Raw genomic sequence first — 461,373 nt, 5'->3', positions numbered from 1 at the left:
GTTTTACTATTAAATGTAAGCGGTATTTAGGCGTGCTCAAACATCAGGAAAAGGTACACAATAAACAGCACTATATGGGTCGCACCATGGAGAGCATTGGTTCTACCGCTGCTAAAACTGACTTTGCAGACCATTAAACTGGTGGCTAAAAGCACCATATCCGCCGCAGAAAGGCCTAAGTGTACCTCTTGATTTATCACACTTCCGACAATCAATACTGCGGGCACGGTGAGAGCTATGGTGGCGAGCACTGAACCAAAATAGAGGTTCATCGCCCGTTGCAGTTGATTATTGAGTGCAGCCTTAAAGCCACCTACCGCCTCTGGAGATAAGATCAAACAGGCGACAATAAAGCCGCCCAGTGCTGGCGGCGCCCCGAGAGAGGCCACGCTGTAATTAATGGGCATAGCAAGGGTTTTGGCGAGCAGAATCACCACCAGCAAATAACCAATCAACAGCATAGTGTGGTAGATATTACTGCGCAGTATGCCGTGATGCTCTTCGTGGTCCTCGTGGTCGGCATCGACAAAGAAGTGGCTATGGCTCTTAGTTTGGATCACCAAAAAGATGCCATAGAGCAAAATCGAGATGATGATGAGCATCCAAGACATGGGCTTGGACATGCTGCCAATGGTGCCGCCCTCGGTAAAGTTAGGTAGCACTAAACAGAGCAGGGCGAGGGGAATAATCGCCACTAAATAGGATTTCACCCCATCTAAATTAAAGTGCTGAGTGTGATAGCGCCAGCCACCAAGTAGCAGAGTGAAACCAACTAAGCCATTGGTAATAATCATGACTACGGCAAACATGGTATCCCTTGCCATCACTGGATTTGGCTCGCCCGTTAACATCACCGAAGAAATCATCACCACTTCGAGCGAAATTACCGACAGGGTTAAAATCAAGGTACCGTAAGGGTCGCCGAGCTTGATGGCAAGCGCATCCGAGTGACGCACCACGGAGAAAATCGCCCAAGTTACCACTCCGAGTAGGGCAAGTGAAACGGGAATATAGGTTGAGAGAGCCGTGCCATCGGCGAGCAAACTATCACCGCCAGTCTTGAAGAATACTAATGTGAGTATTCCGAGTAGCAGGGCAAATTCGTCTTTGATAAATGTCTTCATAGGCAGTTGATCCAAAGCGGAAAAAGGCCGTTAGTATAGACATTGGTTATGGCACACTTTGCATGAATATTCTTTTAGATTTGGGGTTAGGCATAAAATTTTGAGCGAGATCGCTTTTTTATTCAAAACCCCAGTTATCGATTAATACCTTTTGCTTAGCCGATTTTGCGAGTCACAAACTAGGCAAACTGCAGGCAAGCTAACGCAATTTATTAGCCATGGTGCTCGGTATTAATCAACTTGCCGAGCTGATCGTAATGATGCCAATCTCCCGCTTGGCGATCGGCGATATAGCTGCCTTCACTGCGTTTTTCGCCATTGGGCCAAAACTGTTGCCATAAACCTTCCCTGCGATCCTTAAGATAAGTGCCTTGTTCGGCGAGTTTACCGTTGGCGTGATAATAGCTGGCATTGCCTTCCTTCTGGCCTTTTAACCAAGTTTCGCTGAGTTTGGGCTTGCCATTTTGGTGGTATTCCCTGCGCTCGCCGTCTAGCTCGCCTTTTGTGTATTGGGCTTCGAGTTTGAGCTGGCCATTGCTGTAATATTCTTTGCTAGTGCCATGTTGTTGGTTATCTAAAAACTCGCTGCTGGCGGCTAAAATGCCATCCTCATACCAGCTTTCCCACAGTCCTGTTTGCTGACCTTTATCCATAGTGCCGCTCAGTTTGAGCTGGCCATTGTTAGGATAATACTCGGCATAGGTGCCCGTTTTATCATTGTTATCATAGGTTTCTAAACGATAAACCACTTGCTTAAAGCTGTAGTACTCGCTTGTGCCGTTACGTTTATTGTCCTTCCAATGGGTTTTCTGGCTGATATTGCCCTCGGGGATTGCGCCATAGGTTGGATCTTTGGCTTCATAGCGGTAATCAATCCAGAGACCCGTTTTTTGATTATCCTCGTATTGGCCGGTGACGCGGCGTCGACCTTGGTAATATTCGGCGTAATTGCCATTGAGTTTACCGTTAACAAAGGTCTGCTCTTTTTGTTTTTGCCCCTGCTGATATTGGATCCACAGCCCCTCTTTAACGCCGTTTTGGTAATCACCTTCCTCATTGAGATCGCCATTGTAATACCAGCGACTAAAGTGGCCATCGAGGGGATAGCTATTGCTGTTATTGGGTTTTATGCGGGCGTAGTGGGCGAGTTCTCTGGGTTTGCCATTGTCGTAAAAGGATTCGTATTTACCAACCCAAGCGCCTTCGATACGCTCGCCTCGCTCATTGAGTGTGCCATCTTCATAGTAGGATTCGGAGCGGCCGGTGAGTTTACCATCCAAATAAACATCTAAGCTGCGGAGCTGCCCATTGGTGTGGTAACGGCGAAATTCTCCGTCCCGTTGACCTAGCTTCCATACCTCTGCGGTTTGCAGTTTACCGCCGTTATAGCGCTCAAATAATCCATCCTTTAAGCCCATGTTGTAGCTGCTTTTTTCGATAAGATTACCGTCCGTATCATAGCGCTCAGAAGGTCCATGCAACGGATATTGGCCATTATCGGCTAATTGCGAGTCCTGATAGGTACGCAGTTCTTTAAGTTGGCCATTGGCGTGGAAATACTTTTGCGTGCCTGCGAGCATATCCTGCTTATAGTTCAAGTCGCTGGTCAGTACGCCCTCAAGGTTAAAATACTGCTGACGCCCCTCTAACACATCGTTGAGGTATTGCTCCTCCACTTGGAGTTTACCCAATTCATTGAATTGTTGACATTTACCATGGCGAAGCCCCGCTTGATAGTGGCACAGGCTTGCCAGTTCGCCACTGGGATAAAAGGTGCGCTCTTCCCCCTCGAGTTTGTCGAGATTAAATTGGCTGGCACTGGCTTTGGTACCGTCGTCGAAAAAGGTTTCCCATAACCCTTGGCGGCGACCGTCGGCATCAAAACGCCCATTAACCACAATCTGGCCTTCGGAGTTTTGTTCAAGATAGGGGCCAGTGAGTTGGTTGTTGGCGTAGGTTTGGCTCTGGGATAGGGTGCCGTTTTCATAAAAGCTTTCCCATTTGCCATGGCGTAGGTTATCAAGATAGCTTTCTTGCGCCTGCAATTTACCGCTGGGGAAGAAGCGCTTAACTTGGGACTTTTGACCATTTTTATAGAGGGTGCTTTGGGTAACGTTGCCTGCGGCACTAAATTCCTTCCATTCGCCAACGGGGACACCTTTGGCAAATTGTTGCTCCTCGGTTAGGGTGCCATCTAAATCGAACAGTCGCCAGGTGCCATCTTGGTAACCCAGTTGATAGTTACCTTCGACGATTCTACTGTTATTACTATGAAATACCTGCCATTTCCCATTCGGTATTCCCTGCGAAAATTGCCCTAAGGTATAACCTTGGTTATCGCGGACAATGGCGATATCACCATTTAAGGGCATGCCTGTGGCGAGATTGTAATAGCTGGGTATGCCGTCCTGCTGACGGATTTCGACCATCATGGAGGAGAGGTTTTGCGCCGCCTGTGCATAGGCACAAACTAGACTGGTTCCGGCAATGCCGAGGCTAATAAAGCGAAATGGCGTGTTGTACATGCTGATCCTTTGCTCTGGGTCTTAGGGCCGCTTAATAGCAGCCAGTATAAGAATCCTAACGTTTACATAATGTTGATGCTGTGCACTTTGGTCGAGTGTACAGCACGTCAGTGTACGCGAATGGCGTTAAGCTAAACAGCTTACCGCCACAGGCTATTAATAAAAGGGAAAGACGTTATCTTCAACCGATAAGGCTGGCGGCGGTGTTTCCTGATTTAAAAACTGGCCATGATTGTAATGATTCATCACCCGTATCCAGCCATGTTCATCGAATTCGTATTGCTTACCGTGTAACTTACCTTGGTCGTCATAGTTGGCAATTTCGAGCACATAGTCTTCGGTTGAGCGCAGTTCCCAATGGCCGACTTGTTTACCCTGCTCAAAACGGCCATGCCAAGAGCGTCTTTCAGGATTCGGCCTTGGGCGATATTGGAATTCGTTATCGGTGAATATCCAATCACCTTGGCGCAGGTCATTACGGTATTCGCCTTTTTCATACACTTGGCCGTTACTGGCGTAACGCTGGACTAATCCATCGGGTTTGCCATGTTTAAAGTGCATGGACTCAAGCAATTGGCCAGAGTTGGTCTTGTTGAGGTATTCACCGTGGAGCTCACCATTATCATCGTGGCTATAGGTGAGGGTGGCGTCGTCCTGAAATTTCTTCCAAGTGCCTGCTTGTTTATCCTTGGCATATTGACCTTGCTCTACTAGCTGACTTTTGCCTGTGGCTGGCTCAATTTTCACCGTCTCATAGGCGCCTTCACGCTTACCCGCCTGATAATATTCGCGGGAGAGGGTGATGACATCGTTGTAGTCGAAGGATTTGATCTGTAAGCCATTCAATTGCTTATTGAGTCGTTCCTGGCGCTCGATTAACAAACCTTTTTTAAAGGTTTCGGAAAGCGACCAGTTTTTGAGTTTGTCCTCTTCTTGAGTCTCAATCAATTGGCCGTCGCGATAGCGCTGCTGTTTGCGATAAACCCAGCGATTACCTTGGTATTTGCTGTCGGCGGTACGTTTAATCACACCCTTGTCATCGTATTCGATGGACTGGATGACATCGCCCTTATCGTTGGTCACTTCCTTTAATTTAAGTTGACCATTTTCAAAGTAAGTGAGCTGCTCACCAACCTTATAATTCTGTTGATATTGAAAGTGTTGCTTTACCTTACCATTGTCAAAATAGGCAAAATAGTCGCCGTGTTTTTTATCCTTAAACCACTCTTGGGTGGAGATGACTTGTCCATTCAGCCCCCAAGTGGTCTCAGTGCCTTGCAGTAGCCCATCAACCTTATGTTCCTCTCGGTTGAGTTTGCCTAGATTAAAATATTGGCTCACACAGGTAGGGTCATGGCAGATTTTGGCGGTGACTTCACCTTCTGGGCCAAAATGTTCGCTGATGCCGACTTCTTGGCCATCTTTAAAGGTGGTTTTGTAGCGGATATTGCCGCCATTCCAATAACCCGTTTCTAGGCCTTGTTTCACACCATTTTCATAGTGTGACTCAGTATATAATTGGCCAGTGGCAATGTACTTTTTGATGACGCCATCGAGCTGACCTTGCGCGTTACGAAAGCCCTGTTCGTAGGGAGTTCCATCGTCAAAGTGACATTGATAAGGTCCGCGAAATTGCTCGCTAGTGAGTGCCTTACCAATATTTTTATCGGCGATGGCCGTTGAGCAGAAAAGCCTATTTTTTTCTTTGTAGTAAACCTCGACCTTATAGTAGCCATCAGTCAGATCAACGGGTTGCTCAAAATAGTACAGAGCCTGTTTTTCATCCTTGATGACATTCCAGTGGGCATCGAGTAACACTTTTTCCGCATTGGCATGGGTACTGATAAGTACGAGTGCTCCTAGGAGCAGTTTTACAGTAAATGGACGCATAACCGCTCCTTAAGGCAAAGGTTTAAAGGTGAATTCATAGGGAATATCGACGGCATCTTGGGAGATAGTCATATAACTCACCTTAGCCGCGGCGCCTATAACACTTAAATAGCGACCGTCGACCAGCACTTCGTTAATTCGCTGCTCAGTATTTTCGGGGAGTCGAATGGTTAATGGCTTACCTTGGGCATCTTCGACCTTAAAGTAATTGTTAAGATCGCTACTCGGCTCATTGCCATATCCGGTTTGCGTAAGCCAAGACTGTAAATCGATTAACCAAGGGCGGTTAGTGGCGGGTAGTTCTAAAGGCTGCCAATGGATATCACCTTGGCAGCGGATCTTGCCCTTGATCTGTTTATCGTAGAAAAACTGCCGTACACGATCCGGAGTCATCAAAATATAGGCGGCACCGTTTGGGCCATTGGGAGCAAACTGCCAAGTGACTGGGTTTTTACCCTCATTAAATCCTTGTTCTATTTCAGGTTTACAGGCGGTTGCCAAAGCAGCGGACATGGGAATATACAGATTATGCCCATTATCAGTCACAGGTTTTATGCCTTGGATCGTATTGACCTCATTTTTCGCGCTATCGAGAGCCGGATTACTGAAGCTGCCTAGGCTAGCATTACCAAATTCGGTGGGAGGATTCGCCAGATTTTTGTTGTACTCGGTAAATTGTACAAAGCGAATCGTCTTGGTTTGAGCCAACTCCGGTTGGGGTTGTTGCTCGATTAACACCACGGTTTTGGGGATCTCATCGAGTTTGAGTAATAGCGAATTGCTGGTGAGGTGATGGCTGTCATCGACCCCAATCAATTGTTCTAGCAGCTCCTTTTCCGTCGCCGTTAGCCAAGAGGGATAATTACCTTCACGACGGCCCTCAGCTATCATGCCTTTAAACTGTTGAAAAGGCATATTAATACTTTGAACCTCACTCTGCCTTGAGATGACTTTAAACAGCTTTTCCTCGGCATCGAGCACTTGGATTGTTAGGCTGGCATCGCCAAAGGTGTAGGGTTTTGCTACCAGTTCATCCCACGACTTTTCGACGATATTATTCGTTTGTGGGATAAGTGTCAGCTTGGCATTAATATGGTCTATCTGCTTGAGTTTATTCGCGGTGTTATCCCAACCTGTAGCAATAATATCGGTTGAAGACTCAATCGAGGGATTGTAATTCCTCGCCCAACCTTTGCCATGTTGCCAGAAGTGAATGTCAATCGCTTTGCCGTTAGCATCATAGGCGGTTAAGTCTTCATAACGTACATCGGCGGCCACATATTGTGGACTCAAATTGTGCACAAAGTGCAATTGCAAATCTTCAGGGGTATCAGTGCCCCAAGGGCCAACATTATCTAAAATACCTTGTTGCTCAGGTAATAAGGATTTAATAAATGCCTCGTCATTAGGGCGATATTGCTGCGGTACCTCGCTAATGCGGTACAACTCCTTTTGCCTATCATCACTATCGCGCTCAGCATCAAATCTATCATCGGCATGCCAAAGCGTGCTCATGATATAGGGTCTATCCTTAGGCGCCATCACGGTACGGTGGGTGAAGGTACTCCCTTGACGCTCTTCCCGTTGAAAAAACGCCATGCTCTCTAACCAACCGGTTTTGCGGTTCACTTCGAACTTGCCAAAGGCCTTATACTTGCCTTGTTCACCTTGTAATACGGCGACTAACTTATCTTCGCTGACCTGCTCAACCGTCCAAGTTAAGCGCGCATCCATGGGCGCGCTAGTGCTAAATCCCACGCGAGGCTCAAGCGCCACAGGCAAGGTTGGGGCTTGTTTAAACAAGTTATTAAGATTCTGCCAGCGCTCAAATAACTCCTTGATATCCTTTTGATCAATCTTGGCAATGGGGGTTAATTGGCGGACTTCACCATTGTTAAATTCCACCTTAAAGCCATCTTTAACCAATTGAACGATTTCATTGGATGAGGCTCTAGGGTCGATATTACTCACCGGAATTGGCATACCATAATCGCTAATTTGTAGCAGATTAGGTTGGATAAAAAAGCGGGCGTTATGGGTTAATGGCGTGGTTACCCTGGCCGCTTTACCCTCTGCATCCTGTAATTGGTAATCCAGCAGCATTCTTGCCTGTAACACTTTACGGGTTTCGAAACCATCGTTAAGGCTTATGGTGGAAATAATCTGATACTCGCGCTCAGAGGGGATGCCCGCCGACGAGGAAGAAACGCTATTATCGCAAGCCGTTAACCCAAGCGTGAGCGTGACAGTGGTACAAAGTACCCTGCATATCCCTATAGCCATTTGAACTCCATTGGTAACTTATGTTATTGAAATGTAATGAAATTAATATGTTGTTTGGCGACATTATACACAAAAATGCCCCTAGGGAATAAAAAGCTCACGCCAATTTGGGCGCATGATCAACCATAAATTGGCTATTGATGAGTGGAGAATTATTAAAGGTGCGGCATAAAGCTAATTGCCCTGACAAGCTCTCATCCTTTACTCTTGGTAAGGCCGCTAGATAACTCACAAGCTAGGGAATATAAACCAGTGGTTAGCTTGTTTAATGGAGAAAGAACGATGAGCCCAGATCATAAGCCAGAACTAACCACACCACCTTTCCCTGTCATTCCTCAGGAAGCCTTTGACTGGTATGACGAATATGCCCACGGCATTATCGACCGCCGTGAGTTTATGGCTCGCCTTGCGGGCCTTGTGGCACTGGGTTTTACCATGACCACGCTGACGGGCGCACTAATGCCTAATTACGCCTTAGCCGAGCAAGTCTCCTTTAACGATCCCAGCATTCAAGCCAGTTATGTGAAGTTTCCATCCCCCGATGGTTATGGTGAAGGTCGCGGTTATTTAGTCTTGCCAAACGCGTTGCTGATCCCAGGCCAAAAGGCGGGCGATCCTAAGATCTTAGACCCCACTAAAAAAGCCGCCGTGGTGTTAGTGGTACATGAGAACCGAGGCTTAAATCCCTATATCGAAGATGTTGCTCGCCGCTTAGCGGCCAAGGGTTATATCGCCTTTGCCCCCGATGCGCTTTACAGCCTTGGTGGATATCCTGGTAATGATGATGCGGGCCGTGCTATGCAAGCGAGCCTCGATAGATCCAAAATCGAGCAGGATTTTATCGCCGCCGCGCGCTTTTTAAGGTCGCACCCGCAGAGTAGTGGCAAACTCGGCGCCGTCGGTTTCTGCTTTGGTGGCTATATCGTCAATATGCTCGCCGCCACCATTCCCGATGAGCTAGCGGTAGGCGTGCCTTTTTATGGCACGCCCGCAGCAACTGAGCTGCGCAGCCGCGTGAAAGGTCCGTTGATGTTGCAATTTGCCGCTTTAGATCAACGGATTAACGATACATGGGCCGAGTATGAAGCCCAGCTAAAGGCTAATAAAGCCGATTACGTCGCTTATCTTTACCCGAATGTGAATCATGGTTTCCATAACGATTCCACCGCCCGTTATGATGAGCAAACGGCTGAGCTCGCATGGACAAGAACTTTGGATTTTTTTGGTAAACATTTACTCGTATAAGTCCATTTGGCGCTATTGCAACGCTTGATGGGCTGATGTTTCTTGCGTTGCCAACTTGTAGGTGATTCGTTGTTTTATACGCGAGTGGGATCAAAATACTTGCTATCGGTTCCCATCTCGCTAGAATGCCCGCTCGAATACCTTTAAGTAGAGGCGCGCTGCCTATGACTACTTGTGCGGAGGGTGATGCCGCAGATGTACAAGGAAAGGAGTCAGCGCCGAAGTAGCCAGGTCATCAAACCGAGCTGCTGGTTTTGCATCAAATAGGTGCAAGACTGCCATAGTCATCCACTATGGAGCGCTACCTGAAGGGGCTGAGGAGTAATACCTCCCTATAGGTTTTGTTTCTTTATCCTCTCGGTAGATCTCCACCCGTTTTTTGGTGAAAAGAGATCATGGACATTAGTCATTTTGCTGACTCAGGTTGGTCAGTACTTCCCCCTTTGTTAGCCGTCGCCTTGGCGATCATCACACGTCGCGTACTGTTATCCCTTGGCGTAGGGATTGTGGCCGGCAGTTTGTTACTCAATCAGTTTTCTCCCCTTGATTCACTGCACTATATGTTCAATACCGTGCTGAAGATTTTTTGGGTCGATGGCGCACTTAATCGCGATAATATCAATATGTTGCTGTTTATGTTGTTGCTTGGTGGACTCATTAGTCTGATGACGGTTTCTGGCGCAACCCGCGCCTTTGCCGAGTGGGCGGCTAAGCGCGCTAAGACCCGTCGCGGCGCAAAAGGCTTAACTGGCGTGATGGTGTTTGCGTTTTTTATTGACGACTTTTTTCATAGTTTGTCGGTTGGCGCTATTTGCCGTCCGGTGACCGATCGCTTTCAAATCTCCCGCGCCAAACTGGCTTATCTTTTAGATTCTACCGCTGCGCCCGTGTGCGTATTGATGCCCATCTCCTCTTGGGGCGCATATATTATCGCGCTTATCGGTGGCATTATGGCCGCCCACGGCATTAGTGAGCAAAGCCCAATCTCAGCCTTTGTTGAGATGATCCCGATGAATCTGTATGCCGTGTTTACCCTGTTGATGGTGCTGGTGGTGATTATCTTTCAAATGGATATCGGCCCGATGCGTAAACATGAAGCATGGGCGCTGGAGGGGAAGCTTTGGGATCCGTCTAAGCCTCGTCCAATCGGCTTAGATATGGAAAGCCCTGAAGAAAGTAACGGTGGCATGATCGATATGGTATTGCCGATCCTAACCCTCACCGGCGCGACCGTGTATTTTATGATTTCCTCTGGTGCGGCAGTATTGGATGAAAAAGGGCTGCCATTTAGCGTACTTGGCTCCTTTGAAAACACCAATGTGGGCTCCTCGCTAGTGTATGGCGCACTGTGCAGCTTGGCGGTGTCAATTCTGCTTGCGCTGCGGTTAAAATTGGGTGCTAAAAACTGGCTTAAAGCCGCCCCGCAAGGCGTGATGGCCATGCTACCTGCGATCAATATCTTGCTATTTGCCTGGGCGATTGGTGCGGTTGTTCGCGATGTTGAGACAGGCAAATATCTGGCCTCCCTCGCCAACGGTAATTTGCCAATGGAAGTGTTGCCTGCGGTGGTGTTTGTGTTGTCCTGCGCCATGGCATTTGCCACCGGAACCAGTTGGGGCACCTTTGGTATTATGTTGCCACTGGCCGGCGACATGGCCGCTGCCAGCGATATCGGGTTAATGCTGCCAATGCTTGCCGCAGTGCTTGCGGGTTCAGTGTTTGGCGATCATAGCTCGCCGATTTCCAGCACCAGTATTTTGTCGGCCACGGGGGCAGGTTGCCACCATATTGACCATGTGATGACCCAGCTACCCTATGCCTTAGCCATCGCCTTTGGCGCCACTTTAGGCTATTTGGCCATGGGGATTATGCATTCAACCTTAGCTGGATTCGCCGTAAGCGCCCTGTGGTTTGTGCTCTTCACTGCTTATCATCTGCGTAAAACGAAAAATCAGCCTTTGTTAGCTACGGCATAAGGCACTTTTATACGCTATCAACCAGGGGCCCACGGGCCCCTTGGTTTTTTGTGGGCTTGAGTAAACCTGCATCCATTCAAATAAACTTAAGTCATCACTTAACTATCTAATTTGTAATGTGAAAGTGGTAGACAGATGTTAAACACAACGTTATCTTAGGTTTTTAACAAGGATGAAACTTAATCGTGACCTCGATTCAGTTCACTTGCATCAGGAAGATGTATCTTTATTTCGCAAGAACACCTCCTGAACAATATGCGATAAGACTCTAGGTGCTAGAACCTAGGCCCTATAAAAGCATTACAGCAGTGCAATCCCTTGGCTAATGGGTGTTGGCTAAGTGCGGTAGCCATGGAAAGATTTTTGTCGGTTCACAAAGTAGTGAACTGGTTATTTAGCGGCCTTTCGGCCGAGGTGAATCAAGGTCGTGGGTCTTCAACCCACACCCGACCAAGAGGGGATCAACAGCAATTCCCTCTTGGATCTCCCTTGCCGCCCCCTAACGGAGTTGAAAGCCCCTTGGGCATTAAGCGTTCTTATGCTATCGCGTCAGACGCTCGTCCCTGATTCGACTGACGCTATCTCGGCATCCATGCCTCGCTCACGCAACGAACGCAAATGCCCTGCGGCAACTCCGAGGGGATGGTGTATTCCTTCGGCTCAGGTGTTATTGGTCGATTGTTAAAGCATAAAAAGTGCCTGTCCGATCTTTTTGATTTTATCCGTTGGAATTGATGATTTTTACGTGAGTATGTTGATTAACTAATAATTATACTGATGTTGGGTGAGGTGTCTGTATGTATAGAAGTATATTAGTGATTTTATCTTTTTTTTCAGTATCAGCTATAGCGGTTGAAAGCCCTTATTCAATTGATAAGACGTATGAAAATAACCTGCCTAAATCATCCTTAAAGGTGGCTTTCTCTGAGGCTAAAAAAGAAATATTAATATCTGGTACTGCTGGTGATGAATTTTCTGCTGATAAAAGAATTTATTTATGGAAGTATAATGTTGATAATAATGGAGTGGATTATATTAGCTCCGCCAGTTTTGGTATAGCATCAGATCTCGTTGGTTATATTAATGTGGAACCTATAGGTGAATATAATAAAAACTATTACGCCTTATATGATTCAAATTATGATGGAGTTAGAAAATTAGTTAGATTTACTCTTGATGGCAGTGAGTTGTCATTGTCTCAAGAGGTAGAGTTTTCATCCGGTTCAGGGCGATCTAGTTCATATGTAGAACAGGTTAAATTTGTAAATAAAGATACCATTATTGCTTTACACCCTAATTATGATGATACTCATACAGGAAAAACCAGTTACGATTATAGTGTTTGTAAGTTAAGTATAAATGGTGTGATAGATTCTTGTGAACGTAAAAAAATCTTAGCTGATAAATCGCTCATATCAAATAGTACCTACAAGCTATATCGATTAGAGGGGCGTGATGAAGTCATCTTCTCTCCAGAAAGGGTGGGGATTAATGAAACGAAGGTAGAGCCTAAGTTATATGCTTTGAAATGGCAGTCTGATATTAATGACTTTGTGGTTTTTCAAGAAATAGTTATCCCAGAAAGAGTTGATTCATCTAGATTTAGTGGTGTTGAAGCTATATATACAATTAATGATGGGAAAGAACTTATTGTGGGTAGTGATATGTTGTTGAATTATAAATACTCATCAGAAGATAATAAGTTTTTTCTATCTAAAATGAAGAATAGTGTTAGTTATCCCAAAGAAGCTATTTATTTAAAGAGTGAAAATTATTTTATTGAACGCTCTGGAAGACATTCTTATGTGTTTGATGATGAAGAAAAGTATTTTTATAAGTCTTCCCAGGTGTATGCTATTGCAGATGGTTGGTTTCAACTCACTGATGACAAGAAAGGTTTTTTCGTTAACTTAATGTCACCTAATATTACAACGTTTACCCTCTCTAACCCTAATCCTCTTATATATAAAGGTGGTTTACCTAAAGGCTCTGTTCCAGCTGTTCAAGATGTTCCTTTGGCGATAAATATTAAGAAGCATTTTCTAAATGGAAACAACCTTGTGGTTACCGGTTTTCAAACTGAATATATACATGAAAGATTGATTTGGGATGGTGAATATATTCGTGGGACTTTTTCTAATGAAGATATGTTTGCCTCAAAAAATTTAATTGATCCAACACCAGCCAGTCCCATTCAAGTGAGAGTGAATATTCCTCCATTATCTACAGAGATCTTTTATATTACACCGACTAATGTTAACGATGCTCCTATTTTAACTGCGGAGATTGGTATTCAGTATCTTCAGAAAGATCAAGAATATTACGGTGGACTTCCTGGAATTGTCATTGATCCTGATAGAGAGCCAGTGACTTATACATATAAGAATGTACCGAGTGGATTAATGGCAAGAGAGGATGGAATATTCCACGGTGCAGTTAAGACTAAAGGTCAATACTTGATGACGGTCACCGCAACTGATCCGTTGGGCGCACAATTGACGTTTGATGTGACATTTATCGTTAATGATACTGGTGAACCAGAGAAGTCATCCGGCGGCGGAGCTGTTAATTATTCATTATTTATCTTATTAATTACATTGTTTTTTAGGCGTTTAAAGCATATTTAAACGCTTGGTTAAGTGTGTTGCGAACTGTCATCTTAGCAGGGGAAAAGGGAGCTTCTCCATTTATTTTTGATAAAGAGTCGAACATGGAGGATTGTTCGTCCTATCCTCCTTGCCTATTGTTTTCACATCAGCCAAGACTCCCCTAACGGAGTTGAAAGCTCCTTGGGCATTAAGCGTTCTAATGCTATCGCGTCAGACGCTCGTCCCTGATTCGACTGACGCTATCTCGGCATGTGATAGGCAGGATGCCTGAATGTCGTGAAGTGCATGGTCAATGATGTTCCATACATAATACTGACATTTTCCATTTCCCTATGGATCAGATGCACGAGAACGACCATGCCTTGCTCATGCAACGAACGCAAATACCCTGAGGCAACTCCGAGGGGATGGTGTATTCCTTCGGCTCAGGTGTTATTGGTCGATTGCTAAAGCATAAAAATGTATCAGTACTATCTTTTGATGAATGTTAATTGAACCTGGTTGATATTCTTGTTTTATCTTGGGTGGCCTGATTTTTGTCTTCGATTTGATTTTTCTATTATCTAACAAGATTCATTTGGGGAATTTCATGACTACTGTGATGTATCAAATTCAGAATGTTGATAATTTAATTTGTAGGAATATATCATCTTATACAAATAATCGAGATTTGTTATCTCAAAATTTATTGTCACAGCTCAGAAATCTTATCGAAGGAGTTAGTGTTCTATTTCATCAAGGTTCACTTTCTGCAGAATTTCAATATCCCGCAATAGATCCAGCAATCAAGTTTGTAAAGAGTAAGTCAGAGCTAAATTTTATAGGTAGATTTCATAAGTTATTGCAAATTAGTGCATCACACTACACATTGGATGGTGATAATTCAGAAAGGCTCATGCTCAAGTATTATGAATATCTTTACAGAATAAAATCATTGATATACAAAAAATATAATTTTATTATACTTGATAATCTTGAGTTGTTTCCTGTAGATTTAGACCCGTCGTTAACCGCTTATCATGAAATGATAGCAGGAAAAGTTAAAAGTGCTTATCAAAGGGATTCAAATAATGTTTCAATTGGTAGATATTATATACATAAAATAAAACCTTTTTTCTTAGGTGGCGAAGTTTATTATGAAGTTATTTTCTTAAGGGCTGTTAATAAGGTAAATAAGTTTGATAGGTTAATTGCATTTACTAATATTGATATGACTGAGAAATATGCAGCCATGTTAACTCTGCAGCGTGAGACTATTAACGTGCTTGGTAATAATATGCCAATCACAATAATTAGAGGGTGGGAGGTTTCAATTAGACCTTGTGAGTTCAATAATTATGGTTATCTAATTGGTCGTGAACTGAAAGTTAGGTCAAATTCTCCTGAGTATTATAATTTAATGCGTTGGTTGACACAAAATTCAACTAATCTTTTAGATTTGATAAAAATGGATGAATATGATTATCAAGAAATAAAAAGTTATTGTATTTCCTCACTGTCAACAACTTCTCAGATATTCAGTATGTTAGACTATGTACGATTTTTTTCTGGTAAAAATAATCCCGGTACAAGAGTTTTGCTTTATCTGATGCTGAGAATGAATAATCAGATATTAAAGTCTCAGTATGGTTTTAATAAGTGCCATTTATTAACTGGTTTGAATGTTAGCTTTTCATGTATTCCTTTTGACACAATGCCATACTGTACATCATTGGCAGGGCATAATCCCAAATATTGGGATCTTGTCGAAAGCATCGAGCAAGTAGGAAGAGAGCATGAGTTATTGATCAGGAAAATAAAGAATAATGTCGAAAGACATTCTATCTTATACACTCCATTGTCCGATTTAAATGAGTTTAAAAATATTGAGTTTTTAAAAAATAACTATAATAAAAAGATTTATAGCAAACATTATGAAAATAGAGAGATGCTCATTGAAAATGAGCATGCATTTATAAATGGTTATGAAAAAGATACATTGTCAATTATAAATAACCTGATGGAATATTCAAGCTCTGGAATTCTAGGTTATTCAAATGCTGTGGAACGCTGGGTAAAAGATAGTTCAAGAATAATAGATGATGAGGTAAAACTTGCTGCGCTTAAAGGATTGTTTGAGTGCTCAAAAGTTGCTGTTATATATGGTGCTGCTGGTACAGGAAAATCTACAATGGTTGATCATGTTGCAAACTATTTTGGGAGTAACAGCAAGCTATTTTTAGCTCATACAAATCCAGCTATAGATAATCTTAAACGTAAAGTTTCAGCTCATCAAAATTCGATATTTAGAACGATTAGAAGTCATAGTTATAAGGGTAGAGAAAATATAGAGTATGATTTGTTGATAATTGACGAATGTAGTACTGTTAGTAATTCTGATTTCTTAAATGTCATTGAAAATACAAAATACAAGTTGCTATTGCTAGTCGGTGATGTTTTTCAGATCGAGTCAATAGAATTTGGTAATTGGTTTAGTGTTATACCGTCATTTATTCCACAGACTTCAGTTTTTGAACTAACGACACCATTTAGAACAAAAAATAAATCGCTTTTAGGTTTTTGGAATAAAGTTAGGAATATTGATGATGATATTGCAGAAGTTATTGCTAGAAATCAGTATTCATCTGTTTTGAATAGTTCTTTATTCGAACCATTAGGGAAGGATGAAATAATTTTATGTTTAAACTATGATGGGCTATATGGTATAAATAATATAAATCTTTTTCTTCAGGCTAGTAATGTCGGTAAATCAGTTGTTTGGAAAGATACTACATATAAAGTAGGAGATCCTATTTTATTTTCAGACTCAGAACGTTTTAAAAAAGTTGTATATAATAACTTGAAAGGTTGGATAGATGACATTTTTTATAGTAAAGGTGAGATACAGTTTCAAGTTATTTTGGATAGGCCATTAACTTCTTTTGATGTTATTGGTACAGAGTTGACTTGGATTAGGGACTCTGTCGTTCGTTTTTCTGTATATGACTATGGATATGAAGCTAGTGACAACGACGATGATGACTTGAATATGATAGTACCATTTCAAGTTGCTTATGCAGTATCGATACATAAGGCTCAAGGTTTAGAATATGACTCTGTAAAAATAGTTATTACAGATGCTAATGAAGATGACATTACTCACAGTATTTTTTATACAGCTATTACACGAGCAAGAGAAAGTTTAAAGATTTTTTGGACGCCAGAGACTCAGCAATCAGTCTTAAGTAAACTTAATCGTCAAATTAATAAAAAAGATGTTGTACTGTTGACCATAAGAGGTAATTTACGGTGAAGATTTAATGGAAGTTTTAATGAGCCACCCATTGTTAAATTCTAAAATTGGTAGTAAAGATTACTCGGCTTGCTTTGCATGGCTAGAGGCAACACAAAAGTAGCAGAAGTACACCCATCCCCTGCGAAGTTGCTGAAGGGCGTTGAAGACTTTTTATTATAAAGGATAGAGCGTGACGCAGACAGGACTTCTGCGTAGCTTTCGGGGAAGGGGCGAATGAAAATCGGTGATTTTCGAATTAGTACGAAGCCACTCTTTTTGTGGCTAATTTTTTATTAATTAGCCCACAAAATATATGCTGAAACTGATGGGTACACCAGATAGGGCACTGTTGCACCAGTGACCTTCTAAAACATGGATGTTTTAGTAGAGCCTACAGGGATGTATTTATGGCGTGTCACTGGGGTAACAGTGCTAAAGCCTGCGGCAGGCAATGAGTTACATCATCACCTTACAGCGATATTGTTGCTAGTTCGCAATGCAAAACGAACCAGCAACATCGGGTGTGGGGTGAAGCCCCACGACCTTTTCGGTCGCAAGACCGATCTTAGATCTCAAACCGCGTTAGCGTAATCTAAATCCCGATTACTCGGGATCATAATCCAACACTGGCGCTAGCCACTTCTCCGTCTCTGCAACAGTCATCCCCTTACGCTTAGCGTAATCCTCCACCTGATCGCGGCCAATATTGGTCACGCCGAAGTAGCGGGATTTCGGGTGGGCAAAATACCAGCCCGATACTGCGGCGGTGGGGAACATGGCGTAGCTTTCGGTAATATTTAAGTCGATGGTTTCATTCGGCTTTAATAGTTCCCACAGCAGGCCTTTTTCGGTGTGATCCGGGCAAGCGGGGTAACCCGGTGCAGGGCGAATGCCCTTGTATTTCTCACGAATTAACGCCTCGTTATCGAGCTGCTCATCGGCGGCATAACCCCAAAACTCTTTACGTACGCGCTCGTGCATCCGCTCGGCAAAGGCTTCGGCTAAACGGTCGGCTAAACACTTGAGCATAATGGCATTGTAGTCATCGTGGTTCGCCTCAAAGCGGGCGATATGCTCATCGATACCATGGCCAGCGGTCACGGCAAAGCCACCCATATAGTCGGCAACGCCGCTGTCTTTGGGCGCCACAAAGTCGGCCAGACAGAAGTTATCGTTACCCACACGCTCAAGCTGCATCCGCAGGTGATGGGTGGTCATTTCGACTTCGGTGCGAGTCTCGTCGGTATAGAGCTCAATATCATCGAAGCCGACGGTATTGGCGGGGAATAGCCCAATCACGCCCTTGGCGGTGAGCCATTTTTCATCGATGATTTTTTTAAGCATCGCCTGACCATCGGCGAACAGTTTCTGCGCCTCAACGCCCACTACTTTGTCGGTTAAGATCTCGGGGTAATGGCCGTGCAGCTCCCAGGCGCGGAAGAACGGCGTCCAGTCGATACGGTCAACTAAATCGGTTAATGGATAGTCTTCAAATACTTGGCGACCCAGCACATTGGGCTTGAATGGGGTGTAGTTTGCCCAGTCGTGCTGGCAGCGGTTTTCGCGGGCAGCCTCCAGCGAGACGATTTCTTTACGCTTGGTTTGCGATAAACGCTTAACGCGCATCTCTTCGTATTCGGCGTAGGTCTCATCGATAGTCGCTTGGCGAGTTTCATTGCTGACTAGCTTGCTGACCATAGGCACGGCGCGCGAGGCGTCGGCAATGTAAATCGCGCCATGGGGATAATGGGGCGCAATCTTCACTGCGGTATGGATTTTCGAGCAGGTTGCGCCGCCGATAATCGCTGGAATGGTGAGGCCTTCACGGTGGAAGGTTTTCACATTGTGCACCATCTCATCGAGGCTTGGGGTGATAAGCCCAGACATGCCGATAATATCGATATTGTGCTCTTTAACCGCCTCAAGAATGCGCTCTACCGACACCATCACGCCTAAATCGAACACTTCAAAACCGTTACAGGCGAGCACCACGCCGACAATATTCTTGCCGATATCGTGCACATCGCCTTTTACGGTCACCATCAAAATCTTACCGTTAGATTGGCCTGCAACTTTTTCCTTTTCAATAAAGGGATTGAGGTAGGCCACGGCCTTTTTCATCACCCGCGCGGATTTGACCACCTGTGGCAGGAACATTTTACCCGAGCCAAACAGGTCGCCGACGATATTCATACCGTCCATTAGCGGGCCTTCAATCACATCCAGCGGACGGGAGGCAGCTTGGCGAGCCGCTTCAGTATCTTCGTCGATAAATTCGGTGATGCCTTTCACCAGCGCATGGGCGAGACGTTGATTAACTGGCCATGAGCGCCATTCTAAATCTTCTTTTTTGGCGGCACTTGAGCCATCGCCACGGAATTTTTCAGCAATCTCAAGCAATTGCTCGGTATTGCTCGAACCCTCAACCGGGCAAGGCAGGTTGAGCACCACGTTCTCGACCCGTACTTTAAGCTCTGGGTCGATATCGTCAAAAATCGCTAACTGGCCCGCGTTGACAATCCCCATATCCATGCCGACTTTAATCGCGTGGTACAGAAATACCGCGTGAATCGCCTCACGCACTGGGTTGTTACCGCGGAACGAGAACGACACGTTCGACACCCCGCCTGAAATCATCGCGTGGGGCAGGGTGGCCTTAATTTCTTTAATGGCATCAATAAAATCGACAGCATAGTTATCGTGCTCATCGATACCCGTGGCAATGGCGAAGATATTCGGGTCGAAGATAATATCTTCGGGCGGGAAACCCACCTTATCGACCAGCACGCGGTAGGCGCGGGTACAGATCTCGACTTTGCGTGCCTTCGTATCGGCTTGGCCTTGCTCGTCGAACGCCATAATAATGGCAGCCGCGCCGTAGCGTTTAACGAGGGTTGCCTGCTCGATAAACTTCTCTTCGCCTTCTTTTAAGGAGATAGAGTTAACAATGCCCTTGCCTTGAATACATTTGAGGCCCGCTTCAATCACCTCCCACTTCGAGGAGTCGATCATAATCGGCACGCGGCTGATATCCGGCTCAGAGGCGATAAGATTTAAGAACTTATGCATCACCTCTACGCCATCGAGCATGCCTTCGTCCATGTTGATGTCGATGATTTGCGCGCCGCTTTCCACCTGTTCACGGGCGACATCGAGCGCCTGCTCGAACTTGCCTTCTTTGATCAGCTTTAAAAACTTGGCCGAACCTGTAACGTTGGTGCGTTCACCTACGTTTACAAATAGGGTTTGGGCATCGATAGTGAGCGGTTCCAAACCCGATAAACGGCAGGCGACGGGGATCTCGGGTAGTACCCGTGGTGCAAACGGTTCCACGGCTTCGCGAATGACCTTAATATGCTCGGGCGTGCTACCACAGCAGCCGCCGATAATGTTGAGCATGCCTTCACGGGCCCATTCTTGGATAACGCTGGCCATGTCTTTTGGGGTTTCGTCGTAACCGCCAAACTCGTTTGGTAGACCCGCGTTAGGGTGCGCCGAGACATAACATTCGGCGATGCGTGACAGTTCTTCAACGTAGGGACGCAGCTCTTTTGGCCCAAGGGCGCAGTTAAGACCGATAGATAAGGGCTTGATATGGCGAAGGGAGTTATAAAAGGCTTCGGTGGTTTGTCCGGTCAGGGTTCGGCCCGAGGCATCGGTAATAGTGCCTGAGATCATCACTGGCAAACGCGCTGGCGAATTTTGCCCAAAGAGTTCATCGAACACGGTTTCGATGGCAAATAGCGCGGCTTTGGCGTTCAAAGTATCGAAAATGGTCTCGACCATAATGATATCGGCGCCGCCTTCAATCAGCGCGCGGGTCGATTCGCAATAAGCGGTCACTAACTCATCAAAGTGGATATTACGATAGCCAGGGTCGTTCACATCAGGGCTGATAGAGCAAGTGCGGTTAGTGGGTCCTAACACACCGGCGACATAACGTGGTTTACCCGTGGCTTGCTCGATTTCATCACAGGCCTCACGGGCGAGGCGCGCACCTTCGCGGTTAATGTCGGCGGACAGCGACTGCATATCGTAGTCGGCCATGGCGATAGTGGTGGCGTTGAAAGTGTTGGTTTCAATAATATCGGCACCGGCTAATAGGTAGTCGGTGTGAATTTGTTTGATGATGTGTGGCTGTGTGAGCACTAAAAGATCGTTATTGCCCTTAACGTCGGTATGCCAATCCTTGAAACGCTCGCCACGGTAATCGGCTTCTTCTAGCTTGTAGCCTTGGATCATAGTGCCCATGGCGCCGTCTAAAATCAGAATGCGCTTTGACAACTGGTTGCGAATGTCAGCCAGTGTTTGGCTGGCTCGATGGAGAGATATCGCCATAAATGATTACCTTTACTACAGCTAAGTTGAGTCCAAAAATATGCAATTCTGCGGTAAATTGCATTTTATTATTGAATGTCGTTCGTTATGGTTTGGACATTTATACGTATAGACGTCCATAATACGCGACATCGGATTGTCAGGGCAAGGTGAAAGTCATTAGGAGCGAGAATCTAGAATCTAGGTCCTAAGATTTTTAAAAGGCATATATGAAACAAGTTCGCTTATTACTGTTACGCCATGGGGAATGCGAGGGCGGGGCGATTTTACGTGGCAGAGTCGATGTTCCACTGAGCGAGAAGGGCTGGCGGCAGATGTTGGCTACTGTGGCGGCGCAGGCGACTGTGTGCCACGGTATTTACAGCTCTACCTCAAGGCGCTGCGCTGAATTTGCCAAGGTGTTGGCGCTGGAGCCGCATTCCAGCTTGTCTGAGAGTTCACATTTAGCTGCGCCAACGCCTTCGTCGCTTGAGGTCAACCTGCTGGAGGATCTACAGGAAATGGATTTTGGCGATTGGGATGGTCGCTTGCTCGATGAGTTATATCAACAGGATGGCGAGCGCATGGCGGCCTATTGGCAAGATCCTTGGGCCGTATCGCCGCCCAATGGTGAAACGATGGCAAGTTTCGAGGCTCGTATCGATAGCGCAATAGAGCAGATCCTCAATAAAGAGTTTGCCCTGCTGGCGTTGGATGATGGACAGGCCCACGGCGAGTGTAATGCCAATGTACCCACAGCCAATATTTGGGTTCTGACCCACGGCGGGGTGATCCGTCATTTAATGGCAAGAGCGTTGGGGGCGGTGAGAACGGTAGGATTTTACAGTCAACTTACTTTACCGGTTGCCGCGGTGGTGAGGATTAATGTACTCGAAGATAAACATGGGACTCGATACTGGCGCTTAGACTGGCCATCGGGCCATGGTGATTGAGTTTGAAATCTCATGCTAAATGGGATGATGAACATTTTCTGATTTAAACTGCATTGCCTAATGAGCAAGATATAGGATAATGCTTTTCCCTGACGTTTGAGCCAGATAGCGCATTGTGTTCGCTAAGTTTAAATGTCGCAGAAATAGGTGTTGGGAATTTCGCTTTATCCTGTGCTATTCGCTTAAGGCAATAGTCGTTATAAACGCCGGATCAACCCAAACATAATAGGGAATCGGGGTGCTGCCCGTCAGCCGGCCCGAACTGTACCCGCAACTGTGAGTAGTTAAAAGAAGTGCCTAGAATCTAGAATTTAGAATCTAGAACCTAGAACCTTCTTTGCTACAAGTCAGGAGACCTGCCTATTTCTGTTTTCGCTGCGTGCAGCCTTAGTTCTCGAGCGGGTGACTCGAGGGAGCAGAAAATGATATTGATACGTTTCGCCCTGTGGCCCATGGTGCTACTGGGTTTGGGTACAAAATATGCCTGTGGGAGCTGCTTTTAATGAAGCCTTCCACGTCAACAGATGTGCAATCTTCGGCGGTGCTAGCTAATGTGGCACTCAATGTCAGCCAATTAAGTTGGACCATCGAAGGCAAAACCATTCTTTCAGGGATTAACTTTGCCCTACAACGCGGTGAAATGCTGGGATTAATCGGCCCTAACGGTGCGGGTAAATCCAGTTTACTGCGTTGTATATATCGTTTTATTCGCCCAACTCTGGGGCAAATCAGTTTGTTTTCGCAGGACATTAACGAGCTTTCGCCCAAGGCATTTGCCTGCAAAGTAGCTGTGGTGCAGCAGGATACGCCGCACTATTTTGATATGACCACAGAGCAACTCGTTGCTATGGGGCTCACGCCCCACAAAGGGATGTTCGATACTAATTCCAGCGGTGATAGTGAAAAAATTATCAAGGCGGTTGAAAAGGTAGGTCTTAGCCATAAGCGCTATCAGCAATATGAGCGGCTCTCCGGCGGCGAGAAACAACGGGCACTGATTGCCCGCGCTATCGTGCAACAACCTCAGTTACTGATTTTAGATGAACCCACAAACCACCTCGATGTGCGCTATCAAATACAAATTTTGGAGTTGGTTCGAAGCCTTGGCATTAGTGTCATTGCCTCTATTCATGATCTGAATTTAGCAAGTGCCCTGTGTGATAGTTTGCTGCTACTGGATAAGGGGCAAGTGAGCGCCATGGGCACGCCGAGTGAGGTATTAACAGAGGAGCGCATTGCCCAAGTTTTTGGTGTTTGCGCCCAAGTGATGCCCCATCCACAACATGCCAATCCTTTAATTAATTACTTTTATGGTTATCAAAAATCACCGACGGATGATGTGGTTGTATCCGCTCCCCATAACATCAACGGGGAGATAAACACGCCATGATTGACACGTTTAAGCTGATAATGATGAATCTTTTAACCCATATTTTAACGCCATTAACCCGCCAGCAATGGCTGATTCTTGGCTTGGTGGGTTTTGCCCTGCTGACCCCGATTGCGGCCGCCAGTTTTGGCGCGGCAAATATCAGCTTTTTAGATGTGCTGCATGTGTTTATTAAATTATTCAATCAATTTTTCGCCAACGACGATGCGTCAACTGCCGCCTCGATGACGGAGCGGATTGTGATGGAATTAAGGTTGCCACGGATATTGCTCGCGTTTGTGGCGGGGGCGGGGCTGTCTTTAGCGGGCAGTGTGCTGCAAACCGTAACGCGCAATCCGCTTGCTGACCCTTATTTATTTGGCATCAGTTCAGGTGCCTCCTTTGGCGCTGTGGTGATGCTGACCTTGTTTACTGGCTCTGGTCTATTCGGTAATGCTGGCGTTATTGCCAATTCGGGGATTTTTAGTGGCTCGGGAATGTTTGCTGGGCTCCTGTGGTTTAGTTTGCCTTTCGGCGCTTTTATTGGTGCCAGTTTATCCGTTCTTATTGTTCTCGCCTTGTCAGGGCTAGGGCTCAACAGCCAAGTTGAGCGCATGCTGCTCTCTGGGGTGGCAACATCGTTTATGTTTGGCGCATTAACCAGCCTGCTGTTGTATTTTGCCAGCCCGCAGGCCACGGCATCAGTGCTTTTTTGGAGTTTGGGCAGTTTTGCTAAGGCCAGTTGGCCGCTCTTAATTTTGCCATCCATCGTTGTATTGGTGAGTTTTTTTATCATCCTCGGTTGGAAGCGGCAGATTATGGCCCTGCAGGCGGGGGATGAAACGGCCCACACCTTAGGGGTGAATGTACCTAAATTACGCCTCAATATGTTATTGCTCTGCTCACTAATTACCGCTGTTTTAGTGGCGACTTGTGGTGGCATAGGTTTTGTTGGATTAATGATCCCCCATACGGTGCGCTTGTTATTTCCCGGGCGTCAGCCCATTTTGCTCACCGCGTTAGTGGGCGGCTTGTTTATGGTGTGGATTGATGTGCTCGCCCGATGTTTGCTTGGCAATCAGGAATTACCCGTAGGGATTATCACCGCCGCGATTGGTAGCTTCTTCTTTTTGCTGATTTTGCGTCGGCGAAAGTTGTCGAACTAGCTGAATGTACTATTCTTGCCCAAATTAGTACTTAGTGCGTATGGCAAATCGCGGCCGGATGCGTCGTAGTTATTATCTTTGAATCTGTTTTCGAATGAGTTATGAGCAGCGAATCCATGAGTGGATTCGAAATTGCCACTGGAGTGTGAATGTCTCAATCAAGCCTGTCATTTCAAATCGAGCCTGTGAGTAAAGCGCAGGATCAGGTTATTCAACAAAAAATCGATCTTAAAACCAAGCCGCCAGGTGCCTTGGGACAACTCGAATCCTTAGCATTACAAATTGCTCGCATTCAAGGGCCACAACAATTGCAGATAGTCAAACCGACCATGTTGGTGTTTGCAGGGGATCACGGCATTGCCGCTGAAGGGGTTTCGATTGCCCCAAGTGAAGTTACCCACCAAATGGTGCAAAACTTTGCCCACGGCGGCGCGGCCATTAATGTGTTTTGTCGCCAATTAGGTTTTACGCTTGAAGTGATCGATTGCGGTATTTTGACACCCGTTGAGGGGCTAGAAGGGATTATCGATCAACGTCTTGGCGCGGGTACTGCTGCTATTCATTTGGAACCCGCCATGCCTTTAACGAGTGTGGATAAGGGCTTTGATATGGCGCAGGAGCTTATTGAGCGTCACCATCAAGCAGGCTGTAATCTGGTTGCGTTTGGTGAAATGGGTATTGGCAACACGTCCTCTGCCGCGGCAATTATGGCGGCGATTATGCAATTAGATGTAGCTGACTGTGTGGGGCGCGGTACAGGTATTAATAGCGACACTTTAGCGCGTAAGTTAACCTTGGTAGAACTGGCGTTGCTATCGCATCAAAGTGCGCTTAGTGGGCCAAAACAAGTGCTTGCTTGTCTTGGCGGGTTTGAAATTGTGCAAATGACTGGTGCCATGCTGGCTGCTGCTGAGCGCAAGATGTTGGTGGTTGTGGATGGTTTTATTGCGACAGCCGCCGCATTAGTGGCGGTGACGATCAATGCTAATGTACGGGATTATCTGATTTTCGCCCATTGCTCCGAGGAGCAAGGCCATCAACGTATGTTGGAATATTTGCAAGCTAAACCCTTGTTATCTTTGGGGCTTAGATTAGGTGAAGGTACGGGTGCGGCCTTAGCATTGCCGTTAATTCAAGCCGCAGTAAATTTTTACAATCAAATGGCGAGTTTTAGTGATGCAGGGATTGAGGCTGTTGTATGATGTGCCTGCTAACTTATTTAAAATAATAACGTTTAGCCAATCGTTTTAACTTTAAACCCTGCAGCAAGTGTGTATTCACTAAGGATGCTTTATGTCAGAACGCGAAAGCTGGCACAAAGAGATAGATTTATTTTTTGTGGCCATGGGCTATTTTACCCGTATTCCTATGCCCAAATGGGTCGAAGTCGATGCAGATAAACTCAATAAAGCCAGCCGTTACTTTGGCTTAGTGGGTTTACTGGTGGGACTATTAAGCGCCATCGTTTTTTGGCTGACCCAAAATTGGTTACCCGCTGGGGTGTCGGTATTGCTGTCGATGTTAACGGGCGTACTGTTAACGGGCGGTTTCCACGAAGATGGGTTAGCCGATACCTTCGATGGGTTTGGTGGCGGTTGGACGGCTGAAGACAAGCTGCGCATTATGAAGGATTCGCGCCTTGGTAGTTATGGTGCCTTGGCCTTGATTATTGTCTTGATGCTTAAATGGCAATTATTGGTGGAATTAGCGCTTTATGACCCTGTGGTTGCAGGTTCGGCGATGATTGTCGCCCACACTGTGAGTCGAGTCGTGGCCGCGAGCCTTATTTTCACCGAAAAATATGTGCGCGACGATGAGTCCAGTAAATCTAAGCCGTTAGCGCAGCACCAAGGCATTAATGAACTGTTTATTTTGATCGCCAGTGGTGTGTTAGTGCTGTTGGTGTTAAAGGGGATTGCTGCACTGTCGCTGTTGTTGATTATGATCGGATTGCGCCGTTTGATCGTGGTGATCTTTAGACGTCAAATTGGTGGTTACACCGGCGATACCTTAGGCGCTGCGCAGCAAATTTGTGAAATTGTGTGTTACTTCGTGCTGCTCGTTGTAGGTAGCATTCTGTGATCCATTTAGTGCTGGGCGGCGCTCGTAGCGGTAAGAGCCGTTACGGTGAAACCTTAGTACGCCAGTATACGGCTTTAGGATTCGATGCCTGCTACGTCGCAACTGCGCAGGCACTCGATGCTGAAATGGCCAGTCGGATCCGTTTACATCAAGATGGCCGAGCCAAGGACGATATCGACTGGCAGTTGATTGAAGAACCCTTGACATTAACCGCCAAGCTTAAGCATTTAGCTAAGCCGGGGCGGGTGATTATGGTGGATTGCTTAACGCTTTGGTTAACTAATCAATTACTTGCAGTCCAGCCACAGGCTGAGCCAGCCTCGACCGAATCAGATTTTGCCCTAGCGGTTGCGACATCATCTCAACACGATGTGTTAGCCCACTGGCGGCAGGCAAAAACGGATTTTGTCAGTGCGTTAAATACACTTGAAGGTGTGGTGATTTTAATCAGTAATGAAGTAGGCTCAGGCATTGTGCCCTTGGGGGAACTGAGTCGCCAATTTGTGGATGAAGCTGGCTGGTTAAACCAAGATGTTGCTGCGGTTGCGGATAATGTGACCTTAGTGGTGGCGGGTTTACCGCTGACGCTTAAATCGAGTTAGCGCACTTAAATGAGCTGGTGCATTTAAATCAAGTTGTGAATGTTATTTTGAGCCGCTTTCGCGTTTAGTTCGTATAAAAAGAAGCGCCTTTTATCTTATTTCATCTATTGAGTGATGTCCTTGCCCATGCATTCACATAACGTTGCTGATCCCACTGCAACCAATCAAACGTCAACCGCTAGTTTGCCTCAAACACCGTCCCAAGGCGCCAAAGTATTAATGGTGCAGGGCACCACCTCTGATGCGGGCAAAAGTACGCTGGTGGCGGGAATATGTCGATTGCTCGCCAGGCAGGGCGTGAAGGTCGCGCCTTTTAAACCACAGAATATGGCGCTAAATAGCGCCGTCACTATTGATGGCGGCGAGATTGGCCGCGCGCAGGCGCTGCAAGCCGCAGCTTGTTTTCTCGCGCCGCACACGGATTTTAACCCCATCCTGCTTAAGCCAAGTTCAGACACGGGGGCGCAAATTATTGTGCACGGCAAAGCCTTAACCACCTTAGAGGCCTCGGCCTTTTTCGGTGAAAAATCTAAGGATTATAAAGCTATGGCGCTAAATGCCGTGCTGGAATCCTTTGCCCGTTTAGGGCTGCAATACCAAACGATTGTGGTAGAAGGGGCGGGAAGCCCGGCGGAAATCAATCTGCGCGAAGGTGATATCGCCAATATGGGCTTTGCCGAGGCGGTCGACTGCCCAGTGATCATCATTGCCGATATCGATAAAGGCGGGGTGTTTGCCCATTTGGTGGGCACTTTAGCGCTGCTGTCGCCCTCCGAGCAAGCTAGGGTAAAAGGCTTTGTGATCAATCGTTTCCGCGGCGATATCAGCCTGCTACAGTCTGGTCTCGATTGGCTCGAGGCACATACGCAAAAGCCCGTGTTGGGGGTGTTGCCCTATTTGCATGATTTGCATTTAGACGCCGAGGATTCGCTTATCGAATCGCCCACTAAGCAGGCAAAAAGCCATTTTAAGGTGCGGGTATTAGTGTATCCCCGCACCAGTAATCATACGGATGTTGATCCGCTTAGACTGCATCCCGATATCGATTTTGATTATGTGTCGCTCCAAACTCAGGCCTCAGCTCAGACGCAGGATATTGTGGCCGATCTGCTGATTTTACCCGGCAGCAAGAATGTCCGATCGGACTTGGCTTTTTTGCGCGAGCAAGGTTGGGACAAACAAATTGCCAAGCATCTACGCTACGGCGGTAAGCTGCTGGGGATTTGCGGCGGCTATCAAATGCTGGGTGAAAGCATTGCCGATCCCATGGGGATTGAAGACACGTACGGTGTGAGCCAAGGGCTGGGATATTTACCCATTACCACCGAATTTAAAGCTGAAAAACAGCTACGTAGGGTCACAGGCCATTTAGCGCTGCAAGGGCAACAAGTGGAAGTGAAGGGCTATGAGATCCACTGCGGTGAGTCCCAATTCCTTGACCTAAGTACCGCGGTAAACTCTGCCCCACTATGGCTGAAAACTGAGAATAGCCAGCAGGCTAACCCCTTTGCCGATGGCTGTTTAAGTGACGACGGGCAAGTGCTCGGTAGCTATTTACATGGGCTATTCGACAGCCCTGAGGCCTGCCAGTTCGTCCTTAACTGGGCGGGGTTAGAAAATGCTCAAGCGATTGATATCAATGAAATTCGCGAACAACAGCTGGATCGTTTGGCCGATGTATTAGCCGAGCACCTCGATATACAAAAACTTGCGTCCATTATAAATGCATAAGAATTAGCAGTAGGAAGAACAGAAGATCATGACAACAGAGAACGAAAAACAGCTTGACAATGAGCAAGCGCAAATCAAGGCTGAACGCCATAAGGCGCGTCAGCAAAAACTAAAGGCGGGAGTTGATGCAAAAATTGCTGCCGCTCAGGATGAAAAGGGCATTTTGTTAGTCCTAACGGGCAATGGCAAAGGCAAGTCGACCTCAGGTTTTGGCACGGTTGCCCGCGCGGTGGGCCATGGCAAAAAAGCGGCGGTAGTGCAATTTATCAAGGGCACATGGGAATGTGGCGAGCGTAATCTGCTTGAAGGTGCAGGCGTGACTTTTCATGTAATGGGCACCGGCTTTACCTGGGAAACCCAAGACAGAGAAAAGGACACTGCAGCCGCTCTTGTTGCTTGGGAAGCCGCCGAAGCTTTACTACAAGACGAGAGCATTGATTGCGTGATGCTCGATGAGCTGACCTATATGGTGAGTTATCACTATCTTGATGTGGAGCGAGTGCTGACTGCACTTAAAAATCGTCCACCCATGCAGCATGTGATTATCACTGGCCGTGCTTGCCACCGCGCGATTATCGAACTGGCGGATACGGTTAGCGAAGTGCAGCCCATTAAACATGCCTTCGAAGCGGGCATTAAAGCGCAGCCGGGGTTTGATTATTAAGCAGAGCGTGTGTCGCTATAACCATAAAGCGAAAATTCCTAAACCTGTAGCCATACAAATTCTCATCTAGTTATCTATGTTTAGCCTTACCAGAAATTGGCTAACAATGTATGGGTATACAGTCGTATTTAAATTTAGGTTTTTGGTATGATTTTTAGACAAAATCAGTGCGCACTAATTCCATTCGAAATAAATAAAACTCTATAAAATCAGGTGAATATAGTAACTGAATTTTAGTTAATAGGTTTGGAAAACGCGCATGGGCGTTTTTCCAGATGGTGTATTTGGCAGAAAGCTGATAAGTTCTTTGCATACAGATAGTTAACTGTGCGCGTTTTCACTGGTCAAACGAGGTAAACGCGCATGCGCACTAATAAAATGTTATGTGAAAACGATGAAGAATTTTGCATTTATTCTATTTTTGACTGCATTCAATGTGGCTGCGGATGTTCCACTCCCTATTACTGAAGTCAATTCTTCAAACTTCAACGACCTGGGGTGGTTTATACATTTAGAAGACGTCGACAATGAAGGCTTTAGGTACGGTCTAGCGAAATTTCCCTTAAAGCTTAAGAATGGTTTGACAGCAATGCGGGTGCAGTTTGGAACGACCGATTTCTCGGGAAATGAATTAACAGCATCGTCCAGTGACGCTCTGATTGAAGATCAAGAACCAGAGGTATTTTTCGCCTATAAACCAAACTCAATGGACGCGTATACATGCGTTCACTACGGTTTCCTCAAAGAAAATAAGAAAACCTATGTAGAGGCATTCTGTATAAACTCTTTTGAGCAATTTTCACATAACAAACCACTGTAGTCACTCGCTGGCGCTCGTTGGGACACAAACACGCAGGCTCCCTTCGCTTCGCTCCGTATTTTAGCCTGCGTATTTGTGCCCCTAAGTGAGGCGTTATCTCCATAGATATTTTATCTAAAACAGACTCGTTAGAGTTAAGGCTTTAACTCGAAAATGTCCCTTTGCTTTTAACGTACATATCGCAAATGGGTAGTTAAAATTGGCATTGGGGCACCAGTGACCGTTGGCGACATGGATGTCGCCGTCGAGCCTATAGGGATATATTCACGGCGAGTCACTGGGGAAACAATGACAATAAACCCCATAAATAGATAAAAAGATTAATCGCTTTTGTCCAATACCTTGTTAAAGGCTGCATTAATCTTGCTTTCGTATGAAGGTTGCACATGCAAACTGTCGCTGCATTTTATTGTTCCAATTTGTTAGCTGAGGGTTTTATGTCAGTATAGGTTTTTTGCTGCTACGTGAGCATGTAAAGCAAGGTCAGTTTTTCCGTCTTACATCGCCCGTAAACAAGGCTATCTAGGCGGTGATCCCTTGGTAAAACCCGTTAGCGTCTGTATCGACAGCTTTTTACCATCGAGATTGGGCATCAGTGCCTCAAGGATGATGCGATGAATAAACGTATTGTGATTTGTGCCGACGGTACTTGGAATCGGCCAGAGAAAGACCTTAAGGTGGATTTTCCCACCAATGTGCTACGTCTGGCGCGGGCTATCAGCCCGATGGCGGCCGATGGAAAACCCCAGCAGGTGTTTTACGACTGGGGCGTTGGTTCCTATTACGATGAAGTGATCGGCGGTGCGACGGGGCGTGGACTACATAAAAACATCATGGATGGTTACCGCTACTTAGTGCAAAACTACTCCCCCGGCGATGAGATTTACCTCTTTGGCTTTAGCCGTGGCGCCTACACAGTGCGCTGTTTGTGTGGCCTTATTAATAATTGCGGCATTCTTAAGCGCCCCGATGCTCGGCTTATCCAGCAAGCCTTTGACCACTATAAAAAAAGCAGTGCACCCTTTGCCCCAAGCGGCGATAAATCCGTTGAATTTAGACAAAAGCACTGCCACGAATCGCGGGAGATTAAGTTTGTCGGCGTGTGGGATACGGTGGGCGCCATGGGGATCCCGATTTCGTTCCTCGGCTTATTCGAAGATAAAGACGAGTTTTACGACACTAAGATTGGCCGTAATGTGCGGGTTGCCCGTCATGCCTTGGCAATAGACGAACACCGCAGCGACTTTGAACCCACGATTTGGCAACTGCGCGACAATATGGATATGCAACAGGTCTGGTTTGCCGGCGCCCATAGCAATATTGGCGGCAGTTATCAGCCGGATAAGGATGGCTCGCTATTGTCGGATAATGCGCTCGCGTGGATGATGGCAGAGGCTGAGCGATTTAATTTGAGCTTAGAGCCACACCTAGCGGCGAGTTTACACCCCAATCCCTTAGCAACCTTACACGACTCGCGCCGCAGCTTTTACCGAATTAAGCAATCCTATTTGCGCCCAATTGACCCTAAGGTCGCGCCCGTGTTGCTGCATCGCTCGGTGAAAACGCGCTGGGATCAAGACCCTAAATATCGGCCTAAAAACCTGCTGACCTACCTGGAACAGTACGGCTGGCCAGAAGAATTCATCGATTAAATCATAAGGAATATCATGTTAATCCGACGCTTTATTGCCCTCGGCCTGAGCTTTGCGCTGTTACCCGCAGTGGCGATGGCCGAGCCTGCACAACGTATTATTGCGCTTTCGCCCCATGCGGTTGAAATGCTCTACGCCATCGGCGCGGGGGAGTCGATTGTGGCCGCGACCGATTATGCTGATTATCCCGAAGCGGCGAAAAAAATCCCCAGTATCGGTGGTTACTATGGGATCCAGATTGAGCGGGTATTAGAGCTTAATCCCGATCTGATTGTGGTGTGGGATACGGGCAATAAAGCCGAGGATATCAATCAACTCAAAAACTTAGGCTTTAAACTCTATAGCAGCTCCCCAAAGATGCTTGAGGATGTCGCCAAAGAAATTGAGGAATTAGGTAAGCTGACGGGACGCACTGAGCAGGCGAGTCGAGTGGCGGCGGATTATCGCAGTGAGCTGCTGCGATTACGCAGCGAGAACGCCGCTAAATCCGAGCCAAAAGTGTTTTATCAGCTATGGTCCACGCCCTTAATGACAGTCGCCAAAAACAGTTGGATCCAGCAGATTATCGGTGTGTGTCATGGCAAAAACGTTTTTTATGATGCGGCGAGTGATTACCCGCAGGTGAGTTTAGAGAATGTGTTACTGACCTTGCCCGAGGTGATTTTACAGAGCGAAGAGGAAGGCAATGTCAAAGGGATAGATTGGAGCAAGTGGACCGAAATCCCCGCGGTTAAAAACCAGCATATTTATCAATTAAATGCTGATCTATTGCACCGCGCAACACCTAGGGCATTACTCGGTGTGAAGGCGGTCTGTGATGCCTTGGATAAAGCACGTTAATCGCTTATCACGTATTATTCAATTTAATGCAATGTACTGTTTTATTGATATTTATCATCAAAATAATAAGGAAGTTCCATGCATACATTACTGACTTGTTTGTTTATCGCTATGCTATTGCCGTATTTGGCCAAGGGCCCCGTTGCATGGGCAATGGCCAAAGCCGGCGGTTATGATAATCATCATCCGCGCACGCAACAGGCACAATTAACTGGATTTGGTGCGCGGGCTCTCGCTGGGCATCAAAATGCCTTCGAGTCCCTGCTCATTTTTGGTTTGGCAGTGCTGACGGTTATTGCTACAGGCAAAGTGACGCCGACGGCTGAGTGGTTGGCGGTTGTGCATATTGTCGCGCGGGTGGCGTATCAGATCTTGTATCTACTGAATAAAGGCACATTACGGTCTCTATCTTGGTTTGTGGCGATTTTTAGTGCTTTTGGGATCTTCTTCCAAGCGTTTTAAGAGGCGCAGACGTTTCAGCTGTCATTTTGTTATTAAGGCGTTTGCAAGCTCAGCTGAACGGAAAAATCTCATCTGAGAATATTATGTGTTGTTATAACTGATAGGTATTTCAGTAGATTGTGCTAGCTAGGAGCAACCATTAAGTTTGTGGTTTGCTAAGTAATCTGACTCTGGATAAGTAGAGACGCTGACAGGGCATCTTTTCGGGCCTCTGTGCGTTGCTCTGTCTCACCATAGCTAGCAGCAGTGCGTCGAGCAAAGCTAAATAGTGAGTTTAAGGTATTAGATAATAGGATAACGTAATGAAGTTAGACGCTATTTTGTGGGATTATGACGGCACTCTCGTCAATTCTGTACCCAAAAATATGGCAATCACTAAGTCGATATTAGAGATTGTAGCGCCCCATTTAACTGGGGATAATCTTCCCCTATATTTGCAGACTGAGGCGCTTTATCATCAGGCAAACCATAGTGCTAAAAATTGGCAGGAATTATATCTCGAGTACTATGGGTTAACCCATGATGAAATGTTGCTTGCTGGTTCAATGTGGGCAGAACATCAACTGAATAACCAAACCCCCGTTATGTTATTTGATGGAATTAAACAGGTTGTCACTCAGTTTTCTCAACTTCCCCATGGTATTTGTTCTCAAAACGCTCAACATAATATTCGTTCAATCTTGAGTAAGAATGGGATTCACAACCAGTTTAAAGCCGTTGTCGGTTATGATGATGTTCCTAGCCAATATCAAAAGCCCCACCCTATGGGAGGCATGAAATGTTTAGAGGCGATTTATGGGCATAAACAACGTCAGCAACTGATTTATATCGGTGATCATGAAGCTGACACACAATTTGCGCGAAGTTTGCAACTGGCATTAGGTGATCAAGCTCAAGTCATTTCGATTGCAGCGGCTTACAGCGGTTCCCAGCCACAAGATTGGACTCACCAACCAGATCACATTGCCTATGGGGTTGAGGATTTAGTCCCAATTATTAATCAATACCTTTAACTTATTGGCGCTTCAATCAATAAGGGTGAAATACGTATCGTCATACCGATCTAGTGCTTGATAATAGATTTCGACATAAATGTACGAAAACGCATCAAAAACAATAGTTAAACGCTACTCTATGGGATGTTGAGCAAGCTCTTGCTCTTACTTTCAGCCATTCAACCCCGCCCTTCGGGAGCCTCACAGGCATCTCACTAGCGTGTTACATTGACTTAAAAGGGAATAACCATTTCTGCGTCAATGCGCCTTGGATTGAGATGCCCGTGAGGCTCTGAACTGATTAGATATTTAATGTGATTGGTATAATAGGTCCTAGAGCACAGAATTAACTTTTTGCGTCAAAAATTAATATTGATGAATTTATCGTCGATTTTTTGGCGTTAATTAAGCAGAACATGATTTATTGTCACTCGAATATTTGATGTCAACTATTCGAATGTTTTAAAGACTTTGATGTCTATTTTGACTTATAAGGCTTTATTTTGTCTCGAAATAGCTAAATCAATGTAATTAAAGGTTTTTGTTGTTCCCTATCTTGTTGATTAATGGCGGTTATTTGGCAAGTTTAAGCCATTATATTGACAGTTTTCTTTATGAAAAACCTCAGCTATATTGCAATTGTTGATACTATTTTTGAGGTTTAAATACAATGTTACGTCTACTAACCTATGGCCTAGTTGCCGCTGGTGCTTGGTTTATTTATCAGGATGTTTCCGAGTATTTTGGTATGGAGACTTTTGATAAGGCGTTAGCTGAGGATGTGCAACATAAAGTGGAAGCGCGCAAGGCTAAAGCGGCGGCGGAGCAATACGCTCAGCAGCTGAAACAGCAGGCTGCTATAGAGTGCCAAACAACTAACACATGCGCTCATTAATGGCGAGACCTACTCAATAACCTATATGTATCACCTTGGTTCTTGCTGCGCATCAGTATGAGCTATCTCAGTCATGGTGATAATTAGGGCGTGTTGACATTTCGAGATTAGATTTTGTTCGTTCTGGCAAGTACGTGCTCACGCAACGACATTTGGCTGCAAAAATAACCCTGAAACGTCAACACGCCCTAGAGGGGCAAATATAAATACTTGCCCCTCTTTACTTCCAAATCTTCTTTATCGATGGCAATGCCGCTGATCCTTGATGTTTACTTCTTATATTTACTCTGCTTGAGTCATAGCAGTTAGTTTATTTAACGTACTAAGTTTCATAAAAGTGCATTAAATGGAAAGGTAACTATACTTTTATACTGACCCAACCATGAATCAGGGAAGTTAATATGGCGCACAAGGATGTTATAACTAAAGATAATGAAGTTACCTTTTCTGAAGACCTGCAGTTAGTTTCGACCACCGATCTAAATGGCGTTATAACCTACGCCAACCCTGGGTTTTGCCAAGTTGCAGGATATCAACTGGATGAAATGGTGGGTCAGCACCACAATATTGTCCGGCATCCTGATATGCCAAAAGCAGCTTTTGCGGATTTATGGAAGCATTTAAAGCAGGGCAAACCATGGCGCGGTATGGTCAAAAACCGTTGTAAAGATGGCAGTTATTATTGGGTAGATGCCTATGTTACTCCTATCTATGACAATGGGCGGGTCTCCGGCTATCAATCTGTCCGCTGTTGCCCCACACCTGAACATAAGGCTCGAGCTAATGCGATGTACAAAGAGCTTAGAGCACATGAAAACAAGAAACATGTATTTTGGGGCAGTAAGTTAATGTCAACTCATCTGCTGAGTTTGCTTTTATTAGCAGTCCCCATTCTTTGTAGTGTTTGGTTGCTAACTTTGCCCCAATCACTATTAGTTATTTTGCCCCTATTCATGCTTATTATGCTGAATCGGCAGCAATTATTTTTGACACCGAGATACTTACAGCGTTTAGAAAACGACTACGATAGCATTAGCCGACTCATTTTTTCTGGCGATGCGCCCCATAGTATTGCAGATTTTCATATAAAGCTTGGGCAGGCACGGATTCGTACTGTATTAGGCAGAGTCGATGATGCAACGCTGTCGCTAAAATCGATTGCTGATCAGATTAGCACCTCAATGTCGACTACAAGTGATGATATCTCCTCCCAGGACTCCCAGATCCAGCAGGTGGCTACGGCTGTGACTCAAATGGCATCCGCCGCAGAAGAGATTAACCGTAATATTCAAGCGAGTAATCAGCAGATTGAAGAAGCTCGGCATCACTGTGTTGTGACCAGTCAACAACTTAAAACGGTGGAAACCGAAGTGGCTTCACTTGCAAGTCAAGCAGAACAAGCTTTTGAGTCTGCGGTAGCCCTATCGAGTGAATCAGAACGAATTGACACTATCATGTCGGAAATTCAGGGCATTGCTAATCAAACGAATTTGTTAGCGCTTAACGCTGCCATTGAAGCGGCTCGCGCAGGGGAGCAAGGACGGGGTTTTGCCGTGGTTGCGGATGAAGTGCGTAATCTATCTACTCGTACTCATAAAGCGACTGAACAGATCCAAACGAGTATTGGGCATATTCAGCACACATTAGCGGAATGGAAAGAGTTAATGCATCAGAATGTTGGTCGAACCAATACCTGTCTCTCGAGTACTCGGATTGGAGCGGAATATTTAAATCATATTACGGTTGAAATAGATAAAGTATCTGCTTTTTCCAGCCAAATATCTTCAGCTGCAACTGAACAACAAGCCGTGATTGAAGATATTAATAAAAATATTAATCTTATTTCATCAATATCCCATGACAATAGTATGAAAGTTGAAGGCGTTAGTGCGACGAGTAAAAATTTATTGAATAGAGCAAATCAACTTAAAAATTTAAGTCAAACATTTGGTTAGCGATAAAAAACAGTTGTTTTTATCGCTAACGAATATGTTTGTATTGTAATTGTTGAGATTTAATTGCGGAGTGAATCATGGACAGGACAATAAATGAACGTGTGCATTATGTTCATGCACGACTCCGTAAAAATTTTGACAAATTAACTAGAATCGCAATTGCTATATATGATCAACATACAGATAAAATTAAAACCTTTGTGCATAGTACAGATGGTAAGCCACCGTTGAGTTTATATGAGGCAAAATTGAGCGAAACACCTTCTCTCCAACATATAGTGGAAAGCCGCCAAGCTAGGGTATTAGATAATTTATGTACTCAACTTATATATAGTTCTGAACATAGTCGAAAAGTGCTTGAGGCGGGCTACGAATCTAGTTATACCGAACCATTGTATTTTAATGATCGTTTTGTTGGTTTTTTATTTTGTAACTCTAAAGAGAGTAGTTATTTTGATGATGCAATACGTGCTGAACTTTCCGCATATGCACAAATCCTAGCAGGTATCATTGCAGTAGAATTTCTTTCTATTCAGACATTTAATGGGGCGCTTATTACTGCCAGAGCCTTTGGTCGTTATCGTGATGAAGAAACGGCAAATCATTTACACCGAATGTCTTCATATTCGCGCATCATCGCTAAAACAGTCGCAAAAGAGTTAGAATTAAGTGATGAGGAAGTTGAGTTTATTTATCTATTTTCTGAGTTACATGATATAGGTAAAATCGCCGTGCCAGATGCAATACTATTGAAGCCAGGGAAATTAACCACTGAAGAATTTGAGGTGATGAAAACTCATACCATTAAAGGTCGAGAGATGATTAATTTGATGATTAATGAGTTTAGTCTCAATGGGATACACCATACGGAGATGTTAAAGAATATTATCAACTACCATCATGAACGTTTCGATGGTAAGGGATACCCTGAGGGATTAAAAGGAGAGGATATTCCGTTAGAAGCAAGAATAGTCACTGTTGCTGATGTTCTTGATGCTTTAACAAGCAAACGACCATACAAAGAGGCATGGTCATTTGAGGATGCATTTGCTTATCTTGAGGATAATGCGGGTCAACAGTTTGATCCTAAGTGTGTCATGGCTGTGCTCAATAATAAGTCTGAATTTCTTACAATTCATAATCAATATGTCGATCTATAAAATGGTCATTATTTATTGGTGCCTTTCAATGTAACCATACTATTTTCGATTTATTAAAAATAATAAGTTGTGCGAAGTATTTTTATATGTGCAAGCCGAAATACTTAGTTTTATTCAGTCTTGATTCTTAAACATTTCAACCAGTCTTCTGATCGCTAAGATGACTTATGTAGTGAAGCCGATAGTCTATCGCGTTTGCATCTCTACATGTTCCCATTTTTACGATGGAGTTCACTGAGCGAACATGGCATGCTCGCGGGTCATTTTATCAAAAGCCGCCTCAACTGCTCGACACATGCGATATTTCCGTAGTCAAGTCAGTATTACAAACCTAGTTGCCTAGCTATTAAGCAAATTGTCAGGATTTTATTGTTATCTTTCGCGCCCTGTGTTTTGGCTAGTTGGACTGCGATTGTTTTTCTCCAGAGAGATTCCATGTTGATAAACTGTAAACTGCCCTTAGCAATGCTTATGCTATTCCTAATTTCTATGCCTTCACCTCTATTCGCCGCAGCAGAAATGACCGACAACAAATTGGTGTTTAATCAGCTCTTGTCTACGGCGTTTACAACTGAAAAGACTTGCTATCCGCTTGCAAATTGTCAGTCAACAAAACCACCTATTATGGGATTGTCAGCCTTAATTCAGCCTTCCTATACCCAAGTGAATAATCAAGATACTCAAGGTGAACATCGTATTGGCGGCATTATATTTCAACCAGAGCGTGAACAACGGTCCGTGCAGCAGGCAGAACTTCAACCTGTCACTGTAAGTATTCACTCCATTGATGATTTGATGCTCTTTTTTGAATCCCTTAATTACACTGCTGAAAATTTCCATGGGGGGAATAAATCGGTTCCGAGATTAACCTTTGATGCCGTAGGTAAAGGATGGCGGTCGGTATCAGAGCAATTGCCTGTGAAGCAAAAGAAGATGGTGTTTTTTAGATTGATGACCCCCTTAGTATTATTAGCGAATGAAAAAGTGTTACAAGAACGGCAACAGGTAATCTCTGCGCCCCTCAACGACACTGGTTTGGTCGCTTTAGCGATTAAGTACAAAGTTATCAGTAATCCAATACTGTCGTTATCACCGTCCCACAGGCAAGCCCTGCTTGAACGGGTAGATATTTTGCCTCCATCTCTAGTATTGGCCCAGGCGGCAAAGGAAAGTGGTTGGGGGACATCGCGCTTTACACTTGAGGGGAATGCCTTGTTTGGTCAGTGGGATTTTAATGGTAATGGTATGGAGCCTAAGCAAAAGCGCCAGGGGATGGGGCAGTATGGGCTGGCGCGATTTGAGACTCCCTTAGCCTCCGTTGAAGGATACTTATTGAATTTAAATACCCATAGTGCTTACCACAAAATGCGTCAGCTTCGTGCCAAATCAAGGCAAGCCAATCAAACAATTACGGGTGTTGCACTTGCTGGTACCTTGGATCGATATTCAGAGCGCGGCTACGCCTATGTTGAGATGATCCAGAAGATGATCCGTACTAATAAGCTCTATCTGGCAGATGAGGCCTATTTAGATGATGATATGCCGTTGCATTTGCTCACAAGAACCCACTAATAATTCATGTTTAAAGTGAGATTGGGTTTAGTTGCTCCGCTTACACACTGTTACAAGCGCCATTTTGTAGATTTAACAATCGTAGAGACGACGATATAAATTAGGGATTGTCAAAGAGAGCGTAGATAGGATGTTGTTGGCGTTCTTTGCATACATAGTCCTAGTATGTGCGGATTTAATCTTAAGGACGATGATGAGAACACTCCAACTTTTGGGATTGATACTTACAATAGCAGGGATAGCTTTGGGCTTTATGATGCTCGCCCCCATTGGTAATGAAACATCTAACGCATCTTTAGGAGCGGCAGGTTTGGGTATCATGTTTCTGTTGTTACCTATGCTGGGATGCTCCGCACTGATGTTGATATTTTCTTCAATTGCATTGTTTAATCATGAGGTCAGAAAGCGTACTTATTTCAGAGGATCTTTTTGGTTAACTCTTTGGAAATGTAATCTAGTGATATCGGCTGGATATACTTCGGTGGTTATTTATGTTGCTTATTTATGGATTAAAACCAACATGAGTAGCTAAAAAGAGCCTATGTTAATATTTCTGTTAGTATTCAACTGACAGCAAGATGTTAGTGCTTAAGGCAGACATTCGGTCGCAAATACTGGCTTGTCGTGACGAGAATTAATCAATATTGGATAACGATTAGCTAAGTGTTGAGGAATGAGAGTCATCACCACTTAAGCTAAAAATTAGACGCCCTGATAACCTTAGGCTATCGGGCGTTGCATAAACGATTACTTTTGCGTTGCGCGGTAGTGGTCGAAGTTTTCGATATAGTCCTCGAGATTGGCGTCGAGCATTTCTTTATAACGCTCCATGTAGTAGTCCATCATTTCTTGTTTTTTGGCCTGCATTTGCTCTTTGTTTTCAAAGCTGGTGGAGCCAAACCAAGCGTTGTAGCGGGCGAGGGCCCACATAAAGGAAGCACTGACTTCACCGGTTTGGATTTCAGTGTTTTGGTTTTGCTGGTTAGCGAGCTTAATCAACTCAGTGGCGCGGGCGTAAAAGGCATTTTGGTTATCAGACATCAGCAATTCCTGTTGTTAGGCAAAATGGTTAAAGAAAAAGGGCGCTTGGCTTTACCCTTTTGGCAATTGCTACTAACCCTAAGGCATTTTGCGGCCAAGGGACAGTCATCCATCTCACAGAATCCGTTGATTTCACGTTAAAATGAGTTGTCGAAAGTAAATCTGGGATAGGTGTAACACTTTTCTGATAAACATTGGTAGGTTAACCATTCTAGTAAAGTTAATCCTAATAGGGTTAACGGGCCTGTGTAAGCATCATAGACCAATGTTAGAAGCCCGTGATTGATTCATGCTGTAAAGGGCGTTTTGAGGTTCAGGGATATGAAATGCCTTCTGTTGGCTGTAAAGGCAGTCTCGCTTGAATGAGCCCATTCGATACTTTCAAAACGACCATGGTATTAAAGGGCTCATCCCGTATGCTAGCGAACTTTATCTGCTGTAAGCGTAAGCCCCTATTTTTGCGGGATGGCAAGTGTAGGTTGTTACTAGGCGTTACTTGGCCGTAATCGGGCCTTTTGATCCTGCATCGTTATCAATCCACATACTCTCTTTATTCGAGCTGGCATCGGGATAAATGGTGAATTCCACCATACCGTCTTTGAATTTGATGGCTCCACCACTTTGACTGGATTTTACGTGTTTACCGTTAACCCAAACCTGATGTTTATCATCGATTTGAATATTTGCAACCGTTGCTCCTGAGCTGGCTGTTGCTATCCATTGTTGGGCATTGGGAATGATGGCGTCAGCAGCTGCTTTGGGGGAAGCCATTGCTTTGGCATTTTCTTCTTTGGTTTTGTGGATATCGCACCCTTGCATTTCAGACACTTGGGTACAGCCTGAACGCTCAAGTAACTTGCGATACTCATCGTTAATGGCGTGGCTATTTGCGGATAGCAATAGTGCAATACTGGCTGTGAAGATGATTTTAGCGTTCATGTGTTCCCTCGTTGCTATTGAAGTGTGCCTTGTTTATGGCGAATTTAGATGGTTAAGTGTAGTGGGTCTTTAGCCATTTTCTACTCGGGCATGTTGACGTATTGAGATACGATGCTGTTCAGGCAATGCCTTACTCGGAAGATGCGGAGTGAATATAGCGGTTCAATCTTGCATCAAGTAAAGCCCGATAACCCATCAGCTAGTCGCAAAACTCCACATATTTTGGATTAGTCCATCGATTACCTCAAATGCCACCATCACTTCAAAAGGCTCGTCGTGTATGCCGCTGATCCGTTCGTGATCCACGACCTTATTGCCAACGACCATACGATTGAGGATTTCGGCATGTAAATGCGGCAAGTTAAAGCGCTCATTTTGATAGAAATCGCGAAATGCGGCTTTACCCCGAATAACGGGCTCTGTGGCGGGTGGACGGTAAATACAAACGTTGTCGCTAAAGAGTGCCACAAAGCTTGCAAGGTCGTGTTGGTTATAGGCAACTAACTGGGCTTGCACTAAGGCTTCGGGTGTCACGCTGTTTACGGTTAAATTGCTCAAGGATGATCCCTTACTGAAACGGGTAAGTTTGAAATGCGTTGCTGTGTTGGATGGGAAAGCGCGTTTGGTGTCATCATATTTATCACCATTACAGCCTACTTTCCCAATACCGTAGTTTTGTAATACGTAATTTATTCCAATAGTTTAAGTTGTGTTTTACCCCATTGAGTGGCAAAGGGCATGGCTTCTTGAGGGGTTAAGGTAAACTCCTGCTCGCAGCCGTCACCACGGGGCATTTCCCAAAACTTCATTCCAGTTGCCTCAAGAGTCAGTTGATAATAGCCAGAGCCGTCGGAGGTGGGGCATTCTGCGCTTGGCGGAATATCGGCAAACAGCTTTTGCTTAAGTGCTTGTGGTAACGGAAAACTCATACTCTCAGGCATCGCTTGAGGCTGTTCATTTTCGATAAACCACTGCCACGGATGGAAAGGTTTGCCATCGGCGAGGGAGAAGCTAACAAACTCTTGGCTGATCCCATTGGCACCATAACCCGCTGCCCAGCGATACAAGCGCACAGTAAGCCAATGCTGATTAAGGAAAATGGGTTCTGCAAAGGTTTCGTCAGTCACAAAGCTGCCCATTTGAGCCAACATTCTGCGGCGAGTCTCAAAGGTTTGTGCCAGCTGCGCATCACCGGTGAGCTTTCTCTCAAGCCAGTGATTAATTGCCGAAATGCCTTTTTGTGGGCCGTTAAATTCGATACCAACATCAGTGCCAAAGGTCAGCGGACGGTATTCAATAGTCTGAAAGCGTTGCCATTTTCCGCGGCTCAGTGAAGGTTTGGTTTCAAGCGGCAGATTGTAGGCATCGGCGCTGCAGTCATCCTGATTATCCGGGCTGATTTGCCGCTCAAGTTGTATTGGCAGTGACTTGCTGGCGCTGTCTTTAAACCACTGGCCACTCAGTGTTTGTGGTGTTGCGGTATCAAACTGCCAGTTTCCGGTGTTGTTTTCTTCTTTCCAGATGCCGTCTTGCAGCTCGAGTCGAATTGGGGTGAGGTATTTTTGATAGTAATAACTGCCGGTGCCATATTGGTTAAAGCAGACTCTGATCTTGCTTTTACCCAGTTGTCCCTGCCAAACGCCTGTGAGTTCATTGGCGGCAAACGTGCTGAGTGGCAGTGTAGTGGTAAGTAATAGGCTTGAGGACAATAGCGTTAGTAACTTCCGTGTATACATACTTTTTCTCTTAAAAGATAATAGATTATGGTATTACGTGTTGGTTATAAAAAAGTCGCCCTAAGGCGACTCTTAACGGTTTCGAGCTCGATAAACGTTAGGCTCACCGTTTATCGCATCAAAAGGCCTGTTTATTCAACCTGCCAATCAATTTGTTCACCAGCGCGGATAGGCACGACATTGTTGTCGCCAAGTGGGTAACTGACTGGCACATCCCAAGATTTTTTCACTAGGGTGATGGTATCGCTGTTGCGCGGCAGATTGTAAAAATCTGGGCCATTGAAGCTGGCAAAGGCTTCTAATTTATCCAGTGCATTGACTGATTCAAAGGCTTCGGCGTACAGCTCAATGGCGGCATGGGCAGTATAAGAACCCGCGCAGCCACAGGCGGCTTCTTTACGATCTTTTGCGTGTGGCGCCGAGTCGGTACCGAGGAAGAACTTTTTATTGCCACTGGCTGCGGCGCCTAACAGCGCTTGCTGGTGGGTATTGCGCTTTAAAATCGGCAGGCAATAGAAGTGCGGACGAATACCGCCAGCCAACATATGGTTGCGGTTATAAAGTAAATGGTGCGCGGTGATTGTGGCGGCCACGTTGTCAGAGGCTTGAGTGACAAAATCGACCGCATCCTTAGTGGTGATATGCTCGAGAACGATTTTAAGCTTCGGGAAATCGGCCACGATCTTGCTGAGGATATTCTCAATAAACACGCGCTCGCGGTCGAAAATATCAATCGATGAATCAGTCACTTCACCATGCACGAGGAACAACATGCCCACTTCTTGCATCGCTTCGAGGGCGGGGTAGATGTTCTTCAAATCGGTGACGCCAGAATCCGAGTTGGTGGTCGCGCCCGCGGGATAGAGCTTAGCGGCAACGATTTTGCCCGAGGCTTTAGCTTTACGGATTTCCTCTGGGCTGGTTTTGTCGGTGAGATACAACACCATTAAGGGTTCGAATTGCGAGCCTGCGGGCACTTGCGCCTTGATACGATCGTAATAAGCCAAGGCGGTTTCGGTATCGATGGCGGGAGGAACCAGGTTAGGCATGACGATAGCGCGGCCCATATAGCGGCTGATATCGCGAACCGTATCTGTTAATTGGGCGCCATCTCTTAGGTGAATATGCCAGTCGTCAGGACGCGTAATAGTGAGTGTTTTCATAGGGCGATTCATCTTATTGGATATGTCTGCTGCGAGGGTGGCAGGATCTTATGTGGCAAGGTTTTAGCTGTAAAGGGAAACTCCGTCATTTGGCGAATAAAAGTGTTAGCGCATGTTGAGCGACTGCCAGCTTGTTCTTTGCTGAGTACCGTACACCTACAAGCCGCCTTTTCTCATATCGAGCGGACACTTTTGCGAAATTTAGACGGACACTTTTAGTTCTCAACTGTGGTGTCCGCGGACACTTTTATCTTGAATCTTATCTAACACAATGAAAATAAATGCTTTAATGGAATTGGCATAGGCGTTGCTATTACTGGATATCGATTTTTAATAGTGTCCGTAGCGATGGGCATATCCAGCCCTCCGACAGGGAAGCGAGAAACGCCATGATTAAAGATACCAGCGGCCAAGATACTCTCCTTGCGCCATCAAACGCTAAACGTCTCAAGGTGCCCTTGATTATTGGCGGCTGCACCTTATTAGTGAGCGCCTTAGTGTGGGCCAGTTTCAGTAGCGATAATGTGAGCAAATCCATTAGCCGTAGTGAGTTAACCACTGCGACTTTATATGTAGGTACGCTGACTCGGGATATCGCGACTACAGGTAAAATCGTCGCGGCCAATGCACCGATCCTCTACAGCACTGAAGAAGGGGCAGTGACGCTACTGAGCAATCCTGGCGATACAGTTAATAAAGGCGATGTGGTAGCCAAGCTAGATAGTCCAAGACTGACCAATCAATTAGAACAGGCGAAATCCTTATTAGCGGGTTTGGAGGGCGCCCTTGAGCGTGCCAAGCTGGACGCCAGACGCAACCAATTACAAGTCAACCAAACCTTAGATATGGCCAAGGTCGATCTCGAGGCGGCCGAGCGTGAACGTCGCCGTGGTGAGCAGCTTATTCAAAGTCAGCTGATTGGGCAGATTGACTATGAAAAGGGCAAAGATGATCTGCATAAAGCCAAACTGAAATTTGAGCATGCGTTGCAAGATGCTGCATTAACTAAGGATACCTTGACCTTTGAAGTAAAGAATAAAGCGCTTGAAGTTGAACGCCAGCAGTTAGCGGTAGGTGAATTAGAGCGCCAAGTTGAAGCCTTAAATATTAAAGCGCCGGTTGGCGGCATTATTGGCAACTGGCTGACAGAGCAAAAAACGCGTTTGAGTGCCAATCAACCGATTCTGACTGTGGTCGATTTAAGTGCCTATGAGGCCGAGCTTGCGGTGCCAGAGTCTTACGCCGATGAACTTGGACTTGGCATGGAGGTTGAGCTGAGCTTTGGCGAAGTCAAACTCATGGGCAAGTTATCCTCGATTTCTCCCGAAGTGCGTAACCGTGAAGTGACCGCAAGAGTGCAATTTGCCCAGAGCGAAAGCCTTAAGCTGCGCCAAAACCAACGCATTTCTGCCCGAGTGCTACTCGAACATCGGGAAAATGTGTTGATGGTCAAACGTGGTGCCTTTATGACCAGCGGTGGCGGGGAGGAGGCTTATCAAGTCGAAGGCGATATCGCTACCCGCCGCCAGATTAAACTGGGTAGCACCAGTATGAGCCAGGTGGAAGTGATTGAAGGCGGTAAAGCGGGTGACGAATGGGTGATCTCGAGTGTTGAGCCCTTCAATCATGCCGAACAGGTTAAGATGCATTGATGTTATTTGGTTGAAAAAACTTATTAATCAAGTTGATGGATTGGAAATTGCCATGGTTAAAAATACTGCGGCGATAAGTAAATAGGAGCCAATAATGAGTCATAAAAATGTTGATATCAGTGTGTTGATGTCCTCCAAGCTGTTTGGCGTATTCGCTTTGGCCCTGTTAGTTGTGGCGGTAGAGCTGGGGATTGGAGAGGCTAATAGTTGGTTTTTCCTTGGCTTAAATATTTTGGAATGGACCAATCCCTTAGACGAAGTGCGCCAGATTGGTGATGTCTCGATGGAAAGTGTGAGCTTGATATTCTCTTGCCTAAATGGGCTGTTCGGTAAGTTGAGTGAGTTCATTATGGGTGCTTTTGTGGGCTGATAAGTAGCTTTATCTGCTTTGTCTTCTACATGCTCAAGTTACATTGAAGTCCCGCGCGTTTTATTAGCCGTTTACGCGCAAAGATAAAAATTAATTAAGGAAATTAAAATGTTATCAATGAAGAATATCAGTAAAGTTTTTAAAACGGACTTAGTAGAAACCCACGCACTGCGGGATTTCAACCTTGAGGTAAACGAGGGCGAGTTTGTGGCGGTCACAGGCCCTTCGGGTTCAGGCAAAACCACCTTCTTAAATATTGCTGGCTTGCTCGAAGGCTTCACCCATGGGGATTATTTTTTAGATGGGATTAATGTCTCCAACCTCAGTGATAACAAGAGTGCCGCCGTACGCAATGAGAAGATTGGCTTTATCTTCCAAGGCTTTAACTTAATCCCCGATCTTAACCTCGCGGAAAACATTGAAGTACCGCTGCGCTACCGTGGTTTTAGTGCCAAGGAGCGTAAACGCCGTGTGGAGCAAGCATTAGAGCAAGTGGGCTTAGGTGCGCGGATGAAGCATTTGCCGACTCAATTATCCGGCGGTCAACAGCAAAGGGTAGCGATTGCCCGTGCTTTAGCGGGGGAACCCCGTTTTCTGCTCGCCGACGAACCCACGGGTAACCTCGACAGCTTAATGGCCCGCCAAGTGATGGAATTATTAGAGAATATTAACCAATCTGGCACCACCATCATCATGGTGACCCACGATCCTGAACTGGCTCGCCGTGCCCAGCGCAATATTCAAATTGTCGATGGACAAGTCTGCGACTTTACCATGTATCAACCCAATGTGGCCCGCAGTGCAAGCCACGGCAGTGTCGATAAACTGGTTGCTAACGCCCAAGGCTAGGAGCGGTTATGTTCTTCTATTACTTAGATTTAGCTTGGCGTAGCATTAAAAAAACGCCCATGTTGTCGGCATTGATGATCATGGCGATTTCCATCGGCATAGGCATCACGATTACCACTCTTAACATTTACAAAATGATGTCCACTAACCCTGCGGGGGAGAAGTCCAGCCAATTGTTTGCGGTACAGCTGTGGAGCCAAGGTCCAGATGCTTGGGATCGCTTCGATCAACAGATCACCTATCAAGACGGGATGAACTTACTTAAGAGTGATATTCCGAGCCTGCAAACCCCCATGTTTCGCACTGGTGGCGCGGTGCAAACCGAAGATCCGGCTTTTTTACCTGTACTGCAATCTCGGGTTAGGGTGACCAATAACGACTTTTTCCCACTGTTTGGACTTGAGTTTCAATACGGTCAGGCATGGGATGACAGCGTCGATAAAGATGCTCGCTACGAAGTGGTTCTCACCGATGAGCTGAATAAGACGCTGTTTGCGGGCCAAAATAGTGTCGGCAAGACGATTTATTTCAACGCTAAGCCCTATCAAGTGGTTGGAGTGCTCAAGCCTTGGGCGCCGAGTCCAAACTATTACGATCTTAACAATGGCGCTTTTGGCAATGTGGATACCTTGTTTGTGCCCTACAGCTTAGCGCCGATTGAGGAATATGGTAGTTGGGGGAATACCAACGGCTGGAACTATGAAAGCATCAACAACTATGCACAGCGTTTAACCTCCGAAAAGCATTGGACGCAGTTTTGGGTGCAACTGGATACGCCTGAGCAAGTGGCAGAGTACCGTCAGTGGGTACGCCAATATATTGAACAACAAAAGAAATTAGGCCGCTTTGGCTCACCTAAGGCCGATGTGCAGTTGTCCGATGTTGACCAATGGTTAGCCATTAATAAAGTGGTGCCAGAGGATAACAAGGTGCTGGTGGGCCTCAGTGTACTCTTCTTGATTGTCTGTTTAGTCAATATGTTAGGTCTGTTGCTGTCGAAGTTTTTACGTCGAGCTCCCGAAATTGGCGTGCGCCGCGCCATCGGCGCTAGCCAAGGGCAGATCTTTGCCCAGCATATGGTGGAAGTGTCTTTGATGGGATTATTCGGCGGTTTACTCGGCTTGGCTTGGGCCTGGGGCTCACTTGCGTTGCTCACAAAGAAGTTTCAACTTGAGGCTTCGATTACTCATCTCGATGCCAGCATGTGGCTCATTGCGCCTGTTATTGCCATTTTTGCAGCGATTGTGGCGGGTATTTATCCTGCGTGGCGTGTGTGTACCACTAACCCAAGTGTTTATCTCAAGAGCCAATAATCGGGGGCAATATGTTACATATCAAACCTATTTTAAGCAGTTTATTACGCAGTAAAAGCGGCCCCTTGTTACTGTTGTTACAGATCATTTTATCTGTGGCTATCGTGGCAAATGCTAGCTTTATTATCGCCGAGCGCCTGAATTTAATGGCCCGTGAGTCGGGAATTGTTGAAAGTGAAGTCTTCGATTTCAGTATTTATCATTTTGATAAATCGACAGATTTAGTTGCGCAGGATAAACGGGATTTGGAACTCCTGCGGGCTATTCCTGGGGTGATTGATGTTGCGCCCACCTCAATGGCTCCCCTTAGCGGTGGTGGTTGGTCGAGTAACTTTACGCTGGGGCCTGAGGAGCGCGCTAAATCTACGCCCAATACCGGCATGTATATGAGTGATGAGCATTTTATCGACTCCTTAGGGCTGAAGTTAGTCGAGGGACGTAACTTCTATCCCCAGGAAATCACCACAGAGTTGCTGGAAGATGGGGGCAAGATGATAGTCACTAAAGCCTTTGTCGATAAGGTGTGGCCGAATGAATCAGCGCTTGGCAAGAGCGTATATATGGGCACACAGCACTTTGTGGTGATTGGAGTGCTGGAGCGCTTACAAACGGCATGGGTTGATAATAGTAACCTTGAGTTTAGTTCCGTATTGTCGGTGAATTATCCCGCTGACTATAAACGTTATTTAGTAAGAGCTAAGCCAGCTGATATTGAGCGCTTAAAAGAGGTCATCCCCGAAGCCCTGCATAAAGAATATCCTAGCCGGGTAGTCGAAGGCTTTACAACCATGAGCGAGCGCCGTATCGAGGCATATCGTGACCATGAATTAATGGCAACCGTACTGACCATGATGGTGGTATTGCTGTTGTTGATTACCTCACTTGGGGTGACAGGGATGGTGATGTTCAATATCCAGCGTCGCACTAAGCAGATTGGCACTCGCCGTGCGTTAGGTGCTAAAAAGCGCGATATTATCAGCTACTTCCTAGTGGAAAACTATCTGCTATGTCTGTTAGGTGGCACTTTGGGTGTGCTGTTAGCGATTCAGTTAGGCCAGCAATTGATGAGCCTGTATAGCTTACCTATGCTGGCGCTTTCCTATCCATTATTCACCGTTGTTGGATTATTTGTGGTGACCACCCTTGCGGTGTACTTACCTGCACGTAAAGCTGCCAAGATATCTCCGGCGACAGCGACGCGTACTGTGTAACATAAGCTGAGCGGCATAAAGTGCGATAACAGTAGGATGTTATTGCACTTTTTGTTACTTTAAGGTTAATAGTTTTACTCGGGACATACTTTGCCACATGGACACAATTCTGATTGTCGACGATAACCACGCCATCTGCCAGGCCTTAGGCTTAATGCTGGAGATCAATGGTTATCAGGTGTTAACTTGCCATACACCAGATGATGCCCTTGGTCTGATCGCGACCCATGATATTGATCTTGTTATCCAAGATATGAACTTCACCCGCGATACCACCTCTGGGGAAGAAGGGCGGCAGTTGTTTTATGCATTGCGTGATAGGCAGCCGGATTTGCCGATCATTTTAATGACGGCTTGGACTCAGCTCGAAACCGCTGTTGAGTTGGTTAAAGCCGGCGCCGCTGATTACATGGGCAAACCGTGGGATGATGCTAAGTTACTAAACAGCATTACGAATTTAATTGCTCTCTATAAGCTTGCACGTACAAATCATCGGCTCGAGCGAGTTAATTCACAACGCCAAGTCGCGATTGCCGATGCGGATCTGTGCGGGATTGTTTTTGGTAGTGGTGCGATGCAGCGTTGTATTGACTTAGCCTTACAACTGGCACGCTCCGATGTATCTGTATTGATCACAGGGCCTAACGGTGCCGGTAAAGATAAGCTTGCCGATATTATCCATGCCAATTCTCCCTTAAAAAACAAACCCTTTATTAAGGTGAATGTGGGGGCTTTGCCAATGGAGTTGCTCGAAGCCGAACTCTTTGGTGCCGAGGCGGGGGCGTTTACGGGGGCTAACAAGGCGCGCATTGGTCGCTTTGAAGCGGCCGATGGCGGCACTTTGTTTTTAGATGAAATAGGTAATTTACCGCTCTCGGGCCAAGTGAAATTATTGCGGGTATTACAAACCGGGGAGTTTGAACGTTTAGGCAGCCATAAAACCCTAAAAGTGAAGGTGAGGGTGATCAGTGCGACCAATGCCGATCTTGCCCAAGATATTGCCGAGGGACGTTTCCGTGAGGACTTATTCTATCGCTTAAATGTGATTGAATTGGCCTTACCGCCACTGAATCAGCGTATTGACGATATTTTGCCCTTAGTGAAACATTTTGTCGGTGAGGGTTTTAATTTGAGTAAACCCGCCCAACAGGCGCTATTACAGCATCGTTGGCCGGGTAATGTGCGCGAGCTAGAAAATGCCTGTAAACGTGCGGCGCTATTGGCGCAAAGTCGAGTGTTAACCGAAGTTGATTTTGGTTTACCGCCAGTCAATGTTAACAACACTCACACGATAAATACGATGACGTTTGGGCGAACCATAACCGAAGTTACCCCGATTGAATCACAGATAAAAGTTGCTAATCAAGACGTGTCTGCTCAACTGGATTCCAGCGACACTATGGATGTTAGCCGTGAGCAGATTGAAATGGCCTTAAGACAGCACAAGGGCGTGATTGCGCGAGTAGCCAAATCCCTTGGCCTAAGTAGGCAAGCCCTGTATCGCCGCATGGATAAGTTTGGTCTAGAAAAATAGTCATAGCTCTATAAACATTGAGTCTTAGGTGGAGTTTTAGGTGCAACTGCGAACAAGATTAATCATTTATTCAACTGTTTGTTGCGCCTTAGGAGTGCTATTGACCTTAGGTGCTGTGAGCTATCGCCCGTCTATCTCGTCAGTTGAAGTGCCAGCTCCCATCAAGCTCCCCGCAATTAATATACCGCCCATCGATGTAGATAAGCTTCAAGAAAACGTCGAAGCGGCAATTAAAAATAACGAGAAATTACAACAAACGTTGCCATTACAGGAGCGTTTAAGGGCCGAGCAGATTAAGCATGAGCTGCAAAAGTTAGAGCAGCTCAAGCAAGAACAATTGCAAATTAAGCTTTTTAAACTCGAGCAGCTTAAAGAGGGGCTTTTTAGCCCTTCTGCCCATCCTGATGTGCCGCCCACGGCCCCACCAGCAGAACCTATCTCACTGCCTAAGTTGACGTTAGCGCAAGGGACAGATCAAGGGCTACCAATCACCGAATGGTTATTCATATTATTGTTTACCTGTGGTATTTGCGCCTTAGGTGTGGCTTGGTTTACCCGCCATTTAGCTCGTAGCCTCAATGCCTTAGAGGTTGGCTTACTCAACTTTAACGACAATGACTTTAGCGTCAGCATTCCGGCAAATGGTGAGGGCCAGCTTAAGGCATTGGCTGAGCTATTTAATGATTCGGCAGCTAAGCTGCGCCAGGAGCGGCAGTATATTTATCAGCGCGAATTGCTGCTGGATAAAGTGATTCAAAGCTCACCTAACGTGATGCTGCTGTTTAACGACCATCAAAAACTCATGTATGCCAACGATGCGGCGCGACATCTTTTCAATATCAAAGGCAAAATGGAAGGCTTGAGCCTCGACGAGTTGCTGCAAGACTTACCCGAAGCGCTTGCCTTGGCGCTTAAGCAGGAAAAGAGCGGCTTATTTACTATGGGTGAGGATGATACTGAGACTTGGTATCTGAGTCGCGGCCAATTTTTGCTGAATAACCAACAGCATAATTTAATCTTGCTTAAGCAGATGACCCGAGAGCTTAATCGTCAGGAAGTGGCGGTGTGGAAGAAGGTGATCCGTATTATCAGCCATGAGCTAAATAATTCTGTCGCGCCCATTGCTTCTATGGTGAATTCGGGGCGTTTACTGACGAAAGATCTCGATAATCCAAAGCTTAAACTGATATTCGACACTATCGAGAGTCGCACGAATCACCTGAGTCAGTTTATTTTCAATTATGCTCGCTTTGCTAAACTGCCTTTACCGCAGCGACGTCAAGTCGCGTGGCAGCAGCTTATCGAACATTTAACCCAGCATTATCCTTTTACTTTAGCCAATGAATTACCCGCTGAAATGGGCTATTTCGATCAAGGGCAAATGGAGCAAGTTCTGCTAAACCTGCTGAAAAATGCCCATGAATCAGGTTCCGATCCCGATGAGGTCACGCTTACCATTCGCTTTCAAACGCTGGTTGATGGCGCTGGCTTTATTATCAAGATTGAGGATCGTGGTAGTGGCATGTCCGAGGAAGTGTTAGAGCAAGCCCTATTGCCTTTTTACTCAACCAAGCAATCAGGTACTGGCTTAGGCTTACCACTTTGCCGCGAAATTATTGAGGCCCATGAAGGCAGCATTAGTATGCATAATCGCACCGATGGTGGGCTGTCAGTACAACTCTGGTTACCGCAATAATCTGCGTTTGAGAGTGTATCAAGAGTTTTCTTGCTCATTCTAATGTATTACCCAAATGGGCTATTTTGCGGTTTTTACCTTAGCTTTTTGGGCTAATTTAGGTCTCAGTCTAATGACTAGCATTCTTCAATCCTGTTAACCTTCCTTTAATAAAAATAAGCGTTAAATGTTACATGCACAACATGGCAAAGTGTGCATTTTACGCTATCGCTGTATCTGAAGGTTTGAGCATTGTAGGTAAGGAGGGACCTGTGAAATCGTTAATTCAGCGGTTGTTGTTCAGTATTTTGTGTCCATTCTTGTTTATAAGCGCTCCCGGCGCGTTAGCCGATGATGATATTGAAATCAGTGGGCTTGTGATAGATAGAACCTTAACGCGTTTTGGTAAGGATTTTGGGTTTTACTATTCAAGTTATTGGCGCGAATTGCCGTTTACTCAAGGGTTTAACGTGACCTTGTATGAGACGGTGTTTCCGCAGGCCGGAACCGTTTTAACCTTAGAAGTGAATGGAACTCGTATTTACACCACACACTTTGGTCGTCGGGCGAACCCGATTAAGGAGAGCGCAGAGCAGGCCATTTTGTTGACGATTGATTACTTAGCTCAAGTCAGGGCTAATGCGATTACGGGTGATTTTTCAGGAACATCGGACGATTTGTAGGATAACAATAATGACATTCAGGACGTTACTTTCTCTTGCTGTGCTTTGCATAGCTCACACTAGCCAAGCAACCGAATTAATCTATACCCCCGTCAACCCAAGCTTTGGGGGCAATCCAGCGAATGGCTCCTTTTTACTCAATAAAGCGCAGGCTCAAAACGATAATAAAGCCAGCTCTACTGAGAAGGACTTTGTTACTCGTTTTAAGGAATCATTGGAACGTAACATCATTAACTCCATCACCCGCGGCGTTGCCGATGGTGAGATCACCGATGGGGTGTACGATACGGGCGATTTTCGTATCGAAGTCGCTTCTACTGGTACCGGGGTGATGTTGACCATCACTAACATTGAAACCGGTGAAGTGACTGTGATTGAAATGCCAACTTTTGGAGGCGGAAACTAATGGCACGTTCCATCCTTATCGCTTCTATGCTGCTGAGTATGTCCGCCTGTAGCTTGATCCCAAAGCCTGACTTAAATATAACTCCTGCTCAAGTTAATCCGATGAGTGAGGTGATGAAGGAACTACAGAGTCAGCCTGGGCCTAAGTTTCCTATTCCGGTAGCTGTCTATTCGTTTCGCGACCAAACAGGCCAGTATAAGCCTCAGGCTAACGTGAGTTCCTTCTCCACGGCGGTCACACAAGGGGCGACATCGATGCTGATGCAAACCTTGATCGACTCTAAATGGTTTACGCCCGTTGAACGTGAAGGCCTACAAAATTTATTAACTGAGCGCAAAATCAGCAATAAACAAAATGGCTCAAAGGGCGATGATATCCCCGTGTTATCGACGGCGAGATTGCTATTAGAAGGCGGCATTATCAGTTACGAGACTAACACCAGTACAGGCGGTACAGGGGTTGAATATTATGGTATCGGCGCCTCGGAAATGTACCGTGAGGATTTAGTCACTATCTATCTGCGTGCTGTTGATGTTCACACAGGCAAAGTGATGATGTCTGTATCTACAAGTAAAAGGGTACTTTCACAGGAAATGCGTGCAGGCCTGTTCCGTTATACCAGTTTGAATCGTTTGGCCGAAGCCGAAGTCGGTTTTACGACTAACGAACCAGTGCAATTTTGCGTGTTGCAGGCTATCGAACTCGCGGTCGCCGAGTTGATCGATAAGGGCATTAAGCAAGGCTATTGGAGTCAGGCACAAGTGGCACAGCCCGCTGAAAAACAGCAGGAGTTGAGCCAAGGCTAATTCCTTTTGCGATAATAAGCACCGAGCCAGATACGTATCTGGCTCGTTTTTTTGTTTAATTAATCGGCCTGTAATGCCTTCCAAAATAGCGCAAAGCTGGCATCTCGATAATGTTTATCTTTGCCTAATTCTGGATTATCGATAAAAAAGCGCGTGGCGGCCAAGTATTGCCCGTGACAGTTTTCAAGCATTAAATCAACGGGATAGTGTGCAATCAATCCCATCAGTTGTCCTTGTTTTATCAATTGCGCGATAAACCCTAAGATACTGTTCATCGCCTGCTCGCGAATATGCAGAGCGATCTGCGGTGACATAGAATACTGCTGAAAAAACAACTGTTTGACTGGATTTTCAATCGACCAATCGATCGCACTCTGCCAGAGAGTTTCGGCATTGTGTTTTAGATCTTGCCCCTCGCCGACCTTTAATAACAAGGCATCGGCGAATTCTTGCTTGATGGTAAGAAAAAGGCTTTCCATCAGTGCTTCCTTAGTCGGAAAATGATGGAACAGGGTGCCCGTGGCGACGCCCGCCTGTTTGGCGATCGATGCGGTCGAGGTGCCATGAAACCCTTGGTCGACAAATAAGTGCAAGGCGGTGTTCAAAATGGCCTGACGTTTATCCGTTATGGGTTTAGTGTCTGTATCTGTTGGTAATAAGCTCGGCATAACCACTCCTAAGCGCTTGTATTAGCGTAAAAACAGCTTCATCAACATGCGTTGGATAAAAGTGCCATAGGGAGGATGGACAAACTTACCCGTGTTGAAGCGACCTCGACTAAGTACGGTTTTGGCGTGGCTAAAGGTCAGGAATCCTTCCTTGCCGTGGTAATGCCCCATACCCGATGGACCGATTCCGCCAAAGGGGGCATCATCGGCCGCCACATGGAACACGGTTTCGTTGATGCATACACCGCCGGAATGGGTTTGTTTGAGGATTTTTTGTTGGCTCGCTTCATCAAAGCTCATCACATACAGGGCTAAGGGGCGGGCGCGATGGTTCACGTAGCTAATGGCTTCATCTAAGCTATCGTAACCAATCACAGGCAGTAGTGGGCCGAAGATTTCTTCTCGCATCAATAGCATATCTTCAGTGGTGTCGGTAATGAGCTGAGTCGCGAGTTTTCGATGCTGGCTATCAATCACGTCATTCGAGGCGGAGATGACCTTAGCGCCTTTAGCCTTGGCATCTTCGAGTACTGTCATCAAGCGATCAAACTGACGGGCATTAATGATGCTGCCGTAATCTTTGTTGTGACTAATTGCGCCGTACATGGCCTGGAATTTCGTCTGATAGGCTTGGATAAACTCTGCCACTTTCGTCTTAGGGCAAAGCACATAGTCAGGTGCTACACAGATTTGTCCAGCATTCAAACACTTACCATAAATCATTCGTTCTACTGCTATCTCAAGTGGCATATCGGGGGCGATAATCACTGGCGACTTACCGCCCAGCTCGAGAGTCACAGGTGTGAGATTATTGGCGGCGGCGCGCATCACATGGCGACCGACGGTGGTTGAACCAGTGAACAGCAGATGATCGAAGGGCAGGGCTGAAAACTGCGCCGCGACATCGGCTTCCCCTTCGACCACGGCAACATGGGATTCTTCAAACACTTCGGCAAGCAATTGCTTGATGACGCTGTTGGTCGCGGGGGTGAATTCCGACAGTTTGAGCATGGCATGGTTGCCTGCGGCGATGGCAGTAACTAAGGGGCCGATGGAGAGCATGACGGGGAAGTTCCAAGGCACGATTATCCCAATCACCCCGAGCGGCTGATAATGCACTTTCACTTGGGCGGGGGCGAGTAAGATGCCCGCATGACGGCGGCTTGGCTTGAGCCATTTCTTTAGGTTTTTCAAGCTGTAATTGATGTTGTTGACCACGGGCATAATGTCGGAAATCAAGCTGTCGTCGACCGATCTGTGGCCATAGTCCTGTGACAGCGCCTCGACGAGCGGCTGTTGGAATTTCAGCAAGACGGCCTTAAGGCGGGTTAAGCGTTCTTTACGGATAGCGTAATCGGGATTCGGTGCTGCCAAGTAACTTGCACGTTGGCGTTGGAGTAACTCGGTAAGTGGCGAGATTTTTGCTGGGTCTGTTGCCATGTTCATCGTGATCCCTTGAGTGCAAGTCTTAATAAAATAAAGCCGTTTGTTGCTAAATACACAAACCGACTGATTAGTCGGTTTATCCTAGCGGTTAGCGTGATTTTGCGCAAGCATACTGATGCATTTATGAGCAAGATCACGGCCTGATAGAGACTTAGCTTTTACACTTAACAGGACATTTGTTAGACAAGGAGTGAGTATGACTTTGTTAAAGCATGGAATTTCTGTTGGCATTGAGCGTTATGGTGAGGATGATTTTTTTGTCGCCTTTAAAGCCATTGGTACCTTAACTCATCAAGATTATGAGGTGATGGTGCCCGTGCTCGAGGCCGCGTTAGCAGGGGTAAAAGATCCCGATATTTATGCCTTAGTCGATGTGACTGAGCTCGAAGGTTGGGAACTTCAAGCCGCTTGGGACGATCTAAAACTAGGGGTTAAGCATGTTCGTCACTTTGAGCGGATTGCCATAGTCGGTAAAACGACGTTACAGGAGGTGATGGCAAAGCTGGCAAACTGGTTCACTCCGGCCGAGGTTAAGTTTTTTGTCGATAAACTGGATGCCATTACTTGGCTCAAAGATGAACTTAGCGATGACTAGCCATTAAGGAGAATAGATTATGCGTTCAGGTCAAATACTCTGGCCCACAGATTTTTCGGAAACTGCGGCCCATGCGCTACGTTATGCCATCGAAATGGCAAATTTATACCATGTTGGGCTAAAGATTTTACATGTTGTAGAGCAACCAATCGGTGACGAGAACTACATGATCCTAGCGATCACGCCCGAGGAACTCGCTAAAAGCATGGAGGAGGCCGCAGCAACTAAAATGCAGGCGTTACTCGAGGGACTCAAGACCGAATTACCGATTACAACACTTATTCGCCGAGGCGATCCCGTCGATCAAATCCTCGAGGAGGCGAATAGTAAGGACGTTGGTATGGTGGTGATTGCTAGCCATGGACGAACCGGAATTTCGCACTTTTTACATACGAATGTTGCCGAAGCTGTTGCCAATGGCGCGGCATGCCCTGTATTGGTAGTGAAATAGTCTATATTGGGTAGATAACAGGGCGCTAAGGCGCCCTTTGTTTTTGATTGCTAAAGCATAATTAATTTTACGGCCTAGCTGTTTGTCCTGAGTTACTGCGATAAAATACAGATTATAAGCAATGCCATTTGCCCTAATATGGGGCGCAACAACCTAAGTGATGGATAAAATTATGCGTACTCAAGAAGTGTTATGCCCTACGGATTTTTCGGCAACTGCCGCCCATGCGCTTAATTATGCGGTTGAAATGGCTAATCTATATCACGTAGATATCCGTTTGCTGCATGTTGTCAGCCCTGCAAGAAGTGCCCATTGTTATGGTATTGCGGTAGATACTCCCGCGACACTTGAGCAACAGTTAGCCGAGTTTGTGGAGACAAAAATGCAGAGTCTACAGCTGCAAATGCAGCAGGGATTAGCGGTTGGACTAAAGGTTAAATGTATTGTTCGTCATGGTGATGCGAGCGAAGAGATTTTAGCTGAGTCAGCCGATGCGGGTATGATTGTGATTGCAAGCCATGGCAGCAGCGGCTTAGTGGATTTTTTAAAGCATCATGTGAGTCAAGATGTTGTTAGATTGGCGAAATGCCCAGTATTAGTAGTTAAGTAGTTAAGTAGTTAAGTAGTTAACTTATAAAGGATCTTGCTTGAGTTTTGATTGATCCACAATGGTATTTGAGGCTTCAGCTTCATTCTCTAGGGACATGAGTTGCCGATATTTTTCTTGTAAGGCGATCAGTGTCCCATCTTCGGTAATTTGTTTTAACCCAAGGTTAAAGTCGTCACGGATTTGCTCGCTTAAAAACGCAAATTTATACTCAGTCGGTGGAAAAATGCGATGACATACCGCCACCTGTTTACTCTCTACTTCGGTGAGTTTTCCCTCAATAAATGCCTGTCTAAGATAGTACGTGAAAATGTTCTTATCCATAACCACTACATCAGCCCTGTGTTTCATCAACATGTAAACCTGCTGTATTTGCCGAGCTTGTTCTTGGTAACTAGGATTAGCTTTAGTCATTTGAGCAAATTCATCACCTAAGAAGCTTGCTGCACGTTGAAAGGAAACGACTTTTTTATCCGTTAAGTCTTTAATGCTATTAATCGAAAAGTTATTTTTCTCTAGGCTGATTGCGCAATTTTGATAACGAATCGCCACATTAGAGTAGAAAACGTTTTCGATCATGCCTTCTTTTACGTTGATTATGCCGTCTAGTTTACCCTCCCTAAGTTCATGGAAAGTGCGTGCTAAAGGCAAATATTCAATATTGGCGGTATGCCCTTTGACTGCAAGTGCTTGATACAGCAAATCGAGTTCTAGGCCGCTATCAGATTCTTGGATGACATAGGGAGGAATGGAGAGACTCACGCCAATTTTCAGTTCCGCCGCTTGGATTAATTGGGGATACAATAATGCAATTACTGCTAGCAATGGGTAGCGAACACAGGTCATTCTAGAGACGCAGGAAATATGGTTAGTTTGTTTCATCACGCACTGTTACCTTTCGCACCATTGGCCATCTCATGATGCCCAGAGTTGTCCCCTGACATATCATTGTAAGTGTAGTTTGTTAATCTACAGCCACAGTTATTTTTATCTGAATAAAGCTTGTTTATATTCAAAATGACGAGTTCGGCTGGCGTAAAAAAGCGATTTCTTCTGCTGTCGACTCTCTAGCTAATATTTTGTTTCTATGAGGATAACGACCGAATCTGTCGATAATAGCCTTGTGTTTTAGTTCAAATTCGAGATTAGCGATTGCAGCCTCTCGATTGAACAATTTTACAGCAACTTGATGGATGACTGGGGATTCGCTATGCATAAAAGGCATAAACAAAAAGGGTACTTGTTTGGGAGAAAGCTCCTTATCAATTTGGAGTGCAACAGCCTCTTGGGCAAGGACCAGCGCAATAGTGTCAGCCTCAAACGCTGCTGGCGTGTCGCGATAGATATTTCGCGAGAATTGATCCAGTACGATGATTTCGGCTAAACGACCTTGAGGTGTCACGCGCCAATGCGCAAGCTCACCGCGCTTGGCTTGTTTTAATAGGTCTTCAAAGCGAGATTGGATTTGTGCATCAAATGTTGGGTCTTTTATCCACCAAGATTGAGGTGAAATTTCCTCAAACCAGAAATGTAGCACTTGCTGTGCGGTCATCATTTGGCCCATCGTTGGCTCTCCCATTGATTAATCTTTTTTACAAATAACAGTGATGGAGAGCTTATACAAGCAAATGCGAAAATGTATCTGTGGGAACAGATGTCAAACGGGTCAATTTGCTCGAATAATTTGAATGGAGGCTATTTCTTATTCACTGAATATCAAGTAGTTTTATATTCACTTGGTCAATATTTGGATTGATTTTTTATGCCCCTCGAATCTGCTACTCAGTCAATATCGAAACAACATAAGGCGTTTTTACGTAAGCTATATTTAGCGCATTTAATGGACGATGATCGGCATAACTTGTTATCACTCAATAAGTTGACTGGAATGCCGAGGCGGACATTGCAGGATGCTATCGCCGCGTTTGAAGATATCGGTATTCGCGTCGAATTTGTGCAAGATGGCAGTCGAAACAATGCAGGTTATTATCGCATTTTGACCTGGGGGCCAATTAGCAGTGCGTGGGTTGATACACATTTCGAGGAAATTGCCTCAATTATCGGTATCAGTCCATTAAGTGAATCCGTGGCGTGAAAGAGCGCGGATTTTGGTTTGATACCGAAGTTAAATTAAGTCAAAGAACTATTTTACCTGCGCTACAACATGATATTGCCGCAGACATCGCCATTATTGGCGCGGGCTATTCAGGACTATGGACGGCCTATTATCTTAAGCAATACCAGCCCAATTTATCCGTGGTGATTCTTGAGGCTGATACCATTGGCCAAGGCGCTTCGGGGCGAAATGGCGGTTGGTTGATGGGCGGTTTTAGTGGCGATGTAGCCTATCTTAATCAGCTTCAAGGTGAGTCGCGCTTAATAGCAAAAGCCTTGATCCAACAAACTATTGCTGAAGTTGCGGCAGTTTGCGCCAAGTATCATATCGACTGTGATTTACACCATGGCGGCAATTTACGGGTAGCCGCGCGTTATCCTGAGCAATTAGCCAATATTCAAACCGAATTAGCGCAGTGGCGCGCAGATGGCTTTGGTGAAGAAGATATTCGTTGGCTAGATAAAACTGAACTCGATAAACAAGTCTCCATGGCCTACGGCCAAGCGGCGCTTTTTACGCCCCATTGTGCGCGAATACATCCGGCGAAACTCGTCTGTGGTTTGGCTGATCTGGTGCAAAGTTTAGGGGTGAAGATCTACGAGCACACCCCAGTAAATCACATGGCGCATCTTGGTGATGCGCAAACCCAATTACAGACGCCACAAGGAAATGTTCGTGCGGCGATTGTGGTGCCCGCCGTTGAAGGCTATCTTCGCCAATTGGGTGAATTGGGACGATTTACCTTACCAGTTCAGAGTTTACTGATCGCCACTGAGCCGTTAACGAATGAAATGTGGCAGGACATTGGTTTAGCTAATCGCGCGACCTTTAGTGATGCTAGCCGCATCGTTACCTATGGTCAGCGAAGTCCTGATAACCGTTTGATATTTGGCGCCCGTGGCGGCTACGGATTTGGCGCTAAAGTGCGGACTGAATTTGGATTTAATCCCGAGTGCTTTAATGCCCAATCTCCCGCTAGCCATCGTCAATCGGCTTTTAAAGGGGAATTTGGCTTTCGCTATCAGCTATTGTTGGCGTTATTTCCGCAATTGGCGGATGTGCAAATTACTCATGGTTGGGGCGGTACCTTAGCCTTAGCACGGCAGTTTGCGCCCCACGCTATTTACGATAAAAATGTAGGATTGGGGCTTATTGGTGGTTACGGCGGCGAAGGTGTTGGGGCTGCCAATCTTTTTGCCCGCACGCTGGTGGACTTGATCTTAGCGCGTGATACGCCGCTTACTACTATGCCTTGGGCGTTTAATGCCCCCGTTCAGCAAGTATTAACGCCTTGGGAACCTGAACCTTTACCGTGGCTTGCTTATCATGGCATGAACAAGATTTTTGCATGGGAAGATAGGCTCTACAGCCAGCCCAAGAGTGCGGCTTGGCAAAAAGGCTTAGCCAAGCGGCTTGCGAATCGATTAGAAGGCTTAATGAGTTAATCTACTTATAAACCAGAGAGTTAATCAGTAAACCAGAGAGTTAATCAGGCCATTGCTGAGTCATTTTTATTCATACACGATTTATTCATACACGATAACTATTTTGCTGATCCGATGATGTTAACCGAACAGTTTTTCCTACAGGGCCGCGTTAAGCTTGAGATGATTCCCCACGAAATGCGCATGTCCCATTGGGTGTACGCGCCCAGATTAACCGATATGAAAAGCGGGCAAGTGCTGCTCGATCTTATCGGCCAATGCTGGGATTGTCAGTCTGCTATTGAGCGGGATAACGCGCTTTGCCTAACTCTCGATAGCTACCCCGATAGAGCCAACTGGCTTGAGTTGGCCTTTTTGCCCGATACGGGGCGAGTCCAGCTAAGGGCTGGCAATATCGACACTAAGGCGCTAATTGCACAAGAGTTTCTACCACAGGAGCTGACTGGCTACTTGGATACGATACGCGCGAATCTCATCTGTTAAAGGAAGATATATGCCCCAAAACCCAGCCAGCTAAGGACCAACAGGGCGATGGCAGCCCAAGCAATAGGAGTAAATTGAGTCTGTTGCAGCGAAAAATCTTCGCCATCATCCATCTCGCCAGCCGCGCTTACTTGTTGGTTTTTTGCCCTTAACTGTTGCTTTCTCTGTTTATCCCGCTCGCGAGCTTTAGCTTTTTGCAGTTTTTTATATTCGGCAATGCCCTTTTCAATCCCCTGGGCAATCAGTTTAGTTTGTTCTTTGGTTTGTCCTGGTTTTTGAGTGGCCTTCGCCATGGCTAAGGCATCTTGCTGGGTTTCGGTTGAGATAGTGGTTTTCATCTGTTCACACTGTGACTTTAGGTGTCTATTGCAGCGATTATACCCACAACTGTGCCGCTAAAGGCGCTAGTGAAGTCAATTTTGCATTAAAAAATCAGTGGGTAACCACGCTGTGGGGCAGAAATAAACTCAGGTTCGTAATCCCATACTTGGCGAATTATATCAATCGATAATGCATCGTTAGGTGTACCTTCACTGACGATTTCCCCCTGTTTGAGGACGATAACTCTGTCGCTGTAACGGGCTGCCTGATTGAGGTCGTGCAGTACCACAATCACAGTGTAGGCGTGCTTGTGGGCGAGATTTTTTGCTAGCGCTAATACTTTGTGTTGCTGCGCCAGATCCAGTGCCGAGGTAGGCTCATCTAACAGTAAAATCGGCGGGAAGGGGGATTGGCTTAACTGCGTTAACACCCTCGCCAGTTGCACCCTTTGTTTTTCTCCCCCTGAAAGCGTGGGGTAACTGCGTCGGGCTAAATGCAATACACCCACTTCGGCAAGCCATTTTGTGACTAACTGCTGGCCTTCTTTTTGACTCAAGGTTAAGGGATAAAGCCCCATTGCAACCACTTCATCAACGGTAAAGGGGAAGGTTAAGCTGGCATGTTGAGGCAGAACGGCGAGGGATTTTGCCAGTTCAGCCCTTGGCCAATCCACCAGTTGGCAGTGGCCAAGCTTGATGCTGCCTTGCGCAGTGTGGATCTCTTGGCACAGTGCCTTTAACAGTGTGGATTTGCCTGCCCCATTAGGCCCTAAAAGTGCGGTGACACTGCCCGGTTGAAATTGCACGCGAATGTTGTTCAACACCGCCTTATCGCCGATAGCGTAGCTGAGCCTATCCACGGTTAATTGGGTACGTTCAAAATGTTGTTTAGCGACGGGCGCAGCCGATAAGCTCATAGCCATGAAGTTCTCGTTTAGATTAATTTGCTGCGTTGTTGCAGGAGTAAAAAGATAAAGAAAGGTGCACCGATAAGTGCTGTGACTAAGCCGACGGGTAATTCGGCGGGGGGTAAAAATGCCCGCGCACCTATGTCAGCTAAGGCTAAAAGCGCAGCGCCCAAGAGGGCGCTCATGGGTAAAAGTCGTTTATGATCTGGCCCCAACAACATACGCACTAAATGGGGTACCACTAAGCCAATAAAACCGATAATCCCTGTTGCGGCCACACTCACGCCTACGCCTAATGCACAGAGTAGGATGAGTCTTAACTTAAGACGGTCGACATCAATCCCTAAATGTCTGGCTTCAGCTTCACCCAGTAGCAGGGCATTAAGTGCCATGGCATCACGCTGAAACCGCCAACTCAGCAGCAGTAATACCAGTAAACATAGGCCGACATACTGCCATTGAGCTCCCGCAATACTGCCCATTTGCCAAAGGGTTAAGTCACGTAATGCCATATCATTAGCGAGATAAGTCAGTACGCCTATGCCCGCTCCTGCTAGCGCTGCAATTGCCACGCCGGAAAGCAGCAATAACACCACAGATGTGCCTAAACCGTTACTCGCCAGACGATAAACGATCAGGGTTGTGGCTAACCCACAGAGAAAGGCGCCAAGGGAAATCATAAAAGATCCCACGTCGGGAAATAACACGATACAGATGGCCGCACCTAATGCGGCTCCCGATGACACCCCGATAATACCTGGGTCTGCCAGTGGATTACGGAATAATCCCTGCATCACAGCGCCACATTGAGCAAGGATCGCGCCTACCGTAAGGGCTAACAAGGTCCTTGGTAGGCGCACGTTACTTACCACCAGTTGCTCGTGGGGTGCAAGATTGCCAATGCTTTGCTGGGTTGCCCAATTAAATACCGCACTGAGGGAGTCCATAAGACTAATGCTTACAGGACCTACACTCACCGAGAGTATACTGCTCAGGATGAGGAGCATCATCATTGTGGGCCAAAGCCAGCGATACTGTAACATGGTTATTTCCCCGCCGTTTTACCTTGAGTGAGTAGGGTATCTGCAAGCGTTTCGGCAGCACCAATGGCGCTAATACCTAAACCTCCCAGTAAAGCTTGCGGGGCAAGGGTTTGGATATGACCATTTTGGCCTGCGGGAGTATGCGCTAGCAGCGGCATCTCCTTTAATAGAGCCTGGGTTGTTTGAGTGTTGGTTTGCGAGTCAGTTTTTTCGCTGCGGTTAGACAGTAAAATCACATCCGGTTGTAAGGCGAGAATGCCCTCTTGGGACAATGTCTTGTAGCCTTCAAAGTCTGCAATATTCTTTGCGCCCGATAGCGCAATAATGGTATCGGCAGCGGTACCTTTGCCACCGACTCGGGCTCCTCGTCCTTCCTGTAATAACATAAAGAGGATTTTTGGCTGAGCATTATGTTGGCTGAGTTGTTGTTTTTGCTTATTTAATTTATCTAGCCTTTGATGCAACTCCTGCTTTAGCGGGGCCGCTTTGTCTGTTCGATTAAGCGATTGTGCTAGCGTATCGATATTGCTCATTAATTGTTGCTCATCGGCGCTTGAGGGTAATTGCACTACCTTGATATTGGCTTGTTTTAGTACGTTTAGGGTGGTTTCTGGGCCCATTACGTCGGACCCCACAACTAGTGTAGGGCTGAGTGCCATAATGCCTTCAGCGGAAAGCATGCGGTGGTAGCCCAGTTTAGCGACTGAGCTTAATTGTTCAGGCACATAGCTGGTGGCATCGACAGCCACTAACTCATCGGCCGCCCCTAACGCCAGCACTAACTCGGTGACACCCGCCCCCGCGCTCACCAACTTTATGTCCTGAGTTGCACTCCAAGCATTAAATGAAAAGAGTGCTATGACTGCGGGGAGTAGACACAACCATTTATTGAATACATTGCTATCGGTCGGTTGACTGAGTTTATTAAATCGATAACGCACAGCTTGAAACAACATGGGTAAACTCCTGATCCATCTAAAAGCAAGGTCGAGGTGTTATCAACCTTGCAGGGTAAACGGGTTAAAACACGATTGAGTTAAGGTTTAGGGTTAATGTTTCATCAAAATTTGGGTTTGATTAATGGCGTTGCCCTGCAAAAGTGCCAGTAGCTGCATTAGCGGTTCAACTGGCGCGGCCTTATCGGCAGCAATAATGACGGTGGCCTGTGGTTGAGCCGTTAACAGCGCTTCAAAGGCTGAACTAAATGCGGTTAAATCAGCAAATTTTTCGCCATTAATCGCCCAGTAGGGGGAAGTCGCCATAATATTGATGGCTATCGATTGCTTATGCTCGAGTGCAGTAATGGCGTTGCTTGGGCTTTGAGGTACATCAACAGGTAAGCTCAGCAAACGGCTATTTGCGGTGAGTAACAGAAACACTAAAACAATAAAAATAATATCAATCAATGCCGTAAGATCGACGCTGGGCAGTGGCTCTAAGGCACTGATCGCTGCTTGGGGTAACGACGTGTGGTGAGTGCTTATCATGGCTGAGACTCAAGAGATGCGGCGTGTGGAGTATTAGGTGTTTGATTAGCCTGATTTCCTAGAGCGAATGCCTGATATAAGTCCTGCTCAAGTGGTAGCTTGTCTACACCGGATAACCATAAGTTAATTTGATTCAGCACATGGCTCGCTTTTAAGCATTGGCTATGCGCCCAGATCCCAAATAAATGGGCGGCGGTAATGGTCGGCACCGCAATGATAAGACCTGCTGCGGTAGTATTCATCGCCAGACCAAGCCCCGCACTGAGTTGCGCAGGAGTGACTGGCACTTGGGACTGGCCAAGTTGGGCAAACATGTCAATTAACCCAAGTACCGTACCGAGTAACCCCAGTAACGGACTAATAATCCCTATCACTTGCAAAATCTTAAGGCCCGCTTGCAGCTCCCTTTGTTGTTTATTCAGCCATAGACTGAGTAATTCTTCCCTGAGTGGTTTGGGTTGATGTGCTTGCGCTAACAGCACTGTTGCGCCACGCGCCAGTAAATCCTGCTGATGGCTGGTTTTAGAGAGTAAAGCTTGAATGTTTTCGCTTGTCGGTTTGGCATCAGAGTGGCGTAGCTCTTTAACCCAAGCTTGTTTTTTTGGGGAGATTGACGCTACGGATTGTTGTAAAAACAGTGCGCTACGCTCAAGGCAAATCATCAAGGCAAGGAATGCACATATCAGCAAAGGCCAGGTGAGTGAACCGAGCTGGCCATGTAGGGTAGAAAAGTCAGTCATAAGCGGTGAGTCTCTATAGTTAGATCTGTTATCAAGCATTCAGCCAAATTCGTTGCAATAGGATTAGCGTGGTTAAGCATTGCATCGCCACAGGATCAATTTAAGGCGAAGCGAATTGGTACCCTAACCTTGTAATGGCTCGCCAGTTTTGGGCTTGGCGCCTCAAACTGCCAAGTCTCTACCGCCTCTAGTGCCGCTTGGTCCAGCAGGCTGACACCAGAGCTTTTGACTAACGTGAGGGCGAGTTGTTGTCCAAATTCGTTAAACATCACTTCAATTGTTGCGGTTCCTTCCAAGCCTTTTTTGCGCGCCATGCGCGGATATGTTGGTTGGGGAGGTTGACTGGCAAAAGTGGGGGATGCGAGTTCAACCACGGTTTGATGAGGTGCCATATTGCTATCAATTGAATGCGGCTGCTCATCGATACTTGGAGTGGTTTTAGTTGGCACTAACTCGGCGTGTGGCGCCATTTTTTCTGTGGATTTTAGATTGTCAGTGTTGGCGGTGTAGTGATGCTCCTGCGACTGTTTAGACTTTGGCTGCGCGATGGTTTTTTTATCAATTGATGCAGTAATACTTTGTTTTTGCTCAGTCTTACTTTGAACGTTTTTTTTAGGTGTAGATGTTGTCAGCTTTGGTTGAGCAGCTTGTGTCGATGGTGCAGTAACAGTGTGTACCAATGATGCGTGATGGGTTTTGTTTACAGTGTTACCAGCAGTATCCGATGTTGCAGCCATTTGAGGCTTAGCAAAGTTTAAGGTAACAGGGTTTAAGGTAACGCGTTGATGTGATTCACCCTGAATGGTCGGTGAATTGATTATTTTTAGCTGAGCAGGCGTAGGTTGCGAAGCTATAACCCCCGTTTGAATCGCAACAGTTAATGCGCCAAAAGCTAAATATCGTTTCGGTGTCACGGCAAACCTTCCAATTCCAAAAGCATTCACTCATCAATCATTGCTAATTAAGATACATAAATATAAATAAGATCGCAAATGATAATGATTTCCATTTGATCAAATTTATATTCTCAGTTAGAGTGCCTGCAATTGCTAAAGTGAATGCTCAAAAAACTAGCAAAATGCCAAGGTAGGCGAATGACTGTTACGGGTCTTTTTAGATACTAATTGATTAATAAAATTAATAATTTGAGGAAGATAATATGAACAAAAAGCCGTTAGTGATCGCCGTTGCGATGGCACTAAGTAGTACGGCGCTAAGTTTTGCGTTAGCGGCTGAAGAAGGCGTCAAACCCACTGCGGTGCAGAAGAGTGCTGAACAGGGGGTTGTCGAAACTGAATTTGATGAAGTGTTAGTGAGTGCGACGCGTTTGAGTGAGAAAGTGTCTGAAACCAGTCGAAGTGTGGCTGTTGTCGCAGAAGAGCAGCTTAACGTTTCACAGGCTTCATCGGTTGCCGAAGTATTAAAAAACGAAGCGAATATTAACTTAACAAATGGCCCAAGAGCGACCTCTCAGGGCGTCGAAATTCGTGGTTTAAGCGGTGATCGTGTTTTACAAACGATCGATGGTGCAAGGCAAAATACTAGTTCGGGCCATCGCGGTTCCTATTTTATGGACCCTGAACTACTTAAATCTATCGAGGTGATCCGAGGCCCTGCCAGTAGTTTGTGGGGCAGTGGTGCCCTCGGCGGTGTTGTTGCACAAAATACTAAGTCTGCTCAGGATTTTTTAGCGCCAAATGAAACCTTTGGTGGTTATGTCAAACAAGGCTATGACACCAATGGCGACCGCACTAAAACCAGCGCCGCAGTCTATGGCCAGCAAGCAACAGTCGATTGGTTGCTCAATGGCAGTTATGTTGATTCCAACAATATTAATACCGGCAATGATGAAACCTTAGTCAACAGCGCTTCTTCAGGAAGCAGTGGACTGGCTAAATTCGGCTGGCAGGCTGATAAAGCCTCACGCTTAGCGTTATCGGCAAGAGTTAACAAGATTAATGAATTGGTGCCAAGTAATCCTTCTGCGGCAGTGAGTAGCTCAGTGCCTTTAGTGCGCCGCAAAACGGACGATCAAAATATCACCCTCAATTACAGCTTAGCGCCAGCCAATAATCCTTATTTGGATACTCATGTGCAGGTTTATTGGAATAGCACAGATTACGATGAAGACCGCGTCACTAAAGGCCAATTAGATAGCACTGAATACCGCACCGTTGGCGTTAATTTGAACAATAGTTCTCAACTCGGTAACACTAAGTTGACCTACGGTGTGGATGGCTATCGCGATACCCTTAAAACCGTTAGAGACGATAAGGGACAGGTTGGGCAGCGTCCTGAGGATATAAATGGCGAAACAACGGTATGGGGAGCTTTTACTCGGGCGGATGTGCAACTGACACAAACGGTAAACCTCGATGCAGCTTTGCGTTATGACAGTTTTAAAAACGAGAGTCATAACCTTAATGCATCTGCTGATGATACTGAGCTATCTCCTTCACTTGGATTAAGTTGGCAAATGCAGCCATGGCTGACGTTAAGTGCGCGCTATGATCAGGCCTTCCGAGCGCCGACGGTGGAGGAAATGTTCTCTAGCGGTACCCATTACTGCATTCCGCCAATACCGGGTTTTTTACCCAAAGGGTTATGTAACACCTTTGCGACAAATCCTGACCTAAAGTCTGAAGTGGCGCGTAATAAAGAGCTTAAAGCTGACCTTCGCTTCAATGACTTAGCTGGTGATGATGAATTAGCGATTACTTTAAACATCTTCCGTAACGATGTAGACGATTTTATTGTTCAGCAAGTCTCTAATCCATATCGGGGGATACCAGGACTCGAGCAAACAACCTCGTGGAACAATGTGGAAGACGCTCAATTAACGGGCTTTGAGCTCAGCGGTCGTTATCGCATCGGACAAACGCGTTTAGCGATGAATTATGGTCAAACCCGCGGAGAAGACCGTAATACTGGCGATTATATCGAAGGGATGCCAGCCAATAAGTTTAATGTCGACTTATCCCAAGGGATTATGGAAGGCGATATGAAGCTAGGCACGCGAGTGACCTATGTTGCCAGCCAAACGAATACACCCAAAGGTTACAGTGTTGCTAAGTATGATGAATACACCCTTTGGGATGTTTACCTTGCATGGGAGCCCGCGATGGGCGTGATGTCGGGCCTGAGAGTTGATTTTGCCATTGAAAACATTGGTGATGAGAAGTATCTGCAGGCATGGCAAACCTTGTATCAGCCTGGCCGTAATATGAAGCTGTCTGCACGCTACATGTTCTAAACCTTGGGATAGAGGATTTTCGGAATGACCCAAACAGTCGACATTGAAAACACGGATAACGTGCTGAGTCGCCGAGATTCAAATGCTGAAACCCAGCAAATGTTGCGGCAACGATTTGAAACTCAACCAGATTTAATGCCTGCACAATTGGCCAGTGAGTTAGGGATTGCCGAGCTTGAGGTGGTTACCGCCTTACCTAAAGCGCAGCGAGTGTTTTTACCTTTGGCCCATATGGACGAGTTACTACAAAGCTTACCCGAGTGGGGTTCGTTAACCACCATAGTGATGCTTTCGGGCAGTGTATTTGAATTTAAAGGCGATTTTCCCCAAGGAAAATTTGCCCATGGTTACTACAACCTCTACAGCAAAGGGGATGGCTTACATGGCCATCTTAAATTGGATGGCATGCGGGCGATAGCCTTGATCAGCAGACCTTTTAGGGGCAGCGAGAGCCATTCCATTAACTTTTTTGGACCTCAGGGTGAAGTGGTATTTAAAGTTTATTTAGGACGTGACAAGCAAAGAGTGCTTTTTCCCGAGCAAGTGCGCCGTTTTAAAGCGCTGGCCGCTACCTTTGCTGATTAACATTGATGAACGTAATTTATTGAGGAAACCAATATGAAGCCTGACATTTCCGAGCAAGAACAGCGTTTAAGGGACAAACTGTTACCTGAAATAGAGGTCTTTAAACAGCAACGTAAAACCTTACAACTCGCCACCGTCGATACCGATGGTCAACCTAATGCCAGTTACGCGCCATTTGCCTTAGCAGACGATGGTTTTTATATCTTGGTGAGTGACTTAGCGCGCCACGGCCATAATCTTAAACAGTCTACTAAAGTGTCTGTGATGCTGGTGGAGGATGAAGTCGAAGCCAAATCTGTATTCGCCCGCAAACGATTAACCTTTGATGCCATGGCTCAAGCGGTTGCACGTGATACGCCCTCGTTTAGCAAAGGAGTCAGCCTGTTATCTAAACGTTTTGGCGACATGTCGGATAATTTGGCAGCGCTGACGGACTTTAACCTGTACAAGTTAGCGCCCCATCAAGGATTGTATGTCAAAGGCTTTGGCCAAGCCTTTACTCTTACAGGCAGTGAATTACTCGATGTGAACTGGAAGCGTGATGGTCACCATGGCACCCCAAAAACGCCTGAAGATATGCAGGTAGCTTAGATATCTGTGTTTTACACTTCTGTACTTTGATCTTGCCCTACTCAAGGCGCAATCATAAACCCGCTATCAATGCGGGTTTATTTTTGGCTTTTATATTCTTAGCCTTGAATTTTTGCTTTGCTAGCATCACTTTGGTTATCGTGTGCGCTTTCTTGTGTGCTCAGTTCATTGTCATTTGTGCTAAGTTGAATGACAAATAAAGCCGAAGGATAACAAGAGTGAACAAACCGCTCATAGAGCCCACCGATTCGAGCATTCCACCTCTTCGACCATTATTGGAGTCCATTGTGTCTCAACAATCTTCACACACCTCGGTTCGCCAACGGGCAGTATTGCCATGGATTTGGCAATTTCTTAAGCCCTATCGTTTGCGAGTTGTCGCGGCGATTGTATTTTTATTGATCGGTTCTTTGGCCTGGTTATCCCTCGGCCAAGGCGTGCGGCTGATGGTGGACGAAGGTTTTATTAAGGATAACGCCCAGCGGCTGAATGAAATTATTCTATTGGTGTTGCTGATCACCGCAGTGAGTGGCACTGCGGTGTTTTGCCGTTTTTATCTGATGACATGGCTTGGGGAGCGTGTCAGTGCCGATATTCGGCTTGCAGTTTATAATCAATTACTTAAATTATCTCCGGCATTTTATGCCAAGGTGCGCACTGGTGAGGTGATTTCACGTTTTACCGCCGATTCAACCTTACTGCAAACCGTTGTCGGTTCGAGTCTCTCTATGGCACTACGCTCCGGCGTGACGGTTATTGGTGGGCTGGCGATGATGGGGATCACCAGCGTGAAGATGACACTGCTCGTGTTACTGGCCGTGCCTTTGGTGTTGGGGCCTGTCGGTTTCTTTGGCCGAAAAGTGCGAACCTTAGCGCGCGAAAGCCAAGATAGGGTGGCGGATCTCGGTGCCTATGTGGATGAAACCTTGCATGAAATCCACACTGTGCAGGCCTATGGCCATGAGGATAAGGACCGCAGCCTGTTCAATGGCCGTGTCGAAGATGTGATGACCGCCGCCAGCGGCCGCATTCGTTACCGCGCGCTGCTGATTTCTTCAGTGATGTTCCTCAGTATTGCTGCCATTGCGCTAGTGACTTGGGTCGGCGCCCACGATGTGATGTCAGGTAAGATGACGGGCGGCGAACTCTCAGCCTTTATGTTTTATGCGGTCATGGTGGCAGGCGCGGTTGCGACCATTAGTGAAGTGGTCGGGGAAATCCAACGCGCCTCGGGCGCCGCAGAACGCTTAATCGAATTAGCCGAAACTGAGGTCGATATTCCGGCGCCACTGGTGCCTAAAACTCTGCCAGATAAAGTACGCGGCGAGTTGCAACTGCAACAACTTAACTTCCATTATCCCGAGCAAACTCAGTTAGTGCTCAGCGACTTAGACCTTGTAATAAATGCTGGCGAGCGGGTGGCTTTGGTCGGCCCGAGTGGTGCCGGCAAGAGCACGCTATTTCAGTTATTACAGCGGTTTTATGTGCCTTCATCGGGCAGTATCTTATTGGATGGGATTGATATTGCTGCGCTTTCACCACAGGATTTGCGGGCGCAGTTTGCGCTGGTGCCGCAGGACTCAGTGATTTTTGCCACCAGTGTGCTGGAAAATGTGCGCTATGGCCGCGTTGATGCCAGCGAGCAGGAAGTGATTGATGCCTGTATTGCGGCCCGTGCCCATGAGTTTATCAGTGAATTTAATGAAGGTTATCAAACCTATTTGGGTGAGCGCGGTGTGCGCTTATCTGGCGGGCAAAAACAACGGATTGCTATTGCGAGGGCCATTTTAGCCGACAGACCCATCCTATTACTCGATGAGGCCACCAGTGCACTCGATGCCTTGAGTGAGCAAAAAGTGAAGCTGGCGCTTGATGAGTTAATGGCGGGTAAAACTACGCTGATCATCGCCCATCGGCTTGCAACCGTAATTAATGCCGATCGAATTATTGTGTTTGATAAGGGGCGAATTGTTGCCAGTGGTAAGCATCAAACTCTAATGCAAACCAATGATCTATATCGCGAGTTTGCCAGTTTGCAGCTGCTAACGGATGAGGTTAACCCATTGAGCGAGTAAGACTTGGATTGGGTAAAGAGGCTCAAATAAAACCCCAGAGTGTTGCTCTGGGGTTTTATTAGATTTAAAGCCGTTCAAATTACTTAATGGTTTTTAAGGCTGATTTTTGAGTTCTCTACGCAGAATCTTACCCACAGTACTCTTAGGTAGCTGCGGCATAAATTCAATTAACTTAGGCAGTTTGTAGGCAGTGAGTTGCTCGCGGCAGAAGTTGATGATGGTGGTTTTCATCAGTTCAGGGTCTTGGCTGTCATCCTTGAGCACGATACAGGCTTTGACTGCTTCTCCAGAGTGCTCATCCTTTACGCCAACTACGGCGCATTCGATGATATTTGGGTGGCTAGCAAGCACGTTTTCGACTTCATTAGGATAGACGTTAAAGCCAGAGACAATAATCATATCCTTTTTGCGATCAACGATTTGATGGAAGCCTTCCTCGTTCAGAATCGCAATATCCCCCGTTTTAAAGAAACCATCAGCCGTCATCACATTAGCCGTTTCTTGGGGATTATTCCAATAACCTAGCATCACCTGTGAGCCACGGGCGGCGAGCTCACCGGCTTCCCCTTGCGCGACTTCATTACCGTTTTCGTCTAACAGTTTGACCTCAGTGCCGAGAACGGGCTTACCGATAGTGCCAATCTTTTGATATCCCGGTGCATTGAGCGAGATCACTGGCGAGGTCTCGGATAAGCCATAACCTTCACTGATGGTATTGCCTGTGGTTTGCTGCCATAGATTGGCTGCGGCAGCGGTCAGCGCTGTGCCACCTGAAATAGTGATTTTTAAATGGCTAAAATCTAGCGCCTTAAATTCGGGTTGATGGCACAGGGCGACAAATAAGGTGTTAAGCCCTGCAAAACCGGTAAAGGGGTATTTCGCCAGCGTCTTGATTAAGCCATTAATATCACGGGGATTTGGGATTAATACCGAGCAACCACCACATTCAAAATACAGCACCAAGTTCACCATAAAGGCGTAGATATGGTAAATCGGTAGTGGTGCGACAAAAATATCTTCCCCTTCGGTGATAACACTGCCGATGCGGGATTTTACTTGCGCCGCATTGGCGAGCATATTGCCGTGGGTCAGCATTGCGCCCTTAGAAAGACCCGTTGTACCACCAGTATATTGCAGCGCGGCTAAATCGCCTAAGGCGGGCACAAAGCGCGTAAACGGTAGCTCTGCACCTTGCTTTAGCACTTGGCAGAATTCGACATTTTTAAGCCCCGTTTTGGGCTGAACTTGCGGATCGATAAGATCTAACGGATGAGTTGAAATCACCAGTTCTATCGGTGTGGTTGCAACCACTTTGGCCAATGTTGGCAGTAAATCGGATAGCACCACTAAAGCTTTTGCACCCGAGTCATTAAACTGATGGATAAGCTCACGTTCAGTATAAAGCGGGTTTGTGTTGACGAGAATCAGGCCTGCTCTTAGTGCGCCATAGGCAGCGATGACAAATTGGGTAATGTTGGGTAATTGAATCGCGATCCGATCGCCAGGTTTTAGGTTAGTGTTATTTTGTAAATAAGCAGCAAAATAGCGTGAATCACGTTCTATCTCATTGAAGCTACTGCTTTTACCTAAGCAAGCATATGCGGTTTTATCGCCAAAGCGTTGGCTAGTGCGTTCGATTAAGTCTATGAGTGAAGAGTATTTGCCAAGTTCGAGTTGTGACTCTTGATCGTATGCCATGCCTAACTACCTCAAATCGGTTTAGTCGTTATTATTATTTTAAAATCAAACGAGTGTTTAGATTAGAAGGATTCAACCTATAAGGTCAATGTTTATCGCCAAATAATTCTATCCAAAGATTGCTACTATCTTTATGTTAAAAATAGTGTTTTTACTCTATATGGGCGGAGTAGAGTTAAGTCTTTATTAACTTGGGTATATTAGGGTGTGTTGATGTTTTAGGGGCATTTTTATAGCAATTGGTAGGTGAATTGGGGGAAAGAAAGGGCGCTTAATATGGTGTTGGTGTGGCCATTTTAAAAACCAATAAGACGCTCAATCGATGGCGTCTTATTGGTTGTCTACGGCTAAATGGGAGCATTGAGGCTATGAATTAAGGGCTAAAGAAGCCGGTTTCTTGGCTGACGCTTTGTTTGGGTTCGCTGACATCGGTTACCGAGAATTCGATAAGTTTGCGTCCCGCAGGGATAGCATCCTTATCGGCTAACACTGTCACGGGGTAATCTGCTTGTTCACCCGCCGCGAGGGTGATTACCGGGTCGGCAATTAAGCTGAATGGCATTTCGCTGTTGACCGCGAGTTGGTATTGCTTGGTTTGTTGAGTCTTGTTACGGATCTTCAGCTGGTAGGTATTTTCAACTTTATTATCGGCGGTTTCGCGGTACAGACTCTGTCTGTCGCGAATGACGTTAAGCTGAATCTCACTGCGACTGGAGAGATCTAAACCTATCACAACCAACATAATAACAACGGCAGCGCCGTAACCTAAAAAGCGTGGCGAGCGCAAATTGGAATGGGCGACACCTTTTAATTCATTCTCGCTAACATAGCTAATAAGGTTTTGTTTGTAGTCGAATTTTTGCATGGTTTCATTACAGGCATCGACACAGGCGCCGCAGTTAATGCACTCGTATTGAAGGCCTTGGCGAATATCAATCCCCGTTGGACAGACCTCAACACATAAATTACAGTCAACACAATCACCGAGTTCGGTTTGTTGCTTGCGTTTACGGGGTCCGCGGGCTTCGCCGCGTGCGGCATCATAGGTCACGGTTTTGGTGTTGGCATCGAACATCACGGCCTGAAAACGCGCATAGGGACAGCAGTGTAAGCACATTTGCTCGCGCATCCAGCCAGCGTTTAAGTAAGTGCAAATCGCGAAAAACCATACCCAGCAGGTTGTCCAAAAGCCGGCGTTGCCGGTAAAAATATCCAAGTAGAGTTCACGGGATGGGATGAAGTAACTGATAAATCCACAGCCAGTAATCAAGGCGGCTAATCCCCACAGGCTGTGTTTGAGCGTTCTTTTACTGAGTTTACTCGCAGACCATGGCGCCTTATCGAGCAACTTGCGTTTATTGCTGTTACCCTCAATTTGGCTTTCGAGCCAGACAAACATAAAGGTCCACGCGGTTTGTGGGCAAAGATAGCCGCACCAGACCCGTCCCCAAAACACGGTTATAAAAAAGAGGCCAAAAGCCGCGGCAATAAACACCCAAGCGAGTAAGGTGAAATCCTGTGGCCAGAGCGTGAGGCCAAAAAAGAAGAATTGTTGCTGACTCACATCCAGCAGTATCGCTTGCCGACCATCAAATGAAATAAACGGCAGTGCAAAAAACAGCAGTACTAACAGGCTATTCATTGTGGTTCTGAGACGCTGAAAATAGCCTTTCTGCTCTCGGAAATGAATCTGGCCACTGCTTTTGTGTGCAGGCTTATCTTCCGCCTGGATATTTTTTACCGGGATAAATTGCTCGGCAGAGGGATGTTTGGCGTTCTCTCTGTGTTGGGTGTCACTCTTGGGCATATGCTGTCCTAACGGCTTAAATAAGATTCGGCTCCCTATAGCAAGCGTTAGGCCAAAATAATTTGCATTTAACTATTTGATATTTATTGATTTAAATTAGATTGGTTTTTATGTGTGTCGCGATATATCGTCAATTGGCGATATATCGCGTTTTTGAGACTATTCATCATTAGTGATTTGACGTGTAATCCCGAGCTTCTTCATTCGCGATCTGAGGGTACTTGGCGGGACGCCGAGTACACTGGCTGCGCCGTTTGCGCCCGAAATACGCCAGTTCAGCAGTTTTAATGTTTGCTCAATATGCTGTGCTTCTGCCTCGGCCAAGGTTTGTAATGGTGAAGCCGCGGTTTGAGTCTGTAGGTGATTCGTGGGCATGGCATGGATATGTAAAATATCCGTTTGAGATAATATAGCCTCACGCTCAAGGATATTCTGCAATTCGCGTACATTACCAGGCCAGCTGTAGGCCATTAATTTTTTTAGGCCTTTTTGACTTACCCCTCGGATTTTTTTACCCAGCTTACGGTTAAGGGAGTGCAGTATATGGCTGACAAGCTCGGGCATATCCTCCAGTCTCGCCCTGAGCGGTGGCACTTGGATTGGGAAGACATTCAAGCGGTAATAGAGATCCATTCGAAATAAGCCCTGTTCAACGCGTTTGAGTAAATCATGATGACTGGCGGCGACTAATCGAATATCGACCTTGATGGTTTCGCTGCCGCCGAGTCGCTCAAAGGATTGCTCTTGGATCACTCGCAGTAACTTAGATTGCGCCTCCAAACTTAATTCGGCCACCTCATCGAGAAACAGGGTGCCTTGATGGGCGAGTTCGAAGCGGCCCTTGCGCTGTTGAGTCGCACCCGTAAAGGCGCCTTTCTCATGGCCAAACAACTCACTCTCTAACAGTGAGGCTGAAAATGCCGCGCAGTTAACGCTGATCATGGGCTTATCTTTGCGGCGACTCAGTTGATGTAAGTTGCGGGCAACCAGCTCTTTGCCTGTGCCATTCTCGCCACAAATCAATACGGTACTGTCGGTATTGGCCACCATATGCAGTTGCTGGATCATATGGCGGATCACCGCGCTACTGCCCGAAATATCCACATCGCCGGTCTTATCGGCTAACTCGGCTTGGAGATAATGATTCTCGCTGGCCAGTTGTTCCGACAGAGCTTGAACCTGTGCTAAAGCTTGGCGTAGCGACTGCTCGGTTTGTTTTTGAATACTGATGTCGCGAAATATCGCGACTACGCCGATAAGCTTGTTGTCCCGATAGACTGGCGTAGAGCTGTAATGCACTGGAAAGCTGCTGCCATCCTTACGCCAAAACACATCGTGGGTAATTTCCCTTGCTATCCCATCCTTCAAGGTGTTGTAGATGGGGCAATCTTCTTGGGGATAATGACTGCCATCCGCATGGCTATGATGATGGCAATTATGGATATTTTTGCCGAGTAACTCTTCATTCTTCCAGCCCGTCATGCGCTCGGCGGCGGGATTGATAAAGACAGCATTACCATTTAAATCAAACCCATAAATGCCTTCACCCACGGCATTGAGCAGTAACTGATTCTCTGGCAGAAAATGTTTATCCAAGGGCATTGCGGCGGGCTGTGTTGATGTCATTCCGTTGATTCCTTAATACGAATGAGTGCCTAGAGTATAACCCCTTGAGTCGTGTCGCGATATATCGTGAGTTGCTTTGTCATGTTTGAATAGAATGGTTTAGAGGCTAGCTTAGAGGTCTGACCATTAACTTATTGATAATAAAAAGCTTATATTTTAATCAATAGAAAGTTTTATTTAGTGCTGGCTTAAATTGCCAGATTGTTATAAAAATGTTTCATAAATATTATTGGCAAGGTTGAAATAGACCAGTACGCTTACCCTTATATGGGAATATGCATTACTTCGCTAAGATATTTATTTAAGTAACTCGCTAGTTATAAAACTATTTTTATAGTGTTTTGGGGTTAGACGGCTGTTGAGAGTACGGAGTGATTTTCTGCCCACCTTTCCGGAAAATTGCTTTCTACTGATTTGAAGTGTGCAAAAAGGCTGCGATGCAGCCTTTTTTATTTTTAGCCCAAAACCACCTACTTCAGTAGGTGGTTATCATCATTTGAGGCTTTGCCTGTATACCTACCCATGTTAAATGCATCTTTGATTTTTAGCGAAGTCAAAAGAGGCAAATAACATGAGTAGATACGAGCAAGCATCGCATGTGTTCTGGCGATGTCAATATCATATAGTCTGGACACCAAAGTACCGCTTTCGGATATTGAAAGGTAATGTCGGAAAAGAGGTTTATCGATGCATTCAGGTTTATTGCCATCAAATGGGATGCATAGTCATGGAGCTAAATGTTCAAGTTGACCATGTTCATTTAGTGGTGAAGGTACCTCCGAAGATATCTATATCGAATTTAATGGGGGCGTTAAAAGGTAAGATAGCTTTGAAAATATTCAGTAAATTTCCTTACCTACGTAAGAATAAACTTTGGGGAAATCATTTTTGGCAGAGAGGATACTTCGTCGATTCGATTGGAATTAACGAGGAAATAATCCGTAGATACGTTAGGCATCAAGAGAAAGTAGAGCGGCAAGAGCAGGGTCAACTTGCTCTTGAATAAAGGCCCCCTTTTAGGGGGTTAAAACAAAGCCACCTTCTTCAGAAGGTGGATTCTTTACTGCGCTCTCAATACTCCATTTTTGAAGATTAAGCCAAATAAGCAAAATAGATTACAAGGCTTTAGCCTGGGCTAAGCCATTAAGTACGGCCTCTATGGTGAGTGTTGAAGGCAGCACTATGCCGTTAGGCGCCCTTGGGCCATAAACCTTATTGTAAGGTGTGCCTGGTACGCCTTCATGCTTCATATAACCCGCAATGGTGGAATCGGCTTCACTCCAATTTCCCTGCATCAAAATAACCTTGTCGGCCATCAGCGCATTCACCACTTGCTCCCTATGGGTGACTTCCGCCTTGTTAGTTTGGCAAATGCTGCACCAGTCTGAGGTGATATCCACAAACACTGTGTAGCCATCGGCGACCAGTGGCGCGATTTTTTCAGGGGCCAGCGTGTGCCACTGCAACTTTTGATAGGCTTGATAATCTTCGCCTTTATGTACAAAACCGATAATTCCGCCTAGGCCGACGGCGAAAAATCCCAACACAAAAATTACCGCCAGTGGAATGCGTTTACCTTTGCTGCGTTGCCAGATTAACAGGCCAATCGCGCCCACAAGTAATGCGAGAATGACCAGACTGATAAGAGTGATAGTGCCCATAGATGCCTACATGAGTTTTCGATAATCCAATCTATCTTAGCGGCTAACAGCTTAAATCTGCGTGAATTTACGCTTTAAAAGCCGATTAAACCTTTGACGCATTCGGTTGCAATTGTGCTTTTGCGCCGAGTGCACAGTCTTTGTAAGCTGGTGCACTAATAAAAAGACCACAAAATAATGACTACAGAAGAGAAGGATAATTGATGCGAGTGCTAAATAAAAAGTCAACGCCCGCAGGGCTAACATGGGCAAGTATGTTGCTGCCCTTGTTATTTACTGTGTCCATGGTCGGCCATGCCGAGCCTGCTCAAAAAGGCGAAGCCAAAGTGGATAAGTTAGTGCCAGAGGTGGTGACCACTAAGCATAAAATGACGATTCAAAATCAGAAGATCAGTTATCAAGCCATTAGTGGTGAGACCATTTTAGAGGATGATAAGGGGGAGCCTCAGGCCAGTATCTTTTCTATTACTTATTTAAGGGATGATGTGCAGGACAGCAGTAAACGCCCAGTCACGTTTATTTTTAACGGTGGCCCAAGTTCAGCCTCGCTGTGGCTGCACATGGGACTCTTTGGGCCCAAACGCGTGATTGTGCCCAGTGATGCCAAAGATGATGGTGCGGCACCTTATCGGATTGAAGCAAACGATTACTCATTACTCGATGAATCTGACTTAGTGTTTATCGATCCTGTGGGTACCGGTTTTAGCCGCGCCCTGGGTGAGAAGAAAGGCGCCGATTTTTGGGGCGTAAAAGAAGATGCCCAATCCATTGCCGAGTTTATCCGCCGTTGGTTGATTGAACATAAGCGTTGGAATTCGCCCAAATACCTTGCCGGTGAAAGCTATGGTACGACGCGAGCCGCGGCATTAGTGGATGAACTTCAAGGCGGCTGGACCGATATCTCTGTCAATGGCGTGATGCTGATTTCATCGATTCTCGACTTTAGTCACGCTCGCTATCAACCGGGTAACAACCAACCCTACATTGGTTTTTTACCGACCATGGCGGCGACTGCGTTTTATCATAACAAAGTCAGTGATGCCGATAAGGACTTGGGGCTCGAAGCGTTTGTCGAACAGGCGCGTCAATTCGCTATTAAGGATTACGCCTTAGCCCTATTACAGGGGAGCCGTTTAGCGCAAAGTGATTATCAGACCGTACGCAAACAGTTGGCGCGATTTACGGGCTTGAGTGAGTCCTACCTCGACAGAGTAAATTTACGGGTGAGTGCGAGTCGCTATACCAAGGAATTGCTCAGGGATCAGGATTTGACCATCGGGCGGTTAGACAGTCGCTATACTGGCAAAGATTACGACAGTGGCGGTGACTCGACCGATAACGACCCGTCAGGATATGGTATTGATGGTGCTTATACAGCGGCTATCCATCAATATCTGTATGAGGATTTAGGGGTTAAATTATCACGCCCCTTCAACGTACTTTCCACCGATGTTAACCGTGGCTGGAACTGGAATATTAGCGGTAAACAAATGCATTATGTGAATGTGGCACCCTATTTAGGACAGGCGCAGCGCGAGAATAAAGACTTGCGTATTTTTGTCGGTAACGGATATTTTGATTTCGCAACGCCCTTCTTTGCGACTGAAAATACCTTTGCCGATAACGGTATTGATAATAGCCGCGTCACTATGCATTACTACAAGGCGGGTCATATGATGTATGTAGAGCCTGCATCGCTTGCGCAACTGGTGCAAGATATTCGCGCTTTTTATCATCCCAACGGGGTGAAATGAGAGTGACCGTATTGCTAGGCCAGTGTTAAACTGCCACTCCTGTGAAGGCCCTTTTGAGGGCCTTTTTATGCTTTAAAGGGTTGAAAATGAGCTTTAGTACTTGGTTGGGACTATTGGCGATTTGTTGCTTGGGCGCTATGTCCCCTGGGCCGAGTTTGGCGATGGTCGTGCGTCATACCTTAGGCGGTGGTCGCGGGAAAGGGATTGTGTGTGCTTGGGCACACTCGATTGGCATAGGGGTCTATGCGCTAGTCACGCTACTTGGTCTTGCGGTAATGCTGAAAAATGCGCCTTTGGTTTTTAATGGGATAGCGATTTTAGGCGCGCTCTATCTGGCATGGATGGGGCTCCAAGCATTACGCTCAAACGGTGGCATGCAGGCAAAACTTACGGCGGGGGAGGCGACGGATACGCTCACGGCGGCGCGCGATGGTATCGCGATTTCCCTGTTCAATCCTAAGATTATGCTGTTCTTTTTAGCGCTGTTTAGCCAATTTGTGATGGTTGCAGATAGTTTTACAGGTCAAGCACTTATCGTACTAACACCACTGGTAGTTGATGGGCTCTGGTACACCTTAATTGCGTTAGTGTTGTCCCATTCGAGTGTATTGCCTAAGTTGCGGGAAAAAGCGGGCTTGATTGATAAACTTTCTGGTGTGGTATTGATTCTGCTGGCAATACGGGTGCTGTATAGCCTCTATGTGTAGTTGTTCACTATTTTTTGAGCATATAACTTGGATTGCCCGCCAAATAGCTAGTACCGCTAAAATTAGGTTTCACGCATCTGACGGCGCCATCTAACATTGCTAATTCTTGAAATTCCGAAGTAAGAAATAGCTTTATGTGGCAATGGAGATCTTGGGATTCATGTTTAAATACTGCCAGCAGATTCTCAGGGCTACCAGCTTGTTGATAAACTTTGGTTAGGTGATATTGATGTGCGCTTAATGTTGATTGTGATATAAGCGCATCACCCAAATTCACAATAAACCATTCACATGTTGAAAGCATAATAATTTACCTTACCTGAACTCGGGGTAACGAGTGTCGAGAAAAATCTAAATTTAACAAACTAAATCAATGCCATAAGTGATTTGTTTGAAAATAAAAATATTTTCTTTCTGACTGAGTACGCAGATTTTTGCGCATATCAAGGCGCTCAGTCGTACACGATAGCGAGCTATGGTTAGACAGAGCAACGCACAGAGGCCCGAAAAGATGCCTATTCAGCGGCTCTACTTATCCCGAGCTCAGGTTACCTAGTTAGCGCTGCTCAGTGTAAAATCTTTTAGCTGAATAAATGGTTTATGGGGCGTAACGTCACATTGGTCTGAGATTCGTTACCACACCTCATCTGACTATATCGCTAGTGCGGCTTTTAGCGTTGTAATTTCAGTGGGTGTTAGCGGTCGCATTTCTCCCTCTGGTAGAGTGTTTGTTGCTGCTTTGCTTTCTGTACAATTATCTTCGCTTACTGTTTCAAGGCTGAGTGTCATTAAGGCCACTCGCTGTAAATCGATAACCTTATAACCTAAGGCGCTGGACATCCGCCGAATTTGCCGATTTAAGCCTTGGATCAGCACTATTTCAAATTTATCTTCACTAAGCCTACGAACTTTACAGGGGAGAGTATCTACCTCTTTGTACTTTACGCCGCTGGCCATTAGCTTAATAAACTCATCGGTGAAGGCCCTCTCTAGCTGCACATGATAGGTTTTACTGTGGGCAAAACTGGGGTGCATCAGTTTGTGGGTGAGTTCGCCATCGTTAGTGAGCAGCAATAATCCGCGGGAATCCTTATCTAATCTGCCGACGGGGTAGAGTCTTGGTGTTGGTGGCAGTAAGTGGATCAAGCTGGATTTATCGTCTTTGAGTAAACGGCAATCTGTACCTACGGCCTTATTGAATAGCCAATAGGTAGGAGTTTCGCTGCCTAATACAGGCTTTGCATCCAAGCAAATACTATCAAGGCATTGACCATCTGCATCGAGCTGGACTGGGTCGTGATGTGTGGCAATCTTACCATTTCGCGTAATGCGTCCTGCCTCAATTAAACGGCAGGCTTCTCGGCGTGAACTGATGCCACATTGGGCAAGGTATTTAGCTAGACGCATAAATGATTAAGTTAAAACGGGTGATGGACTTGGGCGCGATAATACAGGATTTTGGATAAACGACGCATCGCAAACGCAAGGCTTAAGCACCAAATAATATTGAGGTTCGTTTGCAGCCACATATTGGTACTAACCAAACAGAAGTGATTGTCTATATCACAGGGCGGAAAATCCAGTTGGCTCCAATCCAGTTGTAAACTCAGGCTAATAGCACTGATAAAACTTAATAAACTCAAGTAAAACAAGGGTCTTGGGCAGATAAGTTTAGGAACGACTCCGGCAATAATCACTAAGGCATGCAAGGTTAGCGTGCTTAAGAGATAGCTAGTGGAAACCAGTCTATGCATGGTTAAAAAGTTAATCGGAAAAATGCCCATCAAAATCACCGAAGTGCCAACCCAAACTCCTGTGAGTGCAATATATTGGCTAAAGCTATCGAGCTTGAGTAAGTACAGCCCAGCCATAGAGATCAGCATGCAAATCCCTGCGGCCAATAATCCTAAATTAAACACATAGGCAAGGGGCGAGTGGGTATAGTCCCCTAAAAAATCGGCGCGGATAAATAGGGCGCTAACGCCCATGGTTTGGTATTGTCCATACAGAGCAACCATCACTCCTATCGCACTGAGCAGTGCGGCTCCCACAATCAACCAAGTGATTAGGCGATGTAAATCGTAAAAACTGGGTTCACGCTGTCTTGGATTCATTTGGCTTTTAATGAATAGTGGTGTGGGTTAAGGGGCAAGGTTGAATAATCGGGTGTAACTTGCCTGAATCCCTTCATGAAGGCAAGTATTCTAAATAGCGCTGCATTTAACCTTTAAAACAAAGGGAGCCAGTCAAGTGGCTCCCTTTGTTTTGTGTTGCTTTCAATAAACCTTGTGATACTTAACTACATCAGTGGCGTTTACGGAAAATGACAATTGCAATGGCTACTGCTGCGAGGATCATGCAATACCATGCATGGGACACGGCTGCTAGCGGTGTGATGCTAAATGTCGAGGCGATTAACAGCGCTTGTGCACCATAGGGTATTAACCCTTGGATAATACAGGCAAAAATATCGAGTACACTGGCAGCTCGTTTAGGTGTTACGCCGTGTTTTTCTGCGAGATCTTTCGCAATGTCACCAGTGACAACAATCGATACCGTATTGTTAGCAACGCAGCTATTGGTCACGGCTACAATTCCCGCCATCCCTAATTCGGCCGCGCGGCATGAGGCTTCGCCTTGGGCTTTTGAGAAACGGGTGATGAGCTTTTCAATCTGTTTGCTCACAAAGGCTAAACCACCTTGTTGCTGCATCAGCGCGGCTAAACCACCGACTAACATCGACAGGATAAAAATTTCCTGCATATTGCTAAAGCCCGCGTAGATATCCTTACCAAATTGGATTACGCCATAGTCCATCGTCAGCAAACCAGTGGCACCCGCAAGCAGTATGCCTAAGGTTAAGACGACAAATACGTTTAGTCCAGCAACTGCTAATACTAGAATCGTCAGGTAAGGAATCACCTTAATAAAGTCAATTTCTTGAGCGGCTAGATCGGCTTGTCCTTGTCCTGCGATGACAAAGGCAACAAAGGTCAGCAGTGAAGCTGGGATAGCAAAAATCAGGTTCTCGCGGAATTTATCTTTCATATCACAGCCTTGAGTTCGAGTGGCCGCAATCGTGGTATCCGAAATAATTGAGAGGTTATCACCAAACAGTGCGCCAGACATCACGGCGCCGGCCATCAGGGCATAATCAATTTGTGCCTGATCGGCAACGCCTAAGGCTATAGGTGCCACGGCGGCGATCGTGCCCATAGAGGTACCCATGGCCGTTGCAATAAAGGCGGCAATCACAAAAAAGCCTGGCAGTAATAGGTTTGAGGGAATAAGAGATAAACCTAAGGCTACGGTTGCATCGACACCGCCAGTGGCTTTCGCTACCGCCGCAAAGCCGCCAGCCAGCAAGTAAATTAAACACATGGCAATAATATTGCTATGGCCAATTCCACCAATAAAGGTATCAATGGCTTGATTTAATTTTTGCTTTGATAACACCAAAGCCAGAATAATGGCCGGCAGAATAGCAATCACACTCGGTAATTGATAGAAAGCAAAGTCCACACCTTGGCTTTGGAAATAGACCCCTGCGCCAATAAACAGACTTAAAAAAACGAATAAGGGTAACAGGGCAACAAATGATGCTGTGTTACTCGGTGCAGTGGTTTGGGTTGATTGACTCAATGTAATTTCTCTTTTACTCGGCGGATTGTCTGCGTGCTCCTTGGCAGTCAAACTCGCTCTAAATCTATGTCGCCTTGGCATCATATCCTAGCAACTTGGTGCCAAGCATATTGGATTGCCAATTTACTGTCAATCTAGACGTCTAGATGTTTCTACTTCCGTTGTGATCTGTTCGTTAAAAAGAGGTTTAAATCGTGGTTAGTCTTAATTTTTTATCTTAATAAACAGTATATTAAAACTATTCTGTTAATGATTTACTGGTTGTTGTTAGCCAATGCTAAATGTGAATTACTCAGTAATATAGCAATAGAGGGCTATTTCTTCCTCCACCGCTGATACAGTTTAGTGGATCTTAAGTTGGTGTACGATTCGGTGTTATTGGGTTTTCTGTTGTTTTTGACAAAGTACTACGTGCTGAGAGTGTGAGGAGTTATGTTAGTTTTTAACATTTTAATTTTGCGGGTATCTTTTCGCATAACATACTAAGGCCACTCTTGCTGTTAGTAACCAGATGCGGTAAAACGGTGATCCTTCATCCACACCTCACATAGCCAGCAGCATCGTGATACGAAGAGCTAAGCCATTACTGGGCACGTTAATTGAAATTGCAGTCGAATCGGTAGTTGAAGAACCCAGCCAACCAACACTCGATGAGCAAGCCATTCAAGCTGCGATTACTGCGGCTTTTTCTCGCATTGCACAAATTGGACGTTTATTAAGTTTTCATCAGCAAGATAGTGAGTTAAATCTTCTAAACCGTCAGCCTGGCAATTGGGTCACCCTAAGCCAAGATAGTCTAAGGGTATTTAAATTAGCCAAGTGGTTTGGTAAAGCTAGCGACAACTTATTTAATTGCACCATTGGTGGTGAAATGATGTCTCGCGGGGCGTTACCTTGCTACCTTGGTATGCCGCTACTTTTGCAGGGCGATTGGCAAGATATTGAAATTAAAGGGAACCAAGCGCGGTTAGCTCGGCCATTAATTGTTACTTTTGACGGTATCGCCAAGGGGTATGCGGTTGATATGGCAGTAAGTGAGTTACGTCGTGCAGGGGTTTCTGGTGGTTGGGTCAATGCGGGAGGGGACTTGCGAGTATTTGGTTCTGCCTCCTTGGATGTGCTTTGTCGAGGCTCAAATGGATTAAGCCAGAAGATAACAATCCGCAATATGGCTCTGGCAAGCTCACGAGTTTCGCAGCAATTGAGCCTAGGTTGTCCAGCATTATTACTGCCGACAGGTAATGTCGATATGATGAGCTTTGATGCGTCTAATGAGCGTGTTGTTAGCGTTCAAGCGCCTTTCGCATGGCGTGCAGATGCACTAACCAAGGTGGCAGGTTATCTTTCAGCTAAAGCTGCAAAAGATAAAATTAATCAGCTCGGTGGCCAGTTAGTCTGTTAACCGTTATATTTAAACATGCTCGGTACTAAGGCGGTGTGGTTGACGTGCCGCAGTTTGATGTACCTATCGGATTATTCTCTTCAAGCCATTGTTTTAAATGAAAACAGGCCAATCCTTTTGGGCTTGGCCAGTATCTCAAATGCCTCTCTTTAAGCGACTTTAAAGCGCGAGACTTCTTTTTGTAGATTGCTACAAATGGCTCGGGTATTGACCACTATTTGCTGTGTTTCTTGGATCACTATATTGCAATATCTTGTTTTATCAGACAGTTCAGTCAAGTTACGATTGATTTCCTCAGTGACGTGGGTTTGTTCTTCTGTTGCGGTCGCGGTTTGAGTCGACATCTCACTGACTTTAGAAGTGGAATTTAGGATCTGATCTAAGGCATCTTGTGTCTGACTGGCAAGGGTAACCGTCGAATGGGTGAGGCTGGCGCCTGATTCAATACTCTTCACCGCATCATTAACGCCCCGCTGCAATTCTTCGATCATGCTCTGAATATCTTGAGTCGACGTTTCGGTACGACTCGCCAGAGTACGTACTTCATCGGCGACCACCGCAAAACCACGCCCTTGTTCACCAGCACGAGCAGCCTCAATGGCAGCATTAAGAGCGAGCAGATTAGTTTGCTCCGCAATTGAGCGGATCACATCCAGTACCGAGGCAATGTTAGCGGAGTTGACGGAGAGCTTTTCGATAACAGCGACTGCATTTTTAACCGATTCAGACAATTGCTGAATATGATGCACCGATTGCGTCAGGATTTTTTTCCCCTCAATAGTCTGATCATTGACCTTAGTGATTTCGGTAGCAGTATGCAGGGCGTTGCTGGCCACTTCCCTTACCGCGGCACTCATTTCATTTACGGCTGTAACTATGGTGTCGACAAATTGTTCCTGCTCGTGGCTGATCCCTATGGTAGTAGCTGATTTAGTCGCTAGGTTTTCAACAGTATGGCTCACATCTTTGGTTTGGCTGATAATGGCGATTACCATCTGTTGCAGCTGGGCAACGAACAAGTTAAAAGCATTGGCCAGTTCGCCAATTTCATCTTGGCGAGTGATAGGAATTCGTTGGGTTAAGTTGCCATCACCATCGACTATGTCATTAATTCTATTAGTAATGTCTTGAATCGCGTTGACAATAATCTTAGGGCCAAAGTAGGCAATCACGAGGGCGACAATAGCGACAAGCGTAGCGATCGTAACTGACATTTGAGTTTGGGCTGTAGCCTGCTCGGTGGCTTGTAAATCCAGTTCTTTAACGCGATTGTCGGCGGCTTCACCTGCGGTATTGTAGATGTTTCTTAGGGCTTTAAACTCTTTTTTGGATTTGCTTTCGTGTAGTTGTCTTGCTAGGTCAAACTGACTATTTTTTACTGCATTTATCACGTCAGATGAGGCTTGATACCAGAGCGAAAACTGTGCTTCAAAGCCATTGGTGGATTGCAATACTTGGGCATGATCCTGCAAGAGTTTTTTAAACTCCCCCATTCGATCGCGGGCCTGATCGACATTCTCTTGCCAGTTATCTATTTCGCTTTTACGGCTGTCACTACCCAGATCGGATCTGAGTAACACTTCTTCACTTAGCTGTGCTTGGTAGAGATCGCGGTCAGCGTTGAGAATGGCTGAAATCGCAGGATTAAATAACTGACTAAACTCCTGCATTTGCTTAAGAGTTGAGCGGCTTTGCATAGCATCAGTAATTGCCATAACGATCAAGGCGGTCGCCATAATGGCAAACATCAGCGAAAACTTTACTCGAATACTATTAAACATAGGGTACTCCATAACGTACTGACAAAATTGCTTATTAAATAGCTTAGTCGCTATTTTGTGGTTTGCAGTAACAACAGACAATTAAGGAGAATCATCGTAGGAAAGCCCCACTGATATGGGGCTATTGAGTCGATTTAATCAGCACAGGCGCTTAGGGCTGATATTTTAGGTTTGGGCTTTATCTGCACTAACATTACCCCCAAGATAACCATTGAACCGCCAAGGTAGTGATAAACGGCTAAGGTCTCATTTAAGATTATCGCCGCAAATATAGCCGCCAGAATTGGCATTAGATTGAAGAAAATACTGGTGCGTTCGGCGCCCAATTTGCTAATGCCATTAATCCACGCCCAAGGGGCGATGAGTGATGCACCAAGGGCGGCGTACACAATAAGTGGTGTAGCTTGGCTGCTAATCGTGACGCTTGGCGCACTAAACAGCAGCGGAGTTAACATCAACACGGCGATAATGCCCTGAATATACACTGACTCCCACGTCGATATCGGTAGCTGCCAGCGTTTTAGCAGTACCCCATAAAGGGCGTACACAAACGCACTGATAAGTAATAATAAATCCCCCTCAGTAACCCCTATCGCCAGATTAGCCATATCCCCGTGGCTTAGCATAAACACTAAGCCCAGCAGTGAGATTAGGCTGCCAGCAAAAACTAATGGCGAGAGCCTTTGCTTGAGTAAAGGTACCGCTAAAAACAGGCTTATCATAGGTACTAACGAGTTGATTAATGCCATATTGGTGGCGGTTGTCGTCGCGGCGGCAAAATAGGCAAGGCTTTGGTTTAATACCATTCCTAAGGCGGCTAAGGTCGCTAATTTCGGTAGTAGAGGAATGATTGTTCTACGTTTTTTCAAGACGGGTTTGAGCATAAAAGGGGTAAGCACAAGCATGGCAAAAAACCAGCGATAAAAGGCAATGGCTTCAGGGGCGATAATTCCAAAGGAAAGTTTGTTAACAATGGCGTTACCCGCCCAAATCATTACGGCGAGTAGTGGAAATAAATACAACATAGGTCAGTCTTCATTGGGGGAAACGAGCCGATGCCAAGTGGCAAACGTGCTGTCATAGATAGTCGCTATTATTGCTGGTCTTTTATGATATAAATATTGCTTAAAAGACAATGTCAGTTCCTCGATAGACAACCACCGCATCAATCGATGTTTTGATTGGATGTAAAGTCGAGTTTTAGGAGTACGATGCACCCTGTTTACCATCCACTTAATTCTGAGCAAGCGCCAGTGGCAGATATTTTCTTCAACTATGAAGCCTTTCTGCCCAATACCATTACACCAAAACATAGCCACATTTGGGGGCAATTACAGCTGATCAGTGGTGGCATTATGGAGTTGCATGCGGCTGGACAACGATTTTTGTCGCCATCCCAATATGCGATTTGGGTGCCTGCAGGCGTAGAGCATGAGAGTTACACCCGCCGCAGTATCCATTATTGCTCATTGAATATTGTTGCCAGTCGGTCGCAGGTTTTTCCTGATGAAACTTGTTTACTTGCGGTGACGCCGATAGCGCAGGCAATAGTGAACGATCTCCGCCAGCGGCAGGTGCGTGTTGCACAAACGGATGCGGATAAACGTTTGGTTGAGGTGTTAATTGACCAGTTAATCTTAGGTCAGGCGCAGCCACAATTTTTGTCTTCGAGTACCGATAAACTGTTGCAACCTATTTTGCAGCAACTTGAACTTGAGCCAGCCAGTCAAATAAGTCTTAAAAGCTGGGCGAGTGAATTACATACCACAGAACGCACACTCGCTCGGCGTTGCCAAGACCGCCTTGGAATGAGTTTTACTGAATTGCGTCAGCGACATAAGTTTATTTATTCGTTGCAATTGCTACGTGAAGGCTTATCAATCAAAGAAGTTGCCCTGACATTGGGCTATAACCAAACTTCACCCTATATTGTGATGTTTAAAAAATATGCTCAATACTCACCCGAGCAATATCGCCGCCAGCTCGCATAAAAATAGGGCGCGGCTATTGCCGCACCCTATGTCACAAAAGAGAGGATTTAAGGGATTTTTATAACAGGCATTAATCGGAGGCTTTTTGGCGATTCCGCTTATCCTGTCGCTTCTCTTTTAAGGTTTTCATCGGCGGTTTTTTCGCTTTTTCTTTACTCATGGAAAATACTCCTAACTAAAATGAGATTAAGTAAAGTCAAACTATCGAGTGTAGCGCCGCATTCTCACCGACAGTTAGTTCAAATTAATCTATCGATAAATTTGAATAATTTAAAGCATTCTGAGCGAGATAAAACACTTTGACCTCTTTATGGTTTCTACATAAGCGCTGCCATACTTAGTAAGTTTTTAAGAGGAGTAAGTGTTAGCTCTCTGCTATTAATTTATTTCGCGGCCAGTAAATAACTTCAAAATCGTATCCTCCAATATATTTTTATGCCTGTGCTAGATGCCGCCGCAAATAGCGACCTAAAAGCATGTTGCCACTGAAATTTGAACATGCTTTATTCTAAAGTTGTTATTTTTTTCCGTTAATTTTTAGGTTGTCTCTTGCTAAGTGAAATATCCTTCACCATAAACAGCACGGGCTTACCTAAAATATTGACCTCAGCATATTCGCCTTTGGTTCGGCCCAGTAAGCTCACACCTAAATCGGAAATGACAGAGTAGCGACCCGCTCTTGGTTTGTGTCTAGGTGGGTATACCAGTTCTATACGATACTCCTGCTGATCCTGTTGATTAACGAGGAACACTTCACGCCCAACGGTCACTTTATCTAGGGTTTCTTCACTTTTAAGTTGATCGAGCTTTGCTATCACCGCCGCCAGTGCGGTGGGGCGTAATGAGGCATTAAAACTGTTTTGCAAGTAATAGGTTTCTGTTTTCAACATAAAAGACTGAAATAGATTACTAAAAAAAGAATAAAACATAGCTACCCCAAATATGAGCTAGATAACAGCTAAGCCCCAGCATAAAAATAGGAGCAATAAATTGAAATGTGGGTAATCAGATGCCGAGTGCGAGTAGCACTCGGCTTAAACTGGGAATTTAAGAGACAGGCGTGCCGCGCGGGATAAATAATCAAGTGTATTCAGCATTAACCAAGCTGACTTAAGTCTGAGTAATGAAAATGCATTTTTTAACACGGGCTACATCTCCATATAATTTTAAGATTAAATTAATCATCTAACAGAGTTAATGATTAATGACTAATAAACTGTCCATACCATAGGCCAACTAAAAAAATAAAGCAAGCATGAAAATGATTGTCATATTAATAGCAATATAATAACGGATAACTGGGTGAAACTTATTTTACTCAAAATACTTGTTCTTTAATTGCAGCTGTTAAATTTTAAAGCACTATGTATAAAAATGTTTAGACTTCTAGATGGCCATCTGGTAGCTTGGGTGCAGTGCACAAATCTTGTGCGGTTTTAGTGTCTATTTTCGCAAAGTGCCCCCAATGTTTGTGTTGGCTTAGGCGCAATGGTTGGGAATTTTTCAGGGGAAGGAAGCAAAAATGAAACTTGAATCACTGGCGTTACACCACGGATATGAGTCTGAGGCAACGACTAAAGCTGCTGCGGTACCTATTTATCAAACGACGTCCTATACCTTCGATGATACCCAGCATGGTGCTGATTTATTTGACTTAAAAGTTGCTGGGAATATTTATACTCGGATTATGAATCCAACGACCAGCGTACTTGAGCAGCGTCTTGCCGCCATTGAAGGCGGGATCGGTGCGCTTGCTGTGGCGTCTGGCATGGCGGCTATTACCTATGCGATTCAAGCTCTAACTCAGGTTGGTGATAATATCGTCAGTACCAGCCAGCTTTATGGCGGTACTTACAATCTGTTTGCCCATACGCTGCCGCGCCAAGGAGTTGAAGTGCGGATGGCGGCCTTTGATGATTTTGAAGGACTTGAAGCTTTAATCGATGCCAAAACCAAGGCGTTATTTTGTGAGTCTATCGGTAACCCCGCCGGTAATATTGTCGATCTTAAACGTTTAGCCGAGATTGCCCATAAACATGGCGTGCCTTTAATTGTCGATAACACTGTCGCCACGCCAGTCCTATGTCGCCCATTTGAGCATGGTGCCGATATCGTTATTCATTCCCTCACTAAATACATTGGCGGCCATGGTACAACCATTGGCGGTGTGATTATTGATTCGGGTAAATTCGATTGGGTGGCGAATAAAGAACGTTTTTCCTTGCTAAATCAGGCCGATCCTTCCTACCACGGCGTGGTCTACACCGAAGCCTTTGGCCCTGCGGCCTTTATCGGACGTTGCCGTGTGGTGCCGCTGCGTAATACGGGGGCGGCACTTTCACCCCACAGTGCTTTTTTACTGTTGCAGGGGCTTGAAACCTTAAGCCTTAGAATGGAGCGCCATTGCTCAAATGCGTTGGCATTGGCCGAATACTTGATACTGCATCCTTCCGTTAGCTGGGTAAATTATGGTGCTCTGCCGAGCAGTCCTTACCGTGAGAATTGTGAAAAGATCACTGGCGGTAAAGCCTCAGGGATCATTAGTTTCGGCATTAAAGCGGCAACGCCGGAGGAAGGTAAAATCGCGGGAGGTAAGTTTATTGATGCCCTGAAGATGGTTTTGCGCTTAGTGAACATTGGTGATGCGAAATCGTTAGCTTGTCATCCTGCCAGCACTACTCACAGACAACTCGATGCGAATGAACTTGCTAGAGCTGGGGTGTCTGAAGATCTCATTCGTATTTCCGTCGGCATTGAACATATCGACGATATTATCGCCGATGTTTCGCAGGCGCTGGAAAAAGCTTTGATGTAAAGTTTGTCATATCATCGTGTGTGTTTGAAAAAGGCCGCTAGCAGAAGCGGCCTTTTGCGTTTGAAGGATAAACGTCTCTTACTCATTTGCTTCTTGAAGGCGGTTACGCGCTTTTTGATAGAAGTAAGATACGCTCAGTAAAATGACTCCAATTAACATAAAGGCGATCACTTTTTGCACCAGTTCGAAGGACGCCATATCCAGTAATAACACCTTGAGCGTGGCTAAGGTAAAGAGCCCTGCGGCGAGGCGGATCATATCTGCATGTTGGGGTTTTAAGCTGATAAACATCAATACACTGCCATGCACCACTAATAAAATCGCACTGAGCGGCGCGGCAATCATGTTATCAAATACATAACTCCAGGTGAGATAGCTGAGCGCAAGTAATCCATGCCAACCCCATTTTAACCATTGCAGCGGTAAGAAGCGTCGATGTAAACGGATAGCAACGCCGTGGCGTAATATCAGCGTGGCAAGCAATGCTAAGGCGGTAAATTCGCAGAGGATCAGTAACGCATTATTCAAATCTACTCTCAACGATATCTCAAAATGCAGCAGGATAGGCAGCAGCGCTAGGCCAAGGCAAAGACCGTAGGCAAGACTGTAGCTTGAGCGCACTGCGGCTTGGATTTCACAGGCAATGTGACCGAATAAGCTGGTCTTTTGGCCCGTATGGTTAGCTCCTCTTTGGAGTAATAGTGCAAAGTAGCCACTGAGCGCTAAAGCCGTCATCGACCAAGCCACCACATCAGTGCGATTTAATCCATACACAAGTACGGCCAACGGTAGTGCAAAGTAATAGGGACTCAGTTGCCATTGAAGGGTCAATAGCAGACGCCATCTGTCGGGGAGAGTGCGATAACGAATGAGTACAAATCCCATAACAAGCATGCCAATCAGCAGCGCAATAAGCCCTTGCCAGATTTCAATCAGACATAAGCTCGCTGTGGTGAGTATGGCAAGCCAGGTCAGAATTTTAGTTTCAATCTCAAGGGCTTTGTGTCTAACCACATAGGCAAGTCCAAGGCTGAATAGGCTGCTAAGCCAGAATGCGGCTGCGGTAAACTCCCAATAACTGCGGATGACTTTAGGTAATAAAAGCAGTGGTAAAAGAAGATAACAGCCGATTTGTATCTGTTTAGCGGCCTGAGCGAATAAGGATTCTGGATAGTATCTACGATACCAATAATGACCCAATAATAGGGCGGCGAACAATTCAATCCGTGCTAGTTTGGCTATAAGTGGTTGTGCACTAAAACTCATGCTGCCGGAGAGGGTAACGCCTTCGATTACAGCAAACAACAATGGTAGCAGCAATAGCCAGGCGGCAAACTCACTGACCACCAGTTTGTCTTTGCTACTTAAATATAAGAGTAACAGGCTAAGGAGTGGCACAATGGCGAGGTAGTAATCACTGCTAACAAGATAAGCTGTAATCAATAGCGTCGCGACATAAAACCCGCTGAGGGTTTCTTTTAGCAGATAACAGAGTTGTCCTTCTAAGGTGGAGAGAGTTGATTCATTAGTTTTTAATTGATTGATTGTAAATAACAATCCGCCAGCACTTAAGGCTAATGCGATAAGGGGGAAGCCAAGGGCACCCACTGGCGATAAGCCGCCGAGTTCGAGTAAGGTCAAGCCCGAGAGTAGGCTGTAGGCATTGAGCGCCAGCCCCATCACTAGCAAGACATAGGCTTCGGCGCGCACTGAAATCAGTTTTTCGTTGAGCCCAATCCACAACAGTAATATTGCCTCGAGTAGCAATACTAATCCTAAGAAATCATGGCTTACCAGATAAAGTGCCGCAAAGGCGGCAAAGCTTCCGCCAAACACTAGCAAGAGGCTAGATTGGGATTTAGCGAGCCGATTGTTAAGTTTGAGGTATAGCCCTACGCAGACTAGTGCGTTAGCGACAAATATTTCCCCTGCAAACTCAGTAAATTGTGTCAGTTCAAAGATCACAAAAGCCAATAACGCAATCGGCAGTGCCAATACCCTATGGCTTAGTGATGTTGTCGATGAGTTAACGATAAGCCCAGCTAACCCATAGAGATAAAAGAGCGCGTTAAGACTCACAACGGCCAGCACAGCTTCGCCGTGCCATTGCTGGAGTGGTAAATCGACAAAATAGCTGAAGGCTTCAATACAAGCGATATGTAATAAGGCGGTCATTTCAAGCAGTAATGGCCACTGCAATTTGCGGTTTTGTGCTAATGCCCCAGTACCAATCAGCAGTAAGAAGGGAATATATAGCAGCGGCGCATAGCTTTGGGATAACAGCATCATTGGTGCCGTTGAGCCACCAATTAAGGCGATGACCGCAATGACTTTGGCATCGAGGCGCATTGAAAGGCCATAGCCCGCTAAGGTAATCAATAGCAATAGAATAAAGCTGGCGCCGTTGGGAATAATCTCAAAATAGGGGCCAATAAAATAAGCGCACAGGTAGTTTAAGATCAGCCCTAATCCAACGATTCCCGAGCCAAAGTCGGTCATACCTTGGCGTTTTTGACGGATAAAAATGCCGCCAGCGATAATCGCATTTGCACAGCCAAAGCCGAGTAATGCTTTACCGAGTTCAGAAAACCAGTGATTAATGGAATATTGCAGCAGATAACCAAAACCTAGGGTGAGAGTAATAATGCCGGCCACGGTCATTAAAAACACTGGCCCCAAGCCCTTCGCTTGATAATGTTGATAGAAGCCTTTTAGCTGTTCTTTTATGGCCACAAAGGGAGCCATTATTGCGGCAACGCCTTGCGATAAAAAGGCTTCTACTTGGGCTTCAACTTGGCTTGTTGCTTGAACACCTAGTTCTACCCGAGTTTGCTTTATCAGCTCGATATCAGTCGCTTGTGGCGAATCATGTTGCTCGCGAGAGCGCGGGTTAGTTTGGCGCTGCCATGGATCATCCTGCCAAGGTGACGTGGCTGGGGCTTGTGACTCAATAGGATGTGAAACCGTTTCGGACTGCAGAGTGGCATGGCTCGCTATTGCGTGGGTATCTGTTGTGATCGCAATCGGGGATGACTCGGCAGCGGCTAGCTCAGTTATGCTGCTCGTTGGAGTGGAGCCATAATTTTGCTGTTCAAGCTTTAAGCTTAAGGTATCAAGTTTGGCTGAGAACTCAGCTAGTTGGCGGTCAAGTGAAGATTGCTGCGCGAGGTGCTGCAACGTTAATTGCGTCAATTCTGCCTTGAGTTGCTCTACGTCATCCTTTAACGGCATATCAGTATCCTAAATACGCTATCCATATAAATCAGGTACATAAAAGTCTAAGTCGTTTAGTTTTATGTATTTGCTTTCGCGGATTGTACTGACAACTTAGGGCGGCGGCTAGTTAAAAGCAGCTGTTCAGAACATTCTGATGATGAGCATCTGAGCTAATTTTGCGAAAACAGCGCTAATCGCTAGCGCCAGTTTCGCGGTGTAGAAAGGACTATTTTTGGGCTTGCAGGATGACAAATTTGCCATTTGAGGCAACGGTGGTGCAGTTTTTAAATAAGCGTTGTAATTTCACATGGTAAGCCAAGTGACGATTGCCCACTATATGTAAAATCCCACCATTTTTTAACCGACGACGGGCATCTAAAAACATTTGCCAAGCAATATGATCGGTAATGGCTTCGCCCTGATGGAAGGGCGGATTACACAGCACTAAATCAGGCTCTATATCATCGGGAAAGTGGCTCATGCAATCATCCCAATGAAAATGTCCCTTACCTTGGGGGAGTTGATTGGTTGTCCAATTGGCGTTTGCCGAGGCAACAGCCATTTCGGAGTCATCGATAAAATGGATATCGGCATTGGGATATAATTGGGCGGCACGAAGCCCGAGCACGCCATTACCACAGCCAAGGTCGACAACCGTTTTAAACTCTCCTTGGGGTAGATTGTCGAGCATAATTCGTGCGCCAATATCGAGCTTGTTGGCGGCAAATACGTTGCTTAAATTGCTGATTTTCAGGTTAAACTCTGGAATATTCCAAATGATTTCATTTGGCAGTGTTCTTGGCTTACCATCACTAATACAAGTGATCACGCGGGTTTTCTTCCAAGCAAGGCTGGCGCTCGCTGGCCCCAAGTGTTTAGCAAATAATGCCAGTAAACTCGCGTTGATTGATTTGGCTTTTGCGCCAACTAAGACGCGACAGCCAGCGGGTAATACCTGTGACAGGCGCATGAGCTGGTGGGCAAAGTAGGTGAGATTCTTCGGTAATTTCATCAACACTAAGGCGACATCTTTAGGCAAGGTGTCGCGACTGGTAAACCATTGCAGGTTATCCATCGGCAACTGATTGTGATGATGATTTTGCTCTGCACCTAACAAACTGGTTCTGGCATCGGTTTCAACGCGAAGCGGCCAGTTGGGATTGATACGCGAGAGGGCGCAACTTAAGGCGCCAAAACTATCGTTAATAATGGCCGTTGGCACAGCTGGTTGTTCACCTTCAATCAAACTATTGATTAAATGCTCGTCTGCGGCATCCCACGCTTGAAGATTCGATTCCTGCGATGCGGGATAGCGAAATAGTTCGAGTTCTATTCCTGCTACTGAAAATTGTGTCGTCATGTTGTGTTGTGCCAATAAAAATAAGGCGCTGATTATCGCAGATTTCATGGCCGCTTGCGATGTTTGCCTTAGTTTGTATACCTTGAAGTATGTCTTTGATGCCGTACCATGGCAGCCAAGTTTACTGGTCAAATTTGAATCCTCAGACTGAGGCTGGATACACTGTTGACTCGCAACGCTGCGCAAACCTAAGTAAAACACTACTATCATTGGCGTTAGGCTGATTGTCGAAAGGGCGAACTGTGAATAAGGTGGGGGTATGAAACAAGCTGAATTAGGATTCGAATTTGAGGATTATCCTTTGGATACACCTGATGATGTGCTTGCCATCGAAAGCCTCGATATTGGACAACTCGAACCACCTATCACCTTAGTGCGGGATTATCTAGGTAAGGCGCAGCAAAATGCGTTGATTAATGAGGCGCAATCATATCCACTTACTCGCCCGCAAATTCAAGTGTTTGGACGATACCATTCGATCCCTCGCCAGCAGGTTTGGTATGGCGATTTGGGATGTGACTATATGTATTCGGGGCTGTTTATTCGCGCCTTGCCTTGGCCTCAGTATCTGCAAAAATTACGCGATAAATTGCAGCGAGATTTCAGCCTTGGCAGTAATGGGGTGTTAGTTAACCGTTACGCCGACGGCCAAGATTGTATGGGGGCCCATAGTGATGATGAACCTGAAATTGCCCACGGCAGCGATATTGCCTCCATCAGCTTAGGTGCGACTCGTGATTTTGTGATTAAACATAAACATAGCAAGCTTAAATACACGATTAGTTTACATAGTGGTGATTTATTAATTATGCACTGGCCTATGCAACGTGACTGGTTGCACAGTGTACCTAAGCGCCTAAAGATCACAGAGCCTCGTTGGAACTACACATTTAGGCAACTTATCGTTAATTATCATGGATAATTGAAAGGTTATTGAATTCAAAATGTTGTCGGATTTGTTAGGTTTTAAGTTGCAAAACGGGCGCTGAAATTTGATCTTTTATACTTGAAGCAGTACTCTGCGGCCACTGGATTTACCCATATTGAGAGTTGAATATGTCCAATACCCAAGTGCAGAGCACAGTGGCTGAGACCATCAATCAGAAGTTAACTGAGAGCTTCTCACCAACCTATTTAGAAGTGCTTAACGAAAGTCATCGTCATCATGTACCTCCTAATTCAGAGACTCACTTTAAAGTTGTGGTGGTCAGCGATGAATTTGAAGGGCTCCGTTTGCTTGCCCGTCATCGCTTAGTGAACAACTGTTTAGCCGATGAGTTAGCTAATGGTGTCCACGCGCTATCTATTCATACCTTTACTCAAAGTGAATGGGCGACGAACGTCGAGGTGCCTAAAACCCCCAATTGTCGCGGCTAATTAACGCTATTTAGGACGGGTCATGCTTAAAACAAAAAGCCACTTTATTAAAGTGGCTTTTTGTTTTAAGTCAAATTGGTCTCATTCTTAGGTTCCCCTGTCGAATATTCTGTGTTAACAATATGTTCTATTTATCGAGTTAAGCGCCTATTTTCTACAAAAAGAGTGCTATTTTTCATGTGGTTAACAGTTTTTGTTGCGGGGAGTGCGTGATGCGTTATTTGGGGGGGCTGTTATTAGCGGTATTGTTTTTTGGCGTGACTGGCTGTAATCCCTCATCTCAACATGCGGAGTCTATTTCCGTTGCTGAAGGGCCTCCTTTTAAAGAGGTGATTGAATGGCGTTTAGCCACTTCTTGGCCAAAAAATTTTCCTGGGTTAGGCATGGCCCCTGAGCGTTTTGCCACGCTTGTCGATGAGATGTCCCACGGCCGATTGCACATTAGCGTCTACGGCGCGGGAGAATTAATGCCTGCCTTTGCGGTATTCGATGGCGTTAGCCAAGGTAAAATCCAGATGGCGCATGCAGCCTCCTATTATTGGAAGGGCAAAGCCCCCGCCTCCCAGTTTTTTTCTTCAATTCCCTTTGGGATGACAGCACAAGAGATGAACGGCTGGTTACATTATGGTGGTGGTATGGCGCTGTGGGAGGAAGTCTATCGTCCCTTTGGCATTATCCCTCTGGCTGGTGGTAATACGGGAATGCAAATGGGTGGTTGGTTTAATAAACCCATTAATACGATAGCTGACTTTAAAGGATTGAAGATCCGCATGCCAGGCTTAGGCGGTGAGGTGCTCAAACGTGTCGGTGCTGTGCCCGTCAATATGCCAGGAAGAGAACTCTATGGTGCTCTGCAAACTGGTTCAATCGATGCGGCTGAGTGGGTTGGGCCTGTGAATGATCTCGCCTTTGGCTTACATAAAGTGGCTAAATATTATTACTATCCCGGTTGGCATGAACCAGGTTCCAATATGGAGTTTTTAATTAACAAGGACGCTTTTGAGAATCTGCCTAAAGATTTGCAAGCCATCGTTAAGACGGCTGCGCGTGCCATTAATCAAGATATGTTGGATGAATACACCACGCGTAATGTCAGTGCACTTGAAACTCTCGTAAAAGAGGAAGGGGTAGAGCTTAAGGCGTTTCCGTCTGCTGTGTTAACTGAACTTGAACGGATCTCACAACAGGTGATTGCAGAGCAGGCGCAACAAGATCCCATGATGGACAAAGTCTATAGGGCTTATCATGCTTATGAGCAAGGCGTGCGTGAATACCATAAGATTTCTGAAGATGCCTACAGCCAACAACGACAGCATTAATGATGGCTATTTACCCAAAATGTTCATATTAGCACCTTACTGATATGAGATGATTTCATCTTGCGTTAACTTGTTACTGTTTGGTGTTATGCTTGCACTCATATAAATAGATAGCGACAGTGGCGTTGTATCGCCCTGATAATTTGGAGATCCCTATGCCATTACTTGATAGCTTTACTGTTGACCATACTCGAATGAATGCACCTGCTGTGCGTGTCGCCAAACATATGACTACCCCCAAAGGTGATGCGATCACAGTATTTGATCTACGTTTTTGCGCGCCGAATAAAGATATCCTTAGCGAGCGTGGTATTCACACTTTGGAACATTTATTTGCAGGCTTTATGCGTGACCATCTAAATGGCAATGATGTGGAAATTATTGATATTTCGCCAATGGGCTGTCGCACGGGGTTTTATATGAGCCTGATTGGTGTGCCCACTGAACATCAAGTGGCGGATGCTTGGCTTGCTTCTATGGAAGATGTGCTGAAAGTCGTTGAACAATCTGAAATTCCTGAGCTGAACGAATATCAATGCGGTACCTACGAGATGCACTCTTTGGAGCAAGCACAGGAAATTGCACGCAATATTATCGCTGCTGGTGTGAGTGTTAACCGCAACGATGATTTAAAACTCAGTGATGAGATTTTAGGTAAACTCTAAGCCGCAAATATGGGCTTAATGCGAAAGCGTCAAGAAAGCGTCAAGAAAGCGACATTAGTCGCTTTTTTTTTCGAACTAATTCCGCTATTTTACAAAATAACAACAAACGCCGTACGCTAACAAAAATTTTGGGAGCTTGGTATGCCAAGTCGCTATTTTGTCATGTCGCTGACCGCGCTGGCGGTTTCCTGTATTTACGCTAACTCACTCAATGCAAATCCCCTTTATTCTCAAACGCTCGATTTAGCCAAGCTCAATGATCAGTACCATTCCAGCGATGATGCGATGCAATTAAGTAATCTTAATAGCTTAACCTTGCTTCGAGCCGACCATAGTGGCAATTCCGCCAATATCAGTATGCGTTCTGCCAGCCAAGGTGTCGCTGTAATGCAAGATCGGGTGTATTTCTCACCTGCGCCTTACTCAGCCCCTCAACTGCAACTCTTACCCCATCTTTTATTACAGCAAAGTGTGACGACTACACCACTGGCCAATATGGCTGTTGGTGGTCAGGGAGCGTTTGGGGTTGTGGATTATCAAAGCCTTAACATTATTGAGCGCCCGCAATCCGGCAGTGTTCAAATTGAGGGGACAACAGATTCCGATGTAAATGCTGGCCTGCGTTGGGGCGTTAAGCAAAAAGAATACGGAGCCTTATTTGCCGCCAATTATTTAAAACAGCAAGGCGATGCGAATTTTTTAAACGGCAGTGATGCTGACAGAAAAAAAACGGATATCTTATTTAAGGTCAACGCCACGAGCTTGCTTGGTGCTCGCAGTCCACAGCAAACTGAATTTACCTATCAATTTATCGATGACGATAGTTATCGCTCATTGCTTGGGATAACGGCTGCCGACTGGCAGCAAGATCCATTACAGCTATATTCCGCTACAGCACAAGATAACCACCAAGGGAGACAGCATAAATACCAGTTATCACATCAAGTGGATTTGGGTGACAGTCGAGTGATTAGCGACTTTTACTATCAATCCTATTCACAACAACTGGATCAGCTTGGCGCGTTTAATGGGCAAAATATTGGCTTGGGAACGCTTTACGACATTGCCGCCTTTGACCGAAATCCCAGTGTTAATGGTGCCGATATCAATATGTTGGTACAAGATAATGATTACAGTGCGTTTGGTGCTCAGACTCAGGCGATAAACCAATATGGAGAGCATCAAATTACCTACAGTGCTCGTTATCATACCGATAAAGCCGAAATGCGTTTCGGTGATCAAACGGCTTTGTGGCAAGCGGACAGAAGTATAGTGCGTGATGAGTCTAATGCGGTGTTAGCCTACACCGATGATACCACTGCGCTGACGTCGGCAATCGACTCTTTATGGCGTTGGCAAGGTATGCAAATTAAGTTAGGCCTTACTTACGAGCATGTCAGTGTCAATCGTGAGCTTAGCTTAGTCTTTGCTGGGCTTGATGAGGCTGACTTTTCCGATAGCGATTGGATGCCACAATTTGGTGTACTGTATGACGCTGGCGATTGGCGCTTTAGTACTGATATCCGCCGAGCGTGGGCCGCCGCGAGTGCAGGCAATCTTACTCAGGAAGCACAGGAGTCACTCCATTATCAAGTTAGCGCCCAATATGCGAGCGAGGGGATTAAGGCCGATTTGCGCGCCTATGTGCAAGAATTTGATAATCTGCATGTTGATTGTGATAGCTATTCCATGTGTGTTGATACTCGTCTACTCACCCAAGAGAATATTCCTGATGTGCTCAGCTATGGGATTGAACTTGGCCTAGGTTATCAGTGGATGCTGGGTGAATTTGAATTGCCCTTAGGCTTAAGTTATCAGTATCTTAGCGCTGAATATCAGACGAGCACCTGCACAGATATCCAAGGCTGCGTCCTGGAGGGCGACAAACTGGCTTGGTTACCCGAGCATCAATTGCAATTGAGCGCGGGGATTGAATACGCTCAATATCAATTAAACCTTGTCGCTGCTTATCAATCTGAGCGTGATTTCAGTCAGTATGGTAGTGAGTTGCAGCGTGTTGACGGTCAATGGCGTGCCGATATAGCGGCTAATTACGATATTGATAAGCACCATCGATTGTATGTTCGGGTCGAAAATCTACTTGATGAGTCCTTGGTAATCTCAGCATCAAATAGCGGAATTCGAGTAGAAAATGGACGGATCAGCTATTTGGGCTATCAATGGCGTTTCTAAACTGAGTTAAATCTTGTTTGACGATTGTTCAGCAAGAAAGCGAAAAGGTATTTATATTTCTGGTTATCTTGATATATCGACCTTTTGCTAAATTAATTCTTTTAAAATTAATGTTATAGTATTTAGTGACCGTAATACTCTCTCTTTCTGAGCCCTCACTCGGTCGGAAGGTGAACGCTGTAGTGCATGATTCTTTTAAATCCTTATTTTAGGTTTGAAAACACCTATAATTTTCGTGGCGATGGCACGGCAATTGGGGTAAAATGCGCGCGACCAGCGTGATTGCGATCGCATTTCTGTGATAAATCTGCGCTAGCTCAATGCAGTAGGTTTTGTTTAAAACCTACGTATTTAGCAGGAACGCGGCGCATTGTCTTTCCTTCAAAACGTAGTGCTTGTGGATATGATTACAATTAAGAAAGGATTGGAACTGCCTATAGCAGGCGGACCAGAGCAAGTTATCCATAATGGCCCAGCCATTAAACATGTAGCTACTTTGGGTGAAGAGTATATTGGCTTACGTCCAACGATGAAGATCAAAGTGGGCGATAAAGTACAAAAAGGTCAGGTGATTTTCGAAGATAAGAAAAATCCTGGCGTAAAATATACGGCTTTAGCCAGTGGTACTATATTAGACATTAACCGGGGCGCCCAGCGTGTGCTGCAGTCTGTTGTTATTCAAGTGGAAGGTAACGAAAGCGTTTCCTTTGCTAAGTATGACGCCACTGCTCTTGATACGCTTGACTCGCAACTTGTCCGTGACAACCTGATTGAGTCAGGTTTATGGACTGCATTGCGTACTCGTCCTTTCAGCAAAGTGCCAGCCGTAGATTCTTCTGCTGCGGGTATATTTGTAACCGCCATTGATACGCAACCCCATGCTGCCGATCCCGTAGTGGTGATCCGCGAGCATAAAGAAGATTTTGCTAATGGTCTTAAAGTCTTAGCAAGACTTACCGAAGGTAAAGTTTACCTTTGCAAAGCGCCTGGCGCCGATATTCCTGCTGCTAATGCCCAAGTTGAAGAATTTGCCGGTGTTCACCCTGCAGGTCTTGTTGGTACTCATATCCATTTCCTACTTCCAGCTTCTGCAAAACGTACTGTTTGGCATGTCGGTTACCAAGATGTAATAGCCATTGGTCAGCTATTTACGACGGGTCAACTGAATACCGAACGTGTGGTTGCAATTGCCGGTCCTAAAGCAGCTAAGCCACGTTTGGTTCGCACTGTTTTAGGTGCAAGCATGACTGAGTTGACTGCTGGCGAAACCTTAGATGGTAACGTGCGTTTCATTTCAGGCTCTGTGCTGAATGGCCGTACTGCAGTTGGTCCTCAAGGATATTTAGGCCGTTACCATATGCAGGTCAGTCTGCTTGAAGAAGGTACTGAAAAAGAATTTTTGGGTTGGGTATTGCCTGGCGCCAACAAGTTCTCTATCACTCGCGCATTCCTTGGTCACTTAAGCTCTTCTCGTTTGTTCAATATGACAACGAGCACTGGTGGCTCGGACCGTGCAATGGTGCCAATCGGTAACTTTGAGCGTGTAATGCCTCTGGATATTCTTCCTACAATGTTACTGCGTGACCTGATTTCGGGTGACTTTGACGGTGCGGCTACCCTAGGCGCGTTAGAGTTAGATGAAGAAGATCTCGCACTGTGTACGTTCGTATGTCCAGGCAAATATGACTACGGTTCATATCTGCGTGACTGTTTAGATACGATCGAGAGGGAAGGCTAATGAGCTTGAAAGATTTTTTCGAACGTATTGAACCCGACTTCGAGAAAGGCGGTAAATACGAAAAGTTTTATGCCCTCTTCGAAGCGGCATACACCATTTTTTATACGCCAGGTAAAGTGAATAAGGGAAAAACCCATGTTCGCGATAACCTTGACCTAAAACGTATGATGATTACGGTTTGGGCCTGTGCATTTCCCGCGATGTTCGTCGGTATGTACAACGTAGGTTTACAAGCACAACTCGCATTAATTGCGGGTTTTGCGACCCCAGATGTATGGCAAGTGAGCTTGTTTGGCATGTTCGGTACTGAACTGACAGCAAACTCTGGTTGGCCTGCATTAATGTGGTATGGCGCCTGTTTCTTCCTACCTATCTACGCGGTGACGTTTGCTGTCGGTGGTATTTGGGAAGTGTTGTTTGCCTCTATCCGCGGTCATGAAGTTAACGAGGGTTTCTTCGTTACCTCTATCCTGTTCGCCTTAACTTTGCCAGCAACTATTCCATTATGGATGGTGGCACTAGGTATCACCTTCGGTGTGGTTGTGGCTAAGGAAGTGTTCGGTGGTACAGGGCGTAACTTCTTAAACCCAGCGCTGGCCGGTCGTGCATTCCTGTTCTTCGCTTACCCATTGAACATGTCTGGTGACACTACATGGGTTGTGGCTGACGGTTACTCTGGTGCGACTGCACTGAGTCAAGCTGCTGCGGGCAATTTGGATTATGCCTTCAACCAAAACTGGTGGGATGCGTTCTTCGGTTTCATTCCAGGTTCTGTCGGTGAAGTGTCTACGCTAGCGATTCTTTTAGGTGGTTTGGTCATCATCTATACCCGTATCGCATCATGGCGCATCGTGGGCGGTGTAATGGTGGGTATGATTGCCATTTCTACACTGCTTAACGTTGTCGGTAGCGACACTAACCCAATGTTTGCAATGCCTTGGTACTGGCACTTAGTGTTGGGTGGTTTTGCCTTTGGCATGATGTTTATGGCGACTGACCCAGTGTCTGCGTCATTCACTAACCAAGCTAAATGGGCATACGGTATCTTGATTGGTGCAATGGCTGTGTTTATCCGCGTGATTAACCCTGCGTTCCCAGAAGGCATGATGTTAGCGATTCTGTTTGCTAACTTGTTCGCGCCATTGTTCGACCACTTCGTGGTTCAGGCAAATATCAAGCGGAGGATTGCTCGTGGCTAGTAATAGAGATTCGTTCGGAAGAACGCTATTTATCGTCGTTGGCTTATGTCTAATTTGTGCGATATTTGTGTCGACTGCGGCAGTATTACTGCGCCCAACTCAAGCAGAAAATAAACTGCTTGATAAGCAAAAGTACATTCTGGAAGCTGCGGGTCTGATTGACACTAAAGCCGGTAAAGTGACCAAAGCGCAAATTTTGGAAACTTACGGTAAGCATATCGAAGCTAAGTTAGTTAACTTAAAAACCGGTGATTGGGTTGAAGGTGTTGACGCCAATACATTTGATCAACGCAAAGCGTCTCGCGATGTGAAAACCTCATTTGTACCTGAAAACGATATCGCTTCAGTTAAGCGTGTTTCAGAAGATGCAGTGGTTTATCTGGTTCGCGACGATCAAGGTAAGTTAACCAGTGTGATCCTGCCTATCCATGGTTATGGCCTGTGGTCGACTATGTATGCTTTCCTCGCGTTAGATGCTGATCTGAACACGATTCAAAGCTTAGTTTACTACGAGCAAGGCGAAACCCCTGGTCTGGGTGGTGAAGTCCAAAACGCTCAGTGGAAAGCGAAATGGCATGGTAAAAAGTTATTTGATGCGCAAGGTAATATTGCGATCAGCGTAACCAAAAACCCCGCTGTTGCTAGCACTGAATACGGTGTAGATGCATTATCCGGCGCGACTCTGACCAGTAACGGTGTTCAACACTCTCTGACGTTCTGGTTAGGTAAAGAAGGTTTTGCGAGTTTCATTGAAAAAGCACGCAATGGAGGTCTCAGCTAATGTCTGACGCTAAAGAACTGAAACAGGTTCTGACTGGACCTATCGTCAACAACAACCCGATTGCATTACAAGTCCTTGGTGTATGTAGTGCGTTAGCGGTAACGAGCAAGCTCGAAACTGCACTGGTAATGGCGTTGGCATTAACTGCGGTAACAGCGTTTTCGAACCTGTTTATCTCAATGATCCGTAATCATATTCCTAGTAGCGTACGTATTATCGTGCAGATGACCATTATTGCCTCTCTGGTAATTGTGGTTGACCAATTGCTGCAGGCTTATGCTTATCAGATTTCTAAGCAGTTATCGGTATTCGTGGGTCTTATCATTACGAACTGTATCGTAATGGGACGCGCTGAAGCCTATGCGATGAAAACACCACCAATGATGAGCTTTATGGATGGTATCGGTAACGGTTTAGGTTACGGTGCGATTCTGTTAGCCGTTGGCTTCGTGCGTGAACTGTTTGGTAACGGTTCTCTGTTCGGTGTTGAAATCCTGCACAAGATCTCTGATGGTGGTTGGTATCAACCAAATGGTTTGCTATTACTGCCGCCAAGTGCGTTCTTCCTAATCGGTATGCTGATTTGGATTATTCGTACCTATAAGCCAGAGCAAGTTGAAGCAAAAGGGTAATTGAGATGGAACATTATATTAGCCTGTTAATTCGCTCTGTTTTCATTGAAAACATGGCACTGGCCTTCTTCTTAGGTATGTGTACTTTCTTAGCGGTATCAAAGAAAGTGACTACCGCGATGGGCCTAGGGATTGCGGTAGTTGTAGTGTTAACTATCTCTGTTCCTGCTAACCAAGTTATTTACCAAGGGCTGTTAGCGCCTGGCGCACTGGCTTGGGCTGGTGCACCTGAAGCTGACTTAAGCTTCTTGAAATTCATTACCTTTATCGGTGTGATTGCGGCTTTAGTTCAAATTCTGGAAATGGCACTGGATAAGTACTTTCCTCCTTTGTACAACGCGTTAGGTATCTTTTTACCTCTGATCACTGTGAACTGTGCGATTTTCGGTGCGGTATCATTCATGGTTGAGCGTGACTACAAACTGGGCGAAAGTGTGGTGTTTGGTTTCGGCTCTGGAGTAGGTTGGGCATTAGCTATCGTATTGATGGCCGGTATCCGTGAGAAGCTGAAGTATGCCGATGTGCCCAATGGCCTGCGTGGTTTAGGTATTACCTTTATCACCGCTGGTTTAATGGCCTTAGGTTTCATGTCGTTTTCTGGTGTGTCTCTGTAAGAGACACCAAACGGCTTCTTGAATTGGACCTTCTAAGGATAAGTTAATGGATATTCTTGGTATTTTTAAATCTACTCCGCTTGAGGTTTACCTCGGTGTGAGTATGTTTACTGCTATCGTCCTCGTCTTAGTGTTAGTGATTTTATTTGCTAAATCTAAGCTAGTGTCTAGCGGTGACATCACGATCGGCATCAACGACGATCCTGAAAAAGCGATTACAACCGGTGCTGGTGGCAAGCTATTAGGCGTGCTGGCGAACAACGGTATCTTCGTATCGAGCGCCTGTGGTGGCGGTGGTTCTTGTGGCCAATGTCGCGTCGTGGTTAAGTCAGGCGGCGGTGATATTCTGCCAACAGAATTGGACCACATCAGCAAGGGTGACGCCCGTAAAGGTTGTCGTCTGTCTTGCCAGGTGAACGTTAAGAACGACATGGAAATCGAGCTTGACGAAGAAATCTTCGGTATCAAGAAGTGGGAATGTACTGTTATCTCTAACGATAACAAGGCGACCTTCATTAAAGAACTGAAGCTGCAAATTCCTGATGGTGAATCTGTTCCGTTCCGTGCGGGTGGTTACATCCAGATCGAAGCGCCAGCACACCATGTTAAATATGCTGATTTCGACGTACCAGCAAAATACCGTGGTGACTGGGAGCACTTTGGTTTCTTCAATCTTGAATCTAAAGTTGACGAAGAAACGATCCGTGCTTACTCAATGGCTAACTACCCAGAAGAGTTCGGCATCATCATGTTGAACGTGCGTATCGCAACGCCACCTCCACGTAACTTGAGCTTACCATGCGGTAAGATGTCATCTTACATTTGGAGCCTAAAGGCTGGCGATAAAGTGACTATTTCTGGTCCATTCGGTGAATTCTTCGCGAAAGATACCGATGCAGAAATGGTGTTTATCGGTGGTGGTGCGGGTATGGCACCAATGCGTTCACACATTTTCGACCAACTGAAGCGTCTGAAGTCTAAGCGTAAGATGAGCTTCTGGTACGGTGCACGTTCTAAGCGTGAAATGTTCTACGTAGAAGACTTTGACGGCTTAGCGGCTGAAAACGACAACTTCGTATGGCATGTGGCCCTGTCCGATCCTCAACCTGAGGATAACTGGGATGGTTACACAGGTTTCATCCATAACGTATTGTATGAAAACTACCTGAAAGACCATGAAGCGCCTGAAGATTGTGAGTTCTACATGTGTGGACCTCCAATGATGAACGCGGCCGTGATCGGTATGTTGAAAAATCTTGGTGTCGAAGACGAAAACATCCTGTTGGATGACTTCGGCGGCTAATGTGAATTAGCCCAAGGTGAGAAGAGTTGCAGATGTGGAGTAAAGCTCTCATCTGCAACTTTTGCATTAAAGGGCATCCAAAAGAGTTGTTAGTCACTATGTTTAAAACCCTAGCGTTAAAAACCCCCGTGTTAAAAACCTCAGTGTTAAAGCATTCAGTGAACTGGCTGGTCCTTGTAGGTCTAGCCTTTTTTATTTCAGCCTGTAGCAAACAGGATGAGGTTATCTCCCTTGCGGGCAGCACAATGGGCACGACTTACCATATTAAAGTGGTTCCTAATGAGCAAATGCCCACGGCCCAGCTATTGCAGGCCGAAATTGACTTAGCCCTAGAGCAAGTCAATAACCAGATGTCGACCTATCGACCTAATTCAGAATTGTCCCGTTTCAACCAGTTACCGCTTGAGCAAAGTGTCGAAGTGTCGCCGGATACTGTCAAAGTGGTTAAAGAAGGCATGCGTTTGTATCACGTGACAGACAAAGCCTTAGACATTACCTTAGGGCCGCTGGTGAACTTATGGGGATTTGGCCCCGATAAGCGCCCAACCAAAGTGCCGACTCAAGCCGAGATTGATGCAGCTAAGGCTAAAACGGGTATCAGTGAGCTTTCTATCGAAGGCAATCGCTTAAGCAAGCATAACGCCCATTTGTACGTGGATTTGTCATCTATCGCCAAGGGCTTTGGCGTTGATAAAGTGGCTACTATTTTAGATAAATATCACGCAACGGGTTACTTAGTTGAAATTGGTGGCGAGCTGAGCATTAAAGGCACCAAAGGCGATGGCAGTTCGTGGCGTGTCGCCATAGAGAAGCCGACCGATGAGGGCATGGCGGTACAGCAGGTGATAGAACCGGGCACTATGGCCATGGCGACGTCGGGGGATTACCGCAATTATTATGAGGAAGAAGGTCAACGTTTTACCCATATAATCGATCCGCGTACCGGTTTGCCTATCAATCATAAGTTAGCATCTGTGACCGTTTTGCATAAAGAATGTATGACGGCCGATGGTTTTGCGACGGCGATGATGGTTTTAGGCACAGAAGCGTCATTGGAGCTTGCCAAGAAAGAACACTTGGCGATAATGCTAATAGAAAAGCAAGGCGAAGGATTTAAAGTCTACTACAGTGACGCCTTCAAGCCTTTCCTTAAGTAGTTGGAGTTAACATGAGCACTTTTATCGCGGCATTTGTGATTTTATTACTGTTCTTTTTGCTTATGTCGATAGGTTATCTCATCAAGCGCAAAGCCGTTGAAGGAAGCTGTGGCGGTTTAGGTGTATTAGGGATTGAAAAAGCCTGCGATTGTGATGATCCCTGCGACAAGCGTAAGCGTCGTATGGCCGCTGAAGAAGCGCGCCGAGCGAAGTTAACCAAAGACCGGATCATTTAATTATCCGCTTCAACTAAAATAGCCTCCTCTGGAGGCTATTTTTTTGCCTCAAATTTAGCATCGTTAAAATTAATCCTTGATTTATGAGGAGGATAGCAGGCTAATCTAAGCGATAATGAGAATGCTTTTTATCTTTAAGTTTGTGAAAAATAAAGAAAATTTGAGTTAGCTTGAAAACTGTACTAGGCTAGAAGCTTGATTTAGATCAATCTTTCACTCATATCAAGGATCGTAACTTATGAAAGGTCATCCAAAAGTGGTGGGACAACTCAATCGGGTGCTTACCTGTGAGTTAACGGCCATTAATCAATATTTTCTCCACGCCAGAATGTTCAAGCATTGGGGGCTGGAGAAGCTAAACCACGTCGAATACAAGAAATCCATCCAAGATATGAAACACGCCGATAAGCTTATTGAGCGGGTATTATTTTTAGAGGGATTACCGAATCTACAACAGCTCGAAAAACTGCGTATTGGCGAACACACTCAAGAGATGCTCGATTGCGATTTAGCCATGGTGCAGGAACAACTCTCGCTGTTGCGGGATGCCATTACACTCTGCGAAGTTGAGCAGGATTATGTCAGTCGCGATCTGCTCGAAGATATTCTTGAAGATGAAGAAGAGCATTTAGATTGGCTCGAGTCACAGCAGGAGCTGATTAGCTTAACTGGCATTCAAAACTATCTTCAATCGCAAATTAGTGAGTCATAGGAGCTGAATATGAAAGGTGATAAAGACGTCATCGATGCGTTAAATCGACTCCTAACCGGAGAGTTATCGGCGATGGATCAGTATTTTGTGCATGCCCATATGTACGAAGACTGGGGACTAAACGAACTCTATGAGCGTATTGCCCACGAGTCGGATGATGAAAAAGGCCATGCGGCCAAATTAGTACAGCGTATTTTATTCCTTGAAGGCGTGCCAAATGTGGCCGCGCGGGAAGCGCTCAACATCGGTTCAAATGTTGAAGAGATGCTGCGTAACGATCTCGCCTATGAATACAAGGTGGCCGATGATTTACGTAAAGTCATTGCGTTGTGTGAGCAGAAAAAAGATTATCAAACCCGTGAGATCTTAGAAGTGCTACTCGATGATACCGAATCCGACCATATGTATTGGTTAGAGAAACAGCTCGGTTTAATTGACCGCATTGGTTTAGCGAATTATCTGCAAACTAAGATGTAACAATATCCGATTGCGCGGCTCAAGCACAAAGGCCAGTCATTTTATGACTGGCCTTTGTTTTGGGATTTTGAGTATTTAGTCTAACACTCTGTAAAAATTCGCTGTAGTAATGAGATGTTCTGTTTGAGGTGGATTGTTTAGCGATTCCTGTTATTTCATTAATGTCTATTCTTTACAAATACTTGTTTACGTTTTTTCTCATCATATTGGCTGTTGTTGGCGGGTAAAAATTGTTACCGTGTGAGTCTGTTTTTGCAGGCTTTTATGTTAAGTGGTTGGTTAACCAGACGGGAAGATGAATGAGGTATATAAAACGTTCTCTAAGTTTGCAGTTAGTGGTAACTATCGTCGGTGCCCTCGCTGTACTGCTTACTTTAGTTGCCGCTTTGCTCGTGAATAAAGAAAGTAATAATACACGTAAGCAGGTGGATGCCGACATTTCGGCACTTGTGGCTCTCAAGGCGAATGAGATTGGTGGTTACTTTGTTGCCAAGGGGCAAGTAATCCACTCGGTATTTGCCGAGCCTGGGCTTATCAACTGGTTTAGTCAGTATCATGCCCGAGGCAGTAATCTGGCGCAGGATCAGCAATATCAAGATATTATTCGTTATTTTCGCTCGTTTTCCGACCGTGATAGCGATGTGAAATCAGTATTCTTTGGTTCGGCAAACACCTTTGAGTATTTTGACCTTAATGGCCGTTTCGATGGCGATCCTGATTATTACACCAATAAGCGTCCTTGGTGGCAGGAGGCGATTGATCAACGTGGCCTGTTTGTGGGCGATCCTGCGGTCGATGCCAACGATGGTTCTATTTCTGCAACGGTTAAAACCCCAGTCTATAGTGCTAATGGCGAACTTATTGGCATTGGTGGTATGGATATTCTGATCGATACCATTGGTAAAAACCTGTTAGCACCGATTAAATACCGCAACTATGGCCAAGCCTTCCTGATGACGGATGAAGGTAAGCTTGTGTATTTCCCTGGATTCTCGGATAAATTCCCGCCGGGCTCACTTGCTAATCAGGTTGATAGCCAATTTAAAGATACCTCCGGTTTTACAGCATTAATGCAACAAATGCAGCGCGAGCCTCAGGGGTTTGCCGAGGTCAGTTTTAATGGCGTATCACAGCGAGTGACCTTTGTGACTGTAGGCGGTGATTATCCTAAGCAGAAATGGCACTTAGCCTTTATGTTGCCCCATGAAGTAATTGAAGCGCCTGTTACCAAAGCCTTTTGGAATGCCTGTTTTGTTGCATTAGGGATCATGCTGTTAGTGGGGATTACTGTTTGGTTGATGTTATTACCCTTTAGACGCCAGCTCAGCAAATTACTCGATGCCATGGAAGATATTGCCGAAGGTGACAGTGATTTATCCCAACGTATTTTGATGGAGCGCGAAGATGAGTTAGGCAAGTTGGGTGATGCCTTCAATCGTTTTGCTGAAAAGGTGCAGCAAATGTTACTGCATACCCGTAGCTTAACCCAAGAGGTCGGCACTGGAGTGATGGATGCGCGCCAAGTGTGTGATTTAGCTGTCTCGTCGGTGTCATCGCAAAAACAACAAATCGATTCTGTCGCCACGGCAGCAACTCAAATGGCGCAGACTAGCCAAGAAATGGCGATAAGTGCTCAACGCGCAAATGATTTTGCCGAAAAGGCACAGACTCAGGCCCTTGACGGTACGCAAATCGTGTCCCGTGCGACCGAAGGGATGAAGGCATTATCGGTTCAAGTCATCGAAGCGGCTAATGTGATTAAGCGGCTACGAAGCAGCTCAGAACAAATTGGTGAAGTCTTGAGCGTGATCCGCAATATTGCCGACCAAACTAACTTGCTGGCATTGAACGCGGCCATCGAGGCGGCGCGGGCGGGTGATCAAGGTCGAGGCTTCGCCGTTGTTGCTGACGAAGTGCGCACGCTGGCTTTGCGTACCCAAGATTCTACCGCCAATATTCAAGGCATTATCCAAACCCTGCAACAAAGTGCGCTTCAGGCTGAACAAGTGATGGAATCAGGGGTTGAGCAGGCAAGAGTAGGGCAAGACTTAACCACGCAAGTCGAGCAAGCCCTCAGCGACATCGCCAGTGCGATTACGTCTATCCAGCAGCAAACGGTGGAAATTACTGTGGCGATAGGCCAGCAGGCAGTGGTTGCCGATGAAGTGGCGCAAAACGTGGTGAGCGTGCGTGGTTTATCCGATCAATCCCTATTGTCAAGCCAAGATCTCTCCCAAAGTCTACAAGGATTTGAGCAAGCAACTCGAGAACTGACACGTAATATTGGTCAATTTAAAATTTAAACGCTGTTGTTTTAAAACCAAAGGAGCCTTAGCGCTCCTTTGGTTTTTTTGGGAATGTTATACTTGGATAAGGATACTTGAGTCGATAGGTGAACTTCGCGACTGCGTAAATATGTCCTAGATACTTGATTACTGTTTTTATATACAGTATTTTGGGTGTTGGAGGAACCTTTAGTGCGAAAAATCATTCATGTTGATATGGATTGCTACTTTGCTGCGGTGGAAATGCGAGACTTTCCCGAATACCGTGGTAAACCGTTAGCCGTTGGTGGGAGCCGTGAGCGGCGAGGGGTTATCAGCACCTGTAATTACGAAGCGCGCCGATTTGGTGTGCGCTCCGCTATGGCAACGGCTTATGCGCTTAAACTGTGCCCAGACTTAATTCTTGTCCCCGGTCGAATGCAGGTCTATAAGGATATATCGCAACAAATTCGCGCTATCTTCTCTCGATACACTGAATTGATTGAACCCCTCTCCCTCGATGAAGCCTACTTAGATGTTAGCGATTGCAAGCTGTTTAAGGGCTCTGCAACTCTGATTGCTGAAGCGATTCGCCATGATATTTTGGCCGAAACAGGGCTTACTGCTTCGGCTGGCGTTGCTCCTGTTAAATTCCTCGCCAAGGTGGCCTCTGACTTAAATAAACCTAATGGTTTGTATGTTATTTCGCCCGACAAGGTTCCTGAGTTCATTAAAACCTTATCCCTACGTAAGATCCCCGGTGTGGGGAAAGTCACCGCAGAAAAACTTTCCTCTTTGGGGTTAAATACTTGCGGAGATATACAAACTTATCCAAAACAAGACCTTATTACTCGTTTTGGCAAATTTGGTGCCGTATTAATTGAAAGATCCCATGGGATTGATGAGCGTGGGTTATCAGTGAGTCGCGAGCGTAAATCTGTCGGCGTTGAAACTACGTTGGCGCAGGATATTTATACCCTCGAGCAGTGCCAGCAAGTGATGCCTGGATTAATACAAGAGTTATCAACTCGCCTAAGTCGTAGTGCCAAGGATCGACAAATCCATAAGCAGGTGGTGAAGCTTAAATTCAGTGACTTTAAACAAACAACCATTGAACATCGCAGTAATGATGTGTCTGTGATGATGTTTTACGAATTATTATCCCTGGCAATGACAAGGCAAGAAGGGAGGGGGATTCGGCTACTCGGCGTGGCTGTGGGACTTACTGATAAATCACCGATTGCGAAGGTTGATCCATTGCAAACCCAACTCGCGTTATCAATTTAATCAATCTCATCCCTTACACGTTATCAATCGCTATAACTTAAAGCGGCTGACTAAGGCTGTTAGTTCATTCGCCATGGTTGAAAGTTGGATACTTGCAGCATGGATTTCGTCTGTTGTATGTCGACTCTCTTCTGATTGCTCTGCAATATGCTGAATATTGTGATGGCTTTCGTTTTCCATTATTGACTGTGCTTTCGCGGCAAGCGCGATTTGATTATTCATTTCGCTGATTTCGCTCACCATTTCCGCAATATGAGCCAAAGCTTCTCCAGCATTGCTGGCGGCCTCCACACTAGCAATCGCTTTTTGATTACCGATATTGATTGCTGCAACGGCACTTTGAGTGCCATTTTGGACATTCGCTATCATCAGTTTTATTTCCTCTGTTGATTGATGGGTTTTGGAGGCGAGTGAGCGCACTTCATCGGCCACGACGGCAAAACCTCGGCCTTGTTCTCCTGCACGAGCGGCTTCAATAGCAGCATTTAGGGCAAGTAAATTGGTTTGTTCGGCGATAGCTTGAATCACTTCAAGTACTTTTCCTATGTGCTGCCCTTCGAGCTCTAGCTTGTTAATTTGGTTTTCTGCTTGGCTAACATCTTGGGCGAGTTGTCGGATAACAGCTATGGTGTTTTGTACTTTTTCTTGGCCTGTGGCGGTAAAGTTGTCAGCCTGTTTAGCCGCCTCTGCTGCATGGTTAGCGCTGCTTGAAACCTCTTGCACAGAGGCTGCAATATGGTCGCTTGCATCAGCCACTTTCCGAGTCGTTTCTTCCTGTGTCCTTAAGGTTTGCTTGGCCATTTCGCTGGCGTGGGCAAGCCCTTGTGCTGATAGCGTAAGCCTGGCGGTCGAGTCTTTAAACTGCGAAATAATACTATGCAGATTGTCTAGGAAATGATTAAAGGCACGGGCTAAGTCTCCAAGCTCATCCTTGGAGGTTAAGTTAATCCTTGCTCTTAAGTCTCCATCACCATCGGTAATATCATGAATTTTCGCCAATAAAACAGCGAGTGGCCGACTAATTAATTTAGGTAATGCTATGACATAGATGGCGCAAATAATAATGCTGATTGCAAGGGCGACAAGTTGTAGTTTTTGTCCTTCTAGGGCATCAGCTTCAACTTGTTCTACGGCACCCTTTGTATGGCTATTTAGCTCATCGGTCAGATGACTGATATGTACATGGAGCTTATCAAAGAGGGTTGCACCTTGACCAAAGCTTAAATCTATTGCTGTGGTGCGACCATTTCGGCCATTGTTAGTGCGTTGATTACTAATTTCATTGGTTATTTTTTGCCATTCATTAAAGGTTTGGGTTAACTCTGTGAGTTGATTTAGAGCCTGCTGGCTTGTTGTTACCTTGGCAAAATGTGTTAAGTGTTGGTTGACTAGCTCAATACTTTGGTTGTGTTGCTTCAAAAGTTGGTTGTAGGAGTCTGTTCCAACATTAACAAACATTAGACTTCTTTCTGCCACTTGCGCTTGGTATAACTCTTTATCCGCTTGTAGCAGCAGGGATTGGCTAGGTAAATATTCTAATGCCAGTTTATCTGCACTTTGTTTTAGTGCTTTTAGGCCCACAATCCCTGTGAAAGATGCAAAAATAACGATCCCAGCAAGTAGTAGACTCGGGTAGATAAGTTTTTGGTTTATTGATAGATCCTTATACCAACGCATATATGATTTCCTTGAGATCAGCTAGGATGAGTAGCGTATTAAAATCAATGTTGCCGTTAGTACTTACTTGCCAAATTCATCAAGGTTAATCCCTATCGTTATTGCGCCAATGGCAGTGTCACCATCCATAACAGGGATAGATATTTGCACTAAATAGGCTTGTGAGCTGGTATCAAATTTAACGGGGCCAATATGTTTGTCCCCTTTTCCATTTGCGAAGGATTTTTGCCACTTATCTTCATCACCCTGCCAATAGTCAGAGGTTTTAGCTGTCATAGCGACGTTAGCCCCTTGATTATCCATTAGGAAAATTTCTTGGTAATAAGGCTTACTTGCTTCGAAGGTTGTTAAGAATTTGGCTGCATCATTACTCATCAATGATGACATAAAGGGATCGATACCTTCAGTGGCTATCCACTTTTGGTCGAGTTCTTTGATGGAATCTAAACTTTTTCCCTGAGTATTTTGTGCTTTTACTGCTGTAACAAGTACAGGCTCTCTTCCTAATGGCATTAAGGTGTTTGTTAAATCTATGACTTCTTGCGGCACTTCTTCGGCAAAACTCATGTGACTGATGAAAACCAATAGGGCTGCAGAAACAATTTTTCCTAGTTTCATGATCTCTTTCCTTAAGCGAGCAAGTTTATAACGGTGTAGCTAAATGCTACTAGTTTTATGGAGTTGCTAAACAACTATAGTAGAGAATCGAAATTGTTGATGGGAATTAACACTTTATTTCTAACGGAAAAGAAATAAAAAAACCGCGCATACTATGCGCGGTTGAGTCTGAGGAGAGTTTACTTAGGCCTTAGCAGGAATGCGCTCTAGCACGGCTAATAGTAGATCCCAGTACTGACCTACGGTGGTGATATTGACCATTTCATCCGGGCCGTGCGGATAACGGATGGTCGGGCCAATCGACACCATGTCCATTTCTGGATAGGGCTTTTTAAACAGACCACATTCAAGGCCAGCGTGGATCACCATGATAACGGGTTCTTTGTTGTAGATTGACTCATAGGTTTCACGCACAATTGCCATCACCGGCGAAGTGTTGTCTGGCTTCCAACCCGGGTAAGCGCCGCTAAGTTCAATATCTGCACCCGCTAAGTTGGTTAACGCAGTAAGCATGCCTTCAACTTGGCTACGGCCAGAATCGATGAGCGAGCGAATTAAGCAAAGAATGCTGACTTCTTCATCGTTAGTGCTGATCACACCAACGTTGAGTGAGGTTTCGGTTACGCCAGTTACTTCATCACTCATGCGCATTACCCCGTTAGGGCAAACATGCAATAAGTCGATAAGGGTATTTTGGCTGTTTTCACTCATCACGCGTTTTGGCGTTGGGATTTCGCTCAACACTAAGCGCATGTCTGGGTCGGCAATGGCCAGTTCGGCGCGGACTAAGGCTTCAAAAGCACGTACTTTTTCATTCAGTGCATCGACATTTTCAGCAGGTAACATAAAGCTGATATTGGCTTCGCGTGGGATAGCATTACGCAGTGAACCACCGGTAAATTGGGTTAACTCTAGGGCTAATTCATCGGCATTTTCGAACAGGAAGCGCGCTAAAATCTTGTTGGCGTTACCCCGACCCAAATGGATGTTGACCCCAGAGTGACCACCTTTTAAGCCCGATAAATGCAGGCTAAATGATGCATAACTTTGCTCCGACGCTTGCCATACCATAGGCAAAGTGATCTGAGCATCGACGCCGCCAGCGCAGCCCATGTAGATCTCACCTTCTTGCTCTGAGTCTGTGTTGATCAAAATTTCAGCATCGAGCATACCTGCTTGTAGTCCAAAGGCGCCTGTCATGCCCGCTTCTTCGTCAATGGTGAGCAGTACTTCGAGTGGACCGTGTTTGATGTCATCTGAGCCTAAAATCGCTAAGGCCGATGCCATACCAATGCCATTGTCGGCGCCTAAGGTTGTGCCTTTGGCTTTTACCCAGTCACCGTCAACATAGGCTTCGATAGGATCTTTGGTAAAGTCATGCACTTTGTCGGCATTTTTTTGCGGCACCATATCGATATGGGCTTGGATCACAACGACTTTACGATCTTCCATTCCCGCAGTTGCGGGTTTGCGAATGATTAAATTGCCGACGGCATCTTCTACTACATCGAGTTGTTTGCTCTTAGCCCAGGCTTGGATGTGTTGGCTGAGTGCTTGTTCATATTTGGATGGGTGGGGAATCGCACAGATTTGTTCGAACCATTGCCATAAAGGCTGTGGGTATAACTGACTTAACGCTGTCACAGAAGGTCCCTCATCAGGTCTTGTGGGTATGGGGCAAATTTGGGCTAATCCTAACACATTCTGCTCGGGCGATTAATCATCTCGATAACTCCGTGTGCGTTTGTGGCAGCGAAAGTTGCCACCCTCTGTATTTTCGATAGTGGCAAAGCGATTTTTTGATTGGTAATTAAGCGTTATAGCGGGAATAATGCTGGCACAATAATGAAAAAGGATGGGTCATGTTTCAAGTTAACTTTATTGATGTACAAGCAGAAAATGCCATTTTTGATGGCGAAGGTTGGGATGCGGTTGTGGTGGTCACACCGGATCTCGTTTCTATCGGAATTGATGAGATCAGTTTGTTGGCCGAGCACGGTGCTAAGGTCGATAAGCGGGTTGGTAAGAGCCCGACGTTACTATTTGCACCGGGTTTAGCCGGTGGCCGTTTAATCATAGCGCCCGTCACTCAAGTGACTGATGATTATGCCGATGTGCGTATTTATGGCGATGCGGCAAGAGTTGCGATTGCTATTGCCAAAGACGCGGGTGCTAAGCGTCCGCTGCTTTATGTTGTTCCTTCAGCAACCCCTAAGTTTGGTTTTGCGACCGAAGTCGCGGCGTTGGCCTGTGGTCAAGAATTATGGCAAACCTTAGAGTTACGTGAGGCGACAGGCTTAATGCCGGCCTTTGAAGCGATAGGTTTATTGTCGTTATCATCTGAAAAGAGTCATTTGCTCAACGCATTAGAAGCGGGCCGCATATTAGCGCGGGATTTATGTGGTACTGAACCTGAGCGTATGTCGGCGAAGGCCTTTGCCGAATATTGTTTGCAAGCCTTTAAAGACAGTGTGATTAAAACCGCAGTGGTGGAAGATCGGGATATCCTTGAACGGGATTATCCACTATTAAGTGCGGTGGCGCGTTCTTCCTTTGCGGTTGGCCGTCATCAACCGCGGGTGGTGAAACTCGAATATCTGCCCGAAGGTGAGATTACTCGTACCTTCTTATTTGCTGGCAAAGGCGTGGTCTACGATACGGGCGGTGCCGATCTGAAAGTCGGCGGCGCAATGGCCGGCATGAGCCGCGATAAAGGCGGCGCCTCTGCTGTGGCTGGGTTATTTAAAACCTTGTCTATGCTTAAGCCTAAAGGGATCCGGGTGATTGCCGAACTGGGTTTAGTGCGTAATAGCATTGGCAGCGAAGCGTTTGTCACCGATGAAATTATCACCAGCCATGCGGGCGTGCGGGTACGCATTGGTAATACCGACGCTGAAGGTCGTTTAGTGCTGGCTGATTTGCTCAGTCATCTGCGTATTAAAGCGGTAACGGCTGTTAAGCCTGAGCTGTTTTCGGTTGCGACGCTCACGGGACATGTGGTGCGCTGCTATGGTAATTATCCCGCAGCGGTTGAAAACGCGGTCGCCAGTGGTGCACTGTGCGCGCAGACACTTGCGTCACAAGCGAGCCACTGGGGCGAACCCTTTGAGGTTTCCACATTACGCCGTGAGGATTTTGCCAAGATCCGCGAAGTGTCTGGGGCGGCTGATATTTTATCTTCAAACAATGCGCCGTCTTCAGTAACTGCCCGCGGGCATCAATATCCTGCAGCCTTTCTACTTAAGGCGTCAGGTCTGTTTGAACACGGTGTTAATGCCGCTATTCCTTTAGCTTACACACACTTAGATATTGCGGGCAGTGCCACAGAGGGCGATCCGCTCTACGGTAAACCCACTGCCAGCCCCTTGGTTAGTTTGTATCAATATCTGATCAATCGTTAACGAAATAACGTAACAAATAGAAATAATTCTGTAATATCTTATTTATTAGGTGGTTACAGGATTATTTCTGTTTTTATGTGATGCAGGTCGCCAATATTTTTGATAGTTTGTGTAATTTAATTACATTAAAAAGCCTTAATCAAAATAAATACAAAAAAAGCTTGTAATAAAACTACGGAAACATATAATAGTTTTCGTGGACAGGGCATTAAGCCTTTCCCCTCTAGTCTATCCAGGATGGATACCCTTCTCCAAGGACCCGAGTGACAAGTCGTCTCAACGGATTTGAGAATCTCTAGTTCCAAGGAACCGAGCCAAGCTTTACTAGAGTACTTAATCTCAACTTTACTTAGGAGTAATTGACTATGTCTTATACAGGCAACAACCATTTTTATTGGCAAAATACTTGGTTTAACACTGATGTTTTGCGTGGCGGTTTATTCGCTATGAGCTTTAAGGGCTAACTATCCCTTTAAATCTAGTTTCCATCATCCATCAACCTTTGTATCGCCTTTTTGGGCGTGTTTAGACTCAAGTAGCATATCGGTGTTTTTGCATGGGTATGCCAGGTTTTTCCCGCTAGCGCGGTAATGTACTTCCCCGAAAGGGACGCTTGAAACATGTCTTGCCTGCTCATTGAGCAGGCTTTTTTTTAAGCTTTTTCTGTCGTTATGACGCAATGCCTCTCATTCCTTCCCATAAACGTAAAATTTTTTGCGGCCATCTTGCGATGAGTACTCTTCGCAATAGTTAATTTAATTAGTTGTTTTTAAAACATAAAACCTTGTCATTAATCTATTCATCTTTTTGTACGACTTAAGAATGATGAATTTGTTACATTTGTCACATAAAATACAAATGCAAATCGTTCTCAATGGTGTTACCGTATGCGCACCTTGACGAAACTTGCTGAACGACTATGCGTTTTAATCTACTTCCTCTGGCGGCTGCGGTCACACTAGCCTTGAATCCTTTGGCATTGATGGCCGAAGAACAAACCTCTTCTAAAACAGAGGCACAAGATCAAAATATCGAAAAAATCACAGTGATGGGTAAATACACTGTGAATCGCAATATTGATACCGCGACAGGTCTCGGACTCTCGCTGCGGGAAACGCCTCAGTCGGTCAGCATCATGACGGCGGATCGAATTGAAGATCAGGCGTTAAATACTGTGGTCGATGTAGTCAATAACACTGTGGGTTTGTCTTCCTCAAAAACTGATAACGTGCGTAACGGTTTTTCGGCCCGCGGTTTTACCGTGCAAAATTATCAAATTGATGGCGTGCCTTTATCTTGGAGTTTAGGCGGCGATGCTGGTGAAACGGTATCAGATGTGTCTATCTACGAGCGCGTTGAAGTCGTTCGTGGTGCTACCGGATTATTAACCGGCGCTGGCGATCCTTCTGCCTCGATTAACTTAGTGCGTAAGCATGCTGACAGTTCTGATCTTAAAGGTTATGTGGATGTCGCCACTGGAAGTTGGGATAAAAAACAAGTCACTGCGGATGTGTCTAATGGTCTGAATGAAGACGGCAGTGTGCGTGGCCGTTTGGTCGCTAAGTATGTGAATAGCGATTCCTATCAAGATCTGTATCAAGACCGTAAAACCATTCTCTATGGTGTTGTCGATAGCGATATCACCGCCAACACTTTACTGCGTGTCGGTGGTAGCTATAACCACAACGATCCGAAGGGGGCGATGTGGGGCGCATTGCCCGCCGTCTTTAGCGATGGTTCTGCCACAGATTGGGATACATCGACCACTACAGCCGCCGATTGGAGCCGCTGGGAAACTAAAAACATTAACTACTTTGCTAACCTAAATCATTACTTTAGCAATGGCTGGCAAGTGGTGGCTAACTACAACCGCATGGAATATGAAACCACCACTAAGATGATTTACATGTCGGGTTTACTCGATAAAGACACGGGTGCGGGGCTTAGTGGCCAGCGTTATCACAGCCATGGTGAAAGTAACTCGAATAACTTTGATGTGCAGCTTAAGGGCGACTATGACCTCTTTGGTCAAACCCATGAGTTTGTGACGGGCGCTTTGTATAGTAAGCAAAAATCCTACGCTGATACCTATGAGCCTATCCGTGACAATATGACGGGTTGGGACTCACAAGTGGTCGATAACTTCTACGAATGGCAACAAAATCAGTTTGCTGAGCCTGAATGGTCGAGCAATGCGAACCGTCAACTGAATATGGATACCGAGCAAAAAGGTTTCTACGCGGCGACCCGCTTGACCATTACCGATGATTTTAAACTGATTGCCGGTGGACGTATTTCAAGCTGGAACCGTGAAGGCGTGAGCTATGGTACCGATACTAACTTTGGTGATGATGGCGTGTTTGTGCCCTATGTTGGCGCTTTATACGATATCAATAAAGAGCACCGGATTTACGCCAGTTATACCGAGATTTTTAATCCGCAGAATTATTTCGATGCCAATCAAGAATACTTAGACCCATTAGAGGGCAAAGCCTACGAATTAGGTTTGAAGAGTTCCTATCTTGACGATCGCTTACATACCACAGTGGCCTTGTTCCAAATTGACCAAGATAACTTGGCAACCTTAGCCGGAACGATTGTTATCGGTGGTCAACCCGTGAATTACTATGAGGCTGCACAAGGCACTAAGAGTAAGGGTTTTGAGTTAGAAGTCGTTGGTGAGCCTGCCGATGGCTGGAATATCTCTGCGGGTTACTCGCAATTTAATGCCGAAGATGCAGAGGGTAAGCGAGTCGCAACTACCAGTCCGCAGAAGCAATTTAAACTGTTTACCACCTATCAATTTGTGGACTTATTGCCTGAGTTAACCATAGGTGGTGGGGTGAATTGGCAAAGTGACAGTTACTCAGAGGGTGGTGGTACAACAATCAAACAGGGTGGCTATTCCTTAGTGAATCTAATGGCGCGCTACGATCTGGCTGAAGACATGGATTTGCAGTTTAACCTAGAGAATCTGTTGGATGAGAAATACTATGCCTATATGACAGCGTCTGGCTTAGCTTACAGTGCGTATCACTACGGTGCTCCACGCAACTTTACCGTCAGCTTTAACTATCGCTTTTAAGCATTTTCCCCGTTGAACTCAAAAAGCCGGTGCCCTTAAGGGCACCGGCTTTTTGCTATCGACTTAAATCCCATTGGCTGCGCAGATGCAGCCTAATATGCCTGTATGGGAAAACCATTGTACTGTTTTGTGATTATTTCACTTTAAAAACAATACGCTGTTAATCCTGAACGACGTTTGAATTTTCCTAGATTAAGACTGGTATGCTAACCCCTATTTACAGTGAACTTTAATGTAAATTAAGTGCGGTGGTTTTTTGTTCTGTTTAGCGATTTCTATCAATAAAATCTCCATCAATTTTCTGGCCTGACCAGCACAAACTCCCTATAATCCCCTGCGAAAAACACCGCTACATAGTGTTTACATTTTTAGACCCTACCTACTTAAAAATAAAAGGAACCCAGTTCCATGTTAGAAAAGCTGTTCAAACTGAAACAAAATCAAACGAGCCTCAAGCAGGAAGCGATAGCAGGTTTGACAACATTTATGACGATGGCCTACATCATTTTTGTGAATCCCATGATGTTAGCCGATGCGGGTATGGATCATGGCGCCGTGTTTGTGGCTACCTGTCTAGCTGCGGCCGTAGGTTGTATCGTGATGGGGCTGATGGCGAATTATCCTATCGCGCTCGCCCCAGGTATGGGACTCAATGCCTTTTTTACCTACACAGTGGTGGGTGAGATGGGCTACAGCTGGGAAACGGCACTCGGTGCGGTTTTCTTATCGGGGATCTGCTTTCTGATCCTATCTTTAGTGCGTATTCGCGAGTGGATTGTTAACAGTATTCCTATGTCGCTGCGTATTGGTATTGCTGCGGGTATTGGTCTGTTCTTAGCGCTGATCGGCCTTAAGAGTGCAGGTATTGTGGTGGCAAGCCCTGCAACATTAGTGACCATGGGCGATATTACTGCGTTTCCGGCGGTGATGGCGGTATTAGGCTTCTTCCTGATTATTGCTATGGTGCAGCGTGGCATGAAGTCAGCGGTGATTTTAAGTATCCTGATCATTACTGGGCTTGGATTGGTGTTTGGCGATGTACATTACAACGGCATCGTCTCTATGCCGCCTTCAATTGCGCCCACGTTTATAGCGATGGATTTATCCCAAGTGTTTGAAGTAACTATGCTCTCAGTGGTGTTTGCCTTCTTATTTGTGGATTTATTTGATACTTCAGGCACCTTAGTTGCGGTTGCTCAGCGTGGTGGTTTTCTCGATGAAAAAGGCCGTTTACCTCGATTAAATCGTGCCTTAACCGCTGACAGTTTAGCGACGATTGCGGGAGCAGCTTTGGGGACTTCTACCACCACCAGTTATATTGAAAGCACTGCTGGGGTGAGTGCGGGTGGTCGAACTGGCTTAACGGCGGTCGTGGTTGGTTTGCTGTTTATCTTGGCATTATTTTTATCGCCTTTAGCAGGGATGATCCCCGCCTATGCCACGGCAGGTACGCTGTTCTATGTGGCTATTCTGATGATGTCAGGGTTGGTTCACGTTGAATGGGAAGACTTAACTGAGGCTGCGCCTGTAGTCGTGGTGTGTATCCTGATGCCGCTGACCTTCTCGATTGCGACGGGGATTGCACTGGGAATTATTTCCTATGCGGCCATCAAGCTGTTAACGGGTCGGTTTAGCGATTTAAATATCGGTGTGCTTGTGCTCGCGGCGATGTTTATTGCGAAATTTATTTACGGCTGATACTTAGAACGAGTTGCCGTTTAAGGGATATTTTTGAGGGTCATCTAATCGATGGCCCTTTTTAATGCGCGATCCCAAGCAGAATTGAAAATTTCTACCCGCATCCTGCCCTCTGACTACCAATTATCTAGCGGATTAGGTATAAGGATTGTCCGGTTATTTTCTACAAATGAATAATGAACTTAAGTGAGATAGCGTATCGCCGCGTGGTGGTGAAGTTGGGGACGAGTGTGCTGACTTCTGGCAGTAAACAGCTAGATAAAGCGCATATGGTTGAGCTTGCTCGTCAAATGGCCGCACTGATGAGATCAGGGGTCGAAGTCGTATTATGTACTTCTGGGGCAATTGCCGCAGGACGCGAACATCTCCAATACCCGGTATTGCCCGACACTATGGCTAACAAACAGTTATTAGCTGCTGTCGGGCAGAGTCAGCTTATTCTCGCTTGGGCGCAACTCTTTAGCATCTACGGTTTGCATGTGGGGCAATTGCTGCTGACCCGTGCAGACCTACACGATAGAGAGCGCTATTTGAATGCCCGCGATACGCTTAATGCCTTGCTGGCACACAATATTATCCCCATCATCAATGAAAATGATGCGGTTGCAACTAACGAAATCAAAGTGGGTGACAACGACAACTTGTCAGCGCGCGCAGCATTGCTGTGTGATGCTGATCTGTTGATTTTGTTGACGGATCAAAAGGGCTTATTCGATGCCGATCCACGCACCAATCCCAATGCCAAACTGATTTCGCAGGTTGAGAAAATTGATGACAGTTTGCGCCTGTTAGCGGGTGGTTCGGTCTCGGGGTTAGGCACCGGGGGGATGTCGACTAAGCTTGAAGCTGCGGATATTGCTCGTCGTGCGGGGATTGAAGTGGTCATTGCCTCGGGCCATCATCCTGATGTGATTAAAAAGGTGGTCGCTAAAGAATCCATTGGCACCCATTTTAGTGCGATCGAAAATCCGTTAGAGAGCCGTAAACAGTGGATTTTAGCGGGACCCGCCGCCCAAGGTTCTCTGGTGCTCGATGCGGGCGCGGTGAAAGCCGTGACCGAAAAAGGTCGCAGTCTGCTCTCTAAGGGGATTATTGGCGTTAGAGGGGAATTTGAACGTGGTGCAACCCTGCAATTGGTTGACCAAAAAGGCAAAATCATTGCCAGAGGCATCACCCGCTATTGTGGTGAGGCCTTAGGGTTAATTGCGGGTAAACATTCCGACGAAATCGAGTCTGTGCTCGGTTACGATTATGGTGACGCAATAGTGCACCGCAACGACATGGTCGTCTTATAAGCGAGGTCTGTTTTGAGTCAAACTAATCAAGCGCAATATTTACAACAACTGGGCAGTCAGGCTAAGCAAGCCAGCTATGCCTTAGCGAATCTTAGCGCCGCACAGAAAGCGGATTTACTCGAGGCGATTGCCGAGGCCCTGACGCAGAACACTCTGGCGATTCTTGCGGCTAACGCCAAAGATGTTGCAGCCGCTAAGGCTGAAGGCTTGAATGATGCGATGATCGATAGATTGTTGCTTAACGAGTCGCGTCTGGCGGGGATTATCGGTGATATTGGTGATGTGGTGCGTCTTGCCGATCCCGTTGGCGAAGAGTTTGGCAGCCGAGTGTTGGACAATGGGTTAAGGCTCACGCGCCGCCGCGTACCGCTGGGCGTGATTGGGGTTATCTATGAGGCGCGGCCGAATGTGACGGTCGATATTGCGGTATTGGCACTTAAAACTGGTAATGCGGTGATTTTGCGCGGCGGAAAAGAGACTCTTGAATCTAACAAACTGATTAGTGAAGTGATCCGTGGCGCGATTGCAAGCCAAGGGTTGCCTGTCGATGCGGTGCAATTGATTGATTCTTCCGATAGGGCCTTAGTCACAGGGCTACTCAAGCTCGACCAATATGTCGATATGATTGTTCCCCGTGGCGGGCAAGCCTTACAGCGCCTTTGCGCCGAGCAAGCGACAATTCCGGTGATTTTAGGTGGCATTGGGATCTGCCATTTGTATGTCGATAAACATGCCGATCTTGAGCGGGCCCTCGAGGTCATTGCTAACGCAAAAGTGCAGCGTCCAACGGTATGCAACGCTCTGGATACCTTGCTGGTGGATAACGCCGTTGCCGAGCGCTTTGTGCCACAAATTGCCGAGTATTTACATCGTTTAGGTGTGCGTTTTTCGGTGTGTGAACAAAGCTATGCTCTGCTCGATGGGTTGGGTTTTGATATTTCCCCTGCAACGGAGCAAAGTTTTGCGACTGAATGGTTATCTTTGACCTTAGGCATTAAAGTAGTGAATGATATTGATGCAGCAATTGCCCATATCCGTACCTATTCTAGTGGGCACTCGGAGGCGATTCTGACCGATGATATCCATGCTGCAACGTATTTTATGAATGAGGTGAATTCGGCAGCTGTGTATGTAAATGCCAGTACCCGCTTTACCGATGGCGGCCAATTTGGCCTAGGTGCCGAGGTGGCTGTAAGTACGCAAAAGCTCCATGCCCGTGGTCCAATGGGGCTTGAGGCGCTAACCACCTATAAGTGGTTAGCGTGGGGCGATTATACGAGTCGTTCATAGCCTGATTGGTACACTAAAAAGCCGCTGAAAAGCGGCTTTTTAGTGGTAAATCTTTATCTTAGTGGATAAGTGGGGTATAGGTGGCAATCAGCCATAAACATACAAAAGCGATTGACATCACTGTGGTGAATTTTCGAAAGGGCCGGATATATTCCAAGGTATAGAGAAAATACTTCTCTTGCACTTTGCGAGTCAGTAATACCGACGGAAGTAAAAAGCTGCAATAGAGCATCACCACCATGGTGGTAAAACCATTCCCCCAAAAATGCTCGTAGATAAAAAGGGCGATACACACCAGCATGGCAACCCAACCGATAGGGGTTATGCCATCTTCTTGATTCCAATGGGTTGATTTTTCCATATGACTATCCTTAGTCACTTAACCGATTGTTTAATTTATAGACGGTTAAGGGAGGCTTTTCAATGGTTTTATGGATAGCGTGTAAAAGAATTTTCTAGGCCGAGTTTAAGTTATAGGGTTTTAATATCGGCAAATGATCCGCGGCACAACTTCGCTAAGTCATTTGCTGCGAGACATATCTCAAGCCCACGGCGACCAGCACTGACATAGATTTTGTCAAATTGCTTCGCAGTTTCATCAATCAGCGTTGGCAGTTGCTTCTTTTGCGCTAACGGGCTGATCCCTCCAACCAAATAGCCGGAAGACTTTTGCGCTAAATCCGCATCGGCCATTTGCAGTTTTTTCTGGCCTAAACATTTGGCTACGGCTTTTAAATTGAGTTGATGATCAACCGGAACGAGCGCAACCGCAAGCGGCGGATGCGCTTTATCGGTCGCGACCAGTAAGGTTTTAAATACCTGCGCGGGAGCGAGGCCTAACACATTGGCGGCTTCTTCGCCGTAGGCGGCGCAGTGTGGGTCGTGGCTGTATTCTAAGATTTCAAAGGGGATTTTGGCTTTCTTTGCCATTTGTACGGCAGGTGTCATGCTTTACTCCTTGCGTCAATTTCTGGGGCAATAAAAGTCCGCCATAGTAGCTCTTTATTGGCGTTTAAAATGTTAGCTCGGGCATAAATTATCTATACCCGAGTAAGGCACCTTATCTGTTGCTTAGTCCGCAAGTTTGGTATTGAGTTTGGTTTTGCGCTCCAGATAGCGCGGGAATAATTGCTGCAACATCATGCCGCTTAAAATAAAACCTAGGCCAATGTAGGTTGCTGTCGCGATGGTCTCTTGTAAAATCCAAGCGATAAAACCAATCGACATCACCGGCGATAAAAACACTAAGGTACTGATATTGGCCGTGCGAGTCGCGGTTTTAAGCGCCATTAACCAGAGTACAAAGGTAATCCCCATTTCAAATAAGCCGACATACATCCCCGCCATCACGGCTTTAATGCTAAAGCTAGGGATCGCATCGGTAAGTAACAGCGTGATGGTAATAAAGGGTAAACCGATTAAAAAGCTCAACAGTAGGCTGACGACGGGGTCGCCTTGATCTTTGGTGTTCACAATCCAATATAGGCACCAGAGCAGGGTGCTAGTCAGCGCCAGCCCAATGCCAAGGGGGCTATCGAAGCGAAAACCGCTGATATCGCCGCCGGTGGCAATAATAAATACCCCAGAGTAGGCAATCAGTGCCGCAATCATATCGCTCTTACGCAAATGTTGTTTCAGCAGTGGCGCAGCTAACAGCGGTAGCAATACCGCCCACGTGTAATTAAGTGAGAGCGCCTGCTGGGCGGGTAACAGTGAATAGGCTTTAAACAGCACCACATAATAAAGAAAGGGATTAATCAGCCCAGTGATCAGATAAAAAGTCGGGCGACGCAACAGCTGCGCTTTAAGTAGCGGTAGCTTTTTTTGCCAAGCGAGAATGGCGCCAAGGGCGACGATAGAGGTGAGTACCGCCACAAACACCAGTTGCAACGGGCTATAAAATCCGAGGGCAATCTTAAAGGCGGTTGCCACCGTCGACCAGAGGAATACCGCACCCATGCCGTACACATACGCCAAATTTGAAGATTTCACACTCTTACCTTATGCACTTAAACCGCCACTCAATGTGCGCAGATTGAATAACAGCTATTGTTGATATGCAAGCGGATTTTACCGTTTTGAATATTTTATACAGCTGAGTTTTTCGAAAAGATAAATCAGAAAATTTTTTGTATGGCCCTTGTAATTAAATTCCCTGTCCCAATATAGGTGTTAAGGCTGAGAAGGTGGCCAACAGTGGACTTGAAAAAAATGCGTCCGGCCCCATATCAAAACCAACTTATTAATTTAGTTTGACAGAAATTTTTCGGAGGACCTCATGGGTAAAATTATTGGTATCGACTTAGGCACAACAAACTCTTGTGTAGCTGTCCTCGATGGTGGCAAAGCACGCGTATTAGAGAATGCTGAAGGCGATCGCACAACTCCGTCTATCATCGCTTACACCGATGATGAGACCATCGTGGGTCAGCCAGCAAAACGCCAAGCTGTAACTAACCCAAATAACACATTCTTCGCGATCAAGCGTTTGATCGGTCGTCGCTTCAAAGATGACGAAGTTCAACGTGACGTGAACATCATGCCATTCAAAATTATCCAAGCCGACAATGGTGATGCTTGGGTTGAATCACGTGGCAACAAAATGGCTCCACCACAAGTTTCTGCTGAAATCTTGAAAAAGATGAAGAAAACAGCAGAAGACTTCTTAGGTGAAGAAGTGACAGAAGCGGTAATCACCGTTCCTGCATACTTTAACGATTCACAACGTCAAGCCACTAAAGATGCGGGCCGCATCGCAGGTCTTGAAGTTAAACGTATTATCAACGAACCAACGGCTGCAGCACTGGCCTACGGTATCGACAAGAAGCAAGGCGACAACATCGTTGCAGTGTACGACTTAGGTGGTGGTACATTCGATATCTCTATCATCGAAATCGACAGCAACGACGGCGACCAAACCTTCGAAGTATTAGCGACTAACGGTGACACTCACTTAGGTGGTGAAGACTTTGACAACCGTTTAATCAACTACTTAGCTGACGAATTCAAGAAAGAGCAAGGCTTAGATCTGCGTAAAGATCCATTAGCAATGCAACGTCTGAAAGAAGCGGCTGAAAAGGCGAAGATTGAGCTTTCAAGCACCAACCAAACAGAAGTGAACCTGCCATACATCACTGCAGATGCAACAGGTCCTAAGCACTTAGTGGTGAAAATCACCCGTGCTAAGTTAGAGTCACTGGTTGAAGATTTAATCATTCGTACTTTAGAGCCATTAAAAGTGGCACTGGCTGACGCTGACTTATCAGTATCAGACATTAACGAAGTGATTTTAGTGGGCGGTCAAACCCGTATGCCTAAAGTTCAAGAAGCAGTGACTAACTTCTTCGGTAAAGAACCTCGTAAAGACGTAAACCCAGACGAAGCCGTAGCCGTAGGTGCTGCGATTCAAGCGGGCGTACTGTCAGGCGACGTGAAAGACGTTCTGCTGTTAGACGTAACACCACTGTCTCTGGGTATCGAAACCATGGGCAGCGTAATGACCAAGCTGATTGAGAAAAACACTACTATTCCGACTAAGGCACAGCAAGTGTTCTCAACAGCCGATGACAACCAAAGTGCAGTAACCATTCACGTACTGCAAGGTGAGCGTAAGCAAGCGAGCGCTAACAAGTCATTAGGTCAATTTAACTTAGACGGTATTGAGCCAGCACCACGTGGCATGCCACAAATCGAAGTGATGTTCGATATCGACGCTGACGGTATTCTGCATGTTTCTGCCACCGATAAGAAAACTGGTAAGAAACAAAACATCACCATCAAAGCTTCTTCTGGCTTAAGCGAAGAAGAAGTGGCGCAAATGGTACGTGACGCTGAAGCACACGCTGAAGAAGACAAGAAGTTTGAAGAGTTAGTGCAATCTCGCAACCAAGCTGACGGCTTAGTTCACGCAACTAAGAAACAAGTTGAAGAAGCGGGCGATGCACTGCCAAGCGAAGACAAAGCTAAGATTGAAGCGGCAATGAGCGCGGTTGAAACTGCTGTAAAAGGCAACGACAAAGAAGCCATTGAAAAAGCGACTCAAGCGCTGATTGAAGCGTCTGCTAAGCTGATGGAAATCGCTCAGGCTAAAGCTCAAACTCAAGGCGGCGCACAAGAAGGTGCTGCTAAACAGTCTAACGCGACTGCCGATGACGTTGTCGATGCTGAATTTGAAGAAGTGAAAGACGACAAGAAATAACATTTGCTTTCAATCAAATTGATTGATTTCAAATAGTTAATTTCTAGGCGGGCGTTACGGGGAAACCCTAACGCCCGTTCGTTCAACTTAAGCTGAGAAGCATGAGATTATGTCAAAGCGAGATTATTACGAAGTATTAGGCGTTGGTCGTGACGCCAGCGAACGTGAAATTAAAAAAGCTTACAAGCGTTTGGCAATGAAGTTTCACCCCGACCGCAACCCTGGCGATAAAGCTGCCGAGGCGAGCTTTAAAGAAGTTAAAGAAGCCTACGAAATCCTTACCGATGCCAACAAAAAAGCGGCCTATGACCAATTTGGTCATGCGGGTGTGGATCCCAATCGCGGCGGTGGTGGTGGCTACGGCGGCGCGGGCGATTTCGGTGATATTTTCGGTGATGTCTTTGGCGATATTTTCGGCGGTGGACGTCGTGGCGGTCAACGCCAAGCAGCCCGCGGCTCAGATTTACGTTACAACCTAGAGTTATCACTGGAAGAAGCTGTAAAAGGTCTCACCAAAGAACTGCGTATTCCAACCTTAGCCAGCTGTGATGTGTGTGATGGCAGCGGTGCGAAAAAAGGCACGTCGGCGACCACCTGTACAACCTGTCATGGTCAAGGCCAAGTGCAAATGCGCCAAGGTTTCTTTACCGTGCAACAGCCATGTCCAACCTGCCATGGTCGCGGCAAGATCATTAAAGACCCTTGCACTAAGTGCCATGGCGATGGCCGTGTCGAAAAAACGAAGACACTGTCAGTTAAGATCCCAGCAGGTGTCGACACTGGCGACCGTATTCGTTTAGCGGGCGAAGGTGAAGCGGGCGAGTTTGGCGCCCCAGCGGGCGATTTATACGTTCAGGTCAGTGTGCGTGAACATGCCATCTTTGTTCGCGATGGCAACAACCTCTACTGCGAAGTGCCGATTTCATTCAGCAAAGCGGCGCTCGGCGGCGAGATTGAAGTCCCAACACTGGACGGTAAAGTCAGCCTCAAGATCCCTGCCGAAACTCAAACGGGCCGTATGTTCCGTCTGCGTGGCAAAGGGGTTAAATCGGTTCGCAGCCATGCCGTGGGCGACCTGCTCTGCAAAGTTGTGATGGAAACGCCAGTCAACCTCAACGAGCGTCAGAAAGAATTACTGCGCGAGTTTGAAGCGACCTTAACCGGCGAATCAAAGAAGCATAGCCCAAAGGCTGAGGGCTTTTTCGATGGCGTGAAGAAGTTCTTCCAAGACCTAAATAGCTAATTAGGTTTGCTGGCGCTGCTGTTATGTTAGTTAGCTGCGCACTAGATAAATAAAGCCTCGCAGTGTTTAACACTAGCGGGGCTTTTTTATATCTGTTTTTTGTTGGGAAAGGCGGCCTTGCGGCCGAGGTGAGTCAAAGTCGTGGGGCTTCACCCCACACCCGACCAAAAGGGGAAAAGCGCCTGTTCCCCTTTTGGAAATCCCTCGGCGTCCCCAACGGAGTTGAAAGCCCCTTGTGCTCATAGCCAAATTTGCTATCGCTTCCGAAGGCTCCACTTTACATCCATGTAAAGCCCTCCAGTTCGGCAGTCCCAGCCTCTCGCTCATAAGCGCGAAAATCACCGATTTTCATTCGCCCCTGCACCTGCGAAAGCTAGCTCGCCATCCATGGCGAGACTCACGCAATTTGCCTATTCGCCCCGCGGCAACTCCGAGGGGATGGTGTATTCCTTAGACTCTAATTGTAATCTGTAAATTGTTCAGGCATAAAAGTTATGCCTGTCCGATTTTTCTCAGGGTAAATACTATACAATCGAGCCTATATCATTTGAGGTAACATTATGTCTGGCTATTTAACTAAAATTAAAACCAAAATTCCATACTCTGATAAAGAAGTGGATATTAACGTCGATGGAAAAACATTGATCTTAACTGGTGGTAATGGTTGTGGAAAAACACAGTTATTACGATATGTTTTTGAAAAATTGAATGACCGAATAGTAAAAAGAGATAACTCAACTTTAGTGAGTCTAGAGGCACAGCAAATAAATTATGAGAGCCTCATAAGGAGCGTGGGACAGGCAGATCAAAGCTATGATGCTTATCTAAGACACCTCGAAACTGTTAAACAGAAAATAGATGAACTTAAGTGTCCGCCTGTTACCGTATCTGAACTCGAGGATATAATATTAAAATACAAGGATTTCCATGCAGTCCTCCTTTCGTTTGAAGCAAGTAGAAAATCTGACATTCTTAAACCATCTTCTGTTTCCTCTCTGGATAGCCTCAAACAGAAGGATAAAAGCACAGTAACAAATCTACATCAACAAAAAACGAGTTCTTCTATATTTGAGGAATTCTTAGTTACAAGTATTGCTAACCAAGCTTTTTCAGAATCCAAAAAAATCAACAATGATCCAGAAGAAGCAACACGTATTGAAAAGTGGTTTATAAAGTTAGAGGCTGACTTAAAGAACCTTTTTGAAGATGAAAATCTAAAATTAGTATTCCAATCTGACTCATTGTCTTTCGAGATTCATCAACCAAATAAAGTGCCATTCACATTCCAAAACCTATCGTCTGGGTTTTCTTCAATCATGGCAATTTATGCTGATTTGATTACCAAGGTTACTTTACGTTCTATAGACCCATATGAGCTAGTCGGAATAGTGTTAATTGACGAAATAGATGCTCATCTTCATGTTTCAATCCAAAAGAAAATATTAGCATTTCTCACAAAAGCATTTCCGAAAGTACAATTTATCGTTACTACGCATTCTCCGTTTGTAGTGTCTTCTGTTGATAATGCTGTCATTTATGATTTGTCTAAGCTTAAACAAGTTGAAGATTTATCAATGTATTCATACGAAGCTGTATTAGAAGGGTTATTTGGCGTACTACCTGTTTCTAATTTACTTCAGAAAAACATTGAAGCTTTAGCCAAATTATTGGATAGAAAACCTATTGATGTCATTTCAGTTCAGAATATTTTAGCGCAACTTCCTCAAGATAAAGAGTCATTAGATTCTGAGTCGCTTTACTTTGTAAATTCAGCAAAGCTGGCAATTAATAAAGTAAAGGGGTAGTCATATGTTCAACGTTGTAAGAAATGAACCTACTCCAGCATCACTGGCAGCTAGAACTAAGTATGATTCTAAAGATGTTTGGGATGCTCTGAACAAGGTATTCCATAAAAAATGCTATATCTGTGAAACATGTGAGCCTCAGGACATAAATGTTGAGCACTTTATTCCGCATGAAGGTGATCAAAGTTTAAAGTTTGACTGGACTAATTTGTATTTTTCGTGTGGAAGATGTAATAACATTAAACTTGCTAAGTATGATCATCTTCTTGATTGCTGTAATGAGGATATTGATGTCGTTCGGGCTATAAAGCATCTACCACCATCAACACCATTCGCGAAAAAGCTAATCATTGAGGCACAGAATAACGATGGCAAGACCCAGCTGACAGCTGAACTCTTAGCAAGGGTTTTTAATAGTGAACATACTCCAAATAAAGAAATCTCAGGAACGTTTTTGAGAAAAAAAGTTTTTACTCAGTACAACTTACTTTTAGACCAGCTAAACAAATACTATGACCCAGTTGCATTAGAAGATGAAAAAACAATGGCTCTAGAACGCATTAAGCTGCTTCTTAAAGCTTCTTCTCCTTATAGTGCATTTATAAGTTGGTGCATCATTGAAGATCAAGAGCTAGGGCCTATACTGCATGATTTTATCGGCAGAGCTGAATAGCCCTCATTAAAAGAAAGGACGGGCAGATTTCTTTTGAGACTAACTGCTAACACTGCAAATTCAGGAGTTCACCTTCCCCTGCGAAGTTGCCGCGGGGCGTTGGAATAAATTGCGTGAGTCCGGTCATGGATGACCGGCTAGCTTTCGGGGTTCAGGATGTACCATCGGAAGCGATAGCCATTTATCCATAAGACCAAGGCTAGTAACCAATGCATGTAACTTCGCTAGGGGCGGCAAGGGAGATCCAAGAGGGAATTGCTGTTGATCCCCTCTTGGTCGGGTGTGGGGTGAAGCCCCACGACTTTGATTTTGACTTTGATTTTGTTTTTGGCTCAGATATTTAAACAAATTTAAAACTTAAGGCTTCTTAGTGGCCTAACGTGAATACCTAAATATACCGTCGAAAACTATCCCAAGGCTTTAGTCAAAGCCGAAACAACATTGGTATTAACAGCCAACTCTGCGTAAACTTTCGCTCCCATGTTTTTATTGGTGTTGCGATGACCATTCCTAAGCCTTTTCCTTCCACAGAGTCTTACCCAGAGTCGTTAACCTTTGCCGAGCTTGGCGTCAATGTGGCGTTATGTTCAGTATTGCCTACCGCGCTCAAGCATCCGACACGGGTACAGCAATTAGCGATTCCGGCGATTCTTGCGGGGCGAGATGTGTTAGCGCTGTCGCAAACCGGTAGCGGTAAAACCTTGGCTTTCGGTTTACCTTTGCTGCAAATCCTCTGGCAACAAATTGCTGCGCAAATAATGGCTAAATCCGTGCCTGCGGCTAATCCACTGGCATTAGTGTTGGTGCCAACGCGTGAGTTAGCGCAGCAGGTGAGCGAGGCGCTGCACGCGCTGGCGAGTAAGTTATCGTCTTCTTTGAATATTCAGCTCCTCTGTGGCGGCATCGCGCAGGAAGAGCAATTAGCCGAACTTGCCGCTAATCCGCAGCTTGTGGTGGCAACCCCTGGGCGCTTATTGGATTTATGCACGCAGTCCTATATCAGTCTCGACTCGATAAAATATCTAGTGCTAGACGAAGCCGACCGCTTACTGGAAATGGGATTTTGGCCTGATGTGCAAAAGCTGATGGCTATGATGCCTAAGCGTAAGCAAACCTTACTGTTTTCAGCCACCTTGCCAGAGGCGTTGGATTCCTTGGCGGGTAAATTGCTGAGCAATGATCCCCTGCGGGTTGAGGCCAGTACACGCAATGCTGTCGCAGCCGAAATAGAAGAGCGACTGTATTTAGTCAATAAGGGCAGTAAGGCGCAGGCATTGATTGCGTTACTCAAACAATATCAATGGCCGCAAGTGCTAGTGTTTATCAGTGCCCGCGATGATGCGGATGCGATAGCGAAACGACTCGTTAAGGCGGGGATAAATGCTGCTGCACTGCACGGTGAAAAAGATCAAACCGTGCGCAGCCAAACCTTGGCCGACTTTAAAGCCAATCGTATTCAAGTGGTGGTGGCGACGGATTTAATGGCCCGAGGGATTCATGTTGATGCCTTACCAGTGATGATCAATTTAGATTTACCCACCAGTGCGCCTGTATATGTGCACCGTATTGGCCGCACCGCAAGGGCGGGCGCCAAAGGGCTCGCTATCTCTTTGGTGTGCCATGGTGAGATGCCAAGCTTAACCGCGATCCGCAACTTGACGGCGCGTGAGTTACCGTTAGCATCATTGGCGGACTTTCCGGTGACCGATAAACAGAGCGAAAGATCCAGAGAGGATGGTGCTGAGCATAACGTTGCGCCTAAGCGCCCACCTCGGGATAAACAGGCGAATCGTCGCAGTCTTAATAAGCACAGCGTCAAGGCATTTAAAGGTAAGCGTTGAGTGTAAGCCCGCGCTGCTATCCATAAACTGCTAGCACTTATTGGCGGCTGTTTACCTGTTTCCGCTGGGTAAACTATATAGTTAACCTCGGAACGTGGATTACTACATTTATAGGAACAGGCATGGCGTCGACATTGGCGATAGGTAACGCACTTTACCACATGGTAACTCATGGTTTAACCACCCAACGTTTTACGCTTCGAGCATTTCAGCGAGCGGATCTTGAAGCTTTTACCGCCTATCGAGCCGAGCCTAAGGTCGCCAAATATCAAAGCTGGACGGATTACTCTTATAGCGATGCTGTCTCGTTATTCGAGAACATGGATTACGCGCAATTTGGCGCGGCAGACACTTGGTTTCAATTGGCGATTGTCTCTGAGGGATCGCTTGCAACGCCTGCCACCTTAGTGGGCGATTTGGCGCTGCATTTTATCGATGAGCAGCAAATGGAAATCGGCTTTACGATTGCGCCTGAGTATCAAGGCCAGCAGGTTGCGTTTGAGGCCGTCAGCGCATTGCTGGGTTATCTCTTTGTGGAATTAAATAAGCATCGTGTTATTGCGATAACCGATGTAGACAATCTTGCCTGCTGTAGATTACTCGAAAAACTCGGCTTTCGGCGCGAAGCCCATTATGTGAAAAACATCTTCTTTAAGGGCGCATGGGGCGATGAGTATCTCTATGCCATGTTAAGGGAAGAATATATTGCACGTTAATGGCGCTAGGCTCACTCGTGCTACCAGACAAGATTCTGAATCTCGTTTGGCTTCTGCTTGCTATCTCAGTAAAATCTTAATCATGATTAGTTGAGTCTGCTAGCTTCAGCCTCGTTCGGATTAAGGAGTTCCCTATGAAATCAATAACACTCGCCTTAGTGGCGGTTGGACTCACGTTAGGATTATCGGGCTGCGCGACCACTAAATCGCCCACGGGGCGTGGCCAAACCTTACTGTATTCGGCATCGCAAATGCAGCAAATGGGGGATGCTTCTTTTGAAGAAATGAAAAAGCAGCAAAAGATTAGCAGCAATAAAAAACTCACCCAGTACGTAAATTGCGTGGCGAATCGGGTGACTGCTGTGCTGCCCGATCAAAGCCAGAAGTGGGATGTCGTGTTATTCAACTCCGAGCAAGTTAACGCTTTTGCGCTGCCTGGCGGACACATTGGCGTGTATACCGGATTATTAAAAGTCGCGAGCACGCCGGATCAACTCGCGACCGTGTTAGGCCATGAAGTGGCCCACGTATTAGCGCAGCATGGTAATGAACAGGTCTCACGGGCGCAGATGACGGGGATGGGGATGCAAATCGCCGATGCCGCCCTTGGCGCGAGCGGCGTCTCAAACCGTGACTTATATATGTCTGCTTTGGGGCTTGGTGCGCAGGTCGGGGTGATTTTACCCTTTGGCCGCGCTCAGGAGAGTGAGGCGGATGTCATGGGGCTGGAGCTGATGGCGCGGGCAGGGTTTGACCCTGCCCAGAGTGTGGTGCTGTGGCACAATATGTCGAAAGCGGGTGGTAGCCAAGGGCCAGAGCTGTTATCAACGCATCCATCCAACAGCAACCGCATCGCCCAACTCGAGCAATTACAGGGGCAAATGCAGCCTTTGTATCAGAGCGCAAAGGCGAATATCAAAAACCAATGCGTGTTGCCTAAATAGTCATTCAGAGCGTGGCGATCGTTTAGATGCAGGCCTTATCTTGCCGCAATTAGGCTCTATTGCTGGATAAATACGCATCGGTTACGTAAAATCGCCGCCAAAGTTAAATAAGCAGTCAGTTTATCAGCATAGGGCGTGGAACTATGGTAAACTGGCGCGCAAAATTCCATTGAACATTGAGAGTCGTTAATTATGTCTGATAAATTCAGTACTGTTGAACAGCAAGCAAGCTATGGTGTTGGTCGTCAAATGGGCGAGCAACTGGCTGCCAATTCTTTTGACGGTGTAGATATTGCTGCCGTTCAAGCAGGCTTAGCCGATGCGTTTGCTGGCGTTGAAAGCGCTGTATCTATGCAAGATATGCAAGTTGCATTCACTGAGATCAGCCGTCGCATTCAAGCGGCTCAAGAGCAAGCAGCTGCTGCGGCTTCTGCTGAAGGCGAAGCGTTTTTAGTGGAAAACGCTAAGCGTGCAGGCGTGATCGTGACTGACTCTGGTCTGCAATACGAAGTATTAGTTCAAGGTAGCGGTGCAAAACCAACCTACGAAGATACTGTTCGTACTCACTACCATGGTTCTTTCATCAATGGTGACGTGTTCGACAGCTCTGTTGTTCGTGGTCAACCAGCTGAATTCCCTGTATCTGGCGTTATCGCTGGCTGGACTGAAGCACTGCAACTGATGCCAGTAGGCACCAAGTTAAAATTATTCGTTCCACATCACTTAGCTTACGGTGAGCGTGGTGCGGGTGCTTCTATTCCTCCATACTCAACCTTAGTGTTTGAAGTCGAGTTATTAGACATCGTCTAATGTGATTGAAACGCCTAAGCCAGTCTTAGGCGTTTTTGTATGGAAGACAAAAAAGATTGAGGAGATTGAAATGAGTGGACAAGTGAGAGTTGCAATTGTCGGTGCGGGTGGACGCATGGGACGGACTCTTATTGAATCGGCTTATCGTCAAGAGCACATTCGCTTAGGCGCGGCGATTGAGCGTTCAGGTTCAAGCTTAATTGGCGTGGATGCGGGCGAGCTTGTCGGTGTGGGTAAGTTAAATGTCATTATCATGGATTCGCTTGACTATGCGACCGATGACTTTGATGTGCTGATTGATTTTACTGCGCCAGAGGCCAGTATTGTCCATTTAGATTGGTGCGTACGCCATAAGAAAGCCATGGTGATCGGCACTACCGGTTTCAATCATGCTCAAAAAGAACAAATCAATGCCTTTGCCGAGCAAACGCCGGTGGTGATGGCGCCGAATATGTCTGTGGGTGTCAATCTGATGTGGAAATTGCTTGAGTTGGCCGCTGAGGTCATGGGCGATTACACTGATATCGAGATTATCGAAGGTCACCACAGATATAAGAAAGATGCGCCATCTGGCACTGCACTAAAAATGGGTGAAGTGATTGCCAAGACCTTAGGTCGTGATCTTGAAAAATGCGCTGTCTATGGCCGCGAAGGGATCACTGGCGAGCGCGACCGTGAAACCATCGGTTTTGCGACTGTGCGCGCAGGCGACTTAGTGGGCGAGCATACCGCCATGTTTGCCGATATTGGTGAACGTTTAGAGATCACCCATAAAGCCTCCAGCCGTATGACCTTTGCCAACGGCGCTATGCGTGCCGCTCATTGGTTGGTGGAGCAGAAACCGGGTCTGTATGATATGCAGCAGGTATTAGGTTTACATTAAAATTAAAAAACGCCATTTGGCGTTTTTTTTTGCACTCAGATACCAATGTATAGACGAGTTTGAGTTTATCCTGTAAACTCGCTGGAATTTGTCAAAATTTCGTAAATCAGCGGAAATTGGTATCTTAACATAACATAAAAACATTATATTTCAGTGGCTTGGCTCTTTATGGAGGTCGCGTTGACAAAGTCTGCCTTACTCGTACTCGAAGATGGAACCGTATTCACTGGCACAGCAATAGGTGCCGATGGTCTCTCAGTTGGTGAAGTTGTTTTTAACACTTCGATGACGGGATACCAAGAAATTTTAACTGATCCCTCTTATTCACGCCAGATAGTAACTTTAACCTACCCCCACATTGGTAATACTGGTACCAATAATGAAGATGTCGAATCCAATGGGGTTCATGCTTGTGGTTTAATCATTCGCGATCTTCCGCTCATAGCAAGTAGTTTCCGTAATCAACAAACCCTTAGCGATTATCTCAAAGCAAACAATGTTGTTGGCATCGCAGATATCGATACTCGTAAATTAACTCGAATCCTCCGTGAAAAAGGTGCCCAAGCGGGTTGCATCATGGCGGGTGCTGACTTGGATGAAGCCAAAGCGCTTGCAGCTGCTAAAGCCTTCCCTGGTTTAAAGGGCATGGATTTAGCGAAAGAAGTCACGACTGACAAAGCCTACCCATGGCGTAAAGGTAGCTGGCGTTTAGTGGGCGGTTTGCCTGAAGATACTCCAGCAGAAGCGCTTAAATACAAAGTGGTTGCCTACGACTACGGCGTTAAGCAAAACATCCTGCGTATGTTGGTTGACCGTGGCTGTGATGTGACGGTTGTTCCTGCAAAAACACCCGCTGCTGACGTGTTAGCGATGAACCCAGACGGTGTGTTCCTCTCTAACGGCCCTGGCGACCCAGAGCCATGCGACTACGCGATTGAAGCGATTCAACAAATCCTGAAAACCGATACGCCGATTTTCGGTATCTGTTTAGGTCACCAATTACTGGCATTGGCATCAGGCGCGAAAACCTTAAAGATGAAGTTTGGTCACCATGGTGCTAACCACCCAGTGAGCAATATCGAAAAAGGTAACGTGATGATCACCAGCCAAAACCACGGTTTTGCTGCCGATGAAGCCACATTACCTGCCAATATCAAAGTGACCCACAAGTCACTGTTCGATGGTTCACTGCAAGGTATCCATCTGACGGACAAACCTGCGTTCAGCTTCCAAGGTCATCCTGAAGCGAGCCCTGGTCCGAACGATGCGGCTCCACTGTTCGATCACTTTATCGAGCTTATTGAACACTATCGTCTTGTAACGAAAAGTCAGAACGCTAAGTAATACGCAAGCTAGGAGAAGAGAGAAGCAATGCCAAAACGTACAGATATAAAGAGTATTCTTATCCTAGGTGCAGGCCCGATTGTCATTGGTCAGGCATGTGAGTTTGACTATTCAGGCGCTCAAGCCTGTAAAGCCCTGCGTGAAGAAGGTTATCGCGTCATTCTGGTGAACTCTAACCCTGCCACCATTATGACCGACCCCGAAATGGCCGATGCCACTTACATCGAGCCAATCCAATGGGAAGTAGTACGTAACATTATCGCCAAAGAACGTCCTGATGCGATTCTGCCAACCATGGGCGGTCAAACCGCTCTAAACTGTGCTCTTGAGCTTGAAGCTAAAGGCGTGCTGGCTGAATTTAACGTTGAAATGATCGGCGCTACTGCCGACGCGATTGATAAAGCTGAAGACCGTAGCCGCTTCGACAAAGCCATGAAGAGCATTGGCTTAGAATGTCCACGCGCGGGCATCGCCCACAGCATGGAAGAAGCCTATGGCGTTCTTGAACAAGTGGGTTTTCCTTGTATTATCCGTCCATCATTCACTATGGGTGGTTCGGGCGGTGGTATCGCCTATAACAAGGAAGAGTTCGAAGAAATCTGTTCCCAGGGTCTCGATTTATCGCCAACCAAAGAGCTACTCATCGACGAGAGCTTAATCGGTTGGAAAGAATACGAGATGGAAGTGGTTCGTGACCGTAACGACAACTGTATCATCGTCTGCTCTATCGAAAACTTCGACCCCATGGGAGTGCATACTGGCGACTCAATCACAGTAGCACCCGCGCAAACTCTGACTGACAAAGAATACCAAATCATGCGTAATGCCTCTATGGCCGTACTACGTGAGATTGGTGTTGAAACGGGCGGTTCGAACGTACAGTTTGGTATCAACCCGAAAGATGGCCGTATGGTGATCATCGAGATGAACCCACGGGTATCGCGTTCATCGGCATTGGCATCAAAAGCGACCGGCTTCCCGATTGCAAAAATTGCCGCCAAGTTAGCGGTGGGGTTCACCCTCGATGAGCTGATGAACGATATTACTGGCGGCCGAACGCCAGCGTCGTTCGAGCCTGCAATTGACTATGTTGTGACTAAAGTACCTCGCTTTAACTTTGAAAAGTTCGCTGGTTCTAACGACCGCTTAACTACTCAGATGAAGTCTGTAGGTGAAGTAATGGCGATTGGCCGTACTTTCCAAGAGTCACTTCAAAAAGCCCTGCGCGGTTTAGAAGTAAGCCGTCACGGTTTAGACCCGATTACTGACATGTCTAAGCCTGATGCGTTAGCCCGTATCCGCCTCGAGCTAAAAGAGCCTGGCTGTGACCGTATTTGGTACATTGCCGATGCGATGCGTGCGGGTTTAACCTTGGATGAAATCTTCCGTTTAACCAACATCGACCCATGGTTCTTAGTCCAGATTGAAGAGCTGATTAAGCTGGAAAGCCAAGTGGCCGAAGGCGGTTTAGCCGGTCTTAACGAAGAACTGCTGCGTAAGCTTAAGCGTAAAGGTTTTGCCGATGCGCGCCTGGCGGCGGTCCTTGGCGTAAATGAGACTGAAGTCCGTAAACTGCGTGACCGTTTCGACATCCACCCAGTTTACAAGCGCGTAGATACCTGTGCGGCTGAATTTGCCACTGACACCGCTTATATGTACTCAACCTATGAGGAAGAGTGTGAAGCTAACCCATCTAACCGTGACAAAATCATGGTGTTAGGTGGTGGTCCAAACCGTATCGGTCAAGGTATTGAATTCGATTACTGCTGTGTGCACGCGGCATTAGCACTGCGTGAAGACGGTTATGAAACCATCATGGTGAACTGTAACCCTGAAACCGTTTCTACCGACTACGACACTTCAGATCGTCTGTACTTCGAGCCTGTTACTCTAGAAGATGTGTTAGAAATCGTCCGTATCGAGAAGCCAAAGGGCGTTATCGTGCAGTACGGTGGTCAAACTCCGCTGAAACTGGCTCGCGCCCTTGAGGCGGCGGGTGTGCCGATTATTGGTACTAGCCCTGATGCGATTGACCGTGCAGAAGACCGTGAGCGTTTCCAGCAAGCGATTCAACGCCTGGAAATGAAGCAGCCTGAAAACGATACCGTCACCACGGTAGAAGGTGCGGTAATTGCCGCCGAGCGTATCGGTTATCCGCTGGTGGTGCGTCCATCCTACGTACTGGGCGGCCGCGCGATGGAAATTGTTTACGACCAACAGGATTTACTGCGCTACTTCAACGAAGCGGTAAGCGTATCTAACGCATCACCAGTACTGTTAGACCACTTCCTAGACGATGCTATCGAAGTGGATATCGACGCAGTCTGTGACGGTGAAACTGTGGTTATCGGCGCGATTATGGAGCATATCGAGCAAGCGGGTGTTCACTCAGGTGACTCAGGTTGTTCGCTGCCTCCTTACACCCTAAGCCAAGAAATCCAAGATCGCATGCGCGTACAAGTCGGCAAGTTGGCGATGGAGCTGGGTGTTGTCGGTCTGATGAACGTGCAGTTTGCCGTGAAGAATAACGAAATCTACATGATTGAAGTTAACCCACGTGCAGCGCGTACCGTGCCATTTGTGTCGAAAGCCACTGGTGTGCCGTTAGCTAAGATTGCCGCCCGTGTGATGGCAGGTCAAAGCTTAAAAGCACAAAACTTCACTCAAGAAGTCATCCCACCTTTCTACTCAGTGAAAGAAGTGGTACTGCCATTTAACAAGTTCCCTGGCGTTGACCCACTGTTAGGCCCAGAAATGCGCTCAACGGGTGAGGTGATGGGCGTGGGCGATACCTTCGCCGAGGCCTATGCTAAGGCGCAGTTAGGTGCGACTTCAGAAGTGCCTAAGTCTGGTCGTGCACTCTTGTCTGTGCGTAACAGCGATAAGAAACGTGTTGCCGACTTAGCCGCTAAGTTGATTGAGCTGGGTTATCAAATCGATGCCACCCACGGTACAGCGGTTATCCTAGGTGAAGCGGGTATCAACCCACGCTTAGTGAATAAGGTACACGAAGGCCGTCCACACATTCTTGACCGCATCAAGAACGGTGAGTACACCTACATTGTGAACACCACCGAAGGCCGTCAAGCGATTGAAGACTCTCGTCAATTACGTCGTGGTGCACTGCGTTACAAAGTGAACTACACCACGACCATGAACGCCGCATTCGCCACTTGTATGGCACACGCTGCGGACGATCGCACTAACGTGACGTCAGTGCAAGAGCTGCATCAGCGCGTATTGGCTAAATAAGCCATAAGCCTCTGCAATCAAAAGGCCGGATAACTGAGTTATCCGGCCTTTGTTTTTAAGGGGTAAAAGATTTATTGCCCAATGCGCTCCGTTTCCATTGGCGGCGCATCATTGGGCAGCCAGCGGTGATAAATTTGTGCAAAGGTGCCATCGGCCTTGATGCTGACTAGTGCCTCTTTCCATTTATCAACTTCCTCCGTTGGTGTGCCTTGAGAAAATGCAATGTACAGATGATTCGCGCTGATGGTGTAGAGGGATTTTACATCATCAATACTGGCTCCGGCTTCTGCAAGAATACTTGGCGCCGTGAGATTAGCGTTGCACCATAGATCGATTCGCTGCTTCATTAACTGCTTTGCGCTTAGTAGTGGTGTCGATGAGGGGGCGAGATTTGTAAACCCATGATCCATTAATAATTGTTCTTCGACAGAGGAACGATACACCCCAATTGCTTTTGCCTGCTTAGCACCTTCAATTGAGTCAATGTTAAGCTTGCTACTTTTTAGAGCATAAAAGTTTGTTGTGCCAACCGCGACAGGACCTATCAAACTAAACATACGCTCCCGCTCTGCGGTACGTGTCATTGTGAATAACACCGTGTTGGGTTGTTCGGTGATAATTTTCCAGCCGCGAGCCCAGGGCACAATTTTGATCGGATCTTGGTTATCGATACGTTTTTGGATTTCTTGCACGACTTGTACAGCTAATCCATCGGGTTGGCCATCAACCGAAAAGCTAATCGGAGCCCATTCTTCTGTATAAATATTGAGTGTGGCCTGAGCTGTGTGCGGGATAACGCAGAGAAGCATAACGCGCACTAAATGGGTAAAAAATGTCATTAATAACCCTAGGAATTAGAATGTTATATGCGAGTCTCACGGCGTGCTCATATTGAATTAAAGATGACAACTCTTAAGCTCGCAAGCCACTTTAGGGTTATTTTGTGATCTGTACTCTTGGGTTAGAAAATTATCGATAAATCATATTGGTCATTGAGGCAAGATAGAGTTGCCTCCTTGTTGTGCAAAGGAGGCTGCCGATGCGCTATATCAGTTTTAGTGAGCTTTAGATGAGTGAGGTTGCTGATTGATGACCCATGAATAGGTCACTTAAAAAGCGCGCTATTCATGGGTATATATTGCTGTTACTGGCGATAAACATCACGTAGTAGATTATCGAGACAATTGACGACCCGCATACTTGAGTCTTCCATTAAACGTAGTTGCCTAACCATTTCGGGTAAATTGCCCTGTTGCCTTGCCGTGAGAGCTGCTTTACCTGCATCGTGCACCGCTTTGTGGGGAGCATCCAAGGCCTTAAAGTTACTCAAATGTTGATAATTTTCAGCACCAAAGCCTTTAAAATACCATTGGCCTAAACGGCATTCAGTATGGGAGTTCACACCATGGCTGTGTTGATTCTTTTCAATAAGTTGATACACATTACTCTTCCAAACGGCGTGGTCGAGTTTAGTGGTATTTAAGAATGAGGCTGTCGCGGCATTATGAATTACCTGCTGCATTTTATTAGAACGTTGCAGTACATCTTCAACGACTTGCCCTATTTGTGTTGAAGATGAGGCAACATCAAGAGCGCTGTTTTGGTTATTATGGACAATCTCTTTAATATTAGAGGCTTGTGTAACAATCTGTTTTACTAGTTTTTCGATTTGGCTGCTCGCTTCGTGAGCTTTACTGGCTAATTGTCTGACTTCATCGGCAACTACCGCAAAACCTCGTCCAGCTTCGCCCGCTCGGGCGGCTTCAATTGCTGCGTTGAGGGCGAGTAGGTTGGTTTGCTCAGAGATCCCTTGAATGGCGGCAACAAACTGGTTAATAGAAGAAGTGGTACTATCGAGCTCGGTTACAGCAGTCATGCTGCTGGTGGCTTGTTCATTTATATAGGTTGCTCTATTACCTAAATTAATAATGGCTACCCGCGTTTGATCAAAAATTTTATCTAATTCGGACAGTGCTTCTTTTTCTTCAGTGAGTAGCTCTGCACTGCTGGCAAGGCCATCTCTCACTGCATTTAACATCTCGCCGCCCTGATTTTGGCAGGCAATCACTGCACTATAATGATCGGTATTTTGGCGGGACTGTTGTTGCATGGCTTCATTTTCGCGGGCCATATTTTTTAGCTCTTCGATTTCAACTTCGTATCTATCTTGTTGATCAATGAGCTTTTGCTTCAGCACTTCGTTTTCTGCTTTGAGTCTTGAATTAAACCACATAAAAACCTCTAAACTTTTATTGATATTGTTATGGCCACTGAATTAATAACGTCTAAGGTGCAATCCCTGCGGTATTAGGGTAAGTAGGAAAGTGTGGTAAGAAAATATTAACGTATATCAATGCCATAATCTTACTTTTTTATTGAATAACAATGAATTTATGAACTTGAGCAAATAAATTGCCCAAGTCCATTTTGGGTAACAAGTGAATATCTCGTACTGTATTTCTACAAATTGCGATTCAACCTTAATTGAGCTTGCTAGTTTGAGTGTTAACGCTTTGGTCTGCCTTTCATCGGCATGTCAGCAAAAGCGCTGTAACTCTTTTAAGCCGCAGGTAAATCTAAAATCATTGTAGCAATACTAAAGTAAACGAGCACACCAATGATATCGGCGATTGAGGTGATAAGTGGTGCGCTGGCTGAAGCTGGATCCATTTTTAACTTGCTGAGTAAAAAGGGCAGTGACATGCCAATCAGGCTGCCAATGATCACTACGATCTGCATGGTTAATGCAACGACCAAGGCGATTTCTGGACCACCGCGCCAAAACCCAAGTAGCGATACTGCCAAGGCCATGCTGGCACCGAGTAATCCTGCTACCCCTAATTCACGCCCCAGCAATGAGAGCCAATCCTTGAGTATCACTTCGCCAGTGGCTAAGGCTCGCACCATTAAGGTGGCTGATTGCGAACCCGCATTACCGCCGCTATCGATGAGCAGTGGAAGAAAGAACACCAAAGAAACATAACTGGCAATGGTATCTTCAAAAAAGGCGATGCCAGCGCCAGAGAAAATATTACCAAATACCAAAATGACCAACCAAACGACTCGTTTACGATAGAGCAAGCTTATGCTGGCGGTCTTTAAATTGTGATCAATATTGCCGATGGCCGCAGTTTTAGTAAATTCAACATCAACCTGTGAACTGGCAATGTCCATCGCATCGTCATAGGTGACAATACCGACTAACTGTCCCTTGCCATTGATGATGGGCAAAGCTAGCAGATCATAATGGGCGATCATCTGCACCGCTTCTTGGCATTGAGCGTTGGCATCTAAGGCGATGGGGTTGTGTTTCATAAAGTCGACCACTCGCTCTTCTGGCTGCGCTAAAAGTAATTGTCTAAGTGATACCGTTCCAATTAAACGGCCTAACATATCGACCACATAGGCTTGATAAATCGTCTCTTTATCGGCGGTTTCTGTGCGCAGCATTTCAATCGCCTGGGCGGCGGTATGACGGCTATTGAGCAGAGTGTAATCCGATGTCATCGCTGCACCGACTTTGGTTTTGTCGTAGGCGGCTAAAGTGCGCATATCCTCTCGTTTTGCCTGTGCTAACACGGGCAATAGTCGTTTCTGTTGTTCAGGTTCGAGCAAGTTATAAAGATCGGCGCGCTCGTCCGCTGCCATAGTGAGCAACAGCGATGACAGCGTGGTTTTATCTAACTGCTGCACTAATTCTGTTTGTAATTCATCACGTAAATAACGAAATAAATCCGCCGCAATTTTGGCGGGCGCAAGTTGCAAAAACCGTAATTGCTGTGGCTGAGTAAAGCTACCAACTACAGCGGCAATATCTGCGGGGTGACGCTCTTTCGCTAAAGCCGTAATGCCTGCTGTATCGCGCTGCTCTAAAATATTTTGGATAGCTACGACGATTTGCTTAGTATTTTTTTGGTTGTTGTTCATGTTCATGTTCATAGTTCATTCTCCCAACGATCTATTAATTAAAGAAAAAGGTAAAGTCAGCACCCAGCTGTTGTGTGTTTCCTTTTAGGCTGTTGCCTAGGCTTAGTTGAAGTTGTAACTGTCTTTTAAGTAAATATTGATATGCGAGTTTGTAGGCTCGTTCATGGGACTCATGGCGATAAAATTCGGCTATCCATTGCTGCTCAGTGTCGTATTCGAAGGCGATAGCAACTCCTGCAATAAGCTGGGGCGATTGAGCGCCATACTGATCGATACCTAGGTTGCTATAGAGGCGTAAATTCTGAGCTGGCAAGTCATATCCCAAAATCCCCACAATTTGCGTTGTTAGAGGGTGGCTGCCTTGATGATTTTTTTGCAAATTAACAGCCAGAACACTTTGCCAAGGGGCATAGTCTGCATTTAATGGCAATTTGAACCCCAGCTCGGTTTGCTGCTCATTGATAGCATTGTTGCTTTGTTGTTCAATGCCTAAGTGCCATTCCCATTGACCTGTGTTGCAGGTGCCACTGCCATTTATCTGTTTTGCGCTATGATCGGATCTCGGCTGTTGCCAACCTAGCTGTAACTCGCAGTGTTCGGCGATGCTGGGATCATCCACATCGAGTTGAGAGGCATTTGTTGCGACGCTAATGCATAGCCCAAAAAATGCCCAAGACTGAAAAGCAAAGGTGAATGGCTTGTTTGTGTACGCCATGGTTTAACTCCCTGAGTGTGGGGAGCCAACTGGGGCAAAATAGGCGTGAAGATGTATTCAATAGGCAGCACTTATTCTCCGGCTGAATGCCGGAAAAAACCAATAGGCGAGCGTTAACGCTAGCATGACTGGCTAATATTAAGGTCTGAAATTGAATGTACGGGAGTGGGGTGAGATGTGTCACGCTACTACCCTGCTTAGCAGGTAGCAGCAAATATTGCGGGCTAGTGCTAGGCGTTAAATCCTGTCTTTTGGACAGGGCATCTACTGTCGCTTATGTGTGTGCCCACAGTGGGTCTCCTAATGGTAAAATCGGCTAGATTCTAAACCGCTGACAATGAAAGTCAACCCAATAGGCAATTACCTATGTTTATGTTTCAATTTTGCTTTTATTCTTGCGTTAATTTTTGTTTTAGGTTTTTGCTGTGTTGCATTTAGGTGTTCAGCAGGTTGCCTTGGTGTGTCGGACTGTATTTTTATAAGATTTGATATTTATTAATTGCTGTTGTTCTGCGCCAGTTAATGGATGTATTTAATGATAAAATCGATTTATCGCAATCAGTTAAAAACCGGGTTTAATTAGCACAACGGTTTGGCTAAAGAGGAATCACCTGTGACATTTGCTTCCCAACAGCAGTCCATTTTGGCTGAAAACTGCCACTCGAATATTCGTATTGCGACTATCAATCTATTTAATTTTATTGAACCACCTTTAGCCTTTTACGATTTTGAAAATATCTATAGCCATGGCCAATGGCAAAAGAAGTGTCAGTGGTTTGGCGAGCTTTTAAACCAATATCATCCGGATATTGTCGGGTTTCAGGAAGTGTTTAGCCCTGAGCCATTAAAACAACTTGCGGCGCAGCAAGGGTTAACACATTTTGCCATAGTTGATAGCGCCACTTTGGTCAGTGATTACATTTATCAAAGCCCTGTGGTTGCGCTAGCGTCGCGCTTTCCTATCCTTGAGGTGCATGCGATTGAACCCGATGCACATTTAGTGGCAGCGATGGGGTTATCGAGCCAATTTACCTTTAGTCGTAAAGTGCTGCGGGCGACGGTGGATATACCGCAAATTGGCGCTTGTGATTGCTATGTGGTGCATTTTAAATCTAAGCGCCCGGGACTCGCGTTAGAGCCACATCCCTTAGGCTTAACCTTAAGTGCGCCACCTACGCTTGCGTTGCACTCTGAGACTAAGTTATTAACTGAGCAAGCCCTAGGTCGCTGGGCATCGACCATGCAGCGGGGCGCAGAGGCGGCATTGTTGTTCCATGCTATTCTCGCGCGGCGGCAAAGCATAAGATATCCGGTGATCCTGATGGGTGATTTTAACGATAGTTTGTCCATGGGGGCGTTGGATGCATTAACGCTCCAAGGCGAGCATCTTCACAGCAATGATATCAAGGCCGCGGGACTTGGGCATTTGTCTGATACTGCACGTTCGGCTGTGTTTGCCCAATATCGACTGCAAGATGCTTACGAGTTATTTATTGCGGCGAATATGCCCGATAACCTAGTCCATTCTCGGGAGCATCGAGCTGCAACCCATTACTACGGCCCTAAAGGTTCGGTACTCGATTATATTTTGCTTTCCAATGAGTTTGATGCCAGTGATAGTCGCAGTTTGGCTCAGGTGGTGGATTATCAAACCTGCGATAGACACTTAGTCAGGCCCGAATATGAGCGCGATGCTTACAGTACCGACCATGCACCGGTATGGGTAGAGTTGGCGCTGCGGCGTTAGCAGGTAAAAATAGCTGGCTAGGATGCCATCAAGAACAATATCTCATCTTGAAGCGTTAACACGCCCTCGGCTCAGGGTTTTACCCGCGAAACTAGAGTATGATCGCAGACCATGGGAATGGAGAGCTGATGTTTTGGATAGATGGCTCGCACTTGAACCCTATTAGGTATATTATCCGCTTCCATTTTTAGAGGGCGGCGCCTAGTGTTCGAGCGGTACTATTGATTACGGTGGTACAACACACAGGCGGTACAATTATCAAAGGCGGTACTATGGCTATCAGAATCAAACTTAAACCCGGTCGCGAAAAGTCCCTTGAGCGTCGTCATCCTTGGGTCTTTTCCAACGGGATCCACAACGTTAAAGGTAAGCCTGAACCGGGGCAGACAGTCGATGTGGTTGCCCACGATGGTCATTGGTTGGGTCGTGGTGCCTGGTCTCCTGAGTCTCAAATCCAAGTGCGGATTTGGACTTTTGATCGCGAAGAAGAAATTGACCGTGAGTTTTTTAAGCGCCGTATTCTGCGTGCCCAAGCGGGACGCGATGATCTTATTCGTGAGCAAGGCTTAACCGGTTACCGTTTAATTGCCGCCGAGTCCGATGGTTTGCCCGGTATTACCATTGATAAATACGCCAATGTATTGGTGTGCCAATTACTGAGCATGGGCGCCGATGTATGGCGTGACACTATTGTCGATGTGCTCGCCGAGCTGTACCCCGATTGCGCGATTTATGAGCGCTCAGACGTCGATTCCCGTAAGAAAGAAGGCTTAGCCTCTACCATGGGTTTACTCCATGGCACGCTGCCTGAAATGCCCGTCATTATTGAAGAAAACGGTATCAAAATCGCCGTTGATGTGACTAAGGGTCATAAAACCGGTTTCTACCTCGACCAGCGCGATAACCGCGCCATCGCCGCCCGTTTTGTGAAGGGCAAATCGGTTCTGAACTGTTTTTGCTACACCGGCACCTTTGGGCTGTACGCTGCTAAGGCGGGCGCGGCCAGCATTGAGAACGTCGATGTATCATCACTTGCCCTCGATACTGCGCGTTTGAATATGCGAGTCAATGGCTTAAGTGATGATAATGTGCATTACAACGAAGCCGATGTGTTTAAGCTGTTACGTCAGTACCGTGATGAGGGTAAAACCTTCGATGTGATCGTACTTGACCCGCCAAAGTTTGCCGACAATAAGTCGCAGCTCAACGGTGCCTGTCGTGGCTATAAAGATATCAATATGATTGCGCTGCAATTATTAAATCCGGGCGGGGTGCTGCTGACCTTCTCTTGCTCGGGATTAATGCCTGCGGATCTGTTCCAAAAAATCGTTGCCGATGCGGCACTGGATGCCAAACGTGAGATCCAATTTATTGAACGTTTAAGCCAAGCGAGTGATCATCCGATTGGTAGTGCCTTCCCCGAAGGATTTTACCTTAAGGGCTTAGTGGCTCGAGTGTGGTAATCGTTTGATTGTGTCAACGTTATAAAAAAATGCCGGTGCAGTTGCAGCGGCATTTTTGTTTCTCGCATGGGAGTCTTGGTCTTTCGACTCAATCAGCCCTTAAGCGGTAAAGGTTTTCACGCCTTCAGGGGTGCCAACCAGTAACACATCGGCGCCGCGTTTTGCGAACAGGCCATTGGTTACTACGCCGACGATGGCGTTGATCTTATCTTCTAATTCCTTAGGATTGATGATCTTAAGGTTGTAAACGTCGAGGATCACGTTGCCGTTATCCGTGACAACGCCTTCACGGTACACTGGGTCGCCGCCGAGTTTGACCAGTTCACGGGCCACGTAAGAGCGCGCCATTGGGATCACTTCAACGGGCAGCGGGAATTCACCCAAAATATCCACTTGTTTAGTGTTATCCACGATACAGATAAACTTTTCAGCCACAGCCGCAACGATTTTCTCGCGGGTTAATGCCGCGCCGCCGCCTTTGATCATGTCCATATGGCCGTTGATTTCATCGGCACCATCAACATAGACAGATAATTTATCGACGCTGTTTAAGTCATAAACTGGGATGCCAAGGGCTTTCATCTTTTGGGTAGAGGCTTCTGAGCTTGATACCGCACCTTCAATATCGGCCTTCATGGTCGCCAAAGCATCGATAAAGTGGTTAACGGTTGAGCCTGTGCCTACACCCACAATGCTGTCCTTCTCAACGTATTTGAGTGCAGCCCAGCCTGCGGCTTTTTTCATTTCATCTTGAGTCATGTTGACATCCTGTAATGGCAAATGAGTAAAAAATTCTGGGCTTAGTATACTCTTTTCCGCCAAATAGTGTGGTGCTATTGCACTATGGCTGTGATCTTGCTTACAGCCCGCACTGATTTAATCTGTGTATAAAGGGCAGTGCTTTAAGATAAAGTACATCTGGATAGAGACAATGCTCTATGCGGGCTTAATCTAACTAAGTTACTATTGCCAAAGCAGAATCGGCAAAATAAAACATTGGTTTAAGGGAGTGTGTATGGCAGGGGCAAGTTTATTAACCTTACTCGACGATATTGCATCTATTTTGGATGATGTGGCAGTGATGAGTAAGGTCGCGGCCAAGAAAACCGCTGGGGTGTTAGGGGACGATTTGGCCTTAAACGCCCAGCAAGTCACGGGCGTGAGTGCCGACCGCGAATTACCTGTGGTCTGGGCGGTCGCTTTAGGCTCGTTTCGCAATAAATTGATTTTAGTGCCCGCAGCCATGTTGATCAGCGCCTTTATTCCTTGGGCTGTGACCCCCTTATTGATGTTCGGCGGCTTGTTTTTATGTTTTGAAGGCTTTGAGAAATTACACCACAGCTATAGCCACCGCAAAGACAAACACGCGGAGCAGGCTGAATCTGACTTACCCGAGATAAGCGATCTTGCGGCCTATGAGAAGGAAAAAGTGAAGGGCGCAATTCGCACCGACTTTGTGTTGTCGGCAGAAATTATCGCCATCACTTTAGGCATAGTCGCGGATAAGTCGCTCTCAACGCAATTTTTTACCCTCGCCGTTATCGGTATCGTGATGACCATAGGCGTTTATGGTTTGGTGGCAGCGATTGTCAAAATGGACGATGCGGGTCTGTATCTGAGCCAACGTCAGGGCGAGTCGAGCTTTACTCGCTTTAATCGTAAGTTGGGTTTTGGTTTACTCAGCGCGGCCCCCGTGTTGATGAAGAGCCTAACCATTATCGGGACCGCCGCCATGTTTATGGTGGGGGGCGGCATTCTGACCCATGGTTTACATTGGGTCGGCGAGCAAATTCACCATGCCGAGCAATTTGTGGAAACCTTTGCCCTAGTCGGCCCCATGCTTGGTTTACTGACGCCGAGTGTGCTTAATGCGCTCTTTGGTATTGCGGCGGGCGCCCTAGCGGTATTGGTGATGACCGGATTCCAAAAGCTGCGTAGCTGATCCGTTTTCATCCTTTTATTGCTGGCGATTATAGCGTCAGCTAATCCGAGCTGTGCGAGTGCAAAGGTGCTCGCCGCGATTATTTCAGCGCTCAAGGACGAATTATGCAATTAATGCGTTATTGCCTTTCCCCCAATAAGTTGGCTTGGCTGCGTGAGGAATTAGGCGAACATGCCGACAAACTGCTGGCGGCGATGGATGCGGCGGGCAGCAACTATCTGGCGGAGTTAACCGAGCTCCAAGCGGGGGATTTATCGGCAGGCGATTCGCAACTCAAGTTTGCATGGTTTCAACAAAAGCTTGCCTTAACCACGCGCTTAACGGATGCCGACCTGGCTAATCTTACGCCACTGTCGCTGGTGGATATGCGGGACGACATGCGTGTTGAAATACGGGTGGAATTAGTCTCGCTCGATAAGCTTACCGCCGCCTTACAACAACTTAGCAGTGAATCTGTGCTGGGGTTTGATACCGAAACGCGGGCAAGCTTTGAGCCGGGTGTTCAACATCCCTTGAGCTTAGTGCAATTGGCGACCTCCGATACCTGTTATTTATTTCAGCGGGCGGTATTGGGTGAGAGGCTCGCCGAGCTTAAACCTTTACTCGAAAATGAGCAGATCCTCAAAGTGGGGATTGGATTAAGGGGCGATGGCCAAGCACTGAAACGGGATTGGGATATTCAGGTCTCCCCTCGACTCGATTTGAATTGGGCGATGGCGCAGCTCGGGGCTGGAAAGGAGATGGGCACGCGGCAATTGGTGGCGGCATTACTGCATAAACGCATCGATAAACCTAAAAAAATGACTCTCTCGAATTGGCAACAGGTGCCTTTATCTCAAGCGCAAGTTCAGTACGCCGCCCTCGATGCATTGGCAGCGAACCAATGTTTTTGGCAGTTAATCGACAAGCTGCAAGGTTTTTATGGCAAAACGACAGTCGCTAATAAACCCTTATTGCCGCCGAGTTTAGCTGCACGACTCGCGAGCTATTTTCATCCAGCTTAAGACTTGAGATAAGGTCGCGAAGATAAGGATTAGGGAGCAAGAGATGTTGGATGCGATTTGTGTACTCACAACCGAGGCTGCGGCAGAGCAGGCTTCGTCACCATTACGACTCAATCCTCATGCTCAGGCTGGTGTCACCTACAGTGTGTTCAAGTTTCAGCAGTTACCCGAGGCTGAGATTGAGCGTTTGCGCCAGCATTTATATTGCCCCGCCTGCTACGGCAAAGCCTATTTTCGTAAAGCATCTAAGGATGGTAAGGCCGCCTGTTTTGGCTCCCGTTACCATGAGTTAGATTGCATCGAATTTAATCCGTCGGCGCAAAAGTCCCGTGAAGAACAAGATGCCTTCGAAGTGCAGCAACAATTGCTCGACGCCGATGCTTTGGTAATCGATTTTTCGCTTAATCCCAGTAATAAGAGACCCTCTAACTCAGCGCACAAAATCAACGCTCCCCAAGAGCAAGAAGTTGTAACCAAAAGTGAAATTGAAAATGATACCGAGCAATTAGAGTCAGTACAGGAGCCAAAAGCTGACTATCAGGTAGCGGCCGATAAGCCAGAAATAGCCATCACGGCAAAGCGAACTCCGAGCCAAGGGCTAGAAAAGTTACTCCATAGCCTGCTGCGCGGTTCAGATTTGGCGGCTTCGGATCTTTGGGTTTACACCGATGATCAGCGAAAGTACCGCTGGCGGGCGAAGAATTTGTTTGTGAATTTTGCCGATGCGGATCCGACGGATAATAAACCCCATATGTACTGGGGCACTATCTCCCATAGCGACCCGACGTTATCTTGGCTCAATCCTGCCGACAGTAAAGACATAGGCATTCCAATTGAGGCCGTCAAAACCAAACTGTTTAAGCGCTTTAATATCGAAGATAAACGAGATTTAGAGGGTGCAGGGCTTATCCTGTTTGGCAAGTGTTTTTGGAATAAGGATAAGACCCGCAAAATTATCCAGCTTTGGGATAATGATTTGCGGCGGATTTTTATCTCAACCCTTGATGATTAACCATTAGCGAGGGAATTTAGTCGCTAGTGTATGGGATGTACTGCGCTTAAATTTATCCTTTAAGTCGTTTTCACGACTCTTTTGTGAGTTTCTGGGCCATAGACAGAGCATCAGGTTTCACCGTTTACGCCGTTGCCAACGGTTTTTTAACGCTCTGCACTGAGCTTACATGACGACTTTTTCAGCTTTATGCCAATTAAATCAACAGTAGATGGCAAACTTGTTTGAAAATTCCTCAGTTAATTAAGTTTGTCATAAAAAGTCCTTTACCTTTGAGAGTGCTTTTAGCATAATGCCCACGTCAACAGGGGTGTAGTTCCAATTGGTAGAACAGCGGTCTCCAAAACCGATGGTTGCGGGTTCGAGTCCTGCCACCCCTGCCAAATAAAACAACGGCTTGCATAGAAATATGCGAGCCGTTTTATTTTGCGCGCGATAAATTTTCTCACCGCATTTGCTTACATTTGTTAAGTAAAGGTATTTGCAACTTTCGTAGTGTCTAACATACAATCGCAAGCCCTTTGGTTTGAGGAGGTATGGTTTGAGTTCTGTGATGCAAACAAGGCGCAGATTAGCACTATGGCTTGCCGCCATCTTAGTGTTGCTGTCTGTTGCGTTTGCGGTGCACAGTGTTTCCCACCTTAATGATGATGCCAAGGCCCACTGCGCGCTGTGTTTGCATCAGCACCAATTGCAGCATGCCCTCTCATACTCTCCGTTAGATTTTCAAGTTGCTCAACAGGGGGTTATCTCGGTTGAGTTTGATGTTATTTCCTTTAAGACGCCATTTAGGCGCCACTTCCATAGCCGCGCACCGCCGCTAACAGCCTAACTCCTGCTTTTTATCTATTTCTCTTATTTTTCGAGCACCTTGGCTTAACTAAGGTGCCCGATGCTGTTTATTTTTGGAGTGAAAATGGCTGTTTATGTGAGCCACAAGCGCTCGGCATTAGTGCTGGGCGTGGCGTTATTGGCGTTGGATGCAAGTGTTCCCCTATTGGCCGCCGAGGTTGTGCCAACTGATTCCGCTGGACTTAATGACGATGATATCGAGCGTTTAAGTATTCATTATCGTCAGGCCTACCGCGGCAATGTGCCGGCGACTGAGTTGCCTCAAGCGATTACTGTGCTGGATGAGCAACTGATTAAAGATACTGGGCTGACGCGTTTTCAAGACTTATTGGATTATTCCGCCAGTGTCGCGCGGCAAAACAACGGTGGTGGGCTGTGGGATAGTTTTTCGTTACGGGGCTTTCCTGGGAATGAAAACATGCCATCGGGCTATTTAATCAATGGTTTTAATGGTGGCCGAGGCTTTAGCGGCCATAGAGACCTATCGAACGTGGCCTATGTGGAAATCCTCAAAGGCCCGGGCTCGGCGCTTTATGGACGCTCGGAGCCCGGCGGTACTGTGAATATTGTGACTAAAAAGCCGCAGTACGAGGCGCAGGGCTATTTAAAAGCCTCCGCGGGGAGTTTTGATCAATATCGGTTAGAAGGGGATTTTACTTCGGGGCTGACCGATACCTTGGCCTTCAGGATCAATGGCGCTTGGCAGGAGCATGATAGTTTTCGCGATCATGTGTTTAGCGATAAAAAGATCGTCACACCATCGCTGCGCTGGCAGCTATCGGATAAGTCATCGCTCCTGTATGAGGTTGAATATCTTAAGCAAGAACAGTTATTTGACCGTGGCGTTGTGGTGCTCAATAACGACTTTAATACCGTGCCCCGTTCGCGTTACTTGGGCGAGCCCAACGATGGGCCAACTAAGGTGGATGCGACTGGACATCAGCTTACCTATGAGTATGAGTTGAGCGATGATTGGTCGCTTACTGCGGGTTATAACTATCGCGATTCGAGTTTAAATGGCTACTCATCGGATGCTGAATTAGCTAAGGGGCGTCAATCCTTATATGACGATGGACGTACTCTGACGCGGCAGCATCGCTATCGAGATTACGCTTCTGAAGACCATTCTGTGCGGGCCGAACTCAGCGGTCAGTTTGATACTGGCAGTATAAGACACAATCTATTGCTCGGAACGGATGCCTATCATTATCGACTGAAAACGGGACTCTACCGTTATCGAGGCCAGAAGGGCGCCTATGCCATCGATATCTTTGCGCCTCAGTATGGCGCGGCGCAGCCCGAGGTCAGTCTGCTGTATGAAAACCGAGAGACTCAAGATGCTTGGGGTGCCTATTTACAGGATCAATTGGAGTTAACCGAGCACTGGAAACTGCATTTAGGGTTAAGGTTTGACCGTTATTCCCAAGAAATCGCAGAGCAGGTGAACGCGAGTCTGTCGGATCAAAGCGATCACAGGGTCAGCCCGAAAGTCGGATTAGTGTATCAATGGTCTGAGGCGTTAAGTGTTTACGGCTCCTATTCGGAAGGCTTTTTACCGCTTTCAGGCACTGATTATGCGGGTAATCCCTTCGAGCCAGAGGAGAGCAAATCCGTCGAGTTGGGGGTTAAGTTCAACAGCACTTGGTTTGAGCTACCCGTCAATGGCAGTGTGGCTTGGTTTGATGCGCAAAAGAGCAATATCTTGACCTCAGATCCCGTTAATGTCGGCTTTTCGGCGACCCTTGGTGAAGCCAAAAGCACTGGGATTGAATTGGATATTGCGGCCGAGTTGACCGAGAGCTTACAAGCGACTTTGTCCTATGCCTACCTGAATACCCGCACGGCGAACGACAGCCTGAATCTGGATTGGGGCGTGTTAATTCCAGCGGGGAGTCCGCTGGTCAATGTGCCAAAACACACGGGCAGTATCATTCTCAAACAGGACTTAAATGATCTTTCTATCGACGGTCATTTAGGGTTGAGTTGGCGATATGTGGACTCACGCTTGGGCGATTCGGCCGATCCAAGTTTTCAATTACCGAGTTATCAGTTACTTGGAATGTTCTTCACTACTCGACTAGGCGAAAACCTCAGTCTCGCGCTCAATGTCGATAACCTGCTGGATGAGCACTATATCGCCAGCAGTTATTCGGCGCTGTGGGCCGTGCCGGGTGAGCCTCGTAACGTTAAAGTGAGTGTCAGCTATGAGTTCTAATACCACAGTGACAGCGGGGGGTGAACAGATGGCGCCGCTACTGCAAGGGCGTCAGCGAATCAATAGCATCGACATGATGCGCGGCTTAGTGATGCTGATTATGTTGCTCGACCATGTGCGGGAGCGGTTTTTCCTGCATATGCAGGTGAGCGACCCAATGGATTTAAGCACAACAAACTGGGCGCTGTTTGTCAGCCGTTTTGCGGCGCACTTTTGTGCGCCTGTGTTCGTTTTTTTAACTGGAGTCTCGGTCTGGCTTTACGCCAATCGTGGCTATGGCGAGCCGCGCTCTGCACGCGAGTTTTTAATCAAGCGCGGGCTATTCTTAATCGCCCTCGAGGTGCTGGTGATTAATTTTTCATGGATGGGCAATTATCACACCCTGTGGTTGCAGGTGATTTGGGTAATAGGGCTGAGCATGTTGGCCTTGGCGGCACTCATCAATCTACCAAGGTTGTGGATGGCATTACTCGGGCTATTGATTATCTTTGGCCATAACCTATTGTCGCCTATTCATTTTAAGCCAGACGAGTGGGGCTATAGTCTGTGGACGATACTGCATGACCGAGGTTATTTGATTGCCGAGGGCGAGCTTAAGTTGAAGATAAGTTACCCAGCGCTACCATGGATTGGCGTGATTTTATTGGGCTATGTGGCTGGCCCCTTATTTGGCCGAGGGAGTGATGCGGGGCTGCGTCAGCAAAAATTAATACTGCTAGGGCTTGGTTGCGCTCTGCTGTTTGGCTTGCTGCGTGGATTCAATCTCTACGGCGAGACGCTGCCTTGGCAGTTTGGCGATACCCTAGGTCAAACCTTAATGTCGGTATTTAATCTAACTAAGTATCCGCCATCACTGAGTTTTTTGTTGGTGACCTTGTGCGGGATGTTCTACGGCTTAGTGGTGTTTGAGCGCTATTTTGCTACAGGCAGAGTATTAGGTTGGATGGGGCAGAGGTTAGCAGTGTTTGGCTCTGTACCTATGTTCTTCTATATCTTGCACTTATATGTGCTGCTGTTGCTGTATTCGCTGGCTAAAGGGATATTTGGCGCCAACCATGGTGAGCTGTTTGGCGTAGCGCATATGGGGTGGGTATGGCTGATAAGCTTAGTCTTAATTCCTTTGCTCTATTATCCCGTGTGCTGGTTTAGCCGTTACAAAGGACAGAGTCAGCAGGCTTGGCTTAAGTATCTCTAAATTAGCTTTACCCTAAAACAATGCCCAATAAAAATGGCCGAGCGCGTGACTGCTCGGCCATTTGGTTTGGGGATGATGAAAGGGTTATTCGCTTAACAAGCTACGTAACATCCACGCATTTTTCTCATGGAGTTGAATGCGCTGGGTGAGTAAATCCGCTGTGGCCTCGTCGTTGGCTTGGCTAACCAAGGGATAGAGCGCACGGGCATTTCTAATCACTACTTCTTGGTCGCTTAACAGTTCACGGATCATGGTTTCAGCTTTAGTGACACCTTGATCTTCACGGATTTCGGTCAACTTGGCATAGTCCGAATAGGAACCTAATGCCCTTGCGCCTAATGCTCGTACCCGCTCGGCGATTAAATCGACCGCTAAGGCAAGCTCGGTATATTGCTGTTCAAACAATAAGTGCAAGCTAGTGAACATGGGGCCTGTAACGTTCCAGTGAAAGCTGTGGGTCTTAAGGTAAAGGCTGTAGCTGTCGGCCAATAACTGATTTAACCCTGCGGCGATTTCTTCTCTATGAGCTTGGTTGATGCCGATGTTAATCATGGAAATTCCTCCTATTGTCCTACTCAATGGAGATAGCTTATCAAATAAGCTAAACATCTAAAGCGGTTAAAATAGATTCATAAAATCGATTTTACAGATTAAAGCGTAAGCAAACGTTTGGCTTGAGTCATGAACCGTATCTTGGCAATAACATTCGGCCCATTTAGCTGGTATCCTTATGCGGTGTCAGTGCCTAATGAAACCCCAATAACCCCATGAATAAATCTGCCTATTTAGCCGCAATGGAGATAACTCCTTGGCAGCTTCGCGATACTAAAGTGCTACCTTATCAAGTGGTTTGGGATGTTGATGATATGTCGTCTGCCGCTGAACCACTGATTGATACTGTCCTTGGCTTAATTGGGATCAGTAAGGATGACTGTGAGTTCAATACTGAGCCACATAAGGGCAAAACCATAGTTTGGGATTTACGCCGCCACAGGGTTAGGCCCAGAGTGGCTTGGTTAGTATCGGATCCCCTTTCGGACTTGCTGTCACGCAGTGAGGCAAAGCGTGCCTTGTGGGCGCAGATTTGCCAGTGGCGTGAGCAGCAATTAACGGCCTAGTCGTGCCCAGTACACATTATCGTGAGTTACCTTTTAATTTGGATTTTCCCGTGAGTCATCAAGTCCTTAATACCCTTAACGAATCATTGCAAATCGTGCTTCTGACGCCAACCGATGTGAGTCAAATGGCGCGCATTGAAGCGAGTGCCCATTCCCATCCTATGAGTGAGAATAACCTTGCCGATTGTTTTGGCCACTTGTACCGCGTTATTGGGTTAATGCAACGTGATGAGTTGCTCGGTTTCGCGATTGTGCAGCAGATTGTCGATGAGGCAACGCTGCTAGATATTTGTTTGCCGCCAGAACAACAAGGGCGAGGATATGGGCATCTGCTACTCACTGCGGTTGTCGACTGCGCTAAGGCTGCCAAGGCCGTGGTGCTGATGCTGGAGGTTCGCGAATCAAATCTTGCCGCGCGCGCACTCTATCAGAAGCTAGGCTTTGTCGAAACCGGTCGTCGCAAAGGCTATTATCCTTTGGCAGAGGGCAAAGAAGATGCGATTTTGATGGATTTAGCCTTAATCGAAACGGTTTAAGGTTTTAAAAGTAGATATAAAAAAACAGCGCATTAGCGCTGTTTTTTATGGGGCTAATAAAGCGAAGGTTACTTCACTTCTTTACCTTGAGCTTGCAAGTCTGCATGGTAGCTTGAACGCACTAATGGACCACAAGCAGCATGGGTAAAGCCTAGCTCATCGGCAAGGGCTTTAAGCTCATCAAACTCGGCTGGTGAGACGTAACGCTCAACCGGCAGATGGAACTTAGACGGTTGCAGATATTGGCCTAAGGTCAACATTTCAACCTTGTGCTCACGTAAGTCGCGCAGTACTTGGGCGATTTCTTCGTTGGTTTCACCTAGCCCCATCATCAGTCCCGATTTTGTCGGCACATTGGGATGACGCTCTTTAAAGCGCTTCAGTAGGTCGAGTGACCATTGATAGTTCGCACCTGGACGCGCTTTGCGATAATGCATAGGCGCAGTTTCTAGGTTGTGGTTGAACACATCAGGCGGCTCGGTCGACAGAATGTCGAGGGCGGCGTCGATACGGCCACGGAAATCGGGCACTAAGATCTCAATCTTAATCTCGGGATTGAGCTTACGGATCTCACGGATACAGTCGGCAAAGTGCTGGGCACCGCCATCACGCAAATCATCGCGGTCAACCGAGGTGATTACCACGTATTTCAGCTTCATATCACGGATGGTTTGCGCCAATTTAACAGGCTCTTCCGCATCGGGCTTAAGTGGACGACCATGGGCCACGTCGCAGAATGGGCAGCGGCGAGTACAAATTGCGCCCAAAATCATAAAGGTCGCAGTGCCGTGGTTAAAACATTCTGCCAAGTTAGGACAAGAAGCTTCTTCACAGACCGAGTGCAGGCCGTTAGCGCGTAACGCTTGCTTAATATCGAGAATGCGTTGGTTAGACGCGGGCAGTTTAACCCTTAACCAATCGGGTTTGCGTAACATGGTTTCGCGCTCAGAGGGCACGATTTTAACCGGAATGCGCGAGACTTTATCGGCATCTCTTAATTTGACTCCGGGTTGTAAACGTTCAGGCCTATTCATGACGCTGCTAATCCTTGATGATGAACTAGATGTTGGTAGCCCAGTAGTTGGCTAAAGGTAATAATGAGTTGCTCGCCTGCTTCAATCACGGTTTGTGGGCCGCCAAGTTCTTTACATTGCACCATCTCAAGCCCTGCATAACCACAGGGATTAATGCGTCGAAATGGTGCCAAATCCATATCCACATTCAGTGCTAAGCCATGGAATGAACAGCCTTTACGGATCCTTAGACCTAAAGAGGCAATTTTGCGCTCATCCACATACACCCCCGGTGCATCGGCCTTGGCGTAGGCAGTGATAGCGTACTTTGCAAGCATATCGATAATGCTTTGCTCGATATGGGTAACAAGCTGGCGGACACCCACTTTACTGCGTTTAATATCGAGGAGAGGGTAGACAACTAATTGTCCTGGTCCGTGGTAAGTGACTTGACCACCACGATCCACTTGGATCACGGGAATATCGCCCGGATTCAAAATATGTTCGCTTTTACCGGCTTGGCCTTGGGTAAATACGGGTGGATGTTCAACGATCCACAGTTCGTCTGGACTGTCGCTGTTGCGAGTGTCGGTGTAATGCTGCATTGCATGCCACACAGACTCATAATCCTGCTGTCCCAGATGCCGAATATGCAAAGTGGTGTCTTGCAAGGGCAACCTCTCCCCTATAATTGAGTGGCGCTATTATACGCCTCTTGGCCATAAATGTAAGATAGATCACATTTTATAGCCTTGAGGAATACTTATAGTACGCGGCGAACGCCTTCGATACCGGCAAGCTCAGTGTACAGTATTTCGATATGATCTTTGCTGGTCACAGTGACACGGATAGTGACTGAATAGTAGCTCCCTTTGCTCGAGGCTTTAACTGTTGGTGAATAATCACCTGGAGCGTGTTTTTGCACTACCGCAACCACTCTATCCGTTAAGGTTTCGTGGGCATCGCCAACCACTTTGAATGGGAAGGCGCAGGGAAACTCCATGAGTTCATCAAATTTTGTGTTTAACATAGTCGTGCTCAATAACCATTTTAATAGGAACTATATGGTGGCGATTATACCCGATTCAAGGGTGATACTCCCCCAAAAACAACTCAGCCACCCGAAGGTGGCTGAGTTTTGTGAGCCGGATTAGCTAAACCAACCAGAAAACAGTTGCTTAAAGTAATCAACTAATTTGCTGAACCAGCTGCCTTCGTTGACTTCTTGTAAGGTGACTAGCGGGAATTGCGCAATATCTTTGCCATCTAACTGGAAGTATAAGCGTCCCACTGTTTCGCCTTTTTTCAGTGGTGCGTCCAGTGGCTTAGTCAGTTCGAAGTTGGCTTTTAAGTCTTTTGCACGGCCACGGCTGACGGTAACTGGTGCATCTGTAGCGACACCTAAATCGACGGTACTCTTATCACCGTACCAAATTTTTTGCGTCACGAAGCTGTCGCCGGCCTTGTAAGGGGTCACTGTTTCGAAGAAGCGGAAACCATAGGTCAGCAGTTTTTTACTTTCGGCTTTACGAGCGGCTTCACTTTGAGTACCTAATACCACTGAAATCAAACGCATACCGTCCTTAGTTGCAGAAGCGACTAAGTTATAACCTGCTCCAGAAGTGTGGCCAGTTTTGATACCATCCACATTCATGCTGTTATCCCACAGCAGACCATTACGGTTATATTGTTTGATACCGTTGAAAGTATAGTATTTTTCGCTGTAGACACGGTATTCTTCAGGCACGTCACGAATGAGTGCTGCACCTAAAAGTGCCATATCATAGGCCGTCGTTTTATGGTTCTCTGAATCTAGGCCATGGGAGTTTTCAAAGTAGCTATCACGCATACCAAGCTGCTTTGCCCACGAGTTCATCATGTCAACAAAGGCGCCTTCAGTACCCGCAATATGTTCGGCCATCGCGACACAAGCATCGTTACCGGATTGAATGATGATGCCGCGGTTTAAGTCAGAAACTTTTACGGTTTTACCCACTTCGATAAACATTTTCGATGAGTCAGAGAAGTTCTTCGACCAAGCATTTTTACTGATGGTGACATCATCATCGGGAGATACGTTACCGGCTTTAATTTCCTGACCAATCACATAGCTGGTCATCATCTTCGTTAAGCTGGCGGGGTTTAAACTCTCGTATGCATTTTCTTCGGCAATGATTTGGCCTGAATTATAATCCATCAAGATGTAAGCTTTGGCGGCCACGGTTGGTGCATCAGGGGTAACAATCGGCTGCGCAGCATAAACAGGAAGAGAAACACTCGAAATTAGCAGCAATGTCTTAATGGGACTTTTTACAAAATTCATCATTAACTTAGCACGTCTTTTTGGTTGTATTGAAAGAAAAGGCAAAATAGTTTCGCGAGTATACCACCCTTCGACAAAGGTTTTCAGTGAAGGTTCCTTCATCTGCGGCATTTTTAAGCTAAATTGACTCCATAATGTGAGTGTTCACTATTCCAAAACCATATAGCCTTCGGGATAGCCATCTTGTTTCACTTTAATGAGTAATCGGTCGGCAAGCTCCGTTTGACCAATCGGACCGAGCTGTAGTCTAAACATATTGTTTGCCGGTTGTACACGAGTCTTTACCTGATATTTCTTCTCCAGATCCTTCGCGATTTTATGGAGTCGCTGTTTATCCTTCGAAGCCACTAACTGTATATAGTGGTTTCCTGAGGATTGAATATTGGCTATTGCCGATTGGGTTGCGGTTTTATTGCCAATATAGATGACATCCAGTTTTATGCGTGCCGTGCCTGTGCCTAGCATACCAAGCTTATAGGCGGCGGCATAGGATAAGTCTAAAATCCGGTCAGAGTGGAACGGACCGCGATCATTAATGCGAATAATCACCTGCTTATTGTTATCTAAGTTAGTGACGCGAGCGTAGCTTGGTAGGGGGAGGGTCTTATGGGCTCCAGACATGCCGAACATATCGTAGGGTTCACCATTGGATGTCTCATAACCGTGGAATTTTTCGCCGTACCATGAGGCGCGACCCATTTCGGAAAAGCCTTCCCCCGAGTCTAATACCGTATAGGACTCACCATAAACCGTATAGGGTTTGTTACCGCGGCGGCTATAGGGTTCATATTTGGGGGTCGCATTCGGTACATGATCTACATTGGGTGGATTAAGGGGCATCTTATCGTTTTTAAGCGCGTAGCGGCCCTTATTGGGATCCATATTCTTATTCTTCACGCTGGCTGAGCCAGAGTTAGAACTCGAGCAGGCCGCGAGCGCAAAACAGCAGCCGAGCATCAAAAGCGATAAAAGATTATTTTTTAGCGTCATGTTGTTGCTTCAGTTGTTGGCTAAATTGATAAACAGCCATGGAATACAAGGGGCTACGGTTATAACGGGTGATTACATAAAAGTTATTGAGCCCTAACCAGTAATCTTTACTTCCCACTTGTTCTAGCTCGATAAGCATGGCTTTTTGCGAGGCATCTAAATCGCGGGCGTTGGCTAGCGATAAGCTCGGGGAGAGAATATCAGAGACCTTGTATTGTAACTTCTCGCCTGCCCACACTTTGGCTTTAGGTGCATTGGCACTGCTATTCACTAAGGGTAAAGCAACGGGGGCATGCAATTGCCAGCCATGTTCATGGAAGTAATTGGCAACACTGCCAATGGCGTCCTCTGGACTCTGGAGTAAATCACGGTTGCCGCTGCCATCAAAATCCACAGCATAGTGGCGGTAACTTGAAGGAATAAACTGACCAAAGCCCATGGCGCCAGCGTATGAGCCTTTGAGGCTATTGATATCTAAGTGTTCTTCTTTTACCAGCCTCATCAACTCACCAAATTCCTTGCGGAAGAAGGTGGCTCTTGGCTCGTAATAAAATCCTAAGGTATAGAGTGCGTCGATAACCGGATAATTACCCGTGTACTGGCCATAGAAAGTTTCGATACCAATAATAGCCACAATAATTTGTGGTTCGACTTGGTACTTAGTGGCGGCTTTGGCAATCGTCGCCTCGTGTTTTTTCCAGAAGGCCAGACCCGCGTTGAGGCGTTTTTCGGTTAAGAAAATCGGATAATACTGATGCCAAGGTTTCGCTTCCCAAGGACGCGAAATCGCATCGATAACGGCTTGGTTGTAGTTGGCTTTGGCCAAGAAATTTTCGACTTCGGCTTGGGTAAAGCCTTGTGCCATTTGGGTTTTGATAAACTCAGCCTTTAAGGCCTCAGGTAATACTGGTGCCTCGGTTAATACCGGTGTGGGAGCCTGTGTGGTCACGGCGGCACTTGGCTGTGTTGTCGCGGACTCGTTAGCGGTTGAACAGCCAATAAGGTATGAACTGAGGCAAAGCATTGCCAGTGGAGCCAAACAAGCTCGAAGAATAGGCATTAAGAAGTCCCTAAAAATTATCTATCTACAAAACGTCTATGGGTATGAATGCTCATAAGAATGCCAAACCCTGTCATTAATGTCAGCATCGATGTGCCACCATAACTGACAAGGGGTAATGGTACACCCACCACAGGCAGGATACCTGAAACCATACCAATATTCACAAAAACATAAACGAAGAAAGTCAATGTGATACTGCCGGCAAGGAGTCTGGCAAAGCTGGTTTGCGCCCGAGAGGCAATGACTAAACCGCGTCCGATGATGTAGAGATACATCAGGAGCAGGATAATGCTACCTATCAGACCAAATTCTTCACCGATCACCGCAAAGATAAAGTCGGTGTGACGTTCGGGGATAAATTCTAATTGGGATTGAGTGCCATCGAGCCAACCTTTACCCCAGAGGCCACCTGAGCCAATAGCAATTTTCGATTGGATAATGTGGTAACCCGCACCGAGGGGATCTTGTTCTGGATCGAGTAGGGTCAAGACGCGGGTTCTTTGGTAATCGTGCATTAGGAAGTACCAGAGAATAGGCAAAAATGCCAACACGGCGGCAATAAAACCGCCCACAATCACCCAGCTCATACCCGATAAAAACAGTACGAAAATACCTGATGCCGCAACTAAAATAGAAGTGCCGAGATCGGGTTGTTTCGCAATTAATAATGTGGGGATCAGCAGAATGACACCTGCGCCCGCTAGATAGCGTTTTTTGGGCGGTAGTGGGAATTTACTGATATACCAAGCCATAGTAATAGGGAATGCGAGCTTAATCAGTTCAGATGGTTGAAACTCCATAAAGCCTAGGTTCAACCAGCGTTGTGCCCCTTTGTTAATCTCCCCAAAAAAATGCACCCCAAGCAGTAACACAATGCCTGCGAGGTAAATGGGTAATGCCCAGCGTTTTAGCGCTTCAGGATTAATTTGTGCCATGGTAAACATGATGCCTAGGGATAAAAACATCCTAAACAGTTGGCGTTCCATCATGCCAAGATCTTCACCACTGGCGGAATAGATAACAAATAGGCCAAAGCCCATTACAGCCAATAGGCCGAGCAACAGGGGCAGGTCGATATGTAATCGTTGCCAGATATTTTGACGTTGATGGGCACTCATGGCGTTGGTTTCCAAGTGTCTCTGAGCATATATTCATCGAGCATAGCGCGAGCGACGGGGCCTGCGTTTGCGCCACCCCAGCCGGCGTTTTCCATTACTACAGCCAGGACGATTTTAGGATCTTCAAAGGGCGCGTAGGCGACGACGAGGGCATTATCGCGGAAATGCTCGGCAATCTTGTTAGCATCGTATTTCGTGTTTTCGGCCACGCCAATCACCTGCGCCGTACCGGTTTTCATCGCGGCGGTATAGCTTGCGTCAGTGAAGCGAGACTTATGGGCGGTTTGGCGCATGGCTTCGTTAATGATATTCCAGTTGCGCGGATTTTTAAGCTCAATTGGTGGTAACTCGTTAATCGGCGAGTCAATTTTGGCCGTATTATCTTTAATCGATCTTAATAAGTGAGGCGGAAAACGGCGGCCCTTATTGGCGAGAATAGCGGTAGCATTGGCCAGTTGTAACGGGGTTGCGGTCCAGTAACCTTGACCGATACCGACTGAAATGGTGTCACCTATGTACCAAGCTTGATTGTATTTTAAGCGTTTCCATTCCTTCGACGGCATATTACCCGCCGACTCTTCAAAAATATCGACGCCAGTATTTTGGCCAAAGCCGAATTGCTCCATAAAACGGGCGATGGGATCAACACCGATTTTATAAGCTAATTCATAGAAGTAGGTATCGCAGGATTCCACGATAGCACTATAGACGTTAACCCAGCCATGCCCCCAGCGTTTCCAGTCGCGATATTTACGCTCAACCCCTGGGATTTGCCAAAACCCAGGGTCCCAAATACGGGTGTGTTCGGTCACGGCTTTTTCATCAAGTCCCAGTAGGGCAATAATGGGTTTAATCGTTGATGCTGGCGCATATTGGCCTTGGGTAGCGCGGTTAATCAGCGGACGTGATTTGTCGTTCAATAAATCACTGTAATCCTTGCTGTTAATCCCTTGCACGAACTGGTTGGGATCGTAACTTGGGCTCGACACTAAAGCTAAAATCCCGCCATCCCTTGGATCGATAGCAACGATTGAGCCTTTATGACCTTGGAGTAGTTCCACGGCTTTTTGCTGTAATTGTAAATCGAGAGTTAAGTAAATATCTTGCCCCGGCTCCGGCGGTACAATTTTAAGCGTACGGATAGTTCGGCCGCGGTTGTTTACTTCTTCTTCGAGATGACCAGGTGTACCGTGAAGGAGTGATTCATAATATTTTTCAATGCCTTGCTTACCAATATCCTTGGTGGCTGCATAGTTTTTCCACTGATCGTTACGCTCCAATTGAGCGCGATCTCGAGTGTTGATTTTACCTACATAGCCCAGCACATGGGTGAGCTGGCTCGCATAGGGGTAGTTACGTTTTAAACCCGCCTCAACGGAGATCCCAGGAAAGCGATGTTGGTTAACGCTAAAAATGGCGACCTGTTCTTCGGTCAACTGATTTTTAAGGGTTAAGGGCTTAAAGCGGCGGTGAAACTTTAGCGCTTCGGTAAAGGTTTCACGCTCATCTGGAGTGATTTCGATTAACTTGCCTAATTCGTCCAAGGTCTCGGACATATTGGCAATTTTCTCCGGCACCAAGTCGAGAGAATAAAAGGGTTGGTTCTCGGCGAGTAACACGCCGTTTCTGTCGTAAATCAAGCCACGGCTTGGGGCGATAGGCACGACACGAATGCGGTTATCATTAGAGCGCGTTTCATAATCTTTATAGGATTCAACCTGAAGATGATAAAGATTGGTCACCAACACACTAAGGAGGGCGACAACACAAACAAAAGTGAACAGCGCACGACGCTTAAACAGTGACGCCTCGGCGGCGTGGTCGTGCATGGTTATCCGCTTTTTTGGCGACACTTAGGCTATCTCCAGCTGATCCCATCCGGGTGGTTGACACTCGTTAACATCAAGATCCCGCTATTCTCTGTGATAAGGGTGATTAGTGTTCACGCTCCACGCGCGGTATAAGCTTTCGGCAACCACAATCCGTACCAGAGGATGGGGCAGGGTCAATGCCGACAGGCACCAACTCTGATGGGCGGCTTCCTTACAGGCGGGCGCTAAGCCTTCGGGGCCGCCGACCAGTAAGCTCACATCACGACCATCGAGTTGCCATTTATTCATGGCTGTCGCTAATTCTGGCGTAGTCCAGTTTTTGCCGGGAAGATCTAAGGTAACAATGTGATTGCCCTTAGGAATCGCCGCTAACATTTGCTCGCCTTCCTTTTGCAGGATACGTGCGATGTCAGCATTTTTTCCGCGTTTACCAGCAGGGATTTCGATAAGTTCCAGCGCCATATCCCGAGGAAAGCGGCGTTGATACTCTTCAAAACCGCGGGTAACCCAATCGGGCATCCGTGTCCCCACTGCGATAAGTTGCAACTTCATTAGGCTTGCTTTTCTGACCAGAGTTTTTCAAGCTGGTAGAAATCACGGGTTTGATCTTGCATAACATGCAGGATCACGTTGCCCATATCCACCAATACCCATTCGCTGCTGTCGCGGCCTTCGATACCGATAGGTGGAATGCCTGCGGCTTTCGCTTCGATGACGAGATTTTCGGCGATCGCTTTAACGTGAGTTTTAGATGTACCAGAACAAATCACCATGTAGTCGGTGATGTTAGATTGGTTGCTGACATCGATAACCACGACGTCACGGGCTTTTAAATCGTCGATTTTATCGACAACAAACTGTTTTAATTCGGCGCTCTGCACGCTGATGTACCTCATTCATTTTAAATAGCGCGCTAGTATATCAGTCTTAAGCGGGGGAATACATTCTCTTAGCGATCTTAGCGGCTGAGTTTGTACTATTAGCGCTTGATTTTCGGCCTAAGAAAAATAAAGCCGTTGTTTTTGAATGTAATTTAAAGTGACGGGCAGGAGGGCGTCCTGTGGAATTTCTCCCATGGCCAGTTGTGAGCGAATTTGGGTGGACGAAATATCCTGTGGGCTGATATCAACGGTAAAGATGCGCCCATGTTGTGGTTCACTTGAGTGACTTAACGCTTCAAGCGACGCGTGGCGTACGTTTAACTCATGCAGCATCGGGTGCCCTTCGGCTAAATGCCAGCCCGGGCGCTGACATACTACGATATTGGCTAATTCAAACAATTGCTGCCATTGATGCCAGCTTTGCAGGTGAATAAACGAATCCATTCCCATGATAAAAAACAGTTCGTCATTGGGATAAAGTCGAGTTAACTGCTGAAGGGTGACAACGGTGTAGGATGGGCTGTCGCGTTTAGCTTCGAGATCACATAGCTCGAAACCTGTTAATGCCTCACATACCTGCGCGACCATTTCGAGTCGCTGCGCTGTAGTCGAGTGGGTAGTGTTTTTGTGCGGCGGAATATGGTTGGGCATCAGCAGGATTTTATCCAGCTTGAGACTGGCTTTGACTTCCATCGCGGGGCGAATATGGCCGTAATGTATGGGGTCAAAGGTGCCGCCTAAAATACCGATACGCATTCAGTCAGTGCCTTAATCTAAGCTGATATGGGCCAAATGGCCGTGGGCCTTGGGATCGAATAATAAGCACAGGTGGCTGAGCCCTGTCCAATCTTCATGGCCTAATTGCTTTAAGTTCAATTCCAGCTTGGACGCAAAGGCTAGCATATGTTCGATTTGGGTGAGGCTTAAGCGCTGCAACGCGGTTTGGTACAGCGGTTTACGCTTATCCCAAATTCGATATTTACCAAAGAGGCTATTTAAGGGCGCGCCTTGGGCCTGTTCACTCTTGAGGCTGAGCAGCAACTGCAGCTCTTTAAACAAGGCCCAGAGTAAAATGGGCATGGCCGTACCCTCACCGTTGAGCTGGGCCAGCATATGCTGAGCACTGTCTTGGCGATTATTCAGCAGTGCATCCGTGAGCTGAAACACGGTAAAGCGGGACTGATCTTCAAAGTAATGGCTTAACTCGTCAGCACCGATAGGCTGGCTTGGACTTAACAGTTGTAGCAACTGCATGGCCTGATCGGCGGCGAGTAAATTCCCTTCGTAGAGTGTGTAAAGCATAGCGCGCGCATCGGGTTGTAAATTCAGCTTAAAGTGCGCAATGCGTGAGTCGAGCCAACGTCTAAATTGGTCGCCCTCTGGCGTAGTGCAAGGCAAATAAATCCCTAAACTATCCAAGGTTTTGAACCATTTACTGTTGGTTTGCTCGCTGGCGAGTTTTGGGCCTTCGAGGATCAGCAACACATCAGGATTTGGCGTTTGCAGTAACGCTTGTAGCGCCGCCGAACCATCTGCACCGGGTTTTGCGTTGGGGAGTGTTAGCTCAATGATGCGCCGGCTAGAAAACAGGCTCATGGACTGCCATTCCTGGATCAAGTCACCCCAGTTAAAGCCTGTTTCTTGAATTAACTGAACGCGCTCTTCAAACCCTTGGCGTTTGGCTGCTTGGCGGATCTGATCCTTGGAGGTTTCGAGCAACCAAGGATCATCACCAAAAATCAGGTAACAAGCGTGAAGCGGATTGAGATGGCGGGAGAGTTGATCAGGATAAACACGCATTTAAACCACTCTCCACATTTTATTGCAGTGCCACATTAATTTGGACCCTGCATTAATTCACCTCTGTGCTGGCCAGGGATTGCAAAATCCTATCGGCCGCTTGAATACGCATTTCTTTGACTAACAGTTCCATCTCACGGCTTTTAGCCAGTGCGGTGCGAGGATCGTCTAAGTAATCGCGGCGAATTTCAATCTTGAAAGGTTGTGCCTCTTTGCCCGGCAAGGACACAGCAAACTCGACGAAATAGATAAGCTCATACTCGGCCACATTGCCCGTAGGGTAAAGTGACAGGGTCGAACGCTCTAAGGAGTCGGTGATAAGCCTTAACACTGGCACATCATTGGCAGCATCGACAATCTTGACGTTGTTCAAACGTAACCGCTCACGCACCAAACGGGTGAGTTCGCTGTATTCATCCGAGCTGCTCAAACTGAGTTGATTGAGCTGCTCGGGGATTTGGTAGCTACGTTGAAGCTTAAAACCGCAACCTGCGCTGGTCATAATGACCAGCGCCATGATTGCGAAAGCTAAGCGTTTAATTAGCATAAGTTTTCGCGGTTTCCTGTTTGTCGTGTGGACAGCATCTGTTTATCACATCAACGATGTTAGTTGGCAACGATGCTGAGCAGTTTACCGGGTACATAGATCACTTTACGCACGGTAACGCCATCTAAGTACTTGATGACTTGCTCGTCCGCCATACCCAGTGCTTCAACAGACGCTTGGTCAGCATCGGCAGCGACAGTGATCTTAGCACGCACTTTACCGTTCACTTGTACCACGATGAGTTTACTGTCTTCAACCAGAGCAGATTCATCCACAACAGGCCATTGGCTGTCTTCGATGCTGTTGGTGTTGCCCAGCTCATTCCACAGGGTGAAGCTCACGTGTGGGATGATGGGGTACAGTAAACGCACTACCGCAGTTAAGGCTTCGCCGATAATAGCTCGGTCTTGACCTGTGGTTTGTGGCGCTTTTTGCAGATGGTTCATCAGTTCCATTACGGCGGCAACCGCAGTATTGAACATCTGACGACGGCCGATATCATCGGTCACCTTCGCGATAGTCTTGTGCACTTCACGGCGCAGTGCTTTTTGCTCGCTTGTTAATTTGCTGACGTCTAAGGCTTCGCTGTTATCCTGCGCCACATATTCGCTGGCCAGTTTCCACAGACGTTTGATAAAGCGGTGCGCGCCTTCAACGCCAGACTCTTGCCATTCCAGCGTTAATTCTGGTGGTGAGGCGAACATCATAAACAGACGCACAGTGTCGGCACCGTATTTTTCGACCATTACCTGTGGGTCGATACCGTTGTTTTTCGACTTAGACATTTTGCACATACCGGTGTAAACCAGTTCGTTGCCGTCTTTATCGATAGCTTTAGTCACTCGGCCCTTGTCGTCTTTTTCGGTAGTGACTACATCCAGCGGAGACACCCATACACGGGCACCTTTATCGTTGGTGTAGTAGTAGGCATCGGCCAGAACCATGCCTTGGGTCAGCAGTTGTTTTGCTGGCTCGTTAGTGTTTACTAGGCCCGCGTCACGCAGCAACTTGTGGAAGAAGCGGAAATATAACAAGTGCATACAGGCGTGTTCGATACCACCAATGTACTGATCCACTGGCAACCAGTAGTTAGCCTTGGTTGGATCTAACATTTGATCAGCCTTTGGGCTGCAATAACGGGCGTAATACCATGAAGATTCCATAAAGGTATCAAAGGTATCAGTCTCGCGCAGCGCGTCTTGGCCGTTAACTTGGGTTTTCGCCCATTCTTTATCGGCCTTGATTGGGCTTTGGATCCCGTCCATCACCACATCTTCTGGCAGGATCACCGGCAGTTGATCTTCAGGTGTTGGGATAACAGTGCCGTCGGCTAAGGTCACCATAGGAATTGGTGCACCCCAGTAACGTTGACGTGATACACCCCAGTCACGCAGACGGTAGTTTACTTGGCGTTTGCCTTTACCTTCTGCCACTAACTTGTCAGCGATGGCATTGAAGGCGCCGTCAAAGTCTAAACCGTCGAACTCGCCAGAGTTAAACAGCACGCCTTTTTCGGTGTAAGCCGCTTCGCTGATGTCTAACTCGCCGTCAACAGGTTTGATAACCGCTTCGATTGGCAGATTGTACTTTTTCGCAAATTCGTAATCGCGTTGGTCGTGACCAGGAACTGACATCACAGCGCCGGTGCCATAGTTCATCAGTACGAAGTTAGCCGCCCAAATGGGCACTTGCTTGCCAGTGATGGGGTGAATAGCGTATAGACCTGTCGCGACGCCACGTTTTTCCATGGTGGCTAAATCGGCTTCTGACGTGGTGCTGTTTTTGCACTCATCGATAAAGGCAGCCAGCTCAGGGTTAGTTTGTGCCGCTAATTCTGCTAATGGATGACCGGCAGCAATCGCTACATAGGTTACGCCCATCAGGGTATCGGGGCGGGTAGTGTAGATATCGAATGACTTATCGCTACCTGCCACACCAAAGGTCATCTCCACGCCTTCGCTGCGACCAATCCAGTTGCGCTGCATGGTCTTAACTTGCTCAGGCCAACCGTCTAAGGTGTCGATATCGTTTAACAGTTCTTCGGCGTAGGCGGTGATCTTAATGAACCACTGTGGAATTTCTTTTTGTTCTACAGGGGTATCACAACGCCAGCAGCAACCGTCTTGTACCTGCTCGTTTGCCAGTACAGTTTCATCATTAGGGCACCAGTTTACAGAAGCTGTCTTCTTGTAAACTAAGCCTTTTTCGTACAGTTTAGTGAAGAACCATTGTTCCCAGCGGTAATATTCTGGGGTACAAGTGGCGATTTCACGGCTCCAGTCATAGCCAAAACCCAGCAATTTTAGCTGGTTTTTCATGTACTCAATATTTTGATAAGTCCATGGTGCTGGTGCCGTTTTGTTGTTGATTGCGGCGTTTTCTGCAGGCAAACCGAAAGAGTCCCAACCGATAGGTTGTAGCACGTTTTTGCCTTGAAGACGCTGGAAGCGGGCAACCACATCGCCTATGGTATAGTTGCGAACGTGTCCCATGTGGAGTCGACCTGAAGGGTACGGAAACATCGAAAGGCAATAAAACTTTTCTTTGTTTGCATCTTCAATAACTTCAAAGGTTTTGTTGTCGTGCCAGTGCTTTTGCACTAAGGCTTCAATTTCTGAGGGATTATATTGCTCTTGCATCACGCTATTTCCGGCAGTGCCGCCTATTTATTTGATCTAACGCCATATCGACGCGAATAAGATCTGCATAGAATAAACTAGAAGCGATGCATTAAAAAGGTTCTATGAAGGAGTATTGGTTATGAATGATAGAAGTAGTGCGCTACTAGGACTGTATCAAGCCTTAATTAACGAAGTGAAAGCGCAATTTGCGGAAGATAACTCGCTGACTGCAAAGAATTTATTTAAGTCTGTCACTCAAGGGAAAGAGTTTTTACGCCTCAAAGAACAAGCGGGGGAAGATGAGCTCGCCTTAGTGGAGCAATTCTTAAAGCGTGATATTGCCAGCTTTTTGCGTGAGCAAAACGCCGATAGCTTAAGTCACAGCCCAACGGTGATCACCCTAGAAAATACTCTATGGCATTGGTTAAGTGAAATCACTGACCGCAGCCAAGTGGAGTGGCATGAGTTGGCTCAAGACTTTAAACACCACGGCTATTACCAGAGTGGCGATATTGTTAGCCAAGGGGTGATGGTGTGCACTAACTGCGGCCATGAAATGAGTATTGAGTTTCCAGGCGTGATCCCCGATTGCCCCGAGTGTGACCATGAAGAGTTTACCCGTGAGGCGTTAACGCCTTAGTCTTGTGGATGCGCCAGAAATAAAAAACGACGCTTAGCGTCGTTTTTTATTAGCCATCAACAGCCTTGGACATTGATATCGTAAAGCGGTGGTGTGTTGGCATCGGCTGCTTGGGTATAGCGGAAATAACATTGGTCATCGTTGACTAAGGTATTAGCATCCAAGTCGTAGCCAATATATGTAATATCAATACCTTGATATTGAATGACGAGTTTATCATCTTTCTCTATCCATTTTTCGATATCGGTATTGTCCAGATAACCCCACTTGAGGCGGGTTTCTGCCACACCATCACCATTAAGGTCGATGTCAATAATATCATCACGGCCTGCGACGGCTTGACTCTGTAAGCTGGGCATTTGGGTCTTGGAATAGGCTAAGGTATTTGCTGCTTTTACACTGGCATGGAGTTGCAGCAGACTTTTTTCCCGCGCCTCTTTGCTCAGGCCGATAAATTTCGGCGCGGCGATAACCGCTAAAATCCCGAGCACTATGATAACGACCACGAGTTCGATTAAGGTAAAACCTTGAGTGCGTTTCTGATTAATCATTTCAAATTCTGTTGCTGCTTTTGACGACGGATAAAACCGAGTAACAGCAGAGCTCCACATAAGGCTAACAGTGGTGTTTGGCCGATTTTAGCAAACCAAGTTTGGCCTGTAACCAGTGGAATTGTGGCTCGCAATACACCCGTTTCAAATTGCGGCAGAGAAGCTATGATATTGCCATGCTCATCGACAACGGCGGTTACACCATTATTGGTGGCGCGTACCAGAGGACGACCTAACTCAATGGCGCGCATTTGAGCAATTTCCATATGCTGTAATGGACCATTTGAGGTGCCAAACCAAGCATCGTTGGAGACGGTTAACAGCAGATCCGTCCCGAGATTAACGCTGTCACGCAATTGTTCAGGGAAGGCTATTTCATAACAAATTGCCGGCGCAATTTTATGGCCTACCGCGCTCAAGTTCGGTTGTTGATAATCGCCACGCGCAAAAGAGGACATGGGCAGATTAAAGAAAGGCGCAATCGGCCGTAGCAGTGCTTCTAAGGGCACAAACTCACCAATTGGCAACAGATGGTGCTTTTTAAACTGGTTGCTGCCATCGCTCTCATAATCTGGGCTATCTTGCTGTTTCAGATTATGGTTACCTAATACAATCAGTGAATTATAAAAATCGTCATGTTGACGACTGATAATGCCAGTAATGATAGAGGTGTGGTTAAGGTTGGCCACTTTATTGGCATTATCCAAAAAGTCTTGCACCATAGATTCTGGCGCTGGGATCGCTGCTTCTGGCCAGACGATAATGTCAGCATCAAAGTGTTCACGGGACAAATCCATGTATTTCAACAGGGTCGGCCAGAGTGCATCGGGTTCCCATTTCATACTTTGCGGAATATTGCCTTGCACAAGCGCGACCTTGACCGACTCGCCTGTCGGCTTAATTTGTGAAAGCTTAGGCGCGACCCAAGTCGCGGCTGTGATGATGGGCAGTAAAATCAACAGACTTTTGTAGCGCTTGCTAAAACACAAGGCCAATGCGCCCGCAACCATGGCGATAATGAAACTTAATCCTAAGGCGCCAATGATACTCGCCAATTCCTTTAATGGGCCTTCAGTTTGGGAATAGCCGGCCCAAATCCAAGGGAAACCTGTCAAAACCCAGCCTCTGGCCCATTCGGTTAAGACCCAAAGTGCGGGGAAGAAGAGCAGGTTACGCGATAGCGAGGGAGTATTAGTGCGAGTCAACCACGCTAAACCGAGACCCGTTAAGGCCGGATAAAGCGCTAAATAGAGGGCCAGTAAGGCCATTAATGCGACAGAGGCGGGTAGTGGCAGCCCGCCAAAGGTATCCATACTGACATGCACCCAACTGATACCAACGGCAAAACAGCCAAAACCAAAACTTAACCAATGGAAAAAGCTCGCTTTAGGGCTTAAGGATTCACTCTGCCAAAGGGCTAACGCCATGGCGATAGGATAGATGATCCAGAAGGAATAAGGGGCAAAGGAAAGCGCTGTACTGGCGCCTAAAATAAACGCCAGTACGAGGCGTAACGCACTCAATCGAGACTTTTGTTGGGCAAAAGCCCGAATGTTAGTTAGCACGGATCATTCTTCTTACAAGGAGAGTTATTCTTACGCAGAGGGTTATTCTACGTCTTCACCGATATTGGGATCGGGGAGTTTTACTCTGAGTTGGATTAAACGTCGGGTATCGGCGTTGATAACTTTAAATTCAATACCTTCGATCATGATGCTCTCATTGCGCTCCGGCAAGTGGCCAAAGGCATGGGACACCAAGCCACCAACGGTATCAAACTCTTCATCGCTGAAATGGGTGTTGAATTCTTCGTTAAAATCTTCGATAGGCGTAAGCGCCTTCACCATATAGACAGTATTGCCGACTTTACGGATTTCGGTGTCTTCAGGGCTATCGTGATCGAATTCATCTTCAATCTCACCGACGATTTCTTCGAGAATATCTTCAATAGTTACCAGACCGGAGACGCCACCGTATTCATCGACGACAATCGCCATATGGTAACGCTGGGAGCGGAATTCTTTGAGTAACACATCGACGCGTTTACTCTCTGGCACAACAACCGCTGGGCGGATCACGCGCTCAAGGGAAAAGGGTTCTTCACTGTTTGAGAAACCATAAGGGATCAAATCTTTAGCCAGTAAAATGCCTTCGATATGGTCTTTGTCTTCGTTAACCACAGGGAAGCGAGAATGGCCTGAACCGATAACAGTTGCGAGCAACTCTTCAACGGTATTGTCGATTTGAATCGCGACAATTTGAGCTCGTGGGATCATAATGTCCCGAACACGCATATCGGAAACTTCCAATACACCTTTAATCATTTCGCGGGTGTCTTCTGATATCAGTTCGCGCTGTTCTGCGCCATCAATTACATCAACTAAGTCTTCGCGATTTTGAGGTTCGCCCTGAAATAACTGACTTACTCTGTCAAACCAGCTTTTCTTTTGGGCGCTCGTACTCGGGGGGATATCGTCACTCATAGTTTTCTCATTAACCTTGATAGAGAGTATCTCAGTTAATTATTGTTCCTTATATGGGTCAGTAAAACCTAAGCTTTCAATGAGTTGAGTCTCTAATGACTCCATCTCTTCGGCTTCTTCGTCTTCAATGTGATCATAACCTAGCAGATGCAGGCAACCATGTACAACCATGTGTGCCCAATGGGCTTCTAGGGTTTTATCTTGTTCACGCGCTTCATTTTCAACGACTGCGGCACAAATGACAAGATCTCCAAGCAGCGGAAGTTCAATTTCTGGCGGTGCTTCAAAGGGAAACGACAACACATTAGTGGGCTTGTCTTTCCCTCTGTAAGTGCTGTTTAGCATTTGGCTTTCACGGGCATCGACGATGCGGATCGTCAGCTCCGCCTGTTCCATGCTATTACCAATGGCGGTTTTTACCCAGAGGGCAAATTGTTCTTCACTAGGAAGATAGTCACTCGCCGTGGCGTATTGCACATCTAAGGCTAAATCAAGACTCATGCTTTATAACTTCCTGTTGTGTTTGTGGGTGCGCTTGTTGATTGTCGCGGCGCTCTTTTTCGGCCTTTAATGCCTGCTCTTTACGATCAAAAGCTTCATAGGCTTCGACAATGCGAGCAACCACAGGATGACGCACTACGTCTTGAGACACGAAGAAGTTGAAGCTGATTTCTTCCACTTGGCTTAATACTTCAATGGCGTGGCGCAGACCTGACTTAACATGTTTGGGTAAGTCGGTTTGGGTGATGTCACCAGTAATGACTGCGCGTGAGTTAAAGCCAATACGGGTTAAGAACATTTTCATCTGTTCAACCGTGGTGTTTTGGCTCTCATCGAGAATAATAAAGGCATCGTTTAAGGTGCGGCCGCGCATGTAGGCCAAAGGCGCTACTTCGATAACGTTTTTCTCGATTAAGCGCTCGACCTTTTCAAAGCCGAGCATTTCAAACAAGGCATCATAAAGTGGGCGCAGATAGGGGTCGACCTTCTGGCTTAAATCGCCCGGTAAGAAGCCGAGTTTTTCACCCGCTTCAACCGCAGGGCGGGTGAGCAGAATACGGCGCACTTCTTGACGCTCTAGTGCATCAACCGCGGCGGCAACGGCTAAATAGGTTTTACCCGTTCCCGCAGGACCAATACCAAAGGTTATATCATGGCGCACAATGTTGGCCACATAGGTGCTTTGGTTGGGGTTACGCGGTTTTATCACGCCACGGCGGGTTTTGATAAATAAGGCTTTATCGTCACCGCTGTCGTCTTGCTCTAGGGCAATGGCTTCTTGAATGGCCAAATGCACTTGTTCAGGGTCGAGATCCGGCGTGCTGCCTTTGACCGTTTGAGTTTCGATATAGAGCTGCTTAAGTAAGTTATTGGCACTTAAACAGTGACGTGGTAATCCGGTAATTTGGAAATGGTTGTTCTTACGGACTATCTCAACGCCAACGCGACGCTCAATCTGTTTGATATTGTCATCGAAGGGACCGCACAGTGAAGCCAAACGGCGGGTTTCTGCGGGTTCGAGATACAGATTCATAGTGGTTAATTTACTGGACAAACAGTACTCCTATTGTCAAATAACAAGCAAATTATCAAATACCAAGCAAAGTGCCGAGTGAAAAGCTAAGTGCGATGTCAGTCAACTATCGCAGCCTCTATTCAGAAGATAATCTCAGTTTACGAGCCATCTATCATAATTGCTAACGGAAAATCACTAATAGCAGGCAGTTGTTATGGCCATAAAATAAGAGGGCGACACTGTCGCCCTCTTTATATAGGTGCACGAACCGAAGATTTAAACCCTTAAGGTTTAAATTGAGTTACGCCCAGTTCATCATCTTGCTTATGCTTCGCCAGAATATCCGATGGGCGCAGGTTACGGCGCAGATCCATTTCATCTTCACCGCGGATAAATTTACCGCGTAGTGAGTTAGTGTAAACGTCGACAATCTCGACATCCACAAAGGTACCAATGTGTTTTGGTAAGCCTTCAAAGTTCACCACACGGTTGTTTTCGGTGCGACCGCGCAGTTCCATCGGGTTTTTCACCGAGGGGCCTTCAACCAGAATGCGTTGCACTGTACCCATCATATGGCGGCTGTAACGCATGGCCTGTTGAGTGATGCGGTCTTGTAGAATGGCCAGACGTTGTTTTTTCTCTTCCATATCAACGTCATCGGGTAAATCTGCCGCTGGCGTGCCTGGGCGCGCACTGTAGATAAAGCTAAAGCTGTGGTCAAAACCTACATCATCAATCAGCTTCATGGTGTCCGCGAAGTCTTCTTTCGTTTCGCCAGGGAAACCAATAATAAAGTCGGAGCTGATTTGGATATCAGGGCGGGCTTTACGCAGACGGCGGATGATAGATTTGTACTCAATCGCCATATGGCCACGCTTCATTGCGGTGAGAATGCGGTCAGAACCTGACTGCACGGGTAAGTGCAAGAAACTCACTAATTCAGGCGTATCTTCGTAAACGTCGATGATATCCTGGGTAAATTCAATCGGGTGACTGGTGGTGAAGCGAATACGGTCGATGCCGTCGATAGCGGCAACATAGCGTAATAGCTCGGCAAAGGTACAGATCCCGCCATCGTGGGTTGCGCCACGGTAAGCATTGACGTTTTGACCGAGCAGATTGACTTCGCGCACACCTTGTTCTGCCAGTTGGGCAATTTCAAGAATGATGTCGTCCGATGGGCGGCTGACTTCTTCACCACGAGTATAAGGTACCACGCAGAATGAACAGTATTTGCTACAACCTTCCATAATTGACACAAACGCCGTTGGGCCTTCGGCGCGTGGTTCGGGAAGACGGTCAAATTTTTCGATCTCAGGAAAACTCACGTCGATCACAGCTTTATCGCCGCGGCGTACTTGTTCGATCATCTCCGGTAGACGGTGAAGCGTCTGTGGTCCAAAGATGATGTCAACACAATGAGCTCGGTCTTTAATCGCTTTACCTTCTTGAGATGCAACACAGCCACCCACACCAATAATCAGGTCAGGATTTTTATCTTTGAGTGTTTTCCAACGACCTAACTGATGGAACACTTTTTCCTGTGCTTTTTCACGGATAGAACAAGTGTTCAGCAGCAGAATATCTGCTTCTTCTGCTTCTTCAGTTAAGGTGTAACCTTGGTATTCGCCTAAAAGATCCGCCATCTTAGATGAGTCGTACTCATTCATTTGACAGCCCCAAGTTTTAATATGGAGTTTTTTGCTCATCAGTTGTGTTGCCCTACGCTGCCCTGTAAAAAGAGTCCCGAGCCGTCGTTGCCTTGTAAAAGACCAACGGACCGCCCAGTCAAAATAGCGCGACATTTTACCCGCAGTTGTGGCTGCTGACCAGCGTTGTCCACATTTTTACTCGCTAATCCTATCGGATTATGATACCCACAAAGAAGCTAGGTTTATCGCTATTGATGGGTTTTAGGTGATTTATTCTTGGTGACTTAGTGCGACATTTGCCATTGGCAACAAGCTATTGCTGGAGCAAATGCCAATGTCTTCACGGATTTAGAGTCGAAATACGTTCAACATTTCCGTGGTGTCATGATATAGGGCATAATCGAGCCTGTTGCGGTAACTGACGGTAACGTTTACATGGTTGGTGTGGCAGCCTATGCATTATTTACAGCGCAGCTGTTGCGAATGGCGATGGTGTGACAAGGTGCATTTGACAAGTCTAAACAACAATATGAGTGGTAATTAAGATGAGCCGAACAATGAGCCAAACACAGCAATCTGCACCGATAACATCAGAGACGCAATCCTTTGATGTGGTTTTAGTCGGTGGCGGCATGGTGGGTGCGGCAACGGCGATTGGTCTTGCACAGCAAGGACTTAACGTTGCTGTAGTTGAGTCCTTTACGCCCGAGGCTTATTCTCCAGAGCAGGCATTAGATGTACGCGTTTCGGCAATAAGCGTTGCCTCTGAACATTTACTTGAGCAGTTAGGCGCATTAGACAGCTTACTTAAGATGCGTAATGTGCCTTATCTCGGCTTAGAGACTTGGGAGCTTGATGGCTGTATTACTCAATTCCATAGTTCACAAATCGGCGCTAGCCATTTAGGCCATATCGTTGAAAACCGTTTAGTGCAGCTCGCCCTGTGGGAGCAAATGCAGCAATGGGAAAATATTCAACTCTTTTGCCCTGAGCGCGTTGCCTACTTTGCGCGTGGTGTTGATACGGTAAGCGTGCACTTACAATCTGGTTATTCACTCGAGGCTAAGCTGTTGGTTGGCGCTGACGGTGCGAATTCTCAAGTACGCCAATGGGCGGGCATTGGGATTTCGGGTTGGGACTATGCTCAATCGGCCATGCTGATTAATATCCAAACCGCCCAAGGTCAACAAGATGTGACTTGGCAGCAATTTACACCTAGCGGCCCACGTTCCTTGTTACCTTTACCCGGTAATCATGCCTCGTTAGTTTGGTATGATGATGCCAATCGCATCAAACAGTTAATGCAACTGAACAATAAACAGTTGGCCGACCAAATTCGCCAGCATTTTCCATCTCGTTTAGACAGTGATTTTACGGTTGAGGCAAAGGGCAGCTTTGCGCTCATGCGCCGGCATGCTCAGGCTTATTTTAAGCCAAATGTGGTGATTTTAGGGGATGCAGCGCACACCATTAATCCGCTTGCTGGTCAAGGGGTTAACCTTGGATTTAAAGATGTTGGAGCTTTGTTGACAGCCATCAAGACGGCATTAACTGAGGATAAACCATGGTGGTCAACCGAGGTGTTAAGCCAATATCAAGCAAAACGTTACCTTGATAATCAGCTGATGATGACCACCATGGATGTGTTTTACGCTAGCTTTAGTAATGATATTTTGCCGCTTAAATTACTTCGCAATGGCGCATTAAAATTGGCCAATATCAATTCTCCCATCAAACAAACTGTACTTAAGTACGCGATGGGGCTCAATTAGTTCCTCGTTGTGAGCACTTGCTCACTCGGCATTTGTTGACTTACGCATTGAGTGCTAAAATGCCGCGTTTTTAACGAGTATAAGCGGCATTATTAGCTCAATATGGTCGACCTGTGTGCTTTGCCATCGACCAATTAACCCAGTATTGAGTGCCATTAGTGAGTGTCATGAGCGAAATTAAATTAATCGTAGGCCTTGCCAATCCGGGCGCTGAATATGCCCAGACTCGCCATAATGCGGGTGCTTGGTATGTGGAAGAATTAGCCCGTATTTGTGGTGTGAGCTTAGTCGCCGATAGCAAGTATTTTGGCCTGACAGCCAGAGCCGTATTACACGGTAAAGATGTGCGTTTACTCATACCGACTACGTATATGAACTTAAGTGGTAAAGCCGTAGGTGCTTTAGCTAATTTCTTTCGTATTACACCTGAAGAAATTCTGGTGGCCCACGATGAGCTGGATATGCCACCGGGCGTGGCTAAATTTAAACTCGGTGGCGGCCATGGTGGTCATAACGGCTTAAAAGACATTATTGCCAAATTAGCGAATGATAAAAACTTCTATCGTTTACGGATTGGGATTGGTCATCCCGGCGATAAAAATAAAGTCAGTGGCTACGTATTGGGTAAGGCTCCCGCGAAAGAGCAAGAGCTGATCAATGCTGCCGTAGACGAAGCCGTGCGCTCAACTGAAATTTTATTTAAAGAGGACATGGTGAAAGCCATGACTCGATTACACTCCTTTAAAGCGGAGTAATGTTTGGGTAGGCGCTTTGTTATAGGTCGCTATTCAAACGTCAAGACGATTTATCAATGTGCTGCCAAGGGGCAGTGCGACTAAAACTTGCTGGTGAGTGTGACTTGCCAGCCAATCATCGAGAGAAAGGTAAGAATATGGGTTTTAAATGCGGCATTGTTGGTCTTCCTAACGTAGGTAAATCAACGCTTTTTAATGCGTTAACTAAGGCTGGCATCGAAGCGGCAAACTTCCCGTTTTGTACCATTGAGCCAAACACTGGTGTAGTGCCTGTGCCGGATCCTCGTTTAGATGCGCTGGCGGCAATTGTTAATCCTCAACGTATACTGCCAACCACCATGGAGTTCGTGGATATCGCAGGCCTAGTTGCAGGTGCTTCTAAAGGTGAAGGTTTAGGGAACAAGTTCCTTGCTAACATCCGTGAAACTGATGCTATTGGTCATGTGGTACGTTGTTTTGACGATGACAACATCGTTCACGTTGCAAACAAAGTGGATCCTGCTCGCGACATCGAAGTGATCAATACCGAGTTGGCGCTTGCCGACTTAGATAGCCTAGAGCGCGCCGTTATTCGTCAGCAAAAACGTGCTAAGGGTGGCGATAAAGACGCTAAGTTTGAGGTTGAAGTCCTTGAGAAAATGCGTCCAGTGCTCGATGAAGCCAAAATGCTGCGCTCGATGGATCTTTCTAAGGAAGAATTAGAAGCCGTTGCTTACTTAAATTTCTTAACCTTAAAGCCAACCATGTACATTGCCAACGTGGCTGAAGATGGTTTCGACAATAACCCACACTTAGATGCAGTGCGTGCCATTGCTGAAAAAGAAAACGCCATTGTGGTTTCAGTGTGCGCTGCAATTGAATCAGAATTGGCTGAAATGGATGTTGAAGAACGCGATGAGTTTATGGCAGACCTTGGGTTAGAAGAGCCTGGGTTGGATCGCGTAATCCGTGCGGGTTATCAGTTATTAAACCTGCAAACTTACTTCACTGCTGGCGTAAAAGAAGTGCGTGCTTGGACGGTTTCTGTAGGCGCGACTGCACCACAGGCGGCGGGCGTTATCCATACCGACTTCGAACGTGGGTTTATTCGTGCACAAGTGGTGGCATTTGACGACTTTATTGCCTATAAAGGTGAAGCGGGCGCCAAAGAAGCGGGTAAATTACGTGTAGAAGGCAAGACTTATATCGTTCAAGATGGCGATGTGATGCACTTCCTGTTTAACGTATAAGTTAGCCATTATTGGGCTAAGCTGTAGAAAGTTAGGCAAAATACGGGCAACAGAGGCTGATTTAGTGTATCTGTTGCTCAGTTTGGTGAAGTAATAGCCGAACGGTTTGTATCAAGGAAAATAGCGAAAAAAAGCTGTTGACCTCGATACCTCGAATAAGCATAATACGCCCCGTTCCTCGCTACGAGGGGCGCGCAATAACGAAGTGGCAATGTAGCTCAGCTGGTTAGAGCACAGCACTCATAATGCTGGGGTCGCAGGTTCAAGTCCCGCCATTGCTACCATTTCGTTATACTAGTTTTTGCTAGCATCACTTCAGGATGTAAAATTGAAACTGTGCGGGAATGGTGAAATTGGTAGACACGCCAGATTTAGGTTCTGGTGCCGCAAGGTGTGAGAGTTCAAGTCTCTCTTCCCGTACCATTATTTTAAACATCTGCGTTAGCGGGTGATGAAACAAGTTTTAGTTGGGGTATCGCCAAGCGGTAAGGCACCGGGTTTTGATCCCGGCATACCTAGGTTCGAATCCTAGTACCCCAGCCATCATTTCATGTTTCTCAGTTTTTGGGGTATCGCCAAGCGGTAAGGCACCGGGTTTTGATCCCGGCATACCTAGGTTCGAATCCTAGTACCCCAGCCATGGCAATGTAGCTCAGCTGGTTAGAGCACAGCACTCATAATGCTGGGGTCGCAGGTTCAAGTCCCGCCATTGCTACCATATTTAAATCCAAGTAAATCAATTGGTTTATCTGGTAAAAATCCACAGATGCTTGTATGAGTGAATCTGGTACATTTTGATGCGGGAATGGTGAAATTGGTAGACACGCCAGATTTAGGTTCTGGTGCCGCGAGGTGTGAGAGTTCAAGTCTCTCTTCCCGTACCATCAAAATGCAACCTTTACGGTTAAAACAAGTTAATTGGGGTATCGCCAAGCGGTAAGGCACCGGGTTTTGATCCCGGCATACCTAGGTTCGAATCCTAGTACCCCAGCCATAGTTAAAAAGCCCGTCCTTTGACGGGCTTTTTGCTTTCTGTCGTTTGTATATGCTTGTCGAATCATCCTCTGGTTACTTCGCTAGTTTTCAATCTACTTCTCCATTGTTAGTGTGTTATGGCATTGCTGAGTGTTTTGGCGATATGAGAATGACTAATGGCTAAGATGCGCTTAATTGGCTTAGATTGGTGTTTATAGAGATAAAAAAAGCCACAGTGTTCAATAAACACTGTGGCTAACACCGATAAAAGTGAGATGCGACTAAAAAGCTCGCCGAGCGTTGAGTAGTGGTTATTGTACGGGTTTTACTTCTTTAACTGCTGTGGGAGCTGCGACTTCGTTCACCGCTTTTTCAAGCACCGTTTCCTGTGTAGCTTTTACATCGCCTGTGGCAACCGCTTTTAGGGGCGCAGCTGCTGGGATTTGTTCTTGCAGTTTTTCCGTGCCAGCTTCTATGGCCTTTTGCTGCAGTTTTTGCGGATCCGTATAGTCAGCCAGTTCTTTTGGCCAGCTTGGAACGAGTTTCTCTGCTTGATTGGTAAACTGCTCAGAGATAATTTTTGGCGAGCCACCCGTTAATAACATCACTGCCATTTGGTTGGTTTCCGAATTCCATACAAATCCGGCTTTTTCGGCCATTTCAGGCACGGGAGTATAAGTCGACACCATATAAAATAAGGGGCCTTCCTGTTGAATTTTGTCGGCAGTTTTTAACAGAGATACTGTGGTCTCATAGTTATCACCGAGTAGCGACTTCATACGATCTTTAATGAGAGGCTGTTCGAATAGCCCGACATCATTAGGATTTAATCCTACGAGGGGTTTTAGCAGTGCCCACATCAGTTGGCCTTGAGGCGACATTAACAGCAGTGGAGCAACACAGGCGTTTAGCATTAATGCGAGCCAAATAATGTTAAGGCAACGCATTTTTTTGAGCAGAGTTGTACCCAAGATGATATTTCCTTTGGAAGTACCAGCAAGTCGCCGGCGGCGGATTGTAGCCGATTGTGATTCTGTAAACGAGAGGGGGAAGAGGGTAAATTTTAAGTGTGATTTTAAGTCCAAATGTTGCTTTTTATCTATATGAATTAATTTTAATTCTCTAAATGTTGCAAAGTCTCTTTATTCGAGAGTTTGTCTCCCTTCAAGTTATACCAGCTCTGCTTTTATCTAACGCTACCGTATTGAGTGTGTAAAGATTGTAAACTTGGTGCTTTTTGATAATAAATATCATTTACTATCAGGCCATTAATTTTATTTCATACAGGCACTAAGTTCTGCTGTGTTTTGGCGATTTTAGGCAGCAATCCCTGAAATACCTTTTTTGAGAGTCAGTCGTTGAAATTTAAAGTCAGTAAATCATCTCTTTCCTACGCACGCATTATCCATGTCTACGTCTCAATGGCGTTGCTTTTGTTAATGCTATTTTTCGCGATTACGGGGATCACCTTAAATCACCCCAATTGGTTTTCGTCTGCGGATCAAGAGCCACTGCGCGAGCAGTTTGATATTCCCAGTTATTTAATTCCCGCTGCGTCGCAGGAGCCCGAGTGGCGTTTAGCTGCTGGGCATTGGCTTAAAAGTCAATGGGATATGGATATTACCACTGCCGATATCGATGAGGATGAAATCAGCCTAGTGAGTAAGGGGCCTGGTACCTATCGCACAGTCACCCTCGATCTGCTCGACGGCAAAGCCTATGTCGAGACCTTAGATTATGGCGTTGTCGCAGTGCTAAATGATCTGCACAAGGGCCGTAATACTGGAAGTGTCTGGGCTTGGGTACTCGATCTTTGTGCGCTGTTGATTATTTTGTTCTCACTCACGGGTGCTTATTTACTGTTACCTCAAACCAAGAGATTAAAAAAATCGTTGTTTTATATGGTGATCGTCAGCTCTGGCTGCGCACTTGTTTATGTTTATTTTGTTCCATAGGGAGAGCCGATTGATGATGCGTCATCTTATTCGCACCACCGCTATCGGTGCGTTGTTTGTGAGTTCTGCGGTATTGGCCGCACCGAAAATGACCGTGGATTTAACCTTGCCAGAAATTACCGAGGGCCAGTATCACAGACCCTATGTGGCTGTATGGGTTGAGGATGCCAAGGGCCAAACCGTTAAAACCATAAGCCTATGGGTATGGGATGAAGGCCATAAATGGCTCAAGGATATTCGTCGTTGGTGGCGTAAAGCCGGACGTGAGGATATGAGCTTTGTCGATGGTATCGCCTCAGCAACACGTCCTGCTGGCCACTACAAAATTGATTGGGACTTAAAAGATGATGCAGGTAAACCTCTTGTTCCTGCCTCCTACACGGTGTTTATCGAAGTGGTGCGTGAGCATGGTGGCCGTGATTTGGTCAGACAAAACTTTGATTTATCGGCGGGGGATTTTACCGCCCAATTACCCGCCACCACTGAAACAGGCGTTATTGATATTCGCTTAAGCGGCATGACTCGCTAAGCCTAGTATTTAACGAAAAGGATATGAAGATGAAATTACGTTTTGTTGCCTTAGTTAGCGCACTGTGCATCAGCCCATTTGCCAGCAGCCATGACCGCTGGATTCTACCTAGCCACTACAATGTGTCGGCAGAAAGTAATGAGGCAGTTTGGATTACTTCTGATGTTTCCGCTAGTAACCAAGTGTTTATGGTTGATAAGCCTGTTACGGCTAGCGATGTGAAAGTGTATTTACCCGATGGCAAGGCGAGTTCACCAAGTTCGAGCTACACTGGCGGCCGTAAATCGGTTTTCGATGTGCAGCTATTACAAGACGGCACCTATAAGTTCGAGAAAGAAGTTACGCCTCGGTATTTTTCGGTTTACAAAGTCAAAGGAAAAGAAGAGGTAGTGCGTAGTCGTCTTGATAAAAAAGCGACCGCAGCTGTCATGCCAAAGGATGCCTATGATCTTAAAGGCTCATTAACCGTTGCTAGGGTTGAAACCTATGTGACTCGCAATAAACCAACCGATAAGGTACTGGCACCTAAAGGTGAATACTTAGAATTAGTACCTATCACGCATCCTGCTGATATTGTTGAGAATGAACCTGCAACACTGCAATTTGTTTATGATGGAAAGCCCGTTGAAGGCGTCAGCGTAGCCATTATGAAGGACGGTAGCCTATACCGTAACAAGCCAGAGGAAATTAGCTTAACCTCTGATAAAGAAGGTAAAGTGGCGATGACGTTACCTGCCGCTGGCCGTTATTTATTACATGCCTCTATCGAACGTCCAAGCCCAGATAAATCCCTTGCCGATAAGACGGTAAGCGAAATCTTTTTGACCTTCGAAGCAGGGCTTGAATAAGCTAAAACTTTATTACTAAAGTGATTAATGCCCACAAACTTAGTTTGTGGGCATTTTTGTTTTTAGCTCTTGCCGTAATTAAGATCGCACTATCATTCTTTACTACTAGCATCTGGGCGCTAGCTTCAGTAAGCTGCAAAGGTGCACAGTTCTTGATGCATCCCACGCGCATAACGATTAGAATAGCGCAATTCCACCCTGATTTTACTGTGTTGACCTTAGCGTCGGCACGGGTTGCTTTTGTTTAAAGGAGACGAAAGAAGTTATGACTAAGGTTCCTATGACAGTTGTCGGTGCAGAACAGCTGCGTAAAGAGTTAGATATGCTCAAGTTTGAACGTCGCCCTAAAATCACTGAAGCGATTGCCTCAGCGAGAGAATTAGGCGATCTGAAGGAAAACGCTGAATACCACGCAGCCCGTGAAGAGCAAGGTATTTGTGAAGCGCGTATCCGTGATATTGAAGGCAAACTTTCTAACGCGCAGATCATCGATGTGACTAAGATGGTGAACAACGGTCGTATTATTTTTGGCGCGACTGTGACTATCTTAAATCTCGATACCGATGCTGAAGTTACCTACCGAATCGTAGGTGACGATGAAGCCAACATCAAAGAAAACCTGATTTCAGTCAACTCTCCGATCGCCCGAGGATTAGTGGGTAAAAATGAAGGGGATGAAGTGTCTATCACGACCCCCGGTGGTTTGACCGACTACGAAATTATTTCGGTGCAATATATCTAAGCCTTTACATCATCAGGTTATTTACCATTGAAAGCCGCTTTTAGCGGCTTTTTTATGTCTTTTTGATACTTAACACGTTGCGCAATAAGTCTCTTTGCAGTGCAAACTTAGCAAGATGGATAAAGTTTAATTTGCCTCTGAGTTGGCAGTTACTTAAGCTGCATGTTTGGAACTTTCTATGTTTTTAATAAAGCTATTCAAGAAAGCGTTGTTTTTCCTGTAAACATTTTTCGCGTAAATTGCTGCGTGCACCTTTTAGGATCTGAGTTTGATTAAGTTTTGGCGCCAAGGAATAATGTTACTCTGTGTGTCGATCATTTTGATCGCCCATACGAGTGGCTATGCGCCGCGCAGCTTAATCGCTCAGCATTTTGCGCCTAAAACAGTAGTGACAACTGTGCTGACTGCGGATACGCCGTCAATCACAGCGCAAGAAAATACGACATCGCGCCATTCAACTGAACAATCGACTGCGGACGAGAGTCAAGCGGTTTGCATTGCCTCTGATAAGGTGCAAGCCTCCGATTGTTCCGAGCCTGAATTCGTTAGTCATTCTGACGATTTTAATTTTGCCCCGGTTAACTCCCAGCGCTTTATCAATCTTGTTCAGCATGATATGCGTGAGGTGAAGCCTGTTTACCTGTTGGCCTTTGAGTTCGAACCCGATCCTGCGCCCGCATTAGGGGAAAATATTCGCCTCGATGCTCGCCCGGATTGGACCCTCTTAGCCGAATCTTCACCCGCGCGGATCTCCGGCTGGAAAGTCTCCAACCTCCAATATCGCTTTAGTCAGCAAGCCGCTTAATTCACCGCTCCTTGTAGCAAGTTAGCAAGGCTTATCCATAACGATAATACCGTTTGAGTTTGTTATCTGAACCATAGGTCGTTAAGGATGCCTTTGATTAACTTTGCATTTTGTCATCCGAAACCTGTACCTGATAACCTAGCGTCAAAGCCTGCGGAATGACTGCCGCAGATACGACTGAATTGCACTGGATTAAACGCATTCGGTTTAGACGGATTTGAATCGGTTATCACCACTGAGTTTGCTGCGTTTAGCGTACTCTTTGTTGAATTCGTGTTTACAGGTTTCACCGTACATACAGTGATTGTTCGTTCATGTTTGAAGGCGTTAATACGCCACTGATTACTATCCGAGCGTGCAAAACTATGCGAGTGATATCTATGGATAAAATTCAGAGTAAAAAGCTGCTAAATCATTATTCAGCTTGGAAATACGTTGTGCTAATCGTCACGATTATTGTGATGTTATTTAGCGCTTTACCGACTTGGTATGGTGAAGACGCCGCCGTGCAAGTGGGCGCTAAAGCGGGGCTTAACTTAACCCCTATTGAACTGCGGGATAAATTAAAAGCGCAGGGCGTTGAGGTGAAGCGTATCGAAGTTAAGCATGCCCAACATGGCAACGCCAATAGTTCAGAAGACGGGCAAACCCTTATCGTGCTCAATGATGACAGCGAGCAAACCTTGGTGAAGACCTTAGTGTCATCTATGGTGACTCAGCCGAAAGAACTCACGCTGGCATTGGTGAGTGCTGCGCCGAGTTGGCTGCAAAATATGGGGTTTGAACCGATTAAGCTCGGGCTCGATTTACGCGGCGGGGTGCAATTTTTGCTGGATGTGGATGTGCAACCTGTCTACCAAGCCCAAGCAGATGCCCTAGTCGAATCCTTAAGACAATTTTTACGCGAACAGCAAATCCGTGGCGCCAGTGTGCGTATTGACAACACGCGCGATGATGCCGGATTACAAATAGCGATTGCATTAACGGATGCTTCAGCATCAGACAATAACGCCCGTGCTGCCATACGTCAGTTTATCCAGCAAAGCTATCCAACATGGCAATTAACCAATGGGGATAATGGCTTAGTGGTAAAGCTTGCTCAAGATGAGCAAATTAAGTTACGTAATTTAACGGTGCAGCAAAACCTACAAATCATGCGTAGCCGTATTGAAGAGTTGGGGATCACTGAGGCTCTAGTGCAGCGTCAGGGTGAACACCGTATCCGCATCGAGCTGCCTGGTGTACAAGACCCAGCAGCCGCTAAAAACGTAATAGGCGCGACCGCAAGCCTCGCCTTTTTTGAGGTTAAAGAATCGGGTTCAGTGAACGCGCAGGTGCTGAAGGATAAATCTGGTAATCCCGTTTATGTGGCACGCACGCCCGTATTAGGTGGCGATCATATTGTCGATGCCCGTGCCAATATTGGTGAAATGGGCATGGCCGAAGTGAACATTCACCTCGACCGTATTGGCGGGCAGAAGATGTCGGAGTTTTCCCGCGCCAATATCGGTAAGCCGATGGCAACATCCTATAGCGAATATAGCCGGGATGAGCAGGGCAAAGCTAAGCAAACACAACAGATCATTAGCGTCGCGACCATTCAATCCCAACTAGGTGATCGTTTCCGTATCACTGGTGCAGGGACCTATCAAGAAGCGCAACAATTAGCGCTGCTGCTACGTGCAGGTTCAATGACAGCGCCTGTGACAATCGTTGAAGAACGCACTATTGGCCCAACACTTGGTGTTGAAAATATTGAAAACGGCTTTGCCGCACTCGGTTTAGGTATGGGGATTACGCTGCTATTTATGGCGCTCTGGTATCGCCGCCTCGGTTGGGTGGCAAACGTGGCACTGATTTCTAATATGGTGATCCTGTTTGGCCTACTAGCGCTTATTCCTGGTGCAGTACTGACCTTACCAGGTATTGCAGGTCTAGTATTGACTGTCGGCATGGCGGTCGATACTAACGTGCTGATATTCGAACGGATAAAAGATAAGTTAAAGGAAGGACGAAGCTTTGCCCTTGCCATCGATACTGGTTTTGATAGTGCATTTTCAACCATTTTCGACGCCAACTTCACTACGATGATCACCGCAGTTGTGCTCTATTCCATCGGTAATGGTCCGATCCAAGGTTTTGCCTTGACCTTAGGCTTAGGTCTTCTGACCAGTATGTTTACCGGTATTTTTGCTTCAAGAGCCTTGATTAACCTTGTTTATGGGCGTGATGCGCGCCGTCATGTGAGGGTATAAAAATGAAGAATATTAATCTGACTAAATGGCGCTATATTTCGAGCGCTATCTCGATCTTTTTAATGCTGGCCTCACTTACTATCATCGGCGTGAAGGGTTTTAATTGGGGCTTAGATTTTACTGGCGGGGTGGTAACCGAAGTACAACTTGATAAAAGAATCACCACTAGCGAATTGCAGCCATTACTGAATGCAGCTTATCAGCAAGAAGTGACTGTGATATCTGCGAGTGAGCCTGGGCGCTGGGTATTGCGTTATGCCGACACTGCACAAAGCAATGTGGATATTGCGCAAACCTTAGCGCCACTGGGCGAAGTGCAAGTGCTAAATACCAGTATTGTCGGCCCGCAGGTGGGTAAAGAGCTGGCAGAGCAGGGGGGGCTCGCGTTATTAGTCGCTATGTTAGCTATCTTAGGCTATTTGAGTTACCGCTTTGAATGGCGCCTCGCCTCTGGTGCGTTATTTGCGTTAGTACACGACGTCATTTTTGTACTCGCGTTTTTTGCGCTGACACAGATGGAATTTAATCTAACTGTGCTTGCGGCGGTGCTGGCTATCCTTGGCTACTCACTGAATGACTCAATCATTATTGCCGATCGTATTCGTGAGTTATTGATTGCAAAACCCAAACTTGCGATTCAGGAGATTAACAACCAAGCGATTGTCGCGACATTTTCGCGCACTATGGTGACCTCGGGGACCACTCTGATGACGGTTGGAGCACTATGGATAATGGGCGGTGGGCCGCTAGAAGGATTCTCGATAGCCATGTTTATCGGCATTTTGACCGGCACGTTCTCCTCGATATCAGTCGGGACCTCCTTGCCAGAGTTTCTCGGCTTAGCCCCTGAGCACTATCAAGTTAAACCCATTAGCGATACACCGTAGACGTTAAAACAAAACGGCCACTCATTTGAGTGGCCGTTTTGTTTAAGGCTGGAAAATTATTTCGCTCTTGGCAAAGCAATTTTCATTTCTGGTGATTGACGATAAATCACCAGAATATGACCAATAAGTTGCACTTTTGCAGATTGAGTTTCACGTACTATGGCATCAACGATGGCATTTTTTAGCTCTCTGTCGGCAGAGGCTACTTTCACTTTAATCAATTCATGATAAGCGAGTGCGCTTTCAATTTCAGCGAGTACACCTTCAGTCAATCCATTGGCACCAAGCAGCACCACTGGCTTTAAATTATGCGCCAGACCTTTTAAATGCTGTTTTTGTTTGGTTGTTAAGTTCATTTCTACCAACTTTTGCTGAGTTACTGTTGAAAAACCGCTATTCTACCCTTATATAGCCTTTGTGTAACTCTCAATTGTTGCGGATTTTAAATGTCAGGTAAAAAACGTACGGCCAGTTCCAATCGCTGGATGCTGGAACACTTTGATGATCATTATGTCAAACTAGCACAGAAACGGGGATTGCGTTCTCGCGCTGCGTTTAAGCTTGAAGAGCTTCAGCAAAAGGATCAATTGATCCGCCCAGGTATGACGGTTGTTGACTTAGGGGCCGCTCCTGGTGGTTGGTCACAGGTTGCTGTTAAGCTAGCTGGAGACAAAGGTAAAGTCATCGCCTGTGATATTTTACCTATGGATCCCATCGTCGGCGTGGATTTCTTGCAAGGGGACTTTCGTGAAGAGAAAGTGCTCGAAGCATTGCTAACTCGAGTCGGTGCAGATAAGGTTGACGTTGTATTGTCTGATATGGCGCCCAACATGAGTGGTTCAGATGGTGTCGATCAGCCGCGCGCCATGTATTTAGTCGAGTTGGCGTTAGATATGTGTCATCAAGTTTTGGCACCTAACGGCAGTTTTGCTGTCAAAGTCTTTCAGGGGGAGGGGTTTGACGAATATATGAAGGCGGTTAAAGAGGCATTCAAAGTCGTAAAAACACGTAAACCGGACTCGTCGCGGGCACGCTCCCGTGAGGTCTATCTTGTGGCGACAGGGTACAAGTTGTAGTACCCTAGCGTTAATCATCGCAAGACTTTATGAGGTCTAGTAATTTGAGTGACATGGCAAAAAATCTAATACTCTGGGTTGTCATCGCCGTTGTGCTGATGTCAGTGTTTCAGGGTTACTCCCCCTCTTCTTCGTCATCGCAGAAGATGGATTATTCTACTTTCCTAGACAATGTTCGTGATGGACAAGTCGCCAGCGTTGAAGTGAAAAGTGACCAACGTACTATCGAAGGTTCTAAGCGTACTGGCGAAAAATTCACGACCATCATGCCACTGTATGACCAAGATTTAATTAATGATCTTGACCGTAAAGGCATCACCATGAAAGGCCAAGAAGCCGAAGAATCGGGGTTCTTAACCCAGATTTTTATTTCTTGGTTCCCGATGTTGCTGCTGATTGGGGTATGGATTTTCTTTATGCGCCAGATGCAGGGCGGCGGTGGCAAAGGCGCTATGTCCTTTGGCAAGAGCAAAGCCAAGCTGATGAGCGAAGACCAAATCAAGACCACTTTTGCTGACGTTGCTGGCTGTGATGAAGCCAAAGAAGAAGTGAAAGAGCTGGTCGATTACCTGCGTGATCCAACCAAATTCCAAAAACTGGGTGGCCGTATTCCAACGGGAGTGCTCATGGTTGGCCCACCAGGTACAGGTAAAACCTTACTTGCTAAAGCGATTGCGGGTGAGTCAAAGGTGCCTTTCTTTACCATTTCAGGTTCTGACTTCGTAGAAATGTTCGTCGGTGTCGGTGCATCTCGTGTGCGTGACATGTTCGAACAAGCGAAGAAATCAGCCCCTTGTATCATCTTCATCGACGAAATCGATGCCGTAGGTCGCCAACGTGGCGCAGGCTTAGGTGGTGGTCATGATGAGCGTGAGCAAACCCTTAACCAAATGCTGGTTGAGATGGACGGCTTCGAAGGTAACGAAGGGATTATCGTGATTGCGGCGACCAACCGCCCTGACGTATTGGACTCTGCGCTGCTGCGTCCAGGTCGTTTCGACCGTCAAGTTGTTGTTGGCTTGCCAGATGTTCGCGGTCGTGAGCAAATTCTTAAAGTGCATATGCGTAAAGTGCCACTTTCTGAAGATGTTAAAGCGAGCGTGATTGCCCGTGGTACGCCAGGTTTCTCCGGTGCCGATTTAGCCAACTTAGTTAACGAGGCTGCACTGTTTGCGGCGCGCGGTAACCGCCGTGTGGTCGGTATGGAAGAATTCGAGCGTGCAAAAGACAAGATCATGATGGGTGCTGAGCGCCGCTCTATGGTGATGTCGGAAGCCGAAAAAGAAATGACGGCATACCACGAAGCGGGCCACGCGATTGTGGGCTGTTTAGTGCCAGAGCATGACCCTGTGCACAAGGTCACCATTATTCCACGTGGTCGTGCACTCGGCGTGACCTTCTTCTTACCTGAGGCCGATGCGATTAGCCAAAGCCGTCGTAAGTTAGAAAGCCAGATTTCGGTTGCCTACGGTGGTCGTTTAGCCGAAGAGTTGATCTACGGTAGCGAAAAAGTGTCTACAGGCGCTTCGCAAGACATTAAATACGCGACATCGATTGCCCGTAATATGGTGACCCAATGGGGCTTCTCCGACAAGCTTGGTCCATTACTCTATGCCGAGGAAGAAGGTGAAGTATTCTTAGGGCGTAGCATGGGTAAAGCCAAGGCGATGTCCGATGAGACTGCGACGCTTATCGATGCTGAAGTGAAGGCCTTTATCGACAAAAACTACGGCCGTGCCAAGCAAATTCTGCTGGATAACATTGATATTCTGCATTCGATGAAAGACGCGCTGATGAAGTATGAAACCATTGATTCACTGCAAATTGACGATTTGATGAACCGTCGTGAAGTGCGTCAGCCTGCTGATTGGCAAGCAGATGACAATGGTTCAAATGACAAAGGCAATGGCAAAGGTGAACCTGCGGTTAAAGTCGACGAAGTGGTTAAGTCAGCGCCTGTTGAGTCAGAGCTGAAAGATGCCGATGAGTCACCCGCTAAATAACGTTTGTTAATTGAAAGAGAACCCCGTTAAGGGGTTTTCTTGTTTTATCTTGCTAGAAAATTGACTGCGCTGTCATTCAATATAAATCAGTCACATGAGTGAACTGCGCAGAATACGGATGAAACGCGCTAGCAAGCTGTCCCAAATGGAGTCAATGCGTGTTTGAATTAATTGCTGGAACCAAACGCTTATCCTTAGCTTCGCCCGTAGTCATGGGCATTCTGAATGTTACTCCCGATTCCTTTTCCGACGGTGGAAAGTTTTCTTCTTTTGAACTGGCGTGCCAGCATGCCAATGAAATGGTTGCTCAAGGAGCGCTCATCATCGATATCGGTGGCGAGTCGACAAGGCCTGGGGCGGCCGATGTGAGTGTTGAGGATGAACTCGCACGGGTGATCCCTCTGGTAGAATATGTCGCGAAACACCATGATGTGTGGATTTCGGTGGATACCAGTAAACCAGATGTGATGCGACAGGCGGTAAATGCTGGCGCGCACTTGATCAACGATGTTCGGGCGTTATTGGAGCCTGGGGCACTAAAGACTGCGGCGCAGTTGAATGTGCCCATTTGTTTGATGCACATGCAGGGCGCGCCGCGTACTATGCAATCGGCGCCCGAATATCACGACGTTGTTGCCGATGTCTTTAAATTCCTCAATGAGCGTATTCAAGCCTGTTTGGAGGCTGGGATCCCGCGGGAACGGTTGTTAATCGACCCAGGTTTTGGCTTTGGTAAAACCTTAGAACATAACTATGAACTGCTAGCAAAGTTAGAGCGTTTTGCGCAGTTTGAACTGCCAATATTGATAGGTTTATCCCGTAAGAGCATGATAGGAAACCTCCTTGCTAGGCCGACCTCTGAGCGCTTAGCTGGGAGCCTTGCTGGCGCCATGATAGCGGCCCAGAAAGGGGCACATATTATTCGTGTCCATGATGTCCCTGAAACTGTCGATATGCTGAAAGTGTTACAAGCGACACAGGCATATCTATAGAGGCTATTTTTGTTAAGTATTTCATTAATATTATGATCCCAATCGAAGGGACACATTGAAGTTTGTGGGGCGATATGAGCGAACGTAAATTTTTTGGAACCGATGGTATTCGTGGCAAGGTAGGTTCAGGCCAGATGACACCCGAGCTGGCATTAAAGTTGGGTTGGGCTGCTGGACGGGTGTTATCCCGTAGCGGCACCAAGAAAGTAATTATTGGTAAAGATACCCGTATCTCGGGGTATATGTTTGAGTCTGCCTTAGAAGCAGGCCTTTCGGCAGCAGGTTTGAATGTGATGCTGATGGGGCCCATGCCAACGCCGGCGGTGGCTTATTTGACTCGTACTTTTCGCGCCGAAGCAGGTGTGGTAATTAGTGCTTCCCACAACCCTTACTATGATAACGGCATTAAGTTTTTCTCAACTGATGGCAGTAAGCTTGATGATAATCTTGAGCTTGAAATCGAAGCCGAATTAGAAAAGCCCTTAGAGTGTGTTGAATCACATCTGTTGGGCAAAGTGTCACGAATTGAAGATGCACGCGGCCGTTACATCGAATACTGCAAAGGTAATTTCCCTGCAGATCACACATTAACAGGGTTAAAAATTGTCGTCGATTGTGCCCATGGTGCAACTTATCACATCGCACCAGCGGTATTTCGCGAGTTAGGCGCCGAAGTGATTGCCATTGGTGATAAACCAAACGGAGTCAATATCAATGACAAAGTTGGCGCAACGTCCATGGCAAAGATTTGTGAAACTGTTTTGGCCGAAAGTGCCGATTTAGGGATTGCGCTCGATGGCGATGGTGACCGAATTATGATGGTCAATAGCAAAGGTGAGGTGATCGATGGCGATCAAATTCTTTATATCCTTGCCTGTGATGCCAAGGCTCGTGGTGTGTTACGCGGAGGTGTGGTTGGGACGTTAATGTCTAACCTAGGCCTCGATTTAGCCTTGCAAGCCTTAGATATTCCCTTTGCCCGCTCTAAAGTGGGTGACCGTTATGTGATGGAGTTATTGAAAGAACTCGATTGGCGCATCGGCGGTGAAAACTCGGGTCATATCCTTAACCTTGACCATGGTACGACGGGTGATGGTATCGTGGCGGGTATCTTAGTGCTTGCGGCAATGCGTCGACAAAATGCCACACTTGAGCAGCTCACAGCCCCGATGGAAATGCTGCCACAGGTGTTAGTGAATGTGCGTTTTGAGGGCGAACACGACCCATTAAGTTCAGATAAAGTTAAAGCTGCTCAGGCTCAGGTTGAGTCACAACTAGGTGCCCGAGGTCGCGTATTGCTACGTAAATCCGGTACTGAACCGTTAATTCGTGTGATGGTTGAAGGCGATGATCACAATACAGTGTTAGCGCACGCCAATTTAATTGCAGATGCGGTAAAATCGGCGAGCTAATCAAGTTAATCTTTCGTTGAGTGCAGCTGATACCGATTAAAAATGAAGGTGTTAGCTGCATTAATGAGCAAGAATAGGGTTTGTCGTGTAAAAAGTAAGCATTCCAACCTAATATCTGAAAAATTTCGAATTTAGCTATTGTAACTTAATAAGTGGTTCGCTATTATTCACGCCGCTTTCAGAGGAGACAGTGATGGCACTCAGACGTCCTATGGTAGCTGGCAATTGGAAGATGAACGGCAGTGCGGCATTAGCCCAAGAGTTGTTCAAAAAATTTGCCTCAAAGCTCCAAAATGATTCAGCTGAAGTGGTTTTATGCCCGCCTTCTATCTATCTAGAAAGCGTAAGGCAACTGCTAGAAGCAAACAAGGAAGCGTTAGACGGTTCACTTGTTAGGATGGGCGCTCAGAATTTAAGTCAACATGACTTTGGCGCTTATACCGGAGAAGTTTCGGGCCAGATGCTTAAAGATTGCGGATGTCGATATGTCATTATCGGACATTCAGAACGTCGCCGTATGTACGGAGAGACGAGTAATATCGTAGCGGAGAAATTCGCCGCTGCACAAAAGCACGGTTTAACCCCCATTTTATGTGTGGGTGAGTCGGGTCCAGCACGTGAAGCAAGACGTACCTTCGAGGTGATTGCGGAAGAGTTGGATATAGTGATCCAGAAAAATGGCACTATGGCTTTTGATAACGCCATTATCGCTTACGAGCCGTTATGGGCTGTAGGGACTGGTAAGAGCGCGACACCAGAGCAGGCACAAGAAGTACATGCGTTTATACGCAAGCGTCTCTCTGAAGTGTCTCCGTTTATCGGAGAGAATATCAGGATTTTGTACGGTGGCAGTGTGACACCAAGTAATGCGGCAGATTTATTTGCCCAACCTGATGTTGATGGTGGACTGATTGGCGGTGCCAGTTTAAACTCTACCGAGTTTTTAAGTCTGTGTACCATAGCGATGAGCGCATAATATGTATGAAGTTTTAGTGGTTGTTTACTTGCTGGTTGCGTTAGGTTTAATTGGCCTGATCTTAATCCAGCAAGGCAAAGGAGCTGACATGGGGGCCTCGTTTGGCGCCGGTGCATCAGGTACCTTATTTGGTTCAAGCGGTTCAGGTAACTTCCTGACACGTACAACGGCGATTCTGGCCATTGCGTTTTTCACGTTAAGTCTGCTGATTGGCAACTTAAGTGCAAACCACGCAAAAAATGAAGATGCATGGAAAAATTTAGGTTCTGATGAACAGGTGACTCAACCAGTTGATCAAGCAACCGAAAAGTCAGAAACGAAAATTCCTGACTAGTAAAAGGTGTCGCCGAGGTGGTGAAATTGGTAGACGCGCAGCCTTGAGGTGGCTGTGTCCTAACGGACGTGCGGGTTCAAGTCCCGCTCTCGGCACCATAATATAGCTAAGTGAGACGAAGTAAGTGCTGACTTAGTTATTGCAAGCAAAGACGATAGTCAATATACTTGCACACAGTTGACGCGGGGTGGAGCAGCTTGGTAGCTCGTCGGGCTCATAACCCGAAGGTCGTCGGTTCAAATCCGGCCCCCGCAACCAGCTCCTAGTAACGAATAAGATTTAAATTCGTTATGGTTTACAGGTTCTTAAAGCTAAAAACCTCGTTATTACGGGGTTTTTTGTTATCTGGACTTTTAAATTTGTCGTATCCAATACGACGCTTTACTAGGGCTATTAAGCCCTTTTTTGTTTTTTCCGGGGGTCAATTTTGGCAACATTAGAATCCAGACTGGCAGACATGCTCAAAGTGCCTGTGGAGGCATTAGGCTTCCAACTTTGGGGCATTGAATATGTACAAGCGGGTAAACATTCAATCCTGCGCGTGTTCATTGATGGTGAGAATGGTATCAATATCGAAGATTGTGCCAACGTAAGTCGCCAAGTCAGCGCTGTACTCGATGTTGAAGACCCTATTTCGACCGAATATACCTTAGAGGTTTCTTCACCCGGTGTAGATAGACCGCTGTTTAATGCTGAACAATATGCGGCCTACGTCGGTGAGGATGTCAAGCTTCAACTGACAATGCCTGTCGCGGGCAGTCGTAATTTAAAAGGCGCCATTACACAGGTTGACGGCCAAATGCTGTCACTCAATGTGAATGGTAAAGAGCTGGTTGTCGCCTTGGATAATATCCGTAAAGGCAACATCATCGCTAAGTTTTGATGGTTTCAAGGTGAACGAGGCAAGACGAAATGAATAAAGAGATTCTGCTAGTCGCTGAGGCGGTTTCAAATGAAAAGGCCGTTCCACGCGAGAAAATTTTTGAAGCGCTAGAAACTGCGCTGGCAACTGCGACCAAGAAAAAATACGAAGGCGATATCGACGTTCGTGTTTCTATCGACCGTAAAACCGGCGCCTATGAAACTTTCCGCCGCTGGATGGTTATCGACGATAACGGTGTTGCGTTAGAAAACCCATATCGCGAAATCACCTTGGAAGCTGCGCGTTTTGAAAACCCAGAAATCCAACCAGGGGATTACATCGAAGATCAGATCGAATCTGTTGCCTTCGACCGTATTACTACTCAAACCGCTAAGCAAGTGATCGTACAAAAAGTGCGTGAAGCAGAGCGTGCACAAGTGGTTGAACAGTTCCAAGATAAAGAAGGCGAGCTGATCACTGGTGTGGTGAAAAAAGCGACCCGTGAAAGCGTGGTAGTTGACTTAGGTAACAACGCTGATGGCGTATTGTTCCGTGAAGACTTGATTTCACGCGAATCTTTCCGTCCTGGTGACCGTGTTCGTGCACTGCTTTACTCTGTTCGTCCTGAAGCGCGTGGTGCGCAGTTATTTTTAACTCGCACTAAGCCTGACATGCTGATTGAGCTGTTCCGTGTTGAAGTGCCGGAAATTGCCGATGAACTGATCGAAGTGATGGGCGCGGCGCGTGACCCTGGTGCTCGCGCTAAGATCGCAGTGAAATCGAACGATCGTCGTATCGACCCAATCGGTGCTTGCGTTGGTATGCGTGGTGCACGTGTGCAAGCGGTATCGAATGAACTCGGTGGTGAGCGTGTTGATATCGTATTGTGGGATGACAATCCAGCACAATATGTGATCAACGCCATGGCGCCAGCTGATGTGGCTTCTATCATCGTTGATGAAGACAACCACTCAATGGATATCGCTGTTGAAGCGGAAAGTTTAGCTCAGGCCATTGGTCGCAATGGTCAAAACGTGCGTTTAGCGACTCAGTTAACAGGCTGGGAACTGAACGTGATGACAGTGGAAGACATGAATAAAAAACACCAAGCCGAAAGCGCTAAGGTGAAGAGCTTATTCATGAAATCTCTGGATGTAGATGAAGATTTTGCACAAGTACTGGCTGATGAAGGTTTTACTTCGCTCGAAGAAGTGGCTTATGTACCTGTGTCAGAATTATTGGCAATTGATGGCTTTGATGAGGATCTCGTCGAAGCATTACGTGAACGTGCTAAGGCTGCGATCTCAACTCGAGCGCTCGCATCCGAAGAAGCACTAGATGGTGTGGAGCCAAGTGAAGAGTTATTAGCACTTGAAGGTGTTGAAAGACACTTAGCCTATGTTTTAGCGAGCAAAGGTATCGTGACTCTAGAAGACTTGGCTGAACAAGGCATTGATGATTTGATCGAAATTGAAGAATTGACAGAAGAAAAAGCAGGTGAGCTGATCATGGCTGCCCGCAACATCTGTTGGTTTGGCGAAGAAGCATAAGTCGATCAACAGGGGGATTTAACTGATGGCAGATACTACCGTAGAGAAATTGGCCACGGAAGTGGGTAAAAGTGTTGAACGTCTGATTGAGCAATTCTCTCAGGCCGGAATTAAGAAAGGCCACACTGATAACGTGTCTGAAGCTGAGAAGCAGCAGTTACTGGATTATCTGAAGAAGCAACATGGCGCCGATAATGCGCCGACTAAAATGACGCTGCAACGTAAAACCGTATCGACCCTGAGTGTGGCCGGTAATGGTGGTCAATCTAAAGACGTTAAAGTTGAAGTGCGTAAAACCCGTACTTTTGTTAAACGTGATGTGAGTGACGCAGTGCTTAAAGCGGAAGAAGAGGCTAAAGCCAAAGCAGAAGCCGAAGCGAAGGCCAAAGCAGAAGCTGAAGCGAAAGCGAAGGCAGAAGCCGAAGCTAAGGCTAAAGTGGAAGCAGAGGCGAAAGCGAAGGCAGAAGCTGAAGCGAAAGCAAAAGCGAAAGCAGCAGCGGAAGTGAAAGTAGCTAAAGATATGTCACCAGAAGCAGAAGCAGCTCGTTTGGAAGCTGAACGTTTAAAAGCAGTACAAGAAGCTGCGACTAAACGTAAACAAGACGAAGAAGCCGCCAAAGCGGCAGAAAAAGCGCGTCTGTTAGCAGAAGAAAACTCTAAGCGTTGGGCCGAAGAAGAGCGTCAACGTTTAGAAGCTGAGCGCTATAGCGATCACCATATCACTACCTCTAAAGTGGCTCGTGCTGCCGAAGATTCGTCTGATATGGATGAAGAAAAACGTGGCCGCCGTGCGCGTAACAAAAATACCGCCAAAACCAAACGTGGTGGTAAAGATGCTCGCGATGGTCGCGAAAAACACATGCGTAACCGCAGCACAGCGCCAGAATCAATGGCTCATGGCTTCAATAAGCCAGTTGCAGCCGTTAACCGTGATGTGCGTATCGGTGAAACAGTTACAGTGGCAGAACTTGCTCACTTAATGGCAGTTAAAGCGACTGAAATCATCAAGCAAATGATGAAGATGGGCTCAATGGTTACGATCAACCAAGTGTTAGATCAAGAAACCGCCCAGTTAGTTGCTGAAGAAATGGGTCATAAAGTGGTACTTATTCGTGAAAACGAATTAGAACAACAAGTACTTTCTGAGCGTGACGAAGAAGGCGGCGTGAAGCTTGAGCCTCGTGCACCTGTTGTAACCATTATGGGTCACGTTGACCACGGTAAAACATCGCTCCTTGACTATATCCGCCGCGCGAAAGTGGCAGCGGGTGAGGCCGGTGGTATTACTCAGCATATTGGTGCATACCATGTTGAGACCGAAAACGGCATGATCACTTTCTTAGATACCCCTGGTCACGCTGCGTTTACCGCAATGCGTGCTCGTGGTGCTAAGGCGACGGATATCGTTGTACTCGTTGTGGCTGCCGATGACGGTGTTATGCCGCAAACCATTGAAGCGATTCAACATGCTAAAGCGGGTAACGTGCCATTAATTGTTGCAGTTAACAAGATGGACAAGCCAGAAGCCGATATCGACCGCGTGAAGAGCGAATTGTCTCAGCACGGCGTGATGTCTGAAGAATGGGGCGGAGACAACATGTTTGCCTTCGTATCTGCTAAGACGGGTGAAGGCGTTGATGATTTGCTTGAGGGTATCTTACTCCAAGCTGAAGTGCTTGAACTCAAAGCTGTTCGTGATGGTATGGCTGCTGGTGTGGTTATTGAGTCTCAACTGGATAAAGGTCGCGGCCCTGTAGCAACGATTCTGGTTCAAGAAGGTACACTGCGCCAAGGTGACATCGTTCTATGTGGTTTAGAGTACGGTAAAATCCGTGCGATGAAAGACGAGAACGGCCGTTCAATCACTGAAGCTGGCCCATCAATCCCTGTTGAGATTTTAGGTCTGTCAGGTGTGCCATCAGCCGGTGATGAAGCAACCGTTGTGCGTGACGAGCGTAAAGCCCGTGAAGTCGCGCTGTACCGTCAAGGCAAGTTCCGTGATGTGAAATTAGCGCGTCAGCAGAAGTCTAAGCTGGAAAACATGTTCGCGAACATGACCGAAGGCGAAGTAAAAGAACTGAACATCGTTCTGAAGGCAGACGTTCAAGGTTCACTCGAAGCGATTACCGACTCCTTAATGGGTCTGTCTACCGACGAAGTGAAAGTAAACATCATCGCTCGTGGTGTAGGTGCACTGACTGAAACCGACGCGACCTTAGCTGCGGCTTCTAACGCGATTATGGTTGGCTTTAACGTGCGTGCCGATGCGCAAGCGCGTAAGACTATCGAAAACGAAAGTGTTGACTTACGTTACTACAGCGTTATCTATAATCTGATTGATGAAGTGAAAGCGGCGATGACAGGTATGCTGTCACCTGAGTTCAAACAACAGATTATCGGTCTGGCTGAAGTTCGTGACGTGTTCAAATCACCAAAACTGGGCGCAATCGCTGGTTGTATGGTGACTGAAGGCACCATCAAGCGTAGCGCACCAATTCGCGTTCTGCGTGATAACGTGGTGATCTTCGAAGGTGAACTCGAATCATTACGTCGCTTTAAAGATGACGTTAACGAAGTTCGCAATGGCATGGAATGTGGTATCGGTGTTAAGAACTACAACGATGTCCGCGTGGGTGACCAAATCGAAGTATTCGAAACCGTCGAAGTGGCACGTACACTGTAACGATAAAGAGGGCGGCATTAGCCGCCCTTTCAATTTAATGACATTAGCTATTATGGTAACTCTATTATGGCAAAAGAATTCAGTCGTACACGTCGTATAGGCCAGCAGTTACAGCAAGAGCTGGCTGTTGTCCTACAACGCGACATGAAAGATCCCCGTATTGGTTTTGTGACCGTCAATGACGTTGATGTTTCTCGCGATTTAAGTTACGCCAAAGTCTTTGTCACCTTCTTTGAAGAAGACAAAGAAGTTGTGCAAGAAAAGCTGAACGCGCTGATTGCTGCCGCTCCTTATATTCGCACCTTAGTGGCAGGCCGCATGAAATTGCGCGTGATGCCAGAAATTCGCTTTGTTTACGACAGCTCATTGGTTGAAGGCATGCGTATGTCTAATCTTGTCAGCCAAGTCATCAACAGCGATAAAGCCAAACAACAACAGTTTAGTAGCGCTGAAGATGATGTTGTTGATAATGACATTGACGAGAGCGATGACACCGAAGGTAAAGCGTAATGGCAAGACGTTCAAAGGGCCGCTTTATTGACGGTATTGTATTGTTGGACAAGGCCACTGGCATGAGCTCCAACTTTGCATTACAGCGAGTAAAGCGCTTTTTTAATGCCAACAAAGCGGGGCATACGGGGGCGCTCGATCCACTGGCGACGGGCATGCTGCCAATCTGTTTAGGTGAAGCGACTAAGTTTTCCCAGCATTTGCTCGATTCGGATAAGCGTTATCTGGTCACGGCAAAACTAGGGCAACGTACTGATACCAGTGACTCAGACGGCGAAGTCGTACAAACACGCCCGCTCGAGTTTACAGAGGCGCAGTTAATGTCTGCCTTAGAACATTTCCGTGGCGATACTTTGCAAGTGCCATCCATGTATTCAGCGCTCAAATATCAAGGCCAACCCTTGTATAAGTATGCCCGTGAGGGGATTGAAGTGCCGCGTGAGGCGCGTCCAATCACTGTCTTTGAACTGAACTTCATCGGTCTTGAAGGTGATGAGCTTACCTTAGATATTCATTGCTCTAAGGGCACTTATATTCGCACTATTATTGACGATTTAGGCGAAATGCTCGGTTGTGGTGCCCATGTGATCATGCTGCGCCGTACTCAAGTTGCACATTATCCCTACGATAAAATGGTCACTCTTGAGCAGCTAGAAGCCTTAGTCGCTAAAGCACAGGAACAACAACTTGATCCAAGCAGTTTGCTGGATTCGTTACTGTTACCTATGGATACGGCGGTTGCCGATTTTCCTGAGGTCAATGTCCCTGATGCCAGTGCAGCTTACTTAATGCAAGGTCAAGCGGTGCGAGTCGCGAACTTAGAAGCAAATAAGCTGGTACGGATTACCTTAGGGACTGCACGTCGTTTTGTTGGTATCGGTGAGATGAATGATGATGGCTTACTGGCCCCGAAGCGTTTAGTCGTTATTCACGACGAACCTAAAGCATCTTAATGGATTTGCTCGGATATTATTCCACCGCTTTTATTGCGCATGCCAAAGATTATGGGTAGAATAGCGCGCCCTCTGGCTGAGTTAGTGATCGGCTAGGGATTCACATTTTATATTTGGAGAGACACATGTCACTAAGTACTGAAGCGAAAGCAAAAATCCTGGCTGAATTTGGCCGTGGCGCAAACGACACTGGTTCAACTGAAGTTCAAGTTGCGCTGTTAACTGCTCAAATCAACCATTTGCAAGATCACTTCAAAGAGCACATTCACGATCACCACTCACGTCGTGGTCTGTTACGTATGGTTAGCGCTCGTCGTAAGTTATTAGCTTACCTGAAGCGTACCGAAGCTACACGTTACAATGAGCTGATCCAAAAGTTAGGTTTACGTCGTTAATCTCTCGTCGATTAACGTAAAAAAGGAGGCTTAGCCTCCTTTTTTATTGCCTAAAATTCAGTATGTTGAACTATATCCTCAGTACATTAGGCACCACGTAATCCATCAATCTTACTAATGGTTGCTGTTTGACTGGCAATATATAGCGTCTCAAATTCAGCCTGTGGTAAAGGTTGGCTAAAGTAAAAGCCTTGACCTATCTGGCACTCATTACTCTTAAGCCAATCGAGTTGCAGCTCGTTCTCAATCCCTTCAGCCACAATAGTTAGGTTTAATTGCTTACCTAACATCAAGATTGTTGATGCAATTGCACTATCCTTGGGAAGATCGGAAACAAAGCAGCGATCAATTTTCATGGTGGTGATTGGCAGATGGCGTAAGTAGGATAGGGAGGAATAACCAGTACCAAAATCATCTACCGCGATACCAAATCCTGCCGATTTAAGTTGTTCTAATTTGTTGATAGCAAGTTCTATATCATTCATTAATGAGGTTTCAGTAATCTCTATTTCTAATAACTCTGGTTGAATTTGGTATCGTAGCGCCATTTGTTTGATATCAGAGACTAAGCTTGCGTCGGCAAATTGTTGTGAGGCGACGTTAATTGCGATAGGAATGGCATAGTTATATTTCTTCTGCCACTCCCGCAGTACTCGGCAACTCTGCTCTATCACCCAGCGACCGATAGGGATAATAATGCCGGTTTCCTCTGCCACCGGAATAAAGGATATGGGACTAATTAAGCGGCCATCTTTTTGCCAACGGATTAAGGCTTCACATCCGGTAATTTTACCTGTTTGTAGATCAAGCTTAGGCTGGAAGTAGAGTAGAAATTCATTATTTTTCAGTGCATCATGTAGTGATGCTTCTGTCCGTAGTCTAACCGCAGCTCGTTCTGTCATTTGCTGTTTGAAGAAAGCCCATTGATTAGAACCTGCCGCTTTTGCACTGTACATCGCAATATCGGCATGGCGGATAAGATCTTCGGCGCTATTTCCATCCTCAGGATAGATAGATATTCCGATAGAAGCCGCAGGATGAATCGCATGTTCATTTAATTGGATGGGGACATTGAGTTGCACTAAGAGTTTATCGACAAAGTCAGCAGCTTGGTCAGGAGAGTGAACTGAGTCGGCTAAAATAACGAATTCATCACCGCCTAGGCGAGATACTGTGCCTTTATCACCCACTACACGTTCGAGGATGCGAGCGATACGGGCGAGGAATTGATCGCCAAGGGCGTGTCCTAGGGAGTCATTAATATTTTTAAAGCGATCTAGGTCGATAAACATCAGGGCAAAGCTACGTTTGTGCACTCTAGAGCGTTGGATTGTGACGGCAATTGTTTCGAGCAGTAAAGTACGATTAGGCAATCCGGTGAGTGGATCTCGTGTTGCCATTTTTCGAAGTTTTGACTGAGTTTGACTAAATTGAATTAAGATCTGATTAAATTTCGACGTTACCAGTCCCAATTCATCATCCTTATGGGCATTGGACATGGGGAGCAGGTTTTCGTCGGGCGAATCGGGTGTGATTTTATCTATTGCTTCACTTATCCGGGCTATCGGCTGGGTTAAGAAGCGGTGGAAGACGACAGATAATACCAAGGTGAGCAAAAGTGCACGGGCTAAGGTTGCAAAAAAACTAAACCTGAGTTGGCTAAAGAGGGTATTAGTCAGTTCCTGGGTGTCATAGAAAATGGTCAATGTGCCAATAAGCTGTTGTTTTTGAGTGCCTTCGAAATAGAAGGGACGATACAGTGGGCGTGAAATTTCTTTAAGATCATCAAACAGTTTATTACTGAGGGTTATAAAAGTTTGTGAGCTAGTTTTCTGATTATTACTCACAGACACAAACATGGAACCATCATCGAGTTCGATGACTGCAGAGCCGACATGCTCAACTTTTATTGCACCTTCTAGGGTTTGTCTAGCGAGATTATCATCCAGTGCCCAAACGGCGTTAGCAGAAGGTTGTTCTACCGAATCGAGTAATTCCTGTTGAGTGGTCGTGAGTTGATGTTTGGTGGATACCACCACAAGGGCAATTTCAACAATAAAAATAGCGATAGCAAAAAATAACGCAGTAAAAACGACGAGGTTAGTCTGTTTCCAAGTTAGGGATTTAAAACGACCCGTCATTCAGATCTTCCTTTTAATTGTTATTTTTCACCAGAGGAGATTGCCTATATCACTGTAGAGCATAACTCTTTGTTGATTTAACCACTTTAGTGAAAAGATAGCCGTTTGTCATCATTATCTGCTCTTTATCTATGGTTCATAATTGCAGTATACTTACGCGCGTAATTCAAGGTCATTAATTAAGGAATGGGTCACGTGAATCCAATTGTAAAGAGTTTTGAGTATGGTCAACATACAGTCACCCTGGAAACAGGCGTTATAGCGCGTCAAGCTGATGCAGCCGTGTTAGCGAGTATGGGTGACACGACAGTGTTAGTCACTGTTGTAGGTAAAAAAGAAGCCGATGCAGGCCGTGACTTCTTTCCTCTGACTGTTAACTATCAAGAAAAGAGCTATGCAGCGGGTAAAATTCCTGGTGGTTTCTTTAAGCGTGAAGGCCGTCCTTCAGAAGATGAGACATTAATCGCTCGCCTGATCGACCGTCCAATTCGTCCTCTTTTCCCTAATGGTTTCACCAACGAAGTTCAAGTTATCATCACTGTGGTATCTGTCGATCCACAAATCGAGCCAGATATTATTTCGATGATTGGTACTTCGGCTGCGCTTGCCATTTCGGGTATTCCATTCAGCGGTCCATTAGGTGCGGCGCGTGTGGGTTACATCAATGGCGAATACGTACTGAACCCAACAGTGACTCAGTTAGAAAGCAGCCAACTAAACTTGGTTGTTGCAGGTACTGAGAGCGCGGTATTGATGGTTGAGTCAGAAGCTCAAGCCTTACCAGAAGAAGTGATGTTAGGCTCAGTAGTTTATGGTCACGACCAACAACAAGTGGTTATCAAAGCGATTGCTGAATTCAAAGCAGAAGCCGGTAAACCTGCTTGGAATTGGACAGCTCCAGTGCAAGATGAAACGCTGGTTGCTCAAATCAAAGCGCTTGCTGAAGCGGGTTTAGGCGATGCGTATAAAATCCAAGTAAAGCAAGATCGTTATGCTCAAGTTGCTGTTGTTAAAGCTGCAACGAAAGAAGCGTTATTAGCAAGCAATCCTAATATTGATTTACGTGAAGTTGATGGTCTGCTCGGTAGCTTAGAGAAGAAAGTCGTTCGTGGTCGCATCATCCGTGGTGAGCCGCGTATCGATGGTCGTGAGCCAGATATGATTCGTGCATTAAGCGTATTGGCAGGCGTATTACCACGTACCCACGGGAGTGCTCTGTTTACCCGTGGCGAAACCCAAGCTCTGGTGACTTGTACTTTAGGTACTGAGCGTGACGCACAGAAGATTGATAGCATTATGGGCGAGCGTACTAGCCGCTTCATGCTGCACTACAACTTCCCTCCTTATTCTGTTGGTGAGACAGGTATGGTGGGTTCACCTAAGCGTCGTGAAATCGGCCACGGCAAGTTAGCATGGCGCGGTATCAACGCAGTAATGCCTTCTGCTGAAGAGTTCCCATACAGTGTACGTGTGGTTTCTGAAATCACTGAATCTAACGGTTCAAGCTCTATGGCATCAGTCTGTGGTACTTCTCTTGCGCTGATGGATGCGGGTGTACCTATCAAGACTTCTGTAGCGGGTATCGCTATGGGTCTAGTGAAAGAAGGTGATGACTTTGTGGTTCTGTCTGACATCTTAGGTGATGAAGACCACTTAGGTGACATGGACTTCAAAGTAGCCGGTACCCGTGACGGTGTGACTGCACTGCAGATGGATATCAAGATCGAAGGTATTACCAAAGAAATCATGGAAATTGCACTGCAACAAGCCTACGGCGCACGTGTACATATCCTAAACGTGATGGATCAAGCGATTGGTTCGCACCGTGATGATATCTCTGACCATGCTCCACGTATCACAACTATCAAGATCAACCCAGAGAAGATCCGTGATGTTATCGGTAAAGGCGGCGCGGTAATTCGTGCACTGACTGAAGAAACCGGCACTACTATCGAGCTTGAAGATGACGGTACAGTTAGAATTGCTTCTTCTAATGGTGAAGCCACCAAAGAAGCTATCCGTCGTATCGAAGAAATCACTTCAGAAGTTGAAGTGGGTCGTATCTACAACGGTAAAGTTATCCGTATTGTTGACTTCGGTGCCTTCGTTAACATTCTGCCAGGTAAAGATGGTTTAGTGCACATTTCGCAAATCAGCGATGAGCGTGTTGCTAACGTCTCTGACCACCTTGAACTTAACCAAGAAGTCACCGTTAAAGTGATGGAAGTGGATCGTCAAGGCCGTGTAAGACTGTCAATCAAAGAAGCACAGACTAAAGAGCCAGCTGCTGAATAATGGTCTAAACAGACATTATCGGTGTCAGTTTCGACGTGACGTGACTAAAAGGAGATCAATTGATCTCCTTTTTGTTTGTTTGGGTTTAATAAAGTTGTGTTTAATGCTATTCCTCAATAGCAGTCCAGTTGTGGGATTGCTATCATGAACATTCTTCTGCGTGAGTTGGGAATCTAAAAAGGTAGAAATGGATGAGTCTTAAAATTAGAACCGCTGTTGTTGCTGTGCTGGCGGGTGCCAGCTTGATGTTGGCTGGATGTGCGACCACTCAATCCCCCTTAGACAACCAAAATGACGTTGAAGGTAAATTGGTTATCGCCCCGGTGATGACTGATTATAAAGTCGAGGTGACCCTTGCCAAGCTCAATGAGATTTTATCAGCTGTTGAATTGACCAACGAGCAGCGCGCTCGTTTCCATTACGATCGTGGGGTAATTTACGACAGCGTGGGCTTGCGTTTAATGGCGCGCATTGATTTTATGCAAGCGCTAAAATTGCAACCAGACTTAGCCGATGCCTATAATTTCCTTGGTATTTATTATACCCAAGAGGGGGAATACGATAGTGCCTATGAGGCGTTTGATGGCGTATTAGAGTTATCGCCAAACTATGATTATGCCTACTTGAATCGTGGTATCGCGCTTTATTATGGTGACCGTAACGATCTTGCCTTAAAAGATATGCAATCCTTCTATGCTGCCGATAATAAAGATGGTTACCGAGCATTATGGTTGTATTTGATCCAATCAAAGGATGATGCCGTTGAGGCTAAACGCCAGCTACAGGAACACCGTAAGGGGCTTGAAGCGGATGCATGGTCAACCGTTATTGTTGATTATTATTTGGGCGTTAAGAGTCGTGAACAGGTATTTGCCGATGCCAAGTTAGGCCTCACTCATCCTAAAGAATATGCTGAACGTTTATGTGAAGCTTATTTCTATCTTGCCAAAATGGCTATTGCCAATAAGCAATATCAAGAGGCTGCAAATTATTTCCGTCTCGCCCTTGCAACTAATATTTATGACTTTGTTGAGCACAGATATGCGCGAATTGAGCTGGCAAAGGTCAAAGGGTTGCTCGAAGGCACAAAATAAGTCTTATCGCCCGAGGCTCATCTTGGGCTTTGCCTAGCCAAGCACGCACTGAGGCGCTATAATTTGCGCCTTTTTTAGCGATACGAGTGCATAGGTTAAATGTCAGACAATAAAGTAGAGGTCGATAAACGTCGCACCTTCGCGATTATATCGCACCCCGACGCGGGTAAAACCACCATTACCGAAAAAGTGCTGTTATTCGGAAACGCGCTGCAAAAAGCGGGTACCGTTAAGGGCAAAAAGTCGGGTCAGCACGCTAAGTCTGACTGGATGGAAATGGAAAAAGACCGTGGTATTTCAATTACAACGTCTGTCATGCAGTTTCCCTATGGTGGCGCGCTCGTTAACCTACTCGACACCCCTGGCCACGAAGACTTCTCGGAAGATACTTACCGCACCTTAACGGCGGTCGACTCTTGCTTGATGGTTATCGACTCGGCAAAGGGTGTTGAAGATCGTACCATCAAATTGATGGAAGTGACCCGTCTGCGCGATACACCTATCGTGACTTTTATGAACAAACTCGACCGTGATATTCGCGATCCTATCGAACTGATGGATGAGGTCGAGAACGTACTTAATATCGCCTGTGCGCCTATTACTTGGCCTATTGGCAGCGGTAAAGAATTTAAGGGTGTTTACCATATTCTGCGCGATGAAGTGGTGCTATACCAAAGCGGTTTGGGACACACGATTCAAGAGCGCCGTGTGATTGAAGGTATCGATAACCCTGATCTGGATAAAGCGATTGGTAGCTATGCCGCTGATCTGCGTGATGAAATGGAACTGGTTCGCGGAGCATCAAACGAGTTTGATCATCAAGCCTTCTTAAAGGGTGAGCTTACGCCAGTGTTCTTCGGTACCGCATTAGGTAACTTCGGTGTTGACCATATCCTCGATGGTATTGTGGAATGGGCGCCTAAACCGCTACCTCGTGAAAGCGATGTGCGGATGATCATGCCTGACGAAGAAAAATTCACCGGTTTTGTGTTTAAAATTCAAGCAAACATGGATCCTAAGCACCGTGACCGCGTTGCCTTTATGCGTGTTTGCTCTGGTCGCTATGAGCAAGGCATGAAGATGCACCATGTGCGCATCGGCAAAGATGTTAACGTCAGCGATGCGTTGACCTTTATGGCGGGCGACCGTGAGCGCGCTGAAGTGGCGTATCCTGGTGATATTATTGGTTTACATAACCACGGAACCATTCGTATCGGCGATACGTTCACTCAAGGTGAAAAGTTCCGCTTTACCGGTGTACCTAACTTTGCGCCTGAAATGTTCCGCCGTATTCGTCTGCGCGATCCGCTCAAGCAAAAGCAATTACTTAAGGGCTTAGTTCAGCTATCTGAAGAAGGGGCTGTGCAGGTGTTTCGTCCCTTAGACACCAACGATCTAATCGTTGGTGCTGTGGGTGTGCTGCAGTTTGAAGTGGTTGTCGGCCGCTTAAAGAGCGAGTACAACGTTGAGGCAATTTACGAAGGTATTAGCGTTTCAACTGCGCGCTGGGTTTATTGTAAAGATGAGCGTAAGCTAGAAGAGTTCCGCCGCAAGTGTAGCCAAAACTTGGCGCTCGACGGTGGTGATAACTTAACTTACATTGCGCCAACTATGGTTAACTTAAATCTTTCAATGGAAAGATACCCTGATATCGAGTTCGCTAAAACGCGCGAACACTAACAGGTAAGTAGCTCTAGGGTTGAAGGCGGTGATTCACCGCCTTTTTTGTATCTAAAATTTGTGGGGTGACTGATGATAAGTTGGATAACTCGCGCGTGGCAGGCTTATATCCGTTGGTGCGACAAGATGGGACTCACGCCCGAGAATCGCCGTTGTTGCATGCCAAGATTAGAAGATCCGCCACTAATTCGAACTAAAGCTGATTGTCAAATAAAAGCGCAATCATCGAATGGAGACACAAAAACGGAGTGACAGATTGATGATGCTAGATACTCACGCGCACCTCGATTTTGTCGAGTTTGATAGTGACCGCGATCAAGTCATACAGCGTATGCATCATGCGGGCATCGATAATCTGATTATCCCAGGAGTATCACCACAACACTGGACTAAACAATTGGCCATTGCTGAGCAATACCAGTGTTATTTTGCCTTAGGGATCCACCCTTGGTTTTGCCCGGAAGATGTTGATAAGGCCATCACAGAATTAACATTACAGGTTGCTCAGTTACGAGAATGTCCCCGTTTTGTTGCCATTGGTGAGTGTGGGTTAGACAAACTTTATGCTGACAATTGGAGCAACCAGTTAGCATTTTTTGACGCTCAGTTGGCGCTTGCTTATGAGCAGAATTTGCCCGTTATCGTCCATGCGGTAAAGGCACATCAAGAGGTGCTATTCCATTTAAAGCGCCATAAACTCCCAAAAGCGGGCGTAATACACGCCTTTTCTGGCAGTCCTGATATTGCACTCGAATACACTAAGCTAGGTTTTAAACTAGGCATTGGTGGTTTAGTGATGAATCCGAATGCGAAAAAACTGCTCAAAACTGTCAGTGAATTGCCCTTAGAAAGTTTCCTACTTGAGACTGATTCTCCTGCCATGACTCCGCTAAATGTTACCGAAAAACGCAATCAACCCGCTAATGCTGTACTTTTTATAGACAAAATTGCAACTTTGCAAAAAAAATCTAGTGTTCTAATATCAGAACACTTGGTGTCGAATGCAATGCAACTGTTTGACCTTTAGTTGTTTTTGGTTAAACAGGTGTATGTCGCAATAGCATTTTGCTCTAAGCGATTGAAATTAAACTCCAAAATTTTGATCAAAACGACGATTTTCGACTTTCTCTCGGGTATAATCTGACTCGGAAATAGGTTGATTAACAACATAATTAAAAAGTGTTAACAATAGGGTGATGGTTAATGAATATATTGATGAGCTTAGTAGGGGTGGTCGTCCTACTTGCGATAGGTTTCCTCCTATCGAATAACAAAAAAGCAATTAACTTGCGTACTGTGGGTGGGGCATTAGCCATCCAAGCTGCCTTCGGTGGTTTTGTACTGTACGTTCCTGTCGGTAAAGATATCCTGAAAGGTGTATCTGACGCCGTATCTAGCGTTATCGGTTATGCACAAAACGGTATCGGTTTCCTGTTCGGTGATTTAGCTAACTTCAAACTTGGCTTTATCTTCGCGGTAAACGTGTTGCCAGTTATTGTGTTCTTCTCTTCTCTAATCGCCGTTCTGTACTATTTAGGCGTAATGCAGTGGATCATCCGTATCATCGGTGGTGGTCTGCAAAAAGCATTAGGCACAAGCCGTACTGAATCTATGTCTGCGACTGCTAACATCTTCGTTGGTCAAACTGAAGCGCCGTTAGTTGTTCGTCCATTCATTCCTACTATGACTCAATCAGAACTGTTTGCGATCATGGTGGGTGGTTTAGCTTCTATTGCAGGTTCAGTACTGGCTGGTTACGCGCAAATGGGCGTGCCTATTGAGTACTTAGTTGCTGCGTCATTCATGGCGGCACCAGGTGGTCTATTAATGGCTAAACTGATGCACCCAGAAACTGAAGTTGCTAAAAACGACATGGATGAATTACCAGAAGATCCTGATAAGCCAGCTAACGTATTAGACGCTGCTGCTGCGGGTGCTTCATCTGGTATGCATTTAGCGCTGAACGTAGGTGCAATGTTGTTAGCCTTCGTTGGCTTGATCGCTATGATCAACGGCATCATCGGTGGTGTAGGTGGTTGGTTTGGTGTTGAAGGTTTAACACTGGAACTGATCCTTGGCTATGTGTTCATGCCTTTAGCATTCCTTATCGGTGTGCCTTGGAATGAAGCATTAGTTGCTGGTTCTTTCATTGGTCAAAAGATCATTGTTAACGAATTCGTAGCTTACCTGAACTTTGCTCCATACTTAAAAGACATCGCTGATGGCGGTATGGTTGTGGCTGAAACTGGTTTAGCTATGACCGACAGAACCAAAGCGATTGTTTCGTTTGCACTGTGTGGTTTTGCGAACTTGTCTTCTATCGCGATTCTGTTGGGTGGTTTAGGTGCTATGGCTCCTAACCGTCGTCACGATTTAGCTAAAATGGGTATTCGTGCGGTTATCGCAGGCTCGTTAGCTAACTTAATGAGTGCAACAATTGCGGGTCTGTTCTTAGCTATCTAAGCACAGAAACGTTGGGGAGAGATTCCCCACTAACTAGGTCCTGACCATGCAGGGCAGGACCTAAGTTAATTCAACCATTTTCCAGTAGTGATTCCTGTAGTGAATAGTTTCTCCGATTGTATAGGTCAGATTACAACTAAACTTTAGCTGTGATGCTGTCTTACGGTCGTGACGTACGGTTAAGTTAATTAGTCGTAAACAATAAGTCGCGACTTTGTTCACAATTAAGAATTTTGTGTTCGTGATTTTACGCAAGATTATTGAGATTTTTTTTAATCGAGGTAAAATGCGAGCGCCACAAAAAGAACGCTACCCTAGACGGTAGCAACCAAAATAATGGGGTTGATGATGAAAAACGTTAAAACTTTAGCTTTAGCCGCTACAGCAGTAGCAGCAATCTCTGGCAACGCATTTGCTGCAGACCGTACTGACCTTCACGGTTCTGACTACAAGTGGATGCAGTTCAACGCTATGTACTCTATCGGCGAAAAGCCTGATAACCCAGCTACTGGCGACCAACACAACTACTTAGAAATGGAGTTCGGCGGCCGTTCTGGTGTATTCGATCTCTATGGTTATGTTGACGTATTCAACTTAGCAAACCAATCAAGCAGCAACGGTGACAAGAACCCAGGTTCTGGCACTAGTAAACTGTTCATGAAATTTGCTCCACGTGTTTCTATCGATGCATTAACGGGTAAAGATTTATCTTTCGGCCCAGTACAAGAAGTTTACTTCTCTACTCTGTTCAACTGGGATGGTCTGAACGGTGAAGGCGTTAACTCTACTTTCTGGGGTGTTGGTGCTGACGTAAACGTGCCTTGGTTAGGCAAAACAGGTATGAACCTGTACGGTTTCTACGACATGAACGCTAAAGAGTGGAACGGTTACCAATTCTCTGCTAACTGGTTCAAGCCTTTCTACTTCTTCGACAACAAGAGCTTCCTGTCATTCCAAGGTTATATCGATTACCAATTCGGTGCTGACGAAGACAAGACTGCTTTCGTACCAAAAACCTCTAACGGTGGTAACATCTTCTTCGGTCTATACTGGCACTCAGATCGTTACGCTCTGGGCTATGGCCTGAAAGGCTTCAAAGACGTTTACCTGTTAGAAGACGGTGCTGGTGCACTGGCTCTAGAATCAACAGGTTGGTCACACTACCTGTCTGCTACTTACAAGTTTTAATTTCTTGTAAGAGCCGTTGGAGCCGCGATGGCGGCTCCATCTTTTATGTGTCATGAATCTTTATCTAAACCCATTTATAATTTGAGCAGTGCGTTTATATAAAGGTTTGTGTTTTTCTCGCGCTAAAACGGATTTTTCGCGGAAAAGTAGGAACAAGACATTATTCGTCTCCTCTCTTCCGGTCTTCAAGGATTCAAGTCGTGATCACTTATAGTCAATTTAAGTGTCAGGATGCCTAGTTATGTATAGGCAAGATTGAATACCTAATAAATATGTAATTTGCCCTACACAAATTACTCGGCATCGCCTGAAGGCCCGGCCATATAAAAATAATCAAAATAATGCCACCTCTAAGCGTTGCTTATAAGCGACTGATTTCTATTTATTTGTTTTTTCTTTTGGAGAGCTATTATGACTGATTTAAAAAAAGCAGCACAACGCGCCATCGAACTTATGGATTTAACCACCTTAAATGATGACGATACCGATCAGAAGGTGATCGACCTGTGTCACAAAGCTGTGACGCCAGCGGGTAATACTGCTGCCATCTGTATCTATCCTCGCTTCATTCCTATCGCACGTAAGACCCTCGATGAATTGGGCGCCGAAGACATTCAAATCGCGACAGTAACCAACTTCCCACACGGTAACGACGATATCGCTATTGCGGTATTAGAAACCCGTGCAGCGGTTGCCTATGGCGCCGATGAAGTGGATGTGGTATTTCCATACCGCGCGCTGATGGAAGGCAACGAAACAGTCGGCTATGAGTTAGTCAAAGCCTGTAAAGAAGCCTGTGGCGAAGTATTGCTGAAAGTCATCATTGAATCGGGTGTATTAGCCGATCCTGCGCTTATTCGCCGCGCCTCTGAACTGTCTATCGATGCCGGAGCTGATTTTATTAAGACGTCTACCGGTAAAGTGCCTGTCAACGCAACCCTTGAAGCGGCTGAAATCATGCTGACTGTGATCAGTGAGAAGAACACCAAAGTAGGCTTTAAGCCTGCTGGCGGCGTACGTGATGCTGCTCAAGCTGCAGAGTTTTTAGGTGTGGCTGAGCGTATTCTTGGTGCGGATTGGGTCTCTCCACGTACCTTTAGATTTGGTGCTTCAAGCTTACTCAATAGCTTGTTACACACGTTAGAATTAGCCGATGCGCCTAAGCCGACTCAAGGCTATTAATCGAACATTGCATCTCGATTAATACCAAAATCGTATATCGAAACTAATTAAGTGTGACCTAAATCTAGTTGGAAACATCAAAACTTCGATAGCATGTAATTGTAATATTGCTACAGTTTTGATGTTTCATTGCAAAGCTAAATAACGGATATGTTGTATTAGTATTTAGCTTGGAGGCAGTATCATGTTTCTAGCTCAAGAAATTATACGTAAGAAACGCAATGGGTTAGCCTTAAGTGCCGAAGAGATCCAGTTCTTCGTTAAGGGCATAACCACTAATGCAGTGTCGGAAGGTCAGATCGCCGCATTAGGCATGGCAGTGTATTTTAATGACATGAATATGGATGAAAGAATCGCTTTGACTACGGCAATGCGCGATTCTGGCACTGTACTCAATTGGCAATCACTTGGCCTTAATGGCCCAGTCATCGATAAACACAGTACAGGTGGTGTCGGTGATGTGATTAGTCTTATGCTCGGCCCTATGGCCGCTGCCTGCGGTGGTTATGTGCCGATGATTTCGGGTCGCGGACTCGGACATACAGGCGGTACGCTCGATAAGTTCGACGCTATTCCCGGTTATCAAACCGAACCTTCGAGTGAATTGTTCCGCAAAGTGGTTAAAGACGTTGGTGTGGCGATTATTGGCCAAACTGGCGATCTGGTCCCCGCCGATAAACGTTTCTACTCCATCCGTGACAACACTGCGACCGTCGAATCCATCTCCCTCATTACCGCCTCTATTCTCTCTAAGAAATTAGCTTGTAGTCTCGATGCATTGGCGATGGACGTTAAAGTCGGTAGCGGCGCATTTATGCCAACTTACGAAGCCTCTGAAGAGCTTGCTCGCAGCATTGCAGCGGTAGCCAATGGCGCAGGTACTAAAACGACGGCCTTACTCACCGACATGAACCAAGTATTAGCCTCATGTGCGGGTAATGCGGTTGAAGTGAAAGAAGCCATCGACTTCTTAACCGGTGCTTACCGTAATCCTCGTCTGTACGCTGTGACTATGGGTCTTTGCGCCGAGATGTTACTCCTTGGTGGCTTAGCGACTGATGAAGCGGATGCCCGTGCCAAGTTAAACCGTGTACTCGATAATGGCCGTGCTGCCGAGATCTTTGGCAAGATGGTTTCAGGCCTCGGTGGCCCCGTCGATTTTGTCGAAAACTACAGTAAGTACTTACCGCAATCGCAAATTATTCGCCCTGTCTTTGCGGATACCCAAGGTTATGCCTACAGCATGGATACCCGCGAACTCGGTTTAGCCGTGGTTACCTTAGGTGGTGGTCGTCGCAAACCTGGTGATGCACTCGACTACAGTGTTGGTTTGACGCAAGTCTGTGCCCTTGGCGATAAAATTGATGCTTCTACGCCGATTGCTGTGATCCACGCGCAATCTGAAGAAGCCTTTGCGCAGGCAGAAGAAGCGGTGAAAAAAGCGATTCATATCGATGAAGTCGCTCCAGAAAAAACACCTGAGATCTATGCTTATATTCGAGCTTCGGATCTTTAAGGAAGAATTATGAAACGTACAGTTATAATGATGTTGGATTCCTTTGGCGTGGGCGCTGCTGGTGACGCCGCCAAGTTTGGGGATCTAGGTTCTGACACATTTGGCCATATCGCCAAAGCCTGCGCCGAAGGTAAAGCGGATACTGGTCGTAAAGGCCCATTAGCTCTGCCAAACTTGGCCCGTTTAGGGTTAGCCCATGCCGCGATGGAGAGTACTGGGGCGTTTGCACCAGGCTTTGCGGACAATGTTGAGCTGATTGGTGCCTATGGCCACGCTCAGGAATTAAGTTCGGGTAAAGATACTCCGAGCGGTCACTGGGAAATGGCGGGAGTACCCGTATTATTCGAATGGGGCTATTTTAGCGAGCACCAAAACTCATTCCCTAAAGAGCTGACCGATAAGATTTTGGCCCGTGCGGGACTCGATGGCTTTTTAGGTAACTGCCATGCTTCTGGTACTACTATTCTGGAAGAATTAGGCGAAGAGCATATGCGCTCTGGCAAGCCAATTTTTTACACCTCGGCAGATTCTGTATTCCAGATTGCCTGCCATGAAGGCACATTTGGCTTAGAAAATTTATATCGTCTTTGCGAAATCGCTCGTGAAGAGTTAGAACCTTATAACATTGGCCGCGTGATTGCGCGTCCATTCGATGGTACTGGCCCAAGCGACTTTGCTCGTACTGGTAACCGTAAGGATTACTCCCTCGAGCCGCCAGCGAAGACAGTGTTAGATAAGTTAAAAGCCGCCGGTGGTGAAGTGGTGAGTGTGGGTAAGATTGCCGACATTTACGCTTACTGTGGCATCACCAAAAAGGTGAAGGCAAACGGTTTAGAAGCGTTATTTGATGCAACGTTAGCCGAAGTGAAATCAGCGGGTGAAAATACTATCGTATTCACTAACTTTGTTGATTTTGACTCCCACTATGGCCACCGCCGTGATGTAGCAGGTTATGCGAAAGGGCTGGAGTATTTCGACTCGCGTTTACCTGAAATGCTGGCGCTGCTGGATGAGGACGATCTGTTAATCCTCACCGCTGACCATGGTTGCGACCCAACATGGCAAGGTACGGACCATACTCGTGAATATGTGCCTGTATTGGCTTATGGCGCAGGACTGAAAGCCGGCTCACTCGGTCGCCGTAACAGTTTCGCCGATATCGGCCAATCTATCGCTAGCTACTTCAAGCTTGAGCCGATGGAATACGGTGAGTCGTTTATCTAAGTAAACGTGCAAGATCTCGATTTGGCGGCCAGCATTGGGCCGTCAGTAAACAAAGACTTAAGTCTTAATAAAATAAACAGGGGTTATTTCGATGGCAACACCACACATTAATGCTGTAGAGGGCGCATTCGCTGAGACGGTTCTGTTTCCAGGCGATCCATTACGTGCAAAATATATTGCTGAAACATTCTTAGAAAATGTTGAGCAAGTGACTGACGTTCGAAACATGCTAGGTTTTACTGGTACTTACAAAGGTAAACGTATTTCTGTTATGGGTTCAGGCATGGGTATTCCTTCATGCTCAATCTATGCAACTGAATTAATTAAAGACTACGGCGTTAAGAACCTGATCCGCGTGGGTACTTGTGGCGCGATCAGCACTGACGTTAAAGTGCGCGATGTGATCATCGGCATGGGTGCTTGTACTGATTCGCAAGTTAACCGCTTACGTTTTAAAGGCCAAGATTTCGCGGCTATCGCGAACTACGAGCTGATGAATGCCGTGATCGAATCTGCCAAAGTGAAAGGCACTAAGATCCGTGTTGGTAACGTTTTCTCTGCCGACCTGTTCTACACTCCTGATCCACAAATGTTTGACGTGATGGAAAAAATGGGCGTGTTAGGCGTAGAAATGGAAGCTGCTGGTTTATACGGTGTTGCCCATGAATTCGGTGCCCGTGCACTGTGTGTGGTAACGGTATCTGACCATATCCGTACTGGCGAAAAAACCACTTCTGATGAGCGTCAAACCACGTTCAACGATATGATCGTGATGACATTAGACGCTGCAATTACGCTGTAATGTGTCGCTAATTTCGTTATAAGAAAAGGGTTCGCATTGCGAACCCTTTTTTATTACCCTGTCTTCTTTTAGATTAGCCTGCTAAACCGTGCTGCCAAATGTTCGATGGATAAAATCCTGTAATGCGGCGCAGATCAAAGATGCCTCAGTTTGACCTGAGACGCTTCAGTTAACCCGTTGAGTCTGTGTCTAAATCGCTCGGTTGAACAGGGACTTTCTCCGCGGAGGATTTCGAGGTATTGGTCTTCACGCGGCGGACCGATTTAACCTTAGGTTTATTCGGTGTGGACACTGAGGTTTGTGGCTCTGTGGCCGACGTAACAGCTTGCGTCGACTGCGTTTTAGACTGAGGCATAGTGTTGGATGATGATTCATCCTTTGCTCCCATCTCAGGAGCTATCTCTGGTTTTAACTCAGTTTTCAGATCAGACAGTTGCTCTGGCGTTTGCTCAGACTCAGTTTTTGTTTCTGTAATGGCTTTGGCCTTCTTCACTTTAGGCTGAATACTGGCTTGATTACTGTTTTCATCCGGCACTTTAGCGTTTTCTGTGATTTTTTCTAAAGGCAAAGTATCTGTAGTTTGTTTATTTTCTTCGGTTTCTTTATTTTCTGTCGGCTTTTGAGCGGCCTCTGTATCACTCGCGATGACTTCATCCAACTGCTCATCCTGATGACCCGCAGGCTTCGATTCCTCAGCCGCTTCAGGGTTTTTTATGGCTTTATTCTTTTTAGGGTTTTTACGCAATTTGGCGCGGGTGCGGCGACGGTCAAAATCGGCGCGCTTAAAAGATAAGGCGCGGGATAGCAACATGCCGATAAGGCCGGCAACAAGCAGCATGATTTGTTGTTGCTCCATATTTAGGTTATGCGCTTCTTTGATTTCATTAAAAAATAGTTTGGTATCGAGCCTAACCTCGACATAACCTAAATTCTTGCCATCCTGAGTCACGGGTTCAACATAGGGCGGATATTTGCTCAGTAGCAGACTCATTTCTTCTGATTCGGGATCTAAGGCATCTTTAGTCAGGCTTTGAGCAAAGGCTAAGCGTATTCCTTGATCGCTAAATATTGCAGCTGACATCACCTTAGGATCTTCAACTAGGGCGCTGGCGAGCCACTGGAGTTGCTCATCATTTTGTAATTGTAGGGCGGGCGCCGCGCTATAGGCCGTTTGCTGCACCAGTAATCTGGCCATCTTTTGCGTTTGGGACTTTAGAAGCAGCTGACCTTGTAGTAGGCTTGTTTGCCACAATTGCACTAAGCCGACCATCAAGGTCAAGGCGATGGCGATTTGGAGCAGTCTACTGATTTTATGGCTTTTCTTTAGCCCTTTAAGATATAACACTTTGACCCTTAATAATGAGAGCGCTTGCCTAATCATAATTGATTCTGCGTGAGCCCGATAGCTGGAGAACACGAGTCCTATGGAAAGCTTGAACCAAAATCCGCTGTTTGTATGGTTAGCAGCTAACCCTTTACCTCGTTTTGAATATCAGGGGCTCAGTTTCGAGGCTTATCAGGAATCGTCTACGCGGCCATCCCTGAGTGTATTTGCTATGCGTCTGATTTACGAAGATTTAAGTCTTGAAGACTCTCTTGCGACTTGGATTGTTTCTCTGGCTGAAAGTCTCAAATTAACCACGCTCTCCATCGCACCTATTCGTCGTCAAGTGGCACTGCATTGCGTCGAATTAGCGCTGCCTGTAGAACCCAGTGCTGAATTGTTAGCAACCTGTCCATCTCAGGTGGAGTTACATTTAATTCACGGCCCATTACCTAAACTGAGCGAGCCCGGTTTACTGGTGATGGACATGGATTCTACCGCGATCCAAATTGAATGTATCGATGAACTTGCCGCGATGGCTGGGGTCGGCGAGCAAGTGGCGGCGATCACTGAGCGCGCGATGCAGGGGGAGCTCGATTTTGAGCAGAGTCTGCGCCAAAGGGTTGCCCAGCTTCAGGGCGCCGATGCCAAGATTATTCAAACCTTGTGTGACACTTTGCCATTGATGCCGGGTCTTGAGGCCATGTTGACCGAGCTTAAGTCGCATCATTGGCGCCTCGTTGTGGCTTCAGGAGGCTTCACGCCGTTTGTTGGTCACTTAAAACAGCTGCTGAATTTAGATGCGGCCTTTGCCAATGAATTAGTCATAACTGACGGTCAGCTGGCGGGAGCCGTCACCGGAAAAGTCGTCGATGCCCAGTTTAAGGCCGATGTGGTCAACCGTTGTAGCCAAGAATGGCAAATCCCAGTGGGGCAACGTGTGGCGATAGGTGATGGTGCTAACGATATTCCTATGGTGCAGGCGGCTGACTTTGGGATTGCCTTCCATGCCAAGCCCAAACTTGCCGCCGCAGCAGATGCTCGGATCCGTAGTTTGGACCTTAGAGTATTGCCTTATCTATTGCAGTTTTAAATAAGTGTCTCAGTCGATTATGTGGTGACATTAGAGTAATGACTCTTGTTTTTTGAGGCTTAACTGGTAGTTTAGTGTTCATTAATGGACTACCAGTGACTGACTTTGACTTCAACTCCAGATGAGCATTCTGCTCAAACATTTTCACAAACCTCCCTCTATCTTCCTTATCGGGATGGACAGTTACACCTGCGCCAGTTGTTGCCAATTACTGCTGATTTTTCTAAACCGCCGATCCTGATGTTGCATGGCGCTATGTCAAATGGCCGGGTTTTTTACAGCCAAAGCGGTCGTGGTTTGGGATGTTTTCTTGCTAAGGCGGGTTTTGTGGTTTATGTGCTCGATACCGCTGGACGAGGATTAAGTTTACCAAAAATCAGTCGAGATTTTACCTTAGGACAAGGTGAGGTGATCCGTGAGCAATTGCCATTAGTACAGCAGTATATTTTGAATATTCATAATCAGGCCTGTCAGGAACAGGGGAAAATATCCCCCTCACGTGTGCATTGGTGCGCCCATTCCTGGGGTGGCGTGTTGATGGCGAGCGCCTTAGCGCGTTACCCTGAACTGCAGCAAAGTGTGCGTTCACTACTCACCTTCGGCAGTAAACGCACTATTCGCGTCAAATCTTTCAAAAAATGGTTGATGGTCGATGTGTTTTGGAATCGCCTTGCCCCAAGTTTAGCGGTTGGGCAGGGATATCTCGCCGCCGATAAACTGCGTGTAGGTATGGATAACGAGAGTCGGGCATCATTGAATCAAAGTATCGATTGGGTGCGAGGTGAGTGGCGCGATCACGATGACGGTTTTGATTATGCTAAGGCGGCGAAGGTAGCCAACTGGCCCGTCGCTTGGTTTATAGCGGGGCAAAACGATACTGTGCTTGGGCATCCTGAAGATGTCGCCGATATGATCTCTGAGTGTGGCTTTCGCCAAGTGAAATTCACTTTGCTCTCAAAGGCGAACGGCTTTAAACACGACTATGGCCATGCGGATATGCTGACTCATCTGAATGCGATGAGTGACCATTTTCCGCTGATCCGGGATTGGTATTTAGGCTTTGAACTCGCGGTATTAAAAGACGAGGAATAAGTTAGGCCTGTTTATGTAACACTGGATATCTTAATTCCACCTCTTGGGTGATATCCAGCAATTCACCTACACCGATAATACGCCAGAGCTGATCTTCAAGTTGTTTTGCCCTGTGATTTGCATGGATATTGATATATTCCAATTCGCGGCGCAGATACCCCATATCCGGTTTTTCGGTGGCACCTCGATAAATTCGTAGCGCCATAAAACGTCCGGCCAATTTACTTTGGGTGATAAATGCGACTTTAGCTTGAGCATCACCGACTTCAATAGCGGGTATACATTTTAAATGGAATCGGCCGCGAGACTGACGCGTCAGTTGAATAAAGACTTCAATAAAATCCATATCCTGCTGGGGTTTCATTTGGCGGATGGGCTCGAGAATATCCCGTTTAAAAAAACCATCCTTGAGCAGCGGAGCGAGGTTATATTGCAACGTATCTGAAGAACCCGCGGCAAAAATATCACTAATTTCATCATGTTCAGTACTGACGCCTAAGCAAGCCACTTGTGCTGATTTAGTCGTTTTTTCAACGAAGTAGGGCACAGAATGGAGTTCGCGTAATAGGATATTTTTAAGTCCATCAGCAAGCTCGTTTGCTTCACTATTATTTTCAGTGAGTTGTTCTAGCTTTTCTTTATTGTGGGCGATTAATTTGTTTAAAAACTCGACACCGACATGGGGCGTATGGCCCATGACAGCGGCTAAATGTAACGTGACGCCATTCTTACGGGTTCGAACTAAGCGGTAGGGTAAATTCTCGAGTTGAGTTTTGCCGGCAATGGTTTGCAGTTTAGGTAAACTGATCATTAAGGGTTTATTAGTTACAAACGCCGTGGGATTGTCGAGTGTGAGCTGCATGCCACGACCTGAGATATCTAAGGTGATTCCTGTTGCTTTTAGGCCTCCCTGCGAGACATTGACTAAGGTTTTAAAGGCGAAGCGTGCTTCCTGCCGCCGCTCACTAAATTGCATTGCAATCGGTTTGATTTGGTGGGTGCTGAGCCGTTGCTGGCCGAAAGCTTTTAGCGCATTCGCATTACTATCGTCTTGCCAGGCTTTATAGGTCGCTCTTTCATCCTCGTTGGTCAGATCGATAAGTTGTAGCATATGGCTGAACTGGGCTAATTGTTGCTCCACCAGTGGGCTGTATTTAGCTTCATCCCCTGGCAAGGTCGCTCGGCGATAGCCTTTAGCATGGTAAATTTTATCTGGAACCAGTTTAAAAATACGCCAGCTTGGTTTGGTTGAAGCAAAACCTAAAAACAATGATACCAAGCCCTTAACTTTTAATTCGGCTAAGGTTGCCGAATAAAAATACAAGCAGCCTTGGGCGTTGTAGGTAAACGTAAAAAATAACCCATAGTCAGGATTTTCGGGATGGCTAAGTAGCGCAGAAAGCCGTGCTGATGTCAGCATTGCTGGTAACTGGCTGATATCGTTCTCATCTTGAAAATAATGCACTATCTGCTGATTATCTCGACTCAGCAGCATATGGCTAATTGATTGGGTTTGTTGATTCAAAAATAACGGTAAATGTGGCAAATGCGGCAGATAATGACGCTCGAATCCAAGGCCGGATGCGGTTACTAATACGTCATTAACATCGAGTTTATAACGGAGTTTATAGCCTCGAATCAAATTGCCCAGCATTTCGCCTAGCGCATCAGTGCCACCAATACGCTTCAATCTTAACCAAATAAATTCACCATTAGTTTGGCTATCAACAATGTGGTAATCGACTCCAAGTTGTAGATCGGGGTAATAATATTCTTCACTTAGCTCGAGAAGCTTTACCTTTAGCGGTTTATCGAGGTCAAAAGGATGATTCGCCGCCAAGCGAATGCGCGCACCACCAATGGATAAATCAACGGTGATCCCCGGCATTTCAGGTCTGCCAGGTTGGGAAACGGCAATGCGGATACTGTAATTCATCCGCTCTTCAGTGCGATTAAAATAACTGCCGAGTACAACGCCTGGCACCATAAAGGGTTCGAGTTCGACGGTATCGCTTTGTTGTGTCACCTGGCGTAGTTTTTGTCGCCGAAGTTGATGGGCGGCGATGACGTATTCATATACACCTAAAGTGTATTTGTTACGGTATAAGGACATGGCCTCTTGCAGGCTATGTTTAGCTGGCTCATCGAGAAAATGGCGCTGCTGACCCAGCATGACTTCACTACAGGGCAACTCTGACTTATCCCTAAGGTCAATAATCCGCGTGCAGGGCGAAGCTAAACGATTCAACTCCATTTTTAATAAAAAACGGGTGGAATTGTTTTCATCGACAGTCAGCTGCTGGAAAATCTCCTGGAAGTTAGGTTCCATGAGCAGCGGCTTGAGTTGTTCTATGAGTGCACTATGGTTATCTAAACTCATGTAGTGGTCTTTTCTAATGCTGATTTTATGCGTGCTGTGTTAGTCTAATGTCGGCAGTATTCACAGTTACTTAAATTGATTTTATACAGATTTTAATAAGTTATGGCAAAGAATAAAACCGCGTACGTGTGCAATGAGTGTGGACAGGATTTTCCCCGTTGGCAAGGGCAATGCAGTGCTTGTCACGAGTGGAATACGATAACTGAAGTGCGTTTAGGTGCCGCCTCGCCCGGACGGGGGACTCAGTTTGCCGGTTACGCTGGTGCAGGCAGTAGCGAAGTCAAAACCTTAGACCAAATTGATCTCAATGCCTTGCCACGTATAGTGAGCCACTTTGGTGAACTCGACCGGGTACTTGGAGGCGGCATCGTGCCTGGCTCGGCGATTTTGATTGGCGGTCATCCCGGAGCTGGTAAGAGTACTTTGCTGCTTCAGACCCTATGTCATTTAGCCGAGCAAATGCCCGCGCTTTATGTTACTGGGGAAGAATCGCTCCAGCAGGTGGCGATGCGGGCCCATCGTCTTGGCTTGCCAACTAATAAACTGAGGATGTTATCCGAAACCAGTGTGGAGCTGATATGCGAAGTCGCCCTGAAAGAATCGCCAAAAGTCATCGTTGTCGACTCTATTCAAGTTATGCATATGAGCGATGTAGCGTCGAGTCCCGGCAGCGTGTCGCAGGTACGTGAATCAGCCTCCTATCTAACCCGTTTCGCCAAGCAAAATGGCATTGCTGTTATTATGGTGGGTCATGTCACCAAAGATGGCAGCCTCGCCGGGCCAAAAGTGCTCGAGCACTGTATCGATTGCTCGGTGATGTTTGAAGGGGATAGCGACAGTCGTTATCGCACTTTGCGCTCCCACAAGAACCGCTTCGGGGCGATCAACGAGCTGGGCGTATTTGCCATGACGGAACGTGGCCTGAAGGAAGTGGCTAATCCATCAGCAATTTTCCTCTCCCGCGGCGAGGAAGAATCCTCGGGCTCCTTGGTTATGGTGGTGTGGGAAGGTACGCGCCCGTTACTGGTTGAACTGCAAGTGCTTGTGGATAATTCTGCCATGTCCAATCCGCGCCGCGTGGCAGTGGGGATGGATGCAAACCGTTTGGCCATGTTGCTTGCGGTGATGCATCGCCACGGTGGCTTACAAATGTCGGATCAGGACGTGTTTGTGAACGTGGTCGGCGGGGTTAAAGTAACCGAAACCAGTGCCGACTTAACCCTGCTACTGGCTATGGTATCGAGTTTTCGTGGCGATATTTTACCGAGTGATTTAGTGGTGTTTGGTGAAGTGGGCTTATCTGGCGAAATTCGACCTGTGCCAAATGGGCAAGAACGTTTAGTCGAAGCCGCTAAGCATGGTTTTAAACGAGCAATAGTACCTCGAGCGAACGTGCCGAAAAAACCGCCAGTGGGAATGGAAGTGGTGGGCGTTTCCAAGCTATCAGAAGCCCTTGAAGCAATCTAATCTAAAAAACAAACAGCGCCTTAAGCGCTGTTTGTTTTTACTCGGGAGTCAAGCCCGTACCACCCAATCACTATCCGTGGTGTTTAATCGGCGGAATGATGTTTTTCGACAAAGAGCGCCAATTCACGGTTCAGAATTGAGGCATCGCCTAAGTTAAGCTCAACGATGCGTTTGAGGTGGCTGATGCTGTCGACATCGATAATGTTACATTTAAGCCCAAGTTGGTGATTACGTTGATGCACCAACTCAGTTTCCATTTGCAGCTCAATATCGGAGCCCTGCAGAGTAAAGTTAAGGATGATAGGCTCATCTGAATGGCTAAATCCTGCGGGTTCTTCCACTAAAGCACCATTTAGGCTGAGATCCAATATTGAGGTTTGCCATTGCTTTTCACCTTGGTGTATTGACGCACTTGCGGCAAAGAGGATCCGTGAAAAATGTCGTCTTTCATCAATCACTAATTCTTTATCTTTCATAGTTTGTTAGCGCCCACACCAATCAATATGCCTAAGCATATGTCATATTGAGGAGAGTGTAAAAGCTCGGCAGTTTTTTGTGCAATAAAGCAACGCAGATCGCATATTTTACCTTTCCTTCATATGCAAATATGAAAAAGTATGAATAATTCAGTTAAGCAAAATAAGAGAAGTAGAACATGGCCTATAGTGTGCTCGTTGTCGATGATGAAGCGGTTATTCGTGCGCGATTGAAGGGATACTTTGAAAAGGAAGGTTATCGTGTGATTGAGGCTGCCGATGGCGAGCAAATGTGGTACGAGTTTAATCGTCAACATATCGATTTAATTATGTTAGATATTAACCTGCCTGGGGTCGATGGCTTAAGTTTAACCCGCGAGTTACGCAGCCGCTCCCATGTGGGGATTATCTTAGTCTCTGGCCGTGATGAATCGATTGATAAAATCGTTGGCCTGGAGATGGGCGCCGATGATTATGTGACTAAGCCCTTCGAACTGCGGGAACTATTGGTGAGGGTAAAAAATCTGCTTTGGCGGATTTCTTTGGTAAAACAAGCCGAACAGGCGCTGGTGCAGGAATTATCACAGCCCGATGATTTGATAAGTTTTGAAGGCTATCAGCTTGAATTAAATAGTCGTAAGCTGCGGCAAGGGGAGGAGCTTATCAAGCTCACTAAGGCCGAATTTGAGTTATTAACCGCCTTTGCTTTGCATCCGCAGCAGGTACTTTCCCGCGAGCGCTTAATGCAGCAAACCAGTCATCGCAATCATGATGTGAATGACAGAACCATAGATGTCATTATCCGCCGTCTACGTAATAAGCTCAATCCCGAGCTCTTTGTCACTGTCCATGGTGAGGGGTATTTATTTGCCGCTAAGGTGGATGACTGATCTCTAACTTAGATCTTGTGTTAAGCGCTCAAGGGCGCACTTGATACAAGGGATAAAAATCCGCTTCTGCAAGGCTAAAGCCAAGTGCCGACAGGGTATTTTTTGAGGTGGTGCGCTCAACGATAGCTGGACCTATATCGCCAAAAGGTGCGGCGCCTTCGAGCTGTTTTACCGTAACATCGATGGCGAGTTTGCCCTGCAACACGACCAGATCATCATTGCTGTAGACCACTTTTTGCCGCATCAAGCCGCGCAGAATCGCGGGGGATAAGTAACTGCTCACCAGCTTGATATCTTGCGTCAGCTGTTTTTGTTTGAGAGTGCTAACGGCGGCTTCTATCGCCACCGCACTACCTAGAATATAGTTAGGCTGCTGGGCTTTTAGCAGTATCTGTAGTTGATCGCGGTAGAGATTGCGATTGTTATCGGCGTGCTGAATCGCACTGATGCTAACATTGCTCCCTTCAAGCGCATGACGAATCCCTTGCTCGACTAAATCGGTGCCGCCGAGGTTTTCAGGGCCGGCTAAGAGGGCCAAGGTGGTCGGCTGGGTTGGCGTATGTGCCTTGGCATCCGCTTTAATAAAATGGCCCGCACTTAGCCCCATTTGATACCAGTTAACGCCGATATGGGTCTGCACTTGGTCTGAATTGAGTTTATTCACCAGGGCGAGCACGGGTTTGGTTAGCGGCTCGGAAAACTGTTCGAGCAGATTGGGGCTCACTGCGCCGAGTAAAATTGCGTCGTAGTCACCGCTCATGCAGGTGCGTAACTGTTTGAGTTGCTTATCCTGATGGTAGTAGCTGCCCGCTTCGAACAGATCTAAAGATACGCCAAGGAATTTGGCATGTTGGATTAGGCCATAATCGATGCCAATCCAATAAGCGTCCTTCAGGTGAGGGACGAGGACACATAGACGCCAAGCTTGTTGGGCTTTAGTGAGAGGATGATAATCAAGCGCCTGCGACTGCTGAATTTTGGCATTAAAGGGATGGCGTTGCTCTAATGGCCAAGTTTGGCTGTTGGCATTGGCAGGCGATAAACATAACAGGCCAAAAGTGGTGAGTGTGAGCAAAGCTTGCCAAAATTTTCCCATTGTCTCGTATCATCCACAGTGAACATTTCGAAGGCATTGTAACAGAAGGAACAAGTGTGGCGCCTTTATCTTTATCGCGAAGTAGTTTAACTGGCAGACTCATGCTCGCCTTCGGTGTGCTTGGGGTATTGCTGTTGCTACTGGTTAGCTTAGGTAGCCTGAGTTTGCATTGGCTCAAGCAGGCCGACAGTTATCTGTATGAAGAATCCTTACCCGCCTCTCAAGCCGCGCGCCAATTAGTGCAGGCCTCTAATGCCTTATCCGATGGCGTGACCCAGTTAGGTCAAGTTGAGGACGAGCGGCAGCGGGAATTTATCGGCCGTAAGCTCAGCCTTGAAAGCGCTACAATGTTAAATAGCATCAAAGTGTTACTAACACTGGACGTGAACGAAGATAATCATCTATCCGTATTAGCTGGGCAAATCATCGAGCAATTAACCTTATTGGGTAAGAGCGTGGGCCAGCGCATTACCTTAGGCGATGAGTTACAGCTTAGGGCCCGCGAATTATCGGTTGCCGCAGGCCGCGCCTCTGAGTTATTGCAATCCGAATTGGCGGTTGTCGACTCGGCGATTTTGGCAAAACTCAGCCAAGCCTATCCGGATATAGCGGGAGATAAACGCAGTGGCCAATTACTCGATGATGTGATTGAGCGAGAGTTAGATGTGCAGGAGCAGCTCAACCGAGCGCTCAAGTTAGTGCATCAAATTGCGCTGCTCAGTCAGTTATTTGAGGCATCCGAATTACAGTCCGAACTGCAATTGAGTGTTCCCCGTTTATTGGCCACCTTTGCCAGCACTGCTCCATCGCACCCCATGGCACAGAATCATCCAGATCATCCAAAACAAGGGACGGCTATCGAGCTGGCGACCACTGAGGCGCCAACGGCAGAGGTGGGTATCGATTTAATGGCGCTCACCACAGTGACTGAGCTTATCCGCGACCCCGGCAGGCTCAATGCGCTAAAGGCGGAGCTGGCTATTCTTCTCCATACCCCAAAAATCATTAAATTACAGCGAGAACTAAGCCAAAGCCTGCAGCGCCAACAGCGGCAGCAGCAGGAGTTAGCGGAAAAACTCTATAGCCTCAATACGCGGGTGGACAGTGCGCTTAATCAACAGCAACAGCGGGCGGAGTTGGCGCGTAGTGATTATTTAATGCAGTTGTCTTACGCCCGCTTGGGGTTGTGGGGCACGGGCATATTAATGTTGGTTATCATAGCAGTCGTGGTTTATCGGGTGATCTATCGCGGCATTGCCTTGAGGTTAAATCAGGCGACCGAGGCTATGTCGCGCTTAAGTTTAGGGGACACCAATGTGAGCCTCGATGCCCACGGCGACGATGAGTTGACCGCCATGGCCAATGCCATCGAGGCATTTAAGCGAAAAACAGCCCACAACCTGAAATTGCAGGCGGATTTACGTCTGGTCGCCGATGAGCTGACCGAGCATAAAAAGGCCCTTGAACAAACCGTGGCCACGCGCACACAGGAATTGGCCGAAGCTAACCTGCGCCTTGATGCGGAGGCCAAAGGCCATGCTAAGGCAAGAATCGTTGCCGAGGAGGCGAGTCAGGCAAAATCCCAATTCCTAGCGACCATGAGCCATGAAATTCGCACCCCGCTCAACGGCTTACTCGGTACGCTTACCTTGCTCGGCCATAGCCAGTTACCGCCCGCGCAGCAACAGATGCTCGCGCTGTCGCAATACAGCGGCACGCTGCTGCAAACCGTGCTGAGCGATATTCTCGATTTCTCCCGCCTCGAGCAGGGCAATTTAACCAATGAGCCTAGGCCTACGGATATCAACGCCTTGCTCGATGAAGTCCTAGCGATCATGGTAGCGGGCGCCAATTTGGCGGGATTGAGTCTAAGACTTAATCGTCCCCAGTTACCCGCGTGTATCCAGATTGATGGCCCTAAGCTGAGGCAGGTACTGTTTAACTTGATTGGTAACGGCATTAAATTCACCCCCGAAGGCGGCGTGAGTCTCAATGTCAGCGTTCGAGGCGATAAGTTAGCCTTTGTGGTGGCCGATACCGGCGTGGGGATTGCGCCCGAGGTGCGCGAGCAATTATTTATGCCTTACTGCGTATTGCCTAATCAGGGGCGCAGCCGTGGGACTGGTTTGGGGCTTGCCATCTGCAAACAGTTAGTTGAACTGATGGATACCGAGGGGCCGGGCATTTGGGTCAAGAGCGAGCCAGGCAAGGGCAGCGAGTTTGGTTTTGAGCTGAGCTTTACCCCGTGTGATAAGGCATTCGATACGCAAACTGAGGTTCAAAAACGGGTTAATCCCCAGCGGGTGTTAGTGATCGAAGACAACAAGGTCAATGCCATGGTCGCGCAAGGATTTTTGGCGCATTTAGGCCACAGTTCCAGCTTGGCCGTCAGTTGCCAGCAGGCGCTGGAGTGTTTGAGAACGGATAAGGCATTCGATGCTGTGATGCTCGATATCCAACTGAGTGATGGTTCAGGGCTAGCATTATTACCACAGCTAAAGGCATTACTGACCAATGACGTTGTTAATGAGAGTGTGAAGTTCGCCGCCTTTACCGCGCAGATGCAGACGGAGGATCTTAGCCTCTATCGGGAGGCTGGGTTTGATACTGTGTTAACTAAACCCTTGAGCCTGCAAACCCTGACAGAATGGTTAGGTGTTGCGCGTGTGCCAGCTTCACTACCAGCTTCACTAAGTGAGTCATCGCCGCACTCGGCACAATCGCTTCAATCGGTGAATAAGGCTGAGCCGGCCTGCCATAACCATCAAGCTGAAACCTTGTTAGATCTTAACCAGTTACAGCAAGATCTTGAGGTCTTAGGTGTGAAAGCCGTGAGTGATATGTTAGCGCTCTATCGAACATCCAGTACTGAGCAAATGGAGCAACTCTCGGCGCTAAGCTCTGTGGCGCATATCAGCGAGGGCGCAAAACTATTGCACGCGCTTAAGGGTAGCAGTGCCAGCATGGGGCTAAAAGCACTGACTCAGTGCTGTCAGCAGTGGGAGAAAGCACTAAACACCACAGGGGAAAATGTATTGGATAGTAAGGCAGTGACTGAATTAACCGTTTGCTGGCAGGCGTCGATAACAGCGCTTGAGCAGTGGCTCGCAACACTGGATTAGCAGCAAAGGATTCGCGACAAGACGTTAACTCTATTAGTGAGTCGTCTTTAACTGCATGTATTTTGCCTAATCTATGCAAATCGAGTGATAAAAAAGCGGCTCCCATGGGAGCCGCATTTCGTTAACTTATTCCAGGACGAGACATGAGTTATTACTTTGAGTCTTAATGCGACTCAGGTTTAACGCGACTCAGGTGTAACGCTAATCGGGCTTTATGCTTATGGCGATTAATGCATTCCCTGTTCTAACTGCTGTTTATCTTGCTGCACCCAAGCTAAGGTGAGTGTGGCGAGGGCGCTGTAAAAGCCATTGCTGTGCTTGCTATCGCACTCAACGACCTTGGCGACAAACTTGGCTAACCATGAGTCGATACAAGCATTGAGGAAGTTTAACTGGGCGGCATCTTCACTGTGACAAGTTAAGTGTCCCATATAGGCGAGGATCACGGCTAAGTGATCGGCAGGCTCAGGGAAGTGACTCTGCACTTGCAGCTTGCTCTGGTGTAAAAACTCGCTCATTTGTTGATGCTGCTGCCCAAAGAGCAAGGGTTCTTCCTCGCGACTCAAGTACAGGCTGGCATAGGGCGAGGCACTGTGCTTCGTGCCTACGAGGAATAAACCGCAATAATCGGCGGCAAGTTCGAGCAAGGCTTCATCGCTCGTTAAGCCATTTAGCACCTTCTGTATGCTGGCCACTGGCGCACTAAACTCGGGCGCATAGCCCAGTTGTGTCCAGAATTGCTGCGCTTGCTCACTGGTGAGTTGCTTAAGGCGCTGCTCATCAATTTCACGGGCAAACAGAGAAGACAGCAGCTGATACACTAAGGCTCTGGCATGATTGATATCGACGTTGCTCATCGCATGTTCCTCAAGATTAACAGTGGCATGCACCTAGTTAACTAGGCGCATAGCCTTGTGGGCTCGGTTAGATTTCGACTTCGATAGGGCCATCGAAGGAGCTGACCTTAGGGACTTTGCCTTGGTATTTCTCAAACTCGACCAGACAAGTATAGGCTGAGCAGGCTTGAGCTAACTTAGAGGTGCCAATGTCTAAGGTCAGAGTATTTGGGTCACCGTAGCTACACAGGGCACCGATTTCGGCTCCGCCTTCGACGCTGCCATCTTTACCCACTGGGCCATACCATGCGCCTTCATGAATTCGCACAACGCCTTTAGGGAAGCGTTCCGATACCACGGCGCCTGCTAACAGTTGGCCACGGTCGTTAAAGACGCGCACTATATCGCCATCTTTAATGCCGCGCGCTTTGGCATCCACAGGGCTGATGTAGATGGGTTCGCGGCCGTTGACTGTGTAAGTTTCGCGGTATTCCTTCGATTCACACATCTGTGAGTGCAGACGTTTATCCGGATGGCAAGATTGTAGCCACACAGGATATTTGTCTGAACCCGGGCCACCATGGCTACGCTCGGCTTTTTCCATCCAAATTGGGTGGCCTTGGCAGTCGTCATAACCGAACTGTTCAATCTTACGGCTGAAGATTTCAATCAAGCCAGAAGGCGTGCCTAGTGGGTTGATTTCAGGATCGTTTCTAAAGTCGGCGTGGCGTGTCCACAGCTCGCCATCACCAAAGTGCACATAACCTTGCTTCCAGAAGGTGGCAAAATCTGGCATCTCATACTTACCCGCGTTCGCGGCTTTACACTCGTTATAGAGGGTTTCAATCCACTCCATCTCGCTCATATTGCGGGTGTATTCTTTCTCTTTACCCATCAGCGCGGCAAAGCGAGTGAAGATTTCAAAGTCTGATAAGCTCTCAAATAGCGGCTCCACCATCTTCTGCATCGCCAAAATACCGCGATTAGCATAGGCGCCGTACACGTCGATATCGTTGCGCTCATAGGTGGTGCAGGCGGGCAGCACAATGTCGGAGAAGCGGCAAGTCGCCGTCCAGTTCACATCGATAGTGACCACGCATTCAAGCTTTTGGAAGGCTTGCTTCATGCGGTTACGGTCTTGATGGTGATTCCATGGGTTATTACCCGAGAAAATCATCATCTTAATATCGGGATACACTACTTTCGAACCGTTGGCATCAATGGTTTTGCCGGGTTCGAGGATCGCATCAATCCAACGGGCGACGGGAATGGTGCTGCTCGCGCCTTTAAAGTCAGTGCTGTCGAACAGGGGTTTTTGGTTCTCGTCTAAGTTACGTGGGAAGGCGCCGGGCGCCGCTGCGTTTGTTGCAGGCACACCAATGCTAGAGTAGTGGTGACCATAGCTGATGCCGCCGCCGGGCAAACCAATTTGGCCTATCATGGTCGCGAGGACCGCGGCCATCCAGTAAGGTTGCTCACCGTGTTGTTGGCGCTGAATACACCAACCCATCATGATTTGGGTGCGGCCCTTCACTAAGGTTTTCGCCAGATCGCGAATGATGTGTGGCTCAACCCCGCAGATTGGCGCTGCCCACTCTGGGGTTTTGGCGATACCGTCTTTAGTGCCCATTACGTAAGGCACAAACTCTTCGAAGCCTAAGCTATAGCCTTGGATAAATTTATCATCGTAAAGTTTTTGGGTGATCATCTCATGGGCGATGGCCAGCATCAGCGTCACGTCAGTCTGTGGGTTTACATACAACTGTTCACAGCCAAGGTAAGCCTGAGTTTTGGTGACCACAGGGTCGATACTGATCACGCGGATCTTGCCCTGTTTGACCTTCTCTTTTAACTGCGCGAGGTAAGCGAAGGCCTCATGGGTTTCGGCGTTCCAACCCACTTGCAGGTTTTTGTAAGGATCGTTCGACCACAGCACAATAGTGTTGCTGTTTTCTAAAATCAGCGGCCAAGAGGTGCCTTGGGCATACACTTCGGTTGAACCTAACACATAGGGCAGAATGGTTTGGCCGGCACCGGTGGAGTAGTCACCGATTTTCTTCACATAGTTGCCGTGCATTCCCACCGCCCGCTGCATATGGCTGGTGCTGGAATGCAGTTGCCCGGTTGCGCGCCAGCCGGTTTGCCCCGCGTGTAAGCCCGATGGACCATACTTGGTTTGGATTTCATCGAGTGAGTGTTTAAACAGCTTTAATGCTTTATCCCAGGTCACGCGAACGAAGCGGAAATCTCCCCGTTGCTGAGTATTGCTCTTATGGCCTTTTAGTAAAAAGTCTAAACGAACCATAGGGTAACGCACGCGGGATGGGTTATAGACCATACCGCGGATACCGTTAATCATATCCGTTGGATATTTATCTAAATCGAAGGCTTTGACCTCGGCAATCACACCGTTTTTACGTTTGATTTTAAAGGCGCCGAAGTGTGAGCCCGTGGTCAGCCATTCGTCTTCATTTAAGCCCGTGCTGGCCAGCGCGTTTAAGGGCGCTAACACTGAGCTGCCACCTAAAGCAACGAAAGAGGTTGAGGCTAAGCCTTTTAAAAAGTCTCTTCTGTTCATGGTATTACTCCCGAATTAGTGCTCTTTTTTCACGAAGGTTGACGAATGTTCCTGCAGATATTTCTGCACCAGCGCTTGAGTGTCTTGGTCCATATTCACGAAGGCCAACATGCCTTGGAACATGCCTGGCCAGGTATTGGCATCGAAATGCGCTTCATCTGGTTGGGTGTGGCACACACTACAGCTTGAGCGGAAGGTATCGCGGGCATAGCCCCAGAGTGGTTGTAGCTCGGTGAGCAAGTAATCTTTATCGGTCCAGATTTGGGCTTCAACCCGTTGCCATTTCAGGCCTGTCATTGGGTCTTCTTTCTCCTCAAAGGTTTGGATAACACCTTCGGTTTCTGCTGCATCTTTACTTAACTGCGCCGACAGAATGTTTACGCCAAAATCCATGTAGATCACGCGGCCTGCGCCGATTTTCTTACGCCAGCCATCGATAGCAATTTTGATGCGCTTACCTTTAGTTTCGAGCACTTTGACTTTAGTCGCGACGTTTAAGGTACCGGCTTCAACATCACCTTTTTCACTAAAAAACAGTGGCTTAGTCAGGGCGCTGTAGTAGGTTTGGTTGGTTTCGACAGAGCTGACGCCAGCGCCCACTTCGGCGATGAGTTCGGGTGCGCGGGCCGTGCCCATTTCAGGTAAATGGTGGGCAATGCCTTTGTGGCAATCGATACAGCTTTGGTCGATTTCGGCGGCGCGTTTCATCTGTTTTTGCGCCAGTGGTGACATGCTTTCCCACTTCATCGAGTTGTAGTTATGGCAGTTCTTACAGGCCAGAGAATTGTCGCGATCGAAACGTTTCCATTCGCGGCTCGCCATTTCGAGGCGCTTAGCTTCAAATTTTTCAGGGGTGTTGACCGTGTTGAATAACCAGCCCCAAACATCGTGGGAAGCTTCCATCTTACGGGCAATCTTACGGCTCCAGTTGTGGGGCACGTGACAGTCGGGGCAGGTAGCGCGCACGCCTGAGTGATTCGACCAATGCACAGTTTCCTGTAACTCTTGGTAAGGCTTGCTTTCCATACTGTGGCAGCTAATACAGAAGGCTTCGGTATTGGTGGCTTCCAGTGCGGTGTTAAATCCGCCCCAGAAGATAATGCCCATGATAAAAGCACTGATGCTGACAGCGCCTAAGGTGAGAGCTTTTGTGGGTTTGTTTAGTGTGCGCCAGAGGTTGGTTAACCACTTCATAATAGCGTCCTCAAAATATCAGTGAATTAGTGGCCGACAACGCCGCCGAAGGCTTGGATCATCCAAATGATGAAACCGTAGAGACTGATCCCCGCGACAGTCAGTGCGGGAAAGAGTATGAAAATGATGAATCCCAGCGCCTTTAACTCATTGCTGCGTGAGGACTTATCCGATGTTTGCATAGTGGGCTTTGTCATTGGGAAGAGCTCCGTTCGAAAGCGATTTTTGATGGGAGCACTATAAAGGGGAGATGTGAATGGACTTGCCTGTTGGGATGAATGGGCTTTGACAATATATGAAAAATTATGAAAATTTTAAAAAGCCGATGACTTTTTGTTTTACTGACAGAGCGTTAATCTTATTTCTGTGATCGCTATCGGCAGTTTGATATGCAGTTTAGGTGTTTTTTTAAACACTGATTTTGACTTTTTTGGCTAATTATTTACTGAAGTGCTGGCGAGGTCTTAGCTATCTGGCGGCGTTTACAGTATTATCCGCGCCCAACAAAGGCTGCGTTTGTCTCGTTAAAGCCATTTTAACGATGCAAAGCGTCACTGCTTGCAGATCATGGATTTTTCCCGATGTAGGAGAATGATGTGGATCTCTCACCCAAGTCATTGGATTTGGGGCTCTAATCTGCCGCAGCCAGCGTCGCCAATGGTTAAGCCAATTGGTATCGACCCTATTTTAAGAGATCACAAGGTATAACAAGATATGTCTGAGCAATTGAGTTCAACAGCCGTACCCTCTGGTTCATTTCTGAACCGTTTTTTTTCAATTCAACAACGTGGTAGCACAGTTCGCCAAGAAGTGATTGCAGGGTTAACCACCTTCCTCGCTATGGTGTACTCAGTGATTGTGGTACCCAATATGTTAGGTAAAGCGGGATTCGACCCTGGTGCCGTGTTCGTCGCTACCTGTTTAATTGCCTCCTTTGGCTCGCTGCTGATGGGACTCTGGGCGAATCTGCCCATGGCCATTGGTTGTGCGATTTCACTCACCGCCTTTACCGCCTTCGGCTTGGTGTTAGGTCAGGGCATGAGTATCCCTGTCACCTTAGGCGCCATCTTTTGGATGGGCGTGATTTTTACCATCGTGAGCGTTACGGGTGTGCGTCAATGGGTGCTGGCTAACCTACCCAAGGGCATTGCCCATGGTACAGGTATCGGTATTGGCTTGTTTTTACTCTTAATTGCCACTAACAGTGTGCAGTTGATTGTGGCCAATGACGCGGGTCTGCCCGTGAAGTTAGGCGACATTAACAGCCTGCCCGTTATCGCGACCGTCCTAGGTTTAGCTGCGACGATTGGTTTAGAGCGTCGCGGCGTGCCCGGCGGGATTTTACTGGTGATTATCGGCCTATCCCTGTTCGGTTTAGTGTTTGATCCAAGCGTGAAATTCCAAGGTTTATTCGCCGTGCCTGATTTTACCTCTGAGCACTCGCTGATTGGCCAAATGGATATTATGGGCGCCTTGAATCCTGTGGTATTACCGATTGTACTCGCACTGGTGATGACGGCGATTTTTGATGCCACCGGCACCATCCGCGCGGTAGCGGGTCAAGCTAATCTGCTGGATAAAGACGATAATATCGTTGGCGGTGGCAAGGCATTAACTTCGGATTCTGTCAGCAGCATGTTTGCGGGTATCGTTGGCGGCGCACCTGCGGCCGTGTATATCGAATCGGCAGCGGGTACGGCGGCGGGCGGTAAGACGGGTTTAACCGCGACCATAGTGGGCGGATTATTCCTGCTAATGGTGTTTTTAGCGCCGCTCAGCTATTTGGTGCCGGCCTATGCTACGGCGCCTGCGCTGATGTATGTGGGGCTGTTGATGCTCAGCAATGTGACTAAGCTGGACTTTAATGACAAGGTCGATGCGATGGCGGGGTTAACCTGCGCCGTATTCATCATCCTCAGCTGTAACATTGTGACGGGTATTATGCTTGGCTTTGTGACCTTAGTGGTTGGCCGCATTTTTAGCGGTGAAATCCGTCAGCTTAAGTTAGGCGTGCTCGCCATTACGCTGGGCCTTGTGGCCTTCTATATGGGCGGCTGGGCGATCTAGTTTATAAAGTCGAAAGCGAGTGCCATTAGCACTCGCTTTCATTCACCTCATTGTGTTCACAATAGGCTCGCAGTAAATCCTTCCAAGTCACTATCCCCACCAGATCGCCGTTTTCCAGTACGGGTAAACAACCAATATTGTGTTCCAGCAAGGTACGGCTGGCGACATCGAGCGACACATGTGGCGCTACGGTCACCGGATTGCGGGTCATTACTTGATGGACGCGTTTTTGCAGGGTTTCGAGATCTTTCGAGGTTTCGGCGCTGCTGCCCAGATTCGGACTGATAGCACGCAGCAAGTCGCGCTCTGACAGTACGCCTTCGAGTTTATATTCATCCACCACCAGCAGATGGTGGAAGTTTGCCTGCTCGAAAATCTCCTTCGCCACGGTTAAACGATCGTCCATTTCGACCGTGACGACTCGGGTGCGCATAATATCTGCGATAATGATCGGCATGATAAACCCTTACAAGGATGTGTATCCTTAATGCACTGTATTACAGATACTTATAACAGACCGATGTTTATTTAGCCAATACCTTAAACAGGATTATGCTTAATCCTGCTCGTCGGATCCATCTTCAGCCATCAAAGGATTGCGTAAGTCTTCGGGTAAATGGGCGCCGATATAACGTTGGTACTTTTTCCCTTTCAGTTTATGGGTATCGACCAAGACTAAGCCATCGACACAGTCGCCAAAATCGGCATCGATACCAAAGGCGAGAAACTTCACCCCATCCTGCTTACACAGTTCGCCATACTGCTTGTACAGGGTTGGCACCGCGGCGCCCATACTCGCCAGCATTTGTTTTAGCTGCTTAAAGTGGCTTTGGTAATCCTCGCCCGAATAGATTTCATCCAACTGCAATTTGCGCTGCTTGGATAGTCCAAAGGGCGACATGGATACCGCGAGCTGCTCTGCTGGCGCAAACTCCTTGGAGTAGAAATGCACTAGCATCTCCCGCGCGCTGCCAGGCAGTTGATTACTGATGGAAACAGGGCCAAACAGGTAGCGATATTCTGGGTGTTTAGCGAGGAAGGCGCCAATGCCAAACCAGAGGTAGTCGAGACTGCGTTTGCCCCAATATTTGGGCTGCACAAAACTGCGGCCAAGTTCTAAGCCTTGTTTGACGTAGGGCATAAAGCTGTCGGCATATTGGAACAGGGATTGGCTGTAGAGGGCGTTGTCGCCGTAGCGATTTAGCACTTGCTCGCCGCTGGCGAAACGATAGGCGCCGACAATTTCAAACTGTTCTTTATCCCACAGCACCAGATGTTGGTAGTAGGAATCGTATTTATCGATATCGCGGCGCTTGCCCGTGCCTTCGCCGACGGCGCGAAAGGCAATTTCCCGCAGGCGGCCAATTTCGCGCATGATGGGGTTGCTGTCCTGATGCTGATACAAATAAATCAGCTTGTTATCTTGGGTTTCACCGAGGAGTTCACATTGTTGCAGCGCGGCCTGCAACTCTCGGCGCGACTCAGGGTGGGCGATGGCGCTTTGGGTAATAAACAGCGGGTCTTTATCTTTACCAATGCGATACAGATGATTTTTAAGCAGTTTTATCTTGGTCTTTAGCGGGAAATCCATTGAGCGCACGGCTTCATTCGGGATAAGCTCGCCGATGCGAATAGGCATATTGCGCTTGGCCTGTTTAAACATCTCCTTGACCAGTAGCAATGTAGCTAAGGGTTTGTAAATCATCGAAGCGCCGTAGAAGGTGGCCGAGTTTTTGGCATCCAAAAAGATTGGCAGCAGCGGTGCATTACAGGAAATCGCCATCTTTAAAAAGCCCGAGTGCCACAGGGTATCGCGCACGCCGCTCGGACGCAGGCGAGAGACTTCCCCCGACGGGAAAATCAGTACCGCGCCTTCATTGCGCAGATGCTGATGGATTTTTTCGAGGTGCTGTTTCGGCGTGCCGCCCGTCATATTGCGCACTGGTAGCAGGATCGAATGCAAAGGCTCGAGCGCCATCAGGAGCTCGTTCGCTACAACCTTGATATCGGGACGAATTTCGCTGATGAGTTTAATCAGGGCGAGGGCATCGAGGGAGCCAATCGGATGATTGGCGAAGATCACCACGCGGCCCTCGCAGGGAATATTTTCGACCTCGTTGGCGGGCACGGTAAAGCTAAAATCGAAGCTTGCGAGCACTTGCTCGACAAAATCGACCCCTTGGAGATAGGCAAATTGATTGGCTATCTCGTTACATTGTTTTTCATTCAACAGGTAGCGCAGCATGGCCTTAGTCGGCTTGGCTAACCAAGGTTTGTCCTTGATGGCGGGCAGGTTTTGCTCCACCACATTATCGACGGTAAAGATCATCGTACTGGCTTTTAAGGTAGGCATTAGCATGGCTGCTGATCCGCTGGCCGTGCTCTGAGTTAAAGCGTTGGCGCTTAATGTGTTAGGACTTAATGATTCAGTGTTTGGGGTATGAGGAGTTAATTGATTCATGATTAGGCGACATCCCTTGGTTGGATTTCTGTTTGTTTGGGGCTGTTTGTGGCCGTTGGGGGAATAGGTTTTGAGGCTTGAGTAGGCATTCGAATGGGCGCTTTGGGCGGCGTTTTCGCCAGCACAATACTGCTCAGAATATCGAGGTTTAAGTGTTGCTCATTCCAGCGGCAGAGCTGTAATTCCCCGTTTAAGGTTTCGGTGATCAGGCTACAGTTTTCTACCCAGTCACCATCATTGGCATAGACTATCTGGCGTTTATCCGGCGTACTGTATTGGTTATCTCGAGCGTGAATCGATAGCTCTGGCTGGTGGATATGGCCGCAGATCACGCCATCCACATCATAGTGCTGGGCATAATTCACCACGGCTTGGCGAAAACGGGCTATAGCCATCTGCGCCTTGCCAACGCGTGATTTCATATAGCTGGCAAGTGACCAATACGGGTAACCTAAACGCTCACGCAGGCGATGGAGGTTGCGGTTGAGAAACAGCAACAAGTCGTAGAGGTGATCGCCCAAGATGGCGTAGAAGCGGCCAACGCAAACATCGGCATCGAACTGATCGCCATGCAGCATTAATAGTTTGTGGCCGCCAATCCCCTGATGAATATGTTGGCGAGCAATCTTGATGTTTAGTAGCGTAAGCTCTGCATAGGGCTTGATTAACTCATCGTGGTTACCCGGCAGATACATCACCTGAGTGCCGTTTTGTGCCAGTTCAATCAGCTTTTGCAATACCTTATTGTGGCTCTCGGGCCAGTGCAGGCGGCGTTTGAGCGCCCATAAATCCACAACATCGCCGACCAGATACAAGTGCTGGCAACGCACGGTATTTAATAGGTTTAACAGATAGTCGGCTTTGCAATCCTTACAACCGAGATGGATATCCGATAGCCAGAGGGCGTTGACTGTGATGGTTTGGTTATTTGCGGCGTTGCTGGCGTTGGCAATATGTGGGGTTGAGAAAGAAGTGTCGTAAACACTGGATGGAGCATTGTCGGAAGAGTTGGAAGGAGTGTTACGGGAAGCGTTGCGGGGAGTCTTAAGTGCGTCGATAAGCGTGCGATCAAGTCCCCTGTAATTAGCTCCAGTCATCTCATATTCACCCTATGCGGCTGTTGACTGCCTTAGAGATTAGTGACGGGCTTTGACTGAATGATGAAGCTTAAGTGACATGCAGATGACAACAGAGTGGATTAGGCTGGAGTTAATTAACCCATCAAGATTCCGTTCTGGGTGCAATGACTGTCGATAGATTGAGTTAACTCATTTTTGCCCCAAAACGAGATAAGTTTGTCGTCAGGCGTGTAGGATGAATTGTCATTGTCTCCCCAGTGACACGCCATAAACTCATCCCTGAGGGCTCGACGGCGGCATCCATGCCGCCAACGGTCACTGTTGCAACAATGCCAATCTTAACTATCCCTCTAGCGGTTCCTTCATCTAAAAAGCTTATGCCCCATTCCGTGTTTCGGCTCGTTAGCTCAACCGAAAATTCCCACACCTGCTGCCATACATATTCTTATCTATTTGCCTATGTTTGGCCTTACCAGAAATCGGCTAACAATGTATGGGTATACAGTCGTATTTAAATTTAGGTATTTTGGTATGATTTTAAGACAAAATCAGTGCGCACTAATTCCATCCGCAATAAATAAAACTCTATAAAATCAGGTGAATATAGTAACTGAATTTTAGTTAATAGGTTTGGAAAAACGCGCATGCGCGTTTTTCCCGATGGTGTATTTAGCATAATGCTGATAAGTTCATTACATACAGATAGTTAACTGTGCGCGTATTCACTGGTCTTAACAAGGTAAACGCGCATGCGCACGAATAAAATGTTATAAATCAGGGAGGGTTATGAGAGTTATTCAAGATCAGTTTGATAAGTTAATTGAAGATTTAATAGCTGCAAATCCAGAAAAAGTCGAAGAACTCGATATTGAAAAAATAATATCAGAACAAATTCCTGAGTTTACAAAGATTATTTCTAACTCATTAGCAAATTCAAAAACTGAAATGCTTTCAAATCGACGAGACGAATATGATTCATTTGTTAAGAGAAATATTCAACGGTGGCAATCTGGATTTGATTTGTTGGAGACTCATGTTGCAATTTGTACCGAAGCAGGAGAAAACATCAATTCGGAATATCGTGCTCAAGCTGTTAAAAAAGATGATTTAGTTTTTGATTTATTAGTACGCCATCATGCTAGATCTTGTCATATTGCAAATGAAATTTTGTGTCTATTGAAAAATGGTTTTTCTGATGCTGCTCATTCACGTTGGAGAGCTTTGCACGAGCTTAGTGCAACAGCAATGTTTATTTTTAAACACGGGCAAGAGTGTGCAGAACGCTTTTATTTCCACGATATAGTCGATTCTTATGATGGAATGAATGAGCACCATAAATATGAAGATAGACTTCAAGCTAAAGGTCCGAAAGCCACCGATCTAGAAAACATAAAACGAGCTTATGACGATATCGTTAATAAATATGGAAAAAGTTATGCAGGTCATTATGGCTGGGCAGCATATTTATTCCCTGAGATTAAACGTGTTGGTTTTGGCTCAATCGAAAAGGATGTTGGCTTAGACCATATGAGGCCTTACTATAAATGGGCAAGTCAAAATATCCACGCTGGTTCTAAAGGTTTGCGAAATCGATTAGCTCTTGCTGAATGTAAAGAAGATATACTTGTTGTTGGCCAAAGTAATTCAGGTATGGTAGACCCTGCACACACAACGGCAATTAGTTTAATGCAGGTAACATGTACTTTACTTCTACTTAATCCATCCATAGATAGTATTGTCATTATGGAAATTGCTAAACAGTATTCCGATAAAGTTGGTGAAGAGTTTCTTAACCTTTCGCGTCATACTGATTTATAACAATGCGCATCAATTGACAAAATATAGTGCCAAATATTTTGCAACTGTGCTTAGCGTTATGGAGTAATACATGAACGTAGCACGTGATCTTCATAATAGATGGCTTGGTGGCGAACAGATTGCAGGTGTGAAATTTTTAATGAATGACTATGTCGTGGTTGCATTTGGACGCCACGCCGGTCTATGTGGGTCTGTTGTATCTGTAATTAAGTTTGAGCCTAACCCGCCTTACGTTGTAGAAACAGAAAAAAATGGGGACATTGAGGTCAGGGAAAATGAGATTCACCACCCATAACAAGCGGTTGCAACGCCGCTACAGCGCTTCGCGCTTACAAACTGCGGTTGAACCGAACGTTATGCCTAGGGAGCTGTGATGAAGTTTTTAGCTGTCATAGCCATCTTGTTCTCTCTTCATGCGGAAGCAACTGAAGAGAAATTGCTGTGCGAACATAGAGAATTGCTTATTGAGCCAGATATGCAAATGAAGGAAAGTTTTTTCACTGAAAGTAATGCGGAGTCAGCTAAATCTGAATTAGAGAAGCTTGATTTAAGCAGCAATGATTTGATGATTCAGTTCGCCATTGAAAACAACAGCCGAATTGTGCGTGGCTATAAACTGCGAGCCAGAGCTATCGAGTCCGACAATAAGGAAGATATCAAATCTTTCTGCGATTTCTATGTGTCTGAGGCTTTCTATCACGACTAAAGGCAAACAAGGCGCAGTAACACGCAACTTACAAACTGCTATAGTACTTGGCGTTAATCCATAGAAATTTTTATCCGAAACTGACGAGTTAGAGTTAAGGCTTCAACTAGGAAACTGTCCCAAAACATGCTGCGTATTTCTTTTTAAAACTTACAGATTACGCCAACGCTAAATAGGTGAGCCATGGAGGTTTGCGAGACGACCGTCCGCCCCATGGCCGCTTTTTGGCATCCATGCCATCGCGGCATTCGTGAATCCATTCACATCAGACGGCGGTCGAGCATCCACGGATGGACTTGCTGCGTGTCGGTGAGAGAATGCCATGGTTCACCAAAAGCCAGCACTTAAAGAATTAAACGGCCAAACTTTATCCTTCAGCAGTAGTATCCAGAAATTCTAAATGACTTCCTGTAAAACTGAGTTATATGGTGGCGAGTGGAGTTTGTACGACTAACCCACACTCAACGAAGTAATCAAAACTGTCTGTTCGTGTATGAGTTGAGTGTATAAGTGAGTACAAAAAAGGGGAGTCAGTTAATCTGACTCCCCTTGATATTTAAGGTGATGTTGCGCTTAGAACAGCAAGTGAGCCACGCCGGCAATTACTGGCAGAGTCACTAAGGTGCGCAGTACGAACACGACAAAAAGCTCAACAAAATTCACTGGGATCTTACTGCCAATCAGCAGTGCGCCCACTTCACTCATGTAAATTAGCTGGGTTACGGATAACGCGGCAATCACAAAGCGGGTCATATCCGATTCGATAGAGCTGGCTAAAATCGACGGGATAAACATATCGGCAAAGCCAACAACGATAGTTTTAGAGGCTTCGGTGGCTTCTGGGATATGCAGCAGTTCCAATAACGGAATGAATGGCATACCTAAGTAATTGAAGATAGGCGTATGCTCGGCGATGATCAGCGCGGTGGTACCAATGGCCATTACCACTGGGATAATGCCAAATACCATATCGATAACGTTTTTAATCCCTTCATTTAGAACGGCTTTGACACCACCAGCACTGGCAGCTTTCTCGAGTGCTTTATCAAAGCCCCAAGAGAGTGCGCCGTGTCCTGCGGGGATCATCTCATCGTCGGGTTGACGTGGCGTATCGTCGATATAGTTATCTTTTTTCCACGACAGTGGTGGCAGCTTAGGCACAATCACGGCCGCCGCAAAACCCGCTAAACATACGGTTAGGTAGAAGGGCACAAACATTTGCTCTAACTTCACCTGAGAGATCACCACTAAGCTGAAGGTAATTGACACCGCCGAGAAGGTGGTACCGATAACCGCGGCTTCCCTTTGGGTGTAAAAACGCGCTTCGTATTGCTTGCTAGTCAACAAAATACCAACGCTTCCATCACCTAACCAAGAGGCCATACAGTCGATGGCGCTGCGACCTGGCAGGTTAAACACGGGGCGCATTACCTTGGTCAGCAGGGTGCCAAATAGCTCTAATAGACCGAAGTTTAACAGCAGCGGCAGTAACATACCGGCGAAGATAAACACCGAGAAGAGTACGGGTAACAGGTCGTTCAGTACTAAGGCGCCAGTGCTTGAAGAGTTAATGGCTTCAGGGCCAATGCCAAAGTAGGTCAGTACGATAAAGACGGCGCCGACGACGCGCGTCGCAAGCCAGAGCGGGCTGATGTTGAGTAACCCATTGAGGAAGTGATTGTTCAGCACAAACTTAGGTTTGAGTAACTTTGTCAGCAACGAAGCCAAGGCCATGGCGACAACAATCACAGTCACGATTAAGGTTAATACATCGCTTAACACGCTTTGCAGTGCTTTAGAGATGATTGCGATGGGAATCGTTATCGCATCGTTATAGCTGATAGGGGTCATAAACAGCAGCAGACCGATCAGCGAAGGGACGATAAAGGTGAGTATCGTCTTAATGTTGCGGTTTTTATGTTCAGTAGCCAATGGTGTACACCTTAAAGTACGAGTCGCACAAATAAACTTGAATAAATGCTCTCTCAAAACCGCATTCTTTGCTGGGGTGAGGTGCATTTTAATTCAACTCAAAATCGAGAAGGGGGAAGATTACTCGCTTAGCGCCGCTATGTAAAACGATTCGGAAATTTGTTTGAGATAAGCAGCAAAATAGCATAGTTATTTGGGCGATTTCTAATGAATGAATTGGGCGTAAAATAGCGTTTTGATGCGGTTTATTTTAATTTAATCAAATAATTATAGAATGGTGTTGCGAATTGTTTATTGAGTTGTTTTGCTCTTGGGGTTATTGGTTTTTTTGTGATATTTTGTTCAAAATTTTCTCAATGGATCTTCACTAATTACACTTTTAGATGCTTTTTTGTCCATGAATCGTATCGGGGCTTCAGTTGTTGCTAACTTAATGTGAGCGAACTAACACTGGTGACAATGATGGGGTAACCTTTTGGGATGATACAGCGATAATTGAATTTATTGTGATTATTTATTCATTTTTAACTTTGGATTTGCATATATTTTATTGAAAAATGACTAAATGCCGAGTGTTTTTGCGATGACTAAAAAATCGCGAATAGTGATGAAATAAAATATTACGCTAAAGAGGATGGGGGCCGCTTTAATTCTTTGTAATTCCATGTAAGTTAGTACTACTTTGGTTTGGCTAAATTATCCATGACTGTTATAAAAATGAATATGGCAACAAGGGGCTCGGCACTTGCCACTAAGTTTGGTTTCCTTGGTATTTTTGGATTGATGCTGGGGATCTGTGTGGCGGTATTCGGATTTGATTACTCTGAAACACGCTCCTTCAATTTTTTAAATCATACACTGAGTGAATTGGGAACCTATGGCCATTCTAGCTTTGCCGTGGTGCTCAATGGCGGTTTATTTTTTGGCAGTTTAAGCGTTGTTTTTTATTGTCTTTCCTCCCTACAGACTGTAAACGGGTTTTGGGGGTATCCTTTCTTTTGCGCTCTAGCACTGACGTTTTTAGCCTTGGCCTGTGTTGGGCTATTTCCGGTCAATGTGTATCACTTGCATATCCTCGCACTTAAATGGTTTTTCTACTTTGGCAGCTTAAGTGCAATTTGTTATTTACTATGGGTGGGATTCGGCTCGCAGCACTGTCAGCGCTTGACGATATTATTAGCGCTGTTGGTATTGCTCAGTATGATGACTTTTCTCTATGTGCCGCTGTTAGCACTGGGCTTAACGGAAGGAGACAGACCTTTCTATCAAGAAATGGTACTGCAATTGCCAAGGCCCGATTTATGGTGGCCTGCATTGCTGGAATGGATTGGGCTTGGGAGTCTATTAAGTTGGACGGTGGCGCTGCTATTAACGCCACCATCATGTATCCCCACATTCACCCAGGAGCAAACGCTTGAGTGAAGTAGGCTATGTCTTTTATCTGACGAAGGATTTTAGCCCTGCTTCGCCAAACCAGTAACCGTTACAGTGCTCATCGCTAAGAGGAAACTGAGCGTCCGTTGCCTCGCTAGTTAATGCCTCGACCAGCGTATCGGCCTTGGTGATACAGGCTACGCTGCTGGGCGAAACCCGAAACACATCTACGCCAACCTTTATCATTTCATTGATTTCACTGCGTAAATCGACACAGCTGGCCGACTGGGTTTGAATGCCATTTAACCTCAGCAAAGGCTGAGCTTCTTGGGTTTGTGCTAGTAAACCCTTGCTGTATTGGCGGCAAACGGTTTCGCAGCTGTCCTTCGACAAATGTCGATGCCTAGCGGTAAAGCAACGCGCCGAGTGGGCGAGCGGCAAGTAGCCATGGCCGAGCACTTCAACTTCGAATGCGGGCCTGTGCGCGACCACTTGGCTAAGCCAAGTCTTAGATAGTTCTACCGGCATCACAAAGCGCTGCATGCCAAAGCGCTGCAAAATATCTAAACTGGCGCGGTTGTAGTTATTGATGCTGGCGCCGCAGACAAAGGGCAGCTTGTGCTCCTTGGCGAGATACACGGCCGCCATGTCGTTGGCCTCAATGCTAAACTCGCCATTGTCGACTTGACGTTTAAGCTCAGTGTATTCAGAGGGCGCTTCGATAAGGGCGAGCGTTGACAGCACCACCTCTTTACCCGCAGATTTAAGCATTTTGGCCAGTTCGAGATAGTCGCCAAACTTGAGTTCGCGTCGACGGCTACAAACGGCTTCACCCAAATAAACTAACGGGATCTGACTATTGGCCACCTGCTGGTAAAAGTCGATGACCTGTTGTTTTTCCCAGCAATAGAGCAGTGGGCCGAGGGAAATTTTCATAATCGTTTCTTCTTTGTGGTTATCGCTAGGGCTATTGCCAGTCACGCTCGTAGGCGCCTAAGGTGGTAATTTGGCCTTCGGATACTTTCGCGAGGGCTTGCTCCCAATGGGCCTGAGTCTGGAATTTATCTGGATTATTAAGATAAGTATCAATCGCTTGACGCCAAACCTTGGTCACCTGTTCTACATAGGCAGGGCTGCGCTGACGCCCCTCAATCTTGAGTGACACTATGCCCGCCTTGGCAAGCTCAGGCAGCAAGCTAAGGGTATTTAAGCTGGTGGGAGACTCGAGCAGATATTGCGGTTTATCATCGTCTTGGGTGAGATAACGGCCCTTACAGACCACAGGATAGCCCATTTGTTCATCGAGCCCTGATTTATCAATTAAGACCTCGTTGAGGCGAGTCAGCCTGTCTTGGCCCTGTTCCTGCCAGCGCACGTGTTTCGCTGGCGAGCAAGAGCCACCAGTGTTTGGCGATTGACCGGTAACATAGGAGGATAAGTGGCAGCGGCCTTCGGCCATAATGCACAGGCTGCCAAAGGCAAAGACCTCTAAATCGACTGGGCTGACCTTGGCGAGGTCACGTACTTGTTTCATCGACAGCACTCTGGGTAATACCACCCGCGCGATATTAAAAGCCTCTTTATAAAAGCTCAGTGCGCCCAAGTTGGTGGCGCTGGCCTGTACCGATAAATGCAGCGGAATATGCGGATATTGCCTGTGGGCATAGTCGAGCAGCGACAGATCGGCAACGATTAAGGCATCAACGCCAATACTGGCCGCTAAGTCGATGGCTTGATACCAGCGGTGCTCTTCATTTGGCTTAGGAAAGGTATTTAAGGTGAGGAAGATTTTCTTGCCCCGCTGATGGGTGAGCTCGGCGGCTTCCTGTAATTTTGCAGGGGTGAAGTTTAAGCCCGCGAATGAACGTGCATTGGTATCATCCTTTAACCCAAGGTAGACAGCATCGGCTCCGGCCTGCAGCGCCGACTTTAGCGAGGCCAGGTTTCCTGCTGGACACAACAACTCCATAATGGTGCTCCCGATAAAATAACAGGGGCAGAGTGTAGGGAAGATTGAATGGCGGTGAATTGATTTAAAACAGGTTTAAGATCATAAAATCTCGGTAAACTGGGAGATATAGTGTTTTTTATCCTTAGGTAACTGCTTATGTCCGCTGTTTTTTCAGCTAATCTTGCTAAACAATTGTTAGAACTCACCCCAAAACTGATCCGTTTGCCACTCTCTAAAGTGCCCTTTAGCCTCAAGGCTAAGGTGCTAAGCCAACTACTAACACAGCTGCTGGCGTCGCAGGCTGAAGATGGCGAGTTAGATTTTTTGGCAGGTAAGTGGGTTGCGATTCGAGTTGAAGATCTAAATCTGCATTTTGAAGTGAGTTTCGATGGCCGTTGGCAGGTGCGTGAACTGACCGATGCCCAAGTGACATTTAGTGCCAAGTCTGCGGAATTATTGTTAGTTGCGGCGGCGAAAGAAGACCCAGACACGTTGTTTTTCCAACGTAAACTCAGCATCGAGGGCGATACCGAGTTAGGGCTTGAGGTGAAAAATCTGCTGCTCAGTATCGAATTTGCCAGCTTACCTGCGCCGATCCGCTTAAGCGTTAAAAAGCTGGCCGATGCCATTGTGCGTTTGCAGCTTGAGGCAAAACCGACGGTGATTTTAGCTAAATCCCCAAGCTTAAGCTGATGCGAACGTGGTTGTAATCAACCGATAAACAAAGCCCCGCTGACATTGCGGGGCTTTTGGTTAAGTTTAAACGGCTGACGCTCACTCAAATTTTTTGCGTGAGAATGGCAAATTTGACCAACAGCTCGTCGTGGGACTCGACGCGGTTAGGGTCTGGGTCAATACAATCAATCGGACAGACGGAGACGCAGGTCGGCTTATCGTAGTGGCCTACGCATTCGGTGCAGCGGTCTGGGTCGATTTCATAGATTTCTTCCCCCATGGTGATGGCCTGATTTGGGCATTCAGGTTCACACATGTCGCAATTGATGCAGCTGTCGTCGATCAGTAATGCCATGCCTTAGCCTGCTTCGTGTGGGTTACGGGTATCCTGACCTTGAGGCAGGTTACGCAGTAAAATGCCGTGGTTCAGATCAACCTCTTTCGGCACGGGCAAGTAAACGGTATGGCCCGAACCTAATCCCGCTTCAACCGCTTCGGCTTTGCGGTTTTCGAGTTGTTCGATAGTAAGGCTGATATTGCCCTGCGGCGTCATTAATTCAACACTATCACCGACAGAGAATTTGTTCTTCACTTCGATTTCGGCAAGGCCTGCCAGATTGCGTTTACCGGTTAATTCACCCACAAATTGTTGGGTATCGCTGACCGAGTAACCATAGTCGTAGTTTTGGTATTCATCATGCACATGGCGACGTAAGAAACCTTCGGTGTAGCCGCGGTGCGCTAAGCCTTCGAGTTGATTCATCAAGCTGCGATCAAAGCTCTTGCCTGAGGCGGCATCGTCGATGGCCTGACGGTATAGCTGGGCGGTACGGGCCACATAGTAGAAAGACTTAGTACGGCCTTCGATCTTCAGCGAGTCGATGCCCATTTTCGCCAAACGCTCAACGTGTTGGATTGCGCGCAGGTCCTTAGAGTTCATGATATAAGTGCCATGCTCATCTTCAAACGCTGGCATATATTCACCGGGGCGATTGGCTTCTTGCAGCAGGAATATTTGGTCGGTCGCAGGACCCGCGCCTAAGGTTGGCGTCTCGATTTGCACCGCATTAGCTTGTGGCGACAGAGCAATGATATCCCCCGAGTCGGTTTGCTGCGCTTCATGCACATCGTATTTCCAACGGCAGGCGTTAGTGCAAGTGCCTTGGTTTGGATCGCGCTTATTGATGTAACCCGACAGCAAACAACGGCCAGAGTAGGCCATACACAGGGCGCCGTGTACAAAAACTTCTAACTCTATGTCGGGGCAGCGTTGGCGGATTTCTTCGATTTCATCTAAGGATAATTCACGGGATAAAATCACCCGTTTAATGCCTTGGGTTTGCCAGAATTTGACCGACGCCCAGTTAATGGCATTCGCTTGCACCGATAAATGCACCACCTGCTCAGGGAAAGCCTCACGCACCATCATGATAAGGCCAGGATCTGACATGATCAGCGCATCGGGCTTCATCGCCACTACTGGCTCCATATCTTTGATATAGGTTTTGAGCTTGGCGTTGTGGGGAGCAATGTTACTCACCACATAAAGCTTTTTACCCAGCGCATGGGCTTCTTCGATACCCGTTGCGAGGTTTTCCATCTTAAAGTCGTTATTACGTACCCTTAGGCTGTATCTCGGCTGACCGGCATATACGGCATCTGCACCATAGGCAAAGGCGTAACGCATGTTTTTCAGCGTCCCAGCGGGAGATAACAACTCTGGTTTAAACATAATGACTCTCGAATTGGTTGGTAGATGGAGGCGCAATGCGCGGGGGCGGCATTTTACACAATCAAAGTAGGCTTATGCAAATTGCTACGTCTAAGATTAGGTATAGTTCGCGTTTTACGAATATACCTACCATTCTTACTCTGACGATCGTGCGAGACCATGAATCCATTTGTGTGTTTCCATTGATTTTCACCTTTAACTTAATCTGAGATATCAAAGCGTAAAATGTTTTGTCGTGAGACTAAATTGATAACAGCGTCATACAAATAATTAACGTCTGATGCTTTTTTCTGCCCATCAAATGATCGTCAACTGATATACTCCAACTATTACCGCTTTATGTTTGCAGATTGATGGGAGCGAAGATGTCTACTGAACATCTACTGTTAGTCGGATTACTTAAAAAATTAAAAGATGATGCCTTAGTATTGCCAACCTTGCCTGAAGTCGCCATGCGGGTGCAAGAAGTGGTGAGCCGCTCAGATGCAAGTCTTAAGCAAGTGGCAGAGGTGATCGGTCAAGATGCGGCCATTTCGGCGCGTATTATTAAAGTGGCCAACAGTGCCTTGTATAGTCGTGGGATTCCCGCCGAGAGTATTAATAGCGCAGTCTCCCGTATTGGCTTAATCCAAATTAAGAGTATTGCGACATCAGTGGCGATGGAGCAGCTATTTATTTCCACCAATGAAATGGTGTGGGAAGTGATGGATGAGGTTTGGCGTACTTCTATCGATGTGACGGCCGCGGCTTGTGCCATATTGCAGATGTACAATAAGCGTCGTCCTAGCCAGTTAAATTTAGACACTTTAACCCTTGCAGGTTTAGTCCATAATATCGGTGCTTTGCCTGTGCTCACTGAGGCGGAGGCCCATCCTGAGTTATTTACCAGTATTGAGCAATTGCGTTCTTTAGTACGTAAAATGCAAGGCCCTTTAGGTCGTGCCGTGTTAAAAAGTTGGGATTTTGCCCCTGAGGTGATGGAAGTAGTTGAGCGATGGGCTGATTTGCCCTATTTACCCGACCATGTTACCTACTTAGATTTTATTCGCGCCGCGGCATTCTACACTGGTGAGTTACGCGCAGGAGCTGATTTTGAGCAGCGGATGGATGTGTTTGTTAGCCGTGGATTGCCCGTCTCGGCGAATGACTTAGCAAGTGATGAATTTATGGATAAATTCCATTCAATCAAAGAAAGTTACCAGTAATCCTAGGGCTTAGAAGGAAATTAATCTTGTCCTATGGTGAGGAAATATTGGTCATTAGCTTACGCTGTAAGATTGAGGCCTAGATATGGTTATTCTGGAGTTTATCAGTTTAGCGTTGGTTATTGTTTTGATCGCCGTGCTGTTTCTTTTACGCACAAGATCCCAAGCATTGCGCCAACAGCAGCAATTCTTAGCACAGTTATGCCCTCAACTTGAAAAGCAAAAGACGGACCGAAGCCCACTTAACATTGCAGATGTGCCGCAAGAGTATGCGTCCCTGTATCATTCCTTAAATGAGATGTTAGCCGCGTTACCCGCGGGGATGGGCAAAGATAAGCTGACAGGCTTAAATAATCGTGTTGGGCTTAAACGCGCACTGGCTTCGTTAATGCCTATCACACAAGGTACTTTAGTCCTTATTGATATTTATCGTTTTCGCTATGTGAACGATCTTTTTGGGTTTGTGTTTGGCGATATTTTGCTAAAACAGTTTGCCGAGCGGTTAACTGGCTTAAGCCTAAAACCGAAACTGATTGCCCGCTTAAATGGTGATGAGTTTTTTCTCTATTACGAGCAGAGTTTGTCGCAGGAGTCGTTGCTGCATTTACGTGGGCGCTTGCAGGTACCCTTTAAAATTAAGGATACGCCAGTCAGTGTGCGCCTACAAATTGGCTGTTTGCAATTAGCGCAGCACCATGCAGACGTGAGTAATATGCTCAGAAGACTCGATTTGGCACTCAAAAAAGCCCGTTCAACTCGAATCGAAATTGCCTGTTACAGTGAGAATGACGATATTCGCCAGCTGCGAGAATTAAAGATTATTGATAGCTTGCCTAATGGTTTACAACGCAATCATTTATACATGGTTTACCAACCTAAGCAGGATGTTACCTCAGGGGGATGCACTCAGGTCGAGGCATTAATCCGCTGGGAACATGAAGAGCTAGGATTGGTTTCTCCTGGGGAATTTATCCCACTTGCCGAATGCGCGGGTATGATCGATCTCGTTAGCCATTGGGCCTTAGAACAAGTGCTCCAGCAGCAGGTAAAATGGCGATTAGCGGGGATTTCTGTTTGTGTTGCGTTGAATTTATCGACTCGCGATCTCGATAGTGAAACCTTACCCCATGAAATCGATGCGCGCCTAAAGCATTACCAGTTACCGCCAGAATGCTTAATGATTGAAATTACTGAGAGTACTTTGATGGCAGATTTAAATAAAGCCGTTGATACCTTAGCGCAAATCCGCAGCCTTGGGGTAAAACTCGCCATCGATGATTTTGGTACAGGTCATTCTTCCCTCGCTTATTTAAAACATTTACCTGCAAACGAAGTGAAGATTGATAAAGCATTTCTTGAGGATCTGAAACCGAACGAACCCTCTGAATATATCCTTGAGGCCAGCATTAATATTGCTAAAAAACTCGGTTATGAGGTAACGGTCGAAGGCGTCGAAACCCAAGAGGTGCTTAATTTCTTAGTCAAGATGGGCGTCGATCGGATTCAAGGCATATGCTACGCCAAGCCAATGCGGGCAGTAGAGCTTGAGATGCACTGGCATCGACTCCGTCCTGCACCCAAAATGCTTTGCGTCAATATGGGGTCACATTCCTAAGCTTAATTGAGTGATTAACTCGGCTGGCATCGGCGCGAGTTGCCGCGTCTGATTCATACAGACCATTTCAATGGTGGCCGTGACCGCAGGTTTTTTGCCGTTGGGTCGCCAAATTTCCTGCTGCCATACAGTGCGGTATTTACTCTCAAAGTAGAACTTAGTGCGGATATCGATGATGTCGGCAAATTCCACGCCTTCGTGGCACAACATATCACTGCGATACACGGCGAAACCTAATTGTTGCTGTTGCCAGAGCTCGCGTAAACGCTCGGCGCCAATCACATGCTCACGGGCACGCTCGAAGTATTTCAAAAAGTTCGGGTGATACACCACACCAGAAAAGTCGGTATCTTCGTAGTAAATTTGCACAGGAAAAGAATAAGTCGGGCTAAATTGCGGCATAAAATCATCGATATAGGATTATTCATTTGAGCGCAGTCTAGCGGTTTATTTTGTGAAACAAAACCCAAGAGAGTCGCTCAGTCCCATTGGAATGGGGGATGAGTATAAAAAGCAAAAGTAAAAAGCCATATTCGCCGAAACGAATATGGCTTTTTTGTAGGGTAATCGATGCGTTAGCGAATGATCATTTGATCGCGCTCAGGTCCAACTGACACCATGCTGACGCGCACGCCCATGAGGGCTTCGATGCGTTCAACATAATGTTGTGCAGCCTTTGGCAGACTTTCGAAGGTACGGCAAGTGGTGATGTCTTCACTCCAGCTTTCCATTTGCTCATACACTGGGCTTAATGCAGCCGTTTGTGGCCAAATTGGGTTCTCAGTGTGCTCACCGTCGTAGGCAACACAAATCTTGAGATCTTTCATGCCTGTCAGGCAGTCAATCTTGGTCAGGGCGATTTCAGTTGCTGCTTGCAGCTCAACACCATTACGAGTCGCAACGGCATCGAAGTAACCCATATCACGTGGACGACCCGTAGTCGCACCAAACTCGTTGGCGTTTTTACGGAAGTCATCCTGCTCTTCCATCGCGGTAACTAAAGTACCCGTACCGACAGATGAGCTAAAGGCTTTGGCTACGGCAATGATGCGCTCTGGGCGCAGTGCGGGTAAGCCACTGCCTAGACCTGCGAAAGCCGCTGTTACGTTAGAAGAGGTTGTGTACGGATATTCACCGTAAATTAAGTCACGACCTGCGCCTAATTGCGCTTCAAACAGTAAGTTAGCATCTTGTTTTTGCAGCGCTTTTAATGGCTCTGTCACGTTACAGATAAAGGGACGCCATGGCGCGGTGACATCTAATAACCACTGAGTCATTTCGGCGGCAGTTTGGGAGAAGTCACAGCTTGGATAGAGCGCCTTTAACTGTGGTAGCTTCCAATCAAGCATAAATTGAATGCGCTCTTGCAGTACTTCGGGTTGCTTTAACCAACCAACCAGAATGCCTTTTTTCATCACACGATCGCCATAGGCGGGAGCGATACCTTGACGGGTTGAACCGTAGGCCAGATCGCCTAAGCGTTGTTCTTCTAAGGTATCTTCCAGTGCGTGGATAGGTAAGCAAAGGGTTGCGCGGTCAGAAATGCATAACTTAACTTCAATGCCAGCCGCTTCGACTTCGGCGATTTCAACACTGAGTTTTTCAGGGCTGATCACCATGCCAGGACCAAGTACTGCAACGCAGTTTAGATTGAAAATACCGCTAGGTAATTGGTGTAATTTAAAGGTGCCATAGTCGTTTACGACTGTATGGCCTGCGTTGTTACCGCCTTGAAAGCGAACACTCGCAGCAGCATCAGCGGCTAAATAATCTACGATGCGGCCTTTGCCTTCATCACCCCAATTTGCACCCACAACTACGATAGACGGCATAACATCATCTCCACAGGAATTAAGCGGTTATGCTAGACCCCGTCATCGAATAAGAGAAATTAATTATAGTTATCGCATCGATAAGAAAGTCATATATCATGACGCAATTGGGAATGATGGATGGAGATAAAAGCAATGCTCGAACTTCATTGGCTAAAAACCTTTGTGACATTGGCTGAGTGTAAACACTTTGGTAAAGCAGCTGCGGCGCTGCATATGACACAGCCCAATGTCAGCCTGCATATCAAACAACTTGAGCAGAACACGCGGGTGAAGTTGATTGAACGTAATCCGTTTAGGTTAACTCAGGCGGGGTTCCGTTTGCTCGAGAGCAGCCAGAAGACCTTGATGGAGTTGCAAGTGTGTCAGGCGGATCTCAATGCCATCAACGATCTTAGCCAAGGTACCTTAACCATAGCGGCTAGCGACATCATTTCTCGCTTGTTGTTAATTCAGCCTTTTCAATTGTTTAAAGCGGAATTCCCCGGGATTGATTTTTCCCTGCTTAATACGACTTCGTTTCAAGCCTCGGAACTGGTCACCAATGCCGAGGCGGATTTAGGTTTTGTTATCGCTCAAAAGGAAAGTCAGCCGCTACATTTTACTGAGTTGCAGCAAATCAAATGGTGCGCACTTGGGAATAATTTAGCGCTATGGCAGCAGAGTCAAGGGCGTGATGATATGCCATTAGCGGAGCAACCTACCTTGATTTTACTTGGGCACGATACCCGTACCCGCGAGCTGCTTGATCCCGCCTTACCTAGCTTAAATTTGCCTCGCTATCGGATTATGGAAGTCGGCAGTGTTGATGCTCAAATCGATTGGGCTGAGGCTGGTTTTGGGGTGGCTATTGTGCCTGAGTTTTCCATTTACACTAAGACAAACTTAAAGAGTAAGGTGACACCACTGCCGGATTTTCCAAGTACAAGCCTAGGCTATATTGTGCGCCAAAATCAGATTTTATCTAAAGCCATTAAACAGTTATTGCAGTGGGTCAATCAAGAGATTATCCGCATTCAAGGACAGAGTGTGGGGAGCTAACTTCAAGGCTGGATTAGGTAATTAATTAGCACTCAACAATTGCTGATATTGGCCATTTTCTTTCAGCATGGATAAGCCTTGATCGAGGGCTTTAGCCAATAACGCAGCTTTAGGGTTTTCCTTCGAGAACGCTAAATAAATCTGACTGCTGTGGTTGTCAAAGGCGGCGATGACTTCATCGCTTACACCCATTTTTTGCAGGTTTTCTTGTGCGACAAGATCAAACATAACAGCCGCATCGATTCGGCCAATCAGCAGTAAATTGATAAGTTGCTGTTGGGTGGCGACCGTGACGATGTTCAATTGACGTTGTTTGACTAATTCAGGAAATTCGTCCCCATATTCATAGCTTTTTATTACTCCAACATTGCTGCCTTTTGGTATTTGCCATTTGTTTTCAGCAAGTAAAGAACGTTGCTTTCGTTGATAGAATGAGGCTGTTGCGACAAATAATGGCATATCCCCAAAGACGAAACGTTGCTCTGTGCTGGCTTCTCTGGTGACATTAAATACTCCATCGACAGCCCCTTTTTCGGCCATCATCAAGGCTCGGCTGTAGGGCACAACAAGACTATTGACCTCAATGTGAGCTTGTTTAAATGCGGCTTCGATCAGTCGATGAGAAATGCCTTGGCCAAACTGGTTTGCAAATGGGGGCCAACTGTCTTCGGCTGCTAAGGTAACAGTCTGAGATGAGGAGTTTTGTATAACATTTTGACTTTCTTGAGCTTTAGCTTGATGGCTGACTAAGAATAACAATAATAGTGAGGTACTCAGTAAAAAAAACAGTGTCGAAAAACGTCGCTGCTCAATTTTAGCCTTGGTCTCACCGCAAACACGCATTTTATGTCCATATTAGCCTATTCCTAATGGGGTAACTTATAGCATAAGTCTTTATTATGAGGCCAATTATTTTGAGCTGTGCATGGAGAATTGTGAGCCTCACTTTACCTACTGATAACGAGTAAATGGTACCTATTAGACTAGAAGTCGTGAAGGCGAAGATGGCTAGCTGGTGTGCTAGGGTTAAAGATATGATGATTTATCTGACGCTATCTCGGTTTAGCCTTTCAAAACCTCAAGTTGAGCGTGTTTTTTTATATTGTTATTCAATGTATTGGCTTAGTTTTGATTCAGCGATTATAGGCCGTTAAGTATCAAGGTTATCGAAAAATGCTTGTTGCACCTGTAGAAAATAGCTGGTTTAGTGGAGGTGAATCACCACAAAGCCTAAATCATTTTGAAAGTATTTAGGGGGCGTTTTCAGGTTAAATTGCTGTCAAAATACCCCGAAACTTCAATACGCCATTAATGCAAGATAATCGCGATGGGGTGTTGAATTTGAATCAATAAAACAACAATAAGGACAACCAATGGAATATCCTCTCGTCAGTACTCAATGGCTCGAAGCGCATCTTACCTCGCCTGATTTAGTGTTACTCGACGCCAGTATGGCCGTGGTTTTGGGCAAAGAGCCGATTGTCTATTCAGAGCCTGTATGTATTCCTCGCTCGAGGCGCTTTGATGTGGAAGAGGATTTTTGCGATAAAACGTCTTCTCAAACCCATGCCTTACCCAAATTTGAACAGTTTGTAGAAGGAATTGCCAAGCTTGGTATTAGCCGGAACAGCATGGTTGTTATCTATGATAATCAAGGTATTTATTCATCTCCGCGCGCTTGGTGGATTTTCAAAGTAATGGGATTTCACCGTGTGTATGTGCTCGATGGTGGCTTACCTCAATGGATGGCTGAAGACAGAGTCACCTCATCTCGCTACCAGGAAGAAGGGATAGATTATGGCGCAAGCGATAGTGAGAAACTGACTGCTGTACTGGAATATCAGCCTGCGAAGGTGATGGATGCTGAGGCTGTGTTAGCCAAGCTTGATGATAGCGATAGTGCAATTATTGATGCACGGGGATCGGCGCGCTTTTTAGGCCAAGTGAGTGAGCCGCGACCCGGAGTGCGCAGCGGGCATATTCCCCATTCGGTCAATCTCCCCTTTGGTGACGTGCTCAATGGCTTCAAAATCAAAGATGTGGCCGAATTGGTTAAGCTGTTTCAAGGGCTTGTTAGCGATAAACCGTTAAGGATTTTTAGCTGTGGCTCGGGTATTACCGCCTGTATTTTAATCTTAGCCTCGGTCGCTTCGGGGCATACTGATGCTGTACTTTACGATGGTTCTTGGGCTGATTGGGGCAGTCGCAACGATTTACCCATCGAGCGTTAAACGATATTAGGTGGAGTGCTGTCCTTCGGAATGCTAACCTTGCCGCAATCAATTGACTGTGATATGTCCTTTGACTTATCAAGGAGTTTGTCATGATAACCAGATTGTTCGATAAATTGATCTTTGGCTTTATCTTAGTGATGGCGCTGCAACTCCCCCAATTAGCCGATCATTATCAGCAATTTTTGGCGGGGCTCTATACTTCGACTCAATGGCAAGTTGAGGGCTATAAGGCCACGGCTAAGGCGTATCACTTCAGCGATGTGGAAACCATGATCGCCCGCCATTTGCAAAATGAAGAGCCTAGCGTTAGGGCGGATGCCGAGCAAAAGCGCCAGACGTTGGCTCTGCTGCAAACACTTCAACAGGGAATGCAGACTTTTGAGCAGGGCAATCTCTTCGAGAAAACCGCCTATATGTTCAATCCCGCTCGTTTTGAATATTTAGAGCAGACTATTGTTAACTTTAAGCCTGGCATCCCGTTAACCGCCAGTGGTATCGGTTTTGGCGTGTTGGTGGCGTTAATCGTGCATTATCTTGGTTCACTGCCTTTTATTCTGTGGGCAAGGCGGCGTAGGCGGATTAAATTAACCCGCGCCCTATAGGTCGTTGGATACTTGCGCGTTTATCCAACGACAGAGCAAACCTTAGAATAAGTCCTTAAACCTGTGGTACAGCATACCCGCAGCCAGCATAGGCGAGCGTAATGTGGGGCCGCCAGGGAAGGTCATATGCTTAATCTTGGCGAATACATCAAAATATCCTGCTTGCTGACAAATGGCTTCGGCTAGGAGTTTTGCTGCCATGTGGGTGGCATTTACGCCATGACCTGCATAGGCTTGGGCGTAAAAAATATTACTCGCATCGGGTAGGCGACCAATTTGCGGCATACGGTTGGCGCCAATGCCTATCATGCCGCCCCATTCGTAATCGATGCGTACGCCTTTTAATTGTGGGAATACCTTTTCAAGATTGGGCCTAAGCGCTGCCTCTATATCCTTTGGGTCTTTGCCTGAATAAGTACAAAGTCCACCAAACAGTAAGCGTCTATCTGCTGATAAGTGGAAGTAATCTAGTGCAATTCGCATATCTGCAAATGCCATGTTTTGCGGGATAAGGCTTTGGCATTGCGCTTCTGTGAGTGGTTCAGTTGTAAGTAGATAACTCCCCGCAGGAAGCACCTTACCGCCGATGTAGCTATTCAATTTATGGCCAATATAGGCGTTGCCTGCGAGTACGAGATATTGGCAAGTCACTTCGCCTTTTGCCGTTAATACTCGCGGTTTATTGCCTGAAATAATCTTTTCTGCGGCGCTGTATTCAAATAATTGCGCACCTAATTCACGGGCAACACGAGCCTCGCCCAAGGCCAAGTTAAGTGGATGTAAATGGCCACTTCCCATATCCACTAGGGCACCTTGGTAAAATTCTGAGCCGATAACTTCACTGAGTTGGGATTGGGTCAGCAGCTTTATTTCATGCTGATATCCTAGGCTTTTAAGACTGTCGAATTCGTCTTGAAGCTCAATCATATGTCGAGGCTTCACTGCAAGATCGCAATAGCCCATTTGTAAGTCACAATCGATATCATGGGTCTGTATCCGATTTCTGACGATCTCCACGGCTTCAAAGCCCATTTGCTGGATCGCACTAACACCTTCTTGTCCAATTTCGTTTATAAATTGCGCTGGGTCATGGCCAATACCTCGGATCAGCTCGCCGCCATTGCGTCCTGAAGCGCCCCAGCCAATTCGTTTTGCCTCAAGCAACACCACACTTAAGCCTCGCTGTCTTAGCTCAATCGCTGTGTTAATGCCGCTAAAGCCGCCACCCACAATACAAACATCTGCCGTTATGCTGCCTTCAAGTTGAGGGTGATCGTAAATTTCTTTAGCAGTATCAAGATAATAAGAGTGAGGGTATTGTTCACTGTGCACTGGAGGTTTAGTGGCCATTAGGGCTCCAAAAAATTGTTTTTATTGTAAATTGGGCTTGTCTCAGTATACTCATCACACTTTTGTGATACTGCTTTAAAGTGTTCGTTTTATTTAACACACTTTTTAGCTAGAATACAACGTAAGCGATTAAACTCACGCTTTTAGGGCTAAAATGTGTTTGGGATGGTGTTTATCCTGAACAACCGTTCTTCATCTATCGGGGCGACCGATCCTTTGGGGAGATGTGAAATTTGGATATTGGAGCCAGTCTCAGAACTGTTCGAAAAATGAAAGGCTTATCCCAACGCGAGTTGGCTAAGCGTGCTGGTGTGACTAACAGTACGATTTCAATGATCGAAAAAAACAGTGTTAGCCCATCCGTCAGTTCTTTGAAAAAAGTATTGTCGGGTATCCCTATGTCTTTAGTCGATTTTTTCTCAATTGAAGCTTCAATTGAGTGTGAGCAAAAAGTGGTATATCGCTCCGATGAACTCCTCAACATAGGTACTGGGCCATTAGAATTCAAATTGATTGGTCGTGATTTTCCCAATCGTGCCATGTCGGTGATGAGTGAAACCTATCCACCGGGTTCGGATACGGGCGAGGAAATGCTGAAACACGAAGGTGAAGAAGCTGCCATGGTGATTGAAGGTAAGTTCGAGCTTACCGTTGGCGACGAGGTATATATCTTAGAAGCGGGTGATAGCTATTACTTTAATAGTGAGCTACCCCATCGATTTCGCAATCCCTTCGATGAGCCTTGTCGGCTGATCAGTGCTACAACCCCTGCTAATTTCTAATTGCGTAACGCTGTCCTAGATTGCCTAGGGTAGCGTTCTCTTTGAGAACCCACCAGTTACTCACCATATTAGTCCGGCTTTGGATTGTAATATATCATTCAAAGTGTAAATAATATTTTTCAAATGAACTTAGGTTTTCAGTCTTTATCTTTGGCTAATTTTCATCCTGACAATACTGCTGGTGGTTGTTTTATCATCAAAGAACAAAGATTGTTAGTTTAAGTTTCTGTATTAAAACTAAAAATTACGCATTTAAATCAAACTGTCATTAACAAGTGTTTAACCTCTTGCCTGAGGTTAAATTTCGGTGTACTGTGTGAAAAAATGAACATTAAAAATTAACTTGTTCATTGTACTCGTGAATAAATGCTTGGAAGGTGAGTTATGTCTACCCTGTTACCCCTTATTGGTGTTATTGCGTGTAACCAACGATTGGGTTCACACCCTTTTAATATTGTTGGCGAAAAATACCTATTAGGTGTGGTAAATGGTGCTAAGGGGTGGCCACTTGTGATCCCATCCTTAGGCGCGGACCAACCTATCGAAGCCATTCTGGCAAGACTTGACGGTATTCTGTTTACGGGTTCGCCCTCTAACGTTGAGCCACACCTTTATGCGGGGGTACCGAGTGAAGCGGGTACTCACCACGATCCTAAGCGTGACGCTACGACACTACCACTTATTCGAGCTGCCATTGCTGCGGGAGTCCCCGTGCTTGGGATTTGTCGCGGTTTTCAGGAAATGAACGTGGCTTTTGGTGGCAGTCTGCACCAGAAGTTACACGAAGTGGGCGGTTTTATTGAACATAGAGAAGATAAAGAGGCCTCGTTAGAGGTGCAATATGGGCCATCCCACAGTATTACTGTGGAGCCTGGGGGGGTCATTTACGAGGCTTGGGGCCGTAACTCTGCAGAGGTTAACTCTGTGCATACTCAAGGCGTGGAGCGCCTTGGGATGGGGTTGCGGCCAGAAGCTTGTGCTCCTGATGGTCTTGTGGAGGCTTTCTCCGTGATAGATGCCACTGAATTTGCCCTCGGTGTGCAATGGCATCCTGAATGGAAAGTAAGTGAAAACCCATTTTACCTCTCAATATTCAATGCCTTTGGCGATGCGTGTCGTCGTAGGGCTACAACTCGAGTGAAATAAAATGAATAAGCTAATCGCTTTTTTAAAAGAACGAAAAATCACAGAAGTCGAATGTGTTATCAGCGATATGACTGGTATCGCCCGTGGCAAAATTGCCCCAGTAGATAAATTTCTCGATGAAAAAGGTATGCGCTTACCCGAAAGCGTGTTGCTGCAAACCGTCACCGGTGACTTTGTCGACGATGATATCTATTACAGTTTGCTCGATGATGCCGATATCGATTTTGTCTGCGTTCCCGATGAAAATGCAGTATTTATGCTGCCTTGGACGATTGAAGCTACGGCACAGGTGATCCACGATTGTTACGACAGAATGGGCAATCCTATCGAATTATCACCTCGTAACGTCTTGAAAAAAGTGCTGTCTCTTTATGATGAAAAAGGCTGGGAGCCTGTTATTGCACCTGAGATGGAGTTTTACCTGACCAGCCGCAGCGATGATCACGATTTACCCCTCAAGCCGCCTATTGGCCGCTCTGGCAGACCGGAAGCGGGGCGTCAGTCTTTTTCAATTGATGCCGCCAACGAATACGATCCTCTGTTTGAAGACATGTATGACTGGTGCGAAATTCAGGGTTTAGATATTGATACGCTTATCCATGAAGATGGCCCAGCACAGATGGAGATTAACTTCAGTCACGGCAACCCGTTATCACTAGCGGATCAGGTGTTTGTGTTTAAGCGCACTCTACGTGAAGCGGCATTAAAGCATAATGTTTGCGCTACCTTTATGGCAAAACCCGTAACCGATGAGCCGGGTAGTGCTATGCATATTCATCAAAGTGTGATTAACAAAGAAACGGGTAAAAATATATTTACCAACGAAGATGGTACACAAAGTGCGTTGTTTTTGAGCTATATCGCAGGGCTACAGAAATTTATCCCTGAACTCCTACCTTTGATGGCGCCAAATGCTAACTCGTTCCGTCGATTCTTACCGGGAACCTCTGCGCCCGTTAACTTGGAATGGGGTGTTGAAAATAGGACCTGTGGTTTACGTATTCCGGAATCTTCACCTCAAAATCGTCGTATTGAAAACCGCATTCCTGGTGCGGATGCTAACTGCTACTTAGCCATTGCTGCGAGTTTACTCTGTGGTTATATCGGTATGGTCGAGGGACTCAAACCCTCCACACCCGTTCAAGGTAAATCCAATGAAAGCCGGAGCAATAACCCACACTGCTTACCATTAACCTTGGAAGAGGCGTTAGCCGCGATGGAAGAAAGTGATGCCTGTAAGGAATATTTAGGTGAGTCCTTTACCACGGGCTTTGTGGCCGTCAAACAGGCCGAGCTTGAAAATTTCCGCAGAGTGGTGAGTTCGTGGGAGCGAGAATTTTTATTACTCAGTGTATAAAATGTTTTACATAGGTTGCACTGTTTTTGTTCAATATTGTCATGTTGTTAACGGATTCTAACGCCTGACAATGAGAACATTCAAACAGTGATTAAAAACTCTCTGCACCATTTTGGGTTGCTTGCTTAACTTTGGTGCAGAGTGCTTTTAACCTTAAGTGCTTACTTTGGATAAAGGGAAGATTTATCTGCTCTTTTGAGTGCTCATTCATTTAGTGTTTCTGTATGCGGTGCTTGGGTCCTAAGAGTAAATACATAAAGTTGAACCTGTAAGTTTGGTTTTAACTGGCTGTTAGTTAATAACTTTGTAAGATGGTTGCAGCGGTTTCCCTAGGGGCTTGAGGCATTTGTCTTAATATTACAAGATGTAGGGTGTTACGATAACTAGTCTATTTTTATGCTTGTTAATGCAAATATAGATATAGATAAATTTGGCATGAAATCTGATAATCCCATTCATTGCAGCGACCTAGAGATGAAGGCATTATGGTGCTGTAGAGACTGCCGATGCGGTTTTTAAGGTGTAGCATTGGTCGAGAATAACAACAATAACCGAGCAGATGGTCGGTGACACAATTTCAGAATTGTTAAAGGCAATTCTGCTACCCGAGAAAGGAGAAAGCATGAAGCTATTTAATAAGATGACGACTTTGGCGCTAGTAACCGCAGGATCACTTGCCAGCGTAGCTGCTCAAGCTGAAGAAGTTGTGCGTGTATATAATTGGTCTGATTATATTGCAGAAGACACCTTAGAAAACTTCAAAAAGGAAACTGGGATTCGGGTGATTTACGATGTGTTTGATAGCAACGAAGTTGTCGAAGCTAAGTTATTATCTGGTCGCAGCGGCTATGACATCGTTGTCCCATCCAACCATTTCCTCGCTAAACAGATTAAGGCCGGTGCATTCAAGCCACTAGACCGCTCTAAACTCACCAATTTTAAAAACCTCAATGCTGACCTGATGAAGCTGTTAGAGAAGGCCGATCCAGGTAATCAATATGCAGTCCCTTATCTGTGGGGAACGAATGGTATTGGTTACAACATCAATAAAGTGAAAGCGGCTGTGGGTGAAGATGCACCATTAAATTCTATGGAGCTGATCTTTAACCCAAAATATGCTGAAAAAATCTCTAAATGTGGCTTTGCCATGTTAGATTCGGCCGATGATATGGTGCCACAGGCGATGATTTATCTTGGGCTCGATCCTAACAGTACTAAGGCCGAAGATTACGAAAAAGCCGGTGAGTTACTCGAAAAGATTCGTCCCTATGTGACGTATTTCCATTCATCACGTTATATCTCTGATCTCGCCAATGGTGATATTTGCGTGGCTTATGGTTTCTCTGGTGATGTGTTCCAAGCTGCTGCCCGCGCCGATGAAGCGGGTAATGGCAATAAGATTGGTTACTCTATTCCTAAAGAAGGCGCCAACCTGTGGTTTGATATGTTAGCCATCCCAGCAGACGCCACTAACGTGGAAAATGCTCACAAGCTTATCAACTACTTACTTCGCCCTGAGGTGATTGCACCTATCTCTAACTATGTGGCTTACGCAAATCCTAACGATCCTGCGCAGCCCTTAGTCGATGAAGCGATTCGCAATGACCCAGCGATTTATCCACCAAAAGAAGTATTAGATAAATTGTATATTGGCGAAATTCGTCCATTGAAAATCCAACGTGTATTAACTCGCGTCTGGACCAAAGTGAAATCTGGCCAATAATCGACATGGGGCAAGCACAGCTTGCCCCTTTTGATAAACAAGACAATGGCAGCTCCTTTGGACATTAAGTCTGCAAGATTAAATCTCTATTCATTAATTCATTGTGTAAATCTCAAGTGTTGAATGTGTTATCACATCAATACTCGGGTGGAGAAGTACTATGGCAAGCACCTCGGGCGTCACCAATAAACCCACTACAAAGACGCAAGAAAAAGTCCTGCTTAAGATTGAGCGGGTCAGTAAGCTGTTTGATGATGTGCGTGCAGTTGACGACGTATCATTGACGATCAATAAAGGCGAAATTTTTGCCTTACTTGGAGGCTCAGGCTCGGGTAAGTCTACCTTGTTGCGTATGCTCGCGGGGTTTGAAAGACCGACCTCTGGGCGGATTTTTCTCGATGGTGAAGATATTACCGATCTACCGCCTTATGAACGTCCGATCAATATGATGTTTCAATCCTATGCGCTATTTCCCCATATGACAGTGGCACAAAATATCGCCTTTGGTTTAAAGCAAGACAAATTACCGAAAGCTGAAATTGAGCAACGCGTACAGGAAATGCTCAAGTTGGTACATATGGAGCAATACGGGAAACGTAAACCGCATCAGCTTTCTGGTGGTCAGCGCCAACGGGTCGCCCTTGCTCGATCTTTGGCAAAACGTCCGAAATTATTATTGCTTGACGAGCCCATGGGGGCGCTAGATAAAAAACTGCGTACTCAGATGCAGTTAGAAGTGGTTGAAATCCTAGAACGTGTTGGTGTGACCTGTGTGATGGTGACCCATGATCAGGAAGAGGCCATGACCATGGCGGGCCGGATCTCGATTATGAGTGATGGTTGGATAGCTCAAACCGGCTCTCCTATGGATATCTACGAGAGTCCAAATAGTCGCATGATTGCCGAATTTATCGGTTCAGTGAACCTCTTTGGCGGTGAGATTGAAGTGGACGAAGTCGACCACCTCATCATAAAACCCAATGATTTAGTACAGCCTTTCTATGTGGGTTACGGGGTAACCACCAGTGTTGAAGAAAAACACGTATGGCTCGCTGTCCGCCCTGAGAAAACCATTATCAGCCGTGAACAACCTGAAGGTGAATACAACTGGGCTAAGGGCATAGTGCATGATATTGCCTATTTAGGTGGGATCTCGGTGTACTACATTCGCCTTGAAAATGGTCAGATTGTGCAATGCAGTATGACAAACCGTGAACGCCGCGCCGACCATGCAACCTGGGATGATGAAGTGTTTATCAGTTGGGAGGACACCAGTGGCGTGGTGTTAAGATCATGAAGATAAAGTCCAAACTTAAATGGCTTAAAGGACGCTTCTGGACGATAAGTCTACCTTATACTTGGCTATTGCTGTTCTTCGCTTTGCCCTTTGCCATTGTCCTTAAAATTAGTTTCTCTACGGCGGCAATTTCAATTCCGCCCTATGAGGCGACTTTTCAATATGCAGATGATGTACTAAATATCTTCCTGCATTTGGGTAACTATTTGATGTTGCTAGATGATTCGCTGTATTACACTGCGTATCTCAGCTCATTAAAAATGGCGCTCATTTCAACCATTGGCTGTTTGATCATTGGTTATCCTATGGCCTATGCCATTGCCCGTGCGCCAGCAAGGTTGCAAACCGTGCTGTTGTTATTGGTGATGCTACCTTCCTGGACCTCGTTCTTAATCCGCGTTTATGCCTGGATGGGGATCTTAAGTAACACGGGGATTATCAATAACACATTGATGTGGTTAGGAGTCATTTCTGAGCCATTGCAAATCTTGAACACCAATATCGCCGTCTATATCGGGATTATCTATGCCTATTTGCCCTTTATGATCTTGCCTCTGTATGCGACCTTAGTGAAGTTAGATATGAGTTTAATTGAGGCTGCTTCGGATTTAGGATCAAGCCGGATTAACACTTTCTGGAAAATTACTTTTCCTTTATCCAAAAGTGGGGTGATTGCTGGATCGATGTTGGTATTTATTCCGGCAGTAGGCGAGTTTGTGATCCCTGAACTGCTCGGCGGTCCAGATTCGTTAATGATAGGTAAAGTGTTGTGGCAGGAATTCTTCAATAACCGTGATTGGCCTATGGCCTCATCACTGGCTATTGTGATGCTGGCACTACTGATTATTCCTATTACCTTATTCCATCGCTATCAAGCACGTAGTTTGGAGAAAGACCTATGAAAAAGCTGAGTTTTTCTTCTGTAATGCTGTGGTTTGGGTTGTTCTTTTTATACGCGCCAATGCTGATTCTAGTGATCTATTCTTTTAACGAATCCAAGCTTGTGACAGTGTGGGGCGGTTTTTCACCTAAGTGGTACGGCGAGCTATTTGCCGATCAGCAGATCCTCGATGCCGTATGGACCAGCCTAAGAATTGCGTTTTACAGCTCCACTATGGCGGTGATTATCGGCACTATGGCTGCCTTTGTGATGACGCGGTTTAAGCGTTCATGGGCCAAGCTCACCTTGTCAAATATGATCACAGCGCCCTTGGTTATGCCCGAGGTCATCACGGGTTTGTCATTACTGCTGCTATTTGTGCATTTGGCAGATCTTTTAGGTTGGCCGAAAGAGCGCGGCATGGTGACAGTATGGATTGCCCATTCGACCTTCTGTGCGGCCTATGTGGCTGTGGTGGTGTCTTCAAGATTGCGTGAGTTAGACATGTCAATCGAAGAGGCAGCAATGGATCTTGGTGCAACGCCGCTTAAGACCTTCTTCCTGATCACTGTGCCTATGATTTCGCCGGCATTAGTGGCGGGGTGGTTGTTATCCTTTAGTCTGTCACTCGATGACTTAGTGATTGCAAGCTTTGCCTCAGGCCCCGGTGCGACGACCTTACCTATGGTGGTGTTCTCCTCGGTGCGCTTGGGGGTATCGCCTAAGATCAACGCCTTGGCAACACTTATCATTCTATGCGTGTCATTAATCGCTTTCCTGTCGTGGTATATGGCAAGACGCGCCGAAAAACGTGAGCGTATGCCGCTTAACTAACGTGTACTAACATACACAAATAAGCGGGAATTCAAGTGCTGAGATTCAAGAGCAGAGTGAGCAAGCACTGAGTCGAAATATCTCGCGAAAAGGATGGCCTTGATACCAAAGGCCATCCTTCTCTCTTCCCGCCAAGTCTTCTTATCTGTACCTCTACACTCAATTTTCAAATCTGTTTAACACATAAAGGACACCTTGTTTGAAATATCAAACATTGTGTAAATTATTGTGCTTTTATGGCTAGTGTTTCCCGATTTGAAGGTGTAGGATGTGATAGTTGTTTAAAATAATGAACATAAAAATCAAGGGAACATCATGTCAGCCATACCTCACACTGGATCATATTATGCGGCATCGGCCAACGATAAGGTTGAGCGCGCGCGTTTACAGGAATCGATTGAAGCCGATGTTTGTGTGATTGGTGCGGGGTATACAGGCCTGTCTGCCGCACTGCATTTACTCGAATCGGGTTTTAGTGTGGTGGTGCTCGAAGCGGCGCGAATTGGTTGGGGAGCCTCGGGGCGTAATGGCGGACAAATCGTCAACAGCTATAGCCGTGACATTGATACCATTGAAAAAACCGTTGGCAAAGAACAAGCCAAGCTCTTTGGTCAAATGGCCTTCGAGGGCGGACGCATCATCCGTGACCGTATTGCTAAGTACAACATTGACTGCGATCTAAAAGATGGCGGCGTATTTGCGGCGATGAACGAAAAGCAGATGGGACATTTACGCCATCAAAAGCAGTTATGGGAAAGCCATGGCCATGTTGGCAAGCTTGAGATGCTCGATGCAAACGGCATTCGAACTGTGGTAAATACTGAGCGCTATGTCGGCGGTATGTTGGACAAGAGCGGCGGCCATATTCACCCTCTGAATTTAGCCTTGGGTGAAGCCCGTGCAGTAGAATCCCTCGGCGGCAAGATTTTTGAAGACTCAGCGGTGCTGCGGGTCGATGAAGGCGATACTCCTGTCGTACACACCGCTAAGGGTAGTGTAAAAGCCAAGTTTGTGGTGGTGGCAGGTAACGCTTACCTCGGTAAACTTATGCCAGAATTACAAGCCAAGTCTATGCCTTGCGGTACACAAGTGATCACCACAGAGCCTTTGGATGAAGAGCTGGCTGCAAGTCTGTTGCCCCAAGACTACTGTGTCGAAGATTGTAACTATCTGCTTGATTATTTTAGGCTGTCTGGTGACAAGCGCCTGATCTACGGCGGTGGTGTAGTGTATGGTGCCCGCGATCCTGCGGATATTGAATCCCTGATTATTCCGAATATGCTCAAAACTTTCCCACAGTTAAAAGGGGTTAAGGTTGATTATGCTTGGACGGGTAACTTTTTATTGACCTTATCGCGTCTACCACAGGTCGGCCGTATTGGTAAAAATATTTATTATTCACAGGGTTGTAGTGGCCATGGCGTCACTTATACCCACTTGGCAGGCAAGTTAATTGCCGAAATGCTCAATGGCCAAGCCACACGTTTCGATGCTTTTGCGGCGCTGCCCCATTATCCCTTCCCCGGCGGACACGCCTTACGTGTGCCTTTTAGTGCGCTGGGGGCATGGTATTACAGTCTAAGAGATAAATTAGGTATCTAATTTATATAAATTTTTATACGAGGTAAGGCATTACCTCGCCGCGAGAGGAATTTCCTGTGTTGTTAAAAGACCCGAGTCTGCTGCGTCAGCAATGTTATATCAATGGTCAGTGGTGCGATGCGCACTCAAAAGAAACTGTCGCTATCGCTAATCCCGCGACGGGCGCGGTGATCGCCAGTGTCCCTGTGATGGGGCAAGTCGAAACGCAAGCGGCGATAGCGGCAGCCGAAGCGGCATTGCCTGCATGGCGAGCACTTACCGCAAAAGAGCGTGGTGCCAAGCTGCGTCGCTGGTTTGAATTGCTCAATGAAAACAGTGATGACTTAGCGCTAATGATGACCACTGAGCAGGGCAAACCCCTTGCCGAAGCGAAGGGTGAAGTCACCTACGCCGCCTCCTTTATCGAATGGTTCGCCGAAGAGGCGAAACGCGTCTATGGCGATACGATTCCTGGGCATCAGGGCGATAAACGCATCATGGTGATCAAGCAGCCTGTGGGCGTGACCGCGGCCATTACACCGTGGAACTTTCCTGCGGCGATGATCACCCGTAAAGCCGCGCCAGCACTGGCTGCGGGTTGTACTATGGTGGTGAAACCTGCGCCGCAAACGCCTTTTACCGCGTTAGCCTTAGCCGTGCTTGCCGAGCGCGCCGGGATCCCCGCTGGAGTGTTCAGCGTGATCACCGGTGATGCTATCGGCATTGGTAATGAGATGTGCAGTAACCCAGTCGTGCGTAAGTTGTCTTTCACCGGCTCGACCCAAGTGGGTATTAAGTTGATGGAGCAATGCGCGCCGACGCTGAAGAAATTGTCTTTAGAATTAGGCGGTAACGCGCCATTTATCGTATTCGACGATGCCAATATCGATGCGGCGGTTGAAGGCGCCATGATCGCTAAGTATCGCAATGCGGGGCAAACCTGTGTCTGCGCTAACCGCATTTATGTTCAGGCGGGCGTGTATGATGAATTTGCTCGCAAGCTCAGCATTGCCGTGGGTAAATTAAAGGTGGGCGAGGGGATTACTGAAGGCGTCACTACAGGACCGCTTATCAATCGCGCGGCGGTCGAAAAAGTCCAGAGCCATCTTGAGGATGCGCTCAGCAAAGGGGCGACGGTGGTTGCGGGCGGCAAGCCCCATAGCTTAGGTGGCAACTTCTTCGAGCCCACGGTACTGACGCATGTCGATAGCAGTATGCGCGTGGCCCGTGAAGAAACCTTTGGCCCATTGGCGCCGTTGTTTAAGTTTACCGATGTGGACGATGTGATTAAGCAAGCTAATGATACCGAGTTTGGGTTAGCGGCTTATTTTTATGGCCGTGATATCTCCTTAGTGTGGAAAGTGGCCGAGGCATTGGAATACGGCATGGTAGGCGTCAACACTGGGTTGATCTCCACCGAAGTCGCGCCGTTTGGCGGAATGAAATCCTCAGGGCTCGGCCGAGAAGGCTCTAAGTTCGGTATCGAAGAATATTTAGAAATCAAATATATCTGTATGTCTGTTTAAGTGACTGACGCTTGACAGGCAATGCGACTTCAGCAAGTTGGGAATGCAAGTAAGGAACACAAAATGAGCACAACTAATGATTCATTGATGGCACGTCGCCAAGCCGCTGTAGCTGGTGGAGTGGGTCAAATTCACCCAATTTTTACTGCCCGCGCTGAAAACGCGAGTGTGTGGGATGTTGAAGGTCGAGAGTTTATCGACTTTGCCGGTGGTATTGCTGTGCTCAACACTGGGCATTTACATCCTAAGGTTAAGGCGGCTGTTGCGGCGCAGCTTGAGGACTTCTCCCACACCTGTTTTATGGTGCTGGGTTATGAAAGCTATATTCAAGTCTGTGAAAAACTTAATCAGTTAGTGCCGGGGGATTTTGCCAAGAAGACGGCCTTATTCACCAGCGGCTCAGAAGCGGTTGAAAATGCAGTTAAAGTTGCTCGAGCATACACTAAGCGGGCGGGCGTGATTGCCTTTACCTCGGGTTATCATGGTCGCACTATGGCGGCACTGGCGTTAACGGGAAAGATCGCGCCTTACAGTAAAGGCATGGGGTTAATGTCGGCGAATGTGTTCCGCGCTGAGTTTCCCTGTGCGCTACACGGCGTGTCCGATGATGATGCGATGGCCTCTATCGAACGTATCTTTAAAAATGATGCCGAGCCGAGCGATATTGCCGCAATTATTCTCGAACCTGTGCAGGGCGAAGGCGGGTTTTATGCCGCTTCGCCAGCCTTTATGCAACGTTTACGCGCACTGTGCGACCGTGAAGGCATTATGTTGATTGCCGATGAAGTGCAAACGGGGGCGGGTCGCACGGGGACCTTCTTCGCGATGGAGCAAATGGGCGTGAGCGCCGATATCACAACCTTTGCTAAATCCATTGCTGGTGGCTTCCCACTCTCAGGTATTACGGGTAAAGCTGAAGTCATGGATGCTATTGGTCCCGGTGGCCTTGGCGGCACCTACGGCGGTAACCCACTGGCCTGTGCGGCGGCGCTCGCCGTACTTGAGGTGTTTGAAGAGGAAAAGCTGCTTGAGCGTGCCAATGCGATTGGCGAGCGGATTAAGTCGGCGTTAAATACCATGCAAGTCGAACATCCACAAATTGCCGATGTGCGTGGTCTCGGGGCGATGATCGCCATTGAATTAATGGAAGATGGCAAACCTGCACCTCAGTACTGTGCTCAAATCTTAGCCGAAGCAAGAAACCGAGGATTGATTCTCCTCTCCTGCGGCACCTACGGAAACGTGCTGCGGATTTTGGTGCCATTGACAGTGCCAGACGAGCAGCTTGGAGCGGGGCTGGGCATTCTTAAAGCCTGCTTCGATGCCGTGTTAAAAGGTTAACAGAGATAAAAAATCCCGCTTAGGCGTAATGCCGATCAGTTAAGACAGATCGCTTGACGATCTCGCTGAAAAGATCAAAATCCGATGACCTCATGTCATCGGATTTTTTATGCAACTCTCAGAAGCACTCGCCCGTACTCATATTACCCGCCTAACCGAATTCACCTGCTTAGCTGATGTGTTAGAACCTGAGTTAATTCAATCTTGCCTAGACTCTCAGGGCGTTGCGACGTTAAGACGGCGTAAATTGCCGATGGACGCGATGATTTGGGCCGTTATCGGAATGGCTTTGTTCCGAGGGGAGTCTGTTCGGTCACTCATCAACAAACTCGACATTGTTTTGCCGCAAGAGATTGATTATGTTGCACGCAGCGCCGTGACTCAGGCGCGTAAACGATTGGGCAGTGAGGTTATTAGAGAAGTATTTAGCCGCAGCGCCAATACCTGGCACGCGAGAGCTGAACATCCTCATTGGTGCGGTCTTAACTTGTATGGTGTTGATGGTGTCGTGTGGCGGACACCCGATAGTGTTCAAAATCAAGCCGCCTTTGGACGAACCGCCAACGCTTTAGGCGAAGCGGCTTATCCGCAAATTCGCATGGTTTGCTTGATGGAATTAAGCAGCCATTTATTGGTCAACAGCGCCTTTGATTCGGTTGCCGAAAATGAAATGAACTTAGCGTCCCAGCTCATTCCTAGCATTCCCAATCACAGCCTAACCCTATTTGACCGAGGATTTTACTCGCTCGGCCTGCTGCACGCTTGGCAGCAAGCGCAACCTGATAGCCACTGGTTGTTGCCACTGAAGAAAGGCACTCAATATGAAGTAGTGCGAACGCTGGGGAAACATGACCAGTGGGTGAAACTCACCACGACACCTCAAGCCAGAAAGAAATGGCCGCAGCTCCCAGATACCCTTGAAGCGCGTTTACTCACTAAGATAGTGAAAGGTAAGTCAGTCGCCATTTTGACCTCGTTGACAGACCCGATGCGTTACCCCAGCGAAGACATCGTCGACTTATATGCCCATAGATGGGAAATCGAACTGGGCTATAGAGAGATGAAACAACATCTACTGGAGAGCCGTTTTACGCTCCGCAGTCAACTACCGGAGCTGGTGACTCAAGAGTTATGGGGCGTGCTACTGGCCTATAATCTCATTAGATATAAGATGTTGCTGATGGCTAAAAGCTTGCCATCGGTCCATCCCAATCAACTGAGTTTTCGGGATGCGGCGAGTTATATCATCTTCAAGTTGACACAACTGTCATCACAAACACCGGGGAATGTCCCGAGAGACGTATTGGATATAGAACGAAATGCACGGCAATTTAAGCTGGATGGTAAACGGGAAAGGGCATATCCACGAGTCCTTAAAATGAGCAAAAACAAGTTTCCGGTTAGACCAAAGAAAAATGCCGTTCACTCTTAAGTGAACGGCATTACGCTTAGGCGGGATTTTTTATGGCGTGGTTTAACGCTTAATTTCCTTTCATTTCCATCAGGATTTGCAGTGCACGCTCACGTTTGTCCTGATCATACAAATCGTTGGTAAAGATAAACTCATCGACACCTAGTTCTTTCACTATCATCTCTAAGCGGTGCTTAATGGTGGTGGGGCCACCGGTGACGGATAAGCCTAAGAAGTTATCGACATAGGTTTTTTCCTGCTCGCTCCACAAGCCATCCATGCTCTCCACTGGCGGTTTTAACCAAAGCGCCTCACCACGGATTAGCGCAAGCACTCGTTGCTTGGAGGTGGTACTCAAGTATTCGGCTTCGGCGTCTGTCTCGGTGGCGATAAGCGGCAGGCCAAGCATGACATAGGGCTTATCCAACACCTTAGATGGCTTAAAGTCGCGGCGGTAAATCTCAATCGCATCGTAGAGGAACCTTGGTGCAAAATGCCCTGCAAAGACATAGGGTAAGCCGCGCTGTGCTGCAAGCTGGGCGCTAAACAGGCTAGAGCCAAGTAGCCATATAGGCACATGGGTGCCTTCGCCGGGAATCGCTCTGACGGGATGATGGCCATTGTAGTCGCCGAGTAAGGTTTGTAACTCGCTCACCTCGGCGGGAAATTGCTCCGCGCGGCTCATATCGCGGTTAAGGGCGCGACTAGTGATTTGATCGCTCCCTGGGGCGCGGCCAAGCCCTAAATCGATACGCCCAGGATAAAGACTCTCGAGCGTACCAAACTGCTCGGCAACCACTAGGGGCGCATGGTTGGGCAGCATAATCCCACCCGCGCCGACGCGAATGCGTTTAGTATTCTCGGCAATATAGCCAATTAATACCGATGTCGCGGCGCTGGCGATACCGGGCATATTGTGGTGCTCGGCAAACCAGAAACGATTAAAGCCTAAGTCATCGGCCACCTTAGCGTATTGCAGGCTGGCGCGTAGCGTTTCTCCGATGCTGGCACCTTGACGTACGGGGGCGAGTTCTAACAGTGAAAAGGGAATCTCCGCCAGGGGAGATTTAGCCGCGGGCACAGCCTGCGATGGGATGACAGATGATGTTGATGTGGATGATGTAGCCATAAATTAAGCGCCTCTTTGCGTGTGTCAGCCCTGTAGCAACGGCTTTATTTGTCTCCCACGGATGAATGTGGTGGGCGCTAAAGCGATTGTTCTGTCAGTGCTGATTGAGTCTTACCCTAGGATATGGTGACGTATCAACGATAAACAAGCTCAAGGCTTTAGCTTAACACTGAGTTAAAATTGGAACCGAACATCTTAGTTTTGCAAACAGGGGTGAAAGCCTTATCCCAAGCCGATGCATGAAAAATCAGCATAGAAAGTTCAGATTGTTTGGTGATGAGCAGTAACCTAAAGGTATAAAAAAACTGCCGCAAGCGGGGCTTGTCGGCAGTTTTTATTGCTCACATATGACTTATGCGAGTGAAGGATTATTGCTCGGCTTTCACATCACGTAGTGAGGCCGCCGCGTTATCTTCAATACTGTTATGGGCGTGATGACTTTCGGTCAAACGGCGCATCAGTGGTAATACGGCTAAGGCGATAAAAGTACAAACTACGGCTGCAATACCTAATTTATTGAATAGATTGGTATAAACTGGCAGAGTTTGCAGTGGGTCGACTAAGTCCTGTGGCACGCTGGCAAAGTTAGCCACAACGCCGCCCAAGTACTGGGAAATCCCCGATGCCACGAAATACGCGCCCATCATAAAGCCGCCCATACGAGCCGGTACGTAGCGGGCGATCATGGCTAAACCAAGACCACTCACCAGCAGTTCGCCGAGTGAGTAAGAGGCATAACCCCAGATCATTACCCAAGAAGAGGTTTTACCCTCAACGGCAAATTGACCTGCAAATCCGTAGATAAAGAAGCCAATCGCGACAACCGCAAAACCTAAGGCAAACTTAGCGGCAATCGAAAAGTCTTTATTATTACGACCTGCCCATGAATAACTCCAAGCCAAAACAGGGCTTAACACCATGATCCAGATTGGGTTCAGTGCTTGGAACTGTGCAGGAGACCAAGTCCACAAATGGGTACCAAAGACTTGGAAATCCCAATCGACGTTACGCAGCGCAAACAGGGCCAGCGAAGTCGACATTTGTTGATAGAAGATAAAGAAGAATACCGTCTGCACTGTGAGGATTAGCGCTGCGATAAGGCCGGCCCGCTCACTTGGCTCACTGGTACGAATTAAGTGGAAGAAAATCCCTAATACTGCCACACCCGCGGCATACACGAATACTCGGGCAACATCTTCATATTCAAGAATAATGGCCGAACCAACAACGGAAAGTGCCGCTAATACCAATACGATCGCAAGGTTCTTTTTGTTGACGGGGCGAGTATCAGGCTCTGAACCATAGTTGGCGAGGCTCTTATACATCAGGGCATAGTTACCTAAGCCGACGATTAGGCCCACACAGCACACGGCAAAAGCGGCATGCCAGCCAAATTCGTTACCATATTGCGCGTTAACATAGTCCTTAATCCAAGGCGTTAACAGCATAGAGAAAGTTGAACCTACGTTTACCGCCATGTAGTAGATGGTAAAGGCGCTGTCGATCTTAGAGTCATCACCTTCGTAAATCTTACGGACTAAGTTACCGGCATTGGGTTTAAATAGACCGTTACCGACCACAATCACCCCAAGAGCGGAGAACATAAACCAAGTGTTTTCGGTCGGCACCGTCATCAATGCATAACCTACCGATAAAATCCCCGCACCGAGCAACATAGTGCGTTTGGTGCCGAGAATTTTATCCCCAACCCAACCGCCGATGGCTGGCGACACGTAAATCAGCGCCGCACAGGCACTCCAAACTAAGTTTGCACGGGAGTCATCAAAGCCAAGACGCTGCACCATAAAGTACACGATCAGCGCTTGCATGCCGTAATAACCAAAACGTTCCCATAATTCGATAAGTGACACAGTCATAAACGAATGTGTCTTGCTTACCTGATTGGTACCAAGAGTCATAAAGCTTGCTTCCGTTATTGTTGTTTTGTGTTTAAGGCCAAGAGTATAAGGCGATAGCCTGCGCAAACCAATGCCACAACGCCAAAGAATAGACTTTGTTACAAATGAAATGGGTGTTTTTAATCTGGAATTAATTTTTGTAAAAAAGTGTGGCTCGCTAATCTTTGTGGTTTGTGAGTTTGGTCATATTTGCGTTCATCGATTTGGGATAAATATCAAATTGCCACCTATTGGGATAAAGGTCGCAATTGGCCCTAAATCTGTCGGTGAAAAGTTTTACTTATAGTTAACAATTCACTATCTTAAAGACTGGTAATCCCGACGCAGAGTGCTATTTTTTAAATTAGTCAGCAAAAATAAAAATGAACTAGATCAAAATAATTAGGCTCTTGACCTTATATTTGGAGTTTACTCGATGAAGCATTTGTCCATCAGTACTAAGTTGTTGTGGATCACTTCCGCCTTATTTCTCTCAATAGTGGCTATTCTCTCCATCAGTCTATGGTGGACCCTCTCGGATCAAAATGCTGAACTTTCCTATCAGGTTCAAGAAACATTGCAAATGGAGACCCACGATAAGCTTGAAGCGCGAGCGGGTGAATATGGCGAAATGGTCGCAGGTTTTATCAACGAAGCTTACCGGATCCCTTATTCCTTTTCAGGCATACTTGAAAGCACGTCAGAAGAATTGCCACTCAAGCGTGATCGTTTAGAACTCGCTGTGGCTGCGGTGTTAAAGAAAAATACGCAAATCTCGTCAATGTATGCCCAGTTCGAAGCTAATGGGTATGATGGACTCGACAGTGAATTTTTAAATGTTAATGTCAGCCATAGTGTTGCTTCATCTGGGGCATTGGAGGTGTATTACACTCGCAATGATGATGGTACAGTTGAACATAACCAAGTTGATGATTCATCAGAAAAATATAAAACAACTCTCAACGAATTTGGTATACGAGATGCTGAATGGTTTTTATGTGCAAAGGAGACCTTAAAGCCTTGTTTAATGGAACCTTATCTCTACGAAATCACCCCTGGCAATACAGCGTTAATGACGTCGTTAACGGTTCCTGTACTTAAGCATAAACAATTTATTGGTGTGGTTGGGGTGGATCTCAACCTACCAGTATTCCAAGTGTTAATTGATAAACTGTCTAAAAGCCTTTATGACGGCCAAGCTAAAGTGACTTTGCTCAGTACCCGTGGTTTAGTGGTTGCCGCAAGCCACTACAGTAAAAAGGCGCGTCCATTAGCCGAGTCTATTGACCCCAAATTGGCAACACAAATTGTTGGATTGCATAAAAATGGCGGTTACATGGCAAATGACGATGAAATTATCGTCGCCTATCCGATTAATATTCCCCTTGCCAACGCAGAGTGGTCACTTGCGATTCAAGTCCCTAAATCAATGGCACTCAAGAGTTCGATTCAACTAAATGAAAAAATGGACGAAATGGCAACATCACTTGGCAGCATCTTATTGATTGTTGGCCTAGCGGTTTCCATTCTAGCGGTTGTTACCATCAGCATAGTGATCCGCAGCGTGATTGCACCGCTCAAAGTCATTCAGGGACGCGTTGAAAATTTAGCCAGTGCCGATGGCGACTTAACACAATCGATTGAAGTCGATTCACACGCAGAACTTATCGCTCTGGGTAAAGGATTTAATTCCTTTATCAATAAACTCAAAGATTTAATCTCCGAGCTTAAAGCGTTGGCAGGGCGGACACAGGAGGAAAGTTTATCCTCTGCAAAAATTGCAGAATTAACCCGCGATAGCGTACATCGTCAATATGGTGAGATTGAGAGTGTTGTGACTGCGGTTAATGAAATGAGTGCTACAGCCCTTGAGGTTGCCAAAGCTTCTGAACAAACCGCTGCCGAAACGGAGGCTATGTCACGCAATGTGCGTCTCAGTGAAGAGAGTCTGACTAAAGCGATGGATTATGTGACTACTATGTCGCAAGAGTCTATGCAGGCTAAAGTCGCCGTCAGTAAAGTGGCTGAAAGTAGCACTAATATTAGCCGTATCCTCGAAGTGATTAGCTCCATTGCCGCGCAAACAAACTTACTCGCTTTAAATGCGGCTATTGAGGCTGCTCGCGCAGGTGAGCAAGGACGGGGTTTTGCGGTGGTTGCCGATGAAGTAAGGGCACTTGCCTCCAAAACCCAAAGCTCCACTGACGATATTAGCGTGCTGATTGATGCGCTCCAAAAAGAGGTTCTTAGTGCATCGGGGATTATTGATAAAGGTGCTGAGCGTGCACAAATGGCCGTTTCGCAAACGGAGCAAGCGCTTACCTCCCTTAATTCTATGGTTAGCCAGATTGAGGAGATTTCAGCGCAAGTGACCCATATTGCTGCGGCGGCAGAGGAGCAAAGTGCCGTTACTGAAGAGGTTAATCGAAATATTACTGGCATATCCGACTCAGCCTCTGAACTCGCTCGTCTTGCAGGCGAAGCACAGCAAAGCAGCGTCGTTCTCGCCGAGCTGGTGAAACAACAACATCAGCAATTAGGTAAGTTAAAAACCTAACCAGATGGTCAGCCTCCTGCTATTTAAGGTCTGACAGGTTTTCTAACCTTATCAAGGCGCTAACGTGGTTATCAGTTAGCGCCTTTGTTTTTGCTTTAATTGGGCCATTACCTAAAGGGGAAATCGAAATCGCGTTTGAGTTAGTTATCGGGAATGAGTCGCGTTGGTATGAGTGAGTGTCGACAGATTGCAGAAACAAAAAAGCCCATTATTAAATGGGCTTTTTTGTTGAATTTTGTGGTGGCCCCTCACGGACTTGAACCGTGGACCTAACGATTATGAGTCGTGTGCTCTAACCAACTGAGCTAAGGGGCCTACTAAAGGCAATCGTCATCACCTAAAGCGAGTGGCAGTATACTAAGCTTGTTTGCGCTTGTCACCCGTGTTTTTCGATGAAATTCACCGAATTGATTCAATTGGTTATCTGTTAATCAACAGTTGTTTCTGCAAAGGTTTTTTGCCGTGCGATTCATGGTGCAAGGTAATTTAACTCTCTGATTTTGAAAGGGGGTGAGCTGTATATTGTGCTGGTTTGTTACTCGTTAACTGAATGATGGCGAAAAAAAGCCCCGCAGTGCGGGGCTTAGGCTTAATATTTGACACTTATCTATTCGTCTATCTATTCGTCTAAGAAGGACTTTAAGATTTCTGAGCGTGAAGGGTGACGCAGTTTACGCAGCGCTTTTGCTTCAATTTGACGGATACGTTCACGGGTTACGTCAAATTGTTTGCCCACTTCTTCTAGCGTGTGGTCAGTGTTCATGTCGATACCAAAACGCATGCGCAGTACTTTGGCTTCACGGGCTGTTAGACCTGCTAATACCTCATGGGTAGCGCTCTTCAAGCTTTCGCTGGTGGCGCTGTCCAGAGGTAATTCGAGGGTGGTATCCTCGATAAAATCGCCTAAATGTGAATCTTCATCGTCACCGATTGGGGTTTCCATGGAGATCGGTTCTTTAGCGATTTTCAGTACCTTACGGATTTTGTCTTCCGGCATCATCATTCGCTCTGCCAATTCTTCAGGTGAGGGTTCGCGGCCCATTTCCTGTAGCATTTGGCGAGAGATACGGTTCAGCTTGTTGATGGTTTCGATCATGTGTACTGGAATACGGATCGTACGGGCTTGGTCCGCGATTGAGCGGGTGATTGCCTGACGGATCCACCAAGTCGCATAGGTCGAGAACTTGTAACCACGGCGATATTCAAATTTATCAACAGCCTTCATCAGACCGATGTTACCTTCTTGGATTAAGTCCAAGAATTGCAGACCGCGGTTGGTGTATTTCTTAGCGATAGAAATTACCAGACGTAAGTTTGCCTCAACCATTTCTTTCTTCGCACGACGAGCTTTAGCCTCACCGATTGACATGCGGCGGTTAATATCTTTAATCGCGGCAATAACTAAGCCTGTTTCTTCTTCGATGGCGGCCAGTTTGCTACGGCAGCGCTGCACGTCATCCTCAACCATTCTTAAGCCTTCGGCATAAGGTTTGTTTGAGTTTTTTTCTGCATTAAACCAATCGAGGTTGGTTTCGTTACCAGTGAAGAACTTAACAAAGTTTTTCTTTGGCATTTTGGCTTGTTCGACGCAAAGCTTCATCAGGAGACGCTCTTGCACGCGAACACGGTCCATCATCGAACGCATACTTTTCACTAAGCGGTCAAATTGCTTAGGTACTAGGCGGAACTCTTTAAAAATCTCACCGATCTCAAACAGTGCTTTGATCGATTCTGGATGTTCACGGCCTTTGGCTTCGATGATTTTGAGCGCGTTTTCGTAGGCGGTTCTTAACTGGCTAAAGCGTTCACGAGCCTCTTCAGGATCGGGACCTTTATTACCATCATCATCGCCGTCGGCATCACCGTCTTCGTCTTCCTCGTCTTCCTCATCATCTTCATCTTCAAGATCTTCTTCTGATAATTCAGAACCGATGTGAGTAGCGGTTGGGCCTAAGTCTTCTTCGTCAGGGTTAACAAATCCAGAGATAATATCAGACAGGCGCAGTTCATCGGCTTCATACTGGTCGTATTGCTCAAGGATCATGGCGATCGCTTGTGGGTATTCGGCTACTGAGCTTTGAACTGTGTTAATGCCTTCTTCGATGCGTTTGGCGATAACGATTTCGCCTTCACGGGTCAGCAGTTCAACGGTACCCATTTCGCGCATGTACATACGCACAGGATCCGTGGTGCGGCCAAGCTCACTTTCTACCGTGGCAAGGGCGGCGGCTGCTTCTTCTGCTGCATCTTCGTCTGTGTTGTCTTCCGACATCATCATGTCATCGGCATCGGGAGCCTCTTCGAATACCCGAATACCCATGTCATTTATCATCTGGATAATATCTTCGATCTGGTCAGAATCGACCATGTCTGCAGGTAAGTGATCGTTCACTTCTGCATAGGTTAAGTAACCTTGCTCTTTACCTTTGGCAAGCAACAGCTTGAGTTGCGACTGCGGAGTATGATCCATAGATATCATCCAAGTTGGGAAACTGTTACAACGACGGACAGTTAGCTCGTGCTAAGTGCCGCGCAAATCGTCAATTATAGCCATGTGCACTTACCTGTGCTAGTCACTGGGATACTGAATGAGAACATTTTTGCCTCAGTTTAGTCCTTTCATGACTGAGATCAGCTTCTGCAGCTGGATCTTTTCTTCCTTAGTATGGGTCTGTTTTAGACTCAATTCCTGATATCGTTGTTCAATATATTGATTGTTCAACCAAACCAGGGTCTGTTTAAACTTTTCGAGCAAGTTTTCTTCCGCCACTTGATGGTCCCATTGGGCTAATTTATGCAGCGTCCCGCTGTGGGGGCTGTCTCTGAATTGCTCAAGTAGTTGTGCGCTGTTTAACTTATGCTCTCGAGTTAACGCCAACAGCAATGGCAGCAAGTCGATGCCTGGCATTTGCAGATGGTTTAATGCTGGTTGCGGAGATAACCCCAGTCCCAGCTCGGGATGCTGTACTAACAAGGCGATGGCAAGTCGCAATGGTGTACCGCGTCCTTTGAGTCCCGTTGATGCTGTGGGCTTAGTTTGTTTGACACTAAAACCCAGTTTTTTCTTCATATCGTCTGAGCTGTTCATACCTAACTTGTGAGCTAAGCTCTCAAGTAGGAGGTTTTGCAGCACAGTGTCTTGAATTTTTTCAATTAGGCCAAAGGCTTGTTTGGCTAAATTACCTTTATCGGTACCGTATTTCGTCGTTAATGTATCAAACAAAAATTCGGGCAGGCTGATAGCACTGTCCATCAGTTGCTCGAATGCGTCTTTACCAATCTTGCGAACCATTGAATCTGGATCTTCAGATTGCGATAAAAACATAAAACGTACTTTATCCCCGGGTTTTAACAGGGGCAAGGCAGTTTCTAAGGCGCGCCAGGCGGCCTCATTACCGGCTCTATCGCCGTCGTAGCAGCAAATGACTTCTTTAGCACTACGCAGCAACAATTGAAATTGTTCAGCTGTCGTCGAGGTGCCAAGCGATGCAACCGCATAATCGACACCATATTGGGCTAGGGCAACGACGTCCATATAGCCTTCGACAATCAGTATTTTGTCTGGATCACGATGACGTTGCTTTAGCTCGTATAGGCCGTAGAGTTCATTGCCCTTATGAAATATGGGCGTTTCTGGCGAATTCAAGTACTTGGGTGTGCCATCTCCCAATACTCTGCCACCAAATCCAATCACACGACCGCGGCGGTCGCGAATGGGAAACATCAGGCGGTCACGGAATCTATCGTATCTTTTACCGCTGTCATTGCTGATCAGCATGCCAGCGGTCAGGAGTTTATCCTGTGCATCTTGACTGTGTCGGTAGCGGCTTAATAAGCCATCCCAACCGTCGGGTGCAAAACCAATCCCAAAATGCTCAACAATATCATCGGATAATCCGCGATAGGCGAGGTAGTCGATGACTTTTTGTTTGTCTTGGTGTTGTCTTAACTGGGTTTGAAAAAAGCGACTGGCTTCTTCCATTAATTGGTAGAGATCACGGCTTAGGCCATCGTCTTGGCGTTTACCCGTGCCTTGTTCCCTTGGGACTTCTAAGCCCAGTTGTCCGGCAAGATCTTCAATAGCATCGATAAAATCGAGTCTGTCGTACTCCATCACAAAATCGATGGCGTTGCCGTGGGCTCCGCAGCCAAAGCAATGATAAAACTGTTTATCGCGGCTAACGGTAAACGAAGGTGATTTTTCACTATGAAAAGGACAACAGGCCGAGTAGTTTTTACCCGCCTTTTTCAAGGGCACCTTGCGGTCGATAAGTTCGACGATGTCGGTGCGAGCGATTAGCTCATTGATAAAATCACGAGGTATTGCCATTGAGTGCTTAAAATCTCGCCTTGCGCGAATTTAAACAAACAAGCCGCGCATAGGCACGGCTTGTTCATACATTGAAACGCTAATTATTGCAATTTTGCACGGATCATAGCGCCGATAGCGCCCATGTCTGCACGTCCTTGAACTTTAGGTTTTAATGCTCCCATTACTTTGCCCATATCCGCCATGGAGGATGCGCCTATTTCAGCAATAGCAGCATCGATGAACGCGGCAATTTCCGCCTCAGAGAGGGGAGTGGGCAGGAAAGCTTCAATAACTTGAATCTCTTCTGCTTCTGCTGCGGCCAACTCGCTACGACCCGCTGCTTCATATTGAGCAATCGAATCGCGACGTTGTTTCACCATTTTGGTTAAGACAGCTATAACCTGCTCATCATTCAGAGTTTCGCGGGTATCCACTTCAATCTGTTTGATGGCTGCAAGTGCCATACGAATAGTGCTCAATCTCGCCTTCTCTTTGGCGATCATGGCCTGTTTCATATGGTCTTTTAGCTGATCAATTAGGCTCATAAGAGATTAGTATAAACGTACGCGACGTGCGTTTTCGCGAGAAAGCTTTTTAGCTAAACGTTTAACTGCAGCTGCTTTTGCGCGCTTACGAGCAGTAGTTGGCTTCTCGTAGAATTCACGAGCACGCACGTCGGCTAAAATACCAGCTTTTTCACAAGAGCGCTTGAAACGACGCAGAGCTACGTCGAATGGTTCGTTTTCACGTACTTTAATAATTGGCATACGCCATCACCCCTTAGGTGTAGGTTGTCTGGTTCAATGACTTGAACCAAGTGTATTTAAAATGGTGCGGAATTTTATACCGAGACCACTAGGCTTGTAAAGCCCTAATCATTCCTGCTTGGTTTTGGGGGGGGAATAACGTGATTGTCGGCTGGAGTAATTGTCATCATACAGGTAGAATTAGCGCCCTTTAAACGTTTTGATTTGAGGCACCATGCGGGTTCTAGGTATTGAGACATCCTGTGACGAGACAGGTATTGCCGTTTATGACGATAAGCAGGGGTTACTTTCCCATGCTTTATATAGTCAGGTTAAGTTGCATGCGGATTATGGTGGCGTGGTGCCTGAACTGGCCTCCCGCGACCATGTGCGCAAAATTGTCCCGCTGATCCGCCAAGCGTTGAAAAACGCCAATACCGACATTGCCGACATCGACGGTATCGCTTATACCAAAGGCCCTGGATTAATTGGGGCTTTATTAGTGGGCGCCTGTGTTGGTCGCTCGCTAGCCTTTGCATGGAACAAGCCCGCCATCGGTGTTCATCATATGGAAGGGCATTTACTGGCACCTATGCTTGAGGAAGATGCTCCGGAGTTTCCTTTTGTTGCACTGTTAGTGTCTGGCGGCCACTCTATGTTAGTGAAGGTTGATGGTATCGGCCTTTATCAAGTCTTAGGAGAGTCGGTGGATGACGCTGCCGGTGAAGCTTTCGATAAAACGGCCAAGTTGATGGGGCTGGATTATCCTGGGGGGCCTCGTTTAGCCAAACTTGCCGCCAAAGGCGAGCCTGCTGGTTATCAGTTCCCGCGTCCAATGACAGACAGACCTGGGCTTGATTTTAGTTTCTCTGGCCTTAAAACCTTTACCGCCAATACCATTGCCGCTGAACCTGATGATGAGCAAACCCGCGCCAACATCGCCCGAGCTTTTGAAGAAGCGGTTGTAGATACCTTAGCGATTAAATGTCGCCGCGCCTTAAAACAGACCGGTTATAACCGTTTAGTGATTGCTGGTGGCGTGAGTGCCAACACCCGCTTACGCGAAACCTTGGCTGAGATGATGACCTCTATTGGTGGTCGCGTTTATTATCCTCGTGGTGAATTTTGTACTGATAATGGCGCCATGATTGCCTTTGCTGGATTACAGCGTTTGAAGGCAGGGCAGCAGGAAGACTTAGCAGTAAAAGGTCAACCGCGATGGCCGCTCGATACCTTGCCGCCTGTTACTTGATATTCTGCGAGTTAATCTAAATAAAAACAGTGCATTAAGCACTGTTTTTATTTATGTATGATAATGCTCAAATGGCTTAGGGCGGAGGAGGACGCTTTTTACGTGATACCTTAGATTCTTCCCCTTTGAGAAGTCGCTGAATATTTTCTTTATGGCGAATGATTATCAGGGTCGAGAGCATCGCAACTGGAATGGTAAACCTATCGTCAAGCCACCAAGTATAAAGTGGTGCAAGCAATGCGGTAATAATGGCAGCAAGGGAAGAGTAGCGGCTAATCAAGACTAAGACGACCCAAGATGCCATCAAACAGATGGCCAAGTCATCACCAATTGGTGCCATGGCTCCAAACGCTGTTGCAACACCTTTGCCACCCTTAAAACCAAAAAAGATCGGATAGATATGGCCAAGACAGGCGGCGATTGCGATAAGGCCGAGGGAAATGGCGTCAATTCCCATTAAATAGGCAAGATACGTTGGTAGAGCACCCTTCAGCATGTCGAAAAATAACACCATGGCAGCCGAACTTGCGCCGCCAATGCGCAGCACATTGGTTGCTCCGGGGTTGCCCGATCCCTGCGTTCTTGGGTCGGGAAGGCCTCTTATCCTACACACTAGCACAGCACTTGAGACAGAACCGGCTAAATAGGCGGCCACAATCATCAAAAGTGTCAGTGTTAATTGACTCACATTGGTTTCCTTACACGTTTTAAGGTATTATCGCGCCACAATTTAACGGCCACTTGGCAAGCATTCAGTCATAAGCGATGGCGATTACGCAACTTATCAGGTTGCGATAGTTTCTGAACGAACAAATCCTTTTGGGCGTTATCCTACTTCGGATTGGCCCGAGTAGAAAGTAAATTAGTCGTTCAATTGAACGGTGGATTATACAGACTCTATGGCGTTTAGCTTATCAGACCTCATTGGTATGAGTGAGTAGGAATTAATATGGATAAAGTGCTTATTCGACAATTACGTATTGATACTGTGATTGGCGTCTATGAATGGGAAAAGAAAATTCACCAAAGCTTATTTTTAGATCTGGATATAGCTTGGGATAATAAGGCCGCAGCGGTAACAGACGATTATCAATACGCGCTCTGCTATGAGACGGTATCGAATCGCCTGACTCAGCTCATTACCGAAAAGCCCATTGAGTTGATTGAGACGGTTGCCGAGCGGGTTGCCCAGTGTTTGCTGACCGAGTTTAAGGTGAGTTGGGTAAAAGTGGTGGTGATGAAGCCAGGTGCTGTCCCTTCAGCCGCTTCTGTTGGGGTTGAGATTGAGCGCTCACGTTAATTGAATCTTTAGATTCGGGTTTTCGGTTTGGACGGTTCGGACATTCGTATGGCACGTATATACATTAGTTTAGGTAGTAATATAGAACCCACTCGCTACCTTAAGGCGGGCTTGCTGTCCTTACGGGAATACTTTGGCCCGCTGCAACTCTCCTCAATGTACGAGAGTGAAGCGGTTGGATTTAATGGTACCAACTTTTTAAACATGGTGGTCTGTGCACAAACGAGTCTGAATATTGCTGAGGTAGTTGCGCAGTTTAAGCAAATCGAGCAAAATCACGGCCGGTTGGTGGGGGCCAAAAAGTTTAGTCCAAGAACCTTAGATATTGACCTATTGCTTTACGATGATGTCGTTTGTCAGACCCCAGTGGTACTGCCCCGCGCCGAAATTGTCAGTAATGCTTTTGTGCTTTGGCCTTTAGCGGAAATCGCCCCCAATTTGATTCACCCATTGCAGCTAAAAACCTATGCCGCAATGTGGGATGAATATGATAAAACGTCACAAAAGCTTTGGCCGGTGGCCTTTGAATGGCCTTTTGGACTGACTTTTTAATTGATTGATAGGATTGTCATGGATACATTTCAGGTAATTATTTTAGCGTTAATTCAAGGATTAACAGAGTTCCTCCCCATTTCAAGTTCGGCGCACCTTATCCTACCTGCACAGCTTTTAGGCTGGGAAGATCAAGGGTTATCCTTCGATGTTGCCGTGAATACAGGTTCATTGTTTGCCGTAGTGATTTATTTTAGGCATGAACTTTGGGCTATGTTTAAGGCGTGGATTGCCAGCATGGTTAAAGGTCAGCATTCTGACGATAGCAAACTGGCATGGTGGATTATTCTTGCTACTTTACCTGCGGTATTTTTTGGTTTTATGGCCAAAGACTTTATCGAAACCCATTTACGCAATGCCGGCGTTATTGCTGTGACAACAGTGGTCTTTGGTTTGCTGCTTTGGTGGGCGGATAAGATGTCACGCCGTGATTTGACGGTTTATCAAACGGGGTGGCGCAAGGCATTATTAATTGGTTTTGCTCAGGCGCTGGCGTTAATCCCGGGGACATCTCGCTCAGGTGCGACGATGACCGCCGCGCTGATGTTAGGTCTTAGCCGCGATGCTGCTGCGCGTTTCTCGTTCTTGATGTCTGTACCTGTCAGCTTAGGCGCGGCTATTTTAGTGGGTAAAGATTTGGCTGAAAGCCCGCTTCCCATTGACTATCAAGCGCTTACACTAGGCACTGTGATTTCTTTCGCTGCGGCTTATCTGTGTATACATTATTTCTTGAAAATCATTAGCCGCATGGGTATGACGCCTTTCGTTATTTATCGTCTTGCCCTTGGTGCTGTGTTGTGTGGATTTATCTTCTTATAATGCACTCGCTCTTTTGCCAAAAAATCGGGTCAAGTACCCGATTTTTGTGTTTTTAGGCATGAATTTTCGTATTTGGAGTTGTTTATGAGCCTTCAATATCAATGTCCTACATGTAGTTTGTCACTGATGCAACATCAGGCGTCCCAAGGTTTTTATTGTGCCAATAAGCACCACTTTGATAAGAATGAAGCTGGATATTGGGTGTTCACCAAGCCTGCTCGTCAAAAGCCGACGGGGGATAGTCGTCAACAGGTCAGAGCTAAACGTTTCTTACTCGAGTCGGGGATTTTTACGCCTTTAATCGACAAAATGGGTGAGATGATTGCTGCGCATTTACAGGCTGATGATTGTTTGTTGGACTACGAGTGTGCTGAGGGCTTTTATTTACGTGCGTTATCTTCGTTGCTGTCAAGGCTGACAAATGGGATGAACGTCCACTACAGTGGCGTTTCGGATGCAGAAAATACTATTTTTGCTGCAGCTAAAGCGCAAACGCCAGCATCGCTCTATCTCAGTACATCCAAAGCGTTACCCTTTGCAGATAATTGCTTCGATTTTATTACTGTTGTCGATAAGCCGTTGAAGGGAAAAGAATGCGTCCGCGTGCTTAAAGAGCAAGGGCTTATGTTGCAGGTGATCCCAGGTGCTCGGCATTTATGGCAACTCAAGACACTCATTTATCCAGAACTCATTGAAAAATCAGTCCAAATAAATTTACCTACTGGGTTAATCGTAAAAGAGCAGCAGCGAGTGCAATTTAGTTTATCGATAACAGGTGAACAAGTTTTGGTATTGCTTGATATGACACCTTATGCGTGGCGTGCATCGGATAAAGTCAAACATCTTATTAGGACTCAAGTATTCAATAATCTAGAAATTGACTTTATTTTAGTCTTAGCACAAAAGTCTTTAATCAGATCTTAACTCGCTAAAATAAATAATCGTATTGGGTGTTTTTTAACCTATTCATAAGCTTAGGTATTCTATTTCTTGATGCTTCTGTAGGGTGAATAATGCAAGTGCATGATAATAATCGAGCTTTTATGTTGCTTTCATGTTAACCCAAGACTGCATGCCTTGAAGTTTGTATTTATTCAGCCGTCGTTCATTACAGATATAACCTTTTAACTGCTTTTGTCTCGCAAATTGCTTGAGTTTGCGCTGTTGTACTTTCATTAAAATACCCGTTAAGAGATTTAATAAAAATAACGTTTTTAGTGAGAACAGGGGAGAGGATTATGAAAAGTGAAAAATCGATTTTACGATGGATATACCAGTTTAAGAATGATTAATACTGGAAAGTCGTTTTCTTTCGATAAGAGTTTATCTTGATGTCAAGCTGAGAGTTTGGTTTGTGAAGCTAATAAGCATTAGCTAAATTTCAGTTATTCAACACAGCTTGGCTTATTACGGAATTAGCTTGTGAAAGCTGACAATCAACCATAAAAAAAGGCTTGGATCGATGTGCTATTCGCTTTCATCTCTCTCAAGCCTTTGATCTTAACCTGATGAATTACAGGTTAATTACCTATCATTACTTCTTGTAACGAGAAGCAACGTTGTCTAGACGGTCGTTAGCGCGTTTAGCTTCTGCTTGTGCGTCCATAGCTGCTGCTTTAGCATCTTTAACGTCTGCAGACAGTTTGCTTTGCTCTGATTTCAGAGAGCCAACATCAGCTGACAATTGATCAACTTTGTTGCCCAGAGTTGCAACGCTTTCTTCCAGAGCAGTAGTGTTTGCACAACCACCTAGTAGGGCAGTCATTGCTAAACCAGCAATCATCAGTACTTTTTTGTTCATTGTAAAAAATCCCTTAAAATAGGTTGGATTTGAATGTTTCGTCACTTGGTAATCGAAACTGCCTAATTATGACATAGCTATTTTAATTTGCTACGAATATTAATGCGTTTAACCACTATAGACATATAAATTTTTTTTTAAAAGCGTTTTTTCCCGGTTATATCGTCATTTCTCATCGAAAAATGGTGTCCCATTTACTAGAAAGTGTTTATGTGTTTACAAAAAAATTACAATTTTATGGCGTCAGTTTGGCTTGTTGGTGTGGCCAGTTGAGTTTCACTTGCTCGACGTTATCAATCCGCCTCAAATTGAGCGCTTGTTTTATCTGTCCTCCCTGAAATCCTGCTGCGATGATGGCTTTTATATCCACATTATTAGCGGCTAAAAAACACGCATTAAGGTAGTCACTTTGCGGGTAGGCTTGATGCTCGAAGCCTGTGCGTCCTCGCATATCGGCGATACAAGCCAATAAGAGTTGATTTAGTCGTTCTGGTTTACGCCAAAAATCGGCTTTATCGAAGACTTTAACAATTGTCTCGGCTCTTAATTCAAATGCTTGGTGCACGTTTTGGTGCTGATCACTAACCAATAGAGCGAGGTCGCGATACTCGTTAGGGACTCGTAACCGTTCACACAGTTTTTTAATGACGGGTAATCCTTTTTGTCCATGGCCATGGTGTTTAGGCCAGTGTTCTTTGGGGCTTAATGCCTTACCCAGATCGTGCACTAAGGCTGCAAAGCGTACCGCTTTGTCTTGAGTCAGTAATGTTGCCTGTGTTAACACCATCAGAGTGTGCAGACCTGTATCTATCTCAGGGTGCCACTTTTCCGGTTGTGGGATGCCAAAAAGTGCATCAATTTCGGGGAATAGGATTTTCAATGCACCGCATTGACGCAGCACTTGGAAAAAAATCTCTGGATTGGGGCCGCCGAGACTTTTATCGACTTCTTGCCAAACGCGCTCAGGCGTAAGCGCCGTTAACTCCTCGGTTTGGCTCATATGCTGCATCAAGGACATGGTTTCTGTGGCAATCTTGAAACCTAAACTATGAAAACGTGCAGCAAAGCGTGCCACTCGTAACACCCTTAAAGGATCTTCTGCAAAGGCTGTTGACACATGCCGCAGTTGCCGTGCCTGTATGTCCGCGACACCATTATAGGGATCATACAAATTGCCTTCTTCATCTTGGGCAATCGCGTTAATGGTGAGATCGCGTCTTAGCAAATCTTGCTCTAGGGTAACATCGGGACTGGCATAACAGCTAAAACCACCATAACCCAAACCCACTTTACGCTCCGTACGCGCTAACGCATATTCTTGCTGGGTTTTAGGGTGTAAAAAGACCGGGAAGTCTTTACCCACTTGTCGATAGCCCAATTGCTGCATTTGCTCAGGAGTGGCGCCGACAACCATATAATCTTTATCTTTTATTGGAAGGTTTAGCAGGCTGTCTCGTACAGCGCCGCCAACTAAGTAAATTTTCACAGGATTATTCTAGCGAGTGTGCCATAGGCATAGCTTATCATGATGATGCCATTGCAAGGCGAACTAGAGTGTAGATATTTATTAGAATGTCACATCCATGTTGCTGATGCTTTGACAATATCCTTTGGACGTTTTAACGTGGGGCGTTATTTTTAGCTTAGGATGATTGGTGGTATGTACAAGGCCTTTTATGGACTCAGTGATAACCCTTTTTCGATTGCACCCAATCCACATTATTTATTCTTGAGTGACAGACACAGAGAAGCCTTAGCCCATTTAACCTACGGGTTGGGTGAGACGGGTGGCTTTGTGTTACTAACGGGAGAGGTCGGCACAGGGAAGACAACAGTATCTCGTTGTTTGCTTGGGCAATTACCCGATCATACCGATACGGCGTTTATCTTAAATCCTTCGCTTACGGAGTTGGAATTACTCGCTACACTCTGTGATGAATTGAAGATTAGCTATGGTGAAAACCCAACCCTTAAACAGCTCACTGACCATCTGAGCCGTTTTTTACTCGCCAATCATGAGAAGGGCCGTAATACCGTTCTAATTATCGATGAGGCACAGCATTTACGTGCTGAAGTGTTAGAGCAATTAAGGTTGTTGACTAACCTTGAGACTGATACGAAAAAACTGCTGCAAGTCATTTTGATTGGCCAACCTGAACTGCAGCTGCTACTCAAACGACAAGAACTGCGGCAATTAGCCCAGCGGATCACTGCTCGTTATCATTTATTGCCGCTAAATGAAGATGAAATTGCCCTTTACGTATTGCATCGTTTGCAGGTTGCTGGTCGTTTTGAACCTTTATTTACGCGAAAAGCCATTAAGGTACTGCATAAATACAGTGGTGGTATTCCTCGTCTCATCAACTTATTGTGCGAGCGAGCCCTTATGGCTGGGTATGCTCAATCTAAGGTGCCCATTGATCACCATATGGTGAGACAAGCGGCTGCTGAAGTATTAGGGGAGGAAGAACCGCAGCAGCATAAGTATCTGTGGCCAAGTGCTATCGCCGCCGCATTGGTATTAGCTTTTGGAGTATCCTATTGGTTGTTTACGGATAAACTCGCGGTTGCCAATGTGACGACCGAGCCTGTGATCCACGCCAAACAAACAGTTGTAGCTGACAATTCTGTTCAGCAAAGCCAAACGCCAGTAAATAATACTGTACCAGCACTCACTCAAGTGCAAACTACTGTTGTGGCGGCTGATCCAAGTCTGCGGGTATTACAGGAGGCTATCAAACAAAGTCGAAGTATTGATACCGCCTTTGCAGGTCTTTTTAATGTGTGGGGTAAAGTCCCATTTAAAGGCCTCACTGCCTGTCAGTCTGCACGGGAGCAGGGGCTGTCATGTTATCAACAGCAGGGAAATTGGATGTCGATTACGCGGCTAAATTATCCTGCTGTTGTATATTTAGTGGATGATAATCAACAAGATTTTTATGGTGCAGTCATTGCAGTTGATGGTGATCAGCTATTGATGCAATTGGGCGAGCAGCAGCTTTGGGTTGATAGAGCTTGGTTCAATCAACACTTTAGCGGCACCTTTGAAATTCTCTGGCAGGCCCCAAATTTACCTATGCTGGAAATTAGCCAAAAATCGAGCCCTGGGCAATTACAGTGGCTGGAGAATGCGCTTGCCCATGTGGCTAAACGACCTTCACGCCGAGTCAGCCAATTTGATCTTAAGTTGGAGAATGATCTTAAAGCCTTTCAAAGCCAACATGGGTTGAAGGCTGACGGTATTGCAGGCAATCAAACGTTAGTGAGACTGAATTTGTACTTAAGTGATCAAGGGCCGCGCCTAACCGATAATGGAGCCCAGAGTTAATGTCCATTTTACTCGACGCGGTAACCCGTAATAAACAACAGCAAGCTTCACCTTTACCCGATGCGGTATTAACGCCGAGGGCAAGTTATCCTGCGCCGCGCAAGGCTTCTTTCCCTGCTGCAAAATTGTCGCTGCTTGCCGTTGCGATTACTCTTGGTATCGGTGTGGCATGGGGCGTTGCGCATTGGCAACAGGTCAATTCAATGATGCCCTTGAAGGCTAATGATGATAATAGAAGTGATCTTCAAACGGGCACAGTGATAACTCAGCATGCTTCAAATACAGGTTCTGATAGCTCTGTCTCAACGAGTCAGGCTAACCGGACCGCATCCTTAAATGACCCAGTAAGTGCAGCCACTACGGTTGCCACACAGGAAGATACTGTTACTCAGGGGAACGCCGCAGGATTTCGATTAGCTGGGAAAGTCGCTTTGCCCAGGGAGCAGGTATTAAATGATGTGCCTTTAAGCGCCCAAGCTTATCCGAGCGTAGATTCGTCACAGGTTGTCGCTACAAATACCTCCTCAAATGCTGATCCTAGTTATGATGACTATCTTGCGACGTCAGCGGCCTTAGATGAAACAACTCGCGCCCAGCCATCATCTGCCGAAAATGGGGAGGTGGCGCAAGAGCTTGCCGATCCTGAACCAATAATGTTGGGGGCGAATGCTAATCGTCAAGGGTTAGCAACACTTGAGGCGCTGCGTCAACAAGTTAATGCTGCGGCGACGGATGTTGGCTTGGATACGGCGCAGAGTCGTCAAGATGATGAATTGGTCGCGACCTTCCAAGATGCACTGAAAGAGGTGGAATATGTCAAAGCGGCTAAAACGCCTGTGACAGAGCCTAAGCTTGATCCTATCCCTAAAACGGAAAATGGCGATATTCCTAAATACGGGCAACTGCCTGCGGGATTACAACTACAAGTACCGGAATTTAATATTGTTGCCCATGTTTATTCGACGGATGCGAGTCAGCGTTGGTTAAACGTTGACGGTGCCGAGTTACAGGAAGGCGATATGATTGGTGGTAAGTTAAAGATCATTGCCATTCGTCCGCGGGATGTCGTTTTAGACATTCAAGGAACACAGTTTAGGGTTCCGGCGATGTAAGGCATTCTCTTAAGACAAAAGGCGCCTGTTGGCGCCTTTTGTTTATCGTTTTAAATTAAGCAAAGAAGTTATATGCGAGGAATAAAGTTAAGCCATAGCCAACACAGTAGCATAGGAATAGTGCAGGTACATATTTCAAGTAGCTTACAAAAGTGAGCTCTTTTACTTTGCTCATGGCCACGATACCCGCGGCTGAACCAATCACTAATAATGAACCACCGACACCCACGCTATAGGTTAAGCCTAACCATTCTGGAGTGTTGAGTACTGGCTCTGCTTTTAATAGGGCAGCAGTGAGTGGCACGTTATCGATAAGAGCTGAACCCATGCCTGTGACAAAGTTTGAGATATTTGGATTAAATAGGGCATAGGCCTCGGTCAGCATATCTAAGGTGCCGATTTCTTTAAGCATGCCAACTAGCAATAAAATCCCTAAGAAGAATAACAAAGTGTCATATTCAACTTGGCGGATATATTCAAGGATCTTGATTTCTTCTTTATCGCTGCGCGTTGTATGACCAATCAGGAACATGATGGACAGACCGGTTAAGAAGGTCAGTACTGGAGGGATGCCAAACAAAATGTTGAGTAACATGGTCATTAAAATCGTGCAGAAGAACACGAGGGCAATCAGTAGATCAACCGTTTGATAACTATGTTTAATTGGGGTTGTTGAGACGATACCTTCAGCTTTTAGCGAAAAGAGCGTTGCCAGTAAAACGACACTCACGGCTGATGGGATGAACAGCATTAACAGTTCGGAGATATGCACGTGACCCGCGAGGAAGATCATCAGCGTGGTGACGTCACCAGTTATCAATGCTACACCACCTGAGTTCACTGCGAAAATAATCAACACCGCCATTCTGCGACGCATTTGTTTATCGAGTTTAAAGGTGGTTAACAAACCCAAAGAAACCAATGTAGCAGTGACGTTATCACAAAAGGCGGACAGAATTAGCGAGAATAATGCGACTTGTATCATCAATAACCGAACAGAAACCTTTTGTGGAAAGAGCTTCTGCACCATGATTTGAATCATACCTTTGGCGTTAAGATAGGCAACAAAGGTCATTGTCGACATTAAAAATAGCCACAAGGTGGCAATTTCAAGCAAGTTTTCATTGAGTTGATGAGCAACTAACTTCTCATGGCTAGGATCTCCAGCAGCCATGAATAGTGCTACCCATGAAATACAGCCAAAGAATAAGGTGGTTTTTGCTTTATTAAGGTGGGTTACTTCTTCAAAAATAATACTGAGCAATGCAAGCAGTGCCAGTATGATCAGAAAGGTATATAGCATAACTGCAATTCCAACTGCTGTTTTAATGTCGTGGCAGGCCAAAGGCGAGCTATTGAGTGGCATTATCAAGGCTTAATTAAGTTTGCCGTGTTAACGCGTGCGGATCAGAACATAATGGCGCGAATAACGCAACTGTTAGCTGTAACTCAGTTTTGCGTTGCTTTGTGATGTACATCTCAGTTGTTTGGGTGTGTTTTTAGTTTTAAATACTGTCTTGTGGTTTTTTGTTGGTTTTTTATGTTGTTTGTTTCGGGTTGGTTATTGAGTGTAAAGTAAGATCTACGATTAAAGTCTAAGCCGTTATTCTATCGATCCTGCAATTAATTTTTCTTTAGAGAGAAAATTCTGATTGAAAATTCAATGGTTCAAATTAGATGCTGGATTTGAGTTTATTACCGACAATTGTACGGAATGTGCTGAGTGAGTCACAGATATGGCCACGTCGAAATATTGACCGAACAGAAAGTGAGCGGTATCTTGTGCCTCTTTTATCGTTAGGACACTGGATGTTGTATTTTGAGGATGATGCAAAATGAACTTTGTACTCCGGAGTCTCTTACTCTTAGGCTCTTTGGTTTGGCTGATCTACAGTGGTAAACAATTACTTGCTTTGGGTATATTCCACAATCCTAGCTTAGTGATTGATCACATCACGTTAACTCTACAAGCCTTAGTCGCAGCGATTATCTTTAAGTCGGCCTTAGGTTCAAAAAAGTCCGATAGCTATTGATTGGGCTAAGATTTGCACAATATTACTTTCAAAAGCTAAGTAAGAAAAAGGGACGCTAATGCGTCCCTTGATATTTTAAGCGCTCGCTTACATTGCCGCTTTCATGCGAGCTAATACGCGATCAGCCGCTTCAAGCGTGAGGCGCAATTCTTCTTCTCCATGGGCCATCGACAGGAAGCCAGCTTCATAAGCACTCGGTGCTAAGTAAACGCCTTCATCTAACATGCCATGGTAGAAAGTGCGGAAGTGCTCAATATTGCACTTAGTCACTTGGTCGAAGCGAGTGATCTGCTCTTGCTCAGTGAAGAAGAAGCCGAACATACCGCCAACATAGTTGATCGCCATTGGGATGCCGTGCTTATCAGCCGCCGCTTTAAAGCCTTCGGCGATGCGCTTGGTTTTAGCGCTCAGCGCTTCGTACAGACCTTCTTCACACAGCGCTTCCATTTGTGCTAGACCCGCTGACATCGCAATGGGATTACCTGAAAGCGTGCCTGCTTGGTATACAGGGCCAGTTGGTGCGATAAACTGCATCACATCTTTACGGCCACCAAATGCACCTACAGGCATACCGCCACCGATGACTTTACCGAGTGTGGTTAAGTCTGGTGTAACGCCATAGTGACCTTGAGCGCCACTTCTTGATACACGGAAACCTGTCATCACTTCGTCGATAATCAGCAGCGCACCAAACTCATCACACAGGCTACGCAGACCTTCGAGGAAGCCTGGGATAGGTGGAATGCAGTTCATGTTGCCAGCAACGGGCTCGATAATGATACAAGAAATCTCAGTTGGATATTGCTCGAACAGCGAACGAACAGAATCCAGATCGTTATACACAGCAGTTAAGGTGTGCTTTGCGAAATCTTCAGGAATGCCAGGTGAGCTGGGTTGGCCTAAGGTTAATGCACCGGAACCTGCTTTAACTAATAGACAGTCAGCGTGACCATGGTAGCAACCTTCAAATTTTAAGATCTTGTCACGATTAGTAAAACCGCGCGCTAAGCGAATTGCACTCATGGTCGCTTCAGTACCTGAGCTCACCATACGGACTTGCTCGATAGAAGGTACCATGGCGATCACTTTCTCAGCCATTTGTACTTCAAGTTCGGTCGGCGCGCCAAAAGACAGACCATTATGTACCGCAGCCAATACGGCTTCACGGATCTTCGGATGGTTGTGGCCGAGGATCATCGGGCCCCAAGAGCCGACATAGTCGATATAAGCTTTACCATCGGCATCGTAAATATAAGCGCCATCAGCTTTTTCAATAAACAGGGGTGAGCCACCTACACCGTTAAATGCACGAACCGGAGAGTTAACACCGCCGGGGATGGTTTTTTTAGCCTGTTCAAATAGCGCTTCGGAACGGGTCATGTTAAGTCCTTAAAGTATGTAGCCGATTAGCGATCGGCTTTACGTGAATACCAATTAACAGGACACTCATATTTTTCGAGTTGTGAGTCAACCCCGAGTGTCAATGCAAACAGTGCCATACGAATTAACAGTCCATTGTCCGCCTGTCTGAAGATAGCGAGATTAGGATGGCTGTTTAAATCATTATCTAACTCATTAGCTTGCGCACGCGAATCCCGTGGCAGCGGGTGCATGATCACAGTGTTAGATTTGCAATGTTGGGTGTAAATACTGCGATTCAAACGGAATTTACCGCGGTATTTGTTTGCTTCTTCCTGGGATGGGAAGCGCTCTTCTTGAATGCGGGTCAGATAAAGAATATCTGCTTTATCTAAATGGCCTTCAAGCTGGTCTGTTATTTTGATGCTATGGCCAGCATTTTCAATGTCTGAGATCACATAATCAGGCATAGCTAATTCAGCTGGTGAAATCAGTGTGAAGCTGATGTTCTTATACATGCACAGCAAGCGCGACAATGAATGCACGGTGCGGCCAAACTTTAAATCACCGACCATAGCGATATGCATGCCATCGATACCGCGGCCAGCATGACCTAACTCTTTTTGAATGGTAAACAAATCGAGCAATGCTTGGGTTGGGTGCTCGTTCGAACCATCACCGCCATTGATTACGGGGACGCGGCTACCTTCGGCAAACTCTTTGACAGAGTATGAGTCTGGGTGGCGCATCGCAATCACATCGGAATAGGTTGAGAGTACGCGGGCGGTATCGTACAGGGATTCACCCTTAGATAAGGACGAAGAGGCCATACCAGTGGTTTCACGCACATGGCCGCCGAGTAAGTTAAAGGCACAGCCAAAACTGACGCGGGTACGGGTACTTGGCTCGAAAAACAGGTTACCTAAAATGGCGCCTTCGAGCACTTTTGTGCGCTTCTCACGAAGTGCATAGGGCATCATGCGGTGGGCGACATTAAAAATAGTTTGGATTGAATCAAGATCTAACTGGTTTACGGAGAGGATGTGGGATCCTTCGAACTGGTTCATCAGCCTGTTTTCCAATTGCTAGGGGGCGTTCAAGTGCAGATATTGCGCTCGTAGCCCTAATGTTATGTAGGGTGGCTGAGGCGCGATTGTAACAGATGCACCAAGGCAGCGAAATAGCACCCTTGCCTCTGTAGTGTATTTTTACCGTGAAACAACAGGATTTTGTGAATCCAATCCACTCTTGGTTGACTGTTTAGTCTGTGACTTGGCTTAGACTTGGCCTGAGCGAATTTCTTGCTGTAGGTTCGACCAACTAATCACCCCTACCACGTTATCTGGCGTGTCTTGATAGATAAAGACTTCACCGCTGCGCTTGGGTGACAGTATTGAATAGACCTCATCTAAGGTTTTGGTATCACTTAGTCCCTGCATGGGATGGCGTGAGAGGGTGATGTTGTCATCAAAGGATTGCATCTCAAGGCTGAGCATTTCTATTACTCCATCGGCATTACGTACTAACACAGGGCGACCTTCGGCGCGTTTTAACACCTCGAGCAGTAGCTCATCGTTGTTGTTAACGATAACGAAGCGCTTATCCATCAGGGCGCGTACGCCTTTTTTCTGTAGCGCCAGATTCACGGGGGCCACTTTATAGCCTAAGCCCATAATTTCTAACTGTTTGAAGAAGATCGAGTTAGTTTTAAAACCTTGATAGGCAATCAAAAATGCGGGAGCTGTGACAAACATCGCGGGCAGAATAATACTGGCATCGTTGGTCATTTCGAGCAGCGCGACTAATGCAGCGAGCGGCGCACTTAGGCAAACGCCCATCATGGCAGTCATGCCTATCACTGTATAGAGGCCAACGTAAGGCGCAATCGAAGGGAATAACATCGCACTGACTAAGGCTAAGATGGCACCGATTAAGGCGCCGATGCCGTAGAGCGGGCCAATCAATCCGCCCGGGATCCCAAGCCCTATCGCCGCAATGGTGGCGATAATCTTTGCGGCAAGCAGGGCGATTAACAGCAATAAACTGGGATGCTCGCTAATGGCTTCACTGATCGCTAAATCTCCGGTACCGAGGGCTTGGGGCAAGATTAATCCAATCAGCGTAGTGATACCGCCCGCCAGCAAGAGCCGATAAATCAGTGGCCAGTTTTGCCCCGTAGCAGTGACTTTAATGAGGGCGTAATTAAAAAAGGCGGCGGCGCAGCCTAGTGCAATACCGCCAAGGGCTAAAATCGGATAGTGATCCAATGGAATATGGATTACTTGAATACGATCAAACTCATGCACATTGCCAAACACCAGCTGGCTGGAAACCGCGCCGCAAATGGCGGATAGCATAATCGGGAAGAAGTAATGCACTTTGTACTCGCGCACGATCACTTCGAGTACAAAAATCACTGCTGCTAGCGGCGCGTTAAAGGTGGCGGCAATCCCAGCTGCAATGCCGCTGGCGCACATAATTCGCACACTATTGTCGGGAAGATTAAATTTTTCGGCTAGAACACTGGCACTTACGGCGCCAAGGTGAATGGCGGGGCCTTCACGGCCCACCGAAAAATTAGTCCCTAAGGCAAACAAGGCCTGAAAAAATTGCCCTGCGGCAGATTGCAAGGGGATTTTGCCGTAATGCAATTTAACCCTATGTAATACATAGGCAATCCCCATGCGCTTGTAACGTTTAGAGCCGAGTTTGGCGACAATCCAGATCAACAAGGCGCCAAAAAGTGGCAACAATGCTCGCCAGTCGGTGATGTTACCCGTAAAATCCTGCGTCTCGATTTGGGTGTAATGGTTTGCCCACTGGAGTAAGAGTCGAAACAACAGGATCACGCAGGAGGCGAAGATGGCGAATAACAAGGCCAGTAAGCACAGCTGCGCACTGATCTTGGCTTGAGATAAATGATCACGTAGCTCGTTAGTTAAGTACTTTTTAGCTGTGCTTATAGCGTCTTGAATCGCGGCTTTATTTATCGTTAATTGCACTGCATTGGCCTGAGTTGTATTGTATCGAACTCGTTCTTGAGTTGATTGTATTTTATATAAGGGGCTGTTACCTAATGCCAAATTATCATCGTTGGCTAGACCGGCTGCAAGTCATGGATTTAAAGTATCGTCCATCGACCAAGTATTTATTGCTATTAGTTTTTGTAGCATTTTTATTGGGCGCTTGGGTGAGCTTTATTGTATTAAATAGTGATGAAGCTGTCGTGAAGCACATTGGTGGGGGGAAATTGCAACGTGTTACCGCTGAACTTGAGTTGCAAACCCAGGAACTCGCTACCCGCAATTTAGAGCTATCTGTCGAACGCGAAGCCAATGCGCAAATGCAAGATATGTTTGCACAGCAGATGAAAAAACAAAAAGAGCTAGAGCACGAATTAGCCTTTTATCGCAGCATTATGTCACCAGATGACAACGCTGAAGGTGTGGCTATCCATGGCCTAGAAATGACGCTAGGGGCCTTGGTTGATGAATATAATTTCAAACTGATTTTGACTCAGCTGCAAAAACGTAAGCAGGCGATTCAAGGCCGCACCGAAATCACGCTTATTGGTGTGCAAGATGGTAAATCTGTTGAGTTAAGTGTGAACAAACTCACGGGTTCTAAGCTTGAATTTGATTTTCGCTATTTTCAGGTCATAGATACCAAAGTTACTGTGCCAGCTGGCTTTAATGTGGTGCAAGTCAAAGTGAAAGTGGTGGTGCCTTCGAGCCGCTGGACTAAAAATTCGCAGACAGAACATGTCTATAGTGTCCCTGAATTATTACAGGGTGAAAAAGAACCGCGGGTAATACTTGAACAAAATAGTCAGGTAACGGATAATTTGCCCCAGAAAACTGATGTAAGAGGTAGTAATGACTGATCAAGCTGACGCAACAATGCCAATTAAATTTACCGATGCGGCAGCCGCTAAGGTAAAAGGCTTGTTGGAAGAAGAGCAAAATCCTGCACTTAAGCTACGCGTGTATGTTACTGGCGGTGGTTGTTCTGGATTTCAGTACGGCTTTACCTTTGATGAAAAGGTCAATGAAGGCGACTTCACTGTTGAGAAACAAGGCGTCCAATTGGTCGTCGATCCCATGAGCTTACAATACCTCGTTGGCGGTGAAGTGGATTACACTTCAGGTCTCGAAGGTTCGCGTTTCTTTGTGAAGAACCCTAATGCCACAACCACCTGTGGCTGTGGTGCAAGTTTCTCTGTATAAGCTTGTGTTACAAATGTAGTTAGCTGATATAGAAAATAAAAAAGCCGTCGACAAGACTAATGCCGATCAGTTAAGACAGATCGCTTGACGATCTCGCTGAAAAGATCAAAATCCGATGACCTCATGTCATCGGATTTTTTATGCAACTCTCAGAAGCACTCGCCCGTACTCATATTACCCGCCTAACCGAATTCACCTGCTTAGCTGATGTGTTAGAACCTGAGTTAATTCAATCTTGCCTAGACTCTCAGGGCGTTGCGACGTTAAGACGGCGTAAATTGCCGATGGACGCGATGATTTGGGCCGTTATCGGAATGGCTTTGTTCCGAGGAGAGTCTGTTCGGTCACTCATCAACAAACTCGACATTGTTTTGCCGCAAGAGATTGATTATGTTGCACGCAGCGCCGTGACTCAGGCGCGTAAACGATTGGGTAGTGAGGTTATTAGAGAAGTATTTAGCCGCAGCGCCAATACCTGGCACGCGAGAGCTGAACATCCTCATTGGTGCGGTCTTAACTTGTATGGTGTTGACGGTGTCGTGTGGCGGACACCCGATAGTGTCCAAAATCAAGCCGCCTTTGCGCGAACCGCCAACGCTTCAGGCGAAGCGGCTTATCCGCAAATTCGCATGGTTTGCTTGATGGAATTAAGCAGCCATTTATTGGTCAACAGCGCCTTTGATTCGGTTGCCGAAAATGAAATGAACTTAGCGTCCCAGCTCATTCCTAGCATTCCTAATCACAGCCTAACCCTATTTGACCGAGGATTTTACTCGCTCGGCCTGCTGCACGCTTGGCAGCAAGCGCAACCTGATAGCCACTGGTTGTTGCCATTGAAGAAAGGCACTCAATATGAGGTGGTGCGAACGCTGGGGAAACATGACCAGTGGGTGAAACTCACCACGACACCTCAAGCCAGAAAGAAATGGCCGCAGCTCCCAGATACCCTTGAAGCGCGTTTACTCACTAAGATAGTGAAAGGTAAGTCAGTCGCCATTTTGACCTCGTTGACAGACCCGATGCGTTACCCCAGCGAAGACATCGTCGACTTATATGCCCATCGATGGGAAATTGAACTGGGCTATAGAGAGATGAAACAACATCTGTTGGAGAGTCGTTTTACGCTTCGCAGTCAACTACCGGAGCTGGTGACTCAAGAGTTATGGGGCGTGCTACTGGCCTATAATCTCATTAGATATAAGATGTTGCTGATGGCTAAAAGCTTGCCATCGGTCCATCCCAATCAACTGAGTTTTCGGGATGCGGCGAGTTATATCATCTTCAAGTTGACACAACTGTCATCACAAACACCGGGGAATGTCCCGAGAGACGTATTGGATATAGAACGAAATACACGGCAATTTAAGCTGGATGGTAAACGGGAAAGGGCATATCCACGAGTCCTTAAAATGAGCAAAAACAAGTTTCCGGTTAGACCAAAGAAAAATGCCGTTCACTCTTAAGTGAACGGCATTAGTCGACAAGACGGCTTTTTTATTGGTAATGATCTACTGAGCTGCGTTGGTATAGGCCGTTAGTTCATAATATTGAGGTTTAACTTGGGCTTAAACCAAGCTTTAACGTCCTTATCGAATGCGATCCAAACCTGCAATAAAGATAAGACAATCAACACAGTAAAAATCACATAGTCAGGTAGTTTTCCCTGCCACTGGCCAAGGTGCACTGTGGTTGGTCCTGCGACGAGGTTGTCAGGATCGTATAACAGTACTGGTAGCATACTCACTAATGCTAACTGCACTAAGGTATAACCTCTTAGCATAATTAGCCCAGCCTTTTGGCGACCTATAATCCCGAGCACCATCAATAGGGTTAACAGGCAGAAAAGTACCCCTTGTTTGGCGATTAAACCGCTTACCGATGCTGCGACGTAAAGTAGCAGCAAAGCAATTAAGCGTTTAGGTAAACGGGCTTTTGCCAAGTGTGGCGTAGCCTGCGTTGCCAAAGAGGATTCTTGCTCGCTCAGCGACATTGTGGTTTGCCCTTGTGGATTAGTGGCTTTGTTTAGTGACTAAACGTTGATCTAATTCATAGGGTGGGATCACAACACCTAAGTCGTCCTGTACAGGGAATACGGCAACGAACAGATCGTCATCTTCCATGCCTGGTACCCATCGTTCATGCCATTCATCATAGGGAATCGCTAAGGTTTGGCAGTCGCTCCAATCATCGACTGCCCAAGACTCAGCCGCTTCTTCGGTTGGCCACATTGGGATACAGTCTTCATCTTCAGTGGTTAGCATTACGCAACCATCTTGATCTTGAAGCGTCCATAACACTTTATGTTGCTTGATTTGTTCAACAAGGTAGTCGTAACGCGCTTCTGGAGTCATGCCAGCGGCTTCTGCAAAGGTTTTAACAGTCTTGCTCATGAAAATATCTCTTATGCGTGAATAGGGCGAAGCCTGTCGTGCCACAAAAGTAAAAACGTGGGCACAGCAAAACTCACCAGTTGCCAAGATGGTAACATTAGAGCGGAGTTTGAAAAAGCACAACAGCGCAGCCAAAGCGCTGTTGGCATAGAGGGATTACTTGGCAGCGTTGAAATAACGGTAGATAACGCCCGCTAAAATGGCACCAATGATCGGAGCTGCCCAAAATAGCCATAATTGTGATACGGCCCAATCACCAACAAATAGCGCTGGGCCTGTGCTGCGGGCAGGATTTACTGAGGTGTTAGATACAGGAATACTGATGAGGTGGATTAGGGTTAAGCATAAACCAATAGCGATCGGGGCAAAGCCTTTAGGCGCTCGTTCATCGGTTGAGCCTAAAATGACGAGTAGAAAAAATAAGGTCATTACAATTTCGCTGATCATTACCGACATCATGCTATAGCCGCCTGGAGAATGTTCACCAAAGCCATTAGAAGCAAAACCTGCCGCGAGACTAAAACCTTCTTGCCCTGAGGCGATTAAATACAATACGCCTGCACCGACAATACCGCCCGCTACTTGGGCAATGATATAAGGCAACAGTTCCGATGCTGGAAAACGTCCGCCAGCCCAGAGTCCAAATGATACCGCCGGGTTGAGGTGGCAACCTGAGATATGACCAATCGCGAAGGCCATAGTGAGAACGGTTAAGCCAAAGGCGAGTGACACTCCGAGTAAGCCTATCCCCACCTCAGGAAAAGCTGCTGCCAGCACTGCGCTGCCGCAGCCGCCGAGAACAAGCCACAGAGTGCCCAAAAATTCTGCCGCCATTTTTTGTGACATATTCATTGATTGATTTCCTATTCAGTCGATTTATGTCGGTATGGCTTTTTGACGCCATTGCATAAACCATTGTTTATCTTGCTGGTTAAGTGTAGCTAGATAAATAACCATTCCCTTAATTGAAGTGTTATGTCTGCAGATTGTTCGGATCTCTATAGACCATCACAACCTGGCTTTGCGTGTTTACGGCTTAGTTAACAACCACTTTAGCAAGTTTGTATGACACAACTGTGATCAAGCATAGATGGGTTTTAAGTATTTAGATTAATATCAAAGACAAAGATAACTTTAATGTGAGGGGATATTGGTTGTTGGCAGTGTTTTTGAATTGGCTTTATTAAAAGTGATTTAGTCGATAGAAGAAGAGAATCATCAGGACACAAATACTCGAGAGCATTTGTGTCCATTAATGTTACTTAGCGCTAAAACGTCCACCCAAAACGGCTTCGCGGGAGGCGCCAGTGACGGCGGGTAGATTGGCTGGCAGGCCTAAGTGATGGCGCATCGCAAGCCATGCAAAGGCGATGCCTTCGGCCCATTTAGGATCGACTCCGAGTGCTGAGGTGGTATCGATATGATAATTCGGCAGTAACTCTGCTAAACGCTGCATTAGCTCGCCATTGAAAGCACCACCACCACAGACAAATAATTCCCCTGTTTTGGCGAGTTTAAGGATGTCGCGGGCAATACTGTGACAGGTTAAATCGAGCAGTGTCGATTGAATATCTTCTTCATCTAATTGATTAAACGCCGATAATTGCTGCTCTAACCAGGCCTGATTAAATAGTTCTCGCCCAGTACTCTTTGGATAAGCAAGGGAGAAATAAGGGTGCGACAACAATTGCGCGAGTAGCTGTTGATCGGTTTTACCCGATGCTGCCCAAGTACCATTTTTGTCATAGGGTTCATTCTTTACTTGCTGAATCCAGGCATCAATTAAGGTGTTGCCCGGCCCAGTATCAAAACCTAAGACTTCATCGCTATTACCAGGCAGATAGGTGATATTGGCAATACCACCAATATTGAGGATGATGCGTTTTTTTCCGACTTGGGCAAAGGTTTGCTGGTGAAAAGCGGGCACTAATGGCGCGCCTTGGCCGCCTAAGGCGATGTCTTTGCGGCGAAAATCGGCAATCACATCTATGCCCGTTTCGGTTGCTATGGTGTTGGGATCGCCAATCTGCAGGGTAAAACCTACCTCAAGATTTGGCATATGGCGCACAGTTTGGCCATGGCTACCAATGGCTATGATGTCTTCTTTGGCTATCAGGGCTTTGGCGAGCAAGTTATTGACTGCAAGAGCAAATAATTTGCCAACACTGCGGTCTAGGCGGCCAAGTCGGTTGATTTCATCATTGCCTGGCAGACACAGGCGTTGTAATCCTTTGAGCAAATGGCTCGGGATCGCCTCGGTATGCGTTGCAATCAGCTGCGGCTGTTCGCCCGCAAAGTCGACTAGCACAGCATCGACACCATCCATACTGGTGCCTGACATCAGTCCAATATAATAAGCCTTGTTCATTTGATGGGATCCATCCGTCGTTATTGCATCGCCAATTGGGTTTGCTTGTTCTGTGAAATGCTTGCCATCAACTGTTTGCTGATAGTATCGAATTGAGATTTTTCTTTACGGGCGATTGATTCGGCCTTGGGCAAATCCACTGTTCTTGGATTGCGGTGCACCCCATTGACGATAAATTCATAGTGTAGGTGAGCACCCGTGACGCGTCCTGTTTTGCCCAATGTGCCAATAATTTGCCCCTGCTTAACGCTAGCCCCTTTGCTGACATTACGCTTGGTCAAATGTAAATACTTGGTCGTGTAGGTATCGTTGTGCTTAATGAACACATAGTTACCATTAAATTGATTGTAGCCGGATTCGATAACTCGTCCATTGCCTGCCGCTTTAATGGGGGTGCCAATTGCGGCAACATAGTCAACACCACGATGAGCTTTAACTTGTCCTGTCACTGGATGCAGGCGTCTAGGATTAAAGTTTGAACTGACATATTTAAAGTCAACCGGTGAGCGTAAGAATGCCTTACGCATACTTGTTCCATTTTCGGAATAGTAGTTACCGTCGGTGTAGCGCACTGCAGTGTAGCGCTCATCTTGGTTAATAAACTCCGCAGCTAAGATATTGCCATTACGTAAAAACTCGCCTTCGGCATACTCTTGCTCATAGATAATGGCGAAGCTATCGCCCTCGCGTAAATCTAAGGCAAAGTCGATATCCCAGCCAAACACGGTCGAGAGTTGCATAATTTGGTTAGCATTTAAACCCGCATCTACAGCAGCGTTCCAGAAGTTACTCTTAATTTTCGCGCTGGTGAATTGAGTGCGAATTTCAATGTCTTTTTCGGTGATTTTTTCAAAATACCTGTCGTGATCTTTAGTGATCACTAAGGTTGATATCGCATCAACACGGTAGCGCACTTCGGTTAAATCACCATTGACGTCCTTAGAGATCACAATTTCTTCGCCAGGAATGATTTTTAATAGATTCTGCTTGGCGAGCGGTAACTGAGTGATTTCATATACATCTTTGCTGGTGAGTCCTGCTCGCTCAAAAACGGCGGCTAAAGTATCGCCATTCTTAACATTAAAATGCTCAACATCCCTATGGTGGGCGCTCTCTAGGGTTTCGGGGGCTGAATGATTACCCGCAGCTAACGCGTCTACTGAAGACAATGCTGTGGCTTGATTTGCCTCATCCTGTGTTTGTCCTTCAATGCCTTCTGGACGCCCTGGTGAGCGAAAGGCTAAGGGCACATCGTAACGGGTGTTGACTTGATGATCTGCAATACCTTGAGTTTGTCTTGAAGCTTGGGCTTCTTCAGATGGAAAGAGCAAGGTTATCATTGTGATAACAGAAAGAATGCTGAGGAGAATTTGATGCTTTTTAGGCAACAATTTAAATAACGTTATAACCTTTCCCATTGACGCCGATACCGATAACCTAAGGCTTGAATAATCCCGTTAGTGTACACACTTTCAATTGTGGTGGCTAACAAGTAACATAAGTCTCCTCATTTTATGACTATGGCCTTAGGAGTCCCCGCCGAGATGGCTGATTTAGACCAAGTATTAGCAGAAATTAGACGTGGTACCGACGAGATCCTACTCGAATCGGATCTGCTGGAAAAACTCAAAGAAGGACGTCCACTTCGTATCAAGTTAGGCGCAGATCCTACTGCACCGGATATCCATCTTGGACACACAGTAATTTTAAATAAGTTAAGATTATTCCAAGAGTTAGGTCATGAGGTCATTTTCTTAATTGGTGACTTTACCGGTATGGTGGGTGATCCAAGTGGTAAAAACAGCACTCGTCCACCACTGACTCGTGAGCAAGTGTTAGCCAATGCCGAGACCTATAAAGAGCAGGTCTATAAAATTCTTGACCCAGCAAAAACCCGTATCGAGTTCAACTCGAGTTGGTTAGAGCCATTGGGCGCGGCCGGTATGATCCGTTTAGCCTCGCAGCAAACCGTTGCTCGTATGATGGAACGTGATGACTTTAAGAAGCGTTATGCATCGGGTCAATCAATCGCTATCCACGAATTTATGTATCCGCTACTGCAAGGATATGACTCTGTAGCTCTCAAGGCCGACGTTGAATTAGGGGGGACTGACCAGAAGTTCAACCTATTAATGGGTCGTGAGTTACAGAAAGCCGAAGGCCAAAAACCACAAGCTGTGATTATGATGCCACTGCTTGAAGGTTTAGATGGTGTGAAGAAAATGTCTAAATCGGCGCACAACTACATTGGTGTGAGTGAGCCCGCCAATGAAATGTTCGGCAAGATCATGTCGATTTCTGACGAATTAATGTGGCGTTACTTTGAGCTGCTGTCATTCCGTCCTTTGGCCGAGATTGAACAGTTCAAACAAGATATCGCCAACGGTGCTAACCCTCGTGATACCAAGATTGCGCTTGCGAAGGAAATCATCGCGCGCTTCCACGACGAAGTCGCTGCTGAAAGTGCCCATCAAGCCTTTATTGACCGTTTCCAAAAGGGTGCTATCCCTGATGATATCCCAGAGGTTGAACTAGCGGCGGGTGAAGGCTTAGCGATTGCTAACTTACTTAAAGATGCCGACTTAGTCGGTTCGACTTCCGATGCGATGCGTATGATCAAGCAAGGCGCGGTGAAGATGGATGGCGAGAAGGTTGACGATAGCCGTATGACCTTAAGCGCTGGCACGGTTGCCGTATTCCAAGTCGGTAAGCGTAAGTTTGCGAAAGTGACTCTGGTTTAAGCTGAATCGGATGTCACCATGTGACTACAGCCAGTGAGTGCTTAAACGGTTAATAAGTACTTACCAAGCAGTAAAAAAAGCGCCTAAGGGCGCTCTTTTTATATCTGCATTTTATCTGGTGCTGGCTACATGTGAGATGCAGGCTTAAGGTGCCGTACTGGCCTCATGTTCACCAATATTACATCTGTCGGTGCCAAAATGCTGGCCATCACGACACTTCCAAGCTAGTTGAGCTGAATCGACCTGCCAGCGTTGGGCATCTTTTTTGAGTGATAAAATCAACAGCATTTGTGGATGTTGTTTAGATATTTCACTCACTTGATAGGTCAATATTCCATACTTTGTCGGCTGGGTCCGAACTAGGGTGAACTTTTGCCCCGCGTATTGGTTACTTATGGTTTTGGGATCTTCACTCCAAGCTTGATGTTGTGCTTGGGCAACACGCAGTTGTTGATTGAAATGGCTTACAGGTTGCACCGCATAGGAAACAATAATCGGCTGCTGCGCTTGTGCGTTGGGCACGAGTATCAAAGCATTTAGGGCGAGCAGGGCTATCAGTCCAAAAAACTTCATACAAACCTCATTGAAACTAAACGAACGAATTAGGCATTCAGCGCCATGGTTCGGTCGCATGACTCATTGTAGATTTCGACTCATTTTTAGGGCTCAAGTTTCAATAAAAGCGAAATTTTGTGACTACTGCATCGCTAATTGGTCTGACATGGTCTGATAGTCAATCAGATCCACATGCTCTGCGATTCTATGGTTGCGCATATCAAGTTTAAGGCTAGTCACGCCAGGGATAGCGACATCAATGATTTTGCCGGGCTTACCAAATTGCTCCCCAGGCCCCTTAAAGTGATAGTTACCAATCATCACCACTAATGAGCCCGCGTTATACATATGCTCGATATTAAAATCATATTCGAGCACTCCCTCATGGGCGCGCTCGAAAAAGTCGATAATAAAACGACCACCCGTGTATTTACGATTGGCAGTTTTATCGAAGAAAATACTATCGCGGTTATAGAATTTGCCGAGTGTTTTATAGTCGTGTTCAGTGAGCGCGTTCATATATTTGATGGCTAACTGTTGTTCCGCAGGCATTTCCCCTGAGTTTGCATGTACAGACACAGGAAACAGCGCTGGAATAAACATAAGGCAGACTAAAAGACACAATATTCGCAAACTATTCCCTCTTGGTTTTGAGATCAAAGGCGGGTAACGACAAATGCCATTTGATGGCGCATAGGCGGATCATTAATGCACTGGTCATGGCTAAAAACAGTGCCGTTTTTTCGCCCATACCCAAGGCTAAGCTTACGGTATAACCAATACCGCCGATAATTGAGGCCGTGGCATAGATTTCTGTGCGCAACACCATAGGGATTTGTCGGCACAGTAAGTCTCGAATAATGCCTCCTCCAACGCCTGTGATCAAGCCCATCACGACGGCAATCATGCCACTTAGCCCCATATTGAGGGCTTTTTCTGCACCAATCACAGTGAACAGGGCTAAACCTAAGGCATCAGCTACGGGGAGCGTATACTCCGGCATCTTGCGTGGTCGGCGTACTAACAGCAAACAAGCTAGGACAGTGGCGAGTATGACTATGATGTAGTTCGGGTCGCGGATCCAAAACACGGGTGTGGCGCCAATCAGCGCATCACGGATACTGCCACCACCTATAGCAGTGACCGATGCGAGCACTATCACCCCAAAGGGGTCCATGCGATGACGTCCTGCAGCTAAGGCGCCAGACAGGGCAAATACTGCCGTGCCACATAAATCGAAGAAGTAAATCCAATGGTTCATTTACTCATCTCTTTGATATGGATATTCAGCGCATCCACAGAAATACGAATTTCAATGACAGATAAAATCAGTGAATAAAGTAGGAGTAACAAGCTGGCACCAAAGATGATGGAGCCAGTCTTGTTAAAACCGATATAAATAAAAATCATACAGAGCACACACAGGGCAAAACTTGATACACCAGCTTCCTGCATGCGGCGAATAATCCTGATCCGCTGACTTAAGTTTTTAATCTGATCCTGATGCACGGGTTTGTCGCCGTTACTTAACTGACGGATCAATGCTGCCAGTGCAAAGAATCGGTTGGTATAAGCAAGTAATAGCAAAGAAATTGCCGGAAATAACAACGCAGGAGTTGTTAATGAGACATGCATGTTTTCGAACAAGATAGTCAGCCTTTAACCTAATGTTAAGATGAGAGGCATCATATCACAGGGTTTGTAGCCAGCGTAAACCCGCCCAAAGGAAGGGAAGAAGCGTGATAAAACTAAACCAAATTGCGCAGGCGCGTGAGGTGAGTTTTACTGCGGGGGTAATACTCTCATGGTGCGGCTGTGGGCCATAGACTATCTTTGCTACATCAATGCGTTGCCCCGAAAACTTCTGCGGTCCGCCTAATTCAATCCGTAAAATATTCGCCACTAAGGACACACTCATCACATAACCCCGTAGGGCGGGATGATTTTTAGAGGTGCGAAACAGCAATGCCAAGGCTTTAGGGCCACCCTGAATCGCAATAGACAGGCTCCATAACCAAGCGGGTATTGCCAGTAGTACCGTTGAGATAATATTCACAGTACTGCAAAAATGCTGATATTTAGGTTGTATAGGTGGCCAGCTGAGCTCGAGTTGTTTAATCATTCTGACCGCCAGCACCATAGGCGCACCCGCGATCGCAAAGAAGAAGATAGTCGAAGCCGTACCGTAAATTGGCGCTGTAGCCAATTTTTCAATCGTCGCTTTGGTTAAGCCCACTTCCGATAGGTTATCCGTATCACGGACAACCCACGGCTGTAATAGCTTTTTTGCGCTGGCATTATCCTCGCGTTTTAATGCCTTAGCGATTTCGTCGGCGACTTGGCTAAAGCCTGCATCACTCAAACACAGATAGAGTACTAAAAACTCAAAAAACCAAGGGAAAGCCGCGAGCTCGAGCAAAAAGGTAATAATCGCCCAAAAAGGAAACACTAAGAGCAGCATGGCCAAAAAGCCAGCCGTTGCTTGCTGGCTTGGTGAGCGCTCAGAGCGGTTTACTTTAGCGGCGAGTTGTTTAGCTAAGTGACTAAACCAAATCAGCGGCTGCATTTCCCTTGGCAATGGCGCTAAACGCGCCAGCAATAAAGCAAAGAAAAGTACCAAGAAGCCTTCAAACAAAGCGCCATCAATTTCGACAAGTTGTTGATAAAAAGAACTGTGCATCAGGTACTTTCCGCAATCATGCTTTAGTCAATTACTTTACTGAGTTTGGATCTAATTGCTCAAGCAGCAACATCACCATCAATGCTGAATGGTAGCCTGCCTTCACAATGTAAGAATCGAAGTCGACCGGTGAGTCGTTGTTGGCGTTGTCAGAGAGCGAGCGGATCACCACGAATGGCACGCCAAACTGGTGACATACTTGGGCAATTGCCGCGCCTTCCATCTCACAGGCCGCCATCGTTGGGAAGTGTTCCAACATGGTTTTGGTGCGAACTGGGTCGCAAATAAAGCTATCGCCAGTACAGATTAAGCCTTCAATGGCTTTCACTTCGCCTAATTGTGTGATGGCCTTATTGGCCGCTTCGACTAAGTATGGCGTCGGAATAAACGCCGCAGGTTGCTGCGCCATTTGGCCAATTTCATAACCAAATGCGGTCACATCTACATCGTGGTGGCGCACTTCGGATGAAATCACGATATCGCCAATCGACAGTGAATCGACAAAACCACCCGCAGAACCTGTGTTGATTACCGCATCGGGGGCGTATTTTTCAATCAGCAGTGTGGTAGCGATACTGGCGGCGACTTTACCAATACCAGAGCGCGTCACTACAACGTCTTTGCCCGCTAAGGTGCCAGCGATAAATTCAATACCTGCAATCGTTTGCGATGAGGCGTTTGTCATAGCCGCAATAAGATGGGCAACTTCTGGCTCCATTGCGCCAATAATACCAATTTTCATGGGAGACCCTTTTGATTCAACTGAATGTGTGATGCCACTAAAAGAGTGGGATAACAGAATGGTGGCTAATATACCACAGTTATGCTTTGACGTTATTGTGGGATTGCGATTGCTTGATTGGGGTGGGATAAAACGCGCGGAAGGTAAAAAAATGCGCACCCTAAGGTGCGCCAAAATTCACAAGCAAATGGTGGACTCGTGGGTACGAGTCCGAGACTCACTGGTACAGCGGTACAACAAAAAACAATTAATCTAAGTAGTTAAGAATACCTTGCGCGGCATCACGTCCTTCGGCAATTGCGGTCACAACCAGATCCGAGCCACGGACCATATCGCCGCCAGCAAATACCTTTGGATTGGTGGTTTGGAATGGGTTATCGGCCTGTTTACTGGCTTTTACTCGGCCCCATTGGTCGAGTTCAATGCCATAATCGGCAAACCAAGGCGCAGGGCTAGGTTGGAAACCGAAAGCGATAATCACCGCATCGGCGTCGAGTAACTGCTCGCTGCCTTCAATTGCTTCGGCACGTTGACGGCCACTCGCATCGGCTTTACCCATTTGAGTTTCAACGCATTCCACACCCACCACTTTACCGTCCTGGGTTTTAATCGCCACGGGTTGACGGTTAAACAGGAAGTTCACTCCCTCTTCACGGGCGTTTTGCACTTCGCGGCGTGAACCCGGCATGTTGGCTTCATCACGGCGATAGGCACAAATCACACTGCTGGCCCCTTGGCGCACGGCGGTGCGAACACAGTCCATGGCGGTATCACCACCACCTAAGACCACCACACGTTTACCGGCAAGGTTGAGGTAAGGGGTGTCTGGATTACTGCTGCCCATCAGGTGATGAGTGTTACCTATCAAGTAGGGTAGGGCTTGGTACACACCTTGGGCATCTTCGCCCTCAAGGCCCGCTTTCATGGCGGTGTAGGTTCCCATTCCGAGGAAGACGGCATCGTATTCCTCAAGCAGTTGGTTAAAGGCAACATCCTTACCCACAGTGACGCCCAGTTTGAACTCGATGCCCATGCCTTCTAACACTGTGCGGCGAGTTGCCATCACGGCTTTATCCAGTTTAAAGGCGGGAATACCGTAGGTCAGCAGGCCACCAATCTGGGGATACTTATCAAACACCACAGCCTTAACCCCATTACGGGCAAGAATATCGGCGCAGCCTAAACCAGCAGGGCCAGCGCCCACAATCGCGACCTTTTCCTTGCGTGGCGTGACCTTGCTCATATCCGGACGCCAGCCTTGGGCAATGGCGGTATCAGTAATATATTTCTCCACATTACCGATAGTCACGGCGCCAAAGTCGGCGTTTAGGGTACAAGCCCCTTCACAGAGTCTGTCCTGTGGGCAGACGCGGCCGCAGATCTCGGGTAGGGTATTGGTCTCATGGACTAAATCCGCCGCTTCCATGATCCGCCCTTGCTGCGCCAGTTTCAGCCAGTTGGGAATATAGTTGTGCAGCGGGCATTTCCACTCACAATAAGGGTTGCCGCAATCGAGGCAACGGTCCGCCTGTTCAGTCACCTGAGCTTGAGCAAAGGGCTGATAAATCTCAATAAACTGAGTCGAACGCTTTGCTGCAGGGTGTTTAGTTGGGTCTTTGCGACCCACTTCAATAAATTGAAAATCGTTACTCATCTGCTATTACCCCGCTTTAACTGCTAGTTCCGGGCTCGATTGCTCTAATTTGAGCAGATCTGCAACGGCGATATTTTTCGGTTTCACTAAAACAAAGCAATCTAACCAGTTGGCGAAGTCGCTTAAGATCATCTTCGCGTGCTCACTGCCGGTTTCGGCCACATGCTCTTCAATCAAGCCTTTCAAATGCTGTTGATGGATAGGTGACTCGAGTTTTTGGGTATCGACAAGCTCGTTATTCACGCGGCGGTTAAAGCGGCCAAATTGGTCGAAGACATAAGCAAAGCCGCCCGTCATCCCTGCGCCGAAGTTGACCCCAGTTTTACCGAGCACGACAACGATACCGCTGGTCATGTATTCGCAGCCGTTATCGCCTAAGCCTTCAACTACGGCAATGGCGCCCGAGTTACGTACCGCGAAGCGTTCACCCGCTTGACCCGCGGCGAAGAAGCGTCCGCCAGTCGCGCCATACAGACAAGTGTTACCGACAATCGCGCTGCGCTCGCTCTGGAATGGACTCCCTAGCGGTGGATAAATCACAATCTTGCCGCCCGACATGCCTTTACCAACGTAGTCGTTGGCATCACCGCAGAGCTTGAGTTCAAGGCCGAGGCTGTTCCATACCCCAAAGCTTTGGCCGGCGCTGCCGTTAAAGCTGAGTTTTATCGGTGACTTAGTGCCTTTAACACCAAGGGTGGTCGCGATATAGCCCGATAGGCGTGCGCCCACTGAGCGGTCAGTGTTGTTGATACTGTAAGCGGCATCGAAACACTCGCCCTTATCGACCGCACTCTGGCACTCGTTGAGCAAATGTTGGTTGAGTAAGCCTAAATCTGCTGGTGGATTGGTTTCCTGCCAGGTGCGCGAGGTGCTGGCTCTGACCTTCGGCTGATACAGGATCGGCGCTAAATCGAGTCCGCGTTGTTTATCGGTCTGGCCTTCTAAGGTATGTAGCCACTCACTGCGGCCCACTAAGTCTTCGAACTTGCTGACCCCTAGGGTTGCCATCCACTCGCGCACTTCCTCGGCGACAAACTCAAAGTAAGTCATCACTCGCTCTGGTAAGCCGTGGTAGTGGTTATCGCGCAGTTTTTTGTCCTGAGTTGCGACACCGGTAGCGCAGTTGTTCAGGTGGCAAATACGCAAGTATTTACAACCTAAGGCAATCATAGGCACAGTCCCGAAGCCAAAGCTCTCGGCGCCGAGTAAGGCCGCCTTGATGACGTCGGTTCCGGTTTTTAGGCCGCCATCGACCTGCAAGCGGATCTTATGGCGTAGGCCATTTTCCACCAGAGATTGGTGCACTTCGGCAAGGCCGAGTTCCCATGGGCTGCCGGCGTATTTCACCGAGGTGATAGGGCTCGCGCCCGTGCCGCCATCGTAGCCAGAAATAGTGATCATATCGGCGTAGGCTTTTGCCACACCGGTGGCGATCGTGCCGACACCTGGCTCAGACACTAACTTCACGGAGATCAGTGCCTTGGTATTGATTTGTTTTAAATCGAAAATCAGCTGGGCTAAGTCTTCGATAGAGTAAATATCATGGTGTGGTGGTGGTGAAATTAGTGTTACACCGGGACGCGCGTGGCGCAGCCCTGCAATTTCCACACTCACCTTATGGCCTGGCAATTGGCCGCCTTCACCGGGTTTTGCACCCTGGGCCACTTTAATCTGCAACACATCGGCATTGACTAGGTAATGGGCGGTTACGCCAAAACGTGCCGAGGCAATTTGTTTAATTGCCGAGTTACGTTCGGTGTTAAAGCGGCGAGCATCCTCACCACCTTCACCCGAGTTAGAGCGGCCACCTAAACGGTTCATTGCAATGGCTAATGCTTCATGAGCCTCGGGGCTTAAGGCACCGATACTCATGGCCGCACTGTCAAAACGTGGGAACAAGTTACTAGCAGCTTCGACCTTATCCAGTTCAATTGCGGCTTGGTCAGCCTTAATGCCAATCAAATCCCTTAGGGTGGCAACTGGACGGTTATCGACTAATTCGGCAAACTTCTTATAGGTCGCAAAATTCTTGTCAATTAAGGATGCCTGCAGCGTGTTGACCACATCTGGGTTGAAGCAGTGGTACTCACCGCCATCTACGTATTTGAGTAAACCGCCTTGTGGCAGTGGCACATGGGCGCGGTAAGCGGCCTTGTGCAGTAGTGCTTGATCGTTGGCGATATCCTCAAAGCTTGCGCCTTCTATACGGCTCACCACACCTTTAAAGCACAGTTCAATCACATCACTGGCGATACCAATGGCTTCAAACTGCTGGCTACAACGGTAGGAGCCGACGGTGCTGATCCCCATCTTCGACATGATCTTACGTAGACCCTTCTCGATGCCGTAACGGAAGTTGAGCATCAATGCCGTGGTGTCGGTCAGTCCATGACGTTTAGCCAGATCTGAGATTGATTCATACACTAAATAGGGATAAATCGCCGTGGCGCCAAAGCCGAGTAGCACTGCAAAGTGGTGCGGATCTCGCGCCGAGGCGGTCTCAACAATGATGTTGGTATCGCAGCGTAGGCTCTTACTCACCAGCATTTGTTGTACTGCGCCGACTGCCATGGCCGCTGGGATTACCTGCGCCGATTTATCAATCGCACGGTCGGATAAAATCAGCAGCGTAGTGCCACTTCGGGCTAAACGCTCGGCTTCCGAGGTGATGCGGCGAATCGCCTGTTCTAAGCCTTCTTTCGGATCGTAGTTTAAATCGACGATATTGGCGCGATAGTAAGTGCTATCTAATCCGAGTAATTGATTGAAATCACTGAATAATAAGATCGGTGAGTTGAACATCACTCGATAGGCATGGCCAGTCGTTTCGTTGAAGAGGTTTTGTTCGCGGCCAATGCAGGTCGCCAGAGACATCACGTGCTTTTCACGCAATGGATCGATAGGCGGGTTAGTGACTTGAGCGAATTTTTGCCTGAAATAGTCATAGAGCGAGCGTGACTTTTTCGACAATACGGCCATTGGTGTATCATCGCCCATGGAGCCTGTCGCTTCTTCGCCTTGTTTTGCCAGCACCCAAATCACTTGTTCAAGTTCTTCGCGGGTGTAACCAAATTGCTTTTGGTATTGCAGTAGTTGCTCAGGACTTAATTCACTGGCGCCATGTTGCTCTGTCGTTAGCTGCTCGGCAGGAATTAAAGTACGACTGTTTTTCGCCATCCATTCTTTGTAGGGGTGGCGACGCTTAAGATCGTTATCGATTTCGAATGACTGATATAGACGGCCATTTAATGTATCTAACACTAACAGCTCGCCTGGGCCGACACGGCCTTTTTCAATCACTTCATCGGCGGCGTAGTCCCAAATGCCGACTTCTGAGGCGAGGGTTAAGATACGATCTTTGGTGATCACATAACGAGATGGGCGCAGACCGTTACGATCGACCGCGCAAGCGGCGTGGCGACCGTTGGTCATTACGATACCCGCTGGACCATCCCATGGCTCCATATGCATGGAGTTAAAGTCATAGAAGGCTTTTAGCTCGTCATCCATCTCAGGGTTACTTTGCCATGCTGGCGGGATCAGCAAACGCATGGCGCGGTATAAGTCCATCCCGCCAGAGAGCAGCATCTCGAGCATATTGTCGAGGGAGGAAGAGTCTGAACCCGTTTCATTCACAAACGGCGCTGCCTGCTGTAAGTCAGGCAGCAGCGGCGAATTAAATTTATAGGCACGGGCACGGGCCCATTGACGGTTACCGGTAATCGTATTGATCTCGCCGTTATGGGCAAGATACCTGAAGGGTTGAGCGAGTGGCCATTTAGGTGACGTATTGGTTGAAAAGCGTTGATGGAATAGACAAATGGAGCTCTTCAAACGGATGTCGGCAAGGTCGGGATAGAATGCGGGCAGGTCGGCTGGCATCATCAAGCCTTTGTAGACGATGACTTGGCCAGAAAGACTTGCGACATAAAAGTCTTTATCGTCAGTAATTTGTTGCTCTAAACGGCGGCGAGCCATGTAGAGACGTCGCTCAAGGTCTTTCTCACGCCAACCAATGGGGGCGTTAATCAGCACTTGATAGATTTGCGGTAGGCTCGATTTACCAATCTCACCCAATACCTCTGGATTGATAGGGACTTTACGCCAACCAGCGATACTTAATGTTTCACGCTCCAGTTCGCGTTCGAGGATGAATTTAGCTTGGTCGGCTAATTCCTCATCTTGGCTTAAAAACAACATGCCTACAGCGAATTTGCGGCTCAAGTGCCAGTCATTTTCTGCGGCTACGGCCTCAAAGAATTGCAATGGTAGCTGCATCAATAAACCACAGCCGTCCCCAGTTCGACCATCAGAGGCGATACCGCCACGGTGTTTCATGCGATCAAGGCCATGGATAGCTGTGCGCACGATACGATGACTGGCTTCGCCATCCATTTGTGCAATCAAGCCAAACCCACAATTGTCCCGCTCAAAACTGGGATGATATAAGCTCATACAAAAACCTCCCTTGACCTCAACGAAATTACTACTCGGGAGAAATGTAAAGACTTTCTATAGATATGCACCCGAACCACCCAAATTATCCTGAGATTAACTAAAGGTCAAACCAAAATTTTGCATAAAATATGGGTATTAATTCATGTTTCATACACAAAACATAATTGCTTGACGTTAACGTTAACTGATTAAAGTGCCGTATAACATTATGAATAAAAAGAATTTTAAAAAATGAAAAACTTGTAAGTTACCAAAATGTAACATTGACGCGGATTGTTTTTGATTTAGAAATAGTGATTTTTATTGCAAATACAGTGTTTGTATAAAAATATGAAATAAGTGAATTGTTATTCTGTTTGGTTGTGAGTGCTATCACAGAATGTAAAGGCACTGTGAGGGGCGGCTCAGGTTTTTAGCTTGGATATGGTGAATATTATGAGAGTTTGATTTACCGCCAAGAAAAGTGTGCTCGCTTTGTTTATCATGAGTTTTTTCGTCTATACACACATCATTATTTCTTCTTTCTTGTGATTTTATCTTGGTTATTTTTAATGAAACGACATGAAATATGGCAGGCGAGCTAATGGGGCTCGATGCATACGTAAACACATTTGGTGCTGTTTGTAAGGCTAAATACGGTGAGCGATTACGCAAGCTCACCATAGATGCCAAATTCACTTGTCCTAACCGTGACGGCACGCTTGGACGTGGTGGTTGTACCTTTTGCAACGTGGCGTCCTTTAGTTATCAGCAAACGGAAACACTTAGCATCAGTGAGCAGCTAGAACAAGGGAAAGCCCGTTATAAAGAGGCGAAACCCAAGCTGAATGCGGATAAGTTTATCGCTTATTTTCAGGCTTATACGAGCACTTATGATGAGTATCAAGTGTTGATGGCTAAATACGATGAGGCGGTCAAAGACAGTGAGATTGTGGGCCTGTGTGTTGGCACTCGTCCTGACTGTGTGCCAGATAATGTGTTAGATTTACTAGCAAGTTACCAGCAAAAAGGCGTTGATGTGTGGTTGGAGCTTGGGCTACAAACCGCCAACGACAAGACGCTACACAAGATTAATCGTGGCCATGATTTTGCCTGTTATTGCGATACCGTTTTGCGGGCGAGAAGCCGCGGTTTAAAGGTGTGTACTCACCTTATCTTAGGTTTACCCGGTGAAACTCGTCTCGATTACATGGCGACCCTTCAGGCCGTGCTGACGCAGGGCGTAGATGGTTTAAAGCTGCATCCATTACATGTGGTTGAGGGCAGTACTATGGCAAAAGCTTGGCGCACAGGGCGCTTACCTTTGCTCAGTATTGAGGAGTATGCGGCTTGTGTCGGCGAACTGGTTCGGCATACACCGAAAGAGGTGATATTTCATCGGGTGACCGCCTATGCGAAAAAACCGATACTGCTGGCACCCGATTGGTGTGGTTATCGTTGGAATGGCTTAGTGGCGATTGTTGAGGATCTTGCGAGTAAGGGTGGACAAGGGGCGGCATTAGCGCGACCATAATGTCCATATTTGCTGAATGGATTCATTTGGTAATTTTTTATCGCTAATAGTATTTGATATAGTTGATTTTTTGTTAATAAAAACATCTTTTGACCACAAATGCTGCTATAAGTTGCGCTGACAATTTTAGTGGGTATCATGTCATAAATTTGTTTTAAGCATTGGACTACTTAAGGGAGGCCTAGATGGCCACAGTTGAATTAGAGACAATTCTAGATCTCAATACGTTAGAACAGTATTGCAGCGCGATTGGTGCCGGTACTTTGCTAAAGAGCGTGGTGTTATTTGAGCAATTAATGCCTGAATATGTTGGGAATCTAGTAAAGGCTAACGAAGCTGCTGACAAGGACACTTTATGTTCAGAGGCCCACAAATTTAAAGGTGCAGCGGGTTCAGTTGGCTTAAAACGTATTCAGCAAATTGCCCAATTACTGCAGCATGGCGAAGAAGCGCGTTGGGAAGTTGAACATGCAACTTGGGTCGCGCAAATTGTTGAATTTGCGAGTGCCGATCTGCAGCAATTAAAGCAATTCTTACAGGCTAAAGCCTAGTTTGGTTTGCGAGGTGCGGCGTAAAGGTTGCACCTCGATAACTTCTTCCTTCTCGTTTTATCCCCTCTTTTGCTTTTCCCTCCTGTATTCTGAGTCGCCTCATGCGTTTTACCTTGATTGAAAATCGATTTTGCTCACACTATTGAGTAATTTAGCCGCGTTTTAGTTGATAACTTATGCTAGAGTTGATTAAATTTATTAATTCATAACCGTAGTGGCAATCGATAAAATGAAAAATTTACCTAGCCTTAAGAATCTATATTACTTGGTGAATCTTCATCAAGAGCAGAATTTTAATCGCGCCGCTAAGGTGTGTTTTGTCAGCCAATCGACTCTGTCAAGCGGCATTCAGAATCTTGAAGAACAGCTTGGCCACCAGTTAATTGAACGGGATCACAAGTCTTTTATGTTCACCGCTATTGGTGAGGAAGTAGTGCAACGTTCTCGCAAAATCCTCACGGATGTAGATGATTTGGTTGAATTGGTTAAAAACCAAGGTGAGCCTATGACGGGGGATATCCGCTTAGGTTGTATTCCTACCATTGCTCCATTTTTACTCAGCCGCGTTGTCAAACAGTGCCAACACGCTTATCCCGCGATGAGCCTATTACTCAAAGAGGATACAACAGAGCGCTTACTCGATGCGTTGGGTAAAGGGGAGTTAGATATACTCATTCTTGCTCTACCCGTTGATACCAGTGGCTACCACAGCATGAAGGTAGGTATTGATCCCTTTAAGATGGTTATCCACAAAGATTTAGTGGGGGGAATTCATCAGCCGATCGATTATCAGACATTACCTGATGAGAGTATTTTTCTGTTGCAGAGCGAGCATTGTATTACTGGCCATGCCATTACTGCTTGTCAGTTGGGCGACAGTGCTAAAGTCAATCCTTTTGCTGCCACGAGTCTGCATACCTTAGTACAAATGGTAAATAGCAAACTGGGCACAACGTTCTTACCGCAAATGGCGATTGATGCAGGGATTTTGAATGATACCGATCTGGTGGTAATGACTCCGCCAGGTGAAGCGCCATATCGCGATATCGGTTTAGTATGGCGACAAACAACCAGCCGAATTTTAACTTTCCGTACGCTAGGTTTATTGATCCAAAAATTGTTAGCTAACGAAACCGCATAATCACTGAGTATTTTTGCTTTTGGTGAGGTTTATAAAGGGGAAACACCAAACACTTCAATCGAGTGTTGTTTCCCTTTTAATTTAATTGGGCCCAGATTAGTCAAACGATACTCACTGTTAGGATTATCGAGTCGTCCCGCTAAGGCGCCAGAGATCAACATACGCTGTCCTAAGGGATTACATTGATCCTGCAGTCTCGCTAACGTATTTAGCACATCACTAAAGAAGCTAATTTCTTGTTTTTGAACACCAACAACTGCAGCAACGACTTGCCCACAGTGAGCCGCCGCTTTAAATTTAGGCACAAAACCATAGTGTTCTTCAAAGTAACGTCTCTGCCAATTTAATTGCTGGCTAAATTCAAAATAGATATTCATGCAGCGGTCGTGCACAACACCTTCCTCTAAGGGCCAATGGATTAATACGGCATCACCCATATAGCGGTAGATTTCAGCTTCGTTATTACTCACAGTATCTGAAAGTAAGCTAAAACTATCTTGGATTAGGCGACTAAAGCGATAATCGCCAAGAGATTCAGCATGAGTTGTTGAGGCGACCATATCTAAGTAAAGAAATAAACGCTGTTCGTATCTTGGCTTATGGTATTTGCCTAAACCAATATTGAGTAAAATACGTGGCCCAACTAAAAGCCCCATCTGCTCAACAAAGGCTAAGCTCACTCGTACAACGACTAAATAAACAATTAAGGCTTGGAATGAGGGACTATAGAGAATATGCGCCGTAAGCATTTGTCTAAGGGTCGACATGTGATTTTCAATGGCCCACATATTTAGAAATTGGGTCATATAAGCTAAGGTTGTCGCACCCAATAACAGGAACAATCCTTTAAAAATGACTGAGAAGATATAAGGTAGGCGATTGATAGCGCTAAAATCAGCTATCAGATTGGACATCCAGTGTAAGCTGCCAAAAATAATCCCCATATAGACAGCGAGTGTCGCGAGATCAGCCGAACCTACAGCCCATTGCGGCAGTTCTGGTGATTGGGCATATCGAAAAAACACGAATGCAGCCATGGCTATCGCCCAAGCTAATATCGCAAAAAGAAGTTTTTTCGCTTGTCTACGAGTTCTCACAACGGGTTTTGTATCCGAATACGGCCATATATTTCAGGATGCCGTAGTTTATAGAAAATCATCACTAGAGTGCCAGTGATATTTGTGATCTGGATCAATACAACGCTATATAGCTACGAAAATTTAACCAAACACTTTATTTAATATCATTGCTGTAAAGGCGGTCTTGAGATAAAAACCGCGAGGATTGGTCATTTTGAGGCTGCCATCCTCGGCAATACTTTGAGTCAATGCCTTACTATTAGCGGCTTTAGGGCGTAATTGGAGAACTTCACCGTGCCTAGCGGTGAGATTTTCGACTTTACCAAGAGCAATCAGCTCCATGATTTCTTCCCAATCCTGTTGCAGTAATGCTTGCTCTTGTAGATCGGGCTGCCACAGTATCGGTGTGCCAACTCTGCGTTCACCCACAGGGATATGTCGCTCCCCCTCTACTGGTACCCACAGTACTCGTTGTAACTTGTGACACACTAAGCTGTCTTGCCAAGTTAATCCTTCTATATTGGTCAGCGGTGCAACACACACATAGGTGGTTTCTAGTGGTTTGCCCTGATGATCAATGGGGATAGTTTTTAGCTCTACTCCGAGGTGAAGAAAATCTTGCTCGGGTTTCGAACCTGCTATCGCACCTAATTCCATTTCAATGAGTTGTCCTACCCAACCTTTATCGCGTTTCAGATTGTCGGGGACATGAATGCCGCGATGGGCAGCAATTTGCGCCAAAGATACGCCGGCCATCATATTAGCGCGTTCGAGCAATTCGCTCAGATTTTGAGGGGGAATAATAGGTTTCATAGGCGAATTTTACTGGAAAATAACTGCTTAGCAACCAAGGTCAAAAAATGAGCATTAAAAAAAGAATAAGTACACTGCTAGGTTTTTGTGTTTAAGCATTTGATTTATATTGTTTTTATCTGGTTTACGGCAGAGGTCAGTTAAAGTGTTCAAAGTTACTCTCGGCTTTCCCTTGCGTTTCTCACATATTTATCCACAGATATTATGGATAACTCACAATGCGTGTGCCTTTAACTGAATAAAATCTTTGAGTCAATGGTATTAAGTGGCATTTTAAATAGGAATGTGGGTAATTTTGGGTGTGCTCTGTGTATAACATTTAAGGATTACTCTAATTAAATAATAGAATTTATTTTAGGTTAAAAAGTGAGCGTTTGTGTATTTTGATAGATATCTTGTAAATTATTAAGGTTTATCTTGATGATTTATAGGTTATTTTTTTGATGTGGTATGCGTTGTGATGTATATTCTATTTGTTGTTTTTTGAACGATATACCTAGTTTACCCTAGTTTCAAACAGAGATATCCACAGAAAATGTGGATATCCCCTTAGATTAAGTCGATGAGTTGTTGATAAAGTAGTAAGTTGAAACTATTTATCCAAAGATAAGCTGAAAATAGAGGTTTGCTGAGAGACGGGCTTTGTGAAACAATCGCTTTATTAAAATTTATCCTTATTTGGAGTCCATGTGATTGATAGCGACGGCTTTCGCGCAAATGTGGGCATAATAATTTGTAACAGATATGGCCAAGTCATGTGGGCCAGACGGTTTGGACAACACTCATGGCAGTTTCCCCAAGGCGGTGTAGATGATGGTGAATCGGCCGAAGAGGCTATGTACCGTGAATTGTATGAGGAAGTTGGCTTAAAACCCGAGCATGTCACTATATTAACCTCGACGCGCTCTTGGCTAAGATACCGTTTACCTAAACGCTTAGTGAGACAGGACAGTAAGCCTGTGTGTATTGGCCAAAAGCAAAAGTGGTTTCTGTTACAACTCAAAAGCCAAGATAGTGCGATTAATTTAAGTTCTTCAGGCCACCCTGAGTTTGACGATTGGCGCTGGGTAAGTTATTGGTATCCGGTGCGGCAGGTTGTCTCATTTAAGCGTGATGTTTATCGTAAGGTCATGAAAGAATTTGCGGTAACGGCATTGTCATTCCAAACCCAGGAAATACCGAGGAAGCGGGTAAGACAAAAGACAACGGGCTGATTTTCAAAAGAGGATTGAAAACAGTGTTAAATACGCTCAGGGATATTACCCAAGCTGTGGCTTCTGCCCACAGCTTAGAAACCGCATTAGAAGTCCTAGTTTCATCGACCAAGTCTGCGATGGAAACCCAATGTTGCTCGGTCTATATCCTAGAGCAGCAAGAACTCGTTTTATCCGCAACCGATGGTCTCGAAAAGAGTGCTGTCGGTCGAGTGCGCATGCCTTTAACTCAGGGCTTGGTGGGCTTAGCTGCCGAGCGTGAGGAGGCGGTGAATTTAGCCGATGCACGTTTACATCCGCGCTTTAAGCTCTTTCCTGAGGTTGCAGAAGAAGAATACCGTGCCTTTTTAGCTGTCCCTATTATTTATCAAAAAGCGGTTGTGGGTGTGATTGTGGTGCAGCAAGCTAGTGCACGGCAATTTAGTGAAGGCGAAGAAGCCTTTTTAATGACCTTGGCTGCGCAGCTTGCGATGGCGATCCGAGGATTAAAACAAAAGGCGCAGGTCAGTTCACTCCATCAACAGATTTTATTCCAAGGGACATCTGCATCCAGTGGGATCGCTATTGCACACGCGTTAGTGCTCGGTGGGGAGATTTCCCTCGAACAGCCCGATGTGCGCTGCGAGGACATTGCCCTTGAATCCAGCCGTTTAGTCGCGGCAATGGGGCGTTGTAAAGAGGCGATTGGTGCGCTATCTCAGCGTTTCGACCGAGAACAGGATGAGGAGGTCGCCTCAATATTCAATGCCTTACAGTTACTACTCGATGATGCCAGCCTCGGTGGTGAATATACCCGTGAAGTACAGCAGGGCTGGGAGGCTGAATCGGCGGTGAGCCGGGTTTCGTTGCGTTATATTCAGCAGTTTTTGGCGATGGAAGATCCTTATCTCAAGGAGCGGGCGAGTGATATCCGCGATTTGGGGCAAAAGGTGCTAAGGCAATTGATTGAGCCTGAGCGATTAGAGCATGAACCTGATAAACCTGTAATTTTAGTGACGAAAGAAGCCGATGCTACAATGTTGGCTGAATTTCCTCGGCAAAAATTAGCCGGGATTGTGACCGAGCTCGGTGGCGTTAACTCCCATGCGGCGATTTTAGCGCGGGCGCTTGGTGTACCTGCGATTACAGGCGTTGAACAGTTGCTTTCCGCTGATATTGATCAAAAGCTGTTAGTCGTCAATGCCAGCCGTGGGCAGCTTATGGTGTCGCCATCGCCTGCAATTGTTAGCGAATACCGCAGTTTGATTTCGGCGCAAAAAGCGTTGCAGCGCCAATACGCACAGGAGCTAGCGCTGCCTTCTGTGATGCTTGATGGTACGCGAATTAGACTCTATCTCAATGCGGGATTACTCAGTGGTGTCGCCTCGGAAATTGCCGAAGGGGCAGATGGTATTGGGTTATATCGCACTGAAATCCCCTTTATGTTGCAGCAGCGTTTTCCGAGTGAATCCGAGCAGGTAAAGGTTTATCAACAGGTACTCTCAGCGGCTTCGGGTCGCCCTGTAGTAATGAGAACCTTAGACGTTGGCGGCGATAAGCCTTTGCCGTATTTCCCTATTAAAGAAGACAATCCTTTCCTCGGTTGGCGTGGTATTCGACTATCACTGGATCACCCTGAGCTGTTTCTTGTGCAGTTAAGGGCCATGTTACAGGCTGGCGCAGAAGGCAAGCAGTTAAGCATTTTGTTACCCATGGTCAGTAATTTAGATGAAATCGATCAAGCGTTAGCCTACTTAGAGCAGGCTTATATTGAACTCAAAAATGATGTCAACAGCAATATCGAAATGCCGCGTATTGGCATAATGCTCGAAGTGCCTGCAATGCTATATCAGTTAGATGAAGTGGCAAAGAGAGTGGATTTTGTGTCAGTTGGGAGTAACGATTTAACCCAATATTTACTCGCAGTCGATCGCAATAACCCGAGGGTCAGTTCATTATTTGACAGTTATCATCCGGGGATTTTGCGGGCCTTACATCAGGCAAGAATAGATTGTGAATATCATCATCTTGATATCAGTATCTGTGGTGAGTTGGCTGGCGAGCCCATGGGCGCGATCTTGCTTGTGGCGATGGGATACAACCAATTGAGTATGAACCAAGGCAGTTTAGCGCGAATTAACTATCTGCTGCGCCGAGTCTCTGGTGATGATTTAGCACAGTTACTCGCGCAGGCGTTAAGCCTATCTAACGGTTTCCAAGTGCGTGAGCTGGTTAAAGAATATTTTACTCAGCAAGGATTAGCCACAATTCTTAATTAACTAATCGTGCCTTTTGCTTTAAGCTAAGGCTTCACTTAATCACGCTGTAGGTATTCGTGTGGATAGTTTGTTGTTGGTGTTCTTTATTTGCTTGGCGTTAGGTGCGTTTGTCGGTTTTATGGCAGGATTATTAGGTATCGGCGGCGGCTTGATTGTCGTGCCTGCATTGCTTTATATTTTGCCATCGGTCGGTATTAGCTCTACGCAGCTACCTCATATTGCGATTGCCACTTCGCTAGCCGCCATTATTCTTACCTCTATTTCATCGGCACGTGCCCACCATAAGCGCGGTAATGTGCCTTGGGAATTGTTCAAATCAATGTTACCGGGCCTGATTATAGGCGCGCTGGCTTCAGGTTTTATTGCTGAGCGTATTCCTGCTGATGCTTTACAGAAAGGTTTTGCCATCTTTGTGATTTTAATGACAATTCAAATGGCTTATCCCGTAAAAGCCGAATCAAATCGCCAATTACCTAATTCAGTCGTGCTTTTTGTTGTATCGGCTTTGATTGCGGTTTTGGCCGGTTTGACAGGTATAGGTGGCGGTATACTGATAGTGCCATTTTTGACTTTTTATGGTTTACAGATGCGTCAAGCCGTGGGTTTTTCTGCTGCGATGGGCTTTTTAATCTCTCTTTCTGGCAGTTTCGGCTATATTATTGCGGGCATGAATGCCCCTGAATTGCCCTATGGTACCTTAGGCTATATCTATTTACCGGCGTTATTTGGCTTAATCATAACCTCAATTTTAATGGCTCCGGTTGGTGTGAAGGCTGCAAGCACTTGGCCCACCCCAGTCCTTAAAAAAATATTTGCACTTTTACTCCTTTGTGTCGGTCTCAAATTAATTCTGAGCTGATTTTTAGTTTTTAGCCCTCAATTTGAGGCTGTTGATGGATAAGTTATGGCATTGAATTTTCCCAATATCGATCCTGTGATCGTGAAGTTTGGTCCCTTTGATATTTTTGGACAAACCTTTGAACCTGCGCTGCGTTGGTATGGATTTACTTACTTAGTGGGTTTTGTGGCGGCGATGTGGTTACTCAATCGTCAGGCTGACCGTTCCAATGGTTTATGGACGAGAGAGCAGGTTTCCGATTTACTGTTTTATGGCTTCCTAGGGGTGATATTAGGCGGTCGTATTGGCTATGTGCTCTTCTATCATTTTGATTATTTTCTCGCTAGTCCAATGTATTTATTTAAAATTTCAGAAGGCGGCATGTCCTTTCACGGTGGTTTGATTGGGGTGATTACCGCCATGATTTATATCACTTGGAAGCAAAAGCGTACCTTCTTTGCCGTGGCGGATATGGTGGCGCCCGTGGTGCCTATTGGTCTTGGGGCCGGCCGTATCGGTAACTTTATTAATGGTGAGTTATGGGGCCGCGTGACTGATGTGCCTTGGGCTATGGTGTTCCCAAGCGGTGGACCAGAACCACGCCATCCCTCACAGCTCTATCAATTTGCTCTTGAAGGTGTTGCATTATTCTTGCTCCTTTATTGGTTCAGTAAACGTACTAAGAAAGTCGGCGCAGTATCGGGTATGTTCTTACTAGGCTACGGTATTTTCCGCGTGATTGTCGAAACGGTAAGGCAACCTGATGCACAGTTAGGCCTCTATTGGGGCTTTATGACAATGGGGCAGATCCTCTCAGTGCCGATGATCCTCTTCGGTTTATATTTAATTCTTCGTCCAGAGGGTAAGCAGTAATGCAGCAGTATTTAGACTTGATGAAACACATTTTAGCCGAAGGTGTGGATAAATCAGACCGTACAGGTACGGGGACTCGCTCGGTGTTTGGCTATCAAATGCGTTTCGATTTGAGTAAGGGTTTTCCTTTAGTCACAACGAAAAAGTGCCATATGCGTTCGATTATCCATGAGCTATTGTGGTTCCTGAAAGGGGAGACCAATATTGCTTATCTGCGTGACAATAAGGTCAGTATTTGGGACGAATGGGCCGATGAAAACGGCGATTTAGGCCCTGTTTACGGTGCACAGTGGCGCAGTTGGCCGACCCAAGGTGGTGAGGCTATCGATCAAATTTCGCAGGTCATTGCGCAAATTAAATCGCAACCCGACTCGCGCCGTTTGATTGTCTCTGCATGGAACGTGGGCGAGCTGGATAAAATGGCACTGGCGCCATGCCACGCGTTTTTCCAGTTTTATGTCGCCGACGGCAAATTATCCTGCCAGTTGTACCAACGCAGTTGTGATGTATTTTTAGGTTTACCATTCAATATCGCCAGCTATGCGTTGCTGACGATGATGGTTGCGCAACAATGTGATTTAGCCTTAGGTGACTTTGTTTGGACGGGTGGCGATACACATTTATACTCCAACCATATGGAGCAAACTGCGTTGCAGTTGACCCGTGAGCCAAGACCTTTACCCACCATGACATTTTTGCGTAAACCTGCTTCTATTTTCGATTATCAATTCGAAGACTTCGAACTGACCCACTACGATCCACATCCACATATTAAAGCGCCTGTTGCCGTTTAATGGCGAATTAATCGACCAACACCTCGGAATAGCCGAGGTGTTTTGTCGAAACTAACGATTATACTTGTTCATTTTCTTCGTCTACACTCAATCTATTATGATTTTTGGGAGTGCAAGATGGAAAAAGCGATTAGAAATTTTTTAAGCCAAGAGTCTGCAGGCGGCATCCTTTTATTGATTGCCGTTGCCTTTGCCATGTTGATGGCCAATTCTCCTCTCGCGGGACTCTATCAAGGTTTTCTCGGTACTGAAGTACAGGTGCGTGTCGGTGCACTCGATCTGCATAAGCCATTGTTGCTGTGGATTAACGACGGTCTAATGGCGCTGTTTTTCTTGCTGATTGGTTTAGAAGTTAAGCGCGAGCTACTCGAAGGCGCATTATCGAGTGTGGCACAGGCTTCTCTGCCAACTTTTGCTGCCATTGGTGGCATGTTAGTGCCTGCGGGAATTTATCTTTTATTTAACTATGGTGATCCTATCACTCAAGCGGGTTGGGCAATTCCTGCAGCGACGGATATTGCTTTTGCTTTGGGGATCATGGCGTTGCTAGGTAGCCGCGTACCCGTTGCTTTAAAGGTCTTTCTGCTGGCATTAGCCATTATTGATGATTTAGGCGTTATTGTGATTATCGCCCTCTTCTACAGTACAGATTTATCAACCATTAGTTTAATCATTGCCAGTATTGCGATTGTTGGTTTAGTTGCTTTAAACCGTAAAGGAGTGACTTCATTAGCACCCTATGGCGTATTAGGGCTTATCCTATGGGTTGCAGTGCTCAAGTCAGGTGTTCATGCCACATTAGCGGGTGTCATTATTGCCTTCTGTATTCCTCTTCGGGCAAAAGATGGTAGTTCGCCTTCTGAGCATTTAGAGCATAGTTTACACCCATGGAGCACCTTCCTGATCCTGCCTGTATTTGCCTTTGCTAATGCCGGAGTCGCTTTAGGAAACATGAGCTTAGATACGCTTATTTCCCCAGTGCCAGTAGGGATTGCGTTGGGATTAATGTTAGGTAAACCGATAGGGGTGATGCTGTTTAGCTTTGTTGCTGTCAAGCTTAAGTTGGCACAGTTGCCTGATGGTATCGGTTGGAAACAGATCGCACCCGTGGCGGCGATGTGCGGGATTGGTTTTACCATGTCGATGTTTATTGCTTCGTTGGCATTTGAGCAGGCAGACCCTATGTTCGGCGATTTAGCACGCCTTGGCACCTTGATTGGCTCAATTCTCGCAGCCTTGATCGGGTATTTCTGGTTATCAAAAGTGTTACCAAAAAAAGGAGTATAACTATGATAAATATGAAATTAGTGGGAGTTGCTGCATTGTTAGCATTATCTTCAAGTGCCATGGCTTCGCAAATTGATGCCTGCAACAAAGATGTCGCATCACAAACCTGCCAAAGCTATCTTGAGGGGATAGTTGATGGGGCATTAATGTTTAAACCTGAGGCATTAGGCGCGAGGCTTGAAACCAATGGTTACGAGTCTAGAGCATTAAAATACCGTGGCGGTAAACGTTTCCAAGAAGCAAACCGTACTTATTGTGCTAGTCGAATTCCTGATCGTGACAGTTTAGTCTCTGGGGTGACTGAAGCGGTTAGCACTGGTACTGCCGCAGATTTAGAGCAACTTCAAGGAATCGTTGTTAACTTATTGGATTGCCAGCGTTTAAAATAGCGATATTGACTCATTATTTGTTAAGCTGGGTCATTGCTACCCGATATGCCACAGCATAGATGCTGTGGCATCCCTAATAGGAAGCTCATTGGCGATGCTCCATCTCAATTACAACCATCTTTACTATTTTTGGATGATTAAGAAAAAGGGCTCTGTGGCAAAAGCTGCAGAAGCCCTTTATTTAGCTCCACAAACGATTACTGGGCAAATCCGCGCCTTAGAAGACAGGCTAAACGGTAGCTTATTTAAACGTGTCGGCAGAAATCTAGAAGCGACAGAGCTCGGAGAGCTCGTCTTTCGTTATGCCGATAGAATGTTTTCTCTCAGTTATGAGATGCTCGATTTACTTAACTATCAAAAAGATGACGCTATTCTATTTGAGGTTGGGATTGCTGATGCTTTATCGAAAGCCTTATCAAGTAGAGTGTTGCTCTCGGTTGTTCCTAATGATGGCTCTATGCACCTTGCCTGTTATGAGGCGACCCATGAAAGCTTAATGTCTCGCTTACGCGAGCATAAACTCGATATGATCCTTTCAGACTGTGCGGGCGAGTCACTTAAATATCCCGAAATTCTATCGAAAAAACTGGGTGAGTGTGGTGTGAGTTTCTTTTCTGCCGAAGCTTACAGTGCGGATTTTCCTGCCTGTTTAGAGCAAGGGCCGCTATTGATCCCCGGTCGTAGAACTTCGCTCGGTCAGCAACTATATCGTTGGTTTGATGAGCAAAATCTTAACGTGAGTATTTTAGGTGAGTTTGATGATGCGGCCATGATGAAGGCTTTTGGTTACCTTAAGCGCGGTATCTTTGTCATGCCATCGATTTATCCCCAAGAAGTGATTTCCCATGGCATGCATTTACTCGGTGAAACCTTAGATGTGAAAGAAGAGTATCACGTTATGTTTGCCGAACGGATGATCCAGCATCCTGCGGTTAAACGCCTCCTAGAAACGGATTTTAGTGATTTATTTGCCGGATTAGATACTCAAGTTAAGCAGTATTAAACTTGTGTTTCAACAACGCTTGCATCGACACTTCATGGATTGAACTGGTAGACTAAGGCGAATTTTGTTTTGGGAGAGATTAACTTGGAGTTAATGAACATTGCACGGGTCCGTTGGGCATGTCGCCGCGGAATGCTCGAATTAGACGTTTTGTTCCAGCCCTTCGTTGAGAATGTTTATCAGGATTTGTCTGATGAAGATAAAGCCCTGTTTATTCGTTTGCTCGAGTGTGAAGATCCTGAATTATTTGCATGGTTTATGGGTCATGAAGTTTGCCCTGATCCTGAGCTTGCCCGCATGGTAGTGCAAGTCCGTGGCCGAGCTGCGCCATAGTTTTAGTGTAAAAGCCTCCTTTGACCAACGTCTCTCGTTGGTCGTATTTGTTTGTGTCTGTAGCACTTCTTTACTTCTCTGGCCAGAAACGGATACCGCAGTACTACATGGACTGAGGGCTATATTCGCCGTCTTAATATTGGGATTCTTGTGCTCTCAGTTATGGCAACTGAGGAAATGGCATTGCCGTTTTGAGCTTAATGGTCAAGGAGAAGGCTGGCTATCAACGGGAGAGGCGTTTCACGTATTGCAAAGAACTTGGGTAACGCCGTTTATCTGCTTGGTTTACTATCAATCTGCAAATAAGTTGCATCTCTTACCTCTATGGGCGGATATGTTTAATGATACAGATTATCGCCACTTGTGCCGACTATTACTTAAAGTTAAAACTCAGGCGGTGAGCCAACACGAACCAATTTAATCTAAATCTGAATCTGAATCTGAACTGTGAGTGATGCGACTTTCACACCGTCTAAATAACAAACGGGCTAAATCCTTGTTAAGATTTAGCCCGTTAAAAGCGTTTAAGTTAAGCTATCCGCTTATTTTTCAGGTTGCAAAATGGTCGGTAGTGGAGAAGCTGACTTTTCAGGATGGTCAATATTATAGTGCAGCCCTCGACTTTCTTTACGTTCCATCGCGCAGCGAATAATGAGTTCCGCCACTTGCACTAAGTTACGCAGTTCAAGCAGGTTATTACTGACTCTGAAGTTGCTGTAATACTCTTGGATTTCCTGCTGCAACATCAAGCAGCGGCGCAGTGCGCGCTCTAAGCGTTTATCTGAGCGTACGATACCCACATAGTCCCACATAAACAGGCGCAGTTCGTGCCAGTTGTGGGCGATAACGACTTCTTCATCAGAATTAGAAACTTTACTTTCATCCCATGCGGGAATTGGGCCTGGTAAGGGGATTTTATGCAGTTGACTCTCAATATCTTGGGAGGCTGCCCGCGCAAATACCAAGCACTCAAGCAGCGAGTTACTTGCCAAGCGGTTGGCGCCATGCAAGCCTGTATAAGCGACTTCACCAATGGCATAGAGACCATTGAGATCGGTTTGACCATGTAAGTCTGTCATCACCCCACCACAGGTATAGTGGGCTGCCGGGACGACCGGAATAGCGTCCTTTGTAATATCAATACCGAGTTCTAAGCAGCGACTGTAAATCGTCGGGAAATGCTTCATTACAAAGTCAGCATCTTTATGGCTGATATCCAGATACACGCAATCGGCACCGAGACGTTTCATCTCATAGTCAATAGCGCGGGCAACAATGTCACGGGGAGCTAACTCTGCACGTTCATCAAAGTCTGGCATAAAGCGGCTGCCATCAGGGCGACGCAAATAGGCACCTTCACCACGTAGAGCTTCGGTAAGTAAAAAGTTACGGGCATCAGCGTGGTATAAGCAGGTTGGATGAAATTGATTGAATTCCATGTTGGCAACGCGGCAACCTGCACGCCATGCCATCGCAATACCATCACCACTAGCCACATCGGGATTTGAAGTATATTGGTAAACCTTAGAACTACCGCCAGTGGCTAAAGCGACAAACTTAGCCTTGATGGTTTCAACTTGCTCGGCATTTCGGTTCCACACATAGGCACCTAACACGCGATTACCGGGGCGATTTAATTTGCGGGTGGTGATAAGGTCGATGGCGTTATAGCGTTCTAAAACTTGAATATTTGGATGGGCTAGGGCGCGTTCTTGCAGTGTTGTCTGCACCTCTTTGCCCGTTGCATCCGCAGCATGTAGAATGCGTCTATGGCTATGGCCGCCTTCGCGGGTAAGGTGATAAGGGGCATCTTTAGCATTGTTCCCCGTGGCTTCTTCTTTATCGAAAGCCACGCCACATTCGATTAGCCATTGCATTGCACTCTTGGCGTTTTCGGCGGTAAAAGTCACCACCTCTTTATCGCACAAACCAGCACCAGCGACTAATGTATCGGCTACATGGGATTCGATAGTATCACTTTCATCGAAGACGGAGGCGATACCGCCCTGCGCGTAGTATGTCGACCCTTCCGAGAGAGGGCCTTTTGAAAGCAGAATTACGTTTGCTTTTTCAGCAAGATGCAAAGCTAGTGTCAGACCTGCGGCACCGCTACCTATGACTAATATGTCAGATTGGTGTTCAACTACTTGTTTCATCGGGTATCATGCTATGACTGAGAGTACCATCTATGGTAAACCAACTGACGAATTATGGGTACTTTCCTTTTAACCTTACTTTTTTTGTATAATTCTTAGAACTTTTTCAAAGCACGCGAGTCTACATAAGTGAATATGATTCGAGCGACTGAGAAATCAGCATTTTAGATTTGGGAGAAGTCGGCTCGGATGAGTGGACAAATAAGTGATCAACAATTAGTTGAGCGCGTACAACGGGGAGATAAAAACGCTTTTAACCTGTTAGTGCTTAAATATCAGAGTAAAGTGATTAGCTTGATTTCACGCTACGTGCGTAACCAAGCCGACGTTGCTGATGTAGCACAGGAAGCGTTTATTAAAGCTTATCGAGCTTTGCCAAACTTTCGTGGTGAAAGTGCGTTTTATACCTGGTTGTACCGCATAGCCGTTAATACGGCTAAGAATTACCTCGTATCACAGGGGCGCAGAGCGCCTGCAAATGATGTCGATGCCGAGGATGCCGAATATTATGAAGGTAGTGATGCGCTAAAGGAGTTTGCCTCCCCAGAGCGACTAATGTTATCGGATGAAATCAAGAAAGTGGTTTTCGAAACATTAGAAACATTGCCTGAAGAATTACGTATGGCGATTTCATTGCGTGAACTCGATGGGATGAGTTACGAAGATATCGCCATCATCATGGATTGCCCTGTTGGAACGGTAAGATCTCGAATCTTCCGTGCCCGTGAGGCAATTGATAAAAAGCTTCAGCCTTTGCTGGAAGCCTAAATTCTTATTTTAAGAAACCCTTAAATTTAGACAGGTGAACAATGGATAAATTAGGTCAAGAATGGGTATCAGCCGCTGTCGATGGAGAGACAGATGTGCAGACGATGGCAGAACTTGCTGCCGATACGCATTCACATAATAAATGGCGTAACTATCATTTGATAGGTGATGCTATGCGGGGTGAATTACCCCAGACTATGGCGTTAGACCTTAGTGCAAGTATTGCTGCTGCAATTGAGCTTGAGCCTGCCATTGTCTCGCCCCAAGCCAAGGCTCCGATAGGCGTTACTGAACAAGTTACAACGGATAAAAACCGCGTAGTGCCACTATTTAAGCAGTTTGGTCAGTATGCCATTGCTGCGACCGTGGCAATGTTTGCGATTGTCGGCGTGCAAAACGTTAATCAAAGCGATGATGATGCCGCGTCGCCATCACCTGTGCTTGTTACTCGTCCTCTGATGGGTAGTGCGTCGCCAGTGAGCTTACAGACGGGGCCTGTTCAACAAAATCAGAGCTACACTAATGACCAAATGAACGAGCAACGTCGCCGAATTAATACGTATATACAGGATCATATGTTACAACAACGATTGAATACGGGGGCCGTTGTAGAAGACAATAGCGAGGTTATTCCCGTTCCTGTCAATCAGTAGTAAGGAGTTAGCTTGCGTCTAATCCTGTTAGCTTTGTTAGCCTTGGTATTTCCTGCTGTGGCGCAGGAAGATATGCCTGCCAAAGTCTGGCTTGAGAAAATGAGTCAGGCTTTAAAAGAGAAAGAATTTAAAGCATCGATTATACAACTTCAGGCCGACCATATTCGGCCTTTGGTTTATCTTCACGGTAAGGTGAATAATCAAGAAGTTGCGTTTCTTGAGTACCTCAACGGTCCTCCCAAAAATGCGGTAAGAGTGGGCAATAGAGTCACCTTTATCGAACATGACCAACCCGCATACAGTATCATCTCTAATCATATTCAGGGCGTGTGGCCTGCGGCTTTCTCATCAAAAATGAGCGATTTAGAAGTGGGTTATCAATTTGTATTAGGTGGCCGCACTCGCATTGCTGGGCGTCCAGGGCAAATGATCCGCTTGTTGCCTAATGATGAATACCGATATGGTTTCCAAATCTGGTTAGATATGGACACCTATTTGCCACTCAGATATGACATGTTGACTCAAGATAAGCAATTGCTTGAACAACTAATGGTGATTGAATTAATTGAATTTAGCGAGCCACCATCGATTCTACAGGAAGCCTACAAGCAAGAATGGCCTGCTGTGATCGATCAGGCTGAACGTCAAGATGGACAAAATTGGCAGTTTTCTTGGCTCCCCGCTGGATTTAGCGTAGTAGTGCGTGATCATCACCGTTTGATTGGTAGCCACGAGGCGGTTGAATATATTGCCTTGACTGATGGCTTAGCCAATATTTCTATTTATGTTGCTCGGGCTGGAGCAACGCCATTGCCTGAAGAGTTAATTACGCGTAATGGCTTATCTTTAGTATCAGAAAAAGTCGGTAATGCTGAAGTGGTGGCTGTGGGTAAAGTGCCAACTGAGACCTTAGCCCGTATCGCGAAAAGTTTGATGTTAAAATAGAGCGGTTCATCATGATGGAAGAAGTGGCGCGGGTTGTCGCCTGTGATAATCAAGGTTGGCTCACCGTTGAGGTCGAGCTTAAAAGCACCTGCAAGAGTTGCAGTAGCAGTGAGTCCTGCGGGACGTCTGCTGTTGCACAGGCTTTTTCTGCAAAGACACAGCAATTCTCTATTCAGAGTGAACGTGCCTGTGAGGTTGGTGAACTGCTAAAGCTGGGGCTACCTGAGAGTGTCATCTTGAAAGCGGCTGCCTTGGTTTATTTGACGCCACTCTTCGGCTTATTTGCGGGTGGATTATTAGGGCAGTTTTTTGCTAGTTTGTTAGTAATCAATTCGGATCTCTGTGCGATAGGCTTTGCTGCTTTAGGCGCGTTAGCCGCTTGGTTCTTTGGAAAACGTAAGGCAAAACAGCTTGAAGTAGATTCGCAACCTGTGATTTTAGCTTATTTAGGCACAGGGATCAGTTTAGATAAATTATCTGTTTGATTTCATGTTGTTATTGATTTCAATTAGACAATAAACTTTTGCTGAGGGCGGCATTTTTCGACATAAAGACAACTATGAGTGAATCTGATTGGTATTGAATCCGCAATCAGGTACAATTTCCCACCTTTGAACCGTATCCATTTTTCAGTATTAGTCATAGCAGCATAATGAAACACATTAGAAACTTCTCAATTATTGCCCATATCGACCATGGTAAATCGACGCTGTCAGATCGTCTTATTCAGGTTTGTGGCGGTTTAAGCGACCGTGAAATGGATGCACAAGTTCTTGATTCTATGGATTTAGAACGTGAGCGCGGTATTACCATTAAGGCGCAGAGCGTTACGTTGGAATATACAGCCAAAAATGGCGAAACCTACCAACTCAACTTTATTGACACCCCTGGTCACGTCGACTTTTCCTATGAAGTATCTCGTTCATTAGCCGCCTGTGAGGGTGCGCTGCTTGTGGTGGATGCTGGTCAAGGCGTTGAAGCTCAAACTCTGGCAAACTGTTACACTGCGCTGGATATGAATCTGGACGTGGTACCTATCCTGAACAAAATCGACTTACCTCAGGCTGATCCTGAGCGTGTTGCCGCCGAGATTGAAGACATCGTCGGTATTGATGCGATGAACGCGGTGCGTTGTTCTGCAAAAACTGGTGTGGGTATTGATGATGTATTAGAGGTTATCGTCGAGCAAATTCCACCGCCAGAAGGCAATCCAGATGCGCCGTTGCAAGCCCTCATTATTGACTCGTGGTTTGACAGCTACTTAGGCGTTGTTTCTTTAGTGCGTATTAAACATGGCGTGCTCAAGAAGGGTGATAAGTTCAAGGTGATGTCTACAGGGCAAAACCATACCGCAGATCGTGTCGGTATTTTCACGCCAAAACAAACCGATAAAACCGAGCTAAAAACCGGTGAAGTAGGTTTCGTTATCGCAGGTATTAAAGAAATTCACGGTGCGCCAGTGGGTGATACCTTAACACTAGCTAAAAATGGTGCCGATAAGCCATTACCCGGCTTTAAAAAAGTGAAGCCTCAGGTTTATGCTGGTGTGTTCCCGATTTCTACCGATGAATATGAAAACTTCCGTGATGCACTGAACAAACTCAGCCTGAACGATGCCTCATTGTTCTTTGAGCCTGAAAGTTCATCTGCGTTAGGCTTTGGTTTCCGTATTGGTTATTTAGGCCTGCTCCACATGGAAATCATTCAAGAACGTTTAGAGCGCGAATACGATCTTGACCTCATCACGACCGCACCTACGGTAGTCTATGAAGTGTTGATGACCAGTGGTGAGACTATCTATGTTGATAATCCAGCAGATTTACCTGCAATTAACAACATCGAAGAGATGCGTGAACCGATTGTTGAAGCCAATATTCTGGTACCAAAAGAATACTTAGGTAACGTAATTACGCTGTGTATCGAAAAACGCGGTACTCAAGTGAATATGGTTTACCATGGTAATCAAGTGGCCGTGACTTACCATCTGCCAATGGCGGAAGTGGTGATGGACTTCTTTGACCGCTTAAAATCAACTAGCCGTGGTTATGCGTCATTAGAGTACAACTTTATCCGCTTCGATCCGGCGGACATGGTGCGCTTAGATATTCTGATCAACGGCGACCGCGTGGATGCGCTGGCGATGATTATTCACCGTTCGAATATTCGTCACCGTGGTTTGGCGTTGGTTGAGAAGATGAAAGAGCTTATCCCGCGGCAGATGTTTGATATCGCGATTCAAGCCGCGGTCGGTAGCCAGATTATTGCCCGTTCTACCGTAAAAGCGTTACGCAAAGACGTAACAGCTAAGTGTTATGGTGGTGACGTTTCCCGTAAGAAGAAACTCTTAAATAAACAAAAAGAGGGTAAAAAACGGATGAAACAAGTGGGTAACGTTGAGGTGCCGCAAGAGGCGTTCTTAGCGGTACTTAAGCTAAACGAGTAACACTCGAGATAACACAATTTAGCTATTATTGCGCCGCAGTTTGCGGCGCTTTACTTAGCTTATCGTATGTTTTGTGGTGTTTTTTTATAAATGCGGTAAGTTAACTAAAGTTCGCGAGTCGAAATACAATAGTCGCTGAGTTTAGATCTTTACATTTCAAGGCAGGAGTTCAATACGTAATGGCAGCCTATTTTTCCATTATTTTAGTGCTAGTCACTCTGATTTCAGGGGTGATCTGGTTAGTCGATGTGCTGGTATTTGCGCCTAAACGCCGTGAAAGCTTAGCCTTGGCCAAGGCTTCTCAGGCCAATTTAACTGAGGAAGCCGAATACAATATTATCCGTGAACCCACTGTGGTTGAGACTGCGCACTCTATCTTCCCGGTGATTGCCTTTGTGCTGATCCTGCGCTCGTTTATTTATGAGCCATTTCAAATTCCATCGGGTTCAATGATGCCAACGCTATTAGTGGGCGATTTTATTCTGGTTGAAAAGTTTAGTTATGGCCTAAAAGATCCCGTATGGCGCACTAAACTGATTGAAACGGGCGAGCCCAAACGTGGTGATGTGATTGTCTTTAAGTACCCAGAGAATCCTCAGGTTGATTACATTAAGCGTGTTGTAGGTTTACCGGGCGATCGGATTATCTACCGTAACAAGCAGTTGATGATCCAAAAGGCCTGTGGCGCGGAGCAAACTAATTGCCCTGAGCCAGAACTGGTGGCGCGTACCGAAATCAGCCGTGGTGATTACAGCCAAGATGGTGTGCCTTTACTGCGTTATAAAGAGCAACTCGGTGAAGTGGCACACGATATTTTAATTAATCCAAGCCGTCCTGATATGTTGGGTTATTTCAAGCGTGATGGCAATTTACCCGCGGGTGAATTTCTTGTTCCCGAAGGCCATTACTTTGCGATGGGTGATAACCGCGATAACAGTACCGACAGCCGTTTCTGGGGCTTTGTCCCTGAAGAAAATCTTGTCGGTAAAGCGGTGGCTATCTGGATCAGTTTTGAGTTTGACCGTTCAAAAGCCGACTTCCTGCCAACCTGGGTACCAAGCGGTGTGCGCTTTGAACGTGTAGGTGGAATTCACTAGTATGGAACCGATTAAAAATTTGCCGCGTTTGTGTCGTACATTGGGCTATGAGTTTAAGAATATTGACCTTCTAACCCAAGCGTTGACTCATAGAAGTGCGGCAAATAAGCACAATGAGCGTTTAGAATTTTTAGGTGATTCGATTTTATCGATAGTCATTTCGGATGCCTTATATCATCAGTTTCCTAAGGCGACTGAGGGCGATTTAAGCCGGATGCGCGCCACTTTAGTGCGTGGCGATACGCTGACCTTGATTGCTCAAGCCTTTAAACTTGGGGATTATTTATTTCTCGGTCCTGGCGAATTAAAGAGTGGCGGTTTTCGACGCGAGTCGATTCTGGCCGATGCGGTTGAGGCGATTATTGGTGCGATTTACTTAGATTCGGACCTCGAAGTGTGCCGTGAGCTGTTGCTTAAATGGTATGCCGAGCGTTTGGCCGAGATTCAACCCGGTGTGAATCAAAAAGACGCTAAAACCTTACTGCAAGAATATTTACAAGGGTTAAAGAAGCCGCTACCCGATTACCAAGTAATCAACATAGAAGGCGATGCCCACGATCAAACATTCACCGTTGAATGTCGTATAGATGACTTGAGCGAAAGCGTGATTGGCGTTGCGAGCTCACGCCGCAAAGCCGAGCAGATTGCCGCGGCTCAAGTATTGGAGTTACTGAAGAAATGACCAAAAAAACAGACTTGCCAGCTGTCGATGCCGCTAACGCGAGCAATGAGCCGAGCTTAGACGAATTACTGGCAAGGATGAATGCAGCGAGCGCAGCAGCGCCGTCTGTTCACTATGATGTGACCTACTGTGGCATGGTGGCTATTATTGGCCGGCCTAACGTGGGGAAATCGACCCTGCTGAACCGTTTGCTTGGGCAAAAGATCAGTATTACCTCGAAAAAGCCGCAAACGACGCGTCATCGCATCATGGGTATCCATACCGATGGTCCGCGCCAAATCGTGTTTATCGACACACCCGGTCTGCATATTGAAGAGCAGCGTGCGATTAATCGTTTAATGAACCGCGCGGCGGCGAGCTCGCTTGCCGATGTGTCTATGGTGATTTTTGTGGTCGATGGTATGACATGGACCGCCGATGATGAGATGGTGTTAAGCAAACTTCGCCGCGGCGGTGAAGAGCGTAAAACTGTTTTAGCCATCAACAAAGTCGATAATATAAAAGACAAAGAAGCCCTTTTCCCTTATTTGGAAGAAGTGGCCAAGAAGTATCCCTTCGATGAGATCCTGCCGATTTCTGCCAGTAAGGGCACCAACGTTAAACGTATTTTAGAGATGGCGGCAGAGTCTCTGCCCGAGAATCCATTCTTCTTCCCCGAAGATTATGTGACCGACCGTTCGCAGCGTTTTATGGCCTCTGAAATTGTCCGCGAAAAACTGATGCGCTTTTTAGGTGATGAATTGCCCTACGATGCGACGGTTGAAATCGAGCAGTTTAAGATGATGGAAAATGGGGTTTACCAAATTAACGCCCTGATCCTCGTCGAGCGAGAAGGCCAAAAGCGGATGGTGATTGGTAGCAAAGGTGAGCGCATCCGTACCATCGCTACACAAGCGCGCCTTGATATGGAAACTTTGTTTGATAACAAAGTGTTCCTCGAGGTGTGGGTGAAGGTTAAATCCGGTTGGGCCGATGATGAACGCGCCCTGCGAAGCTTAGGTTACGGTGACGATTAATTGTTACTGATGATAGGCCTAGCCTGACCATGAACGAGCGCGCAGATTGATGAAACGGGGTTATGTTTTGCATCATCGCCCCTATCGGGAGTCTAGCGCGCTGGTGAATCTCTTGGTCGACGGGATTGGGCGTGTCGATGCCGTCGCGCGTGTCGGGAGCGGTAAACGCTCCATCAAAAGTATCCTCCAGCCCTTTCAGCCGCTGATTTTTGAATTTAGCGGTAAATCAGAACTCAAAAACATCAGCCAAATTGAAGCGGCCGCGCCAGCCGTGCCTTTATCGGGTTATAGCCTGTATGCCGGCATGTATATCAATGAGTTGCTGATGCGAACCCTGTCTGTTCACCATAATGCCGAGGCGTTATTTCTCATCTACCACCAAGCCTTAGTAGGGCTTGCGGCGCAGTTTTGTGAGTCGAAACTGCGTTACCTTGAACTGGCGCTTTTGCGGGAACTCGGGGCTATGCCATCCCTTATCCGCGATACACAAGGCGAGCCGCTGATCCCTGAACATTACTATCAGCTTGTGCCTGAACTCGGGTTTCAATTTGTGTTAAACAGCCGAGCAAAGCACACCTATCAAGGTGCGATGTTAACCGCACTTAACGATAATGAGCTGTTGCAAGAGCAGTTTTTAGCAGCTAAACGACTGATGCGGTCTATGCTGCAACCATTGCTCGGAAACAAGCCACTGGTGAGTCGGCAGTTGTTTATGCAAGCGACAGCACCAAAGATGAATGGGAATAATTAGCCCTAGCTCCTGTTTTTTACAGTCTGTCCCAGTACAATAGGGCGCAAATCAGCGTTAATTCTCGCCTTAACAACATAAAGGAGTTCCCGATGAGCCGTATCTTATTGGGTGTTAATATCGACCATATTGCGACCCTGCGTCAGGCTCGCGGCACCAGTTATCCCGATCCTGTCCATGCGGCGGCGGTTGCCGAGCATGCGGGTGCCGACGGTATCACCATTCATTTACGGGAAGACAGACGCCATATTATCGACCGCGATGTGTATCTGCTGGCAAAAACCTTAAAGACGCGGATGAACTTTGAGTGTGCCGTGACTGAAGAAATGCTCAACATCGCCTGCGAAGTCAAACCAACCTACGTTTGTTTAGTCCCTGAAAAACGCCAAGAAGTGACGACTGAAGGCGGTTTAGATGTGGCTGGTCAATTAGATAAAATCACTGCTGCGGTAAGCCGCTTAGCCGCCAATGGTATTCAAGTGTCACTGTTTATCGATGCCGATAAGACGCAAATCGATGCCGCAGTCGCCTCTGGCGCGCCACTTATCGAAATCCATACCGGTTGCTATGCCGATGCCAAAACAGCTGAGGATGAGGCCAAAGAGCTTGCGCGTATCAGCGAAATGGCAAAATACGCTCACGGCAAAGGGTTGGTAGTGAATGCTGGCCACGGGTTGCATTATCACAATGTTAAACCGATTGCGGCAATCCCTGAGCTGTATGAACTCAATATTGGCCATGCCATTGTTGCGCGAGCGGCCATTGATGGCTTAGCGACAGCGGTTAAAGATATGAAAGCACTGATGTTAGAAGGTCGTCGAGGCGAATAATGGCAATCGTTGGGCTTGGCACTGACATAGTTGAAATCGAGCGTATCACGGCCCATGTGGCGCGTTCCGGCGATAAGCTGGCTAAACGCGTACTGACAGAGGCTGAGTTCGATATCTATCAACAGCATAGCCAACCGAGCCGCTATTTAGCTAAACGCTTTGCCGCCAAAGAAGCCGCCGCTAAAGCTTTGGGGACGGGGATTGGTCGTGGCGTATCTTTTCAGCATATCCACATTGGCAATACGACTGATGGTGCTCCAACGATTAACTTTACTGAAGGGGCGCTGCAACGTTTAGCTTTGCTCAATGGTGTGATTGGGCACATTTCAATCGCAGATGAAAAATCCTATGCCATTGCGACAGTGATCCTCGAGTCTCGCTAGTCTCTTACCTTGTACGAAAAAGGGAGCTTTAAGCTCCCTTTTTATTACTCAAAACACTCGGCAACATTTTTGTTACTTTTTACTGTTCAGTTTGGCATTTTTGGGCTAGGTTAGGTCAAAAGTTTTATCTATAAACTAATTTGCAGGGACACAGCAAAAGGAGCCCATGATGAAATCCGCCGTAGAGCAGTTATCAACCTATAAAAGTGTGCATTTAAATCCGCGCAATATTCGAACTCATTTTATTGGTATCCCATTAATTATATGGTCTGCTTTTCTATTATTAGCGACAATCCGTATTCCACTTGGTAGTGCTGGCGATGTGAGTTTAGGTGTGATTTTAGGAGCTGGCGTGCTGGTTTATTATTTTCGTTTGCATGTAAAGTTAGCGATTGGTCTGGCCCTGTTTATCGCCCCCGTCTTGTATTCAACAGAGTTAGTGGCCTCCTCTCCCAACGCCTTCTGGTTGGCTATATCGGTATTTATCGTCGGTTGGGTTTTTCAGCTGATTGGCCATCAATACGAGAAGGCAAAGCCTGCCTTTATTGATGATTTAAACCAACTGTTAATTGGCCCGTTTTTCTTAATGGCCGAAGTGTATTTTATCCTGGGGCTAGAAAAAGATTTAGATGCCCAAATTACACCTATTGCGATTGAGAAACGCCGTGCACTCGAAGCGCGGCTGAAGACGCAAAAGCGTTAAATAATCTCTTGGGTGAGAGGGAAATAGGCTGAATTCCATTTGGATTCGGCCTATTTTTTTATGTGTAGTAAAGTTAGCGGGGTGGTTGATAATGCTGTGGGATAATTCGCACTGTTTTGACCATATTGTCAGCGACTTCAATGACTTCTAGCGGGTAGCCTGCAAGGCGTAGGCTCGTGTTTTCGGAGGGGATGTCCTCCAAATACTCTAAAATCAGGCCATTGAGGGTTTTAGGACCATCGGTTGGAAAATTCCATTTCATCTCTTTGTTCAAGTCTCGGATGGTGATACTAGCATCAATCAAATAACTGCCATCCTGTTGTTGGTTAATCTCTTCACTCGCGGTTGGTAACATTGAAGTGGTGAAGTCACCGACAATTTCTTCGAGGATATCTTCGAGTGTTACCAGTCCTTGGATGTCACCGTATTCATCTACGACGAGGCCAATACGTTCTTTGTTGTGCTGAAAATTGGCTAATTGCACATTGAGTGGTGTGCCTTCAGGAATAAAGTAGAGCTCTTTGACGGCGCGCAGCAATGAGGATTTACTGAACTGCTCTTTTGATTGCAAGCGCAGCGCATCACGCAGATGAATAAAGCCGACAGCATCGTCAATGGTATCGCGGTAAACCAACACGCGAGTATGTGGGCTTTGGATCACTTGGCGATTGATATACTTAAAGTCATCATTGACGTTAATTGCATAGATATCCGAGCGTGGCACCATGATATCTTCAACAGTGACTTTTTCTAAGTCTAGGATCGATAACAACATTTCTTGGTGGCGTTGGGGGATCAATGCGCCAGCTTCATGAACGACTGTGCGAAGTTCTTCCTTGCTTAATGCATCGCTGCTGTTGATAGACTTTATCCCCACTAAGCGCAGTATGCCTGTGGTGATGAAATTGACGCTAGTGACGACATAGGAAAATACTTTCGATAGGGCGATAAGTAAATAGCTTGATGGAAAGGCGATACGTTCAGGATTGAGTGCGGCAATGGTTTTAGGTGTGACTTCACCAAAGACGAGCACGACCAATGTCAGTACCCCTGTTGCAATCGCGACCCCTAAATCGCCCCACAAACGCATTCCGATAATCGTGGCGATGGCTGAAGCGAGAATATTAACGAGGTTGTTACCAATCAAAATCAAGCCAATTAAGCGGTCTGGACGTTCAAGTAACTTGAGGGCACGAATGGCGCCTTTGTGACCATTTGAGGCGAGATGCCTTAATCGATAGCGATTAAGAGTCATCATGGCGGTTTCAGAACCTGAAAAATAGGCAGAGAAAAGGATAAGCACCAATAAGAAAATGAGGAGTGCGCTTGTCGATATAGCGTCCAAAAATAGGCTCCAATTAGGCCGATAGGGTTAAGTTGATACCGAGAAATAAACGGGGTGTCAAGTCAGCTTAGCGAGTAAGCACCTAAGCTGACTTGAAATTATTAACTAAGAATTAATTCTTTGACAATGCGAGCGCCAAAATAAGCTAAGGATAACAAGGTTGCACCAGTTAAAGTGTAAATGACTGCGGTGCGAATTTTACAGCCAACCCAATACTGCTGCCACAGCATAGCGATATACACGAACCAAGCGATAATTGACAAAATCGCCTTATGGCCTTTGCCATCGGCAAACATGTCATCGAGGAAGATAAAGCCTGTGGCTAGGGATAAGCTCAGTAAAATGACCCCAATAATAACAAGATGATAGAGCTGCTTTTCTACCGTCATCAGTGGTGGAATGCTAGGGCTTAACATGAGTTGTTTCTTTTTGAGCTTGTTTTGGATCATCGCCAGTTGAATCGCGTACAGGGCGGCGATCATCAGGGCGCTGTATGCCATGAGAGAGAGCACAACGTGGGCTAAGACCTCAGGATACAATTCAAAGTGAGTAATAAACTTAGGCGGCAATAACCAGAGCAGGGCTACAGAGAGCACGGAACAGGCATAAACCACGGGCACAACCACAATCACTTTTAGCCTAAACATCATCACGGTAAAGGTGAAGGCGATGATCCAGTTCACTAACGAGATCACATTAGTGAGGCTGAAGTTTTGTCCGTCAGGGGTAAATATCGCTTGTGAGAGGGCGGCTGCGTGTAGAATCACCGCAATCGCTGCGATACCTGCAACGGCTTTACGATTAGGGCCTTCAGGATGGAAGAGCCGGCTTGTCACTAATACCAATGCGATGCAATAAAAAAACATGGCTGAGGCAGAAAAAATGACCATGGGTAATTAACCTATTTGTGTTGTTAAAGGTGCCTTATATCCCCAAACTACTTGAAACTCGTATTTTCAGATTGTTTGAGTTTTAACTGGGCATACAGATCAATATTTTGCCTAGAATAGCATGAGCTATCGGCAAATGGGCAGTGACATAAGTTGCAAAATTTAGCAGATTCTTATTGTTAGGTGTAAATAGTCGCCGTCAAGTCGCAAAATAAGTGTGGTAGCAGATTAAATGCCTAAGTTAACGCAACCGGGGCGTAGCAGTAGCATAATACGCACGCATGGTTATAATACTGCCCATTAATCGAGATCCTTAAAGGTATAGAGCAGGACGATGTTTGAGAATCTAACCGACAGACTGTCACGCACGCTGAAAAATATCAGTGGCCGTGGTCGCTTAACCGAAGAAAACGTTAAGGAAACCCTGCGCGAAGTGCGTATGGCGCTGCTGGAGGCCGATGTTGCCCTGCCTGTGGTGCGTGAATTCGTTAACAATGTAAAAGAACGTGCCGTTGGCCAAGAAGTGGCGAAAAGCCTAAGCCCTGGCCAAGCCTTTATTAAGATTGTTCAAAGTGAACTTGAAAAATCCATGGGCGAGGCAAACCAAGCTCTGGATTTAGCCACTCAGCCGCCAGCCGTGGTGATGATGGCGGGGCTTCAAGGTGCGGGTAAAACAACCAGCGTTGCCAAACTGGGTAAGCTGCTGCGTACGCGCCATAAAAAATCGGTATTAGTCGTCAGTGCTGACGTTTATCGTCCAGCGGCGATTAAACAGCTTGAGACCTTAGCGACCGAAGTCGATGTGGAGTTCTTCCCATCGGACGTGAGCCAAAAGCCAATCGATATCGCTAAGGCGGCCATTGCCCACGCTAAACTTAAATTTATCGATGTAGTAATTCTCGACACCGCGGGTCGTCTGCACGTCGATGAAGCCATGATGGATGAGATCAAGGCACTGCACGCGGCGGTTAAGCCGATTGAGACACTGTTTGTGGTCGATGCCATGACGGGTCAAGACGCGGCAAACACGGCCAAAGCCTTTAACGAAGCGCTGCCGCTCACTGGTGTGATTTTAACTAAGGTTGATGGTGATGCACGCGGCGGTGCGGCATTATCGATTCGCCATATCACAGGCAAGCCAATTAAATTTTTGGGTGTGGGTGAAAAGACCGATGCCTTAGAACCTTTCCATCCAGACCGTATCGCCTCACGTATTCTCGGTATGGGCGACGTATTATCGCTTATCGAAGAAGTGGAGCGTGGCGTCGATAAAGAAAAGGCGATGAAGCTGGCTTCCAAAGTGAAGCAGGGCGGTAGTTTCGATCTCGAAGACTTCCGTGAACAGCTGCAGCAAATGAAAAACATGGGCGGTATGATGAGCATGATTGAAAAGCTGCCCGGTGTTGGTCAGTTGCCGCCGGATGCTTTAGCGCAAATCCAAGATGGTAAAATGACCCGCCAAATGGAAGCCATCATTAACTCAATGACGGCGAAAGAGCGTAAAAACCCTGATTTAATCAAGGGCTCACGTAAGCGTCGTATTGCTGCGGGTTCGGGGACTGAGATTCAAGATGTAAACCGTTTATTGAAACAGTTTACCCAAATGCAAAAAATGATGAAAAAAATGTCGGCTAAGGGCGGCATGCAGAAGATGATGCGTGGAATGCGCGGTATGATGCCTGGCGGAATGAAATTTCCTGGGCGCTAATCTCAACGATTTTCATCAAAGTTGATGTCTTATCAGTTGGTTGATTGTATTTGGAATGAGGCGGGCAATCCTAAGGCAGGTTTAATAATCGCCAGATTGGGTTGCATTCGTTGAAAAGTCAGGTAAAATCTTCCGGCTTTCTATCTGGGACTCTTCGCGAACACGGGGTTCCAGTTTTTATTTTTGCTTCAAGCAAATCATTAGAGGATTGAAAACGCATGGTTACCATTCGTTTAGCTCGTGGTGGCGCTAAAAAGCGTCCATTTTACAACATCGTTGTTGCTGACAGCCGTAACGCTCGTGACGGTCGTTTCATTGAGCGTGTTGGTTTCTTCAACCCATTGGCTCGTGGCCAAGAAGAAACTTTACGTTTAGACCTAGCTCGCGTTGAGCACTGGGTTGCGAACGGCGCTGCGACAACTGATCGCGTAGCAAAATTGATCAAAGACGCTAAAGCAGCTGCTTAATAGCGTTAAGGTATAGATTGATGAGCAGTAACCAACAGCCAGTCGTACTGGGGAAATTAGGCTCCTGTCATGGCATTAAAGGTTGGCTGAAAATCACCGCCTATACCGATTCTGTTGAAGGTATCTTTGACTATTCACCTTGGCTCATTAAAGAAAATGGTGAATGGCGTGAAGTAAAAGTCATTCAGTGGCGTTACCAAGGCAAGGCGGTTGTCGCCGAGCTTGAAGGTGTCACCACGCGGGAGCGAGCACAAATGCTCACCAATTGCGAAATTGGGATCCTGCCAGAGCAGATGAACGCATTGCCAGAAGACGAGTTCTATTGGCGTGACCTCATCGGTTGTGAAGTGATTAATACCAATGGCTATAACATGGGTGTTGTCGATCAAATCGTGGAAACCGGTTCGAACGACGTGCTCTTAGTGAAAGCCAACGCGAAAGATAGCTTCGGCAAAGTGGAACGTATGCTTCCCTTTGTCCCAGGGCAATTCATCTTAAAGGTGGATGTCCAAGGTAAACAGATTTTAGTGGATTGGGATCCTGACTTTTAAGTCGAGGTACAACATATGTGGTTAGGGGTAATAACCCTGTTCCCAGAAATGTTTCGTGCCGTAACAGACTTTGGGGTTACGGGTCGTGCCGTGAAGAACGGTCTGCTTGAGTTGCACACGTGGAATCCTCGCGATTTCACCCATGATAGACACAGTACGGTAGATGACAGGCCTTACGGCGGTGGTCCCGGTATGTTGATGATGGTGCAACCCTTACGCGATGCCATTCATGCTGCGAAAGCGGCGGCAGGCGAAGAGGCAAAGGTGATTTACTTGTCACCTCAAGGACGCAAGCTGGATCAGCAAGGCGTCACTGAGTTGGCTGAATCATCCCGGTTGATTCTGGTGTGTGGTCGATACGAAGGTATTGATGAGCGCATCATTCAAACGGAAGTGGATGAAGAATGGTCGGTTGGGGATTACGTGCTTTCGGGCGGCGAATTACCCGCAATGACCTTGATAGATGCAGTATCAAGATTGGTTCCTGGCGTGCTAGGAAAACAAGCTTCGGCGGAGCAAGATTCTTTCTCCGACGGTTTACTGGACTGTCCTCATTACACGCGCCCTGAAAGCTTAGATGGACTCGATGTACCCGCAGTACTGCTAAGTGGCAACCACGAACAAATTAGACTCTGGCGTTTGCAGCAAAGCCTTGGTAGGACTTTTCTAAGACGGCCAGAATTATTTGAAAATCTAGCTCTGACTGACGAACAATCGACTCTTTTAGCGCAGTTCGTTGAAGCAATGGACAAGAATGCTTAGTCGTAGCTCAGTTAATTCTAGAACGGAGTAAGTTATGAACAACATCATTAAAATGCTCAACGATGAGCAAATGAAACAAGACGTACCTGCGTTTGGTGCTGGTGATACAGTAGTAGTTCAGGTTCGTGTTAAAGAAGGTGATAAAGAGCGTTTACAGGCTTTCGAAGGCGTTGTAATTGCTAAGCGTAACCGTGGTCTGCACTCTGCATTCACAGTACGTAAAATCTCTAATGGCGAAGGTGTTGAGCGTGCATTCCAAACGCACAGCCCTCTGATCGCTAGCATTGAAGTTAAGCGTCGTGGCCGCGTTCGTCGCGCCAAACTGTACTACTTACGTGATCGTTCAGGTAAATCTGCACGTATCCGTGAAAAGCTGGCTACTAAGTAATAGTACCCGCTACAGAAAACAAGACGTAGTGTTCGCACAGAAAACCGCCCTCGTGGCGGTTTTTTGTTGTCTGACGTTTATCTATTTAGCCATTTCGAGTGCGTTTCGAGTTAACTGCCGATTTTGTTAAATTCTTCCTTGATCTTCTGCCAATAAATAGGCATATTGGTCGCTCGCTGTAATGGTGTAGCGTTACAGTGTTACATGGTGGCCTCGGCTATTTATTCTTCCCCGCAGCAGTTTGAGATCCAGATTCCTGCTCACATGGGGATATGACTTCAGTTTTAGGTGGTAAGCATGCAACAGGATACGATCAATAACGTACACATCAGTTCAGAGAAAGTTCTTATTACACCGCAGGAGCTAAAAGCGGCCCTGCCACTCTCTGAGCACGCGTATCGTTACATCCTCAATGCACGCAAAACCGTGGCGGATATTGTCCATAAGCGCGATAACCGCGTGCTTATCGTCACCGGACCTTGTTCTATCCATGATATCGATGCCGCCAAGGAATACGCTTTAAAGCTTAAAAAGTTACACGATGAACTCAGCGATGAGTTCTACATCTTAATGCGAGTCTACTTTGAGAAGCCACGTACCACAGTGGGTTGGAAGGGGATGATTAACGACCCCGATATGGATGAATCCTTCGATGTCGAAAAAGGCTTAAAGATGGCGCGCGAGCTGATGATTTGGCTTGCAGAGCTTGAGCTACCCGTTGCCACCGAAGCGCTCGATCCTATCAGTCCGCAATATATTTCGGAGCTAGTGACTTGGTCGGCCATTGGTGCTCGTACGACTGAATCGCAAACCCACAGGGAAATGGCGTCGGGTTTGTCTATGCCCGTTGGCTTTAAAAATGGTACAGATGGAAAGCTCGATGTGGCAATTAATGCCCTTAAATCGGCGGCCAGCAGCCACAGATTTATGGGAATTAACCAACAGGGTCAAGTCGCTCTGTTGCAAACGGCGGGAAACCCCGATGGGCATGTGATCCTGCGCGGCGGCGTAACACCAAACTACGATGCGGCCAGTGTAGCCGAATGTGAAGCGCAGCTACATAAAGCCAAACTCAATGCGCGCCTTATTATCGATTGCAGCCACGGTAATTCCTCTAAGGATTACACCAGGCAAGTCCCTGTGTGTGAAGATGTATTTGCCCAGATCTACAACGGCAATAAGTCCATTATTGGCGTAATGCTAGAAAGTCATTTAAACGAAGGTAATCAAAGTTGTGATAAACCATTAAGCGAATTGGCCTACGGAGTTTCTGTGACAGACTCCTGTATTAATTGGGAAAAAACCGAAAGCGTTTTACGTGCGGGCGCATCGAAGTTATCTTCGGTATTAGCAACGCGTTTCGATATGCTCAAAGTGGCCAATGCTTAAGAGTCAATCTTAAGAGCCGAATGTTTAAACACCTTATTTTAGGTGTGTAGTGGACTGATAAGATGAACGAAAAAACCACAACTGAATTAGAACACCTTCGCGGCCTTATCGACGGCGTCGACCAGCAATTGCTGCATTTACTGCGTAAACGCTTAGATTTAGTCGCGCAGGTGGGCACGGTTAAGCACGCTGCAGGCCTGCCAATTTATGCGCCGCAACGTGAAGCGGCAATGTTGGCAAAACGCCGCGAAGAAGCCAAAACCATGGGCATTGCGCCGCAACTTATTGAAGATATTTTGCGCCGCTTGATGCGTGAGTCCTATCTCAACGAGAAGGATGTCGGCTTTAAGCAAGTGAAAAACGATCTCGGTTCAGTCGTGATTGTTGGTGGTAAGGGTCAGCTTGGTGGACTGTTCCAACAAATGCTGTCGCTCTCGGGTTATCAGGTCAAAGTGTTGGATAAAGACGACTGGCAGCAAGCGGAAACTTTATTTGCCGATGCCGGATTGGTACTGGTAACTGTGCCTATCGCCATCACCTGCGACCTTATCCGTGCAAAACTAACCCAATTACCACAGGACTGTATTTTAGCTGACTTAACCTCCATCAAGACTGAACCGATGAATGCCATGTTAGCTGCCCACAAGGGACCCGTTGTTGGCTTTCATCCTATGTTTGGCCCCGATGTCGGCAGTTTAGCTAAGCAGGTTGTGGTAGTGTGTCATGGACGCGAAGCGGATAAATACCAATGGTTACTCGAGCAAATTACGATTTGGGGCGCACGAATTGTCGAAGCCGAGCCTGAACGCCACGATAATGCGATGCAGTTGGTACAGGCGATGCGCCACTTCTCAACCTTTGTGTATGGCTTAAACCTTTGCAAAGAAGAAGCAGATATTGAAACCCTGCTGCAATTTAGTTCACCTATCTATCGCTTAGAGCTCGCCATGGTAGGGCGTTTGTTTGCCCAAAGCCCTGAGCTCTATGCCGATATTATTTTTGCCCAGCAGGATAGCCAGCATGCGATTGGCGATTATTTGGATAACTACCGCGAAGCATTAGAGCTACTGAAACGGGGCGATAGGGACGCGTTTATCAGCCAGTTCCAAACGGTTGCAAAATGGTTTGGTGATTTTGCTCCGCAGTTTCAGCGTGAAAGCCGCATGATGCTGCAATCGGTCAGTGATATGAAAACAAACTGATAATGAATGAGTTAGCCATAAAAATGCCCATCTTTGATGGGCATTTTTTTAGGTTTTTCAGGCTGATTTCACCCTGTTAATTAGCAATTGCTGAAGGTGATCTCTCTCTAAGATTTCGCATTCGAACCAAGAAAAGGCTATCGCTTATTTACGGTTTCGGTAGACTTATTTTAAACATGCAAAAATAAAGCATGAATTTAAATTAGGAGTCTATCCATGTTTTGTATTCAGTGTGAGCAAACTATTCGTACCCCAGCTGGCAACGGTTGTAGCTATGCCCAAGGCATGTGTGGCAAATTGGCCGCGACCTCGGATCTGCAAGATTTGTTAATCTACATGCTGCAGGGAGTTTCAGTGTATGCGACTAAGGCGCGTGAACTGGGCGTCATTAACCCTGAGGTGGATACCTTTGTTCCTAAAGCTTTTTTCTCGACCTTAACCAACGTCAACTTCGATGATGAGCGCATCATCGCCTATGCCAAGCAGGCCAGTGAGTACCGTGAAAGTTTAAAGAATGCCTATGAAGCGGCGTGTGAAACTGCGGGTAAACGGGCTGAATCCCTCCCTCCTGTGGCGCAATTTGTACTGGGTACCAGCAAGCCCGAAATGTTGTCTCAAGCACCAGTCGCCTTACTCAATAAAGATAAAAATGAGATCCACGAAGATATCCTTGGGCTGAGACTACTGTGCTTATATGGACTTAAAGGGGCTGCGGCTTACATGGAGCACGCCCGTGTATTAGGTAAAACCGATACTGAGATTGCTGGTCGCTTCCATGAGATCATGGCGTTTCTCGGTGAGCCGAGTGTTGATGCCGATAAACTGTTCACTACAGCCATGGATATTGGTCAGCTGAACTACCGTATCATGGCCATGCTCGATGCGGGCGAGACCGAAGCCTTCGGTCATCCTGAACCGACTGTCGTCAACACTAAACCCGTTAAAGGCAAAGCGATTCTGGTTTCTGGCCATGATATGAAGGACTTAGAGCTTATCCTCAAGCAAACGGCGGGCAAAGGCATTAATGTTTATACCCATGGCGAAATGCTGCCTGCGCTTGCGTATCCCGCCTTTAAAAAATATGCCCATTTAGTGGGTAACTACGGCAGTGCATGGCAGAACCAGCAAAAAGAATTCGCTAATTTCCCCGGCGCCGTAGTGATGACCTCAAACTGTATTATCGATCCGAATGTGGGCCAATACAGCGACCGTATCTTTACCCGCAGTATCGTCGGTTGGCCTGGTGTGACTCATGTGATTGGGGATGATTTTTCAGTTGTGATCGACAAGGCGCTCGCACTCGATGGCTTCCAATACGATGAAATTCCACACAATATCACCATAGGTTTTGCCCGTAATGCCTTAATGGCCGCTGCGCCGACTGTGGTGGAAAACGTCAAAAACGGTTCTATCAAACACTTCTTCTTAGTCGGTGGTTGTGATGGTGATAAGTCGGAGCGGAGTTATTTCACCGATTTAGCGAAATCGGCGCCAAAGGATTCCGTCATCCTGACTTTAGGTTGTGGTAAGTACAAATTCAACAAGTTGGAATTTGGCGATATCAACGGTATTCCGCGCTTACTCGACATTGGCCAATGTAACGATGCCTATTCGGCTATTCAGTTGGCTATTGCGCTATCACAAATCTTTGAATGCGATATCAATGAATTACCATTGAATCTCGTGCTTTCATGGTTTGAGCAAAAAGCCATTGTCGTGCTGCTGACGCTATTGTCACTTGGGGTGAAAAATATCCGTACCGGCCCAACGCCGCCGGCATTTTTAACCGCTAATCTCGCCAAAATTTTGGAAGAAAAATTTGGCCTGCGTAACACCACCACAGTGGAAGCCGATCTTAAGACCATGCTAAACGTAGCCTAGGTCGATTGATAGCATAGAATCACTGCGGCTTGACGATAAGGCCGCAGTGTTATGGATACAAAGATTATGAATATCAATACCCTACCCGATATCACTTTATCCTCCACGCCTGCGCGTCAAGACAGTTTCAGTCAGTTAGTGTGTGTGGAACGTTGGAACGAAACCGCTGATGTGGTGAGTTTTCGCTTTCAAGCCGGTGAGCCGATGAAGTTTGATTATAAGCCGGGGCAATTTATGACCTTAGTGCTAGACATCAACGGTGAGCAGGCTTGCCGCAGTTACACCTTGTCCTCAACCCCTTCGAGACCTTATTCCTTAATATTAACCATTAAGCGAGTCAATGGCGGACTGGTGTCGAATTACTTGATTGATCATTTACAGCCGGGGCAAACGGTACGCGTCTTACCGCCAACTGGGCAGTTTAATCTGTTTGATATTCCTGCCAAAAAATACCTATTTTTGAGTGCAGGCTGTGGGATCACGCCCATGTATTCTATGTCGCGTTATTTAACCGATAGCCAAATGAATGCCGACATTGCTTTTGTACATAGCGCTCGCACCCAGGCCGATATTATTTTTAAAACGTCATTAGAGACCATGGCTACGCGCCATCGAGATTTTAAGCTGCGTTATATTGTGGAGGATGTCACTGCTGACACTGCTTGGCATCCCGAGGCGGTATTGCATGATATCGGCCGTTTAAGTGCTGATAATCTTCGAGCTTTAGTCCCTGATTTTGCCGAACGAACTGTGTTTTTGTGCGGACCTGAGCCTTATATGCAGGCGGTCAAAACGATTCTTGCTGAGCTTAACTTCGATATGACTCAGTTGTATCACGAGAGTTTTGCCACAGCGGTGAAAGAGGCGCAAAGCCGCGTAAAACAGGCAGAAATGCAGACTGAGGCTCCTGTGAGTGGCAGTAACAGTTTTATATTGTCCATAGGCGATAAAAAGCGGGCTTTAATGGCCGAGCAAACCTTGCTTGAAGGGATTGAAGCCGAAGGCTTGCCGATCATTGCGGCCTGCCGTTCGGGCGTATGCGGTGCGTGCAAATGCCAAGTGCTCGAAGGGGAGACCGAGTCCTCAAGTAGCATGACCTTAACACCTACCGAAATCGAAGCCGGATATGTGTTAGCTTGCTCGACTAAACTCAAATCGGATGTGACCCTGTCTTTAACCTGATATTTGCCTGCGAAGGGCATTGGTCGATTCATTACATTGGTGGTTTAAAAACTCTCGCGCGGAAATATTTTTGCGCCTTAGTTGCGATTATGTCTGCGAGAACGTAAGGTTAAAGACGAGGGCGGAGTAACGCCCTGTCCCATCGTCTGGCTGGAGTCTCTCAATGACAACGACAACCACATATGCCGCAAAAATTGAAGATCGCAGCTTAGGCCATTTGCTTTACGCCTTAATGTCAGGCTTCCCGCTGTTACTGCTGCCGGTGTTGTTGAGTCTATTTATCAACTTGTCTCAACGACATACGCAAGGTAATGCCTTGCTGGCATCACATCTACGCTGGCAACGTCACTCCAATGTGATATTTCTTGGCCTGTTAGTGTTGGGCTATTGCCTGCCCATCACTTGGCTCAGTCTTTCGATTTGTCTCTTTGGTATCATTTGGTTTTGCCATCGGATAATTAAAGGCTGGTTAAGCCTGTTGGATGGTTTAGAAGTCTAAAACTTGTGCTAGAGTCTCTTCATCTTAGGGTGATTAGAGACTCTTATGACGAGTTATCAAATTCTCTGTATTCTCTGTGCGTTAGCTTTAGTCACGTCTGTGGCATCCTCGCGTTTGCATAAGCTGCAAGAAACCGTCGCCATTACCGCATTAGCCTTGGGAATGAGCCTGTTGCTATTACTGGGCGGTAAAGCGCTTGGTGGCCATGTTTATGGTTACTTTGTGGCGGGGCTGGAGAAGCTCGACTTTCAGGCGCTATTGCTCAATGGCATGTTAGGATTTCTGTTGTTTGCCGGGGCATTGCAGATCCGCTTAAAAATCTTAAGGCATCAGAAATGGGAAATTCTCATTCTTGCCTTTGTCAGTACCTTACTCTCGACTTTTATCGTCGGTGGTTTGCTTTATTACATCGCGCCCATGCTGGGATTACCCTTGGCCTTAAGCCATTGTTTGCTCTTTGGCGCCTTGATTTCACCGACAGATCCTATTGCCGTGTTAGCCATTCTGAAGAAGATGGGCGGCCCGAAGATATTGCTATTCAGGTAGAAGGGGAGTCGCTCTTTAACGATGGTATAGGGCTGGTGATTTTTGTGGCCATCTCCCATCTGGCTTTTTCAACTGAGCCGCTGACCTTTTCGCAAATCTCGCTATTGTTTGTCCAAGAGGCACTCGGGGGCGTCGTTTATGGCGCCGTGCTCGGCGTATTATTGCACCATTTCTTTCGTTACTGTGAGGAAGAAACCCAATTAATGCTGGTCACTTTGCTGATCCCGACGGCGGGTTATGTCATAGCCGAAGTGTTAGGGGTATCGGGGCCGCTGGCGATGGTCAGTGCAGGGATGATTATCGGTAACTACAGCGTGCCTAAGTATTTTGTGCGCCATGAGCGCGTGAAACTCTACACTTTTTGGTCGCTGATTGAATCCTTCTTTAATGCGTTGTTGTTCCTTCTGCTCGGATTATTACTCCTGCTCGTCACCTTTAAGGCGCCATTATGGTGGTTTATGTTAGTGGCTATTCCACTGGTTTTAACGGCGCGGGCGGTGAGTGTATTTTTGCCCTATATCGGATTTAGGTTGGTGAAGTCTTACAATCCCTATGCCGAGTCGATACTCATTTGGGGCGGGCTCAGGGGGGGGCTGGCCTTGGCCATGGCGATGAGTTTACCAGAAGGCGTTATTGTCGATTCACAAAGCGGTGTCGAGCTGCGTGAGCTACTGCTCGTGATGACCTATGCCGTGGTGGTGTTTTCAATCCTAGTGCAGGGCTCGAGTATGACGGGGTTAATTCGCCGCAGTAATGCGGTGGCAACAGATACCAATAGCCAGATTGCGCCTGAGCGGACTTAGATCTGCTGGGTTTTACCTTGAGGGGGAAAACCTTAAGCTCTAAATCCACAGCTCTAAATCAGCAGCTATAAATCCTAAGTTCTAAACAATACAGCCACGATATTCGTGGCTGTATGTTCTTTGGTATCGTTATTCGCGCAAATTAGCGATATAACTCCCTGACGACCTCGGCCATCAGCGCCAGTGTGTCATGTGCTTTATCTTCTTCGAGGGAGCAATTCAGCACTAGACCATCGGCTTTGAGCTGTTTAATCCCTTGAGTTTGCAGTAGCAGCGCATCTTCGCTGATGGCATAACAAGGATTAATCACTATAGGGAGATGACTGTTGGCCTTGATTTGGATCAGGCTTGCTAAATCCAAAGTGGGTAAGTTGGCATTGTTATAGGTACGAATGCCCGAGTCACATAGGATAAGCTGTTGGTTACCTTGGCTTAAAATCGTCTCCGTTGCCGCCATAAACTCCTCATAACTTGCCATATCGTTACGTTCGAGGAATAGCGGAATCGGCAGGGTGCCTGCCTGAGTCAGCAAGGCCTGATTAAACATTTGTTTACCCGTTAAGAACAACATATCCGCATGGCCTGTCGCCAACGGCATATCCGTCGCCTGTTCGATGGCAATAACACAAAGCAAATCATACTGATGCAGGGTTTGGCGCAGCTTAGGGATGATGGCTTCTGCTGAGGCGAGCGAGTGGCATCCGTCTAAAATCACCGCTTGGAAACCCGCTTGTTTTAGCTGTTTCACTCTGCGCTCAAAGGCGGATAAGACGGTTGGTGACGACTCTAACAGCAGGCTTTTGCTCAGAGTCATCTTGGCAATAGCACCAAGATGGCCTGCGCCAATGGTAAAGGGGCCGCAGTGAATTTCACTCGCCTGCGCCTTATAAGCCTTAGTGTAACGATAGGGAGATGACTTAGTGCTTACTTCACTGAATACTTCGGCTTTAGAGGTATTAGGTTCAATCAACAATTGGCTATTGCTGAGTTGTGTCGGTTTTACGGTTTCGCAAGGGTAACACCCTAATACTTTGATAAACCGCGTGATCCTCTCGAGCTGTTTGAGCCCTTGCTGCATGGCTTCGCTGGAAATATTGGCATCAATATCCAGATAGAACATTTCTTCCCACGGTGTGCCAGGAATAGGGCGAGATTCGAGTTTGCTCATATTCAGTTGATGCGCCTTGAGCACCAATAGGGCTTCAACCAACGCACCCGCCTTTTGGCCTGTGGCCATAATCAGGGTGGTTTTTGCGGGCAATTGCTCGGGTACGGCTACGGCTTTTCGTGCCACAACAATAAAGCGGCTTTGGTTAATCTTTTGATTGGCAAGGCCAGACTCAATTGACTCGAGTTGGTACAGCGCGCCACCTTCTGTGCTACCAATCGCAGCGGCGCTATTGTCGGTAGACTGGTTGACCTTCTCCATGGCTTCGGCGCTACTTGAGCAATATTCCAGCCTTAAGCCTTTGTGCTGGCTAAGATAGCGGCTGCACTGACTGATTGGCTGTGGGTGAGCATAAACAGTTTTGATATCGCTCAGTTTGCTGCCCGGTTTGCCCAATAGGCAATGGCTTACTTCAATGGTGGTTTCGTCCACGATGGACAGACTGGTATGTTGCAGTACGTCATACACTTCGTTGATTGAACCCGATGAGGTATTTTCAATCGGTAAAAAGCCATAGTCGGCGTGACCTGATTCAACTGCTTGGACAATTTCATCGAAACTTTGGCAGCCTAAATCGAGCATCTCGACCTGACGACGTTGGCAATAGCGCGAGGCCGCAAGGTAGGAATACGAGCCACGCGCACCGAGGTAGGCAATGCAATACTGTTGTTTTTGCGTTTCAGGGTTAGCGCGGCCGTGAAGATAAGCCTGTTGATTCAGTACCGAGTCTTCGATAATGCTTTGATACAGCGAGATAACATAATGCGCATCTAAGCCTTTTTCTCGCCCTGCTGTCACTAATCTTGCCAGCAGTTCTTTTTCTCTTTGGGTGTCACGAATGGGTCTCACATCCACTTCTTTACTGCGGGCCACTTCAAGACTTAAGCGGCGACGTTCGGCGAGTAACGAGAGAAGCTCATTGTCGAGCTGGGTTATTTGCTCTCGAGTGTGATTTAAAGGCTGTGGTTTTTGCATTCTGACCTCATTTGCCGCCGGATTTTCAAGCGTTTAAGACGAAAAAGCCTCCCAGTGGGAGGCTTTGGATTTTTACTTTCGTTTTTACACAGTAAATCCGCCTCCTAGAGTGGGGGTGTAAAAAAGAAAGTAAAAAACGCTAAGGTATTTGTTTTCATAGGGACTAAAACTAAAGGGCGAGGGCGTGGCTGTCAATCAAAAAATATTCAATAGCAGTATTCTTTCACATCTAGGTTGTTGTTAACTCTTCTCACGCAATCAAATTGAATGAACAGATAGTTAATCGTATTAGTCTCAGTGGCATTTCGCTTTCTTTGCGGCATAAAAAAGGCGAAGAAATGTTTCTTCGCCTTTTGGTCTTGTTAGGGATTATTCGCCTAATTCGACGCCAGCACGGTTGATCAGGAACTGAGTCAAAATCGGTACTGGGCGGCCGGTTGAACCTTTATTGGCACCGCTGTTCCACGCCGTACCTGCAACATCTAGGTGAGCCCAGTTGTACTTTTTCGCGAAACGCGAGAGGAAACAAGCCGCAGTAATCGCGCCCGCTGGACGACCACCTAAGTTGGTCATATCCGCAAATGGGCTATCGAGCATATCTTGGTACTCATCCCACAGTGGCATACGCCATGCGCGGTCACCACTTTGCTCACCTGCGTTGAGTAGCTCGTGCGCAAGTGGATTATGTGATGAGAATAGACCCGATGCATGTTTACCTAAGGCAATCACGCAGGCGCCAGTAAGCGTAGCAGTGTCAATCACTAATTCAGGATCGAAACGTTCAACATAGGTTAACACATCACACAATACTAGACGGCCTTCGGCGTCGGTGTTCAGAACTTCAACAGTTTGCCCTGACATGGTGGTTAAAATGTCACCTGGACGGTAAGCATTGCCCGATGGCATGTTTTCACAACCTGCGAGAATACCGACGACGTTGATAGGTAGCTTCATCTCACAAATGGCTTTCATGGTGCCGATCACACCAGCAGCGCCACCCATGTCGTATTTCATTTCATCCATGGCTTCGCCCGGTTTTAATGAAATACCGCCTGAATCGAAAGTCAAGCCTTTACCAATCAATACGATAGGTTTTTCCGTGCTGTCGACGGCACCCTTGTATTCCATCACTGTCATAATGGATTCATTGGCGCTGGCACGACCTACGGCAAGGTAAGAGTTCATGCCGAGTTTCGCCATTTGCTCTTCACCTACAGTTGATACATGTAGATTTTCGTGGACTTCGGCCAATTGGCGAGCTTGAGAGGCTAAATAGGCTGGATTACAGATATTTGGCGGCATGTTAGCCACATCGCGGCATAAATGCATACCAGCAGAAACGGCCATGCCGTGCTCAATCGCGCGTTCACCTAAGGTTAATTCGCGACGTGTTGGCACATTAAATACTAATTTACGCAGCGGACGACGGGTCTCACCTTTACGGGTTTTGAGCGCATCAAAGCTGTATAAACTACTATTGGTGGTTTCGACCGCTTGGCGAACTTTCCAATAGGTATCGCGACCTTTAACGTGTAACTCGGTTAAGAAGCATACCGCTTCCATTGAACCGGTTTCATTTAAGGTGTTGATGGTTTTAGTGATGATCTGTTTGTACTGGCGCTCGTCTAGTTCTCGTTCTTTGCCGCAACCGACTAACAGCACTCGTTCACTCAATACATTAGGAACGTGGTGCAGTAATAACATCTGCCCAGGCTTACCTTCTAAATCGCCGCGACGCAGTAGATTACTGATATAACCTTCGCTAATCTTGTCTAATTGCTCGGCGATACCGGATAGACGGCGGGGTTCATAAACACCGACAACGATGCAGGCTGAGCGTTGTTTTTCGGGGCTACCGCTCTTTACGCTAAACTCCATGAGCACTCCTAGATTCTTAAAGACAAATTTTTATATTTATTGGATAATGTCTGCTTGTCCCGAAAAGGGCCTAAGTTATTACTCCAAAGGTGATTTATTCTCGGCACTTGAGTCACGTTTTTGTGAAAAAGCCGTGACATTTAATGTAAGCCAGGAACCCCTGAAGTTGGTCAGAAAACTACCAAAAGTAAACAGTTTACATGAAAGTTAGTCTGTTACCAGCAAAAAGATAAGTTTAGAGACCGGATCCTACCTGTGATTGTATTTAGATACCTTATTCGAGAAGTTTTAAAGGCGCAAATTGCGGTACTTTTTGTACTGTTAACTATTTTTATTAGCCAGCATTTCGTGCGCATATTAGCCGACGCCTCAGACGGTGAATTTCCCGCTTCTCTCATCGCCACCTTGATAGGCCTTAATTTACCCTATCTGGTTGTTCTGGTTTTACCTTTAAGCTTATTCCTTGGGATATTAATGGCCCATGGTCGCATGTATGCCGAGAATGAAATGGTCATTCTGCACGGTGTTGGTGTGAGTGAATGGTATGTTACTCGAGTAACTTTGATCCTCGCCGTTATTAACATGTTGTTTACTGGATATTTATCCCTTTATGTTGCGCCTTGGGCGGAGGAGCAACAAAACCAAGTGCTGGAGAAAGCACAATCTGAAGCAGGCCTTGCCGCGCTCGTGCAAGGGCGTTTTCAGGCCAGCCCCAATGGCCGTGCGGTACTGTTTGTCGAACGCATTGGCAAGGATAATGAGCTTGAAAAAGTATTCGTGGCCCAACTCCCCGATCCAAATGACGAAATTGGCTTGACTAACGTCGTTGTTGCCAAGGGGGGACGCGTTAATGAAGATCAAAATGGCTCACAGCAGTTACAACTCAATGATGGGGTGCGTTATCAGGGCAGCCCACAACAAAAAGACTACCAAATGATTGAATTTGGTGGCTATAAGATGCAAATCAAAGAACAACAGGTTGATGAACGTCGCCGTAAACTTTCAGCTTTACCGCTGGCAGACTTGATGAAAGTGGAAGGTTCTGAAGCCGTGGCTGAGTTTCATTGGCGTCTAGCAATTCCGTTGGCGATTCCTATTATGACCTTAATTGCAGTGCCTTTGGCTCGGGTCAATGTGCGACAAGGCAAGTTCGCCAAAATGCTCCCCGCTGTTCTCTTGTACCTAGGTTATTTTGGTCTGATGGTTGCGGGTCGTAAAGCGCTCCAAGATGGCGTTATTCCACAGTATTTAGGCATGTGGTGGATCCATTTGTCGGCACTGATTATGGGGATTTTACTGCTCGGTAAAGACAGGCCCCTATTTGCCCGTTTATCAGCGGCAATGGCGCGTAAAAAGGTGGCTGCATGAAGATTTTAGACCTTTATATCGCCCGAGTTTTATTAAGCACCTCGGCGTTATGTTTACTGGTGCTGACAGGTTTGTCGGGCATTATTAAGTGGGTGGACCAACTGCGCTTAGTGGGCCGCGGCACTTACACTATGATGGATGCGGGGATTTATGTGCTATTCCTTGTGCCCCGCGATATTGAAATGTTTTTCCCGATGGCTGTGCTGTTAGGTGCCTTGATCGGTATGGGGATGTTAGCCTCTAATTCGGAGCTTGTCGTCATGCAAGCATCGGGCATGTCGCGTTTGCAGATCACGCTATCGGCGATGAAAACCGCCGTGCCGCTGATGCTGATGGTCATGGCATTGGGTGAGTGGGGCGCCCCAATTGCGGAGCAAAAGGCTAATGAACTTCAGGCCATCAAACTCTCCGGTGGCAGTTTGATTAAATCTCACCGAGGTATTTGGGCAAAAGATGGTGATTTGTTCGTGAATATTGGTGAAGTTGCGGATATCGATAAGCTCAACAATATCACTTTATATAAGTTTAACAGTGAGTTAAAACTCACCAATGTAGTGCATGCTAAAAGTGCATTGTTCAGTAAAGACAGCTGGCATCTCTCGGATGTTAAGCGTACCGATTTAAGCTATGACGAAGTGAAACTTGAGCATTTAGATGAAGATATTTGGCGCTCAAGTTTAACGCCTGACAAGCTCAGTGTGGTATCGGTTAAGCCTGAGGCCTTATCGATACGCGGCTTAATGGGATACTTAGAGTATCTTAATAGCAATAGCCAAGACCCAAGTCGTTACGAATTAGCCCTTTGGCGCAAGGTAATGCAGCCTGTTACCGTAGGGGTGATGATGCTGGTGGCGTTATCTTTTGTATTTGGACCGTTGCGGACAGTGACTATGGGGGCGCGGGTGTTACTCGGGGTGGTTGCTGGATTTAGTTTCTATATCAGTAATGAGATATTTGGCCCCATGAGTATTGTTTATGAACTACCTGCGTATGTCGGGGCGATGGCGCCAAGTCTACTATTTACGGGTATTGCCTTTTACTTTATCCGGCGGTGATAAACGCGGGTAATAAAAAACGACGCAATGGCGTCGTTTTTTATTGGGACAATTTTATAAGCGACTAAAAGCTAAATTTAAGCGCCATGCCAATTACGCATTTGGTTAGCTTCTTTGGATAACACGACTACTTCAGAACGGGTCATCATATCCTGCAGTGCGAGTTTATCGTCGTTGATCAGTACCCACAGATTACCAATGCCGAGTAATGACCAGACGATGCGTGCATAGGCGGTGATAAGGCTTAAGTTTTGGCCATTGGGATGTTGGATCTTAAGGCGCCAAGCGCGCATTCCGAGGGTTTGGCCACCTTTACTCCAAAATAGCGCATAAAAAGTACCTACGCAGAGCGCTAACCAAAGTTGATAAATCCCATGGTAAATCGGTGTGCCATTGAGGGCGTCGGACACATGCTCGAAGCCATTCATGCTAACGAGGCCAGAGGCTGTGAGTCCAAAAAAAATACCAAAGCCAATAGCGCCCGAAAACATATATACGGCTACCGCTAGCAGTAGGTCATAGATCATTGCCCCTAGGCGGCGAAAGAATCCGGCGCGGGGAAAGTTAGCATGTTCAGCATTTAACATCGGCGATCCTAATTCTAAATGGATAAATGACGATAAGGTTTAAGCTTCTGGTTCTTCATCACGTACAAAGTGGATATTGCTAAACCCAAAGCGAGCAAATTCGACTTTGCGATAATCTTTTTCAGCCTTGGCGCCTTTGCGTGAGGTCATGGCAATTTGTTGCTCCATCGCCAGAAACTTGGTTAAGTCTATACCTTCGGCCTCCGCTACGGCCTCGTATAAATCGTGGTGTTTAGCATAACTAAAGGCAATGGTTTTCGTCTCACCTTTGAAGGTGTAAGTCACTTGACGCGCCATGGATATCTCCTGAAATGGTCTCGAAATAGTTCTGAAATTAATTAAATTCGCTTCTAAAAATAAAATACACCGCACCGAGGATGCACAGACCTGCCCAGAGATAATCGAGTTTGAGTGGTTCCTTCATGTAGAAGTAGGCGAAGGGCACAAACAAGCTTAAGGTAATGACTTCCTGTAGGATTTTTAATTGTCCGACATTCATCACTGTGTAGCCGATACGGTTAGCCGGCACTTGCAGTAGGTATTCAAACAGGGCGATGCCCCAACTGACCAAGGCAGCGATAATCCAAGGCTTTGAGCCTAAGGACTTTAAATGTCCGTACCAAGCAAAGGTCATAAAAATATTGCTAAGACAGAGTAAACCGATAGTCGTCAGGGTTGGATTCATCATTCTTCTCGATGATTAAGTTTATAAATCATGTACATGGCATCATCAGTGTAGCTACCAAGGCATTTCTCTATGGCTTTAGGTTTAAAGCCCATTTTGCGCCAATAGCTATCAGCGCCTTGCACTGCCACTAAGGAGAGGGAGCTCAAGTTAAAGCGATCGGCAAGCTGCTTTAGACGCATTAAGGCTTTAGACCCAGCGCCTAAACCTTGAGCCTTTGCCGATATCGCAATATCGTGCAGATACAAAGTATCGGCCTTAGGTAAATGGGTGATTGGCTCATAAAGTGCGGGAGGCATATTGGTGGTCCAAGGATGAGCGAGACAATAGCCCACCACAGCCTCATTTACCTCAAACACAAAACAGGATTGAGGTGAGACGTGCCACTTGCTTTGCAATACATGCAGGGGTTCAGGATCCAGTTGGGAGTAACATTCTTCCTGGATCTGTAAAATAGCATCCCAATCCTCTGGGGTGATTGCACGCAGTAACATGGTCGACCTTTTTCCGTCAAAACAGTTTGAATAAATAAGTCCGAGATTATATACCCAAATCGCAGCAAAAGCTTTGAAACTCCGATAGTGATGCGATTGCGCCAAGTCTAAGCGCTAGAGTGTTATTGCCAACGCTTTATGACCTAGCGCTACTGCATTTAGCCCAAATAGCGTTGAGTTAAATGCTTAGCCAGATATTGACTGTTTAACGGCTCGCCCGTGGCTTGAATGATGAGTTCATCCGTTGTCAGTAATGAGCCTTTGGACCAAATATGCTTGCCAAGCCAGTCAAATACTTGGGATAACTGACCGTTATCGATAAGGTTTTCAATAGGGCCTAAACTTCGCTCCATTGCAAAACGGCACTGAGCAGCATACATGGCGCCTAGGGTATAGCTAGGGAAATAGCCAAGTTCACCGACTGCCCAATGGATATCCTGCATACACCCATCGCGATAGTTTCCATCGGTATTGATCCTGAACAGTTGTTGCATCTGGCTTGACCAAAAGTCGGGTAGATCATCCACACTCAAGCTACCGTCGATAAAGGCTTTTTCGGCCTCAAAGCGCAATAAAATATGGCAAGGATAGGTGACTTCATCGGCATCGACGCGGATAAGCCCTGGATTGACGCGGGTGTAGTGTCTTGCCAAGTCTTGGGTGCTGAACTCACAGCCTAAGTGCTGTTTAATCAGTGGCTGCAATTGCCGTAAAAACGCGGGATTGGCACCGAGCTGCATTTCACAAAATAAGCTTTGGCTCTCATGGACGCCCATGGAACGAGCCAGTCCTGCGGGTTGACCGCGCCATTGTTTCGGTAAACCCTGTTCATAACGGGCGTGGCCAGTTTCATGCACTATGCCCATGATAGCACTACTAAAATCGGCTTGGTTATAGCGCGTCGTAATGCGCACATCACTCGGTACACCGCCACAGAATGGGTGGCTACTGATATCGAGCCTGCCATGGTTAAAATCAAACCCTAAATAGGCCATCACATCGAGGCCAAGGGCTTGCTGCGCCTTGATATCGAAGGGGCCGTTAAGCTTAAGTGTTGGCTCATCGGCTTGTTTTTCGAGTACATTTTGGATGAGCGTGGGGAGCCAAGTTTTTAAATTACCAAAGGTTTGCTCAAGCTTTGCGGTAGTCATGCCAGGCTCAAATTTATCGAGCAGGGCATCATAGGGGGAAATATTTTGCGCTTGGGCGCGGATTAAAGCTTCTTCCCTCGCAAGGGCGATTATCGCCTTAAGATTAGGTTTAAAGCCTTGCCAATCATTGTTTTTACGTTGCTCACGCCAGGCATTTTCACACTGATAGGCCATCTTGGTTTTGGCTTGAACCAGCTCACCAGGCACTAGAGTCGCCTGTTGATACTGATATTGCATTTCCCTTAGGTTGGCGTGTTGTTCTGAGGTAAGCGCTTCTTGCGCGGCAAGAGCGAGATTTTCAGCAAGGTGAGGGGACGTTTTAAGGGTATGGATATGCAATGCGAGTTCGGCTATGGCATCGCCACGCTCACTGCCGCCGCCCAAGGGCATCATTGCTGCCTGATCCCAATCACCTAGCGCACTAAAATGTTCAAAATGTGAAATTTTCTGGAAATGCGCCGTAAGTTTATCGTAACTTGGCGTAGGTTGTTTGGTGTTCATAGCGGTATCCATAGACTCAATCTTAAGGTGCAGTCGTTATCTATTAGCACGAAAAATAACAATAACAGCATGATAATATCATGCAGTCAAAAGCACACTAGACCCCTAAAGGGAGGACGTGAACATTATTGACCATAACGGCTCACGCCATTATGGCGTAATGGGGAGTTATTCAAATCTGCTTTAGGATAAATATTTGTTTGGAAACTAAGCTTGCCTTGCTATGCTGTCACTCGTAAGTTGATAATTACAGTGAAGTAAATGGACTGCTGTATCGTTCAAGGAGATGACTATGTGGGCGTTTTTAGTTGAACAGCCTAACCTACCTTACACTATTGCCTTCGCCTGTGTGCTTGTCCTTGGTGTTTTTGAAGCCTTATCACTCGTCATAGGATTAAGTATGATGAGCGCCTTAGACCAGTGGGTGCCTGCTGATGTTGAGTATGATGCTGATATTGGTGGTAGCGGACTCACAGGGATTGCTGGCTGGCTTTGCCTCAATCGTTTGCCGCTACTTATCTGGTTTGTGCTGGCACTAACCAGTTTTGCCATTGCAGGCTATCTCGTTAATTACATTAGCTTAATAGTCTCGGCTACCTTGCTGCCGCAACTATTTACCTTACCTATCGCCGTAGTTGGCAGTGCATTGTCTTGTCGCTATCTTGGCCGAGTACTGGCCGATTTGCTCCCCAAAAATGAATCTACCGCCATCTCCCTTGATGACTTAAGCGGTTATGTCGGCACTATCACCTTAGGCTGCGCCATTAAAGGCATGCCATCGGAAGCGGTTGTTCGCGATAAACATCAACAAAAACATTATGTATTAGTCGAGCCTGAAACTTCAGGTATCGAGTTTGCTAGTGGTACTCAAGTGGTGCTGCTTAAAAGAGAGGGAAGAGTCTGGTCTGCGACTCGCTTTGATAATTAATTTTCCAAAGCTATTAACGAAGAAGGAAAGCAAATGGATGTGTTAAACGAAGTCACCAGTTCGAGCAATTTTGTGTTGTTGGTTGCCGCAATGGTATTGATTGGCCTGATTGTGATTGGTCTGATTTTCGCCAAGTTATACAAACGGGCAACGAAGGAAATGGCCTTTGTGCGTACTGGTTTTGGTGGTGAAAAAATCATTAAAGACGGTGGCGCAATCGTCTTGCCCGTGCTGCATGAAACCATTGCAGTGAACATGAATACCCTGCGTATCGAAGTGGAAAAAACTCAAAAAGATGCACTGATCACCAAAGATCGTATGCGGGTTGATGTTAAAGCAGACTTTTATTTGCGTGTGGCACCCAATGCTGATGGCATTTCGATGGCGGCACAAACCTTAGGTACCCGTACCACGCGGGTGGAAGAGCTGAAAAAGCTGATGGAATCTAAGTTTGTTGACGTGTTGCGTGCCGTTGCGGCTGAAATGACCATGACTGAGATGCATGAGCAGCGAGCCGATTTTGTACAACGGGTGCAGAACAACGTTGCGAACGATTTAGAGAAAAACGGTTTAGAACTTGAATCAGTTTCCTTGACGGGATTTGACCAAACCGACTTGCAGTTTTTCAATGAAAACAACGCATTCGACGCAGAAGGTCGCGCGCGTCTAGCTAAAATCATTGAAGAAAAGCGTAAAGAAACCAACGATATTCAGCAGGAAAACCGCATTAAGATTGAGCAGCGTAACTTAGAGGCTGAAAAAGAATCGCTGGAGATTGAAAAGTCGGAAGAAGAAGCACGTCTTATCCAGCAACAGTCACTCGAATTTAAGCGCGCAGAGCAAAAAGCTGAAATTATTAAGCAAAAAGAAAACAAGGCGCGTGAAGAACGTGAAGCCGAAATTGCCAAAGAACGTGCTATCGAAACCGCGGAAATTGAAAAGACCAAAGATATTGAAACCCGCGAGATTGAAAAACGTAAATCTATCGAACAGGCGCGTATTCAACAGCAACGTGATATCGAAGTCGCCGAGCAGGAAAAACACATCGCGGTAGCCGCTAAATCGGAAGAAGAGTCGGCCGCCCGTGCCCGCGCAGCAGAAGCGGAAAAATTGAAAGTTGAAAAAGAAGAAGCGGTAATTACAGCGCGCCAAGTGGCGGAGGCTAATCGTCGCAAAGAAATTGAAGTGATTGATGCCCGTAAGGAAGCTGAGCGCGATGCTGTTGGCGTGACAGTGCAAGCTGAAGCCGAGAAACGTGCCGCGGAAGACAGATCGAGTGCGATTTTGATTGAAGCGCGTGCCAGTGCCGATGCGAAAAAACTGCAAGCCGAGGCGGATGAAAAAGTCTATGCCGTTGAAGCGGCTGGTAAACAAGCTCTGTACGAAGCCGAAAACGTGCTGCGTGATGAGCAGATTGCGCTGCAAAAATCCCTTGCGATCTTAAAAGCCTTGCCAGAAATTGTTGCCCAAGCGGTTAAACCATTGGAAAACATCGAAGGTATTAAAATTCTTCAAGGTTATGGTGTTGGTCATCAATTTGCCACGGGTGGTGATGGTTCCGCCATCAACCAAGGTGGTATCGCTGAACAAGTGACTAGCGCAGCCTTAAACTATCGCGCCAATGCGCCAGTTGTCGATGCCATGCTACGTGAATTAGGCTTAGTCCAGGCGGATTCTGGCACTTTGAACGATCTGCTCAATGGCAATAATGCACTGACGACCGAGGCCTTAAATGTGGTGAAATCGGCCAACACAGGGCTGAATGGTTATAGTCAGCAACAGGCCATGATTGAACCAAAGATAAATAATTAAGAGTGGTCAATCACCAAAGACTAAAGCGCCTACGGGCGCTTTTTTATGCCTGAAACGGCTGTATCTATTTGTAGTATTCCACTATTACCCTAAATTTAATGGTCGGAGTAGAGTGAAATCCGCTGTTGCGTTTTCCCTTATCGAATAAAAGGAGTTTCTCATGGCCAATATTTTGATTATCGCCGGTGATTTTGTTGAAGATTACGAGTTAATGGTACCGTTCCAAGCCCTGCAAATGGTGGGTCACAGTGTCACGGTTGTTTGTCCCGATAAAGTGGCGGGGCAAACCATTAAAACGGCAATTCATGACTTTGAAGGCGACCAAACCTATACCGAAAAACCAGGACACTTATTTGCCTTAAATGGCAATTTTGCTGGTTCGAACGCGAGTGATTTTGATGCGCTGTTGCTTCCAGGTGGTAGGGCGCCAGAGTATTTACGCCTAAACCCTGCGGTGATTGCCCTCGTGGCAGAATTTGCCGCCCAAGATAAACCGATTGCGGCTATTTGCCATGGCGCGCAGTTACTCACGGCGGCAAATGTGGTTCGCGGTAAAAAAGTGTCAGCCTATCCCGCTTGCGCGCCCGAGGTGAAACAAGCTGGCGCTGAATATTGTGATATTGAAGTCACTGCGGCAATTACCGATGGCAAATTAGTTACCGCGCCCGCATGGCCAGCGCATCCTGCATGGTTGGCGCAGTTTAACAAGTTATTGAATTAACGATACTCATCCTGTGTAATTTATGGCATAACAGTTCGGGTAGAGGCTTAAGTTGAGTATTCGCTGGGGACTTAAGCAAGGCGCAATGGCTGGAGCAAAGCGCAATAGCTGCTTGGGGAGTAATATTGTGTGTGAAATCTATTCCGGTGCCGAACCTGAACTGTTTGAACTCAAAACCCGCTCCATTCGCATCGATGGTGTGGTGACGAGCGTGCGCCTCGAGGCGATTTTTTGGCAGATTATTGAAGAGATTGCCGAAGATGCCGAGCTGAGTGTCGCGGTATTTTTAACCCGTATTTACCGAGAGGTGTTAACTCGCCACGGAGAAGTGGCTAACTTTGCTTCTTTATTGCGGGTCGCCTGCACAACCCATCTTAATCAGGGGCAGCGTTTGGTGTTAAAACCTAAGGTTGCACTAAACGCGAAATCCTCTTGAATATCCATTGCATCTTTGCGATTTGAAAAGACTAAAGTTGCTGCATACTTGCCGCGTTATTGCAGAGCCATTTTCTTGTGAGTACTTGGAAACATGAGCTTTTATCGATTTAGCTTGCGAAGGCTTGGGTATATTTTTGGATAATCTGCTCTACTTTTCCATTGGCTTTTAGCTGCGCTATCGCGTGATTGAGCGCAGGTAGTAGAGCAGCATGCTCTTTCCGTAGCCTTAGCACCAGTAGGCCATCAGAATGCACCGCGGCTAATCCAACGGGGATCTTAAGCTTGTTTGACCAATATAAGGCGGGATAGTTACCCGAGATAATGGCCGTGATGCGGTGTTTATCTAATGCCTTAATCAACTCTTGTTCAGAGGTAAAATCGACACGGATAAACTCCTTGTCGTCATGGTACAAATATCCCCTGACGGTACCGATTTGCTTGCCTTTAATTCCAGTGATTTCTTTGAATGATTCAACATCTTCGGGTCTGGTCACTACGTACTCAGTGATAGGCATGATGGGATCGGATTTCACGAATAAGGGACCAAAATCTTGGTTTTCAAACCAACTGGGGCTAACCACATCAAAATCTAGTTGACCCGTTTCAAGGGCGTTGTTCGTCCGTTTGGGCGGCAAGGACAGATTTTCTCCCTCAATATTCGCTAAGGATAAAATCTGCGGAATTAATTCAGAAATTATTCCCGGAGCATCGGGTTGATTGGCAATAAAATACGGATACCAAGAATATGAGCCAGTAATGTTGTACTTGAGTTGTTCTGCATAGGACTGAGGGGCAAACAAAATCAGTAATAAAACGCCTTTAACGAGGCAACGATAGAGAATACTTCCTTTACCCATCGAGTCCTTCACTCCTTGGTTGATCGAGCTTAGTGGTTACTACGCTACATTGTATTCTTTCGTTGTGAAAAAATGGTTATCTGTGGCGCAGTTTACCTATTCAAGCAGTTTTCAGCCGTTAAGCCAACAGTTGGCACAATGCAGGTTGCTGATTGTGAGGATAAATTCGATAGGTCTTATGGTGTTTGATAAGACTCGTTTTCTTATTGCCCTGGCTTATCAGCAAACCATGGGAGAGGGCGATTTGAGTCAACTGTTGCTCATCGGCACGGACATATAAGTTGATGGGTTTGATGAGCTGATTATCTTGAATATGCTGGGTAAATTCTTTTACATCAATGACTAAGCTCGATTGGCCATCGCCGTCTAGCTTCAGTTTCGTATTAATTTCTGTATCGGTAAACACTAACCACTCGCGCTCAGTCAACTCGGCAATCATAGCGTTTAACGCCGTACCTAACTCCACGTGCGAGTTTTCAACGCTCTGATATTGATGAACAATTCTTTCCAATAACCGCTTAAGTTCGGCGCCAGCACCTTGGCTGCGAGCCATACGGATCCACGTGGTCAGATCCTCGGCAACCAATTTTGAAAAGCGTTTTTCCTTCAGGGCCTCAACCATCCAGTTGCATAAAAAATGGCTTTCCTGTGCGGGTGTGCGTTGGGCTTTTTTGGCTTGAGCTGAAGTGGTTAAATCGGTAAGCCCCGCCAGTGCGAGTTCGAGTATGGCTTGATTATAGGTTTGAGAATTCATTGTGGCTCCGCCGCGGGCTAAAGGGATTGATCTGATTAAATTGGGGCGATATTTATTGCGGCGGAGCTAGTTTAGCAAAGCAGTCGCTAAATCGATAACGATTCTTAGCGGCTGCTTGGGTGGGATATGGATTATTATGGCGCACCGACGAGGCTAGCCGCCGTCAGAATCAACTTAGGCGCAGGTCTCACCTTGTAGTTGGGATTCACATATTGGAAATGGATTAATCCTTGAGTATCAGCAATATAAATTGCCGGTACTGGCAGGACTAATCTTTTATCGCCTTCGGGCGTTGTCCAAAGTGGATTATCCAGTTTTAAGCGGCTCAGGTAAGTCTCAGTAACTTGCTTGCTGGTATAAAAGGCAAGCCCAAAGGCTTGCGATGCAAGCATTTTTTCATCTGAAAGTAATAAGTATTTCAGCTCATTTTTCGCCGCCGAGGCTTTTAACAGTGCTGGAGTATCGGGTGATATACCCACTAATTGAAAACCCATTTCAATGAGTTTTGGCTCGATCGCTTTTAATTGTCCCATTTGGTTGTTGCAAAACGGGCACCAGCCGCCACGGTAAAAGAAGAAAATCGTTGGTTTTTGTGCCGTTAATTTGGCTAAATCAACATTTTGGCCATTCATGTCTTGCAAAGTGATTGCGGGGATTTGCTCGCCATTGAGTAGTGGGCTAACCGAATATTCATCTTTGGCGATAGGTTGAGCGAGCGTGCTAAAACTGCCGAGCAGTAGGCTTATGGTCAGTAAAAAGCGCTGTAGTGTGGACTGCATTAGAGCATATCTCCTTGTCATTAGTTTTTGTTTCAATTAAATATTCTGCTGTTAACGGTAAACCGTTATTAGCCTGTGTGCTTGGGTGGACTGAGCATGGGTAGTAAACGTAGAAATAAGAACGGCGAGATGCGAAATTTATTGCAGTATTTGTCGTTATTTATTGGGTTTGTTAATCAGTGCTATCACTCGGATATTGCAATAAGAACAAGATGTCCGCAAATCACTCTGAGTCAGATAGGTTTTAAATGGTAATAAAAAAGCGTCCGTTTAAGGACGCTTTAACATTATTATTAGTGTATTAAATTAGCGCGTTAAGATAGTTATCAACACAACATTATTTGAGTTTTTTGCCTTTGCTTGGGGCTTGACCAACTTTCATTTTCACGCGGCGGCCCTGCATGCTTTTTTCGGCGATGATCTGCTCGCTGACGTTGTCGAGTCGCTGTTGTTTTTTGGCAAAACTGCGACGGGTTTGCAGCTGTTTTAACAACAACTCACGGCTACCGACCTCATATCCTGGAACGGTAATGCGGCGAATTTTTTGGCCGATTAGCTTTTCAATATCCGCTAGGGTGCGCTCTTCTTCACGGCTCACAAATGAAATCGCCACGCCACTTTTACCTGCACGACCTGTTCGGCCGATACGGTGAACATAGTCTTCGGCAAGGAAGGGTAAGTCGAAGTTGACCACATACTCAAGGCTGGGAATATCTAAACCGCGGGCGGCCACTTCGGTCGCCACTAGCACACGTACTTTACCGGATACAAATTCGCGCAGCGCACGGCGACGGCTACCTTGGGCTTTTTCACCGTGGACGACTTCAGAGGGAATACCATCTAAATTTAATTCTTTAACCAGAGTATCCGCTGCATCGCGGGTCGCGGTAAACACTAACACTTGTTGCCAGTTTTTCTTACCAATCAACTCCGATAATAGCTCGCGTTTACGACGCTGCTCTACCGGATACACCACTTGGCTAACGGTATCTGCGGTGGTGTTTTGTTTATCGGCGCTGATCACTTGGGGTTTGACCATCATCTCGTTAGCCAGTTTTTTCACTGCGCTGTAGAAGGTGGCTGAAAACAGTAGGTTTTGACGCTTCTTATTGACCGCTTGAAGAATTTTTTGAATGTCGGCACTAAAGCCCATATCCAGCATGCGATCGGCTTCATCGAGCACTAAAAAGTCAACGCTGGACAGACTTAAGTTACAGGCGGTAAGGTGCTCAAGTAAACGGCCAGGGGTCGCGACAATAATATCGGCACCGCGTTTTAACTTTTGCGCTTGAGTCTCAACTTTTACGCCACCGTAGATCGTTAATACGCTGAAATTTAAATACTTGCTGTAGGCTTCAACGTTTTCTGCTACTTGGGCGGCAAGTTCGCGAGTCGGAGTGAGGATTAATACCCGCGTGTTAGATTTTAAGGTTTCACTTGGGTTTTCAACCATTTTTTGTAGTATCGGCAGTGCGAAGGCGGCGGTTTTACCTGTGCCGGTTTGCGCGCTGGCGAGCACATCTTGGCCGCGGCGGATGGCTGGGATCGCTTGCTGCTGAATCGGTGTCATTTTTTGATAACCGCAATCTGAGATAGCGCGTAAAATCTCGGGGCAAAAACTAAAAGATTCAAATCTCATTTTGGATTCCTGTCATTCACTCATTCAATCATTCAAGCGCCTTACCCTATTACAGACACTTTTACAGCAAAGTATTCTGCCATGGGCGAACGTTAACGCACTTGTTTGTGCCTTTCTAACGCTTAGCGGTCAGAAAAATGGCGGGCGCGGAGTATAGCAAAATTTTCGGTTAAAACCTGTACTTTTTAACCCTTTGGCCGTTTATAACGATATTGCTGCTGTTTTGCTGATAATCAGAGGATTAACTTAAGGCGTGGATTGGCTTGGATAAAGGATGCCGCGCTATTGTGTGTCGACAATCGCGCGGCATTACAGCTAGCCAAAGGCGCGGCGTAGGCCAAGTGCTTTTTCAGCGCTGTGTTTTAAATGATTGGCGGCATCACCAATCTGATGCGTTGCCGCGAGGTTTTCACTGCTGCTTTGGGTGATGAAATGAATATTGTTGGTGATTTCATGCACCACTTGGCGCTGCTGATCGGCGGCCACCGCATTTTGCTGTGCAAAGGTGTGGATCTCGCTGACTTCTTGGTAAATGGTGTTGACGTTTTTGGCGGAGGTTTGAATGTCGTTAGCGCATTGCTCTGCATGTTGGCGGCTTTGCTCCATTTCTTTTGCCCACGCATTTAACATGCTGAACATCTTATCGACACTCTGCGAAATACTGTTGGTCGATAACTGAGTGCGGCTCGACAAGGCGCGCACTTCATCGGCCACCACCGCAAAGCCGCGTCCTTGTTCACCGGCTCTCGCGGCTTCAATGGCGGCATTGAGGGCAAGCAGGTTAGTTTGCTCAGCAATAGAATCAATCTCACCCATGGCACTGGCAACTCGTTCAGCTTCTTGATTAAGCAGATTGGCATTATTCGCGGCATCGGCGACGGATTTAGCCAGCTGTTCGACCTTTTGGGTATTAGCCTTCATATTCGCGCTGCTTTTTAGGCAGAGATCATAGGCGGTATTAATGCTGGTTGAGGTTCGTTGAGTGTTTTGAGCAACTTCGGTAATCGTCGAACTCATTTCTTCCATTGCACTTGCCAGTTGCTCGAGCTGGTTTTTCTCTTGATCTAGGCTGGCATAGGTTTGTTCAGTGGTAACCACAAGTTGATCGGCTATCGCATGCAATTGATTGGCTTGATCTTGAGTGCGGCCGAGTACGCCATTCATCTTGGCTTGTAATAAAATCAATTGAAAATCGAGAATCGATGAGGTGTCAGCTCCCGAGTAGATGTAGCGACTTATAGAATCGTATTTTGTTTGCATATCAATCAACTTGGCCGGAATACGAAAGGCTTCATCGTAGAAGATAGCTAAGTTAAGGCCCATTAAAATCGCGCCAGCGATAATCACTCCCCAACCCCAAAGGTAACCCGCAATTAATAATCCTGTCGATGCAACTACAGCAGAGACAACACGTTTTTGCATTAAACTAAGTGGCTTAGTAATGGATTTATTGTCCAATAACCTGCGGTAAATAGCTGTTGCTCTAGTGACATAGGCTGCCTGCGGTTGCAGACGAACCGACTGATAACCAACAATTGTGCCATTCTCAAACACGGGAGAAACAAAGGCATCAACCCAATAAAAATCGCCATTTTTACAGCGATTTTTAACTATGCCACGCCAAGATTGGCCGGATTTTAGTTTTTGCCACATCTCTTTAAAAGCGGCACTAGGCATATCGGGATGACGTACTTTGTTATGCTGATGCCCAATTAATTCTTCGGCACTGTATCCTGATACTTCGGCAAATCGTTGATTAACATAAGTAATAATCCCGCGGGTATCTGTGGTGGATATCAATTCGTCTTGAGGAGTGAGGCGGATCTCTTGTGCGTGATGATGGTTGTTACTGATTTTATTGTGACTAGGGTTACTCTGGCTCATTTCGTGTGTCCATTCTGGGCCGATATTATGATTAGGGTAAATGTAATGCTAAAGCTTGTGCCGACTCTCATGGGGGTCGGCTAATTATGTGATAATGGTATCATTTTTGTGTGGATATTGGAGAGTGGTTTTTAGCATTACCCATAAGAAAAGTAATGTATTTTTCTTTTTATAACTTTTTAAAAATATTAGTTTTTTATTGCTATTTAAACGAGTGTTTATCCTGTCTTGTAGCCAAATTTATGTCATATTCACCTTCATGTGAGATGAAGTTATTCGGGAGAATCCTCAATATATGGCAACCATTCTTGGCGTCTTTGACTAAACTTGTTAGGCGTGTTGATGTTTAAGGATTATTTGGGCGAATTTAATGGCATTTGTGCAAGGTAAAGTCCGTAGATGCAGTGCTTTTGCATAAAAGGGCGCTAAGATAAATAAATGCTGCCTAAATGGGTTTTATGGCAAGCATTTACGCTTACTCAGTCTTAAGAACCGTTCGTTATTTGAATAAAAGAATGACACTTCATTCCTTATTTCGGCGAGCGCTAGCTTGGCAGAAGGAGCCAAATTTAATTTCATAAATGTCAGCAGGCAGTCGTAATGTGAACACATTTTTAAGCATTATGGGTTTTAGTCCGCATTTAATTGGTTTTGTGCAAGTCATTATCTTGTTAAATAAAATTGCGAGACCTAGGTCGATAAATTGTGAACTTAGGCTTTAAATCATCCAAAGGTAGTACTTGATTGCAAAGGGATTTTTATGGCAAGAGCACTGCCGAGTGACTTTGCTCGTTATACATCAGGTTTAACTCATTGGCGCCGAGTGATTTTTAAACGGTTATTTGGGTTTCTTGCGATCCTGTGTGTGCCTGTGTATTTCACCAGTGTTTATCTTTGTATTGCTGCCGATTTATGGGGCATGGCGATTTTTGATACCTTTGCATATTTCTTATTAGTCTTATTGCTTTTTTATCCTCATTTTTCTGATCGGCTTAGATTTAGTTTAGGATGTTTGCTTGCCTATGCCATTGGTGTTGGATTTCTTATTGCGATAGGGCCGTCAGGCGCTGGATTTTTCTGGCTATTTATTTTCCCTCCGCTGAGTAACATTTTTTTAGGCACTAAGGCGAGCATATACGCCCAAGTTTTAAATGGTGTGAGCTTAATTTTGATTGGGGTGGCGTATCATTATGAGTGGCTGATTTGGCCCGTCACTCAAGGATATAGCACTGGCATTTGGGTTGTTGTTTCAATCAATTTCCTCGTAACCAATGCTATGGTAACTCTGACTATCGCCTATCTCTTAGGCAAGTTAACTTCCTCCCTCGATTCTACACTAGCTTCTCGACAAGCGACTGTACTGGGTTTAGCTAAGCTTGCTGAATATCGAGATAATGAAACCGGAGCGCACTTATTGAGAATGCGGCAATACTCTAAAATGCTCGCTGCCCAGCGGATGTTGGCTGACAATTCGCCTCCAGAATTAGATGAAGACTTTATCCAAGATATTAGCTTATCGGCAATTTTGCATGACATAGGCAAAGTTGGCATTGCCGATGCGATTTTGCTAAAACCAGGCCGGTTAACTCCAGATGAGTTTGAACAAATTAAGGCGCATCCCGTTATTGGGGGGCAGGTTCTGGCCAGTTTGTTAGAGTATGCTCCCCAATGCACCTTTATCAAAATGGGTAGAGATATTGCCTCTGGACACCACGAAAAATGGGATGGTAGTGGTTATCCACTTGGATTAAAAGAAGAAAATATTCCCTTATCCGCAAGAATTGTCGCTCTAGTCGATGTTTATGATGCGTTAACATCCCCACGCTGCTATAAGCGTCCTTTTAGTCATGAAGATGCCAAAGCCATGATTCTTGAGGGCCGAGCCAAACATTTTGATCCTGTGTTAGTCGATTGTTTTATGCAAATTCATACCGAGTTTGAGGTGCTTTCAAAAGCTTCGTTGCTGGATGATCCCCAGTCGACTGTAGCGCAGCCTAAGATGGTGTGATTTTATTAGGCGAAAACAATAAGCCCAAGACAATCGTCTTGGGCTTATTTAATGAGATTTACCTGTGGGGGTTAGATAGATTGTGTTGCTTTTGTCAGCCACTCAAGCTCACTGCCTGACATTAATGGCGACAAAGTTTTAAACACTTTCTGATGGTAAGCATTAAACCAGTCGATTTCGCCTTGTGTTAACAGGCGCTTATCGATAAGGCGGGCATCCATGGGGATCAGCGTTAGGGCATCGAATTCATACATTTCACGCTCGGCACCCTTTAAGGCTTCGCAATGCTGCACTACCACTAGATTTTCGAGGCGAATGCCAAAACTGTCGGCGCGGTAATAACCTGGCTCATTTGATAACACCATGCCAGGCATTAAGGCGATAGCATTAAGATTTTTACCGATGCGCTGTGGACCTTCATGCACACTCAGGAAATGACCGACGCCATGGCCTGTGCCGTGGTCGTAATCAAAGCCATGTTGCCACAGATATTGGCGGGCAAAAGCATCGAGTTGTTGGCCTGTCGTGCCTTTAGGGTAGCGGGCTTGATCTAAGGCGATATGGCCTTTAAGTACCAGTGTCACCATCTTTTTCTGTTCATCACTTACTTCGCCAATGGCGATGGTGCGGGTGACGTCCGTGGTGCCGTCCAGATATTGAGCGCCAGAATCCACTAAGTAGATGCTGTTCATCGTCATCATCGCAGGCGTGCCATTGTTATGGTTATAGTGACACATGGCCGCATTGGCACCAGCGGCGGAGATAGTGTCGAAGCTTGGCTCGCGATACTTGGGATCTTCGAGGCGGAAACTTTCTAACTTGTCGGCAAGAGTGGCTTCATCGTGCAGACGATTAGCCACGACTTCGGCATCGAGCCATGCAAGAAAACGGCTCACTGCTACACCATCACGGATATGGCTGGCACGCATGCCCGCTAATTCGGCGGCATTTTTTTGGGCTTTAGGCAGAGAGACTGGGTCGATACCAGCAATCAATTTGGCGCCAGCATCGCGGGCAAGATTTTGCGCCCAAGCGTTAGCAGAGTTGGGATCGGCCAGCAGTTTCACACTCTGTAAGCTTGCCAAGGTATCGGCAAGTGAAGCTTCACTGTTAAAGCTCACACCCGCTCCAACGTGTTCCTCAATGCCTTCGGGGAGTTTGCTCAAATCGGTAAACAGCTGCATATCACCATTGGCATGGAGCAGGGCGCAGCCGAGCACGACAGGGAGGCGAGGAACATCATTACCACGGATATTAAGCAGCCAGCAGAAAGAATCTAAAGCGGCAATCAGCGCAACATCGGCGCCGGCTTTTTTGACTAGTGCGCCAATCTCGGTCCGTTTTTGCAGGCTGGTCTTACCCGCACTTTCATTACTAAATAAGGTGATAGCTGCGCTCGACGGTGCAGGTCGATTTTGCCAGTGCTTATCAATCGGATTCTGTTCGACGGCAACCAGTTCAATTTGGGCTTTCGCTAACGTCGCTTTGGCGTTTTCAAACCAGGCTAAGGTGTGTAAACGGGCATCAAATCCGACACGTGAATCTGCGGGTAACGTGTCGCATAACCATTCGATTTGCGGAGTGTCTGTCAGGCTTTCATAGCTAAAGAGGTTTGCATCGACCTGTAAACGCACTTGTACCGTATAACGACCATCGGTAAAAATGGCGGCTTTGTCTTTTAGGACAATGGCCATGCCGGCTGAACCGGTAAAATCCGTCGCCCAATAAAGACGCTCATTGTGCTCTGGCACATATTCGCCTAAATACTCATCGGCGCGCGGAATAATGAAGGCGTCTAGGTTGGCGTTTGCTAGCTCGCTACGAATGGCGACAAGACGGTTGGCAATCTTATTTGATTGCAATGGTTGTGACGACGAAGGTAACGACATAGGGGCTCCAAATTGATGGCATGGGCTACAAAGGTAGGCTGCCAAATTATCATGGGTAATGCTGGCGAAAAGGATGCAAATTGACAGCGATTATCGCAAGCTCAGCAACAAAGTTGCAAGGTATGGAATAAAGGATTTTGTATACAATTTTGTTTTTAGGCAACATTTTGTGATGAAAATGGCTGTGATCTCTCGCTAATAATCAAATTGAATTGCTATCTTAATCACTCTGGAATCATGACTAATTCTTACAAATTAGCTACTTAAGTTTTATTCAATCGCTAATATTGACCCATTATGCTAACATTCGCCATCTCCGCTCGGGGTCAGAGGGGAGCACATGTATCAGTGGAGTTGGCGATGCAAACATTAACAATAGACGTGGGCGGTAGCAAAGCCCTGTTCGAACTTCAACTCAAGGGGCATACAGAACAATATAAAATCCCCACGGGTGAAGGCTTTAAAATTGAAGACTTAAATAATCAAATCGCGGCGTTGGAACGGGATTATGATTTACAGCATTACCATTTAGCGATCGCTGTACCAGGGCTTGTACAACAGAATCGTTTGGTATCTTGTAAATCCTTGCCCGGTTTAAATGGGTTGAGTTTTGATACCTTGAAAACCCAAGGTCAGCTTAAGTTTATCTGCAATGATATCGATGCGGGCATGCAGGCAACCTGTGATGAAAAATATGCCTGTGAGTTGTTAGTCATGTGTGGCACCGGTATCGGTATGTCGATTGCCTTTAACGGCAAAGCGTACACCGGCGCAACTGGCGTCGCTGGTGAGTTAGGGCATTGCCGAGTGATGACAGAATCGGGGGAGTTCACTTTAGAGCAGCTTGCCAGTGGTGATTCTATTCGTAGTCGGAAGATTTCTACTGCCGATGATGTATACCGTGCAGGTACTTATCTTGGTATGGGACTCGCATGGGCGGTAAATCTCTTTAATCCTAATCGGATCTGGTTAGCGGGCGGCATGATGAACAGTGCGCCTTACTATAAAGGATGTCTGGATAGTTTAAGACGCATGGCCTTGAGTGCGCCATTAGCCGAAATGAAGATTAATCGCGTCGATGATATGGAAACCTTAGTTTGCCGTGGTTTATCAGTGATCTTGGCAAGGGATTTTTCGGATAAGGCAGATTCGTAAAAAACGGAGATAGAAAAAACAAAGCCCTGCAATGCGGGGCTTTGTTTTTAATGCAGAAATTAATTTATCTTCAACAGTTCAACATCAAAAATCAGTACCGAACCACCGCCAATTTTGCCTGTGCTACGATTGCCGTAGGCAAGCTCACTTGGAATAAAGAAGCGATACTTATCGCCTTCGACCATCAGTTGCACGCCTTCGGTCCAACCTTTAATCACCCGATCCAACGGGAAGGCAATGGGCTCACCGCGCTCGACCGAGCTATCAAATACGGTACCGTCGATCAAAGTGCCATGGTAATGAACGGTCACTGTATCGCTCGCCTTGGGATGAACTGTGCCTGAGCCTTGATTTAACACTTGATATTGCAAACCTGAGGCGGTGGTTTTCACACCTTCTTTGGTTTTATTTTGTGCTAAAAATTCATTACCTAAACGGATATTTTCTTGGGCCGCTTTTTGGTTATTCATCGAGGTAAAGAAGTAAAAAATCACCCCAGCAATCACAACAACGGCAAGTAACATTTTCATTTTAAGGAACACCTTAGTCAATTTTGGCTATGTTATCAGTTTTTTAGCGTGAGAGGCTAGCGATGTTCGTGCGCGTAGCCGTGGATGATTCGCGTTACATTTTCTCACGCTTTAAAAGCATCCGAAGACTTTATCCAGCTTTAGATATCGCTTAACCTGTGGTATTAGACTCTATAAAAACTCAATAAAAACAGATAAGAAGAATAAACAAGGATAGTCCTATGTTAACCAAAGCCGCAAAACCGTTGGTCAAGCTTGTCGACCGTTATTTACCCGATCCCTATATTTTTGTCTTACTCCTCACGCTAGTCGTGATGATTTCGGCCGTGGTCGCCGAGCAAAAAACACCCATGGACGTCATCAGTTACTGGGGCGATGGCTTTTGGGCACTACTGAGTTTTTCAATGCAGATGCTGTTAGTGCTGGTGGCGGGATTTATGCTCGCCAGCTCACCACCGATAAAAAAATTGCTCGATGCCATCGCCGGCTTGGCTAAGTCTGCGCCGCAGGCGATTATCTTAGTGACGCTGGTTTCTCTGGCTGCCAGTTGGATTAACTGGGGCTTTGGTTTGGTAGTCGGCGCGTTATTTGCCAAAGCGTTGGCCCGTAAAGTGAGAGTGGATTATCGTTTATTGGTTGCTAGTGCTTACTCTGGTTTTGTGGTTTGGCACGGCGGCTTGGCGGGGTCTATTCCGTTAACCATTGCCACTGCGGGGCATTTCTCAGAATCACAAATTGGCATTATCTCTACCAGTGAGACCATTTTTGCCAGTTTTAACTTGCTGTTAGTACTGATTTTGTTTGTGGTTATGCCACTGGTAAACCGTTTTATGTTGCCAGAAGAAAAAGACAGCATCTATATCGACCCTAAGGCGCTTGAGGATGGAGGCGCAGACGATAAAGCGGCGCAGTTAACGGCCAATACGACTCGCCCTGCGGATAAATTAGAAAACAGTCGCTTGCTCGGTTGGAGTGTCGGCGGCGCGGGACTCGTTTACTTAGGCTATTACTTTGCAGTGCAGGGCGGCAGCTTAAACCTTAATTTAGTTAACTTTTTATTTTTGTTCCTTGCCATAGTGCTGCATCAAACGCCACGCAGTTTATTGCTGAGTCTTAACGAAGCGATTAAAGGCGGTGCGGGCATTGTGATTCAGTTCCCCTTCTACGCAGGCATTATGGCGGTGATGATGCAATCGGGTTTAGCCCAAAGTATCTCCGAAGGATTTGTAGCCATTGCCAGCGCTGAAAGCCTGCCATTTTGGAGCTTTATCAGCGCAGGCATTGTGAACATTTTTGTGCCTTCGGGGGGCGGACAATGGGCGGTGCAGGCGCCGATTATGTTGCCAGCCGCCGAAGCCTTGGGCGCCGATGTGGCACGTGTTGCTATGGCCGTAGCTTGGGGTGATGCGTGGACCAATCTTATTCAGCCTTTCTGGGCTCTGCCTGTGCTGGCCATCGCCGGATTAAAGGCGCGGGATATCATGGGATTCTGTTTAATGCAGTTGATTATCACAGGAGTCATTATCAGTATCGCCCTAAGCTGGTTTTAAGTACTGATATAGCTATAAATTTCCCCGTTAAAAGAAGTAACAGTTAACGGGGCTAATTTTTTCATTGCGACTTCCGTATTGTGTTAATTCCAAATGTGGCCGACATTTTGTTATGTATGAGCCTTGAATTAGCGTCCCTAAGGGCTCTACAACTTGTAGGCATGCTGACATTCGTATCTTCAGATTGATTGGGGATTCAGGTTGATTGGAGATGCGCGCTTTAAATCAATCTATCCATCACTCCGGTTTGGAGCCCATAACCCAGCAAGGCCAAGTTGGTTACTACCGTTAGCCAAAACAGTTTACGAAAGGCCGTTTTTACTGATTTATGGCGTAGAAGGTGCTGGGCAAACAGTGCGCCGGGCCAGCCGCCCATCAGCGACATCAGGTGCAAAGTACTTTCTTTGGTGCGCCATTTACCTCTTTTAGCGGCTGATTTATCAACGGTGTAGGTGATAAAAGTGCATACACTCAGCGCCAGATATAAACCAGCAATCGCGACTGGCAGCATATGCCACCAAGCCGCACTAATTAGCATGGCGAGAAAGGCCAGTGCTAATAACAATGGCATCGAACTCGCCTTGCTGTGAATCACTCTCGGCTTTGAGGCGCGGGGCGAGCGGGTGTGAGTCGTTTTTTTGTTGTTCATTTGTTCTGGTGCTAGGGACGAATGGATTTAAAGGCGAGGTGGCGCCAGAGTTTTTCGAGCGGCCCTTGCTTAAAGTAGCGTAAATATACACTCGCAAGCAGCAATTGCAGTAGCGAATAACCCAAGGCTATTGCCATATAACCGCCTCTATTGAGGGTTAACAGTAACTCAGGGGCAAAGTGGCGAAAGATAAATACGCCAACGATAGATTGCAGAATATAAAGGCTAAAGGCGAGTTTGCCGACATTTTGCAGTGGCTTTAGCACGGTCGAGCGGTTTTGGCAGATATAAACCACTATATGGATATAAATCAGCGCCATCGGGATAGCACTCAGCATGACTAGAATGTCTGAAAACATCACCAGTATGGGGTTTTTGGTTAAGCCTAATAGGGTATCCATGGAGGATAACACTAAGGTGGCTAAAGCGAGTTTGAGTAAGGTGTTACGGTCAAAACCCTGTTCAAAGATGCCCTGTTGATAGAGTGCCATCCCCAGCAACATTAAGCCTGCCGTAAACCACATTAAGGTAAAAGGGATCACGAGCGCCATATAGCCAACTTGAATTAAATGCAGCAGCAGTTGGTTGGGGTAACTCGATGTCCAAGCGCTGTATTGCTCGGCAAAAAGCACTGATTCGCGGGTAAACAGTTCGTCACTGCCGCTAAGCGCTATTAAGCTGATCATCACTAAGGCAATGAAAATAAAAATATTGGCCTTACGTTTCAACTCAGTGATGCTGGCATCACGGTAACAAAGTGCTAAAAATCCACTGATCCCATAGGTCAGTAAAATATCACCGGGCCAGATAATAATGCCGTGGAGCAGGCCAAAGACAATTAACCATTTCAAGCGTGAGCTTAGCAGCGAATAAGCGGCCAAGCCCTTGTTGCTAAATCGCTGAAATTGAATATAAAGCCCAACACCAAAAAGGATAGAAAATAGGCTGATAAAGCGCCCTTCAATAAAGAAATTGCTAACGCTTTGGAGGATTTGGTCTGAAAGTAAGGGGATTTGATGGGGCGCATAGCCATAAAAACTTATCCCCATAAAATAGATATTCATAAAAAATATCCCCAAGACGGCTAAGCCCCGAATCGCATCGAGGTTGGCATTGCGAGTACTTGGGATCGAGTGATCGTGAGTGTGATTCGCCTTTGAGGGATTTGCCCAAGGATCTTTAGCAGCTTGAGTGATAGGTTTGATAGTAGGCATCCTTTCTCTACACGAAATGGGGTAAACCGAGTCGGAGCTCAGCTCCGTTCAATTTTATGGTACAAGGCCTTCACCGAACTGGTGCTTAAGGCATATCACTGCTGGACCATTCGATAAGTGCTACAAACAGCGTTGCTATTCACCAATATCTTCGTTCCATAGCTGTGGCTTGGCGGCGATAAAATCGCGCATCAGTTGTTTACACTCGGGGTTGTCCACCACTGTCACGTCGACTCCGCGGGACTGTACATAGGCTTCCGGCCCTTGAAAAGTGACATTTTCACCGACCACTACCTTAGGGATGCCGTAGAGTAAAATTGCGCCACTGCACATATCGCAGGGGGAGAGGGTGGAATAGAGCGTGGCCTTTTGATAATCGGCGGCGGTCAATCTGCCAGCGTTTTCGAGGCAATCCATCTCAGCGTGTAACACGGCGCTGCCTTGCTGCACGCGTTTATTATGCCCGCGGGCGACAATTTTACCGTCAATCACTAATACTGAGCCAATGGGGATACCGCCTTCGGCTAATCCTTGTTTGGCTTCATCAATGGCGGCCTGTAAAAATTCATCCATGTTGTCCCCCTGTTAGATTGTTTTGCTTAGCATAGCAGTCCGTAAGGTTTGGGCAAGACAACTTAACTTGTTATCTTGCTTGACGATTAACCTTGGCTCGGTGGCGTTAACTTATTTTTGCGGCTTTTCTGAAATCCATAATTTGATATGCCCCTTCACGACCACGACGCCTTGAGTGTCGTAGGCGGTTACGGGCACCAGCATATCGCCGGGGGCCCATTGCTCTGGCGTGACTTCAGCCACACACAAAATATCGCTGCCCGCTTTGGCGGTGTAATCCACACTCATGCCCTTAGGGATCCAGCGTAAATGGGCGGGTATTGAGGCTTCGGCCATCACGCCCATTGCCATTTCTAGGCCATTACAAATTGCAATCACGTGCACCGTTTTTATATGGTTATGAACAGCATGACGTTTTTTTATTAAACATGAACAGTAGTTAAGGCGCAATTCAGTGATCAGTGGTTTGATGGTGCCAAAATAAGGCGCCATACGTGACACCATCATTGAGAAGATTTTTTGGCCAAAGGGTAAACCTTGGGTCTTGTGGTAAAGCGCAAGCACCTTGTTCGGTTTGGTACGGGTTTCTTCGTGAGTACTCATGTTTATCCTTCATCGGAGTGCAAACTAAGGGGGATAATCTTTGGCCAATGATGATGTTAGGTCTTAGTGGCGCGGTTATCTTTTTCTGGTCGGATGAGTGTAACATTGAGGTAACAATAATTGCCAGTCGGCTGAATTAAGTAAACTTCATTTCGCTGTTTTTAGGCTAACACCGTATAATCACGACAAATTTGTCATCAATGACACCACATATTGATTTAGCAACAAGGACTTACATTGAAATATTTGCTGACCTATTTTAAGGGCATGGCCATGGGCGCCGCCGATGTGGTGCCAGGGGTTTCGGGCGGCACCATCGCCTTCATTACTGGCATTCTTGATACCTTGCTTGAAAGCGTTAAGCGCATCAATCCATCCCTTTGGGGTGTGATTAAGTCGCAGGGGCTAAAAGGCGCTTTTATACATATCAATGGCGGATTTTTAGTGAGTTTATTGGCGGGGATCCTGACCAGTATTTTTAGCTTCGCTAAGCTGATTTCGTGGTTGCTGGTGGCGCATCCCATTCCGATTTGGTCATTCTTCTTTGGCTTAATCATTATTTCTGTGGTGCATATGCTCAAGCAGGTGAGCGGCTTTACGCTGGCACGCTTAGGTTTATTCGTGCTCGGCGTGTTAGCTGCTTGGGCAATTACTGTGCTTAATCCTGTGTCGGTGGAAGCCAGTTACTTAAATATCTTCTTTGGCGGTGCGATTGCGATTTGTGCCATGGTGTTACCCGGGATTTCGGGCAGTTTTATCTTATTATTGCTTGGTTTATATCCTGTAGTACTCGCAGCGGCGAAAAATATTCAACTGGATATTCTAGCGTGTTTTGCTGTGGGGGCCGTAATGGGGTTACTGACATTTAGCCATTTATTGTCGGCGCTGCTACGTAAATACCATGATGCTACTATCGTGTTTTTAACCGGATTGATGCTTGGTACCTTAGGCAAAATTTGGCCTTGGAAACAAACCTTAACCTGGCAGACCAACTCCCATGGCGAGCAAGTGCCTTTGCTGGAACAAAATATTTCGCCACTTAATTTTGAGCAAGTGACTGGCCAGCCCTCACAACTCTTGTTTGCTATTGTGTGCATGTTAGCGGCGATTGCTTTAGTGTGGGGCTTAGAAAAGGTTGGTAAACGGGATTAGCTAATTCTGTGGATGATGTTGAATAAAAGCAGCGAATATCGCTGCTTTTCTGTTTTAAGGGCGATGGAATATCTCGACTTTAGGGCAATGTCATTTTGCTCGTTCTTTAGTTACAATCGCCCAATTATAGTGAGTGCTCAGCCATCGATGTTGTGCATCCGTTTAAACTCAGTGAGAGTTTGTCGTTACGATAAGGATATAGTTGTGGAAAAAAAACAGGTTCCCTGGGTTGGTGTGGCGCTAGCAATTTTTGCCTTAGGTCATGTAGTTAACTTGCTCATTGATAAACAAGATTCTGAAATATCACCTGAATTAAAGCAGCAAATTTCTGACACGATCTTAGCTCATCGGCCATCAACCGCCATGAATAATGTTGTCACTTCCACCCCGAACAACCTTGAGCTTGTTGACGATTCGCCCAAAATCCCGATGCCCGCTCAGTTAGCCCAAGTGAGTCAAATCTACAGTAATCTCAGTGCATTTGCGGCGCTCAAGCAAGATGGCACTGTGGTGGCATGGGGCGAGCCTGACTGTGGCGGCGATATCAATAATGCCGCCGAGCCTCTAGTCAATGTAAAACACCTATATGCGGCAGAGGATAGCTGTGGTTTTGCGGCCTTAACCCATGACGGAAAGCTTATTCCTTGGGGAATGGCGATGAAGCAAGTGCTGACAGGTGTTCGTTCTTTTGTGTTGGGAGAGGTGCTGTATGCGGCCATCAAACAAGATGGCAGTGTAGTGAGTTGGTCTAACTTGGATTCAACGCCTGCCGAACTGATCTCGGGGCAATATGCCGCGCCTGCTATGACCAATATTGACACAGTGTTGATTAACAAAGGTGCCTTTGCTGCCTTAAAGCAAGATGGAACTGTAGTCACTTGGGGGGGCGCCGATTATGGCGGCGATAGTCGTCACGTAGCCTCTGAACTTACCCATGTCGATTTGCTCTATGCTAATGATAATGCCTTTACCGCGAGGACAGCGACAGGGAAATTAGTGTCTTGGGGCGGGCTCAGCGATGAGCAAAAAGGCCGTGAACAATTAGCTAAACTTAGCCAATTAGCGCCTGCCGTGAAAGTTGTTAACACCGATCATGGGTTCGCGGCACTGCTGGCGGATGGCAGCGTATATTCGTGGGGTGAGGGCGAATTGACTGAGTATCATGCCGCGTTTCCAGCGCGTTTATCTACCACAAGTCGCGCCAATAAAGTAATCGATATTTATGCAAATCGTGGTGCGTTTGCCGCTCTAACCATCAGTCGTCAACTGTACGTATGGGGCAGTAAATTCAATGGTGCCGATACGTCAGTCATACAGGAAAAGTTGCAAAACATTGATAAGGTTTATCCCTTTGATGAGGGATTTGTCGCGCTACGTCGGGATAATACGGCCGTTGCTTGGGAAGGTTGGGACTTGGGACAGCATCAACCACGTTATCAAGAAATCCCGCAGGTGGACAAGGTGGTGACCTATGAGCGGGAGTTTGCCTTTTTAAAACAGGATGGCACTGTGGTTGATGGTCACTCTGGACCTAAAACTCAAATCACTCAAGCATCGGATATTTTCCCGACAGGCTTTGGGTTTACGGTTAAACGCCAAGATGGTTCTATTGCTGTATGGATGGGTGAAGAGCCTGCGATGACGTTAGATAAGCAAGCCGTTGATTTGAGTCAAATGCGTGAGATTCGAAGCAATTTGTTTGATGCCATTGCGTTAATGGCCGATGGCACGGTACAGGCATGGAATATGATGGGCTTGAGCGGACAAGCCTCGCAATAACGAGCGCAAAATACTAAAACGCAAGGGCTAAGGTTATTAGATCTTAGCCCTTTATTTTAGGCTGAGGCTTTGTCGTTTTCAGCTTGATTGGCTTTGATTTCACGCAAATAGCGGTAAATGGAATGCACTGAAATCCCCAATCGAGTCGCCGCGACTTGGGCGCTATCCTTGAGTTCAAAAATCCCTAATTCATGGAGTTGATTGACGATTTCGCGACTTTTTTGTGAAGGTGAAATCGCAGCGTTAGCACGAACTTCGTGATTCACACTGTCAATCGCACTATGTAGCGCCTCATCAATATTGCGTGCGAATACTTCGGGTGAATGGGTCTGCTCATTGCTAAACAGTTGTTCTGGCATCATAGTGCGCAGGACTGATTGCAATGGGGCATCCATATCCGTGTTGATACAGAGCAATCCAATCGGTTGATCTTTGCTATTGCGGATAATGGTGGTGGTTGATCGGAGTGTTTTACCGTTGGCACATTTTGTCAGGTAAGCGTTAGAAATATCTTGTCCCGATTTTAGTTTTTGTATCGCAAGATTGGTAATCGGCGCGCCAACTTCTCGCCCGGTTATATGACCATTGGCAATTTTAACCACCGAAGGATGCTTAGCATCTAAGCTGTGCAGCACTACCTCTGTATGCTGGCCATACATGGCGGCAATCCCATCGACGATATTTTCGATCGACTTGAGTATATCCAGATCGCTTTGGGTTAAGTCATGTAATTTCATCATGTTAGCCTTTATTCAGAAGCCTATCAGGAATAACCATCTTACTCTGACATGATGTTAATAATGGTGACATCCGTCGATGACATACCATTAAGGACCATTCTGCCAATGTTCTTAATGGTCTTCTCAACATCTTTGGCAATGATGCCTTGCCCAGAAACGTTTTGGCTGTTGAGCGCCATTAAGAAGGAGCGCACCGCCGCACTCGATGAGGTACTGACCTTCATAGCGCAGGAGGCTTTCGCACCATCACAGACCATACCCGAGCTGTCGCTGATAACGTTTTGAATCGCAAAGCAGGATTGCTCGAAACTGCCGCCTGCTAAATACACCATCGCCATAGAGGCGGCGGCGCTGGTGACCGTATTGCCACAAAATGCCGATAATGGCGGGTAGTGTGACTTAATATAAATCGCCCCTAAGTGGCTCATGATGAGTGCGCGCGCCAGTTTTTCTTCACTGACTTTATAACACTGAGCGGTGATCACTACCGGAATCGTGGCCGCAATCCCTTGGTTACCACTGCCTAAATTGCTCATGGCGGGCAGATTAGCGCCGCCCATACGCGCATCGGAAGCTGCCGCAGTTAGCATCACAATTTTATTGAGTAGGTCTTCGCCAATAATCCCCGCGGCAATACCGTTTTTCATGGTGCGGCCGACTTCTAATCCATAGGGTTTGGACATACCTTCATCGGATAATTTGCTATTTAACTCAGAGGCTTTAAGGATAAATTGGATTTCTTCGAAGGGGACTTCTTGAGCGAAGTGGTAAATCGATTCAATATTGATATCGACGCCGTCGCAGATTGAGCCTGTAGCCTTGGCTTGGGCGTTATCGGCGGTAAATACTAACTCACCATTTAGGCGCTTTTCGGCTATTAAAGTATGGCCGCCGCAGATTTTTACCATGGCCTCTTGTTCACCCGCGGTTAATGTCACACAGCAATAGATAAATTCATCGGTCGCGGTACGCTCGACTTTTACTTTACCCGCATCAATAAGGGTTTGTGCTTGCGCCACTTGCTCTGGGGTGACGCTGGCAAGGACTTCTAAGCCCGCATCGGCATTGCCAGCAAGTGCGCCAGCGGCGGCGGCAATTGCAAGACCTATTTTACCTGTTCCAGGCACATAGACGCCCATTGAGTTTTTATACAGATTATCAGAGACCTGCACTGCAATTGCGTCTGGATCACCAGTCAACAATGTGCGTGCAACCGCCGCCGCGTAAGCTGCGGCAATCGGCTCTGTGCAGCCTAAAGCAGGTTTAACAACTTGGTTGATGATGTGAATATACTGCTGCCATTGGGGTTTCATCGGGCTACAACCTTACAGATGCTTAATCGTTAACGTGGGCGATGGCTTCGATTTCCACTTTGACACCCAGTGGGAGATCCTTCACCGCAAAACAGCTGCGCGCTGGGCAGTCGGTTTTAAAATAGGTTTTATAAACGTCGTTAAAAGCGGCAAAATCACTGATTTCGCTTAAGTAACAAGTGGTTTTAAGTACGGTTTCAATGCTGCCGCCGCCAGCTTCGAGCACGTATTTTAGATTCTCAAGGCATTGCACCGATTGCTCGCTGATGCCGCCATCAACCACGCCACCTTTGTCTTTGCATACTGGCAGTTGTCCTGAGGTAAAAATAAGGTTGTTATAGCGAGTGCCGTGGGAATAAGGGCCAATGGCCAGAGGCGCGTGTTCTGCGTGAATAATGCTTTTCATGATTGAATCACCAAAGTCTAAATTTGCAACATTATTTGCATTTTTTGGCGATAGAGCAATCGTTATTGCAAATATTTTTGTATCCTTAGAAAGTTTTTGTGTTTTTTATTTAGCTATATCAGATTGTTATGTTTTGTGATGGCTGCTATTGGAAACACTCAACTTGGCTTTGACTCAAATGAATTTGCATTAGATAGCGGTTTTATGACTCGGTAATACCCTTGTTAGCTTTAACTCTGGTTAATAGGATTAATAGGATTAATAGGATTAATAGGATTAAGCCCAAATGAATCCGAGCGAAGATTTTGGCTAGATTCTAAAACTGTTGCCAAATTTAGTTGAATACTACAAGGTGAGTTTACGCGGTAATCGTGAGCTTATTGCAAGTCCATTGAACGTAGTTATCATTGCAATAAGCTGTTTGATATATATTTATCTGAGCTTGGGGTCTTCTGGCAAACGCTTACTCTTACTTTTTGTCATAAGAGCTGCTCGACATTGAAGTAGAATAACTAGGCGTTATTCCTTGTTTCACGAGCACGATCTTGCCATAACGAACAACATTTAATCTCCAAACATCCCATACGCCCGAGAAATGAGCACACCCTCAAAGCTTGTTTGAAGGTGTGTGAATCAAGCTAAAGCTTAAACTGCGAAGTCGCATTCTTCAGTTCATCGGCAAAATCGACTAAGCCTTCTGACACATTTCGCACCTGTGACAAAATCTGTAAGGTTTCGTCAAAGGAAGCATTCATACTAACCACATTATTCACAACGAGAGAGGCGACAGAAGCTTGTTCTTCGGTTGCAGAAGCAATATTCGTGTTCATTCCATTAATACTGACGATTTGCTCTTGGATTGATTTTAAGGCGAGGCCAGTATTTTTCGCATTGGTTTCATTTTCTGAGGATTTGGTTAAGGCGGCATTCATGGTATTGACGGAAGAAACCGCGGCGGTTTTAAGATTTTGTAATACTTGACGGATTTCAGTAGTTGCATCGGCGGTTTTAGAGGCTAGGGCGCGCACCTCATCGGCGACGACCGCGAAACCTCGGCCTTGTTCACCCGCACGTGCGGCCTCAATCGCGGCGTTTAGCGCTAACAGATTGGTTTGTTCTGCAATCGAGGTAATCACATTTAAAATTGAGGTGACATTTTCAGTATCTCTAGCTAACTCATTGATAGAATTTGAAGCAACTTGGATTCCTTTGTTGAGATCTTGGGAGATATCTATGGTTCGTTGCACCACATTCATGCCTTGCATGGCTTCTTTTTCGGCAACTTGGGCGGCACTGGCGGCTTGTCGAGCATTTTGCGATATTTCAATCACGGAATGACGCATATCCTCCATTGAAACTTGCACTGTACTCGCATCTTGGCTCTGTTGCTGAGTCGCTTTAGTCGCATCTTCCATCCGCTGTTTTAACGAATGTGAACTCTCTAACAGCGGGTCTGTTACGTTCACTACTTGGAGGATGGAATCGGCAAGTAATCTTAGAAAACGATTGAAGTTGCTGGAGACTTGGCCTAACTCATCAGTGCCAGAAACAGTGAGTTGATGATTTAAATCCCCTTTGCCATCAGCGAGTTCTTCAAGCGAGCGGGCAACGCTATGGGCGGCGGAGCTAATCGAGCGAGCAATTGCAATGGTCACAATAAACATCACGATAAGTAATGCAATACCAGAGGACACTGTTAGCCACAGGCTTTGCTCTGATCTGTCAGCGGCTTCTTTGATCGCTTGTTTAAACTCAATGATTTTACTCTGTTTGTAGGCTTGTACCTCATTGAGAACCGCTTCAAAGGCTTGGGACTTTTCTTGGCTGATTTGGCCAATATTTGCCATATCGATAGTCCCAGCCAGCATGCCTTTAGCTAGCTTTAGCGTCATGTCATTGTAGCGGGTGAGTTTATTAGATAAGCCGTTTAACTGATTTGCCTGCGAGGGATCAACGCTATCAAGCTGTAGTAGATTCTTACGAACTGACTCGTACATATTTTCCGCGTTGGTCAATAAATCTTCATCTGCAAAGGAAACCGATTGGGTATAAAGTTCATCGAGTCGTTGCACAAAAAATACGTTTTGATTGGCTAACTCTACTCTTTGATAAACTTGTTGCTCCATATAATTAAGCGTTGCGCGATTTTTATTAATTGAAATAACACTAATGCTTAAATTTAATGTGAATATAACGACAGCTAAAATAAAAATTGCGCCAACTTTTTTAAAAATAGAAACGTTGTTAAAAAAATTCATTATCAGCCCCCAAAAGGTGCCGGAGTATACTCCGGCACACCAACTTAAAATTCGGCAACCACTTTGACCGAATCATTGGCCTCACTACTATCAATATAGCCAATAATATTGGGGTTTGAAGAAACAAGTTTAATCATTTCTGCCCCACTAGTGACTTCTTTGGGCGGTGTTCCTTTACCGGTAAATACTTTTTGTGACCAATAGGATTTGAGTTGACTCGATGATTTACCTAAGACTTTTGAGTCAAAGGTTTCCCTTAATGGTACGGCACTGTCCAAATTCACTGGAACAGCTGAAGCACCGTTAGGAAAGGTTTTTGTTTTTCCTAGATAAATGTTTTCTATTGCTTTTTGATCAATAGTATCGTCATTGCTCGGATGAACAATTACCACCACGCCAGCCCAAATGGGCATTGATACTAAGCTAAGTAGGATTGAGCAAAGTAATTTTTTCATGTCTCTCTCCTAAAATACCAAGTCAACGCCGAGGCTGATGGATTGCGAGTCTCCGGCGACCTTCATGCCTGGGCCGCCTTCATCTTTTACATCATCGTATTGAATTTTAAAGGCTGCTGAGGGATGGAAATCCCAGCGAATTCCCGCAGATGTAGTGTGATGAACTTCCCCACCTTCACCATCATCAAAGTCAGAATACGAGACGAAAGGCATAACTGAATTAATGCGGTATCCCAATGTGACCAGATAAGTATCTAGATTACTACCATCGAGATCTAAGCGATTCAGCTCAGATAAAAATAAGAAATTGTTATAGTCAATATTTACAGATAGGCCGTAAAATTTGCCTGTTCTTTGTTTATTGCCGTTCCATTCTTGTTGTACGCCGCCAATATAACGTTCATTGGTATATTGCATATGGGTTAAACGAATATCTAACCAATCACGGTTAAATTGTACTACGATGCCGCCAATATCTTTCCAAACTTCACGGGTGTTCTCTAGGAAGAAGAAATCAGAAAGTAATTTATTGGGGTCACTATCTTCACTGCCGTAATAGACCTGTCCTGACATAGTCCATTCACCCATTAAATAGTTATATAACGCGCTAACACCCGTGTAGTTAAAGACTTGCCATGTGTAGTTATCTGCTGGTGGACGGATCCAAGGATAAGCATATCCCACGTCGAAAAAGTCACTGTAATAATAGAGTGGCAGTCTTTTTTTACCGCCTTGTACCGTCCAGTGTTCATTTAATTCGTAGGATAAATAGGCCCACTCAAAATCGGCTGAAAAGTCATCGGCACCTCGGGAAACCACCTGAGCAGTGGCGGATAATCCTTCAAGTAAATCGGCTGAAAATTGAATACCAAAAAGTGTGTCGGGTTTAAAGCTGATATCTTCATCGTATGCGCCCACGAGTGGATAATCAGCTAGGAAGGTTGGACCAAGGTCAAACTCTGCAACGCCAGTGCCATCTATTACTCTACCCGCAACCACTGAGGCAAAACCTGAAATATTCACTTCGGCTTGGGCACTGGTGGCAAGTAAGAGAGAACAGAGACTGAATAACAGTTTATGTTTCATAGATAAACCTACTTTGTAAGGTATGTGCATTTTTAAGCCTAGAATGAATGTGGTTTTTTACCATTATTTTTGGAACAATTTTGCAACAATTACGTCTAAGTTTCATTTTCCGGCAGAGCTTCAGGGCTTTTTTACTTTGATTTTGATTTATTTGGTGTTTAGTCATTTTGACCATGCATCAGTTAAGAGGCTGTCGAGCCAAACATGGATAAGTAATGTGTGACAACGTTTTTAAGAGTACTGAATTGATCGACCGCTAAACTCAATACCTTTGCGACAAAATGTCCCACTTATCTTAACTATTCTTGCATTTATGTGCTCTTTAAGGGGTTTTTGGTACATCGATCCCATTCCTATCCACGACACTATTGAGGTGCAGATGGGACTTTCTATAATCGCTATCAAGTACTTTAGTGGTCTCTTTTTTTCTAATACTTATCCATATAAGGAATGTCTAATGCAAAGGCGTGATTTTTTGAAAGGTGCAGCGATTTTGTCGGCAGCGGGAACCGTGATGCCAGTGTTGGCGGCGTCGACCCAAGCCAGTTCAATGGTCGATAAAGCCTGCGGCCGTCGCCGTTTTACCTTAACCAATACCTATCAATTAGTCGCGCCAGAAGGCTCATCCGGTGTGGTGAAGTTATGGGTGCCGCTACCCGAAAACACGGCCTTTCAACAGGTTGAAAAACTTAACTTTAGCGGCACTTATCAAGATGCTTATATCAGTGCTAATAACCATTATGGCGCCAAAACCCTGTTTGCGACTTGGCCCGATGCTAAAGGTAAAATGACCTTAACATTAGAATTAGTGATAGAAACCCAAGATTGGGAACCCCTTAAAAGCGGCGAGTTAAGCCATTATCGCGCGCCAGTAAAACCTGAGTATCCTGCTGAAGTCGCTATCTACCTTAAGCCAACCAAGCATATGCCAGTGGACGGTATCGTGAAGCAGACCGCCGATAAGATTGTGGGTAAAGAGACCGAACCACTCAAACAAGCACAACTCATTTATAACTGGGTGAGTGCCAATATGTACCGTGATAACAGTGTGATAGGTTGCGGTAATGGTGATGTGGCCGCGATTCTTGAAAGTGGCAAACTCGGTGGAAAATGTACTGATATCAACTCAGTGTTTGTGGCGCTGATGCGCGCAGTGGGTGTGCCCGCCCGTGAGATGTTTGGAATTCGTTTAGGCCAAGCGATCAAGATGGGGAAATACTCTAAAAAAGCCTTTGGCAGTGCTGATGACAAAGGGGTTGCCGATGTCACTGGTGGCCAACATTGCCGTGCCATGTTCTACCTTGCTGGTTATGGCTGGTTACCCGCCGATCCTGCGGATGTGACTAAAATGCGCCTCACCGAGAATAAAGAACATAACGACCCTGCAGTGCAAGCGGTGAATGACTACCTATTTGGTAACTGGGAAATGAATTGGGTAGGCTTTAACTATGGCCGTGACTTTGACTTATTCCCCGCCGCAGAGCAGACTCCACTCAACAATTTTGGTTACCCTTACGCTGAAGTGGATGGCGACCCTGTCAATTACTATGAGCCAAAAGTATTTGCCTATGACTACCAGTCAAGCGAACAGCGTTAAACAGCTGTTAGCCACCATGACCGCCGCAGTGATTGCGGCGATCGCCTCCAGCCTTTGTTGTATTGCGCCCTTAATCTATTTAGTGTTTGGCGTCTCTGCGGCGGGGCTGTCGGGGTTATCGAGTTTAGGTTGGTTACAAGTACCCATGTTGAGCCTGTCAACAGGGCTTATCTTGTTTGGGTTTTGGCGTTTGTACTTTGCCAAAAAACCGCTTTGTACCGGCAAGTTTAGCCGAGGACAAATGTTGCTCATCTACTGGCTTAGCGTGCCGATTGTGTTGGCCTTTCAGCTGTATCCCTTTGTTTTACCTTGGTTGCTTGAGGTGTTTGAATGAAGCCACTATCACGTATCACAGGATTTTCCACACGATTAACCACACTATCGACCCTATTGGTCATCACATCATTGGGATTTACGTCCTTCACTTGGGCAGACAATCTGTTGGTCACACTCGATGTTAAAGGCATGACTTGCCCATTGTGCGTCACCGTCGTCAATCAAGCCCTGCGCAAAACCGATGGCGTGATTAAGGCCAAAGCTAATTTGAAAACTGAGCAAGCGGTAGTGACAGTTGCTGAGGATTATAACCTCGACAATCTGCTAAAAGCTGTTGATGCCACCGGATATAAAGGCAGCATCAACAAGGTTGAAAAGCAGAGTTGAGAAGCTTTTAGCCGTTCGAGTGAATCGTTAGTACAGGCTAATCTTGGCTTTCCAGAACGGTTTTTAAGCGCGCAAAGGTTTTCATTGAGTCCGTGGCTAACATTGTTTGATAGGCTGGATTTTGGGCGTGTAGCTCATATTGATTCGGTGCTGTTTTTCTAACAACGCGGAGCAAATACTGGTTATCACCCGTATCGTCTTGGGTTTCAATCGCCATGGTCAGGTTTGAGATCGACCCTGCACTTTCTGGCGTAACCCATTCCAGCAGCAATAAATCGCCATCTTGAATTGGATTTTTACCCCCATTCATCGAATTGCCCGATGCGGGGGCAACAAAGTGCCGTTTCGGATCAAGTAAACCATGGCCTTCAGGGACACAATATTGCTCGGCATTTTGCGCTGAACCGTGCTTAAAGTGGCCACAGGCGATTTTCAGTTCAGGATAGAAGGGCAGCAATGTTCCTTCGGTAGTTGGAGTTGACTCAAAAGGTAACACCTGCGCCAGTGGTTTTGCTGTCGTGTTGGTATTTCTGGTGTTGTTAGTGCTGGCATTGCTCTTGTTCGCCGTGGCTTTTTGCTGCGGGCGCTGTACATATTGCGCTAAACGCAAATCGACTAGCTCTTGTACCCAGTCATGCAGCAGTTCGATATCTGCTTCATCTATTACAAATGTGGCCACAAAACGCTGCTTAGCGCCTATTTGAAACCACGGCGGAGTTTTACTGTTGGCCTTTGTAAAAGCCTTAATTGGATTGTCTTTCCAATAAGTTAGCCAGCCTTTATCCTGAGCCTTAAATTGTTTGGCTGCCTGCGTTAATTCCTGCGCCATTAAATCGGGTCGGCGACAAAATACGGCATGGCTACGCTCGGCAAGTGCCGCAAGCGTGGGCGGATTGCGTAAACCATCGAGTTCGAGCAGGGCTTCGAGCAAAATGGCTTTGAAGGATTTTGTCATGGTGGTGGTTTCAACTCCATGCAGCAAAAAATCACCATAATGCGCCACCATGTCCGTGAAGCGCGGTTCAGCCTCTTGGCTGGCCACGAGGTGGAACCAGCTTTGTGCTTGTTGACGCACTTTATTCATCTCAACCCCGTGATGGTAAAACTCGCTGGCGGTGGGACGATGGGCTAACTGGTTCGCAAGTTGTTGATATTCTTCTTGCACAGAAAAGCGCAACTGTTTAACTAAGTTTTGCCAAAATTCAATCAGTTCAAGATCAAAATTGACATGGCAACCTTTGGGCAGCGCGTTGACTTGATTGAGATTTTTTAATACTTCCCGCAGACTGCCAAGGTTGTATAGCGTTGTCGGCCGATTTAAAAATGACTCGTGATTACCAATAAAATCAAGCACAACCAGTTTTTGCTTTTGGGTTTGATGGCTAAGACGCAATCCTCGACCTAACTGCTGTAAAAACAGAATTTTTGACTCGGTTGGACGGATCATCAAAATGGTATCAATCGCTGGCAGATCCGTGCCTTCATTAAATAAATCGACGGAGAAAATAACTTCGATACGCCCTTGTTCTAAGCGTTTTAGCGCTTCATTTCGGCGCACTTTTGAGTCGCTGTAAACGGCGATGGCGTTAATGCCTTTGCTGGTGAAATACTTCGCCATAAAGTCAGCATGTTTTTTGGAGACACAAAAGGCTAAGGTGCGACTTTGCTTACTGTGTTGCCAATGATGTAGAACATGGGCTGCGCGGCGTTGGGTGGCAAGGGCATTATCCAAAGCGTCGGGATCAAACTTGCCGTTTCGCCAAGGGATGTCTTGATAATTGACCGCTTGATCGTAAATGCCGTGATAATCAAACGGCACCAGTAATTTCCCATCAATGCCATGCACTAGATTGCGTTCAAACACGAGGTTGTTATCACATAAGCTAAGGATATCCGCTTGATCCGAACGCTCTGGTGTGGCGGTTAAACCAAGGAGAAATTGGGGACGAAAGTAGGCCAGCAGTTGGCGGTAACTTTTAGCTGCCGCGTGATGGAATTCGTCCACCACAATATAATCGAAATGATCGGCAGCAAAGCGCTGTAGATGCTGTTGCTTGCCAAGGGTGGCTACCGATGCAAACAGATAGTCCGCCTTTTCATCTTGATTCAAGCCATTATACGAACCTGTTTTTGCTTCAGGCACCAATTGATTAAAGGTCTTTTCCGCTTGAATAAGGATCTCTTCTCGGTGGGCAACAAACAGCACCTTTTTGGCCTCAGTTTGCAGGGCATCAAATGCCGCCAACCAAGTTTTACCCATGCCGGTTGCCAGCACTACTAATCCTCTGGTGAAACCTTGTTCACGGCTCGCCTTCAGTGCCGCTAATGCCTCCATTTGTACGGTATTGGGCGTGGGCGGCTCGATATGTTCTTGTTCTTCGTAAAGACTAACGGCGGCAATACCTCGTTGCTGCTTAGTGTGCTGGTAGCGACTAAGGTAACTATCGATCCACGCATGGGTCAGCGACTGACTCTGATTGTGGTTAAAAATTGCGTCAAACTGCTTACGGATATGGGCAAACTCAAGCGCCGCGGGTGAGGTGAGTGGCGGTTCAAAATCATGGCGTAAGGCCCATTCATGGCTGTGTAATAACGCGGTTTTACTGATGTTATTGGAGCCTATCCATGCGCAACCTTCGATGATTTCTTCCTGCTCGCTACGGATAAAAATGTACGACTTCATATGAAAGCTTTGCTGGCCGCACACAAATATTTTGCACTGGGCACCACGTTCGGCCAGTAGCATCAAACGGCGCAGGGCAACAGGATGGCTGATACAGAGATAATCCGACGTTAGCAGTTTTAAGCTGGCACCACTTTGTAAGGCATCGAGCAGCGGATCAAACAGTAAATCGAGACCTGAGGGTTGGATAAACGAGACGGAAATTTCGATTTCACTGGCGTGATTAATGGCTTGGATCAGCCTTGGTAGCAAGGGATCGTTTGCACCGCCGTAGGACAGTTTTTTGCCTGAGTGGAGTGAGGTTTGTTGTTCTATCATGGTTTACCGCTTAAGGAGTACTGCATTGAGCCACTGTTCGTTTTCACGTCCTACGCGTAAATCGGTTGTTAGCCAGACTTTATCAATCACAAGTGGCGAACCAGTTAATAGCTCGGCTAAGAGTGCTTCATCACAGTGGGTAAAGCTGCGGCCATCACGTTCGACTTCACCCTGTCCATATTTGAATGAACAGTAAAATGCACCGCCAGATTTCAACATACTGGCAAGATGCGTGAAGGTATCTGGTAGTGAAGCTTTTGCGACATGCAGCAGCGAGGCACAGGCCCAAATACCGTCATATTGCTGAGTCGAAGTGAACTGCATAAAGGTGGCAACCCTAACAGGCTTGCCGAGCAACTGCTGCGCGAGCGTGGCAAGAGCTGCACTGGCATCAAAGGCATCAACGTGAAAACCAAGTTCAATCAATCGTTTACTGTCTCTACCTGAGCCGCAACCCGCATCAAGCACGCTGCCAGTTGTCGGTAAGTAAGGGATAAACTGTTCAAGCAGGGAAGAAGAATCGACTTCTACCGTCGAGGCATAAAACGAGCTGGCGTTTTGGTTATAAAAATCGATGGACATAAAGACTCCTTATCAGCCTGTCGATAGTAGCTTTTTAGTCTTTATTGTTCAATGTGTTAGAAAGTACGATGTTCAGCCTGAGTTTGAAAGGGTGAGTTGTTAAGTCTCGCGCTGGCGGGGAATGGCAAGGGGTTAACAGGTGAGTGTTAACCCCTTTTTTGAAGCGTTTTACTTCAGTTTTTTAAATCATTTTTGACTAATTTTTAAATCATTTTTTGAAGAAGGCTTCGTTGGTGCCGTATGGGCCTAAATCTAAGTCGCGTTTGCGGATGGCATCTACACGGTCGAAGGCTTCTTCGGCCACGCGTAGGTTTTTCACATCTTTACGCCAGTAGTATTTAAATCCATCAAAGTGGGCGTTGTTTGGATACCAGTAAAATACACCTAAACCTTCTTTATTGAGGATTGGGGTGTTGTGAATATGGGCACCAGGAATATAGAAGTACTGACCTTTTGCTAAGGTCTCAAATTTATTGTTCGCCAGTGTTTTACTGGTGCCGTTGACCACGTAGTAACACTCTGGTTGACCGTGGAAATGTGGCTCATGGTCTGATTTCAAACCATTGGTGATACCGATAACCATTGGGCTGTCTGAGAGTTCTTTCCAGATATAACCCACTGGTGAGTTTTTAGGATCGCAGTTTTTGGCTTCGAGTACGTTACCGTGGTCATCCAAGGTTTTACAAAAACGTTGGTCTGCAGCAATGCTGTCATTGGGTTTGATGGTGTTAAAGTCGATTTTGCCTGCTTCCCAATCGGCAATGTAGGCCTCGATTTCTGGGTTACTGCACTGCTCTGGCATGGTGTTTTGCGGCACATAGGGTGTGCTGTCGTACGGCACTGGTGTCATTTGTTGATAGGGCAGTTGCGCATGGTTACATTGTGGGCCTTGAGCCATAACCGCTGTAGATGTTAGTGCGGCTAATCCAAAAAGCATTTTTAATTTCATCATTCCAATCCTATTTTTACATCGCTTAGTGGCGATATTGTGTTGGTTATGTTGTTACGTGACTAACAATAAAGTGATTAGTTGATGGTAAAGGTGAATTGGATCACGGCATATTTTGAGTGGCAAACTTATTCGTGACTCTACTCGCGAATAATCTTACCGTCCGAGCCGCTTTACAGCTGCAATTGCATGCTGAGCTGGGCATAGTTGGCCATTCCCTGCTGCGCATAGGGATGGGCTGAGCTGTTGTTATCTTCAATTTGATAGCGGCCCACTTCAATACCTAGGGTGAGTGCTTGGGTTAAATTGGTAAACAAATTCACACCAACGTGGCTGCGATCCGTTTGTTCTCTCTCTGTGCGAGTATGACCAAAAAAGAGTGTCGAGCGGGTGTAGTCAGTCCAAAAGTGCCTGTAGGCAAACATGGCTGATGTCGAGGTTTCTAATTCTCCTTCAATAATATCGCGCGCAGCGTCGGTGCCGACATAACGACCTAGGTGGCCGTAGTGCAATTGTAGGCGCAGATCATCTTGGCCAAAGGTAAAGAGTTTGGCAGCAAGGGAGAGCCCGCCAGCCCATTTCGATGTGCCCGCTGGATCTAAATAACGCACTAAGCCTGAGATAGACACATTGCCCCACTCGCCGGATTGGTTGTAGCGGGCAATCATATCTGGGATGTAGTCATGGCTGGTATCAATCCAGTTTGGTTTGGCTGCTGTAACGCTGGTTAGTCCATCCGTTTGGGCTTGGGTGCCGTAGGTGTAGGGATTTTCGAGGGCGAATTGCCATTGTTCGGTGCTATAGCGGATAAGTGCTTGTCTTACCATGGCTTGTCCAACTAATGGCCCACCTAAATCGGCTGTTTCGGCAAAGGTACTGGTATTGACTAAGGTTGACCAGGTTTGCCCGGCGGTGATGCCTTGATAACTGATATAGGCATGCCTAAGCCGTGGACTGTAGGAGTTAGAGATAATCGGATTTCCTTGGCTGGAGCCAACAAAATCGATTTCGGCAAAGGCTTTGGCCTCATCGGTGTTAAGTGTCAAATTAAAGCGGCTTTCTTGGGCGCCAAATTGGGTGCGTTTGCTGTGCTCGACAACCTTGCCTCCACCTGTCCAACTGTCTTGAAAGGCTAGATTTCCTTCAACAAAGCGAGTGTTGGCCTTAATAAAGCCGCCTAATTGCACATCGGCGGCATATAGTGAGGATGAACAGATAAAATAAACAGCAAGTGTAGGTAAATATTGTAGTTTCATCGTTCACTCTATAAGAAAAAAACATAAAAAAGCCCTAACGAATAGGGCAAAAAAAGGTATAGCAGTCTAAAACGGCAGGGAGGAGGGACGTCCTAAACTGCGCAAATATTAGAAGTAGTAACCAAAGTTGATGTTGATACGTTTATCCCAATCGTTACCGACTTCTGGTAGGCCAACGTGGTCGTTATTGGCGGTCGAGAAGGTCATGTTTTTACCCATGACAAAGTCAATCATGGTGTAAGTTGGGCCAGCAGAAATCGCCATACCGGTGACGTTTTGCATGCTGTTGTCGTAGCTATCGTCATCAACATCAGGCGTCATTAAACCAAAGTCGTTATAAAACTTAATGCTGCCCCAATCTGTGTTAACCGTTTTGGCAATGTTGATGTTATAGGCTTGGCCTTTTGAGGCGATTTCGTACTGCCAGCTCACCACCGATACGCCAATTTTGTTGTCGTCGATAGCATCTGCAGCATTGTATTCATACTGCATGGCTTGCATTTGTAGGTTCCAGCCGTTGTAGCTGCTGTCTACATGCAGTGCGACGGCATAGCGGTCGCCATTATTACCGGTTTTGCTGTTGTAGATTTGGCCGACCTGTACTGAGCCACCAAAAGTGGTTGCGCCACCTTCGTATTCGGCGGTGTAGGTTTGGCGCACGTTGAGTTGGTTGGTTTCTTCGTTGTTGTATTCAGTGCCATTGATGGTGCCGGTATACAAGTCAGTTGAATAACGCTTGTTTTCGGTTGGGCCGTATTCGGCATTTTTATAAAACGCTAAATCCGTGTGCCAGCCGTTTTTCTCATAGGTCGCTTTTAAGCCGATGTCATGGTCATCTTCAAAGCCTAAATAGTAAGGCAGACCAAACCACCAACTGTTAGAGATAAACTCGCGGTTACCAAAGGGCACTTTGTTGATACCAAATTGCAGTTGCCAGTCTGGATCAATGTTGTAGTAGCCATAACCATACTTGATGTAGTTAGTGCCTGAGGTAAAACGGTATTCCGCCGCTAAACCGAAATCGCCTTTTTTACCATCAAATTTAATCGCGGCCATGTCGAAGTTAAAGTCGCCGCCTTTATCCTTCGATTTTTCATCATAATCGCGATAGCCATAGTTAACGCGCACGGCGCCGCCAACATTGATGCCATCTTCTTGCTCTGCGGCAAAGGCGTTAGTTTGAGATAGTGCGATAGCGGTTGCCACCATGGACAACATAAACCGGGTGGATTTTTTCATCATCATTACCTTTCTTAAGTTTTTGTATTATAAAAATTAAATTACATTTCTTTGAACCAAGTTCGGTGGCATTCAGCGCACACTGGCGCCTTTTTCTCATGCTCGCTGTGACAGGCTAAGCAGCTGGCACCTTGGTTGTAGTGCAGTGATTTGTGTGGATGGGCTTCAGGGATGGCAAGCTTGGACTCATCCACCGCAATACTGGTAATTTCGCCATGACATTCAACGCAGGCCGCATCGGTGGCATTTTGTTTACCCGAACCTTGGTGACACCCTTTACAACCATCTTGGTAGATAAATTCGTGGTTGGTTCTGCCTTGGGTGCTGCCTTTCATCTTGACGAGGTCTCCTGCATTGGCTGCGCCAGTGAACAGAGTTGCAACAACGAGTGTGAGTAGTAATGTTTTCATCATGATTTAGGCCTGCATGTCAGATTTGATGGTTTCAGCAACGATAATTCCCATCGTTAAGCACTCTAGACAAGCTGTTGAACTTAAACGGGTTCCACCGTGAGTTCCGCCTGTCGCTTCGCCGACGGCATAGAGCTTTTTGATGGAGGTCAGTGACTGGCTGTGTATGACTCGCGCACCTAAATCGGTTTTTAAGCCGCCCATGCAGTAGTGCACTTTTGGCCAAATACGCGACACAATAAACGGCGCTTTAAGCTCAACTGCCGTATCCATCATGCGGCCAAATAAAGGGTCAATGCGCTGGGGCACTTGTTTGTTGTACTCGGCAACGGTTTGTTTGAGCTGTGCAACTGGAATATTGAATTGCTTAGCTAATTGCTCAAGGCTATCGACTTTCCAAGCGATTTGGTCACGCACTGCGCGGGTCACTTCTTCTGCACCAACATGATCGTCATGGTTAAAAAACACCACGGGATAGGCGGGTGAGCCATCTGGATGACGGTTTTTCATAATGGCATCGGAGCAGGTTTTTCTATCGGCGCGTTCATTCATAAAACGCTTACCGTCTAACACATTGACTGAAATTCCTTTATGGAAACCAATCGAGAGCAGAGCATTTGACCAGCCAAAGCCGCCTTCATCGGGCGAGCCCCAGTGACCTGTTTGAATAAAGCTCATATGAACCGGGAAAGCACCGTGTGCCATGGCTGTTAGCGTGACTTCGCCTGTTGCGCCGAGGGCATTGGTACAATCTAAGGTTTTATCTAATGCAGGGTCGACCAGCTCACGTAGTGCTAAGTTACGTGAGAAACCACCGTGGGCAAGGATAACGGCCTTATTGGCTTTGATGTAGATCGTTTTACCGGTTTTGAGATCCGGAAAGCGATAATTTTGACGCACTTTCAAGCCAACAATCTCTTGGCCATCCATGATGAAGTCTTCAACATAGTGTTGTAGACGGTATTCAACGCCTTCTTTTTTACCTGCTTCGTACAGTTTAGTGGTGATATCGCCACCGACACCGTGCTGAGTGCGGATAGCACGTGCTTTATTGTGGCCACCCACTTGTTGGTTAAAGCCTTCGCGGAATTTGACACCAGTGTCGATACACAATTGGTAGGCATCGAGGGCGCGATTGGCAATTTGTCGCAGCATGTCGGTATTTTGCATACCGCGGCCAGAAATGATTTGATCCTTCACTAGCTCTTCGGGTGAGTCATCGTTGATCCCTTGAGCTAATTGAATTGGGTTTTTAGGGATAGCTAACCAGCCACCGTTGATCGCAGAGTTGCCCCCGATCACCTGCATTTTTTCTAATACCAGTATCGAGCCTAGACCTTGACGCTTAGCATTTAGTGCGGATGACAGACCCGCAAAACCTGAACCCACGACAATCACATCGCGAGTTTCATCCCATTTAATGTTTGAGGCGCATTCAGTGGCTGATGCTGCACTTGGTAGTGCCGCTGCGATACCACCGACCGCTGCGCCTGCACCTAGCTTTAAAAAACTTCTTCTATCATGCATTTTTTGTTAACCCTCTATGTCAGTTATCAGCAAGATAGAGGTTATGAACCGCGCCTAAGGAGAAGTGAGTCACGACTTTTTTTCAGTGACAATTTTATTCGTGAGTTATCTCGTGAATATCTTTTCTTTGAAGTAGATTGCTTTAATAACGAACGAGATGAAGATAATTTAATCTATGAAAGTATGCTGTTGATAAAATGTAAGTTTGAGGTAACTCACAAAGGTTGGTATTTAAGAGGTTTGGATGTGACCTTTATCCCGATTAACTCTTTACTGTCTATAAATATTATTTGTTAGCAACACATAATGTACTTTTTACGTATGTTGGAATAAATGAATGAAATGTCCATCTGATTCACTCTCTATTTTACGTTGTAATCAAATATTGGATGCGGCTGAAAGGCTGATTGAATCACAAGGTATTGTATCATTTAAGTTTTCACAGCTGGCACACGAGGTTGGATGTTCTACAGGTACTTTATATAAGTTTTTTGAACGTAAAGAAGATGTGTTGGTTTGTTTATTTTTAAGAAGTGCAACATCAAATCACTTACCGATATTTATCCATAAGAATCCAGAGTTAACTGCACAAGAGAAAGTGCTTTTACCGATATTATTTACTTTTGAAACCATTAAGCGCAGTAGTAGCTTTTTTACGCTGCGTTCGGTGTCGGTAAATACCATGGTTTGGAAATTGGCGAGTGATGAAAAAGTTGAACGTTTTAAAAAACGTATTAATGCTTTTTGGAGTTGGTTTACAGACTCATTACATTTAGCGGTTGAGAATGGTGAATTAGTCGCCACTCCATTACAAATAAAAGAATTAGTTCAAGGAATTACCTTTTATCTAACGGGAGCTCTGACACAATTTGAAAGTCAATTGATTGCGCCTGAGTTTTTATCTGATCGCCGTGAAACCTGTTATCGACATTTGGCAAACCTGATGGCGCGATACGATTGGAAAACGCCTTTAACCTTTGCGCTGTTTGATTCGTTAGAGGCCAGAACCATCAAGTTTTTTGACCAACATTATCGTGACCATATGACCTGCGCGGCCTGTAGTGCGCTATCAAATACCGACACCAAGGCATTATCTCCCTGTACTCGTCAGTGTGGTTAGGGCGTCCTGCAATTCGGGTTTTATTTCACTCGCAGTGAGCGAGTTTTGTCTCACTACTACTAAAGATTAGGTTTATTAAATCATGGGCTTGATGTGTTACTGTTTATGATTTGCCAGTAACCAAGCAAGCTCGGCGGCGTTACTCACCTGCATTTTTTGCATGACTTTTTGCCTGTGTAACTCAATGGTTCGCTGCGCGATATCCAGCTCCGCCGCAATGACTTTGTTCATTTTCCCTGCCAGAATACCCTCCATTACCTGCGTTTCACGCTGGCTGAGGGTGGCGAGTCGATTGGCAATGTCTGATTGCAAATTTTGTTGATGCCATTTTTGCTCAGTATGTTGCTGGGCTTGGGTTAAAAGCTGAAATAGCTTCTCACCATCAACCGGTTTTTCAAGAAAATTGAGTGCGCCCTGTTGGATGCAGTCTACGGCCATGGCAATGGTGCCGTGACCGGTGAGCATGATGATGCTGATTACACTTTGCGCTTGATTTAAATGGCTTAGCAGTGCCACGCCATCCATACCTGGCATTTTGATGTCGAGCAAAAGTACGGCGGGTTGCTTGATATCAACACTTTTTAAAAACGTATCCGCAGCGTTAAAGCCTTTGCAGTTAAGCCCCATTCCTTCAAGCATCCAGCTTAACGAATCCAGTACATCTTGATCATCATCTACAAGGTAAAGTGGTGTCATTTGAGCTCTCTTAAGCTGATGGCTGGTTGAGTGGTAGGGTGACTTTTACCGTTAACCCCGGCGCGGCATGTTGTGCTTCAATTTTGCCTTTGTGTTCCTCAATAATGCGTTTGCAGATAACCATGCCTAGGCCAAGCCCTTGGGGTTTGGATGTTTCAAAGGGAAAGAATAAGCGTTCGAGGGCGTTATCACTCAGGCCGCAACCCGAGTCAGTGATATGAATATAGACGCTTTCGCTTGTGGTACCTGTGTCGATAATCAATGACTTATGGGGGCTGTTTTCCATGGCATCTAGGGCATTGCGTAATAAATTCACCAGCACTTGCTGGATCAAACTGGCATCGGCAAATACGGGTAAGGTTTGTAAGTTGACTTTAGGGCTGAGTTTGAGCCGCTGAAATTCAGGTTGCATCAAGGTTAAGGTTTCTTCTATCACGGCGCGTAAATCACAGGGCTGGTAATCACTGGTTTGTTGGCAAAATGTGCGCAGACGATGGATCGTGGTTTGGGCTCTATCGACTTGATTTATGACCTTATTGAGTGCGGTAGTAAGTTCGGCTTGGGTGTTATCTAGCCGATATAAACAGCCTTGGGTGAGATAGCGAATACCGGCCAGGGGTTGTTTTAGCTCGTGGGCAATGCCTGAGGCCATTTCGCCAGTCAGCAGTACCCGTTGGGCGCGGTAAAACTGTTGTTGTTGCTCGAGTAAGATTTTTTGGGTGTGCTGATGATGGGTTATTTCGGCAGATAGGGCTTGGGTGCGTTTGACCACTAAACGTTTAACCCTTAAGTGATGAATATAGCCGAGTAACAAAGCAAAAATGAAGCTTGCACCCCAAGGTAAGGCATTGTGCAGTAATCGCTGCCAGTTAGTGACAAATGGCCATTGCTCTAATTGTTTTAACAGTTCAAATACCGGGCTATCGTCCACGGGGGCTGACCAATATTGATATCTTCCTTGCACCGCCGCTTGGCTCTCTGGGGGTATTTGCAACAGGCTGGTGACCACTTGGGTAGCAAGTTTATGATCTGTATGGCCTAATTTGGTTAAGGCATAGCCGGGATACAACTGGGTGGATACTTCGCAGGCAAAATCAGGATGCGGTTGCTTAAGGACCACTTTTAATTTATTCGCTGGAATGAGTCCTCGCTCTTGTGCATTTTCCAATACGCAGCTAGGTAATATCGCAACATCAGCCTCACCCGATAACAGCATTTGCAATAGTTTTTGCTGTGGAAAACCAATAAAGCGCAGCTGGGGAATATCGCGGTAGGCATTGATGCCTTTGGTTGCCATCGTCGCTGCAAAAATTTGAAATCCGCCAAAGGCTTGTGGGTCGCTTGATACTAACTTTTCATCTTTAAGTTGTGCCCATTGGCTCAGGTTGTTGTCAATTCGCGTGACGATGGCAGAGCCGATGCTCTGCTCTGGTGAATGCACGCGGTTATGGACTAGGGTGAGTAAGTGACTGGTACCATAGTTTTTTTTAAATGCGACCGTGGTGAGGGCATTGCCAATTAAAAAGTCGATACGTTGCTTAGCGAGTGCTTCATCTAATTGAGTTGGCGTTAATGGCGTGAGTTGTACCGGACGATGCAACTGCTGGCTCAGCCAATCAGCAGTAGGTTGCCAATTGGCCATGACTTCATCGGGTTCATTAAACGCCATTATGCCTATTCGCACCGGATCACTTGTATGGCTATCGGCGGCAATGGCTGGCAGCTTAAAGCCGATAAAAAGGGCCAGGATAAACATTAATCGAGTGAAGAATTGATACATGATTTAAACCTGGCTGGGCGATTTCATTTAGTGGTTAAGACAACAAGACGTTACAGCATCGCTGTAAAATAGGCTGCGCGATGCTGAGCTGATGGCCAAAAATAGTGGCCATATTATGCCTATTAGTGATTGCTGATATATTGAGCCGCTTCACACATTAGCCTAAGGGGTGAGTTTAGCGCGATATTGTTCAAATTGTGGGGTGGCGATTTTGGTGCCTTGTTCATCCAGAAACCATACCGCTTCAATATCGCCAATACGCTTTATTAAGGCTTGCGCTTCAGGCATCGGTAATAAAAACAAACTGGTTGAAATCACATCAGCAAGAATGGGTTTATTCTTCATAATAACCGATACTGAGATACCTTCATTTTTCGGATAGAGTGTCGTTGGATCAATAATGTGATGATATTCTTGACCATCTACAGTGTAATAGTTTAAATAATTACCACTGGATACAATGGTAATATCTTCACCTTGAATGATTTCATGGTAAATATTGCCGCTATTAATCTCGATATTATCTTTATGTTCTAGTTGATATTTGCGGATTAATGGATTTTCGATTGCTGTAATAAATTGGCGGCCATCTGGGTGGGTGCCAAAATGGCGAATATTTCCACCGGCATTAATCATAAAGGCAGTAATATTATCGGCTCTTAATTGGTCATATACTTTTTCAACCATCCAACCTTTGGCTATACCACCTAAATCCAGTTTCATTCCTGGTTTCATTTGAATGGTATTATTGTTCACATCGAGTTTTATCTGTTTTATATCAATGTGTTTTGCCGCGTTGGCTAACTCGATATCACTGGGTAGTTCGCATGTGCCGCCCTGTTGGCAACGTTTTCGATAGCTTCGCCAAACTTCTAACACGGGGGCTAAGGCAACGTTAAATCGGCCTTGGGTAATGCCATGCCATTCAATACTGGTTGCTAATAATTCGGTGAGTTTTGCATCGATATGGTGTAATTGTTCAGGATTGTTATTGATAGTCTGGATATTGGTGTAGCCAGGGTAAGTGCTAAAGTTTGATGCTAAATAATGATATTCCTGCACCACATTAAGTGCATGGCATAATGCTAAATAGGATTTGTCTTTATCCGCTTCGTAAATATCAATGGTAATAGATGTGCCAAAATATTTTAACGTATTCATACTGCCTTTCCCGTGCTCATAATTAAATGTTGCATTGGTATTGCAGTCGAATGGTGAAAAAGTCGCATTTACCATTGTTGGCGTAAAAAAGAGATAAATTAATACAGTAAAAGATAATAAATATTTCATACATCCCCCATCTTGATGACGATTAAATTAGTAGCATGAATTTCAGTTGATGACAGTAATCAATCAGCAAAGTGTTAGCTAACTCAACTATTTTGAATTGAGGTTGGCATATTGCGGTTATCCGCAATTGTCGAATTCTTTCCGAGGTCTATGCTGGCGGCAAGTTCATTAGTTGAAGAGCGTTATATGATGAAAACTGAATTACATTTTAAAAAAAGTTTGCTGGTTAGTGCGGTTGCATTCGCAACATTTGCCTTAGCAGGTTGTGCTAATACTGCACCGCAGGGGAAATATATTGATGGCGTCCATCATGTCAGTGGTAAGGGTAAAAAGAGCGACATCACCCTTGAAGTTAAGGTTGAGCAGGGGAATATCACTCAGGTAAAAACTCTGTCACATAAAGAAACCGAGTCACTGTACCTTAATGCTGAGCGTTTGCTACCCGAGATTGTGAGCCGTAATGGTCATGAGGGGATTGATGCCATCTCAGGCGCAACCTACTCATCCAATGGTATTTTAAAAGCAATCAATGATTTACCTCGTGTAGATGGCAGTAAGCCTGAATATCAAAGCGTGGGTGCTCGCAGCCAAACAGGGGATGATGATTTTAAACTGAAATGGTCTATCCAACCGCGTTTAGGCTTAGTGAAAGGTGATTACTACTTTGAAGAAGCCCGTTTCCGTCAAGGGCATATGGGTAGCATGTTGGTGGTAGTGGATTCAAACAACCTTCAGGATGTGATCCTGGCCGAGTTTAATGAAAGTGGTCGTCCGAATTACTACACTCGCCTTTACCAAAATGTGCCTAAGCGTATGTCTGAATACAATTTCTCTATGGGCAAAAAGAAAGGCACCGCATGGGTACAATCCGCATTAACCATGGAAAAGCTAATGATGGAAAAAGACCAGCTTACCTTTGAGTTAAATCCTCACTACGATCCTAAGTTAGGCAACCAGCTCAGCGAGCCTAACCGATTAAAATATAAAGGTATTGATATTGTTGCTGGCGCCTCAAACAGCATTCAGCAATCGATGATCCCCTTGACAGCTAAGATCCATAGTCGGATTCAAGCAGGAGCGAGTGATGCGCTTTTTTATCAGCAAGCCGAAAAATTGCTCGATGAAAAAGGTCGCTGGACAGGCGTTACCGCGATGTTGCGGTTAGTGGTTGATAAAAATAGCCACAAAATTACCCATGCCCATTACGATGAAATCTTTGCTGACGAGAAGAAAGATATCCAAGACGCCTCATTGAAAGCATTTTATCGCCAATCCAAATATGACTCGATTAATTATGTTGAACCCGCGCGTATCGGATTTAACGTGATGATTGATGCCTTATCTTCGCATCTGAAAGAGGGTGGTTCGCTGTTCAATATTAATGATTTACCTGCGGCAGGTGATACTGGTAGTTACGCTCAAACCGGCTTTACTAAGCGTTCAGATGCCTGGGACAACTATCTGCGACTCGCTGATGTGTTGTACAAGCAAATGCGTGCCGATGGCGTGATTAATGAACATGCCTTACCTGCTCAGTAATATTGGATACCTAACATGATGAATAAATCATTTGCTATTTCGATGCTTACCTTGGCGCTATGTGCTACACAGACCGTTGCCGATGAACATAAGTTTTATGGTCGTATCGATTATTCGGTAACCAATTCCGATAGCGGCAGTGCGACGCATAAAAATAAAAGCGGCACCGTATTAGAAAATAACTTTACGCGCATCGGTATTAGAGGCGCTAGCCAATTAACCGACAGCACCTCACTGTTTTACCAAATTGAGGTTGGCGTAAATGGTGAGAGCCAAGATAGTGGCGATAAACCATTCTCAGCACGCCCAACATTTATTGGTGTGAAGCACAGCACTTATGGTGCCTTAGCGGTTGGACGGATTGATCCGGTATTTAAAATGGCTAAGGGGATGTCTGATGCAATGGACAATTACTCCTTAAAACATGACCGTTTATTTGCCGGTGATAAGCGTTGGGGGGACTCCTTTGAATACAAATCCGCCCATTGGAATAAGTTGCAATTAGGTGTGAGCTATTTATTGGAGGACAATCATTACACTAATAATGATAACCGCCGTGATAATGGCAATTACCAGTTAGCGGTTACCTATGGTGATAAGTTCTTTAAAACGGGCGATGTGTACGCTGCTGTTGCCTACAGTGATGGTGTGGAAGATATTGAAGCTTACCGTGGTGTTGTCCAATATAAGTGGGATAAATGGCAGTTTGCGACAATGCTACAACATTCAAAATTGGTGAATACCGATAAAATCGATTGGCAACAGCGTGAAGGTGACGGTGTTATTGTTAGTGCCAAATATCAATTAGGCCAATTATCATTAAAGGCCCAATATGGATTTGATAACTCCGGTACTGGATTAATCGCTAACCGTGTTTATGCCAGTAAAAACACCTTGATTGATGAGGTGCCAGAAATCTCCCAATGGGCGATTGGTGCTGAATATAAATTGAGTAAATCAACACGTCTACATACTGAAATCGGTCAGTTTGATGTAAAGCAGTATGATGATTTTGACGATACTATTGTCAGCCTTGGTATGCGTTACGACTTCTAAAATTTATCAATAGTTTATCACCTTGCTAAGTTATGTACTGTATTTAGCAAGGTGATAATTATTTAGCCTAGTTGTTAGTTTTGCAACATGATGTTTACTTTGTTGCGCTGGCAGTATTTTTTGCTTTAAACCACTATTTAGTGATATTTTGAGTTCGGTGCTTTTCTAATTCTTTAATATTCCCTCCTTCTTCAGCCCTCGAAAGATATAGTATTAAGCGACACGCCAAATAGCCGTTAAGCCTGCATAGAAAAAATACTATGCTAATGACTACTATATAAGTAAAAAATAACCTAATAATTTTCTTTATGTTCCATGAACGGGCATAATGCGGCGTTTAATTATTTAGTTACAAGGAATAACCATGAAGTATTTGGTTAGCGTAGTGAGCTGTTTTCTATTATCGGCCTGCTCTTTTGGGGATGCTGATGTGGAGTTTAATCCTAAAAAAGGTGAAGAGCGTGCATATCAAGTGTATAGCTCCACCAAGATTACAGTTGATACGGATAGTCGTACCGAAACAGTGAATACCACATCCCATCAATTATTGCGTTATAAGGTTCTCGATACGGGCACAAATAGTCGGTTTGAAGTGCATGTCGATTATATGAAAATGCGTGATGGTCAAGGGAGTGGCGTGAGTAGTGGCGAACGGGCTGATCGGACCCCTGAAATGCACGCTATTTTTTCACAGGGTTTTGAATTTACATTAAATTTAGACGATGGCAGCGTTAAAGCATTTAGCGCACTCAACAAGCCTGTATGGCAAGCGCAGTTGGCTGAGCGGGGGCTTGAACTGGAGCAGGAGCTTAAAAAGCTATTTAGTTCATCGGTCTTTCTTAACAGCATACCCGCTAAAGAGGGCGCTATCGTTGCGCTTCCAGCCTATCAAGGCCATGCTAATGCCAAGCTTACCGTGTTAAAAGTCACAGAGACACATGTACTGGCTCAAGTGCAAAGTGACGGTGCCCAAGCCAACATTTACGGCCAACTGATGCTAGAGCGTGAGCGAGGTTGGCTAGTGCAGATGGCTTTAGTCGCTGAAGCGCCATTTGAGCGTTATGGCTTTAAAGGCGTGATGCGCAGCAATGTGATAATGGTGCCCAGTGAGCGAAAGCTGGGTGACCTATCGCAACGAGTGGGTTTTGATTACGATTTCCCGCCAACAGAGTACCCAAAACAACCTGAATTAGTGCTAGAAGATGCGAATAAAACCTTAGCGGAAGAGGCGGTATTTGCGCTTGATGCGGGTTACTTTGACCTAAGTGATGACCAACTAAGCCTTGCTTATCAGCATGATGTTTCAGGTTTAAAAGCCTCTGGTGATTTTCACTTAACCGATATCACCGCCCACAGTGCCGATGGTCGCGTGCTGCCAATACAACTATTTAAGGTCGGTGGTTACAGTTATCCTGAAAAGGATGGTTTTTATCGTTCCCTTGAGCAACATTTGCTTATCGGCTGGAACGAGCCCTCGACACTGTTTGATCAGGTAGCTGAGTTTCGTGCTAAAGCCCATTATCAAGGGGCGAAACTGGTCAAACTGACCTTGACGCCAGATCCAAGCAAAACGGTGACCTTGCAGTATCAAGATTTACAACTAGAGCTGATCCCCGTTGCCGATAAACCCTTCACTTATCTGCTGACATCGCAGGATGCGACCAATACATCTTGGTTGACTGGCCGATTTGACGGGGCTGAAGGCGCTATGCTGAAGTACCAAACCCCGACTACGACAGGGCCGGATTGGTTAACCCCTGCTGAGCTGAATATGTTGGCGTTAGTCTCATCGGAGCAATATCAATCCACCACCCTGTTTAGCTTTCCTGCTAAGCCGCCGACGCTCACCATTTATGTTAATACTGCCGCGGATAGTCGCGAATTGACTAAAAATGTTCGTTTTATTCCGATGAACGATTACACGCAAAATACCAACTATCCCCCAGTGTATGAGACAACGCTTTACCGTGATGACATGTATGCGCATTACGATGAGCAACCGCAACCCCCAATCCCCGATGATCCCGCATTACTCGAACCACAAATGCTGGCCAAATACGGCGTTGGTTTACAGTTAACCTCCGAGCAAGCCGCGGTGTGTCGTTTGAGCGTGGTGGATGCGCCACAAGTCGATGGTCACACGTTGCAATGGACATCTATAAAATCTGAAAACAGCTTAGTGGAGCAGCTCGATAAGTCTGTACAGTATCAACTGACGAGTGCCGATGGCATCCGTCGCAACTTTTATGGTATCCGTGTGGCCAGCACTTTAGCCTGCACTGGTACTCCTCAATGGCAAGCACTTACCTATCAACCTAAACAAGGTTGGCTGATTGATATCACCCAACTGCCCAATTTAGATACTACTCAAACGGTGGCCGACTTTATGCGCCGTTATCGTTTTTTAAATGCGCAGAATGTAGCGTTAGCTCCAGCTATTCAAGGTGATGGCAGTGATTTTTATCAGCGCCCGTTGCTGCAAGTATTACGTGAGGAGCGCTGGTTTGTGCTGGCAGGGCGAGCTGCCGCGATAGAATATCTGACCATCAGCGGCGATCCAGTGAATAAGCAGTGGATTACCACCTTCCCAGCATTACCTTAAGGAGCCGAATATGAGAGTTTTATTAATATTATCAGTGCTCTTTATGTCATTTAATTTGTCTGCGGAGCGGATCTTACTCGACGAACAATGGCGCCTTAGCGATGTGCCGGGTGAAGCCATCTATTATCAGCAGCAAGCGGCAACAGCGCAAAATGGCGAGTGGCCAGTGCAGCTATTTTATCTGGAGACGGATAAACCGGTTTTTAAGGGCCGCGTTAACAGTCCCAATTTAGCGGAGAGTTATATCGTTGGTGATTTCGAGTTCTTCTACCCCGACGGTCAACTGTCTCGCAAGGGCAGTAGCGATGCACAAGGGCGTTATCAGGGAACACATTTGCATTACTGGGAAGATGGAAAACTCTCGGGAGAGTACCACTACCTGAATGGCCAGTTACATGGAGAGCAGAAAAGTTACCATACCAATGGTCAATTACGCGACCATCAACATTATGTGAATGGTGTGGAATCTGGATTAGCGCAAAGTTATTTTGACAATGGCCAGCTGCAAACACGGGTAACCTATGGCGCTAACGGTATGGAAGGGCTTTATGAAAGCTTCCATAACAATGGGCAGCCGGAGCAAACCGTGAATATGGTGGCGGGAAAAAGAGAAGGTGAGCGACTGTATTGGACGAAGGAAGGTTGGTTATTCACCAAAGAGTTTTATCTTAACGGCAAAATACATGGCGAAGTGTTGGTGTACCAAGCGGCAGATGTGTTACAGGAAATTAAACATTATCAGCATGATAAGCAGGTAGGGATACAGCAGCGTTTTGATCCACAAGGGCGGTTAGCAGCGCAACAATTGTATGATAAGGATGGCCGCGAAATTCAAAATATTAGCTACGATGATGCAGGCAAAGTAACAAGCCAAACTGACACACAGTATCTTGCCAAAGGCCAGGTAACTACGGAAAAACGCTTCGATGCAACTGGAGCATTAACCGCTCAATATCAGCGTGATACTGTAAAGGACTGGAGTCTGCGTCAGCGTTTTAATGCAACCGGTGAGTTGATTGAACGGGAAGAACAACTCAAGGGACTGCATGACGGTTTGTATATTGGGGATGGCTGGAATGGTTATGTCCGACGGATAAACTACAGCAAAGGTAAAATGCACGGTGCATATCGCGAAGATAATGCCTTAGACGGTGGATTTGTCACCGGGCAATATCATTTCGGTGTAAAGGTCGGTAAGTGGGTGACAAAAAACGCTGATATGACCCGTAATGAGCAGTTTAATCAACAAGGCCAGCTTAACGGTGAACAAACCGAAATCGCCGCCGATGGCACGCTAATGCTGCAAGCATTTTATCAAAACGAAAAATTACATGGTGCGTATTTACAGCGTGGCTTTGATAAACAATTGCAGGCTCAAGGCCAGTATGTGAACGGTCAACGTGAAGGTAAATGGCTGGTTGATGACAGTAGCTATAACCAGGTTAAGCTCTGGCACGGGCAGTACCGTGCGGGCCACGAAGTTGGTCGCTGGCAAGCGTTTTCGGCAAATGGCCATTTATTAGGGCTGATGCAATATGATGATAAAGGCCGCTTGCAAGGTAAAAGTTACAGCTTTAACGAAGATGGCAGCTTGGAGCGAAGCGAGGAGTACGTTGATAATCAATTACACGGTCAATTAGTGTATTACTTCAATGGTGAAGCTTCATCCGTGTATCACTATCAAAAAGGGGTAGATGTCGGTCAATAGCAGAACGGTAATCGCCCAAAACCCATCTTGGGGGATTTGAGGTGAACTGAACGTATTAGCTCAAGGATGAGTTAATGCACATCAGCGCTAACGATGTGCTTTAAGCCAGCGTCCTGGTGGCATTCCAAATTCTCGTTCGAATGCGCGTGCAAAGGTTGCACTGCCACTGTATCCACCACTCAGTGCAACCTGAGCAATAGGTTCCCCAGCCAATAATTGTTGGCATGCCATCATCATTCGCCACTGAGTCAGATACTCAAGTGGCGATAATCCCGTCAACAGCTGAAAATGGGCCGCAAAACGTGAGCGAGACATGCCCGCTTCTTTCGCGAGTGTTGCTACTGTCCATTTTTCCTCATAACGCTTATGCATCACGCCAATCGCACGCGCTAGTCGTGGATCAGATAATCCAGCCAATATGCCTTGTTGAGTGTGGCCATTATCAACGATGTAACGCAACAATAAGATAAATACGGTCTCCAACAAGCGAGTGATAATGGGGGCTTGGCCATATTGATTCGCAAATGCCTCTGAAAAAAGTAGGGTGACTAGCGGTTTTAATTCTGGCTGTTCACTCAGCGGTAGCACTAATACATTGGGGAGTGCCATTTGTATTGGGGATTGGTTTCCTTGTCCAAATGAAACGCTCGCACAGACGAGATCACATCCTTCAGCATCAACGGGTTCCATGCTGTGTTTAAGCCCCCGAGGAAAAAGGATTAGGCAAGGTTCTGTTAACAATCGTGGTTCATCAAATTCCTGATAAAGCGTCATCGCACCCGCGTTAAGCAAGTGTAGATGGCCCCCTTCAGGATAATCTTGGCTAAGCGAGGTTTGGCATAAGTTACCAGCGAAAAACATCGAAGCACGTGGCGCTGTATGAGCCAATAGAATTGAGAGAGGATCCATTTTGAGACGATAGGCGTTTAATTAAGGACTATTTGCGATAAATCGTATCATTGTGGGCTGTAAGCTATCAACCGTAACTTACACAATTAAATTGGAGCATGACTATGAGTCGTATTAAACCTGTTTCTCAACCTTCTTCAACTGTTGCACCAAGCTTTGCGGCAATGCAGCGTAACCTTGGTATGGTACCTAACCTATATGCCACGTTAGCTCACTCGCCAGTGTTATTTAATGGATTTTTGGCTTTTGCTGACGCACTAGGTAAGGGGCGGTTAACGACGACTCAGCGTGAATTACTCGCGTTGGCAATTGGCCAAAGTAATGAGTGCCAATATTGCCTATCTGCACATACATTGTTAGCGAGTAAGGCCGGCCTATCAGTTGATGCGATAAAGTCTGCGCGTCAAGGAAATGCAGAGTCTCCTCTCGATAATGCTTTGCTGCAACTGGCGACCGCGTTAGTTCATCAACGTGGAGTGCTCACCGATGAACAACTTGCTAATGTTCGTCACGCTGGCGTTGATGATGAATTAATGCTCGAAGTACTCGGCCAAGTTGTAGTCAACACCCTGACCAACTATGGAAATCATTTGGCTGCAACAGAAATTGATTTCCCAATAGTTCCTTTGCGTCCTTAGCCAAGGAGCATTTATGAAACAATATGATAAAGGTTTTTTGCTTGCTCTTGGCGGTGTGGTACTGACACTCCTCTGGATTGGCATATTTAAGTTTACGCCAACCGAAGCGGCAGCAATTCGTCCTCTCGTTGCAAGTCATCCTTTGATGAACTGGCTCTATAGCATTTTATCTGAACAGGGAGTATCTAACTTAATTGGTGTGGTTGAGATAGTCACAGCAATAGGGCTGGTGATAGGAATTTGGCGCCCACGTGTTGGTTACTGGGCGAGTTTGAGTGCACTCATCACTTTTGTCATGACGCTGAGCTTCCTGTTAACCTTACCCTCGGTATGGAAGTTGGTTGATGGTGTACCCGTTACCGAGTTCTTTATTCTCAAGGATCTGGTATTCCTAGGTGTGGTTTGGTCTTACCTTAATCAAAATAAGGCGCAACTCATTCGGGCATCTTGAGCTATTAGCATGACAACGTAAATATATGTGCAGTGTATATCATCCATTTAAATAAAGTCATTGATATAAGCACAGCCAACTATTTTTATCGTAAATATAAAAAATGCCGAGTGATAATTCACTCGGCATTTTGATATTTTTGATAGGAAAAGTTTACTTAGTAAAAAACACGAGTGTCCAAGGTATTATGTATGCTTGGATCACTGTGAGTAAACCAATAAAAGTACAGAAAAATAGACTGTGCTTTAGAGTAAAGCGGAAAAGATCAGATTCTTTACCTGCTAACCCTGTAGCAGCACAGGCAACCGCAATAGATTGTGGCGAAATCATTTTTCCTGTTACCCCACCAGTCGTATTTGCGGCGACTAATAACTCCGGTGTTACACCAATTTGGTTTGCAGTGTTGGCTTGCAGCGCACCAAAAAGAGCATTTGATGAGGTGTCTGAACCGGTTAAAAATACCCCTAGCCAACCTAAGAATGGTGAAAAGAATGGGAAAGCCACTCCAGTGCCTGCCAGTACTAACGCTAAGGTTGAAGATAGACCTGAGTAGTTTGCTACAAAAGCGAATGCTAATACTAAGCCTATGGATAATATAGGGAATTTTAATTCAATTAATGTTTCTTTAAATGATTTAAGTGCATTACTTACTGACATTTTAAGAATAAAAATTGAAATTATTGCGGCTAATAGAATGGCGGTTCCTACTGCGCTTAATATATTGAGTTTATATATTGCGGCATAGGGGGTTTCTTTAGTCACAATCGGGGCTGTTTTTATCACTAAATTATGCAAGTAAGGCACTTCGATACTGATAGTGGCAAAACTTAGTGCGAGTTGTACATCTTTTAAACTCCACAGGGTTACAATCGTGGTAAGAATAATAAATGGAGACCAAGCTTTAAATATCTGACTATTAGAAAACGTAGATTTTGGCGTAATAGCTCTTTGCTTCATTCCTGAAAAAGTGAAAATTTCTTTTGGTTGCCATACTTTTAAAAATAATGTCAAACAAACTAGGCTGACTAAAGCAGAAGTAATATCGGGTAATTCAGGACCGATAAAGTTTGAGGTAAAAAATTGTGTAACTGCAAATGAAACGCCTGCCACTAATGTAGCGGGCCATGTTTGACGAATTCCCCTAATACCGTCCATCATCGCAATAAGCCAGAATGGCACTATTATCGATAATATTGGCAGTTGACGGCCAGCGAGTTGTCCAATATGGAATGGATCAAGTGATGAAACCTGACCTGCGACAATGATAGGAATTCCCATCGCGCCAAAGGCTACTGGCGCTGTATTCGCGATTAAGCAAAGTCCTGCTGCGTACAATGGATTGAATCCAAGCCCGACTAATAATGCCGCAGTAATAGCCACGGGAGCACCAAAACCCGCCGCTCCCTCAAGGAAGGCTCCAAATGAGAAACCAACTAATAGCATCTGTAAACGTTGATCTTCTGTCACTGAAATGACAGAGGAACGTATAATCTCGAATTGGCCTGTTTTAACGGTGATTTTATATAAAAATACCGCGGTAATAATGATCCAAGCTATAGGCCAGAGACCATAACTAAAACCATATATCGCAGATGCAACTGCCATCGTGACAGGCATTTTATAAGTGATTATTGCAACCGCTAGGGCAATCAATAAAGTTAAAGCTCCGGCAATATAACCTTTGAGTTTTAACACCGTCAAAGCTAAAAAGAAAAATACAATAGGTAGTAAGGCGACTATTGCAGTTAGCCACAAGCTACCAAGTGGCGTATATGTTTGGGTCCAAGTCATAGGGAGGTAGGTCCATGTAGTTATAGTATGTTAATAAACGGTATTGCATACGCAACGTCACAGATACTAATGTTTGGTGATGTAGATGTAATGTTTCTTGTTGCGATAAGTGACTTTGGTCACGCTATATGTGGAGGCATAGGGTTTTAGTCAGATGGCTGGCGAGTGAGTGCATAAATTTAGTGCGTTAATGCTATTTAGCTAAATTAGTTTTTATTTATTATATTGAAAGAGTTTTATCTTTATTAGAGTAACTGAATCTTAGCTGGTGATAACTTTATATTAATTAATTCACATATCTGGTTATTATTAATTTTAAATTAATTTATTTTAGTGATTAATTAATTTCAACTTCTTCTCTATATTAGAAATCTAGGATTGTTGAAGTGTGATCAAAATATAATTAGTCTTAGTGAATGTTTGGGTTTAATCAAAACAACTTTAATACAATAAATTAACTATTTCAGTTTCTTCTTCTGGTTTTATTTTTTTAATTTTATTACTTTCAATGTATTGGATGATTTTTGAGAATGATTTTCTTTTGTTTTTTTAGTGATCTAAGGCAGGTTTTTAGTGGTTTTTAGATGTGGGCTGGCTTATTGGATGTTTATTATTAACAATCGTTAACCTTGGTTTCTTTGTGGTTACGATCAAATAGGTCGCATTATTTATCCCTTGGTTTTGCCGTTTTGATTTCTTTATCTGTTAGGCGAGTAGTGACAATGGTCATGATGGGTACACTGTATTTTCGAAGTCAAGGCCGTGTGCCCTCAGGTGTACCCAAAAATCAAAGCTGTAGTTGGACGTAATTAGACGTTAATGTACCGTAAGTTATTGATTCTGTGTTATTCAAGGCAAGAAAAAAGACGTCCTGAGACGTCTTCGTTCTTATATTTGGTGGAGGCGGCGGGACTTGAACCCGCGTCCAGAAAACCTACATCCAAGGCGCTACATGCTTAGTCTTTCTATTGTTTAACCGTTTGAACTCCGAAAGACAGGATCCCAAACGGTGAGTCCGGTACTGTTTCGCGGTTCACCCCCGGACAGGGTTCCCTCGCTAGCACGATGTGAGATGACCATCAAATCCACTGCCCATGTGCGAAGCGTGTGGTAGATGGCTAGCGGCATTAAGCGGCTAGAGCGTAGTTATCGTCGTTTGCAACTATAACTTTGCGGCTTTTAACGAGGCCAACCGCCCCTCGGCATGCTCCCAGGGTTTCGTGAATCCTGTCGAATCCAGAATCGCCCCCAAGAAAGTTGATTGTAACTCGTAGCGTAAAGATAACCTAGTATCATTTGCTGCAAGTTCAATCGTTTGTTCATTATCCGCGCGTTTTTTCCTTTTTCATTACGCGGGCTTTTTCCACTTCCCATTCGCGCGCTTTAGTATCTTCACGCTTGTCGTGGTCTTTTTTACCTTTACCTAGGCCGATTTCCACTTTGACCCAAGCCCCTTTACGCCAGTACATGGAGATAGGGATAATCGAGTAGCCTTGGCGCTCAACAAGACCGGCTAATTTGTCTAACTCTTTACGACTTAAGAGCAATTTCTTCAGTCTAATCGGGTCGCACACCACATGAGTGGAGGCGGTATTGAGCGGAATAATGGTACAGCCGTGCATAAAGGCTTCGCCATTTTTTAAGAAGACGTAGCAGTCCGATAGGTTCACTTTGCCCATGCGGATAGACTTCACTTCCCATCCCATGAGGGACAGGCCGGCTTCCATTTTTTCTTCGAAACGGTATTCGAAGGTTGCGCGCTTATTACGTGCGATTGTCGCAGGCGCGGCTTTTTTTGAGTTTTTCTTTACCATAGTGGCGCCATTATACGCACGGTGAATCAATTTGAAATGGATATAAGGGTTTATTTGAGCTATTTCAAGCCCTCATTAGTTTGTTGCTGGTTTTTTATACGGTTTTTGCTGTGTCATCAGAGGGATGTGTGAGGGGTGCGTTTTTTAAGTATCGTGGTAGAATCCAAACCAATTTTGTTAGCTTCCCTAGAGATTAGGGCGCGCGGAGTTCACTTGAGACAGCGTGTTTCCTTAGATTGAGAGTGCCAAGCCCTATGCCGCAGATTTCTCGAAGTGTGTTAGTTCGTTTTAGTGCGATGCAAATGTATGATTTAGTCAATGATGTTGAGTCGTACAAAGAGTTTTTACCCGGTTGTGTTGGCGGTAAAGTGCTTGAGTTTGATGGTAAAACCATGGTGGCCTCGGTCGATGTGAGTAAGGCGGGGATCCGTAAGACCTTTACTACGCGCAATCAGGTGGTGCCGGGAAAGAGTATCGAGTTAAGACTTGAAAATGGGCCTTTTAAACACTTATTCGGCCAGTGGCGTTTTACCGAGTTGACTGAAGATGCCTGTAAGGTGGAGTTCGATTTAAATTTCGAGTTTTCCAGCTCATTGGTCGATATGGCTTTTGGTAAAGTGTTTAATGATCTTATGGTGTCAATGGTGACGGCATTTACCAGCCGCGCTAAGGTAATTTACAGTGACAAATGAAGCAGATAAGTTCGTCGTCGATGTTATTTATGCGCTGCCGACTCAGCAGAAGGTGATTTCGGTTAGCGTATTGCCCGGCACGAGCGCGATTGACATAGTGCGTCAGAGCAATATGGTGAGTTTTTTCCCTGAGATTGATTTAGAAACGGTAAAGCTTGGGGTGTTTAGCAATGTGATTAAGCATGACCAAGAGATTTTACCTGGGCAGCGAGTGGAGATTTATCGCCCGTTGATTGCCGATCCTAAGGATGTGCGCCGTCGCCGTGCCGATAAGGCCAAGGATGAAGGTCGTGCCAATAAAGTGACCGGTGGACGGGTGTCTTAATCTGTCTGCAACACCAGCACACAAAAAAAGCGCCATGGGCGCTTTTTGTTTTTAAGGCAAGTGTTAAACCAGTGTACTTACTTGATTGGCTTTTGAACTTGCGCTTCGGTTTGATTTTCTTTCACTAATGGCTTTTCGTCAGGGCGCTGTGCTGGCACCTGCGGCGCAGATTCTGCGGTGTTTACCATCGGCAACTTACTTTGCTCAAGCGGCGTATTAAACTCTGGGCTTAATTCATAGTCGCCCTTCACTAAGCTTAATTTGTTGCCAGTAAAGTGCAGGATCAGTTCTTTGTGGGTAATGCTCGCATCACGGCCACTCTTATAGTGGTACACATAATACCAAGTGTCATCGGCAAAGCTGTCGCGCAATACTGGGCGACCAAGAATGTATTCGGCCTGCTCTTTGGTCATGTCGATACGCAACTTTTCAACCTGTTGCGGTTCCATGTAGTTGCCTTGCGGAATATCGGGCTTATAGATCAGCCAATCAAACACGCTACAGGCACTGAGCGAAACTGAGAGCGCAATGGCACTCAGCAGGGTAAGACTTTGCTTTTTATTGATCATTGTATGCGCTACTTCTGAAAATCTGGCGGCCATCATACCCAAGCACTCCCCCCTATGACAAGGGTAATTGGGCGTTACGGCGCTTATCATTGCAATTGTGTGAGTTTTCGACCTAAGCGGTTGGCTTTAGTTCGCTGTGTGTGAAGATTTTTATAATGGGCGCTGATTTACGGTGATTGTTACCTGTATCGCTTTTTATTTTATATGTACCGTGTAGGGCGGTAATTAGGTCAGAAAATTTTACCAAATGCAGTATTGTGCTGTGGCATTGTTAGCTAAATGTGAGTAGAGTTGTGAAAGTTTTTTGTGTTGATGATCTTAGCGATGATATTGGTTTTAGAGAGCGTTATTTCAGCGCTTGAATTTATGTATTAATCCGCCGAGATCGCCTTTTTAGGAGAGACCATTGGGATCACTCGTTTGTGTGGGTACGGGGTTACAGCTCGCGGGGCAAATTAGCGTATTAAGCCGCAGCTATATTGAACATGCCGATATTGTATTTTCACTCTTACCCGACGGTTTTTCGCAGCGTTGGCTGACGAAGCTCAACCCCAATATCATCAATTTGCAGCAGTTTTATGCGCAAAATGGTGAAGTTAAAAATCGCCGAGACACCTACGAACAAATGGTCAATGCCATTCTAGATGCGGTGAGAGCGGGTAAAAAAACCGTGTGTGCACTCTATGGTCATCCGGGCGTGTTTGCCTGTGTATCCCATATGGCTATCACTCGTGCCAAGGCAGAAGGGTTTTCAGCCAAGATGGAGCCGGGGATTTCGGCCGAAGCTTGCCTGTGGGCCGACTTAGGGATTGACCCTGGCAACTCCGGGCATCAAAGCTTTGAAGCTAGCCAGTTTATGTTTTTCAACCATGTGCCAGATCCCACCACCCACTTATTACTCTGGCAAATCGCGATTGCGGGCGAACATACCCTAACCCAATTTCATACCTCGAGTGATAGGTTGCAGATCCTCGTGGAGCAGTTAAATCAATGGTATCCCCTCGACCATGAGGTGGTCATCTACGAAGCGGCCAATTTGCCAATCCAAGCCCCGCGTATCGAGCGTTTACCTTTAGCGAATTTACCCCAAGCACACTTAACGCCGATTAGTACGTTGTTAATTCCGCCAGCAAAAAAGCTGGAGTACAACTATGCTATTTTGGCTAAGTTAGGGATCGGTCCCGAAGATTTGGGCTAAATTGAAGTGTGATACTGAGTCATTATTAACAATAAGGAGAAAACATGTTTGCATTATCGGATTTTTTTACCCAGTTAGGCCAAGATGCGCAGTTAATGGAAGATTATAAGCAGAATCCACAGGTGGTAATGCTTGCTTATGGTTTAAGTATTGATGAAATTACTGCTGTCATGACGGGGGATATGAAAAAACTCAAAAGTCTGAACGGAGATGGAGATTATCAATTCTTCGTGTTAGTTAACCATGGTAACCGTTCTGAATACCACGAAAATGTTATAAGTTCTGTTGACTCAAAGTTAAGTCTTTCTAGAGTCGCTATTATTTAAGCTAATAAAGGAATAAGCATGTCTGCATTATCGGATTTTTTTACCCAACTCAGTCAAGATGCGCTGTTAATGGAAGACTATAAACAGAATCCAGAGGCAGTGATGCGTGCCCATGGGTTAACTGATGTAGAAATTAATGCTGTAATGACTGGTGATATGGAAAAGCTCAAAACATTAAGTGGTGATAGTAGCTATCAATCTTACCTTGTTATTTCACATGGTAATGGTGATTAATTGAAGTTTTTTAGTGTTTTCATTTTGGCAATCTTGAGCATACTTTGTATGCCCTTGATTGCTTCAACTACAAATTATGATGAAACGCTAACTAAGATTGAAACATTACAACATTCTGACTTACCTGCTGCTATAAACCTAATTAAAACAATTGAATCTGAATTTGGTTCTATGTCTCGCTTACAGCAGGGACGAGTTTTGCTCTTTAAAGGTGCAGCTTCTATTTATTCAGGACAATATCAAACTGCTATTGAGTTGTTGGGCCAAGCAGAAGCCTTACTCAAAGACTCGGAAATGTTATTTTCTGCATATAGTTATGAGGCAACAGCCTATATTGCTCTGCATCATTTCAATGATGCATTTAAAGTGATGGGAAAGAGTCTTGGGCTAATTGACCGAATTGATGATATTAACCTTAAGCGCGCTTCATATTTGCGTTTGGCTAGTTTATATACTGCGATGGGGGTCACTGAAGAGGTTGCTAAATATGCAGCTAAAGCGCTTGCTCTCGCCTCTCCAAGTGATGTTAAAGATGTTTGTATATCTAAACTATATTTATCCGTTCATCAGTTAGAGTTAAAGTCTTATTCGCAAGCATTTGATGAATTTAAGTCTACTCGTAGTTATTGTGAATCCAGTGGTTACCCACTAATTGCGAATATTGCATTAAAAGGTATGGGAGAATCGAGTCTTAGATTGAATGAGCCACAGCTTGCTATCTCTTACTTATTAGATTCTCTAAAGGGGTATGAATCATTTAATTTTGAGCTGGAGATTAATAGCGTACATGAGTTGCTAAGTGAAGCTTATTTGTTGTTGCAAGATTCTACGAAAGCTGAGTTACATGCTCAATATGTTATGAATCTTGTGGATGATTCTAGCAATACAGAGCTTAAGCACGGTGCATCACGTGTACTTGCTAAGATTTATGCTCAAAAACAGCAATTTGAACAAGCCTATGAATACTCCAGAAAAGAGCAACATTATAATCAACTGATTTTTGATGAGTCGAGGATGAAAACCCTTGCTTATCAGGCGGCTAAGTTTAATGCCGATGAGCAGGCGCGTGAAATCAACTTGCTGAATAAAGAGCGTGAACTTTACATCGCCCAGCAAATGGTAAAAGAGCGGGAATACACGAATATGCTGATGTTTATCACCATATTAGTTGGCGGGCTGTTTTTCCTTGCGATTTTGTTAGTCGTGGGCAATTTGCAAAAACGGCGTTTGATGCGCATGGCCAGAATGGATGCGCTGACGGGCGTGCTTAACCGTGGTGCAGGGCAAGATCTTGGCGAAAATCTGTTTGTGCAAGCCGCTGCCCGAGGGGGCGATTTTTGCGTGATTTTATTCGACTTAGATCATTTTAAACGGATTAATGATTCCTACGGCCATGGTACGGGTGACTGGGCGCTGAAAAAAGTCGTGGAAGTATTAAAACCCCATGTGCGCAATGGTGATGTGTTTGCCCGGATTGGCGGCGAAGAATTTGCGTTGTTTTTGCCCTATGCCAATGAGGAAAAGGGAATGGAAGTTGCCGAACAATGCCGAAGCCGAATCGAAGCCATTGATACGCATCTGTCGGGGCATAAATTTACTATCACCGCGAGCTTTGGGGTCAGCGGTATGACAACAGAAGACTTAAGCTTAGATCCTCTGCTGCACCGTGCCGATATGGCACTGTATGCCGCAAAATCCAATGGTCGTAACAGTGTATTCTGTTATGAGGACGCTTTAGCCTCCGATAAACGCGCCACCAATATTACCAGCCAGTTGGTAAGACCGTAGGGGGTAGAGTTGTATTGTCTGTGTAACTGACTGTTTAGGTTAATGTAACGCGGTTTTCTTCTTTCGCTTTTTCGCTTATTTCTTGCATTTTCTCGATGATTTTTAGGCCAATTTTTCACACTTTTTCCTGCCTAACTAGAGTATGATTGCCAGCGGTAGCCGAAGCTTTTTTCGCTTAAGGCCATACCCCTATTTTTGCCTTTCGTTAACGTTGTGGAGCCCTAATGGAAGAGTCGAGTCTGCTCACTTCTGTACTGTTATTTTTATTGGCCGCGGTGATTTTTGTACCCTTGGGCAAACGTTTTGGCGCAGGACCGATTCTGTCTTATCTCGCTGCTGGGGTGATTTTAGGGCCTGGCGGCATGGCGCTGGTGTCTGATCCCGCCGCCGTGCTGCATTTTGCCGAGCTTGGCGTGGTACTCATGTTGTTTGTGCTCGGGCTTGAACTCAATCCGAGCAAGTTATGGGAGCTGCGCAGCGCCATCTTTGGTCTCGGCAGTGGTCAGTTACTCCTTTCTTGGGCGGCAATTGGCGGTTTAGCTTGGGGATTTGGCTTATCCATTGAGGCAGCATTAGTGGTTGGCGCGGCGTTATCCTTGTCATCGACGGCTTTTGCGGTGCAGTTGATGAGCGAACATCGATTACTGACTACTCCGCTTGGCCGCGATGCCTTTGGGGTGTTGTTAATGCAAGATCTCGCCGTGATCCCCATGTTGCTATTAACCGCTTATCTTGCGCCTAATTCGGCCCAGATTGAGCATCATGCGGTGCCTTGGTATTGGACCTGTGTGGCCTTAGTGGGCTTTGTGTTGGTGGGAAAATACCTGTTACCGCGGGTACTTAAACTCGTTGCCAGCAGCGGGGTTCGTGAGGTGTTAACGGCCTTTGCACTATTGCTTGTCATGGGCAGCGCCGAATTGATGGAGTGGCTGGGGCTATCGGCGGGTATGGGGGCGTTTTTAGCCGGAATTATGCTGGCGAACTCCAGCTACCGACATCAGCTCGAAACCGATATCGAGCCTTTTAAGGGCTTACTGCTTGGGCTGTTTTTTATGGCGGTCGGCATGAGTATGGATCTCAAGCTGTTTTTAACCGATCCCTTACTTATCCTCGCAATTTTGCTGGGCATGTTACTGATTAAGACCCTAGTGCTGATGCTGCTTGGCCGTTTACGACACCATACATGGCGTCCGAGTATTGCACTTGGGCTTATCTTGGCTGAGGGCGGTGAGTTTGCCTTTGTGCTGTTATCGCAGGCGCAATTATCCAGCATAGTGGATGATAAAATCGCGCAAATCTTAGTGCTCGCCATCGGTTTATCCATGGCCGTCACGCCGATGATTTTCACGCTTTTTAGAGCCACTAAACCTAAGGTGGTGGATACACGTTTGCCCGATACCATTAATGTGACTGAATCTGAGGTGGTGATCGCCGGATTTGGGCGGGTAGGGCAGATCACTGGGCGGATTTTAGCGTCATCGGGCATTCCGTTTGTGGCCTTAGATAAGGATGCCAGCCATGTGGATGTGATCCGCAAATACGGTGGTGAGGTCTATTTTGGTGATGCAAGACGCTTAGATATGTTGATGTCTGCGGGGATTGCACGCTCGCGCCTGTTGCTGCTGGCCGTTGATAATGTTGAGGATTCGATTGAAATTGCCCAGCAGGTGAAAACCCATTTCCCCCATATCAATATTGTCGCTCGGGCACGTGACCGTAACCACGCCTATCGATTAATGAGCCTTGGGGTGACCGATGTGTTCCGTGAAACCTTTGGTTCGGCCTTATCCGCCAGTGAGAAGATTTTGCAGGGCTTAGGTTTATCGCAGGTGCAGGCCAATGAAAGGGTGAAGATTTTTGCCGAGCACGATAAAAAGCTGGTTATTGCCAGTGCTGCCCATCAACATGATTTAGCCAAGCTGATTGATTTATCCAATAAAGGGAAAGCTGAGTTGGAGTCGCTGATGCGTGGCGACCGGGAAAACGTCAGTTAAGTCTGCCAGCTAAAATAACAAGAGAGCCGATGGGCTCTCTTGTTGTTTATGGGCTTAAGGAAAACGCTTAGAAGCTGTAGCTATATTGCAGCTTCACATTACGCTCTTCGCCTGGCATACCGCCGAGGAACATCGCCTTGCTGTAATAGTCTTTATTGAATAGGTTGTTGATATTCAATTGTAACTTCCAAGAGTCGGTGGCGTAGCTGATGGCAGAATCCACTAAGGTGTAGCTCGGCACATAACCATCTGGGATGCCAAATGAGCTTGAGTGCGTGCTTCTATCATCCACATACTTGGCGCCTAAACTCAGCTCAATAGGGCTTGTTAAGGCAAACCAGTCTGCACCATAGGTTACCCAAGCGCTGGCGGTCACATAGGGCACACCTTTTTGACGGCTGTCGTAGTTGGCTTTGTCATTCGGGTTTTGTTTATCCCTAGCGTCTTGATACATGCCGTTAAGGTTGATGCGCCAGTTATAATTTAGGTGGGCATTAAGATCTAACTCGACTCCTTTGGTATCTTCGCTGCCATCGTAAAAGTACACGGGCACCTCGGCACCAGACACGCCAGCGTTATAGTCTGGGTTGTTGTAAGGCACATTAGTGCGTGAGCTTTTAAAGAACACCAGTGATGCTAGCATCTGATCGTCAAAGGCTTTAAAGCGCATGCCGAGATCGTTACTGACGGATTCTGAGTCTTCGCGGTCGGTATTTTCCCCCGTAATTGAGCCTAAGATGCTATAGGCGGTGCGGCCCTTTGAGTGATTAACGAAAAACGATAAATCATCAATGGGCATATAAGTTAAGCCCAAGTTGTAGGTCACACCGTTATCTTTACTATCTTCCTCAGGGGTCGGGCTCGCTTGACTTGCGCTGTAGCGCTCATCCACACCTAGGTGCTCATAGCTCTGTTTGATTTCGTTAAAGGCCACGCCAACACGGGTGGTAAAGCCATAACCTAAATAACCCACATGTTGCACGCCTAAGCCCCAAGCGCTGACTTTTTTGTTGTAGTTGGCGGTTTTGAGCGGATCGTAGTCGGCAAATTTACCCGTTCCCCAGTTTGGATTACGGATATCGTAAATATAGGGTAGCGAACCACGGTAAATCACTTCACCTTGTTTGTTTTTAATGACTTGATCTGCATCGTAAATTGAGAATTGCTCGAGGCGAATATCGCGGTCTTCGTAGTTAGCGTTCACCAGTAATTCGTTGTCGATATTGCCGATTTGGAAGTCGTAACGTAGATCGGCAAAATACTGCCATGAGGTTTCTTCGGCATCGAGTTGGCGGTATTCCTGACGTCTGGCGGCAAAGGGATAGAGCACGCCATTTTCAACCAGTGGCGCGCGGGGATCGGCGTTTATCTTGCCTTTGTTATTCCAGTACACATAGTTGTAAGCCCCTGTTTGACGGGCAAAACCTGTGGTGTAGTCGCGATATTGCAACTGCTGGTTGAGGAACAGATTATCGGTAAAGTAGATATTGTGGGTCAGCTTGAACCTTAACTCTTCACCTTCATTATCTTTTGCCATGGGAGAAATTAATCCCGCGTCACCGAACGAATAGGGAGTTAAGCCATCACCACTGGCGAGTGATGCCGCCAATTGCTGACGCTGCTCGTCAGTCAGTTGTATGCCCAGCCCTTTAGGATCGTTTATCAAATCTTGCCAAGTGACTTCGCTCGCTGTTTTGCCGCCGACTGAATCGGCATTGTAGATGCGAATTGGATGGCCGATGGAGTCAACGGCAATGGCGTCTTTGATATACGCGCCGGATAGCATCAGATCTTGGCTATCACTTAATACCCACTTGAGTGAGCCGAACACTTCATCACGGTCGGCGCCTAAATCACGGTAGCCTTCACTGCGGGCGGTTTTGGCGACTAAACGATAAGCAAGATCATCGGTAATTCCACCCGTGCTATCGATGGCGAGCGAGTAGGTATCCCACTGGCCAACTTCAGTGGTGAATTTGTGCTTGGACTCAAATTGCGGTTTCTTTTCAATCAGGTTGATCACACCGCCCGCGCTGCCCATGCCGTAGAGTCCTGTTGCTGGGCCTTTTAAGACCTCAACGGATTCCACATTGGTTAAAGAGCGAGTGGGGTTAAAGGTGTTACCAAGGCCAGCTCCGCCATACATGCCGTCATAGGTGTAGTTTGCACCGAGGCCGCGAATCACCAAGTTATCCCCAATGCCATAGTTATTGCCTGCTTGAGTCACCCCGCTGATGTTACGAATTAAGTCTTGAAGATTGTCGACTCCTTGGCTGTTAATCAGCTCTTGGTCAACGATAACTACCGCCGCAGGGGTTTCCATCAAGGACATATCTGACTTAGTCGCAAGCCCAGAGTTTTTCACTACGGAGTTTTGTCTGCCGTAGACCGTTATGCGTTCGATGTTTTGATCGCGAGCAGAGGGTGTGTCATCGGCAAAAGCGGTATGTGGTAAAGCACTGAGGCAGGCGAGTGCAATAAGTGATAAACGAAATATAGGTTGTGATACTGACATATAAAGTTCCCCCAAACAGAATGGTCGCGAATGATAATGATTTTCATAACCATTGCAACCTTTGATTGATAGGTCTTGGGAGTTAAATGTTTGTCATCTTTACGTATGATTAACGGTTTGTGGATTAATCCTGTGGTGAGTTTTGCCGCCACTAGGCGCGCAACTTGAAGCAACTCTTAGTCAGATTTCTAATTTGTTTCATTTTTTTTATAAAAAAGTGATTTATTTTTTGGGTTAACCACATCGACTCGGCTTTTTGATCGAGAAACATAACCCGTGATCCCTATCACTCTCATCCTATTCTAGTGACTGTTTACGTAAACGTAATATTTAAACGAGTGTTTAAACTTTTGCAGTGTTTCAATTTTGTTAACTGGTTATTTTTATTGGTTTTACTCGCTTTCCTTAAGGTGGAGTTCAAAACGCTGTCTGTTTTCTACTTAGGTCGAATAAGGTAAAAGTGGTGTATATATTAATTTTCATTATGTAATTTAATTACGTATAAAATTACAACGCGCTTAAAGTGGTAAAGTTGTCAGACAAATTTCACCACTACCAAAATAGTAATTATCGCTTTAATGTAAAGTAATTTTAAATCATATGTTTATATTTTAAAAGTTACTTTGGTCAGACCAATTTTGTCACGGTTTTTGGTCAAATTTTTTAGCTGTCATGACACTTTTGGATAGTTGCAAATACAAATGTTTGTCTGTAAGTTTTGGTTCTAAACGAACATTTGAATGTTTTGCGGTGAATGTTTGTACATGTTACCCATGTCTTTACTGGTAATGAGTCGTAAACGAGCAAGAGTTTTGCCTCTTGGGAGGGTGAGAAGATGACGGAACAAACTTTAAGTGAGCAGCAATTGAATTCGGCACAGAATAAGACCACTGCGAATGGCACGCTGACCATAGTGGGAAATACTATCCCTGGCCAAGAAGTGATTTTTACCGAAGGTGCGCTGGCGTTGCTTGAGTCACTTTGCCGTGAATTTGCGGCTGAAGTGCCCACCTTACTCGCCAAACGTAAAGACAGACAGACGCGTATCGATAAAGGGGCTTTGCCAGACTTTTTACCTGAGACTCGGGCTATTCGTGACGGCGCATGGAAGATCCGCGGTATTCCGAACGACCTGCTTGACCGCCGTGTCGAAATCACCGGTCCCGTTGAACGTAAGATGGTGATCAATGCACTTAATGCTAATGCCAAAGTGTTTATGGCGGATTTTGAAGACTCCTTAGCACCGAGCTGGCAAAAAGTAGTGGAAGGTCAGATTAACCTGCGTGATGCCGTGCGTGGTGAAATTGAATACACAGCGCCTGAAACCGGTAAACACTACAAGTTAGGCCCAAATCCTGCGGTATTAATCTGCCGTGTGCGTGGCCTGCACTTAAAAGAGAAGCACGTTGAATTTAACCAGCAGTCCATTCCCGGCGCGTTATTCGATTTTGCAATGTACTTTTACCATAACTATCGCCAATTGCTGGCGAAGGGCAGTGGTCCTTACTTCTATATTCCTAAACTCGAGAGCCATATCGAAGCGCGTTGGTGGGCAAAAGTGTTTGCTTTTGTTGAGGAAAGATTCTGCCTGCAGCCTGGCACAATCAAATGTACCTGTTTGATTGAGACGCTGCCTGCGGTGTTTGAAATGGACGAAATTCTCTATGAATTACGTTCAAACATCGTCGCACTAAACTGTGGTCGTTGGGACTATATCTTTAGTTATATCAAAACATTAAAGCGCCATAGCGACCGCGTGTTACCTGACCGCCAAGCGGTGACTATGGATACGCCTTTCTTAAGTGCCTATTCAAGACTGCTGATCAAAACCTGCCATAAACGCGGCGCACTGGCGATGGGCGGTATGGCGGCCTTTATTCCAGCGAAGGATCCCGCTCAGAACGAAACCGTGTTGCAACGGGTGCGTAAGGACAAAGAGCTTGAGGCTCGCAATGGTCACGATGGTACTTGGGTCGCTCACCCTGGTCTTGCGGACACGGCAATGGGGATCTTTAACGAATACATAGGCCAAGATCATCAAAATCAATTGCATATCACCCGTGATGTGGATGCACCGATCCTCGCCGCAGAGTTATTAAAACCCTGTGATGGTGAGCGCACTGAGCAAGGGATGCGCCTGAATATTCGTATTGCACTGCAATACCTTGAAGCGTGGATCAGTGGCAACGGTTGTGTGCCGATTTATGGATTAATGGAAGATGCGGCAACCGCTGAAATCTCCCGCGCCTCGATTTGGCAATGGATCCAACATGGTAAGTCACTCTCCAACGGCAAACCCGTCACGAAACAATTGTTTAAAGACATGCTGGTGGAAGAGTTAGCAAACGTGAAAAAAGAAGTGGGCAGTGACAGATTCACCCACGGCAAATTTACCCAAGCGGCGGTATTGCTTGAGGATATTACCACTTCGGATGAGTTGGTCGACTTCTTAACCTTACCCGGTTACGAGATGCTAACTGCTTAATTATAAATGCGTTAACACTTAATGCGTCCCATGGAATGCGTTATGGCGGTGAAACCGTCAATTAAATCAATGGGCAAGGGTGACGCGGTGGGGCAGCGTCACTTGCTACAACATCATACAGAAAGGAGTGACACTATGACTAAGGCAACACAGACTTCACGTCAGGCGCAGATTGACGCGATCAAAAAAGATTGGGCAGAGAATCCACGTTGGAAAAATGTTCGTCGCCCATACACTGCAGAAGAAGTCGTGGCACTTCGTGGTTCAATTGTTCCAGAGAACACCATTGCCAAACGCGGCGCTGCTAAACTGTGGGATTTAGTCAACGGTGGCGCAAAAAAAGGTTATGTGAACTCGTTAGGTGCACTGACTGGCGGCCAAGCTGTACAGCAAGCCAAAGCCGGTATCGAAGCGATTTATCTGTCTGGTTGGCAAGTGGCGGCCGATGCTAACTTAGCGGGCACTATGTACCCAGACCAATCTTTATACCCAGCTAACTCGGTTCCAGCGGTCGTTTCACGTATTAACAACTCTTTCCGCCGTGCTGACCAAATTCAGTGGAGCAATGGGGTTAATCCGGAAGATGAAAACTTTGTCGATTATTTCCTACCCATTATTGCAGATGCTGAAGCCGGTTTTGGTGGCGTACTGAATGCGTTCGAGTTGATGAAGTCAATGATCGACGCAGGCGCCGCCGGTGTGCACTTTGAAGACCAATTAGCGTCAGTGAAAAAGTGCGGCCACATGGGCGGTAAAGTATTAGTGCCAACCCAAGAAGCTGTACAAAAACTGGTTGCAGCACGTCTGGCTGCCGACGTAAGCGGTGTTGAAACCTTAGTTATCGCTCGTACCGATGCGAACGCGGCGGATTTATTGACCTCTGATTGCGATCCGTACGATCGTGACTTTGTGACTGGCGAGCGTACCAATGAAGGTTTCTACCGCGTAAAAGCGGGTCTGGACCAAGCGATTTCTCGCGGTCTAGCCTACGCACCTTATGCGGATTTAATTTGGTGTGAAACCGCTAAGCCTGACTTAGAAGAAGCACGCCGCTTTGCTGAGGCAATCCATGCTCAGTACCCAGACCAATTGCTGGCCTACAACTGTTCACCTTCGTTCAACTGGAAGAAAAACTTGGACGACGCGACGATTGCCCGTTTCCAACAAGCGCTATCGGACATGGGCTACAAGTACCAATTCATCACTTTAGCGGGTATCCACAACATGTGGTACAACATGTTTGACCTAGCTTACGACTACGCTCGTGGTGAAGGTATGAAGCATTATGTTGAGAAAGTTCAAGAAGTTGAGTTTGCGGCAGCGAAGAAAGGTTACACCTTCGTGGCGCATCAACAGGAAGTGGGCACAGGTTATTTCGACCAAGTGACTACGGTTATCCAAGGTGGTCATTCATCAGTGACTGCGCTGACTGGCTCGACTGAAGAAGAGCAGTTTTAAGCGAAGTCTGTTGTATCGCGAATAGGTTCTACCCGTAAGATGTTGTACCCGTAAACCCTGTGTTTAGCTGCATTGCAGCTGTTGTCCCCCGTGCAGTTCGCCTACATGTGCTGCACGGGTTTTTAAGTCAACTCTTGTGACTTAACTTCCCACCCAGTCAATACTTTGCTTGCCTGTGCTTGGCGACTCTCTGAGTCGCTATTTTTTTATCTAATTGATTATTCTGGTGCAACTCTGACTCGAGTTGGTGCAATTTTTTAACCGTTTTACAAAGACTTAATGCTATCTCATTGTTATTCAATGGCTATTTATCTTGGCCTAAATAATGCTGTGAATTGGCCGTAAAACTTAGCATTCACAGTGAGGTCACCGTCATGAAATATTACAGTCGTCGTTTAGTCAAACCTGAACATTTAAATCCTGCAAATACCCTATTTGGCGGCCAGTTATTGAGTTGGATTGACGAGGAGGCGGCTATCTTTGCTGCATGCCAGATGAAAAGCACCAGCCATGTGACTAAGCTGATTTCTGAAATCAATTTTATGACGCCGGCGCGCCAAGGGGATGTGTTGGAATTTGGTTTGGAGCTTGTCAGCCTTGGGCACAGCTCCATTACGGTCAGTTGCCAAGTACGTAATAAGATGACGCAGGCGCCTGTGGTGAGTATCGATAAGATGGTGTTTGTAAATGTGAATTCGCAGGGATTACCGGTTCCCCATGGTATTCGTGCTAATGCGGCCTAAGGATTGAGCCCCGATAAAGCAGAGTGACGCACGGGCGTCACTCTGAGTCTTTCGTGAGATCTTCTTTGACCGATTTCACCGCATCCCTAGAAGCATGACCAATGGCTTTGGTGGTGTCGCGGGTGGCATGACCAATCTCTTTGGTGACATCCTTAGTGGTGGTGCCGATAGCGCGCCCCGCATCCTTTAAATCGGCGCAGGCCGTGGTGACAAGTAGCAATGGCAGTATGAGGAGTGTTGCTTTTTTCATGGTTATTCATCCTGAAAACTAACGGTTGCCTCGCAAGATACCAAATAGTTACGCAAAACGCCTTAATAATCTTGCTAATGCAATTTGAGATGGGGATGAATAATGCGACTAATACCTTTAGCAAACATTAAAAGGCTGCCTTTTACCACACCGTGCAGTTCAATTAAATGTCGCCGATAGAGAGAAGTGTAAACAAAGCGAGCGATTTTACCTTCGACCATCACTCCACCGCCGATAAATGACAGCAAGTTGCCCACAGTATGAAACTTCGACAAGTTAACAAGCGACCCAAGATCTTTATAAACATACTGATGACGGGCGTCTTGTCCTGCAAGCAGTAGCATAATATTGTCGGCCGTCATGAGTGCCATTTGTCGTGCAGATTGCCCCCTTGGTGGAACAAAAGTACCGTTGGGTTGTGGGCAAGCAGCACAGTCACCAATTGCAAAAATATGCGGATCGCGGCTGGTTTGCATATTCTGTTTTACCACCAACTGGTTAATATGGTTGGTTTCTAGTCCACCAATTTCCTTCAGAAAATCCGGTGCCTTTACCCCTGTAGACCAGATCACTAAATCGGCGGGGATCATCTGCCCATCTGTTGTGGTCAGCCCCGTTTCATCCACCTGATTAATTCGTGTTTCAGTCATGACCTTAACGCCGAGCGCGGCTAATTCTTTGGTCACTGAGTCTGAAATTTCGCGCTTTTCTACTTTAGGTAAAATCCGTTTATCAGCTTCAATGAGGGTGACCTCCAAAAGACGTGAATCGATGTTATAGCCAAATCCGCGCAACTGATCCACGGCATGGTGCATTTCCGCAGACATTTCTACTCCAGTGGCCCCTGCACCTACAACAGCAATTTTAATTTTATCGGCCAGCAGGCTATGGCTGGCATAACGGAGAAACTTATTCAGCAAAATTTTGCGGATTGCCATTGCTTGCTCTGTATTATCAAGAAATTGGCAATGTTCACGTACGCCTGGAATGTTAAAGTCATTAGCGATACTGCCAATGGCGACCACTAAATAGTCATAATCAATATGACGAGATGGGAGTAGTACATCACCTTTATCATCACAAATCGCAGACAGCACTACTTGTTTGTTTTGTCTATCGATATCCGTCATAGCGCCCTGTTGAAAGTGATAGCCATGGGCGGCTGCATGGCTTCGATAGCTTAAAGCGTCGATACCAACATCGAGTGCGCCAGTCGCAACCTCATGCAGTAGTGGCTTCCAAATATGGCTTTCAGCACAATCGATTAACGTTATCTTTGCTTTTCCTTTGCGCCCCAGTTTGTGGCCTAATTTTGTCGCAATCTCCATCCCGCCAGCACCACCACCCACGATAACAATGTTTGCTATAGCCATGCCGCTTATTCCTATTCGTTGTGTTGTTAGATTGTGCAGAGGGTAAGGTTGTGAAACAAAATATTAACCTTAGCTTTATGTCTCAAGCAATGAGGCCATATGTTGGGAAGTGAGTCAGGAATAATGATTATTTATTGATTTTATTAGTCTTATTTTTTATGGGGGTTGAGTGTATGATTATGCCGATCGCAAATTGTGATATGTGTCGTGTCACTTTTGTGTGAAATGTGCGCTGGCTCACCTGCTTGTGTCGGGAGAGTTCTTTGAACTGAAACGCTTTATGCCGCTTGTGAGCACCATCGTCATCAGTTAACTAAATCCTAGGGCGTATTGATGTATCGAGATTACATTTCATTCCGACAAGCCAGTGCTCGCGAAACGAAGAATAATGCGTAGTTATTCTACTCAAATGACATGCGCTCTTAATGACAGAAAGTAAGAGCATGTGCTTGTCTGACGAACTCTTCCGGCAGCGTTTCTGCTGCGTTATTCTCCGTTTATGTCGGATGATTACACAGCACGGATTTTGCCTTGTATAAACACCAGCCAAATTGCTCCAAAAAACTGAAACGTCAACACGCCCTAGGCATGAGATCACAATTGCTTGCTGCAGCTTTGACTAAAGTACTTAACAAAAAGGCCAAACGTTGGTTTGGCCTTTGGGATAATTGGGCATTTGACGCTATATGCCCACGGCGAATGGTGTTCTATGCCTGTTCTAGCTTGGCTAAACGTTGCTGATAGTCTTGGATTAGGTGCTGCATAATTTCTTCTGGTGCGGCCTTGTCGCAACAGGTATCGAGGAAAATTTTAAAGGTGACGAGCGCATGACCATCATTTTTAAGTCTATCGCTTTGCATCGAAAAATAGGCTTCTTCATTTTCGGCTTTGCGGACGACAAACTTACTGGTTTCAAAGGATTTAGTGCCTGAGAGTTCATGCCATTTGGTGATACGGTTTAATGCAATTTCACTCGATTGGTTTAATTCAATGTGGTTTAACCAACTTGCGGTATGTTCGGGATCTTTGTAATGCGGACATCTAACTGTGTAGTTATATACATGAGTAATTGCTGTCATAGCGTACCTACCTGTAGAGGATGTTGCTGCCATCATAGGCATCGTTTTTGAATTCGGTCAATCATTAATTACGCTGATACCGTCCTAGATAAATCACCGTTTTTACAAGTGTTTTTATATAAAAATGAGCGAGTTAATTTATTTGCCATAGCTGTTATTTAGCATGAGTTTTTAACGAATAACTTTGGGCTATCTCTCAGTTTTGCATTCAAATTCGTTTTTGCTTAACTACTGCGCAATAAAGCACCAATTAATGATAGGTATAAAAATGTTTTGATGAGTATGCTATTTAACATTAGCAAAATATGAGGGAAGTGCATGGTTGATGAGGGCTTGAATGGACAGAGGCCCGTTCCTTAAAACGGGCCTCTCAGCTGGCTTCATCTTTTGCAGGGAAAAAGCGAACTGGAACCAGTCTAGCGGATTTGTAACAGCATGTAACCCACCAAGATCACGTTTTTGCGCTATTTGATGGAATTTTCGATCTGCGCGATCTCAATTGCCGAAGATTAAGGCGTTACGGCGGTTTTTGCTGTGATCATGTGGTGTTAAAGGTGTCTTTGATGCATAAAAAGAAAGGCCCAAACAAGGGAACTTGTTTGGGCCGATTCTATGTCGTTAGCTTGCGCTAGCCGAACAACATCCTGTCAATTGGCGCGCTGATAGGCGTTAGAGCTTGTATGACTTATAACGCATTCGTGAAGATCTGGCAGATCTCTTCATGGGTTGCCTGTTTAGGGTTAGTGAAACCACAGGCATCCTTCAAGGCGTTTTCAGCCAGCGTTGGAATATCTTCCGCTTTAACCCCGAGTAACGTCAGGTTTTCTGGAATATTTACCGCAACGGATAGGGCTTTAATCGCGGTGATTGCAGCCGCAGCACCTTGCTCATCCGTCATATTGGCAACATCGACACCCATCGCTTTGGCGATATCTTTTAAGCGATGCGGTACCACTTTAGCGTTGTATTCTTGCACATGGGGTAATAAGAGGGCGTTACACACACCGTGGGGCAGATCGTAGAAACCGCCTAATTGGTGCGCCATGGCATGCACATAACCTAAGCTGGCGTTGTTAAAGGCCATACCCGCTAAGAATTGCGCATAGGCCATCTGCTCACGGGCTTCAATATCTTGGCCTTGTTTTACCGCATTCACTAAGTTGCCTTGGATAAGCTCAATGGCTTTAATGGCGCAAGCATCGGTAATGGGGTTCGCAGCAATAGACACATAGGCTTCAACCGCGTGGGTCAGCGCGTCCATGCCCGTTGCAGCAGTGAGGCTTGCTGGTTTTTTCAGCATCAGCTCTGGGTCATTCACAGACAGTAATGGGGTGGTGTGTTTATCGACAATTGCCATTTTGATATGGCGAGCTTCGTCAGTGATGATACAAAAACGGGTCATTTCACTGGCGGTGCCGGCGGTGGTGTTAATGGCTACTAATGGCAGTTGTGGCTTAGCGGATTGGTCTAAGCCTTCGTAGTCTTTGATGCTGCCACCGTTGGTTGCCACAAGAGCGATACCTTTAGCGCAATCGTGTGGTGAGCCGCCACCGAGTGAAATCACAAAATCGCATTGATTGGCTTTTAACAGCGCAAGACCTGCTTCAACGTTCCCGACGGTTGGGTTAGGTTGTACGCCATCAAACACGGTTGAGGTAATACCATTTTGGCCGAGTTTTTCGACCACTTCACCGACTAGACCAATATTGACTAAAGGTTTATCCGTCACAATTAGCGCGTGTTTAAAGCCTAAGGTTTTGATATCACCAATAGCATCATCTACTGCGCCTTTGCCTAATACGTTGACGGAAGGAATAAAAAATTTAGCAGCCATATATCCACCTATTTGCTTGTATATTAAATTTGTTTCTTTCTGGTGACCAAACTACCAATTAAGGGGTAGCCAAGTTGTGATCTAGATCGGTTTAGATAGATTCCTGAGGTGAAATTCGCACTAAAGTTGGAACTAGATAACTAAATAATGAATTTTTATGACAGAGATTAAGGGCTGCATACGCTATGTTTTTTAAGAGTTTTTTCAGCTTTTACTTGTTTAGTTAAACTCAGATTATTACGCGATAAAATTGCCCGCCAAGGTGAGTTGTGGTTGAGTTTCTGGTAAGGTGCGGCCGTTGAGTTGATGAGGAGTATGTGAAGTACGATGGAAAAATATGAACAACTGCTGATTTCACTGCGCCGCGTGATCCGCGCTATCGACATTCATTCGCGGCAACTCAATAAGCATTCCGGCTTGACGGGACCACAGTTGATGGTGATGCAGAAGATTGCCCAACTCGGCGCTCCCTTAGCCAAGCAGGTGGCCGAAGAAATCACCCTCAGCCCAGCCACTGTGACAACGATTATTGATAGGCTCGAAGGGCGGGGATTAGTGATCCGTAAACGCAGCGAGTCCGATAAGCGTAAAGTCCATTTGTATTTAAGTGATGCGGGGCGCGCACTTTTAGAGGCGTCTCCTAAACCACTTCAGGAACACTTTATTAAGCAATATCAAAATCTTGAAGAGTGGGAGCAGAGTCAGCTACTCTCATCGGTGGAGCGAATTGCGGCCATGATGGACGCCGATAAAATCGACGCAGCACCTATGTTGTTAGTGGGTAAAATTCAAGGGGATGAATAATCTCCTTGGGCCGAGAATAATAAAAAGCACTGATAAATCAGTGCTTTTTATTTAACCCCGAGTATTTATCAAGCTTTGGGGCAGTTGGTTTCTGTCACACTATTAATCAAAATCTCAGTCACTGGTGTGTCGTTAAAACCGTTACTGGTTTTGGTCGGCACAATGCTTATCTGATCGACCACATCCATCCCTTCGATGACTTTACCAAACACAGCATAACCATAGCTGCTCGCCGAAGCATCGAGCTGGGGATTATCTAACACATTGATAAAGAACTGTGATGTCGCTGAGTCTGGCACTGTGGTACGCGCCATCGCGATAGTGCCTCGTTTGTTGCTGATGCCGACGGCGGCCTCGTTTTTAATCGGCGAGCTCGTTGGCTTGCTCTGTAATCCCGTGGTGAAACCGCCGCCTTGGATCATAAAGTTATTAATGGTTCTGTGGAATAAGGTGCCGTTATAGAAGGACTTATCGACATACTGTTTAAAGTTCTTGCCCGTGATGGGCATATGGGTGAGGTCGATGGCTAAGGTTAAATCCCCCTTTGTGGTACTCATTAAATAACAGACATCGGCACTTAAGCTCGGTGGAGTTGGGTCGGGTTTGGGGATATTGGGAGTGAGATCATCTTCGCCACCGCCGCAGGCACTGAGGACCATGCTCAAACTGCTGGCGAGTAAAAGTCCCGTGATTCTTTTCATATCAATTTCCTTATTTTTGCGTTGTTCGCCACGCCTCTGCCTGCTTGGATAATGTAAGCGGGCATGGGTAAATGTTGCGATTAAGTGTTGTTTTTGTTTTGTGCGCGCATAGTGACAGAGCGATGAAGGGAATTTCAAGATGAAAAATGTAATTGATACAAAGTGTTGCAGCTAGTTGCCAATCTAATCACCCCCGTGCCAGAGAGGCATTCAACCTAAGGGATAAAGCTCACTAATGTACTCAAAGATAAGATGCTGTTTTGCTTGCGCCATTTAAGCGCGTTGCACCTTTTTTAATCACTCCCTGCTTCAAACTAGTGCGTTTGCTAGATAGCTCGGTGGGCAAAGGCTTGGGTGATAAAGGCACGTATTTTATTCAAGATGCTGATTTATAAGTTTTCTTTGTTGTCACTTGGCTGACACAAATCTGTCTTCATGCTGTTATTTTGCGCTGGCATGGTTACTGCCTATCTAAGGCTATGGATGAGCAGTCGCGGGGGCGACAAATATGGGGCTGGATAAGTTGCTGTATTTGCGGGGCGTGGGAGCAGACTTTACTGACTGCTTTGGCAAGTACATCCGCATTCCCGAGGCTGACAGGCAAGGGATTTTAACCTGTATGTTGCAGGAGAAAAACACTCAGGCCTGCGAGGCAAAGGATGAACCATTAACGAGTTTACCCAGTGGCGATGAGCTTGACGCTCAGGTGTATCAGCTCGATGCACAACATTGGACACAAG

The 461,373-nt window shown here is 46.2% G+C and carries 397 protein-coding genes, 11 tRNA genes, 1 other RNA gene, 1 pseudogene, 2 riboswitches and 1 other annotated feature (1 of these 413 only partly in view); of the genes and pseudogenes, 243 read left to right on the top strand and 167 right to left on the bottom strand.

The window, feature by feature from the left end:
- Positions 1-26: 26 nt before the first annotated feature.
- From KXJ80_RS19140 to KXJ80_RS19125, 4 genes are all read right to left on the bottom strand, one after another.
- Positions 27-1,124 carry a calcium:cation antiporter gene (locus tag KXJ80_RS19140; protein WP_037428733.1) on the bottom strand — a complete coding sequence of 366 codons (1,098 nt, stop codon included), beginning with the start codon at positions 1,122-1,124 and terminating at the stop codon, positions 27-29.
- Positions 1,125-1,336: 212 nt separating this feature from the next.
- Positions 1,337-3,649 carry a toxin-antitoxin system YwqK family antitoxin gene (locus tag KXJ80_RS19135; protein WP_218737299.1) on the bottom strand — a complete coding sequence of 771 codons (2,313 nt, stop codon included), beginning with the start codon at positions 3,647-3,649 and terminating at the stop codon, positions 1,337-1,339.
- Positions 3,650-3,805: 156 nt separating this feature from the next.
- Positions 3,806-5,539: a toxin-antitoxin system YwqK family antitoxin gene (locus KXJ80_RS19130; protein WP_218737298.1), complete on the bottom strand. Its 1,734-nt coding sequence runs from the start codon at positions 5,537-5,539 to the stop codon at positions 3,806-3,808.
- A gap of 9 nt (positions 5,540-5,548) precedes the next feature.
- Positions 5,549-7,822 (bottom strand): hypothetical protein, encoded by a 2,274-nt coding sequence (locus KXJ80_RS19125; protein WP_218737297.1) that lies wholly within the window; start codon positions 7,820-7,822, stop codon positions 5,549-5,551.
- Positions 7,823-8,104: 282 nt separating this feature from the next.
- Between KXJ80_RS19125 and KXJ80_RS19120 the strand changes: the two genes are divergently transcribed.
- From KXJ80_RS19120 to KXJ80_RS19105, 4 genes are all read left to right on the top strand, one after another.
- A complete protein-coding gene (locus KXJ80_RS19120; protein ID WP_218737296.1) occupies positions 8,105-9,067 on the top strand; it encodes a dienelactone hydrolase family protein in 963 nt (320 codons plus the stop codon).
- Between the two features lie 140 nt (positions 9,068-9,207).
- Positions 9,208-9,379, top strand: a riboswitch (Lysine riboswitch).
- 83 nt (positions 9,380-9,462) lie between these two features.
- A complete protein-coding gene (locus KXJ80_RS19115) occupies positions 9,463-11,043 on the top strand; it encodes a Na+/H+ antiporter NhaC family protein (RefSeq protein WP_218737295.1) in 1,581 nt (526 codons plus the stop codon).
- Between the two features lie 797 nt (positions 11,044-11,840).
- Positions 11,841-13,670, top strand: a complete 1,830-nt coding sequence (locus tag KXJ80_RS19110; protein WP_218737294.1) for a putative Ig domain-containing protein — start codon at positions 11,841-11,843, stop codon at positions 13,668-13,670.
- A gap of 571 nt (positions 13,671-14,241) precedes the next feature.
- Positions 14,242-16,944, top strand: coding sequence for an ATP-dependent DNA helicase (locus KXJ80_RS19105; RefSeq protein WP_218737293.1), 2,703 nt, complete (start codon positions 14,242-14,244; stop codon positions 16,942-16,944).
- Between the two features lie 585 nt (positions 16,945-17,529).
- On the opposite strand, the gene metH is transcribed toward KXJ80_RS19105, so the two are convergent.
- Positions 17,530-21,264, bottom strand: a complete 3,735-nt coding sequence (gene metH, locus KXJ80_RS19100; protein WP_218737292.1) for a methionine synthase — start codon at positions 21,262-21,264, stop codon at positions 17,530-17,532.
- Positions 21,265-21,473: 209 nt separating this feature from the next.
- Here metH and KXJ80_RS19095 point away from each other — a divergent pair, with 209 nt between their 5' ends.
- The 17 genes from KXJ80_RS19095 to KXJ80_RS19015 all read left to right on the top strand — a co-directional run bounded on the left by KXJ80_RS19095 (position 21,474) and on the right by KXJ80_RS19015 (position 40,161).
- On the top strand, positions 21,474-22,196 hold the full coding sequence (locus KXJ80_RS19095; RefSeq protein ID WP_218737291.1) for a histidine phosphatase family protein: 723 nt from the start codon (positions 21,474-21,476) through the stop codon (positions 22,194-22,196).
- A 175-nt stretch (positions 22,197-22,371) separates the two neighbouring features.
- A riboswitch (cobalamin riboswitch) is annotated at positions 22,372-22,574 on the top strand.
- A gap of 124 nt (positions 22,575-22,698) precedes the next feature.
- Positions 22,699-23,586 (top strand): ABC transporter ATP-binding protein, encoded by an 888-nt coding sequence (locus KXJ80_RS19090; RefSeq protein ID WP_069453402.1) that lies wholly within the window; start codon positions 22,699-22,701, stop codon positions 23,584-23,586.
- On the top strand, positions 23,583-24,731 hold the full coding sequence (locus KXJ80_RS19085; RefSeq protein ID WP_218737290.1) for a FecCD family ABC transporter permease: 1,149 nt from the start codon (positions 23,583-23,585) through the stop codon (positions 24,729-24,731). The genes KXJ80_RS19090 and KXJ80_RS19085 overlap by 4 nt, the downstream gene beginning before the upstream one ends.
- Positions 24,732-24,880: 149 nt before the next feature.
- On the top strand, positions 24,881-25,933 hold the full coding sequence (gene cobT / locus KXJ80_RS19080) for a nicotinate-nucleotide--dimethylbenzimidazole phosphoribosyltransferase (RefSeq protein WP_218737289.1): 1,053 nt from the start codon (positions 24,881-24,883) through the stop codon (positions 25,931-25,933).
- Between the two features lie 91 nt (positions 25,934-26,024).
- Entirely contained in the window at positions 26,025-26,813 is a 789-nt protein-coding gene (locus KXJ80_RS19075; protein ID WP_037414785.1) for an adenosylcobinamide-GDP ribazoletransferase, read from the top strand.
- Positions 26,810-27,415: a bifunctional adenosylcobinamide kinase/adenosylcobinamide-phosphate guanylyltransferase gene (cobU, locus tag KXJ80_RS19070; protein ID WP_055648649.1), complete on the top strand. Its 606-nt coding sequence runs from the start codon at positions 26,810-26,812 to the stop codon at positions 27,413-27,415. Before KXJ80_RS19075 ends, cobU begins: the two co-directional genes overlap by 4 nt.
- A gap of 126 nt (positions 27,416-27,541) precedes the next feature.
- Complete coding sequence (locus tag KXJ80_RS19065) at positions 27,542-29,146, top strand: cobyric acid synthase (RefSeq protein WP_218737288.1); 1,605 nt, start codon at positions 27,542-27,544, stop codon at positions 29,144-29,146.
- 28 nt (positions 29,147-29,174) lie between these two features.
- On the top strand, positions 29,175-29,810 hold the full coding sequence (cobO, locus tag KXJ80_RS19060) for a cob(I)yrinic acid a,c-diamide adenosyltransferase (RefSeq protein ID WP_218737287.1): 636 nt from the start codon (positions 29,175-29,177) through the stop codon (positions 29,808-29,810).
- Positions 29,811-30,204: 394 nt separating this feature from the next.
- Positions 30,205-30,630, top strand: a complete 426-nt coding sequence (locus tag KXJ80_RS19055) for a hypothetical protein (protein ID WP_218737286.1) — start codon at positions 30,205-30,207, stop codon at positions 30,628-30,630.
- Between the two features lie 614 nt (positions 30,631-31,244).
- Positions 31,245-32,282, top strand: a complete 1,038-nt coding sequence (locus tag KXJ80_RS19050; protein ID WP_218737285.1) for a T6SS phospholipase effector Tle1-like catalytic domain-containing protein — start codon at positions 31,245-31,247, stop codon at positions 32,280-32,282.
- A gap of 15 nt (positions 32,283-32,297) precedes the next feature.
- On the top strand, positions 32,298-33,122 hold the full coding sequence (locus KXJ80_RS19045) for a cobalamin-binding protein (RefSeq protein WP_218737284.1): 825 nt from the start codon (positions 32,298-32,300) through the stop codon (positions 33,120-33,122).
- A gap of 78 nt (positions 33,123-33,200) precedes the next feature.
- Positions 33,201-33,584 carry an MAPEG family protein gene (locus KXJ80_RS19040; RefSeq protein WP_218737283.1) on the top strand — a complete coding sequence of 128 codons (384 nt, stop codon included), beginning with the start codon at positions 33,201-33,203 and terminating at the stop codon, positions 33,582-33,584.
- 302 nt (positions 33,585-33,886) lie between these two features.
- Positions 33,887-34,597 carry an HAD family hydrolase gene (locus KXJ80_RS19035; protein ID WP_023265334.1) on the top strand — a complete coding sequence of 237 codons (711 nt, stop codon included), beginning with the start codon at positions 33,887-33,889 and terminating at the stop codon, positions 34,595-34,597.
- A gap of 652 nt (positions 34,598-35,249) precedes the next feature.
- Complete coding sequence (locus KXJ80_RS19030) at positions 35,250-35,474, top strand: hypothetical protein (protein ID WP_218737282.1); 225 nt, start codon at positions 35,250-35,252, stop codon at positions 35,472-35,474.
- A gap of 401 nt (positions 35,475-35,875) precedes the next feature.
- On the top strand, positions 35,876-37,429 hold the full coding sequence (locus KXJ80_RS19025) for a methyl-accepting chemotaxis protein (protein ID WP_218737281.1): 1,554 nt from the start codon (positions 35,876-35,878) through the stop codon (positions 37,427-37,429).
- 77 nt (positions 37,430-37,506) lie between these two features.
- On the top strand, positions 37,507-38,589 hold the full coding sequence (locus KXJ80_RS19020) for an HD domain-containing phosphohydrolase (RefSeq protein WP_218737280.1): 1,083 nt from the start codon (positions 37,507-37,509) through the stop codon (positions 38,587-38,589).
- A gap of 435 nt (positions 38,590-39,024) precedes the next feature.
- Entirely contained in the window at positions 39,025-40,161 is a 1,137-nt protein-coding gene (locus tag KXJ80_RS19015; RefSeq protein WP_256930945.1) for a glucosaminidase domain-containing protein, read from the top strand.
- A gap of 747 nt (positions 40,162-40,908) precedes the next feature.
- Here the strand turns inward: KXJ80_RS19015 and KXJ80_RS19010 are convergent.
- From KXJ80_RS19010 to pyrC, 5 genes are all read right to left on the bottom strand, one after another.
- Positions 40,909-41,202: a DUF3144 domain-containing protein gene (locus KXJ80_RS19010; protein ID WP_037428416.1), complete on the bottom strand. Its 294-nt coding sequence runs from the start codon at positions 41,200-41,202 to the stop codon at positions 40,909-40,911.
- Between the two features lie 492 nt (positions 41,203-41,694).
- A complete protein-coding gene (locus tag KXJ80_RS19005) occupies positions 41,695-42,141 on the bottom strand; it encodes a hypothetical protein (RefSeq protein ID WP_069453393.1) in 447 nt (148 codons plus the stop codon).
- A 195-nt stretch (positions 42,142-42,336) separates the two neighbouring features.
- Entirely contained in the window at positions 42,337-42,699 is a 363-nt protein-coding gene (locus KXJ80_RS19000) for a nuclear transport factor 2 family protein (protein ID WP_218737279.1), read from the bottom strand.
- A 131-nt stretch (positions 42,700-42,830) separates the two neighbouring features.
- Positions 42,831-43,877 (bottom strand): hypothetical protein, encoded by a 1,047-nt coding sequence (locus tag KXJ80_RS18995; protein WP_218737278.1) that lies wholly within the window; start codon positions 43,875-43,877, stop codon positions 42,831-42,833.
- Positions 43,878-44,008: 131 nt separating this feature from the next.
- Positions 44,009-45,040 carry a dihydroorotase gene (gene pyrC, locus KXJ80_RS18990; protein WP_047538346.1) on the bottom strand — a complete coding sequence of 344 codons (1,032 nt, stop codon included), beginning with the start codon at positions 45,038-45,040 and terminating at the stop codon, positions 44,009-44,011.
- Positions 45,041-45,429: 389 nt separating this feature from the next.
- Between pyrC and KXJ80_RS18985 the strand changes: the two genes are divergently transcribed.
- The 10 genes from KXJ80_RS18985 (at position 45,430) to KXJ80_RS18940 (ending at position 55,539) form a co-directional block, all read left to right on the top strand.
- On the top strand, positions 45,430-46,692 hold the full coding sequence (locus KXJ80_RS18985; protein WP_218737276.1) for an efflux RND transporter periplasmic adaptor subunit: 1,263 nt from the start codon (positions 45,430-45,432) through the stop codon (positions 46,690-46,692).
- 94 nt (positions 46,693-46,786) lie between these two features.
- Positions 46,787-47,062: a hypothetical protein gene (locus KXJ80_RS18980; protein WP_099456898.1), complete on the top strand. Its 276-nt coding sequence runs from the start codon at positions 46,787-46,789 to the stop codon at positions 47,060-47,062.
- A gap of 108 nt (positions 47,063-47,170) precedes the next feature.
- Positions 47,171-47,911, top strand: coding sequence for an ABC transporter ATP-binding protein (locus KXJ80_RS18975; RefSeq protein WP_037421582.1), 741 nt, complete (start codon positions 47,171-47,173; stop codon positions 47,909-47,911).
- An 8-nt stretch (positions 47,912-47,919) separates the two neighbouring features.
- Complete coding sequence (locus tag KXJ80_RS18970) at positions 47,920-49,224, top strand: ABC transporter permease (protein ID WP_218737275.1); 1,305 nt, start codon at positions 47,920-47,922, stop codon at positions 49,222-49,224.
- Between the two features lie 11 nt (positions 49,225-49,235).
- Positions 49,236-50,435 carry an ABC transporter permease gene (locus tag KXJ80_RS18965; protein ID WP_218737274.1) on the top strand — a complete coding sequence of 400 codons (1,200 nt, stop codon included), beginning with the start codon at positions 49,236-49,238 and terminating at the stop codon, positions 50,433-50,435.
- Between the two features lie 97 nt (positions 50,436-50,532).
- Entirely contained in the window at positions 50,533-51,969 is a 1,437-nt protein-coding gene (locus KXJ80_RS18960; protein ID WP_218737273.1) for a sigma-54-dependent transcriptional regulator, read from the top strand.
- Positions 51,970-52,009: 40 nt separating this feature from the next.
- Positions 52,010-53,665 carry a sensor histidine kinase gene (locus tag KXJ80_RS18955; protein ID WP_218737272.1) on the top strand — a complete coding sequence of 552 codons (1,656 nt, stop codon included), beginning with the start codon at positions 52,010-52,012 and terminating at the stop codon, positions 53,663-53,665.
- Positions 53,666-53,916: 251 nt separating this feature from the next.
- Positions 53,917-54,327, top strand: a complete 411-nt coding sequence (locus KXJ80_RS18950) for a curli production assembly/transport protein CsgE (RefSeq protein ID WP_037421568.1) — start codon at positions 53,917-53,919, stop codon at positions 54,325-54,327.
- A 10-nt stretch (positions 54,328-54,337) separates the two neighbouring features.
- Positions 54,338-54,733, top strand: a complete 396-nt coding sequence (locus tag KXJ80_RS18945) for a curli assembly protein CsgF (RefSeq protein ID WP_023269023.1) — start codon at positions 54,338-54,340, stop codon at positions 54,731-54,733.
- Positions 54,733-55,539: a CsgG/HfaB family protein gene (locus tag KXJ80_RS18940; protein ID WP_023269024.1), complete on the top strand. Its 807-nt coding sequence runs from the start codon at positions 54,733-54,735 to the stop codon at positions 55,537-55,539. The genes KXJ80_RS18945 and KXJ80_RS18940 overlap by 1 nt, the downstream gene beginning before the upstream one ends.
- A gap of 59 nt (positions 55,540-55,598) precedes the next feature.
- On the opposite strand, the gene KXJ80_RS18935 is transcribed toward KXJ80_RS18940, so the two are convergent.
- Positions 55,599-56,207 carry a TetR/AcrR family transcriptional regulator gene (locus KXJ80_RS18935; RefSeq protein WP_218737271.1) on the bottom strand — a complete coding sequence of 203 codons (609 nt, stop codon included), beginning with the start codon at positions 56,205-56,207 and terminating at the stop codon, positions 55,599-55,601.
- Positions 56,208-56,228: 21 nt separating this feature from the next.
- Positions 56,229-57,653 carry a coniferyl aldehyde dehydrogenase gene (locus tag KXJ80_RS18930; RefSeq protein WP_218737270.1) on the bottom strand — a complete coding sequence of 475 codons (1,425 nt, stop codon included), beginning with the start codon at positions 57,651-57,653 and terminating at the stop codon, positions 56,229-56,231.
- Positions 57,654-57,849: 196 nt separating this feature from the next.
- On the opposite strand from KXJ80_RS18930, the gene KXJ80_RS18925 reads away from it, so the two are divergent.
- From KXJ80_RS18925 to KXJ80_RS18915, 3 genes are all read left to right on the top strand, one after another.
- The gene (locus KXJ80_RS18925) at positions 57,850-58,248 is read left to right on the top strand and encodes a SpoIIAA family protein (protein WP_023269027.1); all 399 of its coding nucleotides are present in this window, start codon (positions 57,850-57,852) and stop codon (positions 58,246-58,248) included.
- Positions 58,249-58,267: 19 nt separating this feature from the next.
- A complete protein-coding gene (locus KXJ80_RS18920; RefSeq protein ID WP_218737269.1) occupies positions 58,268-58,699 on the top strand; it encodes a universal stress protein in 432 nt (143 codons plus the stop codon).
- 172 nt (positions 58,700-58,871) lie between these two features.
- Positions 58,872-59,309 (top strand): universal stress protein, encoded by a 438-nt coding sequence (locus tag KXJ80_RS18915; protein ID WP_037421547.1) that lies wholly within the window; start codon positions 58,872-58,874, stop codon positions 59,307-59,309.
- 21 nt (positions 59,310-59,330) lie between these two features.
- Here the strand turns inward: KXJ80_RS18915 and KXJ80_RS18910 are convergent, their stop codons facing one another.
- Positions 59,331-60,152 carry a substrate-binding periplasmic protein gene (locus KXJ80_RS18910; protein ID WP_256931013.1) on the bottom strand — a complete coding sequence of 274 codons (822 nt, stop codon included), beginning with the start codon at positions 60,150-60,152 and terminating at the stop codon, positions 59,331-59,333.
- 166 nt (positions 60,153-60,318) lie between these two features.
- Complete coding sequence (locus KXJ80_RS18905) at positions 60,319-60,870, bottom strand: DUF924 family protein (protein ID WP_218737932.1); 552 nt, start codon at positions 60,868-60,870, stop codon at positions 60,319-60,321.
- 198 nt (positions 60,871-61,068) lie between these two features.
- On the opposite strand from KXJ80_RS18905, the gene KXJ80_RS18900 reads away from it, so the two are divergent.
- The 3 genes from KXJ80_RS18900 to KXJ80_RS18890 all read left to right on the top strand — a co-directional run bounded on the left by KXJ80_RS18900 (position 61,069) and on the right by KXJ80_RS18890 (position 63,350).
- Complete coding sequence (locus KXJ80_RS18900; RefSeq protein WP_088586035.1) at positions 61,069-61,401, top strand: winged helix-turn-helix domain-containing protein; 333 nt, start codon at positions 61,069-61,071, stop codon at positions 61,399-61,401.
- A complete protein-coding gene (locus KXJ80_RS18895) occupies positions 61,398-62,867 on the top strand; it encodes an NAD(P)/FAD-dependent oxidoreductase (RefSeq protein ID WP_218737267.1) in 1,470 nt (489 codons plus the stop codon). Before KXJ80_RS18900 ends, KXJ80_RS18895 begins: the two co-directional genes overlap by 4 nt.
- Positions 62,868-62,981: 114 nt before the next feature.
- Positions 62,982-63,350: a hypothetical protein gene (locus KXJ80_RS18890; RefSeq protein ID WP_256930942.1), complete on the top strand. Its 369-nt coding sequence runs from the start codon at positions 62,982-62,984 to the stop codon at positions 63,348-63,350.
- Here KXJ80_RS18890 and KXJ80_RS18885 read toward each other — a convergent pair.
- The 7 genes from KXJ80_RS18885 to KXJ80_RS18855 form a co-directional block, all read right to left on the bottom strand.
- On the bottom strand, positions 63,347-63,688 hold the full coding sequence (locus tag KXJ80_RS18885) for a DUF2956 domain-containing protein (protein WP_218737266.1): 342 nt from the start codon (positions 63,686-63,688) through the stop codon (positions 63,347-63,349). The genes KXJ80_RS18890 and KXJ80_RS18885 overlap by 4 nt on opposite strands.
- An 86-nt stretch (positions 63,689-63,774) precedes the next feature.
- Complete coding sequence (locus KXJ80_RS18880; RefSeq protein WP_218737265.1) at positions 63,775-64,593, bottom strand: heme ABC transporter ATP-binding protein; 819 nt, start codon at positions 64,591-64,593, stop codon at positions 63,775-63,777.
- An 11-nt stretch (positions 64,594-64,604) separates the two neighbouring features.
- Positions 64,605-65,621 carry a FecCD family ABC transporter permease gene (locus tag KXJ80_RS18875; protein ID WP_218737264.1) on the bottom strand — a complete coding sequence of 339 codons (1,017 nt, stop codon included), beginning with the start codon at positions 65,619-65,621 and terminating at the stop codon, positions 64,605-64,607.
- A 2-nt stretch (positions 65,622-65,623) separates the two neighbouring features.
- Positions 65,624-66,577, bottom strand: coding sequence for a hemin ABC transporter substrate-binding protein (locus KXJ80_RS18870; RefSeq protein ID WP_218737263.1), 954 nt, complete (start codon positions 66,575-66,577; stop codon positions 65,624-65,626).
- 93 nt (positions 66,578-66,670) lie between these two features.
- Complete coding sequence (locus tag KXJ80_RS18865) at positions 66,671-67,108, bottom strand: ExbD/TolR family protein (protein ID WP_218737262.1); 438 nt, start codon at positions 67,106-67,108, stop codon at positions 66,671-66,673.
- Positions 67,105-67,848, bottom strand: coding sequence for a MotA/TolQ/ExbB proton channel family protein (locus KXJ80_RS18860; RefSeq protein WP_256930941.1), 744 nt, complete (start codon positions 67,846-67,848; stop codon positions 67,105-67,107). Before KXJ80_RS18860 ends, KXJ80_RS18865 begins: the two co-directional genes overlap by 4 nt.
- Before the next feature lie 95 nt (positions 67,849-67,943).
- Entirely contained in the window at positions 67,944-68,762 is an 819-nt protein-coding gene (locus KXJ80_RS18855) for an energy transducer TonB (protein ID WP_218737260.1), read from the bottom strand.
- A gap of 245 nt (positions 68,763-69,007) precedes the next feature.
- Between KXJ80_RS18855 and KXJ80_RS18850 the strand changes: the two genes are divergently transcribed.
- From KXJ80_RS18850 to KXJ80_RS18835, 4 genes are all read left to right on the top strand, one after another.
- Complete coding sequence (locus KXJ80_RS18850) at positions 69,008-71,101, top strand: TonB-dependent hemoglobin/transferrin/lactoferrin family receptor (protein ID WP_218737259.1); 2,094 nt, start codon at positions 69,008-69,010, stop codon at positions 71,099-71,101.
- A 99-nt stretch (positions 71,102-71,200) separates the two neighbouring features.
- Positions 71,201-71,686, top strand: a complete 486-nt coding sequence (gene hutX / locus KXJ80_RS18845; RefSeq protein WP_370687114.1) for a heme utilization cystosolic carrier protein HutX — start codon at positions 71,201-71,203, stop codon at positions 71,684-71,686.
- Positions 71,687-71,719: 33 nt separating this feature from the next.
- Positions 71,720-72,277 (top strand): heme utilization protein HutZ, encoded by a 558-nt coding sequence (gene hutZ, locus KXJ80_RS18840; protein WP_037427099.1) that lies wholly within the window; start codon positions 71,720-71,722, stop codon positions 72,275-72,277.
- Between the two features lie 287 nt (positions 72,278-72,564).
- Positions 72,565-74,352 (top strand): ABC transporter ATP-binding protein/permease, encoded by a 1,788-nt coding sequence (locus KXJ80_RS18835; RefSeq protein ID WP_218677779.1) that lies wholly within the window; start codon positions 72,565-72,567, stop codon positions 74,350-74,352.
- 93 nt (positions 74,353-74,445) lie between these two features.
- On the opposite strand, the gene KXJ80_RS18830 is transcribed toward KXJ80_RS18835, so the two are convergent.
- The 3 genes from KXJ80_RS18830 to KXJ80_RS18820 all read right to left on the bottom strand — a co-directional run bounded on the left by KXJ80_RS18830 (position 74,446) and on the right by KXJ80_RS18820 (position 79,483).
- Positions 74,446-76,050 carry a long-chain-fatty-acid--CoA ligase gene (locus KXJ80_RS18830; protein ID WP_259474488.1) on the bottom strand — a complete coding sequence of 535 codons (1,605 nt, stop codon included), beginning with the start codon at positions 76,048-76,050 and terminating at the stop codon, positions 74,446-74,448.
- 373 nt (positions 76,051-76,423) lie between these two features.
- The gene (gene ccoG, locus KXJ80_RS18825) at positions 76,424-77,857 is read right to left on the bottom strand and encodes a cytochrome c oxidase accessory protein CcoG (protein WP_218737257.1); all 1,434 of its coding nucleotides are present in this window, start codon (positions 77,855-77,857) and stop codon (positions 76,424-76,426) included.
- A 159-nt stretch (positions 77,858-78,016) separates the two neighbouring features.
- Entirely contained in the window at positions 78,017-79,483 is a 1,467-nt protein-coding gene (locus KXJ80_RS18820; RefSeq protein WP_172589324.1) for a sigma-54 interaction domain-containing protein, read from the bottom strand.
- Between the two features lie 571 nt (positions 79,484-80,054).
- Between KXJ80_RS18820 and tnpA the strand changes: the two genes are divergently transcribed.
- Positions 80,055-80,489 carry an IS200/IS605-like element ISShes8 family transposase gene (tnpA, locus tag KXJ80_RS18815; protein WP_039978090.1) on the top strand — a complete coding sequence of 145 codons (435 nt, stop codon included), beginning with the start codon at positions 80,055-80,057 and terminating at the stop codon, positions 80,487-80,489.
- A 109-nt stretch (positions 80,490-80,598) separates the two neighbouring features.
- On the opposite strand, the gene KXJ80_RS18810 is transcribed toward tnpA, so the two are convergent.
- Positions 80,599-81,144, bottom strand: a complete 546-nt coding sequence (locus KXJ80_RS18810) for a thioredoxin family protein (RefSeq protein ID WP_088210347.1) — start codon at positions 81,142-81,144, stop codon at positions 80,599-80,601.
- Between the two features lie 203 nt (positions 81,145-81,347).
- On the opposite strand from KXJ80_RS18810, the gene KXJ80_RS18805 reads away from it, so the two are divergent.
- Together KXJ80_RS18805 and KXJ80_RS18800 are read left to right on the top strand one after the other, a co-directional pair.
- Positions 81,348-82,898: a S10 family peptidase gene (locus KXJ80_RS18805; RefSeq protein WP_256930940.1), complete on the top strand. Its 1,551-nt coding sequence runs from the start codon at positions 81,348-81,350 to the stop codon at positions 82,896-82,898.
- Between the two features lie 86 nt (positions 82,899-82,984).
- Complete coding sequence (locus tag KXJ80_RS18800) at positions 82,985-83,605, top strand: LysE family translocator (protein WP_172587425.1); 621 nt, start codon at positions 82,985-82,987, stop codon at positions 83,603-83,605.
- Between the two features lie 7 nt (positions 83,606-83,612).
- Here KXJ80_RS18800 and KXJ80_RS18795 read toward each other — a convergent pair whose 3' ends face one another.
- The 4 genes from KXJ80_RS18795 to KXJ80_RS18780 form a co-directional block, all read right to left on the bottom strand.
- A complete protein-coding gene (locus KXJ80_RS18795) occupies positions 83,613-83,909 on the bottom strand; it encodes a hypothetical protein (protein WP_037427086.1) in 297 nt (98 codons plus the stop codon).
- A 347-nt stretch (positions 83,910-84,256) separates the two neighbouring features.
- Positions 84,257-85,012, bottom strand: a complete 756-nt coding sequence (locus KXJ80_RS18790) for a 23S rRNA pseudouridine(2604) synthase RluF (protein WP_047538421.1) — start codon at positions 85,010-85,012, stop codon at positions 84,257-84,259.
- An 11-nt stretch (positions 85,013-85,023) separates the two neighbouring features.
- On the bottom strand, positions 85,024-85,719 hold the full coding sequence (locus KXJ80_RS18785; RefSeq protein WP_037415052.1) for a hypothetical protein: 696 nt from the start codon (positions 85,717-85,719) through the stop codon (positions 85,024-85,026).
- Positions 85,720-85,909: 190 nt separating this feature from the next.
- On the bottom strand, positions 85,910-87,247 hold the full coding sequence (locus tag KXJ80_RS18780; protein ID WP_172587427.1) for a Na+/H+ antiporter NhaC family protein: 1,338 nt from the start codon (positions 87,245-87,247) through the stop codon (positions 85,910-85,912).
- Positions 87,248-87,809: 562 nt separating this feature from the next.
- Here KXJ80_RS18780 and KXJ80_RS18775 point away from each other — a divergent pair.
- The gene (locus tag KXJ80_RS18775; RefSeq protein ID WP_218737254.1) at positions 87,810-88,649 is read left to right on the top strand and encodes an FAD:protein FMN transferase; all 840 of its coding nucleotides are present in this window, start codon (positions 87,810-87,812) and stop codon (positions 88,647-88,649) included.
- Between the two features lie 149 nt (positions 88,650-88,798).
- Here the strand turns inward: KXJ80_RS18775 and KXJ80_RS18770 are convergent, their stop codons facing one another.
- Together KXJ80_RS18770 and KXJ80_RS18765 are read right to left on the bottom strand one after the other, a co-directional pair.
- A complete protein-coding gene (locus KXJ80_RS18770) occupies positions 88,799-90,430 on the bottom strand; it encodes a methyl-accepting chemotaxis protein (RefSeq protein ID WP_144374734.1) in 1,632 nt (543 codons plus the stop codon).
- Positions 90,431-90,564: 134 nt separating this feature from the next.
- Positions 90,565-91,455: a DMT family transporter gene (locus KXJ80_RS18765; RefSeq protein WP_218737253.1), complete on the bottom strand. Its 891-nt coding sequence runs from the start codon at positions 91,453-91,455 to the stop codon at positions 90,565-90,567.
- Positions 91,456-91,641: 186 nt separating this feature from the next.
- Between KXJ80_RS18765 and KXJ80_RS18760 the strand changes: the two genes are divergently transcribed.
- Positions 91,642-92,421, top strand: coding sequence for an AraC family transcriptional regulator (locus tag KXJ80_RS18760; RefSeq protein ID WP_218737252.1), 780 nt, complete (start codon positions 91,642-91,644; stop codon positions 92,419-92,421).
- Positions 92,422-92,951: 530 nt separating this feature from the next.
- Here KXJ80_RS18760 and KXJ80_RS18755 read toward each other — a convergent pair.
- Complete coding sequence (locus tag KXJ80_RS18755) at positions 92,952-93,350, bottom strand: GreA/GreB family elongation factor (RefSeq protein WP_218737251.1); 399 nt, start codon at positions 93,348-93,350, stop codon at positions 92,952-92,954.
- A gap of 593 nt (positions 93,351-93,943) precedes the next feature.
- On the opposite strand from KXJ80_RS18755, the gene KXJ80_RS18750 reads away from it, so the two are divergent.
- Positions 93,944-95,236 (top strand): O-acetylhomoserine aminocarboxypropyltransferase/cysteine synthase family protein, encoded by a 1,293-nt coding sequence (locus KXJ80_RS18750; protein ID WP_218737250.1) that lies wholly within the window; start codon positions 93,944-93,946, stop codon positions 95,234-95,236.
- 78 nt (positions 95,237-95,314) lie between these two features.
- Here KXJ80_RS18750 and KXJ80_RS18745 read toward each other — a convergent pair whose 3' ends face one another.
- Positions 95,315-98,467 (bottom strand): DUF2339 domain-containing protein, encoded by a 3,153-nt coding sequence (locus KXJ80_RS18745; protein WP_218737249.1) that lies wholly within the window; start codon positions 98,465-98,467, stop codon positions 95,315-95,317.
- A gap of 211 nt (positions 98,468-98,678) precedes the next feature.
- Positions 98,679-99,812, bottom strand: coding sequence for a methyltransferase (locus tag KXJ80_RS18740; protein WP_172587462.1), 1,134 nt, complete (start codon positions 99,810-99,812; stop codon positions 98,679-98,681).
- A gap of 259 nt (positions 99,813-100,071) precedes the next feature.
- Between KXJ80_RS18740 and KXJ80_RS18735 the strand changes: the two genes are divergently transcribed.
- From KXJ80_RS18735 to dinB, 17 genes are all read left to right on the top strand, one after another.
- The gene (locus tag KXJ80_RS18735; protein ID WP_218737248.1) at positions 100,072-100,734 is read left to right on the top strand and encodes an alpha-ketoglutarate-dependent dioxygenase AlkB family protein; all 663 of its coding nucleotides are present in this window, start codon (positions 100,072-100,074) and stop codon (positions 100,732-100,734) included.
- Positions 100,735-100,868: 134 nt separating this feature from the next.
- The gene (locus tag KXJ80_RS18730; protein ID WP_037415031.1) at positions 100,869-101,189 is read left to right on the top strand and encodes a BolA family protein; all 321 of its coding nucleotides are present in this window, start codon (positions 100,869-100,871) and stop codon (positions 101,187-101,189) included.
- 212 nt (positions 101,190-101,401) lie between these two features.
- On the top strand, positions 101,402-102,508 hold the full coding sequence (locus KXJ80_RS18725; protein WP_218737247.1) for a TRAP transporter substrate-binding protein: 1,107 nt from the start codon (positions 101,402-101,404) through the stop codon (positions 102,506-102,508).
- Positions 102,509-102,663: 155 nt separating this feature from the next.
- Positions 102,664-103,173 (top strand): S-ribosylhomocysteine lyase, encoded by a 510-nt coding sequence (luxS, locus tag KXJ80_RS18720; RefSeq protein WP_037415025.1) that lies wholly within the window; start codon positions 102,664-102,666, stop codon positions 103,171-103,173.
- 141 nt (positions 103,174-103,314) lie between these two features.
- The gene (locus KXJ80_RS18715) at positions 103,315-105,366 is read left to right on the top strand and encodes a TonB-dependent receptor domain-containing protein (RefSeq protein WP_218737246.1); all 2,052 of its coding nucleotides are present in this window, start codon (positions 103,315-103,317) and stop codon (positions 105,364-105,366) included.
- A 403-nt stretch (positions 105,367-105,769) separates the two neighbouring features.
- The gene (locus KXJ80_RS18710; protein WP_037415063.1) at positions 105,770-107,104 is read left to right on the top strand and encodes a Na(+)-translocating NADH-quinone reductase subunit A; all 1,335 of its coding nucleotides are present in this window, start codon (positions 105,770-105,772) and stop codon (positions 107,102-107,104) included.
- On the top strand, positions 107,104-108,303 hold the full coding sequence (locus tag KXJ80_RS18705; RefSeq protein ID WP_172589314.1) for an NADH:ubiquinone reductase (Na(+)-transporting) subunit B: 1,200 nt from the start codon (positions 107,104-107,106) through the stop codon (positions 108,301-108,303). Before KXJ80_RS18710 ends, KXJ80_RS18705 begins: the two co-directional genes overlap by 1 nt.
- The gene (locus tag KXJ80_RS18700; protein WP_037415022.1) at positions 108,296-109,084 is read left to right on the top strand and encodes a Na(+)-translocating NADH-quinone reductase subunit C; all 789 of its coding nucleotides are present in this window, start codon (positions 108,296-108,298) and stop codon (positions 109,082-109,084) included. The genes KXJ80_RS18705 and KXJ80_RS18700 overlap by 8 nt, the downstream gene beginning before the upstream one ends.
- Positions 109,084-109,716, top strand: a complete 633-nt coding sequence (locus KXJ80_RS18695) for an NADH:ubiquinone reductase (Na(+)-transporting) subunit D (protein ID WP_037415013.1) — start codon at positions 109,084-109,086, stop codon at positions 109,714-109,716. The genes KXJ80_RS18700 and KXJ80_RS18695 overlap by 1 nt, the downstream gene beginning before the upstream one ends.
- Before the next feature lie 5 nt (positions 109,717-109,721).
- The gene (gene nqrE, locus KXJ80_RS18690; RefSeq protein ID WP_006080469.1) at positions 109,722-110,330 is read left to right on the top strand and encodes an NADH:ubiquinone reductase (Na(+)-transporting) subunit E; all 609 of its coding nucleotides are present in this window, start codon (positions 109,722-109,724) and stop codon (positions 110,328-110,330) included.
- A 46-nt stretch (positions 110,331-110,376) separates the two neighbouring features.
- Positions 110,377-111,633 (top strand): NADH:ubiquinone reductase (Na(+)-transporting) subunit F, encoded by a 1,257-nt coding sequence (nqrF, locus tag KXJ80_RS18685; RefSeq protein WP_037415008.1) that lies wholly within the window; start codon positions 110,377-110,379, stop codon positions 111,631-111,633.
- Between the two features lie 98 nt (positions 111,634-111,731).
- Positions 111,732-112,790 (top strand): FAD:protein FMN transferase, encoded by a 1,059-nt coding sequence (locus KXJ80_RS18680; RefSeq protein WP_037415060.1) that lies wholly within the window; start codon positions 111,732-111,734, stop codon positions 112,788-112,790.
- Positions 112,791-112,801: 11 nt separating this feature from the next.
- A complete protein-coding gene (gene nqrM / locus KXJ80_RS18675) occupies positions 112,802-113,026 on the top strand; it encodes a (Na+)-NQR maturation NqrM (RefSeq protein ID WP_011071354.1) in 225 nt (74 codons plus the stop codon).
- A 238-nt stretch (positions 113,027-113,264) separates the two neighbouring features.
- Positions 113,265-113,738, top strand: a complete 474-nt coding sequence (gene bfr / locus KXJ80_RS18670) for a bacterioferritin (RefSeq protein WP_037415005.1) — start codon at positions 113,265-113,267, stop codon at positions 113,736-113,738.
- A 9-nt stretch (positions 113,739-113,747) separates the two neighbouring features.
- Positions 113,748-114,215, top strand: coding sequence for a bacterioferritin (bfr, locus tag KXJ80_RS18665; RefSeq protein ID WP_011071356.1), 468 nt, complete (start codon positions 113,748-113,750; stop codon positions 114,213-114,215).
- 299 nt (positions 114,216-114,514) lie between these two features.
- Positions 114,515-116,518 carry a methyl-accepting chemotaxis protein gene (locus KXJ80_RS18660; RefSeq protein WP_259474487.1) on the top strand — a complete coding sequence of 668 codons (2,004 nt, stop codon included), beginning with the start codon at positions 114,515-114,517 and terminating at the stop codon, positions 116,516-116,518.
- Positions 116,519-116,692: 174 nt separating this feature from the next.
- The gene (gene dinB, locus KXJ80_RS18655) at positions 116,693-117,766 is read left to right on the top strand and encodes a DNA polymerase IV (RefSeq protein ID WP_259474486.1); all 1,074 of its coding nucleotides are present in this window, start codon (positions 116,693-116,695) and stop codon (positions 117,764-117,766) included.
- 30 nt (positions 117,767-117,796) lie between these two features.
- On the opposite strand, the gene KXJ80_RS18650 is transcribed toward dinB, so the two are convergent.
- From KXJ80_RS18650 to KXJ80_RS18640, 3 genes are all read right to left on the bottom strand, one after another.
- Positions 117,797-119,443 (bottom strand): methyl-accepting chemotaxis protein, encoded by a 1,647-nt coding sequence (locus KXJ80_RS18650; protein WP_218737245.1) that lies wholly within the window; start codon positions 119,441-119,443, stop codon positions 117,797-117,799.
- Between the two features lie 63 nt (positions 119,444-119,506).
- Positions 119,507-120,061 carry a PDC sensor domain-containing protein gene (locus KXJ80_RS18645; RefSeq protein WP_218677770.1) on the bottom strand — a complete coding sequence of 185 codons (555 nt, stop codon included), beginning with the start codon at positions 120,059-120,061 and terminating at the stop codon, positions 119,507-119,509.
- A 183-nt stretch (positions 120,062-120,244) separates the two neighbouring features.
- On the bottom strand, positions 120,245-121,705 hold the full coding sequence (locus tag KXJ80_RS18640; RefSeq protein WP_218737244.1) for an aminoacyl-histidine dipeptidase: 1,461 nt from the start codon (positions 121,703-121,705) through the stop codon (positions 120,245-120,247).
- Between the two features lie 218 nt (positions 121,706-121,923).
- On the opposite strand from KXJ80_RS18640, the gene KXJ80_RS18635 reads away from it, so the two are divergent.
- The 5 genes from KXJ80_RS18635 to KXJ80_RS18615 all read left to right on the top strand — a co-directional run bounded on the left by KXJ80_RS18635 (position 121,924) and on the right by KXJ80_RS18615 (position 130,830).
- Complete coding sequence (locus tag KXJ80_RS18635) at positions 121,924-123,462, top strand: M17 family metallopeptidase (protein ID WP_218737243.1); 1,539 nt, start codon at positions 121,924-121,926, stop codon at positions 123,460-123,462.
- A gap of 919 nt (positions 123,463-124,381) precedes the next feature.
- Positions 124,382-126,547 (top strand): TonB-dependent siderophore receptor, encoded by a 2,166-nt coding sequence (locus tag KXJ80_RS18630; RefSeq protein ID WP_218737242.1) that lies wholly within the window; start codon positions 124,382-124,384, stop codon positions 126,545-126,547.
- 408 nt (positions 126,548-126,955) lie between these two features.
- Positions 126,956-128,245: an NCS2 family permease gene (locus KXJ80_RS18625; RefSeq protein WP_218737241.1), complete on the top strand. Its 1,290-nt coding sequence runs from the start codon at positions 126,956-126,958 to the stop codon at positions 128,243-128,245.
- Between the two features lie 176 nt (positions 128,246-128,421).
- Positions 128,422-129,540: a glutamate 5-kinase gene (proB, locus tag KXJ80_RS18620; protein WP_218737240.1), complete on the top strand. Its 1,119-nt coding sequence runs from the start codon at positions 128,422-128,424 to the stop codon at positions 129,538-129,540.
- Positions 129,541-129,552: 12 nt separating this feature from the next.
- Entirely contained in the window at positions 129,553-130,830 is a 1,278-nt protein-coding gene (locus tag KXJ80_RS18615) for a glutamate-5-semialdehyde dehydrogenase (protein WP_218737239.1), read from the top strand.
- 58 nt (positions 130,831-130,888) lie between these two features.
- Here the strand turns inward: KXJ80_RS18615 and KXJ80_RS18610 are convergent, their stop codons facing one another.
- The 3 genes from KXJ80_RS18610 to KXJ80_RS18600 form a co-directional block, all read right to left on the bottom strand.
- Positions 130,889-131,191, bottom strand: coding sequence for a hypothetical protein (locus tag KXJ80_RS18610; protein WP_037414983.1), 303 nt, complete (start codon positions 131,189-131,191; stop codon positions 130,889-130,891).
- A 110-nt stretch (positions 131,192-131,301) separates the two neighbouring features.
- On the bottom strand, positions 131,302-131,778 hold the full coding sequence (gene ybaK, locus KXJ80_RS18605) for a Cys-tRNA(Pro) deacylase (RefSeq protein ID WP_037414980.1): 477 nt from the start codon (positions 131,776-131,778) through the stop codon (positions 131,302-131,304).
- A gap of 123 nt (positions 131,779-131,901) precedes the next feature.
- Positions 131,902-132,822: a DMT family transporter gene (locus tag KXJ80_RS18600; RefSeq protein WP_218737238.1), complete on the bottom strand. Its 921-nt coding sequence runs from the start codon at positions 132,820-132,822 to the stop codon at positions 131,902-131,904.
- Between the two features lie 286 nt (positions 132,823-133,108).
- On the opposite strand from KXJ80_RS18600, the gene dnaK reads away from it, so the two are divergent.
- From dnaK to carB, 11 genes are all read left to right on the top strand, one after another.
- The gene (gene dnaK, locus KXJ80_RS18595) at positions 133,109-135,028 is read left to right on the top strand and encodes a molecular chaperone DnaK (protein WP_037414974.1); all 1,920 of its coding nucleotides are present in this window, start codon (positions 133,109-133,111) and stop codon (positions 135,026-135,028) included.
- Between the two features lie 109 nt (positions 135,029-135,137).
- Positions 135,138-136,271: a molecular chaperone DnaJ gene (gene dnaJ, locus KXJ80_RS18590; protein ID WP_037414972.1), complete on the top strand. Its 1,134-nt coding sequence runs from the start codon at positions 135,138-135,140 to the stop codon at positions 136,269-136,271.
- A 560-nt stretch (positions 136,272-136,831) separates the two neighbouring features.
- Complete coding sequence (locus KXJ80_RS18585) at positions 136,832-138,076, top strand: AAA family ATPase (protein ID WP_218737237.1); 1,245 nt, start codon at positions 136,832-136,834, stop codon at positions 138,074-138,076.
- Positions 138,077-138,080: 4 nt separating this feature from the next.
- Entirely contained in the window at positions 138,081-138,749 is a 669-nt protein-coding gene (locus tag KXJ80_RS18580) for an HNH endonuclease family protein (protein ID WP_218737236.1), read from the top strand.
- 500 nt (positions 138,750-139,249) lie between these two features.
- Positions 139,250-140,590, top strand: a complete 1,341-nt coding sequence (locus KXJ80_RS18575) for a DEAD/DEAH box helicase (RefSeq protein WP_218737235.1) — start codon at positions 139,250-139,252, stop codon at positions 140,588-140,590.
- Between the two features lie 122 nt (positions 140,591-140,712).
- Positions 140,713-141,306, top strand: a complete 594-nt coding sequence (locus KXJ80_RS18570; protein WP_218737234.1) for a GNAT family N-acetyltransferase — start codon at positions 140,713-140,715, stop codon at positions 141,304-141,306.
- 134 nt (positions 141,307-141,440) lie between these two features.
- Positions 141,441-142,250 (top strand): M48 family metallopeptidase, encoded by an 810-nt coding sequence (locus KXJ80_RS18565; RefSeq protein WP_218737233.1) that lies wholly within the window; start codon positions 141,441-141,443, stop codon positions 142,248-142,250.
- A 192-nt stretch (positions 142,251-142,442) separates the two neighbouring features.
- A complete protein-coding gene (bamJ, locus tag KXJ80_RS18560; RefSeq protein ID WP_037415090.1) occupies positions 142,443-143,060 on the top strand; it encodes a BamJ family beta-barrel-assembly machinery protein in 618 nt (205 codons plus the stop codon).
- Positions 143,061-143,130: 70 nt separating this feature from the next.
- Positions 143,131-143,943 carry a 4-hydroxy-tetrahydrodipicolinate reductase gene (dapB, locus tag KXJ80_RS18555; protein WP_218737232.1) on the top strand — a complete coding sequence of 271 codons (813 nt, stop codon included), beginning with the start codon at positions 143,131-143,133 and terminating at the stop codon, positions 143,941-143,943.
- Positions 143,944-144,111: 168 nt separating this feature from the next.
- A complete protein-coding gene (gene carA, locus KXJ80_RS18550; protein ID WP_203432100.1) occupies positions 144,112-145,287 on the top strand; it encodes a glutamine-hydrolyzing carbamoyl-phosphate synthase small subunit in 1,176 nt (391 codons plus the stop codon).
- Positions 145,288-145,314: 27 nt separating this feature from the next.
- Complete coding sequence (gene carB / locus KXJ80_RS18545) at positions 145,315-148,539, top strand: carbamoyl-phosphate synthase large subunit (RefSeq protein WP_218737230.1); 3,225 nt, start codon at positions 145,315-145,317, stop codon at positions 148,537-148,539.
- Positions 148,540-148,610: 71 nt separating this feature from the next.
- On the opposite strand, the gene KXJ80_RS18540 is transcribed toward carB, so the two are convergent.
- The 4 genes from KXJ80_RS18540 to KXJ80_RS18525 all read right to left on the bottom strand — a co-directional run bounded on the left by KXJ80_RS18540 (position 148,611) and on the right by KXJ80_RS18525 (position 153,181).
- Positions 148,611-149,378: a substrate-binding periplasmic protein gene (locus KXJ80_RS18540; RefSeq protein WP_099456861.1), complete on the bottom strand. Its 768-nt coding sequence runs from the start codon at positions 149,376-149,378 to the stop codon at positions 148,611-148,613.
- A gap of 305 nt (positions 149,379-149,683) precedes the next feature.
- Entirely contained in the window at positions 149,684-150,772 is a 1,089-nt protein-coding gene (locus tag KXJ80_RS18535) for a methyl-accepting chemotaxis protein (RefSeq protein WP_218737229.1), read from the bottom strand.
- 326 nt (positions 150,773-151,098) lie between these two features.
- On the bottom strand, positions 151,099-152,472 hold the full coding sequence (gene mgtE, locus KXJ80_RS18530) for a magnesium transporter (protein WP_218737929.1): 1,374 nt from the start codon (positions 152,470-152,472) through the stop codon (positions 151,099-151,101).
- A 28-nt stretch (positions 152,473-152,500) separates the two neighbouring features.
- The gene (locus tag KXJ80_RS18525) at positions 152,501-153,181 is read right to left on the bottom strand and encodes a hypothetical protein (RefSeq protein WP_218737228.1); all 681 of its coding nucleotides are present in this window, start codon (positions 153,179-153,181) and stop codon (positions 152,501-152,503) included.
- Positions 153,182-153,794: 613 nt separating this feature from the next.
- Here KXJ80_RS18525 and KXJ80_RS18520 point away from each other — a divergent pair.
- Together KXJ80_RS18520 and KXJ80_RS18515 are read left to right on the top strand one after the other, a co-directional pair.
- Positions 153,795-154,928 (top strand): endonuclease/exonuclease/phosphatase family protein, encoded by a 1,134-nt coding sequence (locus KXJ80_RS18520; RefSeq protein WP_218737227.1) that lies wholly within the window; start codon positions 153,795-153,797, stop codon positions 154,926-154,928.
- Between the two features lie 272 nt (positions 154,929-155,200).
- Complete coding sequence (locus tag KXJ80_RS18515) at positions 155,201-156,391, top strand: class I SAM-dependent rRNA methyltransferase (RefSeq protein ID WP_037430568.1); 1,191 nt, start codon at positions 155,201-155,203, stop codon at positions 156,389-156,391.
- Positions 156,392-156,490: 99 nt separating this feature from the next.
- Here the strand turns inward: KXJ80_RS18515 and rpiA are convergent, their stop codons facing one another.
- Positions 156,491-157,150, bottom strand: coding sequence for a ribose-5-phosphate isomerase RpiA (rpiA, locus tag KXJ80_RS18510; protein ID WP_037415120.1), 660 nt, complete (start codon positions 157,148-157,150; stop codon positions 156,491-156,493).
- A gap of 256 nt (positions 157,151-157,406) precedes the next feature.
- On the opposite strand from rpiA, the gene KXJ80_RS18505 reads away from it, so the two are divergent.
- The 7 genes from KXJ80_RS18505 (at position 157,407) to KXJ80_RS18475 (ending at position 164,611) form a co-directional block, all read left to right on the top strand.
- Positions 157,407-158,333: a DUF808 domain-containing protein gene (locus tag KXJ80_RS18505; protein WP_218737226.1), complete on the top strand. Its 927-nt coding sequence runs from the start codon at positions 157,407-157,409 to the stop codon at positions 158,331-158,333.
- Positions 158,334-158,437: 104 nt separating this feature from the next.
- Positions 158,438-159,337 carry a 3'-5' exonuclease gene (locus tag KXJ80_RS18500; protein ID WP_144374709.1) on the top strand — a complete coding sequence of 300 codons (900 nt, stop codon included), beginning with the start codon at positions 158,438-158,440 and terminating at the stop codon, positions 159,335-159,337.
- A 43-nt stretch (positions 159,338-159,380) separates the two neighbouring features.
- Positions 159,381-160,349 carry a hypothetical protein gene (locus KXJ80_RS18495; protein WP_218737225.1) on the top strand — a complete coding sequence of 323 codons (969 nt, stop codon included), beginning with the start codon at positions 159,381-159,383 and terminating at the stop codon, positions 160,347-160,349.
- Positions 160,350-160,655: 306 nt separating this feature from the next.
- Positions 160,656-160,732: transfer RNA gene (locus tag KXJ80_RS18490), tRNA-Trp, on the top strand.
- Positions 160,733-160,890: 158 nt separating this feature from the next.
- Positions 160,891-161,181 carry a hypothetical protein gene (locus tag KXJ80_RS18485; RefSeq protein ID WP_041412562.1) on the top strand — a complete coding sequence of 97 codons (291 nt, stop codon included), beginning with the start codon at positions 160,891-160,893 and terminating at the stop codon, positions 161,179-161,181.
- Positions 161,182-161,241: 60 nt separating this feature from the next.
- The gene (locus KXJ80_RS18480; protein ID WP_218737224.1) at positions 161,242-163,416 is read left to right on the top strand and encodes a TonB-dependent siderophore receptor; all 2,175 of its coding nucleotides are present in this window, start codon (positions 161,242-161,244) and stop codon (positions 163,414-163,416) included.
- Complete coding sequence (locus KXJ80_RS18475) at positions 163,406-164,611, top strand: acetyltransferase domain-containing protein (RefSeq protein WP_218737223.1); 1,206 nt, start codon at positions 163,406-163,408, stop codon at positions 164,609-164,611. Before KXJ80_RS18480 ends, KXJ80_RS18475 begins: the two co-directional genes overlap by 11 nt.
- Positions 164,612-164,695: 84 nt before the next feature.
- Here the strand turns inward: KXJ80_RS18475 and dpsA are convergent, their stop codons facing one another.
- Positions 164,696-165,163 (bottom strand): DNA starvation/stationary phase protection protein DpsA, encoded by a 468-nt coding sequence (gene dpsA, locus KXJ80_RS18470; RefSeq protein ID WP_037415139.1) that lies wholly within the window; start codon positions 165,161-165,163, stop codon positions 164,696-164,698.
- Positions 165,164-165,378: 215 nt separating this feature from the next.
- Here dpsA and KXJ80_RS18465 point away from each other — a divergent pair, with 215 nt between their 5' ends.
- Together KXJ80_RS18465 and rimI are read left to right on the top strand one after the other, a co-directional pair.
- Positions 165,379-165,729 (top strand): DNA polymerase III subunit psi, encoded by a 351-nt coding sequence (locus tag KXJ80_RS18465; RefSeq protein ID WP_218737222.1) that lies wholly within the window; start codon positions 165,379-165,381, stop codon positions 165,727-165,729.
- A gap of 86 nt (positions 165,730-165,815) precedes the next feature.
- Positions 165,816-166,265, top strand: a complete 450-nt coding sequence (rimI, locus tag KXJ80_RS18460; RefSeq protein ID WP_051714053.1) for a ribosomal protein S18-alanine N-acetyltransferase — start codon at positions 165,816-165,818, stop codon at positions 166,263-166,265.
- Between the two features lie 68 nt (positions 166,266-166,333).
- On the opposite strand, the gene lipA is transcribed toward rimI, so the two are convergent.
- From lipA to leuS, 14 genes are all read right to left on the bottom strand, one after another.
- A complete protein-coding gene (gene lipA / locus KXJ80_RS18455; protein ID WP_023268311.1) occupies positions 166,334-167,299 on the bottom strand; it encodes a lipoyl synthase in 966 nt (321 codons plus the stop codon).
- Entirely contained in the window at positions 167,296-167,949 is a 654-nt protein-coding gene (gene lipB, locus KXJ80_RS18450) for a lipoyl(octanoyl) transferase LipB (RefSeq protein ID WP_037430802.1), read from the bottom strand. The genes lipA and lipB overlap by 4 nt, the downstream gene beginning before the upstream one ends.
- Positions 167,950-168,041: 92 nt before the next feature.
- Complete coding sequence (gene ybeD, locus KXJ80_RS18445) at positions 168,042-168,308, bottom strand: DUF493 family protein YbeD (protein ID WP_037415150.1); 267 nt, start codon at positions 168,306-168,308, stop codon at positions 168,042-168,044.
- Positions 168,309-168,428: 120 nt separating this feature from the next.
- The gene (locus tag KXJ80_RS18440) at positions 168,429-169,604 is read right to left on the bottom strand and encodes a serine hydrolase (RefSeq protein WP_037430803.1); all 1,176 of its coding nucleotides are present in this window, start codon (positions 169,602-169,604) and stop codon (positions 168,429-168,431) included.
- Positions 169,605-169,748: 144 nt separating this feature from the next.
- Complete coding sequence (locus KXJ80_RS18435) at positions 169,749-170,591, bottom strand: septal ring lytic transglycosylase RlpA family protein (protein ID WP_037415153.1); 843 nt, start codon at positions 170,589-170,591, stop codon at positions 169,749-169,751.
- Positions 170,575-171,651, bottom strand: coding sequence for a lytic murein transglycosylase B (gene mltB, locus KXJ80_RS18430; protein WP_037415156.1), 1,077 nt, complete (start codon positions 171,649-171,651; stop codon positions 170,575-170,577). The genes KXJ80_RS18435 and mltB overlap by 17 nt, the downstream gene beginning before the upstream one ends.
- Before the next feature lie 17 nt (positions 171,652-171,668).
- Positions 171,669-172,772 (bottom strand): rod shape-determining protein RodA, encoded by a 1,104-nt coding sequence (gene rodA / locus KXJ80_RS18425; protein ID WP_037415160.1) that lies wholly within the window; start codon positions 172,770-172,772, stop codon positions 171,669-171,671.
- A complete protein-coding gene (mrdA, locus tag KXJ80_RS18420) occupies positions 172,769-174,625 on the bottom strand; it encodes a penicillin-binding protein 2 (protein ID WP_172587448.1) in 1,857 nt (618 codons plus the stop codon). The genes rodA and mrdA overlap by 4 nt, the downstream gene beginning before the upstream one ends.
- Before the next feature lie 60 nt (positions 174,626-174,685).
- Positions 174,686-175,156: a 23S rRNA (pseudouridine(1915)-N(3))-methyltransferase RlmH gene (gene rlmH, locus KXJ80_RS18415; protein WP_037415165.1), complete on the bottom strand. Its 471-nt coding sequence runs from the start codon at positions 175,154-175,156 to the stop codon at positions 174,686-174,688.
- Positions 175,156-175,485 carry a ribosome silencing factor gene (rsfS, locus tag KXJ80_RS18410; protein WP_011071401.1) on the bottom strand — a complete coding sequence of 110 codons (330 nt, stop codon included), beginning with the start codon at positions 175,483-175,485 and terminating at the stop codon, positions 175,156-175,158. The genes rlmH and rsfS overlap by 1 nt, the downstream gene beginning before the upstream one ends.
- A gap of 117 nt (positions 175,486-175,602) precedes the next feature.
- Positions 175,603-176,241, bottom strand: a complete 639-nt coding sequence (nadD, locus tag KXJ80_RS18405) for a nicotinate-nucleotide adenylyltransferase (protein WP_218737220.1) — start codon at positions 176,239-176,241, stop codon at positions 175,603-175,605.
- Positions 176,242-176,253: 12 nt separating this feature from the next.
- Complete coding sequence (holA, locus tag KXJ80_RS18400; protein ID WP_218737219.1) at positions 176,254-177,285, bottom strand: DNA polymerase III subunit delta; 1,032 nt, start codon at positions 177,283-177,285, stop codon at positions 176,254-176,256.
- Between the two features lie 52 nt (positions 177,286-177,337).
- The gene (locus KXJ80_RS18395) at positions 177,338-177,832 is read right to left on the bottom strand and encodes an LPS-assembly lipoprotein LptE (protein ID WP_218737218.1); all 495 of its coding nucleotides are present in this window, start codon (positions 177,830-177,832) and stop codon (positions 177,338-177,340) included.
- A gap of 59 nt (positions 177,833-177,891) precedes the next feature.
- A complete protein-coding gene (gene leuS / locus KXJ80_RS18390) occupies positions 177,892-180,471 on the bottom strand; it encodes a leucine--tRNA ligase (protein ID WP_218737217.1) in 2,580 nt (859 codons plus the stop codon).
- 121 nt (positions 180,472-180,592) lie between these two features.
- Here leuS and KXJ80_RS18385 point away from each other — a divergent pair, with 121 nt between their 5' ends.
- On the top strand, positions 180,593-181,093 hold the full coding sequence (locus tag KXJ80_RS18385) for a zinc ribbon-containing protein (protein ID WP_023268299.1): 501 nt from the start codon (positions 180,593-180,595) through the stop codon (positions 181,091-181,093).
- A gap of 56 nt (positions 181,094-181,149) precedes the next feature.
- Here the strand turns inward: KXJ80_RS18385 and KXJ80_RS18380 are convergent, their stop codons facing one another.
- From KXJ80_RS18380 to miaB, 6 genes are all read right to left on the bottom strand, one after another.
- On the bottom strand, positions 181,150-181,644 hold the full coding sequence (locus KXJ80_RS18380; protein WP_037431688.1) for a type II secretion system protein: 495 nt from the start codon (positions 181,642-181,644) through the stop codon (positions 181,150-181,152).
- Positions 181,641-183,209 (bottom strand): apolipoprotein N-acyltransferase, encoded by a 1,569-nt coding sequence (lnt, locus tag KXJ80_RS18375; protein WP_259474485.1) that lies wholly within the window; start codon positions 183,207-183,209, stop codon positions 181,641-181,643. The genes KXJ80_RS18380 and lnt overlap by 4 nt, the downstream gene beginning before the upstream one ends.
- Before the next feature lie 42 nt (positions 183,210-183,251).
- Positions 183,252-184,127, bottom strand: coding sequence for a CNNM family magnesium/cobalt transport protein CorC (corC, locus tag KXJ80_RS18370; RefSeq protein ID WP_037415189.1), 876 nt, complete (start codon positions 184,125-184,127; stop codon positions 183,252-183,254).
- Between the two features lie 39 nt (positions 184,128-184,166).
- Positions 184,167-184,628 carry an rRNA maturation RNase YbeY gene (gene ybeY, locus KXJ80_RS18365; protein WP_023268295.1) on the bottom strand — a complete coding sequence of 154 codons (462 nt, stop codon included), beginning with the start codon at positions 184,626-184,628 and terminating at the stop codon, positions 184,167-184,169.
- Entirely contained in the window at positions 184,618-185,682 is a 1,065-nt protein-coding gene (locus KXJ80_RS18360; protein WP_055648089.1) for a PhoH family protein, read from the bottom strand. Before KXJ80_RS18360 ends, ybeY begins: the two co-directional genes overlap by 11 nt.
- Before the next feature lie 245 nt (positions 185,683-185,927).
- The gene (gene miaB, locus KXJ80_RS18355; protein WP_218737215.1) at positions 185,928-187,352 is read right to left on the bottom strand and encodes a tRNA (N6-isopentenyl adenosine(37)-C2)-methylthiotransferase MiaB; all 1,425 of its coding nucleotides are present in this window, start codon (positions 187,350-187,352) and stop codon (positions 185,928-185,930) included.
- A 500-nt stretch (positions 187,353-187,852) separates the two neighbouring features.
- Here miaB and KXJ80_RS18350 point away from each other — a divergent pair, with 500 nt between their 5' ends.
- The 10 genes from KXJ80_RS18350 to KXJ80_RS18305 all read left to right on the top strand — a co-directional run bounded on the left by KXJ80_RS18350 (position 187,853) and on the right by KXJ80_RS18305 (position 192,045).
- A complete protein-coding gene (locus KXJ80_RS18350) occupies positions 187,853-189,067 on the top strand; it encodes an FAD-dependent oxidoreductase (RefSeq protein ID WP_218737214.1) in 1,215 nt (404 codons plus the stop codon).
- Positions 189,068-189,234: 167 nt separating this feature from the next.
- A complete protein-coding gene (pth, locus tag KXJ80_RS18345) occupies positions 189,235-189,822 on the top strand; it encodes an aminoacyl-tRNA hydrolase (protein WP_037415200.1) in 588 nt (195 codons plus the stop codon).
- Between the two features lie 137 nt (positions 189,823-189,959).
- On the top strand, positions 189,960-191,051 hold the full coding sequence (ychF, locus tag KXJ80_RS18340) for a redox-regulated ATPase YchF (RefSeq protein WP_037431408.1): 1,092 nt from the start codon (positions 189,960-189,962) through the stop codon (positions 191,049-191,051).
- Between the two features lie 207 nt (positions 191,052-191,258).
- Positions 191,259-191,335: transfer RNA gene (locus KXJ80_RS18335), tRNA-Met, on the top strand.
- Positions 191,336-191,389: 54 nt separating this feature from the next.
- A tRNA-Leu gene (locus tag KXJ80_RS18330) sits at positions 191,390-191,474 on the top strand.
- Between the two features lie 45 nt (positions 191,475-191,519).
- Positions 191,520-191,594, top strand: a tRNA-Gln gene (locus KXJ80_RS18325).
- Positions 191,595-191,616: 22 nt separating this feature from the next.
- Positions 191,617-191,691, top strand: a tRNA-Gln gene (locus tag KXJ80_RS18320).
- A gap of 1 nt (position 191,692) precedes the next feature.
- Positions 191,693-191,769, top strand: a tRNA-Met gene (locus KXJ80_RS18315).
- 81 nt (positions 191,770-191,850) lie between these two features.
- A tRNA-Leu gene (locus KXJ80_RS18310) sits at positions 191,851-191,935 on the top strand.
- A gap of 35 nt (positions 191,936-191,970) precedes the next feature.
- Positions 191,971-192,045, top strand: a tRNA-Gln gene (locus tag KXJ80_RS18305).
- A 292-nt stretch (positions 192,046-192,337) separates the two neighbouring features.
- Here the strand turns inward: KXJ80_RS18305 and KXJ80_RS18300 are convergent.
- Positions 192,338-192,973, bottom strand: coding sequence for a hypothetical protein (locus KXJ80_RS18300; RefSeq protein WP_047540206.1), 636 nt, complete (start codon positions 192,971-192,973; stop codon positions 192,338-192,340).
- 411 nt (positions 192,974-193,384) lie between these two features.
- Between KXJ80_RS18300 and KXJ80_RS18295 the strand changes: the two genes are divergently transcribed.
- The 7 genes from KXJ80_RS18295 (at position 193,385) to secF (ending at position 200,047) form a co-directional block, all read left to right on the top strand.
- Positions 193,385-193,981, top strand: a complete 597-nt coding sequence (locus KXJ80_RS18295; protein ID WP_144345735.1) for a PepSY-associated TM helix domain-containing protein — start codon at positions 193,385-193,387, stop codon at positions 193,979-193,981.
- A gap of 16 nt (positions 193,982-193,997) precedes the next feature.
- Positions 193,998-194,510: a DUF2271 domain-containing protein gene (locus tag KXJ80_RS18290; RefSeq protein WP_037415282.1), complete on the top strand. Its 513-nt coding sequence runs from the start codon at positions 193,998-194,000 to the stop codon at positions 194,508-194,510.
- Between the two features lie 29 nt (positions 194,511-194,539).
- Entirely contained in the window at positions 194,540-195,358 is an 819-nt protein-coding gene (locus tag KXJ80_RS18285) for a DUF4198 domain-containing protein (protein WP_055648092.1), read from the top strand.
- A 265-nt stretch (positions 195,359-195,623) separates the two neighbouring features.
- Complete coding sequence (gene greA / locus KXJ80_RS18280; protein WP_011071421.1) at positions 195,624-196,100, top strand: transcription elongation factor GreA; 477 nt, start codon at positions 195,624-195,626, stop codon at positions 196,098-196,100.
- 295 nt (positions 196,101-196,395) lie between these two features.
- A complete protein-coding gene (locus KXJ80_RS18275) occupies positions 196,396-196,905 on the top strand; it encodes a hypothetical protein (RefSeq protein WP_218737928.1) in 510 nt (169 codons plus the stop codon).
- A gap of 380 nt (positions 196,906-197,285) precedes the next feature.
- Positions 197,286-199,160 carry a protein translocase subunit SecD gene (gene secD, locus KXJ80_RS18270; RefSeq protein WP_218737212.1) on the top strand — a complete coding sequence of 625 codons (1,875 nt, stop codon included), beginning with the start codon at positions 197,286-197,288 and terminating at the stop codon, positions 199,158-199,160.
- A 2-nt stretch (positions 199,161-199,162) separates the two neighbouring features.
- Positions 199,163-200,047, top strand: coding sequence for a protein translocase subunit SecF (gene secF / locus KXJ80_RS18265; RefSeq protein WP_037415220.1), 885 nt, complete (start codon positions 199,163-199,165; stop codon positions 200,045-200,047).
- A 56-nt stretch (positions 200,048-200,103) separates the two neighbouring features.
- Here the strand turns inward: secF and yhbY are convergent, their stop codons facing one another.
- Positions 200,104-200,403, bottom strand: a complete 300-nt coding sequence (gene yhbY, locus KXJ80_RS18260; protein ID WP_011071425.1) for a ribosome assembly RNA-binding protein YhbY — start codon at positions 200,401-200,403, stop codon at positions 200,104-200,106.
- 90 nt (positions 200,404-200,493) lie between these two features.
- Between yhbY and rlmE the strand changes: the two genes are divergently transcribed.
- From rlmE to rpsO, 14 genes are all read left to right on the top strand, one after another.
- Positions 200,494-201,123, top strand: coding sequence for a 23S rRNA (uridine(2552)-2'-O)-methyltransferase RlmE (gene rlmE / locus KXJ80_RS18255; RefSeq protein ID WP_011625490.1), 630 nt, complete (start codon positions 200,494-200,496; stop codon positions 201,121-201,123).
- Between the two features lie 29 nt (positions 201,124-201,152).
- Entirely contained in the window at positions 201,153-203,126 is a 1,974-nt protein-coding gene (ftsH, locus tag KXJ80_RS18250) for an ATP-dependent zinc metalloprotease FtsH (RefSeq protein WP_037429699.1), read from the top strand.
- 158 nt (positions 203,127-203,284) lie between these two features.
- On the top strand, positions 203,285-204,118 hold the full coding sequence (gene folP, locus KXJ80_RS18245; protein WP_259474484.1) for a dihydropteroate synthase: 834 nt from the start codon (positions 203,285-203,287) through the stop codon (positions 204,116-204,118).
- A gap of 74 nt (positions 204,119-204,192) precedes the next feature.
- On the top strand, positions 204,193-205,530 hold the full coding sequence (gene glmM / locus KXJ80_RS18240; RefSeq protein WP_218737209.1) for a phosphoglucosamine mutase: 1,338 nt from the start codon (positions 204,193-204,195) through the stop codon (positions 205,528-205,530).
- Positions 205,531-205,723: 193 nt separating this feature from the next.
- Entirely contained in the window at positions 205,724-206,506 is a 783-nt protein-coding gene (tpiA, locus tag KXJ80_RS18235) for a triose-phosphate isomerase (RefSeq protein ID WP_011071430.1), read from the top strand.
- A 1-nt stretch (position 206,507) separates the two neighbouring features.
- A complete protein-coding gene (gene secG / locus KXJ80_RS18230; protein ID WP_011625494.1) occupies positions 206,508-206,840 on the top strand; it encodes a preprotein translocase subunit SecG in 333 nt (110 codons plus the stop codon).
- A gap of 11 nt (positions 206,841-206,851) precedes the next feature.
- Positions 206,852-206,938 (top strand) — tRNA-Leu (locus KXJ80_RS18225).
- A gap of 83 nt (positions 206,939-207,021) precedes the next feature.
- Positions 207,022-207,098 (top strand) — tRNA-Met (locus KXJ80_RS18220).
- Between the two features lie 169 nt (positions 207,099-207,267).
- Positions 207,268-207,723: a ribosome maturation factor RimP gene (gene rimP, locus KXJ80_RS18215; RefSeq protein WP_039978622.1), complete on the top strand. Its 456-nt coding sequence runs from the start codon at positions 207,268-207,270 to the stop codon at positions 207,721-207,723.
- 29 nt (positions 207,724-207,752) lie between these two features.
- Positions 207,753-209,252, top strand: a complete 1,500-nt coding sequence (nusA, locus tag KXJ80_RS18210; RefSeq protein ID WP_218737208.1) for a transcription termination factor NusA — start codon at positions 207,753-207,755, stop codon at positions 209,250-209,252.
- A gap of 25 nt (positions 209,253-209,277) precedes the next feature.
- Complete coding sequence (gene infB / locus KXJ80_RS18205; RefSeq protein ID WP_037415258.1) at positions 209,278-211,935, top strand: translation initiation factor IF-2; 2,658 nt, start codon at positions 209,278-209,280, stop codon at positions 211,933-211,935.
- A gap of 66 nt (positions 211,936-212,001) precedes the next feature.
- A complete protein-coding gene (gene rbfA / locus KXJ80_RS18200) occupies positions 212,002-212,445 on the top strand; it encodes a 30S ribosome-binding factor RbfA (RefSeq protein ID WP_218737206.1) in 444 nt (147 codons plus the stop codon).
- On the top strand, positions 212,445-213,398 hold the full coding sequence (gene truB, locus KXJ80_RS18195) for a tRNA pseudouridine(55) synthase TruB (RefSeq protein ID WP_099456843.1): 954 nt from the start codon (positions 212,445-212,447) through the stop codon (positions 213,396-213,398). Before rbfA ends, truB begins: the two co-directional genes overlap by 1 nt.
- A gap of 125 nt (positions 213,399-213,523) precedes the next feature.
- Positions 213,524-213,793, top strand: coding sequence for a 30S ribosomal protein S15 (gene rpsO / locus KXJ80_RS18190; RefSeq protein WP_037415266.1), 270 nt, complete (start codon positions 213,524-213,526; stop codon positions 213,791-213,793).
- Positions 213,794-213,879: 86 nt separating this feature from the next.
- Here rpsO and KXJ80_RS18185 read toward each other — a convergent pair whose 3' ends face one another.
- Positions 213,880-215,934 (bottom strand): putative bifunctional diguanylate cyclase/phosphodiesterase, encoded by a 2,055-nt coding sequence (locus tag KXJ80_RS18185; protein ID WP_218737205.1) that lies wholly within the window; start codon positions 215,932-215,934, stop codon positions 213,880-213,882.
- A gap of 195 nt (positions 215,935-216,129) precedes the next feature.
- On the opposite strand from KXJ80_RS18185, the gene pnp reads away from it, so the two are divergent.
- The 11 genes from pnp to deoD all read left to right on the top strand — a co-directional run bounded on the left by pnp (position 216,130) and on the right by deoD (position 229,378).
- Positions 216,130-218,229, top strand: a complete 2,100-nt coding sequence (pnp, locus tag KXJ80_RS18180) for a polyribonucleotide nucleotidyltransferase (RefSeq protein WP_144345730.1) — start codon at positions 216,130-216,132, stop codon at positions 218,227-218,229.
- A gap of 191 nt (positions 218,230-218,420) precedes the next feature.
- Positions 218,421-219,323 (top strand): lipoprotein NlpI, encoded by a 903-nt coding sequence (gene nlpI / locus KXJ80_RS18175; protein WP_037415349.1) that lies wholly within the window; start codon positions 218,421-218,423, stop codon positions 219,321-219,323.
- Positions 219,324-219,422: 99 nt separating this feature from the next.
- Positions 219,423-221,003: a peptide chain release factor 3 gene (gene prfC / locus KXJ80_RS18170; protein WP_037415348.1), complete on the top strand. Its 1,581-nt coding sequence runs from the start codon at positions 219,423-219,425 to the stop codon at positions 221,001-221,003.
- A 69-nt stretch (positions 221,004-221,072) separates the two neighbouring features.
- A complete protein-coding gene (locus KXJ80_RS22440; RefSeq protein WP_306299126.1) occupies positions 221,073-221,255 on the top strand; it encodes a DUF5363 family protein in 183 nt (60 codons plus the stop codon).
- A gap of 10 nt (positions 221,256-221,265) precedes the next feature.
- Positions 221,266-222,030 carry a TatD family hydrolase gene (locus tag KXJ80_RS18165; RefSeq protein ID WP_172587603.1) on the top strand — a complete coding sequence of 255 codons (765 nt, stop codon included), beginning with the start codon at positions 221,266-221,268 and terminating at the stop codon, positions 222,028-222,030.
- Positions 222,031-222,206: 176 nt separating this feature from the next.
- Positions 222,207-223,466 (top strand): NupC/NupG family nucleoside CNT transporter, encoded by a 1,260-nt coding sequence (locus KXJ80_RS18160; protein WP_037415347.1) that lies wholly within the window; start codon positions 222,207-222,209, stop codon positions 223,464-223,466.
- A gap of 348 nt (positions 223,467-223,814) precedes the next feature.
- Positions 223,815-224,654, top strand: coding sequence for a nucleoside-specific channel-forming Tsx family protein (locus KXJ80_RS18155; RefSeq protein WP_037415346.1), 840 nt, complete (start codon positions 223,815-223,817; stop codon positions 224,652-224,654).
- Positions 224,655-225,065: 411 nt separating this feature from the next.
- A complete protein-coding gene (gene deoC, locus KXJ80_RS18150; RefSeq protein ID WP_011625501.1) occupies positions 225,066-225,836 on the top strand; it encodes a deoxyribose-phosphate aldolase in 771 nt (256 codons plus the stop codon).
- Positions 225,837-226,020: 184 nt separating this feature from the next.
- A complete protein-coding gene (deoA, locus tag KXJ80_RS18145; protein ID WP_047535367.1) occupies positions 226,021-227,352 on the top strand; it encodes a thymidine phosphorylase in 1,332 nt (443 codons plus the stop codon).
- Between the two features lie 9 nt (positions 227,353-227,361).
- Positions 227,362-228,576, top strand: coding sequence for a phosphopentomutase (locus tag KXJ80_RS18140; protein WP_069453334.1), 1,215 nt, complete (start codon positions 227,362-227,364; stop codon positions 228,574-228,576).
- Between the two features lie 91 nt (positions 228,577-228,667).
- Positions 228,668-229,378, top strand: coding sequence for a purine-nucleoside phosphorylase (gene deoD / locus KXJ80_RS18135; RefSeq protein WP_011621831.1), 711 nt, complete (start codon positions 228,668-228,670; stop codon positions 229,376-229,378).
- 169 nt (positions 229,379-229,547) lie between these two features.
- On the opposite strand, the gene KXJ80_RS18130 is transcribed toward deoD, so the two are convergent.
- Positions 229,548-230,723, bottom strand: coding sequence for an AhpA/YtjB family protein (locus KXJ80_RS18130; RefSeq protein ID WP_218737927.1), 1,176 nt, complete (start codon positions 230,721-230,723; stop codon positions 229,548-229,550).
- A 79-nt stretch (positions 230,724-230,802) separates the two neighbouring features.
- On the opposite strand from KXJ80_RS18130, the gene serB reads away from it, so the two are divergent.
- A complete protein-coding gene (gene serB / locus KXJ80_RS18125; protein ID WP_218737203.1) occupies positions 230,803-231,795 on the top strand; it encodes a phosphoserine phosphatase SerB in 993 nt (330 codons plus the stop codon).
- Between the two features lie 105 nt (positions 231,796-231,900).
- Complete coding sequence (locus KXJ80_RS18120; protein WP_218737202.1) at positions 231,901-232,887, top strand: alpha/beta fold hydrolase; 987 nt, start codon at positions 231,901-231,903, stop codon at positions 232,885-232,887.
- A gap of 1 nt (position 232,888) precedes the next feature.
- Here the strand turns inward: KXJ80_RS18120 and KXJ80_RS18115 are convergent, their stop codons facing one another.
- Positions 232,889-235,267, bottom strand: a complete 2,379-nt coding sequence (locus KXJ80_RS18115) for a PilZ domain-containing protein (protein WP_218737201.1) — start codon at positions 235,265-235,267, stop codon at positions 232,889-232,891.
- Positions 235,268-235,369: 102 nt separating this feature from the next.
- On the opposite strand from KXJ80_RS18115, the gene radA reads away from it, so the two are divergent.
- Positions 235,370-236,734, top strand: a complete 1,365-nt coding sequence (gene radA / locus KXJ80_RS18110; protein ID WP_037415324.1) for a DNA repair protein RadA — start codon at positions 235,370-235,372, stop codon at positions 236,732-236,734.
- 83 nt (positions 236,735-236,817) lie between these two features.
- On the opposite strand, the gene KXJ80_RS18105 is transcribed toward radA, so the two are convergent.
- Positions 236,818-237,210, bottom strand: coding sequence for a PilZ domain-containing protein (locus KXJ80_RS18105; protein WP_086024078.1), 393 nt, complete (start codon positions 237,208-237,210; stop codon positions 236,818-236,820).
- Positions 237,211-237,389: 179 nt separating this feature from the next.
- Here KXJ80_RS18105 and torR point away from each other — a divergent pair, with 179 nt between their 5' ends.
- Complete coding sequence (torR, locus tag KXJ80_RS18100) at positions 237,390-238,100, top strand: two-component system response regulator TorR (protein WP_037430273.1); 711 nt, start codon at positions 237,390-237,392, stop codon at positions 238,098-238,100.
- Between the two features lie 28 nt (positions 238,101-238,128).
- Here torR and torT read toward each other — a convergent pair whose 3' ends face one another.
- Positions 238,129-239,196 carry a TMAO reductase system periplasmic protein TorT gene (torT, locus tag KXJ80_RS18095; protein ID WP_259474483.1) on the bottom strand — a complete coding sequence of 356 codons (1,068 nt, stop codon included), beginning with the start codon at positions 239,194-239,196 and terminating at the stop codon, positions 238,129-238,131.
- 56 nt (positions 239,197-239,252) lie between these two features.
- On the opposite strand from torT, the gene torS reads away from it, so the two are divergent.
- A complete protein-coding gene (torS, locus tag KXJ80_RS18090) occupies positions 239,253-242,318 on the top strand; it encodes a TMAO reductase system sensor histidine kinase/response regulator TorS (RefSeq protein ID WP_218737199.1) in 3,066 nt (1,021 codons plus the stop codon).
- A gap of 227 nt (positions 242,319-242,545) precedes the next feature.
- Here the strand turns inward: torS and torD are convergent, their stop codons facing one another.
- The 4 genes from torD to torE all read right to left on the bottom strand — a co-directional run bounded on the left by torD (position 242,546) and on the right by torE (position 247,123).
- Positions 242,546-243,175 (bottom strand): molecular chaperone TorD, encoded by a 630-nt coding sequence (torD, locus tag KXJ80_RS18085; protein ID WP_218737198.1) that lies wholly within the window; start codon positions 243,173-243,175, stop codon positions 242,546-242,548.
- A 67-nt stretch (positions 243,176-243,242) separates the two neighbouring features.
- Positions 243,243-245,732 carry a trimethylamine-N-oxide reductase TorA gene (gene torA, locus KXJ80_RS18080; protein ID WP_188870217.1) on the bottom strand — a complete coding sequence of 830 codons (2,490 nt, stop codon included), beginning with the start codon at positions 245,730-245,732 and terminating at the stop codon, positions 243,243-243,245.
- Between the two features lie 15 nt (positions 245,733-245,747).
- On the bottom strand, positions 245,748-246,926 hold the full coding sequence (torC, locus tag KXJ80_RS18075) for a pentaheme c-type cytochrome TorC (RefSeq protein ID WP_218737197.1): 1,179 nt from the start codon (positions 246,924-246,926) through the stop codon (positions 245,748-245,750).
- 26 nt (positions 246,927-246,952) lie between these two features.
- On the bottom strand, positions 246,953-247,123 hold the full coding sequence (gene torE / locus KXJ80_RS18070; protein WP_011621844.1) for a trimethylamine N-oxide reductase system protein TorE: 171 nt from the start codon (positions 247,121-247,123) through the stop codon (positions 246,953-246,955).
- Between the two features lie 517 nt (positions 247,124-247,640).
- Between torE and KXJ80_RS18065 the strand changes: the two genes are divergently transcribed.
- Complete coding sequence (locus tag KXJ80_RS18065; protein WP_037415303.1) at positions 247,641-248,993, top strand: NCS2 family permease; 1,353 nt, start codon at positions 247,641-247,643, stop codon at positions 248,991-248,993.
- Between the two features lie 25 nt (positions 248,994-249,018).
- Here KXJ80_RS18065 and KXJ80_RS18060 read toward each other — a convergent pair whose 3' ends face one another.
- The 4 genes from KXJ80_RS18060 to KXJ80_RS18045 all read right to left on the bottom strand — a co-directional run bounded on the left by KXJ80_RS18060 (position 249,019) and on the right by KXJ80_RS18045 (position 252,960).
- Positions 249,019-249,450: a CBS domain-containing protein gene (locus KXJ80_RS18060; RefSeq protein ID WP_055647269.1), complete on the bottom strand. Its 432-nt coding sequence runs from the start codon at positions 249,448-249,450 to the stop codon at positions 249,019-249,021.
- Between the two features lie 99 nt (positions 249,451-249,549).
- The gene (gene olsF / locus KXJ80_RS18055; protein WP_502956072.1) at positions 249,550-251,322 is read right to left on the bottom strand and encodes a bifunctional ornithine lipid synthase OlsF; all 1,773 of its coding nucleotides are present in this window, start codon (positions 251,320-251,322) and stop codon (positions 249,550-249,552) included.
- Positions 251,323-251,456: 134 nt separating this feature from the next.
- Positions 251,457-252,551, bottom strand: a complete 1,095-nt coding sequence (locus KXJ80_RS18050) for a UDP-2,3-diacylglucosamine diphosphatase (protein WP_218737195.1) — start codon at positions 252,549-252,551, stop codon at positions 251,457-251,459.
- Positions 252,552-252,717: 166 nt separating this feature from the next.
- Positions 252,718-252,960 (bottom strand): hypothetical protein, encoded by a 243-nt coding sequence (locus tag KXJ80_RS18045; protein ID WP_256931058.1) that lies wholly within the window; start codon positions 252,958-252,960, stop codon positions 252,718-252,720.
- Between the two features lie 359 nt (positions 252,961-253,319).
- Here KXJ80_RS18045 and KXJ80_RS18040 point away from each other — a divergent pair, with 359 nt between their 5' ends.
- The 3 genes from KXJ80_RS18040 (at position 253,320) to KXJ80_RS18030 (ending at position 255,057) form a co-directional block, all read left to right on the top strand.
- Positions 253,320-254,351, top strand: coding sequence for a DUF5677 domain-containing protein (locus tag KXJ80_RS18040; protein WP_218737194.1), 1,032 nt, complete (start codon positions 253,320-253,322; stop codon positions 254,349-254,351).
- A gap of 70 nt (positions 254,352-254,421) precedes the next feature.
- Complete coding sequence (locus KXJ80_RS18035; protein WP_037424339.1) at positions 254,422-254,646, top strand: hypothetical protein; 225 nt, start codon at positions 254,422-254,424, stop codon at positions 254,644-254,646.
- 78 nt (positions 254,647-254,724) lie between these two features.
- Positions 254,725-255,057: a hypothetical protein gene (locus tag KXJ80_RS18030; protein ID WP_037424342.1), complete on the top strand. Its 333-nt coding sequence runs from the start codon at positions 254,725-254,727 to the stop codon at positions 255,055-255,057.
- Between the two features lie 573 nt (positions 255,058-255,630).
- On the opposite strand, the gene KXJ80_RS18025 is transcribed toward KXJ80_RS18030, so the two are convergent.
- Entirely contained in the window at positions 255,631-256,989 is a 1,359-nt protein-coding gene (locus KXJ80_RS18025) for a YjiH family protein (protein WP_089068259.1), read from the bottom strand.
- Between the two features lie 702 nt (positions 256,990-257,691).
- On the opposite strand from KXJ80_RS18025, the gene KXJ80_RS18020 reads away from it, so the two are divergent.
- Entirely contained in the window at positions 257,692-258,411 is a 720-nt protein-coding gene (locus tag KXJ80_RS18020; RefSeq protein ID WP_218737192.1) for a DUF998 domain-containing protein, read from the top strand.
- A 15-nt stretch (positions 258,412-258,426) separates the two neighbouring features.
- Here the strand turns inward: KXJ80_RS18020 and KXJ80_RS18015 are convergent, their stop codons facing one another.
- Both KXJ80_RS18015 and ubiU read right to left on the bottom strand, forming a co-directional pair.
- The gene (locus KXJ80_RS18015; protein ID WP_218737191.1) at positions 258,427-259,299 is read right to left on the bottom strand and encodes a U32 family peptidase; all 873 of its coding nucleotides are present in this window, start codon (positions 259,297-259,299) and stop codon (positions 258,427-258,429) included.
- Between the two features lie 31 nt (positions 259,300-259,330).
- A complete protein-coding gene (ubiU, locus tag KXJ80_RS18010; RefSeq protein WP_088585928.1) occupies positions 259,331-260,332 on the bottom strand; it encodes a ubiquinone anaerobic biosynthesis protein UbiU in 1,002 nt (333 codons plus the stop codon).
- Between the two features lie 138 nt (positions 260,333-260,470).
- Here ubiU and ubiT point away from each other — a divergent pair, with 138 nt between their 5' ends.
- Complete coding sequence (ubiT, locus tag KXJ80_RS18005; protein WP_218737190.1) at positions 260,471-261,007, top strand: ubiquinone anaerobic biosynthesis accessory factor UbiT; 537 nt, start codon at positions 260,471-260,473, stop codon at positions 261,005-261,007.
- Between the two features lie 85 nt (positions 261,008-261,092).
- Here ubiT and KXJ80_RS18000 read toward each other — a convergent pair whose 3' ends face one another.
- Together KXJ80_RS18000 and trhP are read right to left on the bottom strand one after the other, a co-directional pair.
- On the bottom strand, positions 261,093-261,344 hold the full coding sequence (locus tag KXJ80_RS18000; RefSeq protein WP_011621854.1) for a YfhL family 4Fe-4S dicluster ferredoxin: 252 nt from the start codon (positions 261,342-261,344) through the stop codon (positions 261,093-261,095).
- Between the two features lie 3 nt (positions 261,345-261,347).
- Positions 261,348-262,721, bottom strand: a complete 1,374-nt coding sequence (gene trhP, locus KXJ80_RS17995) for a prephenate-dependent tRNA uridine(34) hydroxylase TrhP (protein ID WP_037415375.1) — start codon at positions 262,719-262,721, stop codon at positions 261,348-261,350.
- A gap of 365 nt (positions 262,722-263,086) precedes the next feature.
- Here trhP and KXJ80_RS17990 point away from each other — a divergent pair, with 365 nt between their 5' ends.
- Positions 263,087-263,926 (top strand): HDOD domain-containing protein, encoded by an 840-nt coding sequence (locus KXJ80_RS17990; RefSeq protein ID WP_037415376.1) that lies wholly within the window; start codon positions 263,087-263,089, stop codon positions 263,924-263,926.
- A gap of 85 nt (positions 263,927-264,011) precedes the next feature.
- Positions 264,012-265,541 carry a putative bifunctional diguanylate cyclase/phosphodiesterase gene (locus KXJ80_RS17985; protein WP_172587580.1) on the top strand — a complete coding sequence of 510 codons (1,530 nt, stop codon included), beginning with the start codon at positions 264,012-264,014 and terminating at the stop codon, positions 265,539-265,541.
- Here KXJ80_RS17985 and KXJ80_RS17980 read toward each other — a convergent pair.
- Entirely contained in the window at positions 265,530-265,943 is a 414-nt protein-coding gene (locus KXJ80_RS17980) for a thioesterase family protein (RefSeq protein ID WP_169546914.1), read from the bottom strand. The two genes, KXJ80_RS17985 and KXJ80_RS17980, sit on opposite strands and share 12 nt — an antisense overlap.
- A 173-nt stretch (positions 265,944-266,116) precedes the next feature.
- On the bottom strand, positions 266,117-267,373 hold the full coding sequence (locus KXJ80_RS17975) for an adenylosuccinate synthase (RefSeq protein WP_218737189.1): 1,257 nt from the start codon (positions 267,371-267,373) through the stop codon (positions 266,117-266,119).
- Positions 267,374-267,508: 135 nt separating this feature from the next.
- Here KXJ80_RS17975 and KXJ80_RS17970 point away from each other — a divergent pair, with 135 nt between their 5' ends.
- A complete protein-coding gene (locus KXJ80_RS17970) occupies positions 267,509-268,414 on the top strand; it encodes a LysR family transcriptional regulator (protein ID WP_037415386.1) in 906 nt (301 codons plus the stop codon).
- 21 nt (positions 268,415-268,435) lie between these two features.
- Here the strand turns inward: KXJ80_RS17970 and KXJ80_RS17965 are convergent, their stop codons facing one another.
- Positions 268,436-269,257 carry a substrate-binding periplasmic protein gene (locus KXJ80_RS17965; protein ID WP_218737188.1) on the bottom strand — a complete coding sequence of 274 codons (822 nt, stop codon included), beginning with the start codon at positions 269,255-269,257 and terminating at the stop codon, positions 268,436-268,438.
- A 530-nt stretch (positions 269,258-269,787) separates the two neighbouring features.
- Between KXJ80_RS17965 and KXJ80_RS17960 the strand changes: the two genes are divergently transcribed.
- Entirely contained in the window at positions 269,788-270,645 is an 858-nt protein-coding gene (locus tag KXJ80_RS17960) for a sulfurtransferase (RefSeq protein WP_069454461.1), read from the top strand.
- Between the two features lie 92 nt (positions 270,646-270,737).
- Positions 270,738-271,250 carry a DUF2937 family protein gene (locus tag KXJ80_RS17955; protein WP_069454462.1) on the top strand — a complete coding sequence of 171 codons (513 nt, stop codon included), beginning with the start codon at positions 270,738-270,740 and terminating at the stop codon, positions 271,248-271,250.
- A gap of 42 nt (positions 271,251-271,292) precedes the next feature.
- On the opposite strand, the gene KXJ80_RS17950 is transcribed toward KXJ80_RS17955, so the two are convergent.
- The gene (locus KXJ80_RS17950; protein WP_218737187.1) at positions 271,293-272,600 is read right to left on the bottom strand and encodes an NAD(P)/FAD-dependent oxidoreductase; all 1,308 of its coding nucleotides are present in this window, start codon (positions 272,598-272,600) and stop codon (positions 271,293-271,295) included.
- 233 nt (positions 272,601-272,833) lie between these two features.
- Here KXJ80_RS17950 and KXJ80_RS17945 point away from each other — a divergent pair, with 233 nt between their 5' ends.
- The 11 genes from KXJ80_RS17945 (at position 272,834) to KXJ80_RS17895 (ending at position 286,499) form a co-directional block, all read left to right on the top strand.
- Positions 272,834-273,382: a cupin domain-containing protein gene (locus KXJ80_RS17945; protein ID WP_037415400.1), complete on the top strand. Its 549-nt coding sequence runs from the start codon at positions 272,834-272,836 to the stop codon at positions 273,380-273,382.
- A gap of 384 nt (positions 273,383-273,766) precedes the next feature.
- Positions 273,767-274,528 (top strand): gamma-glutamyl-gamma-aminobutyrate hydrolase family protein, encoded by a 762-nt coding sequence (locus KXJ80_RS17940; protein WP_037415404.1) that lies wholly within the window; start codon positions 273,767-273,769, stop codon positions 274,526-274,528.
- 1 nt (position 274,529) lies between these two features.
- Positions 274,530-275,885, top strand: coding sequence for a glutamine synthetase family protein (locus tag KXJ80_RS17935; protein WP_037415407.1), 1,356 nt, complete (start codon positions 274,530-274,532; stop codon positions 275,883-275,885).
- 622 nt (positions 275,886-276,507) lie between these two features.
- The gene (locus KXJ80_RS17930; protein WP_037415411.1) at positions 276,508-277,608 is read left to right on the top strand and encodes a polyamine ABC transporter substrate-binding protein; all 1,101 of its coding nucleotides are present in this window, start codon (positions 276,508-276,510) and stop codon (positions 277,606-277,608) included.
- Positions 277,609-277,768: 160 nt separating this feature from the next.
- The gene (gene potA, locus KXJ80_RS17925; RefSeq protein WP_037428537.1) at positions 277,769-278,905 is read left to right on the top strand and encodes a polyamine ABC transporter ATP-binding protein; all 1,137 of its coding nucleotides are present in this window, start codon (positions 277,769-277,771) and stop codon (positions 278,903-278,905) included.
- Positions 278,902-279,807 (top strand): ABC transporter permease subunit, encoded by a 906-nt coding sequence (locus tag KXJ80_RS17920; protein ID WP_037415417.1) that lies wholly within the window; start codon positions 278,902-278,904, stop codon positions 279,805-279,807. The genes potA and KXJ80_RS17920 overlap by 4 nt, the downstream gene beginning before the upstream one ends.
- Entirely contained in the window at positions 279,804-280,619 is an 816-nt protein-coding gene (locus tag KXJ80_RS17915) for an ABC transporter permease subunit (RefSeq protein WP_037415420.1), read from the top strand. The genes KXJ80_RS17920 and KXJ80_RS17915 overlap by 4 nt, the downstream gene beginning before the upstream one ends.
- Before the next feature lie 315 nt (positions 280,620-280,934).
- A complete protein-coding gene (locus tag KXJ80_RS17910; RefSeq protein WP_218737186.1) occupies positions 280,935-282,221 on the top strand; it encodes an NAD(P)/FAD-dependent oxidoreductase in 1,287 nt (428 codons plus the stop codon).
- Positions 282,222-282,277: 56 nt separating this feature from the next.
- Positions 282,278-283,726: an NADP-dependent succinate-semialdehyde dehydrogenase gene (gene gabD / locus KXJ80_RS17905; RefSeq protein ID WP_259474482.1), complete on the top strand. Its 1,449-nt coding sequence runs from the start codon at positions 282,278-282,280 to the stop codon at positions 283,724-283,726.
- A 63-nt stretch (positions 283,727-283,789) separates the two neighbouring features.
- Positions 283,790-285,067, top strand: a complete 1,278-nt coding sequence (gene gabT / locus KXJ80_RS17900; RefSeq protein WP_172587578.1) for a 4-aminobutyrate--2-oxoglutarate transaminase — start codon at positions 283,790-283,792, stop codon at positions 285,065-285,067.
- A gap of 109 nt (positions 285,068-285,176) precedes the next feature.
- Positions 285,177-286,499, top strand: coding sequence for an IS4-like element ISSba6 family transposase (locus KXJ80_RS17895; RefSeq protein ID WP_259474481.1), 1,323 nt, complete (start codon positions 285,177-285,179; stop codon positions 286,497-286,499).
- A gap of 49 nt (positions 286,500-286,548) precedes the next feature.
- On the opposite strand, the gene KXJ80_RS17890 is transcribed toward KXJ80_RS17895, so the two are convergent.
- Both KXJ80_RS17890 and KXJ80_RS17885 read right to left on the bottom strand, forming a co-directional pair.
- Positions 286,549-287,607 carry an LLM class flavin-dependent oxidoreductase gene (locus tag KXJ80_RS17890; protein ID WP_256931068.1) on the bottom strand — a complete coding sequence of 353 codons (1,059 nt, stop codon included), beginning with the start codon at positions 287,605-287,607 and terminating at the stop codon, positions 286,549-286,551.
- A gap of 368 nt (positions 287,608-287,975) precedes the next feature.
- Positions 287,976-289,526, bottom strand: a complete 1,551-nt coding sequence (locus KXJ80_RS17885) for a peptide MFS transporter (protein WP_218738151.1) — start codon at positions 289,524-289,526, stop codon at positions 287,976-287,978.
- 415 nt (positions 289,527-289,941) lie between these two features.
- On the opposite strand from KXJ80_RS17885, the gene KXJ80_RS17880 reads away from it, so the two are divergent.
- Positions 289,942-292,062, top strand: coding sequence for a methyl-accepting chemotaxis protein (locus KXJ80_RS17880; RefSeq protein ID WP_259474480.1), 2,121 nt, complete (start codon positions 289,942-289,944; stop codon positions 292,060-292,062).
- Positions 292,063-292,300: 238 nt separating this feature from the next.
- Here KXJ80_RS17880 and KXJ80_RS17875 read toward each other — a convergent pair.
- The 5 genes from KXJ80_RS17875 to rpsU form a co-directional block, all read right to left on the bottom strand.
- Positions 292,301-292,377: transfer RNA gene (locus KXJ80_RS17875), tRNA-Ile, on the bottom strand.
- Between the two features lie 304 nt (positions 292,378-292,681).
- Positions 292,682-294,532: an RNA polymerase sigma factor RpoD gene (rpoD, locus tag KXJ80_RS17870; RefSeq protein WP_088585920.1), complete on the bottom strand. Its 1,851-nt coding sequence runs from the start codon at positions 294,530-294,532 to the stop codon at positions 292,682-292,684.
- 135 nt (positions 294,533-294,667) lie between these two features.
- The gene (gene dnaG, locus KXJ80_RS17865; RefSeq protein ID WP_037431044.1) at positions 294,668-296,392 is read right to left on the bottom strand and encodes a DNA primase; all 1,725 of its coding nucleotides are present in this window, start codon (positions 296,390-296,392) and stop codon (positions 294,668-294,670) included.
- 83 nt (positions 296,393-296,475) lie between these two features.
- On the bottom strand, positions 296,476-296,919 hold the full coding sequence (locus KXJ80_RS17860; protein ID WP_037415447.1) for a GatB/YqeY domain-containing protein: 444 nt from the start codon (positions 296,917-296,919) through the stop codon (positions 296,476-296,478).
- Between the two features lie 6 nt (positions 296,920-296,925).
- Positions 296,926-297,141 (bottom strand): 30S ribosomal protein S21, encoded by a 216-nt coding sequence (gene rpsU / locus KXJ80_RS17855; protein WP_006080725.1) that lies wholly within the window; start codon positions 297,139-297,141, stop codon positions 296,926-296,928.
- 214 nt (positions 297,142-297,355) lie between these two features.
- Between rpsU and tsaD the strand changes: the two genes are divergently transcribed.
- Positions 297,356-298,372 carry a tRNA (adenosine(37)-N6)-threonylcarbamoyltransferase complex transferase subunit TsaD gene (tsaD, locus tag KXJ80_RS17850; protein ID WP_259474479.1) on the top strand — a complete coding sequence of 339 codons (1,017 nt, stop codon included), beginning with the start codon at positions 297,356-297,358 and terminating at the stop codon, positions 298,370-298,372.
- A 76-nt stretch (positions 298,373-298,448) separates the two neighbouring features.
- Here the strand turns inward: tsaD and plsY are convergent, their stop codons facing one another.
- Positions 298,449-299,060 carry a glycerol-3-phosphate 1-O-acyltransferase PlsY gene (gene plsY, locus KXJ80_RS17845; RefSeq protein WP_037415454.1) on the bottom strand — a complete coding sequence of 204 codons (612 nt, stop codon included), beginning with the start codon at positions 299,058-299,060 and terminating at the stop codon, positions 298,449-298,451.
- Positions 299,061-299,321: 261 nt separating this feature from the next.
- Between plsY and folB the strand changes: the two genes are divergently transcribed.
- From folB to KXJ80_RS17825, 4 genes are all read left to right on the top strand, one after another.
- On the top strand, positions 299,322-299,672 hold the full coding sequence (gene folB, locus KXJ80_RS17840; RefSeq protein ID WP_047537782.1) for a dihydroneopterin aldolase: 351 nt from the start codon (positions 299,322-299,324) through the stop codon (positions 299,670-299,672).
- Positions 299,673-299,720: 48 nt separating this feature from the next.
- Positions 299,721-300,224, top strand: coding sequence for a 2-amino-4-hydroxy-6-hydroxymethyldihydropteridine diphosphokinase (gene folK / locus KXJ80_RS17835; RefSeq protein WP_037415460.1), 504 nt, complete (start codon positions 299,721-299,723; stop codon positions 300,222-300,224).
- A gap of 18 nt (positions 300,225-300,242) precedes the next feature.
- On the top strand, positions 300,243-301,043 hold the full coding sequence (locus tag KXJ80_RS17830) for an undecaprenyl-diphosphate phosphatase (protein WP_037415463.1): 801 nt from the start codon (positions 300,243-300,245) through the stop codon (positions 301,041-301,043).
- Positions 301,044-301,127: 84 nt separating this feature from the next.
- Positions 301,128-301,967 carry a putative RNA methyltransferase gene (locus tag KXJ80_RS17825; protein ID WP_218738154.1) on the top strand — a complete coding sequence of 280 codons (840 nt, stop codon included), beginning with the start codon at positions 301,128-301,130 and terminating at the stop codon, positions 301,965-301,967.
- Positions 301,968-302,577: 610 nt separating this feature from the next.
- On the opposite strand, the gene KXJ80_RS17820 is transcribed toward KXJ80_RS17825, so the two are convergent.
- Both KXJ80_RS17820 and KXJ80_RS17815 read right to left on the bottom strand, forming a co-directional pair.
- The gene (locus KXJ80_RS17820; protein WP_007650000.1) at positions 302,578-302,844 is read right to left on the bottom strand and encodes an Lpp/OprI family alanine-zipper lipoprotein; all 267 of its coding nucleotides are present in this window, start codon (positions 302,842-302,844) and stop codon (positions 302,578-302,580) included.
- A gap of 235 nt (positions 302,845-303,079) precedes the next feature.
- Positions 303,080-304,330 (bottom strand): multifunctional CCA addition/repair protein, encoded by a 1,251-nt coding sequence (locus KXJ80_RS17815; RefSeq protein ID WP_172589435.1) that lies wholly within the window; start codon positions 304,328-304,330, stop codon positions 303,080-303,082.
- Positions 304,331-304,504: 174 nt separating this feature from the next.
- Between KXJ80_RS17815 and KXJ80_RS17810 the strand changes: the two genes are divergently transcribed.
- Together KXJ80_RS17810 and KXJ80_RS17805 are read left to right on the top strand one after the other, a co-directional pair.
- Positions 304,505-306,172: an AAA family ATPase gene (locus KXJ80_RS17810; protein WP_218738155.1), complete on the top strand. Its 1,668-nt coding sequence runs from the start codon at positions 304,505-304,507 to the stop codon at positions 306,170-306,172.
- Positions 306,172-307,284 (top strand): general secretion pathway protein GspB, encoded by a 1,113-nt coding sequence (locus tag KXJ80_RS17805; protein WP_218738156.1) that lies wholly within the window; start codon positions 306,172-306,174, stop codon positions 307,282-307,284. The genes KXJ80_RS17810 and KXJ80_RS17805 overlap by 1 nt, the downstream gene beginning before the upstream one ends.
- A gap of 55 nt (positions 307,285-307,339) precedes the next feature.
- On the opposite strand, the gene nhaD is transcribed toward KXJ80_RS17805, so the two are convergent.
- Entirely contained in the window at positions 307,340-308,587 is a 1,248-nt protein-coding gene (gene nhaD, locus KXJ80_RS17800; protein WP_037427613.1) for a sodium:proton antiporter NhaD, read from the bottom strand.
- A 532-nt stretch (positions 308,588-309,119) separates the two neighbouring features.
- Between nhaD and KXJ80_RS17795 the strand changes: the two genes are divergently transcribed.
- Positions 309,120-309,317, top strand: coding sequence for a hypothetical protein (locus tag KXJ80_RS17795; RefSeq protein WP_037415478.1), 198 nt, complete (start codon positions 309,120-309,122; stop codon positions 309,315-309,317).
- An 87-nt stretch (positions 309,318-309,404) separates the two neighbouring features.
- Here KXJ80_RS17795 and hemL read toward each other — a convergent pair whose 3' ends face one another.
- From hemL to KXJ80_RS17780, 3 genes are all read right to left on the bottom strand, one after another.
- Positions 309,405-310,697, bottom strand: a complete 1,293-nt coding sequence (gene hemL / locus KXJ80_RS17790; RefSeq protein WP_037427610.1) for a glutamate-1-semialdehyde 2,1-aminomutase — start codon at positions 310,695-310,697, stop codon at positions 309,405-309,407.
- 26 nt (positions 310,698-310,723) lie between these two features.
- Positions 310,724-311,743, bottom strand: coding sequence for an aspartate carbamoyltransferase (locus tag KXJ80_RS17785; protein ID WP_037427609.1), 1,020 nt, complete (start codon positions 311,741-311,743; stop codon positions 310,724-310,726).
- Between the two features lie 210 nt (positions 311,744-311,953).
- Entirely contained in the window at positions 311,954-313,678 is a 1,725-nt protein-coding gene (locus tag KXJ80_RS17780; protein WP_218738157.1) for a chloride channel protein, read from the bottom strand.
- A 74-nt stretch (positions 313,679-313,752) separates the two neighbouring features.
- Here KXJ80_RS17780 and KXJ80_RS17775 point away from each other — a divergent pair, with 74 nt between their 5' ends.
- The 3 genes from KXJ80_RS17775 (at position 313,753) to KXJ80_RS17765 (ending at position 316,365) form a co-directional block, all read left to right on the top strand.
- Positions 313,753-314,559 (top strand): DUF6776 family protein, encoded by an 807-nt coding sequence (locus tag KXJ80_RS17775; protein WP_218738158.1) that lies wholly within the window; start codon positions 313,753-313,755, stop codon positions 314,557-314,559.
- The gene (gene erpA, locus KXJ80_RS17770) at positions 314,552-314,902 is read left to right on the top strand and encodes an iron-sulfur cluster insertion protein ErpA (protein WP_011071517.1); all 351 of its coding nucleotides are present in this window, start codon (positions 314,552-314,554) and stop codon (positions 314,900-314,902) included. The genes KXJ80_RS17775 and erpA overlap by 8 nt, the downstream gene beginning before the upstream one ends.
- A 140-nt stretch (positions 314,903-315,042) precedes the next feature.
- Positions 315,043-316,365: an IS4-like element ISSba6 family transposase gene (locus KXJ80_RS17765; protein WP_259474478.1), complete on the top strand. Its 1,323-nt coding sequence runs from the start codon at positions 315,043-315,045 to the stop codon at positions 316,363-316,365.
- Positions 316,366-316,436: 71 nt separating this feature from the next.
- On the opposite strand, the gene KXJ80_RS17760 is transcribed toward KXJ80_RS17765, so the two are convergent.
- From KXJ80_RS17760 to KXJ80_RS17740, 5 genes are all read right to left on the bottom strand, one after another.
- Complete coding sequence (locus KXJ80_RS17760; RefSeq protein ID WP_099457685.1) at positions 316,437-316,892, bottom strand: hypothetical protein; 456 nt, start codon at positions 316,890-316,892, stop codon at positions 316,437-316,439.
- 19 nt (positions 316,893-316,911) lie between these two features.
- Positions 316,912-317,292, bottom strand: coding sequence for a DUF2750 domain-containing protein (locus tag KXJ80_RS17755; RefSeq protein ID WP_037415505.1), 381 nt, complete (start codon positions 317,290-317,292; stop codon positions 316,912-316,914).
- Positions 317,293-317,448: 156 nt separating this feature from the next.
- Positions 317,449-318,144: an aquaporin Z gene (aqpZ, locus tag KXJ80_RS17750; RefSeq protein ID WP_144375333.1), complete on the bottom strand. Its 696-nt coding sequence runs from the start codon at positions 318,142-318,144 to the stop codon at positions 317,449-317,451.
- A 406-nt stretch (positions 318,145-318,550) separates the two neighbouring features.
- The gene (locus KXJ80_RS17745; protein ID WP_218738159.1) at positions 318,551-319,660 is read right to left on the bottom strand and encodes an anhydro-N-acetylmuramic acid kinase; all 1,110 of its coding nucleotides are present in this window, start codon (positions 319,658-319,660) and stop codon (positions 318,551-318,553) included.
- A 20-nt stretch (positions 319,661-319,680) separates the two neighbouring features.
- The gene (locus tag KXJ80_RS17740) at positions 319,681-321,078 is read right to left on the bottom strand and encodes a peptidoglycan DD-metalloendopeptidase family protein (protein WP_218738160.1); all 1,398 of its coding nucleotides are present in this window, start codon (positions 321,076-321,078) and stop codon (positions 319,681-319,683) included.
- A gap of 126 nt (positions 321,079-321,204) precedes the next feature.
- On the opposite strand from KXJ80_RS17740, the gene tyrS reads away from it, so the two are divergent.
- Positions 321,205-322,401 (top strand): tyrosine--tRNA ligase, encoded by a 1,197-nt coding sequence (gene tyrS / locus KXJ80_RS17735; protein ID WP_218677716.1) that lies wholly within the window; start codon positions 321,205-321,207, stop codon positions 322,399-322,401.
- Positions 322,402-322,545: 144 nt separating this feature from the next.
- Here the strand turns inward: tyrS and KXJ80_RS17730 are convergent, their stop codons facing one another.
- The 8 genes from KXJ80_RS17730 to gltB form a co-directional block, all read right to left on the bottom strand.
- Entirely contained in the window at positions 322,546-322,974 is a 429-nt protein-coding gene (locus KXJ80_RS17730) for a hypothetical protein (RefSeq protein ID WP_037427601.1), read from the bottom strand.
- Positions 322,975-323,097: 123 nt separating this feature from the next.
- The gene (locus KXJ80_RS17725; RefSeq protein WP_218738161.1) at positions 323,098-323,589 is read right to left on the bottom strand and encodes a nuclear transport factor 2 family protein; all 492 of its coding nucleotides are present in this window, start codon (positions 323,587-323,589) and stop codon (positions 323,098-323,100) included.
- Between the two features lies 1 nt (position 323,590).
- Positions 323,591-324,217: a trimeric intracellular cation channel family protein gene (locus KXJ80_RS17720; protein ID WP_069454479.1), complete on the bottom strand. Its 627-nt coding sequence runs from the start codon at positions 324,215-324,217 to the stop codon at positions 323,591-323,593.
- The gene (locus KXJ80_RS17715) at positions 324,214-324,591 is read right to left on the bottom strand and encodes a DUF2721 domain-containing protein (RefSeq protein ID WP_037415657.1); all 378 of its coding nucleotides are present in this window, start codon (positions 324,589-324,591) and stop codon (positions 324,214-324,216) included. Before KXJ80_RS17715 ends, KXJ80_RS17720 begins: the two co-directional genes overlap by 4 nt.
- 55 nt (positions 324,592-324,646) lie before the next feature.
- Positions 324,647-325,636, bottom strand: a complete 990-nt coding sequence (locus KXJ80_RS17710; protein ID WP_069454480.1) for a cobalamin biosynthesis protein CobD/CbiB — start codon at positions 325,634-325,636, stop codon at positions 324,647-324,649.
- 31 nt (positions 325,637-325,667) lie between these two features.
- Complete coding sequence (locus KXJ80_RS17705) at positions 325,668-326,378, bottom strand: 5'-methylthioadenosine/adenosylhomocysteine nucleosidase (protein WP_218738162.1); 711 nt, start codon at positions 326,376-326,378, stop codon at positions 325,668-325,670.
- Between the two features lie 247 nt (positions 326,379-326,625).
- Positions 326,626-328,032, bottom strand: a complete 1,407-nt coding sequence (locus KXJ80_RS17700; protein ID WP_023266773.1) for a glutamate synthase small subunit GltD family protein — start codon at positions 328,030-328,032, stop codon at positions 326,626-326,628.
- 6 nt (positions 328,033-328,038) lie between these two features.
- The gene (gltB, locus tag KXJ80_RS17695; protein WP_218738163.1) at positions 328,039-332,487 is read right to left on the bottom strand and encodes a glutamate synthase large subunit; all 4,449 of its coding nucleotides are present in this window, start codon (positions 332,485-332,487) and stop codon (positions 328,039-328,041) included.
- 586 nt (positions 332,488-333,073) lie between these two features.
- Here gltB and mnmL point away from each other — a divergent pair.
- From mnmL to oxyR, 3 genes are all read left to right on the top strand, one after another.
- A complete protein-coding gene (gene mnmL, locus KXJ80_RS17690) occupies positions 333,074-334,003 on the top strand; it encodes a tRNA modification radical SAM protein MnmL/YtqA (protein ID WP_218738610.1) in 930 nt (309 codons plus the stop codon).
- 185 nt (positions 334,004-334,188) lie between these two features.
- Positions 334,189-334,554: an Hpt domain-containing protein gene (locus tag KXJ80_RS17685; RefSeq protein ID WP_037415552.1), complete on the top strand. Its 366-nt coding sequence runs from the start codon at positions 334,189-334,191 to the stop codon at positions 334,552-334,554.
- Between the two features lie 229 nt (positions 334,555-334,783).
- Positions 334,784-335,695, top strand: coding sequence for a hydrogen peroxide-inducible genes transcriptional activator OxyR (gene oxyR / locus KXJ80_RS17680; RefSeq protein WP_050991326.1), 912 nt, complete (start codon positions 334,784-334,786; stop codon positions 335,693-335,695).
- 29 nt (positions 335,696-335,724) lie between these two features.
- Here the strand turns inward: oxyR and KXJ80_RS17675 are convergent, their stop codons facing one another.
- On the bottom strand, positions 335,725-336,732 hold the full coding sequence (locus KXJ80_RS17675) for an adenylate/guanylate cyclase domain-containing protein (RefSeq protein WP_211164521.1): 1,008 nt from the start codon (positions 336,730-336,732) through the stop codon (positions 335,725-335,727).
- Between the two features lie 183 nt (positions 336,733-336,915).
- Positions 336,916-337,587, bottom strand: coding sequence for a DNA mismatch repair endonuclease MutH (gene mutH / locus KXJ80_RS17670; protein WP_218738164.1), 672 nt, complete (start codon positions 337,585-337,587; stop codon positions 336,916-336,918).
- 689 nt (positions 337,588-338,276) lie between these two features.
- Between mutH and rppH the strand changes: the two genes are divergently transcribed.
- The 10 genes from rppH (at position 338,277) to KXJ80_RS17620 (ending at position 346,997) form a co-directional block, all read left to right on the top strand.
- Positions 338,277-338,801 carry an RNA pyrophosphohydrolase gene (gene rppH, locus KXJ80_RS17665; protein ID WP_037415562.1) on the top strand — a complete coding sequence of 175 codons (525 nt, stop codon included), beginning with the start codon at positions 338,277-338,279 and terminating at the stop codon, positions 338,799-338,801.
- Positions 338,802-338,824: 23 nt separating this feature from the next.
- The gene (ptsP, locus tag KXJ80_RS17660; protein WP_218738165.1) at positions 338,825-341,059 is read left to right on the top strand and encodes a phosphoenolpyruvate--protein phosphotransferase; all 2,235 of its coding nucleotides are present in this window, start codon (positions 338,825-338,827) and stop codon (positions 341,057-341,059) included.
- Between the two features lie 58 nt (positions 341,060-341,117).
- A complete protein-coding gene (locus KXJ80_RS17655) occupies positions 341,118-341,918 on the top strand; it encodes a sulfite exporter TauE/SafE family protein (protein WP_037415568.1) in 801 nt (266 codons plus the stop codon).
- Positions 341,919-341,963: 45 nt separating this feature from the next.
- Positions 341,964-342,770 carry a prolipoprotein diacylglyceryl transferase gene (gene lgt, locus KXJ80_RS17650; RefSeq protein ID WP_037415571.1) on the top strand — a complete coding sequence of 269 codons (807 nt, stop codon included), beginning with the start codon at positions 341,964-341,966 and terminating at the stop codon, positions 342,768-342,770.
- Positions 342,770-343,564: a thymidylate synthase gene (thyA, locus tag KXJ80_RS17645; protein WP_218738166.1), complete on the top strand. Its 795-nt coding sequence runs from the start codon at positions 342,770-342,772 to the stop codon at positions 343,562-343,564. The genes lgt and thyA overlap by 1 nt, the downstream gene beginning before the upstream one ends.
- 117 nt (positions 343,565-343,681) lie before the next feature.
- Entirely contained in the window at positions 343,682-344,851 is a 1,170-nt protein-coding gene (nhaA, locus tag KXJ80_RS17640; RefSeq protein WP_037415576.1) for a Na+/H+ antiporter NhaA, read from the top strand.
- A gap of 2 nt (positions 344,852-344,853) precedes the next feature.
- Positions 344,854-345,240, top strand: coding sequence for a hypothetical protein (locus KXJ80_RS17635; RefSeq protein ID WP_037415577.1), 387 nt, complete (start codon positions 344,854-344,856; stop codon positions 345,238-345,240).
- Positions 345,241-345,334: 94 nt separating this feature from the next.
- Entirely contained in the window at positions 345,335-346,243 is a 909-nt protein-coding gene (nhaR, locus tag KXJ80_RS17630; RefSeq protein ID WP_069455412.1) for a transcriptional activator NhaR, read from the top strand.
- An 84-nt stretch (positions 346,244-346,327) separates the two neighbouring features.
- A complete protein-coding gene (locus tag KXJ80_RS17625; RefSeq protein WP_139122633.1) occupies positions 346,328-346,576 on the top strand; it encodes an FAD assembly factor SdhE in 249 nt (82 codons plus the stop codon).
- Positions 346,557-346,997, top strand: a complete 441-nt coding sequence (locus tag KXJ80_RS17620) for a protein YgfX (RefSeq protein WP_259474477.1) — start codon at positions 346,557-346,559, stop codon at positions 346,995-346,997. Before KXJ80_RS17625 ends, KXJ80_RS17620 begins: the two co-directional genes overlap by 20 nt.
- A 121-nt stretch (positions 346,998-347,118) precedes the next feature.
- Here the strand turns inward: KXJ80_RS17620 and nadB are convergent, their stop codons facing one another.
- On the bottom strand, positions 347,119-348,732 hold the full coding sequence (gene nadB, locus KXJ80_RS17615) for an L-aspartate oxidase (protein WP_037415581.1): 1,614 nt from the start codon (positions 348,730-348,732) through the stop codon (positions 347,119-347,121).
- A gap of 189 nt (positions 348,733-348,921) precedes the next feature.
- Here nadB and rpoE point away from each other — a divergent pair, with 189 nt between their 5' ends.
- From rpoE to KXJ80_RS17555, 12 genes are all read left to right on the top strand, one after another.
- Positions 348,922-349,500, top strand: a complete 579-nt coding sequence (rpoE, locus tag KXJ80_RS17610; RefSeq protein ID WP_037415584.1) for an RNA polymerase sigma factor RpoE — start codon at positions 348,922-348,924, stop codon at positions 349,498-349,500.
- A 41-nt stretch (positions 349,501-349,541) separates the two neighbouring features.
- Positions 349,542-350,153, top strand: coding sequence for a sigma-E factor negative regulatory protein (locus KXJ80_RS17605; RefSeq protein WP_218738167.1), 612 nt, complete (start codon positions 349,542-349,544; stop codon positions 350,151-350,153).
- 12 nt (positions 350,154-350,165) lie between these two features.
- Positions 350,166-351,098 (top strand): MucB/RseB family sigma factor regulatory protein, encoded by a 933-nt coding sequence (locus KXJ80_RS17600; protein ID WP_037427579.1) that lies wholly within the window; start codon positions 350,166-350,168, stop codon positions 351,096-351,098.
- An 11-nt stretch (positions 351,099-351,109) separates the two neighbouring features.
- Positions 351,110-351,583 carry a SoxR reducing system RseC family protein gene (locus tag KXJ80_RS17595; protein WP_037427577.1) on the top strand — a complete coding sequence of 158 codons (474 nt, stop codon included), beginning with the start codon at positions 351,110-351,112 and terminating at the stop codon, positions 351,581-351,583.
- A gap of 167 nt (positions 351,584-351,750) precedes the next feature.
- Entirely contained in the window at positions 351,751-353,541 is a 1,791-nt protein-coding gene (lepA, locus tag KXJ80_RS17590; protein WP_037415595.1) for a translation elongation factor 4, read from the top strand.
- A gap of 179 nt (positions 353,542-353,720) precedes the next feature.
- Positions 353,721-354,638 (top strand): signal peptidase I, encoded by a 918-nt coding sequence (gene lepB / locus KXJ80_RS17585; RefSeq protein WP_088585905.1) that lies wholly within the window; start codon positions 353,721-353,723, stop codon positions 354,636-354,638.
- 1 nt (position 354,639) lies between these two features.
- Positions 354,640-355,320 (top strand): ribonuclease III, encoded by a 681-nt coding sequence (gene rnc / locus KXJ80_RS17580; RefSeq protein WP_088585904.1) that lies wholly within the window; start codon positions 354,640-354,642, stop codon positions 355,318-355,320.
- Positions 355,317-356,336 (top strand): GTPase Era, encoded by a 1,020-nt coding sequence (gene era / locus KXJ80_RS17575; protein WP_011623597.1) that lies wholly within the window; start codon positions 355,317-355,319, stop codon positions 356,334-356,336. Before rnc ends, era begins: the two co-directional genes overlap by 4 nt.
- A 49-nt stretch (positions 356,337-356,385) precedes the next feature.
- Positions 356,386-357,087, top strand: coding sequence for a DNA repair protein RecO (gene recO / locus KXJ80_RS17570; RefSeq protein WP_218738168.1), 702 nt, complete (start codon positions 356,386-356,388; stop codon positions 357,085-357,087).
- A gap of 89 nt (positions 357,088-357,176) precedes the next feature.
- Positions 357,177-357,914, top strand: a complete 738-nt coding sequence (gene pdxJ / locus KXJ80_RS17565) for a pyridoxine 5'-phosphate synthase (protein ID WP_037415609.1) — start codon at positions 357,177-357,179, stop codon at positions 357,912-357,914.
- Complete coding sequence (gene acpS / locus KXJ80_RS17560; protein ID WP_047540057.1) at positions 357,914-358,297, top strand: holo-ACP synthase; 384 nt, start codon at positions 357,914-357,916, stop codon at positions 358,295-358,297. Before pdxJ ends, acpS begins: the two co-directional genes overlap by 1 nt.
- Positions 358,298-358,466: 169 nt before the next feature.
- On the top strand, positions 358,467-359,000 hold the full coding sequence (locus tag KXJ80_RS17555) for an Mpo1 family 2-hydroxy fatty acid dioxygenase (RefSeq protein ID WP_099457698.1): 534 nt from the start codon (positions 358,467-358,469) through the stop codon (positions 358,998-359,000).
- Positions 359,001-359,073: 73 nt separating this feature from the next.
- Here KXJ80_RS17555 and KXJ80_RS17550 read toward each other — a convergent pair whose 3' ends face one another.
- Together KXJ80_RS17550 and KXJ80_RS17545 are read right to left on the bottom strand one after the other, a co-directional pair.
- A complete protein-coding gene (locus KXJ80_RS17550) occupies positions 359,074-360,345 on the bottom strand; it encodes an HlyC/CorC family transporter (RefSeq protein ID WP_099457699.1) in 1,272 nt (423 codons plus the stop codon).
- A 101-nt stretch (positions 360,346-360,446) separates the two neighbouring features.
- The gene (locus tag KXJ80_RS17545) at positions 360,447-361,235 is read right to left on the bottom strand and encodes a cytochrome C assembly family protein (RefSeq protein ID WP_037415626.1); all 789 of its coding nucleotides are present in this window, start codon (positions 361,233-361,235) and stop codon (positions 360,447-360,449) included.
- Between the two features lie 334 nt (positions 361,236-361,569).
- On the opposite strand from KXJ80_RS17545, the gene ffh reads away from it, so the two are divergent.
- The 11 genes and pseudogenes from ffh to KXJ80_RS17490 all read left to right on the top strand — a co-directional run bounded on the left by ffh (position 361,570) and on the right by KXJ80_RS17490 (position 372,613).
- Complete coding sequence (gene ffh, locus KXJ80_RS17540; RefSeq protein WP_037415628.1) at positions 361,570-362,943, top strand: signal recognition particle protein; 1,374 nt, start codon at positions 361,570-361,572, stop codon at positions 362,941-362,943.
- Between the two features lie 218 nt (positions 362,944-363,161).
- A complete protein-coding gene (gene rpsP / locus KXJ80_RS17535; protein ID WP_011071566.1) occupies positions 363,162-363,410 on the top strand; it encodes a 30S ribosomal protein S16 in 249 nt (82 codons plus the stop codon).
- Between the two features lie 20 nt (positions 363,411-363,430).
- Positions 363,431-363,961 (top strand): ribosome maturation factor RimM, encoded by a 531-nt coding sequence (rimM, locus tag KXJ80_RS17530; protein ID WP_086903309.1) that lies wholly within the window; start codon positions 363,431-363,433, stop codon positions 363,959-363,961.
- 15 nt (positions 363,962-363,976) lie between these two features.
- Entirely contained in the window at positions 363,977-364,723 is a 747-nt protein-coding gene (gene trmD / locus KXJ80_RS17525; protein WP_011623586.1) for a tRNA (guanosine(37)-N1)-methyltransferase TrmD, read from the top strand.
- A 34-nt stretch (positions 364,724-364,757) separates the two neighbouring features.
- A complete protein-coding gene (gene rplS, locus KXJ80_RS17520) occupies positions 364,758-365,111 on the top strand; it encodes a 50S ribosomal protein L19 (RefSeq protein WP_006080791.1) in 354 nt (117 codons plus the stop codon).
- A gap of 297 nt (positions 365,112-365,408) precedes the next feature.
- Positions 365,409-366,500 (top strand): 3-deoxy-7-phosphoheptulonate synthase, encoded by a 1,092-nt coding sequence (locus KXJ80_RS17515; RefSeq protein WP_259474476.1) that lies wholly within the window; start codon positions 365,409-365,411, stop codon positions 366,498-366,500.
- Between the two features lie 62 nt (positions 366,501-366,562).
- Positions 366,563-367,702, top strand: coding sequence for a bifunctional chorismate mutase/prephenate dehydrogenase (tyrA, locus tag KXJ80_RS17510; RefSeq protein ID WP_259474475.1), 1,140 nt, complete (start codon positions 366,563-366,565; stop codon positions 367,700-367,702).
- Positions 367,703-367,918: 216 nt separating this feature from the next.
- Entirely contained in the window at positions 367,919-369,583 is a 1,665-nt protein-coding gene (gene hcp, locus KXJ80_RS17505; RefSeq protein ID WP_259474474.1) for a hydroxylamine reductase, read from the top strand.
- A gap of 51 nt (positions 369,584-369,634) precedes the next feature.
- Complete coding sequence (locus KXJ80_RS17500; protein ID WP_259474473.1) at positions 369,635-370,765, top strand: FAD-binding oxidoreductase; 1,131 nt, start codon at positions 369,635-369,637, stop codon at positions 370,763-370,765.
- 163 nt (positions 370,766-370,928) lie between these two features.
- Positions 370,929-371,264, top strand: coding sequence for a hypothetical protein (locus KXJ80_RS17495; RefSeq protein WP_259474472.1), 336 nt, complete (start codon positions 370,929-370,931; stop codon positions 371,262-371,264).
- Positions 371,265-371,309: 45 nt separating this feature from the next.
- Positions 371,310-372,613, top strand: a pseudogene (locus KXJ80_RS17490) (cation:proton antiporter).
- A gap of 142 nt (positions 372,614-372,755) precedes the next feature.
- Here the strand turns inward: KXJ80_RS17490 and KXJ80_RS17485 are convergent.
- Positions 372,756-374,756, bottom strand: a complete 2,001-nt coding sequence (locus KXJ80_RS17485; protein WP_259474471.1) for a chorismate mutase — start codon at positions 374,754-374,756, stop codon at positions 372,756-372,758.
- A 37-nt stretch (positions 374,757-374,793) separates the two neighbouring features.
- Positions 374,794-374,912, bottom strand: a sequence feature (Phe leader region).
- 213 nt (positions 374,913-375,125) lie between these two features.
- Positions 375,126-376,634 (bottom strand): leucyl aminopeptidase, encoded by a 1,509-nt coding sequence (gene pepA, locus KXJ80_RS17480; protein ID WP_047538030.1) that lies wholly within the window; start codon positions 376,632-376,634, stop codon positions 375,126-375,128.
- A 255-nt stretch (positions 376,635-376,889) separates the two neighbouring features.
- On the opposite strand from pepA, the gene lptF reads away from it, so the two are divergent.
- Together lptF and lptG are read left to right on the top strand one after the other, a co-directional pair.
- Positions 376,890-378,002, top strand: a complete 1,113-nt coding sequence (gene lptF / locus KXJ80_RS17475; protein WP_037415652.1) for an LPS export ABC transporter permease LptF — start codon at positions 376,890-376,892, stop codon at positions 378,000-378,002.
- Entirely contained in the window at positions 377,999-379,057 is a 1,059-nt protein-coding gene (gene lptG, locus KXJ80_RS17470) for an LPS export ABC transporter permease LptG (RefSeq protein WP_037425424.1), read from the top strand. The genes lptF and lptG overlap by 4 nt, the downstream gene beginning before the upstream one ends.
- 77 nt (positions 379,058-379,134) lie before the next feature.
- Here the strand turns inward: lptG and KXJ80_RS17465 are convergent, their stop codons facing one another.
- From KXJ80_RS17465 to KXJ80_RS17445, 5 genes are all read right to left on the bottom strand, one after another.
- Positions 379,135-379,644, bottom strand: a complete 510-nt coding sequence (locus KXJ80_RS17465) for an RDD family protein (protein WP_069454493.1) — start codon at positions 379,642-379,644, stop codon at positions 379,135-379,137.
- Between the two features lie 39 nt (positions 379,645-379,683).
- A complete protein-coding gene (locus KXJ80_RS17460) occupies positions 379,684-379,941 on the bottom strand; it encodes a DUF2960 domain-containing protein (protein WP_011071581.1) in 258 nt (85 codons plus the stop codon).
- 37 nt (positions 379,942-379,978) lie between these two features.
- Complete coding sequence (locus KXJ80_RS17455; protein WP_037415674.1) at positions 379,979-380,329, bottom strand: DMT family protein; 351 nt, start codon at positions 380,327-380,329, stop codon at positions 379,979-379,981.
- Positions 380,329-380,823 carry a GNAT family N-acetyltransferase gene (locus tag KXJ80_RS17450; RefSeq protein WP_240292324.1) on the bottom strand — a complete coding sequence of 165 codons (495 nt, stop codon included), beginning with the start codon at positions 380,821-380,823 and terminating at the stop codon, positions 380,329-380,331. Before KXJ80_RS17450 ends, KXJ80_RS17455 begins: the two co-directional genes overlap by 1 nt.
- A gap of 158 nt (positions 380,824-380,981) precedes the next feature.
- The gene (locus KXJ80_RS17445; protein WP_259474470.1) at positions 380,982-382,487 is read right to left on the bottom strand and encodes a carboxypeptidase M32; all 1,506 of its coding nucleotides are present in this window, start codon (positions 382,485-382,487) and stop codon (positions 380,982-380,984) included.
- 280 nt (positions 382,488-382,767) lie between these two features.
- Here KXJ80_RS17445 and KXJ80_RS17440 point away from each other — a divergent pair, with 280 nt between their 5' ends.
- The 4 genes from KXJ80_RS17440 to KXJ80_RS17425 all read left to right on the top strand — a co-directional run bounded on the left by KXJ80_RS17440 (position 382,768) and on the right by KXJ80_RS17425 (position 386,372).
- A complete protein-coding gene (locus KXJ80_RS17440) occupies positions 382,768-383,403 on the top strand; it encodes a YqiJ family protein (protein ID WP_088585885.1) in 636 nt (211 codons plus the stop codon).
- A gap of 33 nt (positions 383,404-383,436) precedes the next feature.
- Positions 383,437-385,215: a flotillin family protein gene (locus KXJ80_RS17435; RefSeq protein WP_203432054.1), complete on the top strand. Its 1,779-nt coding sequence runs from the start codon at positions 383,437-383,439 to the stop codon at positions 385,213-385,215.
- Positions 385,216-385,375: 160 nt separating this feature from the next.
- Positions 385,376-385,936 carry a DJ-1/PfpI family protein gene (locus KXJ80_RS17430; RefSeq protein WP_037415686.1) on the top strand — a complete coding sequence of 187 codons (561 nt, stop codon included), beginning with the start codon at positions 385,376-385,378 and terminating at the stop codon, positions 385,934-385,936.
- A gap of 127 nt (positions 385,937-386,063) precedes the next feature.
- Positions 386,064-386,372, top strand: coding sequence for a ribbon-helix-helix domain-containing protein (locus KXJ80_RS17425; protein WP_037416089.1), 309 nt, complete (start codon positions 386,064-386,066; stop codon positions 386,370-386,372).
- A gap of 109 nt (positions 386,373-386,481) precedes the next feature.
- Here KXJ80_RS17425 and KXJ80_RS17420 read toward each other — a convergent pair whose 3' ends face one another.
- The 5 genes from KXJ80_RS17420 to KXJ80_RS17400 form a co-directional block, all read right to left on the bottom strand.
- Positions 386,482-387,231, bottom strand: a complete 750-nt coding sequence (locus KXJ80_RS17420; RefSeq protein ID WP_188869676.1) for a type 2 periplasmic-binding domain-containing protein — start codon at positions 387,229-387,231, stop codon at positions 386,482-386,484.
- Between the two features lie 118 nt (positions 387,232-387,349).
- Positions 387,350-387,985 carry a DUF2913 family protein gene (locus KXJ80_RS17415; protein ID WP_037425436.1) on the bottom strand — a complete coding sequence of 212 codons (636 nt, stop codon included), beginning with the start codon at positions 387,983-387,985 and terminating at the stop codon, positions 387,350-387,352.
- Positions 387,986-388,119: 134 nt separating this feature from the next.
- A complete protein-coding gene (locus KXJ80_RS17410) occupies positions 388,120-388,764 on the bottom strand; it encodes a peroxiredoxin-like family protein (RefSeq protein ID WP_037415710.1) in 645 nt (214 codons plus the stop codon).
- 337 nt (positions 388,765-389,101) lie between these two features.
- Positions 389,102-390,403, bottom strand: a complete 1,302-nt coding sequence (locus KXJ80_RS17405; RefSeq protein ID WP_259474469.1) for a DEAD/DEAH box helicase — start codon at positions 390,401-390,403, stop codon at positions 389,102-389,104.
- A gap of 315 nt (positions 390,404-390,718) precedes the next feature.
- Positions 390,719-392,287, bottom strand: coding sequence for a methyl-accepting chemotaxis protein (locus KXJ80_RS17400; protein WP_055647342.1), 1,569 nt, complete (start codon positions 392,285-392,287; stop codon positions 390,719-390,721).
- Between the two features lie 760 nt (positions 392,288-393,047).
- Between KXJ80_RS17400 and KXJ80_RS17395 the strand changes: the two genes are divergently transcribed.
- Entirely contained in the window at positions 393,048-394,295 is a 1,248-nt protein-coding gene (locus KXJ80_RS17395; protein ID WP_218738179.1) for an HD-GYP domain-containing protein, read from the top strand.
- A 71-nt stretch (positions 394,296-394,366) separates the two neighbouring features.
- On the opposite strand, the gene KXJ80_RS17390 is transcribed toward KXJ80_RS17395, so the two are convergent.
- Complete coding sequence (locus KXJ80_RS17390; protein ID WP_218738180.1) at positions 394,367-396,184, bottom strand: aminopeptidase P family protein; 1,818 nt, start codon at positions 396,182-396,184, stop codon at positions 394,367-394,369.
- Positions 396,185-396,544: 360 nt separating this feature from the next.
- On the opposite strand from KXJ80_RS17390, the gene KXJ80_RS17385 reads away from it, so the two are divergent.
- Positions 396,545-397,339: an ROK family protein gene (locus KXJ80_RS17385; protein WP_037415724.1), complete on the top strand. Its 795-nt coding sequence runs from the start codon at positions 396,545-396,547 to the stop codon at positions 397,337-397,339.
- Positions 397,340-397,398: 59 nt separating this feature from the next.
- On the opposite strand, the gene bamJ (KXJ80_RS17380) is transcribed toward KXJ80_RS17385, so the two are convergent.
- Positions 397,399-397,869 (bottom strand): BamJ family beta-barrel-assembly machinery protein, encoded by a 471-nt coding sequence (gene bamJ, locus KXJ80_RS17380; protein ID WP_099457712.1) that lies wholly within the window; start codon positions 397,867-397,869, stop codon positions 397,399-397,401.
- 221 nt (positions 397,870-398,090) lie between these two features.
- Here bamJ (KXJ80_RS17380) and KXJ80_RS17375 point away from each other — a divergent pair, with 221 nt between their 5' ends.
- Positions 398,091-399,419: a short-chain fatty acid transporter gene (locus tag KXJ80_RS17375; protein WP_047534927.1), complete on the top strand. Its 1,329-nt coding sequence runs from the start codon at positions 398,091-398,093 to the stop codon at positions 399,417-399,419.
- 220 nt (positions 399,420-399,639) lie between these two features.
- Here KXJ80_RS17375 and KXJ80_RS17370 read toward each other — a convergent pair whose 3' ends face one another.
- The 4 genes from KXJ80_RS17370 to KXJ80_RS17355 all read right to left on the bottom strand — a co-directional run bounded on the left by KXJ80_RS17370 (position 399,640) and on the right by KXJ80_RS17355 (position 402,458).
- Positions 399,640-400,068, bottom strand: coding sequence for a DUF1294 domain-containing protein (locus KXJ80_RS17370; RefSeq protein ID WP_181382075.1), 429 nt, complete (start codon positions 400,066-400,068; stop codon positions 399,640-399,642).
- Positions 400,069-400,079: 11 nt separating this feature from the next.
- On the bottom strand, positions 400,080-401,282 hold the full coding sequence (locus KXJ80_RS17365) for a DUF418 domain-containing protein (protein WP_218738181.1): 1,203 nt from the start codon (positions 401,280-401,282) through the stop codon (positions 400,080-400,082).
- Between the two features lie 135 nt (positions 401,283-401,417).
- Positions 401,418-401,855 (bottom strand): nucleoside deaminase, encoded by a 438-nt coding sequence (locus tag KXJ80_RS17360; protein ID WP_037415746.1) that lies wholly within the window; start codon positions 401,853-401,855, stop codon positions 401,418-401,420.
- A 111-nt stretch (positions 401,856-401,966) separates the two neighbouring features.
- Positions 401,967-402,458: a hotdog fold domain-containing protein gene (locus KXJ80_RS17355; protein WP_037415749.1), complete on the bottom strand. Its 492-nt coding sequence runs from the start codon at positions 402,456-402,458 to the stop codon at positions 401,967-401,969.
- 237 nt (positions 402,459-402,695) lie between these two features.
- Here KXJ80_RS17355 and KXJ80_RS17350 point away from each other — a divergent pair, with 237 nt between their 5' ends.
- Positions 402,696-403,610 (top strand): polyprenyl-phosphate transporter, encoded by a 915-nt coding sequence (locus tag KXJ80_RS17350; protein WP_037415751.1) that lies wholly within the window; start codon positions 402,696-402,698, stop codon positions 403,608-403,610.
- Positions 403,611-403,814: 204 nt separating this feature from the next.
- Complete coding sequence (locus KXJ80_RS17345) at positions 403,815-405,389, top strand: RCC1 domain-containing protein (protein WP_099457713.1); 1,575 nt, start codon at positions 403,815-403,817, stop codon at positions 405,387-405,389.
- Between the two features lie 56 nt (positions 405,390-405,445).
- On the opposite strand, the gene KXJ80_RS17340 is transcribed toward KXJ80_RS17345, so the two are convergent.
- From KXJ80_RS17340 to KXJ80_RS17315, 6 genes are all read right to left on the bottom strand, one after another.
- The gene (locus KXJ80_RS17340; RefSeq protein WP_099457714.1) at positions 405,446-406,126 is read right to left on the bottom strand and encodes a helix-turn-helix transcriptional regulator; all 681 of its coding nucleotides are present in this window, start codon (positions 406,124-406,126) and stop codon (positions 405,446-405,448) included.
- 41 nt (positions 406,127-406,167) lie between these two features.
- The gene (locus KXJ80_RS17335) at positions 406,168-407,442 is read right to left on the bottom strand and encodes an L-cysteine desulfidase family protein (RefSeq protein WP_099457715.1); all 1,275 of its coding nucleotides are present in this window, start codon (positions 407,440-407,442) and stop codon (positions 406,168-406,170) included.
- Between the two features lie 22 nt (positions 407,443-407,464).
- Complete coding sequence (locus tag KXJ80_RS17330; RefSeq protein WP_037416092.1) at positions 407,465-407,848, bottom strand: RidA family protein; 384 nt, start codon at positions 407,846-407,848, stop codon at positions 407,465-407,467.
- Between the two features lie 638 nt (positions 407,849-408,486).
- Positions 408,487-410,106, bottom strand: a complete 1,620-nt coding sequence (locus KXJ80_RS17325) for a methyl-accepting chemotaxis protein (protein ID WP_099457716.1) — start codon at positions 410,104-410,106, stop codon at positions 408,487-408,489.
- 44 nt (positions 410,107-410,150) lie between these two features.
- Complete coding sequence (locus tag KXJ80_RS17320; protein WP_099457717.1) at positions 410,151-410,561, bottom strand: type 2 periplasmic-binding domain-containing protein; 411 nt, start codon at positions 410,559-410,561, stop codon at positions 410,151-410,153.
- 9 nt (positions 410,562-410,570) lie between these two features.
- Positions 410,571-411,647 carry a hypothetical protein gene (locus KXJ80_RS17315; RefSeq protein ID WP_037415766.1) on the bottom strand — a complete coding sequence of 359 codons (1,077 nt, stop codon included), beginning with the start codon at positions 411,645-411,647 and terminating at the stop codon, positions 410,571-410,573.
- A gap of 457 nt (positions 411,648-412,104) precedes the next feature.
- Between KXJ80_RS17315 and KXJ80_RS17310 the strand changes: the two genes are divergently transcribed.
- The 3 genes from KXJ80_RS17310 to KXJ80_RS17300 are packed head-to-tail and all read left to right on the top strand — an operon-like array spanning position 412,105 to position 413,907.
- A complete protein-coding gene (locus KXJ80_RS17310; protein WP_218738182.1) occupies positions 412,105-413,244 on the top strand; it encodes a transglutaminase domain-containing protein in 1,140 nt (379 codons plus the stop codon).
- Positions 413,245-413,260: 16 nt separating this feature from the next.
- Complete coding sequence (locus KXJ80_RS17305; protein ID WP_218738611.1) at positions 413,261-413,578, top strand: mercuric transporter MerT family protein; 318 nt, start codon at positions 413,261-413,263, stop codon at positions 413,576-413,578.
- Complete coding sequence (locus KXJ80_RS17300) at positions 413,575-413,907, top strand: heavy-metal-associated domain-containing protein (RefSeq protein WP_144345644.1); 333 nt, start codon at positions 413,575-413,577, stop codon at positions 413,905-413,907. Before KXJ80_RS17305 ends, KXJ80_RS17300 begins: the two co-directional genes overlap by 4 nt.
- A 37-nt stretch (positions 413,908-413,944) precedes the next feature.
- Here KXJ80_RS17300 and KXJ80_RS17295 read toward each other — a convergent pair whose 3' ends face one another.
- The 7 genes from KXJ80_RS17295 to KXJ80_RS17265 form a co-directional block, all read right to left on the bottom strand.
- Positions 413,945-416,908, bottom strand: coding sequence for a DEAD/DEAH box helicase family protein (locus KXJ80_RS17295; protein WP_218738183.1), 2,964 nt, complete (start codon positions 416,906-416,908; stop codon positions 413,945-413,947).
- Between the two features lie 3 nt (positions 416,909-416,911).
- The gene (locus KXJ80_RS17290; protein WP_218738184.1) at positions 416,912-417,490 is read right to left on the bottom strand and encodes a class I SAM-dependent methyltransferase; all 579 of its coding nucleotides are present in this window, start codon (positions 417,488-417,490) and stop codon (positions 416,912-416,914) included.
- A gap of 208 nt (positions 417,491-417,698) precedes the next feature.
- Positions 417,699-418,442: a cupin domain-containing protein gene (locus KXJ80_RS17285; protein ID WP_037425485.1), complete on the bottom strand. Its 744-nt coding sequence runs from the start codon at positions 418,440-418,442 to the stop codon at positions 417,699-417,701.
- 170 nt (positions 418,443-418,612) lie between these two features.
- On the bottom strand, positions 418,613-419,695 hold the full coding sequence (locus KXJ80_RS17280; RefSeq protein ID WP_218738185.1) for a hypothetical protein: 1,083 nt from the start codon (positions 419,693-419,695) through the stop codon (positions 418,613-418,615).
- Positions 419,696-419,803: 108 nt separating this feature from the next.
- Entirely contained in the window at positions 419,804-420,937 is a 1,134-nt protein-coding gene (locus KXJ80_RS17275) for a membrane protein (protein WP_037425559.1), read from the bottom strand.
- A gap of 38 nt (positions 420,938-420,975) precedes the next feature.
- On the bottom strand, positions 420,976-421,347 hold the full coding sequence (locus KXJ80_RS17270; RefSeq protein ID WP_086023967.1) for a cytochrome c3 family protein: 372 nt from the start codon (positions 421,345-421,347) through the stop codon (positions 420,976-420,978).
- Between the two features lie 3 nt (positions 421,348-421,350).
- Complete coding sequence (locus KXJ80_RS17265; RefSeq protein WP_037425490.1) at positions 421,351-422,871, bottom strand: flavocytochrome c; 1,521 nt, start codon at positions 422,869-422,871, stop codon at positions 421,351-421,353.
- A gap of 337 nt (positions 422,872-423,208) precedes the next feature.
- Here KXJ80_RS17265 and KXJ80_RS17260 point away from each other — a divergent pair, with 337 nt between their 5' ends.
- Positions 423,209-423,991 (top strand): TetR/AcrR family transcriptional regulator, encoded by a 783-nt coding sequence (locus tag KXJ80_RS17260; protein ID WP_037425496.1) that lies wholly within the window; start codon positions 423,209-423,211, stop codon positions 423,989-423,991.
- Positions 423,992-424,087: 96 nt separating this feature from the next.
- On the opposite strand, the gene KXJ80_RS17255 is transcribed toward KXJ80_RS17260, so the two are convergent.
- The 3 genes from KXJ80_RS17255 to KXJ80_RS17245 all read right to left on the bottom strand — a co-directional run bounded on the left by KXJ80_RS17255 (position 424,088) and on the right by KXJ80_RS17245 (position 427,628).
- Positions 424,088-424,687, bottom strand: coding sequence for a response regulator transcription factor (locus KXJ80_RS17255; RefSeq protein WP_218738187.1), 600 nt, complete (start codon positions 424,685-424,687; stop codon positions 424,088-424,090).
- A 10-nt stretch (positions 424,688-424,697) separates the two neighbouring features.
- Entirely contained in the window at positions 424,698-426,467 is a 1,770-nt protein-coding gene (locus tag KXJ80_RS17250; RefSeq protein ID WP_099457721.1) for a sensor histidine kinase, read from the bottom strand.
- 162 nt (positions 426,468-426,629) lie between these two features.
- Entirely contained in the window at positions 426,630-427,628 is a 999-nt protein-coding gene (locus tag KXJ80_RS17245) for an FAD:protein FMN transferase (RefSeq protein WP_226770072.1), read from the bottom strand.
- Positions 427,629-427,943: 315 nt separating this feature from the next.
- Here KXJ80_RS17245 and KXJ80_RS17240 point away from each other — a divergent pair, with 315 nt between their 5' ends.
- The 4 genes from KXJ80_RS17240 (at position 427,944) to KXJ80_RS17225 (ending at position 434,662) form a co-directional block, all read left to right on the top strand.
- On the top strand, positions 427,944-429,296 hold the full coding sequence (locus tag KXJ80_RS17240) for an FMN-binding protein (RefSeq protein ID WP_080612436.1): 1,353 nt from the start codon (positions 427,944-427,946) through the stop codon (positions 429,294-429,296).
- A gap of 15 nt (positions 429,297-429,311) precedes the next feature.
- Positions 429,312-430,352 (top strand): porin, encoded by a 1,041-nt coding sequence (locus KXJ80_RS17235; RefSeq protein ID WP_306299135.1) that lies wholly within the window; start codon positions 429,312-429,314, stop codon positions 430,350-430,352.
- A gap of 364 nt (positions 430,353-430,716) precedes the next feature.
- Positions 430,717-432,954 (top strand): hypothetical protein, encoded by a 2,238-nt coding sequence (locus KXJ80_RS17230; RefSeq protein WP_218738189.1) that lies wholly within the window; start codon positions 430,717-430,719, stop codon positions 432,952-432,954.
- 10 nt (positions 432,955-432,964) lie between these two features.
- Positions 432,965-434,662: a toxin-antitoxin system YwqK family antitoxin gene (locus tag KXJ80_RS17225; protein ID WP_218738190.1), complete on the top strand. Its 1,698-nt coding sequence runs from the start codon at positions 432,965-432,967 to the stop codon at positions 434,660-434,662.
- A gap of 87 nt (positions 434,663-434,749) precedes the next feature.
- On the opposite strand, the gene KXJ80_RS17220 is transcribed toward KXJ80_RS17225, so the two are convergent.
- The gene (locus KXJ80_RS17220; protein ID WP_037415791.1) at positions 434,750-435,571 is read right to left on the bottom strand and encodes an AraC family transcriptional regulator; all 822 of its coding nucleotides are present in this window, start codon (positions 435,569-435,571) and stop codon (positions 434,750-434,752) included.
- A 104-nt stretch (positions 435,572-435,675) separates the two neighbouring features.
- Here KXJ80_RS17220 and KXJ80_RS17215 point away from each other — a divergent pair, with 104 nt between their 5' ends.
- Complete coding sequence (locus KXJ80_RS17215; protein WP_037415794.1) at positions 435,676-436,209, top strand: carboxymuconolactone decarboxylase family protein; 534 nt, start codon at positions 435,676-435,678, stop codon at positions 436,207-436,209.
- Positions 436,210-436,222: 13 nt separating this feature from the next.
- Positions 436,223-436,660, top strand: a complete 438-nt coding sequence (locus tag KXJ80_RS17210) for a DUF417 family protein (protein ID WP_037425515.1) — start codon at positions 436,223-436,225, stop codon at positions 436,658-436,660.
- A gap of 153 nt (positions 436,661-436,813) precedes the next feature.
- Here KXJ80_RS17210 and KXJ80_RS17205 read toward each other — a convergent pair whose 3' ends face one another.
- From KXJ80_RS17205 to smpB, 3 genes are all read right to left on the bottom strand, one after another.
- A complete protein-coding gene (locus tag KXJ80_RS17205; protein WP_218738191.1) occupies positions 436,814-438,451 on the bottom strand; it encodes a lactate permease LctP family transporter in 1,638 nt (545 codons plus the stop codon).
- 895 nt (positions 438,452-439,346) lie between these two features.
- Positions 439,347-439,701: a transfer-messenger RNA gene (gene ssrA / locus KXJ80_RS17200) on the bottom strand.
- A gap of 72 nt (positions 439,702-439,773) precedes the next feature.
- Positions 439,774-440,265 carry an SsrA-binding protein SmpB gene (gene smpB, locus KXJ80_RS17195; protein WP_011071661.1) on the bottom strand — a complete coding sequence of 164 codons (492 nt, stop codon included), beginning with the start codon at positions 440,263-440,265 and terminating at the stop codon, positions 439,774-439,776.
- Between the two features lie 254 nt (positions 440,266-440,519).
- Here smpB and KXJ80_RS17190 point away from each other — a divergent pair, with 254 nt between their 5' ends.
- Complete coding sequence (locus KXJ80_RS17190) at positions 440,520-440,957, top strand: type II toxin-antitoxin system RatA family toxin (protein ID WP_011623526.1); 438 nt, start codon at positions 440,520-440,522, stop codon at positions 440,955-440,957.
- The gene (locus KXJ80_RS17185; RefSeq protein WP_037425533.1) at positions 440,947-441,282 is read left to right on the top strand and encodes an RnfH family protein; all 336 of its coding nucleotides are present in this window, start codon (positions 440,947-440,949) and stop codon (positions 441,280-441,282) included. The genes KXJ80_RS17190 and KXJ80_RS17185 overlap by 11 nt, the downstream gene beginning before the upstream one ends.
- Before the next feature lie 77 nt (positions 441,283-441,359).
- Here KXJ80_RS17185 and KXJ80_RS17180 read toward each other — a convergent pair whose 3' ends face one another.
- Positions 441,360-441,851, bottom strand: coding sequence for an outer membrane protein assembly factor BamE (locus KXJ80_RS17180; protein ID WP_037416135.1), 492 nt, complete (start codon positions 441,849-441,851; stop codon positions 441,360-441,362).
- 406 nt (positions 441,852-442,257) lie between these two features.
- On the opposite strand from KXJ80_RS17180, the gene KXJ80_RS17175 reads away from it, so the two are divergent.
- The 5 genes from KXJ80_RS17175 to KXJ80_RS17155 all read left to right on the top strand — a co-directional run bounded on the left by KXJ80_RS17175 (position 442,258) and on the right by KXJ80_RS17155 (position 447,391).
- On the top strand, positions 442,258-443,049 hold the full coding sequence (locus KXJ80_RS17175) for an SAM-dependent methyltransferase (RefSeq protein ID WP_099457755.1): 792 nt from the start codon (positions 442,258-442,260) through the stop codon (positions 443,047-443,049).
- 44 nt (positions 443,050-443,093) lie between these two features.
- Positions 443,094-443,375 carry a hypothetical protein gene (locus KXJ80_RS17170; RefSeq protein WP_370686203.1) on the top strand — a complete coding sequence of 94 codons (282 nt, stop codon included), beginning with the start codon at positions 443,094-443,096 and terminating at the stop codon, positions 443,373-443,375.
- Positions 443,376-443,393: 18 nt separating this feature from the next.
- The gene (locus tag KXJ80_RS17165; protein ID WP_037425540.1) at positions 443,394-443,609 is read left to right on the top strand and encodes a hypothetical protein; all 216 of its coding nucleotides are present in this window, start codon (positions 443,394-443,396) and stop codon (positions 443,607-443,609) included.
- A gap of 48 nt (positions 443,610-443,657) precedes the next feature.
- Positions 443,658-445,397: a GGDEF domain-containing protein gene (locus KXJ80_RS17160; RefSeq protein ID WP_186295927.1), complete on the top strand. Its 1,740-nt coding sequence runs from the start codon at positions 443,658-443,660 to the stop codon at positions 445,395-445,397.
- A gap of 224 nt (positions 445,398-445,621) precedes the next feature.
- Positions 445,622-447,391: a monovalent cation:proton antiporter-2 (CPA2) family protein gene (locus KXJ80_RS17155; protein ID WP_037425544.1), complete on the top strand. Its 1,770-nt coding sequence runs from the start codon at positions 445,622-445,624 to the stop codon at positions 447,389-447,391.
- A gap of 67 nt (positions 447,392-447,458) precedes the next feature.
- On the opposite strand, the gene KXJ80_RS17150 is transcribed toward KXJ80_RS17155, so the two are convergent.
- Positions 447,459-449,906 (bottom strand): TonB-dependent receptor, encoded by a 2,448-nt coding sequence (locus KXJ80_RS17150; protein WP_218738237.1) that lies wholly within the window; start codon positions 449,904-449,906, stop codon positions 447,459-447,461.
- An 835-nt stretch (positions 449,907-450,741) separates the two neighbouring features.
- Between KXJ80_RS17150 and aceB the strand changes: the two genes are divergently transcribed.
- The 3 genes from aceB to KXJ80_RS17135 all read left to right on the top strand — a co-directional run bounded on the left by aceB (position 450,742) and on the right by KXJ80_RS17135 (position 454,592).
- On the top strand, positions 450,742-452,391 hold the full coding sequence (gene aceB, locus KXJ80_RS17145) for a malate synthase A (RefSeq protein WP_218738238.1): 1,650 nt from the start codon (positions 450,742-450,744) through the stop codon (positions 452,389-452,391).
- A 135-nt stretch (positions 452,392-452,526) separates the two neighbouring features.
- On the top strand, positions 452,527-453,849 hold the full coding sequence (gene aceA, locus KXJ80_RS17140) for an isocitrate lyase (protein ID WP_037425548.1): 1,323 nt from the start codon (positions 452,527-452,529) through the stop codon (positions 453,847-453,849).
- Between the two features lie 374 nt (positions 453,850-454,223).
- Complete coding sequence (locus KXJ80_RS17135; protein ID WP_037416011.1) at positions 454,224-454,592, top strand: acyl-CoA thioesterase; 369 nt, start codon at positions 454,224-454,226, stop codon at positions 454,590-454,592.
- 37 nt (positions 454,593-454,629) lie between these two features.
- Here KXJ80_RS17135 and KXJ80_RS17130 read toward each other — a convergent pair whose 3' ends face one another.
- From KXJ80_RS17130 to yiaY, 4 genes are all read right to left on the bottom strand, one after another.
- On the bottom strand, positions 454,630-454,842 hold the full coding sequence (locus tag KXJ80_RS17130; protein ID WP_037425550.1) for a hypothetical protein: 213 nt from the start codon (positions 454,840-454,842) through the stop codon (positions 454,630-454,632).
- A gap of 74 nt (positions 454,843-454,916) precedes the next feature.
- Positions 454,917-456,215 (bottom strand): NAD(P)/FAD-dependent oxidoreductase, encoded by a 1,299-nt coding sequence (locus KXJ80_RS17125; protein WP_037416017.1) that lies wholly within the window; start codon positions 456,213-456,215, stop codon positions 454,917-454,919.
- A gap of 707 nt (positions 456,216-456,922) precedes the next feature.
- The gene (locus tag KXJ80_RS17120) at positions 456,923-457,294 is read right to left on the bottom strand and encodes a hypothetical protein (protein WP_037416019.1); all 372 of its coding nucleotides are present in this window, start codon (positions 457,292-457,294) and stop codon (positions 456,923-456,925) included.
- A gap of 685 nt (positions 457,295-457,979) precedes the next feature.
- Positions 457,980-459,128, bottom strand: coding sequence for an L-threonine dehydrogenase (yiaY, locus tag KXJ80_RS17115; RefSeq protein WP_037416021.1), 1,149 nt, complete (start codon positions 459,126-459,128; stop codon positions 457,980-457,982).
- A gap of 327 nt (positions 459,129-459,455) precedes the next feature.
- Here yiaY and KXJ80_RS17110 point away from each other — a divergent pair, with 327 nt between their 5' ends.
- Positions 459,456-459,932: a MarR family winged helix-turn-helix transcriptional regulator gene (locus KXJ80_RS17110; RefSeq protein WP_037416024.1), complete on the top strand. Its 477-nt coding sequence runs from the start codon at positions 459,456-459,458 to the stop codon at positions 459,930-459,932.
- Between the two features lie 68 nt (positions 459,933-460,000).
- Here KXJ80_RS17110 and KXJ80_RS17105 read toward each other — a convergent pair whose 3' ends face one another.
- A complete protein-coding gene (locus KXJ80_RS17105; protein ID WP_047532932.1) occupies positions 460,001-460,633 on the bottom strand; it encodes a peptidylprolyl isomerase in 633 nt (210 codons plus the stop codon).
- A gap of 508 nt (positions 460,634-461,141) precedes the next feature.
- Between KXJ80_RS17105 and malQ the strand changes: the two genes are divergently transcribed.
- Positions 461,142-461,373 carry the start of a 4-alpha-glucanotransferase gene (gene malQ / locus KXJ80_RS17100; RefSeq protein ID WP_218738240.1) on the top strand. The gene runs 2,174 nt beyond the window's last position, so only the first 232 of its 2,406 coding nucleotides appear in the window; it begins with the start codon at positions 461,142-461,144; the stop codon falls past the right edge of the window.

This window comes from Shewanella xiamenensis, assembly GCF_024971755.1.
Lineage (GTDB): Bacteria > Pseudomonadota > Gammaproteobacteria > Enterobacterales > Shewanellaceae > Shewanella > Shewanella xiamenensis.
The sequence above is the reverse complement of the archived record's forward strand: the minus strand, read 5'-3'. Positions and strand labels throughout refer to the sequence as shown.

Excerpts from the sequence above, each read along its gene's own strand:
- KXJ80_RS18165 (WP_172587603.1), top strand. The coding sequence starts at position 221,266 with ATGCTAGATACTCACGCGCACCTCGATTTTGTCGAGTTTGATAGTGAC.
- KXJ80_RS18385 (WP_023268299.1), top strand. The coding sequence starts at position 180,593 with ATGAATGATAGAAGTAGTGCGCTACTAGGACTGTATCAAGCCTTAATT.
- KXJ80_RS18465 (WP_218737222.1), top strand. The coding sequence starts at position 165,379 with ATGAATAAATCTGCCTATTTAGCCGCAATGGAGATAACTCCTTGGCAG.
- KXJ80_RS18575 (WP_218737235.1), top strand. The coding sequence starts at position 139,250 with ATGACCATTCCTAAGCCTTTTCCTTCCACAGAGTCTTACCCAGAGTCG.
- KXJ80_RS17975 (WP_218737189.1), bottom strand. The coding sequence starts at position 267,373 with ATGCCGTCTATCGTAGTTGTGGGTGCAAATTGGGGTGATGAAGGCAAA.
- KXJ80_RS18715 (WP_218737246.1), top strand. The coding sequence starts at position 103,315 with ATGCCAAGTCGCTATTTTGTCATGTCGCTGACCGCGCTGGCGGTTTCC.
- KXJ80_RS17980 (WP_169546914.1), bottom strand. The coding sequence starts at position 265,943 with ATGCCGCAATTTAGCCCGACTTATTCTTTTCCTGTGCAAATTTACTAC.
- KXJ80_RS17915 (WP_037415420.1), top strand. The coding sequence starts at position 279,804 with ATGAAAAAGCTGAGTTTTTCTTCTGTAATGCTGTGGTTTGGGTTGTTC.
- KXJ80_RS19010 (WP_037428416.1), bottom strand. The coding sequence starts at position 41,202 with ATGTCTGATAACCAAAATGCCTTTTACGCCCGCGCCACTGAGTTGATT.
- proB (WP_218737240.1), top strand. The coding sequence starts at position 128,422 with ATGAACTTAAGTGAGATAGCGTATCGCCGCGTGGTGGTGAAGTTGGGG.
- greA (WP_011071421.1), top strand. The coding sequence starts at position 195,624 with ATGACTAAGGTTCCTATGACAGTTGTCGGTGCAGAACAGCTGCGTAAA.
- KXJ80_RS18945 (WP_023269023.1), top strand. The coding sequence starts at position 54,338 with ATGACATTCAGGACGTTACTTTCTCTTGCTGTGCTTTGCATAGCTCAC.
- nhaA (WP_037415576.1), top strand. The coding sequence starts at position 343,682 with ATGGAAAAAGCGATTAGAAATTTTTTAAGCCAAGAGTCTGCAGGCGGC.
- KXJ80_RS18785 (WP_037415052.1), bottom strand. The coding sequence starts at position 85,719 with ATGAATCCAAGACAGCGTGAACCCAGTTTTTACGATTTACATCGCCTA.
- KXJ80_RS18985 (WP_218737276.1), top strand. The coding sequence starts at position 45,430 with ATGATTAAAGATACCAGCGGCCAAGATACTCTCCTTGCGCCATCAAAC.
- KXJ80_RS17180 (WP_037416135.1), bottom strand. The coding sequence starts at position 441,851 with ATGATCAATAAAAAGCAAAGTCTTACCCTGCTGAGTGCCATTGCGCTC.
- luxS (WP_037415025.1), top strand. The coding sequence starts at position 102,664 with ATGCCATTACTTGATAGCTTTACTGTTGACCATACTCGAATGAATGCA.
- cobO (WP_218737287.1), top strand. The coding sequence starts at position 29,175 with ATGACAACAGAGAACGAAAAACAGCTTGACAATGAGCAAGCGCAAATC.
- KXJ80_RS18645 (WP_218677770.1), bottom strand. The coding sequence starts at position 120,061 with ATGAAACTAGGAAAAATTGTTTCTGCAGCCCTATTGGTTTTCATCAGT.
- torT (WP_259474483.1), bottom strand. The coding sequence starts at position 239,196 with ATGGGAAAATTTTGGCAAGCTTTGCTCACACTCACCACTTTTGGCCTG.
- dapB (WP_218737232.1), top strand. The coding sequence starts at position 143,131 with ATGAGTGGACAAGTGAGAGTTGCAATTGTCGGTGCGGGTGGACGCATG.
- KXJ80_RS18040 (WP_218737194.1), top strand. The coding sequence starts at position 253,320 with ATGAGAGTTATTCAAGATCAGTTTGATAAGTTAATTGAAGATTTAATA.
- lepB (WP_088585905.1), top strand. The coding sequence starts at position 353,721 with ATGGCAGCCTATTTTTCCATTATTTTAGTGCTAGTCACTCTGATTTCA.
- KXJ80_RS17795 (WP_037415478.1), top strand. The coding sequence starts at position 309,120 with ATGAACTTTGTACTCCGGAGTCTCTTACTCTTAGGCTCTTTGGTTTGG.
- lepA (WP_037415595.1), top strand. The coding sequence starts at position 351,751 with ATGAAACACATTAGAAACTTCTCAATTATTGCCCATATCGACCATGGT.
- KXJ80_RS17740 (WP_218738160.1), bottom strand. The coding sequence starts at position 321,078 with ATGGGAAAGGTTATAACGTTATTTAAATTGTTGCCTAAAAAGCATCAA.
- KXJ80_RS17950 (WP_218737187.1), bottom strand. The coding sequence starts at position 272,600 with ATGGCCACTAAACCTCCAGTGCACAGTGAACAATACCCTCACTCTTAT.
- KXJ80_RS18870 (WP_218737263.1), bottom strand. The coding sequence starts at position 66,577 with ATGTTGTTTCAAGCTGTGCGTTATCGATTTAATAAACTCAGTCAACCG.
- KXJ80_RS17675 (WP_211164521.1), bottom strand. The coding sequence starts at position 336,732 with ATGGCTGCATTCGTGTTTTTTCGATATGCCCAATCACCAGAACTGCCG.
- KXJ80_RS18900 (WP_088586035.1), top strand. The coding sequence starts at position 61,069 with ATGCCCCTCGAATCTGCTACTCAGTCAATATCGAAACAACATAAGGCG.
- KXJ80_RS18065 (WP_037415303.1), top strand. The coding sequence starts at position 247,641 with ATGTCTGAGCAATTGAGTTCAACAGCCGTACCCTCTGGTTCATTTCTG.
- era (WP_011623597.1), top strand. The coding sequence starts at position 355,317 with ATGACCAAAAAAACAGACTTGCCAGCTGTCGATGCCGCTAACGCGAGC.
- rpiA (WP_037415120.1), bottom strand. The coding sequence starts at position 157,150 with ATGACTCAAGATGAAATGAAAAAAGCCGCAGGCTGGGCTGCACTCAAA.
- KXJ80_RS18350 (WP_218737214.1), top strand. The coding sequence starts at position 187,853 with ATGAGCCAAACACAGCAATCTGCACCGATAACATCAGAGACGCAATCC.
- KXJ80_RS18915 (WP_037421547.1), top strand. The coding sequence starts at position 58,872 with ATGCGTACTCAAGAAGTGTTATGCCCTACGGATTTTTCGGCAACTGCC.
- KXJ80_RS17965 (WP_218737188.1), bottom strand. The coding sequence starts at position 269,257 with ATGCGTGTTTGCGGTGAGACCAAGGCTAAAATTGAGCAGCGACGTTTT.
- hemL (WP_037427610.1), bottom strand. The coding sequence starts at position 310,697 with ATGACCCGTTCCGAAGCGCTATTTGAACAGGCTAAAAAAACCATCCCC.
- KXJ80_RS17335 (WP_099457715.1), bottom strand. The coding sequence starts at position 407,442 with ATGAAACCCCAATGGCAGCAGTATATTCACATCATCAACCAAGTTGTT.
- KXJ80_RS17825 (WP_218738154.1), top strand. The coding sequence starts at position 301,128 with ATGAGCCTTCAATATCAATGTCCTACATGTAGTTTGTCACTGATGCAA.
- KXJ80_RS18625 (WP_218737241.1), top strand. The coding sequence starts at position 126,956 with ATGTTAGAAAAGCTGTTCAAACTGAAACAAAATCAAACGAGCCTCAAG.
- KXJ80_RS19025 (WP_218737281.1), top strand. The coding sequence starts at position 35,876 with ATGGCGCACAAGGATGTTATAACTAAAGATAATGAAGTTACCTTTTCT.
- KXJ80_RS17595 (WP_037427577.1), top strand. The coding sequence starts at position 351,110 with ATGATGGAAGAAGTGGCGCGGGTTGTCGCCTGTGATAATCAAGGTTGG.
- KXJ80_RS19055 (WP_218737286.1), top strand. The coding sequence starts at position 30,205 with ATGAAGAATTTTGCATTTATTCTATTTTTGACTGCATTCAATGTGGCT.
- KXJ80_RS18730 (WP_037415031.1), top strand. The coding sequence starts at position 100,869 with ATGTCCAATACCCAAGTGCAGAGCACAGTGGCTGAGACCATCAATCAG.
- KXJ80_RS19135 (WP_218737299.1), bottom strand. The coding sequence starts at position 3,649 with ATGTACAACACGCCATTTCGCTTTATTAGCCTCGGCATTGCCGGAACC.
- torA (WP_188870217.1), bottom strand. The coding sequence starts at position 245,732 with ATGAACAGAAGAGACTTTTTAAAAGGCTTAGCCTCAACCTCTTTCGTT.
- KXJ80_RS18795 (WP_037427086.1), bottom strand. The coding sequence starts at position 83,909 with ATGCTTTCAACATGTGAATGGTTTATTGTGAATTTGGGTGATGCGCTT.
- KXJ80_RS18770 (WP_144374734.1), bottom strand. The coding sequence starts at position 90,430 with ATGTTTAATAGTATTCGAGTAAAGTTTTCGCTGATGTTTGCCATTATG.
- KXJ80_RS18810 (WP_088210347.1), bottom strand. The coding sequence starts at position 81,144 with ATGGGCACTATCACTCTTATCAGTCTGGTCATTCTCGCATTACTTGTG.
- KXJ80_RS17515 (WP_259474476.1), top strand. The coding sequence starts at position 365,409 with ATGCAACAGGATACGATCAATAACGTACACATCAGTTCAGAGAAAGTT.
- KXJ80_RS17245 (WP_226770072.1), bottom strand. The coding sequence starts at position 427,628 with ATGAATACGTTAAAATATTTTGGCACATCTATTACCATTGATATTTAC.
- leuS (WP_218737217.1), bottom strand. The coding sequence starts at position 180,471 with ATGCAAGAGCAATATAATCCCTCAGAAATTGAAGCCTTAGTGCAAAAG.
- ffh (WP_037415628.1), top strand. The coding sequence starts at position 361,570 with ATGTTTGAGAATCTAACCGACAGACTGTCACGCACGCTGAAAAATATC.
- hutZ (WP_037427099.1), top strand. The coding sequence starts at position 71,720 with ATGAAGCCTGACATTTCCGAGCAAGAACAGCGTTTAAGGGACAAACTG.
- dnaJ (WP_037414972.1), top strand. The coding sequence starts at position 135,138 with ATGTCAAAGCGAGATTATTACGAAGTATTAGGCGTTGGTCGTGACGCC.
- KXJ80_RS18285 (WP_055648092.1), top strand. The coding sequence starts at position 194,540 with ATGAAATTACGTTTTGTTGCCTTAGTTAGCGCACTGTGCATCAGCCCA.
- deoA (WP_047535367.1), top strand. The coding sequence starts at position 226,021 with ATGTTTCTAGCTCAAGAAATTATACGTAAGAAACGCAATGGGTTAGCC.
- mutH (WP_218738164.1), bottom strand. The coding sequence starts at position 337,587 with ATGAAACCTATTATTCCCCCTCAAAATCTGAGCGAATTGCTCGAACGC.
- KXJ80_RS18755 (WP_218737251.1), bottom strand. The coding sequence starts at position 93,350 with ATGTTTTATTCTTTTTTTAGTAATCTATTTCAGTCTTTTATGTTGAAA.
- carA (WP_203432100.1), top strand. The coding sequence starts at position 144,112 with ATGGAGGTCGCGTTGACAAAGTCTGCCTTACTCGTACTCGAAGATGGA.
- KXJ80_RS17135 (WP_037416011.1), top strand. The coding sequence starts at position 454,224 with ATGAAATATTACAGTCGTCGTTTAGTCAAACCTGAACATTTAAATCCT.
- KXJ80_RS19115 (WP_218737295.1), top strand. The coding sequence starts at position 9,463 with ATGGACATTAGTCATTTTGCTGACTCAGGTTGGTCAGTACTTCCCCCT.
- rbfA (WP_218737206.1), top strand. The coding sequence starts at position 212,002 with ATGGCAAAAGAATTCAGTCGTACACGTCGTATAGGCCAGCAGTTACAG.
- tyrS (WP_218677716.1), top strand. The coding sequence starts at position 321,205 with ATGGCTGATTTAGACCAAGTATTAGCAGAAATTAGACGTGGTACCGAC.
- KXJ80_RS18650 (WP_218737245.1), bottom strand. The coding sequence starts at position 119,443 with ATGCGTTGGTATAAGGATCTATCAATAAACCAAAAACTTATCTACCCG.
- rpsO (WP_037415266.1), top strand. The coding sequence starts at position 213,524 with ATGTCACTAAGTACTGAAGCGAAAGCAAAAATCCTGGCTGAATTTGGC.
- KXJ80_RS18630 (WP_218737242.1), top strand. The coding sequence starts at position 124,382 with ATGCGTTTTAATCTACTTCCTCTGGCGGCTGCGGTCACACTAGCCTTG.
- KXJ80_RS17830 (WP_037415463.1), top strand. The coding sequence starts at position 300,243 with ATGGATACATTTCAGGTAATTATTTTAGCGTTAATTCAAGGATTAACA.
- KXJ80_RS17340 (WP_099457714.1), bottom strand. The coding sequence starts at position 406,126 with ATGAAATTACATGACTTAACCCAAAGCGATCTGGATATACTCAAGTCG.
- KXJ80_RS18495 (WP_218737225.1), top strand. The coding sequence starts at position 159,381 with ATGTTGGATGCGATTTGTGTACTCACAACCGAGGCTGCGGCAGAGCAG.
- KXJ80_RS18050 (WP_218737195.1), bottom strand. The coding sequence starts at position 252,551 with ATGACTGGAGCTAATTACAGGGGACTTGATCGCACGCTTATCGACGCA.
- pth (WP_037415200.1), top strand. The coding sequence starts at position 189,235 with ATGAGCGAAATTAAATTAATCGTAGGCCTTGCCAATCCGGGCGCTGAA.
- KXJ80_RS19030 (WP_218737282.1), top strand. The coding sequence starts at position 35,250 with ATGTTACGTCTACTAACCTATGGCCTAGTTGCCGCTGGTGCTTGGTTT.
- KXJ80_RS17280 (WP_218738185.1), bottom strand. The coding sequence starts at position 419,695 with ATGAAACTACAATATTTACCTACACTTGCTGTTTATTTTATCTGTTCA.
- KXJ80_RS18750 (WP_218737250.1), top strand. The coding sequence starts at position 93,944 with ATGAAACTTGAATCACTGGCGTTACACCACGGATATGAGTCTGAGGCA.
- KXJ80_RS17860 (WP_037415447.1), bottom strand. The coding sequence starts at position 296,919 with ATGAGCCTAATTGATCAGCTAAAAGACCATATGAAACAGGCCATGATC.
- KXJ80_RS18565 (WP_218737233.1), top strand. The coding sequence starts at position 141,441 with ATGAAATCAATAACACTCGCCTTAGTGGCGGTTGGACTCACGTTAGGA.
- KXJ80_RS17310 (WP_218738182.1), top strand. The coding sequence starts at position 412,105 with ATGCAAAGGCGTGATTTTTTGAAAGGTGCAGCGATTTTGTCGGCAGCG.
- KXJ80_RS17785 (WP_037427609.1), bottom strand. The coding sequence starts at position 311,743 with ATGAACCAGTTCGAAGGATCCCACATCCTCTCCGTAAACCAGTTAGAT.
- KXJ80_RS18875 (WP_218737264.1), bottom strand. The coding sequence starts at position 65,621 with ATGTTACAGTATCGCTGGCTTTGGCCCACAATGATGATGCTCCTCATC.
- KXJ80_RS17880 (WP_259474480.1), top strand. The coding sequence starts at position 289,942 with ATGAAGCATTTGTCCATCAGTACTAAGTTGTTGTGGATCACTTCCGCC.
- KXJ80_RS18060 (WP_055647269.1), bottom strand. The coding sequence starts at position 249,450 with ATGCCGATCATTATCGCAGATATTATGCGCACCCGAGTCGTCACGGTC.
- rpsP (WP_011071566.1), top strand. The coding sequence starts at position 363,162 with ATGGTTACCATTCGTTTAGCTCGTGGTGGCGCTAAAAAGCGTCCATTT.
- KXJ80_RS17125 (WP_037416017.1), bottom strand. The coding sequence starts at position 456,215 with ATGGCTATAGCAAACATTGTTATCGTGGGTGGTGGTGCTGGCGGGATG.
- KXJ80_RS18890 (WP_256930942.1), top strand. The coding sequence starts at position 62,982 with ATGATGTTAACCGAACAGTTTTTCCTACAGGGCCGCGTTAAGCTTGAG.
- KXJ80_RS17215 (WP_037415794.1), top strand. The coding sequence starts at position 435,676 with ATGAGTCGTATTAAACCTGTTTCTCAACCTTCTTCAACTGTTGCACCA.
- KXJ80_RS18275 (WP_218737928.1), top strand. The coding sequence starts at position 196,396 with ATGTTACTCTGTGTGTCGATCATTTTGATCGCCCATACGAGTGGCTAT.
- KXJ80_RS17715 (WP_037415657.1), bottom strand. The coding sequence starts at position 324,591 with ATGCATGTCTCATTAACAACTCCTGCGTTGTTATTTCCGGCAATTTCT.
- KXJ80_RS18910 (WP_256931013.1), bottom strand. The coding sequence starts at position 60,152 with ATGACCTGTGTTCGCTACCCATTGCTAGCAGTAATTGCATTATTGTAT.
- KXJ80_RS18155 (WP_037415346.1), top strand. The coding sequence starts at position 223,815 with ATGAAAAACGTTAAAACTTTAGCTTTAGCCGCTACAGCAGTAGCAGCA.
- KXJ80_RS18435 (WP_037415153.1), bottom strand. The coding sequence starts at position 170,591 with ATGACGCTAAAAAATAATCTTTTATCGCTTTTGATGCTCGGCTGCTGT.
- KXJ80_RS17355 (WP_037415749.1), bottom strand. The coding sequence starts at position 402,458 with ATGAGTACTCACGAAGAAACCCGTACCAAACCGAACAAGGTGCTTGCG.
- KXJ80_RS18105 (WP_086024078.1), bottom strand. The coding sequence starts at position 237,210 with ATGAAAGATAAAGAATTAGTGATTGATGAAAGACGACATTTTTCACGG.
- tyrA (WP_259474475.1), top strand. The coding sequence starts at position 366,563 with ATGAACGAAAAAACCACAACTGAATTAGAACACCTTCGCGGCCTTATC.
- rnc (WP_088585904.1), top strand. The coding sequence starts at position 354,640 with ATGGAACCGATTAAAAATTTGCCGCGTTTGTGTCGTACATTGGGCTAT.
- KXJ80_RS19015 (WP_256930945.1), top strand. The coding sequence starts at position 39,025 with ATGTTGATAAACTGTAAACTGCCCTTAGCAATGCTTATGCTATTCCTA.
- KXJ80_RS17940 (WP_037415404.1), top strand. The coding sequence starts at position 273,767 with ATGTCTACCCTGTTACCCCTTATTGGTGTTATTGCGTGTAACCAACGA.
- KXJ80_RS17435 (WP_203432054.1), top strand. The coding sequence starts at position 383,437 with ATGGATGTGTTAAACGAAGTCACCAGTTCGAGCAATTTTGTGTTGTTG.
- corC (WP_037415189.1), bottom strand. The coding sequence starts at position 184,127 with ATGAGTGACGATATCCCCCCGAGTACGAGCGCCCAAAAGAAAAGCTGG.
- KXJ80_RS17810 (WP_218738155.1), top strand. The coding sequence starts at position 304,505 with ATGTACAAGGCCTTTTATGGACTCAGTGATAACCCTTTTTCGATTGCA.
- KXJ80_RS17460 (WP_011071581.1), bottom strand. The coding sequence starts at position 379,941 with ATGGCGCGTCAAGTGACTTACACCTTCAAAGGTGAGACGAAAACCATT.
- KXJ80_RS17240 (WP_080612436.1), top strand. The coding sequence starts at position 427,944 with ATGATGAAAACTGAATTACATTTTAAAAAAAGTTTGCTGGTTAGTGCG.
- KXJ80_RS17365 (WP_218738181.1), bottom strand. The coding sequence starts at position 401,282 with ATGCCTACTATCAAACCTATCACTCAAGCTGCTAAAGATCCTTGGGCA.
- gabT (WP_172587578.1), top strand. The coding sequence starts at position 283,790 with ATGAGCACAACTAATGATTCATTGATGGCACGTCGCCAAGCCGCTGTA.
- KXJ80_RS18300 (WP_047540206.1), bottom strand. The coding sequence starts at position 192,973 with ATGCGTTGCCTTAACATTATTTGGCTCGCATTAATGCTAAACGCCTGT.
- KXJ80_RS18760 (WP_218737252.1), top strand. The coding sequence starts at position 91,642 with ATGCACCCTGTTTACCATCCACTTAATTCTGAGCAAGCGCCAGTGGCA.
- KXJ80_RS17705 (WP_218738162.1), bottom strand. The coding sequence starts at position 326,378 with ATGAAAATTGGTATTATTGGCGCAATGGAGCCAGAAGTTGCCCATCTT.
- olsF (WP_502956072.1), bottom strand. The coding sequence starts at position 251,322 with ATGATCTTTACCGTCGATAATGTGGTGGAGCAAAACCTGCCCGCCATC.
- KXJ80_RS18000 (WP_011621854.1), bottom strand. The coding sequence starts at position 261,344 with ATGGCATTACTGATCGACGACAGCTGCATCAATTGCGACATGTGTGAA.
- dnaG (WP_037431044.1), bottom strand. The coding sequence starts at position 296,392 with ATGGCAATACCTCGTGATTTTATCAATGAGCTAATCGCTCGCACCGAC.
- KXJ80_RS19020 (WP_218737280.1), top strand. The coding sequence starts at position 37,507 with ATGGACAGGACAATAAATGAACGTGTGCATTATGTTCATGCACGACTC.
- KXJ80_RS17960 (WP_069454461.1), top strand. The coding sequence starts at position 269,788 with ATGGAATATCCTCTCGTCAGTACTCAATGGCTCGAAGCGCATCTTACC.
- nadB (WP_037415581.1), bottom strand. The coding sequence starts at position 348,732 with ATGAAACAAGTAGTTGAACACCAATCTGACATATTAGTCATAGGTAGC.
- KXJ80_RS18015 (WP_218737191.1), bottom strand. The coding sequence starts at position 259,299 with ATGAAAATTTCCCTCGGCCCACTGCTCTATTGCTGGGAAAAACAACAG.
- KXJ80_RS17110 (WP_037416024.1), top strand. The coding sequence starts at position 459,456 with ATGGAAAAATATGAACAACTGCTGATTTCACTGCGCCGCGTGATCCGC.
- KXJ80_RS17730 (WP_037427601.1), bottom strand. The coding sequence starts at position 322,974 with ATGAAGTTTTTTGGACTGATAGCCCTGCTCGCCCTAAATGCTTTGATA.
- KXJ80_RS17930 (WP_037415411.1), top strand. The coding sequence starts at position 276,508 with ATGAAGCTATTTAATAAGATGACGACTTTGGCGCTAGTAACCGCAGGA.
- KXJ80_RS18820 (WP_172589324.1), bottom strand. The coding sequence starts at position 79,483 with ATGACATCAACACAGCCCGCCGCAATGCCCTTGGATAAACATTTTCTG.
- KXJ80_RS17635 (WP_037415577.1), top strand. The coding sequence starts at position 344,854 with ATGATAAATATGAAATTAGTGGGAGTTGCTGCATTGTTAGCATTATCT.
- KXJ80_RS18140 (WP_069453334.1), top strand. The coding sequence starts at position 227,362 with ATGAAACGTACAGTTATAATGATGTTGGATTCCTTTGGCGTGGGCGCT.
- truB (WP_099456843.1), top strand. The coding sequence starts at position 212,445 with ATGGCAAGACGTTCAAAGGGCCGCTTTATTGACGGTATTGTATTGTTG.
- KXJ80_RS17225 (WP_218738190.1), top strand. The coding sequence starts at position 432,965 with ATGAGAGTTTTATTAATATTATCAGTGCTCTTTATGTCATTTAATTTG.
- KXJ80_RS17325 (WP_099457716.1), bottom strand. The coding sequence starts at position 410,106 with ATGAATTTTTTTAACAACGTTTCTATTTTTAAAAAAGTTGGCGCAATT.
- KXJ80_RS17970 (WP_037415386.1), top strand. The coding sequence starts at position 267,509 with ATGCTCGAACTTCATTGGCTAAAAACCTTTGTGACATTGGCTGAGTGT.
- KXJ80_RS17710 (WP_069454480.1), bottom strand. The coding sequence starts at position 325,636 with ATGCACAGTTCTTTTTATCAACAACTTGTCGAAATTGATGGCGCTTTG.
- KXJ80_RS17430 (WP_037415686.1), top strand. The coding sequence starts at position 385,376 with ATGGCCAATATTTTGATTATCGCCGGTGATTTTGTTGAAGATTACGAG.
- KXJ80_RS18705 (WP_172589314.1), top strand. The coding sequence starts at position 107,104 with ATGAGCTTGAAAGATTTTTTCGAACGTATTGAACCCGACTTCGAGAAA.
- smpB (WP_011071661.1), bottom strand. The coding sequence starts at position 440,265 with ATGGTAAAGAAAAACTCAAAAAAAGCCGCGCCTGCGACAATCGCACGT.
- KXJ80_RS19075 (WP_037414785.1), top strand. The coding sequence starts at position 26,025 with ATGTCAGAACGCGAAAGCTGGCACAAAGAGATAGATTTATTTTTTGTG.
- radA (WP_037415324.1), top strand. The coding sequence starts at position 235,370 with ATGGCAAAGAATAAAACCGCGTACGTGTGCAATGAGTGTGGACAGGAT.
- mnmL (WP_218738610.1), top strand. The coding sequence starts at position 333,074 with ATGGGGCTCGATGCATACGTAAACACATTTGGTGCTGTTTGTAAGGCT.
- KXJ80_RS17160 (WP_186295927.1), top strand. The coding sequence starts at position 443,658 with ATGCCCTTGATTGCTTCAACTACAAATTATGATGAAACGCTAACTAAG.
- bfr (WP_037415005.1), top strand. The coding sequence starts at position 113,265 with ATGAAAGGTCATCCAAAAGTGGTGGGACAACTCAATCGGGTGCTTACC.
- KXJ80_RS17305 (WP_218738611.1), top strand. The coding sequence starts at position 413,261 with ATGACCGCCGCAGTGATTGCGGCGATCGCCTCCAGCCTTTGTTGTATT.
- KXJ80_RS17315 (WP_037415766.1), bottom strand. The coding sequence starts at position 411,647 with ATGAAACATAAACTGTTATTCAGTCTCTGTTCTCTCTTACTTGCCACC.
- KXJ80_RS17700 (WP_023266773.1), bottom strand. The coding sequence starts at position 328,032 with ATGAGTAACGATTTTCAATTTATTGAAGTGGGTCGCAAAGACCCAACT.
- yhbY (WP_011071425.1), bottom strand. The coding sequence starts at position 200,403 with ATGAACTTAACAACCAAACAAAAACAGCATTTAAAAGGTCTGGCGCAT.
- deoD (WP_011621831.1), top strand. The coding sequence starts at position 228,668 with ATGGCAACACCACACATTAATGCTGTAGAGGGCGCATTCGCTGAGACG.
- pdxJ (WP_037415609.1), top strand. The coding sequence starts at position 357,177 with ATGAGCCGTATCTTATTGGGTGTTAATATCGACCATATTGCGACCCTG.
- KXJ80_RS18790 (WP_047538421.1), bottom strand. The coding sequence starts at position 85,012 with ATGCGTCTAGCTAAATACCTTGCCCAATGTGGCATCAGTTCACGCCGA.
- KXJ80_RS17685 (WP_037415552.1), top strand. The coding sequence starts at position 334,189 with ATGGCCACAGTTGAATTAGAGACAATTCTAGATCTCAATACGTTAGAA.
- KXJ80_RS18635 (WP_218737243.1), top strand. The coding sequence starts at position 121,924 with ATGTTTCAAGTTAACTTTATTGATGTACAAGCAGAAAATGCCATTTTT.
- KXJ80_RS17170 (WP_370686203.1), top strand. The coding sequence starts at position 443,094 with ATGTTTGCATTATCGGATTTTTTTACCCAGTTAGGCCAAGATGCGCAG.
- miaB (WP_218737215.1), bottom strand. The coding sequence starts at position 187,352 with ATGAGCAAAAAACTCCATATTAAAACTTGGGGCTGTCAAATGAATGAG.
- KXJ80_RS19045 (WP_218737284.1), top strand. The coding sequence starts at position 32,298 with ATGTTAATCCGACGCTTTATTGCCCTCGGCCTGAGCTTTGCGCTGTTA.
- KXJ80_RS17205 (WP_218738191.1), bottom strand. The coding sequence starts at position 438,451 with ATGACTTGGACCCAAACATATACGCCACTTGGTAGCTTGTGGCTAACT.
- rplS (WP_006080791.1), top strand. The coding sequence starts at position 364,758 with ATGAACAACATCATTAAAATGCTCAACGATGAGCAAATGAAACAAGAC.
- KXJ80_RS17545 (WP_037415626.1), bottom strand. The coding sequence starts at position 361,235 with ATGGTCATTTTTTCTGCCTCAGCCATGTTTTTTTATTGCATCGCATTG.
- KXJ80_RS18660 (WP_259474487.1), top strand. The coding sequence starts at position 114,515 with ATGAGGTATATAAAACGTTCTCTAAGTTTGCAGTTAGTGGTAACTATC.
- KXJ80_RS18765 (WP_218737253.1), bottom strand. The coding sequence starts at position 91,455 with ATGTTGTATTTATTTCCACTACTCGCCGTAATGATTTGGGCGGGTAAC.
- rodA (WP_037415160.1), bottom strand. The coding sequence starts at position 172,772 with ATGAGTGCCCATCAACGTCAAAATATCTGGCAACGATTACATATCGAC.
- KXJ80_RS18680 (WP_037415060.1), top strand. The coding sequence starts at position 111,732 with ATGTTTAAAACCCTAGCGTTAAAAACCCCCGTGTTAAAAACCTCAGTG.
- acpS (WP_047540057.1), top strand. The coding sequence starts at position 357,914 with ATGGCAATCGTTGGGCTTGGCACTGACATAGTTGAAATCGAGCGTATC.
- aceA (WP_037425548.1), top strand. The coding sequence starts at position 452,527 with ATGACTAAGGCAACACAGACTTCACGTCAGGCGCAGATTGACGCGATC.
- KXJ80_RS17605 (WP_218738167.1), top strand. The coding sequence starts at position 349,542 with ATGGATAAATTAGGTCAAGAATGGGTATCAGCCGCTGTCGATGGAGAG.
- KXJ80_RS17910 (WP_218737186.1), top strand. The coding sequence starts at position 280,935 with ATGTCAGCCATACCTCACACTGGATCATATTATGCGGCATCGGCCAAC.
- ychF (WP_037431408.1), top strand. The coding sequence starts at position 189,960 with ATGGGTTTTAAATGCGGCATTGTTGGTCTTCCTAACGTAGGTAAATCA.
- KXJ80_RS19065 (WP_218737288.1), top strand. The coding sequence starts at position 27,542 with ATGCATTCACATAACGTTGCTGATCCCACTGCAACCAATCAAACGTCA.
- KXJ80_RS17220 (WP_037415791.1), bottom strand. The coding sequence starts at position 435,571 with ATGGATCCTCTCTCAATTCTATTGGCTCATACAGCGCCACGTGCTTCG.
- ccoG (WP_218737257.1), bottom strand. The coding sequence starts at position 77,857 with ATGCCCAAGAGTGACACCCAACACAGAGAGAACGCCAAACATCCCTCT.
- KXJ80_RS17455 (WP_037415674.1), bottom strand. The coding sequence starts at position 380,329 with ATGAATCCAACCCTGACGACTATCGGTTTACTCTGTCTTAGCAATATT.
- KXJ80_RS18725 (WP_218737247.1), top strand. The coding sequence starts at position 101,402 with ATGCGTTATTTGGGGGGGCTGTTATTAGCGGTATTGTTTTTTGGCGTG.
- KXJ80_RS17250 (WP_099457721.1), bottom strand. The coding sequence starts at position 426,467 with ATGTATCAATTCTTCACTCGATTAATGTTTATCCTGGCCCTTTTTATC.
- dpsA (WP_037415139.1), bottom strand. The coding sequence starts at position 165,163 with ATGATTAACATCGGCATCAACCAAGCTCATAGAGAAGAAATCGCCGCA.
- KXJ80_RS17370 (WP_181382075.1), bottom strand. The coding sequence starts at position 400,068 with ATGAACAACAAAAAAACGACTCACACCCGCTCGCCCCGCGCCTCAAAG.
- KXJ80_RS17935 (WP_037415407.1), top strand. The coding sequence starts at position 274,530 with ATGAATAAGCTAATCGCTTTTTTAAAAGAACGAAAAATCACAGAAGTC.
- KXJ80_RS17265 (WP_037425490.1), bottom strand. The coding sequence starts at position 422,871 with ATGCATGATAGAAGAAGTTTTTTAAAGCTAGGTGCAGGCGCAGCGGTC.
- KXJ80_RS17450 (WP_240292324.1), bottom strand. The coding sequence starts at position 380,823 with ATGTTACTGCGTGCAATCACCCCAGAGGATTGGGATGCTATTTTACAG.
- KXJ80_RS18540 (WP_099456861.1), bottom strand. The coding sequence starts at position 149,378 with ATGACATTTTTTACCCATTTAGTGCGCGTTATGCTTCTCTGCGTTATC.
- KXJ80_RS18925 (WP_023269027.1), top strand. The coding sequence starts at position 57,850 with ATGACTTTGTTAAAGCATGGAATTTCTGTTGGCATTGAGCGTTATGGT.
- nlpI (WP_037415349.1), top strand. The coding sequence starts at position 218,421 with ATGAGTCTTAAAATTAGAACCGCTGTTGTTGCTGTGCTGGCGGGTGCC.
- KXJ80_RS17755 (WP_037415505.1), bottom strand. The coding sequence starts at position 317,292 with ATGAGCAAGACTGTTAAAACCTTTGCAGAAGCCGCTGGCATGACTCCA.
- KXJ80_RS18740 (WP_172587462.1), bottom strand. The coding sequence starts at position 99,812 with ATGACGACACAATTTTCAGTAGCAGGAATAGAACTCGAACTATTTCGC.
- KXJ80_RS18800 (WP_172587425.1), top strand. The coding sequence starts at position 82,985 with ATGAGCTTTAGTACTTGGTTGGGACTATTGGCGATTTGTTGCTTGGGC.
- KXJ80_RS18480 (WP_218737224.1), top strand. The coding sequence starts at position 161,242 with ATGCTGTTTATTTTTGGAGTGAAAATGGCTGTTTATGTGAGCCACAAG.
- KXJ80_RS18805 (WP_256930940.1), top strand. The coding sequence starts at position 81,348 with ATGCGAGTGCTAAATAAAAAGTCAACGCCCGCAGGGCTAACATGGGCA.
- torR (WP_037430273.1), top strand. The coding sequence starts at position 237,390 with ATGGCCTATAGTGTGCTCGTTGTCGATGATGAAGCGGTTATTCGTGCG.
- KXJ80_RS17920 (WP_037415417.1), top strand. The coding sequence starts at position 278,902 with ATGAAGATAAAGTCCAAACTTAAATGGCTTAAAGGACGCTTCTGGACG.
- KXJ80_RS18475 (WP_218737223.1), top strand. The coding sequence starts at position 163,406 with ATGAGTTCTAATACCACAGTGACAGCGGGGGGTGAACAGATGGCGCCG.
- torE (WP_011621844.1), bottom strand. The coding sequence starts at position 247,123 with ATGACAAAGCCCACTATGCAAACATCGGATAAGTCCTCACGCAGCAAT.
- rpoD (WP_088585920.1), bottom strand. The coding sequence starts at position 294,532 with ATGGATCATACTCCGCAGTCGCAACTCAAGCTGTTGCTTGCCAAAGGT.
- hcp (WP_259474474.1), top strand. The coding sequence starts at position 367,919 with ATGTTTTGTATTCAGTGTGAGCAAACTATTCGTACCCCAGCTGGCAAC.
- KXJ80_RS18980 (WP_099456898.1), top strand. The coding sequence starts at position 46,787 with ATGAGTCATAAAAATGTTGATATCAGTGTGTTGATGTCCTCCAAGCTG.
- KXJ80_RS19040 (WP_218737283.1), top strand. The coding sequence starts at position 33,201 with ATGCATACATTACTGACTTGTTTGTTTATCGCTATGCTATTGCCGTAT.
- KXJ80_RS18020 (WP_218737192.1), top strand. The coding sequence starts at position 257,692 with ATGACTGTTATAAAAATGAATATGGCAACAAGGGGCTCGGCACTTGCC.
- KXJ80_RS18185 (WP_218737205.1), bottom strand. The coding sequence starts at position 215,934 with ATGACGGGTCGTTTTAAATCCCTAACTTGGAAACAGACTAACCTCGTC.
- deoC (WP_011625501.1), top strand. The coding sequence starts at position 225,066 with ATGACTGATTTAAAAAAAGCAGCACAACGCGCCATCGAACTTATGGAT.
- KXJ80_RS17330 (WP_037416092.1), bottom strand. The coding sequence starts at position 407,848 with ATGAAAAGCATTATTCACGCAGAACACGCGCCTCTGGCCATTGGCCCT.
- KXJ80_RS17760 (WP_099457685.1), bottom strand. The coding sequence starts at position 316,892 with ATGTCGCTGAGCGAGCAAGAATCCTCTTTGGCAACGCAGGCTACGCCA.
- KXJ80_RS18395 (WP_218737218.1), bottom strand. The coding sequence starts at position 177,832 with ATGCTAATTAAACGCTTAGCTTTCGCAATCATGGCGCTGGTCATTATG.
- dnaK (WP_037414974.1), top strand. The coding sequence starts at position 133,109 with ATGGGTAAAATTATTGGTATCGACTTAGGCACAACAAACTCTTGTGTA.
- hutX (WP_370687114.1), top strand. The coding sequence starts at position 71,201 with ATGTTGCGGCAACGATTTGAAACTCAACCAGATTTAATGCCTGCACAA.
- KXJ80_RS19085 (WP_218737290.1), top strand. The coding sequence starts at position 23,583 with ATGATTGACACGTTTAAGCTGATAATGATGAATCTTTTAACCCATATT.
- KXJ80_RS17190 (WP_011623526.1), top strand. The coding sequence starts at position 440,520 with ATGCCGCAGATTTCTCGAAGTGTGTTAGTTCGTTTTAGTGCGATGCAA.
- KXJ80_RS18960 (WP_218737273.1), top strand. The coding sequence starts at position 50,533 with ATGGACACAATTCTGATTGTCGACGATAACCACGCCATCTGCCAGGCC.
- KXJ80_RS19095 (WP_218737291.1), top strand. The coding sequence starts at position 21,474 with ATGAAACAAGTTCGCTTATTACTGTTACGCCATGGGGAATGCGAGGGC.
- bamJ (WP_037415090.1), top strand. The coding sequence starts at position 142,443 with ATGTCTGATAAATTCAGTACTGTTGAACAGCAAGCAAGCTATGGTGTT.
- KXJ80_RS18965 (WP_218737274.1), top strand. The coding sequence starts at position 49,236 with ATGTTACATATCAAACCTATTTTAAGCAGTTTATTACGCAGTAAAAGC.
- KXJ80_RS17485 (WP_259474471.1), bottom strand. The coding sequence starts at position 374,756 with ATGCAAAAACCACAGCCTTTAAATCACACTCGAGAGCAAATAACCCAG.
- KXJ80_RS17990 (WP_037415376.1), top strand. The coding sequence starts at position 263,087 with ATGTCTACTGAACATCTACTGTTAGTCGGATTACTTAAAAAATTAAAA.
- aqpZ (WP_144375333.1), bottom strand. The coding sequence starts at position 318,144 with ATGAATATGTCACAAAAAATGGCGGCAGAATTTTTGGGCACTCTGTGG.
- KXJ80_RS18380 (WP_037431688.1), bottom strand. The coding sequence starts at position 181,644 with ATGATTAATCAGAAACGCACTCAAGGTTTTACCTTAATCGAACTCGTG.
- KXJ80_RS17890 (WP_256931068.1), bottom strand. The coding sequence starts at position 287,607 with ATGGCTACATCATCCACATCAACATCATCTGTCATCCCATCGCAGGCT.
- KXJ80_RS17820 (WP_007650000.1), bottom strand. The coding sequence starts at position 302,844 with ATGAACAAAAAAGTACTGATGATTGCTGGTTTAGCAATGACTGCCCTA.
- trhP (WP_037415375.1), bottom strand. The coding sequence starts at position 262,721 with ATGTTTAAACCAGAGTTGTTATCTCCCGCTGGGACGCTGAAAAACATG.
- potA (WP_037428537.1), top strand. The coding sequence starts at position 277,769 with ATGGCAAGCACCTCGGGCGTCACCAATAAACCCACTACAAAGACGCAA.
- KXJ80_RS19125 (WP_218737297.1), bottom strand. The coding sequence starts at position 7,822 with ATGGCTATAGGGATATGCAGGGTACTTTGTACCACTGTCACGCTCACG.
- KXJ80_RS17400 (WP_055647342.1), bottom strand. The coding sequence starts at position 392,287 with ATGAGCCAGAGTAACCCTAGTCACAATAAAATCAGTAACAACCATCAT.
- ftsH (WP_037429699.1), top strand. The coding sequence starts at position 201,153 with ATGAGGTCTAGTAATTTGAGTGACATGGCAAAAAATCTAATACTCTGG.
- trmD (WP_011623586.1), top strand. The coding sequence starts at position 363,977 with ATGTGGTTAGGGGTAATAACCCTGTTCCCAGAAATGTTTCGTGCCGTA.
- KXJ80_RS17720 (WP_069454479.1), bottom strand. The coding sequence starts at position 324,217 with ATGAACCATTGGATTTACTTCTTCGATTTATGTGGCACGGCAGTATTT.
- lipA (WP_023268311.1), bottom strand. The coding sequence starts at position 167,299 with ATGAATAGGCCTGAACGTTTACAACCCGGAGTCAAATTAAGAGATGCC.
- KXJ80_RS17500 (WP_259474473.1), top strand. The coding sequence starts at position 369,635 with ATGGATACAAAGATTATGAATATCAATACCCTACCCGATATCACTTTA.
- tsaD (WP_259474479.1), top strand. The coding sequence starts at position 297,356 with ATGCGGGTTCTAGGTATTGAGACATCCTGTGACGAGACAGGTATTGCC.
- KXJ80_RS18745 (WP_218737249.1), bottom strand. The coding sequence starts at position 98,467 with ATGCCGTTAAAGGATGACGTAGAGCAACTCAAGGCAGAATTGACGCAA.
- bfr (WP_011071356.1), top strand. The coding sequence starts at position 113,748 with ATGAAAGGTGATAAAGACGTCATCGATGCGTTAAATCGACTCCTAACC.
- KXJ80_RS17885 (WP_218738151.1), bottom strand. The coding sequence starts at position 289,526 with ATGACTCTTGGTACCAATCAGGTAAGCAAGACACATTCGTTTATGACT.
- torD (WP_218737198.1), bottom strand. The coding sequence starts at position 243,175 with ATGAGCAACGTCGATATCAATCATGCCAGAGCCTTAGTGTATCAGCTG.
- KXJ80_RS17150 (WP_218738237.1), bottom strand. The coding sequence starts at position 449,906 with ATGTCAGTATCACAACCTATATTTCGTTTATCACTTATTGCACTCGCC.
- KXJ80_RS18580 (WP_218737236.1), top strand. The coding sequence starts at position 138,081 with ATGTTCAACGTTGTAAGAAATGAACCTACTCCAGCATCACTGGCAGCT.
- KXJ80_RS17405 (WP_259474469.1), bottom strand. The coding sequence starts at position 390,403 with ATGAGATTTGAATCTTTTAGTTTTTGCCCCGAGATTTTACGCGCTATC.
- tpiA (WP_011071430.1), top strand. The coding sequence starts at position 205,724 with ATGGCACTCAGACGTCCTATGGTAGCTGGCAATTGGAAGATGAACGGC.
- mltB (WP_037415156.1), bottom strand. The coding sequence starts at position 171,651 with ATGCCTATTCTTCGAGCTTGTTTGGCTCCACTGGCAATGCTTTGCCTC.
- KXJ80_RS17410 (WP_037415710.1), bottom strand. The coding sequence starts at position 388,764 with ATGCAGTCCACACTACAGCGCTTTTTACTGACCATAAGCCTACTGCTC.
- bamJ (WP_099457712.1), bottom strand. The coding sequence starts at position 397,869 with ATGAAAATGTTACTTGCCGTTGTTGTGATTGCTGGGGTGATTTTTTAC.
- KXJ80_RS18920 (WP_218737269.1), top strand. The coding sequence starts at position 58,268 with ATGCGTTCAGGTCAAATACTCTGGCCCACAGATTTTTCGGAAACTGCG.
- KXJ80_RS18525 (WP_218737228.1), bottom strand. The coding sequence starts at position 153,181 with ATGGCGTACACAAACAAGCCATTCACCTTTGCTTTTCAGTCTTGGGCA.
- KXJ80_RS17255 (WP_218738187.1), bottom strand. The coding sequence starts at position 424,687 with ATGACACCACTTTACCTTGTAGATGATGATCAAGATGTACTGGATTCG.
- erpA (WP_011071517.1), top strand. The coding sequence starts at position 314,552 with ATGACTGATCAAGCTGACGCAACAATGCCAATTAAATTTACCGATGCG.
- KXJ80_RS18865 (WP_218737262.1), bottom strand. The coding sequence starts at position 67,108 with ATGATAAGCACTCACCACACGTCGTTACCCCAAGCAGCGATCAGTGCC.
- KXJ80_RS18710 (WP_037415063.1), top strand. The coding sequence starts at position 105,770 with ATGATTACAATTAAGAAAGGATTGGAACTGCCTATAGCAGGCGGACCA.
- KXJ80_RS18440 (WP_037430803.1), bottom strand. The coding sequence starts at position 169,604 with ATGATGAATTTTGTAAAAAGTCCCATTAAGACATTGCTGCTAATTTCG.
- KXJ80_RS18970 (WP_218737275.1), top strand. The coding sequence starts at position 47,920 with ATGTTCTTCTATTACTTAGATTTAGCTTGGCGTAGCATTAAAAAAACG.
- KXJ80_RS17985 (WP_172587580.1), top strand. The coding sequence starts at position 264,012 with ATGGTTATTCTGGAGTTTATCAGTTTAGCGTTGGTTATTGTTTTGATC.
- serB (WP_218737203.1), top strand. The coding sequence starts at position 230,803 with ATGGAAAGCTTGAACCAAAATCCGCTGTTTGTATGGTTAGCAGCTAAC.
- KXJ80_RS18940 (WP_023269024.1), top strand. The coding sequence starts at position 54,733 with ATGGCACGTTCCATCCTTATCGCTTCTATGCTGCTGAGTATGTCCGCC.
- ybeY (WP_023268295.1), bottom strand. The coding sequence starts at position 184,628 with ATGAGTCTTGATTTAGCCTTAGATGTGCAATACGCCACGGCGAGTGAC.
- KXJ80_RS17415 (WP_037425436.1), bottom strand. The coding sequence starts at position 387,985 with ATGAATTCTCAAACCTATAATCAAGCCATACTCGAACTCGCACTGGCG.
- nusA (WP_218737208.1), top strand. The coding sequence starts at position 207,753 with ATGAATAAAGAGATTCTGCTAGTCGCTGAGGCGGTTTCAAATGAAAAG.
- KXJ80_RS17275 (WP_037425559.1), bottom strand. The coding sequence starts at position 420,937 with ATGATGAAAAAATCCACCCGGTTTATGTTGTCCATGGTGGCAACCGCT.
- KXJ80_RS17290 (WP_218738184.1), bottom strand. The coding sequence starts at position 417,490 with ATGTCCATCGATTTTTATAACCAAAACGCCAGCTCGTTTTATGCCTCG.
- cobT (WP_218737289.1), top strand. The coding sequence starts at position 24,881 with ATGTCTCAATCAAGCCTGTCATTTCAAATCGAGCCTGTGAGTAAAGCG.
- KXJ80_RS18830 (WP_259474488.1), bottom strand. The coding sequence starts at position 76,050 with ATGGCATACGATCAAGAGTCACAACTCGAACTTGGCAAATACTCTTCA.
- pepA (WP_047538030.1), bottom strand. The coding sequence starts at position 376,634 with ATGGAGTTTAGCGTAAAGAGCGGTAGCCCCGAAAAACAACGCTCAGCC.
- KXJ80_RS17295 (WP_218738183.1), bottom strand. The coding sequence starts at position 416,908 with ATGATAGAACAACAAACCTCACTCCACTCAGGCAAAAAACTGTCCTAC.
- folK (WP_037415460.1), top strand. The coding sequence starts at position 299,721 with ATGGCACGTATATACATTAGTTTAGGTAGTAATATAGAACCCACTCGC.
- KXJ80_RS18860 (WP_256930941.1), bottom strand. The coding sequence starts at position 67,848 with ATGACTGACTTTTCTACCCTACATGGCCAGCTCGGTTCACTCACCTGG.
- KXJ80_RS17120 (WP_037416019.1), bottom strand. The coding sequence starts at position 457,294 with ATGACAGCAATTACTCATGTATATAACTACACAGTTAGATGTCCGCAT.
- KXJ80_RS17895 (WP_259474481.1), top strand. The coding sequence starts at position 285,177 with ATGCAACTCTCAGAAGCACTCGCCCGTACTCATATTACCCGCCTAACC.
- KXJ80_RS17765 (WP_259474478.1), top strand. The coding sequence starts at position 315,043 with ATGCAACTCTCAGAAGCACTCGCCCGTACTCATATTACCCGCCTAACC.
- KXJ80_RS17805 (WP_218738156.1), top strand. The coding sequence starts at position 306,172 with ATGTCCATTTTACTCGACGCGGTAACCCGTAATAAACAACAGCAAGCT.
- KXJ80_RS17955 (WP_069454462.1), top strand. The coding sequence starts at position 270,738 with ATGATAACCAGATTGTTCGATAAATTGATCTTTGGCTTTATCTTAGTG.
- KXJ80_RS19005 (WP_069453393.1), bottom strand. The coding sequence starts at position 42,141 with ATGAACGCTAAAATCATCTTCACAGCCAGTATTGCACTATTGCTATCC.
- KXJ80_RS18570 (WP_218737234.1), top strand. The coding sequence starts at position 140,713 with ATGGCGTCGACATTGGCGATAGGTAACGCACTTTACCACATGGTAACT.
- KXJ80_RS19090 (WP_069453402.1), top strand. The coding sequence starts at position 22,699 with ATGAAGCCTTCCACGTCAACAGATGTGCAATCTTCGGCGGTGCTAGCT.
- KXJ80_RS17105 (WP_047532932.1), bottom strand. The coding sequence starts at position 460,633 with ATGAAAAGAATCACGGGACTTTTACTCGCCAGCAGTTTGAGCATGGTC.
- KXJ80_RS18290 (WP_037415282.1), top strand. The coding sequence starts at position 193,998 with ATGCGTCATCTTATTCGCACCACCGCTATCGGTGCGTTGTTTGTGAGT.
- infB (WP_037415258.1), top strand. The coding sequence starts at position 209,278 with ATGGCAGATACTACCGTAGAGAAATTGGCCACGGAAGTGGGTAAAAGT.
- KXJ80_RS18930 (WP_218737270.1), bottom strand. The coding sequence starts at position 57,653 with ATGAACATGGCAACAGACCCAGCAAAAATCTCGCCACTTACCGAGTTA.
- KXJ80_RS18500 (WP_144374709.1), top strand. The coding sequence starts at position 158,438 with ATGCAATTAATGCGTTATTGCCTTTCCCCCAATAAGTTGGCTTGGCTG.
- nhaR (WP_069455412.1), top strand. The coding sequence starts at position 345,335 with ATGCTCCATCTCAATTACAACCATCTTTACTATTTTTGGATGATTAAG.
- KXJ80_RS17775 (WP_218738158.1), top strand. The coding sequence starts at position 313,753 with ATGCCAAATTATCATCGTTGGCTAGACCGGCTGCAAGTCATGGATTTA.
- KXJ80_RS18975 (WP_037421582.1), top strand. The coding sequence starts at position 47,171 with ATGTTATCAATGAAGAATATCAGTAAAGTTTTTAAAACGGACTTAGTA.
- KXJ80_RS17385 (WP_037415724.1), top strand. The coding sequence starts at position 396,545 with ATGCAAACATTAACAATAGACGTGGGCGGTAGCAAAGCCCTGTTCGAA.
- pyrC (WP_047538346.1), bottom strand. The coding sequence starts at position 45,040 with ATGAAAACACTCACTATTACGCGTCCTGACGACTGGCATATTCACCTA.
- KXJ80_RS17130 (WP_037425550.1), bottom strand. The coding sequence starts at position 454,842 with ATGAAAAAAGCAACACTCCTCATACTGCCATTGCTACTTGTCACCACG.
- KXJ80_RS18610 (WP_037414983.1), bottom strand. The coding sequence starts at position 131,191 with ATGGAAAAATCAACCCATTGGAATCAAGAAGATGGCATAACCCCTATC.
- ubiU (WP_088585928.1), bottom strand. The coding sequence starts at position 260,332 with ATGGAGTTGTTGTGTCCAGCAGGAAACCTGGCCTCGCTAAAGTCGGCG.
- lptG (WP_037425424.1), top strand. The coding sequence starts at position 377,999 with ATGAAGATTTTAGACCTTTATATCGCCCGAGTTTTATTAAGCACCTCG.
- metH (WP_218737292.1), bottom strand. The coding sequence starts at position 21,264 with ATGGCGATATCTCTCCATCGAGCCAGCCAAACACTGGCTGACATTCGC.
- ybaK (WP_037414980.1), bottom strand. The coding sequence starts at position 131,778 with ATGACACCTGCCGTACAAATGGCAAAGAAAGCCAAAATCCCCTTTGAA.
- nqrM (WP_011071354.1), top strand. The coding sequence starts at position 112,802 with ATGAGCACTTTTATCGCGGCATTTGTGATTTTATTACTGTTCTTTTTG.
- KXJ80_RS17210 (WP_037425515.1), top strand. The coding sequence starts at position 436,223 with ATGAAACAATATGATAAAGGTTTTTTGCTTGCTCTTGGCGGTGTGGTA.
- rpoE (WP_037415584.1), top strand. The coding sequence starts at position 348,922 with ATGAGTGGACAAATAAGTGATCAACAATTAGTTGAGCGCGTACAACGG.
- KXJ80_RS17440 (WP_088585885.1), top strand. The coding sequence starts at position 382,768 with ATGTGGGCGTTTTTAGTTGAACAGCCTAACCTACCTTACACTATTGCC.
- aceB (WP_218738238.1), top strand. The coding sequence starts at position 450,742 with ATGACGGAACAAACTTTAAGTGAGCAGCAATTGAATTCGGCACAGAAT.
- KXJ80_RS17260 (WP_037425496.1), top strand. The coding sequence starts at position 423,209 with ATGAAATGTCCATCTGATTCACTCTCTATTTTACGTTGTAATCAAATA.
- KXJ80_RS17320 (WP_099457717.1), bottom strand. The coding sequence starts at position 410,561 with ATGAAAAAATTACTTTGCTCAATCCTACTTAGCTTAGTATCAATGCCC.
- KXJ80_RS17465 (WP_069454493.1), bottom strand. The coding sequence starts at position 379,644 with ATGTTAAATGCTGAACATGCTAACTTTCCCCGCGCCGGATTCTTTCGC.
- KXJ80_RS18935 (WP_218737271.1), bottom strand. The coding sequence starts at position 56,207 with ATGCCGAGCTTATTACCAACAGATACAGACACTAAACCCATAACGGAT.
- KXJ80_RS18535 (WP_218737229.1), bottom strand. The coding sequence starts at position 150,772 with ATGTGGTTTAATTCAAGACTCAAAGCAGAAAACGAAGTGCTGAAGCAA.
- KXJ80_RS19050 (WP_218737285.1), top strand. The coding sequence starts at position 31,245 with ATGAATAAACGTATTGTGATTTGTGCCGACGGTACTTGGAATCGGCCA.
- KXJ80_RS17395 (WP_218738179.1), top strand. The coding sequence starts at position 393,048 with ATGGCAAGAGCACTGCCGAGTGACTTTGCTCGTTATACATCAGGTTTA.
- ybeD (WP_037415150.1), bottom strand. The coding sequence starts at position 168,308 with ATGTTAAACACAAAATTTGATGAACTCATGGAGTTTCCCTGCGCCTTC.
- rlmE (WP_011625490.1), top strand. The coding sequence starts at position 200,494 with ATGTCAGGTAAAAAACGTACGGCCAGTTCCAATCGCTGGATGCTGGAA.
- KXJ80_RS17155 (WP_037425544.1), top strand. The coding sequence starts at position 445,622 with ATGGAAGAGTCGAGTCTGCTCACTTCTGTACTGTTATTTTTATTGGCC.
- KXJ80_RS18030 (WP_037424342.1), top strand. The coding sequence starts at position 254,725 with ATGAAGTTTTTAGCTGTCATAGCCATCTTGTTCTCTCTTCATGCGGAA.
- KXJ80_RS19105 (WP_218737293.1), top strand. The coding sequence starts at position 14,242 with ATGACTACTGTGATGTATCAAATTCAGAATGTTGATAATTTAATTTGT.
- KXJ80_RS17285 (WP_037425485.1), bottom strand. The coding sequence starts at position 418,442 with ATGATGAAATTAAAAATGCTTTTTGGATTAGCCGCACTAACATCTACA.
- folB (WP_047537782.1), top strand. The coding sequence starts at position 299,322 with ATGGATAAAGTGCTTATTCGACAATTACGTATTGATACTGTGATTGGC.
- gltB (WP_218738163.1), bottom strand. The coding sequence starts at position 332,487 with ATGAGCTTATATCATCCCAGTTTTGAGCGGGACAATTGTGGGTTTGGC.
- thyA (WP_218738166.1), top strand. The coding sequence starts at position 342,770 with ATGCAGCAGTATTTAGACTTGATGAAACACATTTTAGCCGAAGGTGTG.
- lgt (WP_037415571.1), top strand. The coding sequence starts at position 341,964 with ATGGCATTGAATTTTCCCAATATCGATCCTGTGATCGTGAAGTTTGGT.
- prfC (WP_037415348.1), top strand. The coding sequence starts at position 219,423 with ATGTCAGACAATAAAGTAGAGGTCGATAAACGTCGCACCTTCGCGATT.
- KXJ80_RS17420 (WP_188869676.1), bottom strand. The coding sequence starts at position 387,231 with ATGGGTAAAGGAAGTATTCTCTATCGTTGCCTCGTTAAAGGCGTTTTA.
- secD (WP_218737212.1), top strand. The coding sequence starts at position 197,286 with ATGGATAAAATTCAGAGTAAAAAGCTGCTAAATCATTATTCAGCTTGG.
- KXJ80_RS18850 (WP_218737259.1), top strand. The coding sequence starts at position 69,008 with ATGAACAAAAAGCCGTTAGTGATCGCCGTTGCGATGGCACTAAGTAGT.
- KXJ80_RS17165 (WP_037425540.1), top strand. The coding sequence starts at position 443,394 with ATGTCTGCATTATCGGATTTTTTTACCCAACTCAGTCAAGATGCGCTG.
- rimM (WP_086903309.1), top strand. The coding sequence starts at position 363,431 with ATGAGCAGTAACCAACAGCCAGTCGTACTGGGGAAATTAGGCTCCTGT.
- KXJ80_RS18695 (WP_037415013.1), top strand. The coding sequence starts at position 109,084 with ATGTCTGACGCTAAAGAACTGAAACAGGTTCTGACTGGACCTATCGTC.
- secF (WP_037415220.1), top strand. The coding sequence starts at position 199,163 with ATGAAGAATATTAATCTGACTAAATGGCGCTATATTTCGAGCGCTATC.
- secG (WP_011625494.1), top strand. The coding sequence starts at position 206,508 with ATGTATGAAGTTTTAGTGGTTGTTTACTTGCTGGTTGCGTTAGGTTTA.
- oxyR (WP_050991326.1), top strand. The coding sequence starts at position 334,784 with ATGAAAAATTTACCTAGCCTTAAGAATCTATATTACTTGGTGAATCTT.
- KXJ80_RS17270 (WP_086023967.1), bottom strand. The coding sequence starts at position 421,347 with ATGATGAAAACATTACTACTCACACTCGTTGTTGCAACTCTGTTCACT.
- KXJ80_RS17445 (WP_259474470.1), bottom strand. The coding sequence starts at position 382,487 with ATGGATACCGCTATGAACACCAAACAACCTACGCCAAGTTACGATAAA.
- nqrF (WP_037415008.1), top strand. The coding sequence starts at position 110,377 with ATGGATATTCTTGGTATTTTTAAATCTACTCCGCTTGAGGTTTACCTC.
- glmM (WP_218737209.1), top strand. The coding sequence starts at position 204,193 with ATGAGCGAACGTAAATTTTTTGGAACCGATGGTATTCGTGGCAAGGTA.
- yiaY (WP_037416021.1), bottom strand. The coding sequence starts at position 459,128 with ATGGCTGCTAAATTTTTTATTCCTTCCGTCAACGTATTAGGCAAAGGC.
- KXJ80_RS17555 (WP_099457698.1), top strand. The coding sequence starts at position 358,467 with ATGAAATCCGCCGTAGAGCAGTTATCAACCTATAAAAGTGTGCATTTA.
- KXJ80_RS19120 (WP_218737296.1), top strand. The coding sequence starts at position 8,105 with ATGAGCCCAGATCATAAGCCAGAACTAACCACACCACCTTTCCCTGTC.
- KXJ80_RS18115 (WP_218737201.1), bottom strand. The coding sequence starts at position 235,267 with ATGAGTTTAGATAACCATAGTGCACTCATAGAACAACTCAAGCCGCTG.
- KXJ80_RS17300 (WP_144345644.1), top strand. The coding sequence starts at position 413,575 with ATGAAGCCACTATCACGTATCACAGGATTTTCCACACGATTAACCACA.
- KXJ80_RS17360 (WP_037415746.1), bottom strand. The coding sequence starts at position 401,855 with ATGGATGAATTTTTACAGGCCGCCATTGATGAAGCCAAACAAGGATTA.
- holA (WP_218737219.1), bottom strand. The coding sequence starts at position 177,285 with ATGCGTGTTTATCCTGATCAACTCTCCCGCCATCTCAATCCGCTTCAC.
- recO (WP_218738168.1), top strand. The coding sequence starts at position 356,386 with ATGAAACGGGGTTATGTTTTGCATCATCGCCCCTATCGGGAGTCTAGC.
- nadD (WP_218737220.1), bottom strand. The coding sequence starts at position 176,241 with ATGCGTATCGGTATTTTAGGCGGCACCTTTGACCCCATACATTACGGC.
- KXJ80_RS18585 (WP_218737237.1), top strand. The coding sequence starts at position 136,832 with ATGTCTGGCTATTTAACTAAAATTAAAACCAAAATTCCATACTCTGAT.
- KXJ80_RS19110 (WP_218737294.1), top strand. The coding sequence starts at position 11,841 with ATGTATAGAAGTATATTAGTGATTTTATCTTTTTTTTCAGTATCAGCT.
- KXJ80_RS18905 (WP_218737932.1), bottom strand. The coding sequence starts at position 60,870 with ATGGGCCAAATGATGACCGCACAGCAAGTGCTACATTTCTGGTTTGAG.
- KXJ80_RS17235 (WP_306299135.1), top strand. The coding sequence starts at position 429,312 with ATGATGAATAAATCATTTGCTATTTCGATGCTTACCTTGGCGCTATGT.
- ubiT (WP_218737190.1), top strand. The coding sequence starts at position 260,471 with ATGTCCGCTGTTTTTTCAGCTAATCTTGCTAAACAATTGTTAGAACTC.
- tnpA (WP_039978090.1), top strand. The coding sequence starts at position 80,055 with ATGAGTAGATACGAGCAAGCATCGCATGTGTTCTGGCGATGTCAATAT.
- KXJ80_RS17230 (WP_218738189.1), top strand. The coding sequence starts at position 430,717 with ATGAAGTATTTGGTTAGCGTAGTGAGCTGTTTTCTATTATCGGCCTGC.
- rpsU (WP_006080725.1), bottom strand. The coding sequence starts at position 297,141 with ATGCCAATTATTAAAGTACGTGAAAACGAACCATTCGACGTAGCTCTG.
- KXJ80_RS18735 (WP_218737248.1), top strand. The coding sequence starts at position 100,072 with ATGAAACAAGCTGAATTAGGATTCGAATTTGAGGATTATCCTTTGGAT.
- nqrE (WP_006080469.1), top strand. The coding sequence starts at position 109,722 with ATGGAACATTATATTAGCCTGTTAATTCGCTCTGTTTTCATTGAAAAC.
- KXJ80_RS18995 (WP_218737278.1), bottom strand. The coding sequence starts at position 43,877 with ATGTATACACGGAAGTTACTAACGCTATTGTCCTCAAGCCTATTACTT.
- rlmH (WP_037415165.1), bottom strand. The coding sequence starts at position 175,156 with ATGAAGTTGCAACTTATCGCAGTGGGGACACGGATGCCCGATTGGGTT.
- torC (WP_218737197.1), bottom strand. The coding sequence starts at position 246,926 with ATGAAGTGGTTAACCAACCTCTGGCGCACACTAAACAAACCCACAAAA.
- KXJ80_RS17745 (WP_218738159.1), bottom strand. The coding sequence starts at position 319,660 with ATGAACAAGGCTTATTATATTGGACTGATGTCAGGCACCAGTATGGAT.
- KXJ80_RS17375 (WP_047534927.1), top strand. The coding sequence starts at position 398,091 with ATGTTAACCAAAGCCGCAAAACCGTTGGTCAAGCTTGTCGACCGTTAT.
- KXJ80_RS17390 (WP_218738180.1), bottom strand. The coding sequence starts at position 396,184 with ATGTCGTTACCTTCGTCGTCACAACCATTGCAATCAAATAAGATTGCC.
- KXJ80_RS18515 (WP_037430568.1), top strand. The coding sequence starts at position 155,201 with ATGGCTATCAGAATCAAACTTAAACCCGGTCGCGAAAAGTCCCTTGAG.
- KXJ80_RS18160 (WP_037415347.1), top strand. The coding sequence starts at position 222,207 with ATGAATATATTGATGAGCTTAGTAGGGGTGGTCGTCCTACTTGCGATA.
- KXJ80_RS19140 (WP_037428733.1), bottom strand. The coding sequence starts at position 1,124 with ATGAAGACATTTATCAAAGACGAATTTGCCCTGCTACTCGGAATACTC.
- KXJ80_RS19130 (WP_218737298.1), bottom strand. The coding sequence starts at position 5,539 with ATGCGTCCATTTACTGTAAAACTGCTCCTAGGAGCACTCGTACTTATC.
- KXJ80_RS18885 (WP_218737266.1), bottom strand. The coding sequence starts at position 63,688 with ATGAAAACCACTATCTCAACCGAAACCCAGCAAGATGCCTTAGCCATG.
- KXJ80_RS19035 (WP_023265334.1), top strand. The coding sequence starts at position 33,887 with ATGAAGTTAGACGCTATTTTGTGGGATTATGACGGCACTCTCGTCAAT.
- KXJ80_RS18505 (WP_218737226.1), top strand. The coding sequence starts at position 157,407 with ATGGCAGGGGCAAGTTTATTAACCTTACTCGACGATATTGCATCTATT.
- KXJ80_RS18880 (WP_218737265.1), bottom strand. The coding sequence starts at position 64,593 with ATGGCTATGAGCTTATCGGCTGCGCCCGTCGCTAAACAACATTTTGAA.
- KXJ80_RS17495 (WP_259474472.1), top strand. The coding sequence starts at position 370,929 with ATGACAACGACAACCACATATGCCGCAAAAATTGAAGATCGCAGCTTA.
- KXJ80_RS18035 (WP_037424339.1), top strand. The coding sequence starts at position 254,422 with ATGAACGTAGCACGTGATCTTCATAATAGATGGCTTGGTGGCGAACAG.
- mgtE (WP_218737929.1), bottom strand. The coding sequence starts at position 152,472 with ATGAACATGAACAACAACCAAAAAAATACTAAGCAAATCGTCGTAGCT.
- carB (WP_218737230.1), top strand. The coding sequence starts at position 145,315 with ATGCCAAAACGTACAGATATAAAGAGTATTCTTATCCTAGGTGCAGGC.
- nhaD (WP_037427613.1), bottom strand. The coding sequence starts at position 308,587 with ATGCTATATACCTTTCTGATCATACTGGCACTGCTTGCATTGCTCAGT.